This window comes from Burkholderia diffusa (genome assembly GCF_001718315.1).
Lineage (GTDB): Bacteria > Pseudomonadota > Gammaproteobacteria > Burkholderiales > Burkholderiaceae > Burkholderia > Burkholderia diffusa_B.
Genome location: NZ_CP013363.1, coordinates 449,532 through 907,186 on the forward strand (window position 1 = coordinate 449,532; position 457,655 = coordinate 907,186).

A 457,655-nucleotide genomic window follows, 5' to 3' on the forward strand; every position below is an offset into this window, starting at 1 on the left:
GTCGCCTGCGCTGCTCTCGTACCGGCGCTGGCCGAAGCCCATTCGCACCGCGTGTGCCATTTCGATCACCACCATCACCGCGTGTGTCGCTGGGTCCGTTGACCCGCGGCACGGTATTCCCGGCATCGCGTCGGGACGTTTTTCCCATTCAGGCAAATCAGGAGAGGAATATGAAAAAGACGATGTTGATCGCCGCGCTCGTCGCGGGCATGGGCATGTCGATCGGTGCGTTTGCACAGGTTCCGGCCAGCGCGCCGGCCGGCACGACCGGGCTGTGCAAGGACGGCTCCTTCTACTCGGGCGCGTCGAAGAAGGGCGCATGCGCCGGCCACAAGGGCGTGAAGACGTGGTACGGCGCATCGTCGGCAGCCGCGGCCAGCGCACCGGCTGCAGCCCCCGCGACCGCGGCTTCCGCTTCCGCAGCATCGGGTGCGGCACCGGCGAAGAGCGCGCCCGCGACGACCGCGGCAGCGGCGCCGGGCGGCGGCGCGGGCAAGGTGTGGGTCAACGACAGCACGAAGGTCTACCACTGCTCGACCGACAAGTACTACGGCAAGACGAAGCACGGCAGCTACATGTCGGAAGCCGATGCGAAGGCGAAGGGGTTCCACGCGGCGCACGGCAAGGCCTGCTCGTAACGCGAGGCGTGCGCGAGTGTTGCCGCTCGCGCCCCGTGCGGCATCGCGCCCCGCCACCCGTGCGGGGCGATTCGTTTGGAGCGCCGGTGTTGCTGTGCCGATCGCTGCCATACCGCGCGTGCATCGGGCAACGACCATGACGTCACGTCGCGCGCGCCGCGCACATCGCCTTCCGTATCGGCGGTGCGATTCTACGGTTCGTTTTCGTGGATCGTCGCACGCACGATCGAATGGATCCGGGTCAACCACCTGCTGCCGTTGAACGAACCGTAGCGGCCCACACCCGTCTGCATGTGGTGCGTTTCAGGTATGGCGGCAATCTCGAACACGGTGTCTGCCCGGCCACCGTCTGGCCCACGGCGCAGTACGTCAACGCGCGGCGCGCGAACGCGTATCGCCCGAACACCTTCTCGAACATTTCCAGATACAACGCCGCGGTGAGATCGGCCATCGCGAAGTGTCGTCGTGGAAGCGGCGTAACGTGCCGATTTTCGAGTCGCCATCGTTCGCATGCTCGGGGTTGAGATCAACAAAAGAGGCGGCTGCGCAATACGCAAACGTTTCACATCGATTTTCGCTGAAAACGAGAACGAATTCCCTAAAGGATGCCGGTGCCGATGACGTTAATCGGGCACGGGGACGACTGTCGATCGCATGCATGCGACATGCGACGCGCAGTCCGCAACAACCAGCGCAGCAGGGGAACCAACTTGAACCGTCAGCAATCGTGGACGCGCACGGCCGCGCCCGGCGAGATCATCTACTCGGAGGGCTTCGCCGGCGAGCCCGTCATCTTTCTGATCGCCGACGGCAAGGTCGAGCTGTCGACGCGCTGCGAGGACAAGCGCGTCGTCGTCGCGACGCTCGGACGCGGCGAGTTCTTCGGCGAATCCGCGCTGCTCGCATCCGAACCGCGCGCGCATACGGCAAAGGCGCTGTCGTTCTGCCAGCTCACGGTCGTGCCGGCCGAGCTGCTCGACGCGGAAATCGAGCACTTGTCCGCGCTGCTCCGTCATGTCGTGCGCACGATGATCCGGCGCGTGAAGCGCAAGGACGACCAGCTCGCGACCTATACGCACGCCGACTTCATGCCGGGCGTGCTGTCGTATGCGCATGTGCTGTCGCTGATGGCGGGTGCCGACACGCGCGGATCGGACGACGCGTGGTCGCGGCGGCCGATGCAGGCGCAGGCGGCCCAGGCGTCGGTGCCGCTCGCGGACGTGATTCGCCGCTGCCGCGCGATCGCCGGCCATTCGCGCCCGCACGTGCTTGCGATGCTGCGCCGCATGGAGAAGCTCAATCTCGTCACGATCGAAGCCGCGCAGGCCGACCATGCCGGCGGCACGACCGATTACACGGCGTCATCGGATGCGCGCCAGGTCGTCACGTTCGATGCCGCGCGCGTGATCGATCGCGCGCAGCAGGTTGCCGATCACGATCTCGACCTGTCGATCAACAGCGAGCTTGAACTGATCGAGCTGGCCGATCTCGAAGCGCTGATCGGCGTCGACCGGAAGCTGCTGCTCAACAAGCTGTCGCACGGCGAGATCGCCGATGAAGTCTTCGCGTTCCGCAAGTCGAAAGTGCTCGGTTACGTCGAGCAGAAGGGTGTCGCGTATTTCTCGCGTCGCAGCCCGCGCGCCGGCGACGACGTGCGCGCGCTCGAGGATATCGTGTGGGTCGACCAGCGCACGCTGTTCGACGTGATCAGCGCATTCGATACGTACGATCTCGCGAAGCTGATCGCGAGCCTCGACGATCGCGCGGTGGCCGACAAGCTGTTCTCCGTGATGACGGAAACGCGGCGCAACGAGGTGTCGTGGGTGATGCGCCGTGAGCTGAAGCTCGACCCGATCGAGATCGAGGAGATCGAACGGCGCGTGCTCGATGCCGTGCGCGCGGCCAAGGCGCCGGCGGCGGGCGCGGCGCCCATGCCGCTGGCGTCATCCGACGCGTGACGCACGGACCCGACCGGAGACACATATGGACCTGTTGACCCTGGCCGGCGTGCTGCTCGGCGGCGCGGCCATCGTGTTCGGCTTCGCACTGGAAGGCGGACATTTCTCGACGCTGTTCCAGTTCGAGGCGCTCGTGATCGTGCTCGGCGGTACGCTCGGCGCGGTGATGATCCAGAACACGTGGGCGCGGTTCTTCGATGCGGTGAAACAGTTGCGGCTCGCGTTCGTGCGTGCGCAGGAAGTCGACCGCAAGCATCTGACCGACCTGCTGGAGTGGGGCGATCGCGCGAAACTCGACGGGTTGCTCGCGTTCGAATCGATGGACGTGAGCGGCATTCATCCGTTCGCGCGGCGCGGGCTCGAACTGCTCGCGAACGGCGTGTCGACTGCCGTGCTCGAGGACGCGCTGCATCGCGAGCTCGATGCATACGAGCGCAGCCGGCTCGCGGCCGCGCGCGTGTGGCAGCAGGCCGGCGGCTATGCGCCGACGTTCGGCATTCTCGGCTCGGTGCTCGGGCTTGTCCAGGTGACAAGTCACATTCTCGAACCGGCGCAGCTGGGGCCGGGCATCGCGGTCGCATTCATCGCGACGCTCTATGGCCTCGCGTTCGCGAATCTCGTGTTTCTGCCGCTATACGGGAAGCTGCGCGCGCAGATCGACAGCGAGCTGCGTTTCCGCAAGCTCTATCTCGACGGCCTGCTCGCGATCTCGCGCAAGGAGTCGCCGCATACGATCGAGACGCGGCTGACCGGCGACGTGCGCGGCCGCGCGGCGGAGTCCCTCGCATGACGCACCGGGAGCTTCGACATGACCGCTCGAACTGACGGCGCGCGGGCGGCCTCGGCCGCCGCCGATCGCGACGACGAAGCCGAAGGCACGCAGTCCGGACGCTGGCTGATTTCCTACGCGGATCTCATCACGACGCTGATGGTGCTGTTTCTCGCGCTGTACGTGCTGCAGCTCGCGAAATACAACGCGCTCGATGCGCGCTATCAGACGCTCGCACGGCACGACAACGGAACCGCAAGCGCGCCCGACGCAGCAATGCCCGAGCGTGCGCCCGCATGGCTGGCATCGCTCGACGCGCTGAAATCGAACGGCCGCATCTCGCTCGTGCGCGCGCCGCATGGGATCGAGATCGGCATCGACGCGAAGGTTCTGTTCAACGTCGGCGATGCACGTTTGCTGCCTGCTGCGACGCCGGTGCTGAACCAGATCGCGCAGGCGCTCAGCGAGCATGCGACCGGCGACATTCTCGTCGAAGGGCACACCGACAGCGTGCCGATCGCGAATGCGAAATACGAGTCGAACTGGGAGCTGTCGTCCGCGCGGGCGGGCAGCGTCGTGCGCTATCTGGCCGATCGCGGCGTTGCGCCGCACAGGCTCGCCGCGATCGGGCGGGCCGATACGCAGCCGCTCGTCGCGGGCGACGATGCGGCCGCGCGGGCGCGCAACCGGCGCGTGACGATCTTCGTCGCGTATTGAGCGTGCGATTGTCGAGCGCCGCGCGGCGGTTACCCGCCAACGACATATCCGATCTCGCATGACGAACATGTGAACCGCGCGATGCGATTCCGCGCGCGCCTGCCGATAACCCAAGCTGGCTCAGACCGAGCGGTTATCGAGGGTTCCTCATGCATTTCTGGCGCAAGCTGTCCATTCAGAACAAGCTGATTCTCAGCATGACGAGCTGCCTGCTCGTGTTCGTCGCGATCTCGAGCGGGTTGAGTGTTCGTCTGATCGGCAACGCCGTGCGCGATCGCGTCGTCCGCGAAGAGCTGCCGACGGCCGTGAACGGCATTCGCGCCGACGTGCAGCGGCAGATGGCCGGGCCGATCGCCGTATCGCGCGTCCTCGCGCGCGATGCGTTCCTGCTGCAATGGGAAGCCGACGGCGAGCCCGACGCCGGCACGCGCAACTGGATCCAGCTGGCGAGGAACGTGAAGGACGAGCAGAAGGCGGCGTCCGTGCAATGGGTGTCGGTGAAGAGCGGCAACTACTACAACGAAGCCGGCCTGCAGCGGAAGGTCACCGACAAGGATCAGTGGCTGACGACTTTCCTCGCGTCTCGAAAGGCCTACGACGTGAACATGGATCGCGAGGTCACGGCCGGCGGCTATATGATGTTCATCAACAGCCGTGTGGAACTCGACGGCGCGCCGGTCGGCGCGACCGGCATGAGCCTGTCCGTCGATGCGCTCGCGAAAGGGATCGCCGCGTACCGGATCGGCGATACGGGATTCGCGTACCTCGTGCGGCCGGACGGCGCGATCATGATGCATCGCGATACGTCGCTAATCGACGGCAAGCACTATCTGAAGGACGAACCGGGGCTGCCCGGTGATGCTTCGTCGACGCTGCTGGCCGGCAAGCCGTATGCGTACCTGAGCTACGACGGCGACGGCGGCGCGCGCTTCATCGCGACGTCGTTCATTCCGGAGCTGAATGCGTACGTGGTCGTCGAAGTGCCGCAGGCCGAGCTGCTCGGCCCGGTGACGCGTGCGATTCGCAGCGCGGCGCTGGTCGCCGCGATCGCGGGCCTTGGCGTCGCGCTGGTCGTGATCTGGCTGGTCGGGCGCGCGATCGCCGCGCCGATTCGCCGTGCGGCGACGCTGCTGTCGGAGATCGCGAGCGGCCAGGGCGACCTGACGCGCCGGATGACGGTCGAGAGCGCGGACGAGATCGGCCAGCTTGCGGACGCGTTCAACCGCTTCGTGTCGTCGTTGTCGACGCTCGTGCATCGGATTCGTGCGGCGTCCGCGTCGATCGCGACCGGATCCGCGCAGATCGCGTCGGGCAATGCGGACCTCAGCGAGCGGACCGAAGGGCAGTCGAGCAACCTCGAGCGGACCGCTTCGTCGATGGAGGAAATCACGGCGGTCGTGCGCAACAACACCGAAACCGCGACGACGGCCGCGAAGCTGATCACCGGCGCATCCGATACGGCGACGCGCGGCGGGCACGTCGTGGGCGAAGTGGTGACGACGATGGAGCAGATCAGCGACGCGTCGCAGCGCATCGCCGAGATCATCGTGATGATCGACAGCATCTCGTTCCAGACGAACATCCTCGCGCTGAATGCAGCGGTCGAAGCCGCACGCGCCGGCGAGCAGGGCCGCGGGTTCGCGGTCGTTGCGTCGGAAGTGCGCAACCTCGCGCAGCGCAGCGCGCAGGCGGCGAAGGAGATCAAGGCGCTGATCGAGCACAGCGCGGGGACGGTGAATGCCGGGTCGCGGCTCGTCAGCGAGGCCGGGACGGTGATGCGCGATGTCGTATCGCAGGTGCAGGGCGTCAGCGCGATGATGAGCGAAATCGCCGAGGCGAGCCTGGAACAGAGCGCCGGCATCGACCAGATCGGCGACGCGGTGCAGTCGCTCGATCAGATGACGCAGCAGAATGCGGCGCTGGTGGAGGAAAGCGCGGCGGCAGCGGAAAGCCTGCGGCAGCAGGCGGAGGAACTGACGCGACTCGTATCGGCGTTCAAGGTGGATGAATGAAGCGCGCGCGCGACGTTAGAATGATGCGCTTCCGAGGACGCCGGCCGTGGGATCATGGCGGGACGTTTTCGCTGTCGGCGCGGGATTCGTTTACGTCATAAAAATGAAGCGTATTTCAAGACTGAAGGTCGGGGTAGGGGCGGTGGTGGTCGCGGCGGTGCTCGTCGCGGTCGGGGCAAAGGTCGTCGCATCGCCGGCGGATTCGTATCTTGCCTATCGGAAGAAGGCTGCGGCGGCCGTGGCCGCCGCGCGAACGGAAGATCGGGCGAATGTCGACCAGCAGTACACGGCTGACGTGAATGCACGACTCGCCAGACTCATCGGCACGGTCCGGGCGAAAGGGTTTGCCGCGAAGGCGGCGGGGACCGTGCAGAGCGTCGGCCCCGTCGACGGAATGCAGCCGGGGCCGGACGCGCTGGCCTTCAAGTCGGCCGACGGCAAGGCGAATCTCGTCGTGACGACGGTTCCGCTGCTGAAGGCGTGGGCGAGCGCGGCGGATGCGGGCGTCAAGCCGACGGACGACGTGGCCGCGATTCTCGACAATGAAACGCTTTACACGGACGTATTCGGCGACGACGCCGCGGCGTTTCGCTTCGCCGAGTTGCCTGTCAAGCGGCAGCCCGCCGACGGCGTGGTGAAGGCGTGGCTGCTGGGTGAAAGCCAGGACGGCGTGCCGGACGGGCCGAACACGCTGGCCGTGTCGGTCCGGCAGGGCGAACGGATTTATATCCAGTGGAAGAGCGTGACGCTGCGTCCGATCGCGGCATGCAGCGGCGCGCGCGTGCCCGAGGACGCGCGGCAGGCGTGTTTCGCCAGGCAGGTGGTGTCACAGCGGATCTACCCTCGGCTGGTTGCGCAGGCGCAATCGATGGCCGATGCCGTGGTCCGGTAGCGGACGGCAACATCGCGTGTCGCCGCCCGTCGTGCCCGTTGGCATATCGCCAGGCGACCGGATTCAAGGCGACCGCAACGCCTGCAACCCCAGCGTGAGCGCATTGAACGGCATCTCCGCGGCCCCCAGCGAAAAGCTTGTCGCGTTCGCGGTCGCTCCCGGAGAATGCATCAGCGCGTGAACGATCCGCTCGCTCGCATGGCCGTCGCCATACGGATTGCTCGCACGCGCCATTTCCTCGTACGCGCTCTCGCTGTCGAACAGCCGCGACGCCTCCCAGACGATTCGCTCCCGGTCCGTGCCGACGAGCCGCGCGGTGCCGGCCTGGATCGCTTCGGGCCGCTCGGTCGTCTCGCGCGTGACGAGCACCGGCTTGCCGAGTGCGGGCCCTTCCTCCTGGATGCCGCCCGAATCGGTGATGATGAAATGCGAGCGCGACATCAGGAATACGAACGAAAGGTATTCCTGCGGTTCGATCAGGTAGATGTTCGGCACGCTGCCGAGCAGCGCGCGCGCCGGCTCGCGCACGTTCGGATTCAAATGAAGCGGATAGACGAACTGCGCATCGCGATAGCGGTTCGCGAGCGCGCAGAGCGCCTCGCAGAAATTCCGGAACGGCTCTCCGAAGCTCTCGCGGCGATGACCGGTGATCAGCACGACGCGGCGGGACGGATCCAGAAAAGGAAAGTGCGCGGCAATCCTGTCGTTGAGCACGGTATCGTGGTCGAGCATGCGTTTGACGTCGTGCAGCGCATCGATCACGGTGTTGCCCGTCATCACGACCGCGCCGACCGGCACGCCTTCGCTGAACAGGTTGTCGCGCGCCTGGCCGGTCGGCGCGAAATGCCAGGACGACACGGCATCGGTCACGCGGCGATTCAATTCCTCGGGCCACGGCGACCAGATGTCGCCGCTGCGCAGGCCCGCCTCCACGTGCCCGACCGGCAGATAGCGGTAGAACGCCGCGAGACTGACCGCCAGCGTCGTCGTCGTGTCACCGTGCACCAGCACGACGTCGGGGCGGAAATCGTCGAAGACGATCCCGATCGCCTGGAGAATGCCGGTCGTCACGTCGGTCAGCGTCTGGCCCTGGCGCATCAGATTGAGATCGTAGTCCGGCTTGATGTCGAACAACGTGAGAACTTGATCCAGCATTTCCCGATGCTGGGCGGTAACGCACACGCGGGCGTCGACATCCTTGCGCGACTTCAGCGCGCGGACGAGCGGCGCCATCTTGATGGCTTCCGGCCGAGTCCCGAATACAAGCAAGATCTTCTTCATCGTTATCCTCGTTGAGCATCTTCGCGCCGGAAGACCCGGCACCCGGCGCCAAAGCCTGGTTGCAGGCGACCCGTCCCGTCCTCGCGTGCGGCCACGCCGGCCCGTGTCGGCCGCGCGGCAATCAGCGGAGTGGCGGGGGAGCGCACTGTTCTTGTCCGCGCGGTCTCCGCCACGCGATCGTCGGACTACGGACGTCCCCTTGCACCTCGTCAATCACGTCATGAGCGTTCCTCACTGTGTCGATCGCCACGCCCTTCCGTCACACGATTCGCGTTGCCGCGCGCCGGCGCACCGGGAAGGTGATCCCGCTTTCGATACAGCAATATTCAAACCAGCGGCCCGTGCGTCCGGCTCCGATTCGCGCAGCACGTGCGGTGCGTTACGGAACGTTTCACAACTGCTACGGACGTCACATCCGCGGATCGGCGTGATGCGGATAAACGGGCAACCGTTCACGCGAGCGGTCAGGTCGCGTCGTTCGAAGAATGGCGGCGTGGCTCGAGCGTCGGCTGCCGCTCGAACGGCATCCATCTTTCGAAGCGCATTGAATCGCTTCGATATGCGAATTTCGTCTGGGCAATGAAAGGTGCGTCGCTGTTCATCCGGATCGGGTCACGGACCAATGCTTTATCCGTCGCGCCGCATCGTTCGCGCTGCGCGAGCCGACAGGCGCGAAATGTTGCGTATCTGTAACGCGTGGCCGGAAAGCGGCGGGCACGACCGCATGGTGGCCCTCCCGCGCGCTCGGCAGCGGTAGCGTGCATGTTCCGAGACGGGTCGCGTCTCGAAGCCGCATTGCGCATGGCGACACACGTGCGATGAACTGACAATTCGCCGCGCAATGCGAACGGATCGCGATGCCGACCGCACATGCCGTGCCAAAAGCTGATTCGTCGGTGAATCAAAAATACGCGGCCGCCGCCCCGGCCGCTTCCGCTACCCGATCGCCGATCCTTGCCGCACGGGGCACTGCGGCCGATGGCTCGCCGCTTGCTTGTTCTGGGCGGACAGGCGCGTTCCGACGTGTTCCAACGACAGCAGACGGACAGGGACGCCAAAGCAACGAATCCGGAAAGCGGCGCGGCACTTTCGGCCGGTGCGGAAGACGCCCGCGCTTGCACGACGAACGTGGGGCCGCTTTCCATTGACATCCGCGCGATTCACGGCCCGGGCACGCGCGCTCGGCTGCCGCCGTCGCCGGCACGGGGGCCAGGACATGAAGAACCGTCGAACGGCGTCGCTCTGCGTCGAATGCATCCTGCTGTTGATCGTGCTGGCCTGCTCGCAGGTCGTGCATGACACCGCATCGCGACCGTTCGCCGACGCGGTGCGCATCGGCATGCCCGCGGCAGATGCGGCGGAGCGCAGCGCCGCCTATGCCGGCGTCGGGCCGCGCGCGGCGCGCGCGTCGACCGACGCGGCCTCGCTGCTCGAACCCGCGCCGGCCCGTTTCGCGCCGGTCGCGATCGACCCCGACACGCTGCTGGTCCCCTGTGTCGCCTACTTATGGTTGTTCACGGTCCTGACCTGCGTGTACGCGGCACGGCATTACGTGTTCAGTCTCGATCGTCTGTTCAAGCCGCAACACGCGCCTTATCAGGCTGTTACCCACGGCGAATGGCCGCGGCTCACGGTGTTCGTCGCCGCGCACAACGAAGAAGCCGTCGTCGTCGATTGCCTGATGGCACTGCTCGCGACGACCTATCCGCACGACCGGCTGACGATCATTCCGGTCAACGACCGTTCGACCGACAACACGCGCGTGCTGATCGACGAGGTGCGGGCGCTGGCGCCCGGGCTCATCCAGCCGTTTCACCGCGAGAGCGGCAAGCCCGGCAAGGCGGCCGCGCTGAAGGACGCGCTGCGCTTCATCCGCGGCGACATCATGGTGGTGTTCGATGCCGACTATCTGCCGCGTCCCGGGTTGTTGAAGGAACTGGTCGCGCCATTCTTCGATCCGGAAGTCGGAGCGGTGATGGGCCGCGTCGTGCCGCAGAACGCCGACAGCAACCTGCTCGCGCGGCTGCTCGATCTCGAGCGCGCGGGCGGCTATCAGGTCAACCAGCAGGCGCGCAACAACCTGAACCTGGTGCCGCAGTACGGCGGCACGGTCGGCGGTATCCGCAAGGGCGCGCTCGATGCGGTCGGCGGCTGGTGCGACGACACGCTCGCCGAGGATACCGACATGACCTATCGGCTGCTGCTGAGCGACTGGCGCACGGTCTACCTGAATCACGCCGAATGCTACGAGGAAGTGCCCGAGCGCTGGGCTGTGCGCGCGCGGCAACTGACGCGCTGGGCGAAGGGGCACAACCAGACGCTGCTGCGCCATCTCGGTCCGGTATTGCGCAATCCGCTGATCTCGCGGCGTTGCCGGCTGGACGGCGCGCTGCTGCTCGGCGTGTTCCTCATGCCCGCGCTGCTCGCAATCGCGTGGGGCACCGCGATCACGCTCTATCTGCTCAACGGTGTCAATTCGACGGCGCTCGGCCTGCTCGTGTCGCTGTTCGCGCTGTTCGGGTTCAGCACCTTCGGCAATTTCGGCGTGTTCTTCGAGATCGTCGTCGCCGCGCGGCTCGACGGTCGGGCGACGCGCCTGCGGCTGGTGCCCGTCAACGTGGTCGGCTTTTGCGTGACGATCGCGGCCGTCGTCTCCGCGCTATGGGGGCTCGTGCTCGACGCCGCGTTGCGCCGCGAACTGAAATGGGACAAGACCGAGCGTTTTCGCCGGCAATTGAAACCGGGGCGGTGAGCGATGACGACCTTCAATGTGATGGTGCCGGTGGCTGGCGTTCTGAGCCTGCCGTTCCTGCCGTTGCTGCACGAGCTGATCCGGCGCAGCGACGTGGCGGCACTGCCGATCGGCGACGGGCCGTTCGTCGATCAGGCGCTGCTCGCCACGCGCTGGCGCGATGCGTTGCGCGCGCACGCGAGCGGTGCGCGGCCGGCCGATTCGTCCACGGTGCCGCCGTGGCATGCGCTCGGGCTCCTGGTGCGGCATGACGACGAGATCCGTGTCGTGCGCGACGCGCATTGCGACGACGTGCTGTACGCGGATCGCGCGATCACCCTCGACGGCGGCGCGCGGGCCACGTATGCGTTCGCCGAGCAGCGTATCGACGTTCATGCCGGCGCGACGATCGGCATGCTCGCGCACGCGCCGCATATCGACGTCGATAGCGCGGTGCTGCGTGGCGTGGTGGTGGGCGGGACGGTACACCTGCACGGCGCCGGCGGCTTCGCGTGCCTGTACGGCGAGCCGATCATTTTCGGCAAGGCGCCGGTGCTGCCCGCCGACGATACGGCCGTCGCGCCGCGCCGTGCGATCTCGCTGACGCGCCACTTTTCCAAACTGCCGCATCGCTACGTGCACGGCCGCTACCTGCTGCCCTGTGACGTGCGTCTGCCCGCACATACGGTCGTGCAGGGCAACCTCGTCGTGGACGGCACGCTGGTGCTCGGCGACGGCTGCGTGCTGCGCGGCAGCGTCAAGGCGCATCGCGTCGAACTCGAGCGTCACGCATTGCTGCACGGTTCGGTGTTCGCGCGGGACGACGTGCTGCTCGCCAGCGGCAGCTGCATCGACGGCGTCGTGTCGGCCGGTGGCCTGCTGCGCCTGACCGGCGCGCGCATCGGTGTCGCAGGCCATCCTGTCAGCGCCTGTGCGCGCGACGTCTCGGTCGTCGGCCATGCATGCGTGCACGGCGACCTCGTCGCATGCCGCAGCGGCTGGTTTCACGCATCCCGTTAAGGAGCGCCTCCATGTCCGATCGTTCCCGCTGTCGCGGCTCGCGCGCACCGGTCGCCGCACTGGCCGTGCTGTGCGGCGTTGCCGTCGGCCCGCTGCCGGTGCTCGCGGCGCACCCGGATGATGCCGGCGTGCCGGTACCCGCATCGCCACCCGACGCCGTCGCGCCCGTCATCGTGCCGCGCACGCTCGACGCGCCCGTGTTCGTGCGCGTGTCCGCCGACGGTCTGCCGGACGGCACGCAGCTTGCCGAATTCTCACCTGACGATACGAACCGGCCGCCGTTGCCCGACGCCGTGATCGCGCATGTGCAGGCGCCGAGCGAACCGCATGCCGAGATGTCGCTCGGCGTATCCAGCGCGCACCTGACGCACGGATACGGCGACTGGTACGGCGTGCACGTGCGCGGCGTCTATCAGGACGGCGGCCGCACGATACTCGGCGAGCTGGCGCAACTGCATCGTTTCGGCGAGAACACGCAGCTCGGCTCGCTGACGTATGTGCAGGACCTGGGACCGGACTGGTTCGGCGGCATCGGGTTTTCCGGCACCACGTCCGGGACGATCCTGCCGAGCGCACGCGTCGACCTCTCGATCAACCGCAAGCTGCTGTCCAACCGGTCGCTGATCGTGTCGCTGGGTGCCGGCTATGCATGGAACCGCAGCGGCCACAGGGATCAGCTGTATCACGCCGGTTTGATCTGGTATGCGCTGCCGAAATGGATTTTCGAGGCGGGGACGAACTACACGGTCGATTCGCCGGGCTCGGTGAAGGCGCCGCAATACTACGGCGCCGTCACCTACGGCGAGGTCGGGAAGAGCGTGATCGTGCTGCGCGGCGGGTTCGGCCGCGAGGCATACCAGGTCACCGGATCCGGTTCTCAGATCGCCGATTTCCGCAGTCACGAAGTGATCGCGAAATGGCGCTACTGGTTCACGCGCAAGTGGGGTACGCAAGTCGAGTTCGACTATTACCATAACCCCTACTATTCACGGATCGGCGGCGAGCTGAGCGTGTTCTATCGCTGGTGACGGGAGCGGGCGCCATGCAGACGCATCCCGTCCGTCCTTCCGTCGACCGTTCGTTGCGGACCCACCCGCATCCGCAGCGCTGGCTGATGTCGATCGTGCTGCTGACACCGATGCTCTATGCGTTGCTGTGGATCGGTCTGCCGTTCGCGTGGCGCTACTGGCGCGCGGTCATGGCGTGGGGTGCGCACGAGATTGATCCGGCACTGCATGTGATCGTGATCGGCTACCCGCCCGATGCGCCGCGCGTCCCGCTGCTGTCGATCGATCTCGCCGCGCGAATGCCGAGCGGGGCGCAGCTTGCCGTGACCGCGGTGCTTTGCGCGCTCGGCTTCGGCGCGTCGTTCTTCCGGCGTGCGAACTGGTTGCCCGTTGCATATCTGTTACGTATCGCGAGCTTCACGCAGCTGCTGATCTGCGCGTATTTCTGGCTCGACCCGGGCGCGTTCCCGTATGTGCCGATGCTGCATCTGCGCGACATGTTCGTGCTGCACGGCGCGGCAATCGCCCTGATTCCGCTGGTGATGGCGGCGCTGTACTACCCGCTCGATTTCACGCCGCTGCAGAAGCTCGCCGCATCGCTTCTCGTCGTAGGCTACTTCGTGTTCGCGCTGCCGTTCGTGATGCTGCTGCACGCGGTCGTCATCCATCATGGCTCGTTGCTGTTCCTGCCGTTCTGCTATTTCCTGCTCGGCGGCCCGCTGCTGATCGGCCTGCTCGTCACGCTCTACACCTACTGCGCGAGCTGGCCCGGTTCGCTGACGAATCCATCCGACGATTCGCGCCAAACGCCGCCGTATCAGTGATGAAACGATTCGGCCGCATTTTTCGCCGCACCGCGCGGCACGCGACGCGCGGAGCGAGCACGACAGGGCTTCCGGAGCCAATGGCACGTTGTTCGCTTCTCTGTCTGCGTCGCATCGATTCGTTTCCACCGAGAAGACGGCTCGGCCGCCGCTGGCCGGCGTCGTTCGATGCTCGACGAACTGGGCAGCCGCACACATCTACCGGGCAAGGTGGGCCGAGCTCGCGGCACGCTCATCGCTGCTGTGACGCCACCCATTCCTTAAGCGAGGAGCACACCATGTTGGCAAAGTCAGGCAAGTTCTTGCGGATCCTGTTCGCGCTATTCGCGCTGGCGTTCGCATTCAGTCCGGGCGGCGTTCAGGCGGCCACCAACCAGCTTCTCCTGTTGGTGCCCGACACGCTGACGCTGCCTGATCCTCGCGTGTCCGCGTGGCTCGATACGGCGCAGGAGGAGGGGTTGCAGATCACGGTCATGACCGACAGCCAGTTCATGGCCGCCGGCGCTTCGCTGTCGCAGTATCCCGGCCTGATCCTGCCGGACCAGGTTCATACGACGGCTGCCGACGCACTCGTGACGGCGATTCAGAACTACGCGCTGAACGGCGGCAAGGTGATGCTCGTCTACGATTTCGGCGTACTGAATTCTGCCGGCTTCTATGTGAGCCCGAAGTCTCGTTTCAGCAACATGGTCGGCGTCGATTACGTGTTGTATGACCAATACGGCGGCAACATGATCGGCCTCGGCAACGTGACCGGCATGAGCAGCTGGCTGCGCACGCTGCAGGTGCCCCCCGGCAAGTCGATGGCATGGACGACGACTTCGGCGACCACGGCCGCCAGCCCCACGACCTCGTTCGCGTCGACGAGCAGCTCCGGCTCGTCGACGACGTCGGCGTCGACATCGACGTCGGGCAGCGCGCTGTTCCTGGCTGCCAGCCCGTCGAACCCGGGCGGCCTCGCGAACTACAACCACAATGCGTGGTTCCAGTACACGACGTCTCCCACGGGTAGCGGCGTGCTGAGCCAGACGCTACCGAAACTCACCGGCACCGTGACCGGCAAACTGAAGAAGACGACCACGTATAGCGCCGGCTCGCTGCTGAGCACCGCGACCGGCAAGACGGCCACCACGCTTGCGTCCACGCTGGCGACCACGACCGACACGCTCGAAGGCATCTCCGGCTACGTGTACGGTTTCCTGACCTACCCGAGCTTCGTCACGCAGGGCACGTATTCCGGTACGACGATCCTGACGTCGCCGACCTTCGGGCTGGTGTCGGGCTACAACACGTATGGCAACGGCGGCGTGCTGTTCGTCAACCTGCCGCTTGCCTACCTCGACGGCCAGACCGACGGCATGCTGATCCACGGCTACCTGCATTATTTCGGCACGCAGATGCTGAACCTGCCGTCGCTGTCGCCGCTGCCGAAGGCGCAGGCCGGCCTCGTGTTCAACTGGCACTTCTGCGCGGGCGATCAGATCCAGCCGGCGCTTTACCTGAAGAGCCTCGGCGTGTGGAACAACGGACCGTTCTCGCTCGTCGTGACGGCCGGCCCGGATGAGGCGACCTTCGGCGACGGCGACGGCATCAATCTCGCGAACAACCCGACGGCGCAGAATCTCCTCAAGTACTTCATTACCAAGGGGCATCACGTCGGCAGCCACGGCGGCTGGATTCACGACTACTGGGGGGCGAATGCGAGCGAAACGAACGCGAGCACGTTCACGCAGTACCTCGTGATGAACCATCAGGCCGTTCAGGCCGCGACGGGCCTGCCGGACGTCGAGTACGCGGCGCCGGAAGGCAACACGCCGACGTGGTCGGTGAACTGGCTCGAAAGCAACGGCTTCAACGGGTACTACTTCACCGGCCATACCGGCTCGGCACCGACCCGCGCATATCGCAACGGCGCGATGCTGAACCCAGGCCTGTGGGCTTACCCCGTGATGCCGTTCGGCAAGTACGCGACGTTCGAGGAGTTCCAGCAGTATGCGGTGCCGACGACCGACGTGAACAACTGGTACGCCGCACTTATGAACTTCGTCGTCGCGAACCACACGAGCCGGTTGATCTATGCGCATCCGTATGGCGCGTCGTTCTACCCGTCCACGTTGTCCGCGATCTTCACGCAAGCCAACACGCTGAAGCTGACCGGGCAGTTCCGGTGGTACACGATGACCGATATAACCGCCTTCGACCGTTCGCGCCTGAACGTCACGTGGTCGGCCACCGACACGGGCAGCGGCTGGGCATTCTCCGCCAGCCACCCGACCAGTCTGACGAACATGACGTGGCTGCTGCCGAAGGCTGCGTATGCGTTGCCGATCATCACGCAAGGCAGTGGCAGCGTGAGTATCACCGATTCGACGTACTGGCTCGTGACCGCGAACGGCGGCACCAGCCTCAAGTTCACCAGCGCCAAGGTGCACTGAGCCGCAACGTCGATACACTCGCCGGCGCGCGACGCGGCCAACGCCGCGCCCGGCGGGAATTGCGCAGGACTACCGCGCAGGAGCCCCCGATCATGAACCGGCCCGCGCTTTTCCCGGTCGCACGCACGTGCGTGGCGGCCATTGTCAGGCTGTGCCATGCATGGCGCGTTGCCTGTTGCGTCGCCGCGTGCTGCATCGTGCCGCACGCGGGCGCCGCCGAACTTCAGCTGAACGGGCTGTATCAACGCCCGGACGGCGCGATCACCGTGCGCCTGAACGGCGCCGGCATCGATCCATATTTCGCGGCGAAGGCGCTGCTTGCCGCCGCCGACACCCGGATGGACGCCCACCAGGCCGCGCTTGCGTGGATTGCATGGGTGTTGCCGCGCCAGCGTCTCGACGGCGGATTCGACCGTTACTGCGTGAAGGCCGGCGTGGCCGCATCGTGCGCGGAAGCCGATGCCGATGACGCGATGATGGCGACCTGGATCGAGTTGCTCGCGCGCTTTGCGCCTCCCGACGGGATGCCGGCTGCCTGGGAACTCAGCCTGAATCGCGCGGGCGCGCACCTGGACACGCTGCTCGACAAGGCGAGCGGTGTCTATCAGATATCGTCGTCACTGCATGTCGCGCTGCTGATGGATAACGTCGAGGTGCACAGCGCGTTCCAGGCGCTCGCCGCGTATTACGTGCGACGCGGCGACTATGCGCGTGCTGGCCCGTGGAGCCAGCGCGCCGACCGGCTGTCGTCCGCGATCGTCAAGGTGTTCTGGCGCGGCACGCAATCCGGCTTTCGCGCAAGCACGCAGAAGATCAGCGACACGAGCTTCTATCCGGCGAAAGTCGCGCAGATCTTCCCGATCCTGTCCGGCATCCAGGTGCCCGATCAGTCGAACGAGACGATCTATGCGCAGTGGATGCAGAAGTACGGCAAGACCTGGATGCAACTGGCCGGCTCCGATTTTCCGTGGGGGCTGATCGCGCTGGTCGCATTCAAGATGAACGACTGGGGCACGGTCGCCTGCTGGTATGCGCGCTCGGGCCCGTACCGTCATGGCGCGCACTGGAACGTACTGGAGGAGGCGCTGTACCTGGCATTCGAAAGCCGGATGGCCGATCCGCTCGCACCCGCCAAATGCGGGTTCACGACGGCGGAGGTAACGGTGACCGGATCGCGCTGACATGACGGCGCACGGTCGATGAACGGAAACAGGGAAGGAGACGTGTCATGTGTGGCATCGTCGGCGCGGTCGCGCAACGGAACATCGTTCCGGTTCTGCTTGAAGGTTTGCGCCGCCTTGAATATCGCGGCTACGATTCATGCGGCGTGGCGACCGTCGTCGACGGCCAGGCGCGCCGGGAGCGCAGTGTGTCGCGCGTCGCCGATCTCGATGCGCACGTGCGCAGCGCCGGGCTGTCCGGCAGCACCGGCATCGCGCACACCCGATGGGCCACGCATGGCGCGCCCGCAACCTGCAACGCGCATCCGATCTTCTCGCGCGACGAAATCGCGCTCGTGCACAACGGCATCATCGAGAACCACGAAACGTTGCGCAGGCAACTTTCCGACGAGAATTACCATTTCGACGGCCAGACCGACACCGAGGTCGTCGCCCATCTGATCCACAGCAAGTATCGCGGCGACCTGCTCGCCGCCGTGCGCGATGCGACGTCGCAGCTGCACGGCGCGTACGCGATCGCGGTGTTCAGCAAGCACGAGCCGCAGCGGCTGATCGGCGCGCGGGTCGGCTCGCCGCTCGTCGTCGGCCTGAAGGATGACGAATGCTTTCTCGCGTCCGACGCGCTCGCACTCGCCGGCATCACCGATCGCTTCATCTTTCTCGAGGAAGGCGACATCGTCGAATTGACGCCGGGCGGCGTGCGCATCCTCGAACGTGGCGGCACGCCGGTCGAGCGTCCGGTCCAGACCGTCTCGTCGGCGCAGGCCGCAGTCGAGCTCGGGCCTTATCGCCATTTCATGCAGAAGGAAATTTTCGAGCAGCCGCAGGCCGTGGCCGCGACGATTCCCGATGCGGGGCTGTTCGATCCCGCGATATTCGGCCCGGATGCCGCGCGCGCGTTCGAACAGATCGACAACGTGCTGATTCTCGCGTGCGGCACGAGTCACTATTCCGGCCTGACCGCGCGCCGCTGGCTCGAGACGATCGCGCGCCTGCCCGCGCAGGTCGAGATCGCGAGTGAATACCGTTACAGCGACGCGCTCGCGTTGCCGAATACGCTGGTCGTCAGCGTATCGCAATCCGGCGAGACCGCCGACACGCTCGCCGCGCTCAAGTATGCGCAGGCACTCGGCCACATCGATACGCTGGCGATCTGCAACGTGCCGACCAGCGCAATGATGCGCCAGACCGGACTGCGGTTCCTGACGCGCGCCGGCCCGGAAATCGGCGTCGCGTCGACCAAGGCGTTCACGACGCAGCTCGTCGCGCTGTTCATACTCGCGGTGACGCTCGGCCGGCTGCGCGGCTACGTCGACGATGCGCAGCTCGCGCGTTACACGACGCAGTTGCGGCGGCTGCCGAGCGCGCTCGAGGACGTGCTCGCGCTCGAGCCGCAGATCGAGCGCTGGGCCGCGGAATTCTCGCGGCACGAGAACGCGCTGTTCCTCGGGCGCGGGCTGCATTACCCGATCGCGCTCGAAGGGGCGCTGAAGCTGAAGGAGATTTCGTACATCCACGCGGAAGCGTATCCGGCCGGCGAACTGAAGCACGGGCCGCTCGCGCTCGTGACGCATGCGATGCCGGTCGCAACGATCGCGCCGAACGACGCGCTGCTCGAGAAGCTCAAGTCGAACATGCAGGAAGTGCGCGCGCGGGGCGGGCAGCTTTACGTATTCGCGGATGCCGATACACGGATCGACAACGGTGAAGGCGTGTCGGTGCTGCGAATGCCGGATTACTACGGGCTGCTGTCGCCGATTCTGCACGTCGTGCCGTTGCAGCTGCTTGCGTATCACGCGGCCTGCCTGCGCGGCGCGGATATCGACAAGCCGAGGAATCTCGCGAAATCGGTGACGGTCGAGTGACGGGAAAGGGCGCGGCTGACGCGATCGCCTCGGCGCGACGCGAGGCGGGGCGGTTCCGGAACGACCGGGCCGAACGAAGGCGAAAAAATCTTTCGCATTCGTGCGAAGATTGACGACCCGTTCCGACAACCGCACCCGAGACCGTCGTGATCCGATCGAACCCCGAGGGCAACCCGCAAGCCGGCCATCCGCCGTGGATGGCCGTCGCACTGGCCGAGTTGGGCATCCGCCGCTTTCCGCCCGGCAGCGTCAATCCGCGCATCGTCGAATACAACAACCACACGAACCTCGTCGGCTACGACGACAAGATTTCGTGGTGCTCGTCGTTCGTCAACTGGTGCATGACGCACGCCGGCATTCGTGGCACCGGGTCGGCGCTCGCGCGTTCGTGGCTCGACTGGGGGCGGCCGCTGGAGCGTCCGGTGTACGGCTGCATCGCGATCCTGACGCGCGACGACCCCGCGAGCTGGAAGGGGCATGTCGGGTTCTATCTGCGTCACGACGACGAGCGCGTGTACCTGTTCGGCGGCAATCAACTCGAAGAAGTGCGTGAACTTGCGTATCCGGTAAGCGAGGTGATCGGATACCGGTGGCCGGACGCGGGCTGACCACGTCGCGTGCGCGGCTTTCCGTGCATGGACGACGGCGCAGGCATCGCATGGCGGCCGTGGTCAATCCTGCGTGGCGGTGGCAGCGACGGCCACGGCCTGCGCTTCACCCGCCGCATCGTTCCTGCTCCACCCGCCGCCGAGCGACCGATACAACGCGACTGCCGCCAGCGCATGCTCGCGCCTGACCTGATTGAGCGCGTCCGAATCCCGCAAATACGCCTCCTGCGCCGACAGCACGTCCAGGAAATCCGTCGCGCCGCCCTTGTAGAGCTGGTTCGCCAGCCCGAGCGCCTTGCCCGACGCCGCGAGCGCGCTGTCGAGCCGGCGCGTCGCTTCATCGCTGCTGACGAGGTTCGCACGCGCATCCTCGACTTCCCGCAGCGCCTGCAGCATCGTCTGTCGCAACCCGAGCTCCGACTCGCGCATCCGGCTTTCGCTTTGCGTAATGTCGGCGGTGATTCGCCCCGCGTTGAAGATCGGGCTCGTCGCGCTCAACGCAGCGCTGAACAGGTTGTCGGTCAACGTCGGCAACCCGAGATACGACGCGGCCAGTATTCCGTCCGCGAGGTTCAGCGAGAACTTCGGATACCGCTCGGCCTTCGCGACGCCGACCTGTGCCGCGCGCCGCTCGACCCGTGCGTAGGCGGTAAGCACGTCCGGCCGGCGCAGCAGCGCCTGCGATGGCAGCGTGGCGGGCGACCCGGCAGGCGGCGCCGGAATCGTGCCGGCCTGCGCGAGCACGAGCCGGTCGACCGACTCCGGCGTGCGGCCCGAATACACGGCGATCAGGTTGAGCTGATGTGCAATCTGCGCACGCGTCGTCGGAATCCGCGCTTCGAGCGCATCGAGCTGGTTCTGCGCGCGCGTGACGTCGAGCTCCGTCGACAGCCCGAACGCCTGCCGCTTGCGCGTGAGTTCGAGCGCATGCCGGCGGATCGCCGCGTTGTCCTGGAGGATCTTCAGTTCCTGCTGCGCCCAGCGCAGGTCGACATAGGCCGACGCCGCATCGGCCGCGAGCGCGAGCCGCATCGCGTCTTCCGCGTGCTTTTGCCCGACCAGTTCGGCCTGCGCGGCCAGCAGGTCGAGCCGTTCACCGCCGAATACGTCGGGCGACCAGCTCAGCGCGAGTCCCGCGCCGGCCTGCCGCACATAGCCGAGCGGCGGCGGCGTGTTCTGGCGCGCGTCGGACGCACGGGCGGTCGCGTCCAGTTCCGGCAGCAACACCGCATGCTTCTGCACGGTCAGCGCCTGCGCCTGCTTCACGCGCTCGGCAGCGGCTTGCAGATCGAGGTTGCCGTCGAGCACGGTCGCGATCAAGCGGTCGAGCACGGGATCGTTGAACTGCGCCCACCACGCGGCGGCGCCGATGTCCGCATGCGGCACGTCGATGTCCCACGCGGCGGGCGCGAGCGATCGAACGGAATCGTGCAGCGCGGGATGCTGAGCGGGTTGCACCGCGCAGCCGGCGGCGAATGCGCTGACGGCCAGCGCGACGAGTAGCTTCTTCATGAAGATGACCTTGGCTTCAATGCGCGTCCGGCGGCGGCGCGTTCAGGGTGATGGGACGGGAAAACGCGACGGCAAGCAGCGCGACCACGAAGCACAGCGACAGCGCGTAGTACGCATCCGCGTAGGTGAGCGTCAGCGCTTCGCGATAGATCAGGCGGTGGAGGTTGGCGAGGCCGGCCTGCGCGGTATCCAGCGTGTTGCCGGCCACCGAGGTCCAGTACGCGGCCTGGCGGTCGAGCAGCGACGCGACCCGCGGCTCGCCGGCGCTCACGTGTTCGTTCAGGCGCAGGTAGTGGAAGTTCAGCCGGTCGTTGAGCATCGTCGCGCTCACCGCGATGCCGATCGCGCCGCCGAGGTTGCGCATCAGGTTGAACAGGCCGCTCGCCGACTTCAGCCGCGACTGAGGCAGCGAGCCCAGTGCCATCGTGACGATCGGCGGCACGCTGAACTGCTGGCCGATGCCGCGCAGCGCCTGCGGCAGCAGCAGTTCGCGCCAGCCCCATTCGTGCGTGATCGGCGTGTACAGGTAGCAGCCGAGGCCGAAGCAGACGAGCCCGAATACGAGCAGCGCGCGCATGCTGACGTAGCGCGCGGCGAACGCATACGCGCAGAGCGCGAGCAGCTGGAACGCGCCGACCGACAGCAGCGCGATGCCGATCTGCAGCGAGCTGAACGCACGCACCTGCGCGAGGAACAGCGGTGTCAGGAACACCGTCACGAAGATCCCGATGCCCGTCACGAACGACAGCAGGCTGCCGATCCCGAAATTGCGCACCGCGAGCGCGCGCAGGTCGACGATCGGGTCTTTCGCGGTCAGCGCATGCACGATGAACAGGAAGCCGCAGATGCCGGAGATCCACGCACAGATGATGATCGCGTCGTCGCTGAACCAGTTCTTGCGCGGGCCTTCCTCCAGTACGTATTCGAGGCAGCCGAGGAAGCCCGACATCAGCGCGATGCCGAGATAGTCGCCGCGTTTGACGAGGCTCAGGTCCGGTTCGTCGATGTGCACGTAGCGCGGCACCAGCGCGGCTACCACGATGCCCGGCACGAGGTTCAGGTAGAACAACCAGTGCCACGACCATTGGTCGGTGATCCAGCCGCCGATCACCGGCCCGATAGCCGGCGCGAGCGACGCGAGCGCGCCGATCGTCGTCGACGCGATCAGCCGTTGCTTGCCCGGAAACAGCACGAATGCGGTCGTGAACACGGTCGGGATCATCGCGGCGCCGAGCGCGCCCTGCAGGCCGCGGAACAGGATCATCGAATTGATGTCCCACGCGAGCCCGCACAGCATGCTGGTGATCGTGAAGCCGACGGCCGACGCGACGAACAGCCAGCGCGTCGACATCACCTTCGACAGCCAGCCCGACATCGGGATCACGATGATCTCGGCGATCAGGTAGGCCGTCTGCACCCAGGACAACTCGTCCTGGCTAGCGGACAGGCCGCCGCCGATGTCGCGCAGCGACGACGCGACGATCTGGATGTCGAGCGTCGCCATGAAGAAGCCTACGCACATCAGCGCGAACGCGAAGACGCGCTGCTTCGTCGGTTGCGACGCGGGGTCGCCGGAAAACGCGGTGGTCATCGCAGGCTCCCGTTCAGTTCGCGTGGTCGGTATGCACGGTCACGACCGCGGAGAGACCCGGGCGCAGCACCTGCTCGATGCCCGGCTGCGGATCGAGATGCACGCGCACCGGCACGCGCTGGACGATCTTCGTGAAGTTGCCGGTTGCGTTCTCGGGCGGCAGCACGCTGAAGGTCGCACCGGTCGCGGGCGCCAGGCTGTCGACGCGGCCGTGCAGGCGCGCGTTCGACGCGTCGAGCGCGACGTCGACGCGATCGCCCGCGCGCATCTTGCGCAGCTGGTCTTCCTTGAAGTTCGCGTCGATCCACAGCCCGGACACGGGCACCACCGTCAGCAGCGGCACGCCGACGTTCGCGAGCATCCCGACGCGGCCCGTGCGGTTGCCGACGTAACCGTCGACCGGCGAGCGGATCGTCGTGTACTCGACGTTGAGCGCCGCGACGCGTTGCGCGGCGAGTGCCGTGTTCACCCGGGCGCGCGCGTCGGCGAGCTGCGCGCCGAGCACGTCGAGCTGCCGCTTCGATGCGAGCAGCGCGGCGTCGCTGCGTGCGACGGCCGCATCGGCCTTCGAATAATCGGCGTCCGCGCGTTCGGCGATCTGGTTCGATACCGCATCGGATTTCACCAGCTCGCGGTAGCGCACGCGGTCGGACGACGCGCGCGTGAGCTCGGCCGACGATGCATTCCTGTCCGCGGCATGCTGACCGATCACCGCGTATTGGAGTTGCTGCTTCGCTGCGAGTTCGGCCACTGCGGCGCGCGCGCTGTCGACTTCGGCGCTCGCCTGTGCGAGCTTCGCATCGTAGTCGCGCGCATCGAGCTGCACGAGCACGTCGCCGGCCTTCACGCGCTGGTTGTCGGTCACGAGAATCCTGTCGACGAAGCCGTTCACCTTCGGCGCGAGCACCGTGACGTCGCCGCCGACATATGCATCGTCGGTGCTTTCCTGGAAGCGCAGCACGAGCAGCCAGTCGAGCGCCGCGGCCGCGACCACGACGACGACGGCGGCCACCGCGATCCGCATCCAGGGCACGCGGCGTTGCTGCGCCGCCGGCCGGTCTGTCGTGGCTGCCTCACGCGAGGCAGCGGTTTGGGTCGTTTCCATCGAATCACCTATGTATATGCACTTATTGACGCGACCGACGACGCGTCGTCGATCGGGGAAAGGCACGTTTGCTAGTCCGCTATTGGCGGGAACAGGTCCTAACGTTCCGGAAGGTTGTCAGTAATCCGGAACAATTCGTCTCTGAGGCGGGCGGCCTGCACCGACCCGAACCGCCGCTCGAACGCTTCCTGCGCGGCTAGCCAGTGCACATGCGCGTCGGCGATCTTCGTTTCGCCCTCCACGGTCAGCGCGAACGTCTGGTGGCGGCAACGCGGCTCGATCCGGCCCGCAACCAGCGCCGCGCCGACCAGCGGCTTGAGCGTGCGCAACAGCGCGGTGCGCTCGATCACCAGCACCGCGGACAGCGTCGCCATCGTCAGGCCCGGACGCTCCTGCAACAGCGCGAGGATGCTGTACTGCGACGGCGTGACGCCCGCCCGCGACAGATAGCGCTCGTAGAACTGCGAGATCCGCCGTGCGGCTTGCCGGACCGCGAAACAATCGTCATCGGTAAGCGTGGTCTTGTGCATGTGCACATGTTAGGTGGCGGAGCGGCCGGGAGCGAGGGGCAGGACGGGATCAGATTGGTGCCGTGGCTGTACCAATCGACGAGGCAACGGCGCGTTTTCGCGCTGGATCACGCAGCGGCCGGAACAATCCCGCCTTCGCGGTCGGCGTATGCGGCCGTGTAGTCGATGAACGCCTTGACCTTCGCCGGCAGTAGCGCGCGGTTCGCGTAAGCGAGCTTGATCTCCACGAACGCGTCGACGAGGTCGGCGCCGTCGAGCAACTGCACGAGCGCGCCCGACGCGAGCTCGGCTTCGACGAGCGTCCTCGGCACGACACCGATGCCGAAGTCGTGCATCACCATTTCGCGGTTGAAGACGGGGCTGTTCGACGAGATGTCGAAGGTCAACGGCACGGTCAGTGTGTCGCCGTCGACGCGGAACGACAGCGCGGGCCGGCGCAGCGACGGCGACATAGGCACGAACGGATGACCGGCGAGGTCGGCCGGCGTTTCGGGACGCGGATGCGCGCGCAAATACGCGGGCGTCGCGACGATCACCACCGGAATGCGTTCGATCAGCCGCACGACGGTCGTCTCGCTCGTCAGCATGTACGGCACGATGATGCCGATGTCGTAGCCTTCGCCGACGAGGTCGACCGGGCGCTCGGTCAGCGTGACGTCGAGGCGCACCTTCGGATACGCGGCCTTGAATCCGGCGATCAGCGGCACCAGCCGGTTCAGCGCGGCCGTCGTGTGCGCGACGAGGCGCAGCAGCCCCTCGGGCTCGCGCGTGTGCGACTGCGCCTGCGCTTCAAGCGAGTCGAGTTCGTCGAGCACGGCCGTGCAGCGCTCGTAGATGCGCTCGGCGGTTTCGGTCAGCGAGACCTGGCGCGTGGTCCGGTGCAGCAGGCGACTGCCGAAGCGCGCCTCCAGATCCGCGACCGCCCGCGACACGACCGGCCGCGCGAGGCCGTGCATGTCGGCGGCGCGCGTGAAGCTGCGCATTTCCACCACCGACCGGAAGATCCGCAGCTTGTCGATGTAGTCCATGTCCGTCTCCTCGGGGCGATGGCGGGGCGCCTGATGCACGCGGCCGCCCGGCCATGTTACGGCGGAGTGTACATTGACTTTATGCATATGCACATATAAATTGCCGGTCATGAACGATATCCAGATAGCCCAGGCCTGCAATTGCCTCGCGCTGCGGCAGGCAGCGCGTTTCGTCACGCAACTTTACGAGCGGCATCTGGCCCCGGTCGGTGTCACGCCCGCGCAGTTCTCGATCATGGCGAACCTGTCGCACCGGCCCGGCCTGCTGATGAGCGAACTCGCCGACACGCTGGTGATGGATCGCACGACGCTGTTGCGCGCGCTGAAGCCGCTGCAGCGCGACGGGTTCGTCGCCGCGACCGCGTCCGAGCATGACGCGCGTGCCCATGCGCTCAGCCTGACGAAGCTCGGCGAGCGCACCTACGCGCAGGCAAAAGTCGCGTGGCAGGCCGCGCAGGACGAGTTCGAGACGCAATTCGGCCGCGGCCGCGCCAAGGCGCTGCGCGATGAGCTGTTCAGCCTGACGGCGCAGCGATAGGCAACGCGCGCGGTAGTATTGCAAAAGCGATCCGGATCCACCGGACGAGACACGAGGAGCACCCTCCATGCTGCAGTTGAGCGAGCGCGACGACGCGATGTTGCGCGGCGCATTCGGCGACGGCGTCGCGCGCGCGATGCGGATCGTCGCGCGCACGGCCGAAGTCATGTCGGCGCCCCACCTGATCGACATCACGTCCGCGCACATCGACGGCTGTCTTTACCACGGCCAGACGAGCCTCGACTTCGTCGAATATTTCGTCGACACCGGCGCGCGGGTTGCCGTGCCGACCACGCTGAACGTCGGGTCGCTCGACCTGATCCATCCCGAGCTGTATCACGGCGATCGCACGATCCAGCGCGACGCGCAGCGTCTGATGGACGCGCACCTGCAGCTCGGCTGCGAGTCGAGCTTCACGTGCGCGCCATATCAGCTGAAGAATCGTCCGCGCCTGGGCGAGCAGATCGCATGGGCCGAATCCAATGCGATCGTGTTCGCCAACTCGGTGCTCGGCGCGCGCACGAGCCGCTACGGCGATTTTCTCGATCTGGCCGCCGCGATCACCGGACGCGCGCCGTATGCGGGGCTGCACGTCGAATCGAATCGCGCGGCGCGGATCGTGTTCAACGCGCCGGCCTTCGGCAGCCGGCCGTCGCGCGACATCTATTTCGCGGCGCTCGGATTGCTGATTGGCCGGATCGCCGGCGCGACGGTGCCGGCGATCGTCGGGCTGCCGGCGGACACCACCGAAGACGAACTGAAGGCGCTCGGCGCGGCCGCCGCATCGAGCGGGGCCGTCGCGCTGTTCCATGCGGTGGGCGTCACACCCGAGGCGCCGACGCTCGACGCCGCGTTGCACGGGCAGGCGGCGCAGCGAACGGTCGACGTCGCGATGGCGGATCTCGACGAGATCCGCCGCACGCTGAACCACGGTGCGGCCGGCGATGCGCTCGTCGCGGTCGCGCTCGGCACGCCGCATTTCTCGCTGGCCGAATTCCGCACGCTCGACGCACTGCTCGATCAGTTCGACGGCAAGCCGAAGTGCGATTTCTACGTGAACACGAGCCGCTTCATCCTGTGGGAACTGGGTGAGCTCGGGCTTGCCCGCAAGTTCGGCGCGCGCGGCATCCAGATCGTCGTCGACACCTGCACGTACATCACGCCGGTGATGAAACAGCTGTCGGGCCTGGTGATGACGAATTCGGGGAAGTGGGCATCGTACGCGCCGGCGAACATCGGCGTCACGGTGGCGTACGGCAGCATGCGCGAGTGCGTGCGTTCCGCGTTCGAAGGAAAGGTGCGATTCGATGACTGAAGCAATGGCTCGAAAACTGACGGGCGACACGCTCGTGCCGGGCAGCGCATGCGCGACGACGATCGTGCTCGACAAGCCGCTCAGCTTCTGGGGCGGCTACGATTCGGGCGCGGGGCGGATCGTCGACCGCGCGCATCCGCAGGCGGGCGCCAGCCTGGCCGGCCGGATCATGGTGATGCCGCACGCGAAAGGCTCGAGTTCGAGCAGCAGTGTGCTCGCGGAAGTCGTGCGCAACGGCACGGGGCCGGTCGGAATCGTGCTGAAGGAGCGCGACCTGATCATCTCGATCGGCGCGATCGTCGCCGCCGAGCTGTATGCGATCGCGGTGCCGGTGGTGTGCGTGAACGATCAGGTATACGACGCGATCGTCGCCGCGACGGGCGACGTGCGGATAGACGCACGCGACGGTGACGGCGGCGCGCGGATCCACATCGGCGGCTGACGCGTCACGCGCTCGCCGGCCCGGATGAAGCGGGTGTGCGACGCATCTTCCCGCACGAGCGCAGCGCGTTTCGTGTCGGCCGATTGTGCGGGCCGCCGGGCTCGGCACCACGCAATCGGGCTGAACGCGCAACGCAGGATCGTGCCGGGCACAAAGCAGCCGATCGCCGTTCGACCGGACGATGCAATACGGGCCACGCACGTCGTGCCGCCCGCGTTCCGCGATTAGTCGTGCGTCGTTCCGGCTGCCGCCTCCCGGTAGGCGCTCGGCGTCTGCCCGGCCCAGCGCCGGAATGCGCGCGTGAAATTCGCCGGGTCGGTGAACTGCAACCGCTCGGCGATCGTCTTCAGGTCGAGGTCGGATGCCGACAGCAACTGCTTCGCATCGCGAAACCGCGCTTCGTCGAGCAGTTGACGGTAGCTCGACCCGGCTTCCTCGAGCCGGCGCCGCAACGTGCGCGTCGACACGAGCAGCGCGTCGGCGAGCGCCTCCGGACTCGAATAGTTGCCGGCCGTCCGCGCCAGTTCCGCGCGCACGCGCTCGACGAGATCGCCTTCATCCTGGCGCACCTGCGCATACTCGCGCTCGACCTGCACGAGCGCTTGCCGGTGCGCGACTTCGTCGGCGAGCGGCAGCGGCCAGTCGAGCACGTCGCGCGCGATCCACAGCGCATTCGCCGCGCAGCCGAATTCGACCGGCGGCAACTGGTCGCGATAGCGCGCGAAGTAATCGGGCTCGGGCCATGTGAAGCGCAGCGCGATCGGCGGCGACGCGCGCCCGGACCACTGCGAGATGTTCTGCGCGAGCCCCGTCAGCACGAACTCGAACATCACGTGATGCTGCAGCACGGGGCTCGCCTGTACGCCCTGCAGTTCGAGCGTCGCGCCATCTTCGTCTTCCGCATAGGTCAGCCGATACTGGCGGTTGCGCATGCGGAAGTAGCGCTGCGTGACGACCAGTGCTTCGCGGATGTCCCGCGCGGTCAGCGTCGCATAACCGAGGAAGCCATGCACGGTCGGCTTCAGCAGCAGCCCGAACGCGAGCCCGATGCCCGGATCGCCGCCGATCTCGATCGCGTTGAGCACGAGCCGGCCCCATTGCGACGGCGCGACGCGCGCGTCCGGTTCGGCCAACACGGCATCGCGCAGCCCGGTGCCCGCGCGCACGGAGGCCGGATCGACGCCGCGCGCGGCCAGCGCCTGCAGCAGCAGGCGCGTATAGGCGACCGGAATCGTCGGCCGGCGTAGCCCGAGGTGGTCCTTGCGTGACGGGGAAGTCATGTCGATTTGGCCGGAAATGACAAGCATTATGGCTGTTTGCCCCCTCACGTTCAAGGCGGTGCGCGGCCTACGATGACGCTCATCGCTAACCGGCAGAATCATCATGACGACCTCCTTTCCCCACCTGCTCGCGCCGCTCGACCTTGGCTTCACCACGCTGAAGAATCGCGTGCTGATGGGCTCGATGCACACGGGCCTCGAGGACAGCCGCAAGACGCTGCCGCGGCTCGCCGAGTATTTCGCCGAACGCGCGCGCGGCGGCGTCGGCCTGATCGTGACCGGCGGTTTCGCGCCGAACGTGGCCGGCTGGACCAAGCCGTTCGGCGGCACGCTGATGACGTCGGCCGGCGCGCGGCGCCATCGTGTGATTACCGACGCCGTGCATGCCGACGACGGCAAGATCGCGCTGCAGATCCTGCATACCGGCCGCTACGGCTACCACCCGTTCGCGGTCGCACCGTCGAAGATCAAGTCGCCGATCTCGCCGTTCGCGCCGCACGAACTCAGCGCGCGTGGCGTCGAGCGGCAGATCCGCGCATTCGTCCGCTGCGCGCAACTCGCGCGCGAGGCCGGTTACGACGGCGTCGAGATCATGGGCTCCGAGGGCTACCTCATCAACCAGTTCATCTCGATGCATACGAACAAGCGCGGCGACCAGTGGGGCGGTTCGTACGAAAACCGGATTCGTCTGCCGATCGAGATCGTCGAGCGCACGCGCGAGGCGGTCGGGCGCGACTTCATTCTGATCTACCGGCTGTCGATGCTCGATCTGATTCCCGACGGCAGCGACTGGAGCGAGACCGTGCAGCTCGCGAAGGCCGTCGAGCGCGCGGGGGCGACCATCATCAATACGGGGATCGGCTGGCACGAGACGCGCGTGCCGACGATTGCGACGTCGGTGCCGCGCGGCGCATTCGCGTGGGTGACGAAGAAGATGAAGGGCGAGGTCGGCATTCCGCTCGTGACGACCAACCGGATCAACCGGCCCGAGGTGGCCGAGCAGATTCTCGCGGACGGCTGCGCGGACATGGTGTCGATGGCGCGCCCGTTGCTCGCGGATGCCGAGTTCGTCGTGAAAGCCGCGCAAGGCCGGGCAGACGAGATTAACACGTGCATCGGCTGCAACCAGGCGTGTCTCGACCACGCGTTCAAGAACAAGATTGCGTCATGCCTGCTGAACCCGCGCGCATGCCACGAAACCGAGCTGACCTATGTGCGCGTGCAGCAGCCGAAGCGCATCGCGGTGGTCGGCGCTGGACCGGCCGGGCTCGCGTGCTCGACCGTGCTCGCGCAGCGCGGCCACCACGTCGACTTGTTCGACGGGGCGGCGGAGATCGGCGGCCAGTTCAACATGGCGAAGCGGATTCCGGGCAAGGAGGAGTTCGACGAAGCGCTGCGTTACTTCGGCCGTCAGGTCGAGCTGACCGGCGTGAACCTGCACCTGAACCGCCGCGTCGATGCGAGCGAGCTGATCGCGGGCGGCTACGACGAGATCGTGCTCGCGACCGGCGTCGCGCCGCGAGACCCGAAGATTCCCGGCCAGGACGGGCCGAACGTGCTCAGCTACATCGACGTGCTGGCCGGCGGGCAGCCGGTCGGCCGGCGTGTCGCGGTGGTAGGCGCAGGTGGCATCGGCTTCGACGTCGCCGAATATCTGGTGCAGAACGGCGAGTCGCCCACGCTCGATCTGGAGGAGTGGAAAGCGGAGTGGGGCGTGACCGATCCGGCCGCGACGCGCGGCGGCGTGACGCGCGCGCAGGTCACCGCGCCCGCCCGCGAAGTGACGCTGCTGCAGCGCAAGGCCGCGCCGCTCGGCAAGGGGCTCGGCAAGACGACCGGCTGGATTCACCGCGCGACGCTGAAGATGAAGCAGGTGAAGATGATCGGCGGCGTGAACTACGAACTGATCGATGCGCGCGGGCTGCACGTGTCGTATGGCGAGCAGCGCACCGATCATGAACTGATCGAAGTCGACACGATCGTGCTGTGCACCGGGCAGGAGCCGCAGCGCGCGCTGCTGGCGCCGTTGCAGGCGGCCGGACGCTCGGTGCATCTGATCGGCGGCGCGGAACTGGCGGCCGAGCTCGATGCGAAGCGTGCGATCGATCAGGGCTCGCGACTGGCGGCGCGGCTGTAACGGGCGTCGTTCCGGGTGGCGAAACGGCGGAGTGCGTCGCGCGGCGGCGGTGTGCCTGCGCGGCGGCTCGCGACTTTCCGCCTGGTGATTCATTCGACATGCCGCGGTATGCGGACAACCGGGAAGGAATGCGCCGCGTCGCCATGCAACGTGGCGGCGCGGCACCGGCAGAGCGCCATGCGCCACCGGCCGGCGTAGATCAGGCCGCTTCGGCCCGTTCTTCCTCTTCCGCTTCCAGCATCGCCTTGACGATCAGGTAGACGGCCGGCAGGTCGTCGTCGTCGCGACGCCAGTCGACCGGTTCTTCGACATCCGCCGCGACCAGCCGGCTGTCGCGCAGGCGGATGAATGCGTCGACGACCGTCGGATCGTTGCGGCTCAGAAAGCCGGTATTGGAGAACGCGAGTTCCTCGACGTTCAGCAATGCCTGCCAGCTCATCGTGCGGGCGGCGGCCGGATGGGTGCGGCGGCGCAGGCCGAGCGCCCGTTGGGCGGGGCCGCCGACGACACGCTGCAGATCGACGACCGCCCGCTGCGCGGCACGCTCGAAGTGGACGGGGTTGAAGCCGGGTTGCTCGGGATCGAATGCGGATGACTGGAACATGGTCGCCTCACAAAAGTCCGTCCGTCATGGATGACGGAATTCGGGTCAAATGGTGCAAAAGAACTGTAAATATATACAGTGTTCGAGGCGGTTTCAAGTCCTGAATGCATGTGTGCCTGGCGGCACCCGGTCGAGCGTGGCGGCGCCGGTGGCCGATGCGCGCGTCGCGCGGCATTCGCGAACGGCTTACACCGACGCCGCGATCGTTTCCCGCAACCACCGATGCGCCGGATCGCGGTGCACGCGCTCGTGCCACAGCATCGACATTTCGTAGCCGGGCACGTGGACGGGCGCTTCCACCACGCGCAACGCGGGTGAGTTGCGCACCAGACGCTCGGGCAGCATCGCGACGAGATCCGTGCTGGCGACGGCCGACATCACGAACAGGAAATGCGGAACGGACAGCACGACGCGTCGTGCGGCGCCCGCTTTCGCGAGTGCTTCGTCCGTCACGCCGACGAAGCCGCCGCCGTCGGGCGACACGATCACGTGTTCCAGTGCGCCGAACTGCGCGAGCGTGGGGCGCCGCTTCAGCTTCGGATGACCGGCGCGGCCGACGAGCACGTAGCGCTCGACGAACAGCGGCAGGCGCCGCATCCCTTCCGGTGAACCTTCCGTCGTGTGGAAGGCCAGGTCGATGCCGTTGCGCTCCGCATCCTGCTCGATGCGCGGTGGCACGAGCTCGACCACGGCGACGCGCGTTGCCGGGGCGGCCGACCGTAGCGTGTTCAGCGCGGGCAGCACGATCGTCGATTCGCCATAGTCGGTAGCGGCCACGCGCCAAGTGTTCGTCGCGGTTGCGGGATCGAACGGCGTGGCCGTCAGCACCGCGCGTTCGAGCGCGTCGAGCGCGTCCCGCAGCGGCTCGCGCAGCGTTTCCGCGCGGGCGGTCGGCCGCATGCCGCGCGGTCCCGGCAGCAGCAGCGGATCACCGAACAGATCGCGCAGTTTCTGCAACTGCACGCTGACCGACGGCTGCGACATGTTCAGCTTTTCGGCCGCCCGCGTAACGTTGTGCTCGACGAGCAGCACGTCGAGCGTGACCAGCAGGTTCAGATCCAGTCGTCTGAGATTGTTCACGGCTATACCTGAAATATTGGGAATTCATTTCCAATATACCTTTGACGACGGCATCCTGCAGTCATTCAATCAACGGAGTGCCGAACATGAATGTGCTGATCGTTTATGCCCATCCGGAACCGCGTTCGCTGAACGGCGCGCTGCGCGACTTTGCCGTCGAGCATCTCGAAGCGGCGGGGCACTGCGTGCAGGTGACGGACCTGTATGCGATGAACTGGAAGGCCGCGTTCGATGCGAACGACGTGACCGATCGCACGCCCGACGCGCGTTTCGATCCGTCGCTCGATTCGAAGCGCGCGTTCGCGACGGGCACGCAAAGCGAAGACATCGCGCGCGAACAGGAGAAACTGAAGTGGGCCGACGCGGTGATCCTGCAGTTTCCGCTGTGGTGGTTTTCGATGCCGGCGATCATGAAAGGCTGGGTCGAGCGCGTGTATGCGTATGGGTTTGCATACGGCGTCGGCGAACACTCAGACCTGCACTGGGGCGACCGTTACGGCGAAGGTTCGCTGGCGGGCAAGCGCGCGATGATCGTCGTCACGGCGGGCGGCTGGGAGTCGCATTACAGCGCACGCGGCATCAACGGGCCGATCGACGACGTGCTGTTTCCGATTCAGCACGGGATTCTCTATTACCCGGGGTTTGACGTGCTGCCGCCGTTCGTGATCTACCAGACGCACCGGATGGACGACGCGCGCTTCGATGAGACGCGTGCGGCGCTCGGCAAGCGTCTCGACGAACTGTGGACTGCGCAGCCGATTCCGTTCCGGCGACAGAACGCGGGCGATTACGACATTCCGGCGCTGACGCTGAAGGCGGAGATTGCGCCGGGGAAAGAAGGGTTTGCCGTTCATCTTGCGCACGAGTATTGATCGCGCGTGAGAGTCCGTCGCGGGAAAGTCCGGTGTGGGCATATCGACACCTGCAGCCAAATCAAGTAGTTTCCGGAGATCGACGCGATTCGTCTGCACAATGGGCCCGCACAGCCCGCGCAGCGAATCCGTCTCGACGGAGAACAACAATCATGAATTTCGAACAGACGGGCCGGACGGAACCGACTGAAAACAACGCTCCCGCTCGCCTGCTGATGGCACTCGAAGCCGGCGGCTATCTGACGGAGGAACAGGCGGCGCGTGTCGCGCAGCGCTTGAAGGACTCACCGGCCGAGCTTCCCGATACGAGCTACGCCCGTACGCTGCTCGACTGGTTGATCGCCGAGGGCTACACGACACGGGAAGCCGAGACGAAGGCGACGCAGGAACTGCTGGACGGCCACGTCGCCGACATCCGCACGAAACTCGTGCTGATGCAAATGCTGAAGACACTTGATCCGTTGCGGTTCGAACGACGTCTGAGCGAAACGGTCGTATCGATCCAGCGCGAACACAAGAAGAAGCAGATGCTTATCGGCTTCGGCGGCTTGGCCGCCGCGCTGGCGGTGGGCACCTACCTGTTGTGGCCCGCGCAGGCGCCCGCGTGCACCGCGTCAAGCACGATCAAAACACTCAATTTGTTGATGCTCGATGCGCGTATGGACATGATGCGCAAGAATCCGATGCAGATGCTTGAACAGGGCAACACGTCCGTTCCGACTGTCAGCAACCATCGCGAAGTTGGTTACGACGCCGCTGCTGGCGCGCGTGGCTGCCTGGCGGACGTGAGTGCTGCCGACGAGCACACGACGCTCGGCTATGTGATCCGTCGCGACAACAAGGACAAGAGCAATTTCGTCGTGCAGACGCTACCCTCCGAATACGTGGCGGCCCGCTATAGCGTACGGGGGCTGGATCCGAAGCTCGGCGCGCCGCTTGGGCGGGACGTCATCGGCACGACATTCATGGCGGGTGTCGCGCAGCTCGACGAGAACGTGTCGGCGCGCGCTCCCAGTCGGGGCTGGGCGCCTCCCGGCGACGACGACCTGACAACGCTGACGAACGGCGTGTTGGGCGTCATGCCGGCCGCCGACTGCAAGCAGCTGGGCGGCGATCGTGTGTCGTGCCCGTTGCTGATCGACTATCGCGATCCGTTGCTCGGCGCGATCGGCGCACCGTCGATGCTGCAGTTGAAGGGTGACTTCACGTTCGCCAAGGACGGCAGCGGTTGGAAAACCACCGACGATTTCACTGAGACGCTGCTGCAGGCGATCGTCGCGCGACGCATCGCGAAGGTGTATGGCGACAAAGTCGCCGACAAGGTTGGGGTGCAGAAGTAGCCGTGCGGCAACCTCATCTGCGGATGCGGATGTCGAAATGAAACGGGCAGCCCGCAATGCGATCGCCGGCCGCCCGTATTGTCAGTGCTCGGCCGCCTTGCTTACCGATCATCCTCCCGCACCGAAGACGGATGCCGGCACAGCGCCCGCACCTCCATCTCCATATACGGAAACAGCGGCAGCTGACTCAACACATCATGCAGTTGCTGCACGCTTTCCACGTCGAAAATACTGACGTTCGCGTATTGCCCCGCGATCCGCCACAGATGCCGCCAGACTCCATCATTCATCAGCCGCTGGCACATCGCCTTCTCTTCGGCCTTCAGCGTGGCCGCCTTGACCGGATCCATGTCCGCCGGCAGGCGGACGGTCATTTCCACATGAAACAGCATCCTGCACTCCTTGCGTTGTCGATTCGTCGAACGGGAGGGCCGCTCAGGCCTGTGCACGCGCCCGCTGGACTTCGCTCGCCGGCACGTCCTGCTTGTCCCTGAGCAGCGAGAAATCGAAGTCGATCAGCGCGAACTGCCCGTCGACGCCATACGGCTTGCCTTCCGCTCCCTCGGCCTGCTTGATCTTCGGGATCAGCCCTTCGCGGGTCGCGAATGCGAAGTCGTCCCAGATGTGCGGATCGCCTTCGATGTTGATCTGCGTCGTCAGCTTACGATATCCGTCCGCCGAAACGAAGAAGTGGATGTGCGCCGGGCGATGGCCGTGGCGGCCGAGCTGGTCGAGCAGTTGCTCGGTCTTGCTGCCCGGCGGCACGCTGTAGCCGACCGGCAGCACGCTGCGGAAGCTGTAGCGGCCCTCGGCATCGGTGCGGATCGAGCGGCGCAGGTTGAACGCCGGCTGAGATTGATCGAAGTACGAATAATTGCCCAGATGGTTCGCGTGCCATACCTCGACGAGCGCATTCGCGATCGGCGTGCCGTCCTCACCGAGCACCCGGCCGCGCATGATCAGCGTCTGGCCCGGATCGGTGCCGTCGTCGAGACGCGCGTGGCCGACCGATTCCGGCGCGCCCGCGACATACAGCGGCCCCTCGATCGTGCGCGGCGTGCCGCCGTGGAAGCCGGCCTTTTCCTCCGCTTCGTCCATCCGCACGTCGAGGAAGCGCTCGAGGCCGAGGCCCGCGGCGATCAGCCCGAATTCACGGCCGGCTTCGTTCAGGTAGTTGAGTGCGGTCCAGAACTCGCTCGGCTGCACGTCGAAATCCTCGATCGTGTAGCAGATGTCCTTCACGATTCGGTTGACGATCGCGCGCACGCGCGGGTTGCCGGGCTTTTCCGCGGCGTCGTCGAAGGTTTTGAGCAGGGCGTCGATGGCTTGCTTGTTCATCTGTGTCTCCGGTTTCGGTTGTCGTGTCATGCGGGATCAGCGGGCGTTGCGTCGCATCCGTTCGATGCGCGCCCAGTCGAAGGTGATGCCGAGGCCGGGCGTCGCCGGCAGGTGCAGCTTGAAATCCTGGTAACGCAGCGGCTCGATGAGGATTTCCTCGGTGAGCAGCAGCGGGCCGAACAGCTCGGTGCCCCATTTCAGCGAACCGAACGTGCTGAACAGTTGCGCGGACGCCATCGTGCCGGCCGCGCCTTCGAGCATCGTGCCGCCGTACAGGTCGATGCCGGCGGCCGACGCGATCGATGCGACGCTCGCCGCACCGAGCAGGCCGCCCGATTGCGCGATCTTCACCGCGAACACGTCGGCCGCGCGGTCCTGCGCGAGCGCGAAGGCATCGACGGGGCCGTGCAGCGCTTCGTCGGCCATGATCGGAATGTGCGCGAGTTGCGTGAGGCGCTTCAAGCCCGCACGGTTGGTCGCGGCGATTGGTTGTTCGACGAGGCTGACGCCGGCTTCCGCGAGCCGTGCGCCGGCGCGGATCGCGTCGGTTTCGGTCCATGCCTGGTTCACGTCGACGCGCACGTCGCCGCGCTCGCCGAGCGCGCGCTTGATCGCGATGACATGCGCGACGTCGTCATCGACCGCGTTCGAACCGATCTTCAGCTTGAATGCGCGATGGCGGCGCGCATCGAGCATCGCCTCGGCTTCCGCGATGTCGCGCTGCGTGTCGCCGCTCGCGAGCGTCCATGCGACGTCGACCGCATCGACGGTGCGGCCGCCGAACAGCTCGGACAGCGGCACGCCGAGGCGGCGCGCCTGCGCGTCGAACAACGCGGTCTCGATCGCGCACTTCGCGAACCGGTTGCCCTGGAACAGCTTGCGCGCACGCGCCATTGCGGCGCCCGGGCGTGTCGCGTCCATGCCCTGCAGGAGCGGTGCGAAGTAGGTGTCGATGTTGACCTTGATGCTCTCGGGGCTTTCCTCGCCATACGCGAGGCCGCCGATCGTTGTCGCCTCGCCGACGCCTTCGATACCGTCCGTGCATCGAACGCGGACCAGCACGAGGGTCTGGCAATTCATCGTGGCGACCGACAGTTTGTGGGGCCTGATCGTCGGCACGTCGACGAGCAGCGTCTCGATGCGTTCGATGGTGGCGGCAGTTGCTATCATGCGATTCCTCCTGTTGGTGCACATGGTAGGAATTCCCGCCCAGCGTCGTCCAACACTCTTTCCGACTACTTCCATACCTTCGAGGCATGAAATGGAATTGCGCCAGCTTCGGTACTTCATCGCCGTCGCGGAGGAAATGAACATCACGCGGGCGGCGGAGCGGCTGCACATGACGCAGCCGCCGCTGAGCCGCCAGCTCCAGGCGATCGAGGACGAGGTCGGGCTGCCGTTGTTCGAGCGCGGCGCGCGACCGCTGAAACTGACCGACGCGGGTCGCGTGTTCTACGCGCAAGCGAAGCGCGTCGTCGAGCAGGCCGACGAACTCGGCCCGCTGACGCGCCGGCTCGCGCAGTTGTCGGAGCGGATCGTGATCGGCTTCGTGCCATCGACGCTCTATGGCGCGCTGCCGGACGTGATTCGCGCGTTTCGCGACGCGCATCCGGGCGTCGAGCTGTCGCTGATCGAAATGTTTACGCTCGAGCAGCTCGGCGCGCTGAAGGGCGGGCGGATCGACGTCGGCTTCGGCCGCCTGCGGTTCGACGACGACCAGCTCGTACGCGAGGCGCTGATCGAGGAAAAGCTGATCGCGGCGCTGCCGGTCCGGCATCCGCTCTCCGATCCGGACCGGCCGCTGACGCTCGCGGACATCGCCAACGAGACGCTGATCGTCTATCCGAGCACGCCGCGGCCGAGCTTCGCGGACCAGCAGCTGTCCGCGTTGCGCGACGGCGCGCTCGTGCCGGCTGCCGTGCACGAGGTGCGCGAACTGCAGACGGCGCTCGGGCTCGTCGCCGCGCAGGTGGGCGTGTCGCTGGTGCCGGAAAGCGTGGAAGGCGTGCGCGTGAAGGGCGTCGTCTATCGGCGGCTGCCGGAACCCACGGCGACGTCACCGATCATCATGAGCCGCCGGCTGCACGGCGAAAGCGCCGCGACGACTGCGTTTTGCGCGATCGCGCGCGAGATGATCGGGCCGGCAGCCCAGGGATGATCGTTTCCGTATCGATTGCAACTAACGGTCGGTTTTGGCATGCCTGGCCGAATTGGGGGAACGGGTGGCGCTGATGCGTGCTCGAGCGGGCAGGAAAGCCGAACCGGCCGGTAATCCGCAACGCGGCGAGCCAGCACCGGCGTACCGCCTACCGCTTCCCGTCGAGCGTCTCCGATGGCGATTCGCCGAACTTCTCCCGATACGCGATCGCGAATCGCCCGAGGTGCGTGAATCCGCAATCGAGCGCGATATCGGCGATCCGTCGTTCGGACACCGACCCGCGCAGCAACTCCCGCGCATGCTCGAGCCGCGTCGCGCGCAGGTATTGCATCGGGCTCATCCCGCGGAACTGCAGGAAGGCGTCGCGCAGCGTCCGCTCCGGCACGTTGGCGGCCTGGACGATATCGGCGAGCTGCAGCGGTTGCGCGTAGTGCGCGTTCACGAACTCCTGCGCACGCCGCACGAAGCCCGGCGCGGGATCTTGCCGCGCGCTCGGTACCGATGGCGGGTGGCCTTCGATCAGCAAATCGATCAGCAGGTGCTCGAGCTGTGACGCAACGCGCGGGTTCGCGTTCGCCCTTTCGAGCAGCTCGGGCGAACGGGCGACGAGCATCAGCTGCTGGCGCCACGCGGTGAGCGCGGCATCGCTGATGTGCAGCACGGGGTCGAGCATCGCGCGCGGGTCGCCGGTCAGCGAACCGACGGTCGCGGCATCGATGCGCAGCACGAACTGCTCGCAATCGGCGGACAGCACCGCGTCGAAGCGCTCGCCGGGCGCGCACAGCACGCCGGTCTGCCCGTCGACGCCGAGCCGGCGCCCCATCGCGTGGACTTCCGCCTGCCCCGACAGGCAGAACATCAGCAGGTAATAACCGTCGACGGCGTCGACCTGCACGCGCATCGCGTCGCCGAACGCGATGGTGCCGATGCCGAGCCCGCCGAGCCGCACGAAATCCATATGCGATGCACCCTGCACGCGGCCGCTCGGCAGCAGCGCGTGCGGCTGCATCACGCGCGAGATCCGCTCGCGCGTCTCGTCGAGATCGCGGGATTCGAACAGCCTGTGCGCACGCAGCGCAAGCGGCTCGAACGACGTTGGGGACATGGGCATCGGCCTTGGTATGAACAACGCGCGCTTCGATCCGACGAATGGGTCGCGATCGTGCGCGGGTCGCGTGTGTCGCCATGCTAGCGCAGAAATCCGCCGAAAGTGGATATTGCACCGCCGCAATCGCACTTTCCGGATAGACGCCGAATATTAGCTTTTCAAAAATCGGCTCCATGCAATCAACGAAACGGAACCAGAAGGAGTCCGACATGGAGCAGACAGAATCGCCCGTCGTATTCGCCGCGCGCGACGACGCGTCCGATGTGCGCTTTCCGCACGACGACGGCTCGCGCGTGCCGTACAAGGTGTTCAGCTCGCGCGCCGTCTACGATCGCGAGCAGGAACGCATCTTCCGCGGGCCGACGTGGAACTTCGTCGCGCTGGAAGCGGAAATCCCGAACGCCGGCGACTTCAAGAGCACGTTCGTCGGCGACACGCCGGTCGTCGTCACGCGCACCGAGGACGGCACGCTGTCCGCATGGGTGAACCGCTGCGCGCACCGCGGCGCGCAGGTATGCCGCAAGTCGCGCGGCAACGCGAGCTCGCATACGTGCGTCTACCACCAGTGGAGCTTCGACAACCAGGGCAACCTGCTCGGCGTGCCGTTCCGGCGCGGCCAGAAGGGGATGACCGGGATGCCGGCCGACTTCGACCCGAAGCAGCACGGGCTGCGCAAGCTGCGCGTCGACAGCTATCGCGGGCTCGTGTTCGCGACCTTCAGCGATGACGTGGCGCCGCTGCCCGACTATCTCGGCGAGCAGATGCGTCCGTGGATCGACCGGATCTTCCACAAGCCGATCGAGTATCTCGGCTGCACGCGCCAGTATTCGAAGTCGAACTGGAAGCTGTACATGGAGAACGTGAAGGATCCGTATCACGCGAGCATGCTGCACCTGTTCCATACGACCTTCAACATCTTCCGCGTCGGGATGAAGGCGCGCTCGATTCCGGATGCGAATCACGGGCTGCACAGCATCATCACGGTGACGAAGACGGGCGACGACACGTCGGCCGCGTACAAGCAGCAGAACATCCGGTCGTTCGACGAGGGCTTCCATCTGGAAGACGAATCGATCCTCGATCTCGTGTCGGAATACGACGAGGACTGCACGAACCATATCCAGCCGATCTTCCCCCAGCTCGTGATCCAGCAGATCCACAACACGCTGGTCGCGCGCCAGATCCTCCCGAAGGGGCCGGACAACTTCGAGCTGATCTTCCACTTCTTCGGTTACGCGGACGACACGCCCGAGCTGCGTGCGCTGCGCATCAAGCAGGCGAACCTGGTCGGGCCGGCCGGCTACATCTCGATGGAAGACACCGAGGCGACCGAACTGGTGCAACGCGGCACGGTGCGCGACGCCGACGCGACGTCGGTGATCGAGATGTCGCGCGGCAACCCGGACCAGCAGGACACGGTGATCACCGAAAGCCTGATCCGCAAGTTCTGGGTCGGGTACCAGAAGCTGATGGGCTATTGAAGCGGAGCGCGAAATGACGGAAGACATGAAGACGTGGTTCGAGATTTACATGCTCCAGAACCGCTACATCGGCCACCTCGACAACGACCGGCTCGAACACTGGCCGGAAATGTTCACCGAGGACTGCACGTACGAGATCGTGCCGAAGGAGAACGCCGATCTCGGGCTGCCGGTCGGGATCGTCCACTGCACGAACCAGCGGATGCTGCGCGATCGCGTGGTGTCGCTGCGGCACGCGAACATCTATGAAGAGCACACGTACCGGCACATGACGTCGGGCCTCACGATCGTCGCGGAGCGCGACGGCGAGATCGACACCGAGAGCAACTACGTGGTCGTGCAGACGCGCAGCAACGGCGAATCGAACGTGTACCAGGCCGGCAAGTACTACGACACGGTCGTGCGCACGCCCGACGGGCTGCGCTACAAGACCAAGCGCGTGATCTACGACACGTCGCGCGTGCAGACGCTGCTCGCCACCCCGATCTGACAGCCGAGGAAACGACATGACCGAAGCAACGCTCGCCGAATGGCATCCGCTGGGCGCATTCGACGAATTCTCCGAAGACGAACCGGCGGCGCGCGTCGCCGGCCAGAAGCCGATCGCGGTGTTCCGGATCGGCGACGAACTGTTCGCGATGCACGACCTCTGTTCGCATGGTCACGCGCGGCTGTCCGAAGGCTATGTGGAAGACGGCTGCGTCGAATGCCCGCTTCACCAGGGGCTGATCGACATTCGCACGGGGGCGCCGAAATGCGCGCCGATCACCGAGCCGGTACGGACTTATCCGATCCGGATCGTCGACGGGCAGGTGGAAGTCAATGTCGGCTGACCCGTTCGTGATCGTCGGCGCCGGCCACGCGGCGCGGCGCACGGCCGAGGCGCTGCGCGCGCGCGACGCCGATGCACGCATCGTGATGATCGGCGCGGAACGCGAGCTGCCGTACGACCGGCCTGCACTGTCGAAGGACGCGCTGCTGGGCGACGGCGGCGAGCAGCGTGCGTTCATTCGCGACGCGGCATGGTACGACGCGCAGCGCATCGAGCTGCGGCTCGGCACGCGCGTCGATGCGATCGAGCGCGATGCGCAGCGTGTACGGCTCGACGACGGCGCGACGTTGCCGTACGCCCGGCTGGTGCTCGCGACGGGTTCGCGTGTGCGAACGTTCGGCGGGCCGGTCGACGAAGGCGTCGTTCCGCATTACGTGCGCACCGTTGCCGATGCGCGTGCGTTGCGCGCGCGGCTCGCGCCGGGGCGTCGCGTGGCGGTGCTCGGCGGCGGCTTCATCGGCCTCGAAGTGGCGGCCGCGGCACGCCAGCTCGGTTGTGACGTGACGGTGATCGACCCGGCGGCGCGCTTGCTCCAGCGTGCGTTGCCGGAAGTCGTCGGCGCGTATGCGCGGCAACTGCATGATGGGCGCGGCGTGATTTTCCAGATGGCGACGCTGCCAAGCGCGATTCGTTGCGCACCGGGCGGCGGCGCGATCGTCGAGACCGATCGTGGCGATGTGCCGGCCGATGTCGTCGTGGTCGGTATCGGCGTCGTGCCCAATGTCGAACTCGCGCAGGCTGCCGGTCTCGAGGTCGACAACGGCGTCCGCGTCGATGCCGGATGCCGGACGGCCGATCGCGCGATCTTCGCGGCGGGCGAGGTGACGATGCACTTCAATCCGCTGCTCGGGCGCCACGTGCGGATCGAGTCGTGGCAGGTCGCGGAGAATCAGCCGGCGGTCGCGGCCGCGAACCTGCTGGGTGCGGATGAAACCTATGCCGAGCTGCCGTGGCTGTGGTCCGATCAGTACGATTGCAACCTGCAGATGCTCGGGCTGTTCGGCGGCGAGCGAACGATCGTCGTGCGCGGCGATCCCGCGAGCGGGCCATTCACGGTGTTCGGGCTGGACGAGGACGGGAAGATCGCTGCGGTGGCCGCGGCGAATCTGGGGCGCGACATCGGCGCATCGCGGCGCTTGATCGCGGCAGGCGCCGTGCCCGATCCGGCGAAGCTCGCCGATCCCGCTGTGAACCTGAAGACGTTTCTCTGACGCAGTGCGCGAACGCGGCCGGCGCGGCCGCGTTCGCGTCGGGTAGCGGAAACACGGAAACAACCCGGTTCCGGACAACCTTTCCGGCTCGCGAGACGCGCACGGGTTTGTCGCGGGCCGGCGATCGGTGCATATTAGCGGCATTGCCGTTTCACCGGTTGCCCATGACGCCAGACAAAGCCCTCGAACTGAAACGCAGCAAGCGCCGCGCGCTGTGGCTGCTGCTGGCCGCGGTCGCGGTATTCGCCACGACGATCCTGCTGCCGCGCGGCCCGTGGGTCGATGGTTTCAAGGCGGTGGCCGAGGCCGCGATGGTCGGCGCGCTCGCCGACTGGTTTGCGGTCGTCGCGCTGTTCCGCCGCGTGCCGATCCCGTTCGTGTCGCGCCACACCGAAATCATCCCGAAGAACAAGGACAAGATCGCCGACAACCTCGCGGTGTTCGTGCGCGAGAAATTCCTCGGCCCCGACGCACTCGTCGCGCAGATCCGCCAGCACGATCCCGCACGGAAACTCGGCGCATGGCTCGGCGAGCCCGCGAACACCGACGCGCTCGGCGGCTACGTGACGAAGCTGATGAGCTTCGCGCTCGACATGACCGATGACGCGCGGATCCAGTCGTTCGTCCACGACGCGTTTCGCGCGGTGATCGACCGGATCGACCTGTCGCAATCGGTGGGCGCGATCCTCGACACGCTGACGAAGGACGGCCGCCACCAGGCGTTGCTCGACGACGCGATCGAGCAGGTGGTCGATGTGCTCGACAAGGAAGAGAACCGCGAGGTGATCGCGGGCTTCATCGTCGAATGGCTGAAGACGCAATACCCGAAGGTCGAGAAGATCATGCCGACGCAGTGGTTCGGCGAGAACGGCGCGCGGATGCTGGCGAACGCGGTGAGCCGCGTGCTCGAAGGCGTGGCGGCCGATCCGGAGCACGAGTTGCGGCAGCGCTTCGATCGCACGGTCGTACGGCTCACCGAGCGGCTGAAGCATGACCCCGCGTTCATCGCGAAGGGCGACGAGATCAAGCGCTACATCCGCGACGGCGACGCGTTCAACGACTATGTGCGCGATCTGTGGGACCAGTTGCGCGCATGGCTGAAGGCCGATCTCGCGCGGCCCGATTCAACGCTGCACCGGCAGGCCGCGACGCTTGGCGGCTGGCTCGGCGCGCGGCTCGCGGAGAGCCCGACGCTGCGCGCGTCGCTGAACGAGCACATCGAGAAGGCCGTGCACGAGATGGCGCCGGATTTCGCGGATTTCCTGATGCGCCACATCCGCGATACGGTGCGCAACTGGGACGCGCGTGAGATGTCGCGGCAGATCGAGTTGAACATCGGCAAGGACCTGCAGTACATCCGCATCAACGGCACGCTGGTCGGCGGGTTGATCGGGCTCGGGCTGTACCTGGTGTCGCTGGTGCCGCGCTGGGCGGCGGGGTGGTTGCATTGATGAAGCTCCGATTGGTCGCCCGATCGTCGAGAGAGTCAGTCCTTCCGACGTGAGTCACTCGCGCTCGGCTCGTTCGGGACGCCGCCGGTTGCCCGTCAGCGCGAAGCCCCGAACAACTGAATCACGAGGCCACGCAGCCAGCGATTCCCCGCCTCGTGGTGATATCGCGCATGCCAATGCTGCCGTACGGCAAACCCCTCGACCGGGATCGGACATGCATGAACCGCGAGGTCACTGGCGTGAGCCAGCGTCTCGCCGATATGACGGGGCAGCGTCGTGATCAGGTCGGTGCTCTGAATGATCGCGCCCAAACCGAGAAAGCCCGGCAACTCCAGCATCACGTCACGCTCGATGCGCTCCCGCCGCAACGCTTCTTCAAGGAGCTGGGCCCCCGTTCCCGCCGTGATGGCGACATGGCCTTCTGAACGATACTGCTTTCCCCCAAGACGACCGCGAATCCGCGGATGATGCCGATTGGCGAGACATACCCAATCCTGGTCGTACAGCTTCTGCTGATAAATTCCGCCGCCGAGCCACGGTACATAGCCAATTGCGAGATCGGCCTCGCCCGATTCGAGCGCGCGCTCGGTGTTGCCGTCGATCCGTGCGGCTTCCAGCCGTACGCCGGGCGCCTGCGCGCGCACATGGGCCAGTAGCCGCGGAAGCAGCGTGATGTGACTCGCGTCGGTCATGCAGATGCGAAACCGCCGCTGAGCCGTTGCCGGATCGAACGCGATTTCCCATGCGGTGAACCGCCGCAACGATTCGAGGATTTCCCGGCACGGCCCGATTAGCGCATCGGCCTGCGGCGTCGGCGCCATGCCGCCTGGCGTTCGAACGAACAACGGATCGTGCAGGTATTCCCGCAAGTGTCCCAGCCAGATACTGACCGTCGGCTGGCTCTGCCCGAGCTGCTCGGCCACGCGCGTGACGCTGCGGATGTCGTACAACAGGTCGAAGAGCTGAAGCAGCTTCAAGTCGGGCAGATCGGACGGAGTCATGGCGTTATTGTCCTGTGCAATGACGATATTGTATTCATTGAATTGCCACTATGAGCGGCTGATCCTATCGTGCAGCTATATATCAAGGAGAAGCCAGTGAAGATTGCAATTCTGGGTGCCGGCGCGCTGGGCTGCGCGATTGGCGCCACGCTCACCGAAGGCGGCCACGAGACCTGGCTGATCGACCGCTCGGCGGCACATGTCGATGCGATGCGCCGCGATGGTCTTCGGGTCGACGATGCTGACGGGTCGCGGCATGTCCGCGTCCACGCGACGACGCAAGCCGCCGAAGTCGGCGCCGCCGATCTGGTGATCGTGCTGGTGAAATCGTTCCACACCGAAGCGGCGATGCGTGGTGCGCCGGAACTGGTCGGCCCCGATACGCTGGTGCTGTCGCTACAAAACGGCCTGGGCCACGAGGACATCCTTGCCGATGTGGTTGGCCGCGAGCGCGTGCTCGCGGGCAAGACCTATGTCGGCGGCGTGCTGCGCGGGGCCGGACACGTCGAGTCCGGCGTGCGCGGCAAGCTCACCTATATCGGCGAACTCGACGGACGCATCACGCAGCGCGTGCAGGCGATCGCGGACGCGTTCAACGCGGCCGGCCTCGGCACGACCGTCAGCGACAACATCATCGGCACGATGTGGGACAAGCTGCTGGTCAACGTCGCGACGGGTGCACTCACCGGCGTCACCGGGCTGACCTACGGACAGCTTTACGACGAGCCCGAGCTGAAGGCCACATCGCTCGCGGCCGTGGCGGAGGCGATCGCGGCCGCGCAGGCGGCCGGCGTCAGGTTGTCGATGACGGATCCCGAGCAAGCCTGGACGCTTGCCGCCGAGGGGCTGCCCACGGCATTCAAGACCTCGATGCTGCAAAGCCTGGAGAAGGGCTCGATCACCGAGATCGACTACATCAACGGTTCAGTCGTGCGCTGGGGCCAACGGTACGGCGTGCCGACACCGGTCAACGCCACGCTCGTCGCATGCATCAAGGGAATCGAACGCGCGATGGCCGACCGCAAGCATGGCGAGGCAGCCCGATGAATGCCCCCAAAGCGTATCTGGAGCATGTCGCGATCTGGGTGAAGGACATCCGGTGGCACATCCGTTTTTTCGAAGACGTTTTCGGCATGACCATGCGTGAAGTGGACGGCGCGCTCGACGCGCCGCGGCAGTACTGGACGCTCGGCGGCCTGCAGTTCATCCACGACCCGGAATATGGCGGACCCGAAGGCCGGCTCGCCCACCTCGGCGTGATGTGCGAAGACATGGAGGCGGCGCTGGCCTCGGCACGGCGCTTCGGCGTGACCGAAATGCCTCAGGGGCGCAACTGGCTTCGCCTGCCGGACGGCCTCGCCGTCGAATTCATCCAGGCCAGGCCCGCCTCCTGCGTCGCGCAGGCGTTGGCGATCGACCCACGCTCGGAGGCATGAAGATGACGATCATCGAAAAATACTGGGACGATGCGCGCGAAGGCGACGAATGCGTCAGCCCGCAATACACGGTGACCAAGGCGCGCATCCTCGCGTACGCCGATCTCACCGGCGACCACACGCCGGTGCACGTGGACGAGGACTACGCAAACGCCAGTCACTTCGGCTGCATCGTCGCGCACGGCCTGTTCGGGCTGTCGATCGCGGACGGCCTCAAGACGCAGAGCGACTACCGCTTCCTGCCCGGCATGTCGCTGGGCTGGAGCTGGGATTTCCTGCTGCCGATCAAGGTCGACGACGTGCTGCACGTGAAGTTCCGAGTCGGCTCGATGCGGACCAGCAAGAGTCGCCCGGGCTGGGGCATCGTCGTGCTGCCGTCCGAACTGATCAATCAGGATGGCCAGGTGGTTCAACACGGCGAACATCGCCTGATGGTGCCGCGCCGGCCGGGAGCGTTCTGATGCAGGCCCGTCCTCTCGAAGGTATTCGCGTCGTCGACTACAGCCACTTCCTCGCCGGTCCGTACGTGGGGCGATGCCTGGCGGCGCTCGGCGCCGAAGTCATCAAGGTCGAGCGCCCGGGCAGCGGCGACGCCGGGCGCCAGCACGCCACCGTGCTCGACGACCAGCAAAGCGGCTATTTCCTGCAGCTCAACATGGGCAAGCGCGGCGTGAGCGTCAACATGAACGACCCGCGCGGCAAGGCATTCATGCAGCGCCTGTGCGACTCGGCGGACGTGTTCGTCGAGAACTACCGGCCCGGCGCGCTGGACAAGCTGGGGCTCGGCTACGCGGCGTTGTCGGCACGCAATCCGGGCTTGGTGTATTGCTCGATTTCGGCCTATGGCCACACGGGGCCGGACGCGCACCGTGCCGGCTTCGGACTGATTGCCGAAGCCAAAAGCGGGATCATGCAGATGGTCGGCACGCCCGGCGAGCGCCCTCCGTTGCTGCGCATTTCGCTGGGCGACATGTACACCGGCATTCACGCGGTAGCCGCGATCAACGCCGCGTTGCTGGGGCGCACGAAGAGCGGACGCGGTCAGCACATCGACATGGCGCTGTACGACACGCTGGTGTCGATGCATGAGTACGCGGTGCAGTGCTACACGCTGCAAGGCGCGCTGCCCGAGCAGACGGGGCACGACATGCCGACCTCGACGCTCTATGGCGTGTTCCGCGCCGCGGACGGCGATCTCGTGATCGCGGCACAAGTGGACGATGCGTGGAAACGCTTTGCAAAACTGATCGAATCGCACGGCGGCCCGTCGGGCTTCGGCGCCGACACGCGGTACCACGACAGCGTGGGGCGCAACGCGCATCGGTCGGACATCCTGTCGGTCGTCGAACCTTGGGTGGCCGCGCGCTCCGTCGCGTCGATCCTGGCATTGCTGGACGGCATCGACGTCCCCTGCGCCAAGGTGCAGCGCATCGACGAGGTGCTGGCCGACCCTCAGATCCACGCACGAGGCATGGTGGTCGAGCAGCAGCACCCGCGCTACGGCACGCTGCGCCTGCCCAATCTGCCGTTCCGTTTCTCCGATTGCGACACGACGATTCGCGACGTCGCACCCGACCTCGGGCAGCACAACGCCGAGGTGGCGCGCTCGCTGGGCTTCGACTCGGCCGAGATCGACGCGATGCAGACCGACGGCGTTCTTTATTCCAGGTGAGCCCACGATGACTGACCATTACGCGGTGATCGGCAACCCGATCGGACACACGAAATCTCCGCTGATCCACGGTCTCTTTGCCGAAGAGACGCGGCAGGACTTGCGCTATACGGCAATCGAGGGGCCGGTCGAGCCGCAAGAGGCCTTTGCCGAGGTGGTGCGGGCGTTCGCCGCCGCTGGCGGCAAGGGCATGAACGTGACCGCGCCGTTCAAGCTCAAGGCCTTCGCGATGGCGGACGAATGCAGCGAGCGCGCAACGTTGGCCGGCGCCGCCAATGCGCTCAAATTCGAAGACGGGCGCATTCTGGCCGACAACTTCGACGGCATCGGGCTGATCCGCGACATCGAGGTCAACCTTGGTCTGTCGATTGCCGGCAAGCGCGTGCTGATGCTCGGCGCCGGCGGCGCGGCGCGCGGCGCATTGCTGCCGTTCCTGGACGCGTGCCCGGCTGAAATGGTCATCGCGAACCGCGACGTCGCCAAAGGGCAGGCGCTGGCCGCCCAGGTTGCCGGACGTGGCGCGCTCGTCGCCTGTGGCTATGCCGATCTCGAACGCATGGGACGCTTCGACCTGGTGGTCAATGCGACGTCAGCGAGCCTGACTGGCGACCTGCCGCCCGTTCCGCCCGGCGTTTTCAGCCCGAAGGGCACGGCCTACGAGCTTGCGTACGGCAAGCGATTGACACCGTTCCTGCGGCTGGCGAGCAATGCGGGCGTACTTGGCGTGGCGGACGGTGTCGGCATGCTGGTCGAGCAGGCAGCCGAAGCGTTCGCCTGGTGGCGCGGCGTGCGTCCGCCGACCAGCGCCGTGATCGATCAGCTTACCGTTCCTCTCGACTGAACGCGCGGCCGGACGCGCAGATGAAGCTTCTCGCACCGCGCATAGCGGCTACTGAGGTCACTGGCGAATAAGTCTCCGATCGTAACCGGCACGGTTACCGCTTTCGCCGGACCTGTTGGATGGAGCGAATGATCGGGCTCCACGCTCGGGCCTGAATGAATGTGGCCAAACCGACTCGGTCGATCTGACGCCGGCCGTTTGCTCCCGCCCTGCCTAATATGTCGCGCGCACGGTGCCGCATCGTGCGCCGCTGAATCACGCGTGCGCTTTCGCGCCGTGCAGTTGCAGGCCGAGCGCCTTGATGACCTTCAGGATCGTGCCGAAGCTCGGATTGCCGTCGTGCGACAGCGCCTTGTACAGTCCTTCGCGCGACAGGCCCGCGTCGCGCGCGACCTGCGACATGCCGCGCGCGCGGGCGATCACGCCGAGCGCGTGCGCGATGAAGGCCGGATCGTCGCCGGCCTCCTGCAGACAGGCCTCGAAATAGTCGGCCATGTCGTCGTCGGTCTTCAGGTGTTCGGCCGAATCCCACGGCCGGGTCTTGATCTTGTCCATGATCACTCCAGGTCGAGCCGCTCGAGCATCGCGTGCGCGGCGCGGATGTCCGCCTGTTGCGTCGACTTGTCGCCGCCGCAGAGCAGGATCACCCATATCGTTCCGCGTCTGACGTAGTAGACGCGATAGCCGGGGCCGTGGTCGACACGCATTTCGACGACGGGCGAGCCGGCGGATTTCCAGTCGCCCGGGTTGCCCATCGACAGACGGTCGATGCGTGCCTGGATGCGCCGCCGCGCGACGCGATCCTGCAGGCGGGCAAACCATGCATCGAAGACGTCGGTGGTCCGGATACTGAATGTAGGCGCACTGTGGGGCATGAATGGCATTGTGTCAACCGTGGTTCACAGATGGGTTGGGTGAATGGAATCTGGTTGCCCCCAACGATAGGGCCGCGCGCGCCGTTTGACGTCGAATTGGCCGTCAGGCCGATCCTTTCGCGCAGCCGGACCCTGCCATTTGGCCGAAGTCGGAATTCGGCGAATCCGTCTACAATCAAAAACGTCCTTGCCGCCCGTGCGTGCTTGCCGCGCGCGGGCGGATCCGTTTGCCCTCCTGCACAGGGAGGCGCCGCCGTGCGTTGCGCGGCGGGCAGTGCCGTGGTCAGTGTCCAGTAGGTAAAGCGTCCGCGTGCCGTAGGCCGGCGCGCGTTCTGAACGTCGCGCGCCCGTAAGCCGGGCAGGCGGCATCAACCGAGAGTCCCCCATGAAAGCATCGGATCTGTTCGTGAAGGCGCTGGAAGCCGAAGGCGTCGAGTACGTGTTCGGCATTCCCGGCGAGGAAAACCTCGATCTGCTCGAATCGCTGCGGCGATCGAAGATCAAGCTCGTGCTGACCCGGCACGAGCAGGCGGCCGGATTCATGGCTGCCACCTACGGCCGCCTGACGGGCCGCACCGGCGTGTGTCTCGCGACGCTCGGGCCGGGCGCGACCAACTTCGTGACGGCCGCCGCGTATGCGCAGCTCGGCGGCATGCCGATGCTGATGATCACCGGGCAGAAGCCGATCAAGTCCAGCAAGCAGGGACACTTCCAGATCGTCGACGTCGTCGGCATGATGCAGCCGCTCACGAAGTTCACGCGGCAGATCGTGTCGATCGGCAACATCCCGTCGGCGGTGCGCGAGGCGTTCCGTCGCGCGGAGGAGGAGCGCCCGGGGGCCGCACACCTCGAACTCCCGGAGGACATCGCGCACGAGGAGGGCGACGGCAAGCCGATTCCGCGCAGCTACAGCCGGCGGCCGGTAGCCGAGGAAAAGGCGGTCGCGCACGCGGTCGACGCGATCCAGGCCGCGCGCCACCCGCTGTTGATGATCGGCGCGGGCGGCAATCGCAAGACGACCTGCAAGATGCTGCTCGAATTCGTCGACAAGACGGGTATCCCGTTCTTCACGACCCAGATGGGCAAGGGCGTGATCGACGAAACGCATCCGCTGTGGCTCGGCAACGCGACGCTGTCCGACGGCGACTTCGTGCACCGCGCGATCGAGCATGCGGACTGCATCATCAACGTCGGCCATGACGTGATCGAGAAACCGCCGTTCTTCATGCGCACGGACGACAAGACCGTGATTCACGTGAACTTCCTCGGCGCGCAGGTCGATCCCGTCTATTTCCCGCAGATCGAGGTGGTCGGCGACATCGCGAACGCGGTGTGGCAAATGAAGGAGGCGATCGCGCCGCAGCCGCACTGGGATTTCGCACGCTTCGCGATGATCAAGGAGCACTTCGACGCACACCTGCAGAAAGGCCAGCACGACCCGCGCTTCCCGATGTACCCGGTGCGGATCGTGAACGACCTGTACAAGGCGCTGCCGGCTGACGGGATCGTCTGCCTCGACAACGGGATGTACAAGATCTGGTTCGCGCGCTACTGGCGTGCGCACGAGCCGAACTCGCTGCTGCTGGACAATGCGCTCGCGTCGATGGGCGCGGGCCTGCCGTCGGCGATCGCGACGAAGATCGTGCATCCGCAGCGCAAGGTGATCGCCGTGTGCGGCGACGGCGGCTTCATGATGAATTCGCAGGAACTCGAAACCGCCGTGCGGCTGAAGCTCGACATCGTCGTGATGATCCTGCGCGACGACGCGTTCGGGATGATCCGCTGGAAGCAGGAGAACATGAATTTCCCCGATTTCGCGATGACGCTGAAAAACCCCGATTTCGTATCGTATGCACGGAGCTACGGCGCGCACGGGCATCGCGTCGAAGCGGCCGACGATCTCGAGCCGCTGCTGCGCGACTGCTTCGCGACGCCCGGCGTGCACGTAATCGACGTGCCGATCGACTATTCGGACAACGAGCGCGTGCTCAACCGCGAAATCAAGCGCCTGTCGGCGCAACTCTGAATCCGTAGTTCACCGGAAGGAGCGTTCCATGCTGAAGGATACCTATCCGTACTATCTGGCCAACGAGGCCGTCTACGCGAATACCGATCTCGAAGTGACCGACAAGTTCAGCGGCAAGGTCGCGACGCGCGTCGCGCTGGCCGACGCGAAGGCGATCGATGCGGCCATCGGTGCGGCGGTCGGCGCCGCGAAGCCGATGCGCGAATTGCCGGCCTACAAGCGTCAGGCGGTGCTCGACCACTGCGTCGCGCGCTTTCGCGAGCGATTCGACGAGCTGGCCGAGGCGCTGTGCATCGAGGCCGGCAAGCCGATCAACGATTCGAAGGGCGAAGTGACGCGGCTGATCGATACGTTCCGCGTCGCAGCCGAGGAGTCGGTGCGCATCGACGGCGAGGTGATCAACCTCGAGATCTCGGCACGCGCGCAAGGCTACACCGGCTATACGCGGCGCGTGCCGATCGGCCCGTGCTCGTTCATCTCGCCATTCAACTTCCCGCTGAACCTCGCCGCGCACAAGGTTGCACCCGCGCTGGCCGCAGGCTGTCCGTTCGTGCTGAAACCCGCGAGCCGCACGCCGATCGGCGCGCTCATTATCGGCGAGGTACTCGCCGAAACCGATCTGCCCAAGGGGGCGTTCTCGGTGCTGCCCGCGCATCGCGACGGCGCGGATCTGTTCACGACCGACGAGCGCTTCAAGCTGCTGTCGTTCACGGGTTCGCCGGCCGTGGGCTGGGCGCTGAAGGAGAAGGCCGGCAAGAAGAAGGTCGTGCTGGAGCTCGGCGGCAACGCGGCGGCGATCGTCGACGCGGACCAGCGCGAGCAACTCGACTACGTGGTCGAGCGTCTCGCGTTCGGCGCGTATTACCAGTCGGGCCAGAGCTGTATCGGCGTGCAGCGAATCCTCGTGCATGCGGACCTGTACGACGCGCTGCGCGACAAGCTGATCGCGAAGACGCGTTCGTTGAAGATGGGCGATCCGAAGGATCCGTCGACGTTCGTCGGCCCGATGATCTCCGAATCCGAATCGCGTCGGCTGTCGGGCTGGATGGACGCGGCCGTTGCGGCGGGCGCGAAGATCGTCGCGGGCGGCAAGGTCGATGGCGCGATGTTCGAGGCGACGCTGCTGGAAAATGTCGGTCGCGAACAGGACCTGTACCGCAAGGAGGCATTCGGGCCGGTCGCGATCCTCGAGAAGTTCGAGCGTTTCGACGATGCGCTCGCGCGCGTCAACGACAGCGACTTCGGTCTGCAGGCGGGTGTGTTTACCGATTCGCTCGCGCATGCGCAGCGGGCGTGGGACGAGCTGGAGGTGGGCGGCGTCGTGATCAACGACGTGCCGTCGTTCCGCGTCGACAACATGCCCTATGGCGGCGTGAAGGATTCGGGGCTTGGACGCGAAGGGATCCGTTACGCGATCGAGGACATGACCGAGCCGCGCCTGATGGTCGTGCGGCGCCGCTAGCGCGAAGGACGCGGCATGACGGCACGCGGGCGATCGTGGCGGCCCGCGTGCCGTTTTCGTTTCCGCGCACGCCGATGAGCGCGGCGGCGCCCGCCGTTGCGCCATTGTGGCGGCGCCGGGCGCAGCGCTTGCCGAACGCGCTCGACTGTACGCATCGCATCGTGATGTAATCGCGCGAATTGGCCAACCGGGGTGCGACACCGGCTGGCGTGCGCATTCATTCCTCACGAGGTCGATTCATGTCCCCCGTCTCGGCATTCAAGCTGGTTTTGTTGTCATTCCTCGCGATCGTTGCGCTCGAATGCATCGCCAAGCGTCTGCGATTGCCGCCCGCGGCCGCACTGCTGATCGGCGGCATCGGCATCGCGTTCATTCCTGGCCTGCCGCCGATCAACCTTGATCCGGAGCTCGTGCTGCTCGTTTTCCTGCCGCCGTTGCTGATGGACGGCGCGTATTTCTCGGTGTGGGAGGAATTCAAGCACAACGTCGGCGGCATCCTGATGCTCGCGATCGGCGCGGTGGTGTTTACGACGTTCGCGGTCGGTTTCGCCGTGCACTGGGTCGTGCCGTCACTGCCATGGGCCGCGTGCTTCGCGCTCGGCGCGATCGTGTCGCCGCCCGACGCGGTGGCCGCGAAGGCGGTGCTCGAGCGCGTCGCGCTGCCGCGCCGGCTGATGGTGCTGCTCGAAGGGGAAAGCCTGTTGAACGACGCGGCGGGCCTGGTGCTGTTCCGCTTCGCGGTGGCGGCCGCGCTGACGGGGGCGTTCAGCCTCGAGCACGCGGTCGTGCGCTTCGCGGAACTCGGGATCGGCGGTGTCGTGGTCGGCTTCGTGGTCGGAAAGCTCGTCGTGTGGTTCCTGAAGCTGCTCGATGACGACTATCTGGTGATCACCGTCGCGGTGATCGCCGGCTGGATCGCGTACATCGCCGGCGAGATGGTCGAGGTGTCGGGCGTGATCGCGACGGTCACGGCCGGCATGATCGTCGGCTGGCATCAGCACGAGGTGTTCTCGGCGGCCGTGCGCACACGCGGCACTGCGTTCTGGCAGGTCATCGTGTTCCTGCTCGAAGCGCTGGTGTTCGTGCTGATCGGGCTGTCGCTGCGCGGTGCGATCCACCGGCTCGGCGGTTTCGAGCAGGTGCTCGCGACGATGGTCCCGCCGGTCCTCGCGGTGCTGGTGGCGGTGGTCGTGTCGCGCTTCGTCTGGATCTACGCGGTCGAGGCGCTGAAGGTGCCGGTGCGCGGGATCATTCGACGTGGTGTCGCACCCGACTGGAAGGCCGCGACGATCATGAGCTGGGCCGGGATGCGCGGGGTCGTGACGCTGGCGATCGCGCTGTCGTTGCCGGAGGCGCTGCCGGGCCGCGACGTGATTCTGGTCGCGTCGTTCGCGGTAATCCTCGTCACCGTGCTCATGCAGGGCACGACCATCGGGCCGTTGATCCGGCTGTTGCGCCTGCCTCAGCATGAAGAGCGGGTCGCGCATCACCTGACCGAGCCGCAGGCGTGGGCGCATATCGAGGCTGCGCAGCTCGCGGCGATCCAGCCGCTGGTGCGCGACGAGAGCGGCAAGGTGATTCATCCGCGCCTGCTGGAGCAATACACGTATCGCGCGGAACTGACCGAGCGGGCGAAGAACGAGCCCGCTTATCCGGCGGAGGTGCGCATTGCGCACTACGACGTCGTGCTGGCCGCGATCAAGGCCGGGCGTGCGGAATTGTTGCGCCTGCATCGTTCGGGCCGCATCCACGACGAGATGCTGCACATGCTCGAGCGCGATCTCGACCTGCAGGAAGTGTCCGCGCAACACGCACGCGGGTAACCGGCCGTGTAGTCGGGCCCTGAACGCGCGGCCGCGTGGCCGCGTCAATCGGGTTCGGTGCGCGGCGCCGCGAGCCTTCGCGTCGCGCCGAACCGGACGCGACGCGCGATTTCTTTTCCATATTCTTCCGATTCCATTGCATCGGAATCCGGCCCCGATACGTTGGACACGACAGCCTTGCAGCGCATGCAAACCTCGCGATGCCGGACTCGCAAACGTTTTCGTCTTTCGCATCCGGAAATGATCTGATTTATCTGAATCCCGCTCTTTCACCATATTTGGCAAAACTAAACCGGAATGAGATAGATGCTGTGTTCTAATTTCATTTAGAATCAGCCGGTTATCTTTATTGAGAGAAAGCGCGCGGAGGTAATACGGCCGTCGTCGGGGTGAAAATCGGCGTTCGGAGCCCTGCGAGGCAATGCCGACAGGCCAGATCGGCAACAATAGGCGGATTTCTCACCGCCAAATTTAAGATGGCGTCCAAGTCGGATAAACAACTCCTATGAAAGAATCAATTGGAGATTTGGCGTTTGAAACGGTATTTATGAAAGAATCCAGCGGTGAAAATGCGCCGGATTGTCTCGAGTCGGGGCTATCGGTTCTGCTCGTAGACGATCAGCCGTTCGTCGGCGAGGTGATCCGCCGCGCGCTGCGCAGCGAGCACGATATCGACCTGCATGTGTGCACCGACGCACATCGGGCGATGGCGGTCGCGCGCGACGTGAAGCCGACGGTCATCCTGCAGGATCTCGTGATGCCGGAAATCGACGGCCTCGATCTTGTTCGCGCGTGGCGCGCGGACACCGACACCGCGCGCGTGCCGATCATCGTGCTGTCGGCGAAGGAAGAGCCGATCGTCAAGCGCGAGGCGTTCATCGCCGGCGCGAACGACTACCTCGTGAAGCTCCCGGACGCGATGGAACTGACCGCGCGCATCCGCTATCACTCGAATTCGTACCTGATGTCGCGCCAGCGCGACGAAGCGTTGGATTTCCTGTCGCACGACATGCGTTCGCCGCAGACGTCGATTCTCGCGCTGCTCGAGGTCTACCGGACCGAGCACGGCGACATGCCGCCGGTCATGGAGCGCATTGCCGGCCACGCACGGCGCGCGCTCGCGCTCGCCGACGGCTTCATCCACCTGACCCGCGCGCAGTCGGAACGCCGCGCGCACGAGGTCCTGAGTCTCAACGAAATCGTGCTCGACGCCGTCGACCAGCTGTGGGAGAAGGCGGCCGGATTCGGCAGCCGGGTCGTTGCCCACGTGCCCGATACCGAGTGCGTATCGATGGGCGACCGCATGATGGTCACGCGCGCGGTCGCAAACCTGATCGACAACGCGCTGAAGTACGGCCCGGCCGGCACGGACGTGCACTGCACGCTGAGCGGCGACGACGGTGCGTGGCTGATCGGCGTCGAGGACGCGGGCTCCGGCATCGCGCCCGAGCAGCGCACGGCCGCGACCGAGTCGTTCGTGCGGCTCGAATCCGTGCATGGCGCGGCGCGCGGCGGCTTCGGCCTCGGGCTTGCGTTCGTCCGCGCGACGGCCGCGCGGCATCGCGGCCAGATCCTGATGCGCAATACGGCGCGCGGCTTCATGGTCGCGCTTCGGCTGCCGGCGCAAGCGGAGCGATGATTTCGCGGCGCGGCCGGCCGGTGCCGCGCTGCCCGCAGACCCCGATGCGCTCGTGGCGCGCCGTCCGGCGCGCGGGCGGGCGCGGTTTTTTTCAACGCTGATTTTAGAAAGCCCATAACGAACATGGCCACCGTGACGCCCCGCGCGACCAATGAAAGCCTGCATCCGACGATCGGCGCCGCCCGGCTGACGCTCGGCAACCGTATCCTGTTCAGTTTCGGCGTGCTGTTCGTGCTGATGCTGGTGACGGCAGGTGTGTCCTACGAGCGCCTGCGCGCGATCAATGCCGAAGCCGTCAGCATCGAACGCGATTCGCTGCCGGGTGTTTATCTCGCGGCGTCGCTGCGCGGGGCGGTCAACGAATCGTTCACGATGCTGCAGCAGGCGACATTCGTCGATACCGACCCCGAGGCGGTACAGCGCGATCTCGCGAAGATCGGCGATGCGGTGAAGGACGTCGAATCGCTGTCGGTCGACTATCAGAACACGACGTTCCGCGACGACGACCGTCAGCGCTTTGCCGCCTTTCGCGCGTCGTTCGATCGCTACCTGCCGCTGTTGAACGATGCCGTGCAAAGGCATCGCGTGTCGCGTGAAGAGGCCGTCTCCGGATATGCGAAGGTGCAGCCGGCGTGGGCCGAGGTCGTGCGCGGCGCGAACACGCTGGTGCAGGAGAACCGCAAGTTCGCAGACCAGTCCGCGAAGCTGATCCGCGAGTCGGTGCAGGATACCGAGATCGTGCTCGCCGCCGCGCTGGGCATCGTCCTGTTTTCCGCGCTCGCGCTCGGCTACGGGCTGTTCCGCGCGGTCACCGTGCCGATGGCGCGGCTCGTCGAGGTGCACGACGTGATGCGCACCGGCAACCTGACGCGTCGCCTCGACCTGCGCCGCCGCGATGAGTTCGGCACGCTCGAGACGGGCTTCAATCGTATGGCCGACGAGCTGACCGAGCTGGTCGCGCGCGCGCAGCAGTCGTCGCTGCAGGTGACGACGTCGGTCGCCGAAATCGCGGCGACGTCGCGCGAGCAGCAGGCGACCGCCAACGAAACCGCGGCGACGACGACCGAAATCGGCGCGACCTCGCGCGAGATCTTCGCGACGTCGCGCGACCTGCTGCGCACGATGAACGAGGTGGCCGGCGTGGCCGAGCAGTCGGCGACGCTCGCGGGCGTGAGCCAGAGCGGCCTCACGCGGATGGGTGAGACGATGCGCAGCGTGATGGACGCAGCCGGTTCGGTGAACGCGAAGCTCGCGATCCTCAACGAGAAGGCGCTGAACATCAACCAGGTCGTCGCGACGATCACCAAGGTTGCCGATCAGACCAACCTGCTGTCGCTGAATGCGGCGATCGAGGCCGAGAAGGCCGGCGAGTACGGCCGCGGCTTCGCGGTCGTCGCGACCGAGATCCGCCGCCTGGCCGACCAGACGGCGGTGGCGACGTACGACATCGAGCAGACGGTGAAGGAGATCCAGTCGGCCGTGTCGGCGGGCGTGATGGGGATGGACAAGTTCTCGGAGGAAGTGCGCCGCGGGATGCTCGACGTGCAGCAGGTCGGCGGACAGCTGTCGCAGATCATCGCCGAGGTGCAGACGCTCGCGCCGCGTTTCCAGATGGTCAACGAAGGGATGCAGACCCAGGCGAACGGCGCCGAGCAGATCACGCAGGCGCTGTCGCAGCTGTCGGAAGCCGCGCAGCAGACGGCCGAATCGCTGCGCCAGTCGTCGCAGGCGATCGATGACCTGACGCTCGTCGCGAACCAGTTGCGCACCAGCGTGTCGCGCTTCAAGGTCGACGCGTGACGCGCGCCGAGTCGCACGGCGGCGCGCACGCGCTGTTCCTGATGTTCGAGCTCGACGGCGAGCGCTATGCGCTCGACGCGGCCGACATCGACGAGGTATTGCCGCTCGCGTCCACCAAAGCCGTGCCCGGCGCGCCCGACTGGATTGCCGGGCTGCTGATGCGCGGCGGTCAGCCCGTTCCCGTGATCGACGTGCCGATGCTGGCGCTCGGGCGGCGCGCGCATGCGCTGCGCTCGACGCGGCTGGTGATGGCCCGCTATCGCATCGGGCAGCTCGATCGCGATCGCGTGATCGGCCTGATCGTCGAGCGCGCGACGCAGACGCTGCGGATCGACCGCACCGCGTTCCGCGCCAGCGGCGTATCGACCGCGCGCACGCGCTGGCTCGGGCGCGTCGCAAACACGCCCGACGGGATCGTGCAGCAGGTCTCGGTGTCCGACCTGATCGACGACGTAGCGCGCCTGTATCTGTTCGACGGCCAGCCGGGCCATGGAGAGGAGTCCGCATGAAAGAGTCCGATTCGCGATTTCGCGGCTGGCTGGTGCGCGAGACCGGCATCGACCCCGATTCGCTCGGCAACGATTTCCTGAGCCGAGCGCTGACCGAGCGTGTGCAGGCGCTACAGGGCGACGGCGAGCGGCTGCCGTCGGCGGTGCGGCCGCCGGTCACGCCGGAAGCGCTTGACGCGTACTGGCAGCATCTCAACGCGTCGCCCGACGAGCGGCGCGCGCTGATCGAACTGTTCGTCGTGCCGGAGACGTGGTTCTTCCGCGATCGCGAGGCATTCGCGACGCTTGCGCGGCTTGCGGCCGAGCGGCTTGCCGCGATGCCGGGGCGTGTGATCCGCGTGCTGAGCGCGCCGTGCTCGACCGGCGAGGAGCCGTATTCGGCGGCGATGGCGCTGCTCGACGCCGGGCTCGATCCGGCCAGCTTCACGATCGACGCGATCGATCTGAGCGCGCGCGCGATCGAACAGGCTCGGCTCGGCTGCTATGGGCGCAATGCGTTTCGCGGCACGGCGACCGAGTTCCGCGGCCGCTACTTCACGCCGGTCGCCGACGGCTGGCTGCTCGACGAGCGCGTGCGCGCGTGCGTGCAGTTTCGCCAGGCGAACCTGGTCGAACCGGGCACCGACACGGGCATCCGCTACGATTTCGTGTTCTGCCGCAACGTGCTGATCTATTTCGACCGCGATGCACAGGATCGCGTGATCGATTCGCTCGAAAGCTCGCTCGCCGACGACGGGATGCTGTTCGTCGGTCCTGCCGAAACGGGCGTCGCGATGCGGCACGGGATGCGCTCGGCGCGCGTGCCGCTGGCGTTCGCGTTTCATCCCGCGCGCGGTGGCGCCGCGGCGCACGGCCATGCAGCATCGATGCCGACGATCGCGCCGTACCGGCGCGCCGGGCGCTTCGCCGTTGCGCCGCCGGCCGCGACGCGCCCGCTGCTGGCCATCGTGCCGCCGACGTGGAGCGATGCCGCGCCGTCGCGCGCCGCGGTCGCGCCGGCCGAGCGCACGACGGCGCGCGAGCAGCGGGCCGACTTGCGCGTCGACTCCCCGGCCCATGCGGCGACCCCGGCCGACCTGCCCGCGCAGGCGGCGCCGGTCGCCGGCAGCGTCGCACCGACGCTCGAGGAAGCGCAGGCGCTGGCCAACGCGGGCGCATTCGACGAGGCCGAGCGCGTGCTCGCGCAGTTCTCCGCGCACGCCGGGCCGCACGCCGATGCGTTCTACCTGAACGGGCTGATCGCGGATGCGCGCGGGCGCGTCGCGGAAGCGGGCGATTTCTACCGGAAGGCGCTGTATCTGCGGCCGACGCACCACGAAGCGCTGACGCATCTCGCGACCTTGCTCGACGTCGGCGGCGATGGCGCCGGCGCGCGATGGCTGCTCGAGCGTGCGCGGCGCTCGGCCGGATAACGAGAATACGGGTTGGGAGCCGACATCGGGATGACCGAGGAAAGAATGAACCGCGACGCCGTTGCCACTGACGACACGACGATCGGCGTCGACGATTGCTGGAACCGGATCGGCACGCGCGGCGACCGCTCGTGCGAGCGGCTGGCCGACTGCCTGCGCTGCCTGAACTGTCCGGTCTACGCGTATCACGCGGCGAAGCTGCTCGAACGTCCGCTCGGCGTCGCCGAGATGGCCGACGCCACGCAGCGGATCGGCGCGTTCGACGCGACCGGCGCGCACGGCGACGACGATACGCGCCAGGCAGCGCTGGCGTTTCGTGTTGCCGACGAATGGCTCGCGCTGCCGATCGGCGTGCTGCGCGAGATCGCCGGCACGCGCCCGATCCATTCGCTGCCGTATCGCCGTCATTCGGCCGTGCGCGGCGTGGTCAACATTCGCGGCACGCTGCGCATCGCGATCTCGATCGGCGCGCTGCTTGGCCTCGACGCGGGCAAGGGCGGCAACGGCGGCTCGGACGGCCGTTTCACGCGTCTGTTGGTTGCCGCGCACCACGGCGAGCCGGTCGTGTTTCCAGTCGACGAAGTCGAGGGCGTGCTGCGCTTCGGCGCATCCGAATGGGTGCCGGTGCCGGCGACGGTCGGGCGCGCGAGCGCCGGCCTGTCGCGCGGCGTGCTGTCGTGGCGGGGCAAGTCGGTTGGCCTGCTCGACGACGATCGGCTGTTCGACGCCGTGACACGGAGCATGCGATGAGCGGCGATGACGATCTGAGCCACCTGTCGCTGCTCGAGCTGTATCGCGAGGAGACGCGCACGCAGACCCAGGCGCTGTCCGAGCGCCTGCTCGCGCTCGAGTCGGGCGAGCCCGATTCCGTCGCGCTCGAGGCGTGCATGCGCGCCGCGCACTCGCTGAAGGGCGCCGCACGCATCGTGGGCGTGCCGCTCGGCGTCGACATCGCGGGGCGCATGGAGGAATGCTTCGTCGCCGCGCAGGCCGGCACGATCGCGCTGACGGCCACGCACGTCGACGTGCTGCTCGCCGGCGTCGATCTGCTGGTGCGCGTCGCCGATCCGCAGGCGCAGCCCGTGTCGCCGACCGAGATCGAGGCGTTCGCGCTGGCGCTGACGAGTGCCGACGGCGCGCACGCGATGCCTGCCTCGGCCTTCGCGCTGCCGCCGTCGGCGCCGCCGTCCGTCGTGCCGCTTCGCGAGCACGACGGCGCCGCGAACGAATCCGTTGGGGCCGCTGCCGCGGTGCCGCCGCTGGCCGTGTCGGCGGCCGTGCCCGATCCGGTCCAGGCCGGCCGCGCGGCCGGCGCGGGTGCGATGCGCCGTGTGCGGGCCGATACGCTGAACCGGCTGCTGAGCCTGTCCGGCGAGTCGCTCGTCGAATCGCGCTGGCTCAAGCCGTTCGCGGAGTCGATGCTGCGCGTGAAGCGTGCGCAGCGCGATGCGGCCCGTTCGCTCGATCTGTTGTACGAACAGTTTGCCGACGAACTCGACGCGGGCGTGCTCGCGTCGGTAAACGAAGTGCGGCACATGCTCAATGATCTGCAGCGCTCGCTCGCCGAGCGCATGGACGAATTCGATCGCTTCGAGCGGCGCAGCACGCACATCGCCGAGCAGCTGTACGACGAGGCGCTGCAATGCCGGATGCGGCCGTTCGGCGACGCGACGCGCGCGTATCCGCGCATCGTCCGCGACCTCGCGCGCTCGCTCGGCAAGCAGGTGCGCTTCTCGATCGTCGGCGAAGGCACGCAGGTCGACCGCGACATCCTCGACCTGCTCGACGCGCCGCTCGGCCATCTGCTGCGCAACGCGATCGATCATGGCGTCGAGCCGCCCGACGCGCGTCGCGCGCGCGGCAAGGCGGCCGAGGCGAGCGTCACGCTGGAGGCTCGGCACAGCGCCGGCTCGCTGCTGGTCAGCGTGATCGACGACGGGCCGGGCGTCGACATGGATGCGTTGCGCGCGGCGGTCGTGCGCCAGCGGCTGACCGACGACGAGACGGCCGCGCGGCTGTCCGATCCCGAACTGCTCGAATTCCTGCTGCTGCCGGGCTTCTCGATGCGCGATGCGGTGACCGACGTGTCGGGCCGCGGCGTCGGCCTCGACGCGGTGCAGGAAATGGTGCGTGGCGTGCGCGGCGCGGTGCGCATCTTCAACGAGCCCGGCGCGGGCATGCGCTTCGTGCTGCAGCTGCCGCTCACGCTGTCGGTGATCCGCAGCCTGCTGGTCGAGGTCGGCGGCGAGCCTTATGCGTTCCCGCTCGCGCACGTGCGCCGCACGCTCGAACTGTCGCACGACGACATCGACGTGCTCGAAGGCCAGCCGCATTTTCCGTTCGACGGCCGGCGCGCGGGCCTCGTCGCCGCGCACCAGTTGCTCGATGCCGGCGAACCCGACGTCGCGCGCGCGAGCACGGCGGTCGTGGTCGTCGGCGGCGAGCCCGAGCTCTACGGTGTCGCGGTCGACCGCTTCCTCGGCGAACGGATGCTCGTCGTGCAGCCGCTCGACAACCGCCTGCACAAGATTCAGAACATCGCGGCCGGCGCGTTGCTCGAGAACGGCGACCCGGTGCTGATCGTCGACGTCGAGGACCTGATCCGCTCCGTCGACAAGCTCGTGCGCGGCGGACAGCTTGCGAAGCTCACGCGCGATCCGCAGCTTGCGCTCGGCGACCGGCGCCGCCGCGTGCTCGTCGTCGACGATTCGCTGACGGTGCGCGAGCTCGAACGCAAGCTGCTGGAAAAGCGCGGTTACGACGTGACCGTCGCGGTCGACGGAATGGACGGCTGGAACGCGGTGCGCAGCGACGCGTTCGACCTCGTTGTCACCGACGTCGACATGCCGCGCATGGACGGGATCGAACTCGTCACGCTGATCAAGGGCGATTCGATGCTCAAGCGCGTGCCGGTGATGATCGTGTCGTACAAGGATCGCGACGAGGACCGCCGGCGCGGGCTCGATGCGGGCGCCGACTACTACCTCGCGAAGAGCAGTTTCCACGACGAGGCGCTGCTCGATGCGGTGCACGACCTGATCGGGGACGCGCGCGGATGAACATCGGCATCGTCAACGATCTGCCGCTTGCCGTCGAGGCGCTGCGCCGCGTGATCGCGCTGCGCACCGACCATCGCGTGCTGTGGGTCGCGACGGATGGCGACGAGGCGGTGGATTTCTGCGTCGCGCATCCGCCCGACCTCGTGTTGATGGATCTCGTGATGCCGAAGCTCGACGGCGTCGCCGCGACACGGCAGATCATGGCGCGTGCGCCGTGCGCGATCCTGATCGTGACCGCGAGCGTCAGCGCGAACACGTCGTCGGTCTACGAGGCGATGGGCGCCGGCGCGCTCGACGCGGTCGATACGCCGACGCTCGCGCTCGGCCTGCCGTCGGATGCGGGCCCGCAGCCGCTGCTCGCGAAGATCGACCAGATCGGCCGCCTGCTCGAAAGCCGGACCGTGACGCTCGTGCCGCCCGGGCCGACCCCCGCTCGCGGCCTGCCGACGTTGATCGCGATCGGCGCGTCGGCGGGCGGGCCGACTGCACTCACCGCGCTGCTGCGTGCGCTGCCGGCCGATTTTCCGGCTGCACTCGTGATCGTGCAGCACGTCGACCAGGCGTTCGCGGTCGGCATGGCGGAGTGGCTCGACGGCTATACGCGGCTGCCCGTGCGTGTCGCGCGGCAGGGCAGTGTGCCGCAGGCGGGCGAGGTGCTGCTCGCGGCCACCAACGATCACCTGTCCATGTCGCCGCGCGGCGTGCTCGGCTATACGCGGCATCCGGCCGAGACGCCATACCGGCCGTCGATCGACGTGTTCTTCAACAGCGTCGCCGATGGCTGGCAGGGCGACGCGCTCGGCGTGCTGCTGACCGGAATGGGGCGCGACGGGGCGCTCGGGCTGAAGGCGATGCGCGCGAAGGGGTGCTACACGATCGCGCAGGACGAGGCGACGAGCGCCGTCTACGGGATGCCGAAGGCGGCCGCGGCGATCGGCGCCGCGTCGGCGATCCTGCCGCTCGAGCGCATCGCGCCGCAACTGATCTCGCGCGTGATGCGCACGCCGCCCGACTGACGGCGCGGCGGCGGCCTCGGCGGGCCGCATTGCGCGCGCCGCGCGGCGTCGCGTACAATTGCCGCCTGCGGAGATGGCATGCCTCCCTGCGGCCGGCCCGGCGCGTCGCGCGCGGTTCGGCCCTCAACCGCCGGTTGCCCGGCTGATGATGCCTGCGTGTTCCTGGGTCGTCAGGAGGTCGCAGGCCGTCCATGCGGTATTCTGCCGCCCAGGTTTTGATGTCCCGTCGAATCTGGAAATCATGCTTTTCTCGACTTCTGCCGATTTTTTCGCGACCGTGCGCTACGTGTGCCGCTGGCTCGCGCTTTCCGCCCTGCTTGGCGCGCTGGCCGGCACGGCTTCCGCGTTGTTCCTGATCGCGCTCGATTGGGCGACCGGCACGCGAGTCACGCATCCGTGGCTGCTGTGGGGGCTGCCGGCCGCCGGTTTCGCGACCGGCTGGGTCTACCACCGGTTCGGCCAGTCGGTCGCGCGCGGCAACAACCTGCTGATCGACGAAATTCACGATCCGAAGGCGCTCGTGCCGAAGCGGATGGCGCCGCTCGTGCTCGTCGCGACCGTCGTCACGCACCTGTTCGGCGGGTCGGCCGGCCGCGAGGGCACGGCCGTGCAGATGGGCGGCGCGCTCGCCGATCGCGTCACGCACCTGTTCCGGCTCGATCGCGAGCATCGGCGCGTGCTGCTGATGGGCGGCATCGCGGCCGGGTTCTCGTCGGTGTTCGGTACGCCGCTCGCGGGCGCCGTGTTCGGGCTCGAGGTGCTCGCGATCGGCCGCGTGCGGTACGACGCGCTGCTGACCTGCGTCGCGTCGGCGATCGTCGCGGACGTCGTGTGCCGCGCGTGGGGCGTGCATCACACCGTCTATGCGATTCCGTTCGTGCCGGCCGTGTCGGCGGCGCGGTTGGCCGCGACGGTCGTCGCCGGTGTCGCGTTCGGCGTCGTCGGCCGGCTGTTCGCGTTCGCGACGCATGCGCTGACCGCATGGTTTCGCCGCGTCGTGCGCTATGCGCCGCTGCAGCCGGTGCTCGGCGGCGCGCTGGTGGCCGTGGCCGCCACCGTGCTGAACGTGCCGCAGTATCTCGGGCTCGGAATTCCGACGATCGAGGCCGCGTTTCACGGGCCGCTGCCGGCTTACGATTTCGCGGGCAAGTTCGCGTTTACCGTCGTCACGCTCGCGTCGGGATTCAAGGGCGGCGAGGTGACGCCGCTGTTCTATATCGGCGCGACGCTCGGCAACGCGCTCGGCCAGGTGCTCGCACTGCCGGTGCCGGTGCTCGCGGGGCTCGGCTTCGTCGCGGTGTTCGCGGGCGCGGCCAATACGCCGATCGCGTCGACGATCATGGCGATCGAACTGTTCGGCGCGGATGTCGGCGTCTATGCGATCGTCGCTTGCGTGGTCGCGTATCTGTTTTCCGGACACGCGGGGATTTATCGATCGCAGCGGGTGGCGGTGGGGAAGGGCGCGCGGGTGGAGGCGGAGTGACGGCGGCGGGCGCGACGTGTCGACGGAAAGCGATACCCGGTGATCGCGCCGATCACCGGGAACGAGGCGCGTCCGTCACGCCTTCGGCAGTTTCGCGACGTTCCGCGCGAGCAGTTCCTCGATGTCGATGCCTTTCTCCGCGAGCAAGGCCGTCACGACGCCGGTCAGCTCCCCGAGCGTCTCCTTGACCGACTCGCGGATCGTATCCACGACGACCTGGGTGCTGCGTTCGATCTCGATATTGACCTTGTCGCCGACGCCTTTGGCATCGAAGGTGGTCGCGCGTCGCGTTTCGGGAATCAGCCAGACTTCGAACCAGCCTTCGTCGCGATTGACGTCCGACACGGTGAGGCTGCAGCCGTTGATCGCGATATAGCCCTTCGCGAACACATAGCGTTTGAAATCGGCCGGCACGCCGATGCGGACCATCCGGTTGTGTTCGGACGACGCGATATGCAGGATGGTCCCCATGAAGTCGACGTGACCGGACAGCGGATGCCCGCCGATTTCCGCGCCGTCCTTCGCGGCCCGCTCCACGTTGACGCGGGCGCCGGTCGCCAGCTCGGCCAGCGTGGTGATTCTCAGGCTCGGCAACATCACGTCGAAGTCGATCAGCAGCGGCGAGTGGATGGTCGTCACCGTCAGGCAGACGCCGTCGACCGAGACGCTCGCGCCGATCTCGATGCCGGTGGTGAACCGCTCGGGGAACTCGATGGTGAACGTTCTCAGTTCGCCGTGATCCTTGATGGCCTTGATGATGCCAACACCCTGAACAATGCCTGTAAACATGATCCGCCTTTCGTCGCAAATTGCCTGGCCGACATGATAAGTGATCCCGGAAAAGGCAACGCGGCGGCGCGCGGTTCAGGGGCGGCCGGCGATATCCGCAGACGAAAAAAGGGCCGTGCACATGGCACGGCCCCGCTCCGTCTACGGTCGGGGCGATGCGGCCAGGCGGCGATCCCACCGCCGGGCCGCATCGCGACACGCTTGCGCTACACCTCGGTCGGCTCTCCCAGCGGCCCGGTGGCGTCGTCCGCCGTGTGCCGCGGCGAATCGATCAGGCCCTTCGCCAGCTCCAGCGCCTGCCGCTCGAACAACCGGCGATAAATCCCGCCGTCGATGCGGATCAGCGCGTCGTGGCTGCCTTCCTCGATCACCTTGCCGCGATCGAGCACGAGCAGGCGGTCGAGCGAGCGCACCGTCGACAGCCGGTGCGCGACGACGAGCGTCGTGCGGCCGACCATCAGCCGCTCCATCGCCTGCTGGATCAGCACCTCGCTTTCGCTATCGAGGCTCGACGTCGCTTCGTCGAGAATCAGGATCGGTGCATCCGCGAGGAATGCGCGCGCGATCGCGACGCGCTGGCGTTCGCCGCCCGACAGCTTGATGCCGCGCTCGCCGACGAGCGTGTCATAGCCGTCCGGCAGCGCGACGATGAAGTCGTGCGCGCTGGCGAGACGCGCGGCGCGCTCGATCTCCGCGCGGCTCGCGTCGGGACGCGCATACGCGATGTTCTCCGCCAGCGTGCGGTGGAACAGAACGGGTTCCTGCTGGACGATCGCGATCTGGCTGCGCAGCGAATCCTGCCGCACCTGCGCGATATCCTGGCCGTCGATCGTGATGCGCCCGCCCGACACGTCGTACAGACGCTGGATCAGCTTGATGAACGTCGTCTTGCCCGACCCGGAATGGCCGACGAGGCCGACGCGCTCGCCAGGCGCGATGCGCATCGAGAAGTCGTCGTACAGCGGCACCGGATGGTTGCCGTAACGGAACGTCACGTGCTCGAAGCGGATCTCGCCTTGCCCGATCCGGATTGCCGGCGCGCCGGGACGATCGTCGATGCCGAGCGGCTGGCGCTCGAGTGCGACGAGCTCTTCCATGTCGTTGACCGAGCGCTGCAGGTTGCGGATGTGCATGCCGACGTCGCGCAGGTAGCCCTGCAGCATGAAGAACATCGTCAGCGAGAACGCGATGTCGCCGACGCTCGCTTCGTCGTTTGCCCACAGCCGCAGCGCGACGCCGATCATCGCCGCCTGCATCGCGACGAGCATCGCCCCTTGCAGCCCGCCGTTGAGCGTGCCGCGTACCCACGTGCGGCGCGTGCGCTGACGCCACTTGTCGATCACGCGCGCGAGCCGCGCTTCCTCGCGCGTCTCCGCGCCGAACGCCTTGACGACCGCGTTGCAGCTCACCGCGTCCGCGAGTGCGCCGCCCATGCGCGTGTCCCACAAATTGCCGAGCCGTGCTGCCGGCGCGACGATGCCGAGCGACACCGCGACCGTCACCGAGATGTACAGCAGCGAACCCGCGCCGACGACGAGCCCCATCACCGGCCAGTGCGTGCCGAGCAGCACGGTCGCGCCGACGAGCATCGTGACCGACGGCAGCAGTGCGATCAGCACGGTGTCGTTGAGCAGGTCGAGCGCCCAGATCCCGCGCGTGATCTTGCGCACGGTCGACCCCGCGAAGCTGTTCGCATGCCAGTCGGTCGAGAAACGCTGCACGCGATGGAACGACGCCGAGGCGATCTCGCTCATCATCTTCAGCGTGAGCGTGATGATGTTCAGGTAGACGCCCTGCCGCAGCAGCGTCGCGCCGATGCCGAGCGCGGCCAGCGTGCCGAACGCGACGACGGCCGAATGCCACGCGGCGGCGCGGTCGGTCAGGCCGGTCGACAGCGCATCGACGAGGCGCCCGGCGAACAGCGGCGTGAGCACGTCGGCAAGCGCGCCGAGCAGCGCCAGGGTCGTGATCGTCGCGATGCGCACCGGCTGCTTGCGCCAATAGCGGAACGTGAAGCCGAAGACGGCCTGGAATGCCTGGCCGCCCAGATGGGTGGTTTTTCTGGTCATGTATTGTTGCCCGGCGCGTCGCGCGACGGGACTTTCCGGTTCGGAGAACGTCGAAAACGCAACAGCCCTGCCGCGCGGACCACGCGGGCGAAACGAAACGGACTGTCGGGAAAATGCGCGGGCTGGCGAGTTAGCGGAGCACTCGGGAGCCGGCGCGGGCGACGGGCTGGATCAGCCGCGCCGTGGGACCACGTTCGGGAAGGCTGCTGGCATTCGGAACATCTGCACCTCCCTGAAGTGAACGGTTGAAAGGACGCCGAAAAGACGTGAAGGGATTTTATCAGCAGTGCCGCAGGCGCCGCAACGTCTGACGAATGCGGCGTTGCAGCGTCGATACGGTTAGTATTCGGGCTTTCGGCCCTTTTTCGTGTGGATTCCGCGGTGCGGTGCCGCACGGGGTGGCGGGCCGATCGATTACACTTTGCCGCTGCGCGCCGGCCGCCGCGGCCCCGCGGATTCACCCCTGATACATTCCTGAGGAAACGATGAGCGACGTTCAGCAAGGCATCCTGGCTCCGATCGACACGGCGGCCCGATACCTCACTTTCACGATTTCGAACAACGTCAACGTGGCAGCGGCGCTGACGGCACTGCGCGAGCTCGTCGACGGGCGCGACACGGTCGCGGGCTTCGGACACGCGCTGGCCGCACACCTCGGGCGCCCGGTTCCGGGCCTCACCGAATACCCGGCGTTCGCGGTGAACGACCGCACGCTGCCGATCACGCCGGCCGACGTCTGGGTCTGGCTGCGCGGCGACGATCGGGGCGAGCTGGTGCTGCGGGCGCGGGCGATCGAGCGCGCGCTTGCGCCGGCGTTCGCGCTGCAGGACGTGGTCGACGGTTTCCGCTATTCGAACGATCGCGACCTGTCGGGTTACGAGGACGGCACGGAGAACCCGACCGGCGACGACGCGCTGGCCGCGGCGATCGTCACGGGGCAGGGCGCGGGTCTCGACGGCTCGAGCTTCGTCGCGGTTCAGCAATGGCTGCACGACTTCGACCGGATGGACAGCATCGCATCCGGCGACATGGATCACATCATCGGCCGTCGCCGCTCGGACAACGAGGAACTCGACGACGCGCCCGAGTTCGCACACGTGAAGCGCACCGCGCAGGAGAGCTTCGAGCCGGAGGCGTTCATGCTGCGCCGTTCGTCGCCGTGGGCGGATGCGCGCCGCGCGGGGCTCTACTTCGTCGCGTTCGGCTGCTCGTTCCGCGCGTTTGACGTGCAGATGCGCCGGATGAGCGGTGCGGACGACGGTATCGTCGACGGCCTGTTCCGCTTCACGCGACCGCTGACAGGCGCGTATTTCTGGTGCCCGCCGGTGAAGGACGGCAAGCTGGACCTGTCCGCGCTCGGACTGTAAGCGCCGGACGATATCCGCAAACGGGCGGGCCGCGCATCGTGCGCGGCCCGCCCGTTTTTTGTTTGCCGCGTACCGATCTGCGTGGATCGTGCGCGGCGCGGTACATCGCCCCGTCAGTTCAGCGTCGTTTCGATGCGCGTGCCGCGCTTGATGAACAGCGTCACCGGCGTCTTCTCGCAGATTTCCGCGAGCCGCTGGCGCTGCGCATCGTCGAGCGGGCCATCGAGCGTCACGACGCGGCGCACGTATTGCTGTCCCTCGCGATCGGCGTGCAGCTCGGTGCGCACATCGATGCGCACGGCCGGCCACGTCTTGCGCTGCATGTACATGCGCAGCGTCGCAGCCGTGCACTGCGCGAGGCCGGCCAGCACGAACTCGAACGGCGCCGGCCCGAAGCCCTGTCCGCCTTCGCGCGGCGCTTCGTCGCCGGTCAGCGCGTGCGTGCCGGCCTGCAGCTGGACGACGTAGTCGAGCGCGTCGGCGGCGAGGGTGGCGGCAGCATGGATGAGCGGCATGGCAAGTCTCCGGTAAGCAGGGAAAGAGGCGGCCGCGGCGATGCGCGGCGTGCGAGCCGTCAGCATACCGTCTCGAGGAAAATCGCGGGTGCTGCGTGCGTCGACGAGGCTAGCCAGGATCAGCCGGCGACGCCGGCACTCCGGCACTTCGGCGCACGAGCGTGGCGACGCGTTCGCGCACCCACTGGTGCGCGCGGTCCGTCTCGCGCGACTCGTGCCAGTACGCGAGCAGCGGAAACGGCTTGAGCCGCAGCGGCAGCGGCTGCACGGCGATCGGCAGCATCGCCGCCATGCGCAGCGCATACGTGCGCGGCAGCGTCAGCAGCAGGTCGCCCGTCGCGGCGATCTGGCAGGCGGCGAAGTAATGCTGGCAAACGAGCTGGATGTGACGGAGGCGCCCGTCGTTGCCGAGCAGCACGTCGAGCGATTGCGGTTCGCCGAGCGGCGACACCGCGACATGCCGCGCGGCGAAATAGTCGCCGCGCCGCAGCGGACCGCCCGTCAACGGATGATCGTGCCGCATCGCGACGACCAGCGAATCGTCGAGCAGGTGTTCGGTCGCGATGCGCGGACCGGTCTGCACGCGTCGATCGATGACCAGGTCGAGATCGCCCGACGCGAGCTCGCGTTCGATGTCGTGTACCGCGATGCGGCGGCTCACGAATCGCAGGCCCGGCGCTTCGTGGGCGAACGCGGCGACGATCCGCGGCAGCGCGATCGATTCGAGCACGTCGCGAATGCCGACCGCGATGCTCAGGTCGAGCGTCGCCGGGTCGAATGCCGACGGGTCGCGCGCGGTGCGTTGCAGGCCGGCGAGGTGAAGCTGCACGTCCGCGATGATCGTGCGCGTGCGCTCGGTCGGCACGACGCGGTTGCCCTGGCGGACGAACAGCGGGTCGTCGAAATGCGCGCGCAGCCGGTTGAGCGCATGCGTGACGGCTGGTTGCGTCAGGTGTAGCGCACGGGCGGCCGCACCGATGCCGCCGTACACGTAGACCGCATCGAGCACGCGGAACAGGTTCAGGTCGAGACGATGATCGGCGGGCACGGACGAAGTCGGCGTGGTGGACGGTGGAGCGATTCTAATGGATGCGCGAACGGCGGAATGCGGGGCTGCGTGCGCTGGAGAAACGATCGATGCGTGTCGAAAGCGATCGGCGTCTCTGCGCGAGCGTGCACGCATCCGCTGCGCGACGCGCGCCTGCCCGTCGGCATGCGCATTTCCGCGCGGCCGCACAAGCGGGCGGCGACGGCCTGTAGAAATCCGCCATCATGCTGTCGCGGTCGGCCATTTGATGCCAAAGACCCGACCCGTTCGGCTAAGATGCCGTCGCTTCATATTTCGAGATAGCCGTCCCTGTCGCACGAGTTCAAACCAAATATAAGCCTGACAGTTCGACGGCATTAAAAGAAGTCGAAACAGTCCGGGGGCTTGGCAGTGGAAGCAGCAGATCAAAGATGGGTCGTCATCTATTTGAGTAAGGGGGTTTTCCCTGGCGCAGGCCGCGCGCCTTGGCGAGGCCTTCAACCTGGCGAATCGCCTGCACGCGTTCAGTGCGGATTACCAGCTGAAGTACGTATCGGAAAGCGGGGGATTGCTGCAGTCGTCGTCCGGCGTGCAGATCGCCGCCGATCCGCTCGGCGACGAGCACGGCCTGCGTGCACGCGCGTTCTTTCATCTTCATGGCGACCGCGCGTCGGTCAACTGGAACGATGCATTGCGGCGCCGCCTGAGCGACATCCACCGGCATGCGCGATGGATCGTCGATGCGATGGACCTGTCGACGCTCGCGGCGTCGCAGCGGCAGATGGATTCCGGTCACGCGCGAACCGGGCGCACGCGCCGTGCGGCGGCCTCGATCGAACTGCAGGCCGGCGAGGCCGACGTGTTCGCGGCCGTGCTCGACATGTTCCGCGCCGATCTCGGCGACAGCGCCGCGCAGGAGATCGCCAGCAACCTGATGCGGCCGGTCGAGCAGCGCTACGCGCAGTCGATGTGGGCGTTTCGCGAGCTGAGCGCGAGCCCGTCGATCCGGATGTCGGCGCAACGGCTGCGCGCGCAGAGCGCGAACCGCATTTCGATCGCGGAAGTCGCGCAGGCGGCGGCGATGAGCGAGCGCAATTTCCTGCGGCGTTTCAAGAAGGAAATCGGCGTGACGCCGACCGAGTTCGTGCAGCACGTGCGGCTCGAACGTGCATGCCACATGCTGATCCACACGACGCTGCCGGCCGACAAGGTCGCGCGGCGCACGGGCTTTGGCAGCGGCGAGCGCCTGGCGAAGCTGTTTCGTCAGCGCCTCCTGGTGTCGCCGACGGAATTTCGCGTCGCCGAGCGCGAGCGGATCCTGACGAACGGCGGCGGCGCGGCCGATCCGCAATTCGTACCGCGGCCCGCGAAATCCGGCGGCGAGCGGGCGAGCCGCGGTACGCGTGCCGATGTGCGGGAGAAAACGGGACGGGTGACCGTAAAATCACCGTGTCGCGATCACGATCCCCGGTTTCCATGCCCTTGCTCCCCACTACCGCCACAGCCCCCTTCTGCCCATCGGAAGTAAAAGGCAGCATCACGATCGACGCCGGCGCGTCGCGCTGGATGAAGCTCAAGCGCTTCTTCGGCCCCGGGCTGCTGGTCGCGATCGGCTACATGGATCCCGGCAACTGGGCCACCGACATCCAGGCCGGCTCGCAATTCGGCTATTCGCTGCTGTGGGTCGTCGCGTTCTCGAGCCTCGCGGCGATCTTCCTGCAGATGCTCGCCGCGCGGCTCGGCCTCGTCGCGGGCAAGGATCTCGCGCAGGCCAGCTACGACCGCTATGGCCGCTTCGGCCGCATCGTGCAGTGGGGGACCGCCGAGGTGTCGATCATCGCGTGCGACATCGCCGAAGTGCTCGGTTGCGCGCTCGCGTTCAAGCTGCTGCTCGGCGTGCCGCTCGCGTGGGGGATCGTGCTGACCGCGCTCGACACGGTGATCGTCCTCGGGTTGCAGGGCAAGGGCGTCCGGCAGATCGAGGCGATCGTGCTCGGGTTGATCGCGACGATGGCGTTCTGCTTCGTCGCGCAGGTCGCGATCACGCCGCCCGACTGGCACGCGGTCGCGGCAGGGCTCGTGCCGGGCAATCCCGGCCATGACCGCAAGGACGCGATCGTGCTCGCGCTCGGCATCGTCGGCGCGACGATCATGCCGCACAACCTGTATCTGCATTCGTCGGTCGTGCAGACGCGCCATGTCGTCGGCGGCGCGCGCGGCCTGATCCGCGACACGCTCGCGCTGGTGCGGATCGACACCTGCGTGTCGCTGTTCGTCGCGATGCTCGTCAATGCGGCGATCCTGATCGTTGCGGGCGCGGCGTTCCATGCGACCGGCCAGCACGACGTGACCGACATCGAACAGGCGTACCGGCTGATCACGCCGATCGCGGGCGGCGCTGCCGCGCTGCTGTTCGGCATCGCGCTGCTCGCGTCGGGGCAAAGCTCGACGCTGACCGGCACGATCGCCGGCCAGGTGATCATGGACGGCTTCCTGCACACGAAAATCCCGTGCTACCAGCGCCGGCTGATCACGCGCGGGCTCGCGCTGATGCCCGCGCTGGTCGGCGTGCTGTGGCTCGGCGAGAACTCGGTCGGGAAATTGCTCGTCTGGAGCCAGGTGCTGTTGAGCCTGCAACTGCCGTTCGCGATGTGGCCGCTGATCCGGTCGGTCAGCGACCGCAACACGATGGGCGAGCATGCGATCGGCCGCCGGATGCAGGTCGCGGCCTGGGTGCTGTTCGCGGTCATCACCGGCACGAACCTGCTGCTGATTACGGGTGTCGCGGGCTGATACAGCCTGTCACAGGCTGAAACAGGCGTGTGGCGCGCCTGCGTTAAACTGCGCCTTTTGCGAGCCGTTCGACGTGCGTTATGTGGAGTGAAATCAGCAACATCGGCGATGCCGCGCTGACCCTGCCGGTCGCGCTGACTTGCGCGGTCTGGCTCGCGCTGTCCGACTGGCGGCTCGCGGTGCGCTGGATCGTGCTGCTCGCGGCCGGCATGAGCCTGGTCGGGGCGACCAAGATTCTCTACGCGGGCTGCGGTGTCGAAATCCCGCAGTTCGACTTCCGCGTGATCAGTGGCCATACGATGCTGTCGACCTCCGTGTGGACCGTCGCGCTGTCGATGCTGTGGCAGGCCTTCCGTGCCGGCAAGGCGCCGGGTGTGGCGGCCGGTCTCGCCGTCGGCGCGGTGACGGCCGTCGCGCGCGTGTTCGACCATTCGCACACGATTCCCGAAGTCGTCGTCGGCTGGCTGCTCGGCGCACTGGTCGCGCTGGTGTTCCTGCGGACCTACGACCGGGCGCGCAAGCGCCCATTCTCGCCGCGCATCGCGGCCGTCTGCCTGCTCCTCGTGTCCGGCATCGCGTACGGGAATCGCGCACCGTTCCAGCAGATGATCGATACGCACTCCCCGCAGTTCTGCGCACTCATGCGCACGTCCGGCAACGGGTTCTGACGGCCGTTCTTTCCAGCACATCGTTGCCCGGGTGTCGCGATGTCCGGCGAGGCGGTCGCCGAGGCGGCGGCCCGTCCGAGCCGCACATCCGATTCTTTCCTTTTCGTCGCCAAATTCCGGTGGTCGGCCTTCATTGAATCGCTATTCTCGGCTATCCGGTGCGTTGCACAGGGGCGCCCGGAGATACGAAGGTCATGAACCGTATCTATGACCGGGCATTACGAATATTCATTTCATCGATCGGCGGCAATCGCGTACGCTGGCGTTCGTTCGATCGTGGCCGGCAGCGGGCGGCCCGCCCGACTTGTCCGGCGCGGTGCGGCAGGCTCGCTATACTCGCGCAAACCGCGCGGCCGTCGGCCAGCGCACGGCAACCGCCGTCGCGGCACCGGTCCGCCACGACGATTCACGATAGGAGCAGGTCCCATGACAGTCGTTTCCCCGCGCCTCGCAGGCAAGTGCGCGTACATCACGGGCGCCGCCGGCGGCCTCGGCCGCGCGATCGCGCGCCGGATGGTCGAGCAGGGCGCGCGCGTGTTCCTGACCGACATCGCCGACGCGGCTGTGCTCGATACGTTCGCGCACGAGCTCAATGCGGGACACGCGGCGCCGGTCGCGTTCGCGGCCACGCAGGACGTGCGCGACGAGGCGCGCTGGCACGCGCTGCTCGCACAGGCGAACGAGGCGATGGGCGGGTTGTCGGTGCTCGTCAACAATGCCGGCGTCGGGTCGATGGGCGCGCCCGCGCAGATCGAGCTCGACGAATGGCGGCGCGTGATGGCGATCAACGTCGAGAGCATCGTGCTCGGCTGCAAGCATGCACTACCGTACCTGGGCGCAAGCCGCCCGGCGTCGATCATCAACATCTCGTCGGTGGCCGCGTTCAAGGTCGAACCGGATTTCACCGCGTACAACGCGTCGAAGGCCGCGGTCGCGTCGCTGACGAAGTCGGTCGCGATCGACTGCGCGCGCCGCGAACTCGATGTGCGCTGCAACTCGATTCACCCGGCGTTCATTCGCACGGGCATCGTCGAGCCGCTGTTCCAGTCGCTCGGCGAACGCGATGCGACGCGCAAGCTCGCACGCGGCATTCCGCTGCGCCGGCTCGGCGATCCGGATGACGTCGCGCATGCGGCCGTCTATCTGGCATCCGACGAGAGCCGCTTCGTGACGGCCGCCGAACTCGTGATCGACGGCGGCATGTGCGCGGTCTGACGCGCATCGACGACAACAACCGGAGGAGAACATCGTGACGACACCCGTGAACCGCCAGCTGTTGCTGAAGACGCGCCCGGAAGGGCGGGTCGGCCGCGAACACTTTTCGCTCGTCGAAACGCCCGTGCCGGCGCTCGTCGACGGCGAAGTGCTCGTGCGCGTGCTGTATCTGTCGATGGATCCGACCAACCGTGTGTGGATGAGCGACGTGCCGCAATATCTGCCGCCCGTCGCGATCGGCGAAGTCATGCGCGCGCTCGGCATCGGGCGCGTGGTCGCGTCGCGCCATGCGGGTTTCGCGCAAGGCGATCTGGTGCAGGGGCTGGTCGGCTGGCAGGACTATGCGGTCGTGGCGGCCGACCAGGCCGCGCAGCTCGTGAAGCTGCCCGCGCAGTCCGGCCTGCCGCTGCCGACGCTGCTCGGCGCGTGCGGGATGAGCGGCCTGACCGCGTATTACGGGCTGACCGACATCGCGCCGGTGCAGCCCGGCGAGACGCTCGTCGTGTCGGCGGCGGCCGGCTCGGTCGGCTCGATTGCCGGCCAGATCGGCAAGATCCACGGCGCGCGCGTGGTGGGAATCGCGGGCGGCGCGGACAAGTGCCGCTACCTGACCGAGACGCTCGGCTTCGACGCGGCCGTCGACTACAAGGCCGACGATTTTCGTGAGCAGCTGAAGGCCGCGACGCCGGACGGCGTGCACGTGAACTTCGAGAACGTCGGCGGCGAGGTGATGCGCGCGGTGCTGTCGCGGATGGTGATCGGCGGGCGTGTCGCGCTATGCGGCGTGATCTCGAACTACAACAGCGGCCGCGCGGCGGACGACGTCGGCGTGCTGATCTCGAAGCGGATCACGATGCGCGGCTTCCTGATCCTCGACTACCGCAAGAGCCGCGAAGCGGTGCAGACGCTCGCCGGATGGCTGCGCGACGGCCGGCTCAAGGCCGAGGAAACCGTCGCCGACGGGCTCGAGAACGCACCCGACGTGCTGAATCGCCTGTTCGATGGCGACCATCGCGGCAAGCTCGTGCTGCGCGTCGATCCGGATGCATGAGTCGCGGTACGTTTAGGCATTGAGTCCGAATAGTCCGGTATCAATTTAGGACTTGTCCCATATATTGTTTCGGCGGCTCTCCTTAAAGTAATTGCCAGCAAACGGCGGCGTGACATGCGCGTCACGCCGCCGTTTTTCATTTGCGCGGCGAAAAGGGAGGCGAAACATGCAAACGAAGACGGGGCAAGCGGCACCGGCGGCGGTGCGCGATCGAACGAAGCGGCGCATCGGCGCCAGGCTGCGGATCGTCGCAACCGGGTTCGGCATTGCGTTCGCGATGTCGGGCGCGGGCGCGGCCGAGCAGCAACACGCGGATGGCATCGTGCGATTCGCCGGCGCGCTCGTCGATCTGTACGACGTGACATTCGACGCGCCGTCGGTCGAGGCGTCAAGCAGCGCGACCGCGGCGACACTCCGGTTCGATGCGCATGGCCGGTGCCTGCCCGGCGTGCATGTGGCGCTCGTGGAACTGGACGGCCAGCCGCTTTCACGCCCCGCGGGCGCTGAGGTTCGCGCGACATGGCGCGATGCGCGCGACGATCGGATCGTGCCGCTGGAAGCGGGGCGCACGCATCGTGTCGGCCCGTATGGCGGCGTGCTGACGGTCACAGGGCCGGACATGGAAACGGGCGCGCCGGCGCCCGTCGTGATCAGGATTCGGCATCCGTGACGCGTTGCGTCATTCCGCTTGTTCGGCGCGCGCGTAGATGTCCCAGCTCGCCATGAACAGCGCGGCGACGAGCGGTCCGATCACGAAGCCGTTGATGCCGAACAGCGCCATCCCGCCGAGCGTCGAGATCAGCACGACCCAGTCGGGCATCTTCGTGTCCTTGCCGACGAGGATCGGGCGCAGCAGGTTGTCGACGAGGCCGATCACGCCGACGCAGAACGCGACGAGTATCACGCATTTCCAGATCGCGCCGATCGCGAGGAAGTAGAGCGCGGCGGGCACCCACACGAGGCTCGCGCCGATCGCCGGCAGCAGCGACAGGAACGCCATCAGCGCGCCCCACAGCACGACGCCCTCGATCCCGAGGATCCAGAAGATCAGGCCGCCCAGCGCGCCCTGCACGAGCGCGACCGCGATGTTGCCCTTCACGGTTGCGCGTACCACCGTCGTAAACTTCGCGAGCAGCAGGTTCTTGTGCTCTTCGTCGAGCGGCATCGCGCGGCGCACGCGGCGGCCGATCTCGCCGCCGTCGCGCAGCAGGAAGAACACCATGTACAGCATCACGCCGAAGCTGACGACGAACTGGAACGTGTTCTGGCCGATGCTGAGCGCCTGGGTTGCCGCGAACTGGCTGATCTGCGCGGCGCCGTCGGTCAGCTTCTTCTGGATGCCGGGGATGTTGGTCAGCCCGTATTTCTGCAGCAGGTTCTGGATCGACGTCGGCAGCGCGTGAATGATGTCATGGAAGTACTGCGAATAATTCGGCTGCGCGCTCTTCAGCTCCTGGTACACGTATGCGATTTCCTGCACGAGCGTCGCCGCGACGAATACCAGCGGCAGGATCACGATCAGGATGATCAGCGACATCGTCACGAGCGCCGCCAGGTTGCGCCGCTTGCCGAAGCGCGCGGCGAGCCAGCGCTGCACCGGCTGGAACAGGATCGCGAGAATGGTGCCCCAGAAGACGGCGCCGGAGAACGGCGCGAGTATCCAGCACAGTCCGACGGTGACCGCGAACAGCAGGAAATAGAAGAATTTTTGGTGATCGTGTCCGCTGTCCATGGATGATTCGCGCAGATTGATGCGTGGTTTGATGGAATCTCGTTGCCTCGGGCGCGATCGGCTCGCGAACGTCACGGGTTCGCGGTGAAGCGCGCGCGGGGCGGCCCGATCGGCAGTATGCCCGCAAAGGTGCCGCCATCATAGCCGCTGCGCGCGGCGCACGCGAAAACGCCGCGACCGGAGTCGCGGCGTTGCGGGGAAGCAAATCGGCGCTGGGGCCGTGTCGGCTCGTCAGATGTGGAGCCGGGTAACCTTGGTGCCGTTGACCGACAGGTCGCCCATCAGGCCCGCGTTGGTGAGGACCAGCACCTCGACCGGCGCGGTGGCCGTGTTGGAGTCGACCGCACCGTTCGCGCCGACCTTCACGACGGCGACGGAAGCATCGGCGCCGGCCGACCAGCCTTCGGACTTGCGGAAGGAGTCGAGCGCGTCCTGCGACATGAACAGGAACACGATGGCCTTCGATTGCGCGCCGGCCTGCAGGCCCACCGACAGCGACGACGTGTTGTAGTAGCCGACGGTGCTGCCGCCGACACGCAGCGCGCCGTTGCCGGACTGGCCGCCGACGATGAAGCCGGCCTGCAGCACGTTCGGGAACACGAGCACGCCGCGCGATTTCGCGACGAGCTCACGCGAGCCCGGCACCGTCGAATAGAGGCGCGACAGCGTCGCGTTCACGCTCGCGTCGATCGACTCGCGTTTCGACGCACTGGTCGATGCGTTGTCGGGTCTGTCGTGCGTGGTGGTGCAACCGGCAAGTGCGAGACTGCCGAGCATGACGGCGGCGGCGGCTTTCAGGGCGAGGGACTTCTGCATGGCGTTTCTCCTTCGTTGTCGGGTTGAGGACGGATGGGGCGGCCGGCCCCGTTCAACGGCGGGCAAGCAGCAGGCCCGCGACGAACGCGAGACCCGCGACGACGCCCGCGGTCTGCCATGGGTTGTCGTGCACGGCTTGCGACACGCGCTCGGCCGAATCGCGCAGCCGGGCGGCCGCGGTGCCCGACGCGTAGTCGAGCGTGCTGCGCGCTTCGTCGAGCCGCGACTGCACGCGCTTGCGCAGCGCGGCGATATCGCCGTCGCCGTCGTTCTTCAGCAGATCTTCCAGTTCATCGACCAGCCCGCGCAGATCGTCGGACACGTCCGCATGCAGGTCACGGGCGGCCGAGCGGGTCGTGCGTCCCACGCGCCGGCCGGTACGACGGATATCGGACAGGCCGCGGTCCAGCTTGTGTTCGATCGAGTCGGTGAGCGCCATGATGTTTATCCTCCTTGGATTTTGATTTGCAGGCCGGGTGCGGGCCAATTTGAAGATAAGACGGATCCCAGCAACCAATGTGATTCACATCAGCCAAATGAGTTTCGAGACAAATTTTCAATTCGTCGGCAAGTTTCCCGGGAAGCCCCGCGCGACGGGGCGGGGCGGCGGTTGAAAAAATTTCGCGCTTCGGGCGAAACGACGTAGCGAGCCGTTGCGCGACGTGAAAGTCCAGTAAATATGGCGTCGCCCGATGCATCAGGTAAATAGTGCCGTTGCACCTGCCGTGCCGATGCAATTGCACTAACCGCCCATTTCCTGGCGGAGCAGGGTTTGTGCCCGCGGCGGGTCACGCGGCGCTGTCGTCCAGCGCCAGGTCGGTGTCGCCGGGATCGTGGTCCGACGAGCGATATGCGTCGGGCGCGTAATCGGCGGGGGCTGCGCCCGAGTTTGTAATCGGGCACGGATTGCAGCGCGATCGGCTCATCGGCGTTGATGGGCCGCGCATGCGCGGCCTTCGCGCGCGCGGCGAGCATGATTGCTGGCAGGCGTAACATGACGCGCTCCACGAGAAGAAAATTCAAACATTCGTGCCAGCATCCTGACGGCAAAATCGCGTGCCGTGATCGAATTGGCCATCGGGCCAGTGCCGAACGGCCAACGATGACGGCGGGGCGGCCGCGGCTGCTACGCTACGCATCCGACGTATCGTTCCGGCCTGCGATCCGAACGCTTTCGCGCACGGCCCCCACAGGAGATTTCCATGTCCTACATGTTGTTGATTGTCGAACCGACCGGCCAGCGCGCCGAACGCACGCTTGAAGACGGACAGGCGCTTTACGCGCGGATGGTCGATTTCGCGGAGACGCTGAAAGCGCGCGGCGTGCTGCGCGGCGTCGAGTCGCTGGAGCGCTCCGAGCGCGCGACGCGCGTGCAGGTGCGCGAAGGCGAGACGCGTCTCGTCGACGGCCCGTTCGCCGAGGCGAAGGAAATGGTCGGCGGCTTCTTCATCGTCGACGTCGACACGCGCGACGAAGCGATCGAGATCGCGCGCCAGTGCCCGGCCGCGCAATGGTGCACGGTCGAAGTGCGCGCGGTCGGTCCATGCTTCCTGTGACGGCTGCGTCTCGGTATTTACCCTGATTCGCTGCATGACACGTCGATCCGGCGGTCTGCCGCCCGTCGTCCGGATAAGGCGCCGACGAACCGACGCCCCTTTTCACCGATGACAAGGAGTGAGCGATGCGATTCATGATCATGATCCGGGCGAATGCCGTCAGCGAATCCGATGCATTGCCGGACAACCGGCTGGTCGAGGCGATGACGGTCTACCACGAGGAACTGGCCAGGGCCGGCGTGCTGCTCGATGCGAACGGCCTGCGGCCGAGCGCGCGCGGCTGGCGCGTGCGGTATACCGGCGGCAAGGGCACGGTGGTCGACGGCCCGTTCGCGGAGACGAAGGAGCTGATTGCCGGCTACACGCTGATCCAGGTGCGCTCGCGCGACGAGGCGCTCGAATGGACGCGCCGGTTTCCCGCGCCGTTCGGTGCCGAAATGGACTGCGAGATCGAGGTGCGGCCGCTGTTCGAGCTCGATGACCTCACACCGAGCGACGCGGTCGAGCGGTTTCGCGATCTCCACGTCGGCCGAACCCACGCCTGAAGCCGCTCGAATCCAATCTCACCGGAGCATCCGTCATGCACAAGATGGTTTTCATCAACCTGCCCGTGGCCGACCTGCCGCGCTCGAAGGCGTTCTACCAGGCGCTCGGCTTCGAGGTCGTACCGGCCTATACCAACGATCAGGCCGCCTGCATCAAGATCAGCGACGCGATTTTCGCGATGCTGCTCGTGCGGCCGTTTTTCCAGACCTTCACCGGCAAGACCATCATCGATCCGGCGACGCAGGTGCAGGTGCTGTCGTGCCTGTCGTGCGACAGCCGCGCCGAGGTCGACGCGATCGTCGCGAAGGCGCTCGCGGCCGGCGGGTCCGCGCCGCAAGCGCCGCGCGAGTATCCGAACATGTACGGCCACGGGTTCGATGATCCGGACGGGCATGCATGGGAGCTGATGGCCATGCCGCTGGATGCGTCCGCCGAGGGGCAGGCGTCGTGACGCGTGAGGCGACTCACCGTGCGATCGAAGCGGTCTGGCGGATCGAAGCGCCGAAGATCATTGCCCGCGCGGCGCGCGTGGTGCGCGACGTCGGCGTGGCCGAGGAACTCGCGCAGGACACGCTCGTCGCGGCGCTCGAGCACTGGCCGGTCGACGGCGTGCCCGACAACCCGGCCGCATGGCTGATGACGGCCGTGAAGCGGCGCGCGCTCGACCGGGTCCGGCAAGAGTCGCTGCATGCGGCGAAGCGCGACCAGCTCGGACACGAAATGGACGCGCTCGAAGCGCACGTCGTCCCCGACATCGCGGATGCGCTCGCCGACGCGCGCGACGACGATATCGGCGACGACCTGCTGCGGCTGATTTTCACATCGTGCCATCCGGTGCTGTCGACCGATGCGCGCGTGGCGCTGACGTTGCGGCTGCTCGGCGGGTTGACCACGAGCGAGATCGCGCGCGCGTTCCTGTCGCCCGAGCCGACGATCGCGCAACGCATCGTGCGCGCGAAGCGCACGCTCGCGGCGGCGCGCGTGCCGTTCGAGGTGCCGGCCGCCGATGCGCGGCCCGCGCGGCTCGCGTCGGTGCTCGAAGTGATCTACCTGGTGTTCAACGAAGGCCATGCGGCGACCGCGGGCGACGACTGGACGCGCCCGGCGCTGTGCGACGAGGCGCTGCGTCTCGGCCGCGTGCTGGCCGGGCTGATGCCGGACGAAAGCGAGGTGCTCGGGCTCGTCGCGCTGATGGAACTGCAGGCGTCGCGCATGCACGCGCGGACCGATGCGCAGGGGCGGCCCGTGCTGCTGCTCGACCAGGATCGCTCCCGCTGGGATCCGTTGCTGATCCGGCGCGGGCTCGCCGCGCTCGAGCGCGCGACGAAGCTCGGCGGCGTGCGCGGCCCTTATGCGCTGCAGGCCGCGCTGGCGGCGTGCCATGCGCGCGCGCGCCACGCGTCGGAAACGGACTGGGCACAGATCGTCGCGCTGTACGACGCGCTGGCCGAAGTCGCGCCGTCGCCGGTCGTCGAGCTGAACCGCGCGGTGGCGGTGGGGATGGCGTTCGGGCCTGCCGCGGCACTGGAAATCGTCGACGTGCTGCGCGACGATCCGGCGCTGGCCCGCTATCACTGGTTGCCGAGCGTGCGCGGCGACCTGCTCGCCAAGCTTGGCCGCGCCGACGAAGCGAAGAGCGAGTTCCGTCGAGCGGCGGAGCTGACCCGCAACGAGCGCGAAAGGGAATTGCTGCTGAAGCGCGCGACGGATGCATGACGCATGATGCGCGACGCCTGGCGGATTCGCACCGGGCGTCGCGCGGGAAGCCGAAAGGCGCAGGCCGAATCCCGAGCGAAATGCCGACCCAGCCTGCCAAACGGCCTATCCGGCCTATCCGATCGACCCAGCCGACCCAGCCGACCCAGCCAATCCCGCCCCTCAACTGTCCCTCATTCCCGACCTCCGCTATCGCGCGGATTGAAAAAGCCTATTGGGGGATGCGAACGCCAGCGCCTAGATTAAAAGGCACGAAGCGTGCGCGTCCGGCATACGCTTCGTTCCCCACATACATGATCGGCCCGGCTTCGCACACGGCCGCGCCGACTCGAACGGAGGCGCAAATGGCTCAACTCAAGGGCAGCAAGACCGAAGAGAATCTGAAGGCCGCATTCGCGGGCGAATCGCAAGCGAACCGGCGCTATCTGTATTTCGCTTCGAAGGCCGACGTCGAAGGCCAGAACGATGTCGCCGCGCTGTTCCGCTCGACTGCCGAAGGCGAAACGGGCCACGCGCACGGCCACCTCGAATATCTCGAAGCAGTTGGCGATCCGGCGACGGGGCTGCCGTTCGGCTCGTCGCGGCTGAACCTCGAATCGGCGATTGCCGGCGAGACGCACGAATACACCGACATGTATCCGGGCATGGCGAAGACGGCGCGCGACGAAGGCTTCGACGAAATCGCGAACTGGTTCGAAACGCTTGCGAAGGCCGAACGCAGCCACGCGAACCGCTATACGAAGGCGCTCGACGCACTCGTCGACTGACGCGCGTCCGGCAGCAAGGCAGCACGGCCCGGCCGGACATGCTGCGGCCGGCCGTGCGTTGATCGCTGCCCGCATCACGCGGGCAGCGCGTCCGCGCGCATGCGCGCCACGCTGGAGCGCCCCATGCCACACAAGGAAGGCAGTCTCGAAGCCCCGACGCGGCATCCGCTCGACTGGCAGTCCGAAGCGTTTTACGACCAGGCCGCGATCGATGCGGAAATGACGCGGGTGTTCGACATCTGTGCCGGGTGCCGGCGCTGCGTGTCGTTGTGCGGCGCGTTTCCCGCGCTGTTCGATCTCGTCGACGACACGCCGACGGGCGACATCGAGGAAGTGCCGAAGGACGCGTTCGGCAAGGTCGTCGACCAATGCTACCTGTGCGACCTCTGCTACATGACGAAATGCCCGTACGTGCCGCCGCATGCATGGAACGTCGACTTCCCGCACCTGATGCTGCGCGGCAAGGCGGCGCGCTACAAGCGCGGCGAGGCGCCGCTGCGCGACAAGGTGCTGTCGAACACCGACGCGCTCGGCCATTTCGCGGGCATTCCGATCGTCACGCAGGCGGTGAACGCGGTGAATCGCACGCCGCCCGCGCGCCACGCGCTCGAAGCGGCGCTCGGCGTCGATCGCAACGCGTGGCTGCCTGAGTTCGCGCCGCGCAAGTTCCGGCGCGCCGCGAAGCGCTCGGACGGCCTGCCGGTACGTGACGGCGAACGCACGCCCGGCAAGGTCGCGATCTACGCGACGTGCTATGTGAACTTCAACGAGCCGGGCATCGGCCACGACCTGCTCGCGATCCTCGCGCACAACGAGATTCCGTACGAGCTCGTCACGCGCGAAGCGTGCTGCGGGATGCCGCTCCTCGAGCAGGGCAACCTCGAGGGCGTCGCCGCGAAGAAGGCCGTGAACGTTCCGGTGCTGGAACGCTATGCGCGCGAAGGCTATGCGCTGATCGGCGCGATCCCGAGTTGCGTGCTGATGTACAAGAGCGAACTGCCGCTGATGTTTCCCGGCGACGAAGCCGTGCGCGCGGTGGCCGATGCATTCTGGGATCCGTTCGAATACGTGATCGCGCGGCATCGCGACGGTTTGCTGAAGACCGATTTCAAGCAGGGTCTCGGCACCGTGTCGTACCACGTGCCATGCCATGCGCGCGTGCAGAACATCGGCCGCAAGACGGCCGACACGCTGTCGCTCGTGCCCGATACGCGCGTGAATGTCGTCGAGCGCTGCTCGGGGCACGCGGGCACGTTCGGCGTGAAGAAGGCCTTCCATGCGGACGCGATGCGGATCGGTACGCCCGTGTTCAAGGCGATGGCCGAGCCGAAGCCGGACGTGGTGTCGTCGGACTGCGCGCTCGCCGGCCATCACATCGCACAGGGCATCGACGAGAAAGGGCTGCCGGCCGCGCCGCTCGCGCATCCACTGACGCTGCTGCGCCGCGCGTACGGCATCTGAACCGGCCGCTCCACGAAGACATCGACGCTATCCGAGGACATCTCATGACGCTGACCCGCGACTCGCTGCTGACGCTCGAAGCGTACGCGAAGATCCGCAAGGCCGAACACGCACGGCTCGTCGCGTACAAGCGCCGCCGCGCGGTGGCGCTCGGCAACCATCTGCGCTTCCTGTTCGAGGACGAGACCACGATTCGCTACCAGATCCAGGAAATGCTGCACATCGAGAAGATCTTCGATGAGGCCGGCATCGAGGGGGAGCTGGAAGCCTATCTGCCGCTCGTGCCCGACGGCACCAATCTGAAGGCGACGCTGCAGATCGAATACGAGCACGAGGCCGAACGGAGGGCGGCGCTCGCGCGGCTGATCGGCGTCGAGGATCGCGTGTATCTCCGGGTCGACGGGCACCCTGACGTCTATGCGATCGCCGACGAGGATCTCGACCGCGACAACGCGGAGAAGACCTCCGCCGTGCATTTCGTGCGCTTCGAACTGGATGCACCGATGCGCGCGGCGCTCAAGGGCGGCGCGACGCTGTCGATCGGCTGCGATCACCCGGCCTATACGGTGCCGGCGCAACGCGTGGACGCGGACGTCGCCGCGTCGCTGGCCGGCGATCTACGCTGACGCGTGCGGCCGGGTGCCGCTTCCCATCCCGCGCGAATTCCAACCGTTCCGACCCGAAACGCGGCGCTTGATCGCCGCGCCCGCCGCTGTCGCCCGTTTGCGACTCCAGGATGTAACAAACCCGTCGACGCTTGCATGCCGGGAAACAATGTGCATCGAATCTCCAACCGCTTTCATTACTTGCGGAGAAACAATAAAAAGATTGTGCATGGGGAAAAATCAGGCCAATGGAATTTGAATGATTTACCGATCCGTGAATATCTTGTTACGAAATTTTCCCTGATTTACCGATTTTCGACGGCAATTCAGGGGATTGTCTCCGGCAAGGGTCGGAACAACGCGGGCGCCCGTCTGACGTGCCGCACCGGCATCCAGCAAAGCCCCGCCAGACGGGGCTTCCCAGCATCACGCATAACGATCGCGTAAAAAAATTCAAGCGTAAATGGATTGCCCATCCTTGGCAGGTTGTTTCAGTGCGTAACATTAAGTCATTGTCATATTGAGATAAACCCTAGGGATGGTATGCTTCGTGCACAAAAATTCCCACATTGGAGTGAGACCGTAGTTTGTGCGCCATTGCCGTGAATGGCGGCACCGTGAAAGTGCGGTGTCGCACCGGCATGCACAACATTCGGATAACCATAATGTGCAACCGGGCCGCCCCGTGACGCGATGCGTGACGACGGCGCCGACAATCGCAGCCCTGGCCTGGCTGCGTGGAGAAATCAACTATGTTCTTCGATGAGCTTAACGATGAAGAGTGGTTTCGACTTTCAACGCTGATCGCCGATGAGCCCATCCGGCTGAATCGTCGAGGCCGTCCGCGCGCCGAACCGCGCGTCGTTGCCAACGCGGTTCTCTGGATCCTGACGACCGGTGAAGCGTGGTCCAAACTGCCCGGGCGCTATCCGTCCGGGCCGACGTGCCGCCGTCGCTACGAGGAGTGGCTCGCGAACGGCACGCTGTTGCAGATGATCGACGTGCTGACCCAGTTCAGCGGGCGCACGTTCGCGTACGTGCCGCCGCCGCCGGCGCCCGTCGCACCGGCATGCCGCGCGGAGCCCGTGCCCGACAACGACCGTCTGCGCGGCGTGTTCTGGCAGAACCCCGAGTCGTGGCAACTGCCGGTCGCGCGGGCAAACGTTTGGGAGGGTGAGGGCGCGACGCTCGCCCCGATGCCGAACGACGCCGACGACGCGTCGCCCGGTGCATCGTTCGCGGTGCCGGGTGCGCAATCTGCGGGGTTGCGTCACGGGCGTCCGTCCGCCGCGAGCTTCGCCGCGGCCGAGCCGCAAGTCGACGAATACCGCGGCTACACGATCTATGGCAGCGCGCAGCCAGTGCAGAACCTGATGTACCGCGCGTGGGCCGAGATCACGCAGGACGACCGGCGCGTCGAGCGCTCCGGCCTGATCGGCCCGCGCTTCACCGATGCCGAGGAAGCGGAGCAGTACGCGCTCGACTGGGCGCGTCAGTGGATCGATCGCCATGGCGCGAGCGACGAACCGGTGCGTGCGCCGCAAAGCGAGGTGCTGGCCGGCCTGTCCGCGCTGGCGCGCGCCGAGTCGGACATCAAGCGCTTCATCGCCGAGCGTCGCGCGGGCGCGTTGTCAGAGAGCCGCAACGACCCGGTGCAGTCGGACCGCCGCGAATACGCGTATCGCGTAGGTTGATCGTCGTCCGAACGAAAACGCGCGGGTCGTCCATCACGACGCCCGCGCGTTTTTTTTGTCTACCCGTGCAGTCGGTGCCGGGCGCACCGTCGAGACGGCGCGCCCGGCAGGCATTGCATCACTGGCGTCCGTAGGTATCGTCGAAGCGGACGATGTCGTCCTCGCCGAGATAGGCGCCCGATTGCACTTCGATCAGCTCGAGCGGCATCTTGCCCGGGTTCTCGAGACGGTGCGACACGCCGAGCGGGATGTACGTCGATTCGTTCTCGGACAGCAGGAAGGTTTCGTCGCCGCGCGTGATGCGAGCGGTGCCGCGCACGACGATCCAGTGTTCGGCGCGGTGGTGGTGCATTTGCAGCGACAGTCGCGCGCCCGGCTTCACGACGATGCGTTTCACCTGGAAGCGCTCGCCCATGTCGACCGAATCGTAATGACCCCACGGGCGATGGACCTTGCGGTGATCGGTTGCTTCCGCGCCGCGTTCGGCCTTGATGCGCCCGACGATCTTCTTCACGTCCTGCACGCAGGATTTGTCGGCGACGAGCACGGCGTCGGGCGTTTCGACGACGACGAGATTCTGCGTGCCGACGCATGCGACGAGCCGGCTTTCCGAATGCGCGAAGGTCGATTCGGCGTTTTCGAACAGCACGCGGCCGCGGCCGACGTTCTCGGCTTCGTCCTTCGGCAGGATCTGCCAGATCGCGTCCCACGAACCGACGTCCGACCAGCCCGCGTCGAGCGGCACGACGACGCTTTCGCACAGCTGCGGCAGGTTCACGAGCCGCTCCATCACCGCGTAGTCGATCGAGTTCGACGGCGACGCGGCGAACGCGTCGCGGTCGACGCGGAAGAAGTCGCCGTCGTCCTTGCCGCGTGCGACGGCCTGCTCGCAGGCTGCGAGGATCTCGGGCTCGAGCTGGCGGATCGCGTTCAGCCACACCGACGCGCGCACGATGAAGATCCCGCTGTTCCACCAGTATTCGCCGGATGCGACGTACTGCTGCGCGAGTTCGAGATGCGGCTTCTCGACGAAGCGGTCGAGACGGCGCACGTCGAGGTTGCCGGTGGCGGCGTCGCCGAGCGGCGCGCCGACGCGGATGTAGCCATAGCCCGTTTCGGCGCGGCCCGGCACGATGCCCATCGTCGCGATCTTGCCCTGGGCCGCGAAATGTACGCCGGCCGCGACGGCCGCATGAAAGCGCGGCTGGTCGGCCACGGCGTGGTCGGCCGGCATCACGGTCATCACTGCATCGCTGCCGCCGGCGACGATCCGCAGCGCGGCGAGCGTCAGCGCGGGCGCGGTGTCGCGGCCGAGCGGCTCGAGCATGATCGATGCGCGCTTGCCGGTCAGGCGCAGTTGCTCGGCGGTCGTGAAGCGGTGATCCTCGCCGCACACGATCAGCACATCGTCGTTCAACGGATGGCCGGTCACGAGGCCGTCGAGCCTCAGCGCGGTGGATTGCAGCAGCGAATGATCGCCGAGCAGGCCGATCAGCTGCTTCGGATAGTGTTCGCGCGACATCGGCCACAGACGCGTGCCCGAACCGCCGGCAAGGATCACCGGCTGCACCGCGACGCGCGTCGCGGCGTCGGTTGCGGCGGAAGAAGAAGGGCGCGTATCGGCGGCCACGGCCGGAGCATTCATGATGACACTCTCCTCGATTGAAGTCAGTGCCTGTTTGTAGCATGAAGTAAATCGACAATAAAACCGGGCGATTTGTACGATACTCGTCGCGCACATGTCGGGGAAATTTTTCCCAGATAGCATGCGATGCAAATAAAAAAATAAAAAATAATTCGGCGAATCGGGCTGTATCCCAATCCTGAAAAGGGTTGCGGGGAACCGTAAAGTTGCTGAAAAAATCCCGGTTCGCGATCAATTCGGGAAAACGTGCCGATTTAATTCAAGAATGTCGCGGCAAGAATTTCCGATTATTTTTCGAAATACTTGTGCGCTTGAGGGGCGATTTTCTTGCCGCTTCAATAGCGTCATGCAACGTTTGAATCGAAGGTGCGGCACGGGCTGCACGAGGAGCTGTTCGGCAAACGCCTGTTCAAAGAGGAAGCGGACATGTTGAGCGTGCTGGCGAGAGTCATCGATATCGCGATGGTCGTGTTGGGGGCGTTGATCGCCGCCGCGCTGCACGGCGGCAGCATCTGGCTCAACGACCTGCAGCGCACGATGGTGCTGTTCGACTGCCTGCTGGTCGTCGTGTTCTTTCCGGCCATCGGCATTTACCAGTCGTGGCGCGGCAAGCGTCTCGTCGGGCTGGTGGGGCGCGTCGCGTTCGCATGGCTGGTGGTCGAGCTCGCGGGCATCCTGATGAGCTTCAGCTTTCATCAGTCGGGCGACCTGTCGCGACTGTGGCTGGGTTACTGGGCGCTCGTGACGATGGCGTTGCTTGCGGGCTCGAAGGCTTGCGTGCACGTCGTGCTGCGACAACTGCGTCGCGGCGGCTACAACCTGAAGGCGGTGGCGATCGTCGGCGGCACGCCGGCGGCGCGGCGGCTGATCGCGCAGATGCGGGCGCGTCCGGAAGCGGGCTTCAACCCGGTGTGCGTGTACGACGAAAGCGAAGCGCCGGGCGAAGTCGCGCTCGACGACGTGCGCATCGAGCGGCAGTTCGAATCGCTGGTGTGGCTGGTGCGCAGCCGCGCGATCAGCGAGCTGTGGCTCACGCTGCCGATCACGGAGGAGCGCCGGATTCACCAGATCGTGACGGTGTTCCGCCACGACTTCGTGAACATCCGTTTCATTCCGGACGTGCGCACGCTGTCGTTCTTCAACCAGGAAGTGGTCGAGGTGCTCGGCGTGCCGGCGATCAACCTCGCGGCGTCGCCGATCACCGACGTGCGAATCCTGCCGAAGTTCGTGTTCGACCGGCTGTTCGCGCTGGCGGCGCTCACCGCGCTCGCGCCGGCGATGGTGCTGATCGCGTGCCTGATCAAGCTCACGTCGCCCGGCCCGGTGTTCTTCCGCCAGAAGCGCAAGGGCATCGACGGGCACGAGTTCGAGATCTACAAGTTCCGCTCGATGAAGGTGCATCAGGAAGTCGCGGGACAGGTCACGCAGGCGACCAAGAACGACACGCGCGTGACGCCGGTCGGCCGCTTCCTGCGCCGCACGAGTCTTGACGAACTGCCGCAGTTCATCAACGTGCTGAAGGGCGAGATGTCGGTCGTGGGCCCGCGGCCTCACGCGCTCGCGCACGACGACATCTACAAGGATCTGGTGAAGGGCTACATGTTCCGCTACCGGATCAAGCCGGGCATCACCGGCTGGGCGCAGATCAACGGCTTTCGCGGCGAGACCGACCAGATCGAGAAGATGATGGGACGCGTGAAGCTCGATCTGTACTACATGCAGAACTGGTCGTTCTGGCTCGACATCAAGATCGTCGTGCTGACGCTCTGGAAAGGCTTCACCGGCAGCAACGCTTACTGACGCGGTTCCATTCCGCGCAGACACCCGGTTTCACGAATTTCGAATCATTGGTCACGAGGTCCGACACATCATGAATCTGACTATCATCGGCAGCGGTTACGTAGGTCTTGTCACCGGTGCCTGTCTCGCCGACATCGGGCACGACGTGTTCTGTCTCGACGTCGATCAGGCGAAGATCGACATCCTGAACAACGGCGGTGTGCCGATCCACGAGCCGGGCCTCAAGGAAGTCATCGCACGCAACCGCGCGGCCGGGCGCCTGCGCTTCTCGACCGACATCGAGGCGGCGGTCGCGCACGGCGACGTGCAGTTCATCGCGGTCGGCACGCCGCCCGACGAGGACGGCTCCGCCGACCTGCAGTACGTGCTCGCGGCGGCGCGCAACATCGGCCGCTACATGAAGGGCTTCAAGGTGATCGTCGACAAGTCGACGGTGCCGGTCGGCACGGCCGAGCGCGTGCGTGCGGCGGTGGCCGAGGAACTCGCGAAGCGCGGCGGCGACGTCCCGATGTTCTCCGTCGTGTCGAATCCGGAGTTCCTGAAGGAAGGCGCGGCGGTCGACGATTTCACGCGGCCGGACCGCATCGTGATCGGCTGCGACGACGACGTGCCGGGCGAGCGCGCGCGCGAGCTGATGAAGAAGCTCTATGCGCCGTTCAACCGCAATCACGAACGCACGCTGTACATGGACGTGCGCTCGGCCGAATTCACGAAATACGCGGCGAACGCGATGCTCGCGACGCGCATCTCGTTCATGAACGAGCTCGCGAACCTGGCCGACCGCTTCGGCGCGGACATCGAGGCGGTGCGCCGCGGGATCGGCTCCGATCCGCGCATCGGCTATCACTTCCTGTATGCGGGCTGCGGCTACGGCGGCTCGTGCTTCCCGAAGGACGTCGAGGCGCTGATCCGCACCGCGGACGAGCACGGCCAGTCGCTGCAGATCCTGAAGGCCGTGTCGTCGGTCAACGCGACGCAAAAGCGCGTGCTCGCCGACAAGATCGTCGCGCGCTTCGGCGAGGACCTCACGGGCCGCACGTTCGCGATCTGGGGTCTCGCGTTCAAGCCGAACACCGACGACATGCGCGAGGCGCCGAGCCGCGAGCTGATCGCCGAGCTGCTGTCGCGCGGCGCGCGCATCGCGGCGTATGACCCGGTCGCGCAGCAGGAAGCGCGCCGTGTGCTCGCGCTCGATCTCGCGGATCACCCGAGCTGGCTCGAGCGCCTCACTTTCGTCGACGACGAGGCACAGGCCGCGCGCGATGCCGACGCGCTCGTGATCGTTACCGAATGGAAGGCGTTCAAGAGCCCGGATTTCGTCGCGCTCGGACGTCAATGGAAATCGCCGGTGATCTTCGACGGCCGCAACCTGTACGAGCCGGAGACGATGAGCGAGCAGGGCATCGAATACCACCCGATCGGCCGCCCCGGCTCGCGTCAGGCCGTCGCCGCCCGCGTGCCGGGCGCCGCGCGCGCGAACGCGTAACCGCGCGTCGCCGCTACCCGTAACCCGACTCGAGACGCCATGTTCCGGAACATCCTGATCGTCTGTCACGCGAACGTCTGCCGCAGCCCGGCGGCGGAATTGCTGTTCAAGTCGCACACGGCGTCGCGTGGCGGCCCGCGCGTGACGTTCCACTCCGCCGGCGTGCGTGCGAACGATGGCGACGGCATCGATCCGGTGATGCGCCAACTGCTCGCCGAGCGCGGCGTCGATGCAACGAAGCACCGGTCGCGGCGCCTGTCGCGCCGGATCGTGCGCGACGCCGACCTGATTCTCGTCAGCGAGCGCGAACAGATCAGGGCCGTCGAATCGGTCGATCCGTTCGCGCGCGGCAAGGTCCACCTGCTGGGCAAGTGGGAGGACGCCGAGATCTCGGATCCGCATGGCGGCCCCGAGGCCGACTATCGCGAGAGCTACTCATTGATCGAACGTCTGGTTCAAGGATGGCTGCAAAAACTATGCTGAAACGTCCCATGCGCCCGCTGGCGCTCGCCGTCGCGATGACGACCTTCCTGTCGGCCTGCGCGACCGCGCCCGGCAACTATCTCGACTCGTCGAACCTGAAGGACGACGGCCGGCAGGGCCAGGCCGAAACCTATCCGGTTCATTACATCGACGCGAAGCTGGTGATGGATCAGCTGCAGAAGCAGCAGGTCGAACACCCGCTGCCGCCGGGCCGTTACAGCGATCCGTCGCAGTACGTCTACCGCATCGGCCCGCAGGACATCCTCGGCGTCACCGTGTGGGACCACCCCGAGCTGACGACGCCGCAAGGCCAGTCGTTCTCGAGCGGCGGCAACACGACGCAGACGATCGCGGGCGCGCTGCAGCAGCCGTATTCGTCGTCGCTGCCGGGCCAGGCCGATCCGTACGGCCAGACCGTGGCCGCCGACGGCACGATCTTCTTCCCGTTCGTCGGCCGCATCCACGTGGCGGGCAAGACGATCGCGCAGACGCGCGACGAGCTGGCCACGCGCCTTGCGCGCTACGTGAAGAATCCGCAGCTCGATGTGCGCGTGCTGTCGTTCCGCAGCCAGAAGGTGCAGGTGACGGGCGAGGTGAAGACGCCGGGCCCGCTCGCGATGAGCGACGTGCCGCTGACGCTCGTCGACGCGATCTCGCGCTCGGGCGGCTCGACCGCCGAGGCCGACCTGCAGCGCGTGCGCCTGACGCGTGACGGCAAGCTCTACACGCTCGACGCGAACGGCGTGCTCGACCGCGGCGAAGTGAAGCAGAACGTGATGCTGCAACAGGGCGACATCGTCAACGTGCCGGACCGCAGCGACAGTCGCGTGTTCATCATGGGCGAGGTCAAGACGCCGGTCACCGTGCCGATGCTCAAGGGCAGGCTGACCATCGCCGACGCGCTGACGGCCGGCGGCGGCATTCTCGACACCGATGCGAATCCGCGCAAGATCTACGTGATGCGCGGGATGCGTGACAACCCGACGAAGCCGGAAGTGTTCCGTCTCGACATGACGCAGCCGGATGCGCTGATGCTGTCGAGCCGCTTCCCGCTGCAGCCGCTCGACGTCGTCTACGTCAGCACGGCCAGCTCGGTGCAGTTCAACCGTGTGCTGCAGCAGGTGCTGCCGACGATCCAGACGATCTTCTACATGCGGCAAATCACGCGCTGATAGCCCGCCGGGGCGGCGCCTCCGCCCCGGCACCACTCAAGCGGGAACGAATGGTGAACACGCAAGCAAAACACGCCTACGCGGATCTGACCGCGAAAACCGAGGAAGAGGACGTTGTCCTCGGCCAGCTGCTCCAGGTGCTGATGGACGACATCTGGCTGCTGCTCGGCATCGCGGTGACCGTCATCGCGCTCGCCGGCCTCTACTGCTATATCGCGAAGCCGGTGTACCAGGCCGACGTGCACGTGCGGGTCGAGAGCAACGACAACACGTCGCAGGCGCTTACGCAGACGCAGACGGGCGCGACGATCAACAGCGGGCCGCAACAGGCGCAGACCGACGCGGAAATCGAGATCATCAAGAGCCGCGGCGTCGTCGCGCCGGTCGTCGAGCAGTTCAAGCTGAACTTCTCGGTCGTACCGAAGACGATTCCGCTGATCGGCAGCCTCGCCGCACGCGTCGCGACGCCGGGCGAGCCGTCGCGCGCGTGGTTCGGCCTGCGGTCGTACGCGTGGGGCGGCGAAGTTGCCGACATCGACACGATCAGTGTCGTGCCTGCGCTCGAAGGCAAGAAGATGACGCTGACGGCCGGCCCGAACGGCACCTACACGCTGGTCGACCCGAACGGCAACCGCCTGCTGTCGGGCCGGGTCGGCGAATCGGAGCAGGGCGGCGGCGTCACGCTGCTCGTGCAGAAGCTCGTCGCCCGCCCGGGTACGCAGTTCACCGTGGTTCGCTACAACGATCTCGACGCGATCACCGGCTTCCAGTCGGGTATCCAGGTGACCGAGCAGGGCAAGCAGACGGGCGTCGTGCAGATTTCGCTCGAAGGCAAGGACCCGGACCAGACCGCCGCGATCGCGAACGCGCTCGCGCAGTCGTACCTGAACCAGCACGTGGTCGCGAAGCAGGCCGAAGCGACCAAGATGCTCGCCTTCCTGAAGGGCGAGGAGCCGCGCCTGAAGTCGGATCTCGAGCGCGCGGAAGCCGCGCTGACGCAGTATCAGCGCACGTCCGGCTCGATCAACGCGAGCGACGAGGCCAAGGTCTACCTCGAAGGCAGCGTGCAGTACGAGCAGCAGATAGCGGCCCAGCGCCTGCAGCTCGCGTCGCTCGCGCAGCGCTTCACCGATTCGCACCCGATGGTGATCGCCGCGAAGCAGCAGCTCGCGGAGCTGCAGGGCGAGAAGGACAAGTTCAGCAACCGCTTCCGCAGCCTGCCGGCGACCGAAGTGAAGGCCGTCCAGCTCCAGCGCGACGCGAAGGTCGCCGAGGACATCTACGTGCTGCTGCTGAACCGCGTGCAGGAGCTGTCGGTGCAGAAGGCCGGCACGGGCGGCAACATCCACCTCGTCGATTCGGCGCTGCGCCCGGGCGATCCGGTCAAGCCGAAGAAGGTGCTGATCCTGTCGGCCGCGGTATTCCTCGGGCTGATCCTCGGTACCGGCATCGTGTTCCTGCGCCGCAACCTGTTCCAGGGCATCGAGGATCCGGATCGCGTGGAGCGCACGTTCAACCTGCCGCTGTACGGGCTGGTGCCGCAAAGCACCGAGCAGGTGAAGCTCGACGCCATGGCCGAGAAGGGCGGCGGCCGCGCGCGGCCGATCCTCGCGAGCCTGCGTCCGAAGGACCTGAGCGTCGAAAGCATGCGCAGTCTGCGCACCGCGATGCAGTTCGCGATGATGGACGCGAAGAATCGCGTGATCGTGCTGACCGGCCCGACGCCGGGTATCGGCAAGAGCTTCCTGACGGTCAACCTCGCGGTGCTGCTCGCGCATTCGGGCAAGCGCGTGCTGCTGATCGACGCCGACATGCGCCGCGGGATGCTCGACCGCTACTTCGGCCTCACCGTGCAGCCGGGCCTGTCCGAATTGCTGAGCGATCAGTCGCCCCTCGAGGAGGCGATCCGCGAGACGCCGGTGCAGGGCCTGTCGTTCATCTCGGCCGGCACGCGCCCGCCGAACCCGTCGGAGCTGCTGATGTCGACGCGCCTGCCGCAATACCTCGAAGGGCTCGGCAAGCGCTACGACGTCGTGCTGATCGACTCGCCGCCGGTGCTGGCGGTGACCGACGCGACCATCATCGGGCGCATGGCCGGCGCGACCTTCCTCGTGCTGCGCTCGGGCATGCATACCGAAGGCGAGATCGCCGACGCGATCAAGCGCCTGCGTACCGCGGGCGTCGATCTGGAAGGCGGGATCTTCAACGGCGTGCCGCCGAAGGCGCGCGGCTACGGCCGCGGCTATGCGGCCGTCCACGAATACCTGAGCGCCTGACGGCATTGCACGAAACCGGGCCGGCCGCGCAGCGCCGTCCCGGCCGACTGGAGAACCTTCGATGAAAATTTCCGTGCTCGTTCCGACCTATCGGCGTCCCGCCGACCTCGCGCGCTGCCTGCTGGCGCTGCAGCGCCAGCAGCGGCTGCCCGACGAGGTGATCGTCGTCGCGCGCCCGGAGGACGATGCCACGCACGAGCGCCTCGCCGATCCGTCGGTCGGCGGCACGCTGCCGCTGCGGATCGTGCCGGTCGACGTGCCGGGACAGGTTGCCGCGTTGAACAAGGGACTCGACTCGGCGAACGGTGACATCGTCGCGATCACCGACGACGACGCGGCGCCGCGCCCCGACTGGCTCGCGCGCGTCGAAGCCGTGTTCCTGGCCGATCCGCGTGTCGGCGCGGTCGGCGGCCGCGACTGGGTGCACGAGAAGGGCCGCGTGCTCGACGAGTCGCGCGAGCTCGTCGGCCAGCTCACGCTGTCCGGCAAGATCATCGGCAACCATCATCTGGGCGTCGGCGGCGCGCGCGAAGTCGACATGCTCAAGGGCGCGAACATGAGCTATCGCCGCGCCGCGATCGAACGTCTGCGCTTCGACACGCGGCTGCGCGGCGCCGGCGCGCAGGTGCACAACGACATGGGTTTCAGCATGCAGGTGCAGCGCGAAGGCTGGAAGCTCGTCTACGACCCGGCGATCGCGGTCGATCATTTTCCGGCCGAGCGTTTCGACGACGACCGGCGCGACGCCGCATCGCTGAATGCGATCAGCAACGGCGCGTACAACCTGCACCTGATCCTGCGCGAGCATCTGCCGCCGGTGCGGCGCGAGATCGCGTGGTGGTGGTGGGCGCTGATCGGCACGCGCGTCTATCCGGGCTTCGCGCACCTGCTGCTGTCGCTGCATACCGCGCGGCGCGACCGCGTGCGCGAGCACTGGCGCGCGGTGCGCCGCGGCGCACGCGACGCGCGTCGCGCCGACCTTGCCCCCCATCGTGCGGCGATGCCGCCGGTGACGTCTTGAACGGGCTGCGCGCACGACGCGCGGCCATCCCCGGAGGGCTTGCATGAATTCCACGAAGGTTCACGTCCACCTGTTCTACGGCGCCGATCCGCGTACTTACCGGAAAGGCGAGAACATCGGCTGCCTGTACGGCTATCACCACGCGGAATCCGACGAATTTCGGCTGACCTATTCGCAGGACCGGCGTGAGAACCGCATCGCGAGCCTTGCGCGCCGTGCGCTGAAGGCGGCGCTCGGCTTCGACGTCGTGCATGCGTGGCGCAATCGCGCCGCGCTGTTGAGCACCGACGTGATCTGGACGCACACCGAGCAGGAGCATCTCGCCGCCGCGCTGATCCTGAAGCTCGCCGGCGCGCAAGGCAAGCGCCCGCTGCTGCTCGCGCAGAGCGTGTGGCTGTTCGACAAGTGGAACACGTTCGGCGCCCCGCGCCGCTGGCTGTACCGCAAGCTGCTCGCGCGCGCCGACGCGCTGACGACGCTCGCCCGCGACAACGCCGAGCTGTGCCGCCGCTTTCTCGGGCGCGAAGCCGAGTTCGTCTACTACGGGCTGAACACGCAGGACTTCCCGCCGACGGAGCCGCGGCAGTGGCAGCCGAACCGGCCGCTGCGGATCGCCGCGATCGGCAACGACCGCGATCGCGACTGGCGCACGTTCCTCGCCGCGTTCGGCGGCGACGAGCGCTACGACGTGCGGCTCGCGACGCGCCGGCGCGTGCCGCGAGAGTGGCATGCGCCGAACGTGAAGATCGGCTCGGCCTCGGGCCTCGCGAAGCAGCACGAGCTGTATGCATGGGCCGACGTGATCGTCGTGCCGCTGCGGCCGAACTTCCACGCGTCGGGCATCACCGTGATGCTCGAGGCGGCGGCGGTCGGCAAGCCGATGATCGTGTCCGACGTCGGCGGGCTCAGCGACTACTTCCCGCACGACACGGCCGCGTACGTGCCGGCGTTCGATATCGCGGCGATGCGCGAGGCCGCCGATCGCTTCGCCGCCGATCCGGCCGCCGCGCTCGAATGCGCGCGCGCCGCGGCCGCGTGCCTGCGCGAGCGCGACCTGACCACGCAGGCGTTCGCCGAACAGCACGTGCGGATCACGCGCGACATGCTGCGCCGTCGCCGCACGCCCGCGGCGACGGGTCTCGCGATGCCGCTCGCGGATTCGCGTCCGTCGTCGCAGTGAGAGCGGATCGATGAGTACGATTGCCGCCGAACGCGCGCCGTCGCGCAGCCGCAGCCGGTTACCCGAGCCGAAGCACTGGGTCGGGCAGGCCGGGCTGTGGACGTTTACCGCCGCGCTGATCGCCATTCACCAGGGCAAGGTGCTGACGCTCGCATTTCCGGTGCTGGCCATCGCGGTCGGCATCTGGCTGTATTTCAAGAGCCCGGCGCGCTACGTCGGCTTCATGTGGTGGGTGTGGTTCCTGAGCCCTGAAGTACGGCGTCTCGCCGACTGGTCGAAGGGCGCGTTCACGCCGACGAGCCTGATCCAGGTCGCGCCGCTCGCGGTCACGATGATCGCCGGGTTCGGGCTCCTCAGGCATTACCGCGTGCTCGCGCAGCGGCGCGGGATTCCCGTGCTGCTGATGCTGTTCGGGCTGACGTATGCGTATCTGGTCGGGATCGTGTCGAGCGGCGTGATGGCCGCGACCTACGACCTCGCGAACTGGGTGTACCCGGTACTGATCGGCTTTCACATCATGGTCAACTCGCGCGACTATCCCGAGTACCGCGACGTGCTGTTGTCCACCTTCATGTGGGGCATGCTCGTGATGGGCGTGTACGGAGTCGTGCAGTACTTCGTGATGCCGCAGTGGGACGTGCTGTGGATGATCGGCTCGGACATGGGCTCGCAGGGCGAGCCGGTGCCGTACGGCGTCCGCGTCTTCAGCACGATGAACTCGTCGGGGCCGTTCGCGTTCGCGATCATGGGTGCGCTGGTGTTCGTGTTCGCCGCGCCGCAGAAGGTTCGCTGGTTCGCGGGCGCCGCCGGCTTCGTGTCGTTCGCGCTGTGTCTCGTGCGCTCGACCTGGGGCGGCTGGGTGATCGCGCTCGCGATCCAGCTCGTGCAGTCGAGCAATCGCGTGCGGATGCGCATCCTGATCAGCGGCGTCGTGCTCGTCGGGCTGTGCGTGCCGCTGCTGACCGTCGGGCCGGTGGCCGACCGGCTCGGCGCGCGCCTGCAATCGATCGCGAACCTGAAGGACGACCGCAGCTACGACGATCGCAACAAGTTCTACGCGACCTTCGCGCAAACGGCGTTCACCGACGTCGCCGGCGAGGGGATGGGGGCGACCGGCGCGTCCACCAAGCTGTCGAGCGACAGCGGCGAGCTCGGCAAGTACGGCAGCTTCGACAGCGGCGTGATGAACGTGCCGTTCGTGCTCGGCTGGCCCGGCACGCTGCTGTACCTGTCGGGCGTCGTGATGCTGCTCGCCCGCACGCTGCGCGCGGCGTTCAAGCTGCGCAAGGACAAGTTCGTGGGCGCATGCCTGAGCCTGTGCCTGTCGGTGTTCGCGATGCTCGTGTTCACGAACTCGCTGATCGGCACGGGCGGCCTGCTGCTGTTCACGGCCATTTTTTCGATACTATCCGCGGCGCACTGGCAGAAGGCGCAGCGCCTGCTGGCCGCCGCGCGTTCACGGGGAGGCGACCATTGAGAATCGCGATCGTCACGCACGTCGTGCGACATAACGACGGGCAGGGCCGCGTCAACTACGAAATCGCGCGCGCGGCGCTGGCTGAAAACTACGAGGTCACGCTGGTCGCGTCGCATGTCGCGCCCGAGCTGCTGGCCGACCCGCGCGTGCGCTGGGTGCCGGTGAAGGTCGGCGGCTTCTGGCCGTCGAATCTCGTCAAGCAGCAGGTGTTCGCGCTGAAGAGCGCATGGTGGCTGCGCGCGCATCGCAGCGAGTACGACGTGCTGCACGTGAACGGCTTCATTTCGTGGATCAGGGCCGACGTGAACACCGCGCACTTCGTGCACGGCGGCTGGTTCAAGAGCCCGTATTACCCGTTCGGGCTGACGAAGGGGCTGTGGTCGGCCTACCAGTACGTCTACACCCGCGTGAATACGGCGCTCGAGCGCTGGGCGTACCGGCGTTCGCGCGCGATCACGGCCGTGTCGCAGAAGGTGGCCGACGAGATCGCTGGGCTCGGCATCGACAGCCGCAAGATCAGCGTGATCTACAACGGCGTCGACGCCGGCGCGTTCGCGGATGCGCAGGCCGATCGCGCGGCGTTCAAGCTGCCGGACGATGCGTTCCTGCTGCTGTTCGTCGGCGACCTGCGTACGCCACGCAAGAATCTCGGCACCGTGCTGAAGGCGCTGACGAAGCTGCCGGCGAACGTCCATCTCGCGGTGGCCGGCTATCTGCCCGGCAGCCCGTATCCGGACGAGGCGCGCGCGCTCGGCATCGATTCGCGCGTGCATTTCCTCGGCCTCGTGAAGAACATGCCGACGCTGATGCGCTCGGTCGACGCATACGTGTTTCCGTCGCGCTACGAAGCGATGAGCCTGTCGTTGCTGGAAGCGATGGCGGCCGGGTTGCCGGTCGTCACCGCGCGCACCGCCGGCGGCGCGGAAATCATCACGCGCGACTGCGGGATCGTGCTGGAGGACCCCGACGATCCGGCCGCGCTCGCGCAGGCGATCGGCGCGCTCGCGGCGTCGCGCGACACCTGCCGCGCGATGGGCGACGCGGCCCGCGAACTGATGACCCGTTTCGGCTGGGCCCACATGGGCGCCCAGTATGTCGCGCTCTACCGGCGCATCGGCCAACCCTCGCAGCCGTCCGCCTTCGAGCGGGTCGAGCATGCGGTTACGCAGGAGCAGTCGTAATGTCCCAATCTTCCCGGCCGATCAAATCGTTGCAGATCGGCATGCACTGGTTCCCCGAACGCGCGGGCGGCCTCGACCGGATGTATTACTCGCTCGTCGGCGCGCTGCCCGGTGCGGGCGTCGAGGTGCGCGGGCTCGTCGCCGGCTCGCCGAAGGTCGCCGACGACACGGGCGGTGCGATCCAGGGCTTCGGCCCCGCGTCGCAGCCGCTCGCGCGTCGCATGCTCGCCGCGCGCCGCGCGTTGCGCGACGAGATCCGCAGCGAGCGGCCGGACGTGATTTCGTCGCACTTCGCGCTGTACACGTTTCCGGGCCTCGACGTGACGCGCGGGATTCCGCAGGTGTCGCATTTCCAGGGGCCGTGGGCCGACGAAAGCCAGGTCGAGGGCGCCGCGTCGCTCGGGCAGCGCGCGAAGCGCTATCTCGAGCAGGCCGTCTATACGCGCTCGTCGCGCCTGATCGTGCTGTCGCAGGCGTTCGGCCAGATCCTGACGAACCGCTACGGCATCGATCCGTCGCGCGTGCGCGTGATCCCCGGCTGCGTCGATACCGCGCAGTTCGATACGCCGCTCACGCCGGCCGAGGCGCGGCACAAGCTGCAACTGCCGCAGGACCGGCCGATCGTGCTGGCCGTGCGCCGGCTCGTGCGGCGCATGGGGCTGGAAGACCTGATCGACGCGATCGGGCTCGTCAAGCACCGTCACCCGGACGTGCTGCTGCTGATCGCCGGCAAGGGCAAGATCGGCGAGGAACTGCAGCAGCGCATCGACGACGCGGGGCTGCAGGACAACGTGAAGCTGCTCGGGTTCGTGCCCGACAATCATCTCGCGGCGCTGTACCGCGCGGCGACGGTCAGCGTCGTGCCGACGGTCGCGCTCGAAGGCTTCGGGTTGATCACGGTCGAATCGCTGGCATCCGGCACGCCGGTGCTGGTGACGCCGGTCGGCGGGCTCCCGGAAGCGGTGGCCGGGTTGTCCAACGACCTCGTGCTGCCGTCGACGGGCGCGGAGGCGATCGCAGAAGGGCTCGGCGGCGCGCTGTCGGGCGCGATCACGCTGCCGGACGAGGCCGCGTGCAAGCGCTATGCGCGCGAACATTTCGACAACGCGGTGATCGCGCGACGCGTCGCCGGCGTGTACGAAGAGGCGATTCAGGCGGCGGGGTGAGCGAACGCGGCACGCCGCCGCGACGGTCGAGCCCGCGCATGGACGTGCGTGGGCTCCGCATGCCGGCCGCCCGTTCCGGGCGAGCCGTTTTTTCGTTCTGCGCGAGCCGCCGCGGCTCGCGCTCCGTGTTCGACACTTCGACACGCATCATGCACGCCTGAGCGTCACGGCCCATACGGCGAATGCCACCACGCTGACCGCCGCGCCGAGCCCGCAGACGCCGATCCATCCGGCGTGCGCATACATCATCGTCGACGCAATCGCGCCAAGCCCGCTGCCGGCCGAATAGAACAGCATGTAGCAGCCGACGAGGCGTGCATGCGCATCGGGCCGCGCGCCGAGGATCATGCTCTGGTTCACGACGTGGACGGCCTGCCCGCCGATGTCGAGCAGCACGATGCCGACGACCAGCAACGCGATCGACGTGCCGGCGAACGCCAGCGGCAGCCACGAGAGCGCGAGCAGTGCGAGCGCGGTACCGGTCGTGGCTTCGCCGAGGCCGCGATCCGCGAGCCGCCCGGCGCGCGCGGCGGCTGCCGCACCCAGCGCGCCGACCAGACCGAATGCACCGATCTGCGTATGCGACATTGCATGCGGCGGCGAGCTCAGCGGCAGCACGAGCGCGCTCCAGAAGATGCTGAACGCCGCGAACAGCAGTAGCGCGATCGCCCCGCGCACACGCAGAACGCGCTCGTTGCGCAGCAGCGTGACCATCGAACCGAGCAGCGCCGCGTAGCCGATGCGCTCGCGCGGCGCGTCTGCATCGGGCAACAGGCGGCCCAGCGCGACCAGCATCGCGACTGCGAGCGCACCCGACACCAGATAAACCGCACGCCAACCCGCGATATCGGTGACGACACCGGCGAGCGAGCGCGCGACGAGCAGGCCGATCACGACACCGCCCTGTGCCGCGCCGACCACGCGACCGCGCTCGCCGGCCCCGGCAAGCGCGGCCGAGCAGGCGATCAGCCCTTGCGTCATCGCTGTGCCGAGCAGCCCGACGGCGACCATGGCCGCCAGCAATGCGATGCGCGTCGACGAAGCGGCCACGCCGATGCATGCCGCGGTCAGCAGCAGAAGTTGAACGGTGATCAGGCGCTTGCGGTTCAGCAGGTCGCCGAGCGGCACGACGAACAGCAGCGCGAGCGCGCAGCCGAGCTGCGTCGCGGTGATGACGCCACCGACCGCCGCCTGCGATACGCCGAAGTCATGTGCGATCGAGTCGAGCAGCGGCTGCGCGTAGTACACGTTCGCGACGCTCGCCGCGCAGCAGACGGCCAGCAGCACGACGAGCACGCCCGACACGCGCGGGTTGTCGACCGGACGCGCGGTGCGAGATGTCGCGTTCGTCGCGACCGTTCCTGAACAGGACGATTCCATGAGGCCAGACGCTCACTCAAGTAGTTGCAATTTGAAAGTAGTGTGAGTGTAGGAAAAGTAGTTTTAAAATGCAACCTGTGTAGCGGCGGGCGACAGGCCCGCGCACGGACGGCCGTCGGCTTGCGAAGGCGTCGGCGCGACAGTGGAGTGGAGAGCAATATGGCCAGACAGAAAAGTCTCGCGGATTCGCCGTGCCCGGTGGCGCGGGCGACCGATATCGTCGGCGATCGCTGGGCGTTGCTGATCGTGCGCGACGCGTTCGATGGCGTGCGCCGGTTCGGCGATTTTCGTGCGAGCCTCGGCGTCGCGAGCAACATCCTGTCGGATCGGCTCAGGATGCTGGTGGACGCCGGCGTATTCGAAGTCGTGCCCGCGTCGGACGGCAGCGCATATCAGGAGTACGCGTTGACGAAGAAGGGCGACGGGCTGTTTCCGGTGATCGTGATGTTGCGGCAGTGGGGCGAGGCGAACCTGTTCGCGCGCGGCGAGCCGCATTCGGTGCTGGTCGAGCGCAAGACGGGCCGTGCGATCCGCAAGCTAGCGCTTCGGCACGACGACGGCCGGCCGCTGAAGGCGACGGAGACGGTCGTGCGGAAGGTGGGCGGCGAGGGGGGCGGGACGCGGGCGTGAGTGTCCGGTCGGCGCGCGATGCAAGGAACGCGTCGTTGCCGCTTCGCGACGTCGCCGCGCCGGACATGCATTCGACGACCGCCGAGCGCACCGTTCAATCGGCTGCCGAAACCACGCGGCGCACACCGGATGCGCCGCGATGCGCATCCGGCCTGACCAGCGTTGCGAGCAACGCTGCAGCGATCAGCAGCCCGGCCGATACGCCGGTTTCGACATGCAGGCCGTCCACCGTCTGCCACGCGCCGCCGCCACCCGCGAGCGCACCGAACGCGGCGACGCCCATCGCGCCGCCGGCCTGTCGTGCGGTGTTCACCACGGCCGACGCGATTCCCGCGCGGTCCTGCTCGACCGACGCGAGCACGGCCGTCGTCATCGCGGGCACCGCGAAGCCCATGCCGGTCGGAATCAGCAGGAATGGCACGAGCAGCAGCGGCAGCGGCGTCGACGCATCGACGAAATGCAGCGCTCCATAGCCGAGCGCGGCGACCAGCGCGCCCGCGAGCATCGGCGCGCGCGGGCCGTGACGCGCGACCGCGCGGCCGCTCGCGAGGTTCGACAGCAGGAAGCCGCCGGTGAGCGGCAGGAACGCGAGCCCCGCCTGCCACGCCGATTCGCCGCGCACGCGCTGCAGGTACAGCGCAAGCACGAACACCGTGCCGTAGTACGTGAGGTTCACGCAGATCCCGAACAGCACCGCCGCGCTGAACGTGCGGCGACGGAACAGCGACAGCGGCAGCATCGGCGTCGCGGTGCGCGACTCGATCACGATGAACGCGAGCGCGGCCAGCGCCGCGAGCGCGAAGCCGCCGGCGACGACCGGATGCGTGAAGCCGAGCGGTTGCCATTCGATCACGGCGGCGGTTAGCGCGGTCAGCATCGCGATCGCGGTGAGCTGGCCGCGCAGGTCGAGTGCCCGCACGGAGCGCACGGGTGTCGTGGGTTGCTTCGAGGCGGCGGCGATGCGACGCGCGGGCACCCATGCGAACGTGGCCGCCAGTCCCGCCGTACACAACGGCAGATTCACGAGGAAGATGCCGCGCCAGCCCCATGCGGCAATCAGCAAGCCGCCCACAACCGGGCCGGCCGCGATCGAGATCGAGCCCGCGGCCGTCCACCAGCCGACGGCACGGGCGCGCAGACGCGGATCGTGCCGGCAGGCGTCGTTGAGCAGTGCGAGCGAATTCGGCAGCATCGCCGCGGCGCCGACGCCCTGCAGCGCGCGTGCGGCGATCAGTATCGCGGGCGCATCCGCGGCGCCGCACGCAAGCGAAGCGAGCGCGAACAGCACGAGGCCGGCGATGTACAAGCGGCGCGCGCCGAAGCGGTCGCCCAGTGCGCCGCCCGACAGCATCAGCACCGCGAACGCGAGCGTATATGCGTCGACGACCCACTGCAGGCCGGCGACCGGCAGATGCAGATCGCCTGCCAGATGCGCGAGCGCGATGTTGACGATCGTTACGTCGAGCTGCGTGACGACGAAGCCGATGCTGACGGTCGCGACGATGCGGGCAAGCACGGGTGGAAAGGCGGGGGAGCGCATGGTCGTATCCATGCACCCATCGTAGGACGCGACGGGCGGGCGACGTTTCAGGCAGGCGTGAAGCGTCGATATCGGTCGGCTTGCCGGCGGACGCGGCGCCAGGGAACCGGCGGCCCGGAGGCTCAGCGAGCCGTGACGCGGCCTTTCGGCAGGCTGGAGCGGTGTGCGCGAGTGCTCAGTGCTGCTCGCCGCGCCAGCGCCCGGGCGCGACGCCGAAGCGCTTCGTGAAGGCGTGCGTGAAAGCGCTTTGGTCGGCGAAGCCGACCATGCCGGCGATGTCGACGAGCGGATGGCGGCCGTCCGCGAGCAGCACGACGGCGGCGTCGAGCCGCAGCCGCTGCAGGTAGCGGTGCGGGGTTTCGCCGAATGCGTCGACGAACAATTGATGAAACCGGCGCATCCCGTAGCCGCAGTGCGCGGCGAGATCGGCGATGCGCAGCGGCTCCGCGAGCCGGACACGCAGCCAGCGGTCGATACGCGCGAAATCCAGGCCCGCCGCGGGCGCGGCGAGGTTGATGTCGCCGAGCAGCGCATCGCACAGACGCGCGGCGGCCTGCCACTGGAAACGATGGGCGTGCCGCGTGTCGTCGGCCGGCCCGTCGAGTCGCGCGGCCGCCGCCGCGACCTGCGCGACGAGCGACGTCAGCGCCGGGTCGATCGACACGGCACGCGCGCTGTCGAACAGCCGCTGCGGCACCGCAAGCGACGCGACGGGCAGGTCGAGCACGAGCTGGCGATTGTCGCCGAGGCCCGCGTAATCGTGGCGCGCGCCGGCCGGAATCAGCCACGCCGCGTGCCGGTCGATGCGCTGGCCGACGCCGTCCACCGCCATCACCATCGCGCCGTCGACGCCGAGCACGATCTGGTGAAAGTCGTGCACGTCGGACGCTTCGCACGTGTCGTAACGGCGCAGCGAGATGGCGGGGGACGGGATGCGTTCCATCGGAAGAGCGTCGGCCGACGGCGTCGTCAGACGTCGAGCAGTTCGACTTCGAATACGAGCGTCGCGTTCGGCGGAATTACGCCGCCTGCGCCGCGCGGGCCGTAGCCGAGTTGCGGCGGGATCGTCAGGCGACGCACGCCGCCGACCTTCATGCCCTGCACGCCTTCGTCCCAGCCCTTGATGACCATGCCGCCGCCGAGCACGAACGCGAACGGGTCGTTGCGGTCCTTGCTCGAGTCGAATTTCTGACCGTCGGTCAGCCAGCCCGTGTAATGGACGCTGACGGTCTTGCCGGCTTGCGCTTCCGCGCCGGTGCCTTCGGTCAGGTCCTCGATCTTGAGGCCCGATGCGGTCGTGGTGACAGACATGACTTCTCCTGAAAAGGGTTCGGTAAAGCCGCTATTGTAGGCGAGCGCGCACGGTGCCGCCGCGCGCGCCGCGGGCGCCGCCGCATGCCGCGCTCGCGCCGTTCGGGCATCGTGCCCCGAATGCAAATGGAACGCGCGTTTGAATTTTTCGCGAAGCGAATCGACGCAGTTGCACCGAGCGAATGCCGGATGCGTATGAATCGGTGTGATCCGGCTGTTCGGCATCGCGCCGAACGTCGCCGCGCGATTGCACGCAATGCCCGTCGCACGGGGCTTTCGCTTCGGTTCCGGCCACGGCGCACGCCGCACGTCCACGGGCCGCGCGACGGCATGCGCGTTCGAATCGCGGCACGCGCGAACGCCGCTCGTACGTCGTTTTTTCCGCGCTGCCGACCGCGCCCCGTTTGGAAGCGCGCGTCTACCGCGCGGCTTGCGCGCGGCGCCGGCCGGCGCCTATCTTTACAGCTATCGATGTCAAGATTTCGGCGTTGCGCGATGCGCTGCCCGGGCCGCGCCGACGAGGTCGCGACGGCTGCCGGGCCGCCCGAAAACCAGGAGAACGACGAACATGAAGTCAGCCGCTTCCGCCACCGCAGCCGAGGTGATGCCGGTGCGCCGCGACCTGCGCTTCGACCTGCCGGTCGAACGCGTGAAGGACTGGAACGGGCTCGGCCCGCACGTGACCCACTTCTTCAATGCGCTATCGCTGCTGTTTCCGGCCGGCGAACGCTTTTTCATGGATTCGGTGCGCAATTATCGCGACCGGATCGACGACCCGGTGCTCAAGCGGCAGGTGCTCGGCTTCATCGGCCAGGAAGCGATGCATACGCGCGAGCACGTCGAATACAACGAGCTGATGCAGGCCAACCGCCTGCCCGCGCGCAAGCTCGACAAGCGCGTGTGGACGGTGCTCGGCTTCGCGAAGCGCACGCTGCCGCATTCGGTGCAGCTCGCGCATACCGTCGCCGCCGAGCACTACACGGCGATGCTCGCGGACTGGCTCTTGCGCGACCCGACGCGCCTGGACGGCTCGGTCGAAGGCTACCGGCAGATGTGGCTGTGGCATGCGCTCGAGGAAACCGAGCACAAGGCCGTGTCCTACGACGTGTGGAACGCCGTGATGAAACCGGGCCTGCGCCGCTACCTGATCCGCATCGGCGTGTACCTGGTGACGACGCTGACCTTCTGGCCGACCGTGTTCCTGATGCACGTGACGCTGCTGTCGCGCGATCGCGACATCAGGCATCGCGTGCGCGGCATGCTGCGCATGATTGCGTTCCTGTACGGGCCACGTCGCGGGCTGTTCCCGCGCATCGCACGTGAATGGCTGAGCTTTTTCCGGCCGGGCTTCCATCCGTGGGACCACGACAACCGCCACCACCTCGCGCGCGTCGACGCGCTCGTCGCCGCCTTCGGCGAACACGACGGCGCATCGGCCGGACGCGGCCGCGCCAACGCACTCGCGCCGCTCGCCTCGGGGCGCTGACGCCGCCGCGCCACGCGGCACGTGTTGCGTTCGTGCATCAACCCCACTTCTTCTGACGATTGACCGGCGTCAAGCGGAAAACGGTTGCGCGAGCGGGCGCCGGTACGGCCGCCGGGGGCCAGGCCGGTGCCTGCGGCCGGTCCGATTCCACGCGCCCGGCGTCGCGTGTCGCACCGGCGCGCCCGCACCGGCGCGGCTTCGCGCGCCCGATACCCGTACGGCCGTGTTTCGCACGCGTCTCGCCACCGGGATATCACCCATCTAGCCGCGCGTCGGCAGCACCGATATATCGTTCATGAAAGGATCCGCCCGGCGCGCGATTATTGCCCGGGGGGATTTTATTCGGACGGAAATGCGGCCAATATGTCGGTTCGATCGAGGTCCTTCGGATGCGGCGGCGAGCCGGCGCACGATAACAACGCCAAGCGGGGAAGAACGATGGTTGCAAGGTCACCCGACGCAAGCGGGACGGCGGCGTCCGAGATGCCGCTCGTGTCCGTTACCGCCCCCGAGGCCGGACGCAAGCTGTTCGTGATCATGCGTTCGCCGGACGAGCCGTTGCTGGCGCAACTGCGCGGGCTCGGCTGGGACATCTCGGTCGCGAAGACGGCCGGCGCCGCGCAGAACATGACGTCCGGCGTGAACGTCGCTGCCGGGCTCGTCGATTTCGCGGGCTTCACGTCGCGCGACTATCCCGCGCTGAAGGCGTGCCTGAGCCAGCCGGCGATCGGCTGGATATCCGTCGCGCAGGCCGGCGTCACGATCGGCGCTGCCGTGCGCGAACTGATTCGCAGCTACTGTTTCGATTATGTGACGTTGCCGTTGCCGTACGAATGGATTTCGCACGTGCTCGGCCACGCGCGCGGGATGGCCGCGCTCGATCGCGTCGATGGCGCCGCGTACGCGGCGTCGATCGGCGAGCACGGGATGATCGGCAACTGCGAAGCGATGCAGCAGCTGTTCAGCACGATCCGCAAGGTCGCGAAAACCGATGCGAGCGTGTTCATCTCCGGCGAGTCGGGCACCGGCAAGGAACTCACGGCGCTCGCGATCCACGAGCGCTCGGTGCGCGGCAAGGGGCCATTCGTCGCGATCAACTGCGGCGCGATTCCGCATCACCTGCTGCAGTCGGAACTGTTCGGCTACGAGCGCGGCGCATTCACCGGGGCGAACCAGCGGCGCGCGGGCCGGATCGAATCCGCGAACGGCGGCACGCTGTTTCTCGACGAAATCGGCGACATGCCGGTCGAAAGCCAGGCGAGCCTGCTGCGCTTCCTGCAGGAAGGGAAGATCGAGCGGCTCGGCGGCCAGGAGTCGATTCCGGTCGATGTACGGATCATCTCGGCGACGCACGTGGATCTCGACGGCGCCGTCGAAGCCGGGCGCTTCCGCGCGGACCTCTATCACCGGCTTTGCGTGCTGCGCATTCATGAGCCGCCGCTGCGCGCGCGCGGCAAGGACATCGACATCCTCGCGCATTACGTGCTGCAGAAATACAAGGCCGACAGCGGCCGCAAGATCAGCGGCTTCACGTCGGCCGCGCTCGACGCGATGCGCCGCTACGAGTGGCCCGGCAACGTGCGCGAGCTGATCAACCGGGTGCGCCGCGCGATCGTGATGGCCGAGAGCCGGCTGCTGACGCCGCACGATCTCGGGCTCGATGTCCCGGGCGAAACGGAGCCCGTGACGCTCGAGCAGGCGCGTTCGCTCGCCGAGCGCACCGCGATCGAAAACGCGCTGCTGCGCAACGATCACCGGATCAACAAGGCCGCCGCCGAACTCGGCATCTCGCGCGTCACGCTTTACCGGATGATGATCGAGCACGGGCTCAACGACCACGACAACAACGGCGACAACGGCGGAAAGGACAGCGCGCCGCCCGACGACGCCGACCACCAGCGAGTCGGCTGAACGGCGGCACGGAAGCGTCCGCAAGCGCCCCGTACGGGAGCGTCCGGCGGCGTGTAAAGCGCGTGAAACGTTTCCCGCCGACGGCCACCCAAATCGACCCGTGAAACGCGCGTGGCGGCATGCCGCCCGTGCCGGGAAAATTTTCCTCATCGTCCACGCGCCTTGTCCCGCAAGGCGTTGCCGCCACACGGACGCGCCCGCCTGCGCCCTGCATGTTTCAGTTTCGCAACGTCCCGCCTGTCCCGCCCGTTCCGGTCGCGGGCTTGTCCGATGAAAGCCTTGTGCGGCCGGCCCGGAACGAAGCTGGCCCGCTCCTTGCGGCGTTTGAGGTGCGAAAGTCGACGACGTGGCGTCCGGCCGGTTCGGCAGCGAACCATGCGAGGACCGGCAAGGACGCAGTCCGCGGGGATGACCGGACGGACGGGCCGCACGGCCCCGCTCCGGATGGCATGGGCCGTTGTCGACGGATCGTCGGGGCGCCGGCGGTGTCCGGTTGCCGGTACAAGCTACGGTTCGAATACGGGGTAGAAAAATGACGAACGATCGCCACACGCCGCGGCCGGCAGGCCGCGATCGCAGTGATTCGGCCCATCGCCGGTCGACCGCGCATCTTGCTGCCGGCCGGCATGCGTCGACAGGCCACCTCTCCGCGCCCGGTGCGAGGCGGATCCGGCTGATACCCGGTCATCCGCGCCGGGCCGGCACTTTCCCGCTCGCCAACCCGATCCGCATGGGGATGTGCACGCGGGCGCCGGTCCCCCGGCGCCCGGTCTTCGCTTATTGACGACGTCGAGCGCCTGCGGTCGCCAGCGCAGGCGATCCGTTTGCAATGCGAATGACGTGCGGCGTCCGGATGCGCGATACGGACGATGAGCCGGCACGGCGGCGAACGTCAGGGAGGCGTCGCCGTCCGGCGGGCAGGGGAAGGGCGGTCAGGCCGCGCGCGACGGTTATCGCACCCGTGCGCGCGCGGCGCCGCTTCAGCCGCCGTAGATGTCGAAGTCGAAGTACTTCGACGCGAGCCGCTTGTACGTGCCGTCCTTGACCATGTCGAGGATCGCGCGATCGATCTTCGCCTTCAGGTCGGTGTCTTCCTTGCGCAGTCCGATGCCGGCGCCGATGCCGAGCACCTTCTCGTCGACGAGTTCGGGCCCGACGAACTGGTAGCCCGCGCCGCGCGGCGACTTCAGGAACCCGATCGCGGCCTGCACCTCATCCTGCAGCGCGGCGTCGAGGCGGCCCGACGTCAGGTCCGCATACACGCCGTCCTGGTTCTGGTACGACACGACGTTCGCCCCTTGCTTCGCCCAGTATGCCTTCGCATACGCTTCCTGCGTCGTGCCCTGTTCGACGCCGATCGACTTGCCCTTCAGCGATTCGGCCGTCGGCAGCAGCGGCGAGCCCTTCTTCACGACGAGCCGCGTCGGCTGGTTGTAGATCTTCGTCGTGAAGCCGATCTGTTCCGCGCGCTGCGGCGTGATCGACATCGACGACAGCACCGCGTCGAATTTCTTCGCCTTCAGCGCCGGGATCATTCCGTCGAAATCGTTCTCGAGCCACACGCACTTCGCCTTCAGCCGCGCGCAGATCTCGTTGCCCAGGTCGATGTCGAAGCCGACGAGCTTGCCGTCGGGCGCCTTCGATTCGAACGGCGCGTAGCTGGCGTCGGTGCCGAAGCGCAGCGTGGTCCAGTCCTTCGCGACGGCGGGGCCTGCCGATACCGCGAGCAGGGCGATCGAAACGGCGGCAATCAGTCTCTTCATGGTGGTTCCTTGGCGTGGTCTATCCGGTTCTGGGCGACACGGTTGCTGCGGAGACGCATCGCGTCCCGGCGCGCTGTCCGCACGGTCATTAACGCAGAAAATAAAATATCAGTCCAGAATGGACAAAAAATATCGATCCATCGGACGGAATGCCGCCGCTGCGGGGGGGCGACCCTTGCAAAAATGCGGAAATGGACTAATCTTGTTAGTAAATTCGTTTAGAGACTAACGATCATGTCACAGCCCGCCTTCGATCCACATTCCGCCCCGCGGCAGGCCTCGGTCGCGCAGATGTCGGCGGCCGGCCTGCGCGCGTTCTTCAACATCGCGCGCGACTGGGAGCTGACGATCGACGAACAGATCGTGCTGCTCGGGTCGCCCGGCCGCTCGACGTTCTTCAAGTGGAAGGCAGCGCCGGAATCGGCGCGCCTGCCGCGCGATACGCTCGAGCGGCTATCGCTGCTGCTCGGCATCTACAAGTCGCTGCAGATCCTGCTGCCGCAGCCGGCCGCGGCCGACACCTGGGTCAAGCGGCCCAACGACGCCGCGCCGTTCGGCGGCAAGCGCGCGCTCGACCGCATGCTTGCCGGCAACGTCGGCGATCTGGTTGCCGTCCGTCAATATCTCGACGCGATGCGGGGTGGTTGGGCGTGACGATGCCGATCGAAGAAATACGACACTGGCCCACGACCATCGTCGACTGGGCACCTGCCTATCGCGTGATTCCCACCCGTTTTCCGGCCATCAACCTGTTCGACCGCGTCGCGGCCGCCGAGGATTTCGACGCGCTGTATGCGCTCGAATCGCTGACCAACGACCGTATCCGCAACGAAGTCGGCACGCTCGAACTCGTGCCGCCGGCTGAGCGTCGCTACGGCCCCGGCTGGGGGCCGATCATGGCCGCGTTCACGCACCTCAATCCGCAGGGCAGCCGCTTTTCCGACGGCAGCTATGGCGTGTTCTACTGCGGTCGGTCGCGCGATACGGCGATCGCCGAGACGCGTTATCACAGCGGGCTGTTCCTGGCCGCGACGAAGGAGGCACCGATGCGCCAGCAGATGCGGCTGTACACGGTGTACGCGCAGGGCGACGTCGCCGACGTGCGCACGTGGCCGCAGCGCAGCCCGGGGCTGCTCGATCCGCTCGACTACAGCGCCGGGCAGGCGCTCGGCCGCGCGGTGCGCAATGCGGGCGGCGCGGGGATCGTCTATCCGTCGGTGCGCGACCCGCTCGGCGAGTGTCTCGCGGCGTTTCGCACGACGTTGCTGCGCGACTGTCATCACGCGGCATATCTCGAATACAACTGGAACGGCTCCGCGATCGATGCGGTGTTCGAACTGAACCAGGTCGGCTAGCGAGCGCACGCAACCGCGTGCGCGTCGCGGCGCGATGCACGCTGCCGGCCCAAGGTCGGTTATTGACGAGAACGGGCCTTAAGGCAGTGGCAAGTCGCCCGCGTGACGTGCGCGCGCGTCGGCCTGCGTGAGCGACCACGTCTTGCCCGTGCGCGGCTCGACGATCGTCAGGCGTCCCGACGGTGCGAACGCGCCGGTGTCGATGAACCATTGCGCGCCGATGCGCTGCGGCGCGCGCACGGGCGTATGGCCGGTGCAGGTCAGCGACAGGCCGGCCTGCCGGGCCGGGTCGGCGAGCCCCTGCACCAGGTCGCGCCCCCAGATCAGTCGCTCGCGCACGTCGGGCGAATAGCTGCCCGTGTCGAGTTCGGCGTCCGCGCCGAAGAATTCCGCGTGCAGCACATTGAAGCGCGCGGGGCCGTCGCCAATCACGCGCACGAGCGGCAGTGCGTCGACGCGCGCCGCATGCGCGTGCAGCCGTTCCGGCGGGAGATCGGCGCCCCAGTCGCCGCCGATTCCACGCCACGCGTCGGGCGACAGCTTGCCACGCGACACGAGGCTCAGCACTTCTTCGTGATTGCCGCGCACCACATGGCACCACGGGCGGTCGAGCAGTTCGAGCGCGGTTTCGGAGGCGGGGCCGCGGTCGACGAGATCGCCGACCGAGAACAGCCGGTCGCGAGCCGGGTCGAAGCCGACGTCGTGCAGCAGCGCGCGCAGCACATCCACGCAGCCGTGCAGATCGCCCACGACGAAGTCGCGGCCGGCCGCGTTCGCGGGATGATGGCAGAGGACGGGAGTCATCCCGATATCTTAGGCGCTCGCGCCCATCGCAACGTCATGCAGGAATGGCGATAATCGGGGCGGTACCGCCCGGCGCCGTGCAGCGGGCTGCTAGCACGCCGGCCGAATCCTTTCCATCCGCTTTCGGAATCGTACGATGACGCTTTATCCGCAGGTATTACGCAACCGGCCGCGCATGGTCGCCGCCCTCGCCGCCGGCGTGCTGTGCGCGGTGCTGCTGCCGTTGCAGCTGAGGCCGACGGTGCGCGCGCTGATCGGCTGGGATTGCACGATCTGGCTGTATCTCGTGCTGATGTGGGTGCGCATGGTTACCGCGCATCATCATCAGGTGCGCGAGATCGCGATCCGCGAGGACGAGAACGCGACGACCGTGCTGACGGTCATCTGCATCGCGACGGTCGCGAGCGTCGCCGCGATCGCGATCGAACTCGCCACCGCGAAGAACGTGGGCTTTCGCGCCGGGCTCGGCCATTACGCGGTCACGGGCGCGACGCTGTTCGGTGCATGGTTCCTGATTCCGACGATCTTCACGCTGCACTATGCGCGGCTCTATTACGGCTCGCCGAGCGGCGATCGCGCACTGCGGTTCCCCGACCGCAATCCCGAGCCCGATTACTGGGATTTCCTGTATTTCGCGTTTACGCTCGCGGTCGCGTCGCAGACGGCCGACGTGTCGCTTGCGAACCGTTCCGCTCGGCGCGCGGTGCTCGCGCAGTCCATCCTGTCGTTCTACTTCAACATGGCCGTGCTCGGACTGTCGATCAACGTTGCGGCCGGGTTGTTGAGCTGACGCGGGTGAGTTGAGCCGTGCGTACGGACTGCGACACACGAGCATGCGGCGGCCGGCAGGCCGCGCGTGGATTGTTTCGAGAAGACGCGCGATCGACGTATACGTGCCGTCGTCGCCGCGCGCCATCGCGGCTTCGAGCCCGAAGCTCGTCTGGATGTCGGTCGCGCTGACGTTGCCGCCTTGCGCCGTTTCGCGTCGTCACGCGCCGCGCCGCGCCGCGATCCACGCTCCCCAGAAAAGGCTCGAGAAAAAGCGCAGCGGCGCATCGAAGCCCGCATCGTGCAGCAATGCGAACACGGTTTCCTCCGCAGCCGGCGGATCGGCGCCCTGCAGGATTTTCGCAAGCTGCGCACGCACGGCGTCGGGCGTCGCGCCCTTCATCCGCCAGCGCTGCTGCCATGCGTCGAGCAGGCGAGGGTGGTCCGCGTAGCGGCGATAGTTGCCCGCGATCACGAGCGGTGCGCCGGGCTTCACGCGGCGCGCGATCGCGTCCAGCAGCGCGGCCTTCGCCGCGTCGCCGGGGACGTGATGCAGCACGCCGATCAGCGTCGCGCCGTCGAAGGCCGGCTCATCGGGCAGCGCGTCGACGCCGGCCTCGACGAATTGCGTGCGTGCGGCGAAACCCGCCGCTTCGACGTTGGCACGCGCGAGCGCGAGCATCGGCGCGGACGGATCGACGGCCGTGAACGCCCAGCCGGGCTCCAGCGCGGCGGGCACGCAGATTTCCTGCCCCGTGCCGCCTGCACCCACGACGAGGAGCCGCGCCTCGGGCACGCCGATCGCGGCCGCGAGCATGCACGCGGCGAGCTCGTGGCACGCGTCGTAGCCGGCGAGCGCGATGCGGGATTGTTCGGCGTATTCGTGCGCGCGTGCCGGATCGAACTTCGCGGCGCTGGCGGGGAGCGACATGGCGGATTCCTCGATGCGGGTTCGAGCGCGGACGGGTTGTCCACGCGCGTTGCACCGAGCGTAAGCGCGGGTCGGCCGCGCAACAAGACGAGCGGACATTCCGGTATGCCGACTACCCGACTCCGTGCGCGATGCACGCAAACGTCGGCGGGGTCGGTTCGCATTTAAAAATGTGACGATTCGATGCGTCGCGGCCGTGAAACCGGCGCATACTTTTCTTCCCCCTGCCTGGCCGTCGCATGCCGGGCGCCGATGCGCCGCGCCGACCGCGCGGCCATGCCGCTCGGTACGCACGAGGAGCGCATGATGTCAGATTGTCCGCACGATCCGTATGCGCAGCACTACATTCACTGTCTGCCGTTCGGCGCGCAGCCCTGCGGCGCGGTCGGCACGTCGCCGCGCACGCATTTCCGCGTATGGGCGCCGGGCAGCACGCACGTTCAGCTCGAACTCGATACCGGTATGGGCCCGACGCTCGTCCCGATGGTGGCGGCCGGTCCGAACTGGTTCGAAGCATTCGTCGAATGCGGTGCGGGCGCGCGTTACCGTTACCGGCTCGACGACGTCACGTCGATTCCCGATCCCGCATCGCGTTCGCAACCCGACGGGCTCAACGGCCCGAGCGAGGTCGTCGACCCGCGCGCGTTCACGTGGCGCAACACATTCTGGCGCGGACGTCCGTGGGAAGACATCGCGCTGTACGCGATTCGTCCGCACGCGGTGGGCGGCTTCGACGGCGTGCGCCAGCGCTTGCCTCGGCTTGCGCGTCTCGGCGTGACCGCGCTGGAGTTGCTCGCGTCGCCGCACGACAGCCTGCCGTTCGCACCGCTCGCGGCAGAGGGCGGTCCCGACGCCCTGAAGGCGCTGATCGACGATGCACACGGCTACGGTCTCGCGGTTCTGCTCGAACTCGATTACGCGCGCTTCGGCAGCGGCACCGACGCGCTGCGCCATTACGCGGCGCCGTTCTTCCATACGCGCGACGATCCGCTGCGGGTGCCGCCGCTCGCGCTCGACCATCCGGATGTGTGCGACTTCTTCTGCGACAACGCGCTGTACTGGATCGACGAATACCGTTGCGATGGCTTGCGGCTGCGCGAGGCCGACCGAATCGGCACGTCGTGGTTGCGCGAGATCGCCGACCGCGTGCGTGCGGCCGTGCCGGCCGACCGGATGATCCACCTGGTGCTCGGCAGCGAGCGCCATCCGGTGCATCTGGCCGATACGCATTTCGATGCGCAGTGGAATGGTTGCGGAGAACGCGCGCTGCATCGGCTGACGGGGCGCGACGGGTCGGCGCACGAAGGGATTTCACCTCACCAGTCGATCCACACGCTCGCTCGCGCGCTGACCGCGGCAGGCGCGGCATTCCAGCCGGCCACGGCGGGCGACGGTTCACACGCCGAAGGGTTGTCGCTCACGTCGCTGGTGCTGTCCGATGGCGCATGGCGCGAGAGCGTGCAGGGCGATCGCGAGCAAACTCCCGGTCTCGCGGCGCTTGCGCTATCGCTGCTCACGCCGCAGATCCCGCTGGTCTTCGACGAAACCGCGCGCGATGCCGATCGTGCGCATTTCGTGCAGTCCGCGCTCGCGGTGCGCGCGAAGCTGATTGCGCCGCGGCTGTCCGATTGCCGGCCGCAGGACGCGCATGCGCTGAAGGCGAGCGGTGACGGCGATGCCGATGCGCTGCTTGCATCATGGCGGCTCGCCGATGACGAAACGCTGACCATCGCATTGAACCTGTCGCCGGACGCGGTGCCGTTCGATGCGCCGAGCGGGCAGGTCGTGTTCGAGACGCCTGCGCGCGCACGCGACCGGATCGATGAAGGCGAGTTGCCGCCGTATTCGCTCGTCGCGTGGCTGACGGGGGACGTCAACCAATACGCGCTGACGCACGACGTGCGCCGGATCGACGACAGCACATGGCGCGCGATGCGTGCCGTTCCGCGCGCATGATGCCTGCGGACTGCCGGGCGCAGGCGCGCCGGCCGCACTCTTACCAGAAGCCGCGGATGCCCGCGACGCCGTACGCGCCATGGCGACGCGCGACGTCGAGATGCGCGCGGGTCATGCCGCCGAGCGCATAGACCGGCATCGCGGCCTGCGCGGCCAACGTGGCGAATCGCGCCCAGCCGAGCGTCGGCGCGCCGGGATGGCTGAGGGTTGGCAATACCGGTGACAGCGTGGCGAAATCCACGCCCGCACGCGCGGCCAGCGCGAGATCGTCGGCCGTGTGGCATGCGGCCGACATGCGGCGCGCGGCCGGCAGCGGCCGTTGCGCGACGGCGCGCAGCGCGGCGCCGTCGAGGTGCCAGCCCGCGCCGTCGAGCTGCATCACGCCCGCCGCGTCGATCGGTCCGTTGAGCATCAGTTGCGCGCCGGCCGCGTCGCAGCGCGCGAGCGCATCGGCGGCCAGCCGCGCGAATGCGTCTGCGTCGAACGACTTCACGCGCAATTGCACGAGCGTCTCGCCGTGCGCGAGCACGGCCGACAGCCTGTCGAGGAATGCGCGGCAATCGGTGGCCGCCATGGACGACGGCTCCGGCGTGATCACGTAGCAGCGCGGCAGCGTCGGCGTCATCGCGCGCGACAAGCGGAGGCCGTCATTCGTCGGCCTCCTTCGCGATTTTCGGATAGACGCGCACCAGTACGATCCGCGGCCCGTTCATCTTCTTCACGACGACGTCGAAGCGATCGAACGACACGCGCTGCCCTTCGGTCGGCAAATCGCTGAGCGCCTGGATCACGAGGCCGCCGACCGATTCCGCGCGCCCTTCGTCGATGTCGATGCCGAGCGCCTGCTCGAGCGACACGACGGGCAGGCTCCCCTTGCCCATCAGCGTGCCGTCGTCGAGACGGCTCCAGTCCGCATCGCCCTGGCGGAACTCGTCGTGAATCTGGCCGACCAGCGCGCCGAGCAGGTTGTCGAGCGTCAGGAAGCCGATCGGCTTCTCGCCCTTGTTGCCGACCAGCGCGAAGTGCGGCGCACCCTTGCGGAAGCGGCGGAACAGCTCCAGCGCGGGCGTGTCGGGCTTCACGTACTGCACCGGGCGCACGTAGTCGGACAGGTCCTCGAGCGCCGCACCGGCATGGCGCGCGAGCAACAGGTCCTTCAGATGGATCAGCCCGCTTACGTGTTCGCGCGACGCATCCTCGAACAGCGGATAGCGGCTGAAGCGGTGCCGCGCGACGATCTCCATGTTGTCGGGCAGCGGCAGGTCGCGGCGCAGACCGATCATTTCATGCGCCGGCCGCATCAGGTCCGATACCGTCATCGACGAGAAATCGAGCGAATGCGCGAGCGTGTTCCACTCGTCGTTGGTGTACGTGCCGCGCGCCGGCTGAGCCGTGTTGCCCGCGCTGCGGCGGCTGCGCAGGATCAGCTTCAGCTCGTCGGTCGAATAGTGCGCATCGCCGCCGTGGTCAGCCGACAGCCCCGCGAGCCTCAGCACCGCGTTCGCGCTGGTGTTGAGCACCCAGATCGCCGGATACATCGCCCAGTAGAACACGTAGAGCGGCAGCGCGACCCACAGGCCGACCTTTTCCGACTGGCGGATCGCCATCGATTTCGGTGCGAGCTCGCCGACCACGATGTGCAGGAACGAGATCAGCGAGAACGCGAACACGAGCGAGATCAGGTGCACGATGCGTTCGGACTGCACGCCGATCAGGTCGAGCAGCGGGCCGATCAGTTCAGCGAAAGCCGGTTCGCCGACCCAGCCCAGGCCGAGCGACGCGAGCGTGATGCCGAGCTGACACGCGGACAGATAAGCGTCGAGCCGGCCGTGCACGACGGCGAGGATGCGCCCGCGCAGCCCGTGCTTGCGGGCAAGTGTCTTGACGCGCGTCGCGCGCAGTTTGACGAGGCCGAATTCGGCTGCGACGAAAAAACCGTTGAGGGCCACCAGGAACAACGCGCCGATGAGCGCGAAGATCTGTAACAAAGAATTGCTCCAGTCATGACAGGCCCGTCAGTATAGGGCCGGAAAGGGAAAGGGAAAGGTAAATGTAATGATTCGGGCGGCCGATCGCTTACACCGGCGCCTCGCAGGGGATGGAGAACGAGAGGGTGGCGGCGGAGCCGTCGGCGAACGGAGTGTGCGCGAAGGTGCCGCCGTGCGCGAGCGCGACACGCTGGCACAGTGCGAGCGCCCACGCGACGCGTTTCGCGTCGCGCGCACGCAGCATCTCGCGGCGGGCGAACGGTTCGAATGCATGCGGCAGCGCCGGATCGCCGAGGGCGTCGGCGTTCACGTCGCAGGCGACGTGCGCGACGCACAGCGCGCCGTCGCGCGTACACGTGAAGGTCACGCGACTGCCGGCGGCGCTGGTTTCGACGGCCGTCGTCAGCATCGTCCAGAGCGCTTGCGCGATGCGTTCGCGATCGGCGCTCAGCGACGGCTCGCCGTCGGGCAGCGTCGCGTCGACGGTCACCTGCCGAGCGTCGGCGAGCGCGACGCGCACCAGTGCGAGCGTGTCGTCGAGCAGCGGGCGCAGCGCGAACGGCTGCGCGGCGATCGCGAGCGTGCGCGTTGCCGCGCGCGGCGCGTCGAGCACGTCGTCGATCAGCGCGACCTGCTGGTCGATCCCCGCGCGAATGCCCGCGAGTGCGCGCTGCAGGTTCGGGTCGGCACCGGCGAGCTGGCGCTCGAGCACGTACGCCCAGCTGTGCATCGCGTTCAGCGGGCTGCGCAGGTCGTGCGATGCGGTGGACAGCGCCTGGTCGCGCAGGAACAGCGCGGCCTCGGCGGCATAGTGCGCTGCGCGTTCGCGCAGGAGATCGGCGGCGGGATCGACGGGATGGGGCGTCACGGAGCTGGCCTGTCGGAAGCGGTTGGCATGAAAGACACGCGAACCGCCATTATAGGGATCGCGCGCGTCACGCCGGCAGCGCGTCTTCGTCCTTTTTCCGGGCGTCGCCGTTCGGCAGCAACTGGCAGGCGAGCAGGCCGGCCAGCATCAGCGCGCAGCCGATCAGCGCACGCAGCGTCAGTGTCTCGCCGAGCGCGGCCCAGCCCGCGATGGCCGCGAACACGCCTTCCATGCTGAAGATCACGGCCGCGTGCGCGGGCGCCGCATCGCGCTGCGCGACGACCTGCAGCGTATAGCCGACACCGACCGACAGTAGCCCGCCGTACAGCAGTGTCGGCAGCGCGCTGCGCAGCATCGCGATGCTGACCGGCTCGATCACGAGGCCGGCCGCGAGGCATAGCGCGCCGCACGCGACGAACTGCAGGAACGCGAGCACGAGCGGATCGTGCCGCTTCGCGAAATGGCCGACGGCCATCACGTGCGCGGCGATGATCACGGCGCCCACGAGCTGGAACCAGTCGCCGTAGAGCACCGAGAAATGCTCGTCGATGCTGAGGAAGTACAGCCCGATCGCCGCGAGCAGCGCGCCGAACCACGTGCCGGCGCCGATCCGGTGGCGGACGAACACGCCCATCAGCGGCACGATCACGACGTACAGCGAGCTGATGAAGCCCGCGTTCGCGACCCGTGTGTACTGCAGGCCGAACTGCTGCAGCGAGATCGACACGGCGAGCAGCCCGCCGAGCGCGAGGCCGGGCGCGAGCAGCGCCGGCTCGCGACGAATGGCCGCGAGTTGCGCGCGCGAGCCCGCGTTGAACGCCAGCAGCGGGATCAGCACCAGTGCGCCGAGCAGAAAGCGCAGCCCCGTAAACAGGAACGGCCCGATCACGTCGAGGCTTAGTCGTTGCGCGACGAACGCCGAGCCCCAGATCGCGGCGGCGCCGAGCATCAGCAGGTTGGCACGGAGATGCTTGCGGGCTTCGGGCTTCATCGGAATTCTTCGGAAGATTGCGAACGGCGAAACCGACTAGTTTACGCCGAGATTGCAAGGCTGTCGGAAAACCTTCGAAGCGCGGCCGCCGCGCGGGCGTCGCGCACGCGCGAATACAGCACGACCTGCGAGTGGGGCAGCGGCGGCAAGCCGAATTTCGCGCCGACGTCGACGAGCGTGCGCGGCGCGACGCGCCGGGCCAGCGGACAGACCGCGAGCCCGGCCGCGGCGGCGGCCGTGACCGCTGCGACGCCGCCGCCCGTAAAGCGCTCGCGCCACGGCCGCCCGGCATGCTCGAGCGCGCGCAGCGCGGCGGCCCGCACGCCGCAGGGGCCGGCCAGCACCGCGAGCGGCAGCGGTTCGCCGGCGCGCGGCGCCCAGTCGGGCGCGGCGAGCCAGGCGAGCGGTTCGGTGAACAGGAGCGTGCCATCGTCGCGCGGCGGATCCTCGCCTGGTTCGTGCCGCACGATCGCCGCGTCGAGCCGCCTTTCGTCGTATTGCGCGAGCAGGCTCGCCGACATGCCCAGATGCATTTCCAGCGACAGCCCGGAATCCTGCCGGTGCAGGCTCGTCAGCACGGCCGGCAGGTCGGGCACCGCAACGTGCTCGCTAACGCCGAGCGACAGACGGTGCGTGCCGGCCGAAATCGCGCCGAGCGCCTGGTCGTGCGCGTCGAGCAACGCGCGGGCGGCCGGCAGGAAATTCTCGCCGTCGGCGGCCAGCTTGACGACGCGCGGCGTGCGCGCGAGCAGCGGCTTGCCGAGGTGTGCTTCGAGCCGCTTCAGCTTGAGACTGACGGCCGATTGCGTGGTGCCGAGTGCGTCGGCGGCGCGCGTGAAACTTGCGAGATCGGCGACCAGCACGAACGCGCGTACCGCATCGAGGTCGAGGACTTTCATTTCGAATGTAAATGAATGAAATATTTAATGACGACTGTTTATTATAGTTAGGCGCGGCTAACCTGACGTGGCGTTTCCAATTCTTCAACGTGACCGAAAGGAGCAGGACCATGCCGCTCACCCGTATCGCCATGCGCGAAGGCAAACCGGCCGCCTACCGTGCGGCGCTCGTCGACGGCGTGCATCGCGCGCTGATGCACACGTTCAACGTGCCCGAGGACGACATCTTCATGGTCGTGACCGAGCATTCAGCCGAGAACTTCGTGTTCGGCCGCCACTACCTCGACATCGAACGCAGCGACGATCTCGTGATGATCCAGATCACGGCGAACAACACGCGCACGCTCGAGCAGAAGCAGGCGCTGTACCGGACCATCGCCGAGAACCTCGCACGGCAGCCCGGCGTGCGGCCGCAGGACGTATTCATCAGTCTCGTCGAAGTGCTGAAGGAGGACTGGTCGTTCGGCAACGGCATCGCGCAATACGTCGTCTGATACGTTGTTTTGATGCGCGACAGGCGCGACAGGGCCAGATCGTCTCCCGCGCGTTTTTGCGGCGTGTACTATGGAAGCTGCTTCACGGGCGACGCCGGCGCGGTCGATGTGCCGGCGATTCTTCATGTGCAGGAGTCTCCATGGCGCGTGTGCTGGAAATCGTGTTGTGCCTGTCGCTGGAAGGTTGGCCGGTCAAGACGGGAAGCCGGGCCCGTGGCGAGCATCGCGACTTCGGTGCCGAACTCGTTCGTGCGTGGCGGATCTGTCCGCAGGTGCGGATGCGGCGCGGCCACGAGCGTGTGACGATCGAGCCGTGCCAGGTCGAGGAAGCCGAGCCGAATCCCGGCGAGTGCTGGTGGACATGGATCGAGTCGAACGCGCACGGGCGGCGGGTCGTCGCGTCGCGCACGAGGGCATTCGCGCCCGGCGTGGTGGAGCGCGAACTGTTCGATGCCGAACATGCGGACATCGCCGTGGCCACGCCCGCGTCTGTACCGGTCGCCGAGGCGGAAACGGCTCAGGCCACGGGCGAGGGCGACCGCGTGACCGCCGGTGCGCTCGACGTTGATGAAGCGGCGGTCGCCGCATCGTCCGCGCCGGCGCCGCTGCGGCTCGTCAGCGAGCGACGCCGCGGGCGCTGGGCGGACGACAGCGGCGTGGTGGTCGAGATGACGCTCGACGACATCACGCTGCACGGCGGCGCCGAGCCGCCGCGCCGCCACGTCGAGCTGCGGCTCGCGGCGCCCGACTGGGAAACCATCGCCGCACGCACAGCCGCGCTGCGCGCACTGTTCGCCGCCGCACGCGAACTCAGCGGCGCATGGCCCGCGTTCGTGCAGCTGACCAGCGTGATCGATCGCGCGTGCGCGGGCGAGCCTGCCGTTGCCGGGCCGGTCAAGGCGCAACTCGTCGACCTGACCGGCATCCGCACGCAGCGGGCTGCGCTGTTCGCGCTGTCGGGCGACATCGCCGCGCAATGGCTCGGCAACGAGGCCGGCGTGCTCGACCGCGACGATCCCGAATTCGTGCACCAGATGCGCGTCGCGCTGCGGCGGCTGCGTACGCTGATGCGCTTTTTCCCGCGTTTTGCGGACGATCAATGGCAGAACACGTTCGGCGTCGACTTGCGCTGGCTGGCGACCCTGCTCGGCACGGTGCGCGACTGGGACGTGTTCTCGACCGAGAGCCTGCCCGCGCTGATCGCGGCCGATGGCGGCAGTGCGGACTGGGACGGCACCCTCGACACCGCGCGCGTACAGGCGACGGCCGCGCGCGTCGAACTGCGTCAGGCGCTGCATTCGGCGCGCTATGCGCGCCTGACGCTCGGCTGGCTCGAGTGGCTGAGCGCGCTCGCGCTCCCGCCGACCGATGGCGACGACGATGCACCGCCGCTGCGGCGTCACGCAACCAAGCGCGTGCGGCGGCTGTTCGGTCACCTGTATGCATCGCCGTCGCTCACGTCGCTCGACACGGCTGCGCGGCATCAGGTGCGGATCGACGCGAAGCGGCTGCGCTACGCGCTCGAATTCTTCGCGTCGCTGGCCTCGCGCCGCACGCGCAACGAAACGGTCAAGACGCTCGCGCGCGTGCAGAGCGTGCTCGGCGAGGCGAACGACACGATCGTCGCGCTGCATCATCTCGAGCAACTGGCGGCGCCCGCTTACCAGCTCGGTTTCGTGCGCGGCTACGGTGCCGCGCTCGAGCAACGCGCGGCGAGGGACGCCGAGACGCTGCTCGCGAGCCTGCGCCCGCCAAAGCTGGATGGCAAGCCGCCGCGTTGAGCGGCGCGCGCTCACTATAATGGCCACCCGTTTTCTTCAGACAGACCGATGAGCGACGCGTCGCCTCCTTCCTCTTCCGCCGGACCGCTCGAACTGGGCGGCGAACTGTGGCTGCGTGCGGGCGAGCAGACGCTCGGCGGCGCCACCCGCATCGCGCTGCTCGCGGCGATCGGCGACACCGGGTCGATCACGCGCGCGGCGAAGGCCGTCGGCCTCAGCTACAAGGCCGCATGGGATGCGATCGATACGATGAACAACCTGGCCGGCGAGCCGCTCGTCACGCGCTCGACGGGTGGCAAGGGCGGTGGCGGCACGACGCTGACGCCGCGCGCGACGTCGCTGATTGCCGCGTTCCGCACGATCGAGCGCGAGCATCGCCGCTTCATCGACGCCGCGAGCGCTGCGGTGTCCGGTTTCGACGTCGACTGGGCCCTGATCGGCCGGATCGGGATGAAGACGAGCGCGCGCAATCAGTTGTTCGGCAAGGTCAAGTCGATCGTGCGCGGCACGGTGAACGACGAGGTGACGCTCGTGCTGCCCGGCGGCCAGGCGATCGTCGCGGTGCTGACGCACGAAAGCGCCGATGCGCTCGGCCTGCAGCCGGGCGCGGATGCGTGCGCGCTCGTGAAGGCGTCGTGGGTCGTGCTGGCCGTCGACGATGAAGGCGGAGCCGAGGCGTCTCTGAAGGTGTCCGCACGCAACCAGCTGCACGGGACCGTCGAAACCGTCGCGGCGGGCGCGGTGAACAGCGAGGTGACACTGGCGCTCGATGGCGGCGGGACGCTCACGGCCGTGGTGACGAACGACAGCGTCGGGGCGTTGCAACTCGACGCCGGCCGGCGTGCGATCGCGCTGTTCAAGGCATCGAGCGTGATTCTCGCGGTGACCGGCTGATCGCGCGCGGCGGCGGCGCGCGTCGTTTCCCGCGATGACCGTGGGTGGACGAGGCGAAACCGGCGCCGCCCAACGTACGGAAGGCGCCGGCTTCGATCCCGTTTTCAGCTTGTGCCGCCAGTGCGGCTTCTCTCAGGCTCGAACGTGGCTGCTTTGGCCACCGCCTCTGCGCGATCAGGTGACGCGCGTCGGCCACTCGGCGTGCGGCGTGGCAGCCTGCACGCGTCCTTCGCTCAATTGCACGACCTGGTCGCCGAACGCGGCGACGTCGTCGGGGTCATGCGTGATGAGCACCATCGGGATATCGAGCCGCGCCTGCAGTTCGGCGAGTTCGTGGCGCATGCGCTGGCGCATTGCACCGTCGAGCGCCGCGAACGGCTCGTCGAGGAGCAGGATGCGCGGTTGCGCGACCAGCGCGCGGGCAAGCGCGACGCGCTGCTTCTGCCCGCCCGACAACTGCGACGGAAATTGCCCGGCGAGCGTGTCAAGTTCGAACGCCTGCAGCCAGTACGCGACTTCGGGCGGCACGGCCTTCGCACGCGGATTGCGCAAGCCGGGTGTGAGCCCGAACGCGATGTTCTGGCGCACGTTCAGATGCGGAAACAGCGCATAGTCCTGGAACAGGTACGCGACGCGGCGCGCCCGCGTCGGCACGTCGATGCCGCGCGCGGAGTCGAACAGCGGTTCGCCGTTCAGCGCGATCGTGCCGTGGTCGGGCGACAGCAGGCCGGCGATCGCCTGTAGCGTCATGCTCTTGCCCGCGCCGGACGGCCCGAACAGCACGACGCGCTGCGTATTGGCCGTGAACGACACGTCGAGCGTGAAGCGGCGCTCCGCGTTCACGTAGGTCTTTCGGATGTCGACGGCAACGCTCATGCGGGCCTCCGTCGTGTCGGTCGGTGCGTGCGGGAAGCCGCTCGCGCGACCTGAACGTGTTTTGCCTCGACCCGCGAAGTGCGGCCGTACGGATGCGGCAGGCGCGTCATGTCGGCTGGCTCCGCCCGGCGCGCGACGGCACGAGCCAGCCGGTCGCGAGCAGCACGAGCACGCAGGTGATCGACGTCACCAGCACGAGGAAATTGGCCGTGCTGTCGTCGCCGGCCTGCACCGCCGCATAGATCGCGACCGACAGTGTCTGCGTGCGGCCGGGCAGGTTGCCGGCGATCATCAGCGTCGCGCCGAATTCTCCGAGCGCGCGCGCGAACGCGAGCAGCGCGCCGGCCAGGATGCCGCGCGTGGCGAGCGGCAGCGTCACGCGGAAGAACACCGCGGCTTCGCCGAGCCCGAGCGTGCGTGCCGCGCGCTCGAGATGCGGATCGACGCTTTCGAACGCCGTGCGCGCCGATTTCAGGATCAGCGGGAACGCGACGACCATCGATGCGATCACCGCGCCTTGCCACGTGAAGACGAGCTCGATGCCGAGCGTGTCGAGCCATGCGCCGAACACGCCGCGTCGGCCGAGCAGCACGAGCAGGTAATAGCCGAGCACCGTCGGCGGCAGCACCAGCGGCAGCGTCAGCAGCGAATCGACCACGTCGCGCAGCGGCGAGCGCCAACGCGCGAGCATGAAGGCGGCGGCGACGCCGAGCACGATGTCGAGCGCGGTCGCCCAGCCGGCGACCTTCAGCGACAACAGCAGCGGTACCCACGCGTCGTGTATCATGCCGCGCTCACTTGCCCGCGGGCTTGAAGCCGAACGTCGCCAGCACGGCCTGGCCTTGCGGCGACGCGACGAAATCGATGAACGACTGCGCCTGTGCGGCATGGCGGCTGTCCTTGACCACCGCGATCGGATAGGTGATGGCCGTCTGCGTCGGCACGGTCAGAGCCACCTTCACGCGGCCCGGCATGATCGCCGCGTCGGTGCCGAACACGAAGCCCGCGTCGACTTCGCCGCGCGCGACGTAATCGAGGCTCTGGCGCACGTTGGCGGCCAGCACGCCCTTCGCGCTGACGGCGTCCCACACGCCTGCCGCGCGCAGCGCGCCTTCCGTGTAGCGGCCGACCGGCACCGACGCCGGGTCACCGTACGCGATGCGCTTCACGCCGGGCGCCGTCAGGTCGTTCAGCGACGTCGGCGCGGCCGCGTGGTTGTCGGCCGGCACGATCAGCACGAGCGAGTTCGCCGCGAAATCGCGGCGCGTGCCCGGCACGATGACTTTTTCGCTGATCGCGCGATCCATCGCCTTCTGGTCGGCCGATGCGAATACGTCGGCCGGCGCGCCCTTGGCTATCTGCTGCATCAGCACGTCCGACGCGCCGAAGTTGAACAGCACCTTGGTGTCCGGATGCTGCTTCTGATAAGCATCGCCGACGGCCTTGAACGCATTCGTCAGGCTTGCGGCCGCCGATACGACCAGTTCGTCGGCAGCGGATGCCGGCGTGCTGAACGCGATGCCCGTGGCAAGCGCGGCGAGCGGCAGCAGGCGGAGCAAGGTGCGGCGAAGCGGGCGGACGATTGAGCGCATGGTCTTGTCGTTCGAATGGTTGGAAATCGTAATCGTAATATAGGGCGGGTTATAACGCTCGACATACCGTTCATGCGACGGCGCGCATGAAATCTTCAGACCTGAAAGACGGCGTGAATGACGCGGGCGCGTCCCGTCACGCGTGCAGCAACGGCTGCGACGACCCGGTGCGGTGCAGCGACGACGGCTGTGATGCCGGCCGGTAGTTGGGATTGGCTTTCCAGCGGGCACGGACGAACGGCCGTTCGTGCCCGGACAGTTCAAGCGCGACCCGGGTGACCCAGCGGTGCGACGGCACCGTGATGCCGTGCAGCGCGACGGTGACGAGCGCGAGGCTTGCGACGACCGCCGGCACCGACCAGCGGTGCGGCACTGCGTGCCAGGAGCCGGCGATGAATGCCAGCGCGGCGATCGCGCCGACGATGCAGCCGGTGATCGACTCGGACGGCGAATGTGCGTCGAGCGCGACGCGCGACACGCCGACCGCGACGCCGGCCGCGAGCCCGAGCGCGATGCCGGCGATCCGCATCGGCGTGCGCGTGCGGATCAGCGCGAGGAAGATCGCGACGGGGTAGACCGATGTCGACAGCATCGCGTGGCCGCTGAATCCCGTGAAGTCCCATGCGCGGATGCCCACGCCCCAGCCGAGGAATGCGATCTTCGTGAGCGCGACGACCCCGATCGCGGCGGCGAGCACACCGAGCCACGCGGCCGCGCGCTGCCACGAATAGCCGAGTGCGAGCCACACGGCGATCGTGATCGCGAGCGGCAAGGTCAGGCCGGCGCCACCGAACGCGGTGATCGTGATCCACAGGTGAGAGGGCAGGTCGAACATCGGAAGGGGAACGGGCAGAGGCGGGACGAATGCTTAAATCAACGCGCGAGCCGGGAAGAACGACTACAACGGATACAAGCGACCAAGCCCCAGTATAGCGCCGCGTGTGCTCGAGGCCCCTTTTTCGCGCCGCGGGGAACTATCCGCGTGCAGGAAAAATCCCAGAAACAATGTTATGGTGCATTGCACAAAGTCGAACGATGCGCCGAGTGTTGTATCCCTATTTTTCCTGACTGCGAGCCCGATCGATGACCAAAAGTCTGACGAAGGTATGGCTGGGCGGCATGAAACGTATGCTGTCTCCGGTCGCCAAACGGGCGGCGCGCGATGCACAGCGTATCGCGCGCGATACGCTCGAGGCCGCGGCGTCGCCCGCCGCAACCGATCTGTCTCCGCCGCGTGAGTCGCGCGTGCGGCCGCGCGCGGCTGCATGGGCGGCCGGCGAGTGGACGCGCGGCGAGCATCCGATGGCGCCCGCGCTTGGCCGTCTGGTCCAGCAGCTCGCCTACGGGCTGTACGTTCCGCCTGGTCGCCGGCGCGGTGCGATACCGCTCGTCGTGATGCTGCATGGCTGCCAGCAATCGGCCGACGAGTTCGCGCAGGGCACCCGGATGAACCTGTTGGCCGACAAGTACGGCTTCGCAGTGCTGTATCCGGAACAGTCGTCGCGCGCCCACGCGCACGGCTGCTGGCACTGGTATGAAGACACCGACCGCGCGGGCCGTGGCGAGGCGGATGCGGTCGCGTCGCTCGTCGATGCGCTCGTCGACGAGCACGGCTTCGATGCATCGCGCGTCTACGTCGCCGGGTTGTCCGCCGGCGCGGGCCTGGCGGCACTGCTCGCGCTGCACCATCCGGACCGCTTTGCGGCGGTGGCGCTGCACTCGGGCCCCGCGCTTGGCGAGGCGAATTCCGGGATCAGCGCGATGGACGTGATGCGACGAGGCCTGCGGCAGAATCCGGCCGCGGTGGTCGATACGCTGGTCGATGCGGCGGCGTATCCGGGCATGCCAGTACTGATCGTGCAGGGTGACCGGGACCATGTCGTCGCACCGAAGAACGCGGACCAGCTGACGGTGCAGTTCATGCGCCTGAACGGGCTCGCGGACAGCCGTGGCGCACTGCGCGGCGGCGAGCGTGTGGAAACGCGTGTGGCAGGTGCGCAGGTCACCGATGTGCGCCGCGACGGCGAATCGATTGTGCGGCTCTGTCATGTGAAAGGGCTCGATCACGCATGGGCGGGCGGCGACGAAGCGGTGCCGTTTCATGCGGCGGTCGGCCCCGATGCGAGCGCGATGATCTGGTCTTTTTTCGAAGAGAATCGCCGCACTGTGGCGACCGAACGACGCACCGTCTGATCGATGCTGGCCAAAGACTAGGGTTTTCCCTATAATTCGGGAAAACCCTAGTCAAAGAACCTTTGGATTGCGAGATCGAACATGTACCTGCTGAGCCACCTCTTCCTGATGCTGACCAAGAACGCTGAAAAGGCCGCGAAAGAGCGCGCCGACGCGTACCTGTCCGAAGCAACCGACATCTACGATCTCGAATTCCGCATGCGCAAGATCGATCGCGAAGCGGCGATGAACCGTCCGTTCTCGTTCGGCTCGCGTTAAGCGGCGCAGCGCGGGCCGGCTCGCCAGTCGGTCCGGCGAATCACGCAAGAGGGCGTGTGCGGCAAGCAGCCGCACACGCCCTTTTTGCATTCGGCGTCGCGCGTCGTGCGTGTGTCGCGTCAGACGACCGTCAGGCGCACCGGCACGTTGTTGCGGGTCGCGTTCGAGTACGGGCATACGTGGTGAGCCTTGTCGACCAGCGCTTGCGCATCTTCCTTGGCGAGCCCCGGCAGCGACACGCGCAGTTCGATGTCGAGCCCGAAGCCGCCAGCGTCGTTCGGGCCGATGCCCACTTCAGCGGTGACTTGCGTGTCGGCCGGCAGAGTCTGCTTGTTCTGGCCGGCGACGAACTTCATCGCGCTCAGGAAACAGGCCGAGTAACCTGCGGCAAACAGCTGCTCCGGGTTCGTGCCTTCCGCGCCCGTGCCGCCGAGCTCGCGCGGCGCGGCCAGCTTCACTTCCAGCTTGTTGTCGGCGGATACCGCACGGCCGTCGCGGCCGCCCGTGCTCGTGGCGCTGGTCTTGTACAGAATGTTCATGGTGCAGCTCCTGTCGGAAGAATGGTAGGAAGCGGTCCGGTCGGACGGGTGTCGCCGGCCACGAACGAAATATAGAACACAAATGATTTGTGTGCAAATGAATTTTGAAGAAAAAGTCCGGCGTTACCGGGCTCGTTCGCGATCGGCGGGCGGTCAGCCTTCGTTGGCGGCCGACAGCGCGTTGCGCAATTGCTGGAGATCCGCGCGCAGCCTGACGAGAAATTCGGGCGTTTGCTGCATCGCGCAAAAGAGATCGGCGGGCACCGAGCGTGCCTTGAGCTTCAGCGCACGGCCCTCCGCAGTCACACGCACGTTCACGACGCGCTCGTCGGTTGCACTGCGCACGCGTTCGACGTAGCCAAGCGCCTCGAGCCGCTTCAGCAGCGGTGTGACGGTGGCCGGGTCGAGGTCGAGGCGGGCGGCGATGTCCTTCACCGCGATGTCGTCGCGCTCCCACAGCACGAGCATTGCCAGATATTGGGGATAGGTCAGCGAGAGCTTGTCCAGCAGCGGCTTGTACGTCTTCGTCATCGCATGCGATGTCGAATAGAGCGCGAAGCACAGTTGCTCGTCGAGCGTTTGGGGAAGCGGGGGCAGGCGGTCCATGATTCGGGTGGCGCGGCGGACGCGCTAACGATTTGCATGCAAATTATTTTGCGCGCAACGGATTCGATTGAACAGGGGGCGGCAAAGATCCGGCCGCCAGATTGGCCGGGGGAGGCAAGCTGGGCGGGCCGGCGGTCTGCGCCGGCCCGAGTCTGTGGCAATGGCCCGCTCAGCGGCCCGATGCCGGCGTCGCTGCCCCGGGTTCCTGCACGCCGAAGCAGCCGCGATAGGTCGCGTAGAACGAGCAGTACATCATCGTGACGATGATGATCGTCACCGGCATCATGATCGTCAGCACATAAGCGCCGGCGCCGAGCGCCTGCAGCAGCAGCGACAGCCCGAACGACGTGCCGAGCGCGACACCGAACCACAGCAGGCCGTACACGACGAATGCGCCGCGATTGCGCCAGCAGCTGACGATGCTGAAGAACAGCGCCTTGGCGGGCGGGATGTCGTGCCACGCGGTGAGCACCGGCGCAAACCAGAACAGCATCGCGACCGGCGCGTAGAGCAGCGTCGCCAGCAGCAGCGCGCCGAGCGTGCCTTGCGCGGCAAGCGCTTCCGGCGTCGGACTCGTTTCGTTCGTCGCACCCAGCATCATCGTGAGCAGCCCACCGCCGTCCACGATGGACGACGCGGCGAACACCAGCACCATCAACGCGACATAGACCACGCCGAGCACGAGCAGCCGCTGCGTCGTCACGGAGCCGTACGAGCGGAAGCCGTCGATGAGGATCGTCGGCATCACCGGCTTGCCGGCCACCGTGTCGCGGCACGCGGCCATGAAGCCGACGGCGATGCCGGGGATGAACAGCAGCGGCAGCGCCGCGCCGATCACCGGCACCATCGATACCAGCGTGATCGCCAGCAGGTAAGTGAAAAACAGCGTGATGAACGCGAGCGGGTTCCGGCGGAACAGCCAGATGCCTTGTCGGAACCAGACATAGCCCGCTTTCGCGGGCACTTCGATCAGTTGCATGCGGTATGGGTCTCGGGAAGCGCGGGCGTGTGGGCGATACGCTCACGCAGGATGCGTTCGAAATGACCGGGGTCGTGCGGTTTGAGCATCTCGGCCGCGCGCGGCAGGTAGAAGTCGTACAGGCGCGACACCCAGAAGCGGTAAGCGCCCGCGCGCAGCATGTCGCTCCAGCGGCGGCGCTCCTCGACGGTGAACGGCCGGACCGTCTGGTACGCGCGCAGCAGCGCGTCCGCGCGCGCGACGTCGAGCACGCCCGTCGCGAGATCGACGCACCAGTCGTTGACGGTCACCGCGACGTCGAACAGCCATTTGTCGCAGCCCGCGAAATAGAAATCGAAGAAGCCGCCGAGCCGGACGTCATGACCGGTGCCGGGCGCCGCGTGTGCGAACAACACGTTGTCGCGGAACAGGTCGCAGTGGCACGGGCCGCTCGGCAGCGCCGCGTAGTCGTCCGACGAGAAGAACGCGGCCTGGTGCGCGAGTTCGCTCTCGAGCAGCGTGCGCTGCGCGTTGGAAATGAACGGGACGATCGCCAGCACGTTTTCCTGCCACCACGGCAGGCTGCGCAGGTTGGGCTGGTGGCGCGCATAATCGCGCCCCGCGAGGTGCAGGCGCGCGAGCATCTGCCCCACTTCGATGCAGTGTTCGACCCCCGGTGCGAGTTCGGCGGCGCCGTCGAGCTTCGTGACGATCGCCGCCGGCTTGCCGTGGAGTTCGCCGAACAGCGCGCCGTCGTCGCGCGGCACCGGATCCGGTACCGGCACGCCGTGGCTTGCCAGATGGCGCATCAGATCCAGGTAGAACGGCAGCTGTTGCGCCGTCAGCTTTTCAAAGATCGTCAGCACGTATTCGCCGCGCGTCGTCGTCAGGAAGAAGTTGCTGTTTTCGATGCCGGACGGAATGCCGCGGAACGCCAGCACGTCGCCCAGTTCGTAGTGGCGCATCCATTGCGCGAGATCGGAGTCGGAAACAGCGGTGAAAACGGCCATGCGAGATGCGTCTGGTCAGTTGTCCGCGCGCGCGGCGGGCGGCGCGACAGGAGGTGAAGGGAAAGCCGGCGCGCCGCGTCGGAATCGGCGCGGCGCGGCAGGAAATCAGTAGCGCAGGTTCACCGACGGCAGGCGCGTGATCGGAACGCCCGCGTCATGCGGCTTCGGCGACGTGTCGAGCGTCGAGCTCATCTGGTAGCGGGTGCCGAAGTTCGACTTCACGTCGATCTCGACCGGCTTGCCGCGATCGCGGTACTCGGTGACCTCGGTGCCGTTCTTGCTCTTTTCATGGAAGCTCGGCGTGCGGCGAATGTCGGCGAAGTCGACTTTCGACGTGACTTCGGCGCCCGGGCGGTTGATCTTGCGGAGATCTGGCAGGCCGGCGGCTTCGTTGGCCTCGGCGCGGGCCTGCGCGTCGGCGTCGGGCGTACCGCCGGCGGCGTAGGCGGCGCCGGCAGCGGCAAACGTGCCAGCAAGCACGGCGGCAGCGGCGACGAGAATGAGCGGCTTCATGATGAGTCTCCAGTGAACCTTCGGATTTTAGCAAATACTGCGCGCGGCCCGGCCCTCGCGTGCAAGCGGCGTGCAAGCGGGCGGCCATGAGCATGACCGGGTTCCGTGGTAATGTCGTTCGATCAGACGAGGTGATGAAAATGAAGAACGATTTGAGCCGCCGGCATCGGATGCTGACGCCCGAGAGCCCGCCCGTCGAAGCATTCGACGATTCCGTTGCCGCCGTCGCGCGGCTGTCGGCCATCTATGACACCAATACGGGCTTCCTGCGCGACGCCTTCGCGCGTTATCGCCGCCATGAACCGATCACCGAGCACGTACGCGCGTGCTATCCGTTCGTGCGGATTCGCACCGATGTCAACACGCACGTCGATTCACGCCGTTCGTACGGGTTCGTCGCGGGCCCCGGCGTGTTCGAGACGACCGTCACGCGCCCCGACCTGTTCGCGAACTACTATCGCGAGCAACTGCGCCTGCTGTCGAAGAACCACCATGTGAAGATCGAGATCGGCGTGTCGTCACAGCCGATTCCGGTGCATTTCGCGTTTCCCGAAGGTATCCATCTCGAAGGCGAACTCGACCGCGACCGACTGCTCGCGATGCGCGACATCTTCGACACCCCCGACCTGTCGTACCTCGACGACCGCATCGTGAACGGCACGTTCGAACCGGCACCCGGCGAGCCGCATCCGCTCGCGCTGTTCACCGCCGCGCGCGTCGACTTCTCGCTGCACCGGCTGCGTCACTACACGGCGACGTCGCCCACGCACTTCCAGAATTACGTGCTCTACACGAACTACCAGTTCTATATCGACGAATTCGTGAAGCTCGGCCGCACGCTGATGACGGAAAGCACCGATCCCGATGTGCGCGCGTACCGCAGCCAGTACAGTTCGTTCGTCGAGCCGGGCGACGTCATCACGTACAACGCGAACCTCGGCAGCGAGCCGGCCGAAGGCGCCGCGCCGCCGCGGCTGCCGCAGATGCCCGCGTATCACCTGAAGCGCGCGGACGGCAGCGGGATCACGATGGTCAACATCGGTGTCGGTCCGTCGAATGCGAAGACCATCACCGATCACATCGCGGTGCTGCGTCCGCATGCTTGGGTGATGCTCGGTCACTGCGCGGGGCTGCGCAACACGCAGCGTCTCGGCGACTATGTGCTCGCGCACGGTTACGTGCGCGAGGATCACGTGCTGGATGCGGATCTGCCGCTGTGGGTGCCGATCCCGGCGCTCGCCGAAGTGCAGCTCGCGCTCGAGCGCGGCGTGGCCGAAGTGACGCAGCTCGACGGCGCCGAACTGAAACGCGTGATGCGCACAGGCACGGTCGCGAGCGTCGACAACCGCAACTGGGAACTGCGCGATCACCGCGAGCCCGTGCAGCGGTTGTCGCAGAGCCGCGCAATCGCGCTCGACATGGAAAGTGCGACCATCGCCGCGAACGGGTTCCGTTTCCGCGTGCCGTACGGCACGCTGCTGTGCGTATCGGACAAGCCGCTGCATGGCGAGCTGAAGCTGCCGGGCATGGCCGACACGTTCTATCGCGGGCAGGTCGACCAGCATCTGCAGATCGGCGTGAAGGCGATGGAGATTCTGCGCACGAACGGGCTCGACAAGCTGCATAGTCGGAAACTGCGGAGTTTTGCGGAAGTGGCGTTTCAGTGATGTGAACGCCGCGCGAGCCGCGGGCGTAACGACAAAGGCCGCACGCGAACTTTCGTTCTCGTGCGGCCTTGTTCTTTGTCTTGCAGTACGTGGGCCGTCGACCCCACACCCGGATGCTCAGCACTCGCCCTTCTTCGCGTGTCCCGGCGGGCAATGGAAGTCGCCGTGACCGCGATGGCGCTGATGATCTTCCCACTCGCGGCGCTCCCAGTAACGGCGGCCGTCCCAGTAACGATCGCCGTGCCAGCCGACCACGACCGCGGGCGCCGGTGCGACCACGACAGGCGCGGGCGCGACGACGACCGGTGCGGGCGTGCCGATGTTGACGTCGACGTTGACGGCTTGGGCGAGGCCGGACAGCGAAAGACCGAGGCCGGCGAAGGCGAGGGCAATCAGCGAGCGTTTCATGTTGTTTTCCGTGATGTCTTTGTCAAAAGGGCCGGCGCGACGCGATGGACGCGAGGGGGGATCGTTCCACCGGGGGGACGCCACGCCGACGAGATGCAGTGTGCAGGCGCGGCGCGGAAAAGGCGAGACGGGTTTGTTACGGCGGATTGACGTCGGGCACGCCGGCCGGATCGGTCGCGCGCTGCATGATTTGACAATGGCGGGCCGAGCATGGGAAGCGTCGCCTGCATTGCGCGATGCAGGCTGCCCGGATTTGACATTCGGGCGGCGCGCGGCTGCGCGGCGGGATTAATACGGCGTTACAAAATGACGCGCGGCAGGTGGCGGAATTGCCGTGCCTGCCGCGCGGGAGACGGGATGCCGGCCATGAGGCGCGGTCATCACACCGATCGAATTACAGATAGAACATGCGGTCTTCTTCGGGCCGCGGCGGATGGTCTTCGCCGTCCGCGCCTTCCTCTTCGCCGCTGTCCTCGTAGAATGCGAGCACGGCGTCGAGCACCTGGTCGGGATCGTCGATCACCTGCATCAGGTCCATGTCTTCCGGATTGATGAGGCCCATCGGAATCAACTGGTCGCGGAACCATTGGAGCAGCCCCTGCCAGAACGTGCTACCCACGAGAATGATCGGCACGAGGCGCGACTTCTTCGTCTGGATCAGCGTGAGCACTTCGGACAGTTCGTCGAGCGTGCCGAAGCCGCCCGGCATCACGATCACCGCGTCGGAGTTCTTCACGAACGTGACCTTGCGCGTGAAGAAGTGGCGGAAGCGCAGCGAGATGTCCTGATAGTGGTTGCCCGCCTGCTCGTGCGGCAACTCGATGTTCAGGCCGACCGACGGCGCCTTGCCGGCGTGCGCACCCTTGTTCGCGGCCTCCATGATGCCGGGACCGCCGCCGGAAATCACCGCGAAGCCGGCGTCGGACAGCTTGCGCGCGATCTGCACGGCCAGCTTGTACGGCGGCGTGTCGGGCTTCAGACGGGCAGAACCGTAGATGCTGACGGCCGGGCGGATCTCCGACAGGTACTCGGTCGCCTCGATAAACTCTGCCATAATCGTGAACATCTGCCACGATGCGCGCGCCTTCTTGGCCGTCGCGCGTTCTTGATCTGCGAGCGAACGCAGACTCGGAATCACTTTTCTCTTGTTCATAATGCCTGAAGAACGAAATCTGGAAGGTAAGACCCTGCTATTGGTTGACGGTTCGAGCTATCTGTATCGGGCTTACCATGCGATGCCTGATTTGCGTGGCCCTGGCGGGGAGCCGACCGGAGCGCTCTACGGAATCATCAACATGCTGCGCCGTATGCGCAAGGAAGTCAGTGCAGAGTATAGCGCTTGCGTGTTCGATGCAAAGGGCAAGACGTTCCGCGACGACCTTTATGCCGACTATAAGGCAAACCGTCCGTCGATGCCGCCCGATCTTGCGCTGCAGGTCGAGCCGATTCACGGCGCGGTACGTGCACTCGGCTGGCCGCTGCTGATGGTCGAGGGCGTCGAGGCCGACGACGTGATCGGCACGCTCGCGCGCGAAGCCGAGCGGCACGGGATGAACGTGATCGTGTCGACCGGCGACAAGGACCTCGCGCAGCTTGTCACCGATCACGTCACGCTCGTCAACACGATGACCAACGAGACGCTTGATCGCAGCGGCGTGATCGAGAAGTTCGGCGTGCCGCCCGAGCGGATCATCGACTACCTCGCACTGATCGGCGACACCGTCGACAACGTGCCCGGCGTCGAGAAGTGCGGACCGAAGACGGCCGTGAAGTGGCTGTCGCAATACGACAGCCTCGACGGCGTGATCGAACACGCGGGCGAGATCAAGGGTGTGGTCGGCGACAACCTGCGCCGCGCGCTCGACTTCCTGCCGCTCGGCCGCAAGCTCGTGACCGTCGACACGGCTTGCGATCTCGCACCGCATCTCGAATCGATCGAAGCGTCGCTCAAGAGCGACGGCGAAGCGCGCGACCTGTTGCGCGACATCTTCGCGCGCTACGGCTTCAAGACGTGGCTGCGCGAAGTCGACAGCGCGCCCGCCGAAGGCGGCGGCGCCGATGCGCCGGAAGGCGATCCGGCGCCGATGGTGGCCGCGGACATCGTCCGCGAATACGACACGATCCAGACCTGGGAGCAGTTCGATGCATGGTTCGCGAAGATCGATGCGGCCGCACTGACTGCGTTCGATACCGAGACCACGTCGCTCGATCCGATGACCGCGCGGCTCGTCGGCCTGTCGTTCTCGGTCGAGCCGGGCAAGGCCGCGTATCTTCCGGTTGCGCACCGCGGCCCCGACCTGCCCGAGCAGTTGCCGATCGACGACGTGCTCGCGCGCCTGAAGCCGTGGCTCGAATCGGCCGATCGCAAGAAGGTGGGCCAGCACCTGAAGTACGACGCGCAGGTGCTCGCGAACTACGACATCGCGCTGAACGGCATCGAGCACGACACGCTGCTTGAGTCGTACGTGCTGGAGTCGCACCGCACGCACGACATGGACAGCCTCGCGCTGCGTCACCTGGGCGTCAAGACGATCAAGTATGAAGACGTGGCGGGCAAGGGCGCGAAGCAAATCGGCTTCGACGAAGTGGCGCTCGAGCAGGCCGCCGCGTACGCGGCCGAAGATGCGGACATCACGCTGCAGCTTCATCATGCGCTGTATCCGCAGGTCGCGCGCGAACCGGGCCTCGAGCGTGTGTATCGCGAGATCGAGATGCCGGTGTCGCTCGTGCTGCGCAAGATGGAGCGCACTGGCGTGCTGATCGACGACGCACTTCTGCAGGCGCAGAGCAACGAGATCGCGACGCGTCTCGTCGAGCTCGAAGGACAGGCGTACGAACTGGCCGGCGGCGAATTCAATCTCGGCTCGCCGAAGCAGATCGGGCAGATCTTCTTCGAGAAGCTGCAGTTGCCGGTCGTGAAGAAGACGCCGAGCGGCGCGCCGTCGACCGACGAGGAAGTGCTGCAGAAGCTGGCCGAGGATTACCCGCTGCCGAAACTGCTGCTCGAGCATCGCGGGCTGTCGAAGCTGAAGTCGACCTACACCGACAAGCTGCCGCGCATGGTGAATCCTGCAACGGGCCGCGTGCACACGAACTACGCGCAGGCCGTCGCGGTCACGGGCCGCCTCGCGTCGAACGATCCCAATCTTCAGAACATTCCGGTGCGCACGGCCGAAGGCCGGCGGATCCGCGAGGCGTTCATCGCGTCGCCGGGCCACCGCATCGTGTCGGCCGACTATTCGCAGATCGAACTGCGGATCATGGCGCACATTTCCGGCGACGCGTCGCTGCTGCGTGCGTTCTCGCAGGGCGAGGACATCCACCGCGCAACCGCCGCCGAAGTGTTCGGCGTGACGCCGCTGGAGGTCAATTCCGATCAGCGCCGGATCGCGAAGGTGATCAACTTCGGGCTGATCTACGGGATGAGCGCGTTCGGCCTCGCGTCGAACCTCGGCATCACGCGCGATGCGGCGAAGCTGTATATCGACCGCTACTTCGCGCGCTACCCGGGCGTCGCGCAGTACATGGAGGACACGCGCGCGGCGGCGAAGGAAAAGGGCTACGTCGAAACCGTTTTCGGTCGCCGCCTGTGGCTGCCGGAGATCAACGGCGGCAATGGCCCGCGCCGTCAGGCTGCGGAACGTGCGGCCATCAATGCACCGATGCAGGGCACGGCGGCCGATCTGATCAAGCTGTCGATGATCGCGGTGGACGACTGGCTCACGCGCGACCAGCTTGCATCACGAATGATCATGCAGGTGCACGACGAACTGGTGCTCGAGGTGCCCGACGACGAACTGTCGCTCGTGCGCGAGAAACTGCCGGAAATGATGTGTGGCGTGGCGAAGCTGAAGGTGCCGCTGGTCGCTGAAGTGGGTGCCGGCGCGAACTGGGAAGAGGCACACTGACGCACCCCGCGTGATTCCCGCTTCCCGCGGCATATTGTTGCAGGGATGCCGAATATCGAGATGGTTTGCTTGTGGTCAACGCGCAAGCTCCCGGACAATGCATGTCAGTCAGGTCATTGTCGCGGGGGCAGCGCGCCCCGCGTTCCGGGATCGGCGCATCGAAGTGTTTCGAACTGCACATCGATGATGTCCGAACCGGTTAATCCAACGGGCGGCGCGAACGCATCGCGTCTACATCGTCCGGCGGCAGCAGTTTCGAATCGCAAAGGGGGAATCGGATGCATCGGATCATCATCGTAGGCGGGGGCGCGGGCGGCCTGGAACTGGCGACGCGGCTCGGCGACCGTTACGGCGCGCGCGGCAATCGTCCCGCGCGTGCGCTCGTCACGCTCGTCGACCGCAATCCGACCCACATCTGGAAGCCATTGCTGCACGAGGTCGCGGCCGGCAGCATGGACCCGTTCACGCAGGAACTCGAATACGCGGCGCAGGCGCGCTGGCATGGCTTCGAGTTTCAGCAAGGCGAACTGACCTCGCTCGATCGCGCGGCGAAGCGCATCACGCTGTCGCCCGTCAACGACAGCGACGGCGCGGAACTCCTGCCGGCGCGCGATCTGGAATATGACACGCTCGTGATCGCGATCGGCAGCACGACGCATTTCTTCGGCGTGCAGGGCGCCGCCGAAAACGCGATCGCGCTCGATACGGTCGGCGAGGCAGAGCGCTTCCGCAAGCGCCTGATCGCCGCGTGCATGCGCGCCGAGCATCAGGCGCCGGCGCAGCCCGCGCCCGGAGCGGCGGACGAGCCGCGCATCCAGGTGGTGATCGTCGGCGGCGGCGCGACGGGCGTCGAGCTGTCCGCGGAGCTGCGCAACACCGCGCAGGTGCTGTCCGTCTATGGGCTGCACAAGCTCGACCCGCAGCACGACGTCGGCATCGTGCTGATCGAATCGGGGCCGCGAATTCTGCCCGCGCTGCAGGAGCGCGTCTCGACCGCAACGGCCGAGTTGCTCGAAAAGCTCGGCGTGCGATTGATGCTCGCCGAGCGCGTGACCGAAGTCGCGCCGGGTTTCGTGCACACCGCGAGCGGCAAGACGGTGCGCGCGGATCTCACGGTCTGGGCTGCCGGCATCAAGGCGCCGTCCGTGCTGTCGAATCTCGATGGTCTGCAGGTCAACAAGCTCGGTCAGCTCGACGTGCGCCGCACGTTGCAGACCTTCACCGACGACAACATCTTCGCCCTCGGCGATTGCGCGGCATGCGTATGGCCCGGCAATGAGCGCAACGTGCCGCCGCGCGCGCAGGCCGCGCACCAGCAGGCGAGCTTCCTGCTGAAGGCGATTGGCTGCCGGCTCGACGGACGTCAGTTGCCCGAGTTCACGTATCGCGATTTCGGTTCGCTCGTGTCGCTCGGTCACTTCAGCGCGGTCGGCAACCTGATGGGCGGGCTGATCGGCGGCAACATGCTGATCGAAGGGCTGTTCGCCCGCTTCATGTACATGTCGCTGTACCGGCTGCACGTCGCGGCGCTGCACGGCTATCCGCGCATGATGCTCGATACGGTCGCGCACTGGCTGCGCCGCACGACGCTGCCGCGCGTCAAGCTGCACTGACAGCACGCATGCTCCGACGGGCTGGGAACGCGTATCGTGCGCGTTTTCTGCCCGTTGTCGCTTCGAGTGCGGGTGGCTGCGGATTCGCCCATCGGGCCTGTTTATTGCGGATCGCTCCGTTTCGATCCCTCGACATCGAGCGCGCAACGGCGCTCGCCGCACGTATGCCGCGCATGGCCTTGCCGGGCCGGGGCGCGGCGGCTATCGATACCGCTGGATGCCGCTGCATTGCACCGTCGTAATCGAGTCTTACACATCTGACAGTTGACTCGACAACGGATTATTGGGCATCTTGTCCGGGTTTCCGCTTGCGGCGGGGTGCCAACCGCCGCGACATCCGCGCTGTCCGCCTGTGTGATGCCGGGTCGAATCCCCGGCCGTGACGGCGGCGCCCAATCGAGGAGTGCATTCATGTTGAAACCCGAAGTCGACAGCCTGGTTCCCCACGTTCCGTTCTCGCGCCGCAAGTTCATGCAGGCCGCGCTGGGCGGCACTTTCGCGGCGGCCGTGCTGCCCGTGTCGGCGCAGACGATCACGACCGACAGCACCGGGCTGGACGTCGACACCATTGAAATCCGCTCGGGAGACGCGAGCATCCCCGCGTATCGCGCGCAGCCGGTCGACAAGACGAACCTGCCGGTCGTCATCGTGATCCATGAGATCTTTGGCGTGCATGCGCATATCGCCGACGTCTGCCGTCGCTTCGCGAAGCTCGGCTATCTGGCGATCGCGCCCGACCTGTTCGCGCGCCAGGGCAATGCATCGAAGTATCCGACGATGAAGGAGCTGTACGACAACATCATCAGCAAGGTACCCGACCGGCAGGTTACGGAGGATCTCGACGCGACTGTCGCGTGGGCCGGCAAGAACGGCGGCGACCTGTCGCGTCTCGGTGTGACGGGATTCTGCTGGGGCGGCCGCCAGGCATGGCTGTATGCGGAGCACAATCCGCACGTGCGCGCGGCCGTCGCGTGGTACGGGTTCGTCGAGGGCAAGACTGACGAGATGACGCCGTTCAATCCGGTCGATCATGCGTCGTTGCTGAAGGTGCCGGTGCTCGGGCTGTACGGCGAGAAGGACACGAACATCACGCAGGCGTCGCTCGCGGACATGCGCAAGGCGATCCAGACGAGCGATTCGAAACTCGCGCGCCAATCGGAGATCGTCGTGTATCCGGATGCCGGTCACGCGTTCTTCGCAGATTATCGGCCGAGTTACGTGAAGGGCGATGCCGAGGACGGCTGGAAGCGCGCGATCGAGTGGTTCCACAAGTACGGCGTGATGTGAAACGACGAAGCGGCGGCCGGTGCCACCGCTTCGTCGTCGCACCGCGCAGGTGGTTACGGGTTCGGGCCGGTCGCGATCGGCCGCGACGGATCGGCGCTCCATTCGCTCCACGAGCCCGGATACAGCGACGCGCCATGCAACCCCGCGATTTCGAGCGCGAGCGCGTTGTGACATGCGGTCACGCCGGACCCGCATTGCAGGATCACGCTGTTCGGTTCGGTGCCGGCCAGCAGTGTGGTGAACGTCTCGCGCAGCTCATGGCCGGTCTTGAAGCGGCCGTCGGCGGCCAGGTTGTCCTTGAAGAACCGGTTGCGTGCGCCGGGAATGTGCCCGCCGACACGATCGATCGTTTCGTTTTCGCCGCGATAGCGATCCGGTGCGCGTGCATCGATCACGACGCGTTTGGCCGACGTCACGTTCGCGAGCACGGCTGCCGCGTCGACCGTCGATTCGAGCGGGGTCGTCGCGCGGAAGTCGCCGGCGGCCGGATGCGGCACGCCGGCGGTCAGCGGCTGGCCGGCCGCTTCCCATGCCTGCAGGCCGCCGTCGAGCACCGCGACGGAATCGTGCCCGAGCCAGCGCAGCAGCCACCATAGCCGCGCCGCATAGGCGCCGCCCTGTGCGTCATACGCAACGACCTGCTGGCCTTGCTTGACGCCGCGGCTGGCGATCAGCGTCGCGAAGGCGTCGCGGGTCGGCAGCGGATGGCGGCCGTTGGTGCCGGTCTTGCGGCCCGAAAGGTCGCGGTCGAGATGGAGATACTGCGCGCCGGGGATGTGGCCGGCCGCATAGGCGGCTTCGCCTGCGCTCGGGTCGACGAGGTCGAAGCGGCAGTCGAACACGGCGACGCTGCCCGGCGCCGAGGCCAGACGCTCGGCGAGATTGGCTGCGGAGATGAGCGTGGTGTAGTGGGTATGTGGCATGACGGCTCCCTGGAGTGCAAACGGCCTGATACTCCAAGTCTAAACAAAAAAAGACGGGCCGAAACCCGTCTTTTCATATGCCGGATGCCATGCGGCGCCGGCGCGCCGCGTGCCCGATCAGATGTCGCCGAGGTGGCGGCGCAGGAACTCGTGGAAGTGCTGCATGCCGTCTTCCATCGGGCTCTGGTATGGGCCGACCTGCGATTCACCGCGCACCATCAGTGCGCGGCGGCCCGCGTCCATCCGCATCGCGATTTCGTCGTCCTCGACGGCCGTCTCCATATAGGCGGCGCGCTCGGCCTCGACGAACTCGCGCTCGAACAGCGCGATTTCCTCGGGGTAATAGAATTCGACGATGTTGGTCGTCTTCTGCGGGCCGCGCGGGATCAGCCACGACACGACGAGCACGTGCGGATACCACTCGATCATCAGGCCCGGATAGTAGACCATCCAGATCGCGCCGAACTCCGGCGGCACGCCGTTGCGGAACTTGAGCACCTGCTCGTGCCATTTCTGGTAGGTCGCGCTGCCCGGTTTGGCGAGGGCGTTGTGCACACCGACCGTCTGCACGCTGTACCAGTCGCCGAACTCCCATTTGAGATCGTCGCACGACACGAAGCTGCCGAGGCCCGGGTGGAACGGGACGACGTGATAATCCTCGAGGTAGACCTCGATGAACGTCTTCCAGTTGTAATCGCACTCGTGCACTTCGACGTGATCGAAGAGGTACTCCGAGAAGTCGAAGTGATGCTTCGTGCCGAGGTTCGCGAGATCGCGCGCGACGTTGCGGCCTTCGGCCTCGAACAGCAGCCCCTGCCAGTTCTGCAGCGGGCTCTTGCCGAGGTTCAGGCACGGCTTGTCGGGGAAGTGCGGCGCGCCGAGCAACTGGCCTTCCAGATCGTACGTCCAGCGGTGCAGCGGACATACGATATTCTGCGCGTGGCCGCGCCCGTTCAGCATGATTGCCTGCCGGTGACGGCACACGTTCGACAGCAGTTCGATCTGGTTCGCCGGGTTGCGGACCAGCACGCGGCCTTCGTTCTCGGACGGCAGCGCAAAATAATCCCCCGCCTCGGGCACCATCAATTCGTGCCCGATGTAACGAGGTCCTTTCTTGAAGAGGGTTTCGATCTCGCGCTCAAGGAGCGCCTCATCGAAATAGGCAGTGACTGGAAGCTGGCTGTGAGCCGACTTCAACTGAAGCGCATCGCTCAGATTGGACATTCCCACTCCCGGTGTTAGCGTGAAAGCAGTGAACAACCCAACCATCGAAAAATCGATTTAGGGAAACGTGGAATTATACCCGGTTCGCCTCGCAAGGCTAGGATTAAGTGCCTGATTTGTGTCAATTTTTTGTCGAGAGGCAATCGGGGTGTGCACCCCGTGCGTCGAAGATGGGGCCGGAAGATGTGCCGGACTGGCCACGTCGGCAGATCGGAGAATTCTCTTTTGCCGTAGAATGTTCGACTTGTTTTGAAATTTGACACCCTCGTCCATGGCGAAAACCGCATCCCCTGGCGCCACGCCGCCCGGCAATGGCACCGACCCGTTGCCGGACAACTATGAGATGGCGCTCGCGGAACTCGAGACGCTGGTTGCCCGGATGGAAGGCGGCGCGTTGAGCCTCGAGGATTCACTGGCGGCGTATCGCCGCGGTGCGACCCTCGTTGCGTTTTGCCAACAGCAGCTCGAGAAAGTGGAGCAGCAGGTTCGCGTGCTCGACGGCGCGACGCTGAAGCCGCTTTCGTCCGGAACGGCCGCCACGGACGGCGAAGACGACGATCTATGACATTCGAACAATGGATGCGGTCCGTGCTCGACCGTGTCGAGGATGCACTCGGCCACTATTTGCCGGCTGATAATGTGGTGCCGACGCAACTTCACGAAGCGATGCGCTATGCGGTCCTCGGCGGCGGCAAACGCGTTCGCCCGCTGCTGTGCCATGCGGCAGGCGAGCTGACCGGCGCGACCGAAGCGGCGCGCAACGCAGCGGCGGCGGCGCTGGAGATGATCCACGTGTACTCGCTCGTGCACGACGACATGCCGTGCATGGACGACGACGCGCTGCGACGCGGCAAGCCAACCGTGCACGTGCAGTACGACGAGCCGACGGCGCTGCTGGTCGGCGATGCGCTGCAGTCGCAGGCATTCGTCGCGCTGACCGACGCCGAGGCACTGTCGCCGGTGCAGCAGGCCGCGCTCGTGCGCGAGCTTGCGCTGGCGAGCGGCTCGATCGGCATGGCCGGCGGGCAGGCGATTGACCTGGCGAGCGTCGGCCTCAAGCTGACGCGCGAACAGCTCGAGACGATGCACCGGATGAAGACGGGCGCGCTGTTGCGTGCCGCCGTGCGGATGGGCGCGCTGGCCGGCGACACGCCGTCGGCGGAAGCGATGGCCGCGCTCGACGTTTACGCGGGTGCCGTGGGTCTGGCGTTTCAGGTCGTCGACGACATTCTCGACGTCACGACCGATTCGGCAACGCTCGGCAAGACGGCTGGCAAGGACGCGGCGAACGACAAGCCGACCTACGTATCGATCCTCGGCCTCGACGCATCGCGTGAGCTCGCGGCCCAGCTGCGTGCCGACGCGCACGATGCGCTGAAACCGTTCGGCGCACGTGCACAGCGTCTCGCCGAACTTGCCGACCTGGTGGTGAACCGGGTCAGCTGACGCGAAGCCCGCCGCTGCGCACACGCTACGGTGCGTGCAATAGAATGCGGGCGCGTTTGATTTCCTACAATGGAACGACGATGTACGACTTGCTGAAAACCATCGACGACCCGGCGGATCTGCGCCGCCTCGATCGTCGCCAACTCCAACCGCTCGCGGATGAACTGCGCGCGTTCGTGCTCGACAGCGTGTCGAAGACGGGCGGCCATCTGTCGTCCAACCTCGGGACGGTCGAGCTGACGATCGCGTTGCACTACGTGTTCAACACGCCGAACGACCGGATCGTCTGGGACGTGGGTCACCAGACCTACCCGCACAAGATCCTCACGGGCCGCCGCGACCAGATGCATTCGCTGCGCCAGTACGACGGCATCTCGGGTTTTCCGCGCCGCAGCGAGTCCGAATACGACACGTTCGGCACCGCGCACTCGAGCACGTCGATCTCGGCGGCGCTCGGGATGGCGATCGGCAGCCAGCTGAACGGCGACGATCGCTTCTCGATCGCCGTGATCGGCGACGGCGCGATGACGGCCGGCATGGCGTTCGAGGCGATGAACAACGCAGGTGTGTCGGAGGATGCGAAGCTGCTCGTGATCCTCAACGACAACGACATGTCGATTTCGCCGCCGGTCGGCGCGCTGAACCGCCATCTCGCCCGCCTGATGTCGGGCCGCTTCTACGCGGCCGCGCGTGCGGGCGTCGAGCGCGTGCTGAGCGTCGCGCCGCCGGTGCTTGAACTCGCGCGCAAGCTCGAGGAGCACGCGAAGGGCATGGTCGTGCCGGCCACGCTGTTCGAAGAGTTTGGCTTCAACTACATCGGCCCGATCGATGGTCACGATCTCGATTCGCTGATCCCGACGCTGCAGAACATCCGCGAACTGCGTGGCCCGCAGTTCCTGCACGTGGTCACGAAGAAAGGCCAGGGCTACAAGCTCGCCGAAGCCGATCCCGTGCTCTATCACGGCCCCGGCAAGTTCAACCCGGCAGAAGGCATCAAGCCGTCGGCCACGCCCGCGAAAAAGACCTACACGCAGGTGTTCGGCGAATGGCTGTGCGATGAAGCCGAGCGCGATTCGCGCGTCGTCGGCATCACGCCCGCGATGCGCGAAGGCTCCGGCATGGTCGAGTTCGAGAAGCGCTTCAAGGATCGCTATTACGACGTCGGCATCGCCGAGCAGCACGCGGTGACGTTCGCGGGCGGCCTCGCGACCGAAGGGCTGAAGCCCGTCGTCGCGATCTACTCGACGTTCCTGCAGCGTGCGTACGACCAGCTGATCCACGACGTCGCGTTGCAGAACCTGCCGGTCGTGTTCGCGATCGACCGCGCGGGCCTCGTCGGGGCAGACGGTGCGACGCACGCGGGTGCGTACGATCTCGCGTTCATGCGTTGCATCCCGAACATGACGATCATGGCGGCGTCCGACGAGAACGAGTGCCGCCAGATGCTGCACACGGCGCTTCAGCAGCCGAACCCAACCGCGGTGCGTTATCCGCGCGGCGCGGGCACGGGTGTGGCGACGGTGAAGGAATTCACCGAAATCCCGCTCGGCAAGGGCGAAGTGCGTCGCCGCACGTCGCAGCCGGAAGGCAAGCGCGTCGCGATCCTCGCGTTCGGCACGATGGTCGCGCCGTCGCTCGTGGCGGGCGAGGAGCTCGATGCAACGGTCGCGAACATGCGCTTCGTGAAGCCGATCGATGCGGCGCTCGTGCGTGAGCTCGCCGAGACGCACGATTACCTCGTCACGGTCGAGGAAGGCTGCGTGATGGGCGGTGCGGGTTCCGCCTGCGTCGAAGCCCTGATGGAGAGTGGGGTTATCCGACCCGTAATACAATTGGGCCTCCCTGACCAGTTCATCGATCACGGCGATCCCGCGAAGCTGCTGTCGCAATGCGGCCTTGACGGCGCGGGCATCGCGAAATCGATTCGCGAACGCTTCCTGAGCCCGGTGGCCGATGTCGCCGGCCAGGCGAAGCGGGTCGCATAAGCTGGCGCCGCCTCCGGGCGGCGTCGGTGCGACTGGCGCAACCGGTCTACATTGATGCGGAAAACATGGGCCTGCGGGCCCATGTTGCTTTTCCGGCTGCCGCATGGCGCGGCGTGCGCGTCGTCGGACGCGCGGCTTACAAGGATTGAACAAGATGAACCAGATGAATCCCGCCTTCGTGATGCCCGACGTGCAGAGCACGGTGGATACCCGCCAGATTCCGATTCAGCGCGTGGGCGTGAAGGCGGTCCGGCATCCGTTGACGGTGTGCACCGAGAGCGGCGACGTGCAGCCGACCGTCGGCGTCTGGAATCTCGACGTGCGCCTGCCTGCCGATCAGAAGGGCACGCACATGTCGCGCTTCGTCGCGTTGCTCGAGGAGAATCGCGCGCCGCTGACGGTCGAGCGCTTCCGTGCGATGCTCGCGTCGATGCTCGAGAAACTGGAAGCCGAGGCCGGCCGCATCGAGGTCACGTTCCCGTACTTCGTGAACAAGACGGCGCCGGTGTCGGGCGTGCAGAGCCTGCTCGACTATGAAGTGACGCTCGCCGGCGAAAGCCGCAACGGCGAAGCACGCCTGTTCCTGAAGGTGCTCGTGCCGGTGACGAGCCTGTGCCCGTGCTCGAAGAAGATCTCGCAGTACGGCGCGCACAACCAGCGTTCGCACGTGACGATCGACGCCGAGCTCGCGGCCGACCTGCCCGTCGAGGCGCTGATTCGCATCGCGGAAGAAGAGGCGTCGTGCGAGCTGTGGGGCTTGCTGAAGCGTCCGGACGAGAAGTTCGTCACGGAGCGTGCGTACGAAAACCCGAAGTTCGTCGAGGATCTGGTGCGCGATGTCGCTCAGCGTCTCGATGCGGACGAGCGCGTGATCGCCTACGTGCTCGAGGCCGAGAATTTCGAGTCGATCCACAATCACAGCGCGTATGCGCTGATCGAGCGCGACAAGCGGCACGCTGCGTAACATCGTGCCGCTGCGGCGTTTTGCCGCTGCAAGGAAAAAAGGCCGCTCGATCGAGCGGCCTTTGTGTTTTTGGCAGGTGAATTCCGGTGCGTGCCGGTGCGTCGTGCGGATCAGCGTGCGAGCGACGCGAGATCCCAGCGCGGTTTTACCGTGAACGCGTAGTCGGCGTTTGCCTGCTCGGGCCAGCGGCCGAGCCGCAACGCGCCGGCGAGCGCGATCATCGCGCCGTTGTCGGTGCAGAGCGCGAGATCCGGGTAGTGCACGTCGAAGCCGCGCTTGGCCGCGGCGGCCGACAGCGCGGCACGCAACTGGCGATTCGCGCCGACGCCGCCCGCAACCACGAGGCGCTTGAGCTTCGTCTTCTTGAGTGCGGCGAGCGACTTCGCGACGAGCACGTCGACGGCCGCGTCGACGAAGCCGCGCGCGAGATCCGCTTTCGCGCGTTCGAGCGCTTCGCCTTCGAGTTTTGCCGCCTCGAACTTCTTCATCTGCGTGAGCACGGCCGTCTTCAGGCCGCTGAAACTGAAGTCGAGATCGCCCGAATGCAGCATCGGGCGCGGCAGCACGACGGCGCCCGGCGTGCCCGTTTCCGCAAGTTTCGACACTTCCGGGCCGCCCGGATAGCCGAGGCCGATCAGCTTTGCCGTCTTGTCGAATGCTTCGCCGGCCGCGTCGTCGAGCGTCTCGCCGAGCGTCTCGTACACGCCGACATCGGTCACGCGCATCAACTGCGTGTGGCCGCCCGATACCAGCAGCGCGATGAACGGGAAGGGCGGCGGCTTGTCGACGAGCAGCGGGGACAGCAGGTGCCCTTCGAGGTGATGGATGCCGACGGTCGGCTTGTTCCATGCCAGTGCGAGCGCATTCGCGATGCTCGCGCCGACCAGCAGCGCGCCGGCGAGGCCGGGGCCTTGAGTGAATGCGATCGCGTCGATGTCCTCGCGGCGCGTGCCGCTTTGCGCCATGACATCCTCGAGCAGCGGCAGCGCGCGGCGGATGTGGTCGCGCGATGCGAGCTCGGGCACGACGCCGCCGTATTCGCGGTGCATCGCGATCTGCGAATGGAGCGCGTGCGCGAGCAGGCCGCGCTGCGTGTCGTAGAGCGCGAGACCGGTTTCGTCGCAGGAGCTTTCGATGCCGAGAACGAGCATGGTGGGTGTGGGGCGCGTTTGGAAACGCGCGAGCCGGAATATCGACGGTAGTCGGAAATTATAACAGGCGAGCCCCGCCGCGCGATGCAGCGCCGTGCCCGGGGGCAGGTCAGGCGATCGTGCAGCGCACGGTAAAGATGTTCCTTTCTGTCAATTTTCGCTTCGCGCACAACGCCCGGACCTTCGCAAGGCGGATGTCATCGGATCCAATGGGCTGAATGTTCGCGCAATCGCTTCTCCTCATGATCTACGTCTACCCCCGGATCGAATGCGTTGGCATTGCGTCATTCCGTTTGGCGAGTTGTCGATCCAATGTTCGCGCGATTCAATATGGATAACTTAATTGATCGAACTTTTTTGATTTCATTTGTCGCGTATGGAAACTCATCCGGACCTCCAGCGAGCGCGGGCCGCTGGCCTCGTCAATTTTTCAATTCGATAAAAATAAGACTCGTCAGCTTCAATTTGGAGGAGGCCGTCGATAGACTGCGTGGGCTCGATATTACGGATTTTTCGGTTTCCCCTGCAAGGTCGCAATGAAGATCATATTGACACTGAAAATGGCGCGCGACGTCGTGTCGCGGCACGGCTTGTGTCGGCGGCGCGCTGCTGAAAAACACGCTGTTGCGAGACGAAGCGGATTTCCGATTTTTGATCATCGCGTTCTTTGTGCGTTGCTCGCTTCTTCCTCATTGGTAACAGCTGCGAATGCTTTTGCAAATATGACTGTTTACCCAATGTCGCTCGCTATCGATACCGCGAAAGCGCAAACCGCTCAGATTCGCGTCTATTCGAAATCGGACGAGGTGCAGTACGTAAAGGTCTCGGTGAAAAAAGTTATCGAGCCGGCGACCGACCGTGAGCACGAAATTTCCGTCGGTGTCGCGGACGGCGGCGGTCTTGTCGTGTCGCCCCAGAAATTCGTGTTGTCCGGCGGTGCAAGCCATGTCGTGCGACTGATCAGCCTCGCTCGCCCCCAGGAGGAGACGCTTTACCGTGTCTATTTCGAGCCGGTTACCACGCTCGACGATGGCGCCGACGACACCCGCGCAGTCAAAGGCGACGTGAGCGTCAATCTCGTCTGGGGCGTGCTGGTCAGGGTGTTGCCCGTCGTTGCGCAACCCCGGATAGAGGTCGTCACGCCAACGTCGATCGAGAACAGGGGCAACGTGCGCATCGGTGTGCTCGATATCGGCCGCTGCCAGCAGGCACCTACTCCAGTAAGTTGCGTCTGGCATGCAGTCGACAGCAGCGTGTACCCCGGCCAGTCGCTTTCGGTTCCGGATGATGTCGTCCCGCATCCGCGTTCCCTGCTGCGTGTGAAGTACCAGGTCGATAGCGTGAAGGGTATTCAGACGCAGGAATTCCCGTTCAATTGATCGGTTGTCGGGAGGGTTGTCTCCCATCTTTGTTGTCGAGATGGTTGGCGTATTTTTAATAGTTAAAGAAGGACTCCATATTAAATGATGATCAAATACATTCCCGTCATCGCCATGTCGATGCTGTCCTTGTCCGCAATGGCAGTTCAGAAGGACATTACCGTCGTCGCTGATGTCGACCCGACGCTGGAGTTGCTCCAGCCGGACGGATCTGCGCTGCCGTCAACGCTTCGTCTCAGCTACGTCCCTGGCTCCGGTCTGCAGAAGCAATCGGTGCAGACGAAGATTTTCAGCAACGATGCTTCCCGGGATCTCCAGGTTCGCCTCGCTGTCGAGCCCCAACTGGTGTCGGTCACCAATACGTCGGCCGAACCGATTCCGTTGTCTGTCGCGTATGGCGGCAAGGAGCTGAATGTTACGCCGATCACGATCAAGGCCAGCGACGTCTTTACGGACGCCAGCGCCACCAGCACGACGAACATGCCGCTCGAAATCAAGCCGTCCAAGGCATCCGTGATCACCACTGCCGGCAGCTATCAGGGTGTGGTCAGCATCGTGCTGACGCAGGCCGCGAAGGCCGTCGCGCCGCCGAGCAAATAATCGACGTTTCCGTCGCGCGGCACGAGCGTTTGCGCGTGCCGCGCCCTTCAGTCGTCCACCTCTCAATCCATTGCGCATTCTGTTGGTGACGCCTGCGTCACGGACAGCGTTCGTCCGCCATGCAGCCTGTTTCTACTACCCTCGCTACGGCACTGTCGGTGGTTTGCGCGGCAAACGCCCACGCCAACGCGGCGGACGCTCAGAAAGTGCCGCCCGGTTTCGAAGACATCGCGCGTGGTCAGATCGAGCAGCTTGAAATCCGCCTGCTCGACCGCTCGCTCGGTGTGTTCCCCGTCCGTGTCGATCCCGACGAGGTACGGCTCGAACAACCGGAGGCGGTACTCGAGGCGATCGAAACCGGCGATGCGCGGGCGAGTGCGGAGCGGCAAGCCATCATCGACGCGCTTTCCGTCCCGATGGCGCGCAACGGTCATCTCGCATGCAAGACGTCTCCGTCTGCGAACGGGTGCGGCTATCTCGACACGCAGACGGCAGCCGTCATCTTCAACGACAGCGAAGGCGCGCTCGATCTCTTTCTGAACAAGAATTGGCTGCCGCAACCCGATGTCGGCGGCGACCTGTATCGCACGCAGAGCGCCGACGCGGAGAATGCATTCGTTCATCGGCAGACGATCAATTTCACGAGCGGCCGCGCATACCGGAACCTGAGCGTCACGGGAGCCGGCGCGCTTGGCGTCATGACCAACGGGTTCGTTGGCATGAACTGGACGATGTTCAACGCGGAGAGCCAAGGTCAATCGAACACCCGCCTGTCTTTTGACAACCTCTATTACCGATACGACCTCAGCCGCCGATACTATGGCCAGATCGGCCGTATGGATCAGCGTTACCTGTCCAGTGCGCTAGGCGGCAACTTCGGCTTTACGATGCTGCCGCTCGGTTCGTTCGACGGTGTGCGCGTCGGCACGACGCAAGCCTATCTGAACCGGAATGCGGCCGCGCGCGGCACGCCGATCGTCGTGTTGCTGCCGCGCGATGCGCGTATCGACGCCTATCGCGGCAGTCAGCTGCTCGGAACGTTCTACCTGAACTCGGGAATCAACACGCTCGATTCCTCGGCGTTTCCGGAGGGCCGTTATTCGGTTGAGTTGAGAATCTACGAAAGCGATGTTCTCAGCCGCACCGAATTCCAGCATTTCAGCAAATCTGGCGGGGACTTCGCCGACCGCAGTACCCAATGGTTCGTGCAAGGTGGCCGTCAGACCGGAGACGATCAGGGCGCCGACGACCCAACCGGCCCGTCGAAGCGGTTCAATGTGCAGACCGGCGTGCGCGTCACGCTGCCGTTCGACCTCGCGCTCACGTCGGGCGTCGCTGCCGTCGGAGGCGCTCTATACAACGAGACTCGCGTCGACTGGCGACACAGCTTCCGTCACGGGACACTTGATGTGTCGGCGGCTTACTTCGCCGGTAACGATGGGTCGCGCGGCAATACGCAGCAGATCAACTTTACCAACGGCGTTTCGTGGATGGTTTCGCGGTATCAGCTGCGCGGCACGAGCTGCAACGGCGCGCAGTATTCGGCTGCACGCGATATCGGATGCTACGACTCGCTGAGCGCAACGATCAGCTTTCCCGTCGCCGGGTGGCAAGCCACGACGGCTTACAACTTCAACCGGTCGCTTGGACGTCGTCTGTCGTATGGATGGCCCTCTGATGCGGGTCTGCCTGTTCGTCCCGACGGCCATGAGAGATCAGGCGATAACGTGTCGCGCGCACTCCAGGTGGCGCTGTCGCGCACGTACAAGTGGGGCGGCGCCATGGTCAACATGCGGGTCGGCGCGTATTACAGCCGAAACAGCGGTAATCGCCCGCACGACATGGGAGTGCTTGCAAGCGTGACGCTGTCGGCGGCGAGCCAGCCGCCGACGTCGAGCGGCATGACCACGTTCACATCGGCGGGTATCGACCTGCGGACGGTCCGCTCGGGCGACATGCAGATCGGTTACAACGCAAACCGCACGTGGAACTGGCAGAACGGCACGAACCGGGAACTCGCGCTGGATCTGAACGGGTACCGCGACGAAACGCTTTCGGCGTCGGTGCGTGGGCGCATTGATGGACGCTATGGAAACCTGAGCATGACCGCGGGCGGATCGTATTCCCGCATGACGGGTGGAATCAATCCGTCGTTCAACGGAACCTATGCATCGTCGCTTGCGATCGGTTCGCCGGGCATGTTCGTCGGACCGGATGCGGGCCAGGGCGAGCCGGCGGCGGCGCTCGCGGTTACCGTCGACAAGCGCGACGATGGCCAGGCTGCAGGTGCCGCGGAACTGGTCGTCAACGGCATGCGGCCGGTCACGCTCGGCTTCGGCTCGCGCGTCATGATGCCGATCGAGGGTTTCAGTTCGACTTCGGCGGAAGTGCGGGACAGTGCCGCGCGCGAAGCCGCGGTCACCGCAAGCGTGAAAAGCGGGGGCGGGGTACGCCATTACTTCATGATGCCGGGCAAGATCGTCAGCCGCGACGTCGGCGCGAGCGTGACGTATACGTATGTCGGCCGGCTGCTTGGGCCGAACGGTGTCGCATTGTCCGGCGCGCGCTTATTGAACGCGCCCGCCGCAGCCGCGGACGACGACGGCGGCTTTCTGATCGAGCTAGGTTACCGGCCCGATACGCTTTACGCGGTGACGTCCGACGGCGTATTGAGTTGCCCGGTAAAGGTGCGTACGCGCCAGGACGTCGTCATGCTGACCGGCGACATCCGGTGCGAGTCGATCGACCAGGCGGCGCTTCCCGAGCAGTTGCGCAAGCGATCTTACGCGCAGCGCCTGTTGAAGATCGTGCCGGCCCTGCACGCGCATTTGAGCGCATCGGACGTATCGCGATGAAGTCGCACGATCAGCTCGCTTGGCCAATCAGTATCACGACTGCGGGCGTGTCGGGGACGGCATGGCGAGAGCGCTCACCTCTGCCATCGTGCGCTCGCCACGTGCCGAACCGATATCGGCTCACGGATGTCTCGACTATCAAACACCATGCTGAACATGAACATCTGTCTCACCATTTTGCGGGCACTGGATCGACTCCGGTTCCATTTGTGCTTTGTCGTCGTGGCGGCGGCCATGGCCTTGTACAGCGGCGGCGCTTTCGCCGACGACGGGTGGATCGCCCCGAGCGACAAACACGAGATCGTTGACGTCGAGTTCGATCGTTCCTCGCCGCCCGCCGACAAATACATCTGGAACAAGGAGATTGCTGTTTCATGGACGACTGACCACGCGCAAGACACTTGGGTATGTCTGTCTGAAACTGATCCTGCCACTGGCGCATGCGCAACACGGCCAACCACCGAGGATATATTTGGAAACACCACAATCCCGATTCTCTTTACGGAAAGACGCAGTAAAATGACTGCAATCCTAACGATATATGCATACCGAACTCCGTGGATGTTCCACAAGTCGACTTGCGGAGACGGATGGGCTCCTGAAAATACGGCGCTCAATTCGAAGCGTTGGGACTACTACTGTGGTGGAAATAAACCATTCGGTGTGGGCATCACCGCATGGCTGCCGGGCAGCGAGATGGCGAAGATCCCGAGCGGTGGTGTTTGGGAGGCTAATCTGAAACTCCGCTTGCTTAGCGTGACCTGGAAACTGCTCGCCAACCATTCTGCATCAATCACCTTGACCGTCACTGACAGAAACAACATCGAAGTCTATCTGCCTGCATTCGGCAGTGCTACGCCGCTCGTCAATCTCAATCTGCGCAGCCAACCGATACCAGGACAAGCCGGTGGCCGCATCGACGGCCGCGCGACGCTCGATGTCTGTCTGTACGACGGGCACAACGCCAATAGCGACGCCTATCAAGTCACGCTTTCCGACACGGTACAAACGAGCGGCCGTGCACCGGAGCTTTTTTCAGTGGTTCGCGACGGCGGCAACGCGTCGAACAGCAGGGATCGCGTGGACTATGCGGTCGCGCTGACCTATAACGGCGAGCGATTGTCGATGCACAACGGCGAGACGGTCCGCCTTCAGGGTGTCAACCGGGCTGAAGTTCGCCAGGTGCGTCTGCCGAACATACAGACCCCGGTCCTTTGCACGCCCACACCGCTTGAACTCACGACCCCTGCGTTCAATCAGATCGACAAGGTGTCGGGGCATTACACGGGCACGCTGCGCCTCGTTTTCACGACGCCGTCTTCCAGTCTCTAGGTCTTCGTGGGCGCGTGTGTCGGACGGGAGCGCGATCGGGGTGAGAACATCAATAAGTGGAATGAAAAATGATATCGAGAAAGCTGAAGATCGCCATGGTGTGTTATCCGAACATGACGCTCCTGGATTTGCTCGGACCCGAGACGGTATTCAGCAGATTCGCGGATATCCATCTCGTCTGGAAGACACTCGAACCTTTATCTACGGACACGAACGTGTCGATCAATCCGAACTGCACGTTCGCCGATTGCCCGGACGATCTCGATATCGTGTTCGTGCCGGGCGGCCCAGGTTCGATCGCGATCATGTCGGATACCGAAGTGTTGTCCTTTATTCGAGAAAAGAGCCGCGACAGCCGATTCGTCACTTCAGTCTGCACCGGATCGCTGATTCTGGCGGCGGCGGGATTGCTGAAGGGCGCGAGGGCAACGACTCACTGGTCGGTGCGTGACGAATTGGCGATGATGGGGGCAATCGTGGTGAACGAACGAGTCGTCGTTGACGGCAACCGGATCACGGGAGGCGGGATCACGTCCGGTATCGATTTCGGACTGGAGGTCGTCGCGCTGGTCATTGGTGAAGATGCCGCCAGGGCCACCACGCTGTTTCTTGAATACGACCCGAAGCCTCCGTTCGCGAGCGGTACGCCAGAATTGGCCGGCGAAAAGGTCGTCCGAATGCTGTCACCCGAGATTTCGCAGGTCAAGAAGGGGATTGCCGAAGCGATAGCGAAGGTAAATCGCCTCGGATTGGGTAGGGTCGATTGTTGACCGAGTGGATCCGTATCGATCAACGGCATTGCACGCGAGGCCATACGCCGGAAACCGCGGGGCTGTTCAAAGCTGCCCCCTTCACGAGCCTGCCGTAACGTGCGTGGCGCGCGCCCGATCGCATGCTCGCAAGTTTCAGACATCGACATCCCGTGGTTCATGCACGTCGGACATCAGGATCGTCGCGGCGTCATACGTCGAAGATGCTCGGCGTCCCGAGCCCCGATTCGTACACGATCTGATAGAGATCCGCGTCGCGTTCGACGCCAAGCTTGTGCATTGCCTTGATCTTCTGCGCACTGATCGTCTGTTTCGTGCGATGAAGTCGCGCGGCGATTTCGGTTATCGACATGCCCGACACGTAAAGCCGCAGCACTTCAAGCTCGTTCTTGGTCAGATCGTTTTTCCCGCGGCTGCCGCGCACGCTGCGTTTCGGGCGGCTTACGCCCGGCGACATATACTCCGAACCGGAGCGCGCGGCGTAGATCGCCGAGATCAGGTGCCCGATATCGTCTGCCTTGCTGACGATCCCCTTGACGCCGATCTTCATTAGCTTATCGGTCAGCGCGATGCCGTCGAACGCGGTGAACACGACGATCGGCAGATCCGGATGATGCGACCGGATGTAAGTGAGCATGGTGAGTCCGTCGTTGAACTTGCCGTCCGGCATCGTGAAATCGGTAATCAGCAAGTCGCATGACTTCTGAGACAGCAGTTCGACGATCTCGGTCGAATTATTCGCGGCACCGACGATCCGCAACGAGCGCAGGCTGCGCAGCGCCGCTTCGATGCCGGTCAGCACCAACGGGTGGTCGTCCGCGATCAGCACGTTGAACGTGGTATTTGCAATCATGGCTGGTCTCTCCGCTCTTTTGATTTCGAAAATCAAAATTTAGCGGCGAGAGTCCAGGCGGGGCGTCTGACTTGTCTTATTGTTCTTGAAAACATATGGGACAAGTCTTATATTGCGTGGCGATGGGGGCTGGATGGCTGACGCATCCACGAAATGCATGACCGCTGCGTCAGCCGTTGCCCTTCGTGCCGGACGCGGCGAGGCCGGTTTCGTAGGCGTACTGGAACAGGTCCGCGTCGCGTTCGATACCCAGCTTCTTCATCGCCCGGATCTTTTGCGCGCTGACCGTCTGCTTTGCACGATTCAATTGCGTGGCGATTTCGCTGATCGACAGGCCTGACACATAGAGCCGGATCACCTCCGCTTCGCGTGGCGTCAGAGGTTGTGTCGGGGGAGACGCCACCGCCGGCGCAGCAGTCCTCGCCTGCACGCTCGGCGAATAGTACGTCGCACCTGCGTACACCGCATGCGCGGCCGCGATCAGATGATCGACATCGTCCAGCTTGCTGAGTACGCCCTCCACACCGCTTTTCGCCATTTCCTGCAGCATCGCCGGATTGTCGATCGTTGTCAGCACGATGATCTTCATGTCGGGCCACGTGCGACGCATGTAATGCAGCATCGGTAGTCCATCGACGAAGTCGCCGCCCGGCATCGCATAGTCGGTGATCAGTACGTCGCAGACCGTGCGTGCCAGCAGCGCGACCAGTTCGTCCGTGCGTGCCGCCGTTCCGACGATCTCGATCGTCGGCGCACGGCTCAGTTCGTGGCGCACACCCGATAGCACGGTAGGGTGATCGTCCGACAGGATCACGCGGATCTTCATGGTGGCAGGGCGGAGGTCAGTGGGCTCAGGGCTTTTTATGGGATAAGGCGCGGCTAGTTTACCCGAGCCGGCGGTCAGTACCGTTGTTGCACGACGTGGCGCCCCGCGGCGGCTCGTCGGGGAATACACTGCGCGCATCGTTGCATTGCATCACCGGGACCTCCATGCCATTTCTTCGACAGACACTGGACGAATTGCGGCGCTATCACCGACTTCTGATGGTCGGCGGACGCTGGGCCGCGGTGCTCGTCATGACATTCGCGCTCGTTTTCGAGGCGACCTACCTCGTCCAGACGCACATCGCGGACGAGGCGCAGACGTTTGCGATCGCGCATCGGCTTGTTCGAGGCCGCATCAACGCGAATGAGCATTCCTTCCTCAACGGGGTAGTGCGGGCCGAGCTGTCGTGGGACGACGAGCGGGCGGCGCCGCACGCTCTCATCGAGCAATTCCGCGCGAATGGCAATTTGCTGCGCTGGAAGCCATTCGCGTCCGAGCGGCTCGAAGTATTGATCGCCGGTGCGCCGCACGCGGCGCCGGCCGATGCAACGCTTGAGCGTGCATTCGCGTTTGCGACACAGGTGGGGCGCGCGAACGTCGCGACGTCGAGAGTGCTCGGGCGATCGATCACACAGGTTTTTTTCAATGCGGACCGCAGTGTCGTCGCGATCATGCCGTCGTCGGATGTCGCTCACCCCGAGCGGCTTGCCACGGTCGAGGGCCGCGCCGACTTCACGCGCGAACTGACGGACGGCACGGAGAAGCTTGCATTCGACGCGCCGAGCGAACTCCTCGGCACGGCGCCGAAAGCCTACTGGGTACCACGGCTCTATGCACTGCCGACCGGCCGCAAGGTGCTTCAGCTTGCATCGCCGGTCATGTCCGCGGGCAAGGTCGAAGCGGTGCTCGTCAGCGAGATCGATCCGGACGACCTGCTTTGGCCGATTGCTGGCGGTACGCATGACGGAATGTTTGCCATCCTGAGCGATTCCGGCGAAATCGTCGCTACGGCGTCGCAGCGTGCGCCGGGCCGCGCGGAGCTGGATTTCGTTTCGAACTGGCGTCGCGGGCATCGTCTCGATGCCGGCAGCGTGACGGCATACCGGACCGGTGGCCGGTTCGTGCTCGCACAGCCGCTCGGCGACAGCGGCTTTTCGCTCGTCTACACGTACTCGTGGCGTGATGTCGCGGCAGCGATCCAGGCCAGGGCGCTGGCGGCTGCCGCGATCGCGCTGACCGGGCTTGCCGTGATCTGGCTGCTGCTCTATCAGTTGAATCGGCGTGTCTTTCTGCCGATGTACGCGCGCTCCGAGCAGGTGTTCGAAAGCGAGCGCCTGAGCCGCACGGTGATCGAGACGGTGCCGGTCGGCATCGGCCTCGTGTCGACCGGCAGCGGCGAACTGCTGTACGGCGGCTCGTCGCTGCTGGCGCTGAGCGATCTGCTCGACGGCGGAATGCCGCGCTTGCTGGGTGAGTTGTCGAAGCGGTACGCGCGCCTGCAGTCGGCGCATGGCGGTGAGTCCGATGAAGTGTTCCAGGAGGACGTCGCGCTACCCACGCGCGATGGCGGCGAGATCGCGCTGCAGGCCCGTTTCGCGAGAGGCCGGTATCTCGGCGAGGACGTGCTCGTTACCGCGTTTGTCGACATGACCGCAAGCAAGCAACTGCAGCAGCGGCTGCGCGACGCGAAGCGCGCGGCCGACCAGGCGAACGCCGCGAAATCCACGTTCCTCGCGACGATGAGCCATGAGATCCGTACGCCGCTCAACGCGATCCTCGGCAATCTCGAGCTGCTTGCCCATTCGTCGCTGAATCCGCTGCAGCGCGACCGCCTGCGGACGATCCGCGCATCGTCGAACGGCCTGCTCGCGATCATTCAGGACGTACTCGACTTCTCGAAGATCGAGGCCGGCGAAATGCAGTTCGAGTACATTCCATTCAACGTCGCCGACGTGATGACGCGTGCGCTCGTGATGTTCGCGCCGGTCGCGCAAGCGAAGGGTGTCGCGCTATACGGCACGTTCGGCTCGTCGATCGATCAACGAATGCGCGGCGATCCGGCACGCCTTGCGCAGGTCGTGCACAACCTGCTGTCCAATGCGATCAAGTTCACGGCCGACGGGAAGGTGACGTTGACCATCGGATATGACGTGCCGCTCGACGGGCCGCAAACGGGCGCGATGCTCGTCGTGAGCGTCGCGGACACAGGCATCGGGATAGGCGACGCGCAGCGCGAGCACTTGTTCAAGGCATTCGCGCAGGCCGATTCGTCGATTTCGCGGCGCTTTGGCGGCACGGGCCTTGGTCTCGCGCTGTGCCAGCGGCTGACTGCCGGGATGGGTGGAACGATCGGATTCGACGGTGAAGCGTGCGCAGGCAGCTGCTTCACCGTGCGCGTTCCGCTCGATCGTGTCGATCCGGCGCGGGCGCACGTCGTGCCCGATGCGCGGATCTTTGCCGGCCAGCGCGTGACGTTGCTGGCCGCGGCCGACGAATGGCATGCGTGCGCCGTGCCGCTGATGACGTCATGGGGTATGGAAGTCGAAGCGGCGCATCATCCGGATGAAATCGCGGAAACGAGTGGGCGCCTGCTGGTGATCTACGGCGATCGCAGCGGCTGGTCGGCGCAGAGCGAGAACCGGCACGTCGAGGACTGCGCCGCGGTCGTCAACTGCAGCGTCGATGGCCCGCTCCAGCCGATGCGCGTCGGTCGCGTGCTGACCGTGTCGTGCCATGCACCGGCCGGATTGCGCGCGGCGCTCGACCACGTGCTGAACGGTAAATCGCTGGCGTCGCCGGCGGCATCGCGGTCGAATGGCGACGCGGCCGCCTCCGACTCCGACGCGCAGCCTGCACGGCGTCTGGGGCTGCACGTGCTGGTTGCCGAGGACAACGAGGTCAATCAGCGTTTGCTCCAGGAGCAACTGTCGATGCTCGACTGCTCGGTTCGAATCGTAGCGGATGGCGTAGAGGCGTTGCAGATGTTGTCGGACCAAAGCTTCGACGTCGTGCTGACCGACCTGAACATGCCGCGCATGGACGGATACGTGCTTGCGAGGATCATGCGCGAGCGCTGGCCGCGCACGCCGATCGTTGCGGTTACCGCGGACGCAACCGTCGACGAGCATCGGCGCTGCACGGAACTCGGCATTCGCGCGGTCCTGTCGAAGCCGCTTTCGCTGGGCGGACTGGCACGCATCCTGACGCAGATCGCCGACCGGGCCGACACTGCCGGCGCGCAACAGGGCGACGCGGATGACGGCGATGCGCCACTAGGCGATCGCGCGATCCCGCCTGCCGTTGTCGACGCATTCCGCCGCTCGTGCGCGAAGTCGCTCGACGCATTGCGCAAGGCGCTGACGTGCGGCGATGCGGCAGCGATGCTGGCGGAGTTGCATTCGCTGAAAGGGGCGCTTGGCGTGTTTCAGCAGCGCGAGTTGGGGCTACGATGTGTCAGGCTCGAGCAGCAGATCCGGACGGACGGATTGGTCGGCGCCGGCGACGCATTGCAAGTGCTCGCCGATGCGCTCGCACGGCTGCTGGAGCCACGCAACGGAAAGTGATGTCGCTGAATCGCCAGCGGCAACACGCTCGTGCATCCAGCACGGCTTTTCAGGCGAGACTGCGCCACCAATCAGGCGTTGCGTTCTCCGCCGCCGCATGTATCATTCGCCCTTCTTTGAGACATTCGTCAGCCGCTTTCGTGTAAGTGGCTGATAAATAGCGATAATTTCCTGACATTTGAAGGGCTGAACAATCCGCGCCATGGAAACCTACGACATCGCCGTGATCGGCGCGGGCGCCGCCGGGATGATGAGCGCCGCCGTCGCCGGGCAACTCGGCCGCCGCGTGGTGCTGATCGATCACGCGCCGCGGCTCGCCGAGAAAATCCGCATCTCGGGCGGCGGCCGCTGCAACTTCACGAATCTCTACGCGGGCCCCGACAACTACCTGTCGTCGAATCCGCATTTCGCACGCTCGGCGCTTGCGCGCTATACGCCGCGCGACTTTCTCGGGCTGCTCAAGCGCCATCACGTCACCTGGCACGAAAAGCACAAGGGGCAGCTTTTTTGTGATCACGGCAGCGACGCGATCATCGACGTGCTGAAGCATGAATGCGATGCGGGCGGCATTGCCTGGCGCCGGCCGGTGGTCGTCGACGCGGTGCGCCACGCGCCGGCCGACGGCTTCACGCTCGACACGCAGCAGGCGGGGCCGATTCGCGCACGCGCGCTGGTCGTCGCCACCGGCGGCTTGTCGATCCCGAAGATCGGCGCGACCGACTTCGGCTACCGGCTCGCGAAGCAGTTCGGCCACAAGCTCGTCGATACGCGGCCCGCGCTCGTGCCGCTCACCTTTGCGCAGCAGGACTGGGAGCCGTTCGCGGCGCTGTCCGGCGTGTCGCTGGAAGTGCGCGTGTCGACCGGCGACAAGAAGCGCGGCGGCGAATTCGTCGAGGACCTGCTCCTGACCCATCGGGGCCTGTCGGGCCCCGGCATCCTGCAGATTTCGAGCTACTGGCAGTCCGGCGACCCCATCCGCATCGACCTGTTGCCGCAGCGCGACGCGGTGGCCGACCTGCTCGACGCGAAGCGCACGTCAAAGCGCCAGATCGGCTCGCTGCTCGCGGACTGGGTGCCGTCGCGCCTCGCTCACGTCTGGCTCGACACCCACCGCGTCGCGGCCGACGCACGGCTTGCGGACCTGCCCGACAAGACGCTGCGCCAGATCGGCGACGCGCTGTCCGGCTGGACGCTGACACCGAACGGCACCGAGGGCTACAAGAAGGCGGAGGTGACGAAGGGCGGCGTCGATACGCGCGAACTGTCGTCGGCGACGATGATGAGCGCTCGGGTGCCAGGACTGTTCTTCATCGGCGAGGCGGTGGACGTGACGGGCTGGCTCGGCGGCTACAACTTCCAGTGGGCGTGGGCGTCGGGCACGGCGGCGGGGCAGGCGGCGGCGGAGTTTGCGCGGGGCGCGTGACACGGCTGCGCGGGCCGGCCATTGACGGAACCCGGCTCTTATGTCTTTGCGCGGCGCTCTGCTATACTCGTAAATCTTCCCTGCAAACCTTTATTCGTGTCGGATCATGACGATCATTCGCGTTAAAGAAAACGAGCCGTTCGAAGTCGCCATGCGCCGCTTCAAGCGCACGATCGAGAAGAACGGTCTGCTGACCGAACTTCGTGCGCGGGAGTTTTACGAGAAGCCGACCGCCGAGCGCAAGCGCAAGAAGGCTGCCGCGGTGAAGCGTCATTACAAGCGGATCCGCAGCCAGACGCTGCCGAAGAAGCTGTACTGAACGATTGAGCGCCGCGCGGTTCGCTGAGCGGCGCACCGGCGAGCTCCGCACGATCGGCCTCGGTCAGGGGCCGCGAGTCGCCGATGCCGGATTCGAGCAACCCGCTTGAGACTTAGTCCCAAGCGGGTTTTTGTGTTGACGCCCGTTCGCGGGCGTCGAAGTCACGTTTTCATCCCGGGTGAAAGATGAGTTTGAAAGAGCAGATCAGCGAAGACATGAAGGCCGCGATGCGCGCAAAGGAAAGCGAGCGTCTGGCGACGATTCGCCTGCTGCTGGCCGCGATCAAGCAGCGCGAAGTCGATGACCGGGTCACCCTCGACGACGCGGGCATCACCGCCGTGATCGACAAGATGATCAAGCAGCGCAAGGATTCGATCAGCCAGTTCCAGGCCGCCGGCCGCGACGATCTCGTCGAGAAGGAGCAGGCGGAACTGACGGTGCTGGCCGCCTATATGCCGGCACAGCTGTCGGACGACGAAGTGGCCGCCGAAGTCCAGGCCGCGGTCGCTGCAACCGGTGCAGCCGGCCCGCAGGACATGGGCAAGGTGATGGGCGTGCTGAAGGGCAAGCTCGCGGGCCGGGCCGACATGACGGCCGTTTCCGCGCAGGTCAAGGCCGCGTTGTCGAAGTAAAACCCGCTTCCCGGCGCCGCATGCGCGTGCGCCGGGGCGTCGTATTGTCTTTTTTCGCTCGATCCCACGGTGATTCCGCATTCGTTCCTGCAGGATTTGCTGAACCGCGTCGATATCGTCGACGTGGTGGGCCGGTACGTGCAGCTCAAGAAGGGCGGCGCGAACTTCATGGGGTTGTGCCCGTTCCATAACGAGAAGAGCCCGTCGTTTACCGTCAGTCCGACCAAGCAGTTCTATCACTGCTTCGGCTGCGGCGCGCACGGTACGGCGATTGGTTTCCTGATGGAGCATGCGGGGCTCACGTTTCCGGAAGCCGTGCAGGAGCTCGCGCAATCGGTCGGGCTGACCGTGCCGCATGAGCCGTCGACGCGCGGCGGAGGTGGAGGGGGCGGTGGCGATTACCCGGCGCCCGTGTCGAAATCGGTCGCGACCGCGCTGTCCGACGTGATGTCCGCGGCGTGCGACTACTACCGCAAGCAATTGCGCGGCGCGACGGTCGCGATCCAGTATCTGAAGAACCGGGGCCTGACCGGCGAGATTGCTGCGCGCTTCGGGCTCGGTTATGCGCCGGACGGCTGGCAGAACCTCGAAGCCGCGTTCCCGGACTACCGCGACGACTCGCTTGTCGAATCAGGGCTCGTGATCGTCAGTGAGAAAACCGATGCGCAGGGCGTCGCGCGACGCTACGACCGGTTCCGCGAGCGGATCATGTTCCCGATTCGCAACGTGAAGGGGCAGGTGATCGGGTTCGGCGGGCGCGTGCTCGGCAGCGGCGAGCCGAAGTACCTGAATTCGCCCGAAACACCGCTGTTCAACAAGGGCAGCGAACTGTACGGGCTGTTCGAGGCGCGCCTCGCGATCCGCGAGCGCAAGTACGTGCTGGTCGTCGAAGGCTACATGGATGTCGTCGCGCTCGCGCAGCTCGGCTTCCCGAACGCCGTCGCGACGCTCGGCACGGCGTGCACGCCGATTCACGTACAGAAACTGCTGCGTCAGACGGATACGGTCATTTTCAGCTTCGACGGCGACTCGGCCGGCCGGCGCGCGGCGCGCCGCGCGCTCGAGGCGTGCCTGCCGCATGCGGCGGACAACCGGACGATCCGATTCCTTTTCCTGCCGTCCGAACACGATCCGGACAGCTACGTACGCGAATTCGGCGCGGACGCGTTTTCCGAGCAGGTCGAGCGCGCGATGCCGCTGTCACAATTTCTGTTGAACGAAGCAATTGCCGGCAAGGCGCTCGACCAGCCGGAAGGTCGAGCGAAGGCGCTGTTCGATGCGAAGCCGCTGCTGCAGGCGTTGCCGGCGAACGCGTTGCGCGCGCAGATCATGCACATGTTCGCCGACCGACTCGATATCCCGTTCGAGGAAGTCGCGGGGCTGTCGGAGGTCGATGCGCGCATCGCGGCGCCGGCTCGCCAGGCGCCCGCGCGCAGCGAGCGGCGGCGTGTGACGGACAGCGAAAAGCGTGCGTTGCGTACGCTCGTCATGCATCCGCGAATCGCGTCGCAGCTCGACGACGAACAGCTTGCGACCCTGCACGCGCTGCCGCGGATCGGCGAGCTGTTCGCCGAAGTCGTCGAGCATGCGCGTGCGCTGGGCGACGGTGCGGAGTTCCGGCTGCTGTCGGATGTCCTGCGGGCGTCCTCGAACGGCGCGACTTACGAGGAAATCTTCCGCGAAATTCTGGACTATGATGAAAACGTCCGCGATTTGCTGTTACAGAATCCGGAAGACGAGACGGTGCCCGAGCGGCAGCGTGAACAGGAACGGATCGCGGGGGAGGAGCTGCAGGCCGCGGTGCTCAAGATGCGCTATGACGCCTGCTGTGACAGGCTCGATCGGCTTGCGCGGCAATCCACCTTCACCCCCGAGGAACTGGCTGAATTGACGGAATTGAACCGGCAGCGAACCGACATGAAGCGTCGGCTCGGGCTGTAGGCGGCCTGGGCGTCAGGAGAGGACGTCCCAGCGTGCTATAATATAAGGTTTCCAGCGGTTTGTTTTCTAAGCAGAGGCGAGAATCGCGATGGCAAAGACGACAGGCGGAAAGAAAGCAACAGGCAAGGGCTCGACGGAGCCGACCACGAAGGTCACAGCGGCCAAGTCTGCTTCTTCCACCAGGACAACGTCTTCAGCCACGTCAGCCCCTGCAGGAAAGAAAACCGCGGCCGGCACTGCTCAGGCTGCGCCGGCGCCGGCAGCCAGAACACGGGCTGCCGCCAGACCCGACTCCGGGCCGGCCAAGCCGGCGGCGAAGCGGGCAAGTGCGAAAAGCGCAAGGGACACGACTGCCGCCGCGGACGAAACGGCAGTACGTACTACTCATGCACCCACGGTTCAACCGGCTGTCGTCCAGCAGCCGCGAGTCGATATAGCCGGTACGGCGAACTCCATGACCAAAAAGCTGAACGAAGTATCCGTCGATGACGACGCAAATCAGAGCGACGAGCAGCCCGCAGCCGCGGCTGCCCCGGGCAAATCCAAGGTGCGCGATCGTCGCGCCAAGGAAAAGGCGCTGCTGAAGGAAGCGTTCGCGACGAGCACGCCCGGCACGGCCGAGGAGCTCGAAGAGCGCCGCGTGAAGCTGCGCGCGCTGATCAAGCTCGGCAAGGAGCGCGGCTTCCTCACGTATGCCGAAATCAACGACCATCTGCCGGACAACTTCACCGAGACTGAAGCCCTCGAAGGCATCATCGGCACGTTCAACGACATGGGCGTGGCGGTTTACGAGCAGGCGCCGGACGCGGAAACGCTGCTCCTGAACGACAACGCGCCGGCCGCGTCGTCGGACGATGAAGTCGAGGAAGAAGCGGAAGTCGCGCTGTCGACCGTCGATTCGGAATTCGGCCGCACGACCGATCCGGTCCGGATGTACATGCGCGAAATGGGCACGGTCGAGCTGCTCACGCGCGAAGGCGAAATCGAGATCGCGAAGCGGATCGAGGACGGCCTGCGCCACATGGTGATGGCGATTTCCGCGTGTCCGACGACGATCGCCGACATCCTCGCGATGGCCGAGCGCGTCGCGAACGAAGAGATCCGCGTCGACGAACTCGTCGACGGCCTGCTCGATCCGAATGCTTCGGATTCCGCCGATACGGACGGTTTCTCGGCGAAGGAAGCCGAAGCGATCGAGAACGAGGACGAGGAAGCCGAAGAGGAAGAGGAAGAAGAGGAAGAGGAGGACGATGACGGTGCCGCTCAGGCAACCGCCAACGCCGCCCAGCTCGAAGCCCTCAAGCGCGCATCGCTCGAGAAGTTCTCGCAGATCAGCGAGTGGTTCGACAAGATGCGCCGCGCGTTCGAGAAGGAAGGCTACAAGTCGAAGTCCTACCTGAAGGCGCAGGAAACGATCCAGAGCGAACTGATGACGATCCGCTTCACCGCGCGTACCGTCGAGCGTCTGTGCGACACGCTGCGTGCGCAAGTGGACGAAGTGCGCCAGGTCGAGCGTCAGATCCTGCACATCGTCGTCGACAAGTGCGGCATGCCGCGCTCGGAATTCATCGCGCGCTTCCCGGGCAGCGAGACGGATCTCGACTGGGCCGAGAAGATCGCGGCCGAAGGTCATTCGTACAGCGCGGTCCTGTCGCGCAACATCCCGGCGATCCGCGAACAGCAGCAGCGTCTGCTCGACCTGCAGGCGCGCGTCGTGCTGCCGCTGAAGGACCTGAAGGAAACCAACCGCCAGATGGCGGCCGGTGAACTGAAGGCACGGCAGGCGAAGCGTGAAATGACCGAGGCGAACCTGCGTCTCGTGATCTCGATCGCGAAGAAGTACACGAACCGCGGCCTGCAGTTCCTCGATCTGATCCAGGAAGGCAACATCGGCCTGATGAAGGCGGTGGACAAGTTCGAATACCGCCGCGGCTACAAGTTCTCGACCTATGCGACGTGGTGGATCCGCCAGGCCATCACGCGCTCGATCGCGGACCAGGCGCGCACGATCCGTATTCCGGTTCACATGATCGAAACGATCAACAAGATGAACCGCATCTCGCGGCAGATCCTGCAGGAAACCGGTCTCGAGCCGGATCCGGCAACGCTTGCCGAGAAGATGGAGATGCCGGAAGACAAGATCCGCAAGATCATGAAGATCGCGAAGGAGCCGATCTCGATGGAAACGCCGATCGGCGACGACGACGATTCCCATCTCGGCGACTTCATCGAGGACAACAACACGGTCGCGCCGGCGGATGCCGCGCTGCATGCAAGCATGCGCGATGTCGTGAAGGACGTGCTCGATTCGCTGACGCCGCGCGAGGCGAAGGTGTTGCGGATGCGTTTCGGTATCGAGATGAGCACCGATCACACGCTCGAGGAAGTCGGCAAGCAGTTCGACGTCACCCGCGAGCGGATCCGTCAGATCGAGGCCAAGGCGCTGCGCAAGCTGCGTCACCCGAGCCGTTCCGACAAGCTGAAGTCGTTCCTCGAAGGGAACTGATTTCCAGCGTCCTACTTGCGAACGCCGCCGGTATCCGCGTGATGCCGGTGGCGTTTGTCCTCTTTGGCGTCTTTGTTGTTACAATGCCGGCCCGGCTTCGTTGCCGGAGTGGCGTGTAGCACACGTTGCTTCTCGTCTGGGCCCCTAGCTCATGCTTGGTTAGAGCAGCGAACTCATAATTCGTTGGTGCCGGGTTCGACTCCCGGGGGGCCCACCAGATTCGCTTCCAGGGTAATCCGGGGAAGTCTCGAAACCCGCGACGCCGCAAGGCTTCGCGGGTTTTTCTTTTGTATGCTGCCTGAATGTGTCGCGCGTGTTGAGTGCGTTCACGCCGGCGTCGCGTGTCGCATCGCCGCCACCGGGAAAACGCGCGGGGCGTGCCGTCCCGCTATCAATCGAAGTATGCTGTAGCGCGGTCGGCGCGCACGATCGAGAATCGTCGAGCGCGCGAACCGCAGGCCAGCGCCGTGTTCCGTCCGGCAGCCACAACAAACACAACCAGACTTCGCCCGACGGTGGGGGCGGCCATCATGATCATGTTGCGTTCGTGGAGTGCGATTCTGTCGTTGCTGATGCTTGCCGCGTGCGCGAGCCTGCCGCCGCAGACCGGTCGCGCGCCAACGCATGCATTCACCGATACCGAAACCACGCGCCTCGGCATCGCGTTCCGCCAACAGGCCGCCGCCCATCCGGGGCAGGACGCGTTTCACCTGCTGCGCGATCCCGTCGATGCACTCGATGCACGCGTGCTGCTCGCCGATCGCGCGGACCGCTCGCTGGACCTTCAGTACTACATCTGGCACGACGACCTGACCGGACACGAGCTCGCGGACGCGATCATCCGTGCGGCCGATCGCGGGGTTCGTGTGCGTGCACTGCTCGACGATCTCGGGACGAACGCGGACGATCGCAAGCTGCTCGAGATCAGCTCGCATCCGAACATCGAGATCCGGCTCTTCAATCCGGTCGCCACGCGTCACTTCAAGAAGATCGGCACGGTGCTCGAATTCTCGCGTGTGAACCGGCGCATGCACAACAAGGCGATGATCGCGGACAATCAGGCGGCGATCGTCGGCGGCCGTAATATCGGCGACGAGTATTTCGGTGCGTCTTCGATGCTGGAGTTCGGCGATCTCGATGTGGTCGTGCACGGCCCCGTCGTGCGCGACATCTCGACCGAATTCGATACGTTCTGGAATTCGCCGTACGCGTATCCGATCGATGCGCTGGTCGGGCACGACGCCGCCCCGGACGGCCTTGACCGGGAGCGCGAACGGTTGCGCGATTACCTGCGCGCGATGGAGGACAATCCGTACGTGCTCGAAGCGCGACACAGGCTCGATCAGATCGTGCATGGCGATGGCACCGAGTTGTCCTGGGGGCAGGCGACGGTCCTGTACGACGATCCGGCGAAGATCGCGCGCTCGCCGAAGGACAGCGACGGGCACCTGATGCCCCAACTGCGCGCACTCGCACTGCGGCCGGAGCAAGAACTGCTGATCGTGTCGCCGTACTTCGTGCCGGGCAAGGACATGGTCGAACGGCTGCACGCGCTCACGGCACGCGGCGTGCGCGTAACGATCCTGACCAACTCGCTCGCATCCACCGACGTCGCGGCCGTGCATGCCGGCTACCGGCGCTATCGGAGTGCGCTGCTGGAAGCCGGCGTGAGGCTTTACGAACGGCGGCCGTCAGGCGACAAGAGCATCTCGAAGCAGGTCATCATCGGCTCGTCGCGTGCTTCGCTACATGCGAAGACCTATGTGTTCGATCGCAAGAGCATTTTCATCGGTTCAATGAATCTCGATCCGCGCTCGTTGAACCTCAATACCGAGATCGGTGTTTACTGCGAGAGTCCCGCGATTGCGACGGAGGTCGCGATGGACCTGGAGCCGCGCCTCGATCGAATCGCGTGGCGCGTCGAATCTAGGACCGACCCGACCGGGAAGACGCGGCTCAAGTGGATTCAGACTGACGCGGACGGGAAAGTGACCGAGCTCGATCACGAACCCGAAGTTTCGGCGGCGCGGCGCATGGAAGTGTGGTTTCTCGGCTTGTTTCCGATCGAATCGCAGCTGTGATGCCGGCTTGCTCGCGGCTACCGTGTGCGCGTGTGCCGACGCACTGTCGATCTGGACGCGGTGCGCGCGGTGACGCTGATGCGGCTCCGGGCGCGCAAAACGATCCGCACCCGGAACCGCGCCGCTCATTGCACGATCAGCGCGCGAAATCAGACGTGCTCTGGATGAACGCGTTCAGCTTCGAGATGTTCACGCTGCCGAAGCCCGTCGTCGCGTCCCAGCCGGCCTTCGCCTTGTAACCGTACGTGCCGCTGCCGTTGTTGCCGGACGTCACGTCGTGCACCAGCGCCGCATTGCTCGGGAAGTACTTGTAGATGCTCGACGCCGGGAAGCCGAGCGCGTTGTTGTTGGCCGATTGCAGTCGCGCCCAGATGCCGGTGAAGATCGGCGCGGCGAGGCTCGTGCCGCCTTCGTTGTTCAGGTAGCCCGAGCCCCACAGCGTGTCGGACGTCTGGCCGTTCACCACGAGGATCGCGCCGGTGCGCAAGTCGGCGTCGAAGCCGACGTCCGGCAGCGCGCGCTTGGTCGACCCGGTGAGGCTGGACGATTGCCACGACGGCGCGGCTTCGTACTTGCTGTAGCCGCCGCCCGTCGACCACACGGTGCCTGGCTGCCAGCTCGGATCGTTCCACACGATCTCGCTGTTGTACGCGTTGGTCGACGTATTGGTGAACAGCGTCGTGCCGCCCACCGCGATCACGTACGGCGACGTCGCGGGCTCGCTCACCGTGTAGGTCGAGCGCGACGGCGTGCCGCTCGCGCATTCGTACGCGCCGTGGTCGCCGGCCGATACGGAGAAAGTCTGCCCTTGCGCGACGGCCTGCTTGAAGATGGTGTCGTCGGTCGCCTGCGAGCCGGTGCTGTACGCGGACGATTCGCACACGCCGAGCGACACGTTGATGACCTTCGCGACGTTGTCGCTCACCGCCTTGTTGTACGCGGCGGTGATCGCCGTGAGCGTCATCGACGGTGCCACGTAGAACACGACCTGCTTCACGCTGCCGCCGGCGGCGCCGACGATCGACTGGCTGTCGAGGTTCCACTCGACGGTGCCGGATGTATCGGTGTACGAACTGCCTGACGGACCCGTCTGCACGACACTGCTGCTGATCGTGCCGAGACCGTTGTTCGCGGCGAACGTGTTGAGGTCGTTGACCGTCTGCGACAGGTCGCCTTCGGAGATGATGCCGACGGTGGTCTGCGAGGCCGTCGGCGTGCCGTCGCCGCCGTAGAGCGACGAGAATTCCGTCGGGTAGTGCGGCACCGCGGATGCGCCTGCCGGGATCGTCAGGTTGCTGGTGTTGCCTTGTGGCTGGCTGCCCGCGCCGGTATGCATGAGCTCGACGTTCTGCAGGCCCAGCACGGCGCCGACGATGCCGCCGATCGCGTTCGGCACCTGCGCGGCATCGGTGTTTGCATAGACGCTGCGGCCGTTGCGGGTGAAGCGCTTGAGCGTCGTGCGGAACGCCGATTTGACCGTTGCCGCGGTGCCCGACGCGGACACGAGCAGGCGGTTCGGCGCGACCACGATGTTGACGAAGCCGGCCTGGCGCAGGTGCGCGACGACGGAGGCGACCTGCTGGTCGGTCGGCGCGTATTGCGCGGCAAACTGGGCCGACGTGAGGAACTGCTTGTAGTGCGGCGAGCCGGGGGTATGCAGGTCGTGCAGGTAATGGTCGAGTTGCGCTTCGTTGCGCAGGTTCAACCCGAGCACGATGTCGATGGATTCGCCGGGCGCCATCTCGGTGGCAGCCGCGGCAGCGGCGGCAGTGCTGGCTGCCGGCGCAACGGCGGTACCGCTGCTTTCACCCTGCTGGACGAGCGGAAGGAATCCCTTGGTGCGCGTTTCGGTCCAGCCGGCGGCCGGTGCGGCATGGACGGCCGTCATGCCGAACGAAGCGGCCGCTGCTGCGGCGAAGGCGAGCTTGACGATGCGGATGTGTTTTTGTTTCTTGTCTGCAACCTGATTCATTTTGAATTACCCCTCCGGTTGAACATCGAACTGCACGGACAACAACGGTCGACGGCGGTGCGGATCGTGCGCCGCCGATATCCGTCGCGCTCACGCGGATGGCGCGGACGCGACGGGGCCTTTCGCCCGACCGGGAAGGTGGTGATCCTCCGGGGGCGAAATGTTGGAATGCTCGGTAAAGGAGGCGCTGCGAATCGGCCGCGCCTGCAGGCCTGATGCAGGCGGGATGGCTAGAGCAACAGTTTCGGTGTCCTGCTCATCTGATTCGGTCCTCCGGCCTGCTGCCGGACGGCAGCTGCCCAATGAGTGCATCGGGATGTTGCATGCGCCAACGGGGGAAGCGACGGTCGGCGGCGAGAACTTCGGTATGGCAGAAACGAGATGCGTCGAGCAGGAACGATTGCGTGCGTTGCAATTCGTCGGATTGCTTGCATCGGACGGTATCAAGAACGAAAGTTCGGTGTCAAACTTTTTCTGATTATATGAAACAAAGTTAAATGCAATAAGATGAAATATTTTTGAAAAGTCAGAAGGTGTTTTGTAATAGTCAACCCGGAAACCGGGTGCAATCGCGGCTTCGTCCGCCGGATAATTCGCGATTCGATTCGTAATAAACGAACCATATTCGAGAAATCATTCGAATCTCCCGCCCCCGTCTTTCATCGTGGCGCGCCGGTTTCGACGCGCGCCAGACGCGTCGGCGAATCGACCTGATCCGATCGACGATGCGCGAAGCCGGACGGGCCGGCGAACGCGGCGAAGCGCGTTCAGCGCGCGAAGAAAACCGCCGTGCGTTGAGCGCGGCTGTCTGTTGTTCGATGGCGGGGCTCGGCGCGACGCGACGCGCGGTGGCCGGCCAGCGGCATCCGCACGATCAGTCGGGCTTGCGGTCCGGTGCAGCGGGTGGTGGCGGCTCGGCGGCCGGCGTGCCGACGGCATGGCCGTCGCTGTTCCCGGGCGCCACGGGTCGCGAACCATCGTCATACGCGACGAGGCTGCGCTGCGGATTCGCGATCCGGATTCCGCGCTCGCGGAACAGCACCGCGATACGCCGGTTGAATTCGCGCTGCACGCCCCAGCGTGCCGAGTCCTTGCACTGGATCTGTCCGGCCAGCGCGATCGTCGCGCCGTCGACCTGGTCGATGCCCCAGTAGCTGAAATCCGACAGGATGCCGTCCTTGTAATTCGGATCGTCGCGCAATGCGGCGCCGATCTCCTTCAGCGTCGCGATCGCGAGATCGATGTCCTGGCCGTATGCGATGCTGACCTTGACGGCGGCGTTGCCGAGCCCGCGATTCGTGTTGTTGACGGTCGTCACCGAGCTGAACGGGATCGTGTACAGCGACCCGTCGCCCGCGCGAAGCCGCACGGTGCGGATCGACAGGTATTCGACCGTGCCGGACACGCCGGCGAGCGTGACCCAGTCGCCCACCTGCATCGCATTCTCCATCAGCAGGAAGATCCCCGTGATGAAATCCTGCACGAGCTTCTGCGAGCCGAAGCCGAGCGCGACGCCGAAGATGCTGGCGCCGGCGAGCAGTGGACCGATGTTCACGCCGATTTCGCTGAGGCCCGTCAGTACGACGACGAGCGCGATCATGATGAACAGCAGCGAACGCAGCATCGGCAGCAGCGTGCGCAGCCGCGCCGCGCGCACGAGGTTGCCTTCGCGCGTCCACTGCTGCAGGCGGCGCTCGATCGCAATGTTCGCGGCTTCCCATACGATCAGCGCGACGACGGCCGCGATCGCGATCGTGATCAGCGCCGACGCGAGCCGATGGCCGATCGTACCGGTCTGAAACGCGTGGAAGATCGGCACGCCCCAGATCTGCAACAGCAGCACGACGGTCACGACGGCGATCGCCGCCGACACGATCTGGCGCACCAGCGGGTAGTAGCGGTACGCGTGCAGGTGGACCAGCGTGCGATCGTCGTCGCGGCGCTGGAACAGTCGCGCGAGCGCGCCGAACACCACGATCGACACGATGCGCATGCCGATCATCACGGCGATCGAGCGGCCGCCGAGCGTGATCAGCACGCGGTAGCCGTTATGGACGTCGAGCGCCCACACGAACCACAGCGCCATCACGACGAACACCGACACGGGCGCCCACGCGTCGGCGAGCGCGTTGCCGACCATCGCAAAGGCCGGCCGATCGTCGCCGGCCGCGCGGATGCGCGCGGCGACCGGCTGGCGGCACCGGAGAATCAACGCCGAGACCATCAAGTGGCCGACGAGCGCGACGGCCTTCAGCAACGCGACGTGACCGGCGTCGCTGAGGCCGAAGCTCGCGGCGATCTCGACCGCGGCCGTGCAGACGCCGACGACGATCACGATCCGGGCGATCGAGCGCTGCGCGATCGCGGCCCACGCATCGCTGACGTGCAGGAGCCGCAACTGCCGCGCATCGGGCTGGAAGAACAGCCGGCTGACGATCGTCACGAGGCGGCAGATCACGTAGATGTCGATCAGCGATTCGAGTGCGGATTCGGTCGGCGTGCCGGCGCCGTCGAGCACCGACATCGTCAGGCTCGCGACGCCGACGAACACCAGCAGCGGCACCACGCGCAGCGCGAGGCTGACCAGCGCGCGCGGCATCCGGCGCAGCAGCGTGGTGTGGCGCCGCGCATGGCCGCGGCCTTGCGCCGACGTATCGGGCGCGGCGGTGCTGGCGGTGCTGGCGTCGGCCGACGCCGATGCTGATGCCTCGGGGTCGTCCGGCCCGGCTGGCTCGGGCTCGGCCCGGCGCGACGATTCGGCACGACGCGTGCTCAGGGCGGCCAGCGCGCGTCGCAGCAGCCGCTTCGCGAACCATTCGATGATGAACGCGGGCGCGAGCACGGCGAGGATGACCAGGATCGCGCGCGTGAGATCCGCGCGTTCGTCTGCGCGTACCAGCCGCTCATGCCACCAGACGCCGACCGAGCCGACATCAAGCAGTGAGCGCAGCGATTCGTTCAGCGCGCCGCCGATTTCGCCGGCCCAGCGTGCTCCCTGCCGGACGAGCATCGACGCGAGCCCGTTCGTTGTGAGCGTGGCGGTGGCGGCCGACGCCGCGCTGGCCGGTGCCGCGGCGCTCGCTGGAAGCGTGGGCGTGCTGAGCACGCCGACGGCGGCGATCGCGCGCAACGTCGTTTCGACCTGTTCGCGCTCGCGCGGATTTTGCAGGACGGAAAGGGCCTGCTGCGCCTGTTGCGGCGTCAGTGCCGGCGCGGCGCCGGAGGCGGCCGATGCGGCAGCTGGTGCAGGGGCAGCCGCGTGGGCGATCGATACGACGGCGGCGAGCAGCCAGCCGAGCAGGAAGTGTCGCATGAGTAGGCATGCGGGCGCGCATCGAAATGTGGCCCGCCGGTCTGGACGATGGACGGAAGTTAACATGATCGCGAACGGACCCGAATAGTTCCGTGGACAAATATTCGAACCGGGCATGCTGGGCGGCGCGGCCTGTGTCGCGTGGCAGCGACGGCCAGACTAGGAACGAAACGTGCTAGCCGGCACACACGATTCGGTGTAAACGGCGATTGCGGCTACATGCGTAAAACTCTGGATTCCTGATGAATCAGCGCTGCTCGTCGTGAAAGACCGGCAGCACGTGCTCCGCGATTTCCTCGATGATCTCGCGCACGGGCCGGTCCGAGCCGGGATTCAGCGTGACGTGGTGCGTGCCGGCTGCGCGCATGGCCTGCAGGATGCCGACCAACGCGTTGCGTCCGGTCGCGTAGCCGAGCGGCAGCGCGCGGGCCGGCGCATCGCGATTCGCATCGAGATCGAGCCGCATCGACACGCCGAACGCGCGAAAGCACGGTTGTGCGAGCCGCTCGACGGCCGCGCGCCACATCGAATAACGCGCGCGCTGCGTGTCAGGATCGCGGTGGTACGTCATCCAGCCGATCGCGTTCCGTGCAATCCAGTCGACGCTCTGCCCGCCGGAGCCGACCGCGAGCATCGGCACCGCGGCATCGCTTCCCGGCAGCAGCGTGAAGTCCGGCGCGTCGGGCGGCGTTTCGTCGGGCAGCACACGGGACGGCACGCCGAGCGCGGCCGCGACGACATCCCAATGACGTCGATACCGGACGCGCCGCGTTTCCGCATCGACGCCGAACGCCGCATATTCGGGCGGCCGGTCGCCGGAACCGAGGCCGAGGATGAAGCGTCCGCCGGACAGCGTCGCGACCGACAGCGCGCCTTTCGCGATATGCAGCGGATGACGCAGCGGCAGCACGATCGCGCCGCTGGCGAGCGCGATACGGCGCGTGCGCGACGCGAGCGCACCGAGCAACACCCACGGATCGAGGTGTCCGACCGGGTCCGGATAGTCGGCACTGTTCAGCGGGACGTCGCGAATCCACAGTGCGCGAAAGCCGAGCGAATCTGCCAGCGCCGCGAGTTCGAGCTGCTCGTTGAAATCGGCGATGGTCCGGCCGCTGCGCAGCAGCGGCAGCGTCAGACCGATCGACAGCCGCTCGGCCGAGAAGACGCGTTGCGCGACGTCGGCGCGGCCGGAAGCGGGCAGGGGCATGTCCATTCCTTGAAGACGCGACGAAGCGGGCGCGCTTCGTGCGGTGTTTGCATGCTAACGCGTTTGCGCGACGCCTGCGACGCGCGGCGAGCGATACACGGCGGAATCGGCGCGGGCGCGGTTCCGGCATGCTTGGGATGGTCGAGCGCGACGGTTGCCGCGTCGATGCCGCCGAACGACGCGTGAAAGTGGTCGAAGCCGGTCGTCGGCCGCATTCGGATCACGCCGCCGGCAGCCAGGACGCGCTCATGTTCGACGTGCACGTTCGCTCACGCATGCGCGACCAGGGGCAGGGCGATTGCAAGCATATCGTCGTCGTCCTGCAGCTCCGAACGTCTCGCCGGCACACCCATTACATTCCTGCAACACTGGCGCCGCGCTTGTCCGCGCGAACGCGCTGGCCGTTTCCGATCGTTTCACTTTCGAAACGTTCACGCATTTCTGTCGCCGCCCGATCTGCATCAGGGTCACTTCACCGGCCGCGAGGCCTTGCGCCGCGAAGCATGGTGCGCTCCTTGCATATCTGTATGCGCCGTGAGCGCGATTGCCGGCGCAGTAGGGCCCGGCTGTCGCTTCAGTGGGTCGACGCCTAAAAGACGGGGACAAGAGAATGAGAACAGACCGAATCGCAACGTGTCGTGTTGCAAACATGAATCGCCGACCTGCCCGTGAATTCGCTTCGCCGTTGATTGCGGTGACATGAGCGTGCGGCTTTTCGTTTCATCCGAACAATTCGGGTTCGTTCCGAACGACGACGTGCAGGCGTGACGCACGAGGCCGACCGGTGCCAGTCGGCCGTCGGGGAACCGCCCGTGCACGCAGATGGGCAATCATGAGTTCCGGATCGTCATGCCGGCGCGCGAAACGCACGCGTGCCGCGCGCAACGCATGCGTGCGCATGCCGCACGCGGTGCCGCGCGGCGATCCGCCCAACATCAGGAAATAGAAGGTGTAGTCCAGGGGAAAGGTCCGCCGGCCGCGCCGCGGTGGATCCGACGACATTGTGCTGTCAGTTGATCCACTACCCCGATGGATCAATTGTTGAAGCGCCCATCGCCATGTGGTCGATGGGCGTCTTTTTTGTTGCACCGGTGTCGCACGGACCGCAGGCCCGATTGCGCGGCGTTCTGTATCATGTGCTGGCGCGCTGGCCGCGTGGCTTGCCATCGCGCCCGATCACGCGCCGCCAACATGAATGACATCGCCTTGCCCGACCCCTCGTCCGCCAGCATCGATCCGGCCGCGCTCGATGCGCTGCACGCGTTCGTCGAGCGCCATCCGCGGTTGCTCGTGCTGACCGGTGCGGGCATCAGCACGGATTCCGGCATTCCCGGCTATCGCGACCGCAATGGTCAATGGATGCGCTCACCGCCGATCCAGCTCCACGAATTCCTCGGCTCCGACACCGCGCGCCGCCGCTACTGGGAGCGCAGCATGATCGGCTGGCCCGTGGTGGGCCGTGCGCAGCCGAACCGCTCGCATGTCGCGCTCGCGCGGCTCGGCGGCACCGGCCGGATCGAGCGCCTCGTCACGCAGAACGTCGACGGGCTGCACCAGCGTGCCGGCAGCGGCGACGTGATCGAACTGCATGGCGGCATCAACGCCGTCACGTGCCTCGATTGCGGCGCGCATCATGCGCGCGCGACGATCCAGACCTTGCTCGAAACGAACAATCCCGAGCTGCACGGCGCGCAGGCGGAACCCGCCGCCGACGGCGACGCGCACCTCGAATGGGCCGCGCTCGACACGTTCCGCATTCCAGTCGGCCCGGCCTGCGGCGGGCTGCTGAAGCCGGCGGTGGTGTTCTTCGGCGAGAACGTGCCGCGCGAACGCGTCGCGCTGGCGTCGCAGGCGCTCGATGCGGCCGATGCGCTGCTCGTCGTCGGCTCGTCGCTGATGGTGTATTCCGGCTACCGGTTCTGCGTATGGGCCCAGGCGCGGAACAAACCCGTCGCCGCGCTGAACCTCGGCCATACGCGCGCCGATCCGATGTTGACGCTGAAGGTGGAGGCGCGTTGCGCACCCGCGCTCGATGCGCTGAATGCGCGGTTGGGCGTCGACGGCGGCGCGCCGGAGTGCGCATCGTGACCGGGCCGGCGTCCTCGCCCGATCCGTCCGCGCGATTGTCGGCGCCGGCGGCCGAGCGCAATCGCGGCCCGATCCTCGACGTGTTGCGTCGCGTGCTGCCCGCCACCGGCGACGTGCTCGAGATCGCGAGCGGCACCGGGCAGCATGCGGTCCATTTCGCGCAGGCGCTGCCGGCGCTGCGCTGGCAGCCGAGCGATCCCGACGCACACGCGCGCCGCTCGATCGCCGCGTGGGTCGCGCATGCCGGGCTCGCGAACCTGGCTGAGCCGCTGGCGTTCGACGTGCGCGACGCGTCGTGGCCGGCCGCGGCGTTCGACGCGATCGTCTGCATCAACATGATCCACATCTCGCCGTGGGCTTGCACCGACGCACTGTTCGCCGGCGCGTCGCGCGTGCTGCGTCCGGGCGGCGTGCTGTTCCTGTACGGCCCGTATCGCCGCGAAGGGCGGCATACGGCGCCGTCCAACGAAGCGTTCGACCGGCAGTTGCGCAGCCGCGACCCGTCGTGGGGCGTGCGCGATCTCGAGGCGGTCGTCGCGCTCGGCCTCGACCGCGGGCTCGACTGCGTCGAGGTCGTCGAGATGCCGGCGAACAACCTGAGCGTCGTGTTCAGGCGCGTGGCGCACGCGGAGCAATGATACGCAAGCGCGCATCGCAGCCGGGTTTCCACTATCCTTTCGCCTGTGCGCGCGGCCCGGTTCGGGTCGCGCCCCGTTTTTTCCGGAGAATTGACTAATGGGCAAACAAGCAATCGGTGTGATCGGGCTCGCGGTGATGGGCCGCAATCTCGCACTCAATATCGAGAGCCGCGGTTACGCGGTGTCGGTGTACAACCGCAGCCGCGAGAAAACCGACGAACTGATCGCCGAATTCCCCGGCCGTAATCTGGTACCGACCTATACGCTCGAGGAGTTCGTCGCGTCGCTCGAGACGCCGCGCCGGATCCTGATGATGGTGAAGGCCGGCGAAGCGACCGATGCGACGATCGCATCGCTCAAGCCGCTGCTCGAGAAGGGCGACGTGCTGATCGACGGCGGGAATACGCACTTCACCGACACGATCCGCCGCAACCAGGAACTCGCGCAATCGGGCCTGCACTTCATCGGCACCGGCGTGTCGGGCGGCGAAGAGGGCGCGTTGCGCGGCCCGTCGATCATGCCGGGCGGCCAGCGCGACGCATACGACCTGGTCGAGCCGATCCTCAAGCAGATCGCCGCAAAGGCGCCGTCGGACGGCGAGCCGTGCGTCGCGTACATGGGGCCGGACGGTGCGGGCCACTACGTGAAGATGGTCCACAACGGCATCGAATACGGCGACATGCAACTGATCGCCGAAAGCTATGCCGTGCTGAAGGACGTCGCGGGCCTGACCAACGACGAACTCGGCGCGGTGTACACCGAGTGGAACCAGGGCGAGCTCGACAGCTACCTGATCGAGATCACGTCGAAGATCTTCGGCAAGAAGGACGAAGAAACCGGCAAGCACCTCGTCGATGTGATCCTCGATCGCGCCGCGCAGAAGGGCACCGGCAAGTGGACGAGCCAGAACGCGCTGGATCTGGGCGTGCCGCTGCCGCTGATCACCGAGTCGGTGTTCGCACGCGTGCTGTCGTCGCTGAAGACCGAGCGCGTCGCGGCCAGCAAGATCCTGTCGGGCCCGGCCGCCGCGTCGTTCGACGGCGATCGCGCCGCGTTCGTCGAAGCGGTGCGCCGCGCGCTGTACCTGAGCAAGGTGATCTCGTACGCGCAGGGCTTCGCGCAACTGCGCACGGCGTCCGAAGAGTATGGCTGGAACCTCGATCTCGGGACGATCGCGAAGATCTTCCGCGCGGGCTGCATCATCCGTGCGCGCTTCCTGCAGAAAATCACGGACGCGTACGCGAAGGATCCGGCGCTTGCGAACCTGCTGCTCGACCCGTACTTCAAGGACATCGCCGCGAATTACCAGGCGTCGCTGCGCGACGTCGTGGTGGCCGCGGTGAAGGCAGGCGTGCCGGTGCCGGCGTTCGCGTCGGCGGTCGCGTACTTCGACAGCTATCGTTCCGAGCGGCTGCCGGCGAACCTTGTGCAGGCGCAGCGCGACTTCTTCGGCGCCCACACGTTCGAGCGTACCGACAAGCCGGGCAGCTTCCACGCGAACTGGTCGTAACCGGCTGGCGAGGACGCCATTGTTGCGAAATTCTATTCCTTGAGTAGGGTTTTTCGTTCCCGGATCCCGGAATTGTTGGCTCCGAGGAAACAGTGTTTTCGTTCTTTCATGGTTTTCCCTAGGTGATCTCGGGACTAAACTTTGTTCAATCGCTGCAGACATGGTGTGTGCGGCGGAGCAAAAAAATCCCGGAGGTTAATCATGAAATCGCTGATCGCAACGTTCGCTGCTGCTGCTGTCCTCGCCGTTCCCGCCGTCTCGTTCGCCCAACAGAACGCGCCCGTCACCCGTGCGCAGGTGAAGGCCGAACTGGTCCAATTGCAACAGGCCGGCTACAAGCTGGGCAGCGACCGTACGGACTACCCGGCAGGTATCCAGGCGGCTGAAGCCCGCGTGAACCCGCAACAGAACGTGGCTGCCGCGGATACGAGCGGCTACGGTGCGCAACCGGCCGCCCAGCAGGAGTCGGGCGCTCCGGCTGCCGCCAAGACCGGCTGGCAGGTCAAGCGCGTGTCGGATGGCGCACCGGTCTACAAGGGTCGTTGATCGTCATCGAGCCCCGGCCGCAGGTGCGGCCTGATGTGACCCCACGCAGTACCCGCAGCCCGTTGTTCCGCATCACGGAACAACGGGCTGTTTTCATTGGCGGCGTCCCGCCGTGTCAATGCAGCGGACGAGGGCCGCGACCGATGTCCCGGAACAGCGCGTCGGCCGGCTCCAGCGCTTGCAGCCACGCCTCGTCGTATCCGCTCAGCGTGTCGAGTGCGTCGCGTAGCCGCTCGATCGCGAGTACCGGCAGCTCTACGCTGTGCCGGGTGGCGCCGCTCAGGTGTGCGACGCTCGCCAGCTGAACGAGTGCGTCCGCTGCTTCGGCGACGTCCGTCGCGAACAACAGATGCCGGTTAAGCAATTCGACGAGGCCGCTGGAACCGGCGAAATCCTCGGCATTGAGCTGCACGGACAGAAACGTCGGATTGTTCATGGTTTTCTCCTCGTTATCGCTGGATCGTGCGGTGCATCTTCGAGTATAGGAGGCGGCCGGCAGCGGGCCGGGGGAATCGGGAGCGGCACGGCTGGCGGCCGCGGAAAGGTGGCCCGAAGCCGCTCCGGACGCTCCGCGCGAAGCGGCTCGCGGCCCGCCGGCGTGCGTGTGCGATGCCGCAAGATTGTTGCCGGATCGGGCGCCTGTCGCGGTCCTGACCATGACAGATGGTATCTTTGACGGCCGGGACGACGCGAAAATGGCGCGAAAAAATGGGGCCGGTGAGCCCGTTCACGCCGACGTCCCGCTGTGGAAACTGACGGCCGCGAGAGCGGTCGGATACTGGTTGGTCCGGCCGCCCGGCCGGACATCGTGCGTCGCGCGCCGGAGGGCGGTGGGCGGCGCAACGACGCAAATCCGGGAGGACCCTTGAGAAAAACGATTCCAATCCACGATGCGCTGGCGCGCTGGCTGCCGCAGGCGGCGCTCGCTGCCGCGGCCACCGCGCTGACAGGTTGTACGATGACGCCGTGGACCGACAGCTGGCAGCCGGCACGACCGTCGACGTCGGCGTCGGTGGCCACGCCGGGCGTGATCGCCGGCTATTACCGCGTGAATCCGGGCGACACGCTCGCCGGCATCGCCGCCGCCTACGGGCAGCGCGTGCAGGACGTGGCCAGCTGGAACCACATGTCGCCTAATGACGCCGTGTCGCCCGGCCAGGTGCTTCGCGTCGCGCCGCCGCCTGCCGCGACCTCGCTCGGGCAGTCGCCCGCCGCAGCCGCGCAACCGGGCTCGCTGGCCTGGCCGGCCACGGGCATGGTCGCGACGCCATTCCAGGCCGGCAAGACGCGCGGCATCGTGATCGCGGCGACCGGGCCCGACCGTTCGGTGCGAGCCGCTGCAAACGGGCGGGTGGTCTATGCGGGGTCGGGCGTCAAGGCATACGGCCCGCTCGTGATCCTGAAGCACGACAACGGGCTCATCACGGCCTACGGACACAACGCCAGGCTGCTCGTCAACGAAGGCGACGCGGTGCGTGCGGGCCAGCCGGTTGCCGAGATGGGCACTGACGCGAGCGGTCGCGCGACGTTCGACTTCGAAGTCCGGCAGAACGGCAAGGTCGTCGATCCGATGAACTTCCTGCCGCGCAACGGCGGCTGACGCGCCGCGTCACGACGTGTGCGCCGCGCGGCGCACACGTTCTCGTCTTCACCCTTCCTTGAGCTCCGCGGTGCCGGACTGCCTCGCGTGATTGCCGAGCCAGCGAATGCCCAGCGCGAGTCCCGCCGCACCCAGCGCGATCAGCGAACACTGGATCGCGACCGGCAGGTACCCGTGCGGCCGCGGATCGACGAACGGGTAGGGATACCAGTTCTCCATCGCGCCGCGCACGAGCGTATAGCCGAGATAGACGACCGGAAAACCGAGCCACGCGAACGCGCTGCGCCACGCAATCGGCGAGCGGGGTTCCACGTACAGCCAGTCGCACAGCACCACGAATGGCACGATCCGGTGCAGGACCCAGTTATTGAGGGCCGGCGTGACGTGGCGCAACGCATCGAGCCGGGCGAGCAGCAGCTCGTAGACGATCGCGGTGATCAGCACGTAGAGCACGGCGGCGCCGCGCATCGATTCGTAGCGGGCCGAGCCGGGACGCGTGATGCGCGACAACCCCACGACCAGCATGCCCGCCGCATAGAGGCTGCTCAGTTGCGTGAAGTAGCTGAGGTAGTTGCCGAGATGGAAGGTCGGCATGTCCCAGTAGCCGGCGACGCTATGCAGCGTGGTCGACACCGCGAGCAACGCGGCGATCAGCCGGTAGGCCGCAACGAAGAACGCTTTGCTCATGATGCCCGCGCAACGTCGCACCAAAGCTTCATCCTGCCACAGCCGCGGGCACGCGCGATTCGGACTTTCCATATGACGGGCCAGTGGACGGGCCGCGCGGATTCTTCGGATATTTGATCCGGCCGCACAACGCCGGTCGCGCGTGAGGCTACAATCGGGGCAACCGCCGGGGCACCGGCAGCCGCGGCATGTGCCAGCCGCGTTTACCACACGAGAAATGACGAGACACAGCATGAAAAACATCCTCGCGAAACAGACGCGCTACAGCTCACCCGCGATCTTCTTCCACTGGGCCATCTTCCTGCTGGTAGCGCTGGCCTATCTGTCCATCGAGATACGCGGACCGAAAGGCAGTGACAGTCGCGTGTTCTGGATGAACGTGCACCTGCTTGCGGGCACCTTCGTGCTCGTGCTGTCGGTGCTGCGCGTGCTGTGGCGGGCGATCAGCCGCGTGCCTGAAGCCATTCCGCAGGCGACGCTGCTCAAGTGGCTGTCGAAGCTCGCGCATGTCGCGCTGTACGTGTTCATCATCGCGCAGCCGCTGCTCGGCATCATGATGGTCAACATGGGCGGCAAGCCGGTGTCCCTCGACTGGATCGGCGTGTCGTTCACGCTGTTCGGCCCGGACAAGGCGTTGCGGCCGACGATCAAGGAAGCGCACGAACTGATCGGCAACGCGTTCTACTTCGTGATCGGCCTGCATGCGCTGGCCGCGCTTTACCACCATTTCATCCGGCGCGACGACGTGTTGCGACGCATGGCGCCGTGATCGCCGCGCGCTGAAGCCGCGCAGAAGCCGGGGGGGCGCATGGTTGTATCGACAACCATGCGCCCCCGATCCGTTTACCGCGATGCGCGACTGGCCATCTCGGCGAACATTCTGTAACATCTCGGCTGCCTTTACATTCCGCTTTCGCATCGCCGCGCATGCTGCACCGACATCGTCACCTGACCGCCTGGCTCGGCGTGTTCGCGATCTGGCTCGCGATCGCGGCGCCGCTGGTGTCGCAGTGGCGCATCACGCAGGCGGCCACACCCGACGCGATCGTCTGCAGTGCAGAGCATGGTGCACACCGCGCGCCCGATGCGGGCCGTGCGCACGACCATGCACTCCATCTCGACGCGTGCGGCTATTGCGGCTTCTTCGCGCACAGTCCCGCGATCGGCGGCGTGGCCGCCGCATCGATCGCTTTCGTCCGCCCTCATGCCGTTTTCGCCGTCGCGCCGCACGCGGTCGCGGCACGCACCGACCGCTATCCGCGCGCCTACCCACGCGCACCGCCCGAGCGCGCCTGACGCGCTGTCTTCCGTTCCATTCATCGCCGATATCCGTGCGGTCCATCGAGGCCGCGTGGAGGGCGTCACTCGGGCTTTCGATCATGACCCTTCTTTCCTTGCGCGCGCCGAGGGCGGCGCGCCATTCTCGTGCGCGGCGCGTGCCACGCATGCTGAAACTCACCGTTCCCGCGCTGGCCGTCGGCGCGATGACCGCGGCGGCGGCCGCGACCGAATCCGCGCAGGCGGCCGGTGCGCCGACGGACGACGCGGCCGCGCTGCTGCCTCCCGTTGAAGTCGTTGCGTCTCCGCTGACGACGCCGCTCGTCGTCGTCACGGATCCGAAGACGCCGCGCCAGCCGCTGCCGGCGAGCGACGGCGCGGATTACTTGAAGACGATCCCGGGCTTCACTTCGATCCGCAGCGGCGGGACGAACGGCGACCCCGTGCTGCGCGGGATGTTCGGGTCGAGGCTGAACATCCTCGCGAACGGAATGCCGACGCTCGGCGCGTGCCCGAACCGGATGGATGCGCCGACCTCGTATATCGCGCCGGAAAGCTATGACAAGGTCACCGTCGTGAAGGGCCCGCAGACGGTGCTTTACGGCCCTGGCGCATCGGCCGGCACCGTGCTGTTCGAACGCGTGACGCCGCGTTTCGAGCGCCCCGGCATGCGCTTCGACGGCAGCCTGGTCGGCGGATCGTTCGGTCGCAACGATCAGAACGTCGACGTGACGGCCGGCACGCCGGACGTCTACGGGCGCGTGACCGCGAACCATGCGCATGCGCAGGACTACGAGGACGGCAACGGCAATACCGTGCCGTCGCAATGGGACAAGTGGAACGCGGACGCGGCGCTGGGCTGGACGCCCGACGATCACACGCGCGTCGAACTGACGGCGGGCACCGGCGACGGCTATGCGCGCTACGCGGGGCGCGGGATGGACGGCGCGCATTTCCGCCGCGAGACGTTCGGCCTGTCGTTCGACAAGCGGCATCTCGGCAACGTGCTCGACCGGATCGAAGCGCGCGTGTACTACAACGAAGCCGACCACGTGATGGACAACTACACGCTGCGGCAGCCCGACCCGACCAGCAGCATGCCGATGAGAATGGCATCCGAGGTGCGGCGCCGCACGCTCGGTGCGCGGGCCGCGGCGACGTTCCGTTTCGGCGACGACTTCAAACTCGTGACCGGCGTCGATGCGCAGTCGAACCGGCTCGATGCGCGCTCGGCGATGGGGCGACAGAACTACGGCGACCAGCCGTGGGATGCACAGGCGACGATGTGGAACGCGGGCGCGTTCGGCGAGCTGACGTGGTATGCGAGCGATGCGTCGCGCGTGATCGGGGGCGCGCGGATCGACTACGCAAGCGCGCGCGACAAGCGTGCGACGACGCGCGGGATGATGGGGAGCAAGCCGAACCCGACTTTCGACGACGATCGCGCGCGCGTGCTGCCGAGCGGCTTCGTGCGGTACGAGCGCGATCTCGCGGTACTGCCGATTACGTGGTACGCGGGAATCGGTCACGCGGAACGCTATCCAGACTACTGGGAGCTGTTCTCCGCGAAACGCGGGCCGGCCGGTTCGGTCAACGCGTTCTCGGCGGTGCAGCCCGAGAAGACCACGCAGCTCGACATCGGCGCGCAGTACAAGAGCGACCGGTTCGATGCGTGGGTGTCGGCTTACGCGGGCTATGTGCAGGACTACATCCTGTTCAACTACGCTGCCGGCATGATGGGCCCGACCACGCAGGCGACCAACGTCAACGCGCAGATCATGGGCGGCGAAGCCGGCGTGTCGTGGCGGCCGGTCGCACCGCTGCGCGTCGAGACGTCGCTCGCGTATGCGTGGGGGCGCAACGCGACGAATGGCGATCCGCTGCCGCAGATGCCGCCGCTCGAAGCGCGATTCGGGCTCGAGTACACGCGCGGCGCATGGTCGGCCGGCGGGCTGTGGCGCGTCGTTGCGCCGCAGCATCGCTATGCCCTGAACGAAGGCAATGTGGTCGGCAAGGACTTCGGTCCGAGCGCCGGCTTCGGCGTGCTGTCGCTGCATGCACAGTACAACGTCAGCAAGAAGGTGCAGATCTCGATCGGCATCGACAACGTGCTGGACAAGGCCTACACCGAGCACCTGAACCTTGCCGGCAACGCGGGCTTCGGCTATCCGGCGAACGCGCCGGTGATGGAGCCGGGGCGCACGGCATGGTTGCGTGTCAGCGCGAAGCTGTAACGCGCGGCGCGCGTGTGCGATGCAGCATGCGCGCGTGTGAACGCGGCCCCGCCCGAACGGGCGGGGCGCGTCAACCGATTAGAGAACCGTATCTAGTCAGGGCGCAAACGTTCGCGACTCGTGATTCACTCCCGCATTCGACGCATACGGTGTCCGCGACCGTTCGCGACCTGCCGTACGCGTCGATCCGATCTCATTCGCACCGGCAGCACAATAATCAGGAGAACATGCATGGCCAGATCGATGCGTTCCAGGGTGGTGGCAGGGGCAGTGGCTTGCGCGATGAGCGTCGCGCCGTTCGCGGGGACGACCGCGTTGATGATGCTCGCGGCGCCTCACGCGGCGATGGCGGCAACCGCGCCGGCGGACGACTACGCGGCGACGCGTTATCCGATCATCCTCGTGCACGGGCTGACCGGCACCGACAAGTACGCGGGCGTGCTCGAGTACTGGTACGGCATCCAGGAGGACCTGCAGCAGCATGGCGCGACCGTCTACGTCGCGAACTTGTCTGGATTCCAGAGCGACGACGGGCCGAATGGGCGCGGCGAGCAGCTGCTCGCTTACGTCAAGACCGTGCTCGCCGCGACCGGTGCGACCAAGGTGAACCTGGTCGGCCACAGCCAGGGCGGGCTCACGTCGCGCTATGTCGCGGCCGTCGCGCCCGATCTCGTCGCGTCTGTGACGACGATCGGCACGCCGCATCGCGGCTCGGAGTTCGCCGACTTCGTGCAGGGCGTACTAGCCTACGATCCGACTGGATTGTCGTCGTCGGTGATCGCGGCGTTCATCAATGTGTTTGGGATCCTGACGAGCAGCAGCAACAACACCAACCAGGACGCGCTCGCCGCGCTGAAGACGCTGACGACTTCCCAGGCCGCCACGTACAACCAGAATTACCCGAGTGCGGGTCTCGGCGCGCCGGGCAGCTGCCAGACGGGGGCGCCGACGGAAACCGTCGGCGGCAACACGCATCTGCTGTATTCGTGGGCCGGCACGGCGATCCAGCCGACCGTCTCTGCGTTCGGCGTGACGGGCGCGACGGATACCAGCACGATTCCGCTGATCGATCCGGCAAACGCGCTGGACCTGTCGACGCTTGCGTTGTTCGGCACGGGCACGGTGATGATCAATCGGGCCTCGGGCCAGAACGACGGGCTCGTATCGAAGTGCAGTGCGCTATACGGAAAGGTGCTGAGCACGAGCTACAAGTGGAACCATCTCGACGAGATCAACCAGTTGCTCGGTGTGCGCGGCGCGAATGCGGAAGATCCGGTCGCGGTGATCCGCACGCATGCGAACCGTCTGAAGCTCGCGGGCGTTTGATCGATGACGGCACGTGAAGGACGCGCGCCGCTCGCGCGGCGCGTTGCGGCGTACGGCGCGATGGGGCTGGCGGCGATCGCCGGCGTCGCAATCTGGAGCGGCACGGCGTCGCATCGCGGCGCCGATGCGACGCATACGTCGGCCGACGCGGCGGTGCTCGGCGGCGCGAGCGCCGCGCCGCCGCAGGCCGCATTGCCCGCGAGCGCGGGCTTGCCGCCGCCGCTCGCCGGTTCCAGTGCGCCGAGGCTGCCGCTCGATGCGGGCGGCCATCTTGCGAAGTCGCGCACGGTGCGCGATTTCTTCGACTACTGCCTGACTGCGCGGAGCGACCTGAGCGCGGCCGCGCTCGATGCGCTCGTCGTGCGCGAGATCGCCGCACAGCTCGACGGCACGGTCGCGCAACCCGAGGCGCTCGACGTCTGGCATCGATATCGCGCGTATCTCGACGCGCTCGCGAAGCTGCCGGAGGCGGGCGCGGTCGACAAGTCCGACCTCGGTGCGTTGCAGGTCGCGCTCGATCAGCGCGCGTCGATCGCATCACGCGCGCTCGGCGACTGGAGCCAGCCGTTCTTCGGGGAGGAGCAGTGGCGTCAGCGCTACGATCTCGCGCGGCTGAAGATTACGCAGGATCGCACGCTGACGGATGCGCAGAAGGCGGAGCGGCTCGCGGCGCTCGCGCAGCAGATGCCCGCCGACGAACGCGCGGCACGGCAGAAGGCCGACCGGCAGCAGGCCGCGATCGACCAGATTGTGCAATTGCAGAAGAGCGGAGCGAGGCCGGACTCGATGCGCGCGCAACTGGTGCAGACACTCGGACCCGAAGCCGCCGCGCGCGTCGCGCAGATGCAGCAGGACGACGCATCGTGGCAGAGCCGCTATGCCGACTATGCGGCGCAGCGTGCGCAGATCGCCGCGGCCGGATTGTCACCGCAGGATCGCGACGCGCAGATCGCGGCGCTGCGGCAGCGCATGTTCAGGAAGCCCGGCGAAGCGATGCGCGCCGCATCGCTCGACCGCGGCGCGGCAGCCGCGCAGTGATGCGCGGTCATGCCGCGCGCGTGAAGTGCCGCGGCAGATGCTGTTCGATGGTGGCCGCAAGCGTGTCGAACGCGGGGCCGATGCCTTCGTGCGCGACGCACGCATAGCCGAGCAGCAGTCCGCGCCGAGCGGTGTCCCGGTTGCTGTAGTAGCTGGTCAGCGGACGCACGATCACACCGGCGTCGAACGCGCTTTGCGTGACCGCGCGATCGTCGCACGTATCGGGCAGGCCCAGCACCAGATGCAGTCCCGCCTCGTCGCCCATCACGGGCAGCGCGTCGCCGAAGCGCGCATGGATCGCATCGATCAGCAATTGCCGGCGCTCGCCGTACAGCGTGCGCATCCGCCTGACGTGCGAAGTCAGGTGCCCGTCCATGATGAATTCCGCGAGCACGGCCTGCTGCATCAGCTGGCCCTCGCGATACAGCTCCGACAACCCGGTGCGGAACGTGTCGACCAGATGCTCCGGGACGACCATGTACCCCATCCGCAGACCCGGGAACAGCATCTTGCCGAGGCTGCCGACGTAGATCACGCGGCCGCCGTCGTCGAGCCCCTGCAGCGACGCGAGCGGCCGGCTGCCATAGCGGAATTCGCTGTCGTAGTCGTCCTCGATGATCCAGCAGCGGTGCTGGCGTGCGTACTCGAGCAGCATTCGGCGCCGCGCGAGGCTCATCACCATCCCGAGCGGATACTGGTGCGACGGTGTGACGAGCACGAGCCGCGGCGGGTGCTGCATGTCGCTCGCGCCCGGATCGATGCCTTCCTGGTCGACCGGCACCGGCGTGAGCGCGAGGCCGGTCGCCTGCAGCACGCTGCGCACGCCCCAGTAGCACGGCTCCTCGACCCACGCGCGGTCGCCGATGTCGGACAGCAGCCGCACGGCGAGGTCGATCGACTGGTGGATGCCGGTCGTGATGATCACCTGGTCCGGCGAGCATTTGACCGAGCGCGCGACGCGCAGGTAGTCGGCGAGCGCGCGGCGCAGCGGCCGGTAGCCGCCGCCCGGCGCATACGTCAGCAACTCTGGATTCGCTTCCTTCCACAGGCGCGCCTGCAGGCGGCTCCATGTCCGGCTCGGGAATTCCGACACGTCCGGCACGCCCGGCATGAACGCACCCCACTGGCGCCGCGACACGCCCGCGTGTTCGATCAGCTGCCGGCCGCGCATCGACAGGCAGCCTTGCGCGTCCTGCTGCGCTGCCGCGCCGGCGTCGGACGGCGGAGGCGTGGCGCCCGGCACGCGGATCGCGGCCGCGTCCGGGCGCGTATCGGCCACGTAGGTGCCGCTGCCGGTCGTCGTCAGCACGTAGCCTTCGGCCGTCAGCTGGTCGTACACGTGCAGCACGGTATTGCGCGCAATCGACAGGTCTGCCGCGAGCGTGCGCGAGCTCGGCAGCTTTGTTCCTGGCCCTAATTCCCCGGTGAGAATCGCTTGCTGCATCAGTTGCAGCAGCTGTCGGTACATCGGCTCGGACGAGCTGCGGTCGAGACGGGCGGAGAGCCAGTCGGCCAGGATCACGGTATCCAAAGTGGTCCTACTAGGAATATTGAAATGGTTCCCTATTGTAGAACCGTGCCCGCCGTATAGTGGGTCCATCTCAAAAACATTTGTCGCGCAGCAAGGGGACAGCCACGATGAAGTCCGATGATGTGATCGTCAGCTTTCGCGGCGTGCGGAAGACCTACGACGGCGAGACGCTGGTCGTCAAATCGCTCGACCTCGACATCCACCGAGGGGAATTCCTGACGCTGCTCGGGCCGTCCGGCTCGGGCAAGACCACCTGCCTGATGATGCTGGCGGGGTTCGAGTTTCCGACCGGCGGCGAGATCCGCCTCGACGGCGAGTTGCTGAACACCGTGCCGCCGCACAAGCGCAACATCGGCATGGTGTTCCAGAACTACGCGCTGTTTCCGCATCTGACGGTCGAGCAGAACGTCGCGTATCCGCTGTCGGTGCGCAAGCTGCCGGCGGCCGAGCGCGAGGCGCGCGTCGCGCATGCGCTGAAGATGGTGCAGATGGAGCGTTTCGCGAAACGCTATCCGGCGCAGTTGTCGGGCGGCCAGCAGCAGCGCATTGCGCTCGCGCGGGCGCTCGTGTTCGAGCCGAAGCTCGTGCTGATGGACGAGCCGCTCGGCGCGCTCGACAAGCAGTTGCGCGAACACATGCAGTACGAACTGAAGGCGCTGCACGAGAAGCTCGGCGTGACGTTCGTCTACGTGACCCACGACCAGGGCGAGGCGCTCACGATGTCCGATCGCGTCGCCGTGTTCGACAAGGGCATCGTGCAGCAGCTCGATACCGTCGACCGCCTGTACGAATCGCCGTGCAACGAGTTCGTCGCGAACTTCATCGGCGACAGCAACCGGCTGCGCGGCACCATCGCGCGCATCGACGGCGAGTTCTGCGAATTCCGGCTCGACGACGGCACGCAGCTCGTCGGTCGCCGCATCGGCGACGCGGCCGAAGGTGCGCCGGCCGTCGCGTGTATCCGGCCCGAACGCATGAGCCTCGCGAACGGGCACGCGAACGGCACGGCCAACCGCGTGACAGGCGAGGCGCGCAGTCTCATCTATTTCGGCGATCACGTGCGCATGCGCTGCGCGCTGCCGGGCCAGGACGAATGTTTCGTGAAGGTGCCGCTCGGCACGGGCGCGCTCGACGCGTTCGCGCCTGGCGCGCCGGTATCGCTCGCATTCGCGCCCGAGCATTTGCGCGTATTCGCCTGACGCAGGATTTTTCCCGCTTTATCGCAGCACGTCGTCAACAACAACTGCCCACTTCCACCACGAGAGGAGAGGAACCACCATGAACGGAGCAAGCACTACCGCGCGTCGCACCGCGCTCGCACTGGCGCTCGCCGTCGTCGGCGCATCGGCCGCGGCGGCCGAACTCACGGTCGTCAACTTCGGCGGCGCGAACGGCGACGCGCAGAAGGCCGCATTCAACCAGCCGTTCGAAAAGGCCACCGGCAACAAGGTCACGGCCGTCGAATACAACGGCGAGCAGGCGAAAGTGAAGGCGATGGTCGAGGCGAAGCACGTCAACTGGGACGTGGTCGAAGTCGAGTCGGGCGACCTGAACCGCGGCTGCGACGAAGGGCTTTACGAGAAGCTCGACTGGTCGAAGATCGCGAAGAAATCCGACCTGATTCCCGAATCGCCGCAGGTGTGCGGCGTCGGGTTCTTCGTGTGGTCGACCGCGCTGTCGTACAACGCGGACAAGCTGAAGACCGCGCCGACCGGCTGGGCCGATTTCTGGAACGTGAAGAAATTCCCCGGCAAGCGCGGCATGCGCAAGGGCGCGCGCTACAACCTCGAGTTCGCGCTGATGGCCGACGGCGTCGCGCCGAAGGACGTGTACAAGGTGCTCGGCACGAAGGCTGGCCAGGACCGGGCGTTCAAGAAGCTCGACGAGCTCAAGCCGTACATCCAGTGGTGGGAAGCGGGCGCGCAGCCGCCGCAGTTCCTGGTGGCCGGCGACGTCGTGATGTCGACCGCGTACAACGGCCGTATCGACGCCGCGCAAAAGGAAGGCAAGAACCTGAAGGTCGTGTGGAACGGCAGCATCTACGACCTCGACTACTGGGCGATTCCGAAGGGCTCGCCGAACAAGGCGCTGGCCGAGCAGTACATCGCGTACACGTTGACGCCGAAGCCGCAGCAAGGGTATGCGCAACACATCGCGTACGGCCCCGCGAACATCGCGGCGATCAAGTCGCTCGACGCGAAGACGCTCGCGAACCTGCCGAACTCGCCGGCCAACGGCAAGAACGCGGTGCTGGAGGACATCGGCTTCTGGACCGACCACAGCGACGAGCTCGAGCAGCGCTTCGCCGCATGGGCGACGAAGTAACCGCTACTCAGGTGTCCTGATGCAACCTGCCGCGCGGCGCATCGACTGCGTCGCGCGGCATTCCGCCGGATCGAGCCCGGCCGGAGAGAACCGTTGAACACGATGACGATCGCTCCTTCCTCGCCGTCGACAGCCGCGCTCAAGCGCGAGCTGAAGGCCGCCGAGGCCCGCAAGCGCACGATGGCGTTGCTGCTGATCGCGCCGCTCGCGATCTTCCTGCTGCTCATCTTCGTCGTGCCTATCGGCACGCTGCTCACGCGCGCGGTGCAGAACCCCGAGATCGCGACCGCGTTGCCCAACACGGTCGCCGCGCTGTCGGGCTGGGACCGCAAGGCGCCGCCGGCCGATGCCGCTTACGTCGCGCTCGCGGCCGACATGACGAAGGTCGCCGACAGCGAGGCGATGGGCGCGCTCGCGCGGCGCCTGAACACCGAGATTCCCGGCTACCGCTCGCTCGTCGCGAAGACGGCGCGCGCGATGCCGCTGAAAGGCGACAACGACGCGGCGCTGACGCCCGCGCAAACGCGCGCGAAACTGATCGACCTCGATTCGCGCTGGGGCGACGTTGCATACTGGCAGTCGATCGCGAAGAACGGCAGCCAGCTGTCGCCGTTCTACCTGCTCGCCGCGCTCGATCACAAGCAGGACGGCTTCGGCCAGATCGTGCAGGCCGATCCCGATCAGTCGATCTATCTCGCGATCTTCGGCCGCACGTTCGTGATCGGCGTCGCGGTCACGCTGTTCGCGCTGCTGCTCGGCTATCCGCTCGCGTACTGGATCTCGACGCTGTCGGAGCGCCGCGCGAACCTCGTGATGATCCTCGTGCTGATCCCGTTCTGGACCTCGGTGCTGGTGCGCGTCGCCGCGTGGATCGTGCTGCTGCAGAGCGAAGGGCTCGTGAACAAGGCGCTGATCGGCAGCGGGCTGATCTCGCATCCGCTGACGCTGCTGTTCAACCGCGTCGGCGTGTACATCTCGATGACGCACATCCTGCTGCCGTTCATGATCCTGCCGCTCTACAGCGTGATGAAGTCGATCCCGCCGACTTACCAGCGCGCGGCCGTGTCGCTCGGCAGCCACCCGTTCGCCGCGTTCTGGCGCGTGTACGTGCCGCAGACCTATCCGGGCGTCGGCGCCGGCGCGCTGCTGGTGTTCATCCTGGCGATCGGCTACTACATCACGCCCGCGCTGCTCGGCGGGCCGAACGACCAGATGGTCAGCTACTACGTCGCGTACTTCACGAACGTGACGATCAACTGGGGCATGGCGTGCGCGCTCGGCGGGTTGCTGCTCGCGGCGACGCTGGTGCTCTATGCGGTGTACGGGCGCTTCACGCGCACCAACGTGAGCCTCGGCTGAGCGCCGCGCATAACGAAACGGGAAGGGGATGCCGACCATGAAACTCGCCAGGCCGCTGTTCGCGCCGCACATGTCGTTCGTCGAGCGCGCGTGGTATGTCGCGCTGCGCGTGCTCGTCGTGCTGACGCTGCTGTATCTGATCCTGCCGGTGCTTGCGATCGTGCCGCTGTCGTTTTCGTCGAGCACGTTCCTCGTCTATCCGATCCCGGGCTTCTCGACGCGCTGGTACGAGAACCTGATCGCGTCGGACGAGTGGCGGATGGCCGCGAAGAACAGCTTCATCGTCGCGCCGTCGGCGACCGTCGTCGCGACCGTGCTCGGCACGCTCGCCGCGATCGGCCTCACGAAGACGGACTTCCGCGGCAAGGGGCTCCTGATGGCCGTGCTGCTGTCGCCGATGATCGTGCCCGTCGTCGTGGTCGGCGTCGGCATGTATCTGTTCTTCGCACCGCTCGGGCTCGCGAATACCTACACGGGGCTGATCGCCGCGCACGCGGCGCTCGGCGTGCCGTTCGTCGTGACGACGGTCGCGGCGACCTTGCAGGGCTTCAACCAGAACCTGGTGCGCGCGAGCCTGTCGCTCGGCGCCAATCCCGTCACGACGTTCTTCCGCGTGACGCTGCCGGTGATCGCGCCGGGCGTGATGTCCGGCGCGCTGTTCGCGTTCGCGACGTCGTTCGACGAAGTCGTCGTCACGCTGTTCCTCGCAGGCGCGGACCAGACGACGCTGCCGCGCCAGATGTTTACCGGCATTCGCGAGAACATCAGCCCGACGATCGCCGCGCTCGCGACGATCCTGATCATCTTCTCGACGAGCCTGCTGCTCGCGCTCGAATGGCTGCGCGGACGCAACGCGCGGCGCGCGGTGTCGTGACGGCCGCAACCGCAGCGTCCGGTGTAGCGTCGATGGTTGCGATCACAACGATGCCGCGCACTCGATGGGGCGCACCGAAGCTTTCGTTTCGCTGACTGACGACGCGGTTGCCTGCACGCTCGACGAGGCTCTGCAACAATACGGCACGCGGCGACGCGCGTTCCGTGCCTGCAGTATGGGCGCCGGTGCCGCGCCGCTCAATCCGCGACGCTGCGCGTCGCTCGTCAGCCGAGCCTCATCTTGTCAGAATTCGCATCCTCTGCCGGCACCCGCGAGCCGGTCGTCAACTGGCGCGCGATGTCCGCGGTGCTGCTGGCCGTCGCGCTCGCGACGCTCGACACGGCAATCGCGAACACCGCGCTGCCCGCAATCGCCACCGACCTGCATGCGTCGCCGGCCGCGTCGGTGTGGATCATCAATGCCTACCAGCTCGCGATGGTGGCGACGCTACTGCCGTTCGCGTCGCTCGGCGACATCGTCGGTCACAAGCGCGTATACGTCGCGGGCCTCGCGGTGTTCACGCTCGCGTCGCTCGGCTGCTCGCTCGCGGCGACGCTGCCGCAACTGACGGCGGCGCGGATCGTGCAGGGTTTCGGCGCGAGCGCGATCATGAGCGTGAACGTCGCGCTGATCCGCAACCTGTTTCCCGCGCACCGGCTCGGGCGCGGCGTCGGCTTCAACGCGCTCGTCGTCGGCGTGTCGTTCGCCGTGGGGCCGACGATCGCGTCGCTGATCCTGTCGGTGGCCGCGTGGCCGTGGCTGTTCGCGGTGAACATGCCGCTCGGCGTGCTCGCGCTCGCCGTGGCGATTCCGTCGCTGCCGCAGACGGCGCGCGGCAAGCATGCGTTCGATCCGCTCGCCGCGCTGTTCAACGTGATCACGTTCGCATCACTGATCTTCGCGCTTGGCGAATTCGCGCAGCGGGGGCCGCTGTCCGCCGTGTTCGTGGCTGCCGCAGTCGCGCTCGCGTTCGGATCGCTGCTGATCCGCCGCCAGGCCGGGCACCCGGCGCCGATGCTGCCGGTCGATCTGTTCCGCCGACCGGTGTTCACGCTGTCCGCACTGACGGCCGTATGCGCGTTTGCCGCGCAGGGGCTCGCGTTCGTGTCGTTGCCGTTCTACTTCGAAACCGTTCTGCATCGCGACGCAGTGGAGACCGGCTTCCTGATGACGCCGTGGTCGGCGATCGTCGCGCTCGCCGCGCCAATCGCGGGTCGGCTGTCCGATCGTTACCCTCCCGGATTGCTCGGCGCGATCGGGCTCGCACTGCTGAGTGCGGGAATGGTGTCGCTCGCCGCGTTGCCGGCGACGCCGAACGTCATCGACATCGGCTGGCGGATGATGCTGTGCGGCGCGGGCTTCGGCTTCTTCCAGTCACCGAACCTGAAGGCGTTGATGTCGAGCGCGCCGCCCGAGCGCAGCGGCGGCGCGAGCGGCATCATCGCGACCGCGCGATTGATCGGGCAGGCGACCGGCGCGGCGCTCGTCGCGCTGTCGTTCGGGATCGCCGGACGTCACGGGCCGACGCTCGCGCTGATGCTCGGCGCGGGCTTTGCCGGCGCCGCCAGCGTCGCGAGCGGGCTGCGGCTCTTTGCGCCGTCGCACCGGGCCGGCGTGCCGGTCGCACCGGTCACGGCGACGCCGGCGAAGGAGCGGGCGTCGCAGTAGCGTTCCGCGCCCGCCCGCTGCTCGCGAGTTTCCCGGCCGGCGCGCGGTGAACGACCGCCGCGCACCGGCCTTCGCATCACGCTCAGAAGCCGCCCGTCTGGATCAGCTTGTTGAGGTTCGCGATGTTCAGGCTGCCGAAGCCGGTCGTCAGATCCCAGCCGCTGCCTGCGTTGTAGCCATACCCCTGATAGCCGTTGTTCCCCGACACGACGTCATAGCGCACGAGCGACGGGTTCGACGGAATATCCGCGTAGAACTTGCCGGCCGGGAAGCCGAGACCCGTGCCGTTCGCCGCGAGCAGGCGCGCCCAGAAGCCGGTGAAGATCGGCGCGGCGAGGCTCGTACCGCCGATCTGCTGCAACTGGCCGTAGTTGTAGATGTATGCGCCCGTGCTTTGCGCGGCGTCGAACGACACATCCGGCAACTGGCGATTGCTGCCCGACTGCCATGCCGGTGCCGGCAGGACCGTGCTGACGCCGCCGCCCGTCGCCCACAGCTTGCCGTTCGCGTCGAGACCTTCGTTCCACACCGTTTCGTTCGAGAATGCCCCCGCCGACGTGGTGTACAGCGTCGTGCCGCCGATCGCGAGCACGTGCGGCGACGCGGCCGGCCACGACACCGTGTAGTTCGCGCCATCCGGATAGCCGCGGTTGTTGCATTCGTACACGCCTTCGTCGCCCGACGATACCGAGAATGTCTGGCCTTGCGCGGCGGCCGTCGTAAAGATCTGTTCCTCGGCATCGATCGTGCCGTCCGCGTTCGCGTCTGTCTCGCACCAGCCGAGCGACACGTTGATCACCTTCGCGGTGTTGTCCGACACCGCTCGGTTGAACGCCTGCGTGAGCCCCGTGTTGCCGGCCGCGTTCAGGTCCGCCATGTAGAACACCAGCTTGCCGACCTGGCCGCCGGCCGAGCCGACGATCGACTGGCTGTCGAGATCCCATTCGCCCTGGCCGTCCTGGTCGTCGCTGTAACTGCCGCTCGTGCCGGTGCCGTTGGTCTTGACGGTCTGCGTCGTGACCGTGCCGTAACCGTTGCTCGACGTGAACTGCTTCAGATCCTGCAGCGTCTGCGATACGCCGCCAATCGTGATGATGCCGACGGTCACGCCGGCCGCGGTCGGCACGCCGGCCGCGTTGTAGAGGCCCGGGAATTCCTTCGGATAGTGGCCGGTGGCCATGCCGGCCGCGAGCGCTTGCGGCTTTGCGACGTTGCCGATGCGCAGCATCGGCCGTGCGCGCGCGACGTTCTGCAGCCCGAGCACCGAGCCGACGACGTCGCCGAGCGCACGCGGCACCTGCGCGGTCGACGCGTTCGCGAAGCCCGAGCGGCCCGCGTACTGGAAATGCACGAGCGACGTGTTGAACGCGGTCTTCACCGTGCCGGCCGTGCCGCGCGCGGACACCAGCAACCGGTTCGGCGCCACTTCGATGTTCACGAAGCCGCTCTTGCGCAGATAGTCGACGACCGACTTCACCTGAGCATCGGTCGGTGCGTAGGTGGCGAGGAACTGCTCATGCGTCAGGTACTGACGGTAATGCGCGTTGCCGGGCCGGTTCACGTCGTGCGCAAGCTGCTTGAGTTGCGCGGCATTGCGAAGCTTCAGGCTGACGACGATGTCGGTCGTCTCGCCGGCCGCGAGTTCGAGGGACGGCGCCGCGCTGCGCGCCATCAATTGCGGGCCGGTGAGAAAGGCCTTCGTGTGAGTGTCGACCCAGTCCGTCGTCGCATGCGCCGCGCCGGCGGCGAGCACGAGCGGCCACGCGCACGCGAGGCGGCGGGGTGACGGAAGGGGGCGGGCAAACCAGGCGTTCCTTTTCATCGGGAGTCCTTTTTAGGAGAGACGACGTTGCTGGAGCCCCCGGCCCTTGTGGGGCCGCGAGCGGTGACGAGCGTAGGGCGTCGGTGCCGTTCAGGTAGCTGCCAGTTTCCATAGCTGTCAGTTCTGACATCGGCGTGTTCGCATGCGCGCGCGGCGTCGCAGGTGCACGCGGCATCGGTACCGGCGGAGGGAACCGGTTCGCGACGCGATCGCGCTGCGGTCGACGGCGTTTGCACGCGCGACTCGTTCGTTGCGGTATCGGAATGCGCGTGATCGCGGAGCGAATCTCCGCGAGCGCGCATCGCGTGCGGCCGGACGCCGGCGGGTCGCGCGTTGCACTATGTGGTCAAGCATCGCCATGACGCCAACGCAAAGCCGCCGCGATGCTCGGATGCACAAAAACGGGGCCAGTCGATTGCGAGCGTTTCCCGAACTGTGGAACAGCGCGTTCCCGAGTCTTGCAGCGTGCTTTCGGTTCGCGGGCGGGATGGGTCGATTAGAGGAAATGCTCGAATGCGGACGATGGCGCCGGCTCGGCGCGCCAGGGATGTCCATCGCAAGCCGGTTCATTGCCGCCCGGCCCGCTCCGGCAAACGAGCGCGCTGCAGGACCGAACGACGTCACCCGCAAAATTCCTCCTTGAGGCGCACCGTTCGCCCGCTATCCTTCAATCCATAACCATCGGGTTATTGATTCGAACATGCAAAACGCTCACGACATGCTTTTCAGGACGCTTGCCGATCCCACACGCCGCGCGCTCTTCGAGCGGCTGTGCGAGGAGGGCGAGTTGACTGTCGCCGCGCTCACGGCGCATGCAGGCGTGTCGCAGCCGGCGGTATCGAAGCATCTGGGCGTCCTTAAGCAGGCCGGGCTCGTGAGCGACCGTCACGAGGGCCGGCAGACGCACTACAGCGCGCAGCCGCAGGCGCTGACTCCGTTGATCGACTGGACCAGCCAGATGGCCGGCTTCTGGCAGAACCGGTTCGACGCCCTCGAAGATCTGCTCAAAAGGATGGATCAATGAACCAGGCCACTACCGAAACGCGTACCGTCGTCGTCGAACGGGAATTCCCGCATCCGCCGGAGAGGATCTGGCGTGCGCTCACGCAACCGCACCTGATCGAGGCGTGGCTGATGCAGAGCGATTTCGAGCCCGTCGCGGGCCGCGCATTCAGCTTCCGTGCGGACTGGGGTTCGGTCGACTGCAAGGTGCTGACGATCGAGCCTCAGCGCGTGCTTTCCTATACATGGGCCGCGTATGGCCTGGAAAGTGTCGTCACGTGGACGCTCACGCCGACGTCGGGCGGTACGCTGCTGCGCATGGAGCAGGCCGGCTTCCGCGCGGATCAGGAGCAGGCATATCGCGGCGCGCAGCACGGGTGGGTGCGATTCTTCGAGTCGCTCGAACAGGTGCTGGCGCGTCCCGATGGAGAACCGGAGGTCGGGGCATGAGCGCAGCGGACCTGGAGCCGTCGGCACGCATCGACGCGCTGATCGCGGGCATCGCCGACTGGCGCGGCAAGACGTTCGCCGACCTGCGCGAGACGATCCTTGCCGCCGAAGACGGCATCGTCGAGGAATGGAAATGGATGGGCAGCCCGGTGTGGTCGTGCGACGGGATGATCGCGGTCGCGAACGCACACAAGGGCAAGGTGAAACTCACGTTCATGCACGGTGCGCACCTGCCCGATCCCGACGGGCTATTCAACGCAGGGCTCGACGGCAATGCGCGCCGCGCGATCGATTTCCTCGAAGGCGACACGCTCGACAAGCGAGCGCTGAAGCGCCTCGTTCGCGCGGCGATCGACTACAACCGTGCGCATCTGAAGAAGAACGTGCGGGCACGCGCGGGGGGCAAGGAGCGCGGCGACAAGGCCGCATGACGTACCGGCGACATTGCGCTCCCGCCGCGCGCGCATAAAAAAAAGCCCGACACGAGGTCGGGCATCCAAATCGGCCGCAACCGCCGCGAGGCGGCTGCGGCACCTGCAAAAGCAGGACGCTTACGCTGCGAGCAGCGAGCGCAGCACGAACGGCAGAATACCGCCGTGCTTGTAGTAGTCGACTTCGATCGGCGTATCGATGCGCAGCAGCACCGGCACGCGGGTCGCTTCGCCGTTCTTGCGGTGGATTACGAGCGTGACGTCCTGCTGCGGCTTGAAGTCGTCGCCGAGGCCTTCGATGTCGTAGGTTTCTTCGCCGGTGATGCCGAGCGACTGGACGCTGTCCGAGCCCTTGAACTGCAGCGGCAGCACGCCCATGCCAACCAGGTTCGAACGGTGGATCCGCTCGAAGCTGCGTGCGATCACGGCCTTTACGCCGAGCAGTTGCGTGCCCTTCGCGGCCCAGTCGCGCGACGAGCCCGTGCCGTATTCTTCGCCCGCGAACACGACGGTCGGCGTGCCGGCGTCGACATACTTCATCGCCGCATCGTAGATCGACAGTTGTTCGCCGCTCGGCTGATGAATCGTCAGGCCGCCTTCGACGCGCGTACCGTCCGCCTTCGCCGGGATCATCAGGTTCTTGATCCGCACGTTCGCGAACGTGCCGCGCATCATCACGTCGTGGTTGCCGCGGCGCGAGCCGTAGCTGTTGAAGTCGGCCTTCTGCACGCCGTTCTCCTTGAGCCACTTGCCTGCCGGCGAGTCTTCCTTGATCGAGCCTGCCGGGCTGATGTGGTCGGTCGTGACCGAGTCACCGAAGATGCCCAGTGCGCGCGCGCCCTGGACCGTCGGGATCGAAGCGGCCGGCTCCATCGAGAAGTCGTTGCCGAAGAACGGCGGCTCGGCGATGTAGGTCGACTTCGGCCAGTCGTAGACCTGGCCCGTTTCGCCCTCGATCTTGCTCCAGAGGTCGCCCTTCTTGGTCAGCTTCGAGTAGTTGTCCTCGAACTTCTTCGGATCGAGCGCGAACTTGAGCAGCGCGTGGATTTCCTCGCTGGTCGGCCAGATGTCGCCGAGGTAGATGTCGTAGCCGTCCTTGCCCTTGCCGACCGGCTCGGTCATCAGGTCGCGCGTGATGTTGCCGGCGATCGCATAGGCGACGACCAGCGGCGGCGACGCGAGGAAGTTCGCGCGGATGTTCGGATGGATGCGCGCTTCGAAGTTGCGGTTGCCCGACAGCACCGCAGCCGCGACGATGTCGTTCTTCGTGATCGCTTCGTTCAGTTCCGGCGTCAGGTCGCCCGCGTTGCCGATACAGGTCGTGCAGCCGTAGGCGGCGACTTCGAAGCCGAGTTTCGCGAGGTAGGGCAGCAGGCCCGTCTTCGTCAGGTATTCCGTGACGATGCGCGATCCCGGCGCGAGCGACGTCTTGATGTGCGGCGCGACGGTCAGGCCGGCTTCGACGGCCTTCTTCGCGAGCAGGCCGGCGGCCAGCAGCACGCTCGGGTTCGACGTGTTCGTGCACGACGTGATCGCGGCGATCAGCACGTCGCCGTTCTTCACGTCGACGCCGTTGCTCGTCGTGTACTGCGCGTTCAGGTCGTCCGCCTTCTTCGCGAAGCCGTTTTCCGCGACCGGCTTCGAGAACAGCTCGGTGAACGTCGACTTCACGTTGCCGATCTCGATGCGGTCCTGCGGGCGCTTCGGGCCCGCCAGCGACGGCGCGACCGTTGCCAGGTCGAGCGTCACCGTCTTCGTGTAGTCGATGTCGCCGGCCTTCGGAATGCCGAACAGATTCTGTGCCTTGAAGTAGTTCTCGAACGCGGCGATTTCCGCCTTCGTGCGGCCCGTGCCTTCGAAGTATTCGATGGTCTTTTCGTCGACCGGGAAGAAGCCCATCGTCGCGCCGTATTCCGGCGCCATGTTGCCGATCGTTGCACGGTCCGGCAGCGACAGCGACTTCGTGCCTTCGCCGAAGAACTCGACGAACTTGCCGACGACCTTCTCCTTGCGCAGCATCTCGGTGATCGTCAGCACCAGGTCGGTGGCCGTCACGCCTTCGCGCAGCTTGCCCTTCAGCTCGACGCCGACGACGTCCGGCGTCAGGAAGTACACCGGCTGGCCGAGCATGCCGGCTTCCGCCTCGATGCCGCCCACGCCCCAGCCGACCACGCCGATGCCGTTGATCATCGTCGTGTGGCTGTCCGTGCCGACGAGCGTGTCCGGGTAGTACACGGTGTCACCGCCGTCCGCCTTCTTGTGGACGCCGCGCGCGAGATACTCGAGGTTCACCTGGTGGACGATGCCGACGCCCGGCGGCACGACCTTGAACGTATCGAACGCCTGCATGCCCCACTTCATGAACTGGTAGCGCTCGTTGTTGCGCTGGAATTCCAGCTTCATGTTCAGGTCGAGCGCGTCTTTCTGGCGGAAGTAGTCGATCTGGACCGAGTGGTCGACGACGAGATCCACCGGGACCAGCGGCTCGATCTTCTTCGGGTTCTTGCCCGAGCGCTCTGCCACACCACGCATGGCCGCGATGTCGGCGAGCAGCGGCACGCCCGTGAAGTCCTGCAGCACGACGCGCGACACCACGAACGGGATCTCGTCGACACGCTTCGCGGTCGGCTTCCAGTTCGCGAGCTGCTCGATGTGTTCTTCGGTGATCTTCTTGCCGTCGTAGTTGCGCAGCACGGACTCGAGCACGATACGGATCGACACCGGGAGGCGCTCGATCTTCGTCTTCAGTTCCTTGCCGAGCTGCGGCAGCGAGTAGAACTTGCCTTTGCCGGAACCGCTGTCGAATTCCTTGAGGGTCTTGTGGAGATTGTGGGCCATGGTGATTTTCCTGGGTTTAAGGCTAGGAAACAAAGAGTCCTGCGGCTATATCACATACAAGTCGACGTACTCATTGACCGGCATCGCTTCGAGCTTTGCCTGGTCCAGCGACACGTCGAGAATCGCTTGTTGCTGCTTTGCCGGGAAGCGACGGGCGAGGTTGGTCCTGAACTTCTCGACCAGCAGCGGGATGCCGTCCGCACGGCGTCGCTGATGGCCGATCGGGTATTCGACCGCCACTTCGGCGAGCTTCGACCCGTCCGCGAATTCGATCGTCAGCGCATTCGCGATCGATCGTCTGGCCGGGTCATGGTAATCCTTCGTGAACTGCGGATCCTCGACGCACACGGTTTTCGCGCGCAGCGCGTCGATGCGCGGATCGGCGGCGACCGCGTCTTCGTAATCGGCCGCGGTCAGCCGGCCGAACAGCAGCGGCACGGCGACCATGTACTGGATGCAGTGGTCGCGGTCGGCCGGATTGGCGAGCGGACCCTGCTTGTCGATGATGCGGATCGCGGCCGCGTGCGTGCGGATCGTGATCCGGCTGATCTCGTCGGTCGTGCGGCCGGCCGCGGCGAGCTGCGCGTGCAGCTGCAGCGCGGCCTCGGCGGCCGTCTGCGCATGAAATTCTGCGGGGAACGCGATCTTGAACAGCACGTTCTCCATCACGTACGTGCCGTACGGGCGCTGGAAGCGGAACGGCTGCCCGTTGAACAGCACGTCGTAGAAGCCCCAGGTTTTCGCGGTGAGCGCCGACGGGTAGCCCATTTCACCCGTTTTCGCGATCAGCGCGAGGCGCACCGCGCGCGACGTCGCGTCGCCGGCCGCCCACGACTTGCGCGAGCCGGTGTTCGGCGCGTGGCGGTAGGTGCGCAGCGCGTGGCCGTCGACGAATGCGTTGGATACCGCGTTGATCAGCTCGTCGCGCGTGAGTCCGAGCAGGCGGCCGACGACGGCCGTCGATGCGACCTTGACGAGCAACACGTGATCGAGCCCGACCGCGTTGAACGAATTCTCGAGGGCGAGGCAGCCCTGGATCTCGTGGGCCTGGATCATCGCGACGAGCACGTCGCGCATGGCGAGCGGCTTCCTGCCGGCCGCGACGGCCGTGCGGGACAGCCAGTCGGCCGTCGCCAGGATTCCGCCGAGGTTGTCGGACGGATGACCCCATTCGGCGGCGAGCCAGGTGTCGTTGAAGTCCAGCCAGCGGATCATCGCGCCGATGTCGAAAGCGGCCTGGACGGGATCGAGCTGGAAGGACGTGCCGGGCACCTTCGCGCCGTTCGGCACGATCGTGCCGGGCACGACGGGGCCGAGCAGCTTGGTGCAGGCAGGGTAGGACAGCGCCTCGAGTCCGCATCCGAGCGTGTCGATCAGGCAATGACGCGCCGTCTCCAGCGCGAGCGCGCTGTCGATTCCGGTGTTCAGCACGTAGTCGACGATATCGACGAGTACCGTATCCGGAGCGGGGCGGACGTTGGAGACCGAGGCGGACATCGAGGGGCCTGGGAGCGAGAAAACGCGCTTAGTTCGTTGCCGGCTTCAGCTCGTTCGATTGAGTCGGAGCCGGCGTGCCTTGCGCCATTTCCGGCGTCACGCATTCGTCGGCGAGACGCTCGCCGCCGTTGGCGTCACTGAACAGCATCGCCTTGCTCGGGATCACGACCAGCTTGAAGCCCGCGGCCGGATCGTAGAACGTGTCGGCGCCCGTCGTCGTGGCCTGACGCGGCAGCTTGTAGTTCTTCTTCGCCCAGTGAACCGTAACGACCTGGTCACGCTTCATGTCGCCGGCCAGGTCGAACGACAGGCCTTCCTTGCACGACCACTTGACCGCGCCGTCCGGCACCGGATCGACCTTGGCGGCTGCGCGCGCCTGCGCCTTCTTGCTGCGCGGGATGATGCGCTTGGCGGGCGCCGGGCGCTTGGCCGCCTTTTTCGCGGTCGTTGCCGTCTGGGCGAACGCGCTCGGAGCCGACACCAGCATCGTGGCGGACAACGCGCCGATGGCGGTAGCGATCAGGAGTTTCTTCATGGAGTCAGAACCTTTCGATAATCAGTTGACAAGGGCCGGCGGCAGACGCCGTCGGCCGGTTTGAAACTGCACGCGCCCCGGAAGCGCGCAGCGGCCGCTATTTTCACCTATTTGGCCGTGCATATTTCAGGTTTTCGGGCTCCGTTACGTTTTTTGTCGTTTCGCAAACCTGTCTCGGGTTCACGCTCCGGTGATTCAATGAAATGCGTGTGTCGGCGCGCGCTCACCGCGCGTCTCCGGCGGCCGGGCCGAACAGCGGCGCGGCCTCGGCCGGCAGAGGCTGGCTGGTCGCCCGTGCGCGGCGCAGCACCGACCAGTAATAGCGGTAGCTCGCGCGGTCGTGCAGTGTATCGCCGTGGCGCGTCGGGCCCCAGTCGGCGGCCTGCGCGGCCAGCAGGATCTCGGCGGCCAGCGCGACTTCATCGGTGCGCGGCGCGAATGCGTCGACGATCGGGCGGATCTGCGCGGGATGGATGCTCCACATCCGCGTGAACGCGAACTCGTCGCGCGCGCGGCGCGCATCGCCGGCAACGACGGCCATGTCGCGCACCTCCGTCGTCACGTTGTGCGACGGCGTCTTGCCGTGCGCGTGGCACGCCGCGGCGATTTCCAGCTTCGCGCGGCGCACGAGCGGATGGTCGAACTGGCCGGGCGAGCGCATCGCCGCATCGGGAATCGCGCCGTGATGGGCGGACACGAAGTCCATCAGCCCGAAGCTGAGCGTGCCGACCAGGGGCAGCGCGGCGAGGGCGGCCGCCTGAGCAAGCGCACCGTGCGTCTCGACCAGCACGTCGACCGGGATCGGCTGCGCGAGGCCGAGTTCGCGGCGCGTGCCTTCGATGAACGCGACCATCTCCGCCGCGTCGGCGGCGCTGGCGATCTTCGGCAGCGTGACGTAGGCCGGCGTGTGCGCGGCGCGCAGCACGATGCGCACGTCGTCGCGCCAGTGGGGATGGGAAAAGTCGTGGATGCGGACGCCGACTCGCCCGAAGCGGTTCTCGGCGCTGCCGAGGAGTTCGGCGACGAGCTGCGCGTGCGCGGCTTCCTGACCGACGGCCGCGCCGTCCTCGCAGTCGAGCGTGATGTCGAACACGGGGCCGAGTTCGGCCTGGAGCGCGAGCGACTTGCGCATCAGCTTTTCGCTGCCCGCGTAGTGATCGCAGCAGGGCAGGATCGCGGGCGGGGACGCCCCGTCGTACAGCACTTGTGCAGGAGTGAGCGCGGACATCTCTTCTACGTCAAGGAGGCGGGCAACGTGGAGAAAATCGGATTCGGGCGCGTTCTGGGCTGGCGCGCGGGGCGCCGGGAGCGGCAAAACGTGCCCGGATCGGATCGGGCGGCGGGCCGGCTGCAGGCCCGCCGCCCATGCCGTGACCGGACCGCCCGGAGGCGGCCCGGCTGTGCAGCCTGCTTAGTTCTTCAGCAGGTGAGCGACGCCGTCGCGCTCTTCGAGCAGTTCGGCCAGCGTGCCGTCCATCTTCTCGCGCGAGAATGCGTCGATTTCGAGGCCTTCGACGCGCTTGTACTCGCCGTTTTCGCACGTGACGGGCACGCCGTAGATGATGTCTTCGGGGATGCCGTACGAGCCGTCCGACGGGATGCCCATCGTGACCCACTTGCCGTTCGTGCCAAGTACCCAGTCACGCACGTGGTCGATCGCCGCGTTTGCCGCCGACGCCGCCGACGACAGGCCGCGCGCCTCGATGATCGCCGCGCCGCGCTTGCCGACGGTCGGGATGAACGTGTCGCGGTTCCACACGTCGTCGTTGATCAGCTTCAGCAGCGACTCGCCTTCGGCGGTCGCGAAGCGGAAGTCGGGGTACATCGTCGGCGAGTGGTTGCCCCACACGGCGAGCTTCTCGATCGATGCGACCGGCTTGCCCGACTTCGCCGCGAGTTGCGACAGCGCACGGTTGTGGTCGAGGCGCAGCATCGCCGTGAAGTTCTTCTTCGGCAGATCCGGCGCCGACTTCATCGCGATGTACGCGTTGGTGTTCGCCGGGTTGCCGACGACCAGCACCTTCACGTCGCGGCTCGCGACTTCGTTCAGCGCGGCGCCCTGGACCGTGAAGATCTCGGCGTTCGCCGACAGCAGATCCTTGCGCTCCATGCCCTTCGAGCGCGGACGTGCACCGACCAGCAGCGCGACGTCTGCATCCTTGAATGCAACCTTCGGATCGTCGGTGATCACGACGCCCGCGAGCAGCGGGAACGCGCAATCGTCGAGTTCCATCACGACGCCTTTGACGGCGGCTTGGGCTTGCGGGAGGTCGAGCAGTTGCAGGATGACCGGCTGGTCCTTGCCGAGCAGGTCGCCGTTCGCGATGCGGAACAGCAGGGAGTAAGCGATTTGACCTGCGGCGCCGGTGACGGCAACGCGCTTTGCGGGCTTAGCCATTGAAAATCTCCAGGACGGGTGAAGCGGTGGACGCTAGGCAAAACGCCATTCTATGCGCGTTACGCGTAGCGTTGCATTGAAGCAGGGCGGAGGACTCGCGAAAGGCAGACGCGGTGAACCTGGAGACGGCCGTGGCACGTAGCCGGGGACGCGTTTTGCACCCGCGAACCCTTGCTCGCCCCGGAGTGTAGGAGCCGACGGGCCCAAAGTCAAACGGTATCATATGTCTTATATAAGACAGATGTTTTGCTGAATTTGAGTGGACGGAAAAGCGCGGTTTGTGATGAAATGCGCGCCATGACATCGAACCAGGCGAACAACGCGAATCCGACCGGCGCAGGCGGCCCAGGGCAGCCGGGCGCGGCCGATTCCGTGCCGGCGCCTGCCGCGTCGCCGTCGCCGACCTTCAGTCCGTTATACCAGCAGATCAAGTCATTGATCACGCAAAGCCTGGAATCCGGCGAGTGGAAGCCGGGCGAGATCATTCCGAGCGAAGTGGAGCTCGCGGCCCGTTACAAGGTCAGCCAGGGCACCGTTCGCAAGGCGATCGACGAACTGGCCGCCGAAAACCTCGTGGTCCGGCGGCAGGGCAAGGGCACTTTTGTTGCAACGCACAACGAAGATCGCGCGCAGTTCCGCTTTCTGCGGCTGCTGGCCGACGACGGTGCGGAGCATCCGCACGTGAGCCGCCTGCTCGAATGCCGGCGCCTGCGTGCGCCGGCCGAGATCGCGCGGCAGCTCGACCTGAAGCCGGCCGACCCGGTCGTGCAGGTGCGCCGCCTGCTGGAGTTCGAGAACGAAGCGACGGTGCTCGACGAGATCTGGCTGCCGGGCGCGATGTTCCGCGGGCTCACGTTCGAGCGGCTGAGCGAGTACAAAGGGCCGCTCTACGCGATGTTCGAGACGGAATTCGGCACGCGGATGATCCGCGCGACGGAGAAGATCCGCGCGGTGGCGGCGGAGCCGGCGGTGGCCGACCTGCTGCACGTGCCGGCGGGTTTCCCTTTGCTGTCGGTCGAGCGCGTGTCCTATACATACGGAGACCGGCCGGTGGAAGTGCGGCGCGGATGGTATGTCACGACCGGGTATTACTATCACAATGACCTGAGCTGACGACGTATCGGCACAGGCATGCGTGCATGCGCGTTTCACACGCTCGCGTAGCACGTTTCGGGCCGCCTTTATTCCCGTTCGCGTAATGATCCAGAGCAGACTTTCGCTGCAGCGCGATATAAAAAGGCGCTAAAATCGCGGATTAGTGTGACAACATAGTAGGGGTCTAGCATGACTGACGCAGTAAGAAAGCCGAGGCCGGAATACCGGAACATCGGAATCGGCGACATCACGTTGAAATATCGCATGCCCCTGGCGGCGATATTGTCGATTCTCCATCGTATCAGCGGCGCGCTGTTGTTCCTGTTCCTGCCGTTCCTGCTGTTCCTCTTCGATCAGAGTCTCACCTCCGAGCTCAGCTTCGAAGTCTTCAAGGCTTTCCTCTCCAACATCGTCGTCAAGCTGATCGTCCTCGCGCTGTCCTGGGCGTTCCTCCACCATTTCTGCGCCGGCATTCGCCACCTGCTGATGGACGTCAACCACGACGCCGTCTCGAAGGAAGGCGGCAAGCGGACGGCCGTCGTCGTCTTTGTCGTCTCGATCGCCCTGACGATCGCCATGGCACTCAAACTGTTCGGAGCATTCTAAGAAAATGGCAGCCAATAACCGAATCGGCTCGAAGCGCCTCGTCGTCGGCGCTCACTACGGCCTGCGCGACTGGCTCGCGCAGCGCGTCACCGCCACGATCATGGCGGTCTACACGGTCATTCTGCTCGTCCTGTTCTTCGGCGCGCATGACTTCTCGTACGAAGGCTGGGCATCGATCTTCTCCGCGCAATGGATGAAGCTCGCGACCTTCGTGACGCTGCTTTCCCTCTTCTACCACGCATGGGTCGGCGTGCGCGACATCTGGATGGACTACGTGAAGCCCGTCGGTGTGCGCCTGCTGCTGCAATCGCTGACCATCGTCTGGCTGCTCGCATGTGCGGGCTACGCCGCGCAGATTCTCTGGAGAGTGTAAAGAATGGCTGCAATCAAAACTTCCCTGCCGCGCCGCAAGTTCGACGTGGTGATCGTCGGCGCGGGCGGCTCGGGCTTGCGCGCAGCGCTGCAACTGTCGCGCGCGGGCCTGTCGGTCGGCGTGCTGTCGAAGGTGTTTCCGACCCGTTCGCACACGGTAGCCGCACAGGGCGGCATCGGCGCGTCGCTCGGCAACATGAGCGAAGACAACTGGCACTTCCACTTCTACGACACGATCAAGGGTTCCGACTGGCTCGGCGACCAGGACGCGATCGAGTTCATGTGCCGCGAAGCACCGAACGTCGTGTACGAACTGGAACACTTCGGCATGCCGTTCGACCGTAACGCGGACGGCACGATCTACCAGCGTCCGTTCGGCGGCCACACCGCGAATTACGGCGAGAAGCCGGTCCAGCGCGCTTGCGCGGCCGCCGACCGTACCGGTCACGCGCTGCTGCACACGCTGTACCAGCAGAACGTCGAAGCGAAGACGCAGTTCTTCGTCGAATGGATGGCGCTCGACCTGATCCGCGACGCGGACGGCGACGTGCTCGGCGTGACGGCCCTCGAGATGGAGACGGGCGACGTCTACATCATGGAAGGCAAGACGACGCTGTTCGCGACGGGCGGCGCAGGCCGGATCTTCGCGGCATCGACCAACGCGTTCATCAACACCGGCGACGGCCTCGGCATGGCCGCGCGTTCGGGCATCGCGCTGCAGGACATGGAGTTCTGGCAGTTCCACCCGACCGGCGTGGCCGGCGCGGGCGTGCTGATCACCGAAGGCGTGCGCGGCGAAGGCGGCATCCTGCGCAACGCGAACGGCGAGCGTTTCATGGAGCGCTACGCACCGACGCTGAAGGATCTGGCGCCGCGTGACTTCGTGTCGCGTTCGATGGACCAGGAAATCAAGGAAGGTCGCGGCGTCGGTCCGAACAAGGATCACGTGCTGCTCGACCTGTCGCACATCGGCGCCGAGACGATCATGAAGCGTCTGCCGTCGATCCGCGAAATCGCGCTGAAGTTCGCGAACGTCGACGCGATCAAGGAACCGATCCCGGTCGTCCCGACGATCCACTACCAGATGGGCGGCATCCCGACCAACATCCACGGTCAGGTCGTCGGCACGTCGCGCGGCCACAAGGATCCGGTCAACGGTTTCTACGCAGTGGGCGAGTGCTCGTGCGTGTCCGTGCACGGCGCGAACCGCCTCGGCACGAACTCGCTGCTGGACCTCGTGGTGTTCGGCCGTGCAGCCGGCAACCACATCGTCGAGCACGTGAAGAACCAGAAGGAACACAAGCCGCTGCCGGCCGATGCAGGCGAGTTCTCGCTGGCGCGTCTGAACAAGCTCGACAAGTCGACGTCGGGCGAGTACACGCAGGACGTCGCGAACGACATCCGTTCGACGATGCAGAAGCACGCAGGCGTGTTCCGCACGTCGGCGCTGCTGAAGGAAGGCGTCGAGCAGATGGCCGGCCTGAAGGCGCGCGTGGAAAGCATCCACCTGAAGGACAAGTCGAAGGTGTTCAACACCGCGCGCGTCGAAGCGCTCGAGCTGGAGAACCTGATCGAAGTCGCCCGCGCGACGATGGTGTCGGCGGAAGCGCGCAAGGAAAGCCGCGGCGCGCACGCGCACAGCGATTACGAACACCGCGACGACGACAACTGGCTGCGCCATACGCTGTGGTACAGCGAAGGCGATCGCCTCGACTACAAGCCGGTTCAAATGAAGCCGCTGACGGTCGACTCCGTGCCGCCGAAGCCGCGCACGTTCTAAGCCGAGTCAAAGGAATCCGAAATGGCAAAACGCATTTTTGAAGTCTACCGCTACGATCCGGACAAGGACGCGGCGCCGCGCATGCAGACGTACGAGCTCGAGATCAAGCATGAGCGCATGCTGCTCGACGCACTGGTCAAGCTGAAGGCCGTGGATGAGACGCTGTCGTTCCGCCGCTCGTGCCGTGAAGGCGTGTGCGGTTCCGACGCGATGAACATCAACGGCAAGAACGGTCTCGCGTGCCTGACGAACCTGAACGACCTGCCGCAGAAGATCGTGCTGCGCCCGCTGCCGGGCCTGCCCGTCGTGCGCGACCTGATCGTCGACATGACGCACTTCTTCAACCAGTATCACTCGATCAAGCCGTACCTGATCAACGACGCGCCGCCGCCGGAGAAGGAACGCCTCCAGTCGCCGGAAGAGCGCGACGAGCTCGACGGCGTGTACGAGTGCATTCTGTGCGCGAGCTGCTCGACGTCGTGCCCGAGCTTCTGGTGGAACCCGGACAAGTTCGTCGGCCCGGCCGGCCTGCTGCAGGCTTACCGCTTCATCGCGGATAGCCGTGACACCGCCACCGGCGAGCGTCTCGACAACCTGGAAGACCCGTACCGTCTGTTCCGTTGCCACACGATCATGAACTGCGTCGACGTTTGCCCGAAGGGCCTGAACCCGACGAAGGCGATCGGCAAGATCAAGGAACTGATGGTTCGTCGCGCGGTTTAAATTCGTGATGAGCGACGATTCGCATCAATCCGACCCGCACCGCCGCGCGCGCCTGCGCTGGCGCGCGCGGCGGGGTCTGCTGGAGAACGACATCGTATTCGAGCGTTTCTTCAGCAGATACGAGCATGACCTCACCGATGCAGACGTAGGCGCGTTGTCGCGCCTGCTCGATCTGAGCGACAACGACCTGATGGACTTGCTCCTCGCGCGCAAGGAACCAGAGGGCGACCTAGACAGCCCGGACATTCACCGGCTGTTGGAGATGCTGCGCAACGTGTAACGCCAAGGTGTAACGCGCTGTGCCCGTTATCGAATCCCGTTTCTTTATTTCGATTGAGGATGTGCCATGACTCCGTCTGATGTTAAAGCCACGCTATCGTTCAGCGACAACTCGCCGAGCGTCGAAATGCCGATCTACAAGGGTACGATGGGCCCGGACGTGATCGACATCCGCAAGCTGTACGGCCAGACCGGCAAGTTCACTTACGACCCGGGCTTCATGTCGACGGCTTCGTGTAATTCGGCGATCACGTACATTGACGGCGACAAGGGCGAACTCCTGTACCGCGGTTACCCGATCGACAACCTCGCGCAGAATGCCGACTTCCTCGAGTCCTGCTACCTGCTGCTGAAGGGCGAGCTGCCCAACGCTGCGCAGAAGAAGGAATTCGTCGACACGGTCACGAAGCACACGATGGTGCACGAGCAGATGCACTTCTTCTTCCGTGGCTTCCGCCGCGACGCGCACCCGATGGCGATCCTGGTCGCCGCGGTCGGCGCGCTGTCCGCGTTCTACCACGACTCGCTCGACATCAACGATCCGCGTCACCGCGAAGTGTCGGCGATCCGCATGATCGCGAAGCTGCCGACGCTCGTTGCGATGGCATACAAGTACAGCATCGGCCAGCCGTTCGTGTACCCGAAGAACTCGCTGTCGTACAGCGCGAACTTCATGCACATGATGTTCTCGAACCCGTGCGAAGAGTACAAGGTCAACGACGTGCTCGTCCGCGCACTCGACCGTATCCTGATCCTGCACGCCGACCACGAGCAGAACGCTTCGACGTCGACGGTCCGCCTGGCCGGCTCGTCGGGCGCGAACCCGTTCGCGTGTATCGCAGCCGGCATCGCGTGTCTGTGGGGCCCGGCGCACGGTGGTGCGAACGAAGCCGCGCTGAACATGCTCGAGCAGATCGGTTCGCCGGACAACATCCCCGAATTCATCAAGCAGGTGAAGGACAAGAATTCGGGCGTGAAGCTGATGGGCTTCGGCCACCGCGTGTACAAGAACTATGACCCGCGTGCGAAGCTGATGCGCGAAACGTGCTACGAAGTGCTGAACGAACTCGGCCTGCACGACGACCCGCTGTTCAAGCTCGCGATGCAGCTCGAGAAGATCGCACTGGAAGACGAATACTTCGTGTCGCGCAAGCTGTACCCGAACGTCGACTTCTACTCGGGCATCGTGCAGCGCGCGCTGGGCATCCCGACGTCGATGTTCACGTGTATCTTCGCGATGGCACGTACGGTCGGCTGGATTGCACAGTGGAACGAAATGATCGCGGATCCGGAACAGAAGATCGGCCGTCCGCGTCAGCTGTTCATCGGCGACACGCCGCGCGAAGCGAAGCCGCTCAACGCACGTTAAGTCGTGCGCGGCGCGAATGGCCGCAAGGTCGCTCGCGTCCGGCAATCGCAACGCCCCGACACCCCGGTGGGTCATCCCGCCGGGGTGTTTTCATTTGCGCGGCCGAACGACATGGCGTTCCAGCGACGGCGGCCGCGTGTCGAGCGGTGGCTGCGTGCCGGCGTCGGGAGCGTGGCCGTGCCGTGCGAAGAACTGCCGGTATGCGCCGGGCGTCATCCCGCGCGCGGCAAGGAACTGGCGGTTGAAGTTCGCGGCGTTCGGAATGCCGCAGCGTGCAGCGACCGTCGCGATCGGCCATTCGGTGCCGATCAGGTGGCGGCACGCATGCGCAAGCCGCAGCCGCTGCACGTAGCGGCCGACGCTTTCGCCGAGATGCCGCGCGAATAGCCGCTGCAGCGTGCGTTCGGACATGTGCGCGACGGCGGCGAGCGCGTCGATGCGCAGCGGCTCGTGGAAGTGCCGGTCGATCGCATCGAGCACGCGGTCGAGGCGTTCGGCTTCGGGCGCGGCCGAGTCGGCCGATGTTGCGGCTGCGTCAGGCCGGCCATAGGCCTGCGCGGTGGCGAGCGGTTCGCCGCCGGCTTCGGCGAGATCGGCGAGCGTGTCGAGTGCGGCCGCGAGGCGGACGCGCGGCGATGAGTCGAGCAGCTGCGGCAAGCGAGCGCGCATCGCGCGGCCCGTCTCGGCGTCGAACGCGAGGCCGGGCGCCGCCCGACGCAGCAGCGAGCGCAGCGGCGCGTACTCGGGGCAGCAGTCGGCCATGCGCCGTGCCCAGTCGCCGTCGAACCAGACGACGAGCGCGACTTCCGGCGCATCGCGATCGATGCGCGCATTCGACGACCACGTGTGCGGCAGGTTGGGCGGGACGAGCACCAGGTCGTCGTCCGCGTACTGGGCGACATGATCGCCGACGAAGCGCCGGCCCCGGCTGTTCAGCGTCAGCGTCAGTTCGTACTCGGGATGTCGGTGCCATTCGAACGGAATGTGCGCGAGCTGACGGTGATACACGCGAATCGAACAGCCGGGGGCGAACGTCACATGCTCGTACTGCGGTTTCATCGCGACCTCAGGTCGAGCGGGGCAACGCGCCGTGGCATGATCGTGATCGATCGTCACGACGGAGCGATGCCATGTTTTCACATGTTTGCGTAGGCGTCAGCGATACCGCGCGCGCGGACGAGTTCTACGCGCCGCTGCTCGCGGAGCTTGGGCTGCGCCTGAAGTTCAGCGAGCCGGATGGCTGGTCGGGCTGGATGCCGGCCGATACCGACCGGCCGTTGTTCTTCTTCGGCCGGCCCCTCGACGGCCACGCGCCCGAACCGGGCAACGGCCATACGATCGCGTTCAACGCGACGACCCGCACGCAGGTCGACCGCTGTCATGCGCTCGCGCTGCAGCACGGCGGCACCTGCGACGGGCCGCCGGGCTTGCGCCCGCACTATCACCCCGACTACTACGGCGCGTATTTCCGCGACCCGGACGGCAACAAGCTGTGCGTGGTCTGCCATCGTCGCGAGTAGCGAGCGGTTGTCGGAATTGTATCGATAGTTGGCTGGATAGTATCGATGGTGATGACGCGTCGGCCGTACGCTGAATGCTCACCACGACACACGATTCAGCGAGGAGACGACGATGCACCTGACGATTGACGATCTGCCGGCCGCGATCCGCACGGCAAAAAGGGCGCTGCGCGCCGACCTGCCCGGTTACGCGGCCACGTTCCGCGAGCTGGAGGGGGACATCGCGCGGCAGGTCGACGCGATCCGCCGCGCGCACGCGCAAGGCCGCGACGTGATTCCGGTGCTGCGCTTCGCGGATATCGCGAGCGGCCGTGTCGATCCGCAGGCGGTCGCCGCGATTCGCGCGCACGGCGCAGCGGTGATTCGCGGCGTGTTCGACGCGCAGCAGGCGCGCGACTGGAACGACGAGATCGGCACCTATCTGGATGCGAACCGCTTCGCCGAGCGGCTGCATGCGCGCGCCGAGGACCGCTACTTCGGCAACCTCGCGTCGGGCAAACCGCAGATTTACGGCGTCTACTGGTCGAAGCCGCAGGTGGCCGCGCGCCAGTCGCCGGCCCTCACGCAGGCACGCGTGTTCCTGAACCGCCTGTGGCGTCATGCGGACGGCACGCGCATGCATTTCGATCCCGACCAGGTGCCGGCGTACGCGGACCGGATCCGCCGCCGGCCGCCGGGCTCGACGTCGCTCGGGCTGTCGCCGCACGTCGACGGCGGTTCGGTCGAACGCTGGCTCGGCGCGAATTTCCGGCAGGTGTATCGCCACGTGCTCGCCGGTAGCTGGCGCGATTACGATCCATTCGACGCCGCATTCCGCCCCGGCGTCGAGGAAATTCCGTCGCCGGCCGTGTGCTCGATGTTCCGCACGTTCCAGGGTTGGACCGCACTGACGCCGCAAGGGCCCGGCGACGGCACGCTGCAGCTGATCCCGGTTGCGAACGCGATGGCGTACGTCGTGTTGCGTGCGCTGCAGGACGACGTCGCCGACGACGACCTGTGCGGCGCGCGCCCGGGTCGCGCGCTGTCGATCCTGCCCGAATGGCACGCGTTGCTGCTCGACGCGCTGGTGCCGATTCCGCACATGGAACCGGGCGACGCGGTGTTCTGGCACGGCGACGTCGTGCACGCGGTCGAGGATGCGCATCGCGGCAGCGGCGACAGCAACGTGATGTACATCGCGGCCGCGCCCGGTTGCGCGAAGAACGATGCGTACCTGCAGCGCCAGCGGCTCGCGTTCCTGCGCGGCGACAGCCCGCCCGATTTTCCGGCCGATCATTTCGAGGTCGATTTCGACGGACGAGCAGGCGAAGGCGATCTGACGGCGCTGGGGCGTGCGCAAATGGGGTTCGTGCCTGTCGCTGCATAACGGCGGCAGCAGATGCATCGGCCGCTCCGGCATCCGCGTACGGCGGGTTTGCCCGCGCGCGCCGGCCGTTTGCCGAATCCGCTGTGTTCTGCCTGCAATTCGACGCGATCGGCTGCGGGAACGCCCGAATTCGACGCGAATTGCGCAATTTGGCTTCCGATAATGGTCCGAACACAACGTAGCTGCCCCGTGCGCCGCACGGGGGCAGCGTGACCATGGAGGAGTCGATGCAATTCACGCAAGCGATCGTTCGCCGTCCCGCGCCGTCCTGCGGCGCGGGTCTCACCACCGCCGCGCTCGGTGCGCCCGACTACGACAAGACGCTCACGCAGTTCCACGCCTACTGCGATGCGCTGCGCGGCCTCGGCGTCGAACTGACCGAACTGCCGCCGCTGGACGCTTTCCCCGATTCGCACTTCGTCGAGGACGTCGCGGTCGTCACGCCTGAATTCGCGGTGATCACGCGCCCGGGGGCGCCCGCGCGGCGCGGCGAGACGGTGCACATCGAAGTTGCGCTCCGCGCGCATCGCGACCTGCTGCCGATGCAGGCGGGCCGGCTCGACGGCGGCGACGTGATGCTGGTCGGCAAGCGTTTCTATATCGGCCTGACGAGCCGTACCGATGCCGACGGCATTGCCGAGTTCGAGTCGCTGGTGTCGCGCTTCGGCTATTCGGTCGTCGCGGTGCCGGTCGGCGCGGGCCTGCACCTGAAGTCGGTCGTCAACGCGCTTGGCGACGACACGCTGCTCGTGACCGAGGCGCTGGCCGCGCATCCGGCATTCACCGACTATCGCCGGATCGCCGTCTCGGCCGCCGACGAATACGCGGGCAACACGCTGCGCGTGAACGGCACGCTGATCACGCCGGCCGGCTATCCGCGCGTGCACGACGCGATCAGCGCCCTCGGGCTGCCGTTGCATGTGATCGACACGAGCGAGTTCCGCAAGATGGACGGCGGCCTGACCTGCCTGTCGCTGCGCTTCTAGCCGATTGGCGCGCGGCCGCTTCGGCCGGATAATGTGGCCCCGCGCGGAACTGGAGGAGACGCTCCGCGCACCAGCCACGACCCGACCGGAGCGAATGCGGATGACCGACAAGAAAATGCAGCTCGACAAGATCGACCTCCGGATTCTCGACATCCTGCGCACAGATGGACGGATTTCGTACCGGAAGCTGTCGGAGCTCGTGAACCTCACGCCGCGTCCGTGTCAGGCGCGCGTGGAGCGGCTCGAGGCGCTTGGCGTGATCGAAGGCTATCGCGCGGTGATCAAGGCGCCGCGCGCGGCCAAGCCGATCGTCGTGATCGCGCAGATCGTGCTGGCCGACCACGGGCGTTCGCAGGCGCCGTTCGAGGACGAGATGCGGAACAACCCGGCGGTGCTCGACTGCTGGCTCGTCAGCGGCACGTTCGATTTTCTCGTGCGGCTCGCGTGCGAGGACCTCGACGAATACCGGCGGATCGCGAACGTGTGGCTGGAAAGCCCTCGCTTCCGGATCGAGAAAATCGTGACGACGGCCGAGCTGCAGGCGATCAAGCGCAGCGTGGTCTGACGCGGCCGTGCGCGTCCGGGCCGCCGGCACCGGACGCACGGCCTGGCGGGCCGGACCGGTTTCGACGCGAATAACCGGGCCAATCGATTGGTATTCCGAATCAATCGGGGCGACCCGAATCCAATCAGGGTGAACACTATGGATGCTTTGCAAACGGCAGTGGAGACGGCCGCGCCGTCCGGGACGGCGCTGAAACGCCGGCTGCAGAGCCGCCACATCGCGATGATCGCGATCGGCGGCTCGATCGGCACGGGGCTGTTCGTCGCATCGGGTGCGTCGGTCGCGCAGGCGGGGCCGGGTGGCGCGATCGCCGCGTATATCGCGATCGGGCTGATGGTCTACTTCGTCGTCACGGGGCTCGGCGAGATGGCCGCGCTGATGCCGGTGTCGGGCTCGTTCGCGATCTACGGCGAGAAGTACGTCGACGAAGGCTTCGGCGTTGCGCTCGGCTGGACCTACTGGTACAGCTGGGCGGTGACGATCGCGATCGAACTCGTCGCCGGGCAGATCGTGATGCGCTACTGGTTTCCAGCCGTGCCGGGCGTGTGGTGGGGCGCGGGGTTCCTGGTGCTGATCTTCCTGCTGAACACGCTCTCGGTGCGCGGCTTCGGCGAATCCGAATACTGGTTCTCGCTGATCAAGGTCGTCACCGTGATCGCGTTCATCGCGGCGGGATTGCTGATCGCGGCCGGCCTGCTCGGCAACGGGCAGCCGGTCGGCTGGCGCAACTTCAGGACCGGTGACGCGCCGTTCGTCGGCGGCGTGCACGCGATGATGAGCGTCGCGCTGATCGCGGGCTTCTCGTTCCTCGGCACCGAGCTGGTCGGGATCACGGCCGGCGAATCGGAAAACCCGCGCAAGACGATCCCGCGCGCGGTGAAGCAGATCTTCTGGCGGATCATGCTGTTCTACGTGCTCGCGATTTTCGTGATCGGCCTGCTGGTGCCGTACACCGATCCGAACCTGCTGAAGAGCGACGTGACCGACATCGGCGTGAGCCCGTTCACGCTTGTGTTCAGCCATGCGGGCTTTCCGCTTGCCGCGGGCGCGATGAACCTCGTGATCCTGACGGCCGTGTTGTCGGCCGGCAACTCCGGCACGTATGCGGCCACGCGGATGCTGTACAACCTCGCGGCGGAAGGCCGTGCGCCCGCGATGTTCGCGACGCTTTCGCCGAGCGGCGTGCCGCGCAACGCGCTTTACGCGACGATGGCGGTGGGCGGGTTGTGCTTCCTTACGTCGCTGACCAACAATCAGAGCATCTATCTGTGGCTGCTCAATACGGTCGGCATCACCGGCTTCATCGCGTGGCTCGGCATCGCGGTCTGCCACTACCGGTTCCGCAAGGGCTTTCTGAAGCAGGGCTACCGGCTCGATCAACTGCCATATCGTGCGAAGTGGTTCCCGTTCGGGCCGCTGTTCGCGATCGCGATCTGCATCGTGATTTCGCTAGGGCAGGATTACCAGGCATTCTTCGCGGCCCGCGTCGACTGGATGGAAGTGCTGTCGATCTATGTATGGATCCCGCTGTTCGTCGCGATCTGGTGGGCGTATCGTCGCGTGCGCAAGAGCCGGCTCGTGCGGTACGAGGAGATGGAGATCGGGCCGTGGCTGATGCGCCCGGCCGACGAAACGGGGCAAGCGCGCGAGCGGTAGTCGTGCGGCGCACGGCGTGCGTGCGGCCGCCGGCCGGGATACCATCGCGTTCGCGTAGCGTGCCGGACGAGGCCTCCGGCGCGTCGCGCGTTTCCCGATCGATTCCGCGTCCAGCACACAACATGACAACACAGCCGAACCGCGTTTCTTCCCTTTCATTCGTTTCCGCCGCCAGTGTGCGCGAGCTTGCCGATGCCGTGCGTATGGCCGAACGCCGCGCTGTCGACCTGGCCGACGACGCACTTGCGCGTCTCGCGGCGATTGCGCCGCTCAATGCGATGGCGCACGTCGATGAAGAACTCGCGCGCCGCACGGCCGAGCATGTCGATGCGCGCGTCGCTCGAGGCGACATGCTGCCTCTTGCCGGCGTGCCGTTCGTGATCAAGGACAACCTCGATACCGCCGGGATGCCGACGCTCGGCGCGAGCCCGGCGGTGAGCGGCTATCGGGCGGCGGCGGACGCGCTGACCGTGCGACGCCTGCTCGACGCCGGCGCGGTGCCGCTGGGCAAGGCGAACATGCACGAGCTTGCGTTCGGCATCACCAGCGGCAACCGGCACTTCGGCGCGGTCGGCAATCCGCAGGATCCGCGGCGTATCGCTGGCGGGTCGAGCGGCGGGACGGCGGCGGCCGTGGCGGCCGGCATCCCGTTCGGTCTCGGTACCGACACGGGCGGCTCGGTGCGGATTCCGGCCGCATTCTGCGGTGTCTACGGATTGCGGCCGTCCGCGCAGCGCTATTCGGCGCACGGCGTGCTGTCGCTGTCGCCCACGCGCGACACGGTAGGGCCGATCGGCCATGGCATCGACGATCTGTTGCTGCTCGATGCGGTGCTGACGCGCGACGACAGCGCCGTGACCGCACCGGAATGGCCGCAGTTCCGCGTCGGCGTGCCCGGGGCACCGTACTTCGACGCGCTCGATCCCGGTGTCGCGATCTGCATCGAGCGTGCGCTGGCGTCGTTCGCGGCGGCCGGCGCGACGCTCGTGCCGTTGCCGGCGATGCCGCTGCACGACGCCAGCGAAGCATGCGGCTTTCCGATCGCGGGATACGAGGCAAACCGGTACTGGCGCCGCTTCGCGACGGAGCGGCTCGGCATTGCGTTCGACACGTTCGTCGAGCGGATCGCGAGCGACGACGTCCGCGCGATCTTCCGGTCCTTCGTGTCCGCGCCGGTCGATGCGCAGGCCTATGCGGACGCGATCGCATGCCGTCAGCGTCTCGTGCGCTGGTACGACGACGCGTTCGGCACGCCGGTCGATTGCATCGCGTTGCCCACGGTGCCGGGCGAGCCGCCATCGCTCGACGACACGGCCGCGATGAGCGCCGAGCAGGATGCGGCGCTGTTCGCGCGCATCGTGCGCCAGACTTCGCCGGCGACGCTCGCGGGCGTGCCATCCGTCTCGATCCCGGCCGGGCGCTCCGCGCGCACGGCGCTGCCGGTCGGGCTGATGCTGGAAGGGCCGTGGGGCGCCGATCGCCGCCTGCTCGCGATCGCCCGGCGGATCGACGCGCTGCTGCGGGACGAGGCGGCGCGCGCCTGAGTTGATGCGCGCGTGCCGCGTTCAGGCCAGATATGCCTTCATGAAGTCGACCCATGCACGTACTTTCTGCGGTACGTGCGGGGTCGACGGGTACAGCGCATAGACCGCCTGCGGCGGAAACCGGTAGCCGGGGAGCGCATCGATCAGCGCGCCGCTCGCGAGATCGTCGCGCACGACCCATTCGGGCAGCAGTGCGACACCGCTGCCTTGCCGCGCGAGCACGCGCAGGACCGACGCGTTGTCGACCACGACGCGCGGCTTGGCGCCGGGCCGGAACGCGTGCGGGTTGCCGTCGCGATCGGCGAGCTGCCACGAGGCGATGCGCTCGAGCCGCGTATGGCCGAGTTGCGGCAACCGGGCGAGCGTGTCCGGCGACTCGATGTGCGACAGGCCGGCAGCGGCGAGCAATGACGGCGCGATGACGGGCCGCACTTCATACGTCGCGAGGCACGCGCCGCGGTACGGCAGATCCTGGAATTGTTCGAGGCGACCGAGCCGGATCGCGACGTCGACGCGCTCGCGCACCAGGTCGACCTGCGACGCATGCGTTTCGAGCCGCACGCGCAGCGCGGGATGCTGCTGCATGAACGTGTGAAGCGCCGGGGCGACGACCATCGTCCCGTACTCCACGGTCGACGTCACGCGCAGCACGCCGTGCATTCCACCATGTTCGCCGCGCGCGTCGTCGATCGCGCTTTCGGCTTCCTCCAGCACGCGCAGGCAGCGCGCATGGAAGCGCTCGCCCGCGTCGGTCAGCTCGACCCGCCGCGTGGTGCGCGTGAGCAGCGCGACGCCGAGCTCGGCTTCCAGCTGCTTGATGTTGAAGCTCACCGCGGCCCGGGCCTGGTTCAGCTGGGCTGCGGCGGCCGTAAACGACCCAGCTTCCACGACGGCGCGGAAGACGGCGAAACGATCGAGACTCACCATGACGTGTCGGATGCGAGGCGGAAAACCGACATGGTGCCCTGATTGTCAAAATTTTTCGACCAGTCTTGCCGTCCGGCCGGGCTTATCGACGTGCGCGGCGAACCTTACACTGCGGCGTTTCGTTCGTCTTCCGCCGCCATGACCGATCGCTCGAAAATCGCCGCCGTTTACCTGCTCGGATTCGCGATCGACCTCGCCAACATGTTCGTCATCAACGCCGCCTACCCGACGATCCAGCGCGAGCTGCACGCGTCGGTCGCCCAGCTCGCGTGGATCGGCAACACGTACGTGCTCGGGCTGACGGTCGTGATCCCGCTTGGCACGTGGGTCGCGCGGCGCCTCGGCGAGCGCCGGCTGCTGATCGCGTCGCTGCTGCTGTTCGCGCTCGGCAGCGTCGGCGTCGGCCTGTCGGCGTCGATCGGTGCACTGCTGGCATGGCGGCTGATCCAGGGGCTCGGCGGCGGATTGCTGATCCCGGTCGGGCAGACGATGGCCTATCGCGCGTATCCGCCCGATGCGCGGGCGCACCTGACGTCGATCGTGATGATGGTCGCGCTGCTCGTGCCGGCGCTGTCGCCGGCGCTTGGCGGCGTGGTCGTCGATCGCGTGTCGTGGCGGGCGATCTTCTTCGGGATGCTGCCGCTCGCCGTGGTCACGAGCATGCTTGCGTTCGCGTGGCTGCCGGCCGACGAACCGGATGGCAGCCCGCCGGCGCTCGACGTTCGCGGCCTCGGGCTGAGCGCCGTGGCGCTCGTCGCGCTGCTGCTCGGCCTGACGTTCGCGGGACAGCCGGGCGCGGGCCGCGACGCATTCGTTCCGCTCACGATCGCGCTCGTCGCCGGCGCTGCGTATGTCGTGCATGCGCGCCGGGCTGCCGCGCCGCTGCTCGACTTGCGCCTGGTCGCCCAGCCGCTGCTGCGGATCGGGCTGATCGTCTATCTGTGCGTGCCGGGCGTGTTCACGGGCGTGAACCTCGTCGCCGCACTGTACCTGCAGAATGCGCTCGGGCTCAGCGCGACGCATACGGGCGCGCTGATGGTGCCGTGGGCGATCGCGTCGTTCGCCGCGATCGCGACGACGCGCCGCTGTTTCCCGAAGTGGGGGCCGAAACCGCTGTTCATGTGCGGGATCGCGATCGACGCGATCGGGATCGTGATGCTTGCAACTCCGCTTGCCGGTTTCGAGGCCGGGCGCGTGCTCGCATTCGTCGCGATGGGGCTCGGCGCCAGCATGTGCACGAGCACGTCGCAAAGCGCGGCGTTTGTCGATGTCCCGGCCGCGCGAATGGGCGATGCGAGCGCGCTGTGGAACATCAACCGACAACTGAGCTTCTGCCTCGGCGTCGCGGTGCTGGGCAGTGCGTTGAACTTCCTGCTGTCGATGTCCGGCGACGACGGGCGGCTGCCGTACCAGCAATGTTTCGGCCTCGGTGCGCTGGCGACGCTGCTGCCGCTGCCGTTCGTCATGCGCCTCGCTGCGCATCGCGCGCCCGCCGGGCGTGCCGCCTCTCAACGTTCATGAGTTTCGAGATGAATTCGTCAAACCCGTTTTTCCAGGAAGTGGTCGACGCACACGTCGACATCGAGCAATGGTTGTCCGGCAGCGCGTCGCGCGACGCGCTCGCGCCGCTGCTCGCTCGCTTTTCGCGGGACTTCTCGATGATCTCGCTGCATGGGCATGCGCTCGACTACGCGGATATCGACATCCTGTTTTCGCGCGGCTTCGGTGCACGGCCCGGCCTGCGGATCGCGATCGACGAACTGCATGAGGTGAGCGCGTGGCCGGGCGGATCGACGATCGCCTATCGCGAAACGCAGACGGACGCGGCGGGGCGGCGAACCGTGCGCCGTTCGACCGTCGTGTTCGAGCGCGACACGGATGGCCGCATCGGCTGGCTGCGCTTGCACGAGACACCGGTGACGGGCTGACCGTCCCGCGCACCGCTTGCCGACCGCCGCACGGCGGCAGGCTCATGCTCCTCCGAGTGGCATACCAAGCAGAAACCTGAGAGATGACAACAAAAGAAATCGATATCGTGCGTCACGAGGACGCGCGGCCGCATCGCGTCCGTAGTCGGGGGCGCGCATGACGGCGCCATCGTTCACCGATGCCGTGGCTTCGCTCGTGCGCGATACGGAGGTTCATAAGGATCTCTATCTGTCGCCGCGCATCTTCGAGCTGGAGATGCGCCATCTGTTCTGGAACACGTGGGTCTACGTCGGCCATGTCAGCCAGATTCCGGCAACGGGTGACTACGTGACGACGACGATCGGCGCCGAGCCGGTCGTGATGGTGCGCCACGGCGACGGTTCGGTGCGGGTGCTGCACAACCGCTGTTCGCACAAGGGCACGCAGTTGGTATCGGATGCCTCCGGCAACACGGGTACGTTCTTCCGCTGCCCGTATCACGCGTGGTCATACCGAACCGACGGCAGTCTCTACGCGATTCCGCTGCGGCGCGGCTACGCAGACACGGGCTTCGAATCGTGCGAAGCGAGCAAGGGAATGCAGGCGGTCGGCGCGACCCATGAGCATCGCGGTTTCGTGTTCTGTCGCCTGAGTCGGTCCGGTGTCGATTTCGATGCGTACTTCGGCGATGCGCTGTCGTCGCTCGACAATCTCGTCGATCGCTCGCCGGAAGGTCGAGTCGAGGTCGCGGGCGGCGTGTTCCGCTATGTGCACGGATGCAACTGGAAGATGCTGGTCGAGAACCAGACCGACACCTGCCATCCGATGGTCGCGCACGAGTCGTCGGCCGGCACGGCCGTACGCGTGTGGGAGCGTGACGGCACGCAGCAGGCGAAGCCGATGGCGGTCGAGCTGCTGGAGCCGTTCATCCAGCCGCACGCGTTCTTCGAGCAGATGGGATTGCGTGTGTGGCCCAACGGACATGGTCACACCGGCACCGTGGATTCGATTCACGCGCGCTACACACCGATCCCCGGCTATCACGAGAAGATGATCGCGGCCTACGGCGAAGCGCGTGCCGGGCGGATTCTCGGCGAAGTGCGCCACAACACGGTGCTGTTTCCGAATGCGATGGTGAAAGGGCCGATCCAGATCCTGCGCGTGTTCAAGCCGCTGGCGGTGGACCGCACGCTGGTGGAGTCGTGGTCGTTCCGTCTCGTCGGCGCGCCCGATTCGCTGTTCGAGCGCACGCTGGCCTACAACCGACTGATCAATGCGCCGACGTCGATCGTTGCGCACGACGATCTCGAAATGTACGAACGCGCACAGCGCGGCCTCGCCACGCAGGCGCGCGACTGGGTGCATGTCGGGCGGCTGTTCGAGCCGCAGGAGTTCGCGCAGCCCACGTCGGAGACGAACGGCACCAGCGAACGGCAGATCCGGAACCAGTTCCGGGCGTGGCTGCAGTACATCGCGCCCGTATCGATACAGGAGGCCGCAGATGCGCGTATTTCCGCACGATGAGCTCGCCGCGTTCGTTTATCGCGAGGCACGCCTGCTCGACGAGCGGCGCTATGACGAATGGCTCGCGCTGTACGCGGACGATGCCCGCTACTGGATGCCGCTGTCGCCGGATCAGCCCGATACCGCGCTGCACGGCGCGCTGATGGACGAGGACCGGCTGCTGCTGCGCATCCGGATCGAGCGGCTGGCGGGGCGCCGGACGTTCTCGCAGCAGCCGGCGAGTCGCGGCCACCATCTGCTCCAGCAGCCGCACGTCGATCAAATCGACCCCGGACGCGGCGCTTACGTGCTGCGCACGCCGTTTCACTACGTCGAAACGCGACGCGACGAACAGACGCTGTTCGCCGGCTGGTACACCCATGAACTCGCGGTATGCGACGACGCGTTGCGCATCCGCGTGAAGCGTGTCGATCTCGTCAATGCCGATGCGCCGCTGGGCAGCATCCACCTGCCTGTCTGAATGCATGCGGCGAGCATGTCCATTTTCGTTCCCGACCACATGAACGCTCCTGAATTCCTGCCGCATACGTTGCCGTACATCGATACGCTGTACGACTACGGCGCCTTCTTGTCCCGCACCGGCGGACATCTCGGCACGCTGCCGGCGCAGTGCGCGCGCGACGCACGGATCGCGATCGTCGGCGCGGGCGTCAGCGGCCTCGTCGCCGCCTGCGAACTGCTGCGCGCGGGTGCACGGCAGGTTGTCGTGTTCGAGGCGAACCGCGCGCGCGTGGGCGGCCGCCTGCTGTCCCAGTCGATCAATCCGGACCATCCGCACCTGCTCGCCGAAATGGGCGCGATGCGTTTCCCGCCATCACAGGCCGCGCTCTACCACTATCTCGAGCGGTTCGCCGTCGACAGTGCGTCCGTGTTTCCCGATCCGGGTGTCGTCGACACCGAGATCCACTACCAGGGCCATGCGTATCGCTGGCCCGCTGGCGATGCACCTCCCGCGCTGTTCGATCGCGTCGATCGCGGCTGGCGCGCGTTCATTCGCGAAGGCGTGCGGCTCGACGACGGCACGCAGTTGCCCGCCCCGGCCGAACTGACGGCGCTGTTGCGCGCGCATCGCTACGACGACGCGCGGCACGGCTGGCAGCAGTACATCGACCGGTTCGGCGACGAGTCCTTCTACTCGGCGATCGTCAAGATCTTCACGGGCGCGACGCCGCCTGGCGGCGCGCGCTGGCGCAAGGGCGAAGACCTGCGCCTGTTCGGCACGCTCGGCATCGGCTCGGGAGGCTTCCAGCCAGTCTATCGCGCATCGTTCCTCGAGATCCTGCGGATCGTGGTCAACGAGCTCGAAGTCGATCAGCGGCTGATCCCGGCTGGCATCTTCACGCTAGCTCAGGGGCTGCTCGACGATGGCAGGGGCGATGCTCGGGTGCGCGACTGCATCGTCCATGCCGCCGTGCGGCACGTGGCGAAGCAGCCGGACGGCACCTTCGTGCTCACGCTCGACGACGGAGCGACGCACGTATTCGACCGCGTGATCGTCGCGACCACGACGCGCGCGATGCAGGTCGGCATGGGCATCACCGGCATCGCGAACCTGTTCGAACCGAACGTCGTTCGCGCGATCAACGAGACACACATGGTCAGCTCGTCGAAGCTGTTCGTGCTGACCCGCGACAAGTTCTGGCTCAGGCACGGGCTGCCGCACAACATTCAGACGGACACGCTGGCGCGCGGCATCTACTGTCTCGATTACGCACCGGACGACCCCGACGCACACGGCGTCGTGCTGATCAGCTACACGTGGGAAGACGATTCGCACAAGATTCTGTCGCTCACCGACAAGGTAGAGCGGTTCAAGCGTCTCGTGGCCGAGATCGGCGTCGTCTCGCCGGCGTTCGCCGCGCATCTGCGGCCGCTCGACGACGATTACGCACGCAACGTCACGAGCCACGACTGGTTGTCGGACCGCTATGCGCTCGGGGCATTCAAGTTGAACTATCCGGGCGAGGACATCCATTCGCAGGCGCTGTTCTACCAGTTCCAGACGGCCGCCGACCCGTCGTCGGACCGCGGCATCTACCTGGCCGGCTGCTGCTGTTCGTTCACGGGCGGCTGGATCGAGGGAGCGGTGCAGACCGCGATCAACGCGGCGAGCGCGGTGATCCGAAGTCTCGGCGGGACGCTCGCCGACGGCAATCCGCTCGACGCGATGCGCAGCCGCTATCGCTACGGCGACTGACGCGGCGGCCTGCGTTACTTGTCCAGCTCCGGGTAGTGCCGGAAGATCCCCATGTCGTTGAACGGGATGCGGCGCGGCGACTCCAGATAGCGCGCGACGGGCGGATGCCGTGCAACGCGATCGTGCAGGCCGACGAGTCCCGCGACCTTGCGCTCCGCGCGCTTCATCGCCTTCGGGAACGCATAACGCAGCCCTTCGATCAGCTGGAACATCGACAGGTCCGCATAGCTGAGCGCGCCGCCGGCGATGTAACCGCCTTTGTGCGGATTCTGCTCGAGCACGCGATCGAAGTAGCCGAGAAACTTCGGCAGACGGTGTGCGAGGAAATCGGCCGCGCGCTCGGCGGCCTCCGCTTTCTGATCCTCGTAGTACAGCCCGCTGCCGATCGGATGATGCGTATCGTGGATCTCGGTGACGAAATCGGCGACGGTCAGCTGGAGTTGATGAACCCACAGCCGCCCGGCTTCGTCGTCGGGCGCGAGCCCGAGCCGTGAGCCGAGAAACAGCAGGATGTTCGCGGTCTGTCCGACGATCACGTCGCCGGCCTTCAGGAACGGCGGCGCGAACGGCACGCACTCGGTGTTCGTGCTGTCCATCAGTCGCATCATTGTCGACACGCCCATGCCGCGCCCCGATTCGCGCGCGACGTCGACATAGTCGGCGCCGGCCGCCTCGAGCGCGAGCCGCACATATTCGCCGCGGCCCTGGATCTCGGGCCAGTAATAAAGTTCGTATCGCATGCCGTGCTCCTGTCCGGTCGATGCGCCGGGCCATGCGCGCATCGTGATGGCGGGGAGGGCGGTCGCGCCGCCCGTTGCGAATAGACAGTCTAGGAGATCGTGCGGGAAGCGCGGCGATTGCCGCGTGTCACGCGCTGCGCTCTTCGCGTTCGCCGCCTTCGGGGCCGTAGAAGAACACCCAGGTCGAGAAGTCGTCGGAGAAGCCGACGAAACGGTGCGATGCGAATGCAGGAACGAATACCACGTCGCCCGTCGCGACGCCGCATTCGCGTCCGTCGACGACGAAGCGGGCCGTGCCGGTGGCGATCACGTAGACCTCGTCGCGCGTATGCGGCGTCTGCAGGTCCTCGCCGCGCGGCCGGTACAGCTCGACGTCGAGCGAGCCGTGGCGAAACAGCGTCGTGAACAGCGTGCCTTCTGCGTCGAGGCGGGCGAGCGATTCGTTGATGCCGAGCTTCATCGTCGTGGGCTCCGGGGCCGGGCCGTGAAGGGGGGGCGTGCAGCCGCACGCCGTTTTCATCGTATGCCGGAATCCGCCACGACGCGAACATCGCGAGCAAGGCGAGCCAAGTCGTCCGATGCTGCCGTTTGGCTGGTAATGCCGATACAGGTATTGGCACTACTAGCCAAACCACTGTTTTTAATGGGTTTTTTAGCTTCCGGCCTGCGCCGTGGCGCATTCTGCGTGGCATAATCGACCGCATCCGCAAGGCTTGTAGTCACAACGACCCCGCATACCCATGGCACAGACTCTCTACGACAAACTGTGGAATACCCACGTCGTCCACACCGAGGACGACGGCACGGCATTGCTCTACATCGACCGTCAGCTGCTGCACGAAGTCACGAGCCCGCAGGCGTTCGAAGGGCTGAACGTCGCGCACCGCCCGGTGTGGCGCGTCAGCGCGAACCTGGCCGTGTCGGACCACAACGTCCCGACCACGGATCGCAGCCACGGCATCGCCGATCCGGTCTCGAAGCTCCAGGTCGACACGCTCGACGCGAACTGCGACGCGTTCGGCATCACGCAGTTCAAGATGAACGACGTGCGCCAGGGCATCGTGCACATCATCGGGCCGGAGCAGGGCGCGACGCTGCCCGGCATGACGATCGTCTGCGGCGATTCGCACACGTCGACGCACGGCGCGTTCGGCGCGCTGGCGCACGGCATCGGCACGTCGGAAGTCGAGCACGTGCTCGCGACGCAGACCTTGCTGCAGAAAAAGAGCAAGAACATGCTCGTGAAGGTGGAGGGCGCGCTGCCGCGCGGCTGTACCGCGAAGGACATCGTGCTCGCGATCATCGGCAAGATCGGCACGGCCGGCGGCACGGGTTACGCGATCGAATTCGGCGGCTCGACGATTCGCGCGCTGACGATGGAAGGCCGGATGACCGTCTGCAACATGGCGATCGAAGCCGGTGCGCGCGCGGGCATGGTCGCCGTCGACGACACGACGATCGATTACCTGAAGGGCCGTCCGTTCGTGCCGACCGGCGCTGAATGGGACCAGGCCGTCGAATACTGGCGCGAATTCAAGTCCGATGAAGGTGCGCAGTTCGACCGCGTCGTCGAGCTGAACGCGGCCGAGATCGTCCCGCAGGTCACGTGGGGCACGTCGCCGGAAATGGTCACGTCGATCGACGGTCGCGTGCCCGATCCGGAGCGCGAGAAGGATCCGGTCAAGCGCGACGCGATGGAACGCGCGCTGGCCTACATGGCGCTCGAGCCGAACACGCCGATCGAGTCGATCAAGGTCGACAAGATCTTCATCGGTTCGTGCACGAACGCGCGCATCGAGGACATCCGCGCGGCCGCGTATGTCGTGAAGAAGCTGAATCGCCGCATCGCATCGAACGTGCGCCTCGCGATGGTCGTGCCGGGCTCGGGCCTCGTGAAGGCGCAGGCCGAGCGCGAAGGCCTCGACAAGGTGTTCACCGATGCAGGCTTCGAATGGCGCGAGCCCGGCTGCTCGATGTGCCTCGCGATGAACGCCGACCGGCTCGATCCGGGCGAGCGCTGCGCGTCGACGTCGAATCGCAACTTCGAAGGCCGGCAGGGCGCGGGCGGCCGCACGCATCTGGTGAGCCCCGCGATGGCGGCGGCGGCGGCGATCGAAGGCCATTTCGTCGACATTCGCAAGCTGGGGTAACGCGTGACGGCATCGAAGCTCATCGCGCGGCTGGTTGCCGCGCTGGCGCTCGCGGGGCTGGGTTTCGGCCTTGCGGGCTGCAATACCGTCCGAGGCTTCGGCCAGGATGTCAATGCCGCCGGCAACGCACTGCAGCGCGCCGCGGAGTGACATCCGCCGAGAATTTGTCGATGTGCGCCGGCTGAATGCCGGCCCTTCAACCGGATAGACGGATCATGGAAAAATTCAATGTGCATACCGGCGTCGTGGCGCCGCTCGATCGCGAGAACGTCGACACCGACGCGATCATCCCGAAGCAGTTCCTGAAGTCGATCAAGCGCACGGGCTTCGGCCCGAACGCGTTCGACGAATGGCGTTACCTCGACCACGGCGAGCCGGGCCAGGACAACTCGAAGCGCCCGCTGAACCCGGATTTCGTGTTGAACCAGCCGCGCTACCAGGGCGCATCGGTGCTGCTCGCACGCAAGAACTTCGGCTGCGGCAGCTCGCGCGAGCACGCGCCGTGGGCGCTGCAGCAGTACGGCTTCCGCGCGATCATCGCGCCGAGCTTCGCCGACATCTTCTTCAACAACTGCTACAAGAACGGACTGTTGCCGATCGTGCTGACCGAGCAGCAGGTCGATCACCTGTTCAACGACACGTATGCGTTCAACGGCTATCAGCTGACGATCGATCTCGACGCGCAGGTCGTGCGTACGGCCGACGGCCGCGAGTATGCGTTCGACATCACGGCGTTCCGCAAGTACTGCCTGCTGAACGGTTTCGACGACATCGGCCTCACGCTGCGTCACGCGGACAAGATCCGCCAGTTCGAGGCCGAGCGGCTTGCGAAGCAGCCGTGGCTCAATAACAAGCTGGTCGGCTGAGATTGCCTCCGGGCGGGCGCGCATGACGTGCGCTCGCCAGCCTGCCACCCACACCTATCCAGTCAGGAATAACGCATGAAGATTGCAGTGCTGCCCGGCGACGGCATCGGTCCGGAAATCGTCAACGAAGCGGTCAAGGTGCTGAACGCCCTCGACGAGAAGTTCGAACTCGAACAGGCGCCGGTCGGGGGCGCGGGCTACGAGGCGAGCGGTCATCCGCTGCCGGACGCGACCCTGAAACTCGCGAAGGAAGCCGACGCGATCCTGTTCGGCTCGGTCGGCGACTGGAAGTACGACTCGCTCGAGCGCGCGCTGCGCCCCGAGCAGGCAATCCTCGGGCTGCGCAAGCATCTCGAGCTGTTCGCGAACTTCCGCCCGGCGATCTGCTATCCGCAACTGGTCGACGCGTCGCCGCTGAAGCCGGAGCTGGTCGCGGGCCTCGATATCCTGATCGTGCGCGAACTGAACGGCGACATCTACTTCGGCCAGCCGCGCGGCGTGCGCGCGGCTCCCGACGGCCCGTTCGCCGGCGAGCGCGAAGGCTTCGACACGATGCGCTATTCGGAACCGGAAGTGCGCCGCATTGCGCACGTCGCGTTCCAGGCCGCGCGCAAGCGCGCGAAGAAGCTGCTGTCGGTAGATAAGTCGAACGTGCTCGAAACGTCGCAATTCTGGCGCGACATCATGATCGACGTGTCGAAGGAATACGCGGACGTCGAGCTGTCGCACATGTACGTCGACAACGCGGCGATGCAGCTCGCGAAGGCGCCGAAGCAGTTCGACGTGATCGTGACCGGCAACATGTTCGGCGACATCCTGTCGGATGAGGCGTCGATGCTGACGGGCTCGATCGGCATGCTGCCATCGGCGTCGCTCGACAAGAACAACAAGGGCCTGTACGAGCCGTCACACGGTTCGGCGCCGGACATCGCTGGCAAGGGCATCGCGAACCCGCTGGCGACGATCCTGTCGGCCGCGATGCTGCTGCGCTACTCGCTGAATCGCGCGGAGCAGGCCGATCGCATCGAGCGCGCCGTGAAAACGGTGCTCGAACAAGGCTATCGCACCGGCGACATCGCGACGCCGGGTTGCAAGCAGGTCGGCACGGCGGCGATGGGCGACGCGGTGGTCGCCGCGCTGTAACGCGCACGGCAAGCAATCCGCGGTGAATTGTAGAAAGGGCGCGAACGGGCCGCGAAATCGGCCGGTTCGCGCGTGGTTGGCCGTTGTGCGGCCAACCAGCTTTGTGTAGACTCGAACGATGGCGCTGATTTCCCTGATCTCCCCGGTCCTGAAACTCCACGGCAACACTGCCCGTGCGGGTACGCGCGCCATCGTCATCACGAAAACCATTACCACGAAAACGATCATTAAACGCTGATCGTCCGTCGTGCCCGCCTGTTTCCCCGCGCGGTCACGCCGGGGGCGGAAATGGCGGGGAAGCTCCATTCAAAGGGTTAGTCATGAACGTAGGTCTCGTAGGTTGGCGCGGCATGGTCGGCAGCGTGCTGATGCAGCGCATGCAGGAAGAAGGTGATTTCGACCTGATCGAACCGGTGTTTTTCAGCACCAGCAACACGGGCGGCAAGGCACCGTCGTTCGCGAAAAACGAGACTACGCTCAAGGACGCGACCAACGTCGACGAGCTGAAGAAGTGCGACGTGATCATCACGTGCCAGGGCGGCGATTACACGAACGACGTGTTCCCGAAGCTGCGCGCGGCCGGCTGGAACGGCTACTGGATCGACGCGGCCTCGTCGCTGCGGATGCAGGACGACGCGGTCATCATCCTCGATCCGGTCAACCTCGACGTGATCAAGGACGCACTCGTCAAGGGCACGAAGAACTTCGTCGGCGGCAACTGCACGGTCAGCCTGATGCTGATGGCGCTCGGCGGCCTGTTCCGCGAGAACCTCGTCGACTGGATGACGGCGATGACCTATCAGGCCGCATCGGGCGCGGGCGCGCAGAACATGCGTGAACTGCTGTCGCAGATGGGCGCGCTGCACGGTTCGGTGCAGGAACAGCTCGCCGATCCGGCGTCCGCGATTCTCGACATCGATCGCCGCGTGCTCGCGACGATGAACAGCGATGCAATGCCGACGAGCCAGTTCGGCGTGCCGCTCGCGGGTTCGCTGATTCCGTGGATCGACAAGGATCTCGGCAACGGGATGTCGAAGGAAGAGTGGAAGGGCGGCGCGGAAACCAACAAGATCCTCGGCAAGCCGGCCATGGGCGAGCCCGGGTCGATCCCGGTCGACGGGCTGTGCGTGCGGATCGGCGCGATGCGCTGCCACTCGCAGGCGCTGACGATCAAGCTGAAGAAGGACGTCCCGCTGGACGAAATCAACGGCATCCTCGCGTCGGCCAACGACTGGGTGAAGGTCGTGCCGAACGAGCGTGAAGCGTCGATGCGCGACCTGTCGCCGGCGAAGATCACCGGCACGCTGACGGTGCCGGTCGGTCGCTTGCGCAAGCTCGCGATGGGCGGCGAATATCTGTCGGCGTTCACGGTCGGCGACCAGCTGCTGTGGGGCGCTGCCGAGCCGCTGCGTCGCATGCTGCGCATCCTGCTCGACAAGTAAGGATCGACCTGCACCGCGCGTGCGTTGTCGGCGCGCGATGCGAAACGCCTGCCAGCCCCTCGTGGGGCGGCAGGCGTTTTTTTCGTCGGTTGGCGCTGCGGCATGCGGGCAGAACCCGAGCCGCTTGCGAGAGAGGCGCGACGCGAACCGTACGGACGTGAATTCATTTCGGCGGCGATGCAGCCGACACGGTTTTCATCGATTGATGATTCTCTTTTGATAAAACTGCCGTGCGCGATTGATGGCGAGGATCAGCGCGGCAATCGCGCCAGCCATGCGCCCACGGCTCGGCGCGGGTAGCGGTCGCGACGATGTGCGGGCGTGTGCGGCCGCATCCACCGGCGACGAATTCGGCCGGAACCCGATCGCGTGAAGTAAACTACGAGGCTACGACGCGCAGAGTCGCCGAAAGCGTCGCGTTCTGCGCGACGCTTTTGCATTTCTGCGGCGACTTTATTGATGCTTCCCTACGCGAATCCGAGCCGCGCCCGCGCGCGGCGATAGAGCCTACGATGTCCCGAATTTCCTTGTTTCCGCGTCAGTCCCGTCTGTCGCGCGCCGTGCGCGGCGCGCTGGCGATCCTGGCACTCGGCGCGGCCGCGTCGGCCTGGGCGGCCGGCACCGTCGAACTGCCGGCTTCCGCAGCAGGCGGCCCCGCGCCGCTCACCGTGACGGTCCAGCCGGGCCAGTCGCTGAACGATCTCGCGAAGGCGGCCACGCAGTCGCACGATCCCGGCGTGCTTGCGCGCGCTGGACGCGCGCTGTTCGACGCCAACCCGCAGGCATTCATGAAGCGCGACCCGAGCCGCCTGAAAGTCGGCGCGACGCTGACGGTGCCGGCGCTCGACGCGACGGGCGCGGCGCTCGCGGCGGCCGGTGCTTCAGGTGCATCAGGTGCATCGGCCGCGTCCCCGGTGGCTCCCGCGTCGAGTACGGTCGCGGCTGCGCAGCATGGTGCGTCCGCGCCGCATTCGGCGTCGGCCGTGCAAGCGGCGCCGGCCGCATCGGCAGCGCATGCGGCACCGGTCAGCGGCGCGAGCGGCGCGGCGGCAGTCGCTGCAGGGACGTCGGCTTTGACCGGCGCGTCCGCTGCGCATGGTGCGTCGACGGTCGAACCGGTTCAGCCGGCCGTGCCTGCGGCCGGTGCAAGCGGGCCGCACGTGTGGAGCGGTGCGATTCAGTCCGCGGCCCCGTCGTCCGCGAGCGAAGCCGCGATTCCGCCCGCGCAGGGTAGCCAAGGCCAAGGCGTGCACGAGCCGTTCGCGGCGGCACCCGTCGCGGGTGCATCGCAGCCGCGGCCGTCGAGCCTGCAACAACTGCTCGCGCTGAAGAACCGCGTGCTGATGGAGCTGCAGAAACACGGGATCGGCAAGCCGGCCGCGACGAACAACGTTGCGCCGGCGCCTGCTGCCCCGCGTTCCGCCACGAATGAAAACGCATCTGCTGCCGCGTCGTCGCCTGCCGCGAGCGAGGCGGCGTCCGGCGCAGCCGCCAATGCGGCGCAGCCGGCATCGGCGCCGGTGCAGCCGGCCGTGCCCGCGACGGTGGCGCCGGCCGCGCGTGGTTCCGAACAGATCGACTGGCGCCCGGCCGCAGCGGCCGGCGCGGCCGTGGTCGTTCTCGCGGCCGGCTTCGCGTGGCGCAAGCGCCGGAAAGCGCGACCTGCCGAGCCGGTCACCCCGGAAACCGACGGCACGGCGGGTGCTGATGCCGGCGCATCGTCGTCGCCTGTCGAAGCTGTGCCGCCGATTCTTCCCGAAACGCCGGTCGCACGTGACGCAGCTGCCGATGCGAATCTCGTTTCGGCCGCCGCGGTAGCGGCAGAGGTGACCGAAACGCGCGATCTCGACGTGCATTCGTCGTCGGAAGCGGGGACGACGCAAGACGATCAAACGGAAGCGCCGGCCGCGCCGGCCGCGTTGGCGCGCGTCGCAGAGTCGGTTCCGCATGACGCGAAGCCCGTTGCGGAGACAACGCCCGGTAAGCCGATCGAAGCACCCGCCGCGCCGGCGACGAACGATGCCCAGCACGCGGCGCTGATGCAGAACGCGATCAGCGCGCTGAACAGCCTCGACATGCCGCTCCCGCCGCGTACGGCGGAAGAGCCGGCCGCTCGGGACGCGCAAGTCGAAAGCGACCAAATCGCAACTAACGGTCAATCCATCTCGCCCCCGCACGTTGATGCGAGCGACTCGGCTGCTGAACATCCGGCCGACCAGGACGACGAGTTCGACTGGGATCCGGATGCGGCAACGCCGGCGTCTCACGCGGGTAGCACGTTCGCGCCGTCGTCGCTCCCACCGCTCGGCGGCGCGCAGTTCGGCGCGTTGAAACTGGACTTCGATCTCGACCTGCCATCCGCGCCGGGTGCCGTGCTGCCTGCGCTGACGCCGGAAGAGCTCGCCCGCATCGCCCGCAACAAGCTGGATCTCGCATCGGAGTACGTCGAGCTGGGCGACCTGTCCGGTGCGCGCACGTTGCTGCAGGAAGTCGTCGATGCGAACGACGCTGCGACGCGCGACGACGCGCGTGCGCTGCTTGCGAAACTGGCGGAAGAGGCGTGATGCGGATCGCGCTGGGGATTCAGTACGACGGCGCCGCGTTCTGCGGCTGGCAGGCGCAGCCGCACGGCAAGACCGTGCAGGATGCGCTCGAGCGCGCGCTCGGCGAATTCGCATGCGTGCCGCTGCATACGACAGTCGCGGGGCGTACCGATACAGGCGTGCATGGGCTCGGGCAGGTCGTGCACTTCGACACGGACCTCGACCGCGCGGATTTCTCGTGGGTGCGCGGCACCAACGCATTCCTGCCGCCGACCGTGTCGGTACAGTGGGCAAAGCCGATGCCGGACACGTTCCACGCGCGCTTTTCGGCGTTCGAACGCACCTACTACTACGCGCTGTACGTGCATCCCGTGCGTTCGCCGATGCTGGCGGGCCGGGCGGGCTGGATCCACACGCCGCTCGACGACGATGCGATGCGCGGCGCCGCCGCGCACCTGATTGGCGAGCACGACTTCTCGTCGTTCCGGTCGTCGGAATGCCAGTCGAAGACGCCGGTCAAACACCTGTACCAGATCGACGTGCGGCGTGCAGGGCACTTCATTCATTTCCGCTTTCGCGCGAATGCGTTCCTGCATCACATGGTCCGCAACCTGATGGGCTGCCTCGTCGCGGTCGGGCGCGGCCGCTACCCGGCGGACTGGCTGGCCGACGTGCTGGCCGGGCGCGACCGCAATCTCGCCGCGCCGACGTTCATGGCCGACGGGCTGTACCTCGCCCATGTCGGCTACCCGGCGGAATTCGCCGTCCCGCCCGCGCAGCTCGGCAGCGTGCCGTGGAGCAGCGTCTGGGCTGACCTGGACCCACAACCATGACGGATCACGCCGTGTCTCCTTCGATTTCCGCCGCGGCTGCCCTCGCGCCGCGCACGCGCATCAAGCTGTGCGGCCTGTCGCGCCCCGAGGACGTGCTGCATGCCGCCGCAATCGGCGCCGACGCGATCGGCCTCGTGTTCTACCCCAAGAGCCCGCGCGCGGTCTCGATCGCGCAGGCTGCCGAGCTGGCGCGGCTCGCGCCGCCGTTCATGTCGGTGGTCGGCCTGTTCGTGAACGCAACCGAAGCCGAGATCGAGGCGATCGTGCGCGACGTGCCGCTCACGGTGCTGCAGTTCCACGGCGACGAGACGCCCGAGCAGTGCGACGCCCTCGGCCGCGCGGCACGCCTGCCGTGGTTGCGCGCGGTGCGCGTCGGCCCCTCGACGCAGCCGGCCGATTTGGTAGAATCGGCTCTTCATTATTCGAAAGCGCGCGGCCTCCTGTTCGACACTCTGGTGCCGGACTACGGCGGTAGCGGCAAGGTCTTCGATTGGTCACTTATTCCCGCAGAGCTCGCGCATCGGGCCGTTTTGAGTGGTGGCTTGAACGCGCAAAACGTCGGTGATGCGATCCGCCAGTTGCGCCCATTTGCTGTCGATGTCTCGAGTGGCATCGAAGTGGAGGGCGCGAAGGGCGTGAAGGATCACGCCCGGATGGCGGCGTTCGTACGCGCGGTGCGCGAAGCGGACGCCGGGTGATTCAAGCCGGTGCGGCCCCGACAGCGGGGCGCGCCGACCGATCGAGAGTGACACCATGTACAACCTTCCTGATGATCGCGGCCACTTCGGCCCGTATGGCGGCGTGTTCGTCGCCGAAACGCTGATTCACGCGCTGGATGAACTGCGCACGGCGTATGAAAAATTCCGCAACGACCCCGATTTCGTCGCCGAATACGAGCGCGAACTCAAGTATTTCGTCGGTCGTCCGTCGCCGATCTATCACGCGCAGCGCTGGAGCGAAATGCTCGGCGGCGCGCAGATCTACCTGAAGCGCGAGGACCTGAACCATACCGGCGCGCACAAGATCAACAACGTGATCGGCCAGGCGTTGCTCGCGAAGCGGATGGGCAAGAAGCGCGTGATCGCCGAGACGGGCGCCGGCCAGCATGGCGTCGCGACGGCGACGATCTGCGCGCGCTTCGGGATGGAGTGCATCGTCTACATGGGCGCCGAGGACGTGCGCCGCCAGGCCGCGAACGTCTACCGGATGAAGCTGCTCGGCGCGACGGTCGTGCCGGTTGAATCGGGGTCGCGCACGTTGAAGGACGCGCTGAATGAAGCGATGCGCGACTGGGTCACGAACATCGAAAGCACGTTCTACATCATCGGCACGGTCGCGGGCCCGCATCCGTATCCGGCGATGGTGCGCGACTTCCAGCGCGTGATCGGCGACGAGTGCAAGGTGCAGATGCCGGAACTCGCCGGCCGCCAGCCGGACGCGGTGATTGCGTGCGTCGGCGGCGGCTCGAACGCGATGGGCATCTTCTATCCGTACATCGACGACACGTCGGTGCAGCTGATCGGCGTCGAAGCGGCCGGCGACGGCCTCGACACCGGCCGTCACGCCGCGTCGCTGATCGCCGGCAGCCCCGGCGTGCTGCACGGCAACCGCACGTATCTGCTGCAGGACGACAACGGCCAGATCATCGAAACGCATTCGGTGTCGGCAGGTCTCGACTATCCGGGCGTCGGTCCCGAGCACGCATGGCTGAAGGACAGCGGCCGCGCGCAGTACGTGCCGATCACCGACGAAGAGGCGCTGAAGGCGTTCCACGACTGCTGCCGGATCGAGGGGATCATCCCCGCGCTCGAGTCGAGCCACGCGATCGCGTACGGCGTGAAGCTCGCGCCGACGTTGCCGAAGGACAAGATCCTGCTCGTCAACCTGTCGGGCCGCGGCGACAAGGACATGCATACGGTCGCCGAGCGATCGGGCATCGCGCTCTGACCCCGACCGATGCGTGACCTGATCGAACAACCGGGCGGCGGCGCCGCGAGCGAAGCGGAGGCGGTGCAGTCTGCCGTCGCCGTGCCGTGCGCGCTGCCGTCCGGGATCGAACTGCACAACCGCGATTTCATGTCGGAAGCCGCGCGCCTGCCGGATGCGTCGATCGACCTGATCGTCGCCGATCCGCCGTACGGGCTCGGCAAGGACTACGGCAACGATTCGGACAAGCGCTCGGGCGACGATTTTCTCGCGTGGACGCGCGAGTGGCTCGAGCTCGCGATTCCGAAGCTCAAGCCGAGCGGGTCGATGTACATCTTCTGCACGTGGCAGTACGCGCCGGAAATCTTCAGCTTCCTGAAGACGAAGCTCACGATGGTCAACGAGATCATCTGGGACCGACGCGTGCCGAGCATGGGCGGCACGACGCGCCGTTTCACGTCGGTGCACGACAACATCGGCTTTTTCGCGGTTTCCAAGGCGTATTACTTCGATCTCGATCCGGTCCGCATCCCGTACGACGCCGACACGAAGAAGGCCCGCTCGCGCAAGCTGTTCGAAGGCAGCAAGTGGCTGGAGATGGGTTACAACCCGAAGGACGTCTGGTCGGTCTCGCGCCTGCATCGTCAGCACGCGGAGCGCGTCGATCATCCGACCCAGAAGCCGCTGGAAATCATCGAGCGGATGGTGCTCGCGAGTTGCCCGCCGGGCGGCCGCGTGCTCGATCCGTTCATGGGCAGCGGCACGACCGCGGTGGCCTGCGCACGGCAGGGGCGCGACTTCGTCGGCTACGAGATCAACGAAAGTTATTGCGCGATCGCGCACGAGCGCGTGAGCGCGCTCGCCACGCCGGCGTGCGCGTGAGTCGCGCCGCCGTTTTGCCGATCGCTTGCTTTGCATGGGATCGGAGCAAGCGCTGAAGCGCCGGCTCCGATCGACCGCCGTGGGGCCGGAATAAGCGCTGAAGCGCTAACTCCGGCCAGCCACGGCATGGGATCGGAGCAAGCGCCAAAGCGCCAGCTCCGATCGACACAAGGAAAATTGCCATGTCATCCCGTATCCAGCAGACCTTCGCCGCACTCGCCGAACAAGGCCGCAAGGGCCTGATTCCGTTCATCACGGCCGGCGACCCCGATCCCGCGAAGACCGTCGAATTCATGCACGCGCTCGCCGAAGGCGGCGCCGACGTCATCGAGCTCGGCGTGCCGTTCTCGGACCCGATGGCCGACGGCCCGGTGATCCAGCGCTCGTCGGAGCGCGCGCTCGCGCGCGGCGTCACGCTCAAGAGCGTGCTCGCCGACGTGAAGCGCTTCCGCGAGACCGACCAGAAAACCCCCGTCGTGCTGATGGGTTATGCGAACCCGATCGAGCGGATGGGCGTCGACACGTTCGCGACCGAAGCGCAGGCGGCCGGCGTCGACGGCGTGCTCGTCGTCGACTATCCGCCCGAGGAAGCGGGCGTATTCGCCGAGAAAATGCGCGCCGCGCAGATCGATCCGATCTTCCTGCTCGCGCCGACGTCGACCGACGAACGCATCGCCGACGTGGGCAAGATCGCGAGCGGCTACGTGTACTACGTGTCGCTCAAGGGCGTGACCGGCGCCGGAAATCTGGATGTTTCGAGCATTGCGGGTAAAATCCCGGCCATCAAGTCGCGCGTGCCGGTTCCGGTGGGCGTCGGCTTCGGCATCCGCGACGCCGAAACGGCGCGCGCGGTGGCCGAAGTGTCGGACGCCGTCGTGATCGGCAGCCGCCTGGTGCAGCTGCTCGAGAGCGCCGCGCCGGACGGCGCCGCCGCCGCGCTGACGACTTTCATTGCCGAGCTGCGCGCCGCCCTGGACGGCGCCGGCAAGACGGCGCGATAAACACAACACAGGAAGCGGGAACGGGCCGGTCGGCCCGCCCCGCCACGGAACAGGAAACCATACGATGAGCTGGCTCGACAAACTGTTGCCGCCGAAGATCAAGCAGACCGACCCGAAAAGCCGCAAGGGCATTCCGGAAGGCCTGTGGGTCAAGTGCCCGTCCTGCGAGGCCGTGCTGTACCGCAACGACGTGGACGCGAACCTGCACGTGTGCCCGAAGTGCGACCACCACATGCGCATCGGTGCGCGCGAGCGTCTCGACGGGCTGCTCGACCCGGAAGGCCGCTATGAGATCGGCCAGGAAATCGTGCCGGTCGACTCGCTGAAATTCAAGGACAGCCGCAAGTACCCCGATCGTCTGAAGGAAGCGATGGACGAAACGGGCGAGACCGACGCGATGGTCGTGATGGGCGGTGCGATCCACACGCTGCCCGTCGTCGCGGCCTGTTTCGAGTTCTCGTTCATGGGGGGCTCGATGGGTTCGGTCGTCGGCGAGCGCTTCGTGCGCGGCGCGCAGAATGCGCTGGAGCAGCAGGTGCCGTTCATCTGCTTCACGGCGTCGGGCGGCGCACGGATGCAGGAAAGCCTGCTGTCGCTGATGCAGATGGCCAAGACCACCGCGATGCTGACCAAGCTGGCCGAAGCCAAGCTGCCGTTCATCTCGGTGCTGACCGACCCGACGATGGGCGGCGTGTCGGCGAGCTTCGCGTTCCTCGGCGACGTCGTGATCGCGGAGCCGAAGGCGCTGATCGGCTTTGCCGGCCCGCGCGTGATCGAGCAGACGGTTCGCGAGAAGCTGCCGGAAGGCTTCCAGCGCGCGGAATTCCTGCTGAAGACGGGCGCGATCGACATGATCGTCGATCGCCGCAAGATGCGCGACGAGATCGCGCAACTGCTCGCGCTGCTGCAGCGACAGCCGGCCGACGCGCTGGCCTGATTGGCGCGGCGTTGTGAACTGCGCGCGTCGCCCGGCTGAACCGCCGGGCGGCGCGTTTCGTTTTTTGGCGTAGTGGCGGTACCGATTCAGATTTGATCCGATGAGCACTTTTCCCACTCTCGACGCGTGGCTTTCGCATCTCGAACGCGCGCACCCGGTCGGCATCGACATGGGCCTTACCCGCATCGGGCAGGTCAAGGCGGCGTTGCAACTCGAATTCGCGTGCCCCGTGATCACGGTCGGCGGCACGAACGGCAAGGGTTCGACTTGCGCATTCCTCGAGGCGATCCTCGTTCACGCGGGCTACAAGGTCGGTTGCCACACGTCGCCGCACCTGCTCGAATTCAGCGAGCGCGCGCGCGTGAACGGCCAGCAGGTGAGCGACGCCGAGCTGCTGCCGCACTTCGAAGCCGTCGAGGCAGCGCGCACGTCGCTGCCCGAGCCGGTGTCGCTGACGTACTTCGAATTCACGACGCTCGCGATCCTGCATCTGTTCGCGTCACGCGGGCTCGACGCGGTGATCCTCGAAGTCGGTCTCGGCGGCCGGCTCGACGCGGTCAACATCATCGACGCCGATTGCGCGATCGTCACGAGCATCGACATCGACCACACCGAATACCTCGGCGACACGCGCGAGAAGATCGCGTTCGAGAAGGCAGGGATCTTCCGCGCGGGCAAGCCGGCGATCTGCGGTGATCCCGCGGTGCCGAACACGCTGGTCGAGCACGCCGAAGCGATCGGCGCCGACCTGTGGTTGGTCGGTCGCGATTTCCGCTATGAAGCGCAGCCGGGCGCGGAGCGCCAGCAATGGAGCTATCTCGGCCGCGAGAAGCGCTATCCGGCGCTCGCGTACCCGGCGCTGCGCGGCGCGAATCAGCTGATCAATGCATCGGCCGCGCTGGCCGCGCTCGAGGCGCTGCGCCCGGTGCTGCCGGTGTCCGCGCAGGACATTCGGCTCGGGCTCGCCAACGTCGAGCTGCCGGGGCGCTTCCAGGTGCTGCCCGGCAAGCCGGCGATCGTGCTGGACGTCGCGCACAACCCGCATGCGGCGGCCGTGCTCGAGCAGAACCTCGGCAACATGGGCTTCTTCCCGTACACGTACGCGGTGTTCGGCGCGATGCACGACAAGGACATCGACGGCGTGTTGCGGCATCTGAAGGGCGAGATCGACCACTGGTGCGTGACCGACCTGCCGCTGCCGCGCGCGGCGAGCGCGGAGCAGCTCGAAGCCGCGCTGCGCAAGGCCGGCGTGCAGGAGGGGGCCGATTCGAGCGTGACGCGGTTCGCGTCGCCCGCCGAAGCGTTTCGCGATGCACTAAAAAGAGCATCCGAGAATGATAGAATCGTGGTTTTCGGCAGTTTCCATACGGTGGCAGGTGTGATGGCCTACCGGAAATCGCAGCAACACTGACTGACGGGCAGTTTCGGACTCAGCCATTCATGGGAATTTTCTCGTTCGGCAAGAAAGACGACGACGCGCCCCCGCGGCGCGGCGGTCGTACCGGGGCCTCCCGGAACGTGCGCACGGAGCGCACTGAACGCGTCGAGCGACGCACGCGCCGCACCGAGCGTCCGGAGTCGGACGCACTGCTCCTCGATCCGACCCTTCCAGAAAAGCAACGCGCCCGCCGGCGTCTCGTCGGTGCGATCGCGCTCGTCGTCGCGGCGGTGATCGTGCTGCCGATGGTGCTTGATTCCCACCCGAAGCCGGTGACGGACGACATCGCGATCGACATCCCGAACCGGCCCGCGCATCAGGCGGTCGCTCCGCGCGACGACGACACGTCCGACGTGCAGGCGGGCGTCGCGCACGACGAACCGCCGGCATCCGATGTCGCCGTGGCGGCCGCGCCCGCGACCAAGGATGCGGTCAAGCCGGCCGCGAAGCCCGATAGCACGACCTCGACGACCACGGCGAGCGTGACGCCGCCGAAGCCCGCTGCGAAGCCGGCCACGACCGCACCCGCGCCGAAGCCTGCCGCGCCGAAACCGGCGCCCGCGACGGTCGCGAACGCCGACGCCGCGGCCGACAGCGGCGACGCATCGTCGCCGGCGTCGCCGGCCGGTGCTCGCTTCGCGGTGCAGCTCGGTTCGTTCAAGGACGACGCGACGGCCCGGTCATGGGCCACCAAGTTGAAATCGGCGGGGGTGCCCGCATATGTCGAGCATCGCAAGCAGGCGGACGGCAGCACGGCTACACTGCTGCGTGCCGGCCCGTTCGCGGATCGCGCGGCGGCGTCCGCCGCGATCGCGAAGGTGCGCGAAGCCGGACTCACGCAGTAACGTGCGATGCTGACGGCTTTCGACTACGCTGTATTGGCGGTGATCGCGTTGTCTGCGCTGCGTGGCGCATGGCGCGGTTTCGTCTCGGAGATTTTCGGGCTGATCGGCTGGATCGCGGCGATCGTGATCGCGGCCCGCTATGTCGGACTGGTCGTGCCGTATATCCCGGCTAATTGGCCGGGCGGCGCGCTGACACAGTGGGTGCTCGCGTTCGCGCTGATCGTGATCGGCGTCGTGTTCGTCGCGGGTGTCGCGAACGCGCTGTTGTCGCGGATCGCGCAGGCGACGGGCCTCGGCGGGGTCGATCGCTCGCTGGGCATGATGTTCGGGCTCGTGCGCGGCTGCGTGCTGGTGGTGTTGCTGGTCGCGGCGGCCGGGCTGACCGAATTGCCCAAACAGGATTTCTGGCGCAATGCGCTATTGCGTCCTTTCGCCGAGCAGGGCGTGCACGAGCTGAAGCAGCTCCTGCCCGACGGCATGGCCCAGTACGTGCGCGTGTGACGACGCGCACCGGGTAGGACGGAACCGATTTTGTCATCTTGAAGGACATGCCATGTGCGGCATCGTAGGCGTTATCTCCCAATCCCCCGTCAATCAGCTGATCTATGACAGCCTGCTGCTGCTGCAGCATCGCGGTCAGGATGCAGCGGGCATCGCGACGGCGGACGGCAGCAATTTCCACATGTACAAGGCGAACGGCATGGTGCGCGACGTGTTCCGCACGCGCAACATGCGCAGCCTGCCCGGCACGTTCGGCATCGGCCAGGTCCGATATCCGACGGCCGGCTCGGCGTCGAGCGAAGCCGAGGCGCAGCCGTTCTACGTGAACGCGCCGTTCGGGATCATCCTCGCGCACAACGGCAACCTGACGAACTGGGAACAGCTGAAGGACGAGATGTTCCGGATCGATCGCCGGCACATCAACACCAATTCCGATAGCGAAGTGCTGCTCAACGTGTTCGCGCACGAGCTGCAGCTGTCGACGACGGGCCTCGAGCTCGATCCGGCCGCGGTGTTCAAGGCGGTCGCGGGCGTGCATCGCCGCCTGCAGGGCTCGTACGCGATCGTGTCGCTGATCGCCGGCTACGGCCTGCTCGCGTTCCGCGATCCGTTCGGCATCCGCCCGCTCTGCATCGGCAAGCTCGAGACCGAACACGGCACCGAGTGGATGGTCGCGTCGGAGTCGGTGGCGGTCGAAGGCATCGGGTTCGAATTCGTGCGCGACGTGCAGCCGGGCGAGGCGATCTTCATCGACAAGGCCGGCAACTTCCACAGCCAGCAGTGCGCCGAGCACCCGACGCTGAATCCTTGCATGTTCGAGTACGTGTATCTCGCGCGTCCGGATTCGTGCCTCGACGGCGTGCCCGTCTACAACGTGCGTCTGCGCATGGGCGACTACCTCGCCGAGAAGATCAAGCGCGAGCTGCCGAACGTGCCGATCGACGTCGTGATGCCGATTCCCGATTCGTCGCGTCCGGCCGCGATGCAGGTCGCCGCGAAGCTCGGCGTCGAGTATCGCGAAGGTTTCTTCAAGAACCGCTACGTCGGCCGCACGTTCATCATGCCGGGCCAGGCCGTGCGCAAGAAGTCGGTGCGCCAGAAGCTCAATGCGATGAGCATCGAGTTCAAGGACAAGCACGTGCTGATCGTCGACGACTCGATCGTACGCGGCACGACCTCGCACGAGATCGTGCAGATGGCGCGCGATGCAGGCGCGAAGTCGGTGATCTTCGCGTCGGCGGCGCCGCCCGTGAAGTTCCCGAACGTTTACGGCATCGACATGCCGACGCGCGGTGAGCTCGTTGCCCACGGTCGCACCGACGATGAAGTCGCGAAGATCATCGGCGCCGACTACCTGATCTATCAGGACGTGGACGACCTGCGCCGCGCGGTGCGCGACATCAACCCGAAGCTCGAGCGCTTCGAGGCGTCGTGCTTCGACGGCAACTACATCACCGGCGCCGTGACGCCCGAGTACCTCGACGCGATCGAGCGCGCGCGTCTCGCGCCGGCGTCGCAGGCCGATCGCGACACGGCTGGCGATGCCGCCCGTTCGCAGATGAACCTGCAGCTGTCGGTCGAGTGACACCGGCGCACGCTTCGGATGAAGCGTGATAGGATGTGGCCTTGCGTCGATTTGATTCAGCTTGCGGACGCGGGGCGACTTCCCAAAACAGCTAAAGCGAAGGCCGGCGGCAGCCGGCCCGAGTCGATCGCTGTCGTACCGCACCGAAGCCCGCTGATGCCGACGCATAGCGGGCTTTTTGTTTTGGCCTGATTTTGTGGCTGGGTTCGCGCCCGATGCATGATCCGCGGCGCGGCCCTCGAATACGGAAAACGGAACATGGACGACTCCCTCAACTTCGACACGCTCGCCGTGCGCGCGGGCACGCAGCGCAGCAACTTCAACGAGCATTCGGAAGCGCTGTTCCTCACGTCGAGCTTCTGCTTCACGAGCGCGGCCGAGGCTGCCGAGCGCTTCGCGAATTCGGAAGACTATTTCACCTATTCGCGCTTCACGAACCCGACCGTCACCATGTTCCAGGATCGTCTCGCCGCGCTCGAAGGCGGCGAGGCCTGCATCGCGACGGCGTCGGGCATGGCGGCGATCATGTCGGTCGTGATGGCCGCGCTGCAGGCGGGCGATCACCTCGTCAGCTCGCGAAGCCTGTTCGGCTCGACGCTCGGGATGTTCTCGCAGATTTTCAGCAAGTTCGGCATCACGACGACCTTCGTCGATCCGACCGACCTGAACGCATGGCAGGAAGCGGTGCGGCCCGAAACGAAGATGTTCTTCCTCGAAACGCCGTCGAACCCGCTGACCGAACTCGCCGACATCGAGGCGATCGGCAAGATCGCGAAGGCCGCGAACGCGCTGTTCGTCGTCGACAACTGTTTCTGCAGCCCGGTGCTGCAGCAGCCGTTGAAGCTCGGCGCGGACGTCGTGATGCACTCGGCGACGAAGTTCCTCGACGGGCAGGGGCGCGTGCTCGGCGGCGCGCTGGTCGGCTCGAAGGAATTCATCATGGGCAAGGTGTTCCCGTTCGTGCGCAGCGCGGGTCCGACGCTGTCGGCATTCAACGCGTGGGTGCTGTTGAAGGGGATGGAGACGCTGTCTCTGCGCGTCGAGAAGCAGTCGGCGAATGCGCTGGAAATCGCGCGCTGGCTCGATTCGCATCCGGCCGTCGCGCGTGTGTTCTATCCGGGGCTCGAATCGCATCCGCAGCACGAACTCGCGAAGCGCCAGCAGAAGGCGGGCGGCGCAATCGTATCGTTCGAGCTGAAGGGCGACACGCCGGAGCAGCAGCGCGCGAATGCGTGGCGCGTGATCGACAGCACGAAGCTGATCTCGATCACCGGCAACCTCGGCGACACGCGCACGACGATCACGCATCCGGCGACGACGACGCATGCCCGCATCACGCCGGAAGCGCGTGCGGCCGCGGGGATCACCGAAGGGCTGATCCGCCTCGCGGTCGGCCTGGAAAACGCGGGCGACCTGCGCAACGATCTCGCGCGCGGCCTCGAGGGCTGAGCGCCGCGGCACGTTTCAGGGCCGGCATGACAACGGGCCGCTCGATCTGATCGAGCGGCCCGTTTTTTTTGGCCGGCGCCGCGCGCGTCGACGGAATCAGCCGGTGTGCCCGGCCTGCGCGGGCCGCTGCACGTCGCGCATCGCTTCCATCATCCATCGCAGCGTGTCGTCGAGCGGCGTCACGGGCAGCTCGCCCACTGCACGCCGCAGCTTTTCGCGCGACCCGCTGAGACTTTTTACTTCGTTGTGCCGCACGAAACGCGGATCGATCGTCACGTCGATCACGTAGCCGGCGATCCGCGACAGCATCGCCAGCACTTCCTTCAGCGAATACGCGCGTTCCGAGCAGACGTTGAACGTCTCGCCGGCCGGCGCGGCTTCGAGCAGCTTCAAATAGGCGGCCGTCACGTCGCGCACGTCGGAGAAATCGCGGCTCACGTCGAGATTGCCGAGCGAGATGCGCGGCGCATTGCGCGCATAGTGCGACACGAGCTTCGGCAGAAGATACGCATCGTCCTGGCCGACGCCGGTGTAGTTGAACGGCCGCGCGATCACGATCGGCAACCGGTCGGCCCATAGCTTCGCCGCGTATTCCATCGCCAGCTTGCTGACCGCATAGTCGTTCGCGGGAGCGGGGGTGACGGTTTCGTCGAGCACGCCGGCCGTCGAATTGCCGTAGACGTTCGCGCTGCTGGCGAGCAGCACCGCCGAAGGGCGGCGGTCCAGGCCCGCGAGCGCGGCCAGCAGGTTGCGCGTGCCGACGATGTTGACCGCGTAAGTCTGCGACGGCTCGTCCTGCGCGACGTGCGCACGCGCGGCCAGATGCACGACCGCATCGGGCCGCGCATCGGCGGCCGCCGCGCGCATCGCGTGCGCATCGAGCAGGTCGACCGGCACCAGCGTGCAGTTCGCGAGCGCCGGATCGTCCGGCCGCGCCGCCCCGGGCGCCACGGTGCCCCATACGTCGTAGCCGGCCGCCTCGAGGCGCTGCGCCATGTAGCGGCCGGTGAAGCCCGTCAGACCCGTGACGAATGCGCGGCGCGTCGAGCGTCCGGCATCAGTACGTGTCATGGTGACGATTCCGCGTCAGATCCGCTTCCACCATCATCTGGCAAAGTTGCTCGAGCGTCGTTTCCGGCGCCCAGCCGAGCTTGGATTTGGCCTTGTCCGCGCAGCCGATCAGCAGGTCGACTTCGGCAGGGCGGTAGAACTTCGGATTCACTTCGACCAGCACGTTGCCGTTCGACGCGTCGAGACCGCGTTCCTGTTCGCCCTTGCCGGTCCATTCAATCTGGTAGCCGGCGGCCGCGAACGCCATCTGCACGAAGTCGCGCACGGTCTCGGTGCGGTTGGTCGCGAGCACGTAGGTGTCGGGCTCGTCGACCTGCAGCATCCGCCACATCCCTTCGACGTATTCGAGCGCGAAGCCCCAGTCGCGCTTGGCGTCGAGGTTGCCGAGCTCGAGCTTGCCCGCCTTGCCGAGTTTGATCTTCGCGACGGTGTCGGTGATCTTGCGCGTGACGAACTCGCGGCCGCGCAGCGGCGATTCGTGGTTGAACAGGATGCCGCTGCAGCCGAACAGGCCGTAGGACTCGCGGTAGTTCACGGTCATCCAGTGCGCGTACAGCTTCGCGACGCCGTACGGGCTGCGCGGGTAGAACGCGGTGGTTTCCGTTTGCGGAATCGCCTGCACCTTGCCGAACATCTCGGACGTCGATGCCTGGTAGAAGCGCGTCTTCGGGCTCACCACGCGGATCGCCTCGAGCAGGTTCAGCGGGCCGATGCCCGTGACCTCGGCGGTCGTCGCCGGCTGGTCGAACGACACGCCGACGAAGCTCTGCGCGGCCAGGTTGTACAGCTCGTCGGGCTGCGTGCGTTCGAGCAGCCGCAGGCTGGAGCCGGCATCCGTCAGGTCGTGCTCGATGAGCGACAGGTTCGGGTGCGTGTCGACGCCGAGCTCGGCGATGCGCCAGAAGTTCACCGAGCTGGTGCGGCGATAGGTGCCCGTGACTTCGTAGCCCTTGTCGAGCAGCAGCTTGGTCAGGTAGGCGCCATCCTGCCCGGTGATCCCCGTGATGATGGCCTTCTTGCGAGTTTGGCTCATGGCAATGTCCTGGTCGAATCGATGGATTGAGAAATTCAGGCGGTCGTGCGTGCGGCGGCGGGCACCGTGGCGCGTGCCGGGCCGCGCGTCAGGCGCCGTTCGAAGCCGTACCAGCTCACGGTGGCGTACGCGAGCGTGATGGCGAGGGCGAGCGCGGCCGTGACGAAGCGGTTCAGGTGCAACGGCCACAGCGCGTACAGCACGCTCAGGTGAATCAGGTAGACGGTGTAGCTGACGGTGCCGACGTACACGAGCAGCGGGTTCGTCAGCACGCGCTGCACGAGGCCGCGTCCGCGCAGCGCGATCACGACGATCGACGTGCACAGCAGCAGCGAGATGCTGTAGAGCGCGGCATTCGACAGCGGCGTATTCGCCGCGCGGAAACGCGGGAACGACAGGTGCAGCCAGCCGAGGATCGCGAGCGACACGAGCGCGCCGACGATCGCGAGCGGATAGAACGGCTCCAGCGCGCGCCGGTCGCGGCGCAGCACGATCGCGAGCAGCGCACCCGCGGCGAGCAGGTCCATCCGGAACGGCGTCAGGTAGTAGATGGGCCAGAACGAATCGAACCACGGCGTCGCGATCGCGCGCAGCACGGGCGCCGCGACGATCAGCGCAGCGGCGATCCACAGCAGCGCGCGCTCCGAACACCACAGCACGACGAACGGCCAGAAGATGTAGAACTGCTCCTCGACGGCGAGCGACCACAGCACGTTCAGGCTGTCGTGACCGATGCTGCCGAGCGACAGCCCGATGTTGGTCGAGAAGAACGCGAACCACGGCCAGTGCGGCAGCCAGCTCGCGCCGAACAGCAGCGTCGACACGACGAGCAGCAGCACGTACGGCGGCAGGATGCGGCGCACGCGGCGCGCGTAGAAGTGGCTGAAGTAAGACTGTCCGCGCGCCTTGCGATCGAGCAGGATGCCGGTGATCAGCAGGCCGCTCAGCACGAAGAACAGGTCGACGCCCATCCATAGCGGCGCCTTCAGCGCATGTTGCAGGAACACGGCGCCAACGGCGATCGCGCGCAGCCCGTCGAGCTGCACGATGCGGCCGTGTTGCGGCGGGGCGAGGTCGGCGGTGCGCGAGATGCCTGTCATCGCGCCGCTCCTTCGCGACGCGCGGCCGATGCCGTGGCGCGCCGCGCATCCGATGCGTGAACGTAATGCATGCGTTTAAATGAAATATTGAATCGAAATCGATTCTAGGGAAAAGAAATCGGCAAAAAAACGCATGTCATTTATCCGGCTGAAAACATTCGAATGCCGGTCGTTTTAATCGCGTCATGAAAGGTTTGCAGGCCAAGCGCCCCGGCGGGCGGGGCAAAGCGGCATTTTCTACGGATAGCCGCATGAAAGGCGGTCGATATTGCCGCTTCGTCGGGCCAGTTTGCCGCTGTTCCGGTTCGATATTTCAGGTGGAAACATCCCAAAATATTTCCAAATTTCTTGTGATTATTTTTGCTTGTAACCTGCATCGCGACGTTTGAAACCTATTTAGCGACAGGGCATCAGGGCAAGCAGCATGCCGCGGCGCCAGTCGCTTCCGCATCGAGTCTGGAGAGCGCATTGCGACGTCTGATTCTGGTTGGCATGACGGTATGCGCGGCGCTGTCCGCGAGCGCCGCCTCGGCTGAAACCGTGTTGCCCGCGACCACTTCGTGGATCGGCAACACGTTCGGCTATGGCGACGGCAGTTGGACGCAGATCGACATTCGCGCGATCGCGGTGACGCCCGACGGCAAGGTGTATACGAACGCGCCGTGGGACGAGAGCGGCGCCGAGGCGAGCGTCTATCAGGACGGGAAGATGCTCGGCTTCGCCGGCGGCACGCACGGCTGGGGCAACCTCGGCGGCAACGCGGTCGCGGTGAACAGTAAATATGCGTACGTCGCGATCGGCGTCGGCAACGAGCGTGGCCATCTGCAGTCGCCCGGCATCTGGCCGGACAAGGGCAAGCAGTGGTTCGGCATTTCGCGCCGCACGATCGGCGACATGAAGCAGCCGGCGCCGTTCCGCGCGGCGCCGCAGGTCGCGCCCGGCGGTCGCGCCGATGCCGGGCGCGCGCGGATGGCCGCCAGCTTCATGATGGTCAACGAGGTGCCGGCCCCGGCCCGCTCGGAAGTGGGCGAGGCGAAGGCGGAAGTCGGCGGCCTCGCGGCCGACGACAAGACGCTGTTCGCGACGAATCCGTCACATGACGAGGTGGACGTCTACGACGCCGAGACGATGCAGAAGAAAGCCACGTGGAGCGCGCACGAGCCGGGCCGCATCGCGCTGGCCGGCGACGGCACGCTCTGGCTGCTCACCGATACGATCGGCGGCCCCGCGCATCTCGTGCACGTGCGCGCGGACGGCCGCAAGCTCGACGACGCGCCCGCGCTGCCCGACGGCACCGACGCGGTGGACGTGGCGGTCGACGCGAAAGGGCGTGTGCTGGTCGCGGACAACGGGCCTCGCCAGCAGGTGCTGATCTTCTCGAAAGGCGGCAAGGGCTATGCGCCGTCTGGCACGCTGGGCGAGCGCGGCGGCATCTTCGCGGGCCCGGTGCCGGGCCGTCCGGGGCCGCAGCGCTTCAATGGGCTGACGGGTGTGGGCGTTGATCGCGCGGGCAACGTCTACGTGTCGATGAACGGCATCGGGCCGCGTCACGACACGATCGGCGCTGGGCTGGGCGCGGTGCTCGAGAGCTATACGCCGGACGGCAAGCTGCGCTGGCAGGTGCAGGGGCTACTGTTTGTCGACGGCGCGTGGCTCGATCCGGCACGGCCGAACAGCGTGTACACGGGCAACAAGCGCTTCGAGCTCGATTTGTCGAAGCCGCCCGGCCAGGACTGGAAATACGTCGGCTTCCTGTCGAACCGCTTCAAGTATCCGGACGATCCCGTGTTCCATACGGACCAGTATCCCGGCATGCCGTTCGCGCGGCGCATCGACGGCCGCACGTTCCTGTACCTGACCGACATGTACGCCGACCACCTGAAGATCTATCGCTTCGACGCGAAGCGCGACGGCGAGGTCGCGATTCCGTCTGGCCTGATCGCGGGCCGCGCGCGGCCGGTAGACAAGGTGCCGAACAAGCCGCCCGGCGGCGACTGGATCTGGCGCGACACGAACGGCAACGGCCGGCTCGACGAGGACGAATTCACGACCAACACGACGGGCAAGGCAAAGGCGGGCGGCTGGGGCTGGTGGGTCGACACGAAGGGCGACATCTGGCGCACGAGCGACGTGCGCGGCATTCATCGCTTCGGCTACGGCGGCATCGACAAGGCCGGCAACCCGATCTACTCGTACGACAAGGTCACGACCTATCCGATGCCGCAGCCGTTCACGCAGCTGCGCCGCGCGATCTACGAGCCGCAGACGGACACGCTGTACGTGACCGGCTACACGGCCGACGCGCCGCCGCAGCCGGGCATCAACAAGGAAGTCGGCCGCGTGCTGGTGCGCTTCGACAAATGGTCGACCGGCTCGCCGGTGGTGCGCTACACGGTCGCGCTGCCCTGGCAGCTCGACGCGAAGCCGATCCTCGACCTGATCGGAATCACGGTCGAGGGCCGCTACATCTTCACGGTGGAGCCGGTCGGCAAGGTCCACGTGTACGACAAGGAAACCGGCAAGGAAGTCGGCGTGATGAGCCCGGGCGCGGAGGTCGGCAAGGCGTCGGGCTGGGTCGACGTGCCGTTCGGCATCAGCGCGTTCCGGCGCGAGAACGGCGAATACCTGGTGTTCGTCGAGGAAGACGCACGCGGCAAGGTGCTGATGTATCGCTGGAAACCGTAACGGGCGGCACCGTCGTCGACGTCATGGGCCTGTTCCCGCTAATAACGGGCCCTTCTGGCGACCCGCCCGGCGAAGGTTTTTTTAATTTCGGAAACGTGCGTTGCCGGCCGTATCGAGGCGTCGGTCGTCGCTTCCCTGGCGCGGCGCGACGACCTGCAACGCACGTTCTCAAACCCGTCATCCGCGGGAACAGGCCCATGGGCACAAGCATGGACAAAGGCATACTCAAGAACGTTTCGATCAACTTCATCGGCCTGATCCTGCCGACCTTCGTGTCGCTGGTGACGGTGCCCGCGTACATTCACGCGCTGGGCGTCGAACGCTACGGCGTCGTCAGCCTGGTGTGGACGCTGATCGGTTATTTCGGGATCCTCGATCTCGGGATGAGCATGGCCGCGCAGAACCACATCTCGAAGGCGCTCGCGAGCGGCAACGCGGACGAAAGCGCGCGCGTCTTCTGGAGCGCGTTCTGGCTGAACCTCGGCACGGGCATCGTTGGCGGACTGCTGATCTATTTCGGTGCGTTCGTCTACACCGCGTATTTCACGAAGGTGTCCGCAGCGATGCAGCACGAGGTGTATCTCGCGTTGCCGTGGCTCGCGCTCGCGATCCCGCTCGCGAACGTGTCGTGGGTGTTCGCCGGCGCGATCAACGGCGCCGAACGGTTCGGCGTGTTCAACACGAACCAGACGATCGGCACGTTCCTGTTCCAGTTGCTGCCGCTCGGCGCCGCATGGTGGATCGCGCCGAACCTGCAGACGGTGCTGGCCGCGGCCGTCGTCGCGCGGCTGATCGCGGCGGTGATGCTCGGTCACGCGAGCATCAAGGTGCTCGCCATCCGGCGCATCGACCCGCCGCAGTGGGGCACCGCGAAAGGGCTGTTCAACTTCGGCGGCTGGATGCTGATCGCGAGCACGACCAGCATGATCGCCGACACGCTCGATCGCGTGATGCTCGGCGCCGGCATGGGCGCGAAGTTCGTCACCTATTACACGGTTCCGCAGAACCTCGTCACGCGGCTGAACATGCTGCCGAACGCGCTGGTGCGCACGCTGTTTCCGCGCCTGTCGGCGGTCGGCCGCGAGCATGCCGATACGCTCGCGCGCCAGTCGCTCGAATTTCTGAACGGCGTGTTCACGCCGGTCGGCATCGTCGCGATCTTCGCGCTCGCGCCGTTCCTCACGTTGTGGGTCGGCGCCGATCTCGCCGCACATTCGGCGCCGGTCGGGCGCGTGCTGGTGATCAGCGTATGGCTCGTCGGCCAGGCGAGCGTCATGCGGATCCTGATCCAGTCGCAGGTCAATCCGGCCCGGGCGGCGTTCGCCGGGCTCGTCGAGATGCCGTTCTTCGTCGGCGGCCTGTGGCTCGGCATCCATCACTTCGGGCTGATCGGCGCGGCGGTGGTCGTCGCGGCCCGCGCGCTGGTCGATTACGGCGTGCTGCTTTACCTGTCGGCGATCCGGATGCGCGCGATCGTGCTCGACATGCTCGCGCATCTCGCCTTCCTGCTCGCGAGCCTGTTTCTCGCGCAAGCGTGGCCGGGGCTGGGCCAGTCGATCGGCCTTTGCGCGGTCGTGCTGGTGCTGAACCTTGCGTGGTCGCTCACGATGACGCCGGCCCTGCGTGCGCTCGCGCGCGACCTGTTCGTCCGTCTCAATGCGAGGAAAACCGTATGAATCGCGATCTGGCGGAACACGCCATCCTGAACCTCGCCACGGCCGATGCCGCCGTGGCCGAAGCCGGCGACACCGCCGCGCTGCGCCGGACCGAACCGGCCGCGCACGCGGGCGCACGCGATGCCTCGCGCCCGCTGCGCGTGGCGATCGTCCACGACTGGCTCGTCACGTACGCCGGCGCCGAGCGCGTGCTCGAACAGATCGTCGCGTGCTTTCCCGATGCGGACCTGTTCAGCCTCGTCGATTTCCTCGACGATCGCACGTTCGTGCGCGGCAAGCCGGTGACGACCTCGTTCATCCAGAAGCTGCCGTTCGCGCGCACCAAGTACCGCAGCTACCTGCCGCTGATGCCGCTCGCGATCGAGCAGCTCGACGTGTCGGACTACGATCTCGTGATCTCCAGCAGCCATGCGGTCGCGAAGGGCGTGCTGACCGGGCCGGACCAGATGCACATCAGCTACGTGCATTCGCCGATCCGCTACGCGTGGGACCTGCAGCACCAGTATCTCGAACAGTCGAATCTCACGCACGGGCCGAAGTCGCTGCTTGCGCGGATGATCCTGCATTACATCCGCAACTGGGACACGCGCACCGCGAATGCGGTGGACGGCTTCGTCGCGAACTCGGCATTCATCGCACGACGCATCCGCAAGGTGTATCACCGCGATGCGGCGGTGATCTTCCCGCCGGTCGACGTCGACGGCTTCTCGCTGAACGAGGCGAAGGACGATTTCTACCTGACCGCGTCGCGGATGGTGCCGTACAAGAAGATCGACCTGATCGTCGAAGCGTTCTCGCACACTCCGGAGCGCAAGCTCGTCGTGATCGGCGACGGCCCCGAGATGCAGAAGATCCGCGCGAAGGCCGGCCCGAACGTCGAGATCATGGGCTACCAGCCGTTCGCGGTGCTGCACGACCGGATGCGGCGCGCGAAGGCGTTCGTGTTCGCTGCCGAGGAGGATTTCGGCATCTCGGTGGTCGAGGCGCAGGCATGCGGCACGCCCGTGATCGCATACGGCAAGGGCGGCGCGCTCGAGACGGTGCTCGAACCGCGCTCGCACGCGCATCCGACCGGGCTGTTCTTCGACGAACAGACGCCGCACGCGATCGTCGCGGCGGTCGACGATTTCGAACGCGCGCCGCAGCGCTTCTCGCCGCAGGCGTGCCGCGCGAACGCGGAGCGTTTTTCGGCCGACACGTTCCGGCGGCGCTTTCTCGACTACGTGGAGGCCGCGCTGCCCGGCTCGACCGCGCAGCGCGGCACGGCCGTTGCGCCGGCACCCCCCGCGCGCGGCCCGGCGACGCTCGTGCTCGACCAGAGCGGCGTGCTCGGCGGCGCCGAGCTGTCGTTGCTGGAGATCATGAAGCACATGCGCGCGAACGCCGACGTGGTGCTGTTCGACGACGGCCCGTTCCGCGCGGCGCTCGACGAGATCGGCGCGCGCGTCGACGTGCTCGACCAGGGCGCGCTCGCCGGGGTGCGCAAGCAGGGTGGCGTGTCGACAGGTGCGTTGAAGCAGCTCGTCACGCTCGTGCGCGACGTCGCGCGGCGCGCACGCCGCGCCGAGGTGATCTACGCGAACACGCAGCGCGCGATGGTGGTCGCGGCGCTGGCCGGGCGGCTCGCGCGCAAGCCGGTGGTGTGGCACCTGCGCGACATCGTCAGCGGCGACCATTTCGGCAACAAGCAGCTGATGGCGATCAAATACTGCGCGCGATTCGGCGTCACGCGCGTGATCGCGAACTCCGACGCGTCCGCGCAGGCATTCCGTGCGCTGACGGGCTTCACGCCGCAGCACGTCGACGTCGTGTTCAACGGCATCTCGGCCGAACCGTTCGACGCGCTGGACACGGCAAGCCAGGCCGCGCTGCGCGCGCGCTTCGGGGTACCCGAGCACGCGTGGCTGGTCGGCTCGTTCAGCCGCCTCGCGCACTGGAAGGGGCAGCACCTGCTGCTGGAGGCTGCGGCTCGCCATCCCGACATGCACGTGGCGCTGGTCGGCGCGCCGCTGTTCGGCGAGGACGAATACGCGGCGCAACTGCACGAGATCGTCGCGCGTCACGGAATGGACGACCGCGTGCACTTTCTCGGGTTCCAGCGCGACGTGGCCGCGTGCATGAAGGCGGTCGACGTGGTCGCGCATACGTCGATCACGCCGGAGCCGTTCGGGCGCGTGATCGTCGAAGGCATGCTTGCGCGGCGGCCGGTGGTCGCGGCCCGCGCGGGCGGGGTCGTCGAGATCATCGAGGACGGCGAAAACGGGCTGCTGTGCGAGCCGGGCAACGCGGCCGCGCTGGCCGACGCACTGGGCCGGCTGCAGCACGACGGAGCGCTGCGCGAGCGGCTTGTCGCGAGCGGGCGGGCGACAGCGGTGCGCCGGTTCGGCACCGAGACCTATGTGGAGCGGGTCGAGAAGATCCTCGCGGATACGGCGAAGGCCGCGAAGGCGAAGAAGCGGTAGATGCGGTGCGTCGGCGCGAAGCGCCGCCATGCGCCGGGAAACGGGCCCTCATGCGGCGACGTGCTGCATGAGGGTTCTGCTTTTGGGCGGGCGGGAGCCTGTTGAGTGTCAGGCGCAGGTTGCCGGCGGCGAGGTGCTGCTGATGCGTTGGCGCACGGACCGCCGCTGGGCAGCCTTGCCTGCTGTTTGGCTCGGAAACGCTTCACGGAATGCCGTCGGCGACGCCATGAGGTCATGTCGTGAGGCGGGTGGGGCGACGGGCAGTGCAGCCGTCCAGGCTTCGGTACGTGATACCCGCCGCGCCCGACGCGCCCATGGATCCGCCGCGCGCGTGGCGCCCATCAATCGGCCCCCGCACGATCCCAGGGCGCGCGCGGGCCGGGAGCGCCGTAACGGCGCAATCAGGCAGCCTGCTCGGGGGCCGGTGCCACGACGCGGGCGCCGCGCGTCGGCTTCAGGCTGGCCGACCACATCATCGCGGGGCGTTCGAACAGCCGGTAGAACACGTAGGCGACCGGAATCGCGGCGGCCATGAACGTGATCGACGGCCAGATCGACAGTTGCAGTTCGGAGTGGAACAGCACCGAGCCGAGGCAGACGAACAGCGGCAGGTGGATCAGGTACAGCGAGTAGCTGAAGTCGCCGAACCAGCCGAGCACGCGCAAGAGCGGCGTCGGGCGCGGCGGGCAGGCGAGCGCGCGGTACAGGAAGCATGCGAAGCCGGCAGCCCATAGCTGGAACGCGCCGTACTGGCCGAAATGGAACGCGCCGCAGCCCGCGGCCAGCAGCGCGGCGGCCGCGACGTACCACGCGCGCGACGGCACGGCGGCCGTGCCGCGCGCCGGCTGCGCGCGCACGTCGGCGATCCACGCGCCGACCGTCCAGGACAGCCAGTACGACGTGAAGAACTGCAGGTCGTGGCGTTCGAGCAGCCATGCCGACGCGACGTTGACGAGCGCGACGGCCGCCACGATGGCCGGCATGCCGATGCGTCGACGCAGCGCGAACAGCAGCGGGTAGATTGCATAGAACTGCACTTCGAGCGACAGCGTCCACAGCGCGCCGTTCGATCCGTACGTGTAGCCGGCAACGCCCTGCAGCGAGAACAGGTTCACGAGGAACGCGGTGAGGCCGACATCGCGGATCTTGTGGCTGACCGGCGCGATCTGCAGGCTGACCGCGTCCATCGCGAGCGTGAACAGCAGCGCGGCGAGCAGCACCGGGTAGATGCGGGCGAAGCGGCGCGCCCAGAAGTTGGGCGCGTCGAGCCGATACGCGGGGTTGGCCGCGAGCTTGAGCGCCGCGTTGCGGTGGATGCAGTAACCGCTGATCACGAAGAAGATCGGCACGCCGGCGGAGCCCCACGCGAACGGGAAGGTCAGGTAGCCGGCGATCACGCTCGGGCTGAGCGCATGACCGTAAGCGTGATGGAAGCTCTGCATGCCGACCCAGACGACCTGGCGGCAGTGGAAATAGGCGACGAGCAGCGCCGCGAACCCGCGCATCGCGTCGATCACGTGTTCCTTGTGGTCGGCGACGGGCGGCGCGGCCAAAGACGATCCGCTGAAAGCTTGCATGCGATTCGATTCCTTGCGACGGATGAAGGGGATGGTCCAATCGTAATGCGCAAGAATTCGATCGAATGAATAAAAAAATCACGCCGGGAAATGATGGTGTTTCAGATGGTGGTTTTATTCCGGTGTGAAAGCGGTTTCGCCGACGCCACAATTATTTGCCGATTTTTTTCTGATAGCTTGAAGCTCCAGTTGATTGATGCAAGGAGCGGCAAGATGGACATGCATTGGATCGCGAGCGCGGCAGTACTGCTGGTCATGGCCGTGCTGTCGGCGTACCGCGAGGCGCTGAAGAACGAGCCGATTCGCCCGGGCCTCGAGCGGGGCGGCGTCCCGTATATCGAGGAATTCGAATCGTAAGAATTTGTATCCGGAAAATCGGTAATTTGTTTATGTCCCGGTTCGGGGTTCGGCAATATCGACCGGGTTCGCGGATTATCCATTTTCCGGAAACATGGGCAATAGGTCCATATCGAAAATGAGCGGAGTGGAATTGGCCGTGCCGCCGGTTCTCGATATGCCGTTCGAAAAACAATCGCGCCGGGTCGCGCAGCGACGCGGCGCAGTCAACGCAATCAGGATGCGAACATGTTGAAAGTCACCAAGGCCGTGTTCCCCGTCGCCGGTCTCGGCACGCGGTTCCTCCCGGCAACGAAGGCGAGCCCGAAGGAAATGCTGCCCGTCGTCGACAAGCCGCTGATCCAGTACGCGGTCGAGGAAGCGATCAACGCCGGTATCACCGAGATGATCTTCGTGACCGGGCGCAGCAAGCGCGCGATCGAGGATCACTTCGACAAGTCGTACGAGATCGAGGCCGAACTCGAGGCGCGCGGCAAGGAAAAGCTGCTCGAACTCGTGCGTGGCATCAAGCCGAGCCACGTGAACTGCTTCTACGTGCGCCAGCCGGAAGCGCTCGGTCTCGGCCACGCGGTGCTGTGCGCGGAAAAGCTCGTGCACGGCGAGCCGTTCGCGGTGATTCTCGCCGACGACCTGCTGCACGGCGAGCAGCCGGTGCTCAAGCAGCTCGTCGACGTGTTCGACCACTATCACAGCTCGGTGATCGGAGTCGAGACGATTCCGCGCGAGGACAGCCGCTCGTACGGCGTCGTCGAAGGCCGCGAGTGGGAAGAGGACATCATCAAGCTGTCGGGCATCATCGAGAAGCCGGCGCCGGAAGACGCGCCGTCGAACCTCGGCGTGGTCGGTCGCTATGTGTTCATGCCGACGATCTTCGATCACCTGCGCAAGCTCAAGCCGGGTGCCGGCGGCGAGCTGCAGTTGACCGACGCGATCCAGACGCTGCTCGCGAACGAACAGGTGCTCGCGTATCGCTACTACGGCACGCGGTTCGATTGCGGCAGCAAGATCGGCTACCTCAAGGCGACCGTCGAGCTCGCGCTCCAGCATCCGGAAGTGAGCCGCGAATTCGAGGCGTACCTGCGTACCTGTCTGCCCGCGCTGGCTGCTGTCGCATAAGCAGCCGCGCTGCTTCGCTGTTTCAGGTGGTGGTTGTTCCGTTGGCCCCGGCCGCCTTGTGCGTCGGGGCTTTTTTGCGTGTGGACCACAGCGGCGGGGCGGATTTCGGGCGGATTCGATCGGTTGCGTGTGCGACGATTCTGGTATGCCGCCGGACGGTGATGCCGGTTCGAGCGCGCGTTGCGCGGTGCGCCGGATGCCATGGCGATGAAACCGGTGCCGACGCGCCGGTCGCTTACGCGTTGATGAATGACGGGCGTCGACAGGCTGCGTCTCGTCGGCGCCGGTATCGCGCTCAGCGTGGCGACGTGCTCGGCCGCGCGACGAAGTACCGGGCCAGCATCGCGGCGATCGGCTTCTTCAAGTCGAGCAGCCGCCTTTCAAGATAGCGCCACGACAGATGGGCGAGCAGCACGGCGAGCGCGAACTGCAGCACTTCGGGCAGCACTTCCCGGATGATCGCCGGCATCGGCACGTGCGCGAACAGCGCGGGCATCTCCCCGAAACGTGCCGGGATCAGGTTGTGGAACAGGTAAAAGCCGTAGCTGATCGTGCCGAGATAGACGAGCGGCGACCAGTCGAGCAGTGCCACGGCCGGATGGTCGGGTTCGGTGACGATCCACAGCATGAGCGCGCCGAGCGACGCGGACAGGCCGAGATCCACGAACCCCGTGACGACGTCCGGCAGCATCGTGAAGGCGGGCAGCGCGAGGAAGAACACGACGCCGGCCGCGCCGAGCCAGCCGGGCGGAATGCGGCGGACGACGTTCTGGCCGTGATCGGCGAGCGCCATCGCACCGACGCCGCCCAGCGCGATCAGCGCGAAATTCCACGGGGAAAACGCGTAGATCAGCACCGGCGATGCATCGAGCGCGTAGAGCGCGAGATGCGCGAACGCGCACAGCGCGACGGCGGCGACGCCCAGCGCGACGTGACGCGCGGCCGGCACTGCGAGCAGCGTGAGCGGCGCAATCAGATAGAACTGCTGTTCAACCGCGAGGCTCCAGAAATGCGACGTGGAGCCCGGCCAGCCGTCCTTCACGACGCCGATCCAGTAATTCGACAGGAACGTCGCGTGCCACGCGAGCCCGAGATTGACGCCGCGCTGGTAGAACAGCGCGTGCGCGATCGCGAGCGCGGCGAGCAACAGGTAATAGACGGGAAAGATTCTCAGCGCGCGCTTCGCGAGGAACAGCGCCAGCGCATGGCGGCGTGTCATCGTGCCGCATTCGATCGCCTGACGGTTGCGATGCAATTCGCCGACGATCAGGAATCCGCTGATGAAGAAAAACGTCCACACACCGAGCTTGCCGACGTCGACAGCGAGGACGTGGCCCTTGTGGGACAGGAAAACGAGGATGACGGCGATGGCTCGCAGGCCGTCGAGTCCTTTGACGTATCTGACTTCGCGCATGAAGGCATCCGGGGCACTGAGCGAGGTCAGTATAGGTGCGCAAATATCGAACGTAATTCGCGATCGGACGCGTTTGGACGTATACGTGAAGGCGTTTTTCGATGCTGGCGCGCCGTCGAAGTCGGTCGCGCGCAACAAAACCTGCGGGAAACCCCGCGAAAACGCATAAAAGTACTCCACGAAGCGTCAAGGCGCTTGTAGAATCCGGCGTTGAAGCGCGCGCGTTGCACGCTTCGTGTATCCAACGACCACACCTGGTAGGAGAAACATGGCGACTTCCGCAAAAAAGGTGGCCAAGAAGGCTGCCGTACCGGCGACCAAGAAAGTGGCTGCCAAAAAGGCTGCGCCCGCGAAGAAAGTAGTGGCCAAGAAGGCTGTCGCAAAGGCAGCACCGGCTGCTCCGACGCCGCTGAAGGACAAGTTCACGAAGGCATCGCTCGCAACGCACATCGCTGAGCGCGCAGCTGTCGAAGTGAAGGCGGTCAAGGCGGTGCTCGCCGCACTCGAGAACGTCGTGCTGGGCTCGGTTCACAAGAAGGGCGCAGGCGAATTCACGCTGCCGGGTCTGCTGAAGATCACGGCGCAAGTCGTGCCGGCGAAGAAGAAGCGCTTCGGCAAGGATCCGTTCACGGGCGAAGAGCGCTGGTTCCCGGCCAAGCCGGCCAGCGTGCGCGTGAAGGCACGTGCGCTGAAGAAGCTGAAGGACGCGGCTGCGTAATGCCGCGTAACGGTCGCCGAATGCATGTCGGCGGCCGTTGCGATGTCCGACGATCCCCGTACGCGAAAGCGTACGGGGATTTTTATTGCGCTGCGCAAATCGCGCGCACGCGCCGGTATCGCGCGGCGCGAATACGGTTCGACGTAACGCGTATCCGGCACTGCGGGCCGCTTGCGCCGATGACCGAATCGCCGTGTTCGTGCCGGCGCGCGGCTGTGCATCGCCGTACGCCGCGCGTGTGTCGCGCGGGGCCCGCGTCATGAACGCGCCGATCGTTCCTGCCGAGATCGCCGACCAGGTGACGGCCGCATGCGCCGCGATCGAACGGCATCTCGGCGCAACGCTGCTGGCAGTGCATCTATTCGGTTCGGCGCTCGACGGCGGGCTGAAACCGCGCAGCGACATCGATCTGCTGGCGACGGTTGCCGCATCGCCGGACGAAGCGCTGCGGCGCGCGCTGATGCTCGATTTGCTCGACGTGTCTGCGCCGCCGCAGAGCACCGCACGCATGCGCGCTGGAAGTCACCGTGGTCGTGCACGGCGACGTGGTGCCGTGGCGTCATCCGGCCCGACGCGAACTGCAGTTCGGTGAATGGCTGCGCCGCGATCTGCGCGGGTATCGCCGAACCGGCGTGCGTCGATCACGATCTGGCGATTCTGTTGACGAAGGTGCGGCAGCACGCCGTTGCGCTGCGCGGGCCGCACGCGGCCGCATGGTTCGACGCGGTGCCCACGCGCGATTTCGCAGCCGCGCTCGTCGCCACGGTTGCGCAGTGGAATGCCGAGCCCGACTGGCGCGGCGACGAATGCAACGTCGTGCTCGCGCTCGCACGCATCTGGTACAGCGCCGCGACCGGCAGGATCGCGCCGAAGGATGTCGCCGCGGCGTGGGCGCTGGAGCGCCTTCCGGACGCGTACCGGCCCGTCTTGTCGGCCGCGCGTACCGTCTACCTGCACGGCGACGATGACGGTGCCGATACGCTGTTGTCGGGCCGGCCGGTCGCCGCATTCGTGCGTTACGTGCGACGGATCGTCGAAGCCATGATGTCGGCGTAGCAGCGTGCGAACGGCCGCTGCGCGCGATTGCGTCGCGGCGCGATGCAATCCCGTCGACGGCCGCGGCCAAGCGCGTATCGCGCGCGCTCCACGAGCGTGCCGACGCCCGCGCGACGGAGGCCGCGACACCCGTGCCTCGTCAGCCCGCCGTGCCGGCGTAGGCGGCCTTCAGCGCGGCGACGTCGAACTTCGTCATCTGCATCATGGCCGCGGCCACGCGCGCCGCCTTGACCCCGTCACGGTCGGCCATCATCGGGATCAGCGCGTCGGGCACGATCTGCCACGAGACGCCGAAGCGGTCGCGCAGCCAGCCGCAGCCGTCGGCCGTGCCGCCGCTGTCGAGCAGCGCGCTCCAGTAGCGGTCGAGTTCCGCCTGGTCGGCGCAACTGATCATCAGCGAGATCGCGTGGTTGAACGTCTCGGTGCGCGGGTGGCTCATCGCGATGAACGGCTGCCCGAACAGCTCGAATTCGACCATCCGGGTGCCGTCCGTGCCGGCGACCGCCGTGACGCGCACGACGCGCGAGTTGGGGAAAATGCCCGCATAGAAGGCCGCGGCTTCTTCGGCTTCGGTCGCGTACCAGAGGAATGGCGTGATCTTCTGAATCGTCATGGAGCGTCTCCTGTCGGGTATCGGTGAGGGACGGGGCAATCTGCGCGCCGCCATCGATACGACGGACGAAGGCCGTCGAAATCGACACGTCGAAGCATAGTGCTTCACGTCGCGGTATTGAAATCGGCAGGGTGGACGGACAAACGCCCGTTGCGATGAGGGATCCCGTTGTCGCGCGTCAGGCTGACGTGGAGCGAGTGGTCCGCGCGACGGCGTGCACGGGATCGGCCGTATGTAGCCGTCGTAGCCGTCGGACAGCGAGGGGTGTCCGGGTGCCTCTGGACAGGCGTCCCGCGCGCGACAGGTGGTCCAGGGACTGCGCACATGCCGGTTGTCGCACCCGGAGCCCCGGGGGCGTCGTCGTTCGACCGGGCGCCGCCGGCAGCGGACGAAAAAAAACCAGCCACGGCCGAAACCGGTGACTGGTTTTGCAGTTCGGCGACATGGCGTCGGAGACGCCATGCACGCCGGAAACGTACTTCTTAGAACTTGTGGCGCAGGCCGAGTGCGACGATTTCTTGCGACTTCGTGCCAGCGATGCCATACGAGCCCACCGATGCTTGCGCCGGCGACGTCGTGCCGTCTGCGTTGAGCTGCGTGCCGCTCGCATGCTGGTACGCACCGACCAGGTAGATGTCCGTGCGCTTCGACAGCGAGTAGTCCGCACCCAGCGACACCTGATGGTACTTGGCGTCCGTATTGCCGCTTGCCTTCGTGTACGAGTAGCCGAGGCCCAGCAGCACCGGCGGCGTGACCTGGTACGTCACGAACGCGCGGCCCGTGTTGTACTTCTCGGTCGAACCGAAGCCCGACGATGCGTCCGGCTTGTACTGTGCGTTGCTGTAGCCGAGGCCAAGCGTCACCGGGCCGATTGCATACTGACCTGCGACTTGCGCGATGGCGATCGACTTTGCCGAGACATAGCCCAGGTTGATCGGGCCGTCGACGATGTTGTCCGACGTCGTCGAGGTCCAGTCAGTGCGTGCGCCTGCTGCCGGCGTCGGGTTGTTCGCATAGAAGTAGCCTGCCGCAACGCCGACCGGGCCGTTGTTGTATGCGGCTGCGACCGACCACGTCTGGCCAGCGCCCGTCTTGCCTGCGACGCCACCAAGGGCATACATGCCTTCGACCTGGAAGCCTGCGAACACCGGCGAGGTGTACTTGATCGCGTTGCTGACGCGCAGCGAGTTGTCGTTGTTGTCGACGTCGCCCGGCGTAGCGAACACGCTACCGAAATAGTTGTCGGCCGTCACGGCTTGGACCAGATCGACGATCGGGTCATATTGGCGGCCCAGCGTCAGCGTACCGTACTGGCTGCTTTCCAGGCCGACGTAAGCCTGGCGACCGAACATGCGCCGGCCTTGGCCCAGTGCGCCCGATGCCGAGTTGAAGCCGTTTTCCAATTGGAAGATCGCCTTCAGGCCGCCACCGAGGTCTTCGGAACCCTTCAGGCCGAAACGGCTGCCTTGCAGGTTGCCGCTACCCATCGACCAGGAATTGTTGCCTTGACCGTCGTTACCGTGGACATAGGTGATCGACGTATCGATCACGCCGTACAGCGTGACGCTCGACTGAGCGTGAGCAGCGCCAGCGGCGCCCAGCAGGGCGAGCGAGAGGGTCGAGAGTGCGAGTTTCTTCATCGTTGAGTATCTCCACGCAAATGAATCGTCATTCGTTATTTGTTGCGGATTGGAGAATAGCTCAGTGCCATACATGCAAGAAAGCTTAAAAAATAAAGTGTCTCGAAAAGGTAACAGCAGGAAAAAGTCCATATATATCAAGCACATCAACGACTGTTCCGCTTTTTGAAATAGTTGACAATTGCTGCGCTGCGATTGTTGCGGCGGTTGGTGCATCCGGCAGCGGATGGGCGAGTTTCGCCGGTTCGAGCGCGGAAATCGAGGCATGCAAACGTTTGCCGTTGCAGCGTGCATCGCGTGTCGATGCAAAGAACGCGTCAACGTGCGCGAATGCCCGGCGGGCGGGATGGTTGCGGAAAGGGAAGCGCTCGCGTAGGGCCGCGATACCACGCGCGCGGCGCGCGGCAGCGGCAAGCAATGCGTCGCGAATCAGTCGCTGCTTGCGCGATCGGGCGGAGCGGCCGCGGCCGCGGTGTTGCCGGTGCGGCGATACGCATCGCCGCGCGCGGCCGCGAATTCGGCGCCGAGCAGCAGCACGGCTGCGGAGAAGTACAGCCACATCAGCAGGACCGCGAACGATCCGGCCGCGCCGAACGCGCTGGCCGTGCCGGCGTGCGCGAGATACAGCGCGAACAGCTTCTTGCCGCCCGAGAACAGGATCGCGGACACGATCCCGCCGATCAACGCGTCACGCCACGCGACGCGCGCGTCGGGCAGGAACTTCATCAGCGCCGCGAACGCGCCCGCGAGCACCGCGATGCCGACGAAGAACTGCAGCAGGTTGGTGATCGCGACGTACGGCGAATCGCCGAGCAGCCAGGTGCCGATAAACGTGATCGCGGTATCGAGCACGAGCGACACGATCAACAGGAATGCGACGCCGAGCACGAGCCCGAACGAAATCAGCCGCACGCGCACGAGCCCGAGCATGCTCGACCAGCGGCTTTCCGTACTCGGCCAGATCACGCTCAGCGCGGTGTTCAGCGACGCGAACGTCGCCGACGCGCCGAGCGCGAGCGCGGCGAACGAGATCAGCGTCGCGATTCCGCCGCGCTCGCCCGCGCGATGTGCGTTCTGCACGATTGTCTGGATACTGGCCGCCGCGTCGTCGCCGATCAGTTGATGCGCCTGCTCGAACACCTGGCCGCGTGCGGCGTCGTCGCCGTAGAACCAGCCGGCCACGGCGATCACCATCACGAGCGTCGGCGCGAGCGAGAACGCCGAGAAGAACGCGATGCTCGCGGCCATCGCCGAGCAGCGGTCGGACGAGAAGCGCTTGAACGCGTCGAGTGCCCAGTTGGCCTGTCGTTGCGCGAGACGGGTGGCTTCGGATGTGATCTGTCGTTTCATGACGGTTCGATTGGGCGTTGAATGCGAGGACATCGTGGATCAGACAAATCGGTATTGATCCGAGGATTCGATCATAGTTGCCTGAACTGTCTATAATTCCTTTCAGTTTCACCCCACCCCACAAAAACGCCGAGACCATCATGCTACAAATGTCCCGGCGCCAGTTCCTGAAGGTGACGGCCACGTCGCTTGCCGGATCGAGTCTTGCCCTGATGGGCTTTTCTCCAACGGAAGCGCTCGCCGAGGTCCGACAGTACAAGCTGGCGCGCACAGTCGAAACGCGCAACACCTGCCCCTATTGCTCGGTGGGTTGCGGCATCCTGATGTACAGCCTCGGTGACGGCGCGAAGAACGCGCAGTCGAGCATCATCCATATCGAAGGCGATCCCGACCATCCCGTCAACCGCGGCACGCTTTGCCCGAAGGGCGCGAGCCTGATCGACTTCATCCACAGCCCGAACCGCCTGACGCGTCCCGAATACCGGGCGCCTGGCTCGGACAAGTGGGAACCGATCTCGTGGAACGACGCGCTCGACCGGATCGCGAAGCTGATGAAGGCCGACCGCGATGCGAACTTCGTCGAGACGACCGAAGACGGTGCGAAGGTCAACCGCTGGCTGACTACCGGCATGCTGGCCGCGTCGGCGGGCAGCAACGAGGTCGGTTACCTGACCCACAAGACCATCCGCAGTCTGGGGATGCTCGCGTTCGACAATCAGGCGCGTGTCTGACATGGCCCGACGGTGGCAGGTCTTGCCCCGACGTTTGGCCGTGGAGCGATGACGAACCATTGGGTCGACATCAAGAACGCGGACGTGATTCTCGTGATGGGCGGCAATGCAGCCGAGGCCCATCCGTGCGGTTTCAAGTGGGTAACGGAGGCGAAGGCGCACCGCAAGGCGCGGCTGATCGTCGTCGACCCGCGCTTCACGCGTACGGCCTCGGTGGCCGACTACTACGCGCCGATCCGCACCGGCACCGACATCGTCTTCCTGGGCGGTGTGATCAACTATCTGCTGACGAACGACAAGATCCAGCATGAGTACGTGAAGAACTACACGGACTTCTCGTTCATCGTGCGCGAGGATTTCGCGTTCAACGACGGCATCTATTCCGGCTACGACGCGGAGAAGCACGCGTACCCGGACAAATCGAGCTGGGACTACGAACGCGGCGACGACGGCTTCGTGAAGGTCGACCCGACGCTGCAGCATCCGCGCTGCGTATACAACCTGATGAAACAGCACTACGCGCGCTATACGCCGGACATGGTCCAGCAGACGTGCGGCACGCCGAAGGAGAAATTCCTGAAGGTGTGCGAAATGCTCGCGACGACGGCCGTTCCCGGCCGCGCCGGCACGGTGCTGTACGCGCTCGGCTGGACCCACCATTCGATCGGCTCGCAGATCATCCGCACCGGCGCGATGGTGCAGCTGCTGCTCGGCAACATCGGCATCGCCGGCGGCGGGATGAATGCGCTGCGCGGCCACTCGAACATCCAGGGATTGACCGATCTCGGGCTGATGTCGAACCTGCTGCCGGGCTACATGACGCTGCCGATGCAGGCCGAGCAGGATTTCGACGGCTACATCAAGAAGCGCGCGCAGCAGCCGCTGCGGCCGAACCAGCTGAGCTACTGGAAGAACTACAAGGCCTTCCACGTCAGCTTCATGAAGTCGTGGTGGGGCGACGCAGCGACCGCCGAGAACAACTGGGCCTACGATTACCTGCCGAAGCTGGACAAGCAGTACGACCTGCTGCAGGCGATCGAGCTGATGAATGCCGGCAAGATGAACGGCTACATCTGCCAGGGCTTCAATCCGCTCGCGGCGGCGCCGTCGAAGGTGAAGACGGCAGCGGGCCTCGCGAAGCTGAAATGGCTCGTGATCATGGATCCGCTCGCGACCGAGACGTCCGAGTTCTGGAAGCATCACGGCGACTACAACGACGTCGATGCGTCGAAGATCCAAACCGAGGTGTTCCGTCTGCCGACCACGTGCTTCGCGGAGGAAAACGGCTCGCTCGTCAGTTCGAGCCGCGTGCTGCAATGGCACTGGAAGGGCGCTGAGCCGCCGGGCGAGGCGAGGAGCGACCTCGAGATCATGTCGGGGCTGTTCCTGCGCATGCGCAAGATGTACCAGACGGACGGCGGCAAGTATCCGGACCCGATCGTGAACCTCACGTGGCCGTATGCGAACCCTGAAAGCCCGACGCCCGAAGAGCTCGCGATGGAGTTCAACGGGCGCGCGCTGGCCGATCTGCCCGATCCCAAGGATCCGACGAAAACGCTCGTGAAGAAGGGCGAGCAGCTTGCCGCATTCGCGCAGCTGAAGGACGACGGCACGACCGCGAGCGGCTGCTGGATCTTCTGCGGCGCGTGGACGCAGGCCGGCAACCAGATGGGGCGGCGCGACAATTCCGACCCGACCGGCATCGGCCAGACGCTGAACTGGGCATGGGCATGGCCGGCCAACCGGCGGATCCTGTACAACCGCGCATCGTGCGACGTGAGCGGCAAGCCGTTCGACCCGACCCGCAAGCTGATCGGCTGGAACGGCAGCGCGTGGAAGGGCGCCGACGTGCCGGACTTCAAGGCCGACGAGCCGCCCGAGAACGGGATGGGGCCGTTCATCATGAACCCGGAAGGCGTCGCGCGCTTCTTCGCCCGCGCGGGGATGAACGAAGGCCCGTTCCCCGAGCACTACGAGCCGTTCGAGACGCCGCTCGCGGCGAACCCGTTGCACCCCGACAACCCGCAGGCGCTGAATAACCCGGCCGCTCGCGTGTTCCAGGACGACCGCGCGTCGTTCGGCAAGGCGTCGGAGTTCCCGCACGTCGCGACGACTTACCGGCTGACCGAGCATTTCCACTACTGGACCAAGCATGCGCGGCTGAACGCGATCATCCAGCCCGAGCAATTCGTCGAGATCGGCGAAGATCTCGCGAAGGAAGTCGGCGTCGCGCATGGCGATCGTGTGAAGGTGTCGTCCAAGCGCGGCTACATCGTGGCGGTCGCGCTCGTCACGAAGCGGATCAAGCCGCTGACGATCGAGGGCAAGAAGGTCCAGACGGTCGGCGTCCCGTTGCACTGGGGCTTCAAGGGTCTGACAAAGCCCGGCTATCTCGCCAATACCCTGACTCCGTCCGTAGGCGACGGCAACTCGTACACACCGGAATTCAAGTCGTTCCTGGTGAAGGTCGAAAAGGCGTAAGGGGGAAGAGATGGCATTGCAATCGCTGGATATCAAGCGCGTCTCGGCCACCACGACGCCACCGCCCACGGTGCGCGAACCGGTGACTGGGAGCGTCGCGAAGCTGATCGACGTATCGAAGTGCATCGGCTGCAAGGCATGCCAGACGGCATGCATGGAGTGGAACGACCTGCGCGACGAAGTCGGCACCAACGTCGGCGTGTACGACAACCCGGCCGACCTCACCGAGCACTCGTGGACGGTCATGCGGTTCTCCGAATACGAGAACCCGGCAGGCGACCTCGAGTGGCTGATCCGCAAGGACGGCTGCATGCACTGCGAGGATCCGGGCTGCCTGAAGGCGTGTCCGTCGCCGGGCGCGATCGTGCAGTACAACAACGGGATCGTCGATTTCCACGAGGAGAACTGCATCGGTTGCGGCTATTGCGTGACCGGCTGCCCGTTCAACGTTCCGCGGATCTCGAAGAAGGATCATCGCGCATACAAGTGCACGCTCTGCTCCGACCGCGTCGCGGTCGGCCAGGAACCGGCCTGCGTGAAGACCTGCCCGACGGGCGCGATCGTGTTCGGCACCAAGGAGGACATGAAGCAGCACGCCGCCGAGCGGATCGAAGACCTGAAGGAGCGCGGCTTCGAGCATGCGGGGCTGTACGACCCGCAGGGCGTCGGCGGCACGCACGTGATGTACGTGCTGCACCACGCGGACAAACCGTCGCTGTACCACGGGCTGCCCGACAATCCGTCGATCAGCCCGATGGTGAAGCTGTGGAAGGGCATCGCGAAGCCGCTCGCGGTCGCCGGCCTCGCGCTGACCGCGCTGGCCGGGTTCTTCCACTACACCCGGGTCGGTCCGAACGAGGTCAGCGAGGACGAGGAAGCCGCCGCCCGCGACGAGGCGCGACGCATCAAGGAGGACGCAAAATGAAGCACGACGACCCCAACCTGATCGTCCGCTACACGCCGAACGAGCGCACGAACCACTGGATCACCGCGATCACGTTCGTGCTGCTCGCGCTGTCCGGGCTCGCGCTGTTCCATCCGTCGATGTTCTGGCTCACCGCGCTGTTCGGCGGCGGCCAGTGGACGCGGATCCTGCATCCGTTCGTCGGTCTCGTGATGTTCGTGTCGTTCGCGATTCTCGTGGTGCGCTTCTGGCACCACAACGCGCTCGACGCGGACGACCGGCAATGGCTGAAGCAGATCGACGACGTGCTGACCAACCGGGAAGACAAGCTGCCGCCCGTCGGCCGCTATAACGCCGGACAGAAGCTGCTATTCTTCACGTTGGTGGCGTGCCTGGTGTTGCTCCTGCTGTCGGGGATCGTGATCTGGCGGCGCTACTTCTCGTTCTACTTCCCGATCGGGGCGATTCGCGCGGCCGCTGTCGTGCATGCCGTGGCGGCCTTCGTGCTGATCGCGAGCATCATCGTGCATATTTACGCGGCGTTGTGGGTGAAAGGCTCGATCGGGGCGATGGTGCGCGGCACCGTCACGCTGGGCTGGGCCCGCAAGCATCACCCGAAGTGGTTCCGTGAAAGCGTGAAGTAACGCACCGGAGCGGGGCGGTACGTCGATTGCTGCGTATCGTCCCGCCACCGCCGGAATCGCCTGGAAAGCGCCGATCCGTCGGCGCTTGTTTTTTTGGATGACATTTTCGTGACACAACGCATTCTCGAACCGACCGAGATCTCGACGCTCGATCATTCGGCCATTCCGCGCTTTCGGCTGCCGGAGCGCGGCACCGTGTTTGCCGCGCGTGCCGCAAGGCTGCGCAAGCTCGCCGACCTGAACCCGATCAGCGGCTACCTGCGGCTGATGGCGACCGTCGCCGATGCGCAGCACGCGACGCTGCAGGCGCTGAACCTGCCGATGCCGTCGCCCGAAGCGATCGCGCGTGCGCAGCAGCATTCCATGCCGCTCGTGCCGGCGCTCGACGGCGAGCGCAACCCGCAGTGGCGGGCCGTGCTGTATGAACTGCTCGACCGCGTCGAAAGCGCCGGGCTCGTCAATCCGTCGCTCGCGAAGCTGCTCGACCGGCTGCGCCTGATGGCGCCTGCCGAACTCGACGCGCAGGCCGACGCGATCCTCGCGCTGCGCTTCGCCGAAGTCGATCCGGCCACCGCGCCGTTCCTGATGGCCGCGCTGCAGGTCGTCTGGACCGACCTCGCGAGCCGCGTCGCACCGGCCGACGTCCCGTATCTCGACCAGCCGGGGCTGTGCCCCGTGTGCGGCACGCATCCGGTCGCGAGCGTCGTGCGCGTCGGGGGCCAGTTCCAGGGCTACCGTTTCCTGCAGTGCGGGCTGTGCACGACCGAGTGGCACATGGTGCGCACGAAATGTTCGCACTGCGACTCGACCAAGGGCATCGCCTACCACGGGATCGAGGGCGGCAGCGAAGCCGTCAAGGCCGAGTCGTGCGACGAATGCAAGACCTATCGCAAGATCGGCTACCAGGAGAAGGACTACGAGTTCGAGCCGCTGGCGGACGATCTCGCGAGCCTCACACTCGACCTGCTGATGAACGAAGCCGGCTACCAGCGCAGTTCGCCGAACCCGCTGCTGTGGCCGGACATGTCGCGCGACGCGGAGTGACGGCGCGCAGCCGGGGCGGGCGCACGCGCGCCGGTGCCGGTTGCCCTGCCACGCAAGGAAATGGAGCCACCATTACGTGACCGACCCGGGCTTGAATGAACTGAATGCTGTCCTCGCGCGCGTGCCGTCCGTTGAGCGCGTGTTGACGTCGGCGCCGCTGCAGCCGCTGCTCGCCGACTACGGCCGCACCCGCGTGCTGAACGCGGTGCGTGCCGAACTCGAACGCTGGCGCACCGCCGCCCAGCAGAATCCGCCGGCGGCCGAGCCGTTTGACGAGCTGCGCATCGCCGCCGCGGTTGCCCGCACACTGGCCGCACAGAACGCGGGCGCCTTGCGCTCGGTGTTCAACCTGACGGGCACCGTGCTGCATACCAATCTCGGGCGCGCGTTGTTGCCCGACGACGCGGTGCGCGCGGTGGTCGACGCGCTCACCCGGCCCGTCAACCTCGAATTCGATCTCGCCACCGGCCGCCGCGGCGATCGCGACGACCTGATCGATGATCTGTTGTGCGAACTGACCGGTGCGGAAGCCGCGACCGTCGTCAACAACAATGCGGCAGCCGTGTTGCTGGCGCTGTCCGCGCTCGCGCCGAAACGCGAAGTGATCGTGTCGCGCGGCGAGCTGGTCGAGATCGGCGGCGCATTCCGCATTCCCGACATCATGAGTCGTGCGGGCGCGAAGCTGCGCGAGGTCGGCACGACCAACCGCACCCATCTGCGCGATTACGCGGATGCAATCGGGCCGCGCACCGCGATTCTGATGAAGGTGCACTGCAGCAACTATGCGATCAGCGGGTTCACGAAGGAAGTGACGACGGCCGAGCTCGCGCCGCTCGCGCACGAGCACGGGCTGCCGGTCGTCGTCGATCTCGGCAGCGGCACGCTTGCCGATCTGTCGCAATGGGGCCTGCCGCACGAGACGACCGTGCAGGAAACCGTCGCGGCCGGCGCGAATCTCGTCACATTCAGCGGCGACAAGCTGCTCGGTGGGCCGCAGGCCGGCCTGATCGTCGGGGATCGCGCGCTCGTCGCCAAGATCAAGAAACACCCGCTCAAGCGTGCGCTGCGCGTCGGCAAGCTGACGCTCGCCGCGCTCGAGCCCGTGCTGCGGCTCTATCAGGCGCCGGAATTCCTGCGCGAGCGGCTCACCACGTTGCGCCTGCTGACGCGGCCGCAGCGCGACATCGCCGACGCGGCGGAGCGCGTGCGCCCGGCGTTGCAGGCCGCGCTCGGCAGCGGCTTCGACGTGACGGTCGAGCCGATGTTCAGCCAGATCGGCAGCGGCGCGCTGCCGGTCGACCAGCTGCCGAGTGCCGGGCTCGTCGTGCGCACGCCGGACGGCAAGCGCAGTGGACGTGCGCTCGCGCTGCTCGAGCAGCGACTGCGCGAATGGCCGCGTCCGGTGATCGGCCGCATCGCCGACAATGCGCTTCGGCTCGACCTGCGTTGCGTCGAGGCGGCAGATGAGGCGGCATTCGTCGCGCAATGCATGCAGGTCGCGGGGCCCGCTGCATGATCGTCGGTACCGCGGGACATATCGATCACGGCAAGACGACGCTCGTGCGGGCGCTGACCGGCGTGGACACCGACCGGTTGAAGGAAGAGAAGGCGCGCGGCATCTCCATCGAGCTCGGTTATGCGTATACGCCGCTCGAGAACGGTGACGTGCTTGGCCTGATCGACGTGCCGGGCCACGAGAAGCTGATTCATACGATGGCGGCCGGCGCGTGCGGGATCGACTTCGCGCTGCTCGTGATTGCCGCCGACGATGGCGTGATGCCGCAGACCCGCGAGCACCTCGCGATCCTGCAACTGCTTGGCGTCGCGCATGGCGCGGTCGCGCTGACGAAGTGCGATCGCGTCGACACCGCACGCCTGTCGGCCGTGCGCGACGAGATCGCCACGTGGCTGCACGGCACGACGCTCGATGGCGCGCCGATCTTCGAAACCTGCGCGACGCGCGAGGACGATCCGGGTGTCGCCGCATTGAAGCGTCATCTCGCCGATGCGGCGCTCGCGTGGCGTACACGCCGCGACGACGGCCTGTTCCGGCTCGCGGTCGATCGCGTATTCACGCTCGCCGGGCAGGGCACCGTCGTGACCGGTACCGCATTCGCGGGCCGCGTGGCGACCGGCGACACGCTCGCGGTCGTGCGCACCGGCGCCGCCGCTCGCGTGCGCGGCATCCATGCGCAGAACCGGCCGGTCGGCGCGGGCCGCGCGGGCGAGCGCTGCGCGCTCAACCTGGCCGGCGTCGACAAGGCGGACGTCGAGCGTGGCGATACCGTCGCGGATGCGCGGCTGGTCGCGACGTCGCCGCGTCTCGACGTCGACCTGACGCTGCTCGCCGATGCGGGGCTCTCGCTGACGCACTGGGCGCCGCTGCACGTGCATCTCGGCACGCTGCATCGCGTCGCGCACGTCGCGCTGCTCGACGGCGATACGCTCGCGGCCGGCCAGAAGATGCGCGTACAACTGGTATTCGACGAACCCGTGTTCGCGCTGCCGGGCGATCGCTTCATCGTCCGCAATCCGCAGGCGACGCGTACCGTTGGCGGCGGTCGCGTGCTGGATCCGTTCGGTCCCGCGCGCAAGCGCCGCACGCCCGCGCGTCGCGCATGGCTCGACGCGCTGGCCGTGTGGCTCGACGAAGGGCGGCTCGATGCGCTGCTTGCGCAGGCACCGCTCGGTATCGCCCGCGCGATGCTGACGCACCTGACGGGTTTCGCGCCCGACGCGCTCGCGTTGCCGGATGACGCCGTGGCGATCGGCCAGCGCGAGCGGGCGTCGAACGACGGCACGGTAATCGCGCGAGCGCACTGGCATGCACTGCAGGCGCGGGCGATCGATACGCTGCGCGCGTATCACGAGCGCATGCCGGACGAGCAGGGGCTCGATGCGGCACGCCTGCGACGGATGGCGGCGCCGCTCGTCGGCGACGCACTGTGGCGCGCATTGGTCGATGCGCTGGTCGATGGCGGGGAGGTTGCGCGAAGCGGGCCGTGGCTGCATCTGCCGTCGCATTCGGTGAGTTTCGATGCGCGCGAGGAAGCGTTGGCGCAGCAACTGCTGCCGCTGATTCATGCAGGGCGCTTCGATCCGCCGTGGGTCCGCGATTTGGCGCGCGACACGGGCGCGGCCGAGGATGTCGTGCGCACGCTACTGCGCAAGCTCGCGCGGCGCGGCGACGTGCATCAGGTCGTGCGCGACCTGTTCTATCACGCGGATGTCGTGCGCGAGCTGGCCGGGCTGGTGGCGCTTCTCGCACCGACGCGCGGCGGCGGGCTCGATGCGGCGACTTTCCGCGACGCGACCGGGCTCGGCCGCAAGCGGGCGATCCAGATTCTCGAATTCTTCGATCGGGTTGGGTATACTCGCTTCCACCGCGATCTTCACTTCCTGCGGCCTGACAGCGGTTGGGTGGGTATACAGGCGTAGGCGCTCGTTGTTCTTTTGTTTTTCCCACGGAAGGCATTCGTATCCGGTGGTACGGCCGGGCTTCAAACCCGGTTGGGGGTGTCAGACACTCCCGGGTCAGTTCGACTCTGGCTGCCTTCCGCCACAACGCTTTTAGCTGGGCGAGCCGTGTAGCCCGGCGGCCCGTTTAGTTTCCGCAAATTTGCACATTTTCCGCAAAAGCATCATTTGGTTGGCTTCACCTTGTCTCCGCGCCGATTGCGCACGTATCCTGACGTTGCGGTGCGCGCGCGGGCCGTTTCGCAGATGCGCCGGGCCGCCTGACGAAGTGATCCGTTGAATTGGCAACGCTGGAGTTAGTGTGACCTGGCAACTTGGAACAGCCGCCGCCGAATTGGCATCAGCTTGAACCAACCTGCCTCCCCGATTCCCGGGGCGGTTCATCAAGAGCTTGCAATGTCAGTGTGGCTCACGAGCGGCGTAATGAGGAAAGTCGCTCGCGGCAAGAGCACAGCGTGCGCGTAATCGATGCCCAGTACATTGGATGCGTGCGCAACAATATACCTTTCATCCCAAGCCGGGGGCGCGACTTTAATGCCCGTTTTCCGGGGTTGTGGAGGCTGTCCATATTGAGCCTTGGCGCACGCCTATGCCGCGCTTCAACACCATCGTCTAGAGCTCAGCGCACTTCGCTGAAACACCTCGCCAGCGGCCTGCCGCCGTTCAGTCCCGCAGCCTGACCTTCGCCGTCCCGCATTAGCGGAATAGCCGGACACGAATAGCGCACGAGCGGACACCATTAGCAGTATCTGCGAACTTCAACACCCGCCGTGCGGCTAGCCGGATTGGCGATGTGGGGGCCGTGAGAGCTTGACCGACCCAATGCGATCGAGTTCGAGGTGCCAGATGGCCGACGCTTGCAAGAACGCCTCACTCGAACGTGATGAACTGTGCCGACGACCATACCTTGCTGTCGTTGCGCTGCCGCCCGAACAAATAGACGGGGCGATACCCGAACGATGCGTTGTCGGGCGCCACGTCGATGCTGCCCGCGAGATCGACTGGCAGCGGCTTGTCCGTCAGCCGTTCGATCGCGACGAATAGCTCCGTGCCGCCGAGTGCGTGTGTCGCCGATTCACGCGCGAGCAACTCCGCGCCGCTGATTTCGAAGCGGAACACAGGGGCGTGCACGAACGGATTGCGCTCCAGCGGGTCGCCCACCTTCGCGAAGCTGTCGATCGTGCCCTCGACCACGATTGTCGCGGCGGCGAGATTGCCGACGTCGAGTTCGATGCTGTCAGCGTCGCCGTAGGTGTCGCTGCGAAACTCGATGTCGGTCGCGCCGGTGCGCCATGCCGACTCCTCGACATGCTCGAACCCGTTCGACCCGAAACGGTGAATCGTGCCGTTGACGATCCGGATCCGGCCGCGCCACGCGGCCCAGCGATAACGGTCGCGGATGCGCGCACCGCCCCAGCGGACCCGGATCAGCCGCTCCGCGTAGCCGAGTTCCGCGTGCAGGTTGCGTTCCCACAGCAAGCCGTCGTGATCATACGCGGCCACGTATTCCCAGCCCGACTGGCCGAGCAGCCGATAGTCGAGCCGCGCCGGCCCTTCGTGCGCAAACGCGGCGCCTTGCCAGTGATCGCCGCAGCGCACCAGCAGCGTACTGTGCTCGCCATTAGTCGCCCACGTGCGGCGCGCGCGTAGCGCTTCGCCGACGTGCTTTCGATCGAGCACGGGCGCGAGCACGCCCGTCAGCCCGCCATGCACGCCGAAGACCTGTACGCCGGGTGCGCCGCCGCCGGGCCGGCCGCGATGTTCGTCACCGCTGGCCGCGACGCCGAGCTGATAACCCCGTGCGATCACGTCCTGGTACAGCCAGCCGAAATGGCCCCACGACGATGCGATCTCGACGAGCCGCTCGAGCTCCGGATGATGCCAGTCGGGGATGTAACGACGACCGCCCACGTGCGGCATGACCAGATGTTGCGCGGCATTGTCCGCATACGCATCCCACAGTTCCTCGACGGGCCAGCGGCCGAGTTCGACCGCATGCCCCTTCATGTCTTCGTTCCAGACCAGCGTGCGGTTATGTTCGCCGCGCGTGTTGTACGGGAAATCCGGTTGCTCGTCGCCGAGGAACACCACGTTGTGGTCGCCCCCTGCGGTCGAGCTGCCGCACCATTCCTGCACCGGATACACGACGAACCGGCCCGGTTCGTTGAAGCGCTCGACCGCGTCGACGCCGAGCCGCCAGTTCTCGTCGGTGATCTGGAAGTCGTTCGCGGTATAGCCGAGCACGTCGATGCCGCCGATGTCGCGTGCGTAGCGCGCGTTGTACTCGGGACTGTTGGTGCCGACCGTGTCATGTGCGTGTACATGAAGGTCAGCATACAGCGCGCGCGGCACGGGCAGCGACGCGTCGACCGTCAGCCACGCTTCGGCCGCACGCACGTCCGGGTGCGCCGGTACGTCGGCGACGATGCGCAGCGTGCCCGCGTCGACCGGCAGGTCGTCCAACGCGCAACTCGCAAAGCCTGTATCGGGCAGCGCGTGTTCGCGCCCGTAAACGATCTCGCCGCGGGCGTCGTACGCGACGACCCGGGCATGACCGCCGACATCGCGGCACGCGTTGCCCCAGCGGTCCTGCAGCGACAGCCGGAACGGTGCGCGCGTGCCGGGCTGCACGAAGCGAGGGCCGTTCAGCAGCACGTCGGACGGCGCACCGGCACGGATGTCGATCGACACGTCGCCGGGCACGGCGACGAAGCGCGACGTGCCGAGCGGATCGACGTAGAGCCGGAATCGGAAGTTGTCTTCGACGAAGGTCTGCACGCGCGTGCCGGGGCCGCGGCGGCGGTCGCCGAGGCGGATCACGATCCGGTCGCCCGCATTCACGTAGCCGTCGACGATGTCGACGATCACGGCCTTCTGGAACGGCCGCTCATGTCCCTTCTGGTCGAAGCGCACGTTCAGCGCCTGCACGGTGGCCGGGCTCTGGCCCGGCACGAGCGGCGCCGCGTGGTACTCGGCGCTGATGTAGTTCGCGGAGCTCGGGTCGCTCGTCTGGAACAGCGCCCAGTCCGAATAGAACTTGAAGGTCGCCTTCAGCCAGCCGCCGTCGGCGATGCCGGACGAACCGACTTCGTAGTCGAGCACGATCTCGCTCCACTCGCCGGCTTCGAGCCGCGTGACGTTGCATTGCACGCGTCCCGCGAACGGCAGGCGTTTGTGGCGTTCGTAGAGCCCGTCGGGCGCAACGTGCGGGCCGAGGCGGTCGCGCAGCGCTGTGGCGCGCGCGTCAACAGTATCGATGGCGTCGTGGGATTCGTTCATTGTGGAATGCAAAATGATGTCGAGGGAAGGCAGCGCGCGTCAGTGCGCGAACGGCCAGGGCGCGCTCGCGTCCCAGACGGGAATACCCATGTACGCGTACCACGGTGCGATCACGCAGAGGCCGTAGACGATCGCGATCAGCACCGACACCGCGCCGACCTTCGCATAGTCGGCCGTCGAGAACGCGCCGCTGCTGTACGCGATGACGCCGGCGGTGATCTGCGTCGGCAGCAGATAGGCGAAGCTGTCGGTATCGCTGACGAGCATCGTGAACGCGACCGGATGCAGCCCGAGGCGCGGTGCGAGCGCGAGCGTGATCGGCGCGATCATCGTGACGGCCGCGACGTTGGACAGCATGCCGATACGGATCACGTGCGTGCCGAGCATCACGATCGCGATGGCGAGCCACCAGCCGTGCCCGCGCGCGGCGTCGTAGACGTGATCGGCGGCCCAGCTTGCGAGCCCCGACGCACTGATCGCCGACGACAGCGACAACGCACCGGCGAGCAGGAACAGCGTGCCCCAGATCGTGCGCTGTTCGACTTCGGCCCAGCCGAAGCGCAGCACGCCGGGCGCGAACAGCAGCGCCAGCGCGATCAGCGCGACGATTTCCGACGGCAGGTGATGCAGCGGCTCGGTAGCCCACAACACGGCGACGGTCGCGAACAGTGCAAGTACGGCCCAGTCGTTGCGCGCCGCGGGCGGTTGCGCGCCGCGCATCGCCGCAATCGCGCCGGGGCCGCGGGGAATCGCGATGGCGCGCGAGCGGAAATGGAACTGCACCCAGGCTTGCGTGATCGCGAACATCCCGAGGTACGGCCACTGCAGCTTCAGCCACGTCAGGTACGAGATCCGGATGCCGAGCTGTTTCTCGAGCAAGCCGGACACGACCATGTTCGGCAGATGAGCCGTCAGGATGCACATGCCGCTGATCATCGCGCCGTACACGAGCGTCTGGATCACGATCGCCTTGCGGGCGGCGCGCTCGCGCGGCGATTCGCCGAACAGCCGGACGATGCCGTTCGTGACCGGCAGCAGCGTCGCGGCACGTGCATTCGCGGCCGGCACGACGAGCGCCATCACGCAGTTCACCGCGAACATTGCCCAGATCACGCCGTTGGCCGTGCGCACCTTCAGCCGGTCGAGCAGCAGCAGCGCGATGCGGCGGTCGAGCCCGCATGCCTGCATGATCGCGGAGAACAGGAACGCGGCGAGACACAGGAACACGACCGGCGCGGCGAAGCCGCTGGCCGCCTTCGGGAACGACGGGCTCGCGTGCGACAGCACGAGCAGCATCGGCAGCAGGATGCCGCTTACGCCGACGGGAATCGCTTCGGTGATCCATACGATCGCGACCCAGGCGACGACGGCAAGCGTCGCGTTCCCTTCGGCCGACAGATGCGCAGGCGCAGGCAGCCACCATGCGATCGCGAAGAACGCGAGCCACGCGGTGGTGAAGCCGATCGCTGCACGCCGTTGTGCACCGCGCGACCGACCCGTCGCGTGCGGATCGGTGCGCGGCGCAATGGCCGGTTCGGCTCGTGTCGGCCGGCTGGCCCGCGTGCCATCGAGCGGCGGCGTGCCGATTGCGTTTTCAGTCACTGGTATGCTCCCCGGGCGTCGGGACCGCGAAACGCGACCCCCGATCGTCTGTCGAGATGTGATAATACGTATTAATACAAGTTGGGCGTTCCAATTGCTTTTCATATCGATATCGGGAGACGCGCATAGCGTGGACCCAGCACGACGAGGAAGGACCGATGACGCTGGTGCGTGACGACGCGACGTCGCTTTACGAGCAGCTTGCGACGACGTTGCGCGACGAAATCGAACGCGGTGTGTACGAGCCGAGCGGCAAGCTGCCTTCGGAGGCACAGTTGAGCGAGCGTTTTGAGGTCAGCCGCGTGACCGTCAGGCTCGCGCTCGATCGGCTGAGCGACGCGCGCATCGTCGAGCGCAAGCAGGGCAAAGGGACGTTCGCCGCGAAGCAGCGGCTGCGGCATCGGCTCGACGTGCTGCGCGGGCTCCACGATTCGATCGCCGATCAGGGCGCACGCGCCCGGATGACGTTGCTGCGGTTCGAGGCGTGCGACGTGCCGCCGGGCCTGCTCCACGTTTTTGCAGACGACGTAGCGCGTTGCGTCTATCTTGAACGCTTGCATTGGGTCGACGACGAGCCGATCGCGCTCGCGCAGACCTGCCTGCTGCCCGACGCCGCGACCGTTACCTTCGAGCAGGCCGAGCGGATGTCGACCTACGAGGTCCTGGAAAGCGTGCTTGGCTGGCGCATGACGGACGCCGACATGTCGGTCACGGCCGTGGGGGCGCCCGAAGACGTTGCGGAGCGCCTCGGGGTCGGCGCGCATTCGCCGCTACTTGTGCTGCGGCGCACGTCGCGCCTGGCGGACGGCCGTACGTGCGAATCGACGGTGTTCCACATTCGGCCGGAGCGTTTCGACCTCCTCGTGCACAGCGGGGTGGAGGCAAGATTCATCGGCTGACGGGGTATGCGGCCGCCCGTTCACCGGCCGCCGTGATGTGCACGGCGTTCCGCACGGTACGCCGGCCGCGTTGTGCGACATGCACGGGATTCGTTATCTGCGCGCGACAGCGAAGCATCACAGCAATCGGTATTTTGCGCGCGCCCGAGGTTGACTAAGATCAGACTCTTGGGCGGATGCCAGTATCGTCAACCGTTCCGCCCGCGCTGATCCTCGGCGAGACGGGCACGGCAAGGAGCTGGTCGCGCGCCATATCCACCATGTCAGCGGCCGCACGGGCGCGTTCATCGCGGTCGACTGCGGCGCGATCAACCCGCGGCTTGCGGAGAGCGAGCTGTTCGGCCACGAGGCCGGCGCATTCATGGGCGCGCAGGGGCGCCGCATCGGCTATTTCGAGGAAGCGCACGGCGGCACGATCCCTCTCGACGAGATCGGCAATCTCGCGCCGAGCTGCTGCAGGTCGATGCGGCCGGTCGGGCCGACACCACCGGCAGCCAGGAGCCGATCGTCGCGCTGGCCGCGGCGAGCCTGGCGGCCCCGGCGCGCGGCGCTCGTCGACGTGCAGTAGCTGCACGGGCTTGGCCAGCCGGACCAGGAAGACCTGCTGCTCAACGGCTTGCTGCCTGAGTTGCGGCGTCGCGACCTGCTCGATACCGACTACGTGGGCGGCGATCTCCGCGCGAACCTGAAGCTGCCGGCTTTGCAGTGCGAAACGGCGCTGGCGTGAGCGGGTGAACGGCCGAACGGTGCACCGTGCTTCGCGTTCGTCGGTGTGCCGTTGCGCCATATCGCGCGATCAGATATCCATCGAAAAAATAACCATTTGGTACACGCTTGCGCGCGCATTACAGTCTGGCCTCCTGCCGGCTGCGACGCCGGTCGTTTCGACGTTATTTCAGAAATTCGCCACATGAATCGTTTGATGCGTTCCAGGGTCCGCCGTGCCGCGGCCGCGCTGTTCGTGCTCGGCCTCGTGCCGGCTTGCCATGCAGCCCAGCCGACGTTGCGCGTCGGCATCGACGCCGAGTCGTATCCGCCGTTCTTCTCGAAGGACGCGGCCGGCAAGTGGAAGGGCTGGGAAATCGACCTGCTCGATGCCGCGTGCGGCAAACTGAACGTGCGCTGCGAACTCACCGACATTGCGTGGGATGGCCTGATTCCGGCGTTGCAGAACCGCAAGATCGACGTGATCTGGTCGTCGATGACGATTACGGGCGAACGGCAGAAGGCGATCGATTTCAGCCGTGCCTATTACGAGTCGCCGACGGTGTTCGTCGGCGCGAAAAGCGACCGGCGCCGCGTCGATTGCGCGGTGCCCGCGAGCTTCAAGGGCCGCGTGATCGGCGTCGAGGCCGGCACGAACTTCTCGGCGTTCCTCGATTCCCGCTTCAAGCCGGACGCGCAGATCAAGGCCTTCGACAAGTTCGACAACGCGCTCGCGGATCTGGTGTCCGGCCGGGTCGACTACGTGCAGGAAGGCAAGGGGCTGTTTACGGCATTCCTCGCGTCGCGCGACGGCAAGGACTTCGAGGTCAAGGCGACCTGCGCGGACAATCCGGTGCTGGGCCTCGGCATCGGCGCGGGCGTGCGCCAGGGCGATGCGCTGCGCGGCAAGCTGTCGACCGCGATCGCGCAATTGCAGCAGGACGGCACGTGGGATGCGATCACCGCCCGCTATCCGAACCTGAAGGGCACGATCGAGAAGGGCCGCTGACCCGATGGCCGCGGACGATTCGCTGCTCGCGTTGCTCGCATTCGGCGACGGCGGCTATGGCCGCGTGTTCGCGGGCGCGTTCGCGCTGACGTTCGGCGTCGCGGCAGCGTCGTTCGGCGCCGGCGTGCTGCTCGGCATCGCCGGCGCGCTCGGCAAGCTGTCGCGCCACGCGCCGCTCGCGTGCCTCGCGCGGCTCTACACGACGCTGGTGCGCGCGCTGCCCGAGCTGTTGTGCCTGCTGCTCGCGTTCTATGCGCTCGCGCCTGCCGTCGAGGCCGCGCTGCACCGCGGCGGCCTGGTGCCCGACGGCTTCGCGTTCCCGCCGTTCCTCGTCGCGGCGCTGTCGCTCGGGTTCATCCAGGGTGCGTATCTGACCGACATCTTCCGCGCGGCGCTCGTCAACGTGCCGACCGGGCAGATCGAAGCCGCGCACGCGTTCGGGATGACGCCGTGGCAGACGTTTACGCGCATCCGGCTTCCGGCCGCCGCGCGGCTCGCGTTGCCGGGCACGGACAACGTGTGGCTGAACGCGACCAAGGATGCATCGTTCATCAGCGTGCTCGGCTCGTTCACGGATTTGCTGAAAGCGAGCCAGCTCGCGGCCGGCGCGACGCGCCACTACGTATTCTTCTATCTCGTCACGGCCGCGCTGTTCCTGCTGCTGAGCATCGCGTCGACGGGCCTCTTCGCGGCGCTTGAGCGCCACGCGAATCGTGGCACGAGGCGCGCAACCGCATGATCTTCTCGCTGCCATTCCTGCTCGACACGGTGATGCCGAAGCTGCTTGCCGCGGTGCCGACGACGCTCGCGCTGACGCTTGTGTCGGGCGCAGCCAGCGTGCTGCTGGGCGTGCCGCTCGCGCTTGCCGCCGGCGCGCGCCATGCGCCGCTGCGCTGGTCGTCGCGCGGCTGGCTCATGCTGATTCGCGGCACGCCGCTGCTCGTTCAGCTCTATTTGCTTTACTACGGATTCGGGCAGATCGTCCCGCGCGAATGGATGCGCGACAGCTGGGCGTCGCCGCTGCTGCGCGACGCGTTCTGGTACGCGATCGTCGCGTTGAGCGTGAACGAGAGCGCGTATGTCGCGACGATCCTGCGCGGCGCGATCGCCGGCGTGCCGGCCGGCGAGATCGAAGCCGGGCACGCGTACGGCATGACGCGCGTGCAGGTGCTGCGCCGCATCGTCGGCCCGCGCGCGTGGCGGCTCGCGCTGCCCGCGCTCACCGGCGAGGCGATCCTGCTGCTGAAATCGACCGTCCTCGCGTCGACCGTGACGGTGTTCGACGTGATGGGAACGGCCAATACGCTGCGCTTCGAGACGTTGCGCGTGTACGAGCCGCTGGTCGGCGCGGCTGTCGTCTATGTCGTGCTGGTCGCGCTGCTCACCATTCCGGCCGCGCGTCTCGAGAGGCATGTCAATCGCCATCTGACGCGCAGCCCCGACGCTCGCGTCCCCGTACGCCGCCGCCGCGCGTCGCCGGACGCGTGGGCGGCCCCCAACTGATTCCTGCCCCGATAACGAACCTGACGATGTCCGATCCTCGCCCCTTGCTGTTTTCCCTGTACGAACAAGCCAGCGTCGGCTGCGGCGGCGCGCCGAGCCTGTGGACCCATCCCGCCGACGAACGGCTGCGCGCGAATACGCTCGCGTTCTGGTCGGACCTCGCACGCACGGCCGAGCAGGCCGATCTCGACATGCTGTTCTTCGCGGACGTGCTTGGCCTGTACGACGTTTATGGCGGGTCGGCCGACGCGGCACTGCGATGGGCGGTCGAGTCGCCCGCGAACGATCCGATGATGCTGATTCCGGCCCTCGTCGCGCAGACCGAGCGGCTTGCATTCGGCGTGACCGCAAGCACGACCTACGAGCACCCGTTCGCGCTCGCGCGCCGCTTCAGCACGCTCGATCACCTGAGCAACGGCCGGATCGGCTGGAACATTGTGACGTCCTACCTGACGAGCGCGGCGCGCAACTTCGGGCTCGACCGGATGATCGGCCACGACGAGCGCTACGCGCGCGCGGAGGAGTTCCTCGACGTCGTGTACAAGCTGTGGGAAGGGAGCTGGGCGGACGATGCGGTGGTCGCCGACAAGCACGCGCCGCGCTATGCGCGCGGCGACCGCGTGCGGCCGATCGCGCACGAAGGCACGCACTACCGCGTGCAGGGGCCGCACGTCTGCGCGCCGTCGCTGCAGCGCTCGCCCGTGCTGATCCAGGCCGGCTGGTCCGGGCGCGGGCGCGAGTTTGCGGCGAAGCACGCGGAGGTAGTGTTCGTCGCGAAGTCGAATCCGCACGAGATTCGTGCGGGCCTCGACGAGATTCGCCGACTCGCGACGGAGCGCGGCCGCGCAGCGGACGACGTGAAGTCGCTGACCATGCTGCGGATCGTGACCGCGCGCTCGTCGATTGACGCGAAGGAGAAATACCACACGCTGCAGCAGCACTACCACCAGCACGCGCAACTCGTCAGCTATGCGGGCGACACCGGCATCGACATCGACCGCTATGCGGACGACGAACCGCTGACGACACACACGGAAGGGCTCACGTCCTACGTGGTTCGGCCCGACGGCAGCGGCAAGCCGCTCACCGCCGGCGACGTGCGGCGCAAGTTCGCGAGCGTCACGCGCGGCACCGACCTGATCCTCGTCGGCTCGCCCGACGAGGTTGCCGATCAGCTCGCCGAGCATGCGCGCGAGTCGACGACGAGCGGCTACATGCTCAATCCGCTGATCAGCCCGGGCACGCTCGACGATTTCGCCGAGCTGATCGTGCCGGAACTGAAAAAACGTGGCCTGTACCGCACGACGGCGCCGGCCGGCACCTTCCGCTCGCGGCTGAGCGGCCGCGACCGCCTGCCGGACACAGCGCAAGGCGCGTCGTTCCGGCAATCCGCATCCGACGGACGGTGACGCGCCGGTCGATACGGAACGACTATCAGGGGAGGGGCGTGACGTGAACCGCGACGTGCTGTTCCGGCTGCAACCGCGCCGTGCCCGCCATTGGGAGCGTCTGGCATGAACACCACGGCGACCGACACCGCCGCTGCGATGTGTTGTTTTCTATTTTTCACCGGTTGACGTGAAGAGTTTGATTGCGTGAAGCGTCGGCATACCGGAACGGAATGTCGAGGCAAAGCGCACGAGTAAACGACCGCGCGCGCCGTCGACGACCGAATCGAATCGAGCCAAAAAAACGCGCGCGGCCACGAGGATCGCGCGCAAAGTCGGAGAACGGTTGCAGGAGACGATTCAGTTACCGCTCGACGCGACGGTATTGGCCGCGCCGGCACAATCGTGCTGGTACTTCTGCATCAGACGGGCCTGTGCCGAATCGATATCGTCGGGATAGCTGCTCTCGTCGCCGGACGACGGGTCGTAGCCGACCGACTCCAGCTCGTTCAGTTCGTTGACGAGCTGCCGGTGGGAGACCGGGCCGCTTGCATGTACGAACGGATAGTCGTGGCATTGCGCCGACGTGAGCTTCGTCTCGGCATGCGCGGAGACGCTCAATGCGAGCATGGCGGCGCAGACGAGGTAACGGACGGGATGATTCATCTTCGGCTCCTTGATGGCGTTGGATCGAGGCCGTACGGCAGGATCCCTGCGTCGGCCGCGAGACGAAGATTAGGCACGGCGGGCTATCTAAACGGCGGCATGATGATGAAACATGTTTTAGGCAAGCCCGGATCGGGCCATACACTGGCTGCCGAATGCGTGCGAGGTTAAAGAATCCCCCATGAGCGTATTCCAGGAAGGTTAGACGCAGCGACGTATCGTCGAGCGATGAGTCGATCGATACCGCATGTGATCTCGCGTCCCATCACGCGGACATATCGGGCACACAATCGCACCGGGGCTGATCGCGCGTTGCGACGCTTGGTACAGCCAGAGTCGACAACGGCCTGCGCACGATGCGTGCCCGACATGAAACTTTCTTCACGAAGCCGATGCGCGGCTTTTACGCGTGCACGCATAAGCTGTGCACGAGCGCGTCGACCGTCGGGTATCGAAGCGCATACGTCCCTTCATGAAGACGAGAATCGTACATGGCATCATCAGCTCCCCCGGTTAGCGAGCCGGCCGTGCCTGACCCACTGGTCGAGGGCAGTGCGGCCAACGCGCACGTACTCACGATCGAAGACGACGAAATCACCGCGAACGAAATAGTCGGGGCACTGGAGGGGCGCGGCTTTACTGTCGAATGGGTGGCGAACGGGCGCGATGGGATGGTCCGCGCGCTCGGCAACGAGTTCGACGTGATTACGCATCGACCGGATGCTGCCGGTCGTCGATGGCCTCACGATCCTGACCACGATGCGCAGCGTCGGCGTGCGCACGCCGGTACTGATGCTGAGCGCGCTGGGCGATGTCGACGAGCGCGTGCGCGGGCTGCGCGCGGGGGGCGACGACTACCTGACGAAACCGCTCGATCCCGACGAAATGGCCGCGCGCCTGGAGGTGCTGCTGCGGCGGAATCAAGCCGCTCCGTCCGCGCTCGACACGACGCTGGTCGTCGATCCGCTCAAGCTCGACCTGATCTCGCGCAAGGCGTTTCGCGACGGTGAAGAAATCGTGTTGTTGCCGACCGAGTACCGCGTGCTCGAATACATGATGCGCAATGCCGGGCAAACCATCACGCGGACGATGTTGTTCGAGGCCGTATGGGGCTATCACTTCGATCCCGGCACGAACCTGATCGAAGTGCACATGCGTGACGATCGAATGCTGGCCGAGGTCGCTGGGATGATGTCCGTCTGGACCAGACTGCACATGCTTGCGTATTTCAGCCGCGAGGCCGGTCGATGCGCATCCTGCTCGTGACCTCGCCGCATCCGGACGCGTCGTGGCTGCACAAGGCGCTGCAGGAAAGCGGGCACAGCTTGCAGCGCGCGGACGGTCTGCGCGACGGTCTGTTTCTCGCGTCGCAGGAGGCTTTCGACGCGATCGTTGCGACCGCGTTCGAGGCCGGCAGCGACGCTGCGCTGATTGCGATGCTGCCGCGTTTCGTGGCGGACGGCGGCGGTGCCGCGCTCGTGGTGCTGATCGGCGAGGCGTCGGCGCGCGAACGCATCCATATGCTGCGCGCGGGCGCCGATGCGTGTTTTTGCGCACCTTATTCGTTCATCGAGCTGCACGAACGCCTGCAGGCGTTGCAGCGGCTGGCCGGGCCGCGAGATGCAGGCCGTGCGCTTGCGGGGGCGTCCGCGTTCGAGGCACTGGCACGCGAAGTCAAGGACGGCAAGCTGCGGCTCGCCGTGACGCGACGGGAATTCCTGTTGCTCGAATGCCTGATGCGCCATCCGAACGCGCCGGTGTCGCGCGACCAGTTGATCCGGTATGTCTGGCAGGACAAGGAGGATGTCGATCCATCCAGCGTCAATCTCGTGGTGTCGCGGCTGCGCCGCAAGCTCGCGCGGCACCTGCCCGACGTCCGAATCGATACGGTAAGCCGCTATGGCTACCAGGTGACGCTGCCGGACGCATGAACGCGCGGGTCCGGCCGCGCAACGCACCTCACGGACGCTCTGCTGGCGGCAGCGCACCCGACGTGCGTTTACGAGCCGAAGAACGGTACGCAGAAGTCGGACGGGCCGCCCCAATCGCAGGGGCCGTCTGGCTGCCCGGAAGCACCGCGGGACAACGTGACGCCGGCAGCAATCGCGAGGAGCGCGCGACGGGCAGAACGAGCGACGGACGAAGCTTCATGGATGGCGAGCAATTTGGTGAACTGGCGGCGTCGCTGGCGGCGCGGGCGGTCCGAGCCGGTCACCGCGCCGGCCGCACGGCCGCGCGCATCAATGCGCATAGAGCGTGGAGTTCAGGTACTTGAGTTGTCCGTCCTGCTCGGCGTGCACGAGATCGGCACGGACCTCGGCGCGCGTCTTCTCGTGGATCGGTTGGCCGTAAGGTGGCACCCACTGGCCGACAGCCTGGGTTCCGGGCGCGCCGTCCTTTGTGGTTGCCGGGGACATCTGAACCGGCTGACTGTTGGTCAGTGCAAACGCGGGAACGGACAGCGCGCCGATCCCGGCGAGCATGGCGGCGATGACGATATTGGCGGTTTTCATGTTTGGAGTCCTCATAATGATCGATTGAGTGTCCCCTCTGGCGCGGCGTGTCGGTATCGGCTTCGCGCATGGGTTGAGGACAAGCATAGAGGAGAGGTGTTAGCGGATCGACATACGCCACGTGAAAAGAAATTCATGCATCGGCGCGAATGCGACGGGACGTAAAACCGGCATGTCGTGCAGATGAAGAAGGTTTCATTTTTCGGGCTGTTTCGATAACGGCGCTGTCATGCCCGCTGCCTAAATTGGGCGCCATCGCATCGCGCACGAACGGCCATGCCGCACGGGCAGACGATGCGAGCAGACCGATCCACTCCAACGAAACCATCATGAAGACATATCTGGCAATTCCGGCGGCGATCGCATGCCTGCTTGCGAGCGCAGCGCATGCGCAGAGCAGCGTGACGCTGTACGGCACGATCGACGCGGGCCTGGACTACATCAGCAACCAGAAGTCGGCGGCAGGCGCCGGGCCCGTCTATGGTGTGCAGAGCGGCAACGTCAGCACGTCGCGCTGGGGGCTGCGCGGCAACGAGGATCTCGGCGGCGGGCTGGCCGCCGTGTTCACCCTCGAGAACGGCTTCAACGTCGCGAACGGCAAGTTCGGCAACGGCGGAGACGAGTTCGGTCGTCAGGCGTGGGTCGGCCTCGCGAGCCGCCAGTGGGGCACGGTGACGCTAGGCCGCCAGTACGATTTCCTGGTTGACTTCGTCGCGCCGCTGTCGGCGACGGGGTCGGGATTCGGCGGCAATCTTGCCGATCATCCGTACGACAACGACAACCTCGCCAACGACACGCGGATGAACAACACGGTGAAGTTTCGCAGCACCGACTACGGCGGCTTCACGATCGGCGGCGCGTACGGCTTCAGCAATCAGGGCGGCGGGTTCAGCAACAACAACGCATACAGCGTCGGCGCGCAGTATGTGAACGGCCCGGTCGACCTCGCGGTTGCTTACCTGCAGTCGAACCAGCCGGGCGGCGTGAACACGCCGCAGAACACGGGCGGTACGCTGAGCAGCGCGGATGGTGATTCGATGCTGGCCGGCGGTCGCTGGCGCACGTTCGGCGCCGGCGCGCACTACGCGTTCGATCATGCCGCGATCGGCTTCGTCTACACCAGAACCATCCTGGACGACCCTCGCGAGCTGTCGCAGGGCGGCGCGTACGGCCGCGTGAACGGCCAGTTGCTGACTTTCAGCAACTACGAACTGAATGCACGCTATTTCCTCACGCCGGCCTTCTCGCTGGGTGGGGCTTATACGTTCACGCAAGGCCGCTTCGACGATGCGGGCCGCAGCATCGCGCCGAACTGGAATCAATTCATGCTGCAGGCCGACTATGCACTGTCGCGCCGCACCGACCTTTACCTGGAGGGCGTGTACCAGCGCGTGACGGGTGCGGACGGCGTCGCGGTGCTCGGCAACGCGGGAATCTTTAACCTGGCAGCATCGGGTAACGATCGTCAGGCCGTGGTCGCGGCCGGCATCCGTCACAAGTTCTGAGCGCCCCTCGCTGACGGAAAAAGCGGCGCCCGCCATTGCGACGGGTGCCGTGAAATGCGACACGCCTCGTCCAGGTCGCAAGAAATTCAGTTTGCCGAACGGGCCAGCGTCGCGGCCGATGCTTGCGTACTGGATGTGGTTTCATCGGTCGACCATCCGCCGCCCAGTGCGGCGATCAACCCCACCGCCGCCAGTTGCCGGCGCGTGTCCAGCTCCAGCATCGCGATCTTCGTATTGAGTTCGGTGGTCTGCGCCGTCACCACGTCGAGATAGCTGACGACGCCGTCCCGATAGCGCGACATCGACAGCTGCAACGTGCGTTCGGCCGCATCGAGCGCCTCCTGCTCGTGCTCGGCTTCGTCGCCGAGATGGTGCGTGAGTGCGAGGTTGTCTTCTACCTGCTGGCATGCGTCGAGCACCACCGCGCGGTATTTCGCGCCGTTCTCGGCCAGTTGCGCGTGCGCCTGGTCGGTGAGCGCCTGGCGCCGGCCGCCATCGAACAGCGTCAGCGCGAGGCTGGGCCCGATCGACCAGATCTCGTTCGGCGCGCTGAGCCAGCGGCCGAGGCCCGAGCTCTGGTAGCCGCCGATCAGCCCGAGCGTGACGTCGGGGAAGAACGCGGCGCGTGCGACGCCGATCTTCGCGTTAGCGGCGGCCATACGGCGCTCGGCGGCCGCGACGTCGGGACGCCGCTGCAGCAGCGTCGCAGGAATGCCGGCCGGGATCGTCGGCAGATACGCCGCGTTCAGGTCCGGCGTCAGCGAGAACGACGACGCGGGCACGCCCGTGAGCGTTGCGATCGAGTGTTCGTAGAGCGCGCGCCGCGCCCGTACGTCCTCGGCCGACGCGCGAGCCGAATCGAGCTGCGTCCGGGCGCGCGAGACGTCGAGATCGGACGCGATGCCGCCCGCGTGCCGGCTCATCGTCAGGCGCAGCGCGCGCTGATATGTGTCGATCGTGTCGGCCAGCAGTTGTTGCTGCTGATCGAGCCCGCGCAGACTGAAGTACGCGCTGGCGAGGCTGGCCTGCAAGCTTAGCCGCACCGATGCGAGATCGTCCGCGCTGGCTTGTGCGTCGGCGCGTCCGGCCGCGACTTCGTTCCTTACTTTCCCCCACAGGTCGAGATCGTAGTCAAAGCCGGCGTCGAGCGTGTTGTCGCCATAGACGTTCGGCTGGTTCGAGCCGCGTAGCGGCCGCGTGGCCGATTGACGGTTGCTCGAGACCTGCGCGCCGAGGCCGATGGTCGGGAAGAGGCCCGAGCGCGCCTGATCGAACAGCGCGACCGCTTCGTCGTGGCGGGCCACGGCCGCGGCCACGTCCGGATTGGCCTCTGCAACCCGTGCTTCGAGCCGGTCGAGCATGGGATCGCGGAACGCTTTCCACCAGCCATCGCGCGCGATGCGGTCGGCCGGCTTCGCGGGCTGCCACCCGCCCGCTTCCTTGAAGCTGGCCGGCAACGCAGTTTGCGGCGCATGATAGGCGGGCGCGAAGGAGCACGCGCAGAGGAACGCGACACCGGCGAGCACCGCGCAGAGCCGAAGCCGGTTAGCCATGCGCACGCTCCGTATCGCATGCGGCCGACGCGACGGTGCGGGCAGGCGCCGCGAGCCTGACCGGGTCGCCGGCGGCGAGCGAGTCCGGCGGGTTGTCGATCACGCGATCGTCCGGCGCGAGGCCGGTCGCGATCTGCACGTGCGTGCCGAGGTCGGTCGCGATCGTCACGGGCTTGAATACCGCGCGATTGTCCTTGCCGACCACGGCGACCTGCAGGCCGGCCTGCCGGAAGATCAACGAGCTGGCCGGAATCGTCAGCACGCGGGTGCTGCCGGCTGGCAGCGCGAAATGCACTTCGGTGTATTCGCCGGGAATCAGCTTGCCGTCGGGGTTGTCGACCATCAACTGTACGAGCAGCGTGCCGGTCGAATCGGCGATCGAGTCGTCGGTGTCGGCGAGCGTCGCCCGGAAGGTCTCGCCCGGATGCTCCGGCACGGTCAGCGTGGCTGTCATGCCGGGCCGGATCGCGGCGGCCTCGTTCTGAGGCACGCTCACGTAGACGCGCATCCGGTGGACGTCGGACACGGCGAACAGTTCCGGGCCGGCGCCGCCGCCGGCCGAGATCAACTGGCCGATGTCGGTCTTGCGCGCGGTGACGACGCCGTCGAACGGCGCGACGATGCGCTTGAACGCCTCCAGCGCCTCGAGACGCCGTACGTTGGCCTCGTTGGCGGCGACGATTGCCTGCTTGGCCGCGAGGTCGCTGGTCTTCTCGTCGGTTTCCTGCTGCGACACCGAATCCTGCGCGAGCATCCTGGTCCAGCGCGCGGCCGTGGACGCGGCAAGTTTTTCGTTGGCAAGCGAGCTCTGCAGGTCGGCGCGCGCCTGCAGCAGTTGCTGGTCGAGCTCGGGCGTGTCGATCAGCCCGAGCAACTGCCCCGACTTCACGTGCGCGCCGATATCGGTGTACCACGCATGCAGGTAGCCCGACACCTGCGCGTGGATCGGCGCGCTCTCAAACGCGGACAGGTGGCCGGGCAGCACGAGCGTGGCGCCTTCGCCGCCCCTCGACGGCGTGTAAGCGACCACGGTAGGCACCGCTTGTTCGGCGGACCAGTTGGTCATTTCCTGTTTCGCGTGCGCGCGACCGACGATGCCGGTCGCCACGATGCCGACCGCGATCATCGCGGTGATCGTGGCAACGAGCTTGAGGTTGGGCAGTCGTTTCGGCGACTTGATATCGATCTCAGTGGACATGGGAAGCTCCGGACGCGGAAGGGGAGGAAGCGCGGGAAGCGTCGTGCTTCAGCGCATCGCGCCGATGCACGAGGCTGAACACGACAGGAACGAAGAACAGCGTCGCGATCGTCGCGCATGCCAGGCCGCCGATCACGGCGCGGCCGAGCGGTGCGTTCTGCTCGCCGCCGTCGCCGAGGCCGAGCGCCATCGGCGCCATACCGATGATCATCGCGAGCGCGGTCATCAGCACCGGGCGGAAGCGCGTGAAACCGGCTTCGAGCGCGGCGGCCAGCGCGTTGCCGGTTGCGGCCAGGCGCTCGCGCGCGAAACTGACGACGAGGATCGAGTTGGCGGTGGCCACGCCCATGCACAGGATCGCGCCGGTCAGCGCCGGCACCGACAGCGGCGTATGCGTGGTGAACAGCATCCAGACGATGCCGGCCAGCGCCGCCGGCAGTGCCGAGACGATCACGAATGCGTCGGCCCACGAGTGGAAGTTCACGACGATCAGCAGGTAGATCAGCGCGATCGCGCCCACAAGGCCGAGCAGCAGGCCGGCGAACGCGCCGTTCATGGTCTGCACCTGGCCGCGCAGCGTGACGGTCGAGCCCTTGGGCAGATCCTTCGTGGTGGCCTTGACGATGCCGTCGATGTCGGCCGCGACCGCGCCGAGGTCTCGCCCTTGGGTGGTCGCGTAGATGTCGAACAGCGGTTCGATGTTGTAGTGCGACACCACTGCGTTGCCAACGCCGCGCGTGATCGTGGCCAGGCCGCCCAGCAGCTGGGACTGGCCGTTCGCGCCCGTGACCGGCAGGTTCTGCAGCGCCGACAGCGTGGTCATCCTGTACTGCGGTGTCTGCGCGACGATCGGATAGGACACGCCGTTGTGCGGGTTGAGCCAGTAGGTCGGGTCGACCTGGCTGGTACCGGCGAGCGTCGCGACCACCGAGTTCGTCACGTCCTGCTCGGTGATGCCGAGCTGGTCGGCGCGCGTGCGGTCGACCGTCACCGTGAACTGCGGGTACGTGCTGGCCTGCTGGATGCGCGGGTCGGCGATCCCTGCGATCAGGCGCAGCTTGCGGTACAACTCGTGCGTGTAGACGAGATTGGCCTGCTGGTTGGGGCCGGCCACCTGCAGGTCGACCGGGGCCGGTGCGCCGAAGTTGAGGATCTGGCTGACGATGTCGGCGGGCAGGAACGAGAACGTGGTGCCAGGATAGGCACGCGGCAGGCGTTCGCGCAGCGTGCGCACGTAGTCGGCGGTCGGCGCGTGATCGCGCGACAGCGAGATCAGGATGTCGCCGTCCTGCGGCCCGAGCGTGCCGCTGTTGTTGTAGGTCAGGTTGATCCCGCTGTTCGGCAGGCCGATGTTGTCGATCACTTCGCGCAACTGCGCGGGCGGGATCACGCCGCGAATCGTGTTTTCGATGCGGTCGAGTTCGGCGGCGGTTTCCTCGACGCGCGTGCCGACCGGCGCGCGCACGTGCAGCGCGATCTCGCCGGAATCGATGGTCGGGAAGAAATTGCGACCGAGCGACGGCGCGAGCAGGAAGGACGCGGCCACGATGCAGAGGAAGCCGACGACGAACGGTTTGCGGCGCGTGAGCGCGAGGCCCAGCAGGATACGGTACGACGCGCGCACGGACTCGAACCGGCGCTCGAATGCACGCTGGGAGCGCACCAGCGGATTGCGCGACGGTGGAACGTCGTGCGTGCCGGCATGGCCCGCGTGCGAATCCATGACCGCGGCCAGTTCGCCCGACGCGTGACCGGCCGATGCGTGCGGCTTGAGCAGGTATTGCGCGAGCATCGGCACGAAGGTGCGCGACAGCACGAACGAAGACGCCATTGAGAAGATCACCGCCTTGGCCATCGGCACGAACAGAAAGCGCGAGATGCCGTCGAGCATCAACATCGGCACGAACACGATGCAGATGCACATCAGCGAGACCAGCGCCGGCATGACGATCTGCTTCGCGCCGTCGACGATCGCGGTGCGCGTGTCCTTGCCCTGTTCGAGGTGCCAGTTCACGTTCTCGATCGTTACCGTCGCATCGTCGACCAGGATCCCGACCGCGAGCGCGAGGCCGCCGAGCGTCATCACGTTGAGCGTCTCGCCGGTGGCCGCGAGCAGCGCGATCGCCGAGAGCACGGCCAGCGGGATCGATGCGGCGATGATCAGCGTCGAGCGCCACGAGCCGAGGAACAGCAGGATCATCAACGAGGTCAGCGCGGCGGCGATGACGCCTTCGCGCGCCACGCCGCTGACGGCGCCCTTCACGAAGGTCGACTGGTCGCCCATCGTGACGAGCTTCAGGCCCGGCGGCAACGTTTGTTCGACCAGCGGCAGTTTCGCCTTCACGCCCGCGATGATGTCGAGCGTCGATGCCGAGCCGTTCTTCAGGATACTCATCAGCACCGCACGGTGGCCGTCCACGCGCACGATGTTGCCCTGCGGCGGGTAGCCGTCGCGCACATGGGCGACATCGCGGATATAAATCGTCGTGCCGCCCACCGACTTGATCGGCAGGTCGTTCAACGCGTCGAGTGCGAGCGGGCTGTTGTTGAGCTTGATGTTGTATTCGAAGCGGCCGATCTTCTGCGTGCCGGCCGGGATGATCTGATTCTGCTGTGCGAGCGCGTGCGCGACGTCCTGCGCCGACAGCCCTTTCGACTGCAGCGCCTGCGGGTCCAGGTCGATCTGCACTTCACGTGCCTTGCCGCCGTACGGCGTCGGAATCGCGACGCCGGGTACCGACAGCAACTGCGGTCGAATGAAGTTGACCGCGTAATCTTCCAGCTTCTGTTCGTCGAGCGTGTTGCTGGTCAGTGCGATCTGCAGCACGGGCACGGTCGACGCGTTGTAGTTGAGGATCTGCGGCGGCGTGGTGCCGGACGGCATCTGTTTGAGCACCGTCTGCGAAATCGATGTGACCTGCGCGGTGGCCGTGCGGATATCGACGGTCGGCTGGAAGAAGATCTTCACGATGCCATAGCCGCGGAACGATTGCGACTCGATATGCTGGACATCGTTGACCGTCGTGCCGAGCGTGCGCTCGTAGTACGTGATCACGCGTCCGGACATGTCGTCCGGCTGCAGGCCGGCGTAGTTCCAGACGACGCTGATTACCGGAATGCGGATGTCCGGGAAGATGTCGATAGGCGTTCGGACCGCCGCGAGCGGGCCCGCGATCAGGATCAGCAGCGCCAGTACGACGAACGTATAGGGCCGCGTGAGCGCGAGCCGGACAATTTTCAGCATGAGGTGCTGCTCCGTTCGAAATCGTCGTGAAGAAGAGCCGGATGTGCGCGTCTTCTGGAAAAAAACGAGGCGCAACCGATGACCGCATTCTGCGGAGCGGCCCCTAACAGCCGGTGGCAAAAAAGATGAAACAAGTTTTAAGTAGCGGGAGGACTCAACCGAGCATGTAGCCCGAGCCACGGATCGTGCGAATGAGCGGCGCCGCACCTGGCCGGTTCACCTTCTTGCGCAGGCGGCCGACGTGCATGTCGATCAGGTTCGTCCCCGGATCGAAGCGACAGCCCCACACGGCCTCGAAGATCATCGTTCGCGTGAGCACGCGGCCGGCGTTACGCATCATGAATTCGAGCACGCGGGATTCGGTCGGCAGCAGCGCCAGCTCGCGCGTGCCCAGTGTGGCGCGTCGCTGCACCAGGTCGAGTTGCAGCTCGCCCGCGCGCAGCATCGTTTCGACGTGCGTGCCGCGCGGCCGCCGGCGAACCAGCGCGTCGATGCGCGCGCACATTTCTTCGAGCGAGAACGGCTTGACGAGGTAGCCGTCGCCGCCGGCGCGCAGCCCCTGGATACGCTGATCGACGTCAGACATCGCACTCGTCACGAGCACCGGCGTATCGAGGCCGACGCCGCGCATTGTCGCGAGGATCGTCAGCCCGTCGAGGTCGGGCAACATGCGATCGAGCGTGACGACGTCGTAGCTCACGCTCATCGCCCGGGCCATGCCGTCGCGGCCGGTGCGCGCGACGTCGATCCGGTGGCCTTCGACACGCAGCGTATGCGCGATGTGATCCGCGATCAGCGGATCGTCTTCGATCGTCAGGATGTGTGCCATGGCGTGCGTGATCCGGAGGAATCAGGCAGCGGCAAGCTGCATGGCGGTTTGCTCGGGCGTGCGATAGTGGTCGACCACGTAGTCGATGAAGCTGCGCACTTTCGTGGACACGTAATTGCGACTCGGATAGAGGATCGAGACGCAGCGCGAGCCGCCGTTCACTTCGTAGCGTTCGAGAATCGGCGTCAATGTGCCGCGTGCGAGATCGTCGGCTACGAGCGGATGCGGTAATTGCGCGATGCCCATGTGGTTGAGTGCCGCGATTCGCACCGTCGTGTTGCTGGTCGATGCCAGCGCATTGCCGGTATAGATGCGAGAGGCGCCGTCGGCATCCGAGAACTCCCAGTTGCGCGCCGCGCCATTCGATACGGTCAACAGGCTGTGCTTAGTCAGTTCGATCGGCTCGACAGGTGTGCCGTGGCGCGCGAGGTAGTCGGGAGATGCGACGACCACGTCGCGCACCCTCGTCAATGTCCGCGACACGAAGGTCGAGTTGACCAGTCGATGATCGTCGCAAAAGCACACGTCGTAGCCGCCTTCCACCATGTCGACTTGGACATCGAATGTCGTCACGTCGAATCGCACGCGCGGATGCTCGATGCGATACGTGGACAGCAGCGTGCAAAGCCCGGACGCAACCGAGGTTGCCGATGCGGCGATGCGCAGCGTGCCGTGCGGATCGCGATTGACCTGCGCGAGGTTCGATTCGATCTCGTCGAGTTTCTCGATGATCGTGCGGCAGCCGGCGAGATATTCGCGGCCCGTCTCGGTGAGCGACAGGCTGCGCGTGTTCCGGTTTAACAGGCGCATGTTCAGATGTGCTTCGAGCATGCCGACGCTGCGCGTGACCGCGGCGGCCGACATGCCGAGCTGACGTGCGGCGAGACTGAAGCTCGATAACTCCACCACACGCGTAAAGACACGCATCGCTTGCAGTTGGTTCATGATCGCCGGGGAGCGGATTTGTCGGAAATGCGGAGCAACGACGTTCGCTTTCGGCGGGCTACGTCGACGCATCGCGCTGCGCCCGCTGGGTCGGGCAGCGATTCGATTATCGAGTGCGCTTGGGTACGAGACGCTAAAGAATCAGCGCGGGTCGGATGAAATTTCGTTTAGAAAGCACCGGAACCCGACGGGGGATGGCGCGACGCATCTTCTGGAGCTTTCTAAAAAAAGATTCATGCACAGATCACAAATCTTCAGCCGGCCAACGTGTACCGAGGCCGATAATGGGATCACGTAACTGCGGCAAGGACGATGAAGATGGCACAACCGTTGAGCATCAAGATGATCGAAGAGCGCGGCAAGCTCGTCGTGCTGATGTCGATTGAACGGGGCGCGGCGGTGCTTGACCCGGAAGATGTGGACGCTGTCATTCAATACTTGAGCCTGCTTCGCGCGTCGATGCAGCCCGCCGTGCCGGAACTTCCTCCGCACACGCAGCAATTCGTGACGGAAATGGATCCCTGCTGGTATGCAGAGCGCCATCCGCTTCAGGGCGGTGCGGTATTGTTACTACGTCATACCGGGCTCGGCTGGGCGAGCTTCGCGCTACCACCGCGCAACCTCGAACGTTTGCACGCTTCGCTAACGGAACTGCTCGAGGACGAACGAAAAATGATCAGCCAGCCGCACTGAAACAGCCCCGTGCGGTTGCATTCTGCATCGTCGCGATGGCGCGGCGGGAGGTGCGCGGAGTCTCATAATTCAATCGATCTTCAACGGATGACGTATATTTGGTGGGTGTGTATTCGTAGAGCTGTCAAAGCAGGCGCTGCGCGTCATCGCCGCTTCGTATGGCGGCAAGGATCGCGTCGCGCGCACCGCGTAATCCCCGTGCCGCATGCGGGCAAGCGTGCCTCGGCACCTCGCGTTGGGTCAGACGCCGCGCGCGGCATTCGCCGTCCGATAGCGACGCTGCACCATCCAGACACTAACCAGAAACCCGGCGACGAGCGGCACGAGCCTCCATTCGAGGCCGATGCGCATCGCGTGTGCGTGCGCCGCCGCGCCACCGCCCTCGCCGAGTGCGCCGAAGAGCGCACCGCCGGTGCAGGCGGCCGCGAAAGCTGCGCCGATATAGAGCATCGCGACGATCGCTCCGGCGGCCATGCCGGCATGGCGCGTGTCGACGTCCGCGAGTACGATCCGCGCTAGCGACGGCAGCGCCAACCCTTGTCCGGTTCAGGCAATCAGGGGACCGATATAAAACGAGAGTTACGGCGCACCGTGGCCCAGTTGCGATGCGCAGAACCCGAAGCCGCCGACTACCGCTACGCCGGCCGGCCGCTGCACCCGCTGCACCCGCTGCGCGCGCTCGGCCGGCAATCGGCTGCGAATCGCGTGATCTACGTCGGTACGTTCGCGAAGGTCCTCGCGCCCGGGTTGAGGATCGGTTTCCTGATCGCGCCGCCCGGGCTCGCCGGGGCGTTTGCGCATGCCCGCGCACTGGTTGACCGGCAATCACCGACGCCGTTGCAGGTCACGCTCGCCGAATTCATCGGCGAAGGGCATTTTGCGCCGCACCTGCGCCGCATGCGGGTGCTTTATGCGGAGCGTCGGGATGCGCTGCTGGCCAACGAACGCGGCCACGACGGCGCGCAACGCGACGAGGAACAAGCATGAAACTGAAACCCCTGGCGCTCGTTTGCGCTACCGCGTTCGCCGCGTGCTCGCTCGATCCCGTCTATCAACGTCCGGCCGCGCCGATTGCCGGCACGTGGCCGAGCAGCGCGCAAGACGCAGATGCAGTTGCCGCCCGACATCGGATGCGCCTTGTCGGTCTGCAGCGCGATGAAACCCTGCCTGCGCGTCGGGTCGCCACTACCGCACCGATTTAAGATCGAAGGCCCGTATACGCGGGCCCCATGCAATCAGCAATTGCCTTTCTTTGCCTGTCCGGGCGGGCAGAATCCGTTCCCCGGCCCGCCTTGTGGTGCGACGACGACCGGCGGACCCGGAACGTACGCGACGCACCCGCTGAGCGCGCCGACCACGCTCGCCGCGGCGAGCAATGCAATAACCCCTTTCTTCACTTCGTTCTCCCGTTTATTGACGAAAGGGCCGCATGGCCCTTTCGATGACGCCGCCCGTGCGTCAGAAACTGAAATTGACGTTCGACTGGCTGGTCGTTGCGTTGACGTTCGTCGATTGGGTTGCGCCCGACGCTGCATCCGCCTCGATCGTATATTGTGCCGCGGCGCCCGGCGATGCAGTCAGCGCGACCGGCAGCGAACCCGAATAAGTGCCGACGATCGGCGCGGCCGTGGGTACATTGAGCGCATAGGTGCCCGTATCCATGTTCGCGTTGATCGATGTGATCTCGTACGCGTTCGCATCGACGGTCTGCAATGCGCGCACGAACGCGTCGGCGCTTGCCGTCACCGTGCCGCTGACCGTGCTCATCGTCGATGCCGGCAGCGTGATCGGCGCATTCGATGCGGACACCGCCGTGGTCGTGTTCACGACGACAGGAACCGAGCGCACGATGCCCGACGCGAAGTTGTTTTGCACGATCACGACGTCGTAGTTGCCTTGCGTCGAACTCTGGATCAGCGGCGACAGCACGAACTTCCCGGTACCGTCGGCCACCGTGCCGCGGACCACCTTGCCGCCTTGTTCCGCATACACCGTCGCGCCGGCTTCGGCCGTTGCGACGTAACCGGAGATCGCGCCGCTGACGACGGTCGGTATCGCGGTGACGACCGGCTTGAGTGCGTACGTGCCGTTGCCTCGCTGGACGATCGACTTGCACGCGTTGAAGTCGAGCACGAGGTCGACGAGCGTGTTCGGTTGAACCGTGAAGGGCTGGATGATCTTGTAGCCGCTTTGCGTCGCGCTCGGCGTCGCGAGCGCCTGTTCCGTGCCGCCGGTCGGGACCACCGAATTCGCGAGCGTATTGCCCTGGTTCTGCGCGAGAACCAGGCGGACCTGTTGATACTGGCCCGCCGGCAGCGCCGTCTGGCCGATATCGGCGAGCACGCCGTTGGTCAGCGACAGCAGGTCGATCTTCTGTGGTGTCGCCAGCGTGATCGTCGACCAGCCGGCGTCGCTGTCGGAAGCATTCCCATTCGCATTGACGCGAACCTGCGAGACGGTTATGTAGACGTGGTCGAAGCCGCATGAAGGCGCATCGGTCATTGCGACATGCAGCGTGCCGGTTTGCGGGCCGCCGCCATCGCCGCCGCCGCACCCTGCAAGCGCGAATGGCACTGCCGCCGCACACAGTGCGGCCTTCCAGAATGTATTGTTCATTGTTTTGTCCCCCTCCGAACTTATTGTGGGTGCAACGAAGCATAGCCTCGGGGAACGTCCACAATATGGACAGCTTTGAAACGAAGCGTAAATTCTGCGTCGGAGCGTAAGGAATGTCGCTTCCCGACCGGTATTCGCGACACAGTGGCACGCATTGCGGCCCGCGGCGAATGAATCAGCTTTCGAATCGAACGAGCAGGGTGCGTGTCGCGGGAACACGGCCCATTTCGCGATCGGCGAAAACTTGATCGGTGAAAGCACTGAATCCGCCCCGATTATTTCGCCGCTATAGTCGAAGCTCGAACGATAGCCGCGCGCCATGCGCCGCCACCGTTCAGGCAACGACTGTAGACGGGTGCTGTATGAAAAACACAATCGAAAAGACCACCGGACCGGTATGGGGTGTGGCGGCAGGCGTGCTCCTGGCTGCCGCGGGGCTGAGTCTCGGTATTTTCCCGAGATCGCTGAACAGTACGGGAACCGCAAACGACTTCCTGGCATCCGGCGTCGCAATGCTGGGGATCTTCCTCGTCGTCTATTCCACGCACGAACTACGACGAAAGCGCCTGAACTGAGCGTCGGCGCGCTGTCGATCCGCGCAGAACGTTCCAGGTCGTCAGCCGGCTCAGGAATGCGCGCGCCCGTCGACGGAGCCGGAATCGACCAACAGGTCGTCGACGATGATTTCGCCGGCCGCGCGGCCCGCGCGCAACGCATCGAGGGTGTCGTCGAACAGGCGGCCGCCATCGTCGCCGAGCCTGACCGGCGCCAGCAGGCGCGGCGCGGCGCCGGCCGCGCGAACCTGCACGACCGCGACGAACCCGAACCGCAGCGTGGCGGGTGGCGGCGCGTGGTCGCGCGGTTCGTCGAGCCGGAATTCGCAGCGGACATCGATCGTGTATCCGCGGTAGGTATACGCACTGTTCATCTGCAGCTCGCTCGGAAGGGAACGCGACGACGGACCGTGGGCGCATCATATCGGCTCGCGCGAGCCGTTGGGGGTGGGGTGTCTACCTACTTGAGGATTTCGTGCCGGTAGACGAGTTCGACGATCCGCTTGGTTGGAATGCTCGCGCGCAGCGCATCGATGCCGTCGATACGAAACCACTTGCACTTCTCGATCTCGTTGCTCGCCTGCGCCGTCTGCTCGGCGCCGACTTCGGCGAAGAACACGTGGTGTACCTTCGCCAGCCCGGTGAACTGCATCGAATAGACGAGATCCTGGCCGATGATGCCGGTTTCTTCCAGCAGTTCCCGATGTGCAGCCTCGAGCGGCGTTTCGCTGCGCTTGATCGTGCCGCCGGGCAACGCCCATCGCGACGATACACGCGCAACCAGCAAGACCTGTTGTTCGCGGTAGCAGACGACGGTCGCGCGTTCCTTGAAGGGGACCGCACTGGCTTCCGGCGTATTCGTGGAGGCTGGGGATTGAGGCATGACCCGATTCTAGCGAGAGTCGGGCGCCGGGCCAAGCCGGAGCCTCCGAGCGCGACGCGGCCCGTCGGTCGGGCCGCGTCGTCATGGAGTCCGTAGCGTTACTTCTGTTCCGGCAGGAACCAGTTCATCACGAGCGCGCAGATGCCGCCCGTCGCGACGCCCGATTCCAGCACGTTCTTCAGCGCATGCGGCAGGCTGTTCAGGATGTCCGGCACTTGCGACACGCCGAGGCCGAGCGCGAGCGACACCGCGATGATCAGCAGCGCGCGGCGATCGAGCTGGATGCCGGACAGGATGTTGATGCCCGATGCGGCCACCGCGCCGAACATCACCATCGCCGCGCCGCCGAGCACGGGCTCCGGCACGGCCTGCAGCGCGCCCGCGACGACCGGGAACAAGCCGAGCACCACGAGCATGCCCGCGATCCAGATGCCGACGTAGCGGCTCGCGACGCCGGTAATCTGGATCACGCCATTGTTCTGCGCGAACACGGAGCTCGGGAACGTGTTGAACACGCCGGCCAGCAGCGAGTTCGCGCCGTTCACGAGCACGCCGCCCTTGATCCGCCGCATCCACACCGGCCCCTCGACCGGCTCCTTCGAGATCTTGCTGGTGGCGGTGACGTCGCCGATCGCCTCGAGCGACGTGACGAGATAGATGATCAGCATCGGTACGAACAGCGACCATGAGAAGCCGATGCCGAAGTGCAGCGGCGTCGGGACCTGGAACAGCGCGGCTTGATGTATGCCCGTGAAGTCGAGGCGGCCGAGCAGCGCGGCCGCGGCGTAGCCGATCACGAGCGCGATCACGAGCGCCGTGCTGCGCACCCATACGATCGGCACGCGGTTCAGCAGGATGATCGTGCCGAGCACGAGGCACGACAGCGTCAGGTTCTGGGCGCTCGCGAACGTGCCGTTGGCCATCGCGCCGTAGCCGCCGCCCATGCTGATCAGGCCGACCTTGATCAGCGTGAGGCCGATCAGCAGCACGACGATGCCGGTGACGAGCGGCGTGATCAGGCGCTTCACGAACGGCAGGATGCGCGACACGCCCATCTCGACGAACGAACCGGCGATCACGACGCCGAAGATCGCGGCCATCACGGTCTCGACCGGCGTGCCCTGCTTCACCATTACGCTGCCGCCGGCGATCAGCGGGCCGACGAAATTGAAGCTGGTGCCTTGCACGATCAGCAGGCCGGCGCCGAGCGGACCGAAGCGCCTGCACTGCACGAAGGTCGCGATGCCGGAAATCACCAGCGACATCGACACGATAAGGGTCGTATCGCGGCTCGATACGCCGAGCGCCTGACAGATCAGCAGGCCGGGCGTGACGATCGGCACGATGATCGCCAGCAGGTGCTGGAGCGCGGCGACGAAAGCGACCATCGGCGCAGGCCGGTCATTGGGGCCATAGACGAGGTCGCGCGACGACTCTGCGTCGTCGGCGCCGTGGGAGGCGGAGCGGGCGGGGGAGGCGGGTTGCATGGCGAGCGGGCCGGACAGGATGGAAAGTGCGGCATTTTATCCGAAGGGCCGGCCGGTGAAGCCCGGGCGCCATGCAACAGTCGGGATGGGGGAAAGCAGTGAGGGATCCATGTCGTCGAGCGCGCGACGCCGCCCGGTTCGTCAGCGTGAGCGGCGCCGCGCGCGCTAAGTTGCCCGGAAACCGGGCAGCGCGGGAATCCGCTCCGTCATGAACGCGAGGAACGTGCGGGTCCTCAGCGGCAGATGCCGACGCGACGCATGGACGAGATGCAGCGCGTGCGGCACGGGCATCTCCCACTTCGGCAGCAGCCGGACGAGCTGTCCGCCGTCGATCAGGTCCTGAACGAGCCACGCGGGCGCGCTGCCCACCGCGCGGCCGGCGAGGAAGCATTCGCGCAAGGCCAGCGAACTGTCGACGCGATACCGGCTGCGCACGGGCACGCTGACGGCCTCGGCGCCCCTTTCGAATGCCAGCTCCGTGCCGATGCCGGCGCGCGCGTAGCCGACATGGTCGTGGTTGGCGAGGTCTTCGGGGCGGCGGATCCTGGATGCCTGCGCGACATAGCGCGGCGCCGCCACCAGCAGGCGCGGCGACGTCGCGATGCAGCGCGCGATCGCGTCCGGCGGCAGCGCATGGCCGAGGCGGATCGCGACATCGACGCCTTCCTCGACCAGGTCGATCACGCGATCGGTCAGATGCAGCTCGATGTCGATCTCCGGATAGGCGTCGAGGAATTCGAGCATGAGTGCGTTCAGACGCAGCTCGCCGAGCCCCGTCGGCGCATTGACGACCAGTTTGCCGACCGGTCGCAGCGTCTGCCCACGCACCTCGGCGACCGCGCTCGCGTATTCGTCGATCACGCGCTTGCAGCGCTCGTAGAACCGCCGGCCTTCATCGGTCGGTGCGACGCTCGTCGTCGATCGTTCGAGCAGGCGCACGCCGAGCGTTTTCTCGAACGCGGCGATGACCTTGCTGATCGTCGGCTGACCGGTGCCTTCCTCGCGCGCGACCGCCGAGAAATTGCCCAGTTCGACGGCGCGCACGAAGAGGCGCATGGAACGCAGCGAGTCCATCTTATTCCTCCCGGGCATGAGCCCTATTCGAATTCATCGTCTTCCACCTCGTCGGAGCATGACCTAACGTGCGTGAACCTTCAATCCCCGACGAGGAGTCGACATGAACGAGGCAATGCAATCGCCGGCGCTGGACGGCGCGCATGTGGTGGTATTCGGTGCGAGTTCCGGAATCGGCCTCGCGGCCGCCGCAGCGGTGAAAGCGCGAGGCGCGACCGTCACGCTGGTCGGCCGTACCGGCGCGACGCTGGCGGCCGCCGCGCAAACGATCGGCGGCGCGCGCACCGCGATCGCGGACATCGCGGACCGGGATGCCGTGCAGCGCGTCTTCGAGCCGATGACGCGCGTCGATCACCTGGTCGTCACGGCCGGACGATTCATCGCCGGCAAGCTGGCCGACACCGATCCGGACCACCTGCTTGCCGCGCTGCAGGAGCGTATCGCCGGGCCGGTTCATGCGATCCGCGCCGCGTTGCCGCTGATGCCCGCGACCGGCTCGATCGTGCTCACCGGCGGGCAGCTGGCGGACCGTCCGTCCGGGCAGGGCACGTCGGTCATCGCGGCCGCCGTGCGCGGCGTCGAGGCGCTGGCACAATCGTTGGCACTGGAACTCAAACCGATCCGCGTGAACGTCGTCGCGCCCGGTTTCGTCGACACGCCGCTGTACGACGCATTCGGCCCGGAAGCGCGCGACGCGATTCTCGGCGAGGCCGCTTCGGCATTGCCCGGCGGGCGAGTCGGCCGCGCCGACGAAGTCGGGGAAGCGATCGCGTTCCTGTTGGGAAACGGCTTCATGAATGCCGAGATCCTGCACATCGACGGGGGCGGCCGGCTGGTGTGATGCGCGGGCGTTGCGTGCGGCGCCCGATGTTTCAGCCGGCGGCGTGCGTTTTCGTGCCGCGGGCCGGTGCGCGCGGTGCGCGGGCCGCTGGATACGCGCGCTTGCACACGTCGATGACGACCTCGCGCAGGCGGCGATGCGCGGGGTCGTGCTGCATCCGCGGATGCCAGAGCGCGGAGATCAGGATCTCGGGCAGCCGGACCGGTATCGCGAAACTGCGCAGCCCGAGCGCGTCCACGAGCCCCGGCGTGAATGCGTTGCCGAGGCTCGAGCGCGGTACGAGCGCGATCAGGTCGGTGCCGGCCGCGACGCGCATCGCATCGGGGTAGCCGGGCACCACGACCTGCACGATATGGGCGGGCGCGCGCGTGTCTGCCGGATCGTTCGCCGGCCCGCTGAAGTCGCCGAGCTGCGATGCAATCACGTGACGGCAGGCCGCGTAGCGCGCAGGCGTGATCCTGTCCGCCGCGAACAGCGGATGCCCGGCGCGCGCCACCGCGACGTGTCCGTCGTGAAAGAGCTCGCGCGTATGCAGCTCGGGCGCGTCGTCGCCGCGCTTGCCGATTTCCAGATCGACCGTGCCGTCGCGCAGCGGCCCCGGATCGCGATCGAGCCTCGCGACGAAACACACGCGTACGCCGGGTGCGATTTCGCCGATCGCGGCGACCACCGGGCCGGCGAGCATGTCCATGAACGACGCGGCCGCGCGGATGGTGAACGTGGACGACAGCGTAGCCATGTCGATGTCGGCCGTGGCCGGACGAAGCACGGCCCGCGCATCGCTCGCGATGGCATGCACGCGATCGCGCAACGCCGACGCGTGCGGCGTCGGCACGAGCCGGCGTCCGGCGCGCACGAGCAGTGGATCACCCGTGGCGGTACGCAGCCGCGTGAGCGTGCGGCTCATCGCGGAGGTGCTCAGTCCCAGCCGGCGCGCGGCGCCGGTCACGCTCCCTTCGGTCAGCAGCACGTCGAGCGCGGTGACGAGGTTCAGATCGATGTCTTCCATCCGGACAGCATACGACATCGCGCGGCATGACAGGGCGTTCGGTGCAACTATGGATTGCATTCGATGCGTCTGGTGCATGTGACGGCGCGCGCCTATAGTGGCCGGATGACGAACTCCGGCAAAGGCGAAGTCCATGCAATCGACCGTATCGAACCCCAAGACACCATCGATCCTGCTCGTCGCGGCCTCGCGCGGCCTCGGGCTCGCGATGGCGGAACAATTCCTGAACAAGGGCTGGCACGTGACCGGAACCGTGCGCGCGGCCTCGGGGCGCACGCAACTGCATGCGCTCGCCGAACGCTTCGACGGACGGCTCGAGATCGAGACGCTCGACATCTGCGAGCCGGAACAACTGGCCGCGCTGCGCGCGCGCTTGTCGGGCCGGCGCTTCGACATGTTGTTCGTGAACGCCGGCACGACCAACGATCCGAACGAAACGATCGGCGAGGTCACGCTCGACGAATTCGTACGCGTGATGATCACGAATGCGCTGGCGCCGATGCGCGTGATCGAGGCGCTGCAGGATCTCGTGACCGCGGATGGTCTCATCGGCGCGATGTCGTCGGGGCAAGGAAGTGTCGCGAACAACGTGAGCGGAATGCGCGAGGTCTACCGCGGCAGCAAGGCTGCGCTGAACCAGTTCATGCGCAGTTTCGCGGCGCGCCAGGCCGGAACGCCGCGCGCGATGGCGCTGATGGCGCCGGGCTGGGTCCGCACGGAACTGGGCGGGCCCGATGCGCGACTGACGATCGACGAAAGCGTGCCGAGCCTCGTGAACGTGTTGATCGGGAAGCAACGGCGCCCGGGGCTCGAATACCTCGATTACCAGGGGCGCACAGTGCCGTGGTAGCCAGGGCAGCGGCGCGCGTGGCTCGGGCAAAGCCGGCCGGCCAAGGCATCGCGCCGGCATTCGACGCGGCAGACGCGAACCGTTCGCGCGGCGCATTGCCGTCGCGTGCGTGACGATGCGCTGCGCATGCGGCGCCGATTCAATACAATGCGACGTCTGGGCGCCGGCACCGTATCGGGCCGCTGGCTGCCACCTTCGACGAGCAACCGCGCATTGTGGAATGACGGCCCGTCACGGCGGGCCGCTGGCGAATACGGAGCGCAGCATGAAAGAACCTTACCTGCAGGTCATCGCGCATTTCTTCGCGAAACCCGGCAACGGCGACCGCGTGATCGAACTGCTGGCCGAACTTGCGCCGGCTACGCGCACCGAGCCGAAGAACATCGACTATGCGTACTTCCGGTCGCCGGTCGATCCCGACCATATCGTGATCCTCGAACGCTACCGCGATGCCGACGGCCTCGACGTGCATCGGGAAACGCCGCATTTCCAGCGCATCGGCGTCGGCGCGATCATTCCGTTGCTCGATCGCCGCGACGTGACGTGCTACATGGTGCAGCCGGACACCGGCACGGCGACACCGCCGGGAGACGCCCGATGAACCCGTTTCAATTCCGTACCGTTCCGACGCAGATCGTCGAATTCGGCGCCGCGAGCCGGCTCGGCGCGTTGTTGCGTGAACGCTTTCCCGCGCTTGCGCGGCTATGCGTCGTCACAGACGCATTCCTGCATCGCAGCAGCGTGCTCGCGCCCGCGCTGGAGAGCCTCGCCGCGCACGGCTGGCAGGTGACCGTGATCGACGACGTGATCGCCGATCCGCCCGAGCATGTCGTGCTCGAAGCGACCGCGCGCGCGGTGGCGGCCGATGCAGAAATCGTGCTCGGTCTCGGCGGCGGTTCGTCGATGGACGTCGCGAAGCTGATCGCGGTGCTCGCGCCGGGGCGGCAGGCGCTGGCCGACATGTACGGCGTCGACAAGGTTGCAACGTCGCGGCTGCCGCTCGTGCAGATGCCGACGACGGCCGGCACCGGCTCCGAAGTGACGGCCGTGTCGATCGTCACGGTCGGCGAGGCGCGCAAGATGGGCGTCGTGTCGCCGCACCTGTTCGCGGACGTCGCGATCCTCGACGCCGGGCTCACGCTCGGGCTGCCGCGCGCGGCAACGGCCGCGACGGGCATCGACGCGATGGTGCATGCGATCGAGGCTTATACGTCGTCGCGGCTCAAGAATCCCGTGTCCGACATGCTGGCCGTGCACGCATTGACGCTGCTGTCGCGCAACCTGTTGAAGGCCTGCGATGACGGCCGCGATCGCCATGCGCGCGAAGCGATGCTGGTCGGCGCGATGTTCGCCGGCCAGGCATTCGCGAACGCGCCGGTGGCGGCCGTGCATGCGCTGGCCTATCCGGTCGGCGGTATTTTTCATGTGCCGCACGGGCTGTCGAATGCGCTCGTGCTGCCGCATGTGCTGCGCTTCAATGCGCCGGCCGCCGCGCCGCTGTATGCCGAGCTCGCGGCGATCGTCGCGCCGTCGGCGACGGGCAGTGACGAAGCGAGGACGCAGACGCTGATCGGCGAGATCGATCGCCTGATCGTCGCGACAGGCATTCCGCGCACGCTGCGCGAGGTCGGCATCGGCGAGGGCGACCTGCCGAGGATGGCGTCGGATGCGATGCTGCAGACGCGCCTGCTCGTGAACAATCCGCGCGAGGTCACGGAAGCCGACGCGCTGGCGATCTATCGGCAGGCGTGGTGATGCGGCGCGCGTGACTGCGCGGCGAGTGCTCCATGAAGCCTTGCCCGTGATGCGGTGCGGGTGATGCCGATCGATGGTGTGCGCCAAGGCAGGAGCGATACTGAACGTGCGCAACGATCCGATACTCGGTATCGATACGGAAGCATGCACCAAAGGCCGATGCAATCGACGGGAAACGACATGACGCAACGGGAAGAAGCAGCGCGCACGCGATGCGTTGCGTGGCAGATCACGCAGACCTGGCAGGCCGCCGAATGGTGCCGGCTTGTCGAGACGCGCGCGGGCGTCGACCTGTCCGGCGCGGTTGCGGGCGCGATCGACGGCACGCCGTTTCGCGTCGACTATGCGATCGCGTGCGGCTCGGACTGGCTGACGCGATCGGCGCACGTCACGTACTGGCTCGGCGCGGCGTCGCCCCGGCGGCTTGCGATCGAATGCAAGGCGGGGCGCTGGACGATCGACGGTGTCGACGTGCCGGCCCTCGCGGGCGCGACCGACGTCGATCTCGGCTTCAGTCCGTCGACCAATACGCTGCCGATCCGGCGTCTCGGGCTTGCGGTCGGCGCGTCGGCCGTCATTCACACGGCCTGGCTGCGGTTTCCGGCGTTCGAGATCGTGCGCGGCGAACAGCGCTATGCGCGCACGGCGCAGCACGTTTACCGCTACGAAAGCGGCACGTATGCGGCCGATATCGCGGTGGACGATGCGGGCCTCGTCACCGATTACGACGAGTGGCGGCGGACCGGCGCGACGCATGCGCGGTAACGCGGCGCAGCTGCGGCGCGTCAGCGTGCGTTGGCGACCGTCACCTTGCCGGGAATCAGCTTCAATGCACTGAACGCGTCGGCGATGTTCTGCTGATACGCGAGCGTCGCATCGGTCACGGGCTGCACACCGTAGCCGGTGCGCTTGAGCGCGACTTCGAGCGTCGGCGCGTCGAGGCCGACGAGCGGCGACAGTTGCGCGGCGACTTCCGGAACATGGTCGCGTGCCCACCGATCGAGCGCGTCGACTTCGTCGAGCAGCGTGCGCAGCACCTGCGGCTGCGCGGCGGCATACTTGCGCGCGGCGAGGTAGTACTGCGTGTTGCGCACGAGGCCGTCGCCATTCGCGACCACGCGTGCGCCGAGCTGCCGTTCGGCGGCCGCCAGGTACGGATCCCAGATCACCCACGCGTCGACGCTGCGCTGCACGAACGCGGCGCGCGCGTCGGCGGGCGTCAGATAGACAGGCTGAATGTCGGCATACGTGAGGCCCGCATGCTCCAGCGCCTTCACGAGCAGATAGTGGACGTTCGAACCCTTGTTGAACGCGACCTTCTTGCCGCGCAGCTGCGCGACGGTGCGGATCGGTGAATCGGGCAGCACGACGATCGCCTCGCCGTGCGGCGCGGGCGGCTCGTTGCCGAGATAGACGAAATCGACGCCCGCGGCCTGCGCGAAGATCGGCGGCGTCTCGCCGACCGTGCCGACGTCGATCGCGCCCGCGTTCAACCCCTCGAGCAATTGCGGGCCGGCCGGGAACTCGAGCCACTGGACCGCCACGCCCTGGCTCGCGAGCCGCTTCTCGAGCGTGCCGCGCGCCTTGAGCACGACGAAGTTGCCGTATTTCTGGAAACCGATGCGCAGCCGTTTGTCGGGGCCCTGGGCCAGCGCAGGCATGCCCGCGAGCGGGCCGAGCGCGAGCCCGGCCAGTCCGGCGGCCGCGCCCTGCAGCCACCGGCGGCGACGCGGATTTGTCACGGGCGTTTCAAGGTCTGCGTGCTGTGTGTCGTTCATCGATGCGTCCTGCAGGCGGGTTCACGGGGGCGCGCTTGTGGCCCGACCGGCACGGGACGCAGCCGGATGCGGGCGATGCGCGCGGCCGGCAGGCTCGCGCCGGATGCACGACGATACGGCCGCGCGAATCGGCGGCCAACCAATGAATCCGCATATGCAAATCAGCGGCCTGACGATGCGTGAACGATGGGCCGGCAGCGCGCCGCCGCACTCAATCGGCACCGAGCGGGCTTTCCTCGATCGAGTCGACGCGATCGGGGTAAAACGCGAGGTGCGCGCGAATCGGTTCGACGGCCGGGTTCGGATGCTCGTACGTCCACACCGCGTTGGTCGCACGTTCGCCGCCGGCGGGAATCGAGTAATACGCGCAATCGCCCTTGTACGGGCAGTACGTCGCATGGTCGGTGCGTTGCAGCAGCGCCATGTCGGCGTCCTCGCGCGGTACGTACAGAACGGCCGGATAGGTGGCCTCGCGCAGCGCCAGCGCGCGGCGCGTATCGGCGACGACCTTGCCGGCCACCTTGACCACGACGCGCGACGGATGCGGTTCGATCGTGATCGGATGATCGGGGCCCGGCGACTTCACGGGACGAGAGGGCGTATCGGGGTTGATCGACATCGTGGATCCTCCGGGAAGATGCAGCGCGCCGACAGGCACGCCGCGCCGCAACGTGTGCGCAGGTCGACCGCTCGCGCGCGCATTGCGGCGTTGACCTGCCGATACGATGCGCCAATTCCGTAGAACCTGCAGGGGGACGGAAGGCGGTGCCGCGAATGGCAGCGCCGCATGACGCGCAGCGGCGCATGGCAGCCGGAATTCGCCGGCATGTCCGCGACGCTCGCGTGGACATTTTCATGCAGCGGCAGCGGGATGCACCCGCCGCGATAAGCAACGCGGAATTAATTGGTAAGCGATCGGCGGGCGGCGCGCGAAGATCGGCGGTCGTCATTCGCATGACAGTCCTTTCTCGACCGCCACCATGAAGATTCCATTCGTCTCGTTCGCCGCGCATTGTGCGCGGCCTGCATCCGCTGCCGTTGCGGCGCTGCGCGGCATCGCCGCGTCGCTGCTGCTCGCCGGCGCGCTCACGCCCGCGTTCGCGGCGCCGGCCGGCAAGACGCTCGTGTATTGCAGCGAAGGCAGCCCGGCCGGCTTCGATCCCGGCCAGCATACGACCAGCACCGATTTCGACGCGAGCACGTACACGATCTACAACGGGCTCGTGCAGTTCAAGCGCGGCACGCTCGATCTCGAACCGTCGCTCGCGACGAGCTGGGACGTGTCGTCCGACCAGCGCGTCTACACGTTCCACCTGCGCCGCGGCGTGAAGTTCCAGACGACCGCCTGGTTCAAGCCGACGCGGCCGTTCCAGGCGGATGACGTCGTGTTCACGTTCCTCCGGATGCTCGACCCCGACGACCCGTTCCGCAAGGCCTATCCGGTCAGCTTCCCGTACTTCAGCGATCTCGGATTCGACCGCAACATCGAGCGCATCGAGAAAGTCGACGACGATACGGTGCGCTTCGTGCTGAAGTCGCCCGACGTCGTGTTCGTGCGCAATCTCGCGATGGCGTTCGCGTCGATCCTGTCGGCCGAATATGCGTCGCAGTTGACGGCGCGCCATCGCGAAGCCGACATCAACCAGTTCCCGGTCGGCACGGGGCCGTTCCAGCTGCGCGCGTACCAGAAGGACGCGACGATCCGTTACGACGCGAACCCCGACTACTGGAAGCCGGACGACGTGAAGCTCGCGCATCTCGTGTTCGCGATCACGCCCGATCCGGCCGTGCGCCTGCAGAAGCTCACGGCCGGCGAGTGCCAGGTGTCGGTATTCCCGCGGCCGGCCGATCTCGAGACGGTGCGGCGCGACCCGAAGCTGACGCTGTTTTCGGGGACGGGCTTCAACGTAGGCTTCGTCGCGTACAACACGCAGCATCCGCCGCTCGATCGCGTCGACGTGCGGCGCGCGCTCGACATCGCGATCGACAAGGCGGCGATCATCAAGACCGTGTTCAACGGCGATGCGACGATCGCGACGAACCCGATGCCGCCCGCGCAATGGTCGTACAACCCGCGCCTGAAGGACGCGCCGCGCGATCCGGCCGCAGCGAAGGCGCTGCTCGCGCAAGCAGGATTCCCGAACGGTTTTGACCTGACGCTGTGGGCGATGCCGGTGCAGCGCCCGTACAACCCGAACGCGCAGCTGATGGCGCAACTGATCCAGCAGGACTGGGCGAGGATCGGCGTGCGCGCGAAGATCGTCAGCTACGAATGGGGCGAGTACAACCGCCGCGCAAAACACGACGGGCAGCACGACGCGATCCTGTATGGCTGGTCCGGCGACAACGGCGACCCCGACAACTGGCTCGGCACGTTGCTCGGCTGCGATGCGGTGCACGGCAGCAACCTCGCGAAGTGGTGCAACGCGGATTTCGAGCGGCTCGTCGGTGCGGCGCGCTCGAACGCGGATGTCGCGAAACGCACGTCGCTTTACGAGCAGGCTCAGGTCGTGTTCAAGAGTCAGGTGCCGTTCACGCCGATCGCGACGTCGATCGTGTCGCTGCCGATCTCGAAGCGTGTGCACGGGATGACGTTTTCGCCGCTTGGCGGGCACCGGTTCGACGGTGTATGGCTGGATTGAGGAACGAGCGCGTGCGCCGGCTTTCGTCGCGAAGGTCGGTGCAGTGGAGCGCGGCGTTCGCTGTCGCAGTGGGAAGACCGATGTGCGCCGCCGACGCGGGACAAGCAACGATTCGAAGCATGCTTATGCCGAGTTTCGAATTGGCAAATCGCGCGTGGCGGGCGACGTGCAATATTTTCCGGGTCATGCCGGCGTGTGCGAAAGGATTGCCGGAATCCACATGCGAGCGCTAGCTTTTAATTCACAAATGCGGAGTGCGCGGCATATCGAAAAGTTGAATAAAAATCATCGAATTGCAGCGCGGCGGCAATAATCTCCCTGGCATTAACCCTCTTATTCATGAACCATGCCCGGCCCGTTGTGCCGCAATGAAAGAGCGGGAAATGATCTGCGCGCATTTCATCGTTGAAGCGATTCACCCATAAATACACTCCGACGCCAAATCATTTGAATTCGCCCAAAAAATTGTCTATACCCTAGACGAATTGGCGTGATCCGCATCGTGCCAGTGCGGCTCTGCATCAGACGCGCGAATGTCGCGGCGAATACCGTTGCCGTATACCGCGCGCTACTGCGATCGAATGGATTCCGGGGGAATGCGCACGGTCGGATGCCGGGGCCGCCGCATGAGTCACGAATGGGCGAACGCCGTGCGCACCGACCCGTGCAACGCCGCGTCATTACATTCAACGGTCGATCACCGACCCCGCCACACGGAGGTTGTCATGCTGCAATACGTCAAGACCTTGCTGCGCGATGAACGTGGTGTCAGCTCGCTCGAATACGCGGTTCTGGCGGGCATCGTCGTGGTCGCACTGGCGGCGGTCGGGGTGATTCTCAGCAGCACGTCCGGCGGCTTGCCGGCCGTGTTCACCGCGCTGATCAACAAGGTCACGGCGTTGATCTGATCTCCTGAACCCGCGCGCCGTCGGCGAACACACGGATCCGAAGCGGTACGAAGTATCCAGCCGGGGCGCGCCGACGGACGGCATCTCCGATGCTCTTTCTCGTACAGTCGGCGGCGACACTCGTGCTGGTGTCGCTCGCGACGCAGGACCTGCGCGAGCGGCGCTTGTCCAACCGCGCCGTACTGGCGCTCGCGATGCTGTATTTCGTCGCGGCGGCACTCGCGCGCGCCGGGCTCGCGCAACTCGCCGGTCACGTGGCGACCGCCGCGGCGATGCTGCTGCTGTTCGTCGGCCTGCGTCACGCGGGCTTCATGGGCGGCGGCGACGTCAAGCTGGCGGCGGCCGTGTTCCTGTGGGCCGGCCCGGCGCTTGCGTTCCCGGTATTGATGATCGTCGCCGCGGGCGGCGCCCTGTACGGCCTCGCCACGCTCGCGGCCATTGCATGGCGGCGTCACGCCGCGCCGACACGTGCGCTCGAGACGCGCGGCGTGCCGTACGGCATCGCGCTCGCGCTCGGCGGTGCGCTAGCCGTCTGGATGCCGCTTCCTCGCGCGGTTTTGCTTCCCTAGACCGGAGGACGCACGCCGCCATGCCCAAACCCTTGAGAATGGCCGTGCTCATCGTCGCCGCCGCGATCGGCGCATTCATCCTGCGCCAGCTGTATATCGCGGCGTCGACGCCTTCGGCGCCCGGCGAAGCGGGCGCAGTGAGCGTGCGCGTCGCGGCGGCGGACCTGCCTGAAGGGCTGCTGCTGCGCGACAACGATCTCGCGTGGAAGCGCATGCCGCGCGCGCAGGTGCCGGCTGGTGCGTTCGTCGAGTCGCAACCGGGCGCGGACCTGAAAGGCGCGCTGCTGCGCAACCGTGTCGACGCCGGTGCGCCGATCCGTGCGGACAACGTGATTGCTGCCGGCGCGCCGGATTTTCTCGCGGCCGCGTTGCAGCCCGGCATGCGCGCGATCTCGGTGCCGGTCGACGACGTATCCGGCAACGCGGGGCTGATCCAGCCTGGCGACTTCGTCGACGTGGTGCTCACGCAGGAGATCGGCGGGTCCGCGACGACGCCCGGCACGTTCGAAGCGGAGACGGTCGTGCGGCGCGCGCGCGTGCTCGCGGTCGGCTCGGAATTCCAGCGCGCGAAGACGCCCGCTAGCGCGCCGGACGTGCCGGTTCGCGCGCGCACGGTCACGCTCGAGGTCTCTCCGCGCACCGCCCAGGTCGTGCTGGTCGCGACGCGCCTCGGCTCGCTGTCGCTGGCGCTGCGCAGCTTCGCGACGAGCGACCGCCGCCAGGCGGCGGGCGGCGACGAGCAGGAGCCCGATACGCCCCCGGTCTGGGCCGGCGACGTGTCGCGCGCGGCCCGCGACGCGGCAGCGCGGGCGCCGTCCGGGAGAACGGACAGCGGCACGCGGCCGGCATCGCAGGGCAATACGGTCGTGATCTACCGCGGCTCGTCGGTCGACGACGGGGCGCGCGGCAGCGGCATCGGCACGCCGGGCTTGCCGCCGCTGCCGTCCGGTTGGCCGGGCACGCCGGTTGCGCCGGCTGCGCCAGCGGGCGGCAATGCCGCTGCGGCCACGACGGCGCACGCGCCGGGGGCGGTCGTACCGCAGTGACGAGGTGACGGTTCGGGCCGGCTGCCCGGCGGCCGGCATTTGACGGGAACACGCATGGTGCGCATGGTTCGTTGGATCGCTTTCTGTTGCCTGGCCTGCATCGTCGCGCCGGGCGTCGTGCTCGCGCAGCGCGCGCAAGCGCCGGACGCGGCCGCGGCGTTGTCGATCGCGACCGGCAAGGGCGAGATGCTGTCGCTGTCCGAACCCGCGACCGCGATGTTCGTCGCGGACCCTAGCATCGCGGACATCCAGGTGCCGTCGCCGCGCACCGTGTTCGTGTTCGGGAAGAAGGCCGGCACCACCACGCTGATCGCGCTCGGCGCGAACCATCGGCCGATCCTGCGTCGGACGGTGATCGTGCAGGTCGACACCGCATCGCTGCAGGCGGTGCTCGACAGCCGCTTTCCGCAATTGAAGCTGTCGGTGTCCGGCGCGCCGGGCTCGCTGATGGTGTCGGGCAAGGTGCCGAGCGCAGCCGACGCGGACGCCGTGATGCAGTCCCTCGCGCCTTATCTGAACGACAAGGAAAAGATCGTCAACCGGCTCACGCTGTCGCGCCCGATCCAGGTGAACCTGCGCGTGCGCGTGACCGAGGTGAGCCGCAACATCACGCAGCAGCTCGGCATCAACTGGAGCTCGCTCGGCGCGGCAGGCAACTTCGTCGGCGGGTTGTTCAACGGGCGCACGCTGTTCGATCCGACGACCAAGCTGTTCAACCTGTCGCCGAGCGGCGCGTATTCGATACTCGGCGGTTTCCACGCGGGGCGCTGGTCGATCGACGTCGTGCTCGATGCACTCGACCAGGAAGGCCTGATCACGATGCTGGCGGAGCCGAATCTCACCGCGATGTCCGGCCAGACCGCGAGCTTCCTCGCCGGCGGCGAAATTCCGATTCCGGTCGCGCAGGCCGGCACCACGACCGGCGCGATCACGGTCGAGTTCAAGCCGTTCGGCGTGTCGCTCGATTTCACGCCGACCGTGCTCGCCGACAACCGGATCAGCCTGAAGGTGCGGCCGGAGGTGAGCGAGGTCGATTCGAGCAACAGCGTGACGACCGGCGGCGTCACGGTGCCGGGACTCTCCGTGCGGCGCGTCGAGACGACGGTCGAGCTGTCGAGCGGGCAAAGCTTCGCGATCGGCGGGCTGCTGCAGAGCCAGACGGCCGATACCGTGTCGCAGATCCCGGGGCTCGGCCGGCTGCCGATCATCGGCCGGCTGTTTTCGTCGAAGAACTTCCAGGACAACAAGACCGAGGTCGTCGTGATCGTCACACCGTACATCGTGCAGCCGACCGGCCCCGGCCAGCTCGAGCAGGCGCTCGACACCGTCGCGCGGCCGAGCAGCGATCTCGAGTTCGCGATCCAGCGCAACCTCGGGATCGACCTGTTGTCGGGCGACACGCCGCGCCTCGTCGGCGCCGCCGGCTTCGTGTACTGACCGCAGGAGCGCGCATGCGAATTCGAACCATCGTCTCCGCCCTGTTGCCGCCGGCGCTGGCGGGCTGCCTGTCGGCGCCGCCCCCGATCAATCTGCCCGATGCGCGCGCGATCGGCTTCGACGGCGTGCACGCGGTGCCGCCCGACTGCGCGAAGCTGATGCAGCCGTCGCATCTCGTCGATGCCGGGTTCGGGCGGCCCGGCGTGCCGTTTGGCTGCGCGACCTACACGAATCTCGCGACGATGCTCGCGCGGCCGGAAGATCTCGTCGCGCCCGTGCCGTACGGCGGCGCGGATGCGCAAGTCGCGGCCGACGCCGTGCGCCGCTACGTCGAGGATCGCGTGAAGCAGCCCGCACCCGACAAGACGTTGACGACGACCGGCTCGCCCGGCCGTTGACCCATCCCCGAAGCGAAGCGCGATGCCACCCATGAACGTCCTCGACCGCCAGAACGCCAAGCGCGCCGCCTTTGCCGGAGCGGCGGATCTCATCGCGGTCGTGACCGATGCCGGTAGCGAAGACGTGATCCGGCGCGTCGTGCAGGATCTGTCGATCACGCGCGCCGTCGTGCAGCCGGGCAACTGCGACGACGCGATCCGGCTGCTGCAGCAGCACGAGCGCTCGCCGCGCCAGCTGATCGTCGACGTGTCGGATTCGGTGCTGCCGGTTTCGGACCTGATGCGGCTCGCCGACGTGTGCGATCCGTCCGTGCGGGTGGTGGCGATCGGCACGCAGAACGATGTCGGGCTGTTCCGCAACCTGCTCGGCATCGGCGTGCAGGACTACATCGTGAAGCCGCTGACCGTCGAGCTGATGCGGCGCGCGCTGACCGCGACGGAATCGGTCGTGCAGGCGCGCACCGGCAAGATCGTCGCCTTCGTCGGCGCGCGCGGCGGCGTGGGCGCGACCACGATCGCGGTGAGTCTGGCGCGCTGCCTCGCGGGCGAGAAGCGCCGCCGCGTCGCGTACGTCGACCTCAACCTGCATGGCGGCGGCGCGAACGCGATGCTCGGGCTGTCGAGCAACAACGGGCTGATCGAATTGCTGAACATGGCGCAGCGTCCCGATGACGCGCTGTTTGATCGCATGTTCGTCACGAAGGGCGACCGCCTGCACGTGCTCTCGGCGGAACTGGCATACGGCGAGGAGGCGCCGCTGCGCAACGATGCGGTCGCGTCGCTCGTCGACATGCTGAAGGACCGTTTCCACTACGTGCTGTTCGACGTGGGCATCCGCGCCGGCAAGCTGTTCGAGGACGCGCTGGAGGCGGCCGATCTCGTCTATATCGTCGCCGATCGCTCGGTGCACGCCGCATACGAAGCCGCGCGGCTTGCGCGCTTCGTGAAGGAACTGCCCGGCGAACGGCTGCTGTCGATGGTGCTGAACAACCCGCTCGAGCCGGTCAAGGGGCGCGTCGCGCAGGCCGACTTCGAGGACGCCTTCGGCGGCGTGAGGCTGCGCGAGCTGCCGCACGAGCCGCAGCCGCTCGCGATTGCCGAGAACCTCGGCGAACCGATCGCGGGCGCGAAACGTCATGGCTTCCTGGACGAGATCCGGTTGCTCGCGAATGGCATCACCGGCGAATCGATGGCGGTCGCCGAGCCGTGGTACGCGCGCTTCGTCAAATGGAGGAAAGGATCGTGACGTTCGGTACCCGCAAACAGCCGCCGCCGGACTCCGCGCCGGCAGGGACGCCCGCCACGTCGGGCGCCGGCGCGCCCGCGCAGGGGCCGGCCGAGAGCCCGGCGCCCGCACCCGCGCGCGGGCTTGCGGCGGCCGATACCCAGGAGGCGCTCATTCGCTCCGGCAAGTTCGATGCGATTCGCAACGCGGTGTTCTCGTCGATGAACATGTCGGCGGCGCTGATGAAGACACGCGACGAAGTGCGTGCCGGCATCGAACAGGTAGCCGCGCACACGGTCGAGCGCGAACGTCTGAAGATCACGACGGGCGAGCAGGTGTTGATCGTCGATGCGATTCTGAACGACATGTTCGGCGTCGGGCCGATCGAACCGCTGCTCGCCGACGACACCGTGTCCGACATTCTCGTGAACGGCCCCGACCAGGTGTACGTCGAGCGCGCAGGCCGGCTCGAACTCACGCCGCTGAAGTTTCGCGACAACGCGCACGTGACGAGCGTCGCGCAGCGGATCGCGGCGGCGGTCGGGCGCCGTGTCGACGAAAGCAGCCCGATGGTCGACGCGCGTCTCGCCGACGGCAGCCGAGTGAACGTGGTCCTGCCGCCGATCGCGATGCGCGGTGCGTCGATCTCCATCCGCAAGTTCGCGAAGCGCGACATCACGCTCGCGCGAATGGCGCATCAGGGCAACATCTCGCACGGGATGTTGCAGGTGCTGAAGATCGCGTGCGCGTGCCGGCTGAATATCGTGATCTCGGGCGGCACCGGTTCGGGCAAGACCACGCTGCTCAACGCGCTGTCGCAACATATCGAGGAGCACGAACGGATCGTGACGATCGAGGACGCGGCCGAGCTGCAACTGCTGCAGCCGCACGTCGTCAGTCTCGAGACGCGGCCCGAGAATACGGAAGGGCTCGGTGGAATCTCGCAGCGCGACCTCGTGCGCAACGCGCTGCGGATGCGGCCCGACCGCATCATCCTCGGCGAAATCCGCGGCGCGGAGGCGTTCGATGTGCTGCAGGCGATGAATACGGGGCACGACGGCTCGATGACGACGATCCATGCGAACTCGCCGCGCGATGCGATCAGCCGGCTCGAAAGCATGGTCATGATGGCGAACGCGAACCTGCAGCTGCTGTCGATCCGGCGCCAGATCGCGAGCGCCGTGCACCTGTTCGTGCAGGTCGAACGGATGCGCGACGGCGTGCGCCGCGTGACCCGGATCACCGAGATTGTCGGGATGGAGGGCGAGGTGGTGATCACGCAGGATCTGTTCGCGTTCCGCCAGGAGGGCGACACGACGCGGGACGTGGTGAAGGGCGTGTTCGAGGCATCGTCGCTGCGGCCCGCATTCGCGCCGCGCGCCGCGTACTACGGTGTCGAGGACGCGCTTTCCGAGGTATTCCGGCAATGAGGGCCGCGGACCTGTTCGCGCTCGGCGCATTCGTCGCGATCCTTGCGGCGGGCCTCGCGCTGTCCGCGTTGCTGGATCGCGCGCGCCATACACCGGAACAGCGCATTCGTGCGCGGATGCGCAACCTTGCGCCATCGCTGGCGGGCCGGGAGGCCGGTGCGGCCGCGGCGCCCGGCGTCGCGCTGTTCAACCTGCCGCGCCGTCAAAGCCGCTTGCGCGCGTGGCTGCAGCGTTTCGTGACGCGGGTGCGCGCGGTGGGCGGCGAGCGCGGAATGCGCGTCGTCGTCGCCAGCACGATCGCAGGGGCGATCGCCGCGATCGTCGTGGTGCAGCTCGTCGCGCTGCCGCGCGCGCTTCATCCGCTGATCTACGTCGGCTTGCCGCTGGTGGCGATGCGCGCCAGTTACCGCGCGCTGGTCGAGCGATTCAGGCTGCGCTTTCTCGAAGCCTTCCCGGACGCGATCGACCTGATCGTGCGGGCCGTGCGCGCCGGCATTCCGGTCACGCAGGCGATCAGCACGGTGGGCGACAGCGCGGCGGAGCCGGTGCGCTCGACTTTCCGCACGATGGGCGACAGCCTGCGCGTCGGTGCGGATCTGAAGGACGTGCTCACGCTCGCGGCGGACCGGCTGATGATCGCGGACTTCTCGTTCTTCACCGTCTACCTGCTGCTACAGCGCGAGACGGGCGGCAGTCTCGGCGAGACGCTCGACGAGTTGTCGAGCATCATTCGCACGCGCCGCGACATCCGTCTGAAGACGCGCGCGTTGACCGCCGAAGGGCGGATCACGACGAAGATCATTTCGGCGGTGCCGTTCGTGATGATCGGTGCGCTTTTCCTCGTGAATCGCGCGTACGTGATGCTACTGTTCGACACGCATGCCGGACGCGTGATGCTGACGATCGCCGCGGTGCTGCTGACGATCGGACTGCTGACGATTCGCAAGATCTCGAAACTGGATACTGCGCGATGACGATGTCGATGCTGGCCGCCCGCGGCCTCGAACTGTTGATGTTGCTCGCGTGTGTCGCAGCGGCGCTCGCGCCGCCCGGCGGCGGCACGCGCCGACGGATCGGGGAGCGTGTGCGGCAGGCGGCCGGGCAACGCCCGTTGTCGCTGGCGTCGGGGCGGCTGCAGCCGGGCGAGGTGCGTCAGGATCTGACGCGGCGGCTCGCGCAGCTCGGCGAGCGGCTGCCCGTGCTCGACCCGATGCAGCGCGCGAAACTCGGGCTGCAGCTCACGCGCGCGGGCTTCCGCGAGCGGCGTGCGGTGTCTTCGATGATCGGCATCAAGCTGAGTTGCGGCGTGTTGTTCGCGGGCGGCGCGATCGTGTTCAGCCCGTACATTCCGCGCTTCGGCGAATACTTCGTGATCCGGGCGCTGGCGATGGTCGCCGCGTTCGTGATCGGCGTGATCGTGCCCGAGTATGTGCTCGGCGCGATGATCCGCAGGCGCCGGCGCATCATCTCCGCGTGCTTTCCCGATGCGCTCGACCTCCTCGTGATCTGTACGATGGCAGGTAACAGCCTCGTGTCGGGCATGCGGCGTGTCGCGCGCGAACTCGAGCGCATCTGCCCGCCGCTCGCCGACGAGCTGATGGTGTGCGCGGACGAGCTGACGCTGAGCGGCAACGTAGCCGAAGCGCTCACGCACTTTGCGGCACGCGTCGATTTCGCGTCGGCGCGATCGCTGGCCACGACGCTCACGCAATCGCAGCGATTCGGCACGCCGATTACGCAGGCGTTGCGGACGCTGTCGCGCAGCGAGCGGACCGAGCAGATCGTCGCGCTCGAGGAACGTGCCGCGAAGCTCGCGCCGAAGATCACGCTGCCGATGATGCTGTTCATCCTGCCGACGGTGGGCCTGATCGCGGCGGGCCCGGCGGCAATTCGCCTGCTCGAGGTATTCAAATGACACCATCCGTCATCCGTGCGTTCGCGTTGGCGGCCGTGTTGCCGGCGCTGGCCGGCGGCTGCGCGCCGGGCATCCAGACGCGGTCGGCGCTGTCGCACAAGAGCGACGACCCGCAGGCCGAATTGCGCATTGCCGACAGCGCGCTTGCCGGCGGCAACGTCGATCTCGCATCGACGCTGTACGAGAAGGTGCTTGCCCGGCATCCCGATTCGCTGCCGGCGCGCCTGGGGCTCGGCGACGTCAACTACCGCGCCGGCGACCTGGAGCGCGCGCGCATTCTCTATGAGCAGGCACGGCAGCAGGCGCCTGCCGAACTCGGGCCGCAGATCGGGCTCGCGCGCGTCGCATTGCGGCAGCGTCGGCTCGACGAGGCGGCACGGCGCTACCGCGAACTGCTGGCTGCGCAGCCGAACCTTCCGCTCGCGGCGGAAGGGCTCGGCACGGTGCTCGACCTGCAGGGGCGTCACGAGGAGGCACAGGCGGTCTATCGAGATGCGCTGCGCGCGCATCCGGACGCGCAGGGGTTGCGCGTCGATCTCGGGCTGTCGCTCGTGCTGGGCAACCGGCCGCGCGAGGGCGTGAACGTATTGCTCGACGTGGCCGGGCTGCCCGATGCGCCGTGGCAGGCGCGGCAGAATCTCGCATTCGCGTATGGCGTGCTCGGCAACACCGATTCGGCGAAGAAGCTGCTGTCCGCGGATTTGCCCGCGTCGGCGGTGGCCGACAATCTGCGCGTCTATCAGGCGGTGCGCGCGCAGCTTGCATCGCGCCCGGCCGCCGCCGCACGACCGTCGACGGGCGCCGCGCTCGAGCCGCGCGCCGCGCCGCCCGCCCCGGAGGCCGAAAAATGACACGCGGGCCGAGGGGTACGCGCCGCGCGCGCGGCGTCGTATCGCTCGAATTCGTGCTGATGCTCCCGTTCCTGCTGATGGTGCTGATCGGCATCATCGACACGAGCCTGCTGCTGTGCGACAAGGCCGTCATCACGAACGCGAGCCGCGAAGCCGCGCGTGCCGGCGTCGTGCTGCGCGTACCGATGCTGACCACGACGCAGATCGCCAACGTCGCATTAAGCTACACACAGAACAGCCTGATCACCGGCGGCACCGCGACGCCGCCGACCGTGACCGTGACGCAGACGAACGGCACGACATCGGGCACCGCACTGACGGTAACCGTGACCTACACGTATTCGGGACTGGTGCTGGGTTCGGCGTTCAGCGCGCTGACCGGCCCGGTGACGATCTCGGCCAGCTCGGTGATGCTCTATGAATGACGCAGCCAACCGGCCGCGGATCGGCGACGTGCGCGAGCGCGGTTCCGTCGCGCTGTTCTTCCTGATGTTCCTGATTCCGCTGCTGTCGTTCGGTGCGCTCGCGATCGACATCGCGTGGGTGGCCACGGTGCGCAACCAGCTGCAGAACGCCGCCGACGCGGCCGCGCTCGCGGCGGCCGACGCGATGATGTCGCCGAGCGGCGGCGCGCTGAACTGGTCACAGGCCGCTCCCGCCGCGAACGGCGTGATCGCGCAGAACGCCGCGGCCGGCGCACCGCTGGCGACCGGCACGGTGACGACCGGGTACTGGAACGTGACGCGCAACCCCGCATCGATGCAGCCGACCACCATCACGCCCGGCGCGTACGACGTGCCGGCGGTGCAGGTGACGGTGTCGCGCGCGCCGGGCGTGAACGGCGGGTCGATTCCGCTGCTGCTCGGCGGGTTGCTCGGCATCCCCGGCGCGTCCGGCAGCGCGACCGCGATCGCGGTGCTCGCCGCGCCAGGCGGAGTTGCCGCGGGCGGGCTCTTTCCGATCGCGATCGACCAGTGCGTGTACAACCAGTACTGGAACGTGCTGACCAACCAGCCGCTGATCAACCCGCTGACCAACCTGCCGTACGAGTTCTCGATCACGAACGGGCAGACCTACGGCGCTCTGTGCATGGGCGGCCAGTGGACGTCGTTCCAGTCCACCGCGACCGACACGACGACGATGAGCGGCCTGATGGTGACCGGCAACCCGACGACGCTCAACATCGGCGACAGCATCTATCTCGCGACCGGCGTGAAGGCCACGCTCTACACGTCGGTGCCGGTCGGCACGACGGTGGTGCTGCCGGTCGTCACGCAGACGGCGAGCAGCACCTACGTGCCGATCGTCGCGTTCGCGGCGTTCCACATCGACGTGTCGCTCGGCGGTACGTACAAGTACATCCAGGGGCACTTCGTTGCCGGCGTGAAGATGACCGGCGTCGCGACGGGCGTCGGCCCGTACTACGGTGTCTACGTGCCCCCGCGGCTCGCATTGTGAGCGTCGTGGCGCGCGCGGCGCAGCAGCACGAGCATCGCGAAGAGCGTCACGGCCGGGCCGATCTGCGGCAGCTGCAGCCACGGGTTCAGGTATTCGACGATCGGCAGCGCCCACATCAGCGCGATGGCGGTCTGTTCGCCGCGCAGCCAGCCGTCGCGCCAGCCGATCGACAGCATGCAGGCGATCGCGACGGCGAGCCATGTGAGTTCGTAGTGCCACAGGTACGGGTTGGCCAGGAACGTCGCGACCGTCAGCACGGCCGCGCGCACGCGGGTGTCGCGCGACTGCGTCCATGCGATGCAGGCGGCCGCGATCGCGATAACGGCGATGCATGCATGGGCGGCATAAGCGGCGCCGAGCGGCACGCCCGCGAGCCGGAACGCCGCGAACGGTGTCGGTGACGCGAGCCAGAACACGACACCGTGTTCGAGGACGATCGAGCGTGCGAGGGCCGTGCTCGCGACGAACAGACGCAACGACTCGATGCCGCAGACCAGGGCGCTCAGCGCGACGAACGCGCCGGTGGCCAGCGCAGCCCACGCGATCGTGCGCCATGCGCGTGTCGCCACCAGTACGAACGGGAACAGCAGCGCCATCTGCGGCTTGACGGACATCAGTCCGATGCAAACGCTCGCCAACATCGGCCGCCGGTCGACCCAGTGGACGGCCAGCGCCGCGCACGATGCGGTCAGGAACGTGTTTTGCCCGAGCGCGGCGGTGACGAATACGCACGGCGCGACGGGCAGCGCAACGATGCCGGCGCGCCATGCGCCGGGAATCGTGTCGAGACGGGATACGCGCCACACGGCGAGGCCGAGCACGGCGACGCCGAACGTGACGAACAGCGGATAACCGAGCGCGAAGGGCAGCAGCGCGAGCGGTGTCACGAGCAGCAGATAGGTGGGCGGGTATAGCCACGGAGCGAAGGCGTCGCGACGAAGGTTCGGGAACAGCTCGGCCGACAGCCGCGAGAATGCCGAGAAATCGTATGCCTGCGACGGCGAGCCGTGCAGCATGACGTACGACGCGGACCAGAACACCGAGAAGTCGGCGCCGGCGCGTGACAGGACGCCGCCGTGCGCCTGACGCACGACGGATATCCAGATCGCGATGAACAGCGCGGACAACGCCAGCATCAGCATGCTGTACAGGACGACGCGCCGCGGCGTGAGCCACGCGACGACAGGGTGCGGCGCCGGGCGCAGCGATTCCCGGGAAACGTCCATTGCCGCCGTCCGGTTCTACTTGAACAACGCTTTGCGAGCAGCGACGCCCGTGGCCGCCGGCGTCGCCGTCCGGCGGCGCGCCGCGTGCGCGCGCTTCAGCGGGAACTGCAGCAGTGTCGATGCCGGCTGCCCGGCGGCATCGCGCTCGGCGCCGTAGCGTCGCCTGACGAGATAGACAGGACGCTGCTTGGACTCGTGATAGATCCGGCCGAGGTATTCGCCAATCACGCCGATACCGATCAACTGGATGCCGCCGACGAACAGCACGACGGAAATCAGTGACGGGTAGCCGTGCACCGGATTGCCGAACAGCAGCGTTCGCACCACGATGAAGGCGCCGTACACGAGTGACAGCATCGCGAACGTGAGGCCGACGTAGGTCCATATGCGCAGCGGTACGGTGCTGAAGCTCGTGATGCCCTCGAGCGCGAAGTTCCAGCGGCGCCATCCGGAGAACTTCGAGCGGCCGCCGCTGCGCGGCGCGCGCGTGTATTCGACGATTGCGGTGCGAAAGCCGACCCAAGCGAACAGCCCCTTCATGAACCGCCGCCGCTCCGGCAGCGCGCGCAGCGCATCGACGACCTCGCGATCCATCAGGCGGAAATCGCCGACGTTTTCCGGCATTTCGACTTCGGACAGCGCATTGTGCACGCGATAGTAAAGCGCCGCCGCCGCGCGCTGCAGGTACGGATCGCACAAGCGGTCGGTGCGTTTCGCGGCGACGACCTCGGCGCCGCCGCGCCAGTGTTCGATCATCGCGGGAATCAGTGCGGGAGGATCCTGCAGGTCGGCGTCGATCAGGATCACCGCCGCGCCGGCGGCCTCGTCGAGGCCCGCGGTGAGCGCTGCTTCCTTGCCGAAGCGGCGTGTGAGATCCACGACGTGCACGCGCGGGTCGCGGGCGGCGACCGCGACCAGCCGGTCGAGCGTGCGATCGCGGCTGCCGTCGTTGATGCAGACGATCTCGAAGCGAACGCCGGCGACTGACTCGAGCACGGGCAGCGTTTGTGCAAAGAACGCGTCGATCGTTTCCTCTTCGTCGTGAAGCGGCACGACGAGCGATATGAGTGGCTTCCTGGCGTGCGTGGACATGCTGCGATCCCCCGAGAGATCCGGCCTGCGCTGCACCGTATGGTTCCGGTTGTCCAGTGCCGAACGGGCACGGTCCGGTTCGGCGTGAAGTCGGTTGCGGCCTGCTCGTCCACCGCGCACCGGACGACTGGCATTGCGTTCATTGTAGGCAGGAATCGCCGATTCGTAACACGTATCGGTGGATTGGCCGAATCTTGACGCCGGGGAAAACATCGGACGGTGATTGTCCGCGAACGGCGCGCGGTGGCGCTAGGATGGCGTTTTCAAGACTGCTGGAGGGTGCGATGCAGGTTCAGGAACTGGCCGGTGCGCCGCTCGATTTCTGGGTGGCGATGGCGGAAGACCTCGGCGCGCCGCGCGTCGACGCCGCCGGATGCACCGTTATTCGTGAACCGGGCGGCACGCCGGTTCCGTATGCGCCGTCGTCGTCGTGGGCGGACGGCGGCCCGCTCGTCGAGCGCCTGCCGTTCGGCGCGTTCGAACGTGACGGCGGGCACGGCGCGTGGCGCGCGGTGCTGCATCGGCCCGTGCCGGCGGCGGGCGAGCGCTGCACGTTCAACCAGTCGGGGCCGACGTTGCTGGTCGCCGCGATGCGCACGCTGGTCGCGTCGACGTTCGGCGACGACGTGCCGGATCTCGACATGTCGAAGCCGCGTTGAGCGCGCGCGAAGCCGGTCATGCGGCCGACAGGTTGCGTACCGCGATCGATGCGACGTCGACACGCTTCGGCAGGATCGCGTCCGCGGCGGCACGGTCGGCAACGCGCTGCAACACGTCGATGTCCGCACTGGTGACGCCGCGCTGCGCGAGCGCCGCCCTGCGGACGATGTCGGCGGCGGCGTCGCGCGGCAGGCGCGTGAGCGACGCATAGACGGCCGCGTAATCGACAGGGTGCGACAAGGCCCACTGGCCGGCCCGCGTAAGCCGCGCGAGCACGTCCGACAGTGCCGCGCGCTTCGATCGATCGTCGAGCGTGTCGATCGGCGACGTGAGGAATGCGAGTCCCGAATTGATCCCGGTGCCGTCGCGCACGATGCGCGCGCCGCGCCGAACCACGTGCCCGTAGTACGGATCGAAGGTCGCCCAGATGCCGATCTGCTTCGCCTCGAACGCGGCGAACGCATCGACCGGCAGCACGAAACGCACGTCGACGTCGCCCGGTGCGAGGCCGTGTTCGCGCAGCGCGCCGTATAGCTGGTATTGGGAGATGCTGCCGCGCGCCGACGACACGACGACGGTGCGCCCCTTCAGATCGGCGACGGTGCGCACCGGCGAATCGGGCTGCACGACGATGCCGAGCGACGTCGGCGAGCCGACGCGTGTCGCGACGATCCGCAACGCCGGATCACCGAGCGCGGCCGTCAACACGGGCAGGTCGCCGGCCGGTGCGAGATCGATCGCGCCGGCGCGCTGCGCTTCGAACAGCGGTGCCGCGCCCTGGAAATTCGCCCAGCGAAACCGGTACGGTACGCCGTCGAGCACGCGCGCGGCCTCGGCCAGCGCGCGCAGGCCGCCGGCCTGATCGCCGAGCACCAGCGTGACGTTCGACAGGTCGGGGCCGGCCGCGCGCACGGGCCGTGCGACGGTGCCGGCCAGCGGTGCGGCGGCCAGGGCAGCAACGCGCAGCAGGGCGCGGCGGCGGGCCGGGGCGGGCGGAGAAGTCATCGGCGGCGGGTCCTCGGTGATCCGCGCGCAGGCCGCGCGGCTGTCCGGCAGATTACGGAATCGGTTTCGCGCCGGCAAACATCGAATTGCGAAATGCTTATTCGCTCATTCGCGCGCGTGCGGTGAATGGCGATGGGGAGAAGCCTGGGCCGCAGCCGTACTCGTGGCAACCCGAAATTGAAAAATGCATTCGGGTGCGCGTTCCATCTGTAAACAGACCCTAGCCAGCGGCCGGAACGGTGCGCAGGAAGGCGCGTACCGCAGGCGCTTTTTCGAAGCGCCGATGCGCGAGCGCGAGTTCGGACACGATCGGCTTGCCGGCGATCGGCCGGTACACGACGCCGGGCAGCGACACGCAACCGGCAAGCGCGTCCGGAATCACGGCGACCCAGCCGTTCACCGATACGCATGCGAGTACCGCGAGCAGCCCGCCCGGCCGCGCGGCTATCACCGGCGCGAAGCGGCCGCGGCGTGCGACTTCGAGCGTGCCGCGTTCCTGTTCGGGCACCGCGAAGCGTGCATCGGCGAGATCGGCGGCGCGCACGGCGGTCATCGCCGCGTAACGCGAATCGGCCGGCACCGCCGCGACGAACACGTCGCGCTGCAGCGTGACGATCCGCAGCCCGCCCGGCAGCGGTAACGGCGGGCGCACGTATGCGAGATCGAGCCGTCCCGTGTCGAGTTGCTTCGCGACGTCGTCCATCGGCACCTCGCGCAGGTTCAGCTCGATACGGGGATGCGCGGCGCGGAACGCGCCGACCGTGCGCTGCAGCGTGCCGGAATAGACGGCTGACGACACGTAGCCGATCTCGAGCCGCCCGAGCTCGCCGCGCTCGGCAAGCGTCGCGAGTTCGCGGCCGCGCTGCAGATGCTCGAACGCGGCGCTCGCCTCGGCGAGAAAGGCCTCGCCGGCCGCCGTCAGCGCGACCGCGCGGCGCGACCGCTGGAACAGCCGCACGCCGAGCACCCGCTCGGCTTCCTGGATCTGTCGCGTGAGCGCGGGCGGCGCCATGTCGAGCGCGTCGGCCGCGCGGGCGAAATGCAGGTGCTGCGAGACGGCCAGGAACGCGCGCACGTGACGGAATTCGAGTGGATTCATGATTGCAATTTTCGTCAATAAAACTGCATGGACATGTCAATGACAGGCAATAATGGGGCAGCCTAGCATACGGCTCCGTCCCTCTTGCTCCGGAGCCGTCGATGTCGCAGTTTTCTCCCGCCCCGCGCACGGGCGCACCCGGCGCCGCGCATGCGCGTGCCCGACTGCCGGCCGCGGCGACGCTCGCGGTCGCCTCGGCGACGTGCTCGCTGATCGTGCTCGACACGAATGTTGTCGCCGTGTCGCTGCCGAGCATCGCGCGCGCGTTCCATGCGAGTTTCGCCGACATCGAGTGGGTCGTGAGCGCCTACATGACCGCGTTCGCCGCATGCCTGCTGCCGGCCGGCGGGCTTTCGGATCGCTTCGGGCGCAAACGCATGCTCGGCGCGGGGCTCGCGCTCTTTGCGCTCGCGTCGCTCGGATGCGGAGTCGCGCCGTCGGCCCGCTGGCTGATCGCCGCGCGCGCGATGAAGGGCGGCGGGGCCGCGCTGTTGCTGACGGCCGCGCTCGCGGTGATCGCGAACCGCTTTCCGGACGGGCGCGAACGGGCTCGCGCGTGGGCCATCTGGGGCATGTGCATGGGAATCGCGACCGCCGTCGCACCACTGGTCGGCGGCGCGATCACGCAGTGGATCGGCTGGCGCTGGGTGTTCCTGCTGAACCTGCCGGTGTGCGCGCTGCTCGCGCTCGGCGCGCGCGTCGCGATCGACGAGTCGCGCGATCCGCATGCGAAACGCGTGGACGCCGCCGGCAGCCTGCTGTTCGGCACGGCGCTCGCGAGCGCGATCGCGGCGTTGATCGGCGCGCCGTCGCACGGCTGGCTGTCCGCCGCGACGCTCGGCCGGTTCGCGCTCGCCGCTGCGCTGCTGGCCGCGTTCATCGGCGCGGAGCGTTGGCAGGCGCGGCCGATGATCGATCTTGCGCTGTTCCGCCAGCCGCGTTTCGTCGGCGCCGTGCTCGCGATGTTCGGCTATGCGGCGTGCGCGCAGGTGATGATGACGTTCCTGCCGCTATACCTGCAGAACGCGTTCGGGATGTCCGCGATCGACGCGGGGCTCGGGATGCTGCCGTTCGCGTTCGCGATGATCGCGGGACCGTCGCTCGGCGGCATGCTCGCAGCGCGCGTGTCGCCCGGCGGCGTGCTGACGGGCGGGCTCGCACTGATCGGCGCGGGCAATCTCGCGACCGCGGCGCTGACGGCCAGCGGCGACTATCGGCTCGTCGCGCTCGGGATGTTCGTGACGGGCTGCGGTGCCGGCATCATGAACGGCGACACGCAGAAGGCGATCATGGCGTGCGTGCCGCCGAACCGTACCGGCATGGCGTCCGGCATCAGCACGACCACCCGCTTCTCGGCGATCGTGACGGCCGTCGGCGTGCTCGGCGCGGTGCTGGCCGCCAGCACGCACGCGCAACTCGACCGGATGCTGTCCGCGGTACCGGACGTGCGCGCGCTCGTCGATGCGCGGTTCATGTCGAGCCTGCTGGCCGGCGATCTCGGGCAGGCGATTGCGCACGTGCCGCCGTCGGCCGCGCGCACGCTCGCCGACGCGGCGCCTGCGGCCTTCGCGAGCGGATTCGCCGCCGCGCTGACGGTGAGCGGCGTGCTTGCGTTCGCTGCCGCCGCCACTGCATGCACGTTGCTGGCGCAACCGATTCGCGATGCGTGACACATGTCGCGATTTCAGCGCGACTTCGTCGCGAGACGATGGATGCGCGCCGCAGGCGCGACGTGCGGTCGCCGCGATGCATCGCAATGCGGTGCCTGCCGGCGGCGTGTGCGCCGTGTCGATTCGGGCGCGGCATCGGCGATCGGCGCATTCGTTCGCGCGTATGCATCCGCGTTCGCGTTCGCGGGAACCACCGCAACGGCCGCAACGGCCGGCTGTGCGGCTTCCGCATCGAGCCAGCCGCGCGTCGCTTCGGCGATCAGTGTGCGCAGCCAGCGCACGCCGTCGACACACGATCCTGATTCGTTCCACGTCATCCGGTACACGATGTCGGGTGGCTCGGCCGGCAGCGCAACCGCGCCCAGCGGCAGCAGCTTCGCATAGTGGCGCGCGAGCCGGTACGTGGTCGTCAGGATCAGATCTGAGCGCACCAGCCCATGCGCGGCGAGTTCGAAGTGCGGCAGCGTGACGACGATCCGCCGCTGCAGGCCGACGCGTTCGAGCTGCCGGTCGATCGCGCCGGATGCCTCGAGCCACGACGGGGTCGGGCACAGCTGCGGCGCCTGCGCGAACTCGGCGGCCGTCATCGCGCCGCGCCGCGCGAGGGGGTGCGTCGCGCGCATCAGGCACACGACGCGATCGTCGAACAGGTCGTCCTGCCGGAACCGCGATGAGCGAGCAGGGCGGTTGTCGATCACGACGTCGAGTTCGCCGTCGGCGAGTGCCCGTTCGTCGTCGAAGCCGTCGCCGAGCGGATGGAACACGAGCTGCGCGTTCGGTGCGCGTTCGCGGAACAGCGCGACGAGCTTCGGCACGAACAGCACGTTCAGATAGTCGGGGCAGCCGATCCGGTAGGTGCGCACCGACGTGCGCGCATCGAAGGTCGGCTGCTGGATGCGGATGAAGTCGATCACGCGCAGCGCGTTGCGCAGCGGCTCGATCAGGCGCGCGCCGAATTCGGTCGGCACCATCCCGTAGCGGCTGCGCACGAGCAATGGATCGCCGAGCAGCGTGCGCAGGCGCTTGAGCGCGGCGCTCGTCGCCGGCTGCGACATGTTCAGCCGCACGGCGGCGCGTGACACGGTGCGCTCGGTGAGCAGCGCGAGCAGGATGCGGATCAGCCGCGCGTCCAGCACGTCGAGCGCGCCCGTTGCGTGGCACGCGTCGAGGGCAAGGCCGTTCGGCTCCGGTGCGTCCCGCATGTCGCTACGCGGTCGGGGTGACGTTGACTACCAGAATTCCCATCGAGTGCACTCCATATGCCGCGTTCAGTGTCGAGCGCGGGCGACCGCGATGCGTTCGTCCAGGCGCGCGTCGTATGGCCGTTTGCGATCGGCCGTCAGCCGGTACACGCTGTCCGCGATGGCCGCATCGAGCAGCCAGGAGAACGGCGTCATCGCGTTGCAGGCCGGCACGTCTTGACCCCTTCCATTTACGCGGCGCGAACCGGTAGCGTGTGCGCGGAGCGCGGGCCGGTCTGCGGTGGACGTTATGTGCCGGATTTGTTCGGGAGTATGGGGGGGCGCCGTGACGATGGGAAATTAAATATTCGGCTGGACGTCATTTGAAAAATGAATGGGGTTCGACGGGCGGCGAGGCACGCGAATTGCGAATTAAAGAACTCCATTCACATCGACATCAGCGGAGGTGTCATGCAGCGATATTCCATTCGTCACGTATCGCGGGCCGTCTTCGCCGGCATCCTGATCGCCGGTCTGGCGGCGGGGGCGGGTTGTCAGAAAAAGAGCGACACCGGCACCGGCGCGAGTTCGGACACGAGCGCCACGGGCGGCATGGCGCCGGCGCCGTCCACCGCGCCGTCGGGCATGCCGGGCAGCGGCACGGCCGGCGGCGCGGCGAGCATGCCGGGCCCGGCATCCGCGCCAACGGGCGCAAGCGGCGGCTGACCGGCGAGAACGGGCGGCGTGCGTGGGCAGGCCGCCCGTGTGCCGCGGTGGCGGCATTCAGGCTTGGTACGCGCGTCGCAGGACGCGCGCCGGCGGCGCGCTGCGCGTGAAAGATTTGCAAGGACCGTTGTAGCCATTCCCGAAGCGGTGCCGGCCGCACCATGCGGGCGTACACCGTCGGGAACAGGAGGCGCGATGCAGAACGCGGAATCGAACCCAACCCCCAAACAGCAGCGGGAACAGATCGAGAAGAGCCCGGTGAAGACGCCGGCGGCCGGCGACATGCCGGATGCTGCGACCCAGGCTGCAGAGACCGCCGAGGCCGCGAAGCGGCCGCTGACGCCGGAGGCGGTCGCGGCGAAAACGCCGACCGGCCTGCCGCCAATCGACGTCGACGCGCATGCGGTCGACAGCGGCGACCCGGTGCGTCGCGCGGCCGGCCGGATCGTCACGCTCGACAACGCCAACATGGCGATGACGGACAACACGGTCGACGTCGACGGCAAGGGTCTGGAGGCGCGCACCGGCGCGACCGAGTGGCACGACAACGTGGTCTATTCGAACGCGTCGCTCGACGAGGCGATCGACACGCCCGACGAAGGGCTCGGCGGCATCGAGAGCCGGCCGGGCGGGAACGTGCCGCAGATCGCGACGCGGCCGGGCTGGCGCGTCCGGCATGTCGGCGACGTCGATGTCGAACATGGCGACGGCACGCGGGCCGAGCACGTGATCCGTCTCGAGCGGATCGACTGACATGTCGATGGTCGCCGGCCGGACCGCCGGCGGGCGACCATCGATGGCTGTTACTGCGGGCCGAGTTCCTGCGCGGACGTGTCGGCATCGTTGCCCTGCGCGACGAGCACATGGACGTCGTTCGGCGTCACGTCGCCGATACCGCCCGACGGAATCGTCACCAGCAACCAGTCGGCGTTGTTGCCGATGTTCACGGGCGCCGTCGTCAGGATCGGCGACTTGCTGCCGGCCGTCGTGACGATCACCTGGTAATTGCCGCCGTTCAGGTAGACCGAGTCCTGTCCGGATGCCGGTACGGCGTTCTGGTACGCGGCGCCTGCCAGCGTCGGGCTTTGCGCGGTGATGTCGGTACCGGGAGGCACGACGTACACGTCGACGTTCTGCGCATTCGGCGACGCGTTGAAGCTGCGCACGCGCGCCTTGTCGGACAGGAGCTTCTTGTCGAACGGATCGTCGATCACCGAGATCGCCGACGACGTGCTCGGCAACGCGATCGTGGTGTAGTGATGGCCATTCGCCGCGCCGAAGGATTGCGACGCGACCGTCGCGGTCGTGCCCGAGACGTCGTAGCTCGCGGTCTGCGTGCCGGAGTCGATGTCGTGATAGCGCGTCACGCCTTTGTACGCGACACCCGATGCATCGACCTTCGCATTCAGGTAGTAGTCGAGATTCGGGCCGGCCGGCACCGCGTTGATGAAGCGCGCCTGCGGTTTCGAGATGCCGAGTTCGGTGCCGACGTCGTTGCCGTCTCCGCCGCATGCCGTGAGCACGGAAATGACCGAGCACAGGGCCGCTATCGTTCGAATGGATTTCATTGTCGTCCTCTCGTTCAGGGAACCTGATTGCGATGCGGTGTCGCCGCGCGACGCATCGCGCGGTACGCAGCGCCGGATTGAAGGAAGGGCTTGCCGTCCGCCGGGGCGGCGGGCGCACGGATGTCGCAAGCAACGTGCCCGCGCGGCGGAATCGGCGCAGGCGCCCGTGTGGCGGAGGCGTGACACGCAACGCAGTTGCGTGCCGTGCCCGATCGTGCGAGTCAGGGCGGCGTGCTTGTAAAAAAGGCCGGCGTAGCCGGGAAGAGGGCGACGTGCGTTGCAACAGGCATTTCAAACGTCGACCGTGGTGCGACGCGGGAAGGCGGGGCGACGTTCTTCGCGCATATCGTTGCGTGCGCATCGATATGAGGAGAGTCGTGCGATCGCGCACGGCGGTCTGGCGGCGCCGCACGCGTGATGTGCATCAGCGGTTCACAAGTTTCGGTGGATACGCGAGCGTGAGTGCGCAATCGACCAGCATGCACGCGGCGAAGCCATACAACCCCGCGCTTTGCGAATGGAACGTGTCTCACAGCCAGCGGATGAAGTAAGTGCTGCCGAAACCGCCGAGGTTTGCGATCGAGCATGCGAATGCGATCCCGCCGGCCGCGGCCGAGCCTTTCAGGAACGTGGACGGCAACGCCCAGACGACCGGCATCGCGGCGGCCGCGCCGGCTGATCGGGCGAAAACAGCAGCACGGGCTCGAATTCGGGCCGTAAATCTTGCCGGGGCACCGATCGTTTAACCATTCGAAACAATGTGTTCATCGAAAAGGGCATGATCTCCGGCGATCGGACAGGCATACTGTCGCCTATGTTGCTCAATGCCGTCGAATCGACGTGCGCTTGCCTCTCCATGTCCATCCCTGTACCTTTTCGATCCCTGCGAGGGTTGACCGTCGCGGCTGCTGTATGCTTGCTCGCCGCGTGTTCGACCGCTTCCGACGTGACCGCGACGTCGAACCCGAACGTCTTCACCGTGACGACACGCACGCTCGGCGTGTCGACGACGTGGGCCGACGCCCATGAAAAAGCCGTCAGTGAAGCGACCAACTACTGCACGCAGCGCGGCATGCGCGCGAGCCTGAAGCAGGAGTCGGTGACCGGCGGCCGCCGCGTCGACGCACGCTCGGAACTCGCGTTCGAGTGCCATCCGACCTTCGAGACGGCGTCGAACCCGCGCGGATAACCGCCGCGTCGCCCGCACTGCTCCGGGAGTGAATCGACCCGCGATGCCGTTGACGGGCATCGCGGGTCGTCGCACGTCCGTCGGTCGCGTTACGCGGGCTGTGCTTCGTACAGCTTCACGCACGCGGAGAAGTCGAGCGTGCCGAGCCCCTGCTGGCTCATCGACTGATAAAGCTGCTGCGCGAGCGCGCCCATCCACACCGGCTGCCGTGCGCCGCGCGCGGCTTCGGTTGCGAGCCCGAGATCCTTCAACATCAGGTTCGCGGCGAATCCGCCCGAGTAGCCGCGCGCGGCGGGCGCCGCGTCGTTCACGCCCGGATACGGGTTATACGTGTCCGAACTCCAGCAGCGGCCGGTCGACGTGTTGATGATGCCGGCCAGCACGGCCGGATCGATGCCGAGCGCGGCGCCGAGCGCCATCGCTTCGGACACGCCCATCATCGAGATTCCGAGCAGCAGGTTGTTGCAGATCTTCGCGATCTGACCGGTGCCCGTGCCGCCGCAGTGCACGACGTTCTTCCCCATGTCGAGCAGCACCGGGCGGATGCGCTCGAACAGCGCGGCTTCCGCGCCGACCATGAAGGTCAGCGTGCCGGCCTGCGCGCCGCCGGTGCCGCCCGACACCGGCGCATCGGCGAGCGGGAAGTCGCGCTGTGCGGCGGCGTCGGCCACCGCGCGTGCGGTGCCCGGATCGATCGTGCTGCAGTCGACGAACGTCGCGCCGGCGCGCGCGCCGGCCAGCACGCCGTCGTCGCCGAGATAAACCTCGCGCACGTGCTGCGCGGCCGGCAGCATCGTGATCACGAGCGACGTGTGGGCGGCCGCGTCACGCGGCGACGCGGCCGCCGTCGCGCCTGCGTGTACTGCGGCGTCGACTGCGTTCGCGTCGAGGTCGAACACTGTCAGTGCGTGGCCGGCCTTGAGCAGGTTGGCGGCCATGGGGCCGCCCATGTTGCCGAGTCCGATGAATGCAATTTCCATGTACAGGTTCCTGTGTCGACCGGACTTAGCGCTTCAGCGCTTAGTCCGATCCCATGCTTCGCGGTCGACCGGACTTAGCGCTTCAGCGCTTAGTCCGGTCCCATGCTTCGCGGTCGACCGGACTTAACGCTTCAGCGCTTAGCCCGGTCCCATGCTTCGCGGTCGACTGGACTCAACGCTTCAGCGCTTAGTCCGGTCCCATGCTTCGCGGTCGACCGGACTTAACGCTTCAGCGCTTAGCCCGGTCCCATGCTTCGCGGTCGACCGGACTTAGCGCTTCAGCACTTAGCCCGGTCCCATGCTTCGCGGTCGACTGGACTCAACGCTTCAGCACTTAGCCCGGTCCCATGTTTCGCGCTCGACCGGACCTCGCGCTCTAACGCTTAGCCCGATCCCATCTTTCGCACTCAGCGCAGCGCGATCGTCGTATTCACGCCGCCGGCCGTCGCATCGTCGTCGAACCAGCGCGCGGTGACCGTCTTCGTCTGCGTGTAGAACTGCACGACCTGCTTCCCGTACGGGCCGAGATCGCCGAGTTTCGAGCCGCGCGAGCCGGTGAAGCTGAAGTAGGGCACCGGCACCGGAATCGGGATGTTGATGCCGACCTGACCGACGTCGATCTCGCTCTGGAACTTGCGCGCGGCCGCGCCGCTCTGCGTGAAGAGGCCGACGCCGTTGCCCATCGGGTTGCGGTTCACGAGCGCGATCGCGTCGTCGAGCGTGTCGGCTTCCATCACGACCACCACCGGTCCGAAGATTTCTTCCGTGTAGATCGACATGTCCGTCGTCACCCCGGAGAAAATCGTCGGGCCGACGAAGTTGCCGTGCTCGTAGCCGGGGACCTTCACGTCGCGGCCGTCGAGCAGCAGCGTCGCGCCTTCCTTCACGCCCGCGTCGATCAGCGACAGGATGCGCGCCTTCGCCGCCTTCGACACGACCGGGCCGACGTCCGTGCCGGCTTCGGCGCCGGCGTTGACCTTCAGCGCCTTCGCTTTCTCGACCAGATCGGGCAGCCAGTCGCGCGCGTTGCCGACCAGCACGACGACCGACGTTGCCATGCAGCGCTGGCCGGCCGCGCCGAAGCCCGCGCCGACCAGCGCGTTGATCGTCTGCTCGCGATGCGCATCCGGCAGCACGACGGCGTGGTTCTTCGCGCCCATCATCGACTGCACGCGCTTGCCGTGCTGGCTGCCGAGGTTGTATACGTGCGTGCCGACGCGCGTCGAGCCGACGAACGAGATCGCCTTGATGTCCGGGTGCGTGCAGAGTCGATCGACCACTGTCTTGCCGCCGTGCACGACGTTCAGCACGCCCTGCGGCACGCCGGCCTCGATCGCGAGCTCGACGAGCTGCATCGTCGACAGCGGATCCTGTTCGGAAGGCTTCAGCACGAACGTGTTGCCGCACACGATCGCCATCGGGAACATCCACAGCGGGATCATCCCGGGGAAATTGAACGGCGTGATGCCCGCGCACACGCCGATCGGCTGGCGCAGCGTGTAGGTGTCGACGCCGCCCGCGACGTTCTCCGCGAACTCGCCTTGCTGCAGCGTGCCGATCGAGCATGCGTGCTCGACCACTTCGAGGCCGCGGAAGATGTCGCCCTGTGCATCGGGCAGCGTCTTGCCCTGCTCGGCCGTCAGCGTGTGCGCGATCCGTTCCAGATTGCGGCGCACCAGGTCCTGGAACTTCAGCATGATGCGCAGCCGCGCACCGATCGGCGTCGTCTTCCAGGTCTGGAACGCACGCTGCGCGGACGCGATCGCGGCATCGACCTCGTCGAGCGTCGCGAACGGCACGCGGCCGATCACTTCCTGCGTCGCGGGGTTGACGATGTCGCCCCATTCGGTGCTTTGCGAATCGACGAATGCGCCGTCGATCAGCAGCTTGGCGGTGGGCAGGGCGAGGGTGGTCTGGGGAACTGCGGCGTTCATGGAAATCTCCGGGAAACGGTGGTGCGAAGAAAAAGGGTGGCCCGCGTCCGTCGCGCGGTGGGCGACGGCGGACGGCAGGTCGAATGGAAAACGGATAAAGGCGGGCCGCCGTGCGGTCGATGCGCTTATGTCCGGGCGGGCCGCATCAGTGCGGTGCACACGAGCGCGAACACGCCGAAGCCGACGAGGTACGCGATCACGTAGTGCGGCTGGCCGCCGCCGGCCTTGAGCAGCGACGTCGCGATCATCGGCGCGAAGCCGCCGCCGATCACGCCGGCGAGCTGCACCGACAGCGAAATGCCGCTGTAACGGATTTCCGCAGGAAACTGCTGCGCGAACAACAGCGACTCCGGCGCATAGAGAATCGGGAACACGACGCCGAGGCCGAGGACGATCGCCCACCATGCGTACGACGTCTGCTGCGTGCCGAGCATCATGAAGAACGGCGCCGCGAACGCGCACATCAGCACGAGGCCGATCGCGAACATCCGGCGCTGGCCGATGCGGTCGCTGAGATGTCCGCACAGCGGCATCGTGACGAGCGACAGCGCCGCGCCGGCCGTGATCGCATGCAGCATCTCGGCCTTCGGCAGGTGCAGCTGCTGCGTTGCATAGGCGAGCGCGAACGTGACGACCATGTAGAACCACGTGTTCTCCGCGGCGCGTGCGCCGACGATCGTCAGCACCTCGCGCGGATGGCGGCGCAGCGCGGCCGTCACCGGCGACTTCTCGGCCTTGCCCTGGCGCTGCATCTTCTCGAAGTCCGGCGATTCCGGCACCTTCGCGCGGATGAACCACCCGAGGCCGACGAGCGCGATGCTCGCGAGGAACGGCACGCGCCAGCCCCACGACAGCATGTCGGCTTCCGGCAGCGCGGCCACCGCGGCCATCGCGACCGACGACAGGATCAGGCCTAGCCCGACACCCGTTTGCGGCAGGCTGCCGAACAGCCCCTTGCGGCCCTTCGGTGCGTGTTCGACGGCCATCAGCACCGCGCCGCCCCATTCGCCGCCGACCGCCATCCCTTGCAGGAAGCGCATCGCGATCAGCAGGGCGGCGGCCCAGTAGCCGATGCGGTCGTACGACGGGATCAGCCCGATGATCATGCTCGGCACGCCCATCAGCAGCAGCGTGATCATCAGCATCGACTTGCGGCCGATGCGGTCGCCGAAATGGCCGAACACGATGCCGCCCATCGGCCGCCCGATGAAGCCGACCGCGAACGTGCCGAACGCGGCGAGCGTGCCGACGACGGGGTCGAGCGACGGGAAGAAGATGCGGTTGAACACGAGCGCGGCGGCGGTGCCGTAGAGGAAGAAGTCGTACCACTCGATCGTGGTGCCGGCCATGCTGGCCCAGCCGGCCAGCAGGTAGTGCCTCGCGGTGCGGGCGGGGGCCGGCGTCGCGATGGCTGCATGCTCATCGAGGGTGGATCGCGTCTGCATGGTGTCTCCGTATTTGTTGCCCGCGGCTCATGGTCCACAGGTCACGGTCGAGTATAGTTATGCGCGGATCCATGATGTACCGACAAGAAAACCGGTTGGATGTGCATTTGTGCATATCGACGGCCGGCCCGGAGACTCCTGCCCTTTTTCCCGCCAATGCGACACGCCACCGAGCCGGTTTCCGGCAACCTGAACTGGGACGATCTGCGCTTCTTCCTCGAAGTCGCCCGCACGCAGCGCGCGAGCGGGGCGGCGAAGCGCCTGGGCGTCGACTACACGACCGTCGCACGGCGCATTCGCGCGCTGGAGGCCGCGATGGGCACGCTGCTGTTCGACAAGTCGCGCTCCGGTGGCTTCTCGCTGACGGCCGAGGGGCAGCGGCTCGTCGCGTATGCGGACGCGATGGAGACGACCGTGCAGTCCGCGTGCGACCAGGTCGCGAATACCGGCGAGGCGCTGTCGGGTCACGTGCGGATCGGGTCGACCGAAGGGTTCGGTTGCTTTTTCCTTGCGCCGCAGCTTGCGCGGTTTCGCGTCGCGCATCCGCACGTGACGGTCGATCTGCTGCCGGTCCCGCATTTCGTCAACCTGCCGAAGCGCGAGGCCGATCTGGCGATCACGCTCGAGCGGCCCGAACGCGGGCCTTACGTGGTCACGAAGCTGTGCGACTACCAGTTGCGGCTCTATGCGACGCGCGACTATCTCGCGAACCACGCGCCGATCACGTGCACCGACGATCTCGCGCGGCATGCATTCATCAGCTACGTCGACGATCTCGCGTTCAGCAGCGAGCTGCTGTACCTCGAGCGCGCGGTGCCCGGCGCGACCGCCGGATTGCGCACGACGAGCGTGATCGCGCAGGTGTTCGCGGCGCTGCAGGGCGGCGCGCTCGCGATCCTGCCGTGCTTCATGGCCGCCACGCAGCCGGCGCTGGTGCCGGTGCTGCCGGACGATGTGGTGGTCACGCGGTGCTTCTGGCTGACCTGTCGCGAAGACCTGCGCAAGCTGCGCCGCGTGACGGCGCTGTGGGATTACCTGCGCGCGGCGGCGGACGCGAATCGCGAACTGCTGATGGGGGCGTCGGAGCAGTTGCGATTCGTCGGGGATTGAGCGCGGCCGTGCGTCACGGGCAGTCCGTCCCGAGCCGATCGGCTGCGACGACGAACGCAACCGGGCCGCGGTGACGTCCGTACGTTCACGTCGCGACCGTCATCCGCGCACATGGCCGAGCGTCAACCGGGGCAACCGAGCCGGTCCGCGAGCTCGTGCAGGTCCTTGACGTCGAAATCCCACGTGTCGTCGGCTTGCAGATCCGTCGTCTGGTTCGGTCCGTGTTCGGTCGGCCGCAGCACGAACGCGGTCGCGAGCCCCAGTTGCCGCGCGGCGGCCAGATCGCCGTTGTGCGCGGCGACCAGGCACAGCTCGGCAGGCGCGACGCCGAGAATTTCCACCGCTTCGGTATAGACCTTCGGCGACGGCTTGTACGCGTGCGCGACTTCGGCGCCGAGAATCGCGTCCCACGGCAGGCTGCCGTGTTTCGCCACGTCGATCATCAGCCGGATGTTGCCGTTCGACAGCGGCGCGATCACGTAGCGCCGTTTCAGCCGCTGCAGCGCCGCGACGGAATCGGGCCATGGATCGAGCCGGTGCCACGCGAGGTTGAGCGCGTCGATCTCCGCGTCGGGCACGCCGTCGATCCCGTAGCGGTCGAGCGTGCGCACGAGATTCTCGCGATGCAGCACGTCGAGCCGCACGTAGCGCCTGCGTCCGCTGCGAATTTCCTCCATCGACGGCGAATATTCGCGGCGCCATGCATCGGCGAATTCGAACGGATCGCGATCCGGCGCATGGCGCGCCAGGAACGTGGCGGCTTCGCGCGCGACGCCGTTTCTCCAGTCGACGATCGTTCCGAACACGTCGAAAACGAGCGCCTTGATGTCGGCAGGGTTCGTCATGGGATTCCGTGAAGGTCGGTCGAGGGAGGCGCGCTGCGCGGCGGGGTGGCAACGTGCGGCGCCGGTTCGAACGACATTGAAGCACGTATCCGCGAGCGCGGCTGGCCGTGTCGTCGCGAGTGAAGCGCGTGGTGCGGCATCAAGGGTGCGCCAAGGGGCGTGGTAGCCGGTGTTGCGACGCAAGTCACCGGCCGCGGATCCAGGGGCCGCGCTGGAGACGGCTTGCCCATCGGCGAGTTACCGCGTGGTCCAGGTTTCGTTGTCGTCCGCCCGGGCCGATCGGCTCGGGCGGGTCAGGACACGCACCGCGCGCTTGCGGCCGCGACGCGTGTCGGGTTCGCGCCGCAATCAGCTCTTGTCGTACGAGAACTGGATGCCCGCGGTGCCGCCGGTTTCGATGAACAGGTTCATGAACGCGGGAACGGTTTCGCTGCGCGCCCAATCGCGCTGCAGTTCGCAGAACAGTTGCGCGACGCTGATCATCCGGCCGCCGGCCTGCTCGATGCGACGCAGCGCGGCTTCGTGCGCGGCGACCGACGTGCCGCCGACCGCGTCGACGACCACATAGACTTCGTAGCCGGCCTTCAGCGCGTCGAGTGCCGGGAAGGTCAGGCATGCCTCGGTCCACAGCGCGGTCATGATCAGCTTCTTGCGGCCGGTCGCCTCGACGGCCTTGCGGAACTCGACGTCTTCCCACGAGTTGATGCTGGTGCGGTCGTAGGTCGGATAGCCTTCGAGCGCGGCGCGCAACTGCGGGATCGGCGGCTTGTTCAGGCCGGTCTTCACGTTGACGGTCGAGTGGACGATCGGAAGGTTGTATGCAACCGCGGCCTTCGAAGTGCCGACGATGTTGTTGATCAGAAGCTGGCGATCCATCGACGCGATGGAGTTCACCTGGACCGGCTGGTAATCGATGACGATGAACGCCGCGTTCTGCGGGGTGAGCAGGTGGTCGTTCACGGGATCGCGAATCGGTTCGCTTGCCATGGTTGTCTCCAGAAACGATGCAGGAAGTGAGAGAAATCCGAGGGTCCAGGGCAGCCGCGGGGTCGCGGCGGTGCGCCCCTGCGGTCACAGACGTCCGATGCGGTTGCACGGCGCGCGAATGCCGCGGGCCCATCGAATAAAGATGCTATTCGTGCAACAAGCGGGTTTCCAGCCTCTTAAAATGCCGTCAGTGTTCTATGGGTGGAACAATCATGGATGATCTGAACGACCTCTACTATTTCGTGAAGGTGGTCGAGCATGGCGGATTCACGCAGGCGGGGCGGGCACTGGATATCCCGAAGTCGACGCTGAGCCGGCGCATCGCCGCGCTCGAAGCGCAATACGACGTGCGGCTGCTGCAGCGGACGACGCGTCATTTCACGGTTACGGAAACCGGCCGCGAATTCTACGAGCGCTGCCTGGCGGTGCTCGTCGAAGCCGACGCGGCGCGCGAGGTGATCGAGCGCCGGCACGCGGAGCCGCGCGGGATCGTCCGGGTGGGCTGCCCGACCGCGCTGCTCGAATATCGCGTAAGCGAGCTCGTCGCGCGCTTCATGGCGATTCATCCGGCGGTGCATGTGCATCTCGAGGCGACGAACCGCCGCGTCGACCTGTTGAGCGAAGGCTTCGACCTGGCGCTGCGCGTGCGTTTCCCGCCACTGGAGGACAGCGGCCTCGTGATGCGGATCCTCGGCGACAGCCCGCAGCGGCTGGTGGCCGCACCGCAATGGCTGCACGGGCGCGCCGTGCCGGCCGAACCGGCCGAGCTGGCCGGCGAGCCGAGCCTCGATTGGGGGCCGGCGCGGCATCATGTGTGGCAGCTGGTCGGGCCGAACGGCGAGCAGGCGCAACTGCGCCATCACCCGCGCTACATCTCCGACGACATGCACGCGCTGCGCGACGCCGCGATGCACGGCGTCGGCATCGTGCAGCTGCCGTGCATGGTCGTCGAGGACGCCCTGCGCGACGGCACGCTGATCGACGTGCTGCCGGGATGGGCGCCGAGAGGCGGCGTGATCCACGCGGTGTTTCCGTCGCGACGCGGGCTCCTGCCGCGCGTACGGCTGCTGATCGACTTCCTCGCCGAGCATATCCGCAAGGACTGACGGCGTCACAATCGTCGGACGAATCGGTTCCGGCGGCGGGCCGCCGCGACCGCGCGTAAGCCCTGATGCGCGCGGACGCGCAGCCCTGCACGGATTGGTATTAAATGTATTTTGGTGCGCGTCAGGGGCGCGCCCGAATGGGGACGCACCGGGGGCACGCAGACCGGCTGCGGAAAACGGCACGAAGCATCGCTAACGAATCGGGCGCATCAGACCCGGTTGAACTGACGGCAGGATTCGTCTTGAATACCGAACCGCAAAGTTCTCGCTACAGTCTCGGCCTCGCGGCGGAAGTGCTCGCCTCCGAGCAGAGCGTGCTGAGGCTGATCACGCGCAACACACCGCTGCCGGAACTGCTCGTCGAGGTATGCAGGCGCGCCGAGGCGCTGCTCGGCGACGGCGCATCGTGCACGATCCTGCTGCTCGATGCGGACGGCGTGCACGTACACGTCGGCGCCGCGCCGTCGCTTCCCGCGCAGTACAGCGCGGCGATCGACGGGGCAGCGATCGGGCCCGCCGCGGGCTCGTGCGGCACGGCGATGTACGAGCGGCGGATGATCGCCGTCGAGGACATCGAAACCGATCCGCTGTGGGCCGACTTTCAATCGTTCGCGTTGCCGTTCGGATTGCGCGCGTGCTGGTCGGTGCCGTTCCTGGACGACGCGGGCACCGTGCTCGGCGCGTTCGCCGTCTATCACCGTGCGCCGCGGCGCCCCACGGACGCGGAAACCGACCTGCTGCGCGATATCGGCAACAGCGTCGGCCTCGCGGTGCATCAGGACCGGATCGCGCGGCAGCTCGCGCGCAGCGAGGAGCATCACCGCCTGGTCGTCAACAGCTTGAACGAAGGGATTCTCGTCGTGTCGCCCGCTGGCGTGGTGGTCGCGAGCAATCCGAGCGCGAACCGGATGATGCGCGTGAAGGGCGAGCTCGTCGGCCGCCGGCTGTCGACCGTGATCCTGTACAAGCTGTACGAGGACGGCACGCCGATCGAGCCCGATGATTGGCCGAGCCGGCGTGCGTTCGCGACGGCCACGCCGCTGCTCGACTACACGGTCGGCTTCGGGCTTGCCGACGGCGGCATCATCTGGGTGCGCGGCAACGCGGTGCCGATCGTGAAGCCGGGCGAGACGCAGCCTGAATCGGTGCTCATGTCGTTTCACGACATCGGCCCCGTGCGCGAAGCGCAGCAACAGCTTCGCTACCTGGCGACACGCGACGCGCTCACGGGCCTGTACAACCGGCGTTGGCTCGCCGACCGGATGCGCGAGCTGTTCGGCGCGCGCGATGCGGCGGCGCGGCCTGCGCGTGTCGCGATCCTGTTCATCGATCTCGTCGGCTTCAAGAAGGTCAACGACACGGCCGGCCATGACGCCGGCGACGCGCTGCTGCGCAGCGTCGCGGCGCGCCTCGCGGCGTGCGCGGGCGGGCGCCACGCGCTCACGCGCGTCGGCGGCGACGAGTTCGTGATCCTCGTCGACGATTGCGACGACCCCGACGAACTCTCCGTGCTCGCACGCGAGGTGATCGATACGATCGCGAAGCCGTTCGCGATCGCGAACAACGAGTACTGGCTCGGCGTGTCGATCGGGATCAGCGTCGCACCGCGCGACGGCGACGATGCGGCCACGCTGATGCGCAACGCCGATTCCGCGATGTACGACGCGAAGCAGCGCGGCCGCAACCACTTCACGTTCTTCACCGCGCAGTTGAACCTGCGCCTGCAGCGCCGCTTCGCGATCGAGCAGTCGCTGCGGCGCGCGATTGCCTCGGATGCGCTGCGGCTCGCCTACCAGCCGGTGGTCGACGCGCGCAGCGGCCGCACGGTCGGCGCAGAAGCGCTGCTGCGCTGGACGAGCCCCGAGCTCGGGCCGATGTCGCCGACGGAGTTCATCCCGGTCGCGGAAGATACCGGGCTCATCGTCGTGATCGGCCAGTGGGTACTCGAAACGGCCTGCCGGCAGGCCGCCGAATGGCGCCGCACGATCGCCCCCGACCTGATGCTGGCGGTCAACCTGTCGCCGCGGCAGTTCCACGAGGGGCTCGTCGAGTCGGTCGACCGCTGCCTCGAGCAAACGCGGCTCGATCCGGGCGCGCTCGAACTGGAGATTACCGAAGGACTGCTGATGAACGACACGGACACCGTGCTACCGATGCTCGAGGCGCTCACGGACATGAACGTGCGGATCTCGGTCGACGACTTCGGCACCGGTTATTCGTCGCTCGCGTACCTGAAGCGTTTTCCGCTGCACAACCTGAAGGTCGACCGTTCGTTCGTGTCGGGTGTGCCCGATCATCGCGACTCGGTCGCGATCACGCAGGCCGTCGTCGCAATGGCGCATTCGCTCGGGATGAAGGTCACCGCGGAAGGCGTCGAGACCCAGGCGCAATCGTGGTTCCTGCAGCAGATCGGCTGCGACATGCAGCAGGGCTACCTGTTCGGCCGGCCGCTCGATCCGGCCGACTACGCGCGACGGCTCGTCACGGTGTAGGGCCTGTTCACGCGAAACCGCCGCCGACCGGCGGGGCCGCGGGTGCGGGCGGCGCATCGATCTCGACGCGATTCTTGCCGTCGTGCTTCGCGCGGTAGAGCGCGCGATCGGCCGCCTCGATCAGCGACGTCGTCGGCACACCGGCGGCCGGCACGATGCTCGCGCCGCCGATGCTGATTGTCACGTAGCGACCCGTTGACGAGTGCGCGTGCTCGAGCCGCAGCGACTCGACCGCGAGACGGATCTTCTCGCCGAGCAGCCGCGCGGCGCCCGGGGACGTGGCCGGCATCACGACCGCGAACTCCTCGCCGCCGAAGCGCGCGGCGAGATCGCCGGCCTGCCCGAGGCTGCGTTCGATGGTGGCCGCGACCTGCTTGAGCACGCTGTCGCCCGACACGTGGCCGTACGTGTCGTTGTACAGCTTGAAGTTGTCGACGTCGATCATCAGCAGCGACAGCTCGCTGCGCTCGCGCGTGCCGCGCCGCCATTCGGCCGCCAGGTATTCGTCGAGATAGCGGCGGTTCGACAGCCCGGTCAGGCCATCCGAATGCGTGAGGCGCCGCAGTTCGAGATTCGCCTCAAGCAATTGCTGCTGCGATTGCCGCAGCGCACGATAGGCCTCGTCGCGCTGCAGCAGGTTCATGTACGAGCGCGAGTGATAGCGGATCCGCGCGATCAGCTCGATGCGATCGGGCAGTTTCACGAGGTAGTCGTTCGCGCCGGCCGCGAACGCGGCGCTCTTGATCACTGGCTCTTCCTGCGTCGACAGCACGATGATCGGCACGTCGCGCGTCGCCGGATTCGCGCGGTACGCCTTCACGAGGCTCAACCCGTCGGTGCCGGGCATCACGAGATCCTGCAGGATCACGGTTGGCCGCGTCTCGATCGCGCTCGCCAGCGCGTCGTCCGAGCGCGGGCAGTAGTGGAAGTCGATGCCGTCTTCGTCGACAAGCGCGCGCCGGATGGCTTCCGCGACGATCGTCTGATCATCGACCAGCAGGACCATCGCGGGGGCGTCGGCGTGCGGCGTGGGTGCTGCGTGCGCGGCGCCGAACGCCGCATGCAGACCGCCGGGCGGGCGGGTGAAGTCGCTAGTCATGATTGATGCAGGGTTGCGCCATGGCAGCGATGAGTGTGACAGGGTTTCATCGGGCTCAGATCCGCGCCAGTGCCACCAACTCGCCCGCGATGCGCTCGAGCGGCAGGATCGCGCGCGCGGCGCCGAGCGTCGCGGCCGCCTTCGGCATGCCGTAGACGGCGCTGGTTGCCTCGTCCTGCGCGATCGTGTGACAGCCCTTCATCCGCAGTGCCTTCAGACCGATCGCGCCGTCGCGTCCCATGCCCGTCAGCAGCACGCCGATCACGCGGCCCGGCCAGTGCTCGGTGAGGCTGTTGAAGAACACGTCGACCGATGGCCGGTACGGCGTGGCGGCCGGCTCGCGCGTGTATTCGAGCGTGCCGGTGCGCGTGATGCGCAGGTGATCGTCGGTCGCCGCGAGCAGCGCGACGCCCGGCTGTGGGCGGTCGCCTTCGTGCGCGACGCGCACGGTCAGCGGCGTCTGGCCGTCGAGCCATTGCGCCATCCCTTCGGCGAACGCGCGATCGACGTGCTGGACGATCACGATCGGCGCGCTGAAGTCGGTCGGCAGGCTGCCGAGGATCGACGCGAGCGCGCCGGGGCCGCCGGCGGACGCCCCAATCGCGATCAGTGGGCCACCGCTCGCGCGCGCGGTCGTGCCGGCCGCGCGGACGCCGCCGGGCGCGTCGAGCAGCCGGCCGATCTGGTCGATTTTCGCGAGCAGCAGCCGCGCGGTGTCGCCGCCGGCGCCGTCGCCGAGGCGCGGCGTGTCGACCGCGTCGAGCGCGCCCGCGCCCATCGCTTCGAACACGCGCCACGCGTTCGCGCCGATGCAGCTCGTCACGATCAGGATCGCGCATGGGCGGCCGGAACGCATGATCCGCCGCGTCGCCTCGATGCCGTCGAACTTCGGCATGATCAGGTCCATCAGCACGACGTCGGGCGGTTGCGCGGCGCATAGTTCGACGGCCTGCGCGCCGTCGGTCGCGACCCACAGCACGCGATGCTCGGGCCGGTGCGCGAGCGCGCGGCGCATCGCCTCGACGGCAAGCGGGAGGTCGTTGACGATGCCGATGTTCACAAGCGGGATACTCCGGTCGGTTCGTAGTGTTGGATATGGGCCGGGTTCATGAAAGGCGGTGCCGGGTCGGCGCCGCCGAACGGCATCGGCGGGCGGGCGGCACGGAATTCTTTTCGATTGGCGACGCCCGAATGCTGTCATGCGGCGCGAGCGGCGGCAATCGAAAAAATTGCGCATTGCATCGTTTCCGACCCTTTCCTCTATGGCCGAGCGGGATTTTTTGCCGCCCCGGGAGGCGGACGGCCGTGCGCAGGATCATGCTGCAGCGCGGCCACGCGCCGCGGCGCATTCGTTTTCAACGGGAAGGGGCGCCGGCACGGGTTCCCGCGCAGGCACCGGCGAGCCGGCCGCACAGGCCGGCACACCGCGCCCGGTGCGCCCGGTGCGCCCGGTGCGCCCGGTGCGCGTTCAGTCGTTCAATGGCTGCGCGCGTACCCCTGGATCAGCGCGCGCATCATCCCTTCGACCGTTGCGTCGAGCAGGTCGGCTTCCTGCTCCGCTTCCTCGACGAGCGCGGCGTAGGCGGTCGCGAGCGTCACGCGATCGACTTCATGGCGTTGTTCCATCAGCGTCACCATCCCGTCCTTCGCCAGATGAGCGGAGAACGCGCGGCTGCCGATGGTCTGGAATACGTCAATCATGGCGGCTCTCCCGAACGTTGCCGATGCCTTCCAGTGTAGTCGGCGCACCGGCGCTCCGCCATGCGCGGCGGGGGCGGGCCGCGCCCGGCAGGCCAGCCGGAATCGCGCGTGCCGCGCGCGTTGCCGCCGCCCGCCGTGAATCGTTCCGCCGCAACAGCGCGGACACGGCCGGCGCAACATGACGTCGATTTCAACGTTTACCCGAAACTTCAAATTGTCGACTTTTTATCGATAAAGTCTCGTGTTAGATTTTGCCGCCTGAACCCGGTCGATACCGGGCGGGCGGCGCGCCTTCACGGCGCCGCGCATCCATCACAAGGAGGGGCAATGCTGGTGCTGATTGGGGTGCCGATCGTCGTGATCGGTTTCGCGCTGCGCTTCAACGCGCTGCTGGTGGTCACGATCGCGGGGCTCGCGACGGGGCTGGCGGGCGGCATGAATCTCGTCGACATCGTCAGCGCATTCGGCAAGGCGTTCACCGACAACCGCTACATGGGCCTGATCTGGCTCACGCTGCCGGTGATCGCGCTGCTCGAGCGCAACGGGCTCAAGGAGCAGGCGAAGCGGATGATCTCGCGCGTGCACGCGGCGACGGCCGGACGCGTGCTGATGCTGTATTTCGTGCTGCGTCAGGTGACGGCCGCGCTCGGCCTCACGTCGCTTGGCGGCCACGCGCAGATGGTGCGGCCGCTGATCGCGCCGATGGCGGAAGCCGCGGCCGTCAGCCGGCTCGGCGACCTGCCCGAATCCGTGCGCCAGCAGATCCGCGCGCACGCATCGGCCGCCGATAACGTCGCCGTGTTCTTCGGCGAGGACATCTTCATCGCGATCCAGTCGATCCTGCTGATCAAGGGCTTTCTCGAACAGAACGGAATCGCGATCGAGCCGCTGCACCTGTCGGTCTGGGCGATTCCGACGGCGATCGCCGCGCTGCTGATCCACTGCACGCGGCTCGCGCTGCTCGATCACCGGCTCTCGCGCGGCTTCGGCGCATTCGGGCGGGAGGGCGCGCGATGATCGGCCTCGAACCGCTGTACACGCTCGCCGGCCTGATGTTCGCCGCGTTCGCGTGCTTCAACCTGACGGACCGCACGAACCCGCGCCGCGTCGTCAATTTCGCGTTTTGGGCGATCTACGCGCTCACGTTCCTGTTCGGCGCGCTGCTGCCGCACTTCGTGACGGGCTGTCTCGCGATCGCACTCGCATTGATCGCGGGCTCCGGCAAGCTCGGGCGCGGCAAGTCGGACGAAGCCGGCGACGCGGCGGCCGCGCGACGCGACGCGAAAGCGCTGCGCTTCGGCAACCGGCTGTTCCTCCCGGCGCTGCTGATACCGCTCGTCACGCTGATCGGCACGTTCGCGCTGAAGCTCGTGCCGTTCGTCGATCCGAAGAGCGTGACGCTGATCTCGCTCGTGCTCGGCACGCTCGTCGCGTTCGCCGTCGCGCTCGCGATGCTGCGCGATTCGCCGGTGCATGCGCTGAAGGAGGCGCGTCACACGATGGACGCGGTCGGCTGGGCCGCGATCCTGCCGCAGATGCTTGCGGCGCTTGGCGCGCTGTTCGCGGTCGCCGGCGTCGGCGGCGTGGTGTCGGGGCTCGTCAGGGAGTGGGTGCCGATCGATTCGCCGTTCGCGGTCGTCGCCGCCTACACGGTCGGCATGGCGCTGTTCACGATGATCATGGGCAACGGCTTCGCCGCATTCCCCGTGATGACGGCAGGCATCGGCCTGCCGCTGATCGTCCACCAGTTCCACGGCAACCCGGCGATCATGGGCGCGATCGGGATGCTGAGCGGCTTCTGCGGTACGCTGATGACGCCGATGGCCGCGAACTTCAACATCGTGCCGGCCGCGCTGCTCGAACTGAAGGACAAGAACGGCGTGATCAAGGCGCAGTGGCCGACCGCCGTGCTGCTGCTGGCCGTCAACACGCTGCTGATGTACGCGTTCGTATTCCGCTTCTGACGAGACGCCCATGACCGATCGACTGACCCCCGAACTCGCATCGAAATTCGCGTCGCTCGCGCTCGCGCATCTGACCCGCGAATATCCGAACAAGCTCACGCATTCGCTCGAAGGCCCGCACGACGTGCAGGGGCCGCGCGCACTGCACCCGATCTTCTACGGCAGCTACGACTGGCATTCGTGCGTGCACGGCTACTGGCTCGTGCTGAGCGTGCTCGAACGCTATCCGGCGCTGCCGGAGGCCGAGCGGATCATCGCCGTCGTCGACGCGCATTTCACCGACGCGAACGTCGCCGGCGAACGCGCGTATCTGGCGCTGCCGCACAACAGCGGTTTCGAGCGGCCTTACGGGTGGGCTTGGCTGCTCGCGCTGTCCGCGCAACTGGAGCGGCTCGCGCTGAAGGGCGCGGTGCCGCAGGCCGCCCGCTGGGCGAAGACGATCGCGCCGCTCGCCGAACTGTTCGTCGCGCGCTTCGAGACCTTCCTGCCGAAGGCCACCTACCCGCTGCGGGTCGGCACGCACTTCAACACCGCGTTTGCGCTCGCGCTCGCGCTCGACTTCGCGCGCGCGACGCAGCGCGACGGGCTTGCGGCGCTCATCGTCGATACGGCGAAACGCTGGCATCTGAACGACGTCGCGTGCCAGGCGTGGGAGCCGTCGGGCGACGAATTCCTGTCGCCCGCGCTGATGGAGGCGGAGCTGATGCGGCGCGTGCTGCCGGCCGCCGAATTCGACGGCTGGTTGGCGCGCTTCCTGCCCGATCTCGCGCGTGGCCAGCCGGCGACGCTGTTCGAGCCGGCGACGGTCAGCGACCGCAGCGACGGCAAGATCGCGCATCTGGACGGGTTGAATCTGAGCCGTGCATGGTGTCAGCGCTCGCTTGCGGGCGCGCTGCCGGAAGGCGATGCGCGGCGTGCGAAGCTGCTCGATGCGGCCGGCCGGCATCTCGCGAGCGCGCTCGCACACGTGGCCGGCGATTACATGGGCGAGCACTGGCTCGCGACGTTCGCGCTGCTCGCGCTGGACGCGTAGTCGCTGCATCGAAAGATCGGCGTTTGGCGGGCGAGATGGCCGGCCGGGTGTCGCGCGATGTGCCGCGCGCGCCCGCCATGCGGCCCGATCGGCTTTGCATCCGGCGCAATACCGCTTTCCACGGGCCGACCGGCTCGACCCGGCGGCAGAGCCGATACACTGCCGTACCGGTTGCACGGGCCCCGGCAATCAGGCCCCGACGAAGGAGACAGCACAGATGGACACCCAACGCGCAGCGGTCGTGACGTACCGCGGCAATGCGATCGAGAACACGCACGTCGCCGATGCGGCGGTGGTCGATGCCGGCGGCAGGCTGCTGTTCCGGCTCGGCGATCCGTTCCGGATGACCCTCGCGCGCTCGGCGGCAAAGCCGGCCCAGGCGCTGTCCGTGATCGAGACGGGTGCGCCCGAGCGTTTTGGTTTCGACGATGCGGACATCGCGTTGATGTGCGCGTCGCACAGCAGCGAGGAGCGGCACATTGCGCGCACGCGGGCGATGCTGGCGAAGGTCGACGCGCAGGAGTCGGATTTGCGGTGCGGCGGCCATGCGCCGTTGTCGGACGCGGTGTACCGGTCGTGGATCAAGCGCGACTACACGCCGACCGGCGTGTGCAGCAACTGCTCCGGCAAGCATGTCGGGATGCTGGCCGGCGCGCGGGCGATCGGCGCCGCGATCGCCGACTACCATCTGCCGGCGCATCCGATGCAGGTGCGTGTGAAACAGGTGGTCGCCGATGCGTGCGGCCTGCCCGACGACGCGGTCGAGTGGGCGATCGACGGCTGCAACCTGCCGACGCCGGCGTTCCCGCTCGACCGCCTCGCGCGTCTTTATGCATCGCTGGCCGACGGTGCGGATACGGTCGAAGCCGGCGGCGCGGCGACGACCGATCGCGTGCGCGCGCTGGCGCGCATTCATCACGCGATGACGGCTCACCCCGAGCTGGTCGCCGGAGAAGGGCGCTACTGCACGGTGCTGATGGACGCCTTCGAGGGGCAGGTCGTCGGCAAGCTCGGCGCGGATGCGTGCTACGGGATCGGCGTACGCGCATCGGCGCGCACGCGTGAACTCGGCGCCGACGGCGCGCTCGGCATCTCGGTGAAGATCGAGGATGGCAACATCGACGTGTTGTACATGATGGTCAGCGAACTGCTCGAACGGCTGCGGATCGGCACCGACGCGCAGCGCGCGCGGCTCGCCGCGTTCCACCGGCCGCGGATGCTGAACACGCAGGGCGTCGAGATCGGACACGCGACCTTCCCGTTCGAGTTGCAACCGGCCTGACCCGGGCCATCGCGCCGGTACCGCGTGCCGAAGGTGCATGCGGCATTAGTGCTGGCTTGCCGGCCGGCGCGACGGCAGCCGCTACGCGCTTGCGTCGCGAATCTTCGTCAGCTCGACTTCGGACAGCTCGCCGATGTGGGCGAGATGCTCCGCGAGGAAGTCCTTCAGCACGCGCAGCTTCGCCGAGCTGCGCCGGTTCGCCAGGTACGCGATGTAGATGTAGTCGCCGGTGAGCTTGTTCTGCAGCCGGTAGCGCGGCAGCACGGCTTCGAGCCGGCCGCTCGCGAGCAGGTCGCGCACCAGCCAGATCTCGAATTCGGCGATGCCGAGCCCCGCGCAGGTCGCGTCCAGCAGCAGTTCCGAATGATCGGTGACGAGGTTGCCGGCCGGCAGCACGCTATGCCGCGCGTCGCCGCGCACGAACTCCCAGCGCGGATCGCCCTCGGGGTGCACGTAGCGCAGGCAGTTGTGATGCTGCAGATCGTCCGGCGTCACGGGGCGCCCGCAGCGGTCGAGATAGCCGGGCGTCGCGCACAGGATGCTGTCGTTGCGCGACAGCCGATGCACGACCAGGTTATCCAGGTAGTTCTCGCCTTCGTGAATGTCGAGGTCGAAGCCGCCGGCGACGAGGTCGTTGTGATTGTCGGTGAGCCGCACGTCGAGCTGGATCGTCGGGTAGCGCGCGAGAAACGGCGCGATCAGCGGCGCGAGGTGACGGCGGCCGAACGCGACCGGCGCGGTGAGCTTCAGCGGGCCGCTCGGCTGCGAATTGAGCTCGGCGACGACGCGCAACGTGTCGTCGAGATCGGCGATCAACGTGACCGCGCGTTCCAGATAGATGTGGCCCGCCTCGGTCAGCGTCACGCTGTGCGTCGAGCGATGCAACAGCGCGACGCCGAGGGCGTCCTCGATTGCCGTGATCTTGCGCGCGACGGTCGACGTCGACACGTGCATCTCCTTCGCGACCGCGGAAAAGCTCCCCATTTCGACGACCCGCACGAACGCGCGCATCGCGCCGAGGTGATCGATGCCGGTGTCTCTCGCCATTGTTTTCATCCGTCTCTCGCTGTTGCGTCACACGCAAAACCGCTTTCGATAATACAGAAGCGAGGTTCGTTATGCAAAGGCATAGAATGCGATCCCGTCGCACGGGGAAGCGGTGAATGCAGCCGGTTTCCCGCGGCGGCAGAGACAATCCAGGAGGGGCACCATGACGGAAAACGGCTTCCGCATCGAGGCGGATCTTTTAGGGAAACGAAGCATTCCGGATTCGGCGTACTACGGCGTCCATACGTTGCGCGCGAAGGAAAACTTCGATATTTCGGGGCGCACGATCGCTTCGTTGCCGTACCTTGTCATGGCGCTCGCGGCGGTGAAGGAAGCCGCTGCCGATGCGAACTGCGAGCTCGGGCTGTTGCCGCACGCGTATCGCGACGCGATCGCCGCCGCCTGTGTCGAGATCCGCGAAGGCCGGCTGCACGATCAGTTCGTGGTCGACATCATCCAGGGCGGGGCCGGCACGTCGACCAACATGAACGCCAACGAGGTGATCTGCAATCGCGCGCTCGAAATCATGGGACATGCACGCGGGCAGTACGAATACCTGCATCCCAACGAGCACGTCAATCTCGCGCAGAGCACGAACGACGTCTATCCGACCGCGATCCGGATCGCAACCTGCTTCGCCGTCGAGCATCTGCTCGACGCGATGGCGCGCCTGCGCGATGCGTTCGCGGAGCGGGCCGACGCGTTCTCCGATCTGTTGAAACTCGGCCGCACGCAGTTGCAGGACGCCGTGCCGATGACGCTCGGCCAGGAATTCTCGACCTACGCGGTGATGGTGACGGAAGACATCGCGCGCCTGCAGGAAGCCGGCTTGCTGATGCGCGAGATCAATCTCGGCGCGACCGCGATCGGCACCGGCATCACCGCGCATCCGCAATACGCGCAGAAGGCGCTGGCCGCGCTGCGCCGCATCACCGGCCTGGACCTGAGCACCGCGCCGAACCTGATCGAAGCGACGCAGGACTGCGGCGCGTTCGTGCAGGTCTCCGGCGTGCTGAAGCGGATCGCGGTCAAGCTGTCGAAGATCTGCAACGACCTGCGGCTGCTGTCGAGCGGCCCGCGCGCCGGCTTCGGCGAGATCAACCTGCCGCCCGTGCAGGCCGGCTCGTCGATCATGCCGGGCAAGGTCAACCCGGTGATTCCGGAAGTCGTGAACCAGGTCGCTTTCGAAGTATTCGGCAACGACCTCACCGTGACGTTCGCCGCCGAGGCCGGCCAGCTTCAGCTCAACGCGTTCGAGCCGGTGATCGCGAGCGCGCTGTTCCGCAGCTTCGGCCATCTGACCGCCGCCTGCACGACGCTTGCGGACCGCTGCGTGAGCGGCATCACCGCGAACCCCGAGCGGTTGCGCGAAACGATGGAGCGGTCGGTCGCGCTCGCGACCGCGCTGAACCCGTACATCGGCTACAAGCGCGCGACCGCCGTGGCCGCCGAGGCGCACGCGAGCGGCAAGTCGATCCGCGAAATCGTGCTCGATCGCCAGCTGATGACCGCCGCGCAACTGGACGAAGCGCTGCTGCCCGAAGCGCTGATCCGTCCGCGCGCGTACTGATTCCGGCCGCGCGACGCCGGCGCATGCCGCCGGCGGCCCGTGCGCGGCCGTTCCCGCAGCGCCCTGTCGATGGGCGCGACACATCAAGAAACGGAGACACACCATGAAGCACGCCAGCGAGCGCGCGGCCGGCACGGCCGGCGGCGCGGACCCCCGTCATGCCGACCGGGACGCGATGTTCGCGTCGCACGAAACCGGCTACGAGAAACAGTTGAAGCCGCGACACGTGCAGATGATCGCGATGGGCGGAGCGATCGGCACCGGCCTCTTTCTCGGCGCGGGCGGTCGCCTGCAGAGCGCGGGGCCTGCGCTCGCGGTCGTGTATCTCGTGTGCGGCGCATTCGCCTTCCTGATCATGCGCGCGCTCGGCGAGCTCGTGATGCATCGACCGACCAGCGGCTCGTTCGTGTCATACGCACGCGAGTTCATGGGCGAGCGCGCGTCGTTCGTCGCGGGCTGGATGTACTACCTGAACTGGGCCACCACCGGCATCGTCGACATCACGGCGGTCGCGATCTACATGAAGTACTGGGCCGTGTTCACGGACGTGCCGCAGTGGGTGTTCGCGCTCGGCGCGCTGGGGATCGTGTCGGTGATGAACATGATCGGCGTGAAGGTGTTCGGCGAGATGGAGTTCTGGTTCTCGATCGTCAAGGTGGGGACGCTCGCGTTGTTCCTCGCGGTCGGCGCCGTGTTTCTCGCGAGCGGCCATCCGGTCGCGGGGCAGATGCCGGGGCTGCACCTGATCGCGGATCACGGCGGGATCTTCCCGCACGGAATCCTGCCGGCCGTGCTGATCGTGCAGGGCGTCGTGTTCGCGTACGCGAGCATCGAGCTCGTCGGCGTCGCGGCGGGCGAGACCGCCGATGCGCGCAAGGTGCTGCCGAAGGCGATCAACAGCGTGATGTGGCGCATTGCGCTGTTCTATGTCGGCTCGGTCGTGCTGTTGACGATGCTGCTGCCGTGGACCGCGTACAGCGCGCACGAAAGCCCGTTCGTCACGTTCTTCAGCAAGCTCGGCGTGCCGTACGTCGGCACGGTGATGAATGTCGTGGTGCTGACCGCCGCGCTGTCGAGCCTGAACTCCGGCCTCTATTCGACCGGGCGCGTGCTGCGTTCGCTGGCGATGGGCGGCTCGGCGCCGCGCTTCGTGTCGCGGATGAACGCGCGCGGCGTGCCGTACGGCGGGATCCTCGTCACGGTCGCGGTCAATGCGATCGGCGTGCCGCTGAACTACATCGTTCCGGCGCAGGCGTTCGAGATCGTGCTGAACATGGCGTCGCTCGGGATCATCACGACCTGGGGCTTCATCGTGATGTGCCAGATCCTGTTCCGCCGCGCAGTCAATCGCGGCGAGCTGAGCCCGGTGTCGTTCCGGATGCCCGGCGCGCCGTTCACGTCGTGGCTGACGCTCGGGTTTCTCGTCAGCGTGCTGGTGATGATGGCGTTCGATTACCCGGGCGGCACGTGGACCGTCGGGATGATCCCGGTCGTCGTGCTCGCGCTCGTGGTCGGCTGGAAGCTCGCGAAGCGCGGTGCCGCGCAGGAAGCTGCTGCCGCCGCCACTGCCGCTGCGCCGATCGGCGCCGATCCGGCGAGCAACGTCTGACGATACGCACGGGCGGGTCGACCGCCCGTGCGCTCAGTTCAATCCTGAGCGTGCACCGACCCAGCGGCAGAAGTCGCCGGCCATCTCGGCCGTGAGTTCGTGGCCGGCGTCGTAGAGGTGCGTGTCGTGCGCGACGCCGAGCGCCGTCAGCTTCGCGTCGGCGGTTTCGGCCCACGCAACCGGCAGCTTGTCGTCGAAGCGGCCGTGCATCACCAGCGCATGCGACACGGTCAATGCGTCGCGCGGCGCGATCAGCGGATCGATCTCAGGCAGGATGCGCCCGCACAGCACCGCGAACGCGGCGACATCGGCCGGCGACGTAAGCGCGACGCTCGCGCTCATGATGCCGCCCTGGCTGAAGCCGGCGATTACGGTGGGCAGTGCGGCGTGTTCGTGGTCGAAGCCGCGGGCGCGCAACGCGCGCAGCAGTGCGATCAGCTGCACGCGGCTCGCGTCGGCGCGGGCCGCATCGATTTCCGGGCCGTTCGGACCGAAGCGCACTGGAAACCAGGCGTGCTGGCCGGGGCCGAACGTCAGCGGGCCGCGCACGAACGCGATTTCGATGCGCGGGTCGATCGTGCCTGCCAGATTCAGCAGATTGGTTTCGTTGCCGCCGACGCCGTGCAGCAGCAACAGGCGGCCCGCGGGGCGGCCGGCGGCCGGGCGCAACCGGTAGTGGAGGCCGGATTCGGAGTCGGTGGTCAGCGGCAGGACGTCGGTCATTGCAAGGGTCCGGTGGGGAAGTGATCCGACAGTCTAGAACGCGCGGAAGGGAAGGTGAATCGCCGGACGGCGATTGATTGTTTCCTGGCGCGAATGAATCGTCGGCCATTCACCCGTATCGGCCGGCGCAGGGATCGGACCGCGCGGCAGAAGGTGCACAACCGATTCGATTCGCAGATAATGCGCAAACGTTTTACCGGAATTCGGTCGGATTTAATTACCGGATCTTAAATAAAAGAATGAATATCCGGATTGGATTTATCGAGACCGGCGGCTAGACCCGTCGAGCCGTTCAGGCCGGCAGTTAACGGCCGATCCGAGAAAAACTTTAGTATTTTCTCGCTGCAATTGACCATTGCGATTTTCTCAACGATCGATTGATTTTCAGTCATCGGACGGTCATACAGCATCCCCGATAATTCGGCGCTCACATTCTTTCAATAGACCAAAGGGCGATCGAAGCCGGATCGCTGCGGGGAGCTGTACTCATGACCATCCGTCATCGCATTACGCTGCTAGTCGTCCTGACGTTTTTCGCGCTTTCCGCGATCGGCGCATACGCCGTGTACCAGACGCGCAAGAGCGCGTCCGAGGTGCGTCAGGTTACCCAGGGAATCGTGCCAAGCGCGCTCGCGTCGGCGGACGTCGTCGCCGACGTGAAGAACATCCAGATCGCGACGATGACGCTGGTGTATGCGCCCGACGCGAACACCGCCGCGCAGGCGCGCGACGAGCTGAAGGCGAAGCAGGGCGCGCTGCGCGCGGCGCTCGACGCCCAGGCCAAATCGGCGGTCGGCCGTGCGCAGGAAGGCCTGGTCGCGCAGGCGAAGGACAGCGCTGCCAACTACTTCGCCGCGATCGACGACACCGTGAAGATGAAGACCGACGGCAAGCCCGAGATGGCGCAGGCGTTCCTGTTCGCGAACGTCGCGCAGTATCGCGACGAACTCGAAGGCATCGTCGACACGTTGCGCATCGAGAAGAACCGTCAGAAGGACGATGCGATCCGCGCGCTGAACGGCATGCTCGCGACGACGGCCACCGCGATCGCGGGCGTGGCGGGCACGGTGGTCGTGCTGTTGACCGCGCTCGGCTTCGTGCTGTATCGCCAGATCACGCGTCCGCTGATCGGGATGCAGACGGCGATGAGCGAGATCGCGACGAGCCAGGATTTCACGCGCCGCGTGCCGGTGGGCCGCATGGACGAGATCGGTCATTCGATCGTCGCGTTCAACGGGATGATCGAGAAGATCCAGAAGAATGCCGCGCAACTGAAGCAGAAGACGGCGGACATCCAGGCCATGCTGCAGAACATGCAGCAAGGGATCCTGACGGTCGTCGAAGGCGGCGTCGTGCATGCGGAGTATTCGGCTTACCTCGAGACCATCTTCGAGACCGGCGACATCGCCGGCCGCGACCTGATGGCGCTCGTGTTCGACGATTCGAGCATCGGCTCCGACGCGCGCTCGCAGGTCGAAGCGGCCGTGCATGCATGCCTCGGCGAGGACAGCATGAACTTCGCGTTCAACGAACATCTGCTCGTCAACGAAGTCGCCAAGCGGATGCCGGACGGCCGCGAGAAATGGCTCGACCTGAGCTGGTCGGCGATCACCGACGAGACCGACACGGTCGTGCGGCTGATGCTGTGTGTGCGCGATGTGACCGAGATCCGCGAGCTGACCGCGCAGGCCGGCGAGCAGCAGCGCCGCCTCGAGATGATCGGCGAGATCCTGTCGATCAGCCAGGACAAGTTCCACGACTTCGTGCACAGCGCGAAGGGTTTCCTCAGCGAGAACGAGCGCATGATCCGCCAGCACGAACGCGCCGATCATTCGATCGTCGCCGCGCTGTTCCGCAACATGCACACGATCAAGGGCAACGCGCGCACGTACAGCCTGCAGCACCTGACCAACATCGTGCACGAGGCGGAGCAGGCGTACGAATCGCTGCGCCGCGCGGACGGCGGCCCCGAGTGGAACCGAGACGCACTGATGGACGATCTGGCCCGCGTGCGCGAGGCGGTCGACCACTACGCGACGATCAACGCGGTCACGCTCGGCCGACATGGCGAGGCGGCGCAGCACGGCGGCACCGACTACCTGATGGTCGAGCGCGCGCATATCAGCGAGAGCCTGCGCATGCTCGACGGCGCCGATCCGGCGAACGCGGGCGACTGGCACGCGGCACGCGATTCGGTGCGTCGCCTGCTGAGCCAGTTCGGCACGCAGGGCATCGGCGATGCGTTGGGCGGCGTGATCGAATCGCTGCCGTCGCTCGCGGCCGAGCTCGGCAAGCCGGCTCCCATCGTGCATATCGACAGCAACGGCCACCGCGTGCGCAGCGAGATCGGCGCGACGCTGAAGAACGTGTTCATGCACCTGCTGCGCAACGCGGTCGATCACGGGATCGAAACATCGGAAGAGCGTCGCGCGGCCGGCAAGGCGCCGGCGGGCAAGATCGACATCGCGGTCGACGTCGAGGACGACGCACTGCGCTTCGTGCTCGGCGACGACGGCCGCGGCCTCGCGCTCGACCGGATTCGCGGGATCGCGCGCGAGCGCGGCTGGATCGACGCCGGCAACGAAGCCGCGCTGACCGACGAAGCGGTGGCCGAGCTAATCTTTCGCCCCGGCTTCTCCACCGCCCGTGCGGTGACCGAAGTGTCCGGGCGCGGCGTCGGGATGGACGCCGTGCGCAACTTCCTGAAGCGCGACGGCGGCGACATCGCGCTGCGCTTCACCGACGATCGCGTCGGCGCGTCGTATCGCGCGTTCGAGACGATCGTGTCGCTGCCGGCGCGATTCGCGGCGGACGGCGCGGCCCGCGACGCCGGGCACCCGGCAGGCGCCGGCATCGCGAACGTCGACGTGGCGGAGTGATCGTGCAGGCATGGATGATCCCGGTCGGCGCCGCGCTGGCGGGCGGCGCGTTGGTCGCAGCGGTTGCCGCGATCGTGTGTCGCATCGCGCGAGTACGGCTGATTGCGGCACTGACACGCGAAGCCGAGGCGTTGCGCGCCGCGCTCGGCGCGGCCGATGCGCGGGCCGATGAAGCCGTTGCCGCCCACGCCGAAGCGGCGCAGGCGTGGGCACGCCGCGAAGCGGAGCTCGAGGACGCGCTGGCGCGCGAGGCGGCCGGCACCGGCGAGCAGCGCGACGCGCTGCAGGCGCTCGCGGCCGAGCGCACCGCGCTGTCTCAGCATGCGACGAAGCTCGCCGGCGAAGCCGCGCGGCTGCGCGGGCTGGCCGGCACGTTCGAGCGCTGGCACGAGCAGATGATCTCGCTGACCACGCAGAACCAGGACATGCGCACGAAGAACCAGGAGCTGTCGGCGATCGTCGCGCACGTGTCGATCGTGTCGCTGAACGCGTCGATCGAGGCCGCGCGCGCGGGCACGGCCGGGCGCGGCTTCTCGATCGTCGCGAGCGAGGTGCGCGGACTTGCCGCGCGCTCGCAGCAACTGTCGAACAGCTATCGGGACAGCCTGAATCGCAACGATCTCGTGACGGCCGCGACGTTCCAGGACATCCAGGCCGGCGGCAAGATGATCACGGCCGCGCTGGCGACGGTCGAGACGCTCGCCGGGCAGCTGCATGCGCGACTCGAGGGGGCGGCGGCGTGATCAGTGCGCAGGCTCGGGCCGGTTTCGAGCGGATCTTCTTCGATGCGGCGCGCACACGGCTCGCGTCCGGCGGCGCGTGCGAGATCCGGGCGGCCGCCGTCGATGCGCACGACGCGTCGCACGACCCGTCACGCATGAAGTCGCGCGCGATGCCAAAGGTGCCCGAGCACGTCGCGGTGCTGACGATCTCGGCACTGCATTTCCGGTTGCTGCTCGCGCTGCGCTTTCGCGACGACGAACCGACGCGCCGTCATTTCACCGCGGCAGCGCCTGGCGCGAGCGCGCAGCGGCCGCTGCCCGAGGCGTTCATGGAAGTCGCGAACCTGTGCTGCGGCGCGATCAACCAGGCGCTGACCGCACCGTTCCCCGATCTGGGGATGTCGACGCCTTACCTGTTGAGCGGCGCGAGCGTCGACTACCTGCCTGCGCTGAACCCCGATCACGTGTCCGCCTACGACGTCACGCTCGACGGCGACGTGCGGATCGGCGCGACGCTGTGCGTGTGCGCGAACGCGCCGGTCGATTTCCACGTGCCGGAAGCGGCGAGCGTGGATACGGGCGGCGAGCTCGAACTGTTTTGACCGATTGCGAGGATTCCGCGAGATGACCCTGGACCAACCCGTCAGCAAGGTGCTCGTGCTGGACGACAGCCGCGCGCATGCGGCGACGATCAAGCGCTTCTGCGACGAGCACAACCTGGTCGGCCTGACCGTGCGGCGCAACCGGCTGCTGAAGGTGCTGCGCTCGAACATCGATCTCGGCGCCATCCTGCTCGCCGAGGACTACGGCGGCTCGCCGGAAGAAAGCGCGATCATCGCGACGCAGATCGATGCGCTGCGGCCCGAGTTGCCGATCATCCTGCGCCGCATGTCGAATGCGGGGAACGCATCGCGCGACGGGCTGCCCGATGCGCTCGCACGCGTCGCGTGCGCGGCCTACGTCGCCGACGACCTGGCTCCGCTCAAGCGCGCGATCGACGAATACCTGTTCGGCCGCGATTACCCGAATGCGCTCGTGCGCGGCATCGCGGAGATCACCGAGGCGCGGCTCGACAGCCTGTTTCCGGGCCTCGCGATCGAGCGCGATACGCCGTGCATCGTGCGCGACCAGATCATCTTCGGCGAGGTGTTCAGCCTGATCGCGCTGGAGAGCGCATGGTGCCGCGGCTACATGCTGCTGCAGACGAGCGAGCAGCCGTTGCTCGACATGATCGGCGGCACGCGCGGCGAAGGCCGCGCGCCCGATTTCCGCGACGTGAACAGCGTACTCGGCGAGCTGACCAACCTCGTGTGGGGCGCGTTCAAGAACCGTTATCTCGGCGACGCCGAGGCACTCGCTCGCCATCCGGTGCAGGTGCCGCTCGTCGTCAATCACAAGCAGAAGTTCATTTCGTTCGGCGGCGACTGTCCGCAGCTCTGTTTCAAGTACCGGATGACCGACCCCGCGTCGGGGCGGTCGGTGCGGCTCGATCAGCGTTTCGTGTTCAGCCTGAGCTGGTCGCCGGAGGATTTCCGCGAATCCGTGCAGGACGTGGGGCCGATGGTCGAGTCGGGTGAACTCGAACTGTTTTGAATGTTGAAGTCAGCAACAAGGAAAGGGGAAGACGGCATGGCAAAGATTCTGGTGGTCGATGATTCGGGCACGGTGCGTGACGAGGTCGCGGGTTTCCTGCGCAATCACGGGCTCGACGTCGCGACGGCGGTGGACGGCAAGGACGGGCTCGCGAAGCTCAAGGCCACGCCCGGCGTGCGGCTCGTGATCAGCGATGTGAACATGCCCAACATGGACGGCCTGACGATGGTCGAAAAGATCCGCGGCGAGCTGGCGAATACGTCGGTGAACGTCGTGATGCTGACGACCGAAAGCAGCCCGGCGATGAAGGAGCGTGGCAAGGCCGCCGGCGTGAAGGGCTGGATCGTGAAGCCGTTCAAGGGCGACGCGGTGCTCGACGCGCTGAAGAAGCTGGCGGGCTGAACGAGCACGCGTGCGATGCATCGCCGTCGGGCGGCGATCGACGGGCAGTCGGCGTAGTCTTCGCTTCGCGGTGTGGCGGCGTGCGGGACGGCTTCGCCGGCCGGCCTGTCGGCCATGCTGGACGCCGCGCGCGATGTGGAGGACGATTCGTGATCATGTCGATCGCGAATCCGGGTGCGTGCCGCCCGTGCTACCGGTTCGCGACCGATCGAACCCCGTCGAGCGGAGCATCATGGAATCCCGTCACGAGACACCCGAGCCGATCCTGTTGCGCGACGTGCGCGACGGCGTCGTCACACTGCGGCTGAACCGGCCGCAACAGTTCAACGCGTTGTCGGAGGCGATGCTGTCGAGCCTGCAGGACGCGTTCGATTCGCTGGCCGCCGATCCGCATGTGCGCTGCGTCGTGCTGGCCGCCGAGGGCAAGGCGTTCTGCGCGGGCCACGACCTGCGCCAGATGCGCGCCAAACCCGAACTCGATTACTACCGCGCGCTGTTCGCGCAATGCAGCCGCGTGATGCTCGCAATGCGCGCACTGCCGGTGCCGGTGATCGCACGCGTGCACGGCATCGCGACGGCGGCCGGCTGCCAGCTCGTCGCCGCGTGCGATCTCGCCGTCGCAGCCGACAGCGCGCGCTTCGCGGTATCCGGAATCAACGTCGGGCTGTTCTGTTCGACGCCTGCCGTCGCATTGAGCCGCAACGTGTCGTCGAAGCGCGCATTCGACATGCTCGTCACAGGGCGTTTCATCGATGCGGCGACGGCTGCCGCCTGGGGGCTCGTCAACGAGGCCGTGCCCGAGGATGCGCTCGACGCGGCCGTCGCGCGCAGGGTCGCGGAGATCGTCGCGAAAAGCCCGGCAGCCGTGCGCTACGGCAAGCAGATGTTCTACCGGCAGCGCGAACTGCCGCTCGACGACGCGTACGCGTTTGCGGGCGACGTGATGGCGCGCAACATGATGGAAGAGGACGCAGGCGAGGGGATCGATGCGTTCCTGGAGAAGCGCGAGCCGGTGTGGCGCTCGTAGCGTGGCGGCGTGCGGGGCGACCGCGCAAGCGGCCTTTGCACGTTGCAAAGGCCGGCGGGCCGTTTGTAAAGCGGCCCACCAGCTGATCCGTATGCGCGGTGCGCTGCGACAGCAAGTGTGCCGCCGCATCCGCGCCGGGCATCAACGCCCGTAGCTGCCGGTGCGCAGCGCCGGCTGCACCATCGACGCACCGGGCGGCACGGTCACGACCGGCACGCGGCGCGCGAGTGCGCACATCAGCTCGTAGCCGATCGTGCCGCTGGCTTCAGCGACGTCGTCGACCTTCACCTGATCGCCCCACAGCTCGACACTCGAGCCGATGTCCGCGTTCGGGCACGGCGTGAGGTCGACGGTCAGCATGTCCATCGACACGCGGCCGACGACGCGCGTCATCACGCCGTCCACCGCGATCGGCGTGCCGGTCGGCGCGTGGCGAGGATAACCGTCCGCATAGCCGCATGCGACGACGCCGATGCGCATCGGCTGGTCGGCCGTGAAGCGGCGGCCGTAACCGACCGTTTCCCCCGGCGCGAGCGTCTGCACGCCGATGATCTTGCTCGTCAGCGTCATCGCGGCCATCAGCGGCGTGTCGGCGATGTGCCGCGACGCGCCGGTCGGTGATGCGCCATACAGGATCGTGCCGGGCCGCACCCAGTCGCGATGCGCGCGCGGATGCCACAGCACGGCCGCGGAATTCGATGCCGAGCGCTCGCCCGGAATCCCGGCCGTGGCCGCATCGAACTGCTCGAGCTGCCAGTCGACTTCGCCTTCGTCGGCATTCGCGAAATGCATCATCAGCGTGATCTTGCCGATCGACGGCGCGGCCGCCGCGCGTTCCCACGCGGCGCGGAATGCGTCGGGCCGGTAGCCGAGCCGGTTCATCCCGGAGTTCATCTTTAGCTGGATGTCGATCGGCTGCCGCGGCTTCGCGGCGATCAGCAGGTCGAGTTGCGCGTCGCAGTGCACGGCAACCGTCAGCCGGTGGCGATCGGCCAGTTCGACGTCGGCCGGCTCGAAGATCCCTTCGAGCAGCAGCACCGGCTTGTCCCAGCCGAGCTCCCGCACGCGCACGGCTTCGTCGAGATCGAGCAGCGCGATGCCGTCGGCCGCCGCGAGGCCCGGATAGATGTGCTCGATCCCATGGCCGTACGCGTTGGCCTTGACCACGGCCCACACGCGCGATTGCGCCGCGGTGCGGCGGATGAAGTCGAGGTTGTGGCGGACGGCGTCGGGGCGGATATGGGCGACGATGGGACGGGGCATGAGCGGGCTCGGGTCGAAAGTCGTTCGGCGCGCGCGGCGGCGCGGCGCGGGTGAGCAGGCTGGCGCGGCAACACGCCGAGCCAGTGTTGAGCGCTATCTTATTGGTGTTCGACCAGTTTTAATTAACGTATTTGTCGACGATTTGGTGGAATTTTTGGTGTCGGCGCGATACCGCCACCGCCTCCGGCAGCCTGCCTGGCCGAGTCTCCCGTCTAGAAAACCGGTGCGCGAACAGCGCGACGCAATGCTAAGCTCTGCGCGACCCTGTCATTGATCAATGTAATCATAAAGGAGGAGATTTTGATGACGACGTCCCAGATTTGCCTGTTCATCGTGGCGCTGTTGCCGTTTCCGATGACGTTCCTGGCCAAGGCCCGCAAGGGCTACGACAACCACGCGCCGCGCGAGTACCTCGCGAGACTCGAAGGCTGGCGGGCGCGGGCGCAGGCCGCGCACCAGAATGCGTGGGAAGCGCTGGCGCTGTTTACGGCCGCATTGGTCGTCGCATGGCACAACGGCGCGAATGCGCACCACGTCGACCAGCTCGCGATGGCTTTCGTCGCGATTCGCGTCGTCTATGCGCTGATGTACCTGCTGAACTGGGCGTCGCTGCGCTCGCTCGTGTGGTTCGCGGGGATGGCGTGCGTCGTCGCGTTGTTCTTCGCCGCGCCCTGACGAGAGGATGAATCGGCGCCCGCGCGGCCTTCGAGCGCGGGTTCGCTACGCACCGCCCGCGTGACCGCATTGGATGCGGGCACAACGATCTTCGCGCGCGGGCCACTCCGGCGCTACCTCCGCCCCGCTGCGGTGGGTGCGCCGCGCTTTCCCCGGTTCCACGCCATTGCATCCTCGCCGCGCGGCGCGATCGCGCCACGGACATTCCCGCTGCATCCTCCTTTCCTCCGATCAATCCCACCCGTGCGGCTCGGGTTTGTCTCGATGCACTTTCCTGTTGAGCATTTTTTTGTTGTCGTAGTATCGGTGTTGACAACACTTGTTGCACTAATGTTTAATTCAACATCGCATGTTGCGGTGCGGCTTGATGTCGTCGTTCCCCGGCCAGCCGGCCGGTTACATCGCTCAACCATGCGGAGAAAAGTCATGAGTCGCCGTTCCTTCCTGAAAGCCGTCGCGGTCGTTGCCGCGCTCGGCGCCAGCATCGCGCACGCGGATACCAGGACGCTCGTCGTCGGGACCGATACGTCGTTCATGCCGTTCGAGTTCAAGCAGGGCGACAAGTATGTCGGCTTCGATCTGGACCTGTGGGCGGAGATCGCGAAGGACCAGGGCTGGAAATACACGATCCAGCCAATGGATTTCGCGGGCCTGATCCCGGCGCTGCAGACGCAGAACATCGACGTCGCGCTGTCGGGGATGACCATCAAGGAAGAGAGGAAGAAGGCGATCGACTTCTCCGCGCCGTACTACGACAGCGGGCTCGCGGCGATGGTGCAGACGGACAACGCGACGATCAAGTCGATTGACGACCTGAACGGCAAGGTGATCGCCGCGAAGACGGGCACCGCGACGATCGACTGGATCAAGGCGCACCTGAAGCCGAAGGAGATCCGCCAGTTCCCGAACATCGACCAGGCCTATCTCGCGCTTGAGGCCGGCCGCGTCGACGCGGCGATGCACGACACGCCGAACGTGCTGTTCTTCGTGAACAACGAGGGCAAGGGCAAGGTGAAGGTCGCGGGCCAGCCGGTCAGCGGCGACAAGTACGGGATCGGCTTTCCGAAGGGCAGTGCGCTCGTGCCGAAGGTCAACGCATCGCTCGTGAAGATCCGGGTCGACGGCCGCTACGCGCAGATCTACAAGAAGTGGTTCGGCGCAGAGCCGCCGAAGATGTGAGCGTGACGGCACAACATGGCGCGGCCCGCGTGGCCGCGCCGGTCTCGAATCGGACGGGGAGCGATACGTGAATTTCGATTGGTCGGCGATCTGGGCGGCGTTGCCGGACCTGATGGACGGGGTCCGGTTGACGGTGTTCATTGCATTTTTCGGGCTGGCGGGCGGATTTGTCGTCGGGATGATCGCGGGTATGTTCCGCGCATACGGACCGAAGGCAATGAACGTACTCGCACAGGTTTATATTGAATTGATTCGCGGCACGCCGATCGTCGTGCAGGTGATGTTCCTGTACTTCGCGTTGCCGCTGCTCGCGCATATCCGGATCGACGGTCTGACGGCCGCGATCATCGCGATCACGGTGAATTCGGGCGCGTATCTTGCGGAAGTGGTGCGCGGCGCGTTGCTGTCGATTCCGAAGGGGCTGACGGAGGCGGGGCTCGCGATGGGCCTGTCGATGCCGCGCGTGCTGCTGAAGGTGGTCGGGCCGCTCGCGTTCCGGCGCCTGATTCCGCCGCTCGGCAACCAGTGCATCGTGAGCCTCAAGGACACGTCGCTGTTCATCGTGATCGGTGTCGGCGAACTGACGCGCAAGGGGCAGGAAATCATTGCCGGCAATTTCCAGGCGGTCGAAATCTGGACCGCGGTGGCTGTCATCTACCTGATGCTGACCGGCGCGATGACGATGACGCTTCGGCTCGTCGAAAAGAGGATGCGGATCTTATGAGCATGATCGAATTCCAGAACGTGTCGAAGAGCTTCGGCCATGTGCCGGTGCTGAAGCATATCGACCTGAAGATCGATGCGGGCGAGGTGGTCGTTGTGATCGGTCCGTCGGGCTCGGGCAAGTCGACGATGTTGCGCTGTATCAACGCGCTCGAGAAAATCACGGGCGGCGAGTTGCTGGTCGACGGCCAGAGTGTGCGCGGCAACGCGTCGACGATCCGCAACATCCGGCTCGAAGCCGGCATGGTGTTCCAGCAGTTCAACCTGTTTCCGCAAATGACCGCGCTCGAGAACGTGATGTTCGGGCCGATCCAGGTACGCGGCGCGTCGCGCGCCGACGCGCGCGACCAGGCGATGGCGCTGCTCGACAAGGTCGGCCTCGAATCGCGCGCGAATCATTACCCATCGGAACTGTCGGGCGGCCAGCAGCAGCGCGTCGCGATCGCACGCGCGCTCGCGATCCGGCCGCGGCTGATGCTGTTCGACGAACCGACGTCGGCGCTCGATCCGGAATTGCGTCACGAAGTGCTGAAAGTGATGCAGGATCTCGCGACCGAAGGGATGACGATGATCGTCGTCACGCACGAGATCGGCTTCGCGAAGCGGGTCGGCACGCGATTGCTGTTCATGGATCAGGGCGGCATCGCGGAAGATGGCCATCCGGTCGATCTGATCGACCGCCCGCCGACACCGCGCCTGAAGGAATTCCTGAAACACGTGTCCTGAACGAAACCGAATCATCCGACATGCCGCTTTCCCTCTCTCCCGTCATCGCCGGCACGCCGTTCGACATCGGCGTGCGCCTCGGCGAGCTTGCCCGCCCCGTGTTCGACGCGTACATGCAGCAGAGCGGCGCATGGCAGGCCGTGCGCCGCTGGCGCGGCCATCCGTTCGTCGCCGCGCTGCGGCAGGCCGCGCTGGCCGCGTACCCCGATCTCGTCGCGGAACTGGACGGGATAGCGGCGGGCATCGGCTGGCCGGCCGAGGACATCTTCCTGTGGAACTGCCGTGGCGAACTGATCCATAACGCGCCGGACGGCTGCACGACGCTCGCCGGGCGCGACGCGCACGGCACGCGCTGGATCGCGCACAACGAGGATGGCGATCCGTACCTGCGCGAGCGCTGCCTGCTGGTCGACGTTCAGCCGCAGCGCAAGCCGGGCTTCATCAGTTTCTATTACCCGGGCTCGCTGCCCGGGCATACGTTCGCCGCGAACCGCGCGGGCATCGCGCAGGCGATCAACAACCTGCGCATCCGCACGCCGGCGCCCGGCGTGCCGCGGATGATTCTCGCGCGCGCCGTGCTCGACGCGACGTCGCTCGATGCGGCCGCCGGCGTGCTGCGCACGCATGCGCGCGCGAGCGGCTTTCACCACACGCTCGGCGCGACCGGCGATGCGCGGCTCCTCAGCATCGAGGCGAGCGTCGCGCGCTGCTCGGTCGTCGAAGTTGCGCGTCTGACCGGTCACGCGAATCATCTCGTGCATCCGGGATGCGAGAGCGAAGCGCAGATCGTCACGCAATCGTCCGGCGACCGACAGCGGCGCGTCGACGTGCTGACGCCGGACATCCAAGCGATCGACGCCGCCGCGCTGCTGCGCGTGCTCGGCGATCGCGCACCCGAAGGGTTGCCGATCCATCGCGACGATCCGGCCGACCCCGACGACGAAAACACGCTGGCGACCGCCGTGTTCGCGATTCGCGACACCGCGATCGACTTCATCATTCACCAGCACGGCACGCAGCGCTTCGCGACGCGCATCGTGCCGTCCGTGCCCGCGCCTGGCGCGTCCTGATCCATGAGGCAACGCATGACGACCGTTTTTCATCGCGCTCCGCGCGCCACCTTGCCCGTCGCCGTCGCGGGCGACGGCATCGAGATCATCGATTCGACCGGCAAACGCTATATCGACGCGTGCGGGGGCGCGGCCGTGTCGTGCCTCGGCCACAGCAACCAGCGCGTGATCGACGCGATCAAGCGGCAGGTACAGCAACTGCCGTACGCACATACGTCGTTCTTCACGACGGACGTGGCCGAGGAACTGGCCGACCGGCTTGTCGAGGCCGCGCCGGCCGGTCTCGAACACGTGTATTTCGTATCGGGCGGATCCGAGGCGATCGAAGCCGCGTTGAAGCTCGCGCGCCAGTATTTCGTCGAGAAGGGCGAGCCGCAGCGCCGCCATTTCATCGCCCGTCGCCAGAGCTATCACGGCAACACGCTCGGCGCGCTCGCGATCGGCGGCAACGCATGGCGGCGCGAGCCGTTCCTGCCGTTGCTGATCGAAGCGCACCATGTGAGCCCGTGCTATGCATATCGCGACCAGCAGGCGGGTGAAACCGACGAAGCCTATGCGCAGCGTCTGGCTGACGAGCTGGAGCAGAAGATCGTCGGACTCGGTGCGGAAAACGTCGCGGCATTCGTCGCGGAAACGGTGGTCGGTGCGACGGCCGGCGCGGTGCCGCCGGTGCGCACCTACCTGAAGAAGATTCGCGCGGTGTGCGACAAGTACGGCGTGTTGCTGATTCTCGACGAAATCATGTCGGGGATGGGGCGCACCGGTTACCTGTTCGCGTGCGACGAAGACGGCGTCGCGCCCGACCTGCTGACGATCGCGAAAGGGCTCGGCGCAGGGTACCAGCCGATCGGCGCGACGCTGGTGAGCGATCGGATCTACCGGACGATCGTCGACGGCTCAGGCTTCTTCCAGCACGGCCACACGTATCTCGGTCATGCAACGGCCTGCGCGGCCGCGCTCGAAGTGCAGCGCGTGATCGCCGAAGAGAAGCTGCTCGACAACGTGAAGGCGCGCGGCGAGCAGCTGCGTGCGACGCTGCGCGATCAATACGGTACCCATCCGCATGTCGGCGACGTGCGCGGCCGCGGGCTGTTCGTCGGCGTCGAACTGGTGCGCGATCGCGACAGCAAGGCGACGTTCGATCCCGCGCTGAAGCTGCATGCGGCGGTCAAGCGCGAGGCGATGCAGCGCGGCCTGATGGTGTATCCGATGGGCGGCACGATCGACGGCGTGCACGGCGATCACATCCTGATCGCACCGCCGTTCGTCTGCACCGCGCAGCAGATCGACACGATCGTCGAACGGCTGTCCGGCGCGATCGATGCGGCGCTCGCACCGGCCGGCGCGTGACCTGATCCCCGACCTTATCGAATCCCCACCATGACCGACAGACTGCCTCCTTTCGACGCCGCATCGGCCACCGACGAGCAGAAGGCCGTGCTCGCCGACATTCTCAGCGGCCCGCGCGGCAACCTGAACGGCCCGTTCCTCGGCTGGATCGCGAGTCCCGAGCTCGCGCAGCATGCGCAGCGGCTCGGCGCGTTCTGCCGCTATCGCACGGGTCTGCCGCTGCGCCTGTCGGAGCTCGCGATTCTCGTGACGGCCGCACGCTGGCGCTCGCAGGCCGAGTGGCACATCCATCATCCGATCGCGCTCGATGCAGGTGTGCCGGCCGCGACGGCCGACGCGATCCGCCGTGGCGTCGCGCCGGCGTTCGAATCAGACGACGATGCGCTGATCCATGCGTTCGCGACCGAGTTGTACGACACGCGGCGGGTGAGCGATGCGACATTCGCGCGCGCGCAGGCGCGCTTCGGCCACGAGACCGTCGTGAACCTCGTCGCGCTGCTCGGCTACTACGCGCTCGTGGCGATGACGCTCAACACGTTCGGTATGCGCGCGGACGGACAAACTGATTTACCGTTTCCGGAATAATCGCCGCTTGCGCGTGCATCGGCAGCGTGCGGCGCGCGCGTTCCGATTGCGTCGGAAACCCCGTCTGCAAGGGCTTTTCGGTGTTTCGGAACAGGTCGAGCGGTATCCTCGCCGCGTTTTGCGCACGCGCATCGCACGGCCTGCGCTTCAGCGCAGAAAATTTTCCCCGTATCTAGAATTCCGTAAAACAACTTACGGGGGAAATATCGATGCGCTGGGTCCTGTTGTTCGTGTTCGTTGCGTGTGTCGTGCATACGCACCGGCGCGGCAAGGTACGACACAGGTTGTTCAGGCAACTATCGGACCACTCGACCTTCACCGCGCCGCTGAACTGCTTTTCCTACGCGTTCTCAGCGGTGCCGACCACGCCGTTTCTCGACACGCGGCACTTTCCCGAACTCGCGGTGCTGCAGCGCGAATGGCGGACTTTCCGCGATGAAGCGCTCGCGTTGCGCGATGCGAGCCGGATCAAGGCGTCTGGCGAATACAACGACATTGGCTTCAATTCGTTCTTTCGCAATGGCTGGAAGCGCTTCTATCTGAAGTGGTATGACGCGCCGCATCCGTCGGCACAGGCGTTGTGTCCGCGGACGGTCGAGATCCTGTCGCGGATTCCGTCGATCAAGGCGGCGATGTTCGCGCAGCTTCCGCCGGGCGGCAAGCTCGGGCTGCATCGCGATCCGTATGCGGGCTCGCTGCGCTACCACCTCGGGCTCGATACGCCGAATGACGACGCGTGCCGGATCGTCGTCGACGGCGAGTCGTATGCATGGCGCGACGGCGAGGCCGTGATGTTCGACGAGACCTACCTGCACTGGGCCGAAAACCGCACGGGGCACGATCGTGTGATCCTGTTCTGCGACATCGATCGGCCGATGAAATATCGCTGGGCGCAACGCATCAACGACGCGTTCGGGCAATTGCTGATGCGCGCGGCCGCGTCGCCGAACGAAACGGGCGACCGCACGGGCGGGCTCAATCGTGCTTTCAAGTACCTGTATGCGATTCGCCGCGCAGGCAAGCGGCTGAAGGCGTGGAACCGTACGGTGTATTACGTCGTCAAGTGGGCGCTGTTCGGCGGCATTGCGATTGCGATCTTCTGCATCTGACGAAGGGCGGCAAGCGGTGTCAGAACCGTCTGACGATAGTGCGGCGCGGTGTTGCAAGCCGTCGGCATTCCGGGGTCGACATCAATGAAACCAATTGTATTCGTGCGGGATCAGCCGCGATCGCACGCGTATGATGGCTTGCTCACGTCGATAAGATCGGTGAGCAAGCATGACTAGTACCCGTAAGACATTGATGATCGCCGGCGGTCTGCTGGTTGCCGCAGCCGGCACCGGCTACGTGATGCTCCTGCGCGCGGATCACCGCGCGATCGCGGAGGCCGGTATCGGCGACTCCGCGGCACCCGCCGCCGTGACGGCGGCGAACGATGGCCACACCGCACAAGGCACGATTGCGCCGTCTGCGACGGTCGCCGCGCCTTCCGCGCATATGGACAAGGCCGTACCGCAACCAGCGGCCGTACGGCCGCCATCCGAGGCGTCTGCGCGTACGAGCGCGGCGTCGGCACCCGCTGCCGTCGCGCCGGTGGTCGCCGCCCAGGCGCCGCCCGCGAAACCGAGTGCGCCGCCGCCGACCGTCCACGTCGTGACGGTCGAGCCGGAGGATGCGACCCCGCCGAAGTCCCAGCCGGCTCCATCGGTCAAGGCGCCGGTACGGGCGGCGCAATCCGTGCAAACGGCGCCACCGGTCCAGATGGCGCAGGCTACCCGGCAGAGCCAGCCGGCGGAGCAGCCGACCAGGCGCGCGGCGCGCAAGCGCGACGGGCTCGAGCGGCACGCAGCCGCGGCACCGGCGGTGAAATCCGAAACGCCGGAAACCGCTGCACTCGTGCGGGAATCGGCAAAGCTCGATCCGTCGTTGCCGCCGCCGCGATACGTGGCCATACCGATGGCGATGCCGAGCACCGATCGGCAGCACGCGTCGACGGGCGCGAACCCGGTCGCCGCCGCGATGACCGATCAGCTCGTCAGGCAGTCGAGCAGCTTCAACGCAGCCACACCGGCGAACGCCGGCCCCGGCGCTGCTCAGTGAGCACGGCGCGGCCGCGCATGCGCGGCGCCCGCTCGACGCCGGATGAAAAAGGGCCCCGCACGCCGACCAGGGCATGCAGGGCCAAGAGAGACGAACCGGTGCGGTGCGTCGCGCGTTACGCGGCGATCGCTTCTTCGGCCTGCGGTGCCTCGGCGGCAGCCGGCATCGCGTCTTGCCGGATCAGGTGATCGAACGCGCCGAGCGACGCCTTCGCGCCTTCGCCGACCGCGATCACGATTTGCTTGAACGGCACCGTCGTCACGTCGCCGGCCGCAAACACGCCGGGTACCGATGTCGCTCCGCGCGCATCGACGACGATCTCGCCATGCTTCGACAGTTCGATCGTGCCCTTCAGCCATTCGGTGTTCGGCACGAGGCCGATCTGCACGAACACGCCTTCGAGATCGACGCGCTTCGTGTCGCCCGAACGCAGATCCTTGTAGACGAGCCCGTTCAGCTTGCTGCCGTCGCCGGTCAGCTCGGTCGTCTGCGCCTGCGTGATGATCGTCACGTTCGGCAGGCTGCGCAGCTTGCGCTGCAGCACTTCGTCCGCGCGCAGTTGCGCGCCGTATTCGATCAGCGTGACTTCCTTCACGATGCCGGCCAGGTCGATCGCCGCCTCGACGCCCGAGTTGCCGCCGCCGACCACCGCGACGCGCTTGCCTTTGAACAGCGGGCCATCGCAATGCGGGCAGTATGCGACACCGCGGTTGCGGTATTCGCGCTCGCCCGGCACGTTGATTTCGCGCCAGCGCGCGCCGGTCGCGAGGATGATCGTCTTCGCCTTCAGCACCGCGCCGTTCGCAAGGCGGATCTGGTGCACGTCGCCGGGAATCAGCGCGTCGGCCCGCTGCACGTCCATGATGTCGACGTCGTACTGCTTCACGTGCTGTTCGAGTGCCATGGCGAACTTTGGCCCTTCCGTTTCCTGCACCGACACGAAGTTCTCGATCGCCATCGTGTCGAGCACCTGGCCGCCGAAACGCTCGGCGACGACGCCCGTCGCGATTCCCTTGCGTGCCGAATAGATCGCGGCGGCAGCACCGGCCGGCCCGCCGCCGACGATCAGCGTGTCGAATACCGGCTTGTTCTCGAGCGACTTGGCGGCGCGGGCGCTGGCGCCCGTGTCGAGCTTCGCGAGAATTTCCTTCACGCTGCTGCGGCCCTGGCCGAACGATTCGCCGTTCAGGAACATCGTCGGCACGGCCATGATCTGTCGCGCCTCCACTTCGTTCTGGAACAATGCGCCGTCGATCGCGACGTGGCGGATGCGCGGGTTGATCAGCGACATCACGTTCAGCGCCTGCACGACTTCCGGGCAGTTCTGGCACGACAGCGAGAAATACGTCTCGAATGCGTAGTCGCCGTCGAGCGCGCGGATCTGTTCGATCACGTCGTCGTCGAGCTTGACCGGATGGCCGCCCGTCTGCAGCAGCGCGAGCACGAGCGACGTGAATTCATGGCCCATCGGAATGCCGGCGAAGCGGATGCCGGCCGGCTTGCCGGGTTCGCCGATCGAGAACGACGGCTTGCGCTCGGCGTCGTCGCGGCGTTCGGTCACGGTCACGCGCGACGTCAGCGACGCAATCTCGTTCAGCAGCGCAAGCAGTTCCTGCGATTTCGCGCTGTCGTCGAGCGACGCGACGAGTTCGATCGGGCGCGTGATCTTTTCGAGGTACGCTTTCAGTTGGTTCTTGAGATTGGCGTCGAGCATGGCGTTTCGGATTCCGTATTGATGATTCTGGTCGGGCACGTCGTGCCGGAGAAGGGCGCGGGCCGCACGAGGCGGCCCGCATTCGCGTGACGCGCGCGCCTCGTGCGAGGCGCGCGGCGAGATCGTCAGATCTTGCCGATCAGGTCGAGCGACGGGGTCAGCGTTTCCGCACCCGGCGTCCACTTGGCCGGGCACACTTCACCCGGGTGCGCCGCGATGTATTGCGCAGCCTGCACCTTGCGCAGCAGTTCGCCTGCGTCGCGGCCGATGCCGTTGTCATGGATTTCGCACAGCTTGATCTCGCCTTCCGGGTTGATCACGAACGTGCCGCGCAATGCCATCCCTTCTTCCTCGATCAGCACGTCGAAGTTGCGCGACAGCGTGAGCGTCGGGTCGCCGATCATCGGGTACTTGATCTTGCCGATCGTGTCCGACGTGTCGTGCCATGCCTTGTGCGTGAAGTGCGTGTCGGTCGACACGCCGTAGATTTCGACACCCAGCTTCTGGAATTCCGCATAGCGGTCGGCGAGGTCGCCCAGCTCGGTCGGGCAGACGAACGTGAAGTCGGCCGGGTAGAACACGACGACGGACCACTTGCCCTTGAAGTTCTCTTCGGACACGGGCACGAAATCGCCGTTGTGGTATGCGGTTGCCTTGAACGGTTTGATTTGGGTGTTGATGATCGGCATCTTGCGAGTTCCTTTGCTTGGGTGTTGATGAAGTGTTCCCAGTATCCGGGTTCACCCCCGGTTTGTGAAATTGCTTGTTTTAATCCGCGGCATCGGGAATTCCTATCTGTTTCCTGCTCCTGCCGCGGCGGGCCGTCCGGTCGGCCCGTGCGATTCGGGCCGGGTTTTTCGGCGGATTTCGGCCGGCCGGCGCTTCTGACACATGGGGCGTTCGGGAGAGTGCGGCGGCGGCGTCGCGCTGCTGAACCGCTGCGGCGTGGCCGCGCAGCGCGATGTCGGCCCGTGCATCGCGGCGCTGAAGGCGCGGAAGCTCGATGCCTCGGTGCGACGCGCGCGCTCGCGAAACTGGCGCGGCGGGACGTGGGCGTGGCGGTGATGGGCTGTACGGTAGTTCCGATCGCAGCGCGCACGTTGCGCAATACACCGTTCGCGTTGGCCGACAGCACGCAGGACCTGGCACGCGCGACGGTCGCTCGTGCGATCGAGCACGGATGGGGGGGCGGGCGGTGTGACGCGTGGAGACGGCGGGACGCGCGGATGTCCGTCAGCAATGACGGACGCCGCTCGCGCTAGGCTGGCCGGTGGCGGGCCGGGCGCTCAGGCGGCGATTTTCCTCAGCCATTCCGCCAGACGTCTCGCGCCGTCCGGCATGTCTGCATCCTCGCGTGTGCACAGGTAGTAGTCGCGTCCGTCGTCCAGTGCGTGGTCGAACAGCCTCACGAGTTCGCCGCTCGCCAGTTCGCGCTCGACCAGCGGCGCGCGCAGCAGCGCCGCGCCGAGATCCGCGCGCGCCGCGCTCAGCGTCAGTTGCCCATCCTCGAACATCGGCCCCACCGCATGCGACACGTGCCGCACGCCGGCGCCCTGCAGCCAGTTGACCCAGGTGCTGCGATCCTCGTCATGCACGAGCGGTGCCCGCGCGAGATCGGCCGGCGTGCGGAATGGCCCGTGGCGCTTCAGGAACGACGGGCTGCACATCGGCACCATCGCGCCCGGCAGCAGCCGCTCGCAGCGGTAGCCGGGCCAGTCGCCGGTGCCGAAGCGGATCGACAGGTCGGACGCGTCGCTTCGATAGTTGCGGTGGTGCGCATACAGCACGGTCACGTCGACATCTGTGTTTTCGGCGAGGAATGCGTGCAGCCGCGGAATGAACCAGCCGATGCCGAGCAGCGGAATCAGGCTGATCGTGATCTGCCGCAGCGACGACCGGTCGCGCACGAAGCGCGTCGCGCTGCGCAGCACCGAGAACGCGGCGCTGATCGAGCGGTAGTAGTCGCGCCCTTCATCGGTGAGCGCGAGCAGCCGGCCTTCGCGCACGGTCAGCGGCGTCTGGATGAAAGCTTCGAGCAGTTGCAGCTGGTGGCTCACCGCGGACGGCGTGATGTCGAGCTCGTGCGCGGCCGCGGTGACCGAGCCGAGGCGCGCGAATGCCTCGAACGCACGGACGGCGCGTAGCGGCGGATCATGTGGCAATTGTTCGATATTTTTCATGTATCGAATTTTATCGAAAAATCATGTCGAGCGTAAACATAAAAATATCCCGTATTTACAGTGAATTACGCTATTGTGTCGGGAACGGTATAAGCATCCAACAATAGAGTATTTGGGGCGCTGGTGCCGAATATTTAATATTTTTCATGTTTTGATCCGAGTCACCGATCCCCGCACATGAAAATCGCACTCTTTCCCGTCAGCCTCGCATTCTCCGCGGCCACGCTGATCGCCGCCGTTCCCGCCTTCGCGCAGTCCGCGCCGCAGACCATCTTGATCGGTCTCGCCGCGCCGCTCACCGGCCCATCCGCGCGGATCGGCAAGGACCTGCAGAACGGCGCGCAGCTCGCGATCGACGACGCGAACGCGAAGCATCCGAGCATCGGCGGCAAGCCGGTCGTCTACAAGCTCGTCGCGGCCGATGATCAATCCGACCCGCGCACGGCCGTCGCGGTCGCGCAGCAGCTCGTCGATCAGCATGTGATCGGCGTCGTCGGTCACTGGAACACGGGCTGCAGCGTGCCGGCGTCGCGGATCTACCGCGATGCGGGCATTCCGCAGATCGCTCCGGCGTCCACCGGTCACGCGTACACGCAGCAGGGCTATGCGACGGCCTTGCGCATCATGGGGCACGACGATGCGGGCGGCGGCTTCACCGGCGCCTATGCGGTGAAGACCCTGAAGGCCGCGCGCATCGCGGTGATCGACGATCGCACGTCGTTCGGGGCGGGGCTGGCCGACCAGTTCATCAAGGGCGTGCAGGCGAACGGCGGCACGATCGTCGATCGCCAGTACGTGAACGACAAGACGACCGACTTCAGCGGCGTGCTGACCGCGATCAAGGGCAAGCGCGCGGATCTCGTGTTCTTCGGCGGGCTCGACGCGCAGGCCGCGCCGATCGCGCGCCGGATGCGCCAGCTCGGCGTGAACGCGCCGCTGCTCGGCGCCGGCGGCTTCGTGAGCCAGACCTTCCTGTCGCTCGCGGGCAAGGACGGCGACGGCGTGACGGCGCTCGAACCGGGCCTGCCGCTCGACCGGATGCCGGGCGGCAAGGCGTTCGACGCGCAATATCGCGCACACTTTCACGCGCCGATCGAGCTGCATGCGCCGTTCGCATACGACGCGGCCGCCACGCTGATCGCGGCCGCGCAGAAGGCCGGCACGACGCAGCCGGCGAAGCTGGTCGCGGCCGTGCACGCGATCGACCGGCCAGGCGTGACCGGCCGGATCGCGTTCGATGCCGAAGGCAACCTGAAGGACCCGGCATTCACGATCTACCAGATGCGCGGCGGCAAGTGGACCGTCGTCGACGTGCTCGGCGGCGCGCATCCCGCAACGAAATGACGACGGAGACGAATCCCATGACCGACACGACACATGCATCCACGACGGCACCCGAGGACCCACGCCTCGGCATCCTCGCTCGGCGCCGCATCGAAGCGGAAATCATCAAGCCGATCTACGAGATCATGAAGCGCGAATTCGGCATCGAGCGCGCGCAGGCCGTGATCGCGGAAGCCGTGCGCGGCGCGGCCGTCGACGCGGGCCGCACGTTCGCCGCGCAGGAGCCCGACGGTACGAGCGTGCGGTCATTCATTGCGCTGCAAGTGCTGTGGGAGAAGGACGATGCGCTCGACGTCGAGGTGCATCGCGCGGACGACGCGCACTACGACTACGACGTGCATCGCTGCAGCTATGCGGAGATGTATCACGCGATGGGGCTCGGCGAGATCGGCCACCTGTTGAGTTGCGCGCGTGACAGCTACTTCATCGAGGGTTACGACCCGCGCATCGCGCTGATGCGCACCAGCACGATCATGCAGGGCGGCAAGCGCTGCGATTTCCGCTATGCGCTGCGCACGGCGCCGCGCGACGGCGCCCCGGAGGACGGCAATGCGTGACGATCTCGCGGGCGCACCGCGCGTCGACGGCGCGCGCCTGTGGGCGTCGCTCGAACGGATGGCGCAGATCGGCGCGACGCAGAAGGGCGGCGTCTGCCGTCTCGCGCTGACCGATCTCGACCGCGAGTCGCGCGACCTGTTCGTACAGTGGGCGCGCGATGCCGGCTGCACGGTGCGGGTGGACCGCATGGGCAACGTGTTCGCGCGCCGCGCGGGCCGCAATCCCGATGCCGCGCCGGTGATGACGGGCTCGCACGCCGATTCGCAGCCGACGGGTGGCCGCTACGACGGCATCTACGGCGTGCTCGGCGGCCTCGAGGTCGTGCGCGCGCTGAACGATGCGGGCATCGAGACCGAGCGTCCGATCGACGTCGTGATCTGGACCAACGAGGAAGGTTCGCGCTTTGCGCCGGCGATGATCTCGGCCGGCGTGTTCGCAGGCGTCTATTCGCTCGAATACGGGCTGTCGCGAACGGATGGCGCAGGCAGGACGATCGGCGAGGAACTCGCGCGGATCGGTTACGCGGGCCCCGCGCCCGTTGGCGGATATCCGGTGCATGCCGCCTACGAACTGCATATCGAGCAAGGTGCGATTCTCGAACGCGCGGGCAGGACGATCGGCGTCGTGACGGCCGGGCAAGGGCAGCGCTGGTACGAGGTGACGCTGACGGGTGTCGACGCGCACGCCGGCACGACACCGATGGAGTTCCGGCGCGACACGCTGGTGGGCGCCGCGCGGATGATCGAATTCGTCGATGCGCTCGGTCGTCGCCATGCGCCGCATGCGCGCGCGACGGTCGGGATGATCGAGGCGCGGCCGAATTCGCGCAACACGGTGCCGGGCGGCTGCTTCTTCACGGTCGAGTTTCGTCATCCTGACGATGCGGTGCTCGACGCGCTCGATGCGGCGCTGCGTGCGGAGCTGACGCGCGTCGCGGCCGAAGCCGGCCTCGGGGCACGGATCGAGCAGATCTTCACGTGCCCGCCGGTGCGGTTCGCGCCGCGCTGTATCGACGCGGTGCGCGACGCGGCGCAGGCGCTCGGGCTGTCGCATATGGACATCGTGTCCGGCGCGGGTCATGACGCATGCTACATCGCGCGCGTCGCGCCGACCGGCATGATCTTCGTGCCGTGCGTCGACGGGCTGAGCCACAACGAGGCCGAGGCGATCACGCCGGAATGGTCGGCGGCGGGCGCCGACGTGCTGCTGCGCGCGGTGCTGCAAAGCGCGCAGGAACCGGGCGCGCGATGAGCGCCCGACGGGCGCGGCTTACTTGCCCGCCTTGCGTCGCGCGATGAACGCGAGATAGGCGACGATCTGGTCGAGCTCCCGGTCGCTCAGCTGATCGGGCGGAAACGCCGGCATCACGCGGCCCGGCCAGTCGCGCACCGATGCCGGGTTGCGGATATAGCGGCGCAGCGCGGCAGGCTGGAAGTAGTCGACCGGATTCATTGGCGCATTCAGGTCGGGGCCGGCATGACTGCTGCCCGCGCCGTCAAGGCGATGGCACGCGAGGCATTGCGTGACGAACAGGCGCTGGCCGGCGCGGGCCGGATCGTTCGCCGGTAGCGCCGGATCGACGGCGAGCGACGGCCAGCGCGCGAGCGGTGACGATTCGATCGTGATGCGCACGATCTGATACGGCCACTGCTCGCCGCGCACCGACGATGCGTCCGGCCCGAGCCACACCAGATAGAACGGCCCGGCGCCAACCTGCTTGCCCGGCAGCTTCGGCCACGGGTGCGCGGGGTCCTCGATCGCGAGCCATGCGACGGCGCCGGCCGGCGCACGGCGGCGCGCCAGATCCAGCGGCAGTTGCGCGGCGAAACCGTCGGCCGCGCGCGTTTCGAGCACGCCGTCCGCCGGCAAGGGCGTGTCGCCGAGCAGGGCGGCGAACGGCACTGCGCGGAACTTCATCGGCCGGCCGTACGCGATGTCGCGCGGCACGTGGATGTCCGTCGCGTCGGCGCGCGCGAGCAGCGCCTGGCGCGTCAGCACGCGAGGCGTGCCGTCGGTCTCGAGTTCGAGCGAGCCCTGCGCGGACGCGTGCGTCGCGATCAGGCACACCGTCACCAGCAACAGCGAAAACCACCGGCGCTTCAGCATTCGTTCTCCGTGGGGCGTTCCGGCGGCGGCTGGGAGGCGAGCGCGCGGCCGATGGATGGAATCGGGCGACAGTCTATCCGGTACGGGCGACGCTGGCGACTTCGGCGCGGGAGATGCGCCCGGCGCACGCGCGATATAGTATCGAGCTCTGACGCATGCCCGGTGCGGCCCCGCGGCACCCGTTGCCGCACCGCGAACACAACGATACCGTCGACGATGCTCGACGCGACCGGACGACGCGCATGAACATCTCCGCAGAGCGGGCGCTCGCTCATATCCGACGGTCCTGGCCGTCGGCGCAGCAAGGCCCCGCATTGCCCATCACGCTCAATTTCCATCCCGACACGCTGGTCGACGGCGTCGGCACGCTCGAACGGATCGTCCGCGACCGCGTCTATCGATCGCAGTTCGAAACGGCGACGAGCAATGGCGGCCTGACCGCATTTCCTGGCGGCGATCGCTGGCTTTGGGAAAGCCGGATGTTCGGGGGCGCATACGATGACGCCGATCCCGCGTTGCGGCCGAAGTACGGCGCGCTGAACCATCGCCTCGACCCGGTCGGCGGGTCGTGCCGCTTCGGTTCATGTCATTTGCGGCTTCGACGCGATGTGCATCGGCGAACGACCTTCTGCTATCCGGACAGTCATTACCGGCCTCTGGATTTCGCGATCGACGACTGTGCGGCGCTGATCGCGCTCGCGACCGAAAACCGCGACGGCCTCGATCCGCTGCTCGACAACTACATCGAGGCGCACGTTCACGGCGTGGTGAGCATCGACCACGATGTCGACGCGATCGTTCTCGACCCGAGCTATCGCCATACGTCCGTCGAGACGGCTGCAGTGCGCTCGGGCTGCCGGATCGAGTGGCATGGCGGGTTCCGGCTGTCGCTGGGTCGGCTGGCCGAATGCGAGCAATTTCGCGGACCGCCGGCGGCCGACGCGATTGCGCGCATCGCCGTCGACGGCGTCGTGACGCCGGCCGTGATCGGCCGTGCGCGTGACGGCCTGCTCGACTATCAGACGGCCAAATGGGTGTGGCATTGCGTGGCGCGGTTCGGACAGGGAAGCGGGGCCGCGGACTGAATGCGCTCGCCCGGCGGGTATTGCGTTACGTCGCACGCCATGCCGTCAACGACTCGAACACTGCGCGTCGGCCTTCGACAAAGGCGTTTCCCGTGCGGTGTCGAAATCGGCTTCGCGCGTCCCGGACGGTGTCAGCGATACGAAATGCATCGTTCCGCCGCGTGCCGCGAACCCGGCGACGCCGGTCGAGCCCCATGGAATCGGCGAGCGCTGCACGCCGCTCACCGACATGCCCGTCGAGGTCAGCGCCAACGTCAGAAGCCGCCCGTCGCGCGTCGGCACATACGCATGCGCGCCGTCGACGCCGATCCCGGACTCCCGCACCGACGCCGGCAGGCAGTCGAGCGTCGCGAGGCGGCGGCCGTCCGGATCGATCAGCATCGCGACGCCGCGATTGTCCGACGTCGTCGTGACGACGACGAAGCGGTCGACCGCCGGCACGTAGGCGGTCGAATACACGTAGTACTGGATCGCGTCGCTCAGCGGCCCGAGCTTGTCGAGCTTCGCCGTGACCGGATCGAACATCGCGTATTCGAGCGTCGCATCGGTGCTGTGCTCGATGTACTTCTGCCAGACCAACAGCGCGCGACGCGGCGAGCCGGCGACCATGGGCCACCATTCGCGGCGGCGCGGCGCGACCGGCACGTGATTGAGCACGTGTCCTTCGGCATCGTAGGTCTTCAAGTAAACGCCGTTGCCGGTACCGAGGTTGTCGACGCCGCCGCCATCGATCCAGTCTGTGGAATAAAACACGACGAAGCGTTCGCCCACCGCGGCAACGTGCCCGGAGTGGCCGCCTGATTCGACGTCGTTCGGGTAGGGTTTGATCGGCTTCAGATCGCGCCGATAGATGCCGTATCGCTGGCTGACCACGTTCGGCGTGTTCCAGCCGTCCTCGAACGTGACGAAGATGTCACCGTGCGGGTTCTGCGCGATCGACACGGGCTCCTGCGCTTCCGGGCGGCTGATGAACGTGTGGACGCGCAGCAGGCGCGGCTTGCCCGGCAGCCATTCGCCGACGTACACGTCGTGCGGCCAGTTGCCGTTGCGCAGCGCGCCGCGCGGCTCGATACCCGAGCTGCTGAAGAACACCCAGCGCCGGCCGTCGCCGGCGTCGGCCACGCCGATTCCGTGCATGAAGCGCCGCAGGTCCCCGTTGTCCTGCGGCGATGCGGGCGCCTGCACGGTGACGGTGTGCACGACCGGTGTGCCGGCACACGCGCGTGGCGGTGCCGCCAGGGCGCAACACGCGCCGCAGAGCACGGCCGCGGCACGCCAGGCGGCGAGCCGCGTCGCGACAGGTCGTTGCATCATTCGACCGTGACCGATTTCGCGAGGTTGCGCGGTTTGTCGACGTCGGCGCCGCGCGCGCAGCCGACGTGATACGCGAGCAGCTGCAACGGGATCACGTTGACGATCGGCGACAGCGCGTCCCCTGATTCGCGCACGCGGATCAAGTGTGTGTCGCGGTCGGCGTCGATCTCGAGATGATGACCCGCGAGCACGTACAGCCGTCCGCCGCGTGCGCGCACCTCGGCCATGTTGGACTTCAGCTTCTGGAACAGGCGGTCATCCGGCGCGATCGTGACGACAGGCATCGCGCTCGTGACGAGTGCGAGCGGGCCATGCTTCAGTTCGCCTGCCGGGTAGCCTTCCGCATGGATGTACGAGACTTCCTTGAGCTTCAGCGCACCTTCCAGCGCGATCGGATAGTGGATGCCGCGCCCGAGGAAAAGTGCGTTCTCGGTGCGCGCGAACTTCGTGGCCCAGCCCATGATCTGCGTTTCCAGCGCGAGTGCGTGACCGATGCGCTCCGGCAGTTCGTGCAGTTTCTTCAGGTGCGTCGCGACATGCGCCGCGTCGAGCCTGCCGCGTTGCTGCGCGAGCGTCAGTGTCAGCAGGAACAGCGCGACGAGCTGTGTCGTGAACGCCTTGGTCGACGCGACGCCGAGCTCGATGCCGGCACGCGTCAGGAAGCTGAGCGGCGCGCTGCGCGCAATCGTGCTGGTCGCCACGTTGCAGATCGCCATCGACAGATCCTGACCCATCGCGCGCGCACGCTCGATCGCGCCAATCGTGTCGGCCGTTTCGCCGGACTGCGAAATACCGACCACCAGCGTGCGCGGATCGGGCACGGTATCGCGGTAGCGGTATTCGCTCGCGATCTCGACCTGCGCCGGAATGCCCGCGATGCTCTCGAGCCAGTATTTCGCCGTCAGGCCCGCGTAGTAGCTGGTGCCGCAGCCGAGCAGCAGCACGCTCCGGGTCTTCGACAGCAGCGCACGCGTGCTGTCGGTGCCACCGAACAGCGCGGGCGAGATCGCGTCGATGCCGTCGATCGTGGCGGCGATCGCCTTCGGCTGTTCGAAGATTTCCTTTTGCATGAAGTGCTGATACGGGCCGAGCGCAGCGTCGTCGTCGCGCGCCTTGACCAGGCACAGCGGACGCTGTGCCTCGCTTCCGATCGCGTCGACCACGTCGATCCGTTCCGGCGTGATCAGCGCGACGTCGCCGTCTTCCAGGTAGACGAAGCGGTCGGTCAGGTCGCTGAGCGCCGCGCAGTCGGACGCGAGGTAGTTCTGGTCCGCGCCGATGCCGATCACGAGCGGCGAGCCCGCGCGCGCGGCGACGAGCCGCTGCGGTTCGCACGCGCTCAGCACGGCGATCGCGTATGCGCCGTGCAGCCGCTTGACCGCGCGGGTGACGGCATCGAACAGGTCGTCGCGATACATGCTGTGGATCAGGTGCGCGATCACCTCGGTGTCGGTCTCGCCACGGAACGTGTAGCCGCGCGCCCGCAGTTCGGTGCGCAACGCATCGTGGTTTTCGATGATCCCGTTGTGCACGACCGCGATCGTGTCGCCCGACATGATCGGGTGCGCGTTCATTTCCGACGGCGCGCCGTGCGTGGCCCAGCGCGTGTGCGCGATGCATGTCTGCCCTTCGAGGCCGAGCGTCAGCACGCGGTCCTGCAGGTCCGCCACGCGCCGCAGCGTGCGTTCGCTGCGCAGGTGGCCGTCACGCAGCACGGCGATGCCGCACGAGTCGTAACCGCGATATTCGAGCCGGCTCAGTGCATTGACCAGTTGCGGCACCTGATTCCTCAGGCCGCTTGCTCCGACGATTCCGCACATGATTTCACCTCGTCTACAGGAAATTGCCGGCCGGCGCACGACGCGCGGCGGCGCGAATTCGAGAGCGGTGTCGCGCCGCGCGGCATGCGTCGCGGCACGTCTCCCATGTCTTACTCGCGGGGCTGCGGTCCCGCATGCGCGATCCACTCGATGCCCGAGATCGAGCCGTTCGCATCGTGCGACGCGACGAGAATGCGTGTCGTGCGCCGCGCGCCGCGCGGGCGGCCGCCCGCGAGCGCGGTCGGCGGCACCGAGCGCATCTTCGCGCTGGCCGAGCGCCGCAGCATCTTCGACACGCGCAACCGGTACGCGAGCGGATGCACGACGCGTCCCGCGATCAGCCACGTAACGATCGTGCCGGCGATCAGCGCGATGCTCGTCACGTAGAACACGATCTGCTCGATCGGCATCTCGGCCTCGTTGAACGGCAGCAGGTAGCGGTACGTGTAGATGCAGATCGATGCCCAGACACCCCCGACCAGCGCGGGCCGCACGAGGCGGAACCACGCGACCAGCACGGGGCCGACGATGCCGCCGCGTTCCGCGATCAGTTCGCGCGGGGCGCGCAGGGAAAGGTCAATAATCGGCGCGTTCTTCATGTTGAATGCCTCGGTCGGGACTGACCCAAACGGCGCGCTTGCCGCGGCCCCGCAATACGACGGCGGGCAGGGCGACGACGGTGGTGATCATGCTGATCAGCCAGAACGCGACGGGGTACCAGACGGTGTCAAGGAAATACATCAGGAGTTTCTCGTCGTAACGACGATCGATCATGCTGCCGATGATCAGCTGCAGGATGCAGGTCGCGACCAGCAGCATCCCGTGCCAGTGCGGCACCACGGACACATGCCAGTTCGGCGGAAGCGGATAGACGACGTCGATTACCGCGAGCAGCAGGATGAACGACATCGAATAGGCCCATGCGATGCCGATCAGGTACTCGACGAACAGCGGCCACATCATCATCTGCGTCGGTCGCGCGAGCGTGCCTGCGTACTTGAGCAGCACCTGGATGCCGCCCTTTGCCCAGCGCAGCCGCTGCCGGTACAGCCCTTTCAGCGTCTCGGGCATCAGGATCCAGCTGAGCGCGTGCGGCTCGTACACGACGCGCCAGTCGCGGCACTGCAGCTTCCAGCTGATGTCGATGTCCTCGGTCAGCATGTCCGAGCTCCAGTAGCCGACATCGGCGAGCGCGGTCTTGCGGAACATCGTGATCACGCCCGACACCGTGAAGATGCGGCCGTACACCTGCTGCGTGCGCTTGATCAACCCGACGATCGACGAGAATTCGCCGACCTGCATGCGTCCAAGCAGCGACGTGCGCGTGCGGATGCGCGGGTTCCCGGTGACCGCGCCGACGCCCGGATCCGTCAGGAAATGCTCGAGCATCCAGCCGATCGCGTCGTGCGCGAGCAGCGCGTCGCCGTCGATGCAGAGCAAGTATTCCGCGTTCGATACTGCCGCCGCGGTGGTGAGCCCGACCGCCTTGCCTTCGTTGCGCGCGTGATGGATCACCAGCAGCCGCGGGATCTCGACGGCCAGCTCGTTCAGGATCTCCCCGGTGCTGTCCTTGCTGCCGTCGTTGACCGCGATGATGTCGTAGTTCGGGTAGTCCATCGCGTTCAGGTGGCGGATCACGCTGCGTGCGTTCGCCGCCTCGTTGAAGCACGGCACGACGATCGAGATCTTCGGAATTCCGCTCGCCGCGATCGTGCGCGTCGACAGCCGGCGGCCTTCCTCGAGCAGGAAGTAATGGACGACTCCGCCGATCATCCACAGATACGACATGAAAAACGGATAGTAGAAGACGAAATCCTGCAGGCGCTGGATGATGCTGTGGGTGGTCATGGCGTCTTGGTCCCCTGAGCAGGCTGCATCTGCATCAGCGCGTTGATCGAGGTCGGGTCGAGGCGCGACTTCAGCGACATGACGTCGCGCATCGCGTCGAGCTCCGGTTGGCCGTTCAGGAAGTTGTCCGGGTAATAGCCGAAATTCACCGCGCCCTCGCTGCGCAGCCGCCGCATCTGAGAGAGCAGCGTGCGGGCCGGCACGTCCTTGTGCGCGTGCCAGTCGTACGATTGCAGTTCGAACACGGTGCGCTGCAGCCCGCGCTGCTTCGCACGCACCGCCTTCACGAGCTGATCCAGCCAGCCCTCGGGGTCCTTCGCCTGCTCCATGTACGGCATCGCCATCAGCGCGACGTAGTCGTAGGTGGCAAGGAAATCGTCGTAGTTCTGCGCGTACCACGCTTCCGATTCGGGCTTGAGCACCGGCATCGCGAAGATGTTGCGCGCGGTCAGCACGTCGCCAATGTTCTGGTGGGCCAGCACGATCTGCTGGAGCTGCCGCGTCATGTCGATCAGGTAGCGCGACTTCTGGCGCGTCCAGCGCTTCATCAGGTCGGGGTTCTCGCGAATCTTGCCGACGTCGGCCGGCAGCCCCCACTGCGAATAGGTGCGCAGCGCATGCCGGCCCGCATCCTCGTAGTCGTCGAGCACGGCGTCGTCGCTGAACAGGATGCCGCTGAACGACGCGTGCTTGCTGAGATCCTCGTAGATCTGCTGGATCATCAGCCGCGCCTCCGGGTCGAACGGGCTCAGCCGGAACACACGCGTGCCGTTCTCGCGGGCCGGCGCGCCGCCATATGCGCTGACGGCCTCGAGCCCTTGATGCTTGTCCGGCGGCGGCCGGAATGCGAGCACCGGCATCCACGCGTACACCTGCACGTTGGAGCGCGTGTTGAGCTGCCATGCGGCGCGCGAGAACAGGTCGGCGCGCATCGGCAGGTGCCGGTTCGGGAAATACACCGCTTCGGCCACGCCGGTGCCTTTCGGGTCGGCATAGGCCTGCAGGTACACGGATTTCGGCTGCATCCGGTAGATGCGTTCGATCAGCTTGCCGAGATTCGCTTCCTGCCGCGCGGGATCCGGATCGTAGACCTGGTCGAGGTCGACCTGCACGGTGCGCTCGGGCACGTCGACGTCGCCGCGGTTGGACGCCGGCTCGCGCATCGAGCGCTCGAACCCGCCGATGTCGACGTCGTACATCATCAGGATTCGTCTCAGCCGATCCAGCGGCACGTCCGGCGTATTCGGGCCGGCATCGAGGCTGAACTGGATGTCCATGCCGAGCGACGTCGAGATCTGGCGCACGGGCTGGTTTTCCGCGCCGTACGGCCACACCATCGAGCGTGCGACGAGGCCGGTGTGTTCGCGAATCTGCCGCACGCATGTCTGCAGATCGTCGTGCACGCGGGCGTGGAATTCGGCGTCGGTTTCATAGCGTTTCTGGTCTTGCAGGTAGAGATGGGACGTAGTCGCCGGCAGCTCGTTGCCCTGCGGATTCGCGATGGCGCCGTGATGGAGATTGTGCGTGTGGCAGCCGAGCTCGACGAATTCCGACTGGCCGAGCTTCTTCACCTCATCCCACGACAGGAAGTAGTCGCGCGGCACCTGCACCTTGTCGCTGATGCGGATCGGCGTATCCGCCGGTGCATCGATCCACGCGGTGACGATGCCCATCACGGCCGGATACTTGAAGCGCTCGAGCAGTGGCAGCACCTTCGTGTAGTGGCTGCGAAAGCCGTCGTCGAACGTGAGCAGCACCGCGCGGGGCGGCAGCGGCCTGCCGCCGTGCCGCGACTCCTCGATCTGCTTGACCGTGATGGTGTGGTAGTTGTTGGTCTGCAGCCACGAGAAGATCGCGGTGAGCGTGCCGGTATCGACCGCGAACGGATCGACCAGCGCCGTCGGCGACGAAAACGACGCCATCAGGTTGTCGCGCACGTCGTGCATGCAGATCACGCGGAACGTCTTGCCGTCGGCCGGATCGGACGGCGGCAGCAGGTCGATCATCCGGGCGTTCGACACGCCCGGGAACAGCGAACAGGCGGCGAACGTGCCGAGACATCCGCACATGAAGGTCCGTCTGGTTTGCATTAAGCGATCTCCTTGCTAGAACGGCAGGTTGACCGACAGGAAGCCGGTTTCGGAGCGCTCGCGCTGGCCGTCATACGCGTGGCTGCTGACCTCGATGCCATAGCTCAGCGTGATGTCGTGCTTGAACGTCCACGCGTGCTCGAGGCGTGCGCTCCACAGCGGGCTGGTGCCGAAGCCGCGCTCGTTGTACACGCCGCCCGACGCCGACAGGCGCTGCTGCAGCGCCATGTCGCCCTTCTTCCACAGCGTCAACTGGTGCATGACGGTCGCCGCGGCTGCGTAGTCGCGGCCCGGGCTGAAGTAAGGCGCGTTGTTGCGCGTGTTGCTGTCGGTGCCGAGGTCCAGCGATACGTTGACGAGCTGGTTCGCGGACGTGTACACGCGCTGCGTGCCGGTTGCCGTGATTTCCTGGTGCAGGTTCGAATCGCTGTACCGGCTCACGCCGTAGCTCAGCTTGACCTCTCGACGGTCGTTCTGGCGATACACGACCGAGACGTTCGCGGAGCGGCCCCAGATGTGCGCGGCATACGCCTTCCACGGCAGCGAGTTGTCGTTGGTGTCGAGGCCTGCGCTGACCGTCCAGTAGTCGTTCAGCGCGTATGCGATCGACCCGCGGCCGCCGGTTCGGCCGTCCGAGCCGAACGAGCGCGTGACTTCGCCCTGCACGGTGAGCGGGCCGTGCCGGTAATCGCCGCCGACGCCCGTGCGCGTGCGGCTGATGTTGCCGGAGTCGGTCTGCGCATGGCCGAAGAACGTGTGCGAGAAGACACGCCAGTTGTCGCCGAACGGTTGGGAGTACACATAGCTGTCCGACGTGAAGCTGTTGTCGGCCAGCGCGCTGTTGCCGTGCTCGTAACTCAGGTCGGTCGTGAACACCGGGCTGCGGTATGCCTTGTAGTCGCGCTTGAAACCGCGCACGGCGCCGCTGTCGGGGAATACGTTGTCCACGGTCTGGTCGACGTACTTCGCGGTCGCGTAGTCGTCCGCCGCGAGCGCCGCGCGACCGAGGCCCGCCAGCATTTCGACGCTGTCCGGGTGATCGGTCAGCGAGGCGCGATACATCGCGATCGCCTGGCGCGGATGCGCCTGGCCCGACACGGCGTCGGCGTGCGCGGCACGGACTTCCGCGTTGAACGGCACCTGTTGCTCGAGCTGCTCGAGCGCGGCGATCCCTTCGTCGACGCGGCCCGTATAAATCAGGTATTGCGCGCGCAGCCGGTAGTAGCGCAAGAAGTCGCCTTCCTCCGGACCGTAGTGGCGCACCTCCTTGGCCGGCGGCAGCGACTTGCCGATGTCGTCGAGCACCTGCTTCGCGTCCGCCGAGCGTCCCTGGTCGACGTATGACCAGAACAGTCCTTCGCGCAGTTCGATCGCACGCGTGCGCGCGCCGTACTGGAAGCCGCGGGTCGCGCGGTCGGTCGGCGCCGCGGTCGCCTGCTTCAGCGCGCGCTGGTACACGACGTTCGCCTTGGCCGGTTCGCTCAGGTACAGGTAGGCGTCGCCGACCGCCGCCAGCGCATCGATCGAGATCTCCGCGTCGGGCGGAATCGTCTCGAACGTGGCGACGGCCTTCGTCATGTCGCCTCGCGCCGCGTAGGCGACCGTGCGATCGCCTGCGAGCGCCGTCCTGACCGGCGAGTATTCGGGCGTCGCCGGCATTCGCTTGTCGAGGTCGTCCGCCGCGCGCAGGGCGCTGTCGATGCCGTCGAAGCGGTCGGAACTCGTCATCGAGCGGGACTTGTCGCGTCCGCCGCGCACCTGCTGGCGGATCGACAGTTCTTCCAGCTGCGCGACGTCGACGGCGGAAAACGCATCGGGCCGCGCCTTCGCTTCTTCGAGTGCCTTGATCGCGCCGCCGCTCGCGGCGAGGCCGAACACGTCGTTGCGCACCGTCGCGACGTCGGCGGTGCGAAGATTCGGCGCCTGGGCATTCGGCGCTTCGACGTCGGGGCCCTGCGAACGTTGCGTCGGCTCGCCGGGTAGCTGGGCGCCGGGCGTTTGCGAATTCGGCGTCGCGGAAGGCGCGGGCGGCGAGCCGGGTGTCGGGGCGACGGGCGCGGGCGAACCCGGCATCGGAGTGCCGGAGGCCTGCGCGGTTTGCGTCGGCGCATTCTGCGGCGCGGTGGTTGCGGCCTGCGCGGATTGCGCCGGTTGCCGCGCCGGCTTCGGCGTATGCGCGACCGGCGTGGGTGAACCGGACGCAGGTGTGCCGGACGTTGTCGGGGAGGTTTGCACCGGTGCTTCGGGCAGCTGCGGGTTCGCGGCCTGCGCGATCCCGATCGGCGCGTCCGATGCATGCGCGACGGGCGCCGGCGTGTTCGGCGGCGCGGTGCCGGGTGGCTCGGCAAGCTGCATCGGAGCACTTTGCGTCGGCGCGGTTTCGCTCGCCTGGGCGATCCGGATCGGCGCACTCGACGCCTGCGCGTCCGGCGCAGGTTCGCTCGGCTGCGCGACGTCCGGGTCCACCACGACCGTGGTCGGCATCGTCTGCGGTTGCGGGTCGGACGCCTGCGCGATCTGCATCGACGCATCCGATGCCTGCGCGATCGGCGTCGGCGCTTGCGGCGGCGCGGCGTTTCGATCCTGGGCGATCCCCAGCGACGCGGGCGTCGGTTGCATGTCGGGCGGCAGCGCATCCGGCGTGCCGCCGGGCCCGGCGATTTCGCTCGCGCCACCCGGGCCAGCGCCGCCTTCGGCAGCAAGACAGGAGCCGGACGCGACGAGCAGCAACAGCAATGGCGCATGCAGGAGGATCCGCCGGTTGGGCGGAGCGACGGTGGTGCATTGTTCCCTACGATTGTTGGCCACGATGTCTCCTCACTCTGAAACGGTCACATCGGTTGCACGCCTGACGGCGCGCGCCGCCGGACGTCGGGCCGCCGGACGACGAGGCCCGACAGCATCCAGCCGGTTCACAGGCGGTTGCGGATCGCTTGTCCGAGCAGCGCGCGCGATTCGCTGTTCCTCGGGTCGATGGCGAGCGCGCGGCTCGCGTTCTGCTCCACGCAGTTCCATTCGTCGATCCGTGCGCACCAGCGGGCCTTGGCGAGTGCCCGCGCGCCTTCCAGTTCGTCGCGCGTGACGCTGGTGGTCTCCATGTGCGCCGAGTCGGCGATATACGATTGCGGTTGCTGTCTCGGCGCGGGGTCGGTGTGTTTTTTCGTGCGAGCAAGCGTCTGAGAACGCGACGTCCGGTGCGTGTCGCCGGGGCGCGCCGCGCGGCCGCTGGCCGATGCGGCCTGCGCATTGGCCGCGAGCGTCGTGGACGGCACATGCGCACGGCGCGGATGTTGCGCGGCCGAGCGGGCGGTCGTCCGGGGCGGCGCGGTCGGTTCTGCCGCGGCCGGTACGGCAGGCGTTGCCGAGGCATACGGAGTGCCCGCCATGGAAGGCGTAACCGGCTCGGCCGGGGCGTCGCGCGACGCCACGCCGGAGGCGTCGGCCGTCGCGGCCGCGATGGTCTTGCGATAGTTTCCGACGGCGGTGGCGATCATGCCGGCGATGTCGTGCGTCACGGTTGCATGGCCGACTCTCGCGTCTCGCTCGACGTACGCGAAGCCGCCGAAGATCGCGGCAAACGCAATGACGCTGAGTGCCGCATTCTTTCCGGGGCCCCAGGCGGGTTTCGGCTGACGGACGGGCGAGCCGTCCGGTCGTTCTGCACGAGTCATTCAATCCTCCTCGATTGATGGGTTGCGTGTGCACGACGCGAGCGCGTGCCATCGTCACGCGGATCCGACCGACGCTCACCAACGCAACTGCGTGGCGAGCGAGCCCGTTTCGACGACCGCGAACTGGGTGGAGCCCTGATAAGTCCCCTCCACCCGGTAACTTGCATCGGGCACGCTGAACAGGCAGCGCGGCCCCGTTGCCTTGAATTCGACGAGCACGCGACCATGCCGCCGCAGCCGCACCTGCACATTCGACAGCGGTTGCCCGGACGAGCCCGATACGAACGACACGCCGAGGTTGTAAGGACGGCCATCCGGAGGAAGTGGCGCCGTACCGTCGATTCGTGCGTCGCCGCAGATATACGAGATCACGTATCGGCCGGCATCCGCATCGGACGAAGGTGGTGTCGGGACCTGGGTCTGGGCCACGGCATTGATGCAGAGCGCGGATACGATGATGCCGAGGAGCGGGCGAGCATGCTGTTCAAACGACGAAGACATTGCAACCTCCATCCGAAATCGCTGGCAGCACATTTATTCCGATTTGAAATTGCGGCGTTCTTTTCGAGACATGCTATTGATACACGATGGGTTTTGAACAAACAATCGCGTGTGGCCCGAATGGAACACGTTTTAAATGTCTTATTTAAATAGGATTGGTACTAATTCGACGAAATGGACCAGAACTGAACAAAGTCGATATTGCCGAACATGAAATTTGCTCATCGGTAGCGATGACCATTTCGCAAATTTAGGACGTAAGTGGTACCGAAGTTTGTGCCGAAAAATAACGACTGATAAAAGGAAGAGTTGCCTCTGTCATCGAGGCATCTCGATGAATCCGGGAGCACAGGTCAGGTAAATCGAAGCGGCTGGTATGACCTTTTTTGGCGAGAATGTCGTTACATGAAAATCGAAACTTTTGATGTGTTGTGTAACAGGTTATTTCTGTCATCCGAGTCGGCAATTCAGTCGGATTCGCAAACGTTTGGCAATTTACGGAATTGATCGAGCGTGCGGAACATATATTGAAGACGAAGCGGGATCGGAAAATGCTTCGCGATGTCGAGCGTGGAATACTCGCGCGCCGCGCGGAATGGGATCCGCGCGGCGCTCGGGCGAGTCAGGCGATGAAGCGTGGTGAAGGGCGTTACCGTGTGCCGCCGACGCTGCGGCGCGCGATGCGCGCGGCAGGCTCGCTCGACTGCCCGGTGGCGCGGGCGGTGTCGGCCGCGACGCGCGGGCGGTTCATGATGTAGGTCCACAACTGTTCGGCTGCAAGCCCGCGCTTGCGCGCGGACCGGTACAGGCGGATCTCGAGTTCGGTGATCCAGTCCGCCGAGCCAGCACGGACGAGGGAACCCTCCGCGAGCTCCTTCGCCACACAGCTTTCGGGCAGCCAGCCGATCCCGTGCCCGGCCACGACCATTCCCTTCAATGCCTCGGACATATGCGTCTCGAAGCACCGGTGCAGCGCATACGATTCGGCTGCGTTCAGCAGCAGCATCTCCACGACGTTCCCGAGGAAGGCGCCCGACGAATACGCGAGGAGCGGCAGCGGGTCGTCGGGCGTGCCGGGCAGTTCGAACACCGGCTTGCCGCGCGCGTCGGGCGTCGACACCGGCAGGATCCGTTCGACGCCGAGCGTGACGAACGGAAAATGGTTCGGATCGAGCACGATCGGCAGTTGCGGATGGTGATAGCCGAGCAGCAGGTCGCATTCACCTTCGACGAGCTGCTGCACGCCTTCGGGCACGTTCACCGCATTCACGCGCGCGGTCACGTGGCCGACTTCGCCGTTGAGCTGCTTGAGCCATTCGGGGAACAGCGTAAACACGAGCGTATGCGCGACCGCGAAGCGCACGACCTGGTCGCTTGCCGCGAACTGATCGTAGCCGTTCACGAGGTTGCGTGCCGCGTACATGCTGCGCAGGATGTCCGCGGCCAGCCCGCGGAACATCTGCCCGGCCGGCGTCAGCGCGATCGGGTTGATGCTGCGGTCCACCAGCTTCGCGTCCATCCATGTTTCGAGCGCGGCGATTCGTCGGCTGAATGCCGACTGCGTGAGATGCCGATGACGCGCGGCCCGGGAAAAGCTCTTGGTATCCGCAAGGCTCAGGAAATCTTCCAGCCACTTTGCTTCCATTTCGATCTTCGCTTTTTATAGTCGGCGCCGGAAGGGCGGCGCCGTTTCACTGAACCGGTTTGGTAGCGTACCGCGCCTTGCGCACGGGAGCCGATGTTTTTTTTCGATAGGTGTCAGTCGAAATATGCATGGGCGTTGTCGGCGGTATTACGGCTGCATACGTTTGAGGTGCCGGACCCGGCTAACCGGTTAGTTCACCGCGTCGAACTGCCCGACTTGCCGCAGACGGTACTTCCCCAGGGCCGGCCGCATGCGCGCGCCGGCCCGCCTTCCCGCTATTCCGCCAGGCAACCGAAGGATGTGGCGCAATCCGCGTCGCGGTGCAGGATGCGGTGCCGCAACGGGTCGCCGATGCCGGTTCGCGGTCCGCCGTGATGCGGCAGCACGGTAATCGGCGAGGCGCGTCGCCAAGGGAAGGATTGGTGCAGTGCAGATTGCACAGTGGTGACACGCAGGGGAACCATGCTGGACGGGCGCGATGCAGCAGCGGCCGTGCGCGCGCCACGGCACGCCGCTGGCGCGTCTTGCGCCATGCGTCGCACCATGGTGGTGCGGCGTGCCGCGCAGGCGTGCCGGCCGTGCGACAAAAAGGGGGACCTGAGGGAATATCGCAAGGCACGGTCCTTGCGAGGCAGTCAGTACGCCGGTCCGGCATGCGCAATGCCGGGGAAAACGATCGATGGAGAAAAGATCGATGAAGCCATTCGATGAAATGCTGCAATCCGGCGACATGGTGAGGGCGCCTTACGCGCGCCTCAAGCAGTGGCTCGACACGCAGAACCCTGCGAGCCTCGCCCAGAAGGCCCACGATGCGGAAGGCGTGTTCCGCAGGACGGGCATCACGTTCGCCGTGTACGGCGACGCGCAGGCCGCCGAGCGGCTGATTCCGTTCGACATCGTGCCGCGGATCATCTCGGGTGCGGAATGGAGCCGGCTGTCGCTCGGCATCGAGCAGCGCGTGATGGCGCTCAACGCGTTCCTCGACGACATCTATCACCGCCAGGAGATCGTGCGCGCCGGCATCGTGCCGAAGCACCTGATCGCGCACAACGAGGCGTTCATTCCGGAGATGATCGATTTCCGGCCACCCGGGAACGTTTACACGCACATCATCGGCGTCGACATCGTGCGCACCGGCGAGAACGAGTTCTACGTGCTGGAGGACAACGCGCGCACGCCGTCGGGCGTGTCGTACATGCTGGAAAACCGCGAGACGATGATGCAGCTCTTCCCCGAGCTGTTCCAGCAGGTCAAGGTGCGCCCGGTCGAGACCTATCCGCAGATGCTGCGGCAGTCGCTCGCGGCCGTGTGCCCGCCGGGCGGCAACGCCGACAACCCGACCATCGCCGTGCTCACGCCCGGCATCCACAATTCGGCGTACTACGAACATTCGTTTCTCGCCGACCAGATGGGTGTGCACCTCGTCGAGGGCAGCGACCTGCAGGTGGTCGACGGTCGCGTCGCGATGCGCACCACCGAAGGCTTCCGGCCGATCGACGTGCTGTACCGCCGCGTCGACGACGCGTTTCTCGATCCGCTTACGTTCCGCCCAGATTCGGTGCTCGGCGTCGCCGGGATCATGGACGTCTACCGCGCCGGCAACATCACGATCGCGAACGCACCCGGCACCGGCATCGCCGACGACAAGGCGATCTACTCGTACATGCCGGAGATCGTCGAGTTCTACACGGGCCGCAAGGCGCTGCTGGAGAACGTGCCGACCTGGCGCTGCGGCGAGGCCGACAGCCTTAAATACGTGCTCGACCATCTCGACGAACTGGTCGTGAAGGAAGTGCACGGCTCGGGCGGGTACGGGATGCTGGTCGGTCCGTGTGCATCGAAGGCCGAACTCGAGGCGTTCGCCGCGAAGCTGCGCGCGCGTCCCGCCAACTACATCGCGCAACCCACGCTGGCGTTGTCCACGACGCCGATCCTGACCGAGGCCGGCCTCGCGCCGCGCCACGTCGACCTGCGGCCGTTCGTGCTGGTGTCGGACCGGATCCGCATCACGCCGGGCGGGCTCACGCGCGTCGCGCTGCAGGAGGGATCGCTCGTCGTCAACTCGAGCCAGGGCGGCGGCACCAAGGACACCTGGGTGCTGGCCGACTGAGCCGGGCACGACCGCGCGCGCCGCAGCCGGCGCGCGAACCGAACGAAGACGGAGTGGACACGAGATGCTTCTGGGACGAACTGCGAGCGGTCTCTACTGGATGTACCGCTATATCGAGCGCGCGGAGAACATCGCGCGCATCGTCGATGCCGGGCTGCGGATGGCGCTCACGCGCACGTCCGACGCGCCGGCCGAATGGTCGTCGGTGCTGGTCAGCTCGGGCGCGGACGGCGGCTATCGTCAGAAGTACGACGCATATGCCGCCGATACCGTGACCGACTACCTGCTGCGCGACCGCGACAATCCGTCGAGCGTGCTGTCGTGCATCGAGGCCGCGCGTTCGAACGCGCGGATGGTGCGCACGGCGCTCACCCGCGAGGCGTGGGAGAGCGTGAACGGCGCATGGCTCGCGCTGCGCCACGCGCTCGCGCAGCCGGTGCCGGAGAGCGGGCTGCCGGCGGTGCTCGACGGCGTGAAGCGCGAAACCGCGCTGATCCTCGGCAGCTTCTACAGCACGATGCTGCGCAACGAGATCTTCGATTTCGCGCAGATCGGCGCGTTCGTCGAGCGGGCCGACAACACCGCGCGGATCCTCGACGTGAAATACCACCTGCTGCTGCCATCGGTCTCGCACGTCGGCACGATCCTCGACAACTACCAGTGGGAGACGATCCTGCGCTGCGTGGCCGCGCACCGGTCGTATCGCTGGGTGTACGACGTGCAGTACAAGCCGATGAACATCGCCGACTACCTGATCCTGAACGGCCGCATGCCGCGTTCGCTGCGCTATTGCTACGGGCGCGTGGTGTCGAGCCTGAACCTGCTCGCGAAGGATTACGGCGTGACACACCCGTGTCACGACACGGCCACGAAGATTCTGCAGATGTTGTCCGACACCTCGGTCGACCGGATCTTCAAGAGCGGCCTGCACGAGTTCCTGACCGATTTCATCGGCCGCAACAACAGCCTCGGGATCGACATCGCCCAGGCGTACAACTTCGACTGAGGCTCGCCATGCGACTCGCCATCCGACACATCTCGCGTTATCAGTTCGACGATCAAGCCACCCATGCACTGCAACGGCTGCGGCTGCGCCCGCAATCGGGGCCGGGGCAGACGGTGCGCGCGTGGCAGGTCACGATCGACGGCGTCGAGCCGGCGCTGTCCTACGCGGACGGGCTCGGCAACCGGATCGACCTCGTGCGCCACGACCGCGGTGCGAAGAACGAGATCGTCGTGATCGCGGCCGGCGTCGTCGAGACGCAGGACCGCGCCGGCATTCTCGGCAACCCCGAGGGCTATGCGCCGCCGTGGATCTTCGAGCGCGAGACCGCGCTCACGAAGGCGGGCGACACCGTGCGCGCGCTCACGCAGGCGCTGCCGATCGAGCCGCACAGCCTCGACGCGCTGCACTGGCTGATGACGGAAGTGCACGGCCGCATCGCGTACGCGCCGAACCTGGCAGATACGCCGGTCGATGCCGAAACCGCGCTGCAAAGCGGCGAAGGCACGAGCCGCGATCATGCGCATGCGTTCATCGCGGCCGCGCGCGCGCTGAAGGTGCCCGCGCGCTACATCTCCGGTTACGTCCTCGCGGACAGCGCGATGCAGCGCATCGCCGACGCGAAGCAGAGCGTCGGCGGCGACGAGGAAGAGGAGGCGCTCGCACTGCAAAGCGGCGACGGCATGCAGCAGGTGCTCGGCGCATCGCACGCCGCGCAGTCGCAGGGATTGCCGCAGGCGGCGCTCGGCGGGCAACCGCAGGCCGCCGCGCTGATGCAGCAGCCGGCCGGCCATGCGTGGGCGGAGGCCTACGTCGAAGGGCTCGGCTGGGTCGGCTTCGATCCGTTCATGAACCGCTGCCCGGACGAGCGCTACGTGCGCATCGCGGTCGGCCTCGACGCGCGCGACGCGCAGCCGGTGACGGGGCTCGGTGCGAGCACCGTCGGCATCGAGATCAGCGTCGTGCAGTCGCCGGAACTGGTCTGACGCATCCCTTCGCCGAATCCGCCGTGCCGGGCCGCCGCAGCGACGGCGGCGCGGCGCGCGCGGCCGGCCCAACCCGAACCGAGCGGCTCTCCCATGCCTATTCACGTCGCGCTGCATCACACCACCCGCTACCGCTACGACCGGCCCGTCAACCTCGGCCCGCAGATCGTGCGGCTGCGGCCCGCACCGCACTGCCGGACGCCGATCGTCGCGTACTCGATGACGGTCGAGCCCGCGCAGCACTTCATCAACTGGCAGCAGGATCCGTTCTCGAACTATCTCGCGCGGCTCGTGTTTCCGGAACGCACCGAACACTTCGAGATCACGATCGACCTGGTTGCCGAGATGTCGGTGTACAACCCGTTCGACTTCTTTCTGGAAGCGAGCGCGGAGCAATATCCGTTCAACTATGACGATGCACTGAAGACCGAACTTGCGCCGTACCTCGCATGCGATCCGCAGACGAGCGCCGCGCCGCTGTTCCGGGCGTACCTCGACGGCGTCGACCGCACGCCGGCCGGCACCGTGAACTTCCTCGTCGCGCTGAACCAGCAGTTGCAGCACGACATCGGCTATCTCGTGCGGATGGAGCCGGGCGTGCAGACGCCCGAGCAGACGCTCGAGCTCGCATCCGGATCGTGCCGCGACAGCGCATGGCTGCTCGTGCAGCTGTGTCGGCATCTCGGCATCGCCGCGCGCTTCGTGTCCGGCTACCTGATCCAGCTCACACCCGACGTGAAGGCGCTCGACGGTCCGAGCGGCACGTCGGTCGACTTCACCGACCTGCATGCGTGGTGCGAAGTCTATCTGCCGGGCGCGGGCTGGATCGGATTCGATCCGACCTCGGGCCTGCTCGCCGGCGAAGGGCACATCCCGCTCGCCTGCACGCCGCAGCCGACCAGCGCGGCGCCGGTCGAAGGGCTGATCGACGAATGCGAAGTCGCGTTCGAGCACGAGATGACGGTGACGCGCGTGTACGAATCGCCGCGCGTGACGAAGCCGTATACCGAGTCGCAGTGGGACGCCGTGCGCACGCTCGGCGCGCAGGTCGATGATGCGCTGAGCGCCGGCGACGTGCGGCTCACGCAGGGCGGCGAGCCGACTTTCGTATCGATCGACGATCGCGACGGCGCCGAATGGAACACCGACGCGCTCGGTCCGACCAAACGCGGTTATGCGACCGAACTCGTGCAGCGGCTGCGCGCCGAATACGGCGAAGGCGGCTTCCTGCATTTCGGGCAGGGAAAGTGGTACCCGGGCGAGCAGTTGCCGCGCTGGGCGCTGTCGATCTTCTGGCGCGCCGACGGCCAGCCCGTGTGGCACGATCCGTCGCTGTTCGCCGACGAGCGCGAGCCGTCCGCGTGCACGACAGACGACGCGAAGCGCTTCATCGACGCGCTGGCCGCGCGCCTCGGGCTGACCGACGAATTCGTGCGGCCCGGCTACGAGGACGTCTGGTACTACCTGTGGCGCGAGCGCCGGCTGCCCGTCAACGTCGATCCGTTCGATTCGCGCCTCGACGACGAGCTCGAACGCGCGCGGCTGCGCAAGGTGTTCGACCAGCAGCTCGACAGCGTGGTCGGCTATGTGCTGCCGATCAAGCGTGCGGACGATGTGCCGGGCCGCGATCGGCCGGGCCGCGATCGGCCGGGCCTCGATGGCCCGCGCTGGCAGACGGGGCCGTGGTTCTTCCGCGACGAGCGGATGTACCTCGTGCCCGGCGATTCGCCGATGGGCTATCGACTGGCGCTCGATTCGCTGCCGTGGGTCGCCGGCGCCGACTATCCGTACCTGATCGAACGCGATCCGTTCGCGCCGCGCGACGCGCTTCCGGACGCGGCCGCGTTTCGCGCGCGTCATGCGGGCACGGCCGACGCGCCGCGCTACCTGGCCGGCGCGCATCGCGAAGCGCCCGTGCAAACGGTCATGCAGTGGCGCAGCGACGGCACGGCCGCCGGGGAACGGCACGCGCATGGCGCGCCGGACGCGCAGCGCCGCCCCGAGCGCTTCGAATCGGCCGCATGGATCACGCGTACCGCGCTGTGCGCCGAAGTGCGCAACGGCATCCTGTACCTGTTCATGCCGCCGCTCGCCGCGCTCGAGGACTATCTCGATCTGCTCGCCGCGATCGAGCTGACCGCGCATGCGCTCGGCGTGAAGCTCGTGCTCGAAGGCTATCCGCCGCCGCGCGACGCACGGCTCAAGCTGCTGCAGGTCACGCCCGATCCCGGCGTGATCGAGGTGAACATCCATCCGGCCAGGAGCTTCGACGAACTCGTCGGCCAGACCGAATTCCTGTACGACGCTGCCTGGCAGACCCGCCTGTCCAGCGAGAAGTTCATGGTCGACGGCCGGCACGTCGGCACGGGCGGCGGCAACCACTTCGTGCTCGGCGGCGCGACGCCGGCCGACAGCCCGTTCCTGCGCCGCCCGGACCTGCTCGCGAGCCTGATCGCTTACTGGCACAACCATCCGTCGCTGTCGTATCTGTTCTCGGGATTGTTCATCGGTCCGACGAGCCAGGCGCCGCGCGTCGACGAGGCCCGCAACGACCAGGTCTACGAGCTCGACATCGCATTCGCGGAAATCCAGCGCAACAAGCTGCTGTACGGACAGGACATGCCGCCGTGGCTTGTGGACCGCGTGCTGCGCAACCTGCTGATCGACGTGACCGGCAACACGCATCGCAGCGAGTTCTGCATCGACAAGCTGTATTCGCCGGATTCGCCGACCGGACGGCTCGGCCTGCTCGAACTGCGCGCGTTCGAGATGCCGCCGCATGCGCGGATGAGCATCGTGCAGCAACTGCTGCTGCGCGCGCTGGTCGCGCGCTTCTGGGCCGCGCCATACACGACCCCGCTTACGCGCTGGGGCACCGCGCTGCACGATCGTTTCATGCTGCCCGCGTTCCTGAAGATGGATTTCGACGACGTGCTGGCCGAGCTGCGCGACGCCGGGTTCGCGTTCGATCCAGCCTGGTTCGCGCCGCATTTCGAATTCCGCTTCCCGCTGTTCGGCCAGATCGCGGTGAACGGAATGCAGCTGTCGCTGCGCGGCGCGCTGGAACCGTGGCACGTGATGGGCGAGGAGGGCGCGATCGGCGGCACGGTGCGCTACGTCGATTCGTCGGTCGAACGGCTCGAAGTGTGTGTGACCGGTCTGAACGACAACCGGCACGTCGTGACCGTGAACGGCCGCGCGCTGCCGCTGCAGCCGACCGGCACCGTCGGCGAATACGTCGCGGGCGTGCGTTACAAGGCGTGGGCGCCGCCGTCGGCGCTGCACCCGACTATCGGCGTGCATGCGCCGCTCACGTTCGACATCGTCGACACGTGGCTGCAACGCTCGCTCGGCGGCTGCCGCTATCACGCCGCGCATCCGGGCGGGCGCAACTACGCGACGTTTCCGGTCAACGCGTACGAGGCCGAGAGCCGCCGGCTCGCGCGCTTTGTCGCGATGGGGCACACGCCGGGGCGGATGGACGTGTCGGCTGCCGCGCCGAGTCGCGAATTCCCGTTCACGCTCGACCTGCGACGGCCCTGATCCCCGGATGAACGAACGGACGACGATGCGCGGTTCGCGACCTCCCGGCGCGCCGGCCGACGGCGGCCCCGCCGGAGTGCTAGGATGCGGGCAGAACGCGGCCGCCCGTCGCGTCCGCGGTGCCCGGCCGCCGATTCGGCGGCGCGCGGGCGCGTCCGCACCCTGACGACGGAACGATACCGACCGTGCCGCCCATTCACCCCGACGATCTCGCCGACGCCGACGCGATGCCCACGCTCTTCGATACCGGCGCGCAGCCGGATGCCGCGGAACTGGCCGCCGCGCTCGCGGCGCCGGCCGCGGCTGGCCGCTACGACGAACTGCGCGGCAGCGCCGCGGGCCTCACCGCGCCGCTGCTCGCACCTGCATGGCGCAGCTTCTTCACGTCGATCGGCAGCGATGGCGTGGCCGACCTCGACCGCCGCGCCGACGCGCTGCAGCGCCGAATGCGCGAGAACGGCCTGTTCTACCAGCTTCACGAACAACGCGCGGGCGACGGCGCCGCCGGCCCGTGGTCGCTCGACCTGCTGCCGCTCATCGTCACGCCCGAGGACTGGGTCGCGATCGAGCGGGGCGTGCTGCAGCGCGTGCGGCTGCTGAACGCGACGATGGTCGACCTGTACGGGCCGCAGACGATCCTGCAGCGCGGGCTGCTGCCGCCCGCGCTCGTGACCGGGCATCCGGGCTACCTGCGCGCGATGCGCGGCGCACGCGTGCCGGGCGATACGTGGCTGCACGTCGTCGCGTTCGACCTCGCGCGCGGCCCCGACGGGCAATGGCGGATCGTCGCGCAGCACACGCAGGGCGCGGCCGGCCTCGGCTATCTGCTCGAGAACCGGCTGATCGTGTCGCGGCTCTTTCCGCGCGGCTTCCGCGGGCTGCGCGTGCAGCGGCTCGCGTCCGCCTACCGGTCGCTGTTGCAGAGCTTGCAGGCGCTCAGCCCTGCCGCCAGGAATTCGCGGATCGTGCTGCTGACGCCGGGGCCGCACAGCGCGACGTATTTCGAGCATGCGTATCTCGCGCGCTACCTCGGCCTGACGCTCGTCGAGGGCGGCGACCTGACCGCGCGCGACAACCGCGTATTTCTGAAGACGCTGCGCGGGCTCGAACCCGTGCATGGCATCCTGCGGCGCGTCGACGACGCATGGCTCGATCCGCTCGAACTGCGGCCCGACTCGCTGCTCGGCGTGCCGGGGCTGCTGCAGGCCGTGCGTGCGGGCAACGTGCTGCTCGCGAATGCGCCGGGCTCGGGCTTCCTCGAATCGCCGGGCGTGCTCGGCTTCATGCCTCGCCTCGCGGAAGCGCTGCTCGGCGAAACGCTGACGCTGCCCGCCGTGCATTCGTGGTGGTGCGGCGAGGCGGCAGCATGCGACGACGCGCTGCCGCAGCTCGCGCGCAGCATCGTGAAGCCGTCGTATCCGCCCGACGCGCAGGCCGGCGGCGCGTTCGACCCGGTGATCGGCGCACGGCTCACGCCGGCGCAACTGGCCGAATGGCGTGCGCGAATCCTGGACCGGCCCGAGCATTACACGGTGCAGGCCGACCTGCCGCTGTCGCAGGCGCCGACCTGGCCGGGGCAAGGCGCGCCCGACGGGGCCGGTGGCGCGCGCATCGTGCCGAAGCCGCTGCTGCTGCGCGTGTTCGCGCTCGCCGATGGCGCGCAACGCTGGCGGCTCCTGCCGGGCGGGCTGTCGCGGGTCGGCACGCGCGATACGCTGTTCAACGCGCCGATGCCGCGTGGCGGCAGCACCGTCGATACGTGGGTGATGACCGAAGGCATCGTCGATTCGACGACGCTGCTGCAGACCCGTCTCGGCCCCGACGATCTGGTCGAGCGCCCGCGCGCGATCGCGAGCCGCGCGGCCGAGAACCTGTTCTGGCTCGGCCGCTACACCGAGCGCGCGACCAACCTGATGCGTCTCGCGCGCGCCGCGCTCGAACGGCTGCGCGGCGAGGACGACGTCGACAGTCCCGCACATCTCGAGTTGCTCGACACGCTGTGCCGCGACACGGGACTGATCGCGCCCGACGCGCCGAATGCCGTCGATGCGCCGCGCGCGTTCCAGCACACGCTCGCGACATCGCTGACGCGCGGCGCGGACCGCACGTCGGGCATCGCGTCGTGCCTGTTCGGGATGCGCGCCGCCGCCGCCGCGATCCGCGAACGGCTGTCGAGCGATCAGTGGCGGCTGATCGACGATGCGACGCAACTGTTCGCCGACAGCGCCGATCATCCGGAAGCCGAGGAGCAAATGGGCAACGAGGCGCTGCAATTGCTCGAGCGGCTCGGGCTGCTGCTCGGCGCGATCACCGGCGCGCAGACCGACAACATGACGCGCGACGACGGCTGGCGGTTGCTGTCGATCGGCCGGCAGATCGACCGGCTGGATTTCCTGTGCAGCGTGCTGAAGTTCGCGTTCGACGATGGCGCCGTGCACCGGCAGGACGGCTTCGAGCTCGTGCTGGAACTGTTCGACAGCACGATCACGTTTCGCTCGCGCTTCCAGCGCGGTTTCGACGTCGCGCCGCTGCTGTCGCTCGTGGTGCTCGACACCGACAACCCGCGTTCGCTCGGCTGGGTCGTGCAAGCGCTGCGCGGCCGGCTGACGAAGGTCGAGCGCAGCGAGGGCTATGCGCTGTCCGAACTGGCCGAGACGATTCCGGATGTGCCCGCATGGTCGCTGCATGAACTGTGCGAAACCGGCGACGACGGCCGCCACGACAAGCTGCTCGATGCACTCGACACGACTGTGAAGGCCGTGTGGGATCTGTCGAACCGGATCGGCGAGCGCTATTTCAGCCACGTGCGCGAGGCGGGCAGGACGCTATGGTGACGCCGAAACACGCGGCGAAGACGTCGCCCGCGACCGGTCACGGTAGCGCGAAGGAGGCCGCGACGCCCGCCGCACCCGCAACGCCGGCTGCTGTCGCGGCCGGCCGCGTGCTGCGCGTCACGCACGATACCGAATACCGCTATGCCGCACGCGTCGAATCCGCCCAGCACCAGGCACGGCTGCAGCCGCTCGCGACGCCGCGCCAGCAGGTATTGTCATTCGCGCTCGACATCGAGCCCGCACCGGAAACGGTCGGCACCGAGATCGACGCGTTCGGCAACGCGCGCGCATCGTTCGCGCTGAACCAGCCTCACGATGCGCTGCTCGTGCGCAGCCGCAGCACGGTGCGCGTGAGCGCGCCCGTCTGGTCGCAGGGCGCACGCGGCGCGCCGCCGCCCGCGATCGCGCATCCCGACGCCGAACATGCAACGGCATGGGAGGCCGTGCGCGACCGCTTGCGGTTTCGTGCCGGACAGCCGTACGACGCGGCGAGCGAGTTCGTGTTCGCGTCGCCGCACGTGGCGTGCGATCCCGAGCTGGCCGCGTATGCGGCCGCCAGCTTCACGCCACGGCGGCCGCTCGTGCAGGCCGCGTGGGACCTGATGCGGCGAATTCACGCCGACTTCGCGTATACGCCGAACAGCACCGACATCACGACGACGGCGCTCGATGCATTGCGATTGCGCAAGGGCGTCTGTCAGGATTTCGCGCACGTGATGATTGGCGCGTTGCGCTCGCTCGGGCTTGCCGCGCGCTACGTGAGCGGTTATCTGCTGACGCAGCCGCCGCCCGGGCAGCCGCGACTGATCGGCGCGGACGCATCGCATGCATGGGTCGACGTATACGACCCGGCGTGGCCCGAAGACGGTGGTTGGCTGCAGCTCGACCCGACCAACGACCGTGCACCCGGCGACGATTACGTGATGCTGTCGATCGGCCGCGATTACGCGGACGTGACGCCGCTGCGCGGCGTGATTCGCGGCGGCGGCGCGGATCAGGAGCTGAAGGTCGGCGTGACGGTCGAACCGCTCGATACGCCGTGAGCCACGCGGGATGAGCGGGCCGGCGCCGTGCTCGCCGGCCGTTTAAGTCTTCGTTAATACTGCCCGCCTAGCATGGTGATGCCGGCGAACGGACCGGGCCATGGTCCCGCGCCGGCGGCACGCGCGGGTGCGTCGACGTCACGGCGCCGCGCCGTCGCGCGTGGCCATTCCCTTGCAACGGCGGCAGACATGATCAAGAACTTCGACTACACGCTCGGCAACGAGACGATCGCGCTGTGCGCGAGCTTCGGTGCGGGCCCCGCGTTCCGTCGCGTGCTCGTGAGCCGCGCGGATTCGATGGAGACGCTCGTGGTGCTCGACGCGCGCGGCCTGTCGGGCCTGCTGAAGGTCGCGACCGAAGAGCCGGAAGGATTGCTCGACGATGCGATCCGCAAGGTCGGCGACGAACAGCTCGTCGAGCGGGCGATCCGCGGCCGGACGATCGTCGAAGCCGCGCTTTGAGCAGGCGGCGCGTGCAGGCCGGCATTGCCCATTGCCGGCCGCAACGCGCCGCCTGGCGTTGCCGCTTACGCGGCGAACCGGTCCGTCGCGGCGAGCAGCGCCCTCAGGATGCCTGGTTCGTTGTACGCATGTCCGGCATCCGGCACGATCTCGAACGTCGCATCGGGCCATGCCTTCGCGAGGTCCCACGCGGTACGCGCGGGCGTCGCGATGTCGTAGCGGCCTTGCACGATCACGCCCGGAATGCCGGCGAGGCGATGCGCGTCGCGCAGCAACTGGCCTTCGTCGACGAAACCGCGGTTCACGAAGTAGTGGTTTTCGATTCGCGCGAACGCGAGCGCGTAGTGGCCGTCCGCGAAGTGCGCGGCCAATGCCGGATCGGGCAGCAGCGTGATCGTGCGGCCTTCCCAGATGCTCCATGCGCGCGCGGCTTCGAGCTTCGCGGCTTCGTCGTCGCCCGTCAGCCGGCGATGATATGCGGCCATCAGGTCGCCGCGCTCGGCTTCCGGGATCGGTGCGAGGAATTCCTCCCACAGGTCCGGGAATAACCACGACGCACCTTCCTGGTAGTACCACAGCAACTCCGCGCGGCGCATCGTGAAGATGCCGCGCACGACGAGCGCGCTCACGCGCTGCGGATGCGTCTCCGCGTAGGCGAGGGCGAGTGCGCTGCCCCACGAGCCGCCGAACACGAGCCATTGTTCCGCACCGACCATCTCGCGCAGCCGCTCGATGTCGGCCACGAGGTCCCAGGTCGTGTTGTTGTCGAGGCTTGCGTGCGGCGTCGAGCGCCCGCAGCCGCGCTGGTCGAACAGCAGGATGTCGTAGCGTTCGGGATCGAACAGGCGGCGATGGTCGGGGCTGCAGCCTGCGCCCGGGCCGCCGTGCAGGAACACCGCGGGCTTGCCGGACGGGTTGCCGCAGCGCTCCCAGTAGATGCGGTGGCCGTCGCCGGTGTCGAGGTGGCCGTGGGCGTAGGGTTCGATCGGTGGGTACACAGGCAGGCTCCGAATGAAGGTCGGCAGGAGAACGGACGAGGCACGGGCCGTGTGCGCCCGGAATAACGCAGCGCCGGTATCGCGGATATTGCGGCGCCGCAAATTCGTTGTGTCGGCATCGGACCGGCCATTGCCGGACAAGGCTTGTCATTATGCCCATTCATTCCGGCCGCGGTGTGCCGGCCGGCACCGTGCATGGCGCGCAGCGTGCCGCGCTGACAGACGCATCGAAATTTTTTGAAGCAATTTCGTTCCGATATTTTTCAGACAAAATCCCGGCGACATATCGGCGAGCCGGTCGCGGGCGCCGGCCTTCATACCGTTCCTCCACCGTGCCAACGGGAAACGAGCCGATGAACCATCGCGTCAAGCAGCTGACCGGGTTGCGCGCCGTCGCGGTCACGATGGTCGTCGTCGGCCATGCGGAGCACATGCTGCCGGGCGGCTACACCGGCTGGTTCGCGCCGTTGAGGCTGATCGCCGACGGCCGGCTCGGCGTGCTGATCTTCTTCGTCCTCAGCGGCTTCCTGATCACCAACGTGCTGCGTGCGGAGTTCGCGCGCACCGGCGGGATCGCACTGACGTCGTTCTACGTGCGCCGTGCGCTGCGGATCTGGCCGGCCTGCTACGTATATCTCGCGACCGTCGGCGTGCTTGCCTTCACCGGCTGGCTCGATGTCGATCGCCGTCAGTGGCTGTATGCGGCGCTGCATCTGTGGAACTACTCGGCGTGGTTCGGGCTGGCCGGCGACAACACGCTGCATCCGGCCGGCGCGTGGTATCTCGGCCATTTCTGGTCGCTCGCGCTCGAGGAGCAGTTCTACTGGTTCTGGCCGCTGCTGTTCGTGTACGGCGCCCGACGTTGCGGCACGCGCTGGCTGGCCGCGCTGATCCTGGTCGTGCCGCTGGTGCGCGCGCTCACCTACGGCATTGCGCCGGCGCTGCGCGGCCAGCTCGGGATGATGCTGCATACGGGCGTCGATCCGATCCTGATCGGCTGCTACGCGGCGCTCAACCGCGAACGGCTCGAAGCGTGGATTCGCTCATGGCGCGCCGAGTCGCGCATCGTGACGGCGCTCGTCTTCATCGTGCTGTTCGCGATGCCCGTCGCCGAACATCGGCTCGGCGGCTTCTGGAATGCGACGTACGGCGTGACGCTCGAGGCCGCGCTGATCGCGATTATGATCGTCGTGCTGAATTTCCGCAGCGAGTTCTGGTGCGCGCGGTGGCTGAGGGCCGCGCCGGTGGTGTTCGTCGGCACCATCTCGTTCAGCCTGTATCTGTGGCAGCAGCCGTTCGCGAATCCCGATCTGGCAGTTCCGCATGCGTTCCCGCTCGGTATCGTGTGGGCGCTGCTGGCCGCGACGGCCAGCTACTTCTTCGTCGAGAAGCCGTTCCTGCGGTTGAAGGAACGTTTTACGGCACGCGAGGCGCGACGTGTGCGGGATGATGCATTGCTCGGAGCGGTGCAGACGGATGCGATCGGGCCGAAGGTGGTGAAGTAGGCGAGTGTGGTTCGCCCGCCGCCTCGCCGCAAAAGCGGCGCAAATGAAAAAGGCCCTTGCTGAACTGAACCCCGAGAATCGGACAGTTCATGCGGGCCTTTCGTCGACCGGAAGCGGGTATTTACCGCGTCAGTGCCGTAAAACCGTCCAGCAGCCGCTCGACGTCGGCCGCACCAATCGCGCCCATCGTCGAGATGCGGAACAGTTCCTTCGACAACCCGCCTTGCCCCGCATAGATCACGAAGCCGCGCGCCTTCAGGCCGTCGTGCAGCGTCTCGTACGTGACGCCCTGCGGCAGCCGGTACGCGCGCAGCACGACCGACGATGCGCCTTCGGGCAGCACGAGCGGCATCCCGCGCGCCGCGAGGCCGGCCTGCGCCTGATCGGCGAGCGCCTTGTAGTGCGCATGGCGCGCTCGCCAGCCACCGGCTTCATCGAACTCGCGCAGTGCCTCGACGAGCGCGTAATACGCGTGCACGGATGGCGTGAACGGCGTATTGCGCTGATCCTGCAGCTTCGCGAGACGGCCGAGGTCGAGGTAGTAGGTGCGGCTCGCGGCCTTTGCGAGTGCGCTGCGGCGCACGATCACGAACGCGGCGCCGGGCACGCCGTGCAGACACTTGTTCGCGGTCGCCGCGACCGCGTCGATCACGCCGCCGGCGAAGTCGATCGCTTCGGCGCCGAAGCTGCTGACGCCGTCGACGAGCATTTTGACGCCGCGCGCGCGGCATACGTCCGCGATCGCACCGAGGTTGTTCAGCCGGCCGGTCGTCGTTTCGTGATGAATCACCGCGACGTGCGAATAACCGCCCGCGTCGAGACGCGCGGCGATCTGCGCGAGATCGGGCGCCTGCATCCACTCATGCTTGAGCACGTCATGCGCGATTCCGTACTGCGTGGCAATCTGCGTAATCCGTTCGCCGTACACGCCGTTCTCGATCACGAGCAGTTTGCCGTCCTGCGGCACGAGCGCCGCGATCATGCTTTCGACGGCGGCGGTACCCGAGCCGGTCATCAGCACGGCGGCCCATTCGGCCGGATCGAGCTCGTACGCGGCAACGAGGCGCGCACGCGCTTCATCCTGAAGATCGAAGAATTCGCTTTCGCGATGGCACAGGTCAGGTTGCAGCAGGCTGCGGCGCACGCGTTCCGTCAGCGTTACCGGGCCGGGGTTCAGCAGCAGCATCAATGGACTCCTTCAGCATGGGCTTCAGCCTGTGCGGCGCCGATATGCCGCATCAGGCGGGTCTTGACCTCGACCGGCGTGACGGTCGGGCGGGGCAGGCCGTCGGGCACGCCCGTGCGGATGGCAAGCCGCACGAAGCGCGTACCGTCTGCCGAATGCGCGGCGTCGAGCGCCGCATCGAGCACGTCGAGCGTGTCGCCTTCGATGGCCGACGCATAGCCGCAGGCGGCCGCGACGCCGGCGAACGACACATGCCGTGACACGGTCGCCTGCCCGCCGGTCGATTCGTGTGCGCCGTTGTCGAGCAGCACGTGCACGAGGTTGGACGGACCGTAGGTGCCGAGCGTCGCGAACGCGCCCATGCGCATCAGCGCGGCGCCGTCGCCGTCGACGGCCACCACGCGCAGGTCGGGGCGCGCGAGCGCGAGACCCAGCGCGAGCGGCGTCACGCAGCCCATTGAGCCGACCATGTACAACTGGTTCGGGCGATCGTCGATGGCATAGAGTTCGCGGCCGCAGAAACCGGTCGATGCAAGCACGACGGTCGAATCGACCGGCGTATGCGCGATCACGCGCTGCAGCGCATCGTGGCGGGTCGGCCACGCGGCGGATGCGTCGGCGCGTGCCGCCGACTGCGCGGCGACATGCGCGCGCGGTGCCGCCGCCGGGTTCGCCTTCAATTCATACGGCGCGACGCTGCCCTTCTGCATCACGAGCGCGTACGGGCGGCCCGTTGCGTCCATGTGCGCGATCGCGCGGTCAAGCGCCGCGCCGACCTGTTCGGGCTCGGTCGGGAACGTCTCCCACGGGATCTCCATCGTGTCGAGCATCGCCGGCGTGATCGGACCCATCAGCGCGTGCTGCGGCTCGTCGGCCACGCCCGGCTGACCGCGCCACGTGACGATCAGCAACTGCGGCAGCCGGAACGTCCAGGTCAGCGAGGTGAGCGGGCTCACCGCGTTGCCGAGCCCCGAGTTCTGCATCATCGCGATCCCGCGCTTGCCGCCGAGCGTGGCGCCGGCGATCAACGCGACCGCGTCGCCTTCATTCGCGGCCGACAGGTAATGCAGCGTCGGATCCTGCAGCACGTAGTTGATGAACGGCGTCAGGTACGAACAGGGCACGCCCGCATACCAGTCGAAGCCGCGTTCGCGCGCGGCCTCGACGAACTGGGCCGCTTCGATCATTGCGCGCCCCCGTTGCCGGCGCCCGGCTCGGACAGCGGCGTCTGGCCGTGCGCGAAGTCGCCCGCACGGCGGAAGTCTTCCAGATCGTTCACGCCACGCCAGTGGCCGTGCACGTACTGCACCTCGATCTTCTCGCCGGCGGCGATCAGTTCGTTGAGCAGCGACGGGATGTCGAGCGTGTCGAAATCGGGCCGCGCCTGCAGCGTCGCGAGCATCGCCTTCAGGCGGTCGACGCCCGCGCCGCGCACGTTCAGCAGACCGATCCAGCGCCCGTGCGGCGTGCCTGCGGCGACGTCGCTCGATACACGTTGCAGATACGTTTTCTGACCGAACAGGCCGCGGTCGTCAGCGGCCGAGCACTGCGCGAAGTCGCGCACGCTCTGGTTGGTCTCGGTGAGCGACGAATCGACGACGACGCTGAACTCGGCTTCGCTCTCCGCGAGGTCGCGCAGGATGTAGCTGCGGAACAGCAGGTCGCCGTACGAGATCACGGTGTCGCCGGTCAGGCGTTCGGCCGCGCATGCGAGCGACGCGAGTTCGCCCGTTTGCGCATGGCGCTCGTTGACGACGAGCTTGATGCCCGACGTGTCGATCGCGTCGGCGCGATAGCCGCCGACCACGGTGATGTCGTTCACGCCATGCTTCTTGAAGCCGTCGACGAGCCAGCGCAGGAGCGGCTTGCCGGCGACCGGCAGCATGACCTTGGGCTTGTCCTCGGTGACGGCTTCCAGCCCCTTGCCGCGGCTGGCCGCGAGCACGATCGCCGCGTTCGACGCGCGCGACGATGACGACAGGTAGATGCGCTCGGCTGCCGAGTATTCGTCGGCGTCCTGCAGGCGGAAGATTTCGTTGACCGATGCGACGCGATCCTCGACGTTGATCAGCGTCTCGTTTTCGTGGATCTCGCGTGCGACGGACTGCATTGCCGATGCCGACGCGCGGATCAGGTGGTTCGCCCAGATCACGGTGCTGATGCCGGCCTGGCGGAACACGTCGGTCGGCGTGCTGTAGTACTTGGTCGGCACGATCACGAGCGGCGCGCGGCCGCTCCATTCGCGTGCGAACTGCAGGATCTCGTCCGGACGCGACAGCTTGCTGTGAATCAGGATCGCGTCGGCGCCGGCTTCCGCGTACGCGTTTGCGCGGCGCAGCGCCTCATCCATTCCCCAACCGGCGATCAGCGCTTCGACGCGCGCGACGATCGAGAAATCGGGATCGCTCTGCGAATCCTTGCCGGCCTTGATCTTGCCGCAGAACTCGTCGATCTCGGCGAGCGGCTGGCGCTCGCCGTCGATGAAGCTGTTCGTCTTCGGGAACTGCTTGTCCTCGATGCACACGCCGGCGATGCCGCGCTGCTCGAGCTTCTTCACGAGGCGGCGCACGTTGTTGAAGTTGCCGTAGCCGGTGTCGCCGTCGAGCAGGATCGGCAGGTCGCTCGCGTCGGCCATGAACTCGAGCACGTCGACGACCTGCGTCCAGCTCGCTTCGTTGTTGTCGCGCACGCCGAACTGCGCGGAGATCGCGAGGCCCGACGCCCAGATCCCCTTGAAGCCGGCTTCGCGGACGATCCGTGCCGACAGGCCGTTGTGCGCTTCCATCAGGAATTCGAGGTCGCTGCTGACGAGCATGCGGCGCAGGCGTGCGCTGCGCGATTCGGAGAAGTTGGGTTCGCGTGCGTTCATCGTGCGGCTCCTGCGGTCGTGCGTTGAATCAGGGGGAGAATTTCTTGCGTGGCGCGGGCGACGTCGTTCGGGAAGTCGATCTCGATCCACGGCGAGCCCGTGACGTCGGCGACGTCGAACGAATGGCCGCCTTCGAGCAGCAGGTCGCGCACGGCTTCCTCGTGCGGCATGTTCGCACGGCCGCTGTCGACGTAGCCCGCGACGATCGTCGCGAGGCGGCGCGCGGTACCTTCGGTGAAGCGGAAGAAGCCGACCGACTCGCCGATCGTGTCGTACTCGAGGTCGACCGCGAGCTGCTTGCGCAGCTCGACCGGCACGCCGTTCTTCAGGCACAGCTTGACGGGCTCGTCGCCGGCCTCGAAGTCGCGATCGATCAGCAGGCGGTCGACCGCCTTGTCGGAATCGGCCACCAGCGCGTGCAGGATGTTCTCGTCGTACAGCACGTCCGCGTCCATCAGCAGCACGTCGCCGCCGCGCGTCATCGCATCGGCGACGGTGTGCACGGTCAGCACGCTGCCGAGGTCGTAGCGCTCGTTGATCACGATCTCGGCGCGGCGGCCGAGGCGCTTCAGCTCCTGCTCGACCTTCTCGTGCTGGAAGCCGAGCCCGAGCACGATTTCATCGACACCCGCGGCGTCGAGCACGCGCAGATGGCGTTCGAGCAGCGATACGTCGTCGAAGCGCAGCAGGCACTTCGGGAATTGCGCCTCGGGCGGTTGTTGCAGGCGCAAGCCGAGGCCTGCCGCAAGAATGATGGCTCGCATGGGTTCTCCAACCAAAAAGCCGGCGGATCTGAACGATCAGTCGGCGATGGGCTGCGGCGCGCGGCGCCGCTGCCAGTTTCTTTCACTGAAATGCAGATAGAGCAGTCCCGGCAGGCCCAGCGCGAGTTCGCGCGCGCGCTTCGCGAGCGATAGCGCGAGCGCCGCGTCGGGCGGCAGGCCGACCAGCGGGGCGAGCAACAGGTAACCGCCTTCCTGGGCGCCGAGCGAGCCGGGAATCGCGAATGCCGCACCGCGAATCGCCTGGCCGACGCTTTCGAGCAGCAGCGCGTCGAGCCAGCTGACCGGGTGCCCGAGGAAGTGCAGCGCGAGCCACACTTCGGCGGTGCCGACGATCCAGCCGACGAGGCTCAACGCGAAGGTCTTCGCGACCTTCGCGCGATCACGGTACAGCGCGCCGACGGCGTCGTCGATCGCGTCCGCGCGGGCCGCGAGCGACGACCAGTCGCGCGGGCCGAGCAACTTCGACGCGAGACGCAACCCGCGACCGAACAGCCCGCGCCGCTGCGCCACGTAGAACGCGACGGCGAGGGCGCCGAGCACGCCGGTGGCGATCAGCGCCGGCGTGCGCAGGTGAGCGACGGACTCGTGCGTTGCATACAGGCTGAACGTGGCGATGCCGATCAGCGCGAAAGCCATCTGGGCGAGCGCCTGCATCGTCGTGCTGACGGTGACCGCGGCGGCTGCATCGGCCATCCGCGTGCCGCGCTGCGCGAGGTGACGCACCATCAGCACCGGGCCGCCGATCTGCCCGGCGGGCAGCAGGCTGTTCACCGATTCCCCGACCCAGCGCGCGCGCAGCGCGTCGCCGAGCTCCGCGCCCGGCTGGCCGCGGCGAAACATCGCCGAGATCGCCAGCGCGTCGATCACGAGCGGTACGACGTGGAATGCCGCGACGAGCGCGAGGCCCCAGCCGGCCGCGAGAAACGTCGACGCGACCGCGCCGACGCCCTGCCACGCGAGCAGGGCGACGAACAGTGCCGTTCCGAGGGACAGCAGGATCAGGCCGGCGCGTGTCATGACCCGGTCGACCGTCGCGTGGCCAGCTGCTTGAACACCTGGCGGAAACCGAAATACGCGATCGCGTCCTTCATGTTCGAGATGAAGCGCTTCCACGGCCGCATGCCGGGGTTGGTCACGTATTCGAAGGTGAGCGACACGCGCGTCTCGTTCTGGCCGAGCGGCGTGACGCGATGGCGAAGCTTGTCGCCGTCGAACAGCACGATGCCGCCGTCAGCGATCTGCACGGAGCCCGGTTCGTCGGGCACGTCCGGATTGCGCGTATGCAGCTCGTAGTCGAGCCGGCACGACGACTCGTCGATCACGCCGATCAGCAGCGTATAGCGGCGGCCGTCGTAGTACGACGTGTCGTAGTGCCAGCCGATATGGTCGCCCGGCTTCGTGTAGTAGTACAGCGCGTACGCGTGCGGATCGTCGTCCGGCGACAGCATCAGCTTGTCGCCGGTGATCTTCTCGAGGAAGCCGATCAGCGCCTTCGACCGGTACAGCTCGGCGATGTATGGCGCCTGTTCGTCGATCGTGTGCCGGCTCACGCTGCCGCCCTGCTTGTGGCCGGGCAGGTAATTGCGGTTCAGGCCGGCCTGCATCGCGCGGGCGGCGGCCGCGAGCTTCGCGTGCGCGTCGGCCGGCAGGAAGGCGTCGAGGTACAGGAACGACCCTTGGCGCGTGTAGTCACCGTGCAGGCGGTCGAGGTCGAGACGGCCGACGCAGTCTGCCACGGTGCGATCGGGATCGGCCGCTGCCGCGCGCACAGGCGCGGGGCGTGCCGGGCTCAGCACGGAGTCGTCGCGCGTGCTAGGAGTCATTTGGAAGCCTGGATTTCGGTTGAACTTTGAGCGCCCCCGGACCTGTCGCTGCGCGCCAGGCCCGCCGAGGGGGACACGAAAACTTCGGGCGGCCCGGCGTTTTCATGCGCAACGCCGCTCCGGCGAACGATGCGCCACCAGTCGATCACGACCCACGCGGCGAACAGCGGGGCGCCGATCGATGCCGCGAGCAGGAACGGCTGGACGCCGTCGACGAGCGTCACGATCGGCAGCAGGTAGAGCACGTCTTCCGTCTCGAAGCCGCCGGCGAACGCCTGTTTGGTGCCGGCCTTGCCGGCGACCGATTCGATCCGCATGCGCAGGAAGAAGATCAGCGCGACGGCCGCGCCGGCCACCGCGCCAAGCAGCACCGGCGACGCGGCCATCTGGCCGCCCTGGGCGACGATGCCGACGCCCATGCTGACAAACAGCGCGACCGTCACAAGCGCGTCGGCCGCGAGGTCGTAAAAGTGACCGATCTTGCTGGACTTGCCGCTGATGCGCGCGAGTTCGCCGTCGGTGTGGTCGACGAAGTTCGACAGCACGATCAGGAATGCGCCGGCGTTGCTCCAGCCAAAGCCGCCTTGCGCGAGGCACCAGGCGCCGGCGAGGCCGATCAGCAGACGAAGGGTGGTGAGGTGATTCGGGGTAACGGGCGTGTCGATCAGCGGTCGGACGAGCGAGCGCGCGAGCCGCGCATCCCAGGTGCGTGGCAGGGGCGGTTCGGAACGTGTTGCGTTTTTTCTTTGGTCCATCGGCGAAATATATACGGAATTGTAATTTGTTGCTTTTTCTTCGACCAATGTCCTGACATACGGGAGTGTTACCGCGCATTCCGGGCATCGGCCGGTTGCAAACCGCCTGCGCGAAACGGCGTTCGCGCTGGCGGGCCTTACCTGATCCAGTGTGGTTCGCGGCACGCGGCTGTCAAGGGCGGACGGGCCTTGTACGCGGGCCTGGCGGCGATTCGCGCGTGTCGACGCATTGATGTGCATCAGGCTCGCAAAAGCCGGGGCGGGTGACAATCGGCCGCGGCGATCGCCGATCGGCCATCGCGTGCGGATTCTTCGCGTTCATGCGGTTAATCCGGGCATCTGTGGGCCGATTGACGGTCAGCCGTTCGTAATTTTCACGCGGAAAACTGGCAGTCAGCTTTCCCGCACCTTTCGGACGCATGCGTTTGAGGCTGCCGCGGCTGTCACAGAACTGTCGTTCGATACCCGGTGCATTCAGCAAGTGTCTTTTGCATCCGGCGGACATTTCGCGGCGATGGCCTCTGCGATACTCCGACCGTGCCCGTGGTGCCGGGCCGCCCCTCGCGGCCCCAAGGGCTTCGCGTCGCTCAGGAGACACCCCCCGCGACGTCAACGACAGACCAAAAGCGTCAGATATACAGCCATGTCTTCTTCACGCATCCTCGCTCCCGCGCTGCGTTCCCTCGTCCGCACCGCCGACGAAGCCGCCGCGCTGATTCGTCCCGGCATGACCGTCGCCATGAGCGGCTTCACCGGCTCGGGCTACCCGAAGGCCGTGCCCGCCGCGCTCGCCGCCCACATCGAAGCGGCCCACGCGCGCGGCGAGGACTTCCGGATCAACGTGCTGACGGGCGCATCGACGGCGCCCGAACTCGACGGCGCGCTCGCCCGCACCGACGGCATCTCGATGCGCTTGCCGTACCAGTCCGACCCGACGCTGCGCGACAAGATCAACGCCGGTGAAGTCGATTACCAGGACGTCCACCTGAGCCACGTCGCACAATACGCATGGTTCGGGCTGTACGGCGACCTCGACGTCGCGATCGTCGAAGTCGCGGGCATCCGCGAGGACGGGCGGCTGATTCCGTCCGCGTCGATCGGCAACAACAAGACGTGGCTCGAGCAGGCGAAGCATGTGATCCTGGAAGTCAATTCGCGCCAGCCGCTCGGTCTCGACGGGATGCACGACGTCTATTACGGCACCGCGCTGCCGCCGCACCGCAAGCCGATTCCGTTGACGAAGAGCGATGACCGGATCGGCGAGCCGTACCTGCGCTGCCCGGCTGAGAAGATCGTCGCGATCGTCGAGACCGACGCGCCGGACCGCAGCAACGCGTTCTCCGCGCCGGACGCCACGTCGAAGCAGATCGCGCTGCAACTGATCGACTTCCTGCGTCACGAAGTGAAGCGCGGCCGCCTGCCGGAAAACCTGCTGCCGCTGCAGTCGGGCGTCGGCAACATCACGAACGCGGTGCTCGCGGAACTGAGCTCGGCCGGCTTCTCGAACCTGACCGCGTACACCGAAGTGATCCAGGACGGCATGCTCGACCTGCTCGACGACGGCACGCTGAGCTTCGCGTCGGCCACGGCGCTGTCGCTGAGTCCGGCCGCCGTGCAGCGCTTCGCCGACGAGATCGCCACGTTCCGCGAAAAGATCCTGCTGCGCCCGCAGGAGATCAGCAACCACCCGGAACTCGTGCGCCGCCTCGGCTGCATCGCGATGAACGGGATGATCGAAGCCGACATCTACGGCAACGTGAATTCGACGCACGTGATGGGCACGAAGATCCAGAACGGTATCGGCGGCTCGGGCGATTTCGCGCGCAACGGCTACCTGTCGTGCTTCATGTCGGCCAGCACCGCGAAGGGCGGCGCGATCTCGAGGATCGTGCCGATGGCGAGCCACGTCGACCATACCGAGCACGACGTCGCGGTGGTCGTCACCGAACAGGGGCTCGCCGACCTGCGTGGCCTGTCGCCGAAGCAGCGTGCGCGCAAGATCATCGCGACCTGCGCGCATCCCGACTACCGGCCGATGCTCGAGGACTACTTCGAGCGCGCGTCGCGCGAGAGCTTCGGCAAGCACACGCCGCACCTGCTCGCCGAGGCGCTGGCGTGGCACGAACGCTACGTGCGCACCGGGACGATGAAGGCCTGACGTTGCGGCCCGCGGCGGGCACGCGCCCGTCGCATCGTCAATCCATCGCCGCATGTGCGACGTCCACGCTCGCCGTTTTCTGCGGCGGGCGGATCAGCAGCAACAGCGGAATCATCAGCAGCGTCGCCACGAACATCAGCTTGAAGTCGTTCAGGTAGGCGATCATCGCGGCCTGCTGGTTGATCGTGCGGTCGAGCAGCGCGATGTCGAGGTGACTGCCGGCCATCGCCTGCACGGCCGGGTCGAACGGCGTGATGTGGGTCGCGAGGTCGGCATGCGCGACTTGCGTGTTGCGCGTCATCAGCGTCTGCACGATCGAGATGCCGATACTGCTGCCGATGTTGCGCATCAGGCTGTAGGTGGCCGTGCCGTCCGCGCGCAGCTCCGGCTGCAGCGTCGAGAACGACAGCGCGCTCAGCGGCACGAACACGAGCCCCAGCCCGAAGCCCTGGACCACGCCGGGCCACACGATGTCCGCCTCGGACAGCACGATCGTGTACTGCATCATCTGCCACAGCGCGAGCGCGGAAATCGCCAGCCCGGCGAACAGCAATGCCCGCGCGTCCACGTATTTCAACAAGCGCCCGACGAACAGCATCGCGATCATCGTGCCGGCGCCGCTCGGCGCGGTGACGAGGCCCGTCGTCGCGACCGGATAGCCCATCAGGTTCTGCAGCATCGGCGGCAACAGCGCGCGCGTCGCATACAGCACAGCGCCGACGACGAAGATGAACAGCGTGCCGGTTGCGAAGTTCGGGTCGCGCAGCAGCTCCGACTTGAAGAACGACGCCTTGCCGACGGTCGCGGTATGCACGAGGAAGAATGCGAAGCTCAGTGCGGCGACGAGCGCCTCGATGCGGATTTCGTACGAGCCGAACCAGTCGAGCTGTTCGCCGCGGTCGAGCATCGCCTGGAATGCGCCGATCGCGAGCGCGAGCGTCGCGAAGCCGAACGCGTCGAATTTCACGTGCGGGCGTGGCGCGCGAGCGGGCAGGAATGTCAGCACGCCGGCCAGCGCGAACGCGCCGATCGGCACGTTGATGAAGAACACCCAGCGCCAGTTGTAGCTGTCGGTGAGCCAGCCGCCGAGCGTCGGGCCGAGGATCGGGCCGACCATCACCCCCATCCCCCAGATCGCCATTGCCTGGCCCTGTTTTTCGCGTGGGTTGATGTCGAGCAGGATCGACTGCGACAGCGGCACCAGCGCGGCGCCGAACACGCCCTGCAGCAGCCGCGCGCCGACGATCTGCACAAGCGACTCGGACAGCCCGCACAACGCGGACGCGATCGTGAAGCCCGCGATCGAGATCGTCAGCAGCCGCTTCATGCTGAGGCGGTCGGAGAGCCAGCCGGTCAGCGGCGTCGCGATCGCCGCGGCGACGATATAGGAAGTGAGAACCCAGGTGATTTCGTCTTGCGACGCGGACAGCGTGCCCTGCATGTGCGGCAGCGCGACGTTCGCGATCGTGCTGTCGAGGGTCTGGATCAGCGTCGCGAGCATGATCGACAGGGTCAGCATCGGCCGGTTGAGGGCGAGCGGCGAGGCGGGGGCGTCGGCGGCGGGATTCAAGCAGTGTCTCCGTGGGGCGGTCGCCGTGGGCGGCGATCCGGTATGGCTCGAATTATAAGCACGCTTATTATATTCGTGCTCATCGCCTGGCCCGAGCCGCGGGCGATTCGCGGCCTGCCCCTATAATCGCCGCATGGACAAGACTTACGAGAACCGGATCGGCTACCTGATTTCCGACGTGGCCCGCCTGCAAGGACGCCTGTTCGACCGGCGCGCGAAGCGCCTCGGACTGACGCGCGCGCAAAGCCGCGTGCTCGCGTACCTGACGTGGAAGGGCGAGATGAATCAGGCGCGGCTCGCGGAATGGCTCGAGATCACGCCGATCTCGCTGACGCGGCTGCTCGACCGGATGGAAGGCTGCGGGTGGATCGAACGCATCGCGAACGACGATGATCGCCGCGCGTTCGTGATCCGGCTGACCGACAAGTCGCGCGACATCTTTCCGCAGATGCTGGAAGTGGGCGACACCGTCACCGACGACGGGCTGCGCGGCTTCACGCGCGACGAGCGCGACACGCTCGTGCGCCTGCTCGGCCGCGTGCGCCACAACCTGATCGACAGCGGCGGCGAATGACCGCGATGGGCGGTGAACGACCCGGCGCCGCCAGCCCGAACGCCATGCGACGCGGCAGCGCCCACGGGTCCGTCACGCGTGTCGCGCCCGCGCCGACCAGCAGGACGCGCGGCGCGCAATCGGGTGAGGTCGTCGTGGTCGCGGCGACGCGGCTTGTCGGGACATGATTCGGTTTCGGCGAATTCATGGCGGTCCAGGCTTGTGTCGAAGGAATCGAGCGATTACCTTGCAACTTCAAGTTCACTTGAGATCGAGCATGAGCCGTCTGGATATCGCCGAAGTCGCGCGCCGCTCGGGATTGCCCGCGTCGACGCTGCGTTACTACGAGGAAAAGGGATTGATCGTGCCGAACGGCCGTCATGGGCTGCGGCGCCAGTACGACGAGTCGGTGCTGGAGCGTCTTGCGCTGATCGCGCTCGGCCGCGAGGCCGGTTTTTCGCTGGACGACATCCTCGCGATGGTCGGCACGGACGGCCGGCCCGTGATCGATCGCGCGAAGCTCGACGACAAGGCCGACGAGCTCGACCGCACCATCCGACGTCTCGGCGCGGTGCGCGACGCGTTGCGGCATGCGGCCGCCTGCCCGGCTCCGAGTCATCTCGAGTGTCCGTCGTTCCGCAAGCTGCTGCGCATCGCGGCGCATCGTCATCCGGCGCGCCGCATGAAGACGGAAGGCGCGTAAAAGGTCAGGCCGTCCGGTTTGCCGAAGCGCGGGCGCTCGGGCGAGTCGCGCTGCGGCCGTACCGTGGCGGCTGGCGTCCTGGGCGCCTCATCCGGCGTAATACACGCGGCATTCCATCTCGCGTCCGCGCACGATGCGCTTGCCGACGAGCGCGCCGAGCGTTTCGGTGACGACGGTCCGCTGGTTCTCGCATTGCAACGCATCGTAGAAGTAGAGCGCGACCCAGTCCGCAGTGCGACCGGACTCCTGCGGGCGCACGGGATACGGGCACAGCGCGGTGAAATGCCAGCCGCCTTTCGTCATGTGCATCACGGGCGGCTGAATGCTCACGTCCGCGTTCAGCCGACGTGAGACGAGCGTGGGCAGGATGCCGGCGGCGGCCTTGTTGCGGTACAGGCGGTCGATGTAAAGCAGCAGTTCGACCGGCGGCTCGGCGCCGAGGCTGGCGTCGCGCGCGTGGCCTTGCCAGCGCCGGCGCCGGCTCAGCACGTCGTCGAGCGCGGCGCGGATGCCTGCCGCGCGACGCGGGCCGACGCCCGGGATCGCTTCGAGCTGGCCGCTGCGGGCCGCGCGTTCGAGATCCTCGAGCGTATCGATGTGCAACTGATCGTGGATCCGCAGGGCGAGCGCGTGGCCGATGCCCGGCACCGCTTCGAATGCGGACGCGCGCTCCGCGTCGCCACGCAGCCGGTCGAGCAGGCGCCAGCGTCCGGTCACCAGAAGTTCGGCGATCGCCTGCGCGACGCCCGTGCCGACCTCCGGCAGTGCGCCGAGCGCATCGACGCCGCCCGCGTCGAACCGCGTGCGAATGCCGTCCGCGAGTGATTCGATCGTATCGGCCGATGCGCGGTAGGCGGCAACCCGATAAGGATTCGCGCCCTGGTCGGCAAGCAACTGCGCGGCCTCGCGCAGGCAGGCCGCGATCTGCCGGTTTTCCTCGTGTGTCTGGCCGATGGTCGTTTGCATGTGGGTCGCCTGGGGATGTGCAAACGGATGGACACCGTGCGCAGTGCGCCGGCCCAATTCTTATTTCAACATATTGTCATGACAAGCGACGAGCAAAACTTGATGTGCGTCAATGGCAAACGTTGCGCCGGCGGAACCGGGCGCGCGTGCATGCCGTGCCGCAGCATGAACGCGCGACCCGTTACGCGTCGAGGAACGACTGCGCGCCCTCGGCCTCCGCGGCCATGCGCAGCGTGGCGAGGGCGCGCTTCTCGATCTGCCGCACGCGTTCGCGCGACATCCCCGCGTCCTGGGCGATCGCATCGTAGGTGTCGGGCTCGGCGCCGCCAAGGCCGAACCGCCGGCGCAGCACGTCGGCCTCGGCCGGCGTGACCGAGCGCAACAGCGACGTCACGCACTCGCGCATGCGCGTGTCCGCCAGCCGCTCGAACGGGCTCGCCGATGCCTGGTCCTCGATCAGATCGACGAGGCCGGTATCTGCATCGGGCAGCGGCGTGTCGAGCGACAGCGGCTCGGCAGGCAGCGCGAGCACTGCGCGCAGCTTGTCCTCGGCGAGTCCGGTCTCGGCCGCGAGTTCGGCCGGCGTCGCGCGGCGGCCCGTGCGCTGGCGAAAGCGCAGTGCATGGCGCTGCACGCGCTGGTGCTGGTCGCCGACGTGCACGGGCACGCGGATCGTGCGCGAGCGGTCGGCCACTGCGCGCGCGACCGCCTGCCGGATCCACCAGGTCGCGTAGGTCGAGAACTTGAAGCCGCGCCGGTATTCGAACTTCTCGATCGCACGCATCAGGCCGAGGCAGCCGTCCTGCACGAGATCGGGCAGGTCGACGCCGCGGTTCATGTACTTGCGCGCGATCGACAGCACGAGGCGCAGGTTCGCCTCGAGCATCGCGCGCGTGCCGTCGCGCACCTTTTGCTGACCGTCGCTCAGCGCGGCGCCGAGCGCGCGCCGCGCGACGAGGTCGAAGCACACGGCGTCGGTGCCCGCGATGGCGTTCGTCCCGGCGTCCACCGGTGCGGCGGCGAGCACGCGCACGACGCGGCTCGCTTCGTCGACGGCCGGTGCAACCCACGCGAGCGAACCGAGCAGCGCGGCCAGGCGGTTACGCGCGTCGCGATACTCGGCCGAGCGACAGCCCCGCGCATGCAACGCGTCCCGCACTGTCGCAACCGCGTCCTGCAGCGTGTCGTAGCGCGCGGGTGCCGGCGCGTCGCCTCCGCCGTCGTCGACGTCATCGCCTTCGTTGGCGGCCGTGCCGCTCGCACGCGTTTCGGCATGGCGCGCGAGCAGCGCCTCGACGGCCGCCGGGCAGCCGGCGAGCGCGTGAAGGATCTGATGGCGGCCCGTCTCGATCTCGCGGGCAAGCACGATTTCGTCCTCGCGCTTGAGCAGCGGCACCGCGTGGATGCGGCGCATGTAGAGCGCGAGCGGATCGGTCGATGCACCGGTGCCACGGGCGAGATCGCCGAGCAGCGCGCGGCCCTCGTCGAGCGCGTCGCGATCGACGTCGGCCGGTGCCGCGCCCGCGAACGGCGCCGGCGCGGCGGGTTCGTCGAGCACTGCGATGCCGATGTCGGCGAGCGCGGCGCGCACGACGTCCAGCGCGTCGGGGCTGTCGCTTTCCGGCGGCAGCGCGTCGACGAGGTCGGCGTGTGTCAGATAACCCTGTTCGCCGGCAAGCGCCAGCAGTTGGATGATCGGATCGAAGGGCGTGTCCGCCCGAAGCGTGGGGCGTGGCGTAGTCATGTCGATGGCGGCGCGAGCCGCGTTCCTGTCTGGGCGGGCCGAAGTCCGCGGGTTTCAGGCTACCGGGGGACCGCGAACGCCCGTTCGCGCCGGCCAGCCTGACTCGATATTCAACTTGAGGGCATTTGCGCCAACTTCAACGCCGGCGCGGCTGACGCGCGAGCACGCGGCATGCCCGCGCTGCCGTGCCCGGTTCTGCACGGCGGCGAAACAAAAAGTAACTGATCAAACCCGCAGAAATATGCAACGGACGTAAGCTAGAGTCAGGCGCGCGCCACGCGGCGACGCGCCGATTCCCTGCGGAGCCTCGAATGAACGCGATTCCCGCCGCGCGGCCTGCCGTCATGGCGCTGGCCATGCTTGCGCTGAGCGGCTGTTATTACACCGGTCCATACGGCTATGCGCCGTATTACGCGCCTGTTCCCGCCACGGTGTCGCAGCGCGAGATCCCGGCGGCGCCGGCAACCGCCGGACCGGCCATGCCGTCGACGCCCGCGGTGCCACCGCGGGCAGACGATTACGCTTACGTACCGGCTCCCGTGTATGTCGCGCCGGCCTACGTGCCTTACCCGGTCTACTATCCCGCGTACTACCCGGGCTGGTATGGGCCGCCCGTCGCGATCGGCCTCGGTTTCTGGGGGCATTGGGGCGGCGGCTACCGGGGCGGATACTGGCACCGTCCGTGGGGCGGCGGCCACTGGGGAGGCGGGCATTGGGGCGGGGGCCATCGACACTGACCGACGCGCGGTGGCGCCGCGCGGGAGAGCACCATGAGCAACACGATCATCCGAAGTTTGTGCGTCGTTCTGTTCGGCATCGCCGCGGTGCCGGCCGTCGCCGACGCGCAAAGCAGTGCCTACACGAACTCGGCGGCTGAAATTTATGCGGGGCCGGCACCCGATTATCCGGTCGTAGCGCAGATTCCGCCCGGCACCGCGCTGGACGTGTTCGGTTGCCTGAGCGACTACTCGTGGTGCGATGTCGCACTGCCTGGCGTGCGTGGCTGGATCGACGCGGAGCAACTCGACTATCCATACCAGGGCAATTACGTGCCGTTGCTCGAATACGGCGCAATCATCGGTGTGCCGGTGACCGGCTTCGCGATCGGCGCGTACTGGGATCGGTACTACCGCCATCGGCCGTGGTTTCACGATCGCGATCGCTGGGAGCGCCGTGCCGAGCCGCGCGTCGGCCCCGGCGGGATGCCGCCCGCCTACGGGCACCCGCAGCCGGGCGGACCGATCCAGCGCGCGCCGGGCGGTCAGCCGCCCGAGCGGCATGATGCACGGCCATCGGCCACGCGCGGTGGCTGGAATGGTCCGAACCGAGCGCCGGCGCCGCAGGCTGCACCTGCACCTGCACCCAGACCTGGCGCGGGCGCGGGCGCGGGCGGCGCCCGTCAGCCGGCGCCGCCACCACCGTCCGCGCCTGGCGGTGGCGCGCCGCGAATGATGGCGCCGCCGACGTATCAGGGCGGCGGCGGTTTCGGCGCACGGCCGCAAGGCGGTGGAAACGGCGGCGGGAACCGCGGAGGCGGAGGCGGAGGCGGTGGCGGTGGCGGTGGCGGTGGCGGTGGGGGCGGCGCCGACGAATTCCGTCATTGAGCGCCGCCTCGGTGCGGTGGCTTCCGGCGGCGCAGGGTAAAAAAAAGCCGCTCCGAGGAGCGGCTTCCGGATGACGCAGGCGGGCCGTTCGCGCAGCCCGCCGCACTGCGTCAGTCGTCGAGCAGCGACAAATCGCGCACGGCACCCTTGTCGGCCGACATCACCAGCTTCGCATAGGCCTTCAGCGCAGCGGACACCTTGCGCGGGCGCGGTTGCGCCGGCTTCCAGCCCTTCGCGTTCTGCTCTTCGCGGCGACGCGCGAGTTCCTCGTCCGACACCAGCACGTCGATCGTGCGGTTCGGGATGTCGATGCGGATCCGGTCGCCGTCGCGCACGAGGCCGATCGCGCCGCCCGCTGCCGCTTCCGGCGAGCAGTGGCCGATCGACAGGCCCGACGTGCCGCCCGAGAAGCGGCCGTCCGTCAGCAGCGCGCATGCCTTGCCGAGGCCCTTCGACTTGATGTAGCTGGTCGGGTACAGCATTTCCTGCATGCCGGGGCCGCCCTTCGGGCCTTCGTAGCGCACGATCACCACGTCGCCGGCCTTGACCTTGTCGTTCAGGATGTTCTCGACCGCTTCGTCCTGCGATTCGGTCACGTGGGCCGAGCCCTCGAACACGAGGATGCTTTCGTCGACGCCGGCCGTCTTCACCACGCAGCCATCGAGTGCGATGTTGCCGGTCAGCACCGCGAGGCCGCCTTCCTTCGAGAACGCATGCTCGTACGAACGGATGCAGCCTTCGGCGCGGTCGAGGTCGAGGCTCGGCCAGCGCGTGTCCTGGCTGAACGCGACCTGCGTCGGGATCCCGGCCGGGCCGGCCAGGTAGAACGTGCGGACCGCTTCGTCTTCGGTGCGGACGATGTCCCACTGGTCGAGCGCATCCTTCAGCGTCGGCGCGTGCACGGTCGGCACGTCGGTGTGCAGCTTGCCGGCGCGGTCCAGCTCGCCGAGGATCGCCATGATGCCGCCCGCGCGGTGCACGTCCTCGATGTGATACTTGTTCGTGTTCGGTGCGACCTTGCACAGCTGCGGCACGACGCGCGACAGGCGATCGATGTCCTTCATCGTGAAGTCGATGCCGGCTTCCTGCGCGATCGCCAGCAGATGCAGGATCGTGTTGGTCGAACCGCCCATCGCGATGTCGAGCGTCATCGCGTTCTCGAACGCCTTGAAGCCGACCGAGCGCGGCAGCACGCGCATGTCGTCCTGCTCGTAGTGCTGGCGGGTCAGCTCGACGATGCGGCGGCCGGCGCGCTTGAACAACTGCTCACGATCCGCGTGCGTCGCGACGACTGTGCCGTTGCCGGGCAGCGACAGGCCGAGCGCCTCGGTCAGGCAGTTCATCGAGTTCGCGGTGAACATGCCCGAGCACGAACCGCAGGTCGGGCAGGCCGAGCGCTCGACTTCGGCGACGTCGGCATCCGAATACGACTGGTCGGCCGCGATCACCATCGCGTCGACGAGGTCGAGCTTCTTCAGTTCGACGGTCTTGGTGACCGGGTTCGCGAGGCGCGTCTTGCCCGCTTCCATCGGGCCGCCCGACACGAAGATCACCGGAATGTTGAGGCGCATCGCGGCCATCAGCATCCCCGGCGTGATCTTGTCGCAGTTCGAGATGCATACCATCGCGTCCGCGCAGTGCGCGTTCACCATGTACTCGACCGAGTCGGCGATGATGTCGCGGCTCGGCAGCGAATAGAGCATGCCGTCATGGCCCATCGCGATGCCGTCGTCGACCGCGATCGTGTTGAATTCCTTCGCGACGCCGCCGGCGGCCTCGATCTCGCGCGCGACGAGCTGGCCGAGATCCTTCAGGTGCACGTGCCCGGGCACGAACTGCGTGAACGAGTTGACGACCGCAATGATCGGTTTCGAGAAATCGTCGTCTTTCATGCCGGTGGCGCGCCACAGCGAGCGCGCACCTGCCATGTTGCGACCGGCGGTGGAGGTTTTGGAACGGTATGTGGGCATGGTGATGGCTGAAGAAATATCGCGGAAATGGGTGGAGGCACGGGAATGGAGGCCTCTCGCGCGCCCGTGCGAACAACCTCTTGAGCTGCGCCCTGGGCAAACTCGTCGATTATCCCACAGCCGCCGGGCATGCGGCCGCCGCGGGAGCGGGCGGCGCGCCACGTGGGGCGCCGGGACACGGGCGCGGGACACTACAGTCGAATCGGGCGGCTTCATCGCCATTCTGCCGGCGATGAAGCCGCGCGTCGCGATCGCGTCAGTCGAGCAGCGTCAGGATTTCGTCGTACAGTGCCTTCGGAATCCGCACGCCGTGCGCGATGCTGCGCGCGCGGGCGTCGAAGCGCCGCTGCGACGGCAGCCGCGCGCCTTGCCCGGTGATCGACGCGAACATCCGCTCGCCGCGCGCGAGGCCCGCGTCGAGATCGTCGCCGAGGAATACCTTCGGGTCGAACGCGATCACGAGCTCGCCATGGCACGGTGTCGCGCCGACACCTTCGTCGAAGTCCATCGACTCCTGGCTCGTCATGTCGCCGATCAGTGCGCCGCCGAGCAGTTCGACCATCGCCGCGAGCGCCGAGCCCTTGTGGCCGCCGAAGGTGCGCATCGCGCCCTGCAGCGCGGCCTTCGGATCGGTGGTCGGCTGGCCGTCGGCGTCGATTGCCCAGTGCGGCGGGATCGCTTTGCCCTGTTTCGCGTGCAGCTCGATGTCGCCGCGCGCGATCGCGCTCGTCGCGAAATCGAACACGAACGGCACGCCGTCCGGGCGCGGCCATGCGAACGCGATCGGGTTCGTGCCGAACACCGGCTCGCGGCCGCCTTCCGGCGCGACCCAGCTATGGCTCGGGTTCATCGCGATGCCGACCAGTCCCTCGGCGGCAATCGCCTCGACCTCGGGCCACAGCGCCGAGAAGTGGTAGCAGTGGTTGATCGCCATGGCGGCGATCCCGTGCTGCTTCGCCATCTCGACGAGCACCGGCAGGCCGGTTTCGAAGCTCAGCAGCGAGAAGCCGCGATGGGCGTCGACCGCGACGATCGACGACGACAACCGGCGCAGCGTCGGCACGGCCTGCGGATCGACCTTGCCCTTCTTCAGCGAGCGCACGCACACGAGCAGCCGGTACACGCCGTGCGAGTGGCACTCGTCGCGCTGGCCCTGCGTGATCACGCGGGCGATCGCCTGCGCGTGCGCATCGGACATCCCGTGGTGCGTCAGCACCCGCAACGCGAGTGCGTGCACGTCATCGAGCGACAGGACGACTTCGGCAAGCGGTTCAGACATCGTGCGCCTCCCGCGGCGCGGGCACGCCGTCGATGCGCTGCGGCACGTTCAGCGGATTGCCGTTGCGGATCGCGTCGGGCAGCAGCGCGTCCGGTACGTCCTGGTACGACACGGGGCGCAGGAAACGCTCGATCGCGCGCGCGCCGACCGACGTCGTGCGCGTGTCGGACGTGGCCGGGAACGGGCCGCCGTGCACCATCGCATGACCGACCTCGACGCCCGTGCCAAAGCCGTTGACGAGAATGCGGCCAGCCTTGCGCTCGAGCGTCGGGCGCAGCGCGGCGAACAGCGCGGCGTCGCCGTCGGCGAGGTGCGCGGCGATCGTCAACTGGCCCTCGAGCGACTTCAGCACGCGGTGCAGCGTGTCGGCATCCGGGCAGCGCACGATGAGCGACGCGGGGCCGAACACTTCGTCACGCAGTTCGGGATGGGCGATGAACGCGTCCGCCGACGTCGCGAACAGCGCCGCGCGCGCCTGGTAGCGGCCGCCTTCCACGCCTTGCGCCAGCAGTTCGACCGCGCCGTGTGCGCGCAGGGCGGCCACGCCTTGCGCATAGCTCGCGTGGATGTGCGGCGTCAGCATGGTTTGCGCGGCGGTCGCCTGCACGGCGGTGGCCGCCGCGGCTTCGAACGCGCGCAGCGCGGGGCCGTCGACGGCGAGCACGAGGCCCGGGTTGGTGCAGAACTGGCCGGCGCCCAACGCGAGCGATGCGACGAACTGCGGCGCGATCGCGTCGTGGCGCGCGTTGAGCGCCGCCGGGAACAACAGCACCGGGTTGATCGAACTCATTTCCGCATAGACCGGAATCGGCTCGTGGCGCGCGGCCGCGATGTTCATCAGCGCGACGCCGCCGCGGCGCGAGCCGGTGAAGCCGACAGCCTTGATGCGCGGATCGGCGACCAGCGCCTGGCCGATTTCGCGCGACGCGTCGAACAGCAGCGAGAACACGCCGGCCGGCAGCCCGCATTCGCGCACGGCCTGCTGGATCGCGCGGCCGACGAGCTCGGACGTGCCCGGATGCGCGGAGTGCGCCTTGACGATCACGGGGCAGCCGGCCGCGAGTGCCGACGCGGTATCGCCGCCCGCGACCGAGAACGCGAGCGGAAAGTTCGACGCGCCGAACACGGCGACCGGCCCGATCGCGACGTTGCGCAGGCGCAGGTCGACGCGGGGCAGCGGCTTGCGGTCCGGGCGGGCCGGATCGATGCGCGCATCGACGTAACCGCCGTCGCGCACGAGCGACGCAAACAGCGCGAGCTGGCCGACCGTGCGGCCGCGTTCGCCTTCGATGCGTGCGCGCGGCAGGCCGGTTTCGCTGACGCAGCGCTCGATCAGGTCGTCGCCGAGCGCCATGATGTTGCGGCCGATCGCATCGAGAAACGCGGCGCGTTGCTCGAGGCTCGTTTCGCGATACGTGTCGAATGCCTCGTCGGCGAGCGCGCAGGCGGTCTCCAGGTCGTGCAGGCTCGCGCCGCCGAACGCGGGCTCGAGCGGTTCGCCGGTCGCGGCGGCGATCGCGTGAAGGGTGCCGTTCTGTCCGGCGATGGCCGACTGGCCGATCAGGAGCTGACCTGTGAGTTGCATGGTTTTTCCTCGGAAAATGCGGGGCCGGGCGTGGTGCGCCCGGCCGGAGTGGAAAGGGGAAGCGGGTGCGTCAGCCTTCGTCGTCGTCGAGCTGCAGCTTGTCGGAACGGATGCCGGTGTTGGCGCCCCAGTAGTAGATGACGAGCGCGACGGCCGCGACGACCACCGTGTCGTACGGATGCGCAAGCTGGCCGGTGCCGCCGAAGCCGCCGAAGTACGACAGCACGATCATGGCCGCATAGAACGCGATCAGCCACGCGGACGAACGCACCTGCTCGGCGAGGCTCAGGTGCGCGGTCGGCACCCAGCGGCGGCATGCGAGGTAGATCACGAACATCACGATCTGCAGGCCGAGCAGCCAGGACACCGTGCCCCAGCCCGACCAATAGACGATCAGCGCGGCGATCACGAACGACGCGGGGCCGGTGACGCCGAACGCCACCGCGCGGAACGGCCGCGGCAGGTCGGGCGCGGTGCGGCGCAGCGCGGCGACCGACACGGGCGCGACCGCATAGCTCAGCACCAGGGCAGCCGACACGATGTTGATCAGCGCTTCCCACGACGGGAACGGCATGGTCCAGAAGATCGCGAGGCCGAACGTGAGCCATAGGCCCGCACGCGGGATGCCCGATGCCTCGTCGACACGCGTGAAGACCTTGAAGAACGTGCCCGTCTTCGCCCAGCCGTAGACGACGCGTGGTGTCGCGTTCATGTAGATGTTGCCGCAGCCGCTCGGCGAGATCATCGCGTCGGCGACCACCATCACCGCGAGCCAGCCCACGCCGAGCGCGAGCGCGATGTCGCGGTACGGCAGCGAGAAAGCCTTGCTCACGTCGTGCCAGCCGGTGGCCAGCATGTCGGTCGGGATGCTGCCGATGAACGCGAGCTGCAGCAGCACGTAGATCAGTGTGGACAGCAGGATCGACAGGATCAGCGCGATCGGGATCGTGCGCTGCGGATTGCGCACTTCGCTCGCGACCGACACGATCGGCGTGAGGCCGAGATACGCGAAGATGATGCCGCCGGCCGACACGGCCATCTCGATGCCCGGCATGCCGAACGGCGCGAAACCGTGCACGGTCAGATTGGCGGGCTTGAAGAACGTGAACAGCACCGCGATCACCGACAGTGGCACGATGAACTTGAAGATGCTGATGATGTTGTTCGCCTTCGCGAACGTCTTCACGCTCGAATAGTTCAGGTAAAAGAAGAAGCACAGCAGCGCCGCCTGCACGAGCCAGCCGATCGTCGTCGGGTCGCTCGATCCGGCCTTCGTCAGACCGGGGAACCACGCGGCCGCATACTGGCGCGCCGCGACCACTTCGATCGCGATCAGGCTCGAGAACGCGATCAGCGTGATGAAGCCCATCAGGTAGCCGAGCAGCGGACCGTGCGAGAACACCGGGTAGCGCACCACGCCGCCCGCGCGTGGCAGCGCGGCGCCGAGCTCGCAGTAGACGATGCCGAGCAGCAGCACTGCGAAGCCGCCGAGCAGCCAAGAGAAGATGCCGGCCGGGCCGGCGATCGTCGACACGTGACTCGCGGCGAACAGCCACCCCGAACCGAAGATCGCACCGAGGCCGATGAAAGTGAGGTCGGTCAGCGACAGCTGCTTCTTGAACTTGCCGTGCCCGCCATCGGCGGGCACGGAATGGGAAAGCGGGACGGACGGGTGGGTGTTGCCTTGACCTGGCATGGGTTTGTCTCCTGGGAAATATCGGGGCAGGTGCGGCATGCGCCGCGCTCCGACGGAGCAGCGGCGCAACACCTGCCGGCCGGCGGGCGACCGGTTCGATCGACCGGGCGGGCCGCGGGGCCGTTCTAACGCGGCGCGGGCAGGCGCCACGGCGAACGGGCCCGTGCCGGCCATGCCGGACACGGAAGTGGCGATGCGACGGGGGGAGGCCGTTGCACCGCCGGGGGGAAATCGATCAGCGGTTCGCGTCGTTGCGTTCGACGCGGCGCGCGGCGTCGAATGCGATGGGAGCGCCCGGTACGAACCGGCTGCTGAGGGCGGGGAAAACTCCGGTCCGCTGGATGGCGTTTCGGCTCACTGCAATCTCCTGCTTCGTATCGGCCGACGACGGACGCGTCGACGTGCAACCAGTATCGCCGTGCAAACACGCATCACGCTTGAGCCGTATCGCGGAGCAAAATGACGAAATCGGCACAGTGGCCGGAAGGGCCGCGAAACGCGTTCCGCACTATGCCGATTTCGTCGCCGTCCTCATCGAAAAGCCACAAGCGGACGGACGCGCGACGGAGGAAGCTATGCTCCTTTCCCCACTTCGGACGGCTCATGATGAAGCGCATCCAGATCATCGATTCGCACACGGGCGGCGAACCCACGCGGCTCGTCGTGTCCGGCTTCCCCTCGCTCGGCAATGGCACGATGGCCGAGCGCCGCGACGTGCTCGCGCGCGAGCACGATCGCTATCGCACCGCGTGCATTCTCGAGCCGCGCGGCAGCGATGTGCTGGTCGGCGCGCTGCTGTGCGAGCCCGTGTCGCCGGAGGCGGCGGCCGGCGTGATCTTCTTCAACAACAGCGGTTACCTCGGGATGTGCGGGCACGGCACGATCGGCGTCGTGCGCACGCTGCATCACATGGGCCGCATCGAGCCGGGCGTGCATCGGATCGAAACGCCGGTCGGCACCGTCGAGGCGACGCTGCACGATGATCTGTCGGTCAGCGTGCGCAACGTGCTCGCGTACCGCCATGCGAAGGCCGTCGACGTCGATGTACCCGGTTACGGTCCCGTGAAGGGCGACATCGCGTGGGGCGGCAACTGGTTCTTCCTGATCAGCGATCACGGCCAGCGCGTGGCCGGCGACAACGTGGCGGCGCTGACCGCTTATTCGTCCGCGGTGCGCGCAGGGCTCGAGCGCGCGGGCATCACCGGCGCGAACGGCGGCGAGATCGACCATATCGAACTGTTCGCGGACGATCCGGAGCACGACAGCCGCAGCTTCGTGCTGTGCCCGGGCCATGCGTACGACCGTTCCCCGTGCGGCACCGGCACGAGCGCGAAGCTCGCGTGCCTCGCGGCCGACGGCAAGCTCGAACCGGGCGTCGTGTGGCGGCAGGCGAGCGTGATCGGCAGCGTGTTCCACGCGAGCTATGCGCGCGCCGATGGCGGCATCGTGCCGACGATTCGCGGCAACGCGCACCTGAGCGCGGAAGCGACGCTGCTGATCGAGGAAGACGATCCGTTCGGCTGGGGCATCGTGTCGTGAGCGAGACCGGGACCGACGTCGTCGTGATCGGCGCCGGCATCGTCGGCGCGGCGTGTGCGCATGAACTCGCGCAGCGCGGGCTGCGCGTGTTCGTCGTCGACGACGCGAGCGGCGGTGCGACCGGCGCCGGCATGGGGCACCTCGTCGCGATGGACGACAACGCGGCGGAGCTCGCGCTGAGCCATTACTCGATCGAATTGTGGCGCGCGCTCGCCGGCGAGATGCCGGAAGGCTGTGCGTACCGCAACTGCGGCACGTTATGGCTCGCGGCCGATGCGCATGAAATGGACCTCGCGCGCACCAAGCAGGCGACGCTCGCCGCGCATGGCGTGGCGGGCGAGCTGATCGACGCGGCGACGCTCGCGCGGCTGGAGCCGATGCTGCGCGCGGGCCTCGGCGGCGCGCTGAAGATCCCCGGCGATGCGATTCTCTATGCGCCCGTCGCCGCGAGCTGGCTGTTGCAGCGCGCGCCGGGCATCACGTTGCGGCGCGATCGCGCGGTGGCGGTCGACGGCCCGAGCGTGACGCTCGCGAGCGGCGGCACGCTGCGTGCAGAACGTGTCGTCGTTGCGAACGGTGTCGCCGCGCGCGCGCTGTTGCCCGAATTGCCGCTGCGCCCGAAGAAGGGGCATCTGCTGATCACCGATCGTTATCCGGGCCAGGTGTCGCACCAGCTCGTCGAACTCGGCTATGCGGCGAGCGCGCATGCGAGCGACGGCACGTCGGTCGCGTTCAACGTGCAGCCCAGGCCCACCGGCCAGCTGCTGATCGGCTCGTCGCGTCAGTTCGACACCGAGGACGCGCGCATCGAGCCGCTGGTCCTCGCGCGCATGCTGCGCCGCGCGGCTGGCTACCTGCCGGATCTGGCCGACCTGAACGGGATTCGCGCATGGACGGGCTTCCGTTCCGCGAGCCCCGACGGTCTGCCGCTGCTCGGCGAGCATCCGGCGCGGCCGGGCGTGTGGCTCGCGGTCGGGCACGAAGGGCTCGGCGTGACGACCGCGCCGGGCAGTGCGCGGCTCGTTGCCGCGCTGATGACCGGCGAACGGCCGCCCATCGACATCGAACCGTATTTGCCGGGACGTTTCCTGACGACGTCCCCCGTAGCCGGAGCGCTTTCTTCATGATCATTCATCTGGACGGCCGCGCGCTGACGGTGGCCGACGGCGCGACCGTCGCGGCCGCCGTCGCGGCGAGCGGCGACGACACGACGCGCGTGTCATGCACGGGCGCGGCGCGCGCGCCGTTTTGCGGTATGGGCATCTGCCAGGAGTGCAGGATGACGATCGACGGCCGTCGCCGTCTCGCTTGCCAGACGCTGTGCCGCGACGGGATGCGGGTGGAGCGCACGCGATGAAACACGAACGACTGAGTGTCGACGTCGCCATCGTCGGCGCGGGCCCGGCCGGATTGTCGGCCGCGCGGGCCGCCGCACGAAGCGGCGCGACGATCGCGATCGTCGACGACAACCCGCGCGCGGGCGGGCAGATCTGGCGTCAGGCGGCGGCCGCGACGCCGGTGCCGGCCGCGGCGGAACGCCTTGCCGTGCTGCGTCAGCCGAACGTCACGCATCTGGCGGCCACGCGCATCGTCGCGGAGACGCAGCAGGGCACACTGCTGCTGGAGGACGACGAACGCGGATTCCTCCTCGAATTCCGCACGCTGATCGTGTGCTGCGGCGCACGCGAGCTGTTGCTGCCGTTTCCCGGCTGGACGCTGCCGGGCGTCACCGGCGCGGGTGGCCTGCAGGCGCTGATCAAGTACGGCCTCGACGTGCGCGGGCAGCGCATCGTCATCGCCGGCAGCGGCCCGCTGCTGCTCGCGAGCGCGGCGACGGCACGTCAGGCCGGCGCGCAGGTGTCGCACGTGCTCGAACAGGCTGCGTGGAGCGATGTTGCCGGCTTCGGCGCGGGGCTGTGGCGCTGGCCGTCGAAACTCGCGCAGGCCGCGAAGCTCGTCACGGCCGCCTACCGGCCCGGCGCACATGTCGTCGAGGCGTTCGGCGACAAGCGGCTCGAACGCGTGCGGATCCGGCAGGCCGAACGCGAGTTCGAGGTCGATTGCGACCGGCTCGCGTGCGGCTTCGGCCTCGTGCCGAACACCGTGCTGCTGAGTCATCTCGGCTGCCGGATCGAGAACGGCGCGGTCGCGGTCGACGCGCACCAGCGCACGAGCCGCGACGGCTGTTTCGCGGCGGGCGAATGCACGGGCGTTGGCGGCAGCGAACTGGCGATGGTCGAAGGCGAGATTGCCGGCTGTGCGGCCACCGGGCAGTCGGCGCCGCTGGCCGGGCTGATGGCCCAGCGCGCGCGCTGGCAGGCGTTCGCGGATGCGGTGCGCGAACGCTTCGCGATCGGCGAGCCGATTCGCCGGCTCGCGCGGCCCGATACGCTACTGTGCCGTTGCGAGGACGTGCGCTTCGACGCGGTCGCGCCAGCGCCGGGCTGGACGGCCGCGAAGCTGCTGACGCGCTGCGGAATGGGCCCATGCCAGGGGCGTGTGTGCGGCGCGGCCGCGCAAGCGTTGTTCGGCTGGACACCGCCGGTGCCGCGCACGCCGCTCGTGCCCGCGCGGGTCGGCACGCTGATGCTGGACGACACGGCCTCCTGCGACGGCGCCTGATGCGCCCGGGCGAGGCGGTCCGGTTCGGGCCGCGTCGCCGCTATTCCACCTTCACTTTCTCCCATCCGCCTACCTGCGGCGCCGCACACGCACGCAGGCACTCGATCGCGGCGGCCACGGCTGCGCGATTCGCGCTGTCGGGATGCCAGTACATCGATACCGCGCCCTGGCCCTCGAGCCGCATCGGCAGGATGCGGATCGCGTTCAACTGCTCGAAGCGCCGCGCGGCGCGATGCGACGCGACGCCCAGCAGGTCGGTGTTGTTCAGCAGCGTGAGGTTCAGGATCGACGAATTCGATTCGACGCAATGCGGCGGCTGCACGCGGCCGGCGGCCGTCAGCGCGACCTGCAGCGCGTTGTGCACGGGCGTGCCCGACGGCCAGACGATCCATGAGTAGGCCAGCACCTCGTCCCAGCCGACGGAGGTCGCGCCGACGAGCGGGTGATCCGGCCGTGCGACGAACACCACCGGATCGACGTACAGCGCTTCGGCGTGCAGGTGCGGATCGACGGACGCGGAGCCCGAGCGGCCGACGACGATGTCCAGTTCGCCGCGCGCGAGCTGCGGCATCAGCTGGTTCATCGTGCTCTCCGCGAGACGGACTTGCGCGCGCGGCATTCGCTTCAGCAACTGCGACACCGCGAGCGGCACCGTATCGGCGGCCGCGACGCCCGACGTGCCGATCATGACCAGGCCGCTGCCGCCTTCGCGCAGCGCGGCCATGTCGTCGCGCGCGACGTCGAGCTGCGCCTCCACGCGGCGCGCGTGCTCGATCAGCGCGTCGCCGTAGGGCGTCGGCCGCAGCCCGCGCGCGTGCCGCTCGAACAGCGGCAGCCCGACATCCTCTTCCAGTTCCTTCAGCCATTTCGACAGCGCGGGCTGGGTCGTCGCGAGCGCCGCCGCCGACTGGCTCAGGTTGCCCGTGCTGGCCAGGCTCAGCAGTACCTGGAGGTGCCGCAATCGCAGCCGGTAGGTCCAGTCCATCGTGTGCTCCGCGTCGGATGGTATATCCGAAATCATATGGATTAGATGATTTCGCCATTTTACCGGGTATGTCTGCGTCGAATATAAATGGGCTAACGGACTGAAGCACGCGGTCCCCGACCCGACACAGCGCCGACCGCGATCGGCCGCCCCAAGGAGACATCATGACCAGCCGACACCCGGATACGTCGCGCGCCGACTACTACGCACGGATCGCAGAACAGCGCCTCGCGCCATTGTGGGAGTCGCTGCACAACCTCGTGCCGAAGACGCCGCAACCGGCCGCACAGGCCGCGATCTGGAAGTACGCGCAGGTGCGTGACCTGGTGATGCAAGCCGGCGGCGTGATCAGCGCGGAAGAAGCCGTGCGCCGCGTGCTGGTGCTGGAGAACCCCGGGCTGCCCGGCAAGTCGAGCATGACGCCAAGCCTGTACGCGGGCCTGCAGTTGATCCTGCCGGGCGAGATCGCGCCGAGCCACCGGCATACGCAGTCGGCGTTGCGCTTCATCGTCGAGGGCAAGGGCGCGTGGACCGCGGTGAACGGCGAGCGCGCGACGATGCATCCGGGCGACTTCATCATCACGCCATCGTGGGCGTGGCACGACCACGGCAACCCGTCTGCGGAAGACGGCGGCGAGGCGGTCGTGTGGCTCGACGGGCTCGACATTCCGCTCGTCGGGAGCCTCGATGCGGGCTTCGCGGAGAATTATCCGGAGGCCGAGCAGCCCGTCAGCCGCGCGGAAGGCGACAGCTTCGCACGCTTCGGCCACAACATGGTGCCGGTGCGCCATCGCGCGAGCGATCCGACGTCGCCGGTGTTCAGCTATCCGTACGCACGCACCCGCGAGGCTCTCGACACGCTGTACCGCAACGGTGAACTCGACGCGTGGGACGGCGTGAAGCTGCGCTACGTGAATCCCGCGACGGGCGGCTGGCCGATGCCGACGATCGCAACCTTCATGCAGTTCCTGCCGGCCGGCTTCGACGGCCGCACGTATCGCAGCACCGACGCGACGATTTACTGCGTCGTCGAAGGTAGCGGCATCGCGCGCATCGGCGGCGACGCGTTCGCATTCGAGCCGCACGACATCTTCGTCGCGCCGTCGTGGGCGCCGGTGCGGCTGGCGGCCTCGTCCGACTCCGTGTTGTTCAGCTATTCAGACCGACCTGTGTTGTCCGCGCTGAACCTCCTGCGCGAAGCGCGCGAGTGACGCCGCCGGTCCCCCCGATTTTTCCGATATCCCCGATTCGTCCGATGCGCCGCCAAGGCGGCGCGCGTTCATTCCTTCTTGTCTACGCTGGAGCCGTTCATGACATACGTTTTCCCGCCTGAAGCGCCGGTGGCGCTTCCCGTCGCCGGCAGCGACGCCCGCTTCGCGGTCCGCCGCGTGTACTGCGTCGGCCGCAACTACGCGGCCCACGCGCGCGAAATGGGCTTCGATCCCGATCGCGAACCGCCGTTCTTCTTCTGCAAACCGGCCGACTCGATCGTGCCGGTCGCCTACGGCGAAACGCTCGATCTGGCGTATCCGTCGCAGACGCGGAACTACCACTACGAAGCCGAACTTGTCGCGATGATTGGCAAGGGCGGCTCCGACATTCCGCTCGAACGCGCGCTCGAGCACGTGTGGGGGTATGCCGTCGGACTCGACATGACGCGCCGCGACCTGCAGATGAAGATGCGCGAGATGGGCCGGCCGTGGGAAATCGGCAAGGCGTTCGATCGTTCCGCGCCGATCGGCCCCGTGCATCCGGCGAGCGAGGTCGGTCACTTCGAGCAGGCCGGCCTGTGGCTGACGGTCAACGGCGCGACGAAGCAGAAGAGCGACGTGTCGCACCTGATCTGGTCGGTTGCCGAAACCGTGGCCGACCTGTCGAAGTTCTTCCGCCTCGAACCGGGCGACGTGATCTTCACCGGCACGCCGGAAGGCGTCGGCGCGGTGGTCAAGGGCGACGTGATGAAGGTCGGCGTCGAGCGTCTCGGCGAGCTGGCCGTTCGTGTGGTCTGACGCGCGTTTCTCGATTTCCTCGAAAGGTCACATCGTGCAACTGCATAGCTTCTTCAACAGTTCGACCTCCTATCGGGTGCGCATCGCGCTCGCGCTGAAAGGACTGCCGTACGACACGCTGCCCGTGAACATCCGCACGGGCGAGCATCGCGAGGCCGACTACGTCGCGCGGGTGAACCCGTCGGCGTCGGTGCCGGCGCTGGTCGACGGCGATTTCCGTCTCGGGCAGTCGCTGGCGATCATCGACTACCTCGATCAGATTCATCCGGTACCGCGGCTGATTCCGCTGGAGCCTCGGCGGCGCGCTCGCGTGCTGGAACTCGCGATGCTGATCGCGTGCGACATCCATCCGGTCAACAACCTGCGCGTGCTGCGCTACCTCGACAGCGAGCTGCAGGTCACACCGCAGCAGAAGACGGCCTGGTACCGGCACTGGATCGCGGAAGGCATGGCTGGCGTCGAGCGCCTGCTCGCTCGCGCGGACACGGGCCCGTGGTGTTTCGGCGATGCGCCGACGCTCGCCGACGTCTGCCTGGTGCCGCAGGTCGCGAACGCGCTGCGGATGGATTGCGACCTGAGCGCGTATCCGCGCAGCCTCGCGGTTCATGAACACGCGCGGCGCGATCCGGCGTTCGATGCGGCGCAGCCGCGGCGGCAACCGGACTACGTCGCGTAACACGAAGCAGGAGACAGACATGGGCGAGACAAACAATATGGGCCGACGCGTACTCGTGATCGGCGGCGGCATCGGCGGGCTCGCGACGGCGCTGGCGCTCGCGCGCCAGGGCATTCGCGTGAGGCTGCTCGAGCAAGCCGCGCAAATCGGCGAGATCGGCGCGGGCATCCAGCTCGCCGCGAATGCGTTCAATGCGCTCGACGCACTGGGCGTAGGCGAGGCCGCGCGCGGCCGCGCGGTGTTCACCGACCGGCTGCAACTGATGGATGCGGTCGATGCGCGGGAAGTCGCGTGCATCGATACGGGCGCCGCATATCGCGAACGCTTCGGCAACCCGTATGCGGTGATCCATCGCGCGGACATCCACCTGTCGATCTACGAGGCGGTCAAGGATCATCCGCTGATCGAATTCCGGACCAGCACGCAGGTGTGCGGGTTCGAGCAGGACGGCAACGGCGTGACCGTGATCGACCAGCACGGCGAGCGTTATCGCGCGGACGCGGTGATCGGCTGCGACGGCGTGAAGTCCGCGATCCGGCAGACGCTGATCGGCGATGCGCATCGCGTGACGGGACACGTCGTGTACCGCGCGGTCGTCGACGTCGACAACATGCCGACGGATCTGCAGATCAATGCGCCGGTCGTCTGGGCCGGCCCGCATTGCCATCTCGTCCACTACCCGCTGCGCGGCGGACGGCAATACAACCTGGTCGTCACGTTCCACAGCCGCGAGCAGGAAACCTGGGGCGTGCGCGACGGCAGCAAGGATGAGGTGCTGTCGTACTTCGACGGCATTCACCCGCTGCCGAAGCAGATGCTCGACCGGCCGACGTCGTGGAAGCGCTGGGCGACCGCCGATCGCGACTCGGTCGACCGCTGGAGCGCGGGCCGCGCGACGGTGCTCGGCGACGCCGCCCATCCGATGACGCAATACATCGCGCAGGGCGCGTGCCAGGCGCTCGAGGATGCGGTGACGCTCGGCGCGGCCGTCGCGCAGCACGACGGCGACTTCGAGGCCGCGTTCGCGCTGTACGAACGCGTGCGGATTCCGCGCACCGCGCGCGTGCTGTATTCGGCGCGCGAGATGGGGCGGATCTATCACGCGAAGGGCGTCGAGCGGCAGGTGCGCAATGCGCTTTGGGTCGGACGCACGCAGGCGCAGTTCTACGACGCGCTCGAGTGGCTGCACGGCTGGCGTGCGGAGGATTGCCTGAAGACCGTCGCCTGACGCGCTTCAGCCCGGATCCGGCGGCGCGCCTTCCAACGACATCGCGCGCGACCGCCTTCATGGAGGAGACATCATCATGGCCGATACGCTGTCCATCGACGTCAGCGAATGGATCGACCGGCATCGCGTTGCGCCGTTTCAGGCCGCGATCGTCATGCTGTGCTTCCTGATCGTCGCAATCGACGGTTTCGACACGGCATCGATCGGGTTCATCGCTCCCGTCATTCGCTCGGAATGGGGCCTGTCGCCCGCACAGCTCGCGCCGGTATTCGGCGCGGGGCTCGCCGGGCTGATGGCCGGCGAGCTCGTGTTCGGGCCGTTCGGCGACCGGTTCGGCCGCAAGCGCCTGTTGCTCGCCTGTGTCGCGTGCTTCGGTATCGCGAGTGCGGCGTCGGCCAGCGCGGGCGGCTTGACCGAACTGATCGCATGGCGCTTCGTGACCGGCCTCGGGCTCGGCGGCGCGATGCCGAACGCGATCACGCTGACGTCCGAGTATTGCCCCGCGCGGCGGCGCTCGCTGCTCGTGACGACGATGTTCTGCGGCTTCACGATCGGCTCCGCGCTTGGCGGGCTCGCGGCCGCGTCGCTGATCGAACGCGACGGCTGGCGCGCGGTGCTCGTCGTCGGCGGTGTCGCGCCGCTGCTGCTTCTGCCGATGCTCGCGTGGCGACTGCCGGAGTCGGTGCGCTACCTCGTCAACACCGGCGCGCCGCGCGAGCGGATCGCGGCGATGCTCGCGCGCATCGCACCGGACCCGCATCTCGCGCACGCGTCGTTCGTCGCGCCGCGCGGCAAGCCGGCCGGGTCGCCGCTCGGCCGACTGTTCGCCGCCGACCTGCTGCGCGGCACGCTGCTGCTATGGCTGACCTTCTTCATGAGCCTGCTCGTCATCTACCTGCTGTCGAGCTGGCTGCCGACGTTGTTGCGCACGACCGGCGCGACGCTGCAGACGGCCGCGCGCGTGACCGCGATGTTCCAGGTCGGCGGCACGCTCGGCGCGATCGTGCTCGGCTGGCTGATGGACCGCTTCGATCCGCAGCGCGTGCTCGCGTGCAGCTATGCGGCGGCGGGTGTGTTCGTCGCGGCCATCGGGGTGCTGGCCGCATCGCCGGTGGGCGCGGCACTGGCCGTGTTCGCGGCCGGGTTCTGCGTGTCGGGCTCGCAGGTCGGCGCGAACGCGCTGTCGGCCGCGTTCTATCCGACCGAATGCCGAACCACGGGCGTGAGCTGGGCGAACGGGATCGGCCGGGGCGGGTCCGTCGTCGGCTCGATGGCGGGCGGCGCGATGCTAGCGATGGGGCTGCCGTTGTCGACGGCATTCGCATTCGTCGCGGTGCCGTGCGTGATTGCCGGGATCGCGGTGCTGGTGCTCGGCGCGGTGCGGGCCGGCGCGAAGCGTACGGCGGCAGCCGACGCGATTGCCGGCGAGCAGGCATAGCGTGGGCAGGGGGCGGCCATTGCCGATGGTGCCGTCTTTCGACGAAACCGAACGAAAGTATGCATCAACGATATATAAATGTATATAATATCGTTTCGTTAATCGAATGCCGTTACCCTCATGAACGCCGACTCTTCCACCGGGCTGCCCGAGCCCGACCAGATGCGCGCCGCTGCCGAATCGGCGTGCGCGCTGCTCAAGGTGCTGTCCAATCCTGACCGGTTGCTGCTGCTGTGCGAGCTGTCGCAGGGCGAACGCTGCGTGAGCGATCTCGAGGCGCGCCTGGATATCCGCCAGCCGACGCTGTCGCAGCAGCTCGGCGTGTTGCGGGACAACGCATTGGTCCGCACGCGCCGTGAAGGCAAGAACATCCACTATTCGCTCGACAGCCCGGCCGTGATCGCGGTGATGGGCGTGCTGTACGAGCAGTTCTGCGGCGCGGCCGCGAAGGGGGCGCGCCATGCAGCTTGACGTGCTTCATTTCACGCCGTGGCTGTCGCTTGCAGGCGGTGTGCTGATCGGGCTTGCGGCTGCGTGGCTCGTTGCGTTCAACGGGCGGATCGCCGGGATCAGCGGCATCGTCGGCGGCTTGCTGACGGCCGGTGCAACCGAGCGCGACTGGCGTGCCGCATTCGTCGCCGGGCTGATCGCCGCGCCGCTGATGATGCGTATCGCCGGCGCCGCCGCGGCGCCGCAGGTCGATGCGGGCTGGGGCGAGCTGCTGGCGGCCGGCCTGCTGGTCGGGATCGGCACGCGCTATGCGGGCGGATGCACGAGCGGTCACGGCGTCTGCGGTCTGTCGCGCGGTGCGGGGAGATCGATCGTCGCGACGGCGGTGTTCATGGTCGCGGGTTTTGCGACAGTATTCGTGCGACGTCACGTGATCGGAGGCTGACATGCAGGCAGGATTCGCGTTTCTGGCGGGGCTGCTGTTCGGCGCCGGCCTCATCGTGTCGGGGTTGGCCAACCCGCAGAAGGTACTCGGTTTTCTCGACCTGGCAGGCCGCTGGGATCCGTCACTTGCATTCGTGATGGCCGGCGCGATCGGCGTTGCCGGGTTCGCGTTTGCTTGGGCGAAGCGTCGGACGAGGTCGTTGCTCGGTCTGCCGATCCATTGGCCGGCCGCGCGGACGATTACCGTGCGCCTCGTCGCCGGGAGCGCCGTGTTCGGCATCGGCTGGGGGCTTGCCGGGTTCTGCCCTGGGCCGGCAATCGTGTCGATCGGACTCGGGTCGGTCAAGGGCATCGCTTTCGTCGTCGCGATGCTGATCGGAATGGCGTTGTTCGAGTGGATCGAGCGGGCGCGGCAGGGGCGGTAGCTCGGTGGAGTTGTCGCGATCGAAATTGTCGACCCGACCGAGTCGATCCGGCGCGGTGCCGGGGCCGGGGCAAGATCGCGCTCGTTGCCCAGGCGGGTAACGCGCCGATCACATGACGACACCGGCGGCGGTGCGAGCCGCCGCGTCAGGGTTGCTCGCGCACATGCCGCTCGCCGAGCAATTGCGCGCACACCCGGCGCAGCCGTGCGCGCCACGTCGCGAACACGCTGGACCGGGCAGCGGGTTCCGCGACGGTCGCGGCGACTGGCCTGCCACCCCCTGCGGACAATGCCACGTGACCGGCCGTCTCGATCGTCACGCATTCGCCTTCGTCGAGCATGCGGCGAACGTAATGCGGCGTATCGGGCAGCCAGTCGAGCCCGCCGTGACGCAACGTGACCGCGAGCGCGCCGTCGAGCACGACGATCTGGCTACCCTTGTCGAACCACGCAAAGTGGCTTTGCCCGGCGTCGAGCCGGATGTCTTGCGTCCGCATGGCGAGTCCTTTTCCCGGTTGCGAGGCCCGGCGATGGCGGGCAACAGCGTGCAATCAGATTAGGGAAACAGGTGCGGGCAGGACAGATTCAGGGGACGGGAATCTGTTGCGGTGCAGGCGACGATTTCGGTCATCTGTATCGGTGGGTTTCCCCTGAATCTGTATCTGGCGTGCGCTGGGGCGCGCGGGCACGATGACTCGCATGATGCCCATCACCGATTCGTTCCGAACACCTTTGCCGATGGCCGGCGAGCCGCTGTACGAACGACTTGCCGAGCATTACCGCCGCATCATCGCGGCGGGTACCCTGTCGCCCGGCGACCGGATGCCGTCCGTGCGTGCATTCATGGCACAGCACGGCGTTAGCCTGTCGACCGCGATCCAGGCATTTCGGCGGCTCGAGGATACGGGCTGGTGCGAAGCCAGGCCGCGTTCCGGCTATTTCGTGCGGCGGCGCGCGGCCGCCGCGCTCGATACGTTGCCGGAAAGCGGCGGGCCGCCGCTGAGCGTCGAGCCGCCGTTCGCGGGACTGCATGAACGGGTGTCGCGCGTGATCGATCGCGCGAATGCGATGCCCGATGCGCTGAATCTCGGCGGCGCGTCCGCGCTGGCGACGCTGTATCCGGCCGAGCGCCTGCAGACGCTGGCGATTCGGTTGCTGCGGCGCAAGCCGACGCTGCTGACCGACGCGGGGCCGGTTGGCGGATCGCTCGAGTTCCGGCAGACGATGGCAAAGCGTGCGCTGACGTACGGCGTGGCCGTGTCGCCCGACGACGTGATGTCGACCAGCGGCGGCGTCGATGCCGTGAATCTCGCGCTTCGCGCGGTGGCGCCCCCCGGCGACACGGTCGCGATCGAATCGCCGGCCTTTTTCGGCTTGATCCAGCTGCTCGAAAGCCTCGGCCTGCGTGCGCTGGAGATCCCGGCCAGCCCGACGACCGGGCTGTCGATCGAAGCGCTCGAAGTAGCGCTGACCGCGTACCCGGACATTCGGGCCGTGGTTGTCGTGCCGAATCTGCAGAACCCGCTCGGCAGCGTGATGCCCGACGAGCGCAAGGCCGCGCTGGTCGCGCTGTGCTCGCGCCACGGCGTGGCCGTGATCGAGGACGAACCGTATCGCGAGCTCGTGGAAGCGCCGCACATAGTGAAGCCCGTGAAGGCATGGGACCGTGACGGCACGGTGATCTATTGCCCGTCGTTCAACAAGGTGCTGGCGCCCGGGATGCGGCTCGGCTGGATGAGCGCGGGCCGCTGGCACGCGCGCGTGAAGATGCTCAAGTTCGCGCACAGCCGGCACAACGCCGCGTTGCTGCAGGCCGTCGCGGCCGAATTCGTCGGCTCGGGTGCGTTCGATCGCCACCTGCACCGGTTTCGCGAGCAACTGCGCGTGCAGCGCGATGTGACGATCGATGCGATCGCGCGCCATTTTCCGGCCGGCACGCGGATGAATCGGCCGCCCGGCGGCATGCTGCTTTGGATCGCGTTGCCGGACGGCGTGCGTTCCGAAGCATTGTTCGATGCCGCGCTGGCACGCGGGGTAAGGATCGCGCCAGGCGCGATCTTTTCGAACTCCGACCGCTATGACGCATACATCCGACTTGCCTGCACGCGGGTGTTCGACACGGCACATGAAGCGGCGATCGAAACACTCGGGCAACTGATACGCGACGCGGCGGCCGCTGCGTAAGCAGGACAGGTGTGGGCCGGGCCGGCGCGTTGACCACCGGGCTCGGAGGGCGTGACGGCGGCACGGGGCGGCTGATCCGGCACACCGCGTTCACCCCGGACGGCCGCCGCGCGGCGACGCGCCGACGATGCGATTTCGGCGATTTCATCGGCTGACCGCATGCGCGGCGAGGTGCTGACGGATCAGCGACAGGTAGCGATCGCCGACCGAGAAGTCGCGCGCCGCACGCGGCCGCTCGGCTTGGCGCAGCGTGGCTGGCGCGCTCATGCCCAGGTACCGGCATACCGCCGACGGGAAGGGCTTGCGCGTATGCCCGAGCTGGCGCGCCGCGCGCTCGACGCGGGCGTCGCCGACCTGCGCACGCAACCATGCCAGCACTTGGCGATCGGTGTCGTTGACGATACGGACCAGATGTTCCATCGCGCACCTCACTGTTCATAAATACAGTACTGTAAATATAACCAGTATATGAGGCGATCGCAAGCGCCTGGCCGTTCGGCCAGGGCTCAGCGCACCGGCGCAGGTGTGCCGGCGGTCGGCGATCCCGCCATCCGGGCGGCAGGCGTGGCAGGCGCGGCGGGCGGGACGAGATTCGCGTAGCGCGCGTCGGTCAGCGTGCCGAGAAACGCGACGATATCGTCGATTTCCGCGTCGGTCAGCGCGGGCGGCGTGCCCGGCCGGCGGTTCATCGGCGTCGAATTGACGTTGATGTTGCCGCGATAGGCGGCCGGCACGTCGTCGAACGTCCTGGCGCCGTGATACCAGTAGCCCGGGTCGGTCGAGCGCGTGTTGTAGAACGCGACCGCGTCGCGCAGCGTCGTGAACACGCCGTTGTGCATGAACGTCTGCTTGATCGCGACGTTGCGCAGCCCCGGCGTGCGCAGGTAGCCGCACCATTGCGTCGGCTCGGGCCAGCGCAGCCGCGCAGCCGTATCGCACAGACCATTGTCGAAATGGCGCGGATCGCGATTC

406 protein-coding genes, 2 tRNA genes, 4 pseudogenes and 1 riboswitch (2 of these 413 cut by a window edge) are annotated in these 457,655 nt (G+C 66.9%); of the genes and pseudogenes, 260 read left to right on the plus strand and 152 right to left on the minus strand.

The genetic code is table 11. From position 1 onward, the window contains the following. Positions 1-102, plus strand: the 3' portion of a protein-coding gene (locus tag WI26_RS32745) for an HHHH-motif protein (RefSeq protein ID WP_167359252.1). Its footprint begins 36 nt before the window's first position; only the last 102 of its 138 coding nucleotides appear in the window; its start codon lies beyond the left edge, outside the window; it ends in the stop codon at positions 100-102. Positions 103-170: 68 nt separating this feature from the next. Continuing rightward, complete coding sequence (locus WI26_RS17485; RefSeq protein WP_069226658.1) at positions 171-638, plus strand: DUF3761 domain-containing protein; 468 nt, start codon at positions 171-173, stop codon at positions 636-638. Positions 639-879: 241 nt separating this feature from the next. Here the strand turns inward: WI26_RS17485 and WI26_RS33430 are convergent, their stop codons facing one another. Further along, positions 880-1,089 (minus strand): hypothetical protein, encoded by a 210-nt coding sequence (locus tag WI26_RS33430; protein ID WP_420480791.1) that lies wholly within the window; start codon positions 1,087-1,089, stop codon positions 880-882. Positions 1,090-1,348: 259 nt separating this feature from the next. Between WI26_RS33430 and WI26_RS17495 the strand changes: the two genes are divergently transcribed. The 5 genes from WI26_RS17495 to WI26_RS17515 all read left to right on the plus strand — a co-directional run bounded on the left by WI26_RS17495 (position 1,349) and on the right by WI26_RS17515 (position 6,986). After that, complete coding sequence (locus WI26_RS17495) at positions 1,349-2,596, plus strand: Crp/Fnr family transcriptional regulator (RefSeq protein WP_069227768.1); 1,248 nt, start codon at positions 1,349-1,351, stop codon at positions 2,594-2,596. Positions 2,597-2,621: 25 nt separating this feature from the next. Next, positions 2,622-3,386: a flagellar motor protein gene (locus WI26_RS17500; RefSeq protein ID WP_059531800.1), complete on the plus strand. Its 765-nt coding sequence runs from the start codon at positions 2,622-2,624 to the stop codon at positions 3,384-3,386. Positions 3,387-3,404: 18 nt separating this feature from the next. Next, positions 3,405-4,082, plus strand: a complete 678-nt coding sequence (locus WI26_RS17505) for an OmpA/MotB family protein (RefSeq protein ID WP_069226660.1) — start codon at positions 3,405-3,407, stop codon at positions 4,080-4,082. A gap of 149 nt (positions 4,083-4,231) precedes the next feature. Then, a complete protein-coding gene (locus WI26_RS17510) occupies positions 4,232-6,094 on the plus strand; it encodes a methyl-accepting chemotaxis protein (RefSeq protein WP_069226661.1) in 1,863 nt (620 codons plus the stop codon). Between the two features lie 103 nt (positions 6,095-6,197). Then, positions 6,198-6,986, plus strand: coding sequence for a hypothetical protein (locus tag WI26_RS17515; protein ID WP_069226662.1), 789 nt, complete (start codon positions 6,198-6,200; stop codon positions 6,984-6,986). Between the two features lie 63 nt (positions 6,987-7,049). On the opposite strand, the gene wecB is transcribed toward WI26_RS17515, so the two are convergent. Beyond that, a complete protein-coding gene (wecB, locus tag WI26_RS17520) occupies positions 7,050-8,267 on the minus strand; it encodes a non-hydrolyzing UDP-N-acetylglucosamine 2-epimerase (RefSeq protein ID WP_059595236.1) in 1,218 nt (405 codons plus the stop codon). A gap of 1,216 nt (positions 8,268-9,483) precedes the next feature. On the opposite strand from wecB, the gene WI26_RS17525 reads away from it, so the two are divergent. The 8 genes from WI26_RS17525 to WI26_RS17560 all read left to right on the plus strand — a co-directional run bounded on the left by WI26_RS17525 (position 9,484) and on the right by WI26_RS17560 (position 19,938). Continuing rightward, positions 9,484-11,019 carry a glycosyltransferase family 2 protein gene (locus WI26_RS17525; RefSeq protein ID WP_069226663.1) on the plus strand — a complete coding sequence of 512 codons (1,536 nt, stop codon included), beginning with the start codon at positions 9,484-9,486 and terminating at the stop codon, positions 11,017-11,019. 3 nt (positions 11,020-11,022) lie between these two features. Continuing rightward, a complete protein-coding gene (locus WI26_RS17530; RefSeq protein WP_069226664.1) occupies positions 11,023-12,018 on the plus strand; it encodes a polymer-forming cytoskeletal protein in 996 nt (331 codons plus the stop codon). An 11-nt stretch (positions 12,019-12,029) separates the two neighbouring features. Continuing rightward, positions 12,030-13,046 (plus strand): YaiO family outer membrane beta-barrel protein, encoded by a 1,017-nt coding sequence (locus WI26_RS17535; protein WP_059539996.1) that lies wholly within the window; start codon positions 12,030-12,032, stop codon positions 13,044-13,046. 14 nt (positions 13,047-13,060) lie between these two features. Beyond that, positions 13,061-13,849, plus strand: a complete 789-nt coding sequence (locus WI26_RS17540) for a hypothetical protein (protein ID WP_059539995.1) — start codon at positions 13,061-13,063, stop codon at positions 13,847-13,849. A 278-nt stretch (positions 13,850-14,127) separates the two neighbouring features. After that, entirely contained in the window at positions 14,128-16,284 is a 2,157-nt protein-coding gene (locus WI26_RS17545) for a polysaccharide deacetylase family protein (protein WP_059539994.1), read from the plus strand. Between the two features lie 92 nt (positions 16,285-16,376). After that, complete coding sequence (locus WI26_RS17550) at positions 16,377-17,465, plus strand: hypothetical protein (RefSeq protein WP_069226665.1); 1,089 nt, start codon at positions 16,377-16,379, stop codon at positions 17,463-17,465. 47 nt (positions 17,466-17,512) lie between these two features. Further along, the gene (gene glmS, locus WI26_RS17555; RefSeq protein WP_069226666.1) at positions 17,513-19,330 is read left to right on the plus strand and encodes a glutamine--fructose-6-phosphate transaminase (isomerizing); all 1,818 of its coding nucleotides are present in this window, start codon (positions 17,513-17,515) and stop codon (positions 19,328-19,330) included. A gap of 197 nt (positions 19,331-19,527) precedes the next feature. Further along, positions 19,528-19,938: a TIGR02594 family protein gene (locus WI26_RS17560; protein WP_059511671.1), complete on the plus strand. Its 411-nt coding sequence runs from the start codon at positions 19,528-19,530 to the stop codon at positions 19,936-19,938. A 63-nt stretch (positions 19,939-20,001) separates the two neighbouring features. Here WI26_RS17560 and WI26_RS17565 read toward each other — a convergent pair whose 3' ends face one another. From WI26_RS17565 to WI26_RS17585, 5 genes are all read right to left on the minus strand, one after another. Further along, positions 20,002-21,450: an efflux transporter outer membrane subunit gene (locus WI26_RS17565; RefSeq protein WP_069226667.1), complete on the minus strand. Its 1,449-nt coding sequence runs from the start codon at positions 21,448-21,450 to the stop codon at positions 20,002-20,004. Between the two features lie 16 nt (positions 21,451-21,466). Further along, positions 21,467-23,041 (minus strand): DHA2 family efflux MFS transporter permease subunit, encoded by a 1,575-nt coding sequence (locus WI26_RS17570; RefSeq protein ID WP_069226668.1) that lies wholly within the window; start codon positions 23,039-23,041, stop codon positions 21,467-21,469. Between the two features lie 13 nt (positions 23,042-23,054). Continuing rightward, positions 23,055-24,146: an HlyD family secretion protein gene (locus WI26_RS17575; protein WP_069226669.1), complete on the minus strand. Its 1,092-nt coding sequence runs from the start codon at positions 24,144-24,146 to the stop codon at positions 23,055-23,057. A 98-nt stretch (positions 24,147-24,244) separates the two neighbouring features. Next, complete coding sequence (locus tag WI26_RS17580) at positions 24,245-24,676, minus strand: MarR family winged helix-turn-helix transcriptional regulator (protein ID WP_069226670.1); 432 nt, start codon at positions 24,674-24,676, stop codon at positions 24,245-24,247. Between the two features lie 107 nt (positions 24,677-24,783). Beyond that, positions 24,784-25,704 carry a LysR family transcriptional regulator gene (locus tag WI26_RS17585; protein WP_069226671.1) on the minus strand — a complete coding sequence of 307 codons (921 nt, stop codon included), beginning with the start codon at positions 25,702-25,704 and terminating at the stop codon, positions 24,784-24,786. Between the two features lie 109 nt (positions 25,705-25,813). Between WI26_RS17585 and WI26_RS17590 the strand changes: the two genes are divergently transcribed. The 3 genes from WI26_RS17590 (at position 25,814) to WI26_RS17600 (ending at position 27,999) form a co-directional block, all read left to right on the plus strand. Further along, positions 25,814-26,242 (plus strand): MarR family winged helix-turn-helix transcriptional regulator, encoded by a 429-nt coding sequence (locus WI26_RS17590; RefSeq protein WP_069226672.1) that lies wholly within the window; start codon positions 25,814-25,816, stop codon positions 26,240-26,242. A 67-nt stretch (positions 26,243-26,309) separates the two neighbouring features. Beyond that, complete coding sequence (locus WI26_RS17595; RefSeq protein WP_069226673.1) at positions 26,310-27,557, plus strand: aconitase X; 1,248 nt, start codon at positions 26,310-26,312, stop codon at positions 27,555-27,557. Continuing rightward, positions 27,550-27,999 carry an aconitase X swivel domain-containing protein gene (locus WI26_RS17600; protein ID WP_069226674.1) on the plus strand — a complete coding sequence of 150 codons (450 nt, stop codon included), beginning with the start codon at positions 27,550-27,552 and terminating at the stop codon, positions 27,997-27,999. The genes WI26_RS17595 and WI26_RS17600 overlap by 8 nt, the downstream gene beginning before the upstream one ends. 224 nt (positions 28,000-28,223) lie before the next feature. Here the strand turns inward: WI26_RS17600 and WI26_RS17605 are convergent, their stop codons facing one another. Then, the gene (locus WI26_RS17605; RefSeq protein WP_069226675.1) at positions 28,224-29,306 is read right to left on the minus strand and encodes an AraC family transcriptional regulator; all 1,083 of its coding nucleotides are present in this window, start codon (positions 29,304-29,306) and stop codon (positions 28,224-28,226) included. Between the two features lie 76 nt (positions 29,307-29,382). Here WI26_RS17605 and WI26_RS17610 point away from each other — a divergent pair, with 76 nt between their 5' ends. After that, positions 29,383-31,416 (plus strand): NADPH-dependent 2,4-dienoyl-CoA reductase, encoded by a 2,034-nt coding sequence (locus WI26_RS17610; RefSeq protein WP_069226676.1) that lies wholly within the window; start codon positions 29,383-29,385, stop codon positions 31,414-31,416. A gap of 199 nt (positions 31,417-31,615) precedes the next feature. Here WI26_RS17610 and WI26_RS17615 read toward each other — a convergent pair whose 3' ends face one another. Continuing rightward, entirely contained in the window at positions 31,616-32,020 is a 405-nt protein-coding gene (locus WI26_RS17615) for a DUF2471 family protein (protein WP_059466597.1), read from the minus strand. Between the two features lie 186 nt (positions 32,021-32,206). Continuing rightward, positions 32,207-33,100, minus strand: coding sequence for a LysR family transcriptional regulator (locus WI26_RS17620; protein WP_069226677.1), 894 nt, complete (start codon positions 33,098-33,100; stop codon positions 32,207-32,209). Positions 33,101-33,186: 86 nt separating this feature from the next. On the opposite strand from WI26_RS17620, the gene WI26_RS17625 reads away from it, so the two are divergent. Further along, positions 33,187-33,972 carry an NAD(P)H-dependent oxidoreductase gene (locus tag WI26_RS17625; protein ID WP_069226678.1) on the plus strand — a complete coding sequence of 262 codons (786 nt, stop codon included), beginning with the start codon at positions 33,187-33,189 and terminating at the stop codon, positions 33,970-33,972. 32 nt (positions 33,973-34,004) lie between these two features. After that, positions 34,005-35,312: a hypothetical protein gene (locus WI26_RS17630; protein WP_236849350.1), complete on the plus strand. Its 1,308-nt coding sequence runs from the start codon at positions 34,005-34,007 to the stop codon at positions 35,310-35,312. Positions 35,313-35,413: 101 nt separating this feature from the next. On the opposite strand, the gene catC is transcribed toward WI26_RS17630, so the two are convergent. Genes catC through WI26_RS17645 form a run of 3 tightly spaced genes read right to left on the minus strand, consistent with a single transcriptional unit; the run spans position 35,414 to position 37,820 of the window. After that, positions 35,414-35,704, minus strand: coding sequence for a muconolactone Delta-isomerase (gene catC / locus WI26_RS17635; protein WP_059466593.1), 291 nt, complete (start codon positions 35,702-35,704; stop codon positions 35,414-35,416). A gap of 43 nt (positions 35,705-35,747) precedes the next feature. Further along, entirely contained in the window at positions 35,748-36,650 is a 903-nt protein-coding gene (gene catA, locus WI26_RS17640) for a catechol 1,2-dioxygenase (protein ID WP_059466592.1), read from the minus strand. A gap of 36 nt (positions 36,651-36,686) precedes the next feature. Continuing rightward, the gene (locus WI26_RS17645) at positions 36,687-37,820 is read right to left on the minus strand and encodes a muconate/chloromuconate family cycloisomerase (protein WP_069226680.1); all 1,134 of its coding nucleotides are present in this window, start codon (positions 37,818-37,820) and stop codon (positions 36,687-36,689) included. A 91-nt stretch (positions 37,821-37,911) separates the two neighbouring features. Between WI26_RS17645 and WI26_RS17650 the strand changes: the two genes are divergently transcribed. After that, on the plus strand, positions 37,912-38,808 hold the full coding sequence (locus WI26_RS17650) for a LysR family transcriptional regulator (RefSeq protein WP_059539968.1): 897 nt from the start codon (positions 37,912-37,914) through the stop codon (positions 38,806-38,808). Positions 38,809-38,956: 148 nt separating this feature from the next. On the opposite strand, the gene andR is transcribed toward WI26_RS17650, so the two are convergent. Further along, positions 38,957-39,913 carry an anthranilate 1,2-dioxygenase regulatory protein AndR gene (andR, locus tag WI26_RS17655; protein WP_059511655.1) on the minus strand — a complete coding sequence of 319 codons (957 nt, stop codon included), beginning with the start codon at positions 39,911-39,913 and terminating at the stop codon, positions 38,957-38,959. Positions 39,914-40,125: 212 nt separating this feature from the next. On the opposite strand from andR, the gene andAc reads away from it, so the two are divergent. The 5 genes from andAc to WI26_RS17680 all read left to right on the plus strand — a co-directional run bounded on the left by andAc (position 40,126) and on the right by WI26_RS17680 (position 44,891). After that, positions 40,126-41,397 carry an anthranilate 1,2-dioxygenase large subunit AndAc gene (andAc, locus tag WI26_RS17660; RefSeq protein WP_059448779.1) on the plus strand — a complete coding sequence of 424 codons (1,272 nt, stop codon included), beginning with the start codon at positions 40,126-40,128 and terminating at the stop codon, positions 41,395-41,397. Positions 41,398-41,410: 13 nt separating this feature from the next. Beyond that, positions 41,411-41,887: an anthranilate 1,2-dioxygenase small subunit AndAd gene (andAd, locus tag WI26_RS17665; RefSeq protein ID WP_006490977.1), complete on the plus strand. Its 477-nt coding sequence runs from the start codon at positions 41,411-41,413 to the stop codon at positions 41,885-41,887. 16 nt (positions 41,888-41,903) lie between these two features. After that, on the plus strand, positions 41,904-42,230 hold the full coding sequence (gene andAb, locus WI26_RS17670) for an anthranilate 1,2-dioxygenase ferredoxin subunit AndAb (protein ID WP_039344765.1): 327 nt from the start codon (positions 41,904-41,906) through the stop codon (positions 42,228-42,230). Then, positions 42,220-43,440 (plus strand): anthranilate 1,2-dioxygenase system ferredoxin--NAD(+) reductase, encoded by a 1,221-nt coding sequence (gene andAa / locus WI26_RS17675; protein WP_069226681.1) that lies wholly within the window; start codon positions 42,220-42,222, stop codon positions 43,438-43,440. Before andAb ends, andAa begins: the two co-directional genes overlap by 11 nt. A gap of 164 nt (positions 43,441-43,604) precedes the next feature. After that, complete coding sequence (locus WI26_RS17680) at positions 43,605-44,891, plus strand: DUF445 domain-containing protein (RefSeq protein WP_069226682.1); 1,287 nt, start codon at positions 43,605-43,607, stop codon at positions 44,889-44,891. Between the two features lie 95 nt (positions 44,892-44,986). Here WI26_RS17680 and WI26_RS17685 read toward each other — a convergent pair whose 3' ends face one another. After that, positions 44,987-45,892, minus strand: a complete 906-nt coding sequence (locus tag WI26_RS17685; RefSeq protein WP_069226683.1) for a LysR family transcriptional regulator — start codon at positions 45,890-45,892, stop codon at positions 44,987-44,989. A 96-nt stretch (positions 45,893-45,988) separates the two neighbouring features. On the opposite strand from WI26_RS17685, the gene WI26_RS17690 reads away from it, so the two are divergent. The 5 genes from WI26_RS17690 to aroE are packed head-to-tail and all read left to right on the plus strand — an operon-like array spanning position 45,989 to position 49,841. Beyond that, the gene (locus tag WI26_RS17690; protein WP_069226684.1) at positions 45,989-46,939 is read left to right on the plus strand and encodes a ketopantoate reductase family protein; all 951 of its coding nucleotides are present in this window, start codon (positions 45,989-45,991) and stop codon (positions 46,937-46,939) included. Next, a complete protein-coding gene (locus WI26_RS17695; protein WP_069226685.1) occupies positions 46,936-47,328 on the plus strand; it encodes a VOC family protein in 393 nt (130 codons plus the stop codon). Before WI26_RS17690 ends, WI26_RS17695 begins: the two co-directional genes overlap by 4 nt. Positions 47,329-47,330: 2 nt before the next feature. Further along, positions 47,331-47,789: a MaoC family dehydratase gene (locus tag WI26_RS17700; protein ID WP_059511672.1), complete on the plus strand. Its 459-nt coding sequence runs from the start codon at positions 47,331-47,333 to the stop codon at positions 47,787-47,789. Then, complete coding sequence (locus WI26_RS17705; protein WP_069226686.1) at positions 47,789-49,000, plus strand: CaiB/BaiF CoA transferase family protein; 1,212 nt, start codon at positions 47,789-47,791, stop codon at positions 48,998-49,000. Before WI26_RS17700 ends, WI26_RS17705 begins: the two co-directional genes overlap by 1 nt. 7 nt (positions 49,001-49,007) lie before the next feature. Further along, the gene (gene aroE / locus WI26_RS17710; RefSeq protein WP_059542154.1) at positions 49,008-49,841 is read left to right on the plus strand and encodes a shikimate dehydrogenase; all 834 of its coding nucleotides are present in this window, start codon (positions 49,008-49,010) and stop codon (positions 49,839-49,841) included. A 255-nt stretch (positions 49,842-50,096) separates the two neighbouring features. Here the strand turns inward: aroE and WI26_RS17715 are convergent, their stop codons facing one another. Continuing rightward, positions 50,097-50,396, minus strand: coding sequence for an addiction module antidote protein (locus WI26_RS17715; protein ID WP_006750245.1), 300 nt, complete (start codon positions 50,394-50,396; stop codon positions 50,097-50,099). Between the two features lie 2 nt (positions 50,397-50,398). Further along, positions 50,399-50,716, minus strand: a complete 318-nt coding sequence (locus WI26_RS17720) for a type II toxin-antitoxin system RelE/ParE family toxin (protein ID WP_069227769.1) — start codon at positions 50,714-50,716, stop codon at positions 50,399-50,401. A 385-nt stretch (positions 50,717-51,101) separates the two neighbouring features. Between WI26_RS17720 and WI26_RS17725 the strand changes: the two genes are divergently transcribed. The 11 genes from WI26_RS17725 (at position 51,102) to WI26_RS17775 (ending at position 66,945) form a co-directional block, all read left to right on the plus strand. After that, a complete protein-coding gene (locus WI26_RS17725; RefSeq protein WP_069226687.1) occupies positions 51,102-52,742 on the plus strand; it encodes an acetolactate synthase large subunit in 1,641 nt (546 codons plus the stop codon). A 28-nt stretch (positions 52,743-52,770) separates the two neighbouring features. Beyond that, positions 52,771-54,204, plus strand: a complete 1,434-nt coding sequence (locus WI26_RS17730) for an aldehyde dehydrogenase family protein (RefSeq protein ID WP_059466577.1) — start codon at positions 52,771-52,773, stop codon at positions 54,202-54,204. Between the two features lie 239 nt (positions 54,205-54,443). Continuing rightward, the gene (locus tag WI26_RS17735) at positions 54,444-56,027 is read left to right on the plus strand and encodes a Na+/H+ antiporter (RefSeq protein WP_069226688.1); all 1,584 of its coding nucleotides are present in this window, start codon (positions 54,444-54,446) and stop codon (positions 56,025-56,027) included. A 505-nt stretch (positions 56,028-56,532) separates the two neighbouring features. Then, the gene (locus WI26_RS17740; protein ID WP_069226689.1) at positions 56,533-57,666 is read left to right on the plus strand and encodes a hybrid sensor histidine kinase/response regulator; all 1,134 of its coding nucleotides are present in this window, start codon (positions 56,533-56,535) and stop codon (positions 57,664-57,666) included. Between the two features lie 123 nt (positions 57,667-57,789). Continuing rightward, the gene (locus tag WI26_RS17745) at positions 57,790-59,466 is read left to right on the plus strand and encodes a methyl-accepting chemotaxis protein (RefSeq protein WP_059466574.1); all 1,677 of its coding nucleotides are present in this window, start codon (positions 57,790-57,792) and stop codon (positions 59,464-59,466) included. After that, a complete protein-coding gene (locus WI26_RS17750) occupies positions 59,463-59,975 on the plus strand; it encodes a chemotaxis protein CheW (protein ID WP_069226690.1) in 513 nt (170 codons plus the stop codon). Before WI26_RS17745 ends, WI26_RS17750 begins: the two co-directional genes overlap by 4 nt. Further along, positions 59,972-61,387, plus strand: a complete 1,416-nt coding sequence (locus WI26_RS17755; protein ID WP_069226691.1) for a CheR family methyltransferase — start codon at positions 59,972-59,974, stop codon at positions 61,385-61,387. The genes WI26_RS17750 and WI26_RS17755 overlap by 4 nt, the downstream gene beginning before the upstream one ends. A gap of 45 nt (positions 61,388-61,432) precedes the next feature. Next, entirely contained in the window at positions 61,433-62,137 is a 705-nt protein-coding gene (locus WI26_RS17760; protein ID WP_069226692.1) for a chemotaxis protein CheW, read from the plus strand. After that, the gene (locus WI26_RS17765) at positions 62,134-64,446 is read left to right on the plus strand and encodes a hybrid sensor histidine kinase/response regulator (RefSeq protein WP_069226693.1); all 2,313 of its coding nucleotides are present in this window, start codon (positions 62,134-62,136) and stop codon (positions 64,444-64,446) included. Before WI26_RS17760 ends, WI26_RS17765 begins: the two co-directional genes overlap by 4 nt. After that, positions 64,443-65,462 carry a chemotaxis response regulator protein-glutamate methylesterase gene (locus WI26_RS17770; RefSeq protein WP_069226694.1) on the plus strand — a complete coding sequence of 340 codons (1,020 nt, stop codon included), beginning with the start codon at positions 64,443-64,445 and terminating at the stop codon, positions 65,460-65,462. Before WI26_RS17765 ends, WI26_RS17770 begins: the two co-directional genes overlap by 4 nt. A gap of 60 nt (positions 65,463-65,522) precedes the next feature. Next, a riboswitch (Fluoride riboswitch) is annotated at positions 65,523-65,624 on the plus strand. A gap of 79 nt (positions 65,625-65,703) precedes the next feature. Continuing rightward, the gene (locus WI26_RS17775) at positions 65,704-66,945 is read left to right on the plus strand and encodes a voltage-gated chloride channel family protein (protein ID WP_069226695.1); all 1,242 of its coding nucleotides are present in this window, start codon (positions 65,704-65,706) and stop codon (positions 66,943-66,945) included. 75 nt (positions 66,946-67,020) lie between these two features. Here WI26_RS17775 and WI26_RS17780 read toward each other — a convergent pair whose 3' ends face one another. After that, a complete protein-coding gene (locus WI26_RS17780; protein ID WP_069226696.1) occupies positions 67,021-67,734 on the minus strand; it encodes a riboflavin synthase in 714 nt (237 codons plus the stop codon). A gap of 206 nt (positions 67,735-67,940) precedes the next feature. Next, the gene (locus tag WI26_RS17785; RefSeq protein WP_059539955.1) at positions 67,941-69,803 is read right to left on the minus strand and encodes an ABC transporter ATP-binding protein; all 1,863 of its coding nucleotides are present in this window, start codon (positions 69,801-69,803) and stop codon (positions 67,941-67,943) included. A gap of 485 nt (positions 69,804-70,288) precedes the next feature. On the opposite strand from WI26_RS17785, the gene WI26_RS17790 reads away from it, so the two are divergent. Further along, positions 70,289-71,170 carry a Dyp-type peroxidase gene (locus tag WI26_RS17790; RefSeq protein WP_069226697.1) on the plus strand — a complete coding sequence of 294 codons (882 nt, stop codon included), beginning with the start codon at positions 70,289-70,291 and terminating at the stop codon, positions 71,168-71,170. A 113-nt stretch (positions 71,171-71,283) separates the two neighbouring features. On the opposite strand, the gene WI26_RS17795 is transcribed toward WI26_RS17790, so the two are convergent. After that, positions 71,284-71,685, minus strand: a complete 402-nt coding sequence (locus WI26_RS17795; RefSeq protein WP_069226698.1) for an OsmC family protein — start codon at positions 71,683-71,685, stop codon at positions 71,284-71,286. A gap of 109 nt (positions 71,686-71,794) precedes the next feature. Continuing rightward, the gene (locus WI26_RS17800) at positions 71,795-72,733 is read right to left on the minus strand and encodes a LysR family transcriptional regulator (protein WP_069226699.1); all 939 of its coding nucleotides are present in this window, start codon (positions 72,731-72,733) and stop codon (positions 71,795-71,797) included. A gap of 445 nt (positions 72,734-73,178) precedes the next feature. On the opposite strand from WI26_RS17800, the gene WI26_RS17805 reads away from it, so the two are divergent. From WI26_RS17805 to WI26_RS17830, 6 genes are all read left to right on the plus strand, one after another. Further along, on the plus strand, positions 73,179-74,240 hold the full coding sequence (locus tag WI26_RS17805) for a helix-turn-helix domain-containing protein (RefSeq protein WP_069226700.1): 1,062 nt from the start codon (positions 73,179-73,181) through the stop codon (positions 74,238-74,240). Continuing rightward, the gene (locus WI26_RS17810; RefSeq protein ID WP_069226701.1) at positions 74,189-75,505 is read left to right on the plus strand and encodes an Nramp family divalent metal transporter; all 1,317 of its coding nucleotides are present in this window, start codon (positions 74,189-74,191) and stop codon (positions 75,503-75,505) included. Before WI26_RS17805 ends, WI26_RS17810 begins: the two co-directional genes overlap by 52 nt. An 80-nt stretch (positions 75,506-75,585) precedes the next feature. Then, entirely contained in the window at positions 75,586-76,173 is a 588-nt protein-coding gene (locus WI26_RS17815) for a phosphatase PAP2 family protein (RefSeq protein WP_069226702.1), read from the plus strand. Positions 76,174-76,599: 426 nt separating this feature from the next. Further along, positions 76,600-77,388: an SDR family oxidoreductase gene (locus tag WI26_RS17820; protein ID WP_059466559.1), complete on the plus strand. Its 789-nt coding sequence runs from the start codon at positions 76,600-76,602 to the stop codon at positions 77,386-77,388. A gap of 34 nt (positions 77,389-77,422) precedes the next feature. Then, on the plus strand, positions 77,423-78,439 hold the full coding sequence (locus tag WI26_RS17825) for an NADP-dependent oxidoreductase (protein WP_069226703.1): 1,017 nt from the start codon (positions 77,423-77,425) through the stop codon (positions 78,437-78,439). A 166-nt stretch (positions 78,440-78,605) separates the two neighbouring features. After that, positions 78,606-79,109, plus strand: a complete 504-nt coding sequence (locus WI26_RS17830) for a thioesterase (protein WP_069226704.1) — start codon at positions 78,606-78,608, stop codon at positions 79,107-79,109. A 9-nt stretch (positions 79,110-79,118) separates the two neighbouring features. On the opposite strand, the gene WI26_RS17835 is transcribed toward WI26_RS17830, so the two are convergent. From WI26_RS17835 to WI26_RS33435, 4 genes and pseudogenes are all read right to left on the minus strand, one after another. Continuing rightward, positions 79,119-80,171: an AI-2E family transporter gene (locus WI26_RS17835; protein ID WP_059466557.1), complete on the minus strand. Its 1,053-nt coding sequence runs from the start codon at positions 80,169-80,171 to the stop codon at positions 79,119-79,121. Positions 80,172-80,402: 231 nt separating this feature from the next. Next, entirely contained in the window at positions 80,403-80,987 is a 585-nt protein-coding gene (locus WI26_RS17840) for a YSC84-related protein (RefSeq protein WP_059466556.1), read from the minus strand. A 52-nt stretch (positions 80,988-81,039) separates the two neighbouring features. Next, positions 81,040-81,426: a DUF883 family protein gene (locus WI26_RS17845; protein WP_059466555.1), complete on the minus strand. Its 387-nt coding sequence runs from the start codon at positions 81,424-81,426 to the stop codon at positions 81,040-81,042. Between the two features lie 349 nt (positions 81,427-81,775). Further along, positions 81,776-81,959: pseudogene (locus tag WI26_RS33435) on the minus strand (endonuclease); the annotation flags it as partial. A 230-nt stretch (positions 81,960-82,189) separates the two neighbouring features. On the opposite strand from WI26_RS33435, the gene WI26_RS17850 reads away from it, so the two are divergent. The 8 genes from WI26_RS17850 (at position 82,190) to WI26_RS17885 (ending at position 89,332) form a co-directional block, all read left to right on the plus strand. Next, positions 82,190-82,543, plus strand: coding sequence for a YciI family protein (locus WI26_RS17850; RefSeq protein ID WP_059466554.1), 354 nt, complete (start codon positions 82,190-82,192; stop codon positions 82,541-82,543). Between the two features lie 125 nt (positions 82,544-82,668). Beyond that, positions 82,669-83,088, plus strand: coding sequence for a YciI family protein (locus WI26_RS17855; protein WP_059466553.1), 420 nt, complete (start codon positions 82,669-82,671; stop codon positions 83,086-83,088). Between the two features lie 35 nt (positions 83,089-83,123). Then, the gene (locus WI26_RS17860; protein WP_059539950.1) at positions 83,124-83,540 is read left to right on the plus strand and encodes a VOC family protein; all 417 of its coding nucleotides are present in this window, start codon (positions 83,124-83,126) and stop codon (positions 83,538-83,540) included. After that, entirely contained in the window at positions 83,537-84,805 is a 1,269-nt protein-coding gene (locus WI26_RS17865) for an RNA polymerase sigma factor (protein WP_059539949.1), read from the plus strand. Before WI26_RS17860 ends, WI26_RS17865 begins: the two co-directional genes overlap by 4 nt. Before the next feature lie 344 nt (positions 84,806-85,149). Next, a complete protein-coding gene (locus tag WI26_RS17870; RefSeq protein ID WP_059466550.1) occupies positions 85,150-85,572 on the plus strand; it encodes a rubrerythrin family protein in 423 nt (140 codons plus the stop codon). 123 nt (positions 85,573-85,695) lie between these two features. Further along, positions 85,696-87,033 carry a heterodisulfide reductase-related iron-sulfur binding cluster gene (locus WI26_RS17875; protein ID WP_059466725.1) on the plus strand — a complete coding sequence of 446 codons (1,338 nt, stop codon included), beginning with the start codon at positions 85,696-85,698 and terminating at the stop codon, positions 87,031-87,033. A gap of 44 nt (positions 87,034-87,077) precedes the next feature. After that, entirely contained in the window at positions 87,078-87,659 is a 582-nt protein-coding gene (locus WI26_RS17880; protein WP_059542183.1) for a DUF3501 family protein, read from the plus strand. Between the two features lie 731 nt (positions 87,660-88,390). Then, positions 88,391-89,332: a transposase gene (locus WI26_RS17885; protein WP_059466548.1), complete on the plus strand. Its 942-nt coding sequence runs from the start codon at positions 88,391-88,393 to the stop codon at positions 89,330-89,332. A gap of 118 nt (positions 89,333-89,450) precedes the next feature. Here WI26_RS17885 and WI26_RS17890 read toward each other — a convergent pair whose 3' ends face one another. Then, positions 89,451-90,977: a mannose-1-phosphate guanylyltransferase/mannose-6-phosphate isomerase gene (locus tag WI26_RS17890; RefSeq protein ID WP_069226705.1), complete on the minus strand. Its 1,527-nt coding sequence runs from the start codon at positions 90,975-90,977 to the stop codon at positions 89,451-89,453. A 426-nt stretch (positions 90,978-91,403) separates the two neighbouring features. Between WI26_RS17890 and WI26_RS17895 the strand changes: the two genes are divergently transcribed. The 10 genes from WI26_RS17895 to WI26_RS17940 all read left to right on the plus strand — a co-directional run bounded on the left by WI26_RS17895 (position 91,404) and on the right by WI26_RS17940 (position 104,219). Next, positions 91,404-92,777 carry an undecaprenyl-phosphate glucose phosphotransferase gene (locus tag WI26_RS17895; RefSeq protein WP_059466724.1) on the plus strand — a complete coding sequence of 458 codons (1,374 nt, stop codon included), beginning with the start codon at positions 91,404-91,406 and terminating at the stop codon, positions 92,775-92,777. 70 nt (positions 92,778-92,847) lie between these two features. Then, entirely contained in the window at positions 92,848-94,263 is a 1,416-nt protein-coding gene (locus WI26_RS17900; protein WP_060188961.1) for a UDP-glucose dehydrogenase family protein, read from the plus strand. Positions 94,264-94,302: 39 nt separating this feature from the next. After that, complete coding sequence (locus WI26_RS17905) at positions 94,303-94,746, plus strand: low molecular weight protein-tyrosine-phosphatase (protein ID WP_069226706.1); 444 nt, start codon at positions 94,303-94,305, stop codon at positions 94,744-94,746. Beyond that, positions 94,740-95,918, plus strand: coding sequence for a polysaccharide biosynthesis/export family protein (locus tag WI26_RS17910; protein WP_059510068.1), 1,179 nt, complete (start codon positions 94,740-94,742; stop codon positions 95,916-95,918). The genes WI26_RS17905 and WI26_RS17910 overlap by 7 nt, the downstream gene beginning before the upstream one ends. A gap of 50 nt (positions 95,919-95,968) precedes the next feature. Then, positions 95,969-98,194, plus strand: coding sequence for a polysaccharide biosynthesis tyrosine autokinase (locus WI26_RS17915; protein WP_069226707.1), 2,226 nt, complete (start codon positions 95,969-95,971; stop codon positions 98,192-98,194). A 61-nt stretch (positions 98,195-98,255) separates the two neighbouring features. Next, on the plus strand, positions 98,256-99,215 hold the full coding sequence (locus WI26_RS17920) for a glycosyltransferase family 2 protein (RefSeq protein ID WP_069226708.1): 960 nt from the start codon (positions 98,256-98,258) through the stop codon (positions 99,213-99,215). Between the two features lie 43 nt (positions 99,216-99,258). Continuing rightward, a complete protein-coding gene (locus WI26_RS17925) occupies positions 99,259-100,395 on the plus strand; it encodes a glycosyltransferase family 4 protein (RefSeq protein ID WP_059595266.1) in 1,137 nt (378 codons plus the stop codon). A 10-nt stretch (positions 100,396-100,405) separates the two neighbouring features. Continuing rightward, on the plus strand, positions 100,406-101,872 hold the full coding sequence (locus tag WI26_RS17930) for a glucose-6-phosphate isomerase (protein ID WP_059466541.1): 1,467 nt from the start codon (positions 100,406-100,408) through the stop codon (positions 101,870-101,872). After that, positions 101,869-103,053, plus strand: coding sequence for a glycosyltransferase family 4 protein (locus WI26_RS17935; protein WP_059466540.1), 1,185 nt, complete (start codon positions 101,869-101,871; stop codon positions 103,051-103,053). The genes WI26_RS17930 and WI26_RS17935 overlap by 4 nt, the downstream gene beginning before the upstream one ends. After that, a complete protein-coding gene (locus WI26_RS17940) occupies positions 103,053-104,219 on the plus strand; it encodes a glycosyltransferase family 4 protein (RefSeq protein WP_060188958.1) in 1,167 nt (388 codons plus the stop codon). Before WI26_RS17935 ends, WI26_RS17940 begins: the two co-directional genes overlap by 1 nt. Positions 104,220-104,366: 147 nt before the next feature. Here WI26_RS17940 and WI26_RS17945 read toward each other — a convergent pair whose 3' ends face one another. Beyond that, on the minus strand, positions 104,367-105,599 hold the full coding sequence (locus tag WI26_RS17945) for an MFS transporter (protein ID WP_069226709.1): 1,233 nt from the start codon (positions 105,597-105,599) through the stop codon (positions 104,367-104,369). 159 nt (positions 105,600-105,758) lie between these two features. On the opposite strand from WI26_RS17945, the gene WI26_RS17950 reads away from it, so the two are divergent. After that, entirely contained in the window at positions 105,759-106,229 is a 471-nt protein-coding gene (locus tag WI26_RS17950) for a winged helix-turn-helix transcriptional regulator (RefSeq protein ID WP_059466537.1), read from the plus strand. A 94-nt stretch (positions 106,230-106,323) separates the two neighbouring features. Here WI26_RS17950 and WI26_RS17955 read toward each other — a convergent pair whose 3' ends face one another. The 3 genes from WI26_RS17955 to WI26_RS17965 form a co-directional block, all read right to left on the minus strand. Further along, complete coding sequence (locus tag WI26_RS17955; RefSeq protein WP_069226710.1) at positions 106,324-107,781, minus strand: MFS transporter; 1,458 nt, start codon at positions 107,779-107,781, stop codon at positions 106,324-106,326. A gap of 163 nt (positions 107,782-107,944) precedes the next feature. After that, entirely contained in the window at positions 107,945-108,712 is a 768-nt protein-coding gene (locus WI26_RS17960; RefSeq protein ID WP_069226711.1) for a helix-turn-helix transcriptional regulator, read from the minus strand. A gap of 26 nt (positions 108,713-108,738) precedes the next feature. Continuing rightward, on the minus strand, positions 108,739-109,080 hold the full coding sequence (locus tag WI26_RS17965; RefSeq protein ID WP_059466723.1) for an FKBP-type peptidyl-prolyl cis-trans isomerase: 342 nt from the start codon (positions 109,078-109,080) through the stop codon (positions 108,739-108,741). A 568-nt stretch (positions 109,081-109,648) separates the two neighbouring features. Here WI26_RS17965 and WI26_RS17970 point away from each other — a divergent pair. Together WI26_RS17970 and WI26_RS17975 are read left to right on the plus strand one after the other, a co-directional pair. Next, positions 109,649-110,566: a metal-dependent hydrolase gene (locus WI26_RS17970; protein ID WP_069226712.1), complete on the plus strand. Its 918-nt coding sequence runs from the start codon at positions 109,649-109,651 to the stop codon at positions 110,564-110,566. 438 nt (positions 110,567-111,004) lie between these two features. Further along, positions 111,005-112,477, plus strand: coding sequence for a sigma-54 dependent transcriptional regulator (locus WI26_RS17975; RefSeq protein ID WP_069226713.1), 1,473 nt, complete (start codon positions 111,005-111,007; stop codon positions 112,475-112,477). A 980-nt stretch (positions 112,478-113,457) separates the two neighbouring features. On the opposite strand, the gene WI26_RS17980 is transcribed toward WI26_RS17975, so the two are convergent. Beyond that, positions 113,458-114,240, minus strand: coding sequence for an ABC transporter substrate-binding protein (locus tag WI26_RS17980; RefSeq protein WP_059466532.1), 783 nt, complete (start codon positions 114,238-114,240; stop codon positions 113,458-113,460). Between the two features lie 234 nt (positions 114,241-114,474). Here WI26_RS17980 and WI26_RS17985 point away from each other — a divergent pair, with 234 nt between their 5' ends. Beyond that, positions 114,475-114,894, plus strand: a complete 420-nt coding sequence (locus WI26_RS17985) for an MbcA/ParS/Xre antitoxin family protein (protein ID WP_059466531.1) — start codon at positions 114,475-114,477, stop codon at positions 114,892-114,894. 2 nt (positions 114,895-114,896) lie between these two features. Further along, positions 114,897-115,595, plus strand: a complete 699-nt coding sequence (locus WI26_RS17990; protein ID WP_059595530.1) for an RES family NAD+ phosphorylase — start codon at positions 114,897-114,899, stop codon at positions 115,593-115,595. A 78-nt stretch (positions 115,596-115,673) separates the two neighbouring features. Here WI26_RS17990 and WI26_RS17995 read toward each other — a convergent pair whose 3' ends face one another. Continuing rightward, on the minus strand, positions 115,674-116,399 hold the full coding sequence (locus tag WI26_RS17995; protein WP_069226714.1) for a metallophosphoesterase: 726 nt from the start codon (positions 116,397-116,399) through the stop codon (positions 115,674-115,676). Positions 116,400-116,535: 136 nt separating this feature from the next. Here WI26_RS17995 and WI26_RS18000 point away from each other — a divergent pair, with 136 nt between their 5' ends. Further along, positions 116,536-117,189: a DUF1345 domain-containing protein gene (locus WI26_RS18000; protein WP_059466529.1), complete on the plus strand. Its 654-nt coding sequence runs from the start codon at positions 116,536-116,538 to the stop codon at positions 117,187-117,189. Positions 117,190-117,387: 198 nt separating this feature from the next. Here WI26_RS18000 and WI26_RS18005 read toward each other — a convergent pair whose 3' ends face one another. Then, the gene (locus tag WI26_RS18005; protein WP_069226715.1) at positions 117,388-118,098 is read right to left on the minus strand and encodes a class I SAM-dependent methyltransferase; all 711 of its coding nucleotides are present in this window, start codon (positions 118,096-118,098) and stop codon (positions 117,388-117,390) included. A gap of 306 nt (positions 118,099-118,404) precedes the next feature. On the opposite strand from WI26_RS18005, the gene WI26_RS18010 reads away from it, so the two are divergent. Beyond that, positions 118,405-120,054, plus strand: coding sequence for a DUF3459 domain-containing protein (locus WI26_RS18010; protein WP_069227770.1), 1,650 nt, complete (start codon positions 118,405-118,407; stop codon positions 120,052-120,054). Positions 120,055-120,094: 40 nt separating this feature from the next. Here the strand turns inward: WI26_RS18010 and WI26_RS18015 are convergent, their stop codons facing one another. The 5 genes from WI26_RS18015 to WI26_RS18035 all read right to left on the minus strand — a co-directional run bounded on the left by WI26_RS18015 (position 120,095) and on the right by WI26_RS18035 (position 124,800). Next, the gene (locus WI26_RS18015; RefSeq protein ID WP_069227771.1) at positions 120,095-120,679 is read right to left on the minus strand and encodes a thiamine phosphate synthase; all 585 of its coding nucleotides are present in this window, start codon (positions 120,677-120,679) and stop codon (positions 120,095-120,097) included. A 22-nt stretch (positions 120,680-120,701) separates the two neighbouring features. Beyond that, entirely contained in the window at positions 120,702-122,042 is a 1,341-nt protein-coding gene (locus tag WI26_RS18020) for a hemolysin family protein (RefSeq protein WP_069226716.1), read from the minus strand. Positions 122,043-122,130: 88 nt separating this feature from the next. Continuing rightward, complete coding sequence (locus WI26_RS18025) at positions 122,131-122,910, minus strand: sensor histidine kinase (protein WP_059539936.1); 780 nt, start codon at positions 122,908-122,910, stop codon at positions 122,131-122,133. A gap of 67 nt (positions 122,911-122,977) precedes the next feature. Further along, positions 122,978-123,901: a DMT family transporter gene (locus WI26_RS18030; RefSeq protein WP_059466525.1), complete on the minus strand. Its 924-nt coding sequence runs from the start codon at positions 123,899-123,901 to the stop codon at positions 122,978-122,980. 41 nt (positions 123,902-123,942) lie between these two features. Then, complete coding sequence (locus WI26_RS18035) at positions 123,943-124,800, minus strand: LysR family transcriptional regulator (RefSeq protein ID WP_069226717.1); 858 nt, start codon at positions 124,798-124,800, stop codon at positions 123,943-123,945. Between the two features lie 110 nt (positions 124,801-124,910). Between WI26_RS18035 and WI26_RS18040 the strand changes: the two genes are divergently transcribed. From WI26_RS18040 to WI26_RS18050, 3 genes are all read left to right on the plus strand, one after another. Beyond that, positions 124,911-125,294 (plus strand): tautomerase family protein, encoded by a 384-nt coding sequence (locus WI26_RS18040; protein WP_059466523.1) that lies wholly within the window; start codon positions 124,911-124,913, stop codon positions 125,292-125,294. A gap of 140 nt (positions 125,295-125,434) precedes the next feature. Next, on the plus strand, positions 125,435-127,075 hold the full coding sequence (locus tag WI26_RS18045; protein ID WP_069226718.1) for a CHAD domain-containing protein: 1,641 nt from the start codon (positions 125,435-125,437) through the stop codon (positions 127,073-127,075). A gap of 48 nt (positions 127,076-127,123) precedes the next feature. After that, positions 127,124-127,969 (plus strand): TOBE domain-containing protein, encoded by an 846-nt coding sequence (locus tag WI26_RS18050; RefSeq protein ID WP_069226719.1) that lies wholly within the window; start codon positions 127,124-127,126, stop codon positions 127,967-127,969. A gap of 174 nt (positions 127,970-128,143) precedes the next feature. Here the strand turns inward: WI26_RS18050 and WI26_RS18055 are convergent, their stop codons facing one another. From WI26_RS18055 to WI26_RS18070, 4 genes are all read right to left on the minus strand, one after another. Beyond that, a complete protein-coding gene (locus WI26_RS18055; RefSeq protein ID WP_059466520.1) occupies positions 128,144-128,845 on the minus strand; it encodes an ATP-binding cassette domain-containing protein in 702 nt (233 codons plus the stop codon). A 106-nt stretch (positions 128,846-128,951) separates the two neighbouring features. Then, positions 128,952-129,629: a molybdate ABC transporter permease subunit gene (modB, locus tag WI26_RS18060; RefSeq protein WP_059595533.1), complete on the minus strand. Its 678-nt coding sequence runs from the start codon at positions 129,627-129,629 to the stop codon at positions 128,952-128,954. Positions 129,630-129,639: 10 nt separating this feature from the next. After that, a complete protein-coding gene (gene modA / locus WI26_RS18065) occupies positions 129,640-130,437 on the minus strand; it encodes a molybdate ABC transporter substrate-binding protein (RefSeq protein WP_069226720.1) in 798 nt (265 codons plus the stop codon). A gap of 136 nt (positions 130,438-130,573) precedes the next feature. Then, positions 130,574-131,272, minus strand: coding sequence for a phosphatase PAP2 family protein (locus WI26_RS18070; RefSeq protein ID WP_059510083.1), 699 nt, complete (start codon positions 131,270-131,272; stop codon positions 130,574-130,576). A 248-nt stretch (positions 131,273-131,520) separates the two neighbouring features. Between WI26_RS18070 and WI26_RS18075 the strand changes: the two genes are divergently transcribed. Next, entirely contained in the window at positions 131,521-132,630 is a 1,110-nt protein-coding gene (locus WI26_RS18075; protein WP_059466517.1) for a PHB depolymerase family esterase, read from the plus strand. Positions 132,631-132,711: 81 nt separating this feature from the next. After that, positions 132,712-132,888 carry a DUF3563 family protein gene (locus tag WI26_RS18080; protein WP_006753395.1) on the plus strand — a complete coding sequence of 59 codons (177 nt, stop codon included), beginning with the start codon at positions 132,712-132,714 and terminating at the stop codon, positions 132,886-132,888. A gap of 119 nt (positions 132,889-133,007) precedes the next feature. On the opposite strand, the gene WI26_RS18085 is transcribed toward WI26_RS18080, so the two are convergent. The 5 genes from WI26_RS18085 to WI26_RS18105 form a co-directional block, all read right to left on the minus strand. Further along, complete coding sequence (locus WI26_RS18085) at positions 133,008-133,427, minus strand: organic hydroperoxide resistance protein (RefSeq protein WP_059466516.1); 420 nt, start codon at positions 133,425-133,427, stop codon at positions 133,008-133,010. Between the two features lie 153 nt (positions 133,428-133,580). Next, positions 133,581-134,033, minus strand: a complete 453-nt coding sequence (locus WI26_RS18090; RefSeq protein WP_059466515.1) for a MarR family winged helix-turn-helix transcriptional regulator — start codon at positions 134,031-134,033, stop codon at positions 133,581-133,583. A 169-nt stretch (positions 134,034-134,202) separates the two neighbouring features. Further along, positions 134,203-135,012, minus strand: coding sequence for a BPSS1780 family membrane protein (locus tag WI26_RS18095; protein WP_059510084.1), 810 nt, complete (start codon positions 135,010-135,012; stop codon positions 134,203-134,205). Further along, the gene (locus WI26_RS18100; RefSeq protein ID WP_069226721.1) at positions 135,003-136,001 is read right to left on the minus strand and encodes a homoserine kinase; all 999 of its coding nucleotides are present in this window, start codon (positions 135,999-136,001) and stop codon (positions 135,003-135,005) included. The genes WI26_RS18095 and WI26_RS18100 overlap by 10 nt, the downstream gene beginning before the upstream one ends. A gap of 105 nt (positions 136,002-136,106) precedes the next feature. Beyond that, the gene (locus tag WI26_RS18105; RefSeq protein WP_059466512.1) at positions 136,107-136,514 is read right to left on the minus strand and encodes a hypothetical protein; all 408 of its coding nucleotides are present in this window, start codon (positions 136,512-136,514) and stop codon (positions 136,107-136,109) included. A gap of 140 nt (positions 136,515-136,654) precedes the next feature. On the opposite strand from WI26_RS18105, the gene WI26_RS18110 reads away from it, so the two are divergent. Beyond that, a complete protein-coding gene (locus WI26_RS18110) occupies positions 136,655-138,181 on the plus strand; it encodes an AMP nucleosidase (RefSeq protein ID WP_069227772.1) in 1,527 nt (508 codons plus the stop codon). 117 nt (positions 138,182-138,298) lie between these two features. On the opposite strand, the gene WI26_RS18115 is transcribed toward WI26_RS18110, so the two are convergent. Both WI26_RS18115 and WI26_RS18120 read right to left on the minus strand, forming a co-directional pair. Then, positions 138,299-138,589, minus strand: coding sequence for a hypothetical protein (locus WI26_RS18115; protein ID WP_069226722.1), 291 nt, complete (start codon positions 138,587-138,589; stop codon positions 138,299-138,301). Positions 138,590-138,983: 394 nt separating this feature from the next. Beyond that, on the minus strand, positions 138,984-139,742 hold the full coding sequence (locus tag WI26_RS18120; protein WP_059466510.1) for a TIGR00730 family Rossman fold protein: 759 nt from the start codon (positions 139,740-139,742) through the stop codon (positions 138,984-138,986). A gap of 1 nt (position 139,743) precedes the next feature. Between WI26_RS18120 and polA the strand changes: the two genes are divergently transcribed. From polA to WI26_RS18135, 3 genes are all read left to right on the plus strand, one after another. Further along, complete coding sequence (gene polA, locus WI26_RS18125) at positions 139,744-142,497, plus strand: DNA polymerase I (RefSeq protein ID WP_069226723.1); 2,754 nt, start codon at positions 139,744-139,746, stop codon at positions 142,495-142,497. Positions 142,498-142,775: 278 nt separating this feature from the next. Further along, positions 142,776-144,110 (plus strand): NAD(P)/FAD-dependent oxidoreductase, encoded by a 1,335-nt coding sequence (locus tag WI26_RS18130; RefSeq protein WP_069226724.1) that lies wholly within the window; start codon positions 142,776-142,778, stop codon positions 144,108-144,110. Between the two features lie 411 nt (positions 144,111-144,521). Beyond that, on the plus strand, positions 144,522-145,397 hold the full coding sequence (locus tag WI26_RS18135) for a dienelactone hydrolase family protein (protein ID WP_069226725.1): 876 nt from the start codon (positions 144,522-144,524) through the stop codon (positions 145,395-145,397). A 53-nt stretch (positions 145,398-145,450) separates the two neighbouring features. On the opposite strand, the gene WI26_RS18140 is transcribed toward WI26_RS18135, so the two are convergent. Continuing rightward, the gene (locus tag WI26_RS18140) at positions 145,451-146,320 is read right to left on the minus strand and encodes a sulfurtransferase (protein ID WP_069226726.1); all 870 of its coding nucleotides are present in this window, start codon (positions 146,318-146,320) and stop codon (positions 145,451-145,453) included. Between the two features lie 117 nt (positions 146,321-146,437). Further along, a complete protein-coding gene (locus tag WI26_RS18145) occupies positions 146,438-147,544 on the minus strand; it encodes an aromatic ring-hydroxylating oxygenase subunit alpha (protein ID WP_069226727.1) in 1,107 nt (368 codons plus the stop codon). A 271-nt stretch (positions 147,545-147,815) separates the two neighbouring features. Between WI26_RS18145 and WI26_RS18150 the strand changes: the two genes are divergently transcribed. The 4 genes from WI26_RS18150 to folE2 all read left to right on the plus strand — a co-directional run bounded on the left by WI26_RS18150 (position 147,816) and on the right by folE2 (position 151,939). Then, complete coding sequence (locus tag WI26_RS18150) at positions 147,816-148,109, plus strand: exodeoxyribonuclease VII small subunit (protein WP_059466504.1); 294 nt, start codon at positions 147,816-147,818, stop codon at positions 148,107-148,109. After that, complete coding sequence (locus tag WI26_RS18155) at positions 148,106-148,990, plus strand: polyprenyl synthetase family protein (protein ID WP_059466503.1); 885 nt, start codon at positions 148,106-148,108, stop codon at positions 148,988-148,990. Before WI26_RS18150 ends, WI26_RS18155 begins: the two co-directional genes overlap by 4 nt. Positions 148,991-149,070: 80 nt before the next feature. Continuing rightward, a complete protein-coding gene (gene dxs / locus WI26_RS18160) occupies positions 149,071-150,975 on the plus strand; it encodes a 1-deoxy-D-xylulose-5-phosphate synthase (RefSeq protein WP_059466502.1) in 1,905 nt (634 codons plus the stop codon). Between the two features lie 154 nt (positions 150,976-151,129). Next, positions 151,130-151,939: a GTP cyclohydrolase FolE2 gene (folE2, locus tag WI26_RS18165; RefSeq protein WP_059510092.1), complete on the plus strand. Its 810-nt coding sequence runs from the start codon at positions 151,130-151,132 to the stop codon at positions 151,937-151,939. Positions 151,940-152,049: 110 nt separating this feature from the next. On the opposite strand, the gene tsaD is transcribed toward folE2, so the two are convergent. Then, positions 152,050-153,090, minus strand: coding sequence for a tRNA (adenosine(37)-N6)-threonylcarbamoyltransferase complex transferase subunit TsaD (tsaD, locus tag WI26_RS18170; RefSeq protein ID WP_069226728.1), 1,041 nt, complete (start codon positions 153,088-153,090; stop codon positions 152,050-152,052). Positions 153,091-153,626: 536 nt separating this feature from the next. Between tsaD and WI26_RS18175 the strand changes: the two genes are divergently transcribed. From WI26_RS18175 to WI26_RS18195, 5 genes are all read left to right on the plus strand, one after another. Then, on the plus strand, positions 153,627-154,469 hold the full coding sequence (locus tag WI26_RS18175) for a fimbrial protein TcfA (RefSeq protein ID WP_081334295.1): 843 nt from the start codon (positions 153,627-153,629) through the stop codon (positions 154,467-154,469). Between the two features lie 84 nt (positions 154,470-154,553). Further along, positions 154,554-155,069 (plus strand): CS1 type fimbrial major subunit, encoded by a 516-nt coding sequence (locus WI26_RS18180; protein WP_059595281.1) that lies wholly within the window; start codon positions 154,554-154,556, stop codon positions 155,067-155,069. 119 nt (positions 155,070-155,188) lie between these two features. Continuing rightward, entirely contained in the window at positions 155,189-157,924 is a 2,736-nt protein-coding gene (locus WI26_RS18185; RefSeq protein WP_069226730.1) for a TcfC E-set like domain-containing protein, read from the plus strand. A 147-nt stretch (positions 157,925-158,071) separates the two neighbouring features. Then, positions 158,072-159,256 carry a CfaE/CblD family pilus tip adhesin gene (locus tag WI26_RS18190; RefSeq protein WP_069226731.1) on the plus strand — a complete coding sequence of 395 codons (1,185 nt, stop codon included), beginning with the start codon at positions 158,072-158,074 and terminating at the stop codon, positions 159,254-159,256. Between the two features lie 68 nt (positions 159,257-159,324). Beyond that, positions 159,325-160,026, plus strand: a complete 702-nt coding sequence (locus tag WI26_RS18195) for a DJ-1/PfpI family protein (RefSeq protein WP_069226732.1) — start codon at positions 159,325-159,327, stop codon at positions 160,024-160,026. 190 nt (positions 160,027-160,216) lie between these two features. On the opposite strand, the gene WI26_RS18200 is transcribed toward WI26_RS18195, so the two are convergent. Beyond that, complete coding sequence (locus WI26_RS18200) at positions 160,217-160,879, minus strand: response regulator transcription factor (RefSeq protein WP_059595286.1); 663 nt, start codon at positions 160,877-160,879, stop codon at positions 160,217-160,219. Positions 160,880-161,048: 169 nt separating this feature from the next. Beyond that, positions 161,049-161,705 carry a response regulator transcription factor gene (locus WI26_RS18205; RefSeq protein WP_059595287.1) on the minus strand — a complete coding sequence of 219 codons (657 nt, stop codon included), beginning with the start codon at positions 161,703-161,705 and terminating at the stop codon, positions 161,049-161,051. Between the two features lie 164 nt (positions 161,706-161,869). Here WI26_RS18205 and WI26_RS18210 point away from each other — a divergent pair, with 164 nt between their 5' ends. From WI26_RS18210 to WI26_RS18250, 8 genes are all read left to right on the plus strand, one after another. Beyond that, positions 161,870-165,268 (plus strand): hybrid sensor histidine kinase/response regulator, encoded by a 3,399-nt coding sequence (locus tag WI26_RS18210; protein ID WP_081334297.1) that lies wholly within the window; start codon positions 161,870-161,872, stop codon positions 165,266-165,268. A 202-nt stretch (positions 165,269-165,470) separates the two neighbouring features. Then, positions 165,471-166,691: an NAD(P)/FAD-dependent oxidoreductase gene (locus WI26_RS18215; protein ID WP_059510102.1), complete on the plus strand. Its 1,221-nt coding sequence runs from the start codon at positions 165,471-165,473 to the stop codon at positions 166,689-166,691. Between the two features lie 106 nt (positions 166,692-166,797). Continuing rightward, positions 166,798-167,010, plus strand: coding sequence for a 30S ribosomal protein S21 (gene rpsU / locus WI26_RS18220; RefSeq protein WP_006479415.1), 213 nt, complete (start codon positions 166,798-166,800; stop codon positions 167,008-167,010). Between the two features lie 185 nt (positions 167,011-167,195). Beyond that, positions 167,196-167,642 carry a GatB/YqeY domain-containing protein gene (locus WI26_RS18225; RefSeq protein WP_069226734.1) on the plus strand — a complete coding sequence of 149 codons (447 nt, stop codon included), beginning with the start codon at positions 167,196-167,198 and terminating at the stop codon, positions 167,640-167,642. Positions 167,643-167,711: 69 nt separating this feature from the next. Next, positions 167,712-169,583 carry a DNA primase gene (dnaG, locus tag WI26_RS18230; RefSeq protein ID WP_069226735.1) on the plus strand — a complete coding sequence of 624 codons (1,872 nt, stop codon included), beginning with the start codon at positions 167,712-167,714 and terminating at the stop codon, positions 169,581-169,583. A gap of 88 nt (positions 169,584-169,671) precedes the next feature. Further along, on the plus strand, positions 169,672-172,089 hold the full coding sequence (rpoD, locus tag WI26_RS18240) for an RNA polymerase sigma factor RpoD (RefSeq protein ID WP_081051568.1): 2,418 nt from the start codon (positions 169,672-169,674) through the stop codon (positions 172,087-172,089). A gap of 138 nt (positions 172,090-172,227) precedes the next feature. Further along, positions 172,228-172,306, plus strand: a tRNA-Ile gene (locus WI26_RS18245). Between the two features lie 313 nt (positions 172,307-172,619). Next, entirely contained in the window at positions 172,620-174,170 is a 1,551-nt protein-coding gene (locus tag WI26_RS18250; protein WP_069226736.1) for a phospholipase D family protein, read from the plus strand. Positions 174,171-174,306: 136 nt separating this feature from the next. On the opposite strand, the gene WI26_RS18255 is transcribed toward WI26_RS18250, so the two are convergent. From WI26_RS18255 to WI26_RS18265, 3 genes are all read right to left on the minus strand, one after another. Then, positions 174,307-176,142: a S53 family peptidase gene (locus WI26_RS18255; protein ID WP_069226737.1), complete on the minus strand. Its 1,836-nt coding sequence runs from the start codon at positions 176,140-176,142 to the stop codon at positions 174,307-174,309. An 874-nt stretch (positions 176,143-177,016) separates the two neighbouring features. Next, positions 177,017-179,455 carry a mechanosensitive ion channel family protein gene (locus tag WI26_RS18260; RefSeq protein WP_069226738.1) on the minus strand — a complete coding sequence of 813 codons (2,439 nt, stop codon included), beginning with the start codon at positions 179,453-179,455 and terminating at the stop codon, positions 177,017-177,019. A gap of 247 nt (positions 179,456-179,702) precedes the next feature. Beyond that, complete coding sequence (locus WI26_RS18265; protein ID WP_069226739.1) at positions 179,703-180,662, minus strand: LLM class oxidoreductase; 960 nt, start codon at positions 180,660-180,662, stop codon at positions 179,703-179,705. 1,191 nt (positions 180,663-181,853) lie between these two features. On the opposite strand from WI26_RS18265, the gene WI26_RS18280 reads away from it, so the two are divergent. From WI26_RS18280 to WI26_RS18295, 4 genes are all read left to right on the plus strand, one after another. Beyond that, positions 181,854-182,750, plus strand: a complete 897-nt coding sequence (locus WI26_RS18280; protein ID WP_069226742.1) for an NAD-dependent protein deacetylase — start codon at positions 181,854-181,856, stop codon at positions 182,748-182,750. Then, positions 182,747-183,388: a DUF938 domain-containing protein gene (locus WI26_RS18285; RefSeq protein ID WP_069227773.1), complete on the plus strand. Its 642-nt coding sequence runs from the start codon at positions 182,747-182,749 to the stop codon at positions 183,386-183,388. The genes WI26_RS18280 and WI26_RS18285 overlap by 4 nt, the downstream gene beginning before the upstream one ends. Positions 183,389-183,485: 97 nt before the next feature. Beyond that, the gene (gene gndA, locus WI26_RS18290; RefSeq protein WP_059450767.1) at positions 183,486-184,898 is read left to right on the plus strand and encodes an NADP-dependent phosphogluconate dehydrogenase; all 1,413 of its coding nucleotides are present in this window, start codon (positions 183,486-183,488) and stop codon (positions 184,896-184,898) included. 201 nt (positions 184,899-185,099) lie between these two features. Further along, a complete protein-coding gene (locus tag WI26_RS18295; protein ID WP_059466446.1) occupies positions 185,100-185,444 on the plus strand; it encodes a DUF4148 domain-containing protein in 345 nt (114 codons plus the stop codon). 115 nt (positions 185,445-185,559) lie between these two features. On the opposite strand, the gene WI26_RS18300 is transcribed toward WI26_RS18295, so the two are convergent. After that, a complete protein-coding gene (locus WI26_RS18300) occupies positions 185,560-185,880 on the minus strand; it encodes a hypothetical protein (protein WP_069226743.1) in 321 nt (106 codons plus the stop codon). Positions 185,881-186,309: 429 nt separating this feature from the next. On the opposite strand from WI26_RS18300, the gene WI26_RS18305 reads away from it, so the two are divergent. Continuing rightward, a complete protein-coding gene (locus WI26_RS18305) occupies positions 186,310-187,044 on the plus strand; it encodes a peptidoglycan DD-metalloendopeptidase family protein (protein WP_069226744.1) in 735 nt (244 codons plus the stop codon). A 48-nt stretch (positions 187,045-187,092) separates the two neighbouring features. Here the strand turns inward: WI26_RS18305 and WI26_RS18310 are convergent, their stop codons facing one another. Then, positions 187,093-187,731 (minus strand): Pr6Pr family membrane protein, encoded by a 639-nt coding sequence (locus tag WI26_RS18310; protein WP_069227774.1) that lies wholly within the window; start codon positions 187,729-187,731, stop codon positions 187,093-187,095. Positions 187,732-187,963: 232 nt separating this feature from the next. Between WI26_RS18310 and WI26_RS18315 the strand changes: the two genes are divergently transcribed. The 5 genes from WI26_RS18315 (at position 187,964) to WI26_RS18335 (ending at position 193,607) form a co-directional block, all read left to right on the plus strand. Continuing rightward, on the plus strand, positions 187,964-188,500 hold the full coding sequence (locus WI26_RS18315; RefSeq protein ID WP_059466444.1) for a cytochrome b: 537 nt from the start codon (positions 187,964-187,966) through the stop codon (positions 188,498-188,500). 158 nt (positions 188,501-188,658) lie between these two features. Next, positions 188,659-189,027, plus strand: coding sequence for a DUF2946 domain-containing protein (locus WI26_RS18320; RefSeq protein ID WP_069226745.1), 369 nt, complete (start codon positions 188,659-188,661; stop codon positions 189,025-189,027). Positions 189,028-189,110: 83 nt separating this feature from the next. Next, a complete protein-coding gene (locus tag WI26_RS18325) occupies positions 189,111-191,243 on the plus strand; it encodes a TonB-dependent copper receptor (protein ID WP_069226746.1) in 2,133 nt (710 codons plus the stop codon). Between the two features lie 231 nt (positions 191,244-191,474). Continuing rightward, positions 191,475-192,569, plus strand: a complete 1,095-nt coding sequence (locus tag WI26_RS18330; protein WP_069226747.1) for a triacylglycerol lipase — start codon at positions 191,475-191,477, stop codon at positions 192,567-192,569. A gap of 3 nt (positions 192,570-192,572) precedes the next feature. Beyond that, a complete protein-coding gene (locus WI26_RS18335) occupies positions 192,573-193,607 on the plus strand; it encodes a lipase secretion chaperone (protein ID WP_069226748.1) in 1,035 nt (344 codons plus the stop codon). A 7-nt stretch (positions 193,608-193,614) separates the two neighbouring features. Here WI26_RS18335 and WI26_RS18340 read toward each other — a convergent pair whose 3' ends face one another. Beyond that, positions 193,615-195,138 carry a PLP-dependent aminotransferase family protein gene (locus WI26_RS18340; RefSeq protein WP_069226749.1) on the minus strand — a complete coding sequence of 508 codons (1,524 nt, stop codon included), beginning with the start codon at positions 195,136-195,138 and terminating at the stop codon, positions 193,615-193,617. 107 nt (positions 195,139-195,245) lie between these two features. Here WI26_RS18340 and WI26_RS18345 point away from each other — a divergent pair, with 107 nt between their 5' ends. From WI26_RS18345 to WI26_RS18365, 5 genes are all read left to right on the plus strand, one after another. Further along, entirely contained in the window at positions 195,246-196,337 is a 1,092-nt protein-coding gene (locus WI26_RS18345; protein WP_059466438.1) for an ABC transporter ATP-binding protein, read from the plus strand. 79 nt (positions 196,338-196,416) lie between these two features. Beyond that, positions 196,417-197,463, plus strand: coding sequence for an ABC transporter substrate-binding protein (locus WI26_RS18350; RefSeq protein WP_059510125.1), 1,047 nt, complete (start codon positions 196,417-196,419; stop codon positions 197,461-197,463). Between the two features lie 102 nt (positions 197,464-197,565). Continuing rightward, positions 197,566-198,822: an ABC transporter permease gene (locus tag WI26_RS18355; protein ID WP_059466710.1), complete on the plus strand. Its 1,257-nt coding sequence runs from the start codon at positions 197,566-197,568 to the stop codon at positions 198,820-198,822. Between the two features lie 37 nt (positions 198,823-198,859). Continuing rightward, positions 198,860-199,696: an ABC transporter permease gene (locus tag WI26_RS18360; RefSeq protein ID WP_059466709.1), complete on the plus strand. Its 837-nt coding sequence runs from the start codon at positions 198,860-198,862 to the stop codon at positions 199,694-199,696. Between the two features lie 240 nt (positions 199,697-199,936). Continuing rightward, positions 199,937-201,364: an MFS transporter gene (locus WI26_RS18365; RefSeq protein WP_081334298.1), complete on the plus strand. Its 1,428-nt coding sequence runs from the start codon at positions 199,937-199,939 to the stop codon at positions 201,362-201,364. An 82-nt stretch (positions 201,365-201,446) separates the two neighbouring features. On the opposite strand, the gene WI26_RS18370 is transcribed toward WI26_RS18365, so the two are convergent. After that, on the minus strand, positions 201,447-203,186 hold the full coding sequence (locus tag WI26_RS18370; RefSeq protein WP_069226751.1) for a S53 family peptidase: 1,740 nt from the start codon (positions 203,184-203,186) through the stop codon (positions 201,447-201,449). Between the two features lie 700 nt (positions 203,187-203,886). Between WI26_RS18370 and WI26_RS18375 the strand changes: the two genes are divergently transcribed. Genes WI26_RS18375 through WI26_RS18385 form a run of 3 tightly spaced genes read left to right on the plus strand, consistent with a single transcriptional unit; the run spans position 203,887 to position 205,069 of the window. Beyond that, complete coding sequence (locus WI26_RS18375) at positions 203,887-204,210, plus strand: ArsR/SmtB family transcription factor (RefSeq protein ID WP_039319058.1); 324 nt, start codon at positions 203,887-203,889, stop codon at positions 204,208-204,210. Further along, complete coding sequence (locus WI26_RS18380; protein ID WP_069226752.1) at positions 204,207-204,638, plus strand: SRPBCC family protein; 432 nt, start codon at positions 204,207-204,209, stop codon at positions 204,636-204,638. The genes WI26_RS18375 and WI26_RS18380 overlap by 4 nt, the downstream gene beginning before the upstream one ends. Further along, positions 204,635-205,069, plus strand: a complete 435-nt coding sequence (locus WI26_RS18385; protein ID WP_059916100.1) for a DUF1801 domain-containing protein — start codon at positions 204,635-204,637, stop codon at positions 205,067-205,069. The genes WI26_RS18380 and WI26_RS18385 overlap by 4 nt, the downstream gene beginning before the upstream one ends. 120 nt (positions 205,070-205,189) lie before the next feature. On the opposite strand, the gene acnA is transcribed toward WI26_RS18385, so the two are convergent. The 5 genes from acnA to WI26_RS18410 form a co-directional block, all read right to left on the minus strand. Continuing rightward, positions 205,190-207,907 (minus strand): aconitate hydratase AcnA, encoded by a 2,718-nt coding sequence (gene acnA, locus WI26_RS18390; RefSeq protein WP_059539893.1) that lies wholly within the window; start codon positions 207,905-207,907, stop codon positions 205,190-205,192. Positions 207,908-207,952: 45 nt separating this feature from the next. Next, positions 207,953-209,404 carry a bifunctional 2-methylcitrate dehydratase/aconitate hydratase gene (locus WI26_RS18395; RefSeq protein ID WP_059466432.1) on the minus strand — a complete coding sequence of 484 codons (1,452 nt, stop codon included), beginning with the start codon at positions 209,402-209,404 and terminating at the stop codon, positions 207,953-207,955. 28 nt (positions 209,405-209,432) lie between these two features. Then, positions 209,433-209,939 (minus strand): hypothetical protein, encoded by a 507-nt coding sequence (locus tag WI26_RS18400; protein WP_059466431.1) that lies wholly within the window; start codon positions 209,937-209,939, stop codon positions 209,433-209,435. Positions 209,940-210,162: 223 nt separating this feature from the next. Beyond that, on the minus strand, positions 210,163-211,167 hold the full coding sequence (locus tag WI26_RS18405) for an HpcH/HpaI aldolase/citrate lyase family protein (protein ID WP_069226753.1): 1,005 nt from the start codon (positions 211,165-211,167) through the stop codon (positions 210,163-210,165). Between the two features lie 183 nt (positions 211,168-211,350). Then, a complete protein-coding gene (locus tag WI26_RS18410; protein WP_006487742.1) occupies positions 211,351-212,337 on the minus strand; it encodes a malate dehydrogenase in 987 nt (328 codons plus the stop codon). Positions 212,338-212,625: 288 nt separating this feature from the next. Between WI26_RS18410 and WI26_RS18415 the strand changes: the two genes are divergently transcribed. The 7 genes from WI26_RS18415 to gltA all read left to right on the plus strand — a co-directional run bounded on the left by WI26_RS18415 (position 212,626) and on the right by gltA (position 218,561). Further along, positions 212,626-213,450 (plus strand): GntR family transcriptional regulator, encoded by an 825-nt coding sequence (locus WI26_RS18415; protein ID WP_059450787.1) that lies wholly within the window; start codon positions 212,626-212,628, stop codon positions 213,448-213,450. A gap of 171 nt (positions 213,451-213,621) precedes the next feature. After that, the gene (sdhC, locus tag WI26_RS18420) at positions 213,622-214,038 is read left to right on the plus strand and encodes a succinate dehydrogenase, cytochrome b556 subunit (RefSeq protein WP_059450788.1); all 417 of its coding nucleotides are present in this window, start codon (positions 213,622-213,624) and stop codon (positions 214,036-214,038) included. A 4-nt stretch (positions 214,039-214,042) separates the two neighbouring features. After that, positions 214,043-214,411 (plus strand): succinate dehydrogenase, hydrophobic membrane anchor protein, encoded by a 369-nt coding sequence (sdhD, locus tag WI26_RS18425; RefSeq protein WP_006399546.1) that lies wholly within the window; start codon positions 214,043-214,045, stop codon positions 214,409-214,411. A 3-nt stretch (positions 214,412-214,414) separates the two neighbouring features. After that, positions 214,415-216,190, plus strand: coding sequence for a succinate dehydrogenase flavoprotein subunit (gene sdhA / locus WI26_RS18430; RefSeq protein WP_069226754.1), 1,776 nt, complete (start codon positions 214,415-214,417; stop codon positions 216,188-216,190). 21 nt (positions 216,191-216,211) lie between these two features. Next, the gene (locus tag WI26_RS18435; RefSeq protein ID WP_038570896.1) at positions 216,212-216,913 is read left to right on the plus strand and encodes a succinate dehydrogenase iron-sulfur subunit; all 702 of its coding nucleotides are present in this window, start codon (positions 216,212-216,214) and stop codon (positions 216,911-216,913) included. 7 nt (positions 216,914-216,920) lie between these two features. Then, a complete protein-coding gene (locus WI26_RS18440; protein ID WP_057923949.1) occupies positions 216,921-217,193 on the plus strand; it encodes a succinate dehydrogenase assembly factor 2 in 273 nt (90 codons plus the stop codon). A gap of 66 nt (positions 217,194-217,259) precedes the next feature. Next, positions 217,260-218,561, plus strand: coding sequence for a citrate synthase (gene gltA, locus WI26_RS18445; RefSeq protein ID WP_011881720.1), 1,302 nt, complete (start codon positions 217,260-217,262; stop codon positions 218,559-218,561). Between the two features lie 90 nt (positions 218,562-218,651). Here the strand turns inward: gltA and WI26_RS18450 are convergent, their stop codons facing one another. After that, positions 218,652-219,620: a helix-turn-helix domain-containing protein gene (locus tag WI26_RS18450; RefSeq protein ID WP_059510420.1), complete on the minus strand. Its 969-nt coding sequence runs from the start codon at positions 219,618-219,620 to the stop codon at positions 218,652-218,654. A gap of 71 nt (positions 219,621-219,691) precedes the next feature. On the opposite strand from WI26_RS18450, the gene WI26_RS18455 reads away from it, so the two are divergent. The 6 genes from WI26_RS18455 (at position 219,692) to iaaH (ending at position 226,198) form a co-directional block, all read left to right on the plus strand. Beyond that, positions 219,692-220,081 carry a VOC family protein gene (locus WI26_RS18455; protein WP_069226755.1) on the plus strand — a complete coding sequence of 130 codons (390 nt, stop codon included), beginning with the start codon at positions 219,692-219,694 and terminating at the stop codon, positions 220,079-220,081. 112 nt (positions 220,082-220,193) lie between these two features. Continuing rightward, entirely contained in the window at positions 220,194-221,447 is a 1,254-nt protein-coding gene (locus tag WI26_RS18460) for a DUF1479 domain-containing protein (protein ID WP_069226756.1), read from the plus strand. Between the two features lie 227 nt (positions 221,448-221,674). Then, on the plus strand, positions 221,675-222,433 hold the full coding sequence (locus WI26_RS18465; protein ID WP_069227775.1) for a dimethylarginine dimethylaminohydrolase family protein: 759 nt from the start codon (positions 221,675-221,677) through the stop codon (positions 222,431-222,433). Between the two features lie 100 nt (positions 222,434-222,533). Beyond that, complete coding sequence (locus tag WI26_RS18470; RefSeq protein WP_059510422.1) at positions 222,534-222,998, plus strand: Lrp/AsnC family transcriptional regulator; 465 nt, start codon at positions 222,534-222,536, stop codon at positions 222,996-222,998. A 138-nt stretch (positions 222,999-223,136) separates the two neighbouring features. After that, the gene (locus WI26_RS18475) at positions 223,137-224,654 is read left to right on the plus strand and encodes an amino acid permease (protein WP_069226757.1); all 1,518 of its coding nucleotides are present in this window, start codon (positions 223,137-223,139) and stop codon (positions 224,652-224,654) included. A gap of 122 nt (positions 224,655-224,776) precedes the next feature. Beyond that, positions 224,777-226,198 (plus strand): indoleacetamide hydrolase, encoded by a 1,422-nt coding sequence (iaaH, locus tag WI26_RS18480; RefSeq protein ID WP_081334299.1) that lies wholly within the window; start codon positions 224,777-224,779, stop codon positions 226,196-226,198. Positions 226,199-226,219: 21 nt separating this feature from the next. Here the strand turns inward: iaaH and WI26_RS18485 are convergent, their stop codons facing one another. After that, on the minus strand, positions 226,220-227,125 hold the full coding sequence (locus WI26_RS18485; RefSeq protein WP_069226758.1) for a LysR family transcriptional regulator: 906 nt from the start codon (positions 227,123-227,125) through the stop codon (positions 226,220-226,222). 138 nt (positions 227,126-227,263) lie between these two features. Between WI26_RS18485 and WI26_RS18490 the strand changes: the two genes are divergently transcribed. The 5 genes from WI26_RS18490 (at position 227,264) to WI26_RS18510 (ending at position 232,754) form a co-directional block, all read left to right on the plus strand. After that, on the plus strand, positions 227,264-228,646 hold the full coding sequence (locus WI26_RS18490) for an MFS transporter (protein WP_069226759.1): 1,383 nt from the start codon (positions 227,264-227,266) through the stop codon (positions 228,644-228,646). A gap of 8 nt (positions 228,647-228,654) precedes the next feature. Further along, on the plus strand, positions 228,655-229,053 hold the full coding sequence (locus WI26_RS18495; protein ID WP_069227777.1) for a DUF4440 domain-containing protein: 399 nt from the start codon (positions 228,655-228,657) through the stop codon (positions 229,051-229,053). A gap of 157 nt (positions 229,054-229,210) precedes the next feature. Beyond that, complete coding sequence (locus tag WI26_RS18500; protein ID WP_069226760.1) at positions 229,211-230,557, plus strand: aromatic ring-hydroxylating dioxygenase subunit alpha; 1,347 nt, start codon at positions 229,211-229,213, stop codon at positions 230,555-230,557. Then, positions 230,535-231,017 (plus strand): aromatic-ring-hydroxylating dioxygenase subunit beta, encoded by a 483-nt coding sequence (locus tag WI26_RS18505; RefSeq protein WP_069226761.1) that lies wholly within the window; start codon positions 230,535-230,537, stop codon positions 231,015-231,017. Before WI26_RS18500 ends, WI26_RS18505 begins: the two co-directional genes overlap by 23 nt. 15 nt (positions 231,018-231,032) lie before the next feature. Beyond that, positions 231,033-232,754: a flavin monoamine oxidase family protein gene (locus WI26_RS18510; RefSeq protein WP_236849352.1), complete on the plus strand. Its 1,722-nt coding sequence runs from the start codon at positions 231,033-231,035 to the stop codon at positions 232,752-232,754. 14 nt (positions 232,755-232,768) lie between these two features. On the opposite strand, the gene WI26_RS18515 is transcribed toward WI26_RS18510, so the two are convergent. Together WI26_RS18515 and WI26_RS18520 are read right to left on the minus strand one after the other, a co-directional pair. Then, on the minus strand, positions 232,769-233,494 hold the full coding sequence (locus tag WI26_RS18515; RefSeq protein WP_069227779.1) for a glutathione S-transferase: 726 nt from the start codon (positions 233,492-233,494) through the stop codon (positions 232,769-232,771). Between the two features lie 127 nt (positions 233,495-233,621). Further along, on the minus strand, positions 233,622-233,954 hold the full coding sequence (locus WI26_RS18520) for a cupin domain-containing protein (protein WP_069226762.1): 333 nt from the start codon (positions 233,952-233,954) through the stop codon (positions 233,622-233,624). Between the two features lie 280 nt (positions 233,955-234,234). Between WI26_RS18520 and leuC the strand changes: the two genes are divergently transcribed. The 18 genes from leuC to WI26_RS18610 all read left to right on the plus strand — a co-directional run bounded on the left by leuC (position 234,235) and on the right by WI26_RS18610 (position 253,035). Beyond that, positions 234,235-235,644, plus strand: coding sequence for a 3-isopropylmalate dehydratase large subunit (leuC, locus tag WI26_RS18525; protein ID WP_059466422.1), 1,410 nt, complete (start codon positions 234,235-234,237; stop codon positions 235,642-235,644). 3 nt (positions 235,645-235,647) lie between these two features. Then, entirely contained in the window at positions 235,648-235,794 is a 147-nt protein-coding gene (locus WI26_RS18530; RefSeq protein WP_059450800.1) for an entericidin A/B family lipoprotein, read from the plus strand. A 65-nt stretch (positions 235,795-235,859) separates the two neighbouring features. After that, complete coding sequence (leuD, locus tag WI26_RS18535; protein ID WP_059466421.1) at positions 235,860-236,510, plus strand: 3-isopropylmalate dehydratase small subunit; 651 nt, start codon at positions 235,860-235,862, stop codon at positions 236,508-236,510. Between the two features lie 75 nt (positions 236,511-236,585). Beyond that, entirely contained in the window at positions 236,586-237,653 is a 1,068-nt protein-coding gene (leuB, locus tag WI26_RS18540; RefSeq protein WP_059466420.1) for a 3-isopropylmalate dehydrogenase, read from the plus strand. Between the two features lie 118 nt (positions 237,654-237,771). Beyond that, positions 237,772-237,891 (plus strand): hypothetical protein, encoded by a 120-nt coding sequence (locus WI26_RS33060; protein WP_039319027.1) that lies wholly within the window; start codon positions 237,772-237,774, stop codon positions 237,889-237,891. A gap of 82 nt (positions 237,892-237,973) precedes the next feature. Further along, positions 237,974-239,095: an aspartate-semialdehyde dehydrogenase gene (gene asd / locus WI26_RS18550; RefSeq protein ID WP_059466419.1), complete on the plus strand. Its 1,122-nt coding sequence runs from the start codon at positions 237,974-237,976 to the stop codon at positions 239,093-239,095. Between the two features lie 512 nt (positions 239,096-239,607). Then, positions 239,608-241,659 carry a FimV/HubP family polar landmark protein gene (locus WI26_RS18555; protein ID WP_069226763.1) on the plus strand — a complete coding sequence of 684 codons (2,052 nt, stop codon included), beginning with the start codon at positions 239,608-239,610 and terminating at the stop codon, positions 241,657-241,659. Next, entirely contained in the window at positions 241,659-242,471 is an 813-nt protein-coding gene (gene truA / locus WI26_RS18560) for a tRNA pseudouridine(38-40) synthase TruA (RefSeq protein WP_069226764.1), read from the plus strand. Before WI26_RS18555 ends, truA begins: the two co-directional genes overlap by 1 nt. Then, positions 242,468-243,169: a phosphoribosylanthranilate isomerase gene (locus WI26_RS18565; RefSeq protein ID WP_069226765.1), complete on the plus strand. Its 702-nt coding sequence runs from the start codon at positions 242,468-242,470 to the stop codon at positions 243,167-243,169. Before truA ends, WI26_RS18565 begins: the two co-directional genes overlap by 4 nt. A 55-nt stretch (positions 243,170-243,224) precedes the next feature. Further along, positions 243,225-244,418, plus strand: a complete 1,194-nt coding sequence (gene trpB, locus WI26_RS18570) for a tryptophan synthase subunit beta (protein WP_059539885.1) — start codon at positions 243,225-243,227, stop codon at positions 244,416-244,418. A 9-nt stretch (positions 244,419-244,427) separates the two neighbouring features. Continuing rightward, positions 244,428-245,279, plus strand: coding sequence for a DNA-methyltransferase (locus WI26_RS18575; protein ID WP_059466414.1), 852 nt, complete (start codon positions 244,428-244,430; stop codon positions 245,277-245,279). A 182-nt stretch (positions 245,280-245,461) separates the two neighbouring features. Beyond that, positions 245,462-246,280, plus strand: coding sequence for a tryptophan synthase subunit alpha (gene trpA / locus WI26_RS18580; protein ID WP_059466413.1), 819 nt, complete (start codon positions 245,462-245,464; stop codon positions 246,278-246,280). Positions 246,281-246,344: 64 nt separating this feature from the next. Next, positions 246,345-247,217 (plus strand): acetyl-CoA carboxylase, carboxyltransferase subunit beta, encoded by an 873-nt coding sequence (gene accD / locus WI26_RS18585; protein WP_059450810.1) that lies wholly within the window; start codon positions 246,345-246,347, stop codon positions 247,215-247,217. A gap of 100 nt (positions 247,218-247,317) precedes the next feature. Next, on the plus strand, positions 247,318-248,628 hold the full coding sequence (gene folC, locus WI26_RS18590; protein ID WP_069226766.1) for a bifunctional tetrahydrofolate synthase/dihydrofolate synthase: 1,311 nt from the start codon (positions 247,318-247,320) through the stop codon (positions 248,626-248,628). Between the two features lie 29 nt (positions 248,629-248,657). Continuing rightward, entirely contained in the window at positions 248,658-249,500 is an 843-nt protein-coding gene (locus WI26_RS18595; RefSeq protein ID WP_059466411.1) for an SPOR domain-containing protein, read from the plus strand. 6 nt (positions 249,501-249,506) lie between these two features. Continuing rightward, a complete protein-coding gene (locus WI26_RS18600) occupies positions 249,507-250,001 on the plus strand; it encodes a CvpA family protein (RefSeq protein ID WP_059450813.1) in 495 nt (164 codons plus the stop codon). Positions 250,002-250,053: 52 nt separating this feature from the next. Beyond that, complete coding sequence (gene purF, locus WI26_RS18605) at positions 250,054-251,586, plus strand: amidophosphoribosyltransferase (RefSeq protein ID WP_059466410.1); 1,533 nt, start codon at positions 250,054-250,056, stop codon at positions 251,584-251,586. A gap of 258 nt (positions 251,587-251,844) precedes the next feature. Next, positions 251,845-253,035, plus strand: a complete 1,191-nt coding sequence (locus WI26_RS18610; RefSeq protein ID WP_059466704.1) for an O-succinylhomoserine sulfhydrylase — start codon at positions 251,845-251,847, stop codon at positions 253,033-253,035. A gap of 96 nt (positions 253,036-253,131) precedes the next feature. Here WI26_RS18610 and WI26_RS18615 read toward each other — a convergent pair whose 3' ends face one another. The 4 genes from WI26_RS18615 to WI26_RS32750 form a co-directional block, all read right to left on the minus strand. Next, positions 253,132-254,106 (minus strand): NAD-dependent epimerase/dehydratase family protein, encoded by a 975-nt coding sequence (locus WI26_RS18615; RefSeq protein ID WP_069226767.1) that lies wholly within the window; start codon positions 254,104-254,106, stop codon positions 253,132-253,134. Continuing rightward, positions 254,093-255,139, minus strand: a complete 1,047-nt coding sequence (gene gmd / locus WI26_RS18620; protein ID WP_059510141.1) for a GDP-mannose 4,6-dehydratase — start codon at positions 255,137-255,139, stop codon at positions 254,093-254,095. Before gmd ends, WI26_RS18615 begins: the two co-directional genes overlap by 14 nt. Positions 255,140-255,174: 35 nt before the next feature. Beyond that, a complete protein-coding gene (locus WI26_RS18625; protein ID WP_059466407.1) occupies positions 255,175-256,239 on the minus strand; it encodes an acyltransferase family protein in 1,065 nt (354 codons plus the stop codon). A 140-nt stretch (positions 256,240-256,379) separates the two neighbouring features. Further along, the gene (locus tag WI26_RS32750; protein WP_167359246.1) at positions 256,380-256,616 is read right to left on the minus strand and encodes a hypothetical protein; all 237 of its coding nucleotides are present in this window, start codon (positions 256,614-256,616) and stop codon (positions 256,380-256,382) included. 115 nt (positions 256,617-256,731) lie between these two features. On the opposite strand from WI26_RS32750, the gene WI26_RS18630 reads away from it, so the two are divergent. The 3 genes from WI26_RS18630 to WI26_RS18640 all read left to right on the plus strand — a co-directional run bounded on the left by WI26_RS18630 (position 256,732) and on the right by WI26_RS18640 (position 263,062). Then, positions 256,732-258,924, plus strand: a complete 2,193-nt coding sequence (locus WI26_RS18630) for a hypothetical protein (RefSeq protein ID WP_069226768.1) — start codon at positions 256,732-256,734, stop codon at positions 258,922-258,924. A gap of 209 nt (positions 258,925-259,133) precedes the next feature. Beyond that, complete coding sequence (locus tag WI26_RS18635; protein ID WP_069226769.1) at positions 259,134-260,600, plus strand: flippase; 1,467 nt, start codon at positions 259,134-259,136, stop codon at positions 260,598-260,600. Next, positions 260,597-263,062: a glycosyltransferase family 4 protein gene (locus tag WI26_RS18640; RefSeq protein WP_069226770.1), complete on the plus strand. Its 2,466-nt coding sequence runs from the start codon at positions 260,597-260,599 to the stop codon at positions 263,060-263,062. The genes WI26_RS18635 and WI26_RS18640 overlap by 4 nt, the downstream gene beginning before the upstream one ends. A gap of 401 nt (positions 263,063-263,463) precedes the next feature. On the opposite strand, the gene WI26_RS18645 is transcribed toward WI26_RS18640, so the two are convergent. Next, on the minus strand, positions 263,464-264,639 hold the full coding sequence (locus WI26_RS18645) for an acyltransferase family protein (RefSeq protein ID WP_069226771.1): 1,176 nt from the start codon (positions 264,637-264,639) through the stop codon (positions 263,464-263,466). Positions 264,640-264,852: 213 nt separating this feature from the next. Here WI26_RS18645 and WI26_RS32755 point away from each other — a divergent pair, with 213 nt between their 5' ends. After that, the gene (locus WI26_RS32755) at positions 264,853-264,996 is read left to right on the plus strand and encodes a hypothetical protein (RefSeq protein ID WP_006479318.1); all 144 of its coding nucleotides are present in this window, start codon (positions 264,853-264,855) and stop codon (positions 264,994-264,996) included. A 228-nt stretch (positions 264,997-265,224) separates the two neighbouring features. After that, positions 265,225-266,112, plus strand: a complete 888-nt coding sequence (gene galU, locus WI26_RS18655) for a UTP--glucose-1-phosphate uridylyltransferase GalU (protein WP_059450871.1) — start codon at positions 265,225-265,227, stop codon at positions 266,110-266,112. Between the two features lie 295 nt (positions 266,113-266,407). Here galU and WI26_RS18660 read toward each other — a convergent pair whose 3' ends face one another. After that, the gene (locus tag WI26_RS18660) at positions 266,408-267,526 is read right to left on the minus strand and encodes an acyltransferase family protein (protein ID WP_069226773.1); all 1,119 of its coding nucleotides are present in this window, start codon (positions 267,524-267,526) and stop codon (positions 266,408-266,410) included. Positions 267,527-267,794: 268 nt separating this feature from the next. On the opposite strand from WI26_RS18660, the gene WI26_RS18665 reads away from it, so the two are divergent. After that, the gene (locus WI26_RS18665; RefSeq protein ID WP_069226774.1) at positions 267,795-268,244 is read left to right on the plus strand and encodes an HU family DNA-binding protein; all 450 of its coding nucleotides are present in this window, start codon (positions 267,795-267,797) and stop codon (positions 268,242-268,244) included. 259 nt (positions 268,245-268,503) lie between these two features. After that, a pseudogene (locus WI26_RS18670) lies at positions 268,504-269,300 on the plus strand (aminoglycoside adenylyltransferase family protein). A 139-nt stretch (positions 269,301-269,439) separates the two neighbouring features. On the opposite strand, the gene WI26_RS18675 reads toward WI26_RS18670, so the two are convergent. The 4 genes from WI26_RS18675 to WI26_RS18685 form a co-directional block, all read right to left on the minus strand. After that, a complete protein-coding gene (locus tag WI26_RS18675; RefSeq protein ID WP_069226775.1) occupies positions 269,440-269,913 on the minus strand; it encodes a VOC family protein in 474 nt (157 codons plus the stop codon). A gap of 482 nt (positions 269,914-270,395) precedes the next feature. Then, a complete protein-coding gene (locus WI26_RS18680) occupies positions 270,396-271,553 on the minus strand; it encodes a porin (protein ID WP_059466402.1) in 1,158 nt (385 codons plus the stop codon). An 85-nt stretch (positions 271,554-271,638) separates the two neighbouring features. Then, positions 271,639-271,971, minus strand: a complete 333-nt coding sequence (locus WI26_RS32270; protein ID WP_155768789.1) for a hypothetical protein — start codon at positions 271,969-271,971, stop codon at positions 271,639-271,641. 11 nt (positions 271,972-271,982) lie between these two features. Then, entirely contained in the window at positions 271,983-272,903 is a 921-nt protein-coding gene (locus tag WI26_RS18685; RefSeq protein ID WP_069226776.1) for a YihY/virulence factor BrkB family protein, read from the minus strand. A gap of 140 nt (positions 272,904-273,043) precedes the next feature. Here WI26_RS18685 and fdnG point away from each other — a divergent pair, with 140 nt between their 5' ends. From fdnG to WI26_RS18725, 7 genes are all read left to right on the plus strand, one after another. Next, positions 273,044-276,115, plus strand: coding sequence for a formate dehydrogenase-N subunit alpha (fdnG, locus tag WI26_RS18695; protein ID WP_081051566.1), 3,072 nt, complete (start codon positions 273,044-273,046; stop codon positions 276,113-276,115). Between the two features lie 10 nt (positions 276,116-276,125). After that, positions 276,126-277,040, plus strand: a complete 915-nt coding sequence (gene fdxH, locus WI26_RS18700; protein ID WP_059450830.1) for a formate dehydrogenase subunit beta — start codon at positions 276,126-276,128, stop codon at positions 277,038-277,040. Then, positions 277,037-277,663, plus strand: a complete 627-nt coding sequence (locus WI26_RS18705) for a formate dehydrogenase subunit gamma (RefSeq protein ID WP_059510150.1) — start codon at positions 277,037-277,039, stop codon at positions 277,661-277,663. Before fdxH ends, WI26_RS18705 begins: the two co-directional genes overlap by 4 nt. A gap of 108 nt (positions 277,664-277,771) precedes the next feature. After that, positions 277,772-278,707, plus strand: a complete 936-nt coding sequence (gene fdhE, locus WI26_RS18710; protein ID WP_196488885.1) for a formate dehydrogenase accessory protein FdhE — start codon at positions 277,772-277,774, stop codon at positions 278,705-278,707. Between the two features lie 76 nt (positions 278,708-278,783). After that, positions 278,784-280,223: an L-seryl-tRNA(Sec) selenium transferase gene (selA, locus tag WI26_RS18715; RefSeq protein ID WP_069226777.1), complete on the plus strand. Its 1,440-nt coding sequence runs from the start codon at positions 278,784-278,786 to the stop codon at positions 280,221-280,223. Then, a complete protein-coding gene (gene selB / locus WI26_RS18720) occupies positions 280,220-282,145 on the plus strand; it encodes a selenocysteine-specific translation elongation factor (protein WP_069226778.1) in 1,926 nt (641 codons plus the stop codon). Before selA ends, selB begins: the two co-directional genes overlap by 4 nt. A gap of 28 nt (positions 282,146-282,173) precedes the next feature. Further along, positions 282,174-282,269, plus strand: a tRNA-Sec gene (locus WI26_RS18725). 785 nt (positions 282,270-283,054) lie between these two features. Here WI26_RS18725 and WI26_RS18730 read toward each other — a convergent pair. Further along, positions 283,055-285,463 (minus strand): hypothetical protein, encoded by a 2,409-nt coding sequence (locus WI26_RS18730; RefSeq protein ID WP_069226779.1) that lies wholly within the window; start codon positions 285,461-285,463, stop codon positions 283,055-283,057. 39 nt (positions 285,464-285,502) lie between these two features. Then, positions 285,503-287,065: an SLC13 family permease gene (locus tag WI26_RS18735; protein ID WP_236849353.1), complete on the minus strand. Its 1,563-nt coding sequence runs from the start codon at positions 287,063-287,065 to the stop codon at positions 285,503-285,505. Positions 287,066-287,223: 158 nt separating this feature from the next. Between WI26_RS18735 and WI26_RS18740 the strand changes: the two genes are divergently transcribed. From WI26_RS18740 to WI26_RS18765, 6 genes are all read left to right on the plus strand, one after another. Then, positions 287,224-287,964 (plus strand): GntR family transcriptional regulator, encoded by a 741-nt coding sequence (locus tag WI26_RS18740; RefSeq protein ID WP_069226780.1) that lies wholly within the window; start codon positions 287,224-287,226, stop codon positions 287,962-287,964. 253 nt (positions 287,965-288,217) lie between these two features. Then, the gene (locus WI26_RS33290) at positions 288,218-288,532 is read left to right on the plus strand and encodes a sigma 54-interacting transcriptional regulator (protein WP_269465993.1); all 315 of its coding nucleotides are present in this window, start codon (positions 288,218-288,220) and stop codon (positions 288,530-288,532) included. A gap of 342 nt (positions 288,533-288,874) precedes the next feature. Next, complete coding sequence (locus WI26_RS18750; protein ID WP_059595318.1) at positions 288,875-289,678, plus strand: transporter substrate-binding domain-containing protein; 804 nt, start codon at positions 288,875-288,877, stop codon at positions 289,676-289,678. 4 nt (positions 289,679-289,682) lie between these two features. Beyond that, entirely contained in the window at positions 289,683-290,417 is a 735-nt protein-coding gene (locus WI26_RS18755) for an ABC transporter permease (RefSeq protein WP_069226781.1), read from the plus strand. Next, entirely contained in the window at positions 290,414-291,181 is a 768-nt protein-coding gene (locus WI26_RS18760) for an ABC transporter permease subunit (protein WP_059466388.1), read from the plus strand. Before WI26_RS18755 ends, WI26_RS18760 begins: the two co-directional genes overlap by 4 nt. Before the next feature lie 26 nt (positions 291,182-291,207). After that, the gene (locus tag WI26_RS18765; protein ID WP_069226782.1) at positions 291,208-292,590 is read left to right on the plus strand and encodes an LLM class flavin-dependent oxidoreductase; all 1,383 of its coding nucleotides are present in this window, start codon (positions 291,208-291,210) and stop codon (positions 292,588-292,590) included. Between the two features lie 339 nt (positions 292,591-292,929). Here the strand turns inward: WI26_RS18765 and WI26_RS18770 are convergent, their stop codons facing one another. Continuing rightward, positions 292,930-293,235, minus strand: a complete 306-nt coding sequence (locus WI26_RS18770) for a DUF4148 domain-containing protein (protein ID WP_059466386.1) — start codon at positions 293,233-293,235, stop codon at positions 292,930-292,932. Positions 293,236-293,726: 491 nt separating this feature from the next. On the opposite strand from WI26_RS18770, the pseudogene WI26_RS18775 reads away from it, so the two are divergent. Together WI26_RS18775 and WI26_RS18780 are read left to right on the plus strand one after the other, a co-directional pair. Continuing rightward, positions 293,727-294,501, plus strand: a pseudogene (locus WI26_RS18775) (response regulator transcription factor). Then, positions 294,483-295,166 carry a response regulator transcription factor gene (locus WI26_RS18780; protein WP_069226783.1) on the plus strand — a complete coding sequence of 228 codons (684 nt, stop codon included), beginning with the start codon at positions 294,483-294,485 and terminating at the stop codon, positions 295,164-295,166. The pseudogene WI26_RS18775 and the gene WI26_RS18780 overlap by 19 nt, the downstream one beginning before the upstream one ends. Before the next feature lie 309 nt (positions 295,167-295,475). Here the strand turns inward: WI26_RS18780 and WI26_RS18785 are convergent, their stop codons facing one another. Next, the gene (locus WI26_RS18785; protein ID WP_069226784.1) at positions 295,476-295,748 is read right to left on the minus strand and encodes a DUF4148 domain-containing protein; all 273 of its coding nucleotides are present in this window, start codon (positions 295,746-295,748) and stop codon (positions 295,476-295,478) included. A gap of 133 nt (positions 295,749-295,881) precedes the next feature. Then, complete coding sequence (locus WI26_RS32280) at positions 295,882-296,079, minus strand: hypothetical protein (protein WP_155768790.1); 198 nt, start codon at positions 296,077-296,079, stop codon at positions 295,882-295,884. On the opposite strand from WI26_RS32280, the gene WI26_RS18790 reads away from it, so the two are divergent. Beyond that, the gene (locus WI26_RS18790) at positions 296,078-297,253 is read left to right on the plus strand and encodes a porin (protein WP_069227781.1); all 1,176 of its coding nucleotides are present in this window, start codon (positions 296,078-296,080) and stop codon (positions 297,251-297,253) included. The genes WI26_RS32280 and WI26_RS18790 overlap by 2 nt on opposite strands. Before the next feature lie 86 nt (positions 297,254-297,339). On the opposite strand, the gene WI26_RS18795 is transcribed toward WI26_RS18790, so the two are convergent. The 5 genes from WI26_RS18795 to WI26_RS18815 all read right to left on the minus strand — a co-directional run bounded on the left by WI26_RS18795 (position 297,340) and on the right by WI26_RS18815 (position 305,022). Continuing rightward, on the minus strand, positions 297,340-298,806 hold the full coding sequence (locus WI26_RS18795; RefSeq protein WP_069226785.1) for an efflux transporter outer membrane subunit: 1,467 nt from the start codon (positions 298,804-298,806) through the stop codon (positions 297,340-297,342). Next, a complete protein-coding gene (locus tag WI26_RS18800) occupies positions 298,799-300,004 on the minus strand; it encodes an efflux RND transporter periplasmic adaptor subunit (protein WP_069226786.1) in 1,206 nt (401 codons plus the stop codon). Before WI26_RS18800 ends, WI26_RS18795 begins: the two co-directional genes overlap by 8 nt. After that, complete coding sequence (locus WI26_RS18805; protein ID WP_069226787.1) at positions 299,994-303,248, minus strand: efflux RND transporter permease subunit; 3,255 nt, start codon at positions 303,246-303,248, stop codon at positions 299,994-299,996. Before WI26_RS18805 ends, WI26_RS18800 begins: the two co-directional genes overlap by 11 nt. 154 nt (positions 303,249-303,402) lie before the next feature. After that, complete coding sequence (locus WI26_RS18810; protein WP_069226788.1) at positions 303,403-304,077, minus strand: response regulator transcription factor; 675 nt, start codon at positions 304,075-304,077, stop codon at positions 303,403-303,405. 21 nt (positions 304,078-304,098) lie between these two features. Continuing rightward, a complete protein-coding gene (locus WI26_RS18815; RefSeq protein ID WP_069226789.1) occupies positions 304,099-305,022 on the minus strand; it encodes a LysR family transcriptional regulator in 924 nt (307 codons plus the stop codon). Positions 305,023-305,340: 318 nt separating this feature from the next. On the opposite strand from WI26_RS18815, the gene WI26_RS18820 reads away from it, so the two are divergent. Beyond that, the gene (locus tag WI26_RS18820) at positions 305,341-305,715 is read left to right on the plus strand and encodes a hypothetical protein (RefSeq protein WP_059510428.1); all 375 of its coding nucleotides are present in this window, start codon (positions 305,341-305,343) and stop codon (positions 305,713-305,715) included. Between the two features lie 240 nt (positions 305,716-305,955). Here WI26_RS18820 and WI26_RS18825 read toward each other — a convergent pair whose 3' ends face one another. Next, complete coding sequence (locus tag WI26_RS18825) at positions 305,956-306,249, minus strand: hypothetical protein (RefSeq protein WP_069226790.1); 294 nt, start codon at positions 306,247-306,249, stop codon at positions 305,956-305,958. 3 nt (positions 306,250-306,252) lie between these two features. Between WI26_RS18825 and WI26_RS18830 the strand changes: the two genes are divergently transcribed. Continuing rightward, complete coding sequence (locus WI26_RS18830; protein ID WP_155768791.1) at positions 306,253-306,702, plus strand: hypothetical protein; 450 nt, start codon at positions 306,253-306,255, stop codon at positions 306,700-306,702. Further along, entirely contained in the window at positions 306,699-306,917 is a 219-nt protein-coding gene (locus tag WI26_RS31450) for a hypothetical protein (protein WP_081069367.1), read from the plus strand. Before WI26_RS18830 ends, WI26_RS31450 begins: the two co-directional genes overlap by 4 nt. Before the next feature lie 256 nt (positions 306,918-307,173). Here WI26_RS31450 and WI26_RS18835 read toward each other — a convergent pair whose 3' ends face one another. Then, positions 307,174-308,331: a DUF4382 domain-containing protein gene (locus WI26_RS18835; RefSeq protein WP_069226792.1), complete on the minus strand. Its 1,158-nt coding sequence runs from the start codon at positions 308,329-308,331 to the stop codon at positions 307,174-307,176. Between the two features lie 362 nt (positions 308,332-308,693). Here WI26_RS18835 and WI26_RS31455 point away from each other — a divergent pair, with 362 nt between their 5' ends. Then, complete coding sequence (locus WI26_RS31455; protein WP_059510174.1) at positions 308,694-308,906, plus strand: hypothetical protein; 213 nt, start codon at positions 308,694-308,696, stop codon at positions 308,904-308,906. Positions 308,907-308,956: 50 nt separating this feature from the next. On the opposite strand, the gene WI26_RS18840 is transcribed toward WI26_RS31455, so the two are convergent. The 4 genes from WI26_RS18840 to WI26_RS18855 all read right to left on the minus strand — a co-directional run bounded on the left by WI26_RS18840 (position 308,957) and on the right by WI26_RS18855 (position 312,329). Beyond that, the gene (locus WI26_RS18840) at positions 308,957-309,259 is read right to left on the minus strand and encodes a hypothetical protein (protein WP_059466367.1); all 303 of its coding nucleotides are present in this window, start codon (positions 309,257-309,259) and stop codon (positions 308,957-308,959) included. An 86-nt stretch (positions 309,260-309,345) separates the two neighbouring features. After that, positions 309,346-309,768 carry an NUDIX hydrolase gene (locus tag WI26_RS18845; RefSeq protein ID WP_069226793.1) on the minus strand — a complete coding sequence of 141 codons (423 nt, stop codon included), beginning with the start codon at positions 309,766-309,768 and terminating at the stop codon, positions 309,346-309,348. A 98-nt stretch (positions 309,769-309,866) separates the two neighbouring features. Next, entirely contained in the window at positions 309,867-311,255 is a 1,389-nt protein-coding gene (locus WI26_RS18850; RefSeq protein ID WP_069226794.1) for a nucleobase:cation symporter-2 family protein, read from the minus strand. A gap of 165 nt (positions 311,256-311,420) precedes the next feature. Next, positions 311,421-312,329, minus strand: a complete 909-nt coding sequence (locus WI26_RS18855; protein WP_069226795.1) for a LysR family transcriptional regulator — start codon at positions 312,327-312,329, stop codon at positions 311,421-311,423. Positions 312,330-312,432: 103 nt separating this feature from the next. Here WI26_RS18855 and WI26_RS18860 point away from each other — a divergent pair, with 103 nt between their 5' ends. Continuing rightward, entirely contained in the window at positions 312,433-313,170 is a 738-nt protein-coding gene (locus WI26_RS18860; RefSeq protein WP_059510178.1) for an SDR family oxidoreductase, read from the plus strand. Positions 313,171-313,201: 31 nt separating this feature from the next. Here WI26_RS18860 and WI26_RS18865 read toward each other — a convergent pair whose 3' ends face one another. Continuing rightward, positions 313,202-314,179 carry a LysR family transcriptional regulator gene (locus WI26_RS18865; protein ID WP_069227782.1) on the minus strand — a complete coding sequence of 326 codons (978 nt, stop codon included), beginning with the start codon at positions 314,177-314,179 and terminating at the stop codon, positions 313,202-313,204. A gap of 133 nt (positions 314,180-314,312) precedes the next feature. Here WI26_RS18865 and WI26_RS18870 point away from each other — a divergent pair, with 133 nt between their 5' ends. The 4 genes from WI26_RS18870 to WI26_RS18885 all read left to right on the plus strand — a co-directional run bounded on the left by WI26_RS18870 (position 314,313) and on the right by WI26_RS18885 (position 317,549). After that, entirely contained in the window at positions 314,313-315,029 is a 717-nt protein-coding gene (locus tag WI26_RS18870; protein ID WP_069226796.1) for an SDR family oxidoreductase, read from the plus strand. 265 nt (positions 315,030-315,294) lie between these two features. Continuing rightward, positions 315,295-315,630, plus strand: a complete 336-nt coding sequence (locus WI26_RS18875; protein ID WP_059466694.1) for a putative quinol monooxygenase — start codon at positions 315,295-315,297, stop codon at positions 315,628-315,630. Beyond that, complete coding sequence (locus tag WI26_RS18880; RefSeq protein ID WP_069226797.1) at positions 315,627-316,784, plus strand: iron-containing alcohol dehydrogenase; 1,158 nt, start codon at positions 315,627-315,629, stop codon at positions 316,782-316,784. The genes WI26_RS18875 and WI26_RS18880 overlap by 4 nt, the downstream gene beginning before the upstream one ends. 180 nt (positions 316,785-316,964) lie before the next feature. After that, the gene (locus WI26_RS18885; RefSeq protein WP_069227783.1) at positions 316,965-317,549 is read left to right on the plus strand and encodes a putative glycolipid-binding domain-containing protein; all 585 of its coding nucleotides are present in this window, start codon (positions 316,965-316,967) and stop codon (positions 317,547-317,549) included. Between the two features lie 20 nt (positions 317,550-317,569). Here the strand turns inward: WI26_RS18885 and WI26_RS18890 are convergent, their stop codons facing one another. Then, entirely contained in the window at positions 317,570-318,562 is a 993-nt protein-coding gene (locus WI26_RS18890; protein WP_069226798.1) for a sulfonate ABC transporter substrate-binding protein, read from the minus strand. Between the two features lie 211 nt (positions 318,563-318,773). Further along, positions 318,774-319,181: a DUF427 domain-containing protein gene (locus tag WI26_RS18895; RefSeq protein WP_069226799.1), complete on the minus strand. Its 408-nt coding sequence runs from the start codon at positions 319,179-319,181 to the stop codon at positions 318,774-318,776. Positions 319,182-319,542: 361 nt separating this feature from the next. Here WI26_RS18895 and WI26_RS18900 point away from each other — a divergent pair, with 361 nt between their 5' ends. Next, positions 319,543-321,204: an ABC transporter substrate-binding protein gene (locus tag WI26_RS18900; RefSeq protein ID WP_069226800.1), complete on the plus strand. Its 1,662-nt coding sequence runs from the start codon at positions 319,543-319,545 to the stop codon at positions 321,202-321,204. A 236-nt stretch (positions 321,205-321,440) separates the two neighbouring features. Here WI26_RS18900 and WI26_RS32290 read toward each other — a convergent pair whose 3' ends face one another. Next, positions 321,441-321,623 carry a hypothetical protein gene (locus tag WI26_RS32290; RefSeq protein WP_155768792.1) on the minus strand — a complete coding sequence of 61 codons (183 nt, stop codon included), beginning with the start codon at positions 321,621-321,623 and terminating at the stop codon, positions 321,441-321,443. 306 nt (positions 321,624-321,929) lie between these two features. On the opposite strand from WI26_RS32290, the gene WI26_RS18905 reads away from it, so the two are divergent. From WI26_RS18905 to WI26_RS18960, 12 genes are all read left to right on the plus strand, one after another. After that, a complete protein-coding gene (locus tag WI26_RS18905; RefSeq protein WP_044843866.1) occupies positions 321,930-322,112 on the plus strand; it encodes a Flp family type IVb pilin in 183 nt (60 codons plus the stop codon). A gap of 89 nt (positions 322,113-322,201) precedes the next feature. Next, on the plus strand, positions 322,202-322,681 hold the full coding sequence (locus WI26_RS18910; protein WP_069226801.1) for an A24 family peptidase: 480 nt from the start codon (positions 322,202-322,204) through the stop codon (positions 322,679-322,681). A 20-nt stretch (positions 322,682-322,701) separates the two neighbouring features. Beyond that, a complete protein-coding gene (gene cpaB / locus WI26_RS18915) occupies positions 322,702-323,727 on the plus strand; it encodes a Flp pilus assembly protein CpaB (protein ID WP_069226802.1) in 1,026 nt (341 codons plus the stop codon). A gap of 63 nt (positions 323,728-323,790) precedes the next feature. Further along, positions 323,791-325,164 carry a type II and III secretion system protein family protein gene (locus WI26_RS18920; RefSeq protein ID WP_420480792.1) on the plus strand — a complete coding sequence of 458 codons (1,374 nt, stop codon included), beginning with the start codon at positions 323,791-323,793 and terminating at the stop codon, positions 325,162-325,164. Between the two features lie 14 nt (positions 325,165-325,178). Beyond that, positions 325,179-325,562 (plus strand): CpaD family pilus assembly lipoprotein, encoded by a 384-nt coding sequence (locus tag WI26_RS18925; RefSeq protein WP_059595339.1) that lies wholly within the window; start codon positions 325,179-325,181, stop codon positions 325,560-325,562. A gap of 22 nt (positions 325,563-325,584) precedes the next feature. Beyond that, positions 325,585-326,808, plus strand: a complete 1,224-nt coding sequence (locus WI26_RS18930; protein WP_069226804.1) for an AAA family ATPase — start codon at positions 325,585-325,587, stop codon at positions 326,806-326,808. Next, complete coding sequence (locus WI26_RS18935; protein WP_230939456.1) at positions 326,790-328,217, plus strand: CpaF family protein; 1,428 nt, start codon at positions 326,790-326,792, stop codon at positions 328,215-328,217. Before WI26_RS18930 ends, WI26_RS18935 begins: the two co-directional genes overlap by 19 nt. Next, positions 328,214-329,191, plus strand: coding sequence for a type II secretion system F family protein (locus tag WI26_RS18940; protein WP_069226805.1), 978 nt, complete (start codon positions 328,214-328,216; stop codon positions 329,189-329,191). The genes WI26_RS18935 and WI26_RS18940 overlap by 4 nt, the downstream gene beginning before the upstream one ends. Beyond that, a complete protein-coding gene (locus tag WI26_RS18945; protein WP_069226806.1) occupies positions 329,188-330,132 on the plus strand; it encodes a type II secretion system F family protein in 945 nt (314 codons plus the stop codon). The genes WI26_RS18940 and WI26_RS18945 overlap by 4 nt, the downstream gene beginning before the upstream one ends. Next, the gene (locus WI26_RS18950) at positions 330,129-330,983 is read left to right on the plus strand and encodes a tetratricopeptide repeat protein (RefSeq protein ID WP_059595343.1); all 855 of its coding nucleotides are present in this window, start codon (positions 330,129-330,131) and stop codon (positions 330,981-330,983) included. The genes WI26_RS18945 and WI26_RS18950 overlap by 4 nt, the downstream gene beginning before the upstream one ends. Then, a complete protein-coding gene (locus WI26_RS18955) occupies positions 330,980-331,408 on the plus strand; it encodes a TadE/TadG family type IV pilus assembly protein (RefSeq protein WP_069226807.1) in 429 nt (142 codons plus the stop codon). The genes WI26_RS18950 and WI26_RS18955 overlap by 4 nt, the downstream gene beginning before the upstream one ends. Beyond that, the gene (locus WI26_RS18960) at positions 331,401-332,441 is read left to right on the plus strand and encodes a TadG family pilus assembly protein (protein WP_069226808.1); all 1,041 of its coding nucleotides are present in this window, start codon (positions 331,401-331,403) and stop codon (positions 332,439-332,441) included. Before WI26_RS18955 ends, WI26_RS18960 begins: the two co-directional genes overlap by 8 nt. On the opposite strand, the gene WI26_RS18965 is transcribed toward WI26_RS18960, so the two are convergent. Both WI26_RS18965 and WI26_RS18970 read right to left on the minus strand, forming a co-directional pair. Next, on the minus strand, positions 332,414-333,667 hold the full coding sequence (locus WI26_RS18965; protein WP_069226809.1) for a glycosyltransferase family 87 protein: 1,254 nt from the start codon (positions 333,665-333,667) through the stop codon (positions 332,414-332,416). The genes WI26_RS18960 and WI26_RS18965 overlap by 28 nt on opposite strands. 15 nt (positions 333,668-333,682) lie before the next feature. Next, positions 333,683-334,759 (minus strand): glycosyltransferase family 2 protein, encoded by a 1,077-nt coding sequence (locus tag WI26_RS18970; protein WP_069226810.1) that lies wholly within the window; start codon positions 334,757-334,759, stop codon positions 333,683-333,685. Between the two features lie 284 nt (positions 334,760-335,043). Between WI26_RS18970 and WI26_RS18975 the strand changes: the two genes are divergently transcribed. Next, the gene (locus WI26_RS18975) at positions 335,044-335,418 is read left to right on the plus strand and encodes a phage protein NinX family protein (RefSeq protein ID WP_069226811.1); all 375 of its coding nucleotides are present in this window, start codon (positions 335,044-335,046) and stop codon (positions 335,416-335,418) included. Between the two features lie 16 nt (positions 335,419-335,434). On the opposite strand, the gene WI26_RS18980 is transcribed toward WI26_RS18975, so the two are convergent. Further along, complete coding sequence (locus WI26_RS18980; protein WP_069227784.1) at positions 335,435-336,424, minus strand: ABC transporter substrate-binding protein; 990 nt, start codon at positions 336,422-336,424, stop codon at positions 335,435-335,437. 220 nt (positions 336,425-336,644) lie between these two features. Beyond that, on the minus strand, positions 336,645-337,523 hold the full coding sequence (locus tag WI26_RS18985; RefSeq protein WP_069226812.1) for a LysR family transcriptional regulator: 879 nt from the start codon (positions 337,521-337,523) through the stop codon (positions 336,645-336,647). A gap of 101 nt (positions 337,524-337,624) precedes the next feature. Here WI26_RS18985 and WI26_RS18990 point away from each other — a divergent pair, with 101 nt between their 5' ends. Further along, positions 337,625-339,193, plus strand: coding sequence for an MFS transporter (locus tag WI26_RS18990; protein WP_069226813.1), 1,569 nt, complete (start codon positions 337,625-337,627; stop codon positions 339,191-339,193). Between the two features lie 14 nt (positions 339,194-339,207). Here WI26_RS18990 and WI26_RS18995 read toward each other — a convergent pair whose 3' ends face one another. Together WI26_RS18995 and WI26_RS33260 are read right to left on the minus strand one after the other, a co-directional pair. After that, entirely contained in the window at positions 339,208-340,395 is a 1,188-nt protein-coding gene (locus WI26_RS18995; RefSeq protein WP_069226814.1) for a LysR family transcriptional regulator, read from the minus strand. Positions 340,396-340,461: 66 nt separating this feature from the next. Continuing rightward, the gene (locus WI26_RS33260) at positions 340,462-340,590 is read right to left on the minus strand and encodes a hypothetical protein (protein WP_257785602.1); all 129 of its coding nucleotides are present in this window, start codon (positions 340,588-340,590) and stop codon (positions 340,462-340,464) included. A 255-nt stretch (positions 340,591-340,845) separates the two neighbouring features. Here WI26_RS33260 and WI26_RS31465 point away from each other — a divergent pair, with 255 nt between their 5' ends. Both WI26_RS31465 and WI26_RS19005 read left to right on the plus strand, forming a co-directional pair. Then, positions 340,846-341,100 carry a hypothetical protein gene (locus tag WI26_RS31465; protein ID WP_081055710.1) on the plus strand — a complete coding sequence of 85 codons (255 nt, stop codon included), beginning with the start codon at positions 340,846-340,848 and terminating at the stop codon, positions 341,098-341,100. Between the two features lie 195 nt (positions 341,101-341,295). Further along, positions 341,296-341,853 carry a DUF3005 domain-containing protein gene (locus WI26_RS19005; protein ID WP_059466354.1) on the plus strand — a complete coding sequence of 186 codons (558 nt, stop codon included), beginning with the start codon at positions 341,296-341,298 and terminating at the stop codon, positions 341,851-341,853. A 50-nt stretch (positions 341,854-341,903) separates the two neighbouring features. On the opposite strand, the gene WI26_RS19010 is transcribed toward WI26_RS19005, so the two are convergent. Both WI26_RS19010 and WI26_RS31470 read right to left on the minus strand, forming a co-directional pair. Continuing rightward, positions 341,904-342,668, minus strand: coding sequence for a DUF4397 domain-containing protein (locus WI26_RS19010; protein ID WP_069226815.1), 765 nt, complete (start codon positions 342,666-342,668; stop codon positions 341,904-341,906). 424 nt (positions 342,669-343,092) lie between these two features. Continuing rightward, a pseudogene (locus tag WI26_RS31470) lies at positions 343,093-343,347 on the minus strand (MFS transporter); the annotation flags it as partial. Positions 343,348-343,524: 177 nt separating this feature from the next. On the opposite strand from WI26_RS31470, the gene WI26_RS19015 reads away from it, so the two are divergent. Then, positions 343,525-343,857, plus strand: coding sequence for a hypothetical protein (locus WI26_RS19015; RefSeq protein ID WP_059466351.1), 333 nt, complete (start codon positions 343,525-343,527; stop codon positions 343,855-343,857). Positions 343,858-343,946: 89 nt separating this feature from the next. Here WI26_RS19015 and mmsB read toward each other — a convergent pair whose 3' ends face one another. The 3 genes from mmsB to WI26_RS19030 form a co-directional block, all read right to left on the minus strand. Then, on the minus strand, positions 343,947-344,837 hold the full coding sequence (mmsB, locus tag WI26_RS19020) for a 3-hydroxyisobutyrate dehydrogenase (RefSeq protein WP_069226816.1): 891 nt from the start codon (positions 344,835-344,837) through the stop codon (positions 343,947-343,949). 407 nt (positions 344,838-345,244) lie between these two features. Beyond that, entirely contained in the window at positions 345,245-346,771 is a 1,527-nt protein-coding gene (locus tag WI26_RS19025; RefSeq protein ID WP_059510191.1) for a CoA-acylating methylmalonate-semialdehyde dehydrogenase, read from the minus strand. Between the two features lie 125 nt (positions 346,772-346,896). Continuing rightward, positions 346,897-348,216: an MFS transporter gene (locus WI26_RS19030; RefSeq protein WP_059466348.1), complete on the minus strand. Its 1,320-nt coding sequence runs from the start codon at positions 348,214-348,216 to the stop codon at positions 346,897-346,899. A gap of 156 nt (positions 348,217-348,372) precedes the next feature. Here WI26_RS19030 and WI26_RS19035 point away from each other — a divergent pair, with 156 nt between their 5' ends. Further along, entirely contained in the window at positions 348,373-349,326 is a 954-nt protein-coding gene (locus WI26_RS19035) for a LysR family transcriptional regulator (protein WP_069226817.1), read from the plus strand. Positions 349,327-349,448: 122 nt separating this feature from the next. Here the strand turns inward: WI26_RS19035 and WI26_RS19040 are convergent, their stop codons facing one another. Both WI26_RS19040 and WI26_RS19045 read right to left on the minus strand, forming a co-directional pair. Then, on the minus strand, positions 349,449-350,171 hold the full coding sequence (locus WI26_RS19040; RefSeq protein WP_069226818.1) for a haloacid dehalogenase type II: 723 nt from the start codon (positions 350,169-350,171) through the stop codon (positions 349,449-349,451). Positions 350,172-350,519: 348 nt separating this feature from the next. Continuing rightward, positions 350,520-351,158, minus strand: a complete 639-nt coding sequence (locus WI26_RS19045; protein WP_059466345.1) for a hydrolase — start codon at positions 351,156-351,158, stop codon at positions 350,520-350,522. A 212-nt stretch (positions 351,159-351,370) separates the two neighbouring features. Between WI26_RS19045 and WI26_RS19050 the strand changes: the two genes are divergently transcribed. Further along, entirely contained in the window at positions 351,371-352,264 is an 894-nt protein-coding gene (locus WI26_RS19050; RefSeq protein ID WP_069226819.1) for a LysR substrate-binding domain-containing protein, read from the plus strand. 242 nt (positions 352,265-352,506) lie between these two features. Further along, entirely contained in the window at positions 352,507-354,756 is a 2,250-nt protein-coding gene (locus tag WI26_RS19055; RefSeq protein ID WP_069226820.1) for a putative bifunctional diguanylate cyclase/phosphodiesterase, read from the plus strand. A 7-nt stretch (positions 354,757-354,763) separates the two neighbouring features. On the opposite strand, the gene WI26_RS19060 is transcribed toward WI26_RS19055, so the two are convergent. The 3 genes from WI26_RS19060 to WI26_RS19070 form a co-directional block, all read right to left on the minus strand. Then, a complete protein-coding gene (locus WI26_RS19060) occupies positions 354,764-355,855 on the minus strand; it encodes a diguanylate cyclase (RefSeq protein WP_059466342.1) in 1,092 nt (363 codons plus the stop codon). Between the two features lie 55 nt (positions 355,856-355,910). Further along, entirely contained in the window at positions 355,911-356,915 is a 1,005-nt protein-coding gene (locus WI26_RS19065) for a chemotaxis response regulator protein-glutamate methylesterase (RefSeq protein ID WP_069226821.1), read from the minus strand. Positions 356,916-357,331: 416 nt separating this feature from the next. Continuing rightward, entirely contained in the window at positions 357,332-357,556 is a 225-nt protein-coding gene (locus WI26_RS19070) for a hypothetical protein (RefSeq protein ID WP_047901264.1), read from the minus strand. Positions 357,557-357,883: 327 nt separating this feature from the next. Here WI26_RS19070 and WI26_RS19075 point away from each other — a divergent pair, with 327 nt between their 5' ends. From WI26_RS19075 to WI26_RS19090, 4 genes are all read left to right on the plus strand, one after another. Then, complete coding sequence (locus WI26_RS19075; protein ID WP_069226822.1) at positions 357,884-358,573, plus strand: DUF969 domain-containing protein; 690 nt, start codon at positions 357,884-357,886, stop codon at positions 358,571-358,573. Beyond that, positions 358,570-359,520 carry a DUF979 domain-containing protein gene (locus WI26_RS19080; RefSeq protein WP_059450650.1) on the plus strand — a complete coding sequence of 317 codons (951 nt, stop codon included), beginning with the start codon at positions 358,570-358,572 and terminating at the stop codon, positions 359,518-359,520. The genes WI26_RS19075 and WI26_RS19080 overlap by 4 nt, the downstream gene beginning before the upstream one ends. A gap of 10 nt (positions 359,521-359,530) precedes the next feature. After that, positions 359,531-360,553, plus strand: coding sequence for a DUF2891 domain-containing protein (locus tag WI26_RS19085; protein ID WP_069226823.1), 1,023 nt, complete (start codon positions 359,531-359,533; stop codon positions 360,551-360,553). 217 nt (positions 360,554-360,770) lie between these two features. After that, complete coding sequence (locus WI26_RS19090; RefSeq protein ID WP_069226824.1) at positions 360,771-361,835, plus strand: asparaginase; 1,065 nt, start codon at positions 360,771-360,773, stop codon at positions 361,833-361,835. 81 nt (positions 361,836-361,916) lie between these two features. On the opposite strand, the gene WI26_RS19095 is transcribed toward WI26_RS19090, so the two are convergent. Beyond that, the gene (locus tag WI26_RS19095) at positions 361,917-362,891 is read right to left on the minus strand and encodes a LysR family transcriptional regulator (protein ID WP_069226825.1); all 975 of its coding nucleotides are present in this window, start codon (positions 362,889-362,891) and stop codon (positions 361,917-361,919) included. Between the two features lie 154 nt (positions 362,892-363,045). Here WI26_RS19095 and WI26_RS19100 point away from each other — a divergent pair, with 154 nt between their 5' ends. Both WI26_RS19100 and WI26_RS19105 read left to right on the plus strand, forming a co-directional pair. Further along, the gene (locus WI26_RS19100) at positions 363,046-364,452 is read left to right on the plus strand and encodes an aspartate ammonia-lyase (RefSeq protein WP_069226826.1); all 1,407 of its coding nucleotides are present in this window, start codon (positions 363,046-363,048) and stop codon (positions 364,450-364,452) included. A gap of 103 nt (positions 364,453-364,555) precedes the next feature. Beyond that, on the plus strand, positions 364,556-366,061 hold the full coding sequence (locus WI26_RS19105) for an amino acid permease (protein WP_069226827.1): 1,506 nt from the start codon (positions 364,556-364,558) through the stop codon (positions 366,059-366,061). 33 nt (positions 366,062-366,094) lie between these two features. Here WI26_RS19105 and WI26_RS19110 read toward each other — a convergent pair whose 3' ends face one another. Both WI26_RS19110 and WI26_RS32295 read right to left on the minus strand, forming a co-directional pair. After that, the gene (locus tag WI26_RS19110) at positions 366,095-366,784 is read right to left on the minus strand and encodes an alpha/beta hydrolase (RefSeq protein WP_069226828.1); all 690 of its coding nucleotides are present in this window, start codon (positions 366,782-366,784) and stop codon (positions 366,095-366,097) included. A 227-nt stretch (positions 366,785-367,011) separates the two neighbouring features. Further along, complete coding sequence (locus tag WI26_RS32295; RefSeq protein ID WP_155624019.1) at positions 367,012-367,215, minus strand: hypothetical protein; 204 nt, start codon at positions 367,213-367,215, stop codon at positions 367,012-367,014. Between the two features lie 57 nt (positions 367,216-367,272). Here WI26_RS32295 and WI26_RS19115 point away from each other — a divergent pair, with 57 nt between their 5' ends. From WI26_RS19115 to WI26_RS19140, 6 genes are all read left to right on the plus strand, one after another. Continuing rightward, positions 367,273-369,663 carry an ATP-binding protein gene (locus WI26_RS19115; RefSeq protein WP_069226829.1) on the plus strand — a complete coding sequence of 797 codons (2,391 nt, stop codon included), beginning with the start codon at positions 367,273-367,275 and terminating at the stop codon, positions 369,661-369,663. Between the two features lie 2 nt (positions 369,664-369,665). Beyond that, a complete protein-coding gene (locus WI26_RS19120) occupies positions 369,666-370,406 on the plus strand; it encodes a methyl-accepting chemotaxis protein (RefSeq protein ID WP_236849354.1) in 741 nt (246 codons plus the stop codon). Then, complete coding sequence (locus WI26_RS19125; RefSeq protein WP_069226830.1) at positions 370,403-370,987, plus strand: hypothetical protein; 585 nt, start codon at positions 370,403-370,405, stop codon at positions 370,985-370,987. Before WI26_RS19120 ends, WI26_RS19125 begins: the two co-directional genes overlap by 4 nt. A 22-nt stretch (positions 370,988-371,009) precedes the next feature. Further along, positions 371,010-371,978, plus strand: coding sequence for a chemotaxis protein CheX (locus tag WI26_RS19130; RefSeq protein ID WP_059539545.1), 969 nt, complete (start codon positions 371,010-371,012; stop codon positions 371,976-371,978). A gap of 36 nt (positions 371,979-372,014) precedes the next feature. Further along, positions 372,015-372,380 (plus strand): response regulator, encoded by a 366-nt coding sequence (locus WI26_RS19135; protein ID WP_006765703.1) that lies wholly within the window; start codon positions 372,015-372,017, stop codon positions 372,378-372,380. Between the two features lie 232 nt (positions 372,381-372,612). After that, positions 372,613-373,407 (plus strand): enoyl-CoA hydratase, encoded by a 795-nt coding sequence (locus WI26_RS19140; RefSeq protein ID WP_069226831.1) that lies wholly within the window; start codon positions 372,613-372,615, stop codon positions 373,405-373,407. A 141-nt stretch (positions 373,408-373,548) separates the two neighbouring features. On the opposite strand, the gene alr is transcribed toward WI26_RS19140, so the two are convergent. Then, positions 373,549-374,670, minus strand: coding sequence for an alanine racemase (gene alr / locus WI26_RS19145; RefSeq protein ID WP_069226832.1), 1,122 nt, complete (start codon positions 374,668-374,670; stop codon positions 373,549-373,551). A gap of 303 nt (positions 374,671-374,973) precedes the next feature. Here alr and WI26_RS19150 point away from each other — a divergent pair, with 303 nt between their 5' ends. The 9 genes from WI26_RS19150 (at position 374,974) to WI26_RS19190 (ending at position 383,078) form a co-directional block, all read left to right on the plus strand. Further along, positions 374,974-375,345, plus strand: a complete 372-nt coding sequence (locus tag WI26_RS19150; RefSeq protein WP_059466328.1) for an MAPEG family protein — start codon at positions 374,974-374,976, stop codon at positions 375,343-375,345. A 426-nt stretch (positions 375,346-375,771) separates the two neighbouring features. After that, positions 375,772-376,524, plus strand: coding sequence for a glutamine ABC transporter substrate-binding protein GlnH (glnH, locus tag WI26_RS19155; RefSeq protein ID WP_069226833.1), 753 nt, complete (start codon positions 375,772-375,774; stop codon positions 376,522-376,524). Positions 376,525-376,591: 67 nt separating this feature from the next. Further along, positions 376,592-377,248, plus strand: coding sequence for a glutamine ABC transporter permease GlnP (gene glnP / locus WI26_RS19160; RefSeq protein ID WP_059466326.1), 657 nt, complete (start codon positions 376,592-376,594; stop codon positions 377,246-377,248). Beyond that, on the plus strand, positions 377,245-377,973 hold the full coding sequence (glnQ, locus tag WI26_RS19165) for a glutamine ABC transporter ATP-binding protein GlnQ (RefSeq protein ID WP_014899691.1): 729 nt from the start codon (positions 377,245-377,247) through the stop codon (positions 377,971-377,973). Before glnP ends, glnQ begins: the two co-directional genes overlap by 4 nt. A gap of 20 nt (positions 377,974-377,993) precedes the next feature. After that, a complete protein-coding gene (locus tag WI26_RS19170) occupies positions 377,994-379,043 on the plus strand; it encodes a C45 family autoproteolytic acyltransferase/hydolase (protein WP_069226834.1) in 1,050 nt (349 codons plus the stop codon). A 15-nt stretch (positions 379,044-379,058) separates the two neighbouring features. Further along, on the plus strand, positions 379,059-380,393 hold the full coding sequence (locus WI26_RS19175) for an aspartate aminotransferase family protein (protein ID WP_069226835.1): 1,335 nt from the start codon (positions 379,059-379,061) through the stop codon (positions 380,391-380,393). A 30-nt stretch (positions 380,394-380,423) separates the two neighbouring features. After that, on the plus strand, positions 380,424-380,978 hold the full coding sequence (locus tag WI26_RS19180; protein ID WP_069226836.1) for a carboxymuconolactone decarboxylase family protein: 555 nt from the start codon (positions 380,424-380,426) through the stop codon (positions 380,976-380,978). Positions 380,979-381,187: 209 nt separating this feature from the next. After that, a complete protein-coding gene (lpxO, locus tag WI26_RS19185; protein ID WP_059466322.1) occupies positions 381,188-382,087 on the plus strand; it encodes a lipid A hydroxylase LpxO in 900 nt (299 codons plus the stop codon). A 169-nt stretch (positions 382,088-382,256) separates the two neighbouring features. Beyond that, positions 382,257-383,078, plus strand: coding sequence for an extensin (locus WI26_RS19190; protein ID WP_069226837.1), 822 nt, complete (start codon positions 382,257-382,259; stop codon positions 383,076-383,078). A 115-nt stretch (positions 383,079-383,193) separates the two neighbouring features. On the opposite strand, the gene ahpF is transcribed toward WI26_RS19190, so the two are convergent. Beyond that, positions 383,194-384,792: an alkyl hydroperoxide reductase subunit F gene (ahpF, locus tag WI26_RS19195; protein WP_069226838.1), complete on the minus strand. Its 1,599-nt coding sequence runs from the start codon at positions 384,790-384,792 to the stop codon at positions 383,194-383,196. A 125-nt stretch (positions 384,793-384,917) separates the two neighbouring features. Then, the gene (gene ahpC, locus WI26_RS19200) at positions 384,918-385,481 is read right to left on the minus strand and encodes an alkyl hydroperoxide reductase subunit C (RefSeq protein WP_006488685.1); all 564 of its coding nucleotides are present in this window, start codon (positions 385,479-385,481) and stop codon (positions 384,918-384,920) included. A 202-nt stretch (positions 385,482-385,683) separates the two neighbouring features. Between ahpC and WI26_RS33065 the strand changes: the two genes are divergently transcribed. Beyond that, positions 385,684-385,857, plus strand: a complete 174-nt coding sequence (locus WI26_RS33065; RefSeq protein ID WP_236849355.1) for a hypothetical protein — start codon at positions 385,684-385,686, stop codon at positions 385,855-385,857. A 221-nt stretch (positions 385,858-386,078) separates the two neighbouring features. Here WI26_RS33065 and WI26_RS19205 read toward each other — a convergent pair whose 3' ends face one another. Then, on the minus strand, positions 386,079-386,972 hold the full coding sequence (locus tag WI26_RS19205; RefSeq protein ID WP_069226839.1) for a LysR substrate-binding domain-containing protein: 894 nt from the start codon (positions 386,970-386,972) through the stop codon (positions 386,079-386,081). 177 nt (positions 386,973-387,149) lie between these two features. Here WI26_RS19205 and WI26_RS19210 point away from each other — a divergent pair, with 177 nt between their 5' ends. From WI26_RS19210 to WI26_RS19220, 3 genes are read left to right on the plus strand one after another with little or no spacing between them, the layout of a single operon-like run. Then, on the plus strand, positions 387,150-388,316 hold the full coding sequence (locus WI26_RS19210; protein ID WP_069226840.1) for a branched-chain amino acid ABC transporter substrate-binding protein: 1,167 nt from the start codon (positions 387,150-387,152) through the stop codon (positions 388,314-388,316). 17 nt (positions 388,317-388,333) lie between these two features. Next, entirely contained in the window at positions 388,334-388,873 is a 540-nt protein-coding gene (locus WI26_RS19215; protein ID WP_069227786.1) for an L-2-amino-thiazoline-4-carboxylic acid hydrolase, read from the plus strand. Next, on the plus strand, positions 388,866-390,125 hold the full coding sequence (locus WI26_RS19220; protein WP_069227787.1) for a Zn-dependent hydrolase: 1,260 nt from the start codon (positions 388,866-388,868) through the stop codon (positions 390,123-390,125). Before WI26_RS19215 ends, WI26_RS19220 begins: the two co-directional genes overlap by 8 nt. A gap of 18 nt (positions 390,126-390,143) precedes the next feature. On the opposite strand, the gene WI26_RS19225 is transcribed toward WI26_RS19220, so the two are convergent. Continuing rightward, positions 390,144-390,980, minus strand: coding sequence for a c-type cytochrome (locus WI26_RS19225; protein WP_069226841.1), 837 nt, complete (start codon positions 390,978-390,980; stop codon positions 390,144-390,146). A 242-nt stretch (positions 390,981-391,222) separates the two neighbouring features. Here WI26_RS19225 and WI26_RS19230 point away from each other — a divergent pair, with 242 nt between their 5' ends. After that, positions 391,223-392,065: a DUF3626 domain-containing protein gene (locus WI26_RS19230; protein WP_069227788.1), complete on the plus strand. Its 843-nt coding sequence runs from the start codon at positions 391,223-391,225 to the stop codon at positions 392,063-392,065. 45 nt (positions 392,066-392,110) lie between these two features. On the opposite strand, the gene WI26_RS19235 is transcribed toward WI26_RS19230, so the two are convergent. The 9 genes from WI26_RS19235 to WI26_RS19275 all read right to left on the minus strand — a co-directional run bounded on the left by WI26_RS19235 (position 392,111) and on the right by WI26_RS19275 (position 404,954). Beyond that, entirely contained in the window at positions 392,111-393,379 is a 1,269-nt protein-coding gene (locus tag WI26_RS19235; protein ID WP_069226842.1) for a hypothetical protein, read from the minus strand. Next, a complete protein-coding gene (glmS, locus tag WI26_RS19240) occupies positions 393,376-395,199 on the minus strand; it encodes a glutamine--fructose-6-phosphate transaminase (isomerizing) (protein ID WP_069226843.1) in 1,824 nt (607 codons plus the stop codon). The genes WI26_RS19235 and glmS (WI26_RS19240) overlap by 4 nt, the downstream gene beginning before the upstream one ends. A gap of 110 nt (positions 395,200-395,309) precedes the next feature. Further along, positions 395,310-395,798 (minus strand): Biofilm PGA synthesis auxiliary protein PgaD, encoded by a 489-nt coding sequence (locus tag WI26_RS19245; protein WP_069226844.1) that lies wholly within the window; start codon positions 395,796-395,798, stop codon positions 395,310-395,312. Further along, complete coding sequence (pgaC, locus tag WI26_RS19250) at positions 395,776-397,047, minus strand: poly-beta-1,6-N-acetyl-D-glucosamine synthase (RefSeq protein WP_059466311.1); 1,272 nt, start codon at positions 397,045-397,047, stop codon at positions 395,776-395,778. The genes WI26_RS19245 and pgaC overlap by 23 nt, the downstream gene beginning before the upstream one ends. Then, positions 397,044-399,137: a poly-beta-1,6-N-acetyl-D-glucosamine N-deacetylase PgaB gene (gene pgaB / locus WI26_RS19255; protein WP_059466310.1), complete on the minus strand. Its 2,094-nt coding sequence runs from the start codon at positions 399,135-399,137 to the stop codon at positions 397,044-397,046. Before pgaB ends, pgaC begins: the two co-directional genes overlap by 4 nt. 15 nt (positions 399,138-399,152) lie before the next feature. Then, complete coding sequence (gene pgaA / locus WI26_RS19260) at positions 399,153-401,945, minus strand: poly-beta-1,6 N-acetyl-D-glucosamine export porin PgaA (RefSeq protein WP_069226845.1); 2,793 nt, start codon at positions 401,943-401,945, stop codon at positions 399,153-399,155. A gap of 104 nt (positions 401,946-402,049) precedes the next feature. Next, a complete protein-coding gene (locus tag WI26_RS19265) occupies positions 402,050-402,808 on the minus strand; it encodes a hypothetical protein (protein WP_059595372.1) in 759 nt (252 codons plus the stop codon). Positions 402,809-402,883: 75 nt separating this feature from the next. Continuing rightward, positions 402,884-403,309 carry a hypothetical protein gene (locus WI26_RS19270; protein WP_059466686.1) on the minus strand — a complete coding sequence of 142 codons (426 nt, stop codon included), beginning with the start codon at positions 403,307-403,309 and terminating at the stop codon, positions 402,884-402,886. A gap of 649 nt (positions 403,310-403,958) precedes the next feature. Next, positions 403,959-404,954, minus strand: a complete 996-nt coding sequence (locus WI26_RS19275) for a LysR substrate-binding domain-containing protein (RefSeq protein ID WP_069226846.1) — start codon at positions 404,952-404,954, stop codon at positions 403,959-403,961. A 694-nt stretch (positions 404,955-405,648) separates the two neighbouring features. On the opposite strand from WI26_RS19275, the gene WI26_RS19280 reads away from it, so the two are divergent. From WI26_RS19280 to WI26_RS19310, 7 genes are all read left to right on the plus strand, one after another. Next, positions 405,649-407,064, plus strand: a complete 1,416-nt coding sequence (locus tag WI26_RS19280; protein ID WP_059450610.1) for a circularly permuted type 2 ATP-grasp protein — start codon at positions 405,649-405,651, stop codon at positions 407,062-407,064. A gap of 64 nt (positions 407,065-407,128) precedes the next feature. After that, positions 407,129-408,070, plus strand: coding sequence for an alpha-E domain-containing protein (locus WI26_RS19285; RefSeq protein ID WP_059466306.1), 942 nt, complete (start codon positions 407,129-407,131; stop codon positions 408,068-408,070). An 8-nt stretch (positions 408,071-408,078) separates the two neighbouring features. Next, on the plus strand, positions 408,079-409,053 hold the full coding sequence (locus WI26_RS19290; protein WP_069226847.1) for a transglutaminase family protein: 975 nt from the start codon (positions 408,079-408,081) through the stop codon (positions 409,051-409,053). Positions 409,054-409,146: 93 nt separating this feature from the next. Further along, entirely contained in the window at positions 409,147-412,596 is a 3,450-nt protein-coding gene (locus WI26_RS19295; protein WP_069226848.1) for a DUF2126 domain-containing protein, read from the plus strand. Positions 412,597-412,823: 227 nt separating this feature from the next. Beyond that, positions 412,824-415,430: a circularly permuted type 2 ATP-grasp protein gene (locus WI26_RS19300; RefSeq protein ID WP_069227789.1), complete on the plus strand. Its 2,607-nt coding sequence runs from the start codon at positions 412,824-412,826 to the stop codon at positions 415,428-415,430. After that, positions 415,424-416,473, plus strand: a complete 1,050-nt coding sequence (locus WI26_RS19305; protein ID WP_069226849.1) for a transglutaminase family protein — start codon at positions 415,424-415,426, stop codon at positions 416,471-416,473. The genes WI26_RS19300 and WI26_RS19305 overlap by 7 nt, the downstream gene beginning before the upstream one ends. Positions 416,474-416,662: 189 nt before the next feature. After that, positions 416,663-416,935 carry a hypothetical protein gene (locus tag WI26_RS19310; RefSeq protein ID WP_059510440.1) on the plus strand — a complete coding sequence of 91 codons (273 nt, stop codon included), beginning with the start codon at positions 416,663-416,665 and terminating at the stop codon, positions 416,933-416,935. 65 nt (positions 416,936-417,000) lie between these two features. Here the strand turns inward: WI26_RS19310 and pip are convergent, their stop codons facing one another. Then, positions 417,001-417,933 carry a prolyl aminopeptidase gene (pip, locus tag WI26_RS19315; protein ID WP_059539527.1) on the minus strand — a complete coding sequence of 311 codons (933 nt, stop codon included), beginning with the start codon at positions 417,931-417,933 and terminating at the stop codon, positions 417,001-417,003. A 353-nt stretch (positions 417,934-418,286) separates the two neighbouring features. On the opposite strand from pip, the gene WI26_RS19320 reads away from it, so the two are divergent. After that, a complete protein-coding gene (locus WI26_RS19320) occupies positions 418,287-419,438 on the plus strand; it encodes an acyltransferase family protein (RefSeq protein ID WP_069226850.1) in 1,152 nt (383 codons plus the stop codon). Between the two features lie 121 nt (positions 419,439-419,559). Here WI26_RS19320 and WI26_RS19325 read toward each other — a convergent pair whose 3' ends face one another. From WI26_RS19325 to WI26_RS19355, 7 genes are read right to left on the minus strand one after another with little or no spacing between them, the layout of a single operon-like run. Then, the gene (locus WI26_RS19325) at positions 419,560-420,624 is read right to left on the minus strand and encodes a 2-aminoethylphosphonate aminotransferase (RefSeq protein WP_069226851.1); all 1,065 of its coding nucleotides are present in this window, start codon (positions 420,622-420,624) and stop codon (positions 419,560-419,562) included. Then, complete coding sequence (aepY, locus tag WI26_RS19330; RefSeq protein WP_069226852.1) at positions 420,624-421,811, minus strand: phosphonopyruvate decarboxylase; 1,188 nt, start codon at positions 421,809-421,811, stop codon at positions 420,624-420,626. Before aepY ends, WI26_RS19325 begins: the two co-directional genes overlap by 1 nt. Beyond that, the gene (gene aepX, locus WI26_RS19335; protein ID WP_069226853.1) at positions 421,808-423,493 is read right to left on the minus strand and encodes a phosphoenolpyruvate mutase; all 1,686 of its coding nucleotides are present in this window, start codon (positions 423,491-423,493) and stop codon (positions 421,808-421,810) included. The genes aepY and aepX overlap by 4 nt, the downstream gene beginning before the upstream one ends. Further along, positions 423,490-424,257, minus strand: a complete 768-nt coding sequence (locus WI26_RS19340; protein WP_060188892.1) for an NTP transferase domain-containing protein — start codon at positions 424,255-424,257, stop codon at positions 423,490-423,492. Before WI26_RS19340 ends, aepX begins: the two co-directional genes overlap by 4 nt. 36 nt (positions 424,258-424,293) lie before the next feature. Further along, the gene (locus WI26_RS19345) at positions 424,294-425,295 is read right to left on the minus strand and encodes an HpnL family protein (RefSeq protein ID WP_069226854.1); all 1,002 of its coding nucleotides are present in this window, start codon (positions 425,293-425,295) and stop codon (positions 424,294-424,296) included. Then, complete coding sequence (locus WI26_RS19350) at positions 425,292-426,101, minus strand: 2OG-Fe(II) oxygenase (RefSeq protein ID WP_069226855.1); 810 nt, start codon at positions 426,099-426,101, stop codon at positions 425,292-425,294. The genes WI26_RS19345 and WI26_RS19350 overlap by 4 nt, the downstream gene beginning before the upstream one ends. Further along, positions 426,098-426,856 (minus strand): CDP-alcohol phosphatidyltransferase family protein, encoded by a 759-nt coding sequence (locus WI26_RS19355; protein ID WP_069226856.1) that lies wholly within the window; start codon positions 426,854-426,856, stop codon positions 426,098-426,100. The genes WI26_RS19350 and WI26_RS19355 overlap by 4 nt, the downstream gene beginning before the upstream one ends. A gap of 643 nt (positions 426,857-427,499) precedes the next feature. Between WI26_RS19355 and WI26_RS19360 the strand changes: the two genes are divergently transcribed. Beyond that, entirely contained in the window at positions 427,500-429,014 is a 1,515-nt protein-coding gene (locus WI26_RS19360; protein WP_059466292.1) for an acetyl-CoA hydrolase/transferase family protein, read from the plus strand. 37 nt (positions 429,015-429,051) lie between these two features. Here WI26_RS19360 and WI26_RS19365 read toward each other — a convergent pair whose 3' ends face one another. Continuing rightward, on the minus strand, positions 429,052-430,584 hold the full coding sequence (locus WI26_RS19365; RefSeq protein ID WP_069226857.1) for a DHA2 family efflux MFS transporter permease subunit: 1,533 nt from the start codon (positions 430,582-430,584) through the stop codon (positions 429,052-429,054). A 133-nt stretch (positions 430,585-430,717) separates the two neighbouring features. Between WI26_RS19365 and WI26_RS19370 the strand changes: the two genes are divergently transcribed. Continuing rightward, the gene (locus WI26_RS19370; protein ID WP_059466290.1) at positions 430,718-431,158 is read left to right on the plus strand and encodes a MarR family winged helix-turn-helix transcriptional regulator; all 441 of its coding nucleotides are present in this window, start codon (positions 430,718-430,720) and stop codon (positions 431,156-431,158) included. 256 nt (positions 431,159-431,414) lie between these two features. Beyond that, positions 431,415-431,840: a helix-turn-helix domain-containing protein gene (locus WI26_RS19375; protein ID WP_059466289.1), complete on the plus strand. Its 426-nt coding sequence runs from the start codon at positions 431,415-431,417 to the stop codon at positions 431,838-431,840. A gap of 87 nt (positions 431,841-431,927) precedes the next feature. Here the strand turns inward: WI26_RS19375 and WI26_RS19380 are convergent, their stop codons facing one another. Then, a complete protein-coding gene (locus WI26_RS19380; RefSeq protein WP_069226858.1) occupies positions 431,928-432,806 on the minus strand; it encodes a helix-hairpin-helix domain-containing protein in 879 nt (292 codons plus the stop codon). 181 nt (positions 432,807-432,987) lie between these two features. After that, positions 432,988-434,550 carry a sigma-70 family RNA polymerase sigma factor gene (locus WI26_RS19385; RefSeq protein ID WP_069226859.1) on the minus strand — a complete coding sequence of 521 codons (1,563 nt, stop codon included), beginning with the start codon at positions 434,548-434,550 and terminating at the stop codon, positions 432,988-432,990. Between the two features lie 311 nt (positions 434,551-434,861). Between WI26_RS19385 and WI26_RS19390 the strand changes: the two genes are divergently transcribed. Then, positions 434,862-435,287: a hypothetical protein gene (locus WI26_RS19390; RefSeq protein ID WP_069226860.1), complete on the plus strand. Its 426-nt coding sequence runs from the start codon at positions 434,862-434,864 to the stop codon at positions 435,285-435,287. Positions 435,288-435,320: 33 nt separating this feature from the next. Further along, positions 435,321-436,154, plus strand: coding sequence for an SH3 domain-containing protein (locus WI26_RS19395; RefSeq protein WP_069226861.1), 834 nt, complete (start codon positions 435,321-435,323; stop codon positions 436,152-436,154). Between the two features lie 110 nt (positions 436,155-436,264). On the opposite strand, the gene ilvD is transcribed toward WI26_RS19395, so the two are convergent. The 4 genes from ilvD to WI26_RS19415 form a co-directional block, all read right to left on the minus strand. Further along, the gene (gene ilvD, locus WI26_RS19400; protein WP_069226862.1) at positions 436,265-438,124 is read right to left on the minus strand and encodes a dihydroxy-acid dehydratase; all 1,860 of its coding nucleotides are present in this window, start codon (positions 438,122-438,124) and stop codon (positions 436,265-436,267) included. A gap of 256 nt (positions 438,125-438,380) precedes the next feature. Continuing rightward, positions 438,381-439,403: an Ldh family oxidoreductase gene (locus tag WI26_RS19405; protein WP_059847395.1), complete on the minus strand. Its 1,023-nt coding sequence runs from the start codon at positions 439,401-439,403 to the stop codon at positions 438,381-438,383. After that, entirely contained in the window at positions 439,396-440,988 is a 1,593-nt protein-coding gene (locus tag WI26_RS19410) for an aldehyde dehydrogenase (NADP(+)) (protein WP_069226863.1), read from the minus strand. The genes WI26_RS19405 and WI26_RS19410 overlap by 8 nt, the downstream gene beginning before the upstream one ends. 70 nt (positions 440,989-441,058) lie before the next feature. Then, positions 441,059-442,684 (minus strand): APC family permease, encoded by a 1,626-nt coding sequence (locus tag WI26_RS19415; RefSeq protein ID WP_069226864.1) that lies wholly within the window; start codon positions 442,682-442,684, stop codon positions 441,059-441,061. A 606-nt stretch (positions 442,685-443,290) separates the two neighbouring features. Between WI26_RS19415 and WI26_RS19430 the strand changes: the two genes are divergently transcribed. Genes WI26_RS19430 through WI26_RS19445 form a run of 4 tightly spaced genes read left to right on the plus strand, consistent with a single transcriptional unit; the run spans position 443,291 to position 446,845 of the window. Beyond that, positions 443,291-444,223 carry a 4-hydroxyproline epimerase gene (locus tag WI26_RS19430; protein ID WP_069227790.1) on the plus strand — a complete coding sequence of 311 codons (933 nt, stop codon included), beginning with the start codon at positions 443,291-443,293 and terminating at the stop codon, positions 444,221-444,223. Beyond that, positions 444,220-445,350 carry an NAD(P)/FAD-dependent oxidoreductase gene (locus WI26_RS19435; protein WP_069226865.1) on the plus strand — a complete coding sequence of 377 codons (1,131 nt, stop codon included), beginning with the start codon at positions 444,220-444,222 and terminating at the stop codon, positions 445,348-445,350. Before WI26_RS19430 ends, WI26_RS19435 begins: the two co-directional genes overlap by 4 nt. Then, positions 445,347-445,580 (plus strand): 2Fe-2S iron-sulfur cluster-binding protein, encoded by a 234-nt coding sequence (locus WI26_RS19440; protein WP_011658575.1) that lies wholly within the window; start codon positions 445,347-445,349, stop codon positions 445,578-445,580. Before WI26_RS19435 ends, WI26_RS19440 begins: the two co-directional genes overlap by 4 nt. Continuing rightward, positions 445,577-446,845: an NAD(P)/FAD-dependent oxidoreductase gene (locus WI26_RS19445; RefSeq protein WP_069226866.1), complete on the plus strand. Its 1,269-nt coding sequence runs from the start codon at positions 445,577-445,579 to the stop codon at positions 446,843-446,845. Before WI26_RS19440 ends, WI26_RS19445 begins: the two co-directional genes overlap by 4 nt. A gap of 40 nt (positions 446,846-446,885) precedes the next feature. Here the strand turns inward: WI26_RS19445 and WI26_RS19450 are convergent, their stop codons facing one another. After that, a complete protein-coding gene (locus tag WI26_RS19450; RefSeq protein ID WP_069226867.1) occupies positions 446,886-447,830 on the minus strand; it encodes a LysR substrate-binding domain-containing protein in 945 nt (314 codons plus the stop codon). A gap of 164 nt (positions 447,831-447,994) precedes the next feature. On the opposite strand from WI26_RS19450, the gene gtdA reads away from it, so the two are divergent. The 8 genes from gtdA to WI26_RS19490 all read left to right on the plus strand — a co-directional run bounded on the left by gtdA (position 447,995) and on the right by WI26_RS19490 (position 454,500). After that, positions 447,995-449,041 (plus strand): gentisate 1,2-dioxygenase, encoded by a 1,047-nt coding sequence (gene gtdA / locus WI26_RS19455; protein ID WP_069226868.1) that lies wholly within the window; start codon positions 447,995-447,997, stop codon positions 449,039-449,041. Positions 449,042-449,140: 99 nt separating this feature from the next. Further along, entirely contained in the window at positions 449,141-449,839 is a 699-nt protein-coding gene (locus WI26_RS19460; protein ID WP_059595389.1) for a fumarylacetoacetate hydrolase family protein, read from the plus strand. A 34-nt stretch (positions 449,840-449,873) separates the two neighbouring features. After that, entirely contained in the window at positions 449,874-450,515 is a 642-nt protein-coding gene (gene maiA / locus WI26_RS19465; protein WP_069226869.1) for a maleylacetoacetate isomerase, read from the plus strand. Positions 450,516-450,534: 19 nt separating this feature from the next. Further along, positions 450,535-451,743 (plus strand): 3-hydroxybenzoate 6-monooxygenase, encoded by a 1,209-nt coding sequence (locus tag WI26_RS19470; RefSeq protein WP_069227791.1) that lies wholly within the window; start codon positions 450,535-450,537, stop codon positions 451,741-451,743. Between the two features lie 76 nt (positions 451,744-451,819). Beyond that, positions 451,820-453,181, plus strand: a complete 1,362-nt coding sequence (locus WI26_RS19475; protein ID WP_069226870.1) for an MFS transporter — start codon at positions 451,820-451,822, stop codon at positions 453,179-453,181. A 120-nt stretch (positions 453,182-453,301) separates the two neighbouring features. Next, the gene (locus WI26_RS19480) at positions 453,302-453,652 is read left to right on the plus strand and encodes an ArsR/SmtB family transcription factor (RefSeq protein WP_059510240.1); all 351 of its coding nucleotides are present in this window, start codon (positions 453,302-453,304) and stop codon (positions 453,650-453,652) included. Beyond that, positions 453,642-454,076, plus strand: coding sequence for a YeeE/YedE family protein (locus tag WI26_RS19485; RefSeq protein WP_069226871.1), 435 nt, complete (start codon positions 453,642-453,644; stop codon positions 454,074-454,076). Before WI26_RS19480 ends, WI26_RS19485 begins: the two co-directional genes overlap by 11 nt. A 1-nt stretch (position 454,077) precedes the next feature. Then, complete coding sequence (locus tag WI26_RS19490) at positions 454,078-454,500, plus strand: DUF6691 family protein (protein WP_059466270.1); 423 nt, start codon at positions 454,078-454,080, stop codon at positions 454,498-454,500. A 145-nt stretch (positions 454,501-454,645) separates the two neighbouring features. On the opposite strand, the gene WI26_RS19495 is transcribed toward WI26_RS19490, so the two are convergent. Next, entirely contained in the window at positions 454,646-454,996 is a 351-nt protein-coding gene (locus tag WI26_RS19495; RefSeq protein ID WP_059539503.1) for a hypothetical protein, read from the minus strand. A 193-nt stretch (positions 454,997-455,189) separates the two neighbouring features. On the opposite strand from WI26_RS19495, the gene WI26_RS19500 reads away from it, so the two are divergent. Further along, positions 455,190-456,683, plus strand: a complete 1,494-nt coding sequence (locus tag WI26_RS19500) for a PLP-dependent aminotransferase family protein (RefSeq protein ID WP_069226872.1) — start codon at positions 455,190-455,192, stop codon at positions 456,681-456,683. A gap of 144 nt (positions 456,684-456,827) precedes the next feature. Here the strand turns inward: WI26_RS19500 and WI26_RS19505 are convergent, their stop codons facing one another. Continuing rightward, positions 456,828-457,103: a hypothetical protein gene (locus WI26_RS19505; RefSeq protein WP_057928306.1), complete on the minus strand. Its 276-nt coding sequence runs from the start codon at positions 457,101-457,103 to the stop codon at positions 456,828-456,830. Positions 457,104-457,189: 86 nt separating this feature from the next. Further along, on the minus strand, positions 457,190-457,655 hold the 3' end of the coding sequence (locus WI26_RS19510) for a cytochrome c peroxidase (RefSeq protein WP_155768826.1). 872 nt of this gene lie beyond the right edge of the window; only the last 466 of its 1,338 coding nucleotides appear in the window; its start codon lies beyond the right edge, outside the window; the stop codon is at positions 457,190-457,192.

Excerpts from the sequence above, each read along its gene's own strand:
- WI26_RS17485 (WP_069226658.1), top strand. The coding sequence starts at position 171 with ATGAAAAAGACGATGTTGATCGCCGCGCTCGTCGCGGGCATGGGCATG.
- WI26_RS33430 (WP_420480791.1), bottom strand. The coding sequence starts at position 1,089 with ATGGCCGATCTCACCGCGGCGTTGTATCTGGAAATGTTCGAGAAGGTG.
- WI26_RS17500 (WP_059531800.1), top strand. The coding sequence starts at position 2,622 with ATGGACCTGTTGACCCTGGCCGGCGTGCTGCTCGGCGGCGCGGCCATC.
- WI26_RS17505 (WP_069226660.1), top strand. The coding sequence starts at position 3,405 with ATGACCGCTCGAACTGACGGCGCGCGGGCGGCCTCGGCCGCCGCCGAT.
- WI26_RS17510 (WP_069226661.1), top strand. The coding sequence starts at position 4,232 with ATGCATTTCTGGCGCAAGCTGTCCATTCAGAACAAGCTGATTCTCAGC.
- WI26_RS17515 (WP_069226662.1), top strand. The coding sequence starts at position 6,198 with ATGAAGCGTATTTCAAGACTGAAGGTCGGGGTAGGGGCGGTGGTGGTC.
- wecB (WP_059595236.1), bottom strand. The coding sequence starts at position 8,267 with ATGAAGAAGATCTTGCTTGTATTCGGGACTCGGCCGGAAGCCATCAAG.
- WI26_RS17525 (WP_069226663.1), top strand. The coding sequence starts at position 9,484 with ATGAAGAACCGTCGAACGGCGTCGCTCTGCGTCGAATGCATCCTGCTG.
- WI26_RS17530 (WP_069226664.1), top strand. The coding sequence starts at position 11,023 with ATGACGACCTTCAATGTGATGGTGCCGGTGGCTGGCGTTCTGAGCCTG.
- WI26_RS17535 (WP_059539996.1), top strand. The coding sequence starts at position 12,030 with ATGTCCGATCGTTCCCGCTGTCGCGGCTCGCGCGCACCGGTCGCCGCA.
- WI26_RS17540 (WP_059539995.1), top strand. The coding sequence starts at position 13,061 with ATGCAGACGCATCCCGTCCGTCCTTCCGTCGACCGTTCGTTGCGGACC.
- WI26_RS17545 (WP_059539994.1), top strand. The coding sequence starts at position 14,128 with ATGTTGGCAAAGTCAGGCAAGTTCTTGCGGATCCTGTTCGCGCTATTC.
- WI26_RS17550 (WP_069226665.1), top strand. The coding sequence starts at position 16,377 with ATGAACCGGCCCGCGCTTTTCCCGGTCGCACGCACGTGCGTGGCGGCC.
- glmS (WP_069226666.1), top strand. The coding sequence starts at position 17,513 with ATGTGTGGCATCGTCGGCGCGGTCGCGCAACGGAACATCGTTCCGGTT.
- WI26_RS17560 (WP_059511671.1), top strand. The coding sequence starts at position 19,528 with ATGGCCGTCGCACTGGCCGAGTTGGGCATCCGCCGCTTTCCGCCCGGC.
- WI26_RS17565 (WP_069226667.1), bottom strand. The coding sequence starts at position 21,450 with ATGAAGAAGCTACTCGTCGCGCTGGCCGTCAGCGCATTCGCCGCCGGC.
- WI26_RS17570 (WP_069226668.1), bottom strand. The coding sequence starts at position 23,041 with ATGACCACCGCGTTTTCCGGCGACCCCGCGTCGCAACCGACGAAGCAG.
- WI26_RS17575 (WP_069226669.1), bottom strand. The coding sequence starts at position 24,146 with ATGGAAACGACCCAAACCGCTGCCTCGCGTGAGGCAGCCACGACAGAC.
- WI26_RS17580 (WP_069226670.1), bottom strand. The coding sequence starts at position 24,676 with ATGCACAAGACCACGCTTACCGATGACGATTGTTTCGCGGTCCGGCAA.
- WI26_RS17585 (WP_069226671.1), bottom strand. The coding sequence starts at position 25,704 with ATGGACTACATCGACAAGCTGCGGATCTTCCGGTCGGTGGTGGAAATG.
- WI26_RS17590 (WP_069226672.1), top strand. The coding sequence starts at position 25,814 with ATGAACGATATCCAGATAGCCCAGGCCTGCAATTGCCTCGCGCTGCGG.
- WI26_RS17595 (WP_069226673.1), top strand. The coding sequence starts at position 26,310 with ATGCTGCAGTTGAGCGAGCGCGACGACGCGATGTTGCGCGGCGCATTC.
- WI26_RS17600 (WP_069226674.1), top strand. The coding sequence starts at position 27,550 with ATGACTGAAGCAATGGCTCGAAAACTGACGGGCGACACGCTCGTGCCG.
- WI26_RS17605 (WP_069226675.1), bottom strand. The coding sequence starts at position 29,306 with ATGCTTGTCATTTCCGGCCAAATCGACATGACTTCCCCGTCACGCAAG.
- WI26_RS17610 (WP_069226676.1), top strand. The coding sequence starts at position 29,383 with ATGACGACCTCCTTTCCCCACCTGCTCGCGCCGCTCGACCTTGGCTTC.
- WI26_RS17615 (WP_059466597.1), bottom strand. The coding sequence starts at position 32,020 with ATGTTCCAGTCATCCGCATTCGATCCCGAGCAACCCGGCTTCAACCCC.
- WI26_RS17625 (WP_069226678.1), top strand. The coding sequence starts at position 33,187 with ATGAATGTGCTGATCGTTTATGCCCATCCGGAACCGCGTTCGCTGAAC.
- catC (WP_059466593.1), bottom strand. The coding sequence starts at position 35,704 with ATGCTGTTTCATGTGGAAATGACCGTCCGCCTGCCGGCGGACATGGAT.
- catA (WP_059466592.1), bottom strand. The coding sequence starts at position 36,650 with ATGAACAAGCAAGCCATCGACGCCCTGCTCAAAACCTTCGACGACGCC.
- WI26_RS17645 (WP_069226680.1), bottom strand. The coding sequence starts at position 37,820 with ATGATAGCAACTGCCGCCACCATCGAACGCATCGAGACGCTGCTCGTC.
- WI26_RS17650 (WP_059539968.1), top strand. The coding sequence starts at position 37,912 with ATGGAATTGCGCCAGCTTCGGTACTTCATCGCCGTCGCGGAGGAAATG.
- andR (WP_059511655.1), bottom strand. The coding sequence starts at position 39,913 with ATGTCCCCAACGTCGTTCGAGCCGCTTGCGCTGCGTGCGCACAGGCTG.
- andAc (WP_059448779.1), top strand. The coding sequence starts at position 40,126 with ATGGAGCAGACAGAATCGCCCGTCGTATTCGCCGCGCGCGACGACGCG.
- andAd (WP_006490977.1), top strand. The coding sequence starts at position 41,411 with ATGACGGAAGACATGAAGACGTGGTTCGAGATTTACATGCTCCAGAAC.
- andAb (WP_039344765.1), top strand. The coding sequence starts at position 41,904 with ATGACCGAAGCAACGCTCGCCGAATGGCATCCGCTGGGCGCATTCGAC.
- andAa (WP_069226681.1), top strand. The coding sequence starts at position 42,220 with ATGTCGGCTGACCCGTTCGTGATCGTCGGCGCCGGCCACGCGGCGCGG.
- WI26_RS17680 (WP_069226682.1), top strand. The coding sequence starts at position 43,605 with ATGACGCCAGACAAAGCCCTCGAACTGAAACGCAGCAAGCGCCGCGCG.
- WI26_RS17685 (WP_069226683.1), bottom strand. The coding sequence starts at position 45,892 with ATGACTCCGTCCGATCTGCCCGACTTGAAGCTGCTTCAGCTCTTCGAC.
- WI26_RS17695 (WP_069226685.1), top strand. The coding sequence starts at position 46,936 with ATGAATGCCCCCAAAGCGTATCTGGAGCATGTCGCGATCTGGGTGAAG.
- WI26_RS17700 (WP_059511672.1), top strand. The coding sequence starts at position 47,331 with ATGACGATCATCGAAAAATACTGGGACGATGCGCGCGAAGGCGACGAA.
- WI26_RS17705 (WP_069226686.1), top strand. The coding sequence starts at position 47,789 with ATGCAGGCCCGTCCTCTCGAAGGTATTCGCGTCGTCGACTACAGCCAC.
- aroE (WP_059542154.1), top strand. The coding sequence starts at position 49,008 with ATGACTGACCATTACGCGGTGATCGGCAACCCGATCGGACACACGAAA.
- WI26_RS17715 (WP_006750245.1), bottom strand. The coding sequence starts at position 50,396 with ATGGACAAGATCAAGACCCGGCCGTGGGATTCGGCCGAACACCTGAAG.
- WI26_RS17720 (WP_069227769.1), bottom strand. The coding sequence starts at position 50,716 with ATGCCCCACAGTGCGCCTACATTCAGTATCCGGACCACCGACGTCTTC.
- WI26_RS17725 (WP_069226687.1), top strand. The coding sequence starts at position 51,102 with ATGAAAGCATCGGATCTGTTCGTGAAGGCGCTGGAAGCCGAAGGCGTC.
- WI26_RS17730 (WP_059466577.1), top strand. The coding sequence starts at position 52,771 with ATGCTGAAGGATACCTATCCGTACTATCTGGCCAACGAGGCCGTCTAC.
- WI26_RS17735 (WP_069226688.1), top strand. The coding sequence starts at position 54,444 with ATGTCCCCCGTCTCGGCATTCAAGCTGGTTTTGTTGTCATTCCTCGCG.
- WI26_RS17740 (WP_069226689.1), top strand. The coding sequence starts at position 56,533 with ATGAAAGAATCAATTGGAGATTTGGCGTTTGAAACGGTATTTATGAAA.
- WI26_RS17745 (WP_059466574.1), top strand. The coding sequence starts at position 57,790 with ATGGCCACCGTGACGCCCCGCGCGACCAATGAAAGCCTGCATCCGACG.
- WI26_RS17755 (WP_069226691.1), top strand. The coding sequence starts at position 59,972 with ATGAAAGAGTCCGATTCGCGATTTCGCGGCTGGCTGGTGCGCGAGACC.
- WI26_RS17760 (WP_069226692.1), top strand. The coding sequence starts at position 61,433 with ATGAACCGCGACGCCGTTGCCACTGACGACACGACGATCGGCGTCGAC.
- WI26_RS17765 (WP_069226693.1), top strand. The coding sequence starts at position 62,134 with ATGAGCGGCGATGACGATCTGAGCCACCTGTCGCTGCTCGAGCTGTAT.
- WI26_RS17770 (WP_069226694.1), top strand. The coding sequence starts at position 64,443 with ATGAACATCGGCATCGTCAACGATCTGCCGCTTGCCGTCGAGGCGCTG.
- WI26_RS17775 (WP_069226695.1), top strand. The coding sequence starts at position 65,704 with ATGCTTTTCTCGACTTCTGCCGATTTTTTCGCGACCGTGCGCTACGTG.
- WI26_RS17780 (WP_069226696.1), bottom strand. The coding sequence starts at position 67,734 with ATGTTTACAGGCATTGTTCAGGGTGTTGGCATCATCAAGGCCATCAAG.
- WI26_RS17785 (WP_059539955.1), bottom strand. The coding sequence starts at position 69,803 with ATGACCAGAAAAACCACCCATCTGGGCGGCCAGGCATTCCAGGCCGTC.
- WI26_RS17790 (WP_069226697.1), top strand. The coding sequence starts at position 70,289 with ATGAGCGACGTTCAGCAAGGCATCCTGGCTCCGATCGACACGGCGGCC.
- WI26_RS17795 (WP_069226698.1), bottom strand. The coding sequence starts at position 71,685 with ATGCCGCTCATCCATGCTGCCGCCACCCTCGCCGCCGACGCGCTCGAC.
- WI26_RS17810 (WP_069226701.1), top strand. The coding sequence starts at position 74,189 with ATGCCCTTGCTCCCCACTACCGCCACAGCCCCCTTCTGCCCATCGGAA.
- WI26_RS17815 (WP_069226702.1), top strand. The coding sequence starts at position 75,586 with ATGTGGAGTGAAATCAGCAACATCGGCGATGCCGCGCTGACCCTGCCG.
- WI26_RS17820 (WP_059466559.1), top strand. The coding sequence starts at position 76,600 with ATGACAGTCGTTTCCCCGCGCCTCGCAGGCAAGTGCGCGTACATCACG.
- WI26_RS17830 (WP_069226704.1), top strand. The coding sequence starts at position 78,606 with ATGCAAACGAAGACGGGGCAAGCGGCACCGGCGGCGGTGCGCGATCGA.
- WI26_RS17835 (WP_059466557.1), bottom strand. The coding sequence starts at position 80,171 with ATGGACAGCGGACACGATCACCAAAAATTCTTCTATTTCCTGCTGTTC.
- WI26_RS17840 (WP_059466556.1), bottom strand. The coding sequence starts at position 80,987 with ATGCAGAAGTCCCTCGCCCTGAAAGCCGCCGCCGCCGTCATGCTCGGC.
- WI26_RS17845 (WP_059466555.1), bottom strand. The coding sequence starts at position 81,426 with ATGGCGCTCACCGACTCGATCGAACACAAGCTGGACCGCGGCCTGTCC.
- WI26_RS17850 (WP_059466554.1), top strand. The coding sequence starts at position 82,190 with ATGTCCTACATGTTGTTGATTGTCGAACCGACCGGCCAGCGCGCCGAA.
- WI26_RS17855 (WP_059466553.1), top strand. The coding sequence starts at position 82,669 with ATGCGATTCATGATCATGATCCGGGCGAATGCCGTCAGCGAATCCGAT.
- WI26_RS17860 (WP_059539950.1), top strand. The coding sequence starts at position 83,124 with ATGCACAAGATGGTTTTCATCAACCTGCCCGTGGCCGACCTGCCGCGC.
- WI26_RS17870 (WP_059466550.1), top strand. The coding sequence starts at position 85,150 with ATGGCTCAACTCAAGGGCAGCAAGACCGAAGAGAATCTGAAGGCCGCA.
- WI26_RS17875 (WP_059466725.1), top strand. The coding sequence starts at position 85,696 with ATGCCACACAAGGAAGGCAGTCTCGAAGCCCCGACGCGGCATCCGCTC.
- WI26_RS17880 (WP_059542183.1), top strand. The coding sequence starts at position 87,078 with ATGACGCTGACCCGCGACTCGCTGCTGACGCTCGAAGCGTACGCGAAG.
- WI26_RS17885 (WP_059466548.1), top strand. The coding sequence starts at position 88,391 with ATGTTCTTCGATGAGCTTAACGATGAAGAGTGGTTTCGACTTTCAACG.
- WI26_RS17890 (WP_069226705.1), bottom strand. The coding sequence starts at position 90,977 with ATGAATGCTCCGGCCGTGGCCGCCGATACGCGCCCTTCTTCTTCCGCC.
- WI26_RS17895 (WP_059466724.1), top strand. The coding sequence starts at position 91,404 with ATGTTGAGCGTGCTGGCGAGAGTCATCGATATCGCGATGGTCGTGTTG.
- WI26_RS17900 (WP_060188961.1), top strand. The coding sequence starts at position 92,848 with ATGAATCTGACTATCATCGGCAGCGGTTACGTAGGTCTTGTCACCGGT.
- WI26_RS17905 (WP_069226706.1), top strand. The coding sequence starts at position 94,303 with ATGTTCCGGAACATCCTGATCGTCTGTCACGCGAACGTCTGCCGCAGC.
- WI26_RS17910 (WP_059510068.1), top strand. The coding sequence starts at position 94,740 with ATGCTGAAACGTCCCATGCGCCCGCTGGCGCTCGCCGTCGCGATGACG.
- WI26_RS17915 (WP_069226707.1), top strand. The coding sequence starts at position 95,969 with ATGGTGAACACGCAAGCAAAACACGCCTACGCGGATCTGACCGCGAAA.
- WI26_RS17920 (WP_069226708.1), top strand. The coding sequence starts at position 98,256 with ATGAAAATTTCCGTGCTCGTTCCGACCTATCGGCGTCCCGCCGACCTC.
- WI26_RS17925 (WP_059595266.1), top strand. The coding sequence starts at position 99,259 with ATGAATTCCACGAAGGTTCACGTCCACCTGTTCTACGGCGCCGATCCG.
- WI26_RS17930 (WP_059466541.1), top strand. The coding sequence starts at position 100,406 with ATGAGTACGATTGCCGCCGAACGCGCGCCGTCGCGCAGCCGCAGCCGG.
- WI26_RS17940 (WP_060188958.1), top strand. The coding sequence starts at position 103,053 with ATGTCCCAATCTTCCCGGCCGATCAAATCGTTGCAGATCGGCATGCAC.
- WI26_RS17945 (WP_069226709.1), bottom strand. The coding sequence starts at position 105,599 with ATGGAATCGTCCTGTTCAGGAACGGTCGCGACGAACGCGACATCTCGC.
- WI26_RS17950 (WP_059466537.1), top strand. The coding sequence starts at position 105,759 with ATGGCCAGACAGAAAAGTCTCGCGGATTCGCCGTGCCCGGTGGCGCGG.
- WI26_RS17955 (WP_069226710.1), bottom strand. The coding sequence starts at position 107,781 with ATGGATACGACCATGCGCTCCCCCGCCTTTCCACCCGTGCTTGCCCGC.
- WI26_RS17960 (WP_069226711.1), bottom strand. The coding sequence starts at position 108,712 with ATGGAACGCATCCCGTCCCCCGCCATCTCGCTGCGCCGTTACGACACG.
- WI26_RS17965 (WP_059466723.1), bottom strand. The coding sequence starts at position 109,080 with ATGTCTGTCACCACGACCGCATCGGGCCTCAAGATCGAGGACCTGACC.
- WI26_RS17970 (WP_069226712.1), top strand. The coding sequence starts at position 109,649 with ATGAAGTCAGCCGCTTCCGCCACCGCAGCCGAGGTGATGCCGGTGCGC.
- WI26_RS17975 (WP_069226713.1), top strand. The coding sequence starts at position 111,005 with ATGGTTGCAAGGTCACCCGACGCAAGCGGGACGGCGGCGTCCGAGATG.
- WI26_RS17980 (WP_059466532.1), bottom strand. The coding sequence starts at position 114,240 with ATGAAGAGACTGATTGCCGCCGTTTCGATCGCCCTGCTCGCGGTATCG.
- WI26_RS17985 (WP_059466531.1), top strand. The coding sequence starts at position 114,475 with ATGTCACAGCCCGCCTTCGATCCACATTCCGCCCCGCGGCAGGCCTCG.
- WI26_RS17990 (WP_059595530.1), top strand. The coding sequence starts at position 114,897 with ATGCCGATCGAAGAAATACGACACTGGCCCACGACCATCGTCGACTGG.
- WI26_RS17995 (WP_069226714.1), bottom strand. The coding sequence starts at position 116,399 with ATGACTCCCGTCCTCTGCCATCATCCCGCGAACGCGGCCGGCCGCGAC.
- WI26_RS18000 (WP_059466529.1), top strand. The coding sequence starts at position 116,536 with ATGACGCTTTATCCGCAGGTATTACGCAACCGGCCGCGCATGGTCGCC.
- WI26_RS18005 (WP_069226715.1), bottom strand. The coding sequence starts at position 118,098 with ATGTCGCTCCCCGCCAGCGCCGCGAAGTTCGATCCGGCACGCGCGCAC.
- WI26_RS18010 (WP_069227770.1), top strand. The coding sequence starts at position 118,405 with ATGTCAGATTGTCCGCACGATCCGTATGCGCAGCACTACATTCACTGT.
- WI26_RS18015 (WP_069227771.1), bottom strand. The coding sequence starts at position 120,679 with ATGACGCCGACGCTGCCGCGCTGCTACGTGATCACGCCGGAGCCGTCG.
- WI26_RS18030 (WP_059466525.1), bottom strand. The coding sequence starts at position 123,901 with ATGAAGCCCGAAGCCCGCAAGCATCTCCGTGCCAACCTGCTGATGCTC.
- WI26_RS18035 (WP_069226717.1), bottom strand. The coding sequence starts at position 124,800 with ATGAAAGTCCTCGACCTCGATGCGGTACGCGCGTTCGTGCTGGTCGCC.
- WI26_RS18040 (WP_059466523.1), top strand. The coding sequence starts at position 124,911 with ATGCCGCTCACCCGTATCGCCATGCGCGAAGGCAAACCGGCCGCCTAC.
- WI26_RS18045 (WP_069226718.1), top strand. The coding sequence starts at position 125,435 with ATGGCGCGTGTGCTGGAAATCGTGTTGTGCCTGTCGCTGGAAGGTTGG.
- WI26_RS18050 (WP_069226719.1), top strand. The coding sequence starts at position 127,124 with ATGAGCGACGCGTCGCCTCCTTCCTCTTCCGCCGGACCGCTCGAACTG.
- WI26_RS18055 (WP_059466520.1), bottom strand. The coding sequence starts at position 128,845 with ATGAGCGTTGCCGTCGACATCCGAAAGACCTACGTGAACGCGGAGCGC.
- modA (WP_069226720.1), bottom strand. The coding sequence starts at position 130,437 with ATGCGCTCAATCGTCCGCCCGCTTCGCCGCACCTTGCTCCGCCTGCTG.
- WI26_RS18070 (WP_059510083.1), bottom strand. The coding sequence starts at position 131,272 with ATGTTCGACCTGCCCTCTCACCTGTGGATCACGATCACCGCGTTCGGT.
- WI26_RS18075 (WP_059466517.1), top strand. The coding sequence starts at position 131,521 with ATGACCAAAAGTCTGACGAAGGTATGGCTGGGCGGCATGAAACGTATG.
- WI26_RS18080 (WP_006753395.1), top strand. The coding sequence starts at position 132,712 with ATGTACCTGCTGAGCCACCTCTTCCTGATGCTGACCAAGAACGCTGAA.
- WI26_RS18085 (WP_059466516.1), bottom strand. The coding sequence starts at position 133,427 with ATGAACATTCTGTACAAGACCAGCGCCACGAGCACGGGCGGCCGCGAC.
- WI26_RS18090 (WP_059466515.1), bottom strand. The coding sequence starts at position 134,033 with ATGGACCGCCTGCCCCCGCTTCCCCAAACGCTCGACGAGCAACTGTGC.
- WI26_RS18095 (WP_059510084.1), bottom strand. The coding sequence starts at position 135,012 with ATGCAACTGATCGAAGTGCCCGCGAAAGCGGGCTATGTCTGGTTCCGA.
- WI26_RS18100 (WP_069226721.1), bottom strand. The coding sequence starts at position 136,001 with ATGGCCGTTTTCACCGCTGTTTCCGACTCCGATCTCGCGCAATGGATG.
- WI26_RS18105 (WP_059466512.1), bottom strand. The coding sequence starts at position 136,514 with ATGAAGCCGCTCATTCTCGTCGCCGCTGCCGCCGTGCTTGCTGGCACG.
- WI26_RS18110 (WP_069227772.1), top strand. The coding sequence starts at position 136,655 with ATGAAGAACGATTTGAGCCGCCGGCATCGGATGCTGACGCCCGAGAGC.
- WI26_RS18115 (WP_069226722.1), bottom strand. The coding sequence starts at position 138,589 with ATGAAACGCTCGCTGATTGCCCTCGCCTTCGCCGGCCTCGGTCTTTCG.
- WI26_RS18120 (WP_059466510.1), bottom strand. The coding sequence starts at position 139,742 with ATGAACAAGAGAAAAGTGATTCCGAGTCTGCGTTCGCTCGCAGATCAA.
- polA (WP_069226723.1), top strand. The coding sequence starts at position 139,744 with ATGCCTGAAGAACGAAATCTGGAAGGTAAGACCCTGCTATTGGTTGAC.
- WI26_RS18130 (WP_069226724.1), top strand. The coding sequence starts at position 142,776 with ATGCATCGGATCATCATCGTAGGCGGGGGCGCGGGCGGCCTGGAACTG.
- WI26_RS18135 (WP_069226725.1), top strand. The coding sequence starts at position 144,522 with ATGTTGAAACCCGAAGTCGACAGCCTGGTTCCCCACGTTCCGTTCTCG.
- WI26_RS18140 (WP_069226726.1), bottom strand. The coding sequence starts at position 146,320 with ATGCCACATACCCACTACACCACGCTCATCTCCGCAGCCAATCTCGCC.
- WI26_RS18145 (WP_069226727.1), bottom strand. The coding sequence starts at position 147,544 with ATGTCCAATCTGAGCGATGCGCTTCAGTTGAAGTCGGCTCACAGCCAG.
- WI26_RS18150 (WP_059466504.1), top strand. The coding sequence starts at position 147,816 with ATGGCGAAAACCGCATCCCCTGGCGCCACGCCGCCCGGCAATGGCACC.
- WI26_RS18155 (WP_059466503.1), top strand. The coding sequence starts at position 148,106 with ATGACATTCGAACAATGGATGCGGTCCGTGCTCGACCGTGTCGAGGAT.
- dxs (WP_059466502.1), top strand. The coding sequence starts at position 149,071 with ATGTACGACTTGCTGAAAACCATCGACGACCCGGCGGATCTGCGCCGC.
- folE2 (WP_059510092.1), top strand. The coding sequence starts at position 151,130 with ATGAACCAGATGAATCCCGCCTTCGTGATGCCCGACGTGCAGAGCACG.
- tsaD (WP_069226728.1), bottom strand. The coding sequence starts at position 153,090 with ATGCTCGTTCTCGGCATCGAAAGCTCCTGCGACGAAACCGGTCTCGCG.
- WI26_RS18175 (WP_081334295.1), top strand. The coding sequence starts at position 153,627 with ATGAAGATCATATTGACACTGAAAATGGCGCGCGACGTCGTGTCGCGG.
- WI26_RS18180 (WP_059595281.1), top strand. The coding sequence starts at position 154,554 with ATGATGATCAAATACATTCCCGTCATCGCCATGTCGATGCTGTCCTTG.
- WI26_RS18185 (WP_069226730.1), top strand. The coding sequence starts at position 155,189 with ATGCAGCCTGTTTCTACTACCCTCGCTACGGCACTGTCGGTGGTTTGC.
- WI26_RS18190 (WP_069226731.1), top strand. The coding sequence starts at position 158,072 with ATGCTGAACATGAACATCTGTCTCACCATTTTGCGGGCACTGGATCGA.
- WI26_RS18195 (WP_069226732.1), top strand. The coding sequence starts at position 159,325 with ATGATATCGAGAAAGCTGAAGATCGCCATGGTGTGTTATCCGAACATG.
- WI26_RS18200 (WP_059595286.1), bottom strand. The coding sequence starts at position 160,879 with ATGATTGCAAATACCACGTTCAACGTGCTGATCGCGGACGACCACCCG.
- WI26_RS18205 (WP_059595287.1), bottom strand. The coding sequence starts at position 161,705 with ATGAAGATCCGCGTGATCCTGTCGGACGATCACCCTACCGTGCTATCG.
- WI26_RS18210 (WP_081334297.1), top strand. The coding sequence starts at position 161,870 with ATGCCATTTCTTCGACAGACACTGGACGAATTGCGGCGCTATCACCGA.
- WI26_RS18215 (WP_059510102.1), top strand. The coding sequence starts at position 165,471 with ATGGAAACCTACGACATCGCCGTGATCGGCGCGGGCGCCGCCGGGATG.
- rpsU (WP_006479415.1), top strand. The coding sequence starts at position 166,798 with ATGACGATCATTCGCGTTAAAGAAAACGAGCCGTTCGAAGTCGCCATG.
- WI26_RS18225 (WP_069226734.1), top strand. The coding sequence starts at position 167,196 with ATGAGTTTGAAAGAGCAGATCAGCGAAGACATGAAGGCCGCGATGCGC.
- rpoD (WP_081051568.1), top strand. The coding sequence starts at position 169,672 with ATGGCAAAGACGACAGGCGGAAAGAAAGCAACAGGCAAGGGCTCGACG.
- WI26_RS18250 (WP_069226736.1), top strand. The coding sequence starts at position 172,620 with ATGATCATGTTGCGTTCGTGGAGTGCGATTCTGTCGTTGCTGATGCTT.
- WI26_RS18255 (WP_069226737.1), bottom strand. The coding sequence starts at position 176,142 with ATGAATCAGGTTGCAGACAAGAAACAAAAACACATCCGCATCGTCAAG.
- WI26_RS18260 (WP_069226738.1), bottom strand. The coding sequence starts at position 179,455 with ATGCGACACTTCCTGCTCGGCTGGCTGCTCGCCGCCGTCGTATCGATC.
- WI26_RS18265 (WP_069226739.1), bottom strand. The coding sequence starts at position 180,662 with ATGCCCCTGCCCGCTTCCGGCCGCGCCGACGTCGCGCAACGCGTCTTC.
- WI26_RS18280 (WP_069226742.1), top strand. The coding sequence starts at position 181,854 with ATGAATGACATCGCCTTGCCCGACCCCTCGTCCGCCAGCATCGATCCG.
- gndA (WP_059450767.1), top strand. The coding sequence starts at position 183,486 with ATGGGCAAACAAGCAATCGGTGTGATCGGGCTCGCGGTGATGGGCCGC.
- WI26_RS18295 (WP_059466446.1), top strand. The coding sequence starts at position 185,100 with ATGAAATCGCTGATCGCAACGTTCGCTGCTGCTGCTGTCCTCGCCGTT.
- WI26_RS18300 (WP_069226743.1), bottom strand. The coding sequence starts at position 185,880 with ATGAACAATCCGACGTTTCTGTCCGTGCAGCTCAATGCCGAGGATTTC.
- WI26_RS18310 (WP_069227774.1), bottom strand. The coding sequence starts at position 187,731 with ATGAGCAAAGCGTTCTTCGTTGCGGCCTACCGGCTGATCGCCGCGTTG.
- WI26_RS18315 (WP_059466444.1), top strand. The coding sequence starts at position 187,964 with ATGAAAAACATCCTCGCGAAACAGACGCGCTACAGCTCACCCGCGATC.
- WI26_RS18320 (WP_069226745.1), top strand. The coding sequence starts at position 188,659 with ATGCTGCACCGACATCGTCACCTGACCGCCTGGCTCGGCGTGTTCGCG.
- WI26_RS18325 (WP_069226746.1), top strand. The coding sequence starts at position 189,111 with ATGACCCTTCTTTCCTTGCGCGCGCCGAGGGCGGCGCGCCATTCTCGT.
- WI26_RS18330 (WP_069226747.1), top strand. The coding sequence starts at position 191,475 with ATGGCCAGATCGATGCGTTCCAGGGTGGTGGCAGGGGCAGTGGCTTGC.
- WI26_RS18335 (WP_069226748.1), top strand. The coding sequence starts at position 192,573 with ATGACGGCACGTGAAGGACGCGCGCCGCTCGCGCGGCGCGTTGCGGCG.
- WI26_RS18345 (WP_059466438.1), top strand. The coding sequence starts at position 195,246 with ATGAAGTCCGATGATGTGATCGTCAGCTTTCGCGGCGTGCGGAAGACC.
- WI26_RS18350 (WP_059510125.1), top strand. The coding sequence starts at position 196,417 with ATGAACGGAGCAAGCACTACCGCGCGTCGCACCGCGCTCGCACTGGCG.
- WI26_RS18355 (WP_059466710.1), top strand. The coding sequence starts at position 197,566 with ATGACGATCGCTCCTTCCTCGCCGTCGACAGCCGCGCTCAAGCGCGAG.
- WI26_RS18360 (WP_059466709.1), top strand. The coding sequence starts at position 198,860 with ATGAAACTCGCCAGGCCGCTGTTCGCGCCGCACATGTCGTTCGTCGAG.
- WI26_RS18370 (WP_069226751.1), bottom strand. The coding sequence starts at position 203,186 with ATGAAAAGGAACGCCTGGTTTGCCCGCCCCCTTCCGTCACCCCGCCGC.
- WI26_RS18375 (WP_039319058.1), top strand. The coding sequence starts at position 203,887 with ATGCAAAACGCTCACGACATGCTTTTCAGGACGCTTGCCGATCCCACA.
- WI26_RS18380 (WP_069226752.1), top strand. The coding sequence starts at position 204,207 with ATGAACCAGGCCACTACCGAAACGCGTACCGTCGTCGTCGAACGGGAA.
- WI26_RS18385 (WP_059916100.1), top strand. The coding sequence starts at position 204,635 with ATGAGCGCAGCGGACCTGGAGCCGTCGGCACGCATCGACGCGCTGATC.
- acnA (WP_059539893.1), bottom strand. The coding sequence starts at position 207,907 with ATGGCCCACAATCTCCACAAGACCCTCAAGGAATTCGACAGCGGTTCC.
- WI26_RS18395 (WP_059466432.1), bottom strand. The coding sequence starts at position 209,404 with ATGTCCGCCTCGGTCTCCAACGTCCGCCCCGCTCCGGATACGGTACTC.
- WI26_RS18400 (WP_059466431.1), bottom strand. The coding sequence starts at position 209,939 with ATGAAGAAACTCCTGATCGCTACCGCCATCGGCGCGTTGTCCGCCACG.
- WI26_RS18405 (WP_069226753.1), bottom strand. The coding sequence starts at position 211,167 with ATGTCCGCGCTCACTCCTGCACAAGTGCTGTACGACGGGGCGTCCCCG.
- WI26_RS18410 (WP_006487742.1), bottom strand. The coding sequence starts at position 212,337 with ATGGCTAAGCCCGCAAAGCGCGTTGCCGTCACCGGCGCCGCAGGTCAA.
- WI26_RS18415 (WP_059450787.1), top strand. The coding sequence starts at position 212,626 with ATGCGCGCCATGACATCGAACCAGGCGAACAACGCGAATCCGACCGGC.
- sdhC (WP_059450788.1), top strand. The coding sequence starts at position 213,622 with ATGACTGACGCAGTAAGAAAGCCGAGGCCGGAATACCGGAACATCGGA.
- sdhD (WP_006399546.1), top strand. The coding sequence starts at position 214,043 with ATGGCAGCCAATAACCGAATCGGCTCGAAGCGCCTCGTCGTCGGCGCT.
- sdhA (WP_069226754.1), top strand. The coding sequence starts at position 214,415 with ATGGCTGCAATCAAAACTTCCCTGCCGCGCCGCAAGTTCGACGTGGTG.
- WI26_RS18435 (WP_038570896.1), top strand. The coding sequence starts at position 216,212 with ATGGCAAAACGCATTTTTGAAGTCTACCGCTACGATCCGGACAAGGAC.
- WI26_RS18440 (WP_057923949.1), top strand. The coding sequence starts at position 216,921 with ATGAGCGACGATTCGCATCAATCCGACCCGCACCGCCGCGCGCGCCTG.
- gltA (WP_011881720.1), top strand. The coding sequence starts at position 217,260 with ATGACTCCGTCTGATGTTAAAGCCACGCTATCGTTCAGCGACAACTCG.
- WI26_RS18450 (WP_059510420.1), bottom strand. The coding sequence starts at position 219,620 with ATGAAACCGCAGTACGAGCATGTGACGTTCGCCCCCGGCTGTTCGATT.
- WI26_RS18455 (WP_069226755.1), top strand. The coding sequence starts at position 219,692 with ATGTTTTCACATGTTTGCGTAGGCGTCAGCGATACCGCGCGCGCGGAC.
- WI26_RS18460 (WP_069226756.1), top strand. The coding sequence starts at position 220,194 with ATGCACCTGACGATTGACGATCTGCCGGCCGCGATCCGCACGGCAAAA.
- WI26_RS18465 (WP_069227775.1), top strand. The coding sequence starts at position 221,675 with ATGCAATTCACGCAAGCGATCGTTCGCCGTCCCGCGCCGTCCTGCGGC.
- WI26_RS18470 (WP_059510422.1), top strand. The coding sequence starts at position 222,534 with ATGACCGACAAGAAAATGCAGCTCGACAAGATCGACCTCCGGATTCTC.
- WI26_RS18475 (WP_069226757.1), top strand. The coding sequence starts at position 223,137 with ATGGATGCTTTGCAAACGGCAGTGGAGACGGCCGCGCCGTCCGGGACG.
- iaaH (WP_081334299.1), top strand. The coding sequence starts at position 224,777 with ATGACAACACAGCCGAACCGCGTTTCTTCCCTTTCATTCGTTTCCGCC.
- WI26_RS18485 (WP_069226758.1), bottom strand. The coding sequence starts at position 227,125 with ATGGTGAGTCTCGATCGTTTCGCCGTCTTCCGCGCCGTCGTGGAAGCT.
- WI26_RS18490 (WP_069226759.1), top strand. The coding sequence starts at position 227,264 with ATGACCGATCGCTCGAAAATCGCCGCCGTTTACCTGCTCGGATTCGCG.
- WI26_RS18495 (WP_069227777.1), top strand. The coding sequence starts at position 228,655 with ATGAATTCGTCAAACCCGTTTTTCCAGGAAGTGGTCGACGCACACGTC.
- WI26_RS18500 (WP_069226760.1), top strand. The coding sequence starts at position 229,211 with ATGACGGCGCCATCGTTCACCGATGCCGTGGCTTCGCTCGTGCGCGAT.
- WI26_RS18505 (WP_069226761.1), top strand. The coding sequence starts at position 230,535 with ATGCGCGTATTTCCGCACGATGAGCTCGCCGCGTTCGTTTATCGCGAG.
- WI26_RS18510 (WP_236849352.1), top strand. The coding sequence starts at position 231,033 with ATGTCCATTTTCGTTCCCGACCACATGAACGCTCCTGAATTCCTGCCG.
- WI26_RS18515 (WP_069227779.1), bottom strand. The coding sequence starts at position 233,494 with ATGCGATACGAACTTTATTACTGGCCCGAGATCCAGGGCCGCGGCGAA.
- WI26_RS18520 (WP_069226762.1), bottom strand. The coding sequence starts at position 233,954 with ATGAAGCTCGGCATCAACGAATCGCTCGCCCGCCTCGACGCAGAAGGC.
- leuC (WP_059466422.1), top strand. The coding sequence starts at position 234,235 with ATGGCACAGACTCTCTACGACAAACTGTGGAATACCCACGTCGTCCAC.
- leuD (WP_059466421.1), top strand. The coding sequence starts at position 235,860 with ATGGAAAAATTCAATGTGCATACCGGCGTCGTGGCGCCGCTCGATCGC.
- leuB (WP_059466420.1), top strand. The coding sequence starts at position 236,586 with ATGAAGATTGCAGTGCTGCCCGGCGACGGCATCGGTCCGGAAATCGTC.
- WI26_RS33060 (WP_039319027.1), top strand. The coding sequence starts at position 237,772 with ATGGCGCTGATTTCCCTGATCTCCCCGGTCCTGAAACTCCACGGCAAC.
- asd (WP_059466419.1), top strand. The coding sequence starts at position 237,974 with ATGAACGTAGGTCTCGTAGGTTGGCGCGGCATGGTCGGCAGCGTGCTG.
- WI26_RS18555 (WP_069226763.1), top strand. The coding sequence starts at position 239,608 with ATGTCCCGAATTTCCTTGTTTCCGCGTCAGTCCCGTCTGTCGCGCGCC.
- truA (WP_069226764.1), top strand. The coding sequence starts at position 241,659 with ATGCGGATCGCGCTGGGGATTCAGTACGACGGCGCCGCGTTCTGCGGC.
- WI26_RS18565 (WP_069226765.1), top strand. The coding sequence starts at position 242,468 with ATGACGGATCACGCCGTGTCTCCTTCGATTTCCGCCGCGGCTGCCCTC.
- trpB (WP_059539885.1), top strand. The coding sequence starts at position 243,225 with ATGTACAACCTTCCTGATGATCGCGGCCACTTCGGCCCGTATGGCGGC.
- WI26_RS18575 (WP_059466414.1), top strand. The coding sequence starts at position 244,428 with ATGCGTGACCTGATCGAACAACCGGGCGGCGGCGCCGCGAGCGAAGCG.
- trpA (WP_059466413.1), top strand. The coding sequence starts at position 245,462 with ATGTCATCCCGTATCCAGCAGACCTTCGCCGCACTCGCCGAACAAGGC.
- accD (WP_059450810.1), top strand. The coding sequence starts at position 246,345 with ATGAGCTGGCTCGACAAACTGTTGCCGCCGAAGATCAAGCAGACCGAC.
- folC (WP_069226766.1), top strand. The coding sequence starts at position 247,318 with ATGAGCACTTTTCCCACTCTCGACGCGTGGCTTTCGCATCTCGAACGC.
- WI26_RS18595 (WP_059466411.1), top strand. The coding sequence starts at position 248,658 with ATGGGAATTTTCTCGTTCGGCAAGAAAGACGACGACGCGCCCCCGCGG.
- WI26_RS18600 (WP_059450813.1), top strand. The coding sequence starts at position 249,507 with ATGCTGACGGCTTTCGACTACGCTGTATTGGCGGTGATCGCGTTGTCT.
- purF (WP_059466410.1), top strand. The coding sequence starts at position 250,054 with ATGTGCGGCATCGTAGGCGTTATCTCCCAATCCCCCGTCAATCAGCTG.
- WI26_RS18610 (WP_059466704.1), top strand. The coding sequence starts at position 251,845 with ATGGACGACTCCCTCAACTTCGACACGCTCGCCGTGCGCGCGGGCACG.
- WI26_RS18615 (WP_069226767.1), bottom strand. The coding sequence starts at position 254,106 with ATGACACGTACTGATGCCGGACGCTCGACGCGCCGCGCATTCGTCACG.
- gmd (WP_059510141.1), bottom strand. The coding sequence starts at position 255,139 with ATGAGCCAAACTCGCAAGAAGGCCATCATCACGGGGATCACCGGGCAG.
- WI26_RS18625 (WP_059466407.1), bottom strand. The coding sequence starts at position 256,239 with ATGACAGGCATCTCGCGCACCGCCGACCTCGCCCCGCCGCAACACGGC.
- WI26_RS32750 (WP_167359246.1), bottom strand. The coding sequence starts at position 256,616 with ATGCAGGTTACAAGCAAAAATAATCACAAGAAATTTGGAAATATTTTG.
- WI26_RS18630 (WP_069226768.1), top strand. The coding sequence starts at position 256,732 with ATGACGGTATGCGCGGCGCTGTCCGCGAGCGCCGCCTCGGCTGAAACC.
- WI26_RS18635 (WP_069226769.1), top strand. The coding sequence starts at position 259,134 with ATGGACAAAGGCATACTCAAGAACGTTTCGATCAACTTCATCGGCCTG.
- WI26_RS18640 (WP_069226770.1), top strand. The coding sequence starts at position 260,597 with ATGAATCGCGATCTGGCGGAACACGCCATCCTGAACCTCGCCACGGCC.
- WI26_RS18645 (WP_069226771.1), bottom strand. The coding sequence starts at position 264,639 with ATGCAAGCTTTCAGCGGATCGTCTTTGGCCGCGCCGCCCGTCGCCGAC.
- WI26_RS32755 (WP_006479318.1), top strand. The coding sequence starts at position 264,853 with ATGGACATGCATTGGATCGCGAGCGCGGCAGTACTGCTGGTCATGGCC.
- galU (WP_059450871.1), top strand. The coding sequence starts at position 265,225 with ATGTTGAAAGTCACCAAGGCCGTGTTCCCCGTCGCCGGTCTCGGCACG.
- WI26_RS18660 (WP_069226773.1), bottom strand. The coding sequence starts at position 267,526 with ATGCGCGAAGTCAGATACGTCAAAGGACTCGACGGCCTGCGAGCCATC.
- WI26_RS18665 (WP_069226774.1), top strand. The coding sequence starts at position 267,795 with ATGGCGACTTCCGCAAAAAAGGTGGCCAAGAAGGCTGCCGTACCGGCG.
- WI26_RS18675 (WP_069226775.1), bottom strand. The coding sequence starts at position 269,913 with ATGACGATTCAGAAGATCACGCCATTCCTCTGGTACGCGACCGAAGCC.
- WI26_RS18680 (WP_059466402.1), bottom strand. The coding sequence starts at position 271,553 with ATGAAGAAACTCGCACTCTCGACCCTCTCGCTCGCCCTGCTGGGCGCC.
- WI26_RS18685 (WP_069226776.1), bottom strand. The coding sequence starts at position 272,903 with ATGAAACGACAGATCACATCCGAAGCCACCCGTCTCGCGCAACGACAG.
- fdxH (WP_059450830.1), top strand. The coding sequence starts at position 276,126 with ATGGCATTGCAATCGCTGGATATCAAGCGCGTCTCGGCCACCACGACG.
- WI26_RS18705 (WP_059510150.1), top strand. The coding sequence starts at position 277,037 with ATGAAGCACGACGACCCCAACCTGATCGTCCGCTACACGCCGAACGAG.
- selB (WP_069226778.1), top strand. The coding sequence starts at position 280,220 with ATGATCGTCGGTACCGCGGGACATATCGATCACGGCAAGACGACGCTC.
- WI26_RS18730 (WP_069226779.1), bottom strand. The coding sequence starts at position 285,463 with ATGAACGAATCCCACGACGCCATCGATACTGTTGACGCGCGCGCCACA.
- WI26_RS18740 (WP_069226780.1), top strand. The coding sequence starts at position 287,224 with ATGACGCTGGTGCGTGACGACGCGACGTCGCTTTACGAGCAGCTTGCG.
- WI26_RS18750 (WP_059595318.1), top strand. The coding sequence starts at position 288,875 with ATGAATCGTTTGATGCGTTCCAGGGTCCGCCGTGCCGCGGCCGCGCTG.
- WI26_RS18755 (WP_069226781.1), top strand. The coding sequence starts at position 289,683 with ATGGCCGCGGACGATTCGCTGCTCGCGTTGCTCGCATTCGGCGACGGC.
- WI26_RS18760 (WP_059466388.1), top strand. The coding sequence starts at position 290,414 with ATGATCTTCTCGCTGCCATTCCTGCTCGACACGGTGATGCCGAAGCTG.
- WI26_RS18765 (WP_069226782.1), top strand. The coding sequence starts at position 291,208 with ATGTCCGATCCTCGCCCCTTGCTGTTTTCCCTGTACGAACAAGCCAGC.
- WI26_RS18770 (WP_059466386.1), bottom strand. The coding sequence starts at position 293,235 with ATGAATCATCCCGTCCGTTACCTCGTCTGCGCCGCCATGCTCGCATTG.
- WI26_RS18780 (WP_069226783.1), top strand. The coding sequence starts at position 294,483 with ATGCGCATCCTGCTCGTGACCTCGCCGCATCCGGACGCGTCGTGGCTG.
- WI26_RS18785 (WP_069226784.1), bottom strand. The coding sequence starts at position 295,748 with ATGAAAACCGCCAATATCGTCATCGCCGCCATGCTCGCCGGGATCGGC.
- WI26_RS18790 (WP_069227781.1), top strand. The coding sequence starts at position 296,078 with ATGAAGACATATCTGGCAATTCCGGCGGCGATCGCATGCCTGCTTGCG.
- WI26_RS32280 (WP_155768790.1), bottom strand. The coding sequence starts at position 296,079 with ATGATGGTTTCGTTGGAGTGGATCGGTCTGCTCGCATCGTCTGCCCGT.
- WI26_RS18795 (WP_069226785.1), bottom strand. The coding sequence starts at position 298,806 with ATGGCTAACCGGCTTCGGCTCTGCGCGGTGCTCGCCGGTGTCGCGTTC.
- WI26_RS18800 (WP_069226786.1), bottom strand. The coding sequence starts at position 300,004 with ATGTCCACTGAGATCGATATCAAGTCGCCGAAACGACTGCCCAACCTC.
- WI26_RS18805 (WP_069226787.1), bottom strand. The coding sequence starts at position 303,248 with ATGCTGAAAATTGTCCGGCTCGCGCTCACGCGGCCCTATACGTTCGTC.
- WI26_RS18810 (WP_069226788.1), bottom strand. The coding sequence starts at position 304,077 with ATGGCACACATCCTGACGATCGAAGACGATCCGCTGATCGCGGATCAC.
- WI26_RS18815 (WP_069226789.1), bottom strand. The coding sequence starts at position 305,022 with ATGAACCAACTGCAAGCGATGCGTGTCTTTACGCGTGTGGTGGAGTTA.
- WI26_RS18820 (WP_059510428.1), top strand. The coding sequence starts at position 305,341 with ATGGCACAACCGTTGAGCATCAAGATGATCGAAGAGCGCGGCAAGCTC.
- WI26_RS31450 (WP_081069367.1), top strand. The coding sequence starts at position 306,699 with ATGAAACTGAAACCCCTGGCGCTCGTTTGCGCTACCGCGTTCGCCGCG.
- WI26_RS18835 (WP_069226792.1), bottom strand. The coding sequence starts at position 308,331 with ATGAACAATACATTCTGGAAGGCCGCACTGTGTGCGGCGGCAGTGCCA.
- WI26_RS31455 (WP_059510174.1), top strand. The coding sequence starts at position 308,694 with ATGAAAAACACAATCGAAAAGACCACCGGACCGGTATGGGGTGTGGCG.
- WI26_RS18840 (WP_059466367.1), bottom strand. The coding sequence starts at position 309,259 with ATGAACAGTGCGTATACCTACCGCGGATACACGATCGATGTCCGCTGC.
- WI26_RS18845 (WP_069226793.1), bottom strand. The coding sequence starts at position 309,768 with ATGCCTCAATCCCCAGCCTCCACGAATACGCCGGAAGCCAGTGCGGTC.
- WI26_RS18850 (WP_069226794.1), bottom strand. The coding sequence starts at position 311,255 with ATGCAACCCGCCTCCCCCGCCCGCTCCGCCTCCCACGGCGCCGACGAC.
- WI26_RS18855 (WP_069226795.1), bottom strand. The coding sequence starts at position 312,329 with ATGGACTCGCTGCGTTCCATGCGCCTCTTCGTGCGCGCCGTCGAACTG.
- WI26_RS18860 (WP_059510178.1), top strand. The coding sequence starts at position 312,433 with ATGAACGAGGCAATGCAATCGCCGGCGCTGGACGGCGCGCATGTGGTG.
- WI26_RS18865 (WP_069227782.1), bottom strand. The coding sequence starts at position 314,179 with ATGGAAGACATCGATCTGAACCTCGTCACCGCGCTCGACGTGCTGCTG.
- WI26_RS18870 (WP_069226796.1), top strand. The coding sequence starts at position 314,313 with ATGCAATCGACCGTATCGAACCCCAAGACACCATCGATCCTGCTCGTC.
- WI26_RS18875 (WP_059466694.1), top strand. The coding sequence starts at position 315,295 with ATGAAAGAACCTTACCTGCAGGTCATCGCGCATTTCTTCGCGAAACCC.
- WI26_RS18880 (WP_069226797.1), top strand. The coding sequence starts at position 315,627 with ATGAACCCGTTTCAATTCCGTACCGTTCCGACGCAGATCGTCGAATTC.
- WI26_RS18885 (WP_069227783.1), top strand. The coding sequence starts at position 316,965 with ATGACGCAACGGGAAGAAGCAGCGCGCACGCGATGCGTTGCGTGGCAG.
- WI26_RS18890 (WP_069226798.1), bottom strand. The coding sequence starts at position 318,562 with ATGAACGACACACAGCACGCAGACCTTGAAACGCCCGTGACAAATCCG.
- WI26_RS18895 (WP_069226799.1), bottom strand. The coding sequence starts at position 319,181 with ATGTCGATCAACCCCGATACGCCCTCTCGTCCCGTGAAGTCGCCGGGC.
- WI26_RS18900 (WP_069226800.1), top strand. The coding sequence starts at position 319,543 with ATGAAGATTCCATTCGTCTCGTTCGCCGCGCATTGTGCGCGGCCTGCA.
- WI26_RS18905 (WP_044843866.1), top strand. The coding sequence starts at position 321,930 with ATGCTGCAATACGTCAAGACCTTGCTGCGCGATGAACGTGGTGTCAGC.
- WI26_RS18910 (WP_069226801.1), top strand. The coding sequence starts at position 322,202 with ATGCTCTTTCTCGTACAGTCGGCGGCGACACTCGTGCTGGTGTCGCTC.
- cpaB (WP_069226802.1), top strand. The coding sequence starts at position 322,702 with ATGCCCAAACCCTTGAGAATGGCCGTGCTCATCGTCGCCGCCGCGATC.
- WI26_RS18920 (WP_420480792.1), top strand. The coding sequence starts at position 323,791 with ATGGTTCGTTGGATCGCTTTCTGTTGCCTGGCCTGCATCGTCGCGCCG.
- WI26_RS18925 (WP_059595339.1), top strand. The coding sequence starts at position 325,179 with ATGCGAATTCGAACCATCGTCTCCGCCCTGTTGCCGCCGGCGCTGGCG.
- WI26_RS18930 (WP_069226804.1), top strand. The coding sequence starts at position 325,585 with ATGCCACCCATGAACGTCCTCGACCGCCAGAACGCCAAGCGCGCCGCC.
- WI26_RS18935 (WP_230939456.1), top strand. The coding sequence starts at position 326,790 with ATGGAGGAAAGGATCGTGACGTTCGGTACCCGCAAACAGCCGCCGCCG.
- WI26_RS18940 (WP_069226805.1), top strand. The coding sequence starts at position 328,214 with ATGAGGGCCGCGGACCTGTTCGCGCTCGGCGCATTCGTCGCGATCCTT.
- WI26_RS18945 (WP_069226806.1), top strand. The coding sequence starts at position 329,188 with ATGACGATGTCGATGCTGGCCGCCCGCGGCCTCGAACTGTTGATGTTG.
- WI26_RS18950 (WP_059595343.1), top strand. The coding sequence starts at position 330,129 with ATGACACCATCCGTCATCCGTGCGTTCGCGTTGGCGGCCGTGTTGCCG.
- WI26_RS18955 (WP_069226807.1), top strand. The coding sequence starts at position 330,980 with ATGACACGCGGGCCGAGGGGTACGCGCCGCGCGCGCGGCGTCGTATCG.
- WI26_RS18960 (WP_069226808.1), top strand. The coding sequence starts at position 331,401 with ATGAATGACGCAGCCAACCGGCCGCGGATCGGCGACGTGCGCGAGCGC.
- WI26_RS18965 (WP_069226809.1), bottom strand. The coding sequence starts at position 333,667 with ATGGACGTTTCCCGGGAATCGCTGCGCCCGGCGCCGCACCCTGTCGTC.
- WI26_RS18970 (WP_069226810.1), bottom strand. The coding sequence starts at position 334,759 with ATGTCCACGCACGCCAGGAAGCCACTCATATCGCTCGTCGTGCCGCTT.
- WI26_RS18975 (WP_069226811.1), top strand. The coding sequence starts at position 335,044 with ATGCAGGTTCAGGAACTGGCCGGTGCGCCGCTCGATTTCTGGGTGGCG.
- WI26_RS18980 (WP_069227784.1), bottom strand. The coding sequence starts at position 336,424 with ATGACTTCTCCGCCCGCCCCGGCCCGCCGCCGCGCCCTGCTGCGCGTT.
- WI26_RS18985 (WP_069226812.1), bottom strand. The coding sequence starts at position 337,523 with ATGAATCCACTCGAATTCCGTCACGTGCGCGCGTTCCTGGCCGTCTCG.
- WI26_RS18990 (WP_069226813.1), top strand. The coding sequence starts at position 337,625 with ATGTCGCAGTTTTCTCCCGCCCCGCGCACGGGCGCACCCGGCGCCGCG.
- WI26_RS18995 (WP_069226814.1), bottom strand. The coding sequence starts at position 340,395 with ATGCGGGACGCACCGGAGCCGAACGGCCTTGCCCTCGACGCGTGCCAC.
- WI26_RS33260 (WP_257785602.1), bottom strand. The coding sequence starts at position 340,590 with ATGACGCCGTTCTCCTGGCTGCTCGATGCGGCCATCGCGGACAGCGTG.
- WI26_RS31465 (WP_081055710.1), top strand. The coding sequence starts at position 340,846 with ATGCAGCGATATTCCATTCGTCACGTATCGCGGGCCGTCTTCGCCGGC.
- WI26_RS19005 (WP_059466354.1), top strand. The coding sequence starts at position 341,296 with ATGCAGAACGCGGAATCGAACCCAACCCCCAAACAGCAGCGGGAACAG.
- WI26_RS19010 (WP_069226815.1), bottom strand. The coding sequence starts at position 342,668 with ATGAAATCCATTCGAACGATAGCGGCCCTGTGCTCGGTCATTTCCGTG.
- WI26_RS19015 (WP_059466351.1), top strand. The coding sequence starts at position 343,525 with ATGTCCATCCCTGTACCTTTTCGATCCCTGCGAGGGTTGACCGTCGCG.
- mmsB (WP_069226816.1), bottom strand. The coding sequence starts at position 344,837 with ATGGAAATTGCATTCATCGGACTCGGCAACATGGGCGGCCCCATGGCC.
- WI26_RS19025 (WP_059510191.1), bottom strand. The coding sequence starts at position 346,771 with ATGAACGCCGCAGTTCCCCAGACCACCCTCGCCCTGCCCACCGCCAAG.
- WI26_RS19030 (WP_059466348.1), bottom strand. The coding sequence starts at position 348,216 with ATGCAGACGCGATCCACCCTCGATGAGCATGCAGCCATCGCGACGCCG.
- WI26_RS19035 (WP_069226817.1), top strand. The coding sequence starts at position 348,373 with ATGCGACACGCCACCGAGCCGGTTTCCGGCAACCTGAACTGGGACGAT.
- WI26_RS19040 (WP_069226818.1), bottom strand. The coding sequence starts at position 350,171 with ATGACGAACCCTGCCGACATCAAGGCGCTCGTTTTCGACGTGTTCGGA.
- WI26_RS19045 (WP_059466345.1), bottom strand. The coding sequence starts at position 351,158 with ATGGCAAGCGAACCGATTCGCGATCCCGTGAACGACCACCTGCTCACC.
- WI26_RS19050 (WP_069226819.1), top strand. The coding sequence starts at position 351,371 with ATGGATGATCTGAACGACCTCTACTATTTCGTGAAGGTGGTCGAGCAT.
- WI26_RS19060 (WP_059466342.1), bottom strand. The coding sequence starts at position 355,855 with ATGACTAGCGACTTCACCCGCCCGCCCGGCGGTCTGCATGCGGCGTTC.
- WI26_RS19070 (WP_047901264.1), bottom strand. The coding sequence starts at position 357,556 with ATGATTGACGTATTCCAGACCATCGGCAGCCGCGCGTTCTCCGCTCAT.
- WI26_RS19075 (WP_069226822.1), top strand. The coding sequence starts at position 357,884 with ATGCTGGTGCTGATTGGGGTGCCGATCGTCGTGATCGGTTTCGCGCTG.
- WI26_RS19080 (WP_059450650.1), top strand. The coding sequence starts at position 358,570 with ATGATCGGCCTCGAACCGCTGTACACGCTCGCCGGCCTGATGTTCGCC.
- WI26_RS19085 (WP_069226823.1), top strand. The coding sequence starts at position 359,531 with ATGACCGATCGACTGACCCCCGAACTCGCATCGAAATTCGCGTCGCTC.
- WI26_RS19090 (WP_069226824.1), top strand. The coding sequence starts at position 360,771 with ATGGACACCCAACGCGCAGCGGTCGTGACGTACCGCGGCAATGCGATC.
- WI26_RS19095 (WP_069226825.1), bottom strand. The coding sequence starts at position 362,891 with ATGAAAACAATGGCGAGAGACACCGGCATCGATCACCTCGGCGCGATG.
- WI26_RS19100 (WP_069226826.1), top strand. The coding sequence starts at position 363,046 with ATGACGGAAAACGGCTTCCGCATCGAGGCGGATCTTTTAGGGAAACGA.
- WI26_RS19105 (WP_069226827.1), top strand. The coding sequence starts at position 364,556 with ATGAAGCACGCCAGCGAGCGCGCGGCCGGCACGGCCGGCGGCGCGGAC.
- WI26_RS19110 (WP_069226828.1), bottom strand. The coding sequence starts at position 366,784 with ATGACCGACGTCCTGCCGCTGACCACCGACTCCGAATCCGGCCTCCAC.
- WI26_RS19115 (WP_069226829.1), top strand. The coding sequence starts at position 367,273 with ATGACCATCCGTCATCGCATTACGCTGCTAGTCGTCCTGACGTTTTTC.
- WI26_RS19130 (WP_059539545.1), top strand. The coding sequence starts at position 371,010 with ATGACCCTGGACCAACCCGTCAGCAAGGTGCTCGTGCTGGACGACAGC.
- WI26_RS19135 (WP_006765703.1), top strand. The coding sequence starts at position 372,015 with ATGGCAAAGATTCTGGTGGTCGATGATTCGGGCACGGTGCGTGACGAG.
- WI26_RS19140 (WP_069226831.1), top strand. The coding sequence starts at position 372,613 with ATGGAATCCCGTCACGAGACACCCGAGCCGATCCTGTTGCGCGACGTG.
- alr (WP_069226832.1), bottom strand. The coding sequence starts at position 374,670 with ATGCCCCGTCCCATCGTCGCCCATATCCGCCCCGACGCCGTCCGCCAC.
- WI26_RS19150 (WP_059466328.1), top strand. The coding sequence starts at position 374,974 with ATGACGACGTCCCAGATTTGCCTGTTCATCGTGGCGCTGTTGCCGTTT.
- glnH (WP_069226833.1), top strand. The coding sequence starts at position 375,772 with ATGAGTCGCCGTTCCTTCCTGAAAGCCGTCGCGGTCGTTGCCGCGCTC.
- glnQ (WP_014899691.1), top strand. The coding sequence starts at position 377,245 with ATGAGCATGATCGAATTCCAGAACGTGTCGAAGAGCTTCGGCCATGTG.
- WI26_RS19170 (WP_069226834.1), top strand. The coding sequence starts at position 377,994 with ATGCCGCTTTCCCTCTCTCCCGTCATCGCCGGCACGCCGTTCGACATC.
- WI26_RS19175 (WP_069226835.1), top strand. The coding sequence starts at position 379,059 with ATGACGACCGTTTTTCATCGCGCTCCGCGCGCCACCTTGCCCGTCGCC.
- WI26_RS19180 (WP_069226836.1), top strand. The coding sequence starts at position 380,424 with ATGACCGACAGACTGCCTCCTTTCGACGCCGCATCGGCCACCGACGAG.
- lpxO (WP_059466322.1), top strand. The coding sequence starts at position 381,188 with ATGCGCTGGGTCCTGTTGTTCGTGTTCGTTGCGTGTGTCGTGCATACG.
- WI26_RS19190 (WP_069226837.1), top strand. The coding sequence starts at position 382,257 with ATGACTAGTACCCGTAAGACATTGATGATCGCCGGCGGTCTGCTGGTT.
- ahpF (WP_069226838.1), bottom strand. The coding sequence starts at position 384,792 with ATGCTCGACGCCAATCTCAAGAACCAACTGAAAGCGTACCTCGAAAAG.
- ahpC (WP_006488685.1), bottom strand. The coding sequence starts at position 385,481 with ATGCCGATCATCAACACCCAAATCAAACCGTTCAAGGCAACCGCATAC.
- WI26_RS33065 (WP_236849355.1), top strand. The coding sequence starts at position 385,684 with ATGGGGCGTTCGGGAGAGTGCGGCGGCGGCGTCGCGCTGCTGAACCGC.
- WI26_RS19205 (WP_069226839.1), bottom strand. The coding sequence starts at position 386,972 with ATGAAAAATATCGAACAATTGCCACATGATCCGCCGCTACGCGCCGTC.
- WI26_RS19210 (WP_069226840.1), top strand. The coding sequence starts at position 387,150 with ATGAAAATCGCACTCTTTCCCGTCAGCCTCGCATTCTCCGCGGCCACG.
- WI26_RS19215 (WP_069227786.1), top strand. The coding sequence starts at position 388,334 with ATGACCGACACGACACATGCATCCACGACGGCACCCGAGGACCCACGC.
- WI26_RS19220 (WP_069227787.1), top strand. The coding sequence starts at position 388,866 with ATGCGTGACGATCTCGCGGGCGCACCGCGCGTCGACGGCGCGCGCCTG.
- WI26_RS19225 (WP_069226841.1), bottom strand. The coding sequence starts at position 390,980 with ATGCTGAAGCGCCGGTGGTTTTCGCTGTTGCTGGTGACGGTGTGCCTG.
- WI26_RS19230 (WP_069227788.1), top strand. The coding sequence starts at position 391,223 with ATGAACATCTCCGCAGAGCGGGCGCTCGCTCATATCCGACGGTCCTGG.
- WI26_RS19235 (WP_069226842.1), bottom strand. The coding sequence starts at position 393,379 with ATGATGCAACGACCTGTCGCGACGCGGCTCGCCGCCTGGCGTGCCGCG.
- glmS (WP_069226843.1), bottom strand. The coding sequence starts at position 395,199 with ATGTGCGGAATCGTCGGAGCAAGCGGCCTGAGGAATCAGGTGCCGCAA.
- WI26_RS19245 (WP_069226844.1), bottom strand. The coding sequence starts at position 395,798 with ATGAAGAACGCGCCGATTATTGACCTTTCCCTGCGCGCCCCGCGCGAA.
- pgaC (WP_059466311.1), bottom strand. The coding sequence starts at position 397,047 with ATGACCACCCACAGCATCATCCAGCGCCTGCAGGATTTCGTCTTCTAC.
- pgaB (WP_059466310.1), bottom strand. The coding sequence starts at position 399,137 with ATGCAAACCAGACGGACCTTCATGTGCGGATGTCTCGGCACGTTCGCC.
- WI26_RS19265 (WP_059595372.1), bottom strand. The coding sequence starts at position 402,808 with ATGACTCGTGCAGAACGACCGGACGGCTCGCCCGTCCGTCAGCCGAAA.
- WI26_RS19270 (WP_059466686.1), bottom strand. The coding sequence starts at position 403,309 with ATGTCTTCGTCGTTTGAACAGCATGCTCGCCCGCTCCTCGGCATCATC.
- WI26_RS19275 (WP_069226846.1), bottom strand. The coding sequence starts at position 404,954 with ATGGAAGCAAAGTGGCTGGAAGATTTCCTGAGCCTTGCGGATACCAAG.
- WI26_RS19280 (WP_059450610.1), top strand. The coding sequence starts at position 405,649 with ATGAAGCCATTCGATGAAATGCTGCAATCCGGCGACATGGTGAGGGCG.
- WI26_RS19285 (WP_059466306.1), top strand. The coding sequence starts at position 407,129 with ATGCTTCTGGGACGAACTGCGAGCGGTCTCTACTGGATGTACCGCTAT.
- WI26_RS19290 (WP_069226847.1), top strand. The coding sequence starts at position 408,079 with ATGCGACTCGCCATCCGACACATCTCGCGTTATCAGTTCGACGATCAA.
- WI26_RS19295 (WP_069226848.1), top strand. The coding sequence starts at position 409,147 with ATGCCTATTCACGTCGCGCTGCATCACACCACCCGCTACCGCTACGAC.
- WI26_RS19300 (WP_069227789.1), top strand. The coding sequence starts at position 412,824 with ATGCCCACGCTCTTCGATACCGGCGCGCAGCCGGATGCCGCGGAACTG.
- WI26_RS19305 (WP_069226849.1), top strand. The coding sequence starts at position 415,424 with ATGGTGACGCCGAAACACGCGGCGAAGACGTCGCCCGCGACCGGTCAC.
- WI26_RS19310 (WP_059510440.1), top strand. The coding sequence starts at position 416,663 with ATGATCAAGAACTTCGACTACACGCTCGGCAACGAGACGATCGCGCTG.
- WI26_RS19320 (WP_069226850.1), top strand. The coding sequence starts at position 418,287 with ATGAACCATCGCGTCAAGCAGCTGACCGGGTTGCGCGCCGTCGCGGTC.
- WI26_RS19325 (WP_069226851.1), bottom strand. The coding sequence starts at position 420,624 with ATGCTGCTGCTGAACCCCGGCCCGGTAACGCTGACGGAACGCGTGCGC.
- aepY (WP_069226852.1), bottom strand. The coding sequence starts at position 421,811 with ATGATCGAAGCGGCCCAGTTCGTCGAGGCCGCGCGCGAACGCGGCTTC.
- aepX (WP_069226853.1), bottom strand. The coding sequence starts at position 423,493 with ATGAACGCACGCGAACCCAACTTCTCCGAATCGCGCAGCGCACGCCTG.
- WI26_RS19340 (WP_060188892.1), bottom strand. The coding sequence starts at position 424,257 with ATGCGAGCCATCATTCTTGCGGCAGGCCTCGGCTTGCGCCTGCAACAA.
- WI26_RS19345 (WP_069226854.1), bottom strand. The coding sequence starts at position 425,295 with ATGACACGCGCCGGCCTGATCCTGCTGTCCCTCGGAACGGCACTGTTC.
- WI26_RS19350 (WP_069226855.1), bottom strand. The coding sequence starts at position 426,101 with ATGACTCCTAGCACGCGCGACGACTCCGTGCTGAGCCCGGCACGCCCC.
- WI26_RS19355 (WP_069226856.1), bottom strand. The coding sequence starts at position 426,856 with ATGGACCAAAGAAAAAACGCAACACGTTCCGAACCGCCCCTGCCACGC.
- WI26_RS19360 (WP_059466292.1), top strand. The coding sequence starts at position 427,500 with ATGTCTTCTTCACGCATCCTCGCTCCCGCGCTGCGTTCCCTCGTCCGC.
- WI26_RS19370 (WP_059466290.1), top strand. The coding sequence starts at position 430,718 with ATGGACAAGACTTACGAGAACCGGATCGGCTACCTGATTTCCGACGTG.
- WI26_RS19375 (WP_059466289.1), top strand. The coding sequence starts at position 431,415 with ATGAGCCGTCTGGATATCGCCGAAGTCGCGCGCCGCTCGGGATTGCCC.
- WI26_RS19380 (WP_069226858.1), bottom strand. The coding sequence starts at position 432,806 with ATGCAAACGACCATCGGCCAGACACACGAGGAAAACCGGCAGATCGCG.
- WI26_RS19385 (WP_069226859.1), bottom strand. The coding sequence starts at position 434,550 with ATGACTACGCCACGCCCCACGCTTCGGGCGGACACGCCCTTCGATCCG.
- WI26_RS19390 (WP_069226860.1), top strand. The coding sequence starts at position 434,862 with ATGAACGCGATTCCCGCCGCGCGGCCTGCCGTCATGGCGCTGGCCATG.
- WI26_RS19395 (WP_069226861.1), top strand. The coding sequence starts at position 435,321 with ATGAGCAACACGATCATCCGAAGTTTGTGCGTCGTTCTGTTCGGCATC.
- ilvD (WP_069226862.1), bottom strand. The coding sequence starts at position 438,124 with ATGCCCACATACCGTTCCAAAACCTCCACCGCCGGTCGCAACATGGCA.
- WI26_RS19405 (WP_059847395.1), bottom strand. The coding sequence starts at position 439,403 with ATGTCTGAACCGCTTGCCGAAGTCGTCCTGTCGCTCGATGACGTGCAC.
- WI26_RS19410 (WP_069226863.1), bottom strand. The coding sequence starts at position 440,988 with ATGCAACTCACAGGTCAGCTCCTGATCGGCCAGTCGGCCATCGCCGGA.
- WI26_RS19415 (WP_069226864.1), bottom strand. The coding sequence starts at position 442,684 with ATGCCAGGTCAAGGCAACACCCACCCGTCCGTCCCGCTTTCCCATTCC.
- WI26_RS19430 (WP_069227790.1), top strand. The coding sequence starts at position 443,291 with ATGAAGCGCATCCAGATCATCGATTCGCACACGGGCGGCGAACCCACG.
- WI26_RS19440 (WP_011658575.1), top strand. The coding sequence starts at position 445,347 with ATGATCATTCATCTGGACGGCCGCGCGCTGACGGTGGCCGACGGCGCG.
- WI26_RS19445 (WP_069226866.1), top strand. The coding sequence starts at position 445,577 with ATGAAACACGAACGACTGAGTGTCGACGTCGCCATCGTCGGCGCGGGC.
- WI26_RS19450 (WP_069226867.1), bottom strand. The coding sequence starts at position 447,830 with ATGGACTGGACCTACCGGCTGCGATTGCGGCACCTCCAGGTACTGCTG.
- gtdA (WP_069226868.1), top strand. The coding sequence starts at position 447,995 with ATGACCAGCCGACACCCGGATACGTCGCGCGCCGACTACTACGCACGG.
- WI26_RS19460 (WP_059595389.1), top strand. The coding sequence starts at position 449,141 with ATGACATACGTTTTCCCGCCTGAAGCGCCGGTGGCGCTTCCCGTCGCC.
- WI26_RS19470 (WP_069227791.1), top strand. The coding sequence starts at position 450,535 with ATGGGCGAGACAAACAATATGGGCCGACGCGTACTCGTGATCGGCGGC.
- WI26_RS19475 (WP_069226870.1), top strand. The coding sequence starts at position 451,820 with ATGGCCGATACGCTGTCCATCGACGTCAGCGAATGGATCGACCGGCAT.
- WI26_RS19480 (WP_059510240.1), top strand. The coding sequence starts at position 453,302 with ATGAACGCCGACTCTTCCACCGGGCTGCCCGAGCCCGACCAGATGCGC.
- WI26_RS19485 (WP_069226871.1), top strand. The coding sequence starts at position 453,642 with ATGCAGCTTGACGTGCTTCATTTCACGCCGTGGCTGTCGCTTGCAGGC.
- WI26_RS19490 (WP_059466270.1), top strand. The coding sequence starts at position 454,078 with ATGCAGGCAGGATTCGCGTTTCTGGCGGGGCTGCTGTTCGGCGCCGGC.
- WI26_RS19495 (WP_059539503.1), bottom strand. The coding sequence starts at position 454,996 with ATGCGGACGCAAGACATCCGGCTCGACGCCGGGCAAAGCCACTTTGCG.
- WI26_RS19500 (WP_069226872.1), top strand. The coding sequence starts at position 455,190 with ATGACTCGCATGATGCCCATCACCGATTCGTTCCGAACACCTTTGCCG.
- WI26_RS19505 (WP_057928306.1), bottom strand. The coding sequence starts at position 457,103 with ATGGAACATCTGGTCCGTATCGTCAACGACACCGATCGCCAAGTGCTG.